Here is a 458,467-nt window from a genome sequence, read left to right as displayed (position 1 = left end):
GGTCGGCGAGGACGTTGCGGAACCCGACGATGGTGCCCGAGTCGGAGATGGACCCCGCACCGACGCTCACCCCTTCGCCGCCGCCCGGCAGAACCCGGGAGGTGGCGCCCCTGGCAACGCGGTCACCGCCCACCACGACGCCCTTGGCGTTGATGTCGGTCAGTGCCGGCATTTCCTGGTCGAGCAACGTGTGCGAGCCGTTCCGGAGGTCCCACCGCACCCTGGTCGAGCTGGTGCCGCCCAGCCATACCTGGCCGATCGCCCAGCGGCCCGCCGCGGCGCCGGCCGTGCTCCACTCGGCACCCGGGAACGTGAGCGCGTCGATCCGGCCGTTCGGCCGGCGGACCCAGCTGTTCCAGTCTCCGAAGGGCCCGGCGCTACCGACGATGGTCCCGTTCTCCGTGATCCCACCCGCCTGGGCGTCGACGGGGGCGTCGAGCACCTCGACCGTGCCCGGACGGGCGGCCGGCCAGCGCAGCGCGACGTACTCGCCGGGGACGATGTCGGAGCCGTAGCCGACGATGTCGCCGGCATCGTTGATCGCGGAGACGAAGATGCCGCTGGACGGCAGCACCGGCAACTGCTCGAGCTTGCCGTCGCGGTACCTCCACGGCTGGCCGTAGCCGTTCTCCCCCGAACCGTTGCCGATCACGACGCCGTCGCTGTTGATGTCGACGGGGGTCGACATGGCCTGCGACTCCAACTCGGTGACCCGCTGCCCGTCCCAGAACAGCAGCAGATACTGGTTCTCGGTCTCACCGACCCGCAGCGCGGTGCCCGCGACGTAGCGACCCGTCGGATCGACCGCGTTCGCGTCGGCGCGATAGGTGTCGGTCGGGTACGGCAGCGCACTGATCTTGCAGGTGCGGGAGGCAGCCACGCCGGGCGCGGCGGTCGCCGTCGCGGAGACGGCGACGCCGAGAGAGCTGGCCAGCAGAGCGGTCGCGGTGGCCGCGATCATGCTGCGTCGAGTGCTTCGGTTCATCCTTGCTCCCCGTGTGGGGCCCGGGTACTCCCGGGCATCCGGTTGATACCCGGCTCCACACGTGAGCTGGCTTCAGGGTTGCGGCCTGTCGGCCAAGCGACAGAGGTGGATCTGCGAGGCGCCCGCGCTCCGGCGTCCTCAGTAGGCGTAGCGGGCGAGCAGGTACACGCTGAGCCGCTTGCCGTCGCGCACCGCCACCACGTGTCCGGTCACGAGATCCCCCTCGCGCCGGTAGACCTGGTACGACGGCGCGTCGAAACGCCACCCGATGGTGTCCGGAATGGCCGCGGCGGGAAGCGGGAAACCGGAATCGGCAGGCGCCATCGTCGACGGCTCGGTCGGTGCGGCGGCCCAGCCGTCGAGAATCCGGTCCAGGCACCCCCGGGACGTGGTGAAGTGCAGGTACAGCTCGCCCATCGGTCCGGTCATGTCGTCGGCGTTGCTGTACCGGAGGCCGTCCACGTCACACGGCAGGCTGACCTGGTAGTGCGGCAGTATGTCGTCCTCGAAGTCGCCCCGGGTCACACCGAACAACCCGTCCGGGTGCCGGTAGGGCCTCGGACCCCAGAAGTGCGCGGGCGGGTAGAGCGCCACCGCCAACGCGGCGATCACCAGCAGGATCGCGCCCCAGCGCCAGAGCCGAGTTCTGAATCTCATGGTGTTCCCCCGTTTCCCACGATCGTGGCTTACCGCGACCACGCCTCGGTGTCGGTGACGACCGGCCGGCCGGCGCGTACCGATTCTTCGATGGCGAGGCTGATCAGGTGGTCCTGACAGGCTTCGGCGAGGGAGTAGGGAGCCGGGCCCTCGTCCCGCGCCCACGCCCCGGCCCGCGCGAGGATGTCGGCCACCGCGATGTCGTCGTCGGACATCCCGCTGCCGACGAAGGGATTGCGGTAGACCACGTCGCCGTCGAAGCTGATGTGCTTCAGGTCGAGCCCCTCCAGGTTGAGGTCGAGACCGGTCTGGCGTCGCACGAGGGATGACTCCACCGGCGTGGTCGGGTCGACCAGGCGGATGACACGGTCGTCCACCAGCTCACCGCGCGAGCCCCGCACCACCAACCGACGGGTACGCAGCGGGTTCCACCACTGGTTGTCGGTGAAGTCGTACAACCCCATCCGCCCGCCGAAGTCGATTGTCGCGAGGGTGGTGGAGAGCTGCTGCGGGGTGTCGTCGCCGCTCCAGCCGGCCGGCGAGAGCGGGTTGGCCAGCGGCGCGACGAAGGCACGCGCGCTGACCTCGGCACTCTCGTGACCGACGCCGAGCAGGCCACGGATCAGCGAGACCGCGTGGTACAGGTGGGTCGAGGAGATCTGGACCGAGGTCGGCTCCCCGAGCACCCCGGCGCGGACCAGCGCCAGGCGGGCCGCGTGCCCGGGCATCAGCAGGTACTGCTCGGCAACCTGCACCAGGCCACTGCCCCCGACGTCGGCCCAGAGCGAGCGCAGACCCGCCAGGTCGGGGGCGGGCGGCGTCTCGGCGAACACCGGTACGCCGGCCGCGACCAACTCCCGCGTCGCCTCGGGTGTCACCGGCCACGGCACCGACACGATGACGAAGTCCGGCCGCTCGTGGGCGAGCAACTCCGCCGTCGTACGGAAGGTCCGCACGCCCCACTCGGCCGTCACTGCGGCTCCGCGCGATTCGGTACGCGTCACCACCCCGGTCACCCGGAACCGCTCGGGGAGCAGCCGGGCCAGGCGAAGGAAGAACTCACCTCGCCACCCACTGCCGATGATGCCGAACCGGGTCTGGGCCACCGATGTCATCTGGAGCTCCTCACGTAGAGGTCCGGATGCTAACCGTTCCGGGGCCATCTTCTTCGCTACGGTTGGGCTGATGACCATCGACCCGTTGCGCGCTGGACCCGTGTCGCCGACCGTCGAGGTGACCGACGTACGACCACCCCTGGACTACTACCTGGTTGGCGTTCGCCGCTCGGTCACCACTGTGGCGGGACTCGTCGTCGAGGAGTTCACCCGCCACCACGACTTCATTACGACGGGTGTGGACAGCGCGGGCTGGACGCCGGAGGCGGGCTGGTGGAGTTCCGCCGCGCTGAGCCGCGGCATGCGTACCGACCCCGAGGTGCTGGCGCGGGTGGTTCCCACCTCCCGCCGCGAGGCCGAGGACATCTACCGCGCGCTCGGTGGTGGGCAACTGCCGGACGAGTCGGTGCTGCGTACGCACTTTCTCGACCATCACCCGATCGCCAGCGCCCCGCCGCTGCGGCTCGGCCCCGCACAGCCGCCGACCGGCTTCCAGGAGCGGCGGGTGTACCGCGTCCTCTTCGCCAAGGACCTCCGCGCCGAGCAGGTGACGAGCCTGCGGACGGCCTGGCGGACACCGCCGGGCGGCACGAGCGCGTCCGCCGCGAGCGGTCGTCTCGACAATGGTGCGGACCAGATCACCTGGGACCTGCGGCGGGTCGGTCATCACCTCGCCTGGTGTCTCGACGTGACAGCCCTGCTGACAACCGATGCGGCCGAGGCGGTGGGCGCAACCCTGACCGACCTGACCGCCGTCCTGCGACAGCACGGCCTGATACCCGTGACGACCGAACGCTTCTCCTAGCGCATGGCACTGATTACCGGACTGCCCGACACGACTGGAGGCTCGGATGTCAGTCGATCTTGAGGCGACACTGGCTCGCCCCATCTCGCTCGCCGAGCTGGTGAACGCCGCGCGGGCCACCCTGGCCGAACTGCTCGGCGTCGACACGACGCCCGAGCTGAGCGTGTTCGCCGACCGACGTTACGAGCAGGGACGCCGCGTCGCGGCCGGCCGCCGCCTCGACGCTGCCGAACTGCGGTCCACCACCATCGGCGACCCCATCGAGCGCAGGCCCAACGGCCTGCCGGGCTCGATCCACCTGGAGATCGACGTCGCGGACTCCGCGGACGGTGTTTGGCTCCTGGTCATGGACCACGAGCCGGAGACCGGCGGCAACCCGGAGGCCGTCTTCAGCCCCTACCGCACGTGCGTAGGTGTCGTCGTGGCGCTGGCCTTGGCACTTGCCGTCGCCGACCGCACCGGCGGCCAGTTCACCGACGACCAGATCCGACTGCTACGGCCAGGCCAGACCCACCCGCGCCAGGTGATCACGGCGACCCGACTGCCACCTGAGCCGGGGGAGTTCACCCAGAGATGCGAGCGCTACCTTCGCCAGTTCGCGCATCTCGGCGGGTGGCCGCGCACCGTGTCGATGGAGCGCACGTGACGGGTTCGATCTGGCACCCGGATAATTGAAAAGGCCGTCTCCGACTCGCGGAAACGGCCTTTGACCTGGGGTGGAGCTGAGGGGATTTGAACCCCTGACCCCCTCGATGCGAACGAGGTGCGCTACCAGTCTGCGCCACAGCCCCCCGCCGGCGAACCGGCTTCGGTCCCACCCGGCTTACACCGGGCGGGCCGGCAGCAAGGCTAACAGGTCGCCGGCCCGCACCGCGAATCCGCCCCCTGCCCGGCGCTCTGATCCATCCGAAGATCCACTCGGGTTCCCGGAAATCGGGGCATCCGGGACGCCGCAACACCCCGACTTCCAGAAACCCGAGTTGACCAAGCAGGGCAGGGCGGGCCGGGAGCAGGGCGGCGGCGGCCGGGGCGTCAGGCGCCTCGGCCGGCCTCGTAGGGTCGACCACGGAGGCCCCCCGACCGCCGGTACGAGACCGACCCACCGTTGACCGCCGCCGGCAGGTCTCCCGGCCGGTCCAGGCCCATGGCGGCTCGGCGTACCCCTCGCGCTGGGCAGCCAGACGGCGCTGCGCCTCTCGGCGGGCCGCCGCCCGGCGGGCCTGCTCCCGGCGCACCTCGGCCTGCCGGGCCGCCAACCAGGCGGCCTCCCGGGCTCGGGCGCGGCGACGGCGACGCCCGGCGAGGGCCCGACCCCGCAGGTGGACGACGTACAGGGCGAGGAGCAGGAAGGTGACCCCGAAGCCGACCCAGAAGCCGGGGCTGACGAACAGCACGCCGACCAGCTCGACGACGTTGAGGAGCAGTAGAGCGGCGAGCACCCGGCGACGCCGGTACACGGCGGGGGTGTGCTGTCGGCGCGGCGGCGGGCGGCGACGGGACCGCTTCGGTGCGGCGGGCACGGCGCGCAGCCGACCGGAGCGGCGGGCGGCCGGGGGCGCGGAGACCGGTGCGCTCAACGCGCCGGTAGTCGCGTCCTCACTGAGGGTGACGATAAGTGCGCGCGGAGGATGGACGGGTTGCCGTCCTGGCACAGTGCGGCGCCGTCGGCGGCGCTGGAGCACCCGCGCCGTCGACTGCGCCCGCTCCGCCACCAGCCGCTCGGTGGCGTCGTACCGGCGAACCAGCGCCGGGGCCAGGGCGAGCAGGCCGGCGGCGGCGAGGACGGCGAGGAGCACCGAGGTCGGCACCCTCACCCCTCCCGTCACCGAATTCGAAGCAACCGCCATCCGACCGCAGGATCTTCCACCGATCGCGCCTGGGTGCGTGGATCGTCCGGCCGGGGAGCGCTTGCCGCAGCTTGCAGTTACTTGAGGTTACGGCGCGCCGACCGGGATGCCACCGCGCCGCGCCGATCCCGTCCGTGGGACGAGTGGCAGGATGTCGGGAAATCCTCCTACCGCGCGTTGGCGCGTACCCGGTGCCAGCGAGCCAGCAGGCCACCCTCGGCGGCGATCTCCTCGCTCGTCATCGCGTACCCGATGTGGTCCCGCCACGCGCCGTCGATGTGCATGTAGCGCACGTGGTACGACTCCTCACGGAAGCCCAACTTCTCCACCACCCGCCGGGACGGCCGGTTCTCCGGACGGATGTTGACCTCTACCCGGTGCAGCCCGGCCGGGCCGAACGCGTGGTCCACGGCGAGCGCGAGCGCCGTCGGGATCACACCTCGACCGGCGACCCGCGCGTCCACCCAGTAGCCGACGTAGCCGGAGCAGAGCGCCCGCCGCACGATGCTGCCCACGTTGATATGCCCGACCAGCCGGTCCCGGTCGGCCTCACGCAGGCAGACCGCGAACGGCATGCCCTCACCCTCGCGGGCCGAACGCCGCTGGTCACGGTGCACCCAACGGAACGCGGCGGGCGAGTTCAGCTCGTCCCAACCGCCCGGCAGCGACGACTCCCAGGGTGCCAACCAGGCCCGGTTGGCCCGCCGTACCTCCGACCACGCCGCAGCGTCGGAGCGCCGGTACGGCCGCAGCAGCACCGGGCCGTCGGCCAGTTCCACCGGCCAGCCCGGTGACCGCGCGGGTCCGAAGAGACTCACCAGCACAGTCTCCCGCGCGGGACCGTGTCGCGCGCAAGTGGCCCCGCCGCGTTCACCGGGCACGTCCGACGATGGCCCGACGCGGGCCGCGAGCGGGCCGGCCGGGACACGTCACCGGCGGCGGTCCAGCAGCAGGACGTCCACGGTGGAGCCGGCCGCGGCCGTGGTGACCCGCTCGCCGAGCACCAGCAGGCCGTTGGCCTCGGCCAACCCGGAGAGGGTGAACGGCCCGCCGCTAAGAGGCTGGACCGTGTAACCGCCACCGCGTCGCTCGGCGACGTGCGCCGGACGGAACTCACGCAGCCCGGCGGGGGACGACACGGTCTCCAGCAGGTGCGCCCGCACACTGGGGCGGAACACCGGCTCGGCACCGGCGAGCAGTTGGATGGCGGGGCGGGCCAGCACCTCGAAGCCGATCAACGCCGCGCCCGGGTCGCCGGGCAGGCAGACCACCGGCACCTCCTCGGCGCCGACAGTGCCGAACCCGAGCGCGGTGCCGGGATAGAGCGCCACGTCCGTGAACGTGACAGGCCCGGCGCGACCGCCCTCGCGGCGGGAGAGGATCCGGCGGACCATGTCTCCGGGGCCGGTGCCGGTGCCCCCGGTGGTGATGATCAGGTCGGCGCGCAGCGTCTGGTCCTCCAGCAGCCCGCGCAGCCCCTCCGGGTCGTCGTCACAGATCCCCACCCGGTACGCCAGCGCGCCCACCTCGGCCGCCGCGGCGGTCAGCGCGTGCGAGTTCGCGTCCACCACCTGGCCGGGCTGACTGCCCCGGCCCACGTCGACGAGTTCGTCACCGGTGGCCACGATGACCACCCGTGGGCTGGGCCGGACCACCACGTGCCCGATACCTGTCGCGGCGAAGACGGCTACCAGGGCCGGGGACACGTAGGTGCCGGCTCTGGCGAGCAGGGTGCCGGCGGGCAGTTCCTCACCCGCTCGGCGTACCCCGTACCCCCGCTTGGGGGTGCGGAAGATCTCCACCGCGGCCATGCCCTGGTCGGTCCACTCCACCGGGACCACGACGTCCGCGGCGACCGGCAGCGGCGCCCCGGCGGCCACCGAGAAGCACGAGCCGGGGGTGAGCCGGACCGGCCGCCAGCTCGCGGCGCCGAGATCGCCGACCACGTTGAGCCGGATGGTGCGGCCGCCGGGCGTGCCGGAGGGGGCCGGGACGTAGCTCGGCCCCCGGCCCCCTCCGGAAATGTCCTCCCAACGCGCGGCGTAGCCGTCCACGGCCGCCTGGTCGAAGGCAGGGAAGGCGTGCGGCGCGACGACGTCCTCGGCGAGGACGTTGCCGTGCGCCTGGGTGAGGTCGAGGTCGAGTGGCGGCAGCGCGCGCAACCTGCGCAGCACGCTGCCCAGGTAGTCGGCGAGCGGCGTCAACTCGTTCGCGGCCGCCTCGGCGTCGGCCGTCGCGGTCATGTACCAGATCCGCCTGCCGCGTCGGCCTTGACGAAGTCGGCCAGCCAGGTTCGGAACTCGGTGCCCAGGTCCTCGCGCTCGGCGGCGATCTGCACCACCGTCTGGAGGTACCCCAACGGCATGCCGGTGTCGTAGCGGGTGCCCCGGTAGACGATCGCGTGCACCGGGGTGCCCTCGGTCCGCAGCAGCTCCATCGCGTCGGTCAGCTGGATCTCGCCGCCACTGCCCGGCTTGGTCCGCCGGATCGCGTCGAAGATCTTGCCCGGCAGCACGTAGCGGCCCAGCACCGCGAGGTTGCTCGGGGCGTCCTCCGGCTGCGGCTTCTCCACCATCCCGGTCACCTTGACCACCTCACCGATGTCGGTCAGCTCCGACTCGGCCGGCTCGACCGAGGCGATGCCGTACCGCTTGGTCTCAGCCGGGTCGACCTCGAAGAAGGCGAGCACCACACCCCCGGTGCGGGCCTGCAACTCCAGCATCGCCGGCAGCAGCGGCTCCGACGGCTTGACGAACTCGTCGCCGAGCAGCACCGCGAAGGGCTGGTCACCGACGTGCGACTCGGCGTACCCGACGGCGTGGCCGAGGCCGAGCTGCTCGGGCTGCCGCACGGTGTAGATCTCGGCCAGCTCGCTGGGCCGACGCACGGCGGCCAGCCGCTCGGAGTCGCCCTTCTCCTCCAGCCTGGTCTCCAGGTCGGGGCGACGATCGAAGTGGTCCACCATCGACGTCTTACCCCGACCGGTGATCAGCAACACGTCACCGATGCCGGCCTGCGTGGCCTCCTCGACGATGTACTGCAACACCGGCCGATCCACCACCGGCAGCAGCTCCTTGGGCACCGCCTTGGTGGCCGGCAGGAACCGCGTGGCCAGTCCGGCGGCCGGGATGACGGCCTTGACCGCCAGGGGACGGCCAGTTGCGGCGACCGTCGATGAGGGGTTCGCTGAGTGCTCCGACATGCCGCGAGACTATCGGCCACGGCTCTGCCGCGGCGGGTGTGGCCCAGAAGACGCGCCGCCACCCGACCCCGGCCGCGCCGCGTCCGGGCCGGCCCGCGTGCCGCCCGTCGCGCTGTCCGGCGTGTCGTCGACCGAATCCGGTCGGGCGTGCGCCGGGCCCGCCAGCGATGATTCCGGTACGCCCACCGCCGGGTCGGACCGGGCGGGCCCGCCCGGCTCCCGAACGGCCTGCACCGGCTGGCCCGCGCGCGGCAGCCCGTCGGGTGGGCTCACCGCACACGCGAGCACCGGAATCTCCCGGGTCGGCGAATCCGAGCGCACCTCGGCGACCCGGTACGTGTCGCGGCCCGCCGCCTTGGCCGCGTAGAGCGCGTCGTCGGCGGCCTCCAGCACCTCCCGCCCGGTGCCGCCGTGGTCCGGGAAGACGGCGATGCCCACCGACACGGTCACCAGTACCGGCCCGGCGTACGCCTCGACGGCGATGGGCGTGTCGCGTACCGCCGCGCCGAGCCGTTCGGCCACGATCGCCGCGCCCCGGGCGTCGGTCTCCGGCAGCAGCAGCACGAACTCCTCACCACCCTGGCGGAAGGCCAGGTCGACCTCACGGATCTCCCCGCGCACCCGCCGGGCGAACTCGGCCAGCACGGTGTCCCCCGCGGCGTGCCCGTACGTGTCGTTGACGTCCTTGAACCGGTCCAGGTCCAGTGCGAGGACGCTGAGCATCCGCCCGAAGCGGCTGGCCCGTTCCACCTCCCGCCGGATCGACTCGCGCAGGTAGCGGTAGTTCCACAGCCCGGTGAGCGGGTCGGTGAGGGAGAGTCGCTGCGCTTCCTCGTGCACCCGGACGTTGTCCACCGCGACGGCCGCGTGGCCGGCGAAGGTGCGCAGGGTGGCCAGGTCGTCGTCGTCGAACTCGTCGGCGCCCAGCCGGTCGTAGAGGGCCAGCACGCCGAGCGCTGCTGCCGCGCCCGCCTCGTCGGCCGACCCCGAAGGTCCGGTTCCGGTTGCGTTGAGGGTGGCGGTGGCACCGCCGCCCGGAGCGGCGAACGGAACCGCCACGTACGTGCGGCAGCGCGGCTCACCGGTTGGCGCCTCGCTCGGCTCCGCCCTCCCCCGCTGTGGTTCCCCGGTGGCGGCGACCGCACCGACCACGCCGACGCCGACCGGCACCCGGAGCGTCGGTGGGCCGTCCGTCTCCTCGTTCGGCAGGCGCCCGTCCAACCCCTCGGTGCACTGGGCGACGAGCACCCCGCCGGTCTCCACCAGCAGTACGGCACCGGCCCGCGCGCCGGTGGCCCCGATGGCGCTGCGCAGGATCACCCGCAGGATGCGTTGCAGGTCGTGCGTGCTGGCCAGGGTGTCGCCGAGCACCGCGAGGTGCCCGCGCAGCTGGTCCCGGTTGCTTGTCAACGCGGCGACGTAGGAGCCGGTCTCCCGGGTCATCCGGTTGAACGCGGCGGCCAACCGCCCCACCTCGTCGCGACTGCGGACCGGCACCCGGGTGCTCAGGTCGCCCTGGGCCACCCGGTCGACCGCACCGGCCAACTCCGCCAGCGGCCTGGTGGTCACCCGGGCCAGCCGCCAGGCGCTCAGCACCGCGAGCAGCCCGGCCAGCAGGACCACCCCGACAAGCGTGGCGTGCAGCCCCGGTGGGCGTTCACTGGGCACGGAGAGCACAAGTGGCAGCGGTTGCTCGTCGGAGGGCCCGAGCCTGCGCACGTACCGGCCCTTGTTCGTCTCGGTGACCTGTTCTCCCCGAACACCGACGGCGGCGGCCAGCACCCCGTCGCGGACGTCACGGGACTCGGTCGTGTGGGTGACCCGCGCGGCGCTCGCCCCACTGTCGAGCAGGGTGACCGCCACCCCGGTCACCGCCGCCAGTCGGGCCACGAAGGCCGGATCGACACGTTGCGCGGCGGTCACCGCGCCCAGCCGGGCACCGGTGCGGTCGTGCAGGTCGACCTGGGCGGCCAGCGCGCGGACCGGGCTGGTCGAACCGTCGGTCGAATCCCCGTTCGTGCCCTCGGTCGGACCCCCGTTCGTGCCCTCGGCCGAGCCGGCGCAGTCCTGCCACGGGGTCGACGGGGACCCGGGCGAGACGTAGCTGACCTGGCCGGCCACGTCGGTGATCAGCACCGCGGCGGCCAGACCCCGGCCGACCAGTTGCGCGGCGGCGACGGCCGGATCGGCGGCGAGCGCCACCGCGTCGGCGGTCGCGCGTAACTGCTGGCAGAGCGCGTCGACCGAGGTACGCACGGTGGACGCCGCCACGGCCAGGCGCTCGGTGGAGCGACTGCGGTCGACAGCGGCGACGGTGGAGGCGACGAAGAGCGCGCCGAGCAGGACCGGCCCGAGCACCACCACGAGGAAGGCTGCTGTCAACCGCCCGCGTAGCGTCACTCGGTCCCCCCGGAAGTTCCGCCTCCGTTGCTTGCGATGCTGACACAGAGCAACCGTGGGAGAGGCGTTGCGTCAGGAGTGTTGCGTGCCGGAATTTTCTGATGAAGCGGAAGTGACCCGGATGGCGAAGCGGGACACCCGTGTCGAACTGCTCGCTCGCCGCCGGTCGCTGCCCGCCGCGACGAGGGCAGCCGCCGCCGGGCGCGTCCAGGCCGAGCTTGTCGCTCTGGTACGCCGGCTGCGCCCGCACCGGGTGACCGCGTACGTGCCTGTCGGCTCCGAACCGGGCGGCGCCGACCTGCCCGAGGTGCTGCGGGCGGCCCTGCCGGCGGACGCCGAGTTGCTGCTGCCGGTGCTCCTCCCCGACCTGGATCTGGACTGGGCGGCGTATACCGGGCCGGGGGCCTTGATCGCCGCGGGTCGGGGTATCCGAGAACCAGTCGGCGCCCGCCTCGGGGTGGCCGCCGTGGCGCACGCGGAGCTGGTGGTCGTACCGGCTCTCGCGGTCGACCACCACGGTCGGCGACTCGGGCGCGGCGGCGGCTCGTACGACCGCGCACTCGCCCGGGTGCCCGAGGCAGCGCTGACGGTGGTGCCCCTGCACGACGGTGAGCTGGTCGAGGCGGTGCCGGCGGAGCCACACGACCGCCGGGTGCGCGCGGTCGTCACCCCCGCCGACGGGGTGCGTACGCTTGACGGCGGCCCGGGAGCGGCGCATGGTGTCGCGCCCCACACGTCCGCTGGACGAACCCGGGGCGAATGACGCACCATTGGCACTCGAATACGTCGAGTGCCAACTGGCCGAGCCCAGATCCGGAGGAGAACGTGCCCACGTACCAGTACGCCTGCACCACGTGCGGTCACCAGCTCGAGGCGGTGCAGTCATTCTCTGACGAGCCGCTGACCGAGTGCCCGGCGTGTGAGGGGCGGCTGCGCAAGGTCTTCAACTCGGTCGGCATCGTCTTCAAGGGGTCGGGCTTCTACCGCACCGACTCCCGGGCGTCCGGCTCCGAGACGACGGCCGGCGGCACGGCCAACAAGCCGGCGAAGTCCGAGTCGTCCTCCGGTGACAGCTCGTCGTCCTCTTCGGGGTCCTCGTCCTCGACCGGGTCGTCCTCGGGCTCGCCGTCCTCCTCGGGGTCGTCTTCCGGGTCCGGGTCGTCCTCGGGCGGGTCGGGCGGCGGCAAGACGGCGGCGGCAAGCTCCGCGTCCTGATCGTCGAAGGCCCGACCCCCACGGGTCGGGCCTCGGTCAACTCGGGCGCCGCCTCGACCGCCCCAACCTCGGCCGCCGGGATGATCCACTCGGGTTCCAGGAAGTCGGCCGGTCCCCGTTGCGCTGACCGCCCGGATTCCTTGACCGCGAGTCGATCAAGGCGGGTGCCGTAGCAGATCGAACCGGCGGATGGGCGTTATCCACAGGCCGCACGGTTGTCCACAGGCAGCGGCCAGAGGGTCGGTCGAGACGGCGAAAACTGCCTAGCCTGCCGTCCATGGGTGCCGTTGCGGCACTCGGGGACGGGAAGGCGGCAGAGGCGATGCTCGATCCGGATTCCGCGCGGGCCTTGCGCCCGTTGCGCCAGCTCAACCTGCCCGGCGGGCGCACAGTGCTCCGGGCTGGCCTGGTCGCCGCGCTACTCGGCCTGGCCGCCGCAGTCCTGCACACCCCGGCCGGATGCCCACCGACCGCTGTGCCCTCCGACGCACCGTCGGTGGCAGACGACACGGCCCGGCAGGTCGACGGGGGCTGACCCTGACGCCGAGCCGCCCGGGTCAGTCCCAGTGCGGGGGGCGTTCGGCGAGCAGCCAGTCGTCGTTGCCGCCCGACCGCTCGCCCCAACCACGGTCGGTGTCGTCAGAGGTCTGCTCGGGCAGCACCACGAAGTCTTCGCTCAGGTCGACGGCGCGGTCATCGTCTCCACGTGCGCCGCGCGTGCCGGGGTCTTCGGTGCTCACGAGCGGCAAGACTAGCGCAGCCGACGGCGGCGGGCCGGGCCGCCGACCGTGGCACGCCGACCGGAAACGACCGATCGACGACGGTGGCACGCCGGCCAGAAACGACCGGGCCGCCGGTGGCGTTGGTAGCGTCGGACGGCGTGACGACCCCCAGCGGTGGCAGCACCCCGGACGACTACTGGCGACGGCCTGACACCGGTGACGACGCGGTGGCCGACCACCCTCCCGCCGCGCCCGCGACCCCACCGCCAACCGGGCCCACCATCCCACCGCCAACCGGGCCCACCATCCCACCGCCGACCGGGCCCACCGGCCCGCAGCCGACCGGGCCCAGCAGCCCAGCACCGACAGGACACCCTTCCGGCGGGCACGACAGCCCAGCACCGGCCGGGCAGACCGGTGCAGCGTCGACGGGTCTCCCACCCGGCGGATACTCCGGCCCGCCACCGAGCGTGCCGCCACCGGCGGGTTGGCGTCCGCCCGTACATCTGCAACCGGCGCCGCCGCGACAGCTTCCGCCGCAGGACATGGCCGACCTGGACATGGCCGAGCAGCGCTCGCAGCGGGTCACCTACGGCTTCGGCGCGGCAGCCGGCGTGGTGCTGCTGGTTCTCCTCTGTCTGCTCTGCTCGCGAGTCATCTTCTGATGCCCGCCCTCGGGGCAGCAGCTCACGGGCCGCAGCTCAGAGGGTGGTGCCCCAGACGGTCTCGGCGCCGGAGTGCCCGGTCAGGTAGACGTAGATCAGGGCGGCGATGGCGAGCGCCACGGCCGCCACCCCCAGCACCGGGGTGACGAGCGCGGGCAGCCGCGGCACCCGGGGGTGCCCACTTGTCGCCACGAGCAGCAGGATGGCCACGATCCCGAGCGGCACCACGATGCGGAACAGGATGTCACCGTAGCGGGAGTGCTCGAAGATCTGATCGAGGATCGGTCCCTGGAAACCCCGGGCCACCAGCGCGTCGGTGAGCGCCTCACCCGACTTGACCGCGACGTAGGCGGTCACCGGCGCGGCCAGGGCGAGGAGGCCCAGGGCCCAGTCGAGCCGGTGCCGCCAGCGCGGCAACCCCACGTACGCGATGGAGAGCACCGCCAGCAGCGGCACGAACACGACGACCGCGTGGACCACCAGGGGGTGTACCGGTAGACCCAGGATCTCCTCGAACATCGAACCCTCCAGGTGGATCACGGTCAGGGGTGGCCAGCCTATGGTCCGCCGATCGTCCCCAGGCTCTCGACCGGAGACACGCGCGCCGTGTCGATCCGGTTCACCCACGGGGGCCGTACTCCCGATCCTGCCTGGCTGTGTCGGTCGCCACCCGGCGCGGGCGACGGTTGTCGATGCCGACCGGGCGTGCTGTCATTGGCAAATGTCCGGTGCCGAGGAACTGCTGCGGTCGAGGGGCCTGCGTGTCACGCGGCCACGCCTCGCGGTGCTCGACGTGCTGGCCGACGGCGGGCACCTGGAGGTCGACGAGATCACCCGGCGGGTCCGCGAACGTCTCGACTCGGTCTCCACCCAGGCCGTCTACGACGTGCTGGGCGCGCTGTCCCGGGCCGGGCTGTCGCGGCGGATCGAGCCGGCAGGCAGTCCCGCCCGCTACGAGGCGCGCGTGGGCGACAACCACCACCACGTGGTCTGCCGGGGCTGCGGCGAGATCGCCGACATCGACTGCGCGGTGGGCAGCGCCCCGTGCCTGGAGCCGGGTGTCGCGCACGGGTTCGAGGTGGACGAGGCCGAGGTGACCTTCTGGGGCCTCTGCCCGGCCTGCCGGGCCCGCCGCTCCGCCGACGTCTGACCGGCGGCGCCGGGCGGCACGTGACCGGCGAGGTCGGCCCGACCGTGGCACTCTTGGGCGGTGGACTCCGATGACCTCGGCCTTTTCGGTCCGGGTTCGGTCACGTGGAAGGTGCACGAGGAGCCGATCCTGATCGTCGCCGGCCTGCGCTCGCTCTACCTCCAGGCGCTGCACCCCCGGGCCATGGCCGGGGTCGCGCAGAACAGCAACTACCGCACCGATGCCTGGGGCCGACTGGTCCGCACCGCCACCTACGTGGCGACCACCGTCTACGGGACCACCGCCGAGGCGCAGACCGCCGGGGCCCGCCTGCGCCGTCTGCACGACCGGATGCGGGCCACCGACACGCTCACCGGTGAGCGGTTCCGGATCGACGAACCGGACCTGCTGCGCTGGGTGCACGTGACCGAGGTCGAGTCGTTCCTCAGCACGGCACGACGTGCCGGGCTGCCGCTGAGCGACGACGAGGTGGACGGCTACTACACCGAGCAGCGCCGCGCCGCCGCCCTGGTCGGCCTGGACCCGGCCACCGTCCCGGGCACCGCCGCCGAGGTCGCTGACTACTACGAGGCCGTACGGCCACAGTTGCGGATGACCCGGGAGGCCGCCGAGACGGCGGTGTTCCTCACCGCCCCACCGCTGCCGTGGAAGGTCAGCCTGCCGGTCCGGTTGGGGCTCACCCTGGGCCCGCCGCGCTGGGCGTACCTGGGAATCGCCGGGACCGCGTTCGCGCTGCTGCCGACGTGGGCGCACCGGATGTACGGCGGCCTCGGTCTGCCGACCACCGCGCTGTCGGCGGACCTGACCGTGCGCGCGCTGCGGCTCGCCCTCGCCGCCGTCCCCCGCCGCTACCTGGAGGGGCCGTTGATACAGGCGGCCAAGGAGCGGGCCGCGCGGCACGCCGCCGCCCCAGCGACCGGCTGACCCGACAGTCGCCACGCGCGGAGGATCAGCCGTCGGACGGCCGGTCCATGGCCGCCCACGGCTCCTTGCCCGGGGCCTGCGCGCCCGCCGGGCAGTGCCGCCTGAAGTCGCACCAGCCACAGCGCGGGCCGGGTGCCACCGGGAAGGCCTCGTCCGCGTCGGCGCCGTCGGCGACCGCGCGTTCGGCGGCCATGATGTCGCGGGCTGTCTCTTCCGCGCGGGTCAGTTGTCGGGCCAACGACTCGACTGTGTGGTCGTGGCCGGCGACCGTGCCGGTCGGCAGGTGGTGCAGCTCCACCCGGCGGCACGGCCGACGGAACACCCGCTCGGCGGCGTACGCGTAGAGCGCCAGCGCCTGCGAGCCCCGGGCGTCGTCAGTGTCCAGCCCGGTGCGACCGGTCTTGTAGTCGACGATGACCAGCTCAGGCCCTTCCGGCCCGGGCCGCGAGTCGATCCGGTCGGCGCGACCGTTGAACGCCAACACAGCGGTCTTGACCGCCACCACCCGCTCCACGCCGAGCGGGTCGGAATCCGGCTCCAACGTCTCGACGTATGCCTCGAGCCACCCCAACGCCCGCCGGTAGGCGGCCCGCTCCTGCTCGTCGTCGCGGTAGCCCTCGCGGACCCAGGTGCCCTTGAGCAGCGTGGCCAGCGCCTCGGGGCGTCGCCGGTCGGCGGGCAGCGCATACCAGTTTTTCAGGGCGGTGTGCACGCTGGCGCCGAGTGAGTTGTGCGCCCACGGCGGGCCCTTGGGTGGTGCGGGCCGGTCGACGTAGGAGTAGCGGTAGCGACGCGGGCAGTCGGCGTACGCGCCGAGCTTGCTCGGTGTGCAGACGAACAGTCGCTCCGGCATGCCCTCGAAGCCGAGCTGCTCGGCGTCGCCGGCGCGCTGCCGTGGGGCCCGGCCGCCGGCGGCCGGCCGCCCCGCTGATGAGGATCGTCGCACGCCTGCGATCCTGCCATCCACCCCCGACATCGCGCGCGTGCCGTCAGGTCATGTTGACGTACTGCGTGACGAAGGCGAACACCGCGTCGGCGATGAGCTGCACGGCGATAGCGGCCAGCAGCAGACCGGCGATCCTGGTCAGGACCTCGATCCCACCGGGACGCAGGATCTTCACGATGCCGCCGGAGAAGCGCAGCACGATCCAGACCGCGAGCATCACGGCGAGGATCGCCACGGCGATGGCGGTGAAGTCCGCCAGCCCGTCGGCCTGCTGGACGAAGAGCATGGTGGCCACGATGGCGCCCGGCCCGGCCAGCAGCGGGGTGCCCAGCGGCACCAGGGCGATGTTCGAGGTGGCCTCCGAGCTGGGGCCGTCGGTCTTGCCGGTCAGCAACTCCAGGGCGACGAGCACGAGCAGCAGCCCGCCGGCCGCCTGCAACGCCGGCAGGTCCACGTGCAGGTAGTCGAGCAGGGTCTGCCCCGCCACCGCGAAGACCACGATGACGCCCAACGCCAGCGTGACGGCCTGCCAGGCTGCCCGGTTGCGGTCGCGGGCGGGCAGCGGGCCGGTGAGCGCCAGGAAGATCGGCATCATGCCCGGCGGGTCGGTGATCACCAGCAGGGTCACGAAAACCTCGCCGAACAGCTTCAGATCCACGTGATCAACATAGCCGCGCCGCGATGGGCGAAATACCCGGATCAGCCCGAAGCGACCTCGGTCACCCCGTCGGCCACGATCCGTTCGTACGCCTCGACGCTGGTGCTGAACGCGCCGAGTTGGACGGTCTTGTGGGTGCCGTGAAAATCCGAGGAGCCGGTGACGAGCAGGCCCAGTTCGGCGGCGAGCGCCCGCACGTGCTCCCGCTCGGCCGGGCTGTGGTCCTCGTGGTCGACCTCGAGCCCGGCGAGCCCGGCGGCGGCCAGCTCGGCGATCAGCTCGTCGGGCACCACCCGGCCACGTCGGGTGGCCCGCGGGTGGGCGAAGACCGGCACACCTCCGGCCGCCCGGACCAGTCGAACGGCCCGGAACACGTCGATGTCCTCCTTGGGCAGCCGGTACCGCTCGCCCAGCCAGTCCGGGCCGAACGCCTCCCGGACACTGCCCACCAGGCCGGCGCGGATGAGCGCCTGCGCGAGGTGCGGGCGTCCCACGGTGCCGCCACCCGCGCCGGCCAGGATGTCCGGCCAGCTCACGTCGATGCCGTCGGCCCGCAGGAGGTCGACCATCCGTTCGCCGCGTTCTTCCCGGGCGGCCCGGACCCGGGCAAGCTCGGCCACCAACTCCGGGTGGTCCGGGTCGAACAGGTACGCGAGCAGGTGCAGCGGCACCGCCGGCTGCGCGCCGGACCAGCGACACGACAACTCCGCACCCCGGACCAGACGCAGACCCGGCGGCAGCGCGTCCACGGCCGGCGCCCAGCCGGCGGTGGTGTCGTGGTCGGTGATCGCCAGCACGTCCAGCCCGGCGTCGAAGGCCGCGCCGACCAGCTCGGCCGGGGTCAGCGTCCCGTCGCTGGCCGTCGAGTGGGTGTGCAGGTCGATCCGGGGGGCGGAGCCGGTACGCGAGGTCACCGCCCGACGCTACCGAGGAAACAGCGAGCCCGGCTCACATGGGTCGCCCGGGTCACCCGGGGTCAGAAGCCCTTCACCAGGATCGGCCGCTCTCCGGCCGGTACGCCGGGCACCGCAGCCGGGCTGGCCGGCTTCCCCGCCCGCACCTGGCCGACGTCGACCCGGACCAGCTCGCCGGCGCCGTTGAGGTAGGAGGCGTGGGACGCGTTGCTCCAGACCACCGCCCCGGTGATCGACGGCCCGGCCGCAACGGCTGTCGCATTCGGGCCGAGCCGCTCCAGGTCGACCAGCAGAGCCCGGCCGGCCTTGCCAACTCCCCCGTTCACCAGCAGCCACCGCCCGTCCGGCGAGACCCCGCCGACGCCGTCCTGGCTCAGGTCCGGACCGCAGCCGGTGCGTACCGGGTCCAGGTGACGAGTCGGGGCGAGTACGGCGAGGCAGGTCCGGCCCGGATCGGTCGCGGTGACCTGGCCGACGAGCCGCCCGTCGGGTAGCCGTCCGTAGACGTTGAGGCTCTTCTGGTCGAGGGCCTCGGGCAACGGCCCAGCACCGGGACGCCAGAGGGTGTGACCGGCGTCGGCCGGGTCGAGTCGGACCAGCACCTCGTCAGCGACGAAACGGACGGGCTCCGCCGCGGCGGGCACCGGGGTGCGCACCGCCCCGATGAGTTGGGTGCCGATCACGCCCGCCACCAGCAGATCGTCTCCGTCGCGCCAGGCGACCTGGAGGCTGTCCGGGGCCAGGACGATCGCGCCCGCCCCGGCCAGCAGCACCTGCACCAGGCCGTCGTTCTGCACCACCCACAGGGAGCGCCCCGCGGTGCTCGGCCCGCTGACCACGAGCCAACCGCCGCCGCTGGGCAGGGGCTGGACGCGTTCGGCCGGCCCGACGTCGGGCAGCACCAGCCGCCGTCCGTCGGCGCTGACAAGCGTCTCGCTGACGAGCGGGGCTGTCGACGTCTGGGGCGAGGGGGCGGGGCCGGGAATGCTGGCCGTCGGGAGCGGCCGGTTGGTCGGGCCCGGGTCGCCGATCACCACGATGGGTGACCCGTCCCGCCTGGTCTCGGCACCGAGCTGGGCCATGCCGGCGCTGAGCAGCACGGTGGTGACCGCCGCGAGCGCGAGGCCGGCCGCGGTGCGTCGACGCCGGATCCGGTTCGCACGGCGGATGGCCTGGCCCGCCGGATCGACGCTCAGCGGGCGGGCAAGAGCGACGTGGCGCGAGAGTGTCTCCCGCACCGCACCTTCCAGCTCGTCAGGCCGCACCTGGTATGAACGCCGCGGGCCGTCCGTCAGGTTGTCGCGCCGGCCTGGGAACTCGGTCACTGCTGCTCCCCGGAGCCCGTGCCGACGGGCACGGCCGCCGGGGCGGTGGGCAACACGACAGGCGGGGTGATCGAACGCGGCACGGCCACACGCGGAGCGGCCGGGCGGGGAGCGGGTCGGCCAGCCGCCCGCCCCGGCCCGGGTGTGGCAGCGGCACCGGCGGCCGGGGCCCGGCCGGTCCGGGAGCCCGAGCCTGCCGTCCGGCCGGCGGCGCCGGTCGCGGCCTGTCCACCGCCGGCAGCGGCCGACCGGCCGGCGATGCCTGCCGCGGCGGCCAGGTCCGGTGCGTCCGCGCCCAATCGTCGACGCAGCGTGGCCAGCGCCCGGGACGTCTGGCTCTTCACCGTGCCCGGCGAAATGTCCAGCATCGCGGCGGTCTGCGCCTCCGACATGTCCTCGTAGTAGCGCAGCACCAGAACTGCCCGCTGCCGGTTGGGCAGCTCCCGGAGATGCCGCCAGAGCAGATCACGGTCAAGTTGCTGTTCGATCTCGTCGACACCGGCCCGCTCGGGCAGGACCTCCGTCGGGCGTTCGCCGTGCCAGCGCCGCCGCCACCAACTGGTCGACGTGTTGACCATCACACGTCGGGCGTACGGCTCGACCGCCTCGATGCCGCCGAGCCGCTTCCACGCGAGGTAGGTCTTGGTCAGCGCCGTCTGGAGCAGATCCTCGGCCGTGGCCCAGTCTCCGGTGAGCAGATACGCGGTGCGTAGGAGCGCGGCGGAGCGGGCCGCGACGAACTCGCGGAACTGCTCCTCCAACGAGTCCCTGCTCGCCACCGCCCACCTCCACACCCCTGCCGTCCTGGCAGAGTGCCACGTCAGGGGCGCTCTGGTCCATGACGAAAGGTGCGCACTTGCTCCGATGTTCGGTCGAAAACCTTCACGCCCCGTCGTCGGCCTTGGCCTCGTCGGCCTCCTTGCCGAGCCGCGCCTCGACCGCCTGCGGCTCGTACATTTCCTCGACGACGCGCAGGTAGAGCTCGTTCGGGTTGGGCAGGTTCTTGATCTCGCGGAGCGCCTGCTCCTGACCGGCGGACTCCAGCACGAAGGTGCCGTAGTTGAGCGCTCGGCCGGTCGGGGTCTGCTCGTACTTCATGTCGGTGACCCGGACCAGCGGCATCATCGCCACCTTGCGGGTGACGATGCCGTTGACCACCATGACCCGCTTGTTGGTCAGGATGAACCGGTCATACCACCAGTCGGCGACCTTCCACGCCACCCAGCCCATCACCGCGAACCAGAGCAGTACGGCGATGGTGGTCAGCGCCCCGACGTCCTGGCCGGCGAGGAAGCCGGAGAGGTAGCCGAGCACGAAGGTCGCCGCGATGCCGATCAACAGCGGGTTGGTGAGGTGGATCCAGTGCCGCTTCCACTCGCCCCGGTAGCGCTCGGTGGGGAAGAGGTAGCGAGCCACCAGCGAACTGGGCTCGTCTTCCAGTGGCAGCACCCGTCGAGGGGTCGAGCCGGTCGCGTCGGCACGCAACCCGGCCAGCTCGTCCTCGGAGATCTGCGGCGGCTGGTAGCTGGCCTCAGGATCACGGATCCACCCCCGACCGGAACGACCCTGGCCGGCATAGCCGGGCCCGTCGCCATAGCCGACGTCGTCCGAAAGGGACGGACCGTCGGACAGGCCGGGACCGGCCCCGTAGCCCGGGCCGTCATCAGGCCCGACCCGCGGGATCGGCTCGGTGTCACGCTCGCGGCGCTCCCGGTCGGGGTCGTCCGGGTCGAAGGGTGGACCGGAGGGGCTGCCCATCGGCGGCTAGGCGACGAGGCTGGTGAAGAAGTCGCCAAACCCCTGGGCGATATCCATGATCCCGCCGCCGAGCGACTTGAACACGTCCGCCGCAGAGTTTGGCCGGTAGGCGACGAAGAAGATCAAGAATGCGATTCCGGCCCAGGTGAGGACCTTCTTGACCATGGCGGGCCATCCTCTCGCGCGGCGCCGGGTCCCATTACCGCAGCGGCACCCAGAGTATCAGTGTGGTGTCGTACAGTGAATATCTGCGTCCGTTCTCCGTCAAACCGGGAGAGTTGTCAAGCTCTACCAGGTAAGTACGGGGACGGTGCGCCGTACACGAGCTCGGGCGGAGTCCACTCGGTCAGGTCGTGTAGCACGACATCTTCCGCGAGCAGGTGACCCGCACTCGCCGGCCAGGCTATCGCATGGAGCCACATTCCCCGAGCTTCGCCCGCGTACGCGCTTCGATCCGTTGGCGAATTGACCAACCACAGTGGAGTGGGGTGCCCGCCGACCTTGATCTTCGCCTGTCCGACGTGGTCAGGGTGACCTGGCCCCGGGTCGGTGAGCGCGTCGACCAACTCCGGCCCCGGATCGGGACCGGCCAGTCCGGCGAGTCGGGTGCCCAGGCCGACACCGGGCTCCTCGGCCACGAAGACCAGATCGGCCGGACCACCGCCGAGTGGCGCCGGGCCCGCGCAGGCCACCGCGGTCGCCCGCACTCCCGTCCGGTCGTCCCCGGCGTACGCCACGCCGGTCAGTGTCCAACCCGGCGGCAGCGGCCACGGGCACCACAACGGCGTCACCGGCGAGTCGGCGGTCGCGGTGATCCGCTCCACCACGCTCGCCACGATCTCCGCTCCGATGTGCTCGGGCACGTGCAACGGCGGAACCGGACCGCAACGCACACACCTCGAATCGGTGTTCATCAGATCCGGCGCCCGTACCGGGCCCCCGCATCTCGGACAACTCACCGCGACACTCACATCCCCACCGTCACCCCGGAGCGCCGGCACGTCAAGCCGGAACGTCCGATTCGGCACCGGACGTGGGTCAGTCCGGCGGCGTGTCGGCGTGCGCGCGGATCCAGGCGTGCATCGCGATTCCGCTGGCGACGCCCGCGTTGATCGACCTCGTCGAGCCGTACTGGGCGATGGAGTAGAGCTGGTCGCAGGCGGCGCGGGCCGGCGCGGAGAGGCCGGGCCCCTCCTGGCCGAACAGCAGCACGCAGTCCCGCGGCAGGGTGCCGGTCTCCAGCGGACGCGAACCGGGCAGGTTGTCGATGCCGAACACCGGCAGGTGCCGCTCGGCGGCCCAGGCGACGAACTCCTCGATCGTCTCGTGGTGCCGTACGTGCTGGTACCGATCGGTCACCATCGCGCCGCGCCGGTTCCACCGTCGCCGTCCGACGATGTGCACCTCGGCGGCGTTGAACGCGTTGGCGTTGCGCACCACAGTGCCGATGTTGAAGTCGTGCTGCCAGTTCTCGATCGCGACGTGGAAGCCATGCCGGCGCCGGTCCAGGTCGGCGACGATCGCCTCGTGCCGCCAGTAGCGGTAGCGGTCGACGACATTGCGCCGGTCCCCCTCCGCCAGCAACTGCGGGTCGTAACGGCTGTCGTCCGGTGGGTCCCCCGGCCAGGGGCCCACGCCCACCTCAAGCTGGTCGTCGGTCACGGTCATCAGAGGGTACGGACCGCGTCGGCGCCCGGCGCGACGACCTGCCGGTCAACCCAGGTCGAGGGCGGCACCGAGCCGGTCCAGGAAGCGCCGGTCCGCCGGGCTGGCCGGTGGGTCCACCCGGCGCGCGCCGGTGCCGGGCACCGCGCGACAGACCCGGGCCGCGACCGACTGCACCCACTGGCGGTACGCGGCCGAGTCGGCGGGGTCGGCCCGCCGCCGGAGGACCCGGCTCGCCGCCCGACAGGCGGCCAGCAGGTCCACCAGATCGGTGAGCCGCTCGGCGGGTTGCGGGGTGCCGTCGTGGCGGGCGTAGATCGTGGCGACCACCGCACGGACCAGGTCGCTGTCGGAGGCCCGGCCCGCGGCCACGGCGTCCAGGCCGGCCAGGCTGGCCATGACCCCACGCTCCGTCCGGCCGGGACCGGGCGCCGCGGCGGCCACGAGAACCCGACCGGGCAGGCTGGTGAGCAGATCCCACTCGACGGCGGAGTAGACAGCGGTGGTCAACGGTGCGGCTCGGCGGCCGGCAGAGGACGGCTCTCCCGCGACGGAGTGGCTCATCGGAACCTCCGGCGTCAGCATATGCCCCGAGACGGGAACAGGGCCCCTTCCCCGGCAGACAGGCAGCGGGGAAGGAGCCCGTGTACGTCGACGGTCGAGCCCGCCGTGACGGTCAGCGCGGCTCGGGGAAGCTGGGCCGCTCCGGATCCACACCGTCGGGCACCGCGGCGGCCGCGTACTCCCGCTTGGGGACCATGACCTTGCGCCGGAAGACGCAGACCATCGTGCCGTCCTGGTTGTAGCCGCGAGTCTCCACCGACACCACGCCCCGGTCGGGCTTCGAGCCGGACTCCCGCTTGTCCAGCACCGTGGTCTCGCCGTAGATGGTGTCGCCGTGGAAGGTCGGCGCGACGTGCCGCAGCGACTCGACCTCCAGGTTGGCGATCGCCTTTCCACTCACGTCGGGCACCGACATGCCGAGCAGCAGCGAGTAGATGTAGTTGCCGACCACGACGTTGCGCTTGAACTGACTGGCGGTCGCGGCGTAGTGCGCGTCCATGTGCAGCGGGTGGTGGTTCATGGTGAGCAGGCAGAAGAGGTGGTCGTCGTACTCGGTCACGGTCTTGCCCGGCCAGTGCCGGTAGACCGCGCCGACCTCGAACTCCTCGTAGTAGCGACCGAACTGCATGCTGGTCCCTTCGACGGGCGGCGATGGAGTTCGGCACAGCATGCCTTACCGATGGTTAAGGCGACCGGCGGGGCGCGACGGCGGCGGAAATGTCACACCTGTCACACGCCCGGGGGGAGACGCAATGAGCGGCGGGGCCCTCCCCGGCACCCGCCGCCCACGCTCTGATGTGAGGAATTCTGCCCTACGCCTGCGTAGGTTCAACAGAGATCGCGGTCACATTTATCTTTTTGTAACACTACTCTCCGTGATGAAGCGGAGGTTGATCAGCGATCTCTGCAGGCCGGATACCTCCTTGTCAATGCCCAAGTTACCGATTCGTAGTGCTCAATCACGTGGATCTCCCTGGAAACGCTCCCATCACGGCAGGTCACGCAAGTGCGTCGTGCACTTGCGTTCCGCAGGTCGGGTGTGAACAGACGTGTGTCGATGACCCGCAGCACCCCCCGGCAGCCCCGAGCACGTTTCGTGCCCCACCGCGCGGGAATTCGATACGGTCAGCCCTGGTTCTACGGGACGTAGACAAACCGCGGTGATCGGAGAGTGCAATGGCAACCGTTGAGCTGACCTCGACGAACTTCGACGAGGTGACCGGCAACGACGGCATCGTCCTGGTCGACTTCTGGGCCGACTGGTGTGGTCCGTGCAAGCGGTTCGCCCCGGTCTACGAGCGCTCCTCGGAGAAGCACCAGAACATCGTCTTCGGCAAGGTCGACACTGAGGCTCAGCAGGAGCTGGGCGCCAAGTTCGACATTCGCTCGATCCCGACGATCATGGCGATCCGTGACGGCGTCATCGTCTTCGCCCAGCCGGGCGCCCTTCCTGAGTCCGCGTTGGAGAACCTGATCGAGCAGGTCGAGGCGCTGGACATGGACGACGTCCGCAAGCAGCTGGCCGAGCACAAGCACTGAGTCGTCCTCGCGACGACACGCGAGGCCGGGCCCGATACGGGCCCGGCCTTCGTCGTACCCCCACAAGCTCTTGCATGATCACCTTCCTGGTCAGGCCGGACTGGCCGTCGGAGGGACCCGACACAGCCGGTACATCCCGTATCGTCACGACCCGATGGAGAACCTGACCACCCGCGGGCGCGTGACCCGGCTGGGCGCGACCGCACTGGGTCTCGTCCTGCTCGTCGTCGGCACCTTCTGGGGCAGCGACGACGACTTCCCGTTCGGCCCGTTCCGGATGTACTCCACCTCCAACCCGCCGAACGCCCCCGCGCCCGACACCCGTGTCGAGGGGGTGAACAGCTCGGGGGCGGTGATCGACCTCGACCAGAACGCGACAGGCATCCGCCGCGCCGAGATCGAGGGTCAGCAGGCCCGATACGCTGCCGACCCGACGCTGCTCACCGAGGTCGCCGACGCGTACGCCGAGCGTCACCCGGACGCCCCCGCACTGGTCGAGGTCCGCATCGTCATCCGCTGGCACGGCATCCGCGCCGGCCGACCGACCGGCCAACACACCGACGAGACCGTCGTCCGCTGGCAGGCCCCCCGATGACCCGCTGGCTGACCGAGGCCGTGCCCCGGGGCCGGGTGGCCGCGTTCCGCACCCTGATCTACCTGTTCGTCGCCGCCGATCTGGTGATCTTCACCCCCTGGGTACGCACCCGGGTCAGCGTTCCCGGCGACCTGTACCGGCCGCTCCTGATCGGTCGCCTGCTCCCACTGCCGACGCCAACTGAGACGCTGGTGACGGTGATCTTCTGGGCGTTGCTGCTGCTCGCCCTCCTCGCCGCCACCGGACGGGCGCCCCGCCTGCTCGGCTGGGCGGTGTGCGCGCTGTACCTGGAGTGGATGATCATCGCGATGAGCTACGGGAAGGTCGACCACGACCGGTTCGGGCTGCTCGTCGCACTGGCCGTACTGCCCACCGCCGGTCGAGCCCGACACGGCGACACCACCCGCACCGAGGCCGGTGGGTGGGCCCTACGCGTCACCCAGATCGCGGTGATCTGCACGTACTTCCTGGCCGCCTTCGCCAAGCTGCGCTTCGGCGGTCTGGACTGGCTGACCGGCTCGGTCCTGGCCCGCGCGATCATCCGACGCGGCACCGACCTGGCCGACCTGATCGCCCAGGTGCCGTACCTGCTGATCGTCGCCCAGTTCGGCATCGTGGCGTTCGAGCTGCTGAGCCCGGTGGTCTTCTTCCTGCCACCCCGCTGGCGACTCGCCATGGTCGGCTTCTTCTACTCGTTCCACGCGGTCACCATCGCGACCATCACGATCTCGTTCGCGCCGCACCTGGCCGCGATGACCAGCTTCCTACCGTTGGAGCGGGTACGCCCGCTGGTCTGGGTCCGCCGGCTCGTCGGCCGCGACACTCCCGCGCCAGCGACCGGGGTTGCTCCAACGGACCCGACGGACGTCGACCCGGTGCCGCCCGACCAGACCCCGGTGGGGGCCGACGCGGAGCGGGCGCTCGACGATCAGGCGCCAGCGGTCGGGCGACCAGTCGGGCCGTAGAGCCGCTCCCGGGCCTCCTGCGGCAGGGAGCAGGCCGCCGTGCCACCCGGCAGGCGGTGCCGGTTGCGCGCCACCCAGCGGTACAACGGCCAGGCCGCGGCGCGCACCGGAGGAAGCCGCAGGCCGGCACCGGCGACCCGCCAGAGCGGACCACTCGCGGTGAGGAGCCTCGCGATGGCGTCCGGACCGGCCGCGCGGGAGCCGTCCGCGCCGACCCACTGCACGGCCTCCTCGCACTCGGCCACTGTGAGGCCGAGCGCGTCCAGGTCGGCGAACTGCCAGGGCACCACCCGCGCGGCGGTGGGGATACGGCGCTCGATGAACTCCGCACAGGTCGTGCAGAACGCGCAGTCCCCGTCGTAGACGAAGGTCGACGTCTCCATGCTGTCCATCCTCCCCTCTCCGACCACCCGGGCGCTCACCGGTGTACGGCGGGTCACTTGCGCTCGCCTAGTACACGTGTTCGAATAGTGCCCATGCGCTGGGACAACCTCACCGCTCCCCCGGTTGAGGGAGACCCCGAGCGGGCAGCGCCAGCGACGCCACCCCTGCCGCTGGCGCTGCCCGGCGCCGTCGCCCGCACCTTCGACACCCCCGAGTTCGCCGGGATGACCTTCTACGAGGTGCAGGCCAAGTCCATCCTCAACCGGGTGCCCGGGCAGTCCCGCGTCCCGTTCGAGTGGACGATCAACCCGTACCGGGGCTGCTCTCATGCGTGTGTGTACTGCCTGGGCGCGGATACCCCGATCCTGATGGCGGACGGCCGCACGAGGCCGATCAGCGAACTGGAGCCGGGCGACCGTATCTACGGGACCGAGCGACGCGGCGCCTACCGCCGATACGTGATCACCACCGTCCTCGACAAGTGGTCCACGGTGAAGCCGGCCTACCGGGTCACCCTGGAGGACGGCACGACCCTCATCGCCAGCGGGGACCACCGGTTCCTCTCTGAACGTGGCTGGAAGTACGTCACCGGGGCCATGCAAGGCAACGCCCGACGTCCCTACCTGACCACCAACAACCGACTGATCGGCACCGGCCGTTTCGCCGTCGGGCCCAAGGAATCACTCGACTACCGCCGGGGCTACCTGTGCGGCATGGTGCGCGGGGACGCGCACCTGGGCACGTTCTCGTACTCGTACGGGACGGTGCACCGATTCCGGCTGGCGTTGGCCGATGACGAGGCATTGAGCCGCAGTGAGCAGTACCTCGCCCTCGAAGGGATCAAGACGCAACGTTTCACCTTCGCGCAGCTCAGCACCACGCGACGTGCGATGACCGCCATCCGCACCTCGAAGCAGCGGGACATCGAGACGATCGGTGACCTAATCCGCTGGCCGGTCGAGCCCAGCGACGACTGGCGGCTTGGCTTCCTGGCCGGCATCTTCGACGCAGAGGGCAGTTGCAGCAGAGGCGTCCTGCGCATCAGCAACAGCGACGACGCCATCCTCGACCAGACAACGGCAGCACTGCGCCATTTCGGTTTCGCCTGCGTGCGAGAGGACCGCGGCCTACCCAACCGTGTGCGGGAGATCAGGCTGACAGGGAGCCTCGCCGCCCGGCTCCGGTTCTTTCACCTGACCGACCCTGCCATCACTCGGAAGCGGTCGATCGAGGGTCGCGCACTGAAGCATCAGGGCGCCCTCAAGGTTGTCGGCATCAAGGCACTCGAGCTGGAGCTGCCGCTCTGGGACATCACCACTGGCACCGGGGACTTCATCGCCAACGGAGTGGTCAGCCACAACTGCTTTGCCCGAAACACGCACACCTATCTCGATCTCGATGCCGGCGCGGACTTCGACCGGAAGGTGATCGTCAAGGTCAACGCCGGTGAGCTGGTCCGGCGGGAGTTGGCCGCGCCGAGATGGCGGGGCGCGCACGTGGCGATGGGCACCAACGTGGACTGCTACCAGCGCGCCGAGGGTCGCTACCGGCTGATGCCGCAGATCATCAGCGCCTTGCGAGACTTCGCCAACCCGTTCTCGATTCTCACCAAGGGCACGTTGATCCTGCGCGACCTGCCGCTGCTGCGGCAGGCCGCCGAGGTGACCTCGGTCGGCATCTCCTTCTCGGTGGGGTTCGTCGACGAACACCTCTGGCGTTCCGTCGAGCCGGGCACGCCACACCCACGCCGCCGACTGGACGCGGTCCGGGCGCTCGCCGACGCCGGCTTCTCGGTCGGCGTGCTGATGGCGCCGATCCTGCCCGGCCTCAGCGACAGCGACGAGTCAATCGACACCACCGTTTCAGCGATCGCCGCCGCCGGTGCGACAAGCGTGACCGCCCTGCCGCTGCACCTGCGTCCCGGGGCCCGGGAGTGGTACGCGCACTGGCTCGCCCGCGAGCACCCGCACCTCGTGCCCCGCTACCGCGAGCTCTACCGGGCCGGCGCGTACGCCCCGCAGGCGTACCAGCGGGAGTTGACCGCGCGGGTGCGGATCGCCGCCCGCCGGCACGGGTTGCACCGCGGGGAGCGGGGCGACAACCGTAGCCTGCCCGAGCCGCCGCCACCGTCAACAGTCGAGCAGCTGACCCTGCTCTAGTTGTTCTGCCCATGCCTGACCGCGGTGATGGCCCGAACATGGACGGGAACCTGGGCGGCGGCGGCTGACAAGAACGAGGCATGAAGACACCGTCAAGCCACGGGACCATCGGGACATGACCGTGACCGAGCGCTCCGACGCGTCCTTGGTTACCGGCGCACCTGAACTGTTCGGGGAGCTGTTCGAGCGGTACGGCGGTTGGCTGTACGACTTCAGCGCCCGCCGGGTCGGACGGCAACTCGCCGAGGATCTGGTCGCCGAGACGTTCCTGGTCGCGTTCTCACTACGTGACCGGTACGACACGTCGGTGATCAACGCGCGTCCATGGCTGTTCGGCATCCTGACCAATCTGCTGCGCAAACATCACCGTGCCGAGGTGCGGTGGCTGCGGGCATTGGAGAGGTCGGGCACAGACCCGCTCGGTGGTTCCGGTCAGCACAACTTCGCTGACCGGGCCAACGAACGGCTCGATGCCAAGGCCGCCACGCAGGCACTGGCCGGTGTGCTCGCCGCGATGCCGCGGGGCCAGCGCGATCTGCTCCTGCTGCACGTCTGGGCTGGCCTGGACTATCCCGAGTTGGCCTCCGCGCTCGGCCTGGCACCGGGAACCGTCCGGTCCCGCCTCCATCGCGCCAAGGCACGCCTGCGGGGCGCGTTGCCCGCCCACTACGCACCATCCACTTCAACGAATGAGGGAAACGCATGAACAACAGTTCCGAACCCGACAACGCAGCCGTCGAGCTGCTGGTCGCCTTCCGCGAGGACCTGACCGGCGCTCCGACGGACGCGACCGACCGGATCCGGCACGCGCTCCGCAACGGGTCCATGTACCGGCGCCCGGCCGCGAAGCGCTGGTCTCTGCGCCGACCGGTGATCGCGACCGCGACCGCCTTCGCTCTGGCCGGTCTCGCCGCCGGTGGTGTCGCGCTGAGCACTGTTGACCAGCGCACGGGGCAACCGTTCGGGGCCTCCACCAGCTCGACTGACACGTCTCGCCCGGTACAGATGCACAACGTCGCCTACGTCGGCGCGCAGACCCGTGCCGCACTTGACGACGCGGACAAGTACGTCATGAAGGTGCACGACGTCTACCAGAGCGGCTCGTACGACACCTGGACGGACAAGCAGACCGGGCGTTACCGGATCGACATGTATCAGGCCGACGGCAGCCCGAACTCCTCGCTGATGACGACCGTCGCCGACGGAAAGTTGAGGAGTATCCAGGTCGACCACCTCGAGCGGACGTACTTCGAAGACACCGGCTCGCCGGAGGCCGCGAGAGGCACAGTGTTCGTCCCGAACGACCCGGTGAGCATCAGGGAGTGGCTCGACAAGGGAGACCTGGAGATCGTGGGCCAGGAACAGGTGGGCGGTCACGACACGGTGCACCTGCGGTTGAAGGCGGCAAGGGCCACCTACACCGTGGAACTCTGGGTGGACGCGGCCTCGTTCCTGCCCTACAAGGCTGTCGCCGACAAGAGCGGACAAGTGACCGACAACGCGGAGGTCAGCACCTTCGAGTGGCTGCCCCGCACTGACGAAAACCTGAGCCACTTCGACCTCACGCCGCCCGCCGGCTACACGAAGGGCGGCGCCGGCAAGACCACCAAGGGCGACGTGAGGGCCACCGCACCCGCCCACCCCTAGCCATCCCCGCGCGACAACCGACAGACAGTCTTGGACTGCCGACCCCGGATCCTCGCGTGCCATCTGACGCGAGGTCAGCGCTACAGTCGGCGGGTGCGTACCGCTCAGCAGATCCTCGCCGACTCCGCCGTGATCGCCGTTGTGGGAGCATCGCGCGACCCGTTCAAGGCCGCGCATGGCGTGCCGCTGCAGATGCAGCAGTACGGCTGGCGCATCATCCCGGTCAACCCGACTGTCGACGAACTGTTCGGGGAACGGGCGTACAAGACCCTCGCCGACATTCCGCACCCCGTCGACCTCGTGGACGTGTTCCGGCCGGCGGCCGATGCCGTGCAGGTGGTCAGGGACGCGGCAGCGATCGGGGCCCCGGCGGTCTGGCTCCAACTGGGCATCGTCTCGGCCGAGGCGCGGCGGATCGCCGAGGAGGCCGGCATGGACTACGTCGAAGACCGCTGCCTCATCGTCGAACGCGCCGCCGCCAACCTGACCCGCCTGACCTGACCTACCACCCCCACCTCCGCGATCTTGCACCTACTGTCCCGGCATTGGCGACATAAGGGGCAATCGGGCAACCGAAAGTGCAAGATCGCGGAGGTAGGGCCAACGCGGGTCAGAGCTTGTATTCCTTGAGGAGACCTCGGGAGATGATGGTCTTCTGGATTTCTGAGGTGCCCTCGCCGATCAGCAGGAACGGGGCCTCCCGCATCAGCCGCTCGATCTCGTACTCCTTGGAGTAGCCGTAGCCGCCGTGGATGCGGAACGCCTCCTGGACGACCTCGGCGCAGTATTCCGAGGCGAGCAGCTTGGCCATCCCGGCCTCGACGTCGTTGCGCTGACCGGCGTCCTTGAGCCGGGCGGCGTTGACCATGAGGGCGTGCGCGGCCTCGATCTTCGTGCCCATCTCGGCGAGCTTGAAGGCGATCGCCTGATGCTTGGCGAGGGGCTGGCCGAAGGTCTTGCGCTGCTGGGCGTAGCTCACCGCCAGCTCAAAGGCGCGGATGGAGATGCCGCAGGCGCGGGCGGCGACGTTGACCCGGCCCACCTCGATGCCGTCCATCATCTGGTAGAAGCCGCGGCCCACCTGGTCGGCGCCGCCGAGGATCGCGGAGTCGGGCACTGTCACGCCGTCGAGCACCATCTCGGTGGTCTCGACGCCCTTGTACCCCATCTTCTCGATCTTGCCGGGGATGGTGAGGCCGGGGGCGGTCTCGCCGAAGCCGGGCTCCTTCTCCAGCAGGAAGGTGCTCATGTTGCCGTAGACGGACTCCGCGCCGGTGTCGGTCTTGACCAGGGTGGCCACCACCGAGGAGTACGCCCCGTTGGTGAGCCACATCTTCTGCCCGTTGAGCACGTAGCTGTCGCCGTCGCGGACGGCCCGGGACTTGATCGCCGAGACGTCCGAGCCGGTCTCCGGCTCGGACATGGAGAACGCGCCGCGCACCTCGCCGGTGGCCATCTTCGGCAGCAGCCGGGCCTTCTGCTCGGCAGAGCCGTGCTGGGAGATCAGGTACGCCACGATGAAGTGGGTGTTGACGATGCCGGAGATCGACATCCAGCCTCGGGACAGTTGCTCCACCACCAGCGCGTAGGTGAGCAGTGATTCGCCGAGCCCGCCGTACTCCTCGTCGATGGTGAGGCCGAACAGCCCCATCTCGCGCATGCCGTCGAGGATGTCGGTGGGGTACTCGTCGGCGTGCTCCAGCCGCTGCGCGTGCGGGATGATCTCCTTGTCGGCGAAGTCCCGAACGGTCTCCAGGATCGACTGTTGCACATCGGTCAGGCCGGGCGTCTGGGCGAGTCGGGCCATCTCAGCCTCCGGGGATCCGCGCACTACTCATGGGTAACTGAACGCTGGGTCAGTATCGGCCCCCCGGGTCGACGAGGCCAAGGTGACCAGTCCACACAACCGCTGTGAAAAGGTTCACCGCTGCGGGTAGCGTCCGGCAAGAGGGACTTTTCCGGCACCGGCAGGAGGAGGACAGCTGTGAGCTACCCGCCGCCGTCGGGACCGCCCGAGGACGAGCAGCCGCCGTCACCCTACGAGCCACCCAGGGACCAGTCGCCGTACGCGCCACCGCCGGCCGGCCAGCCGCCGTACGCGCCGCAGCCGGACCAGCCGGCGTACGAGCTGCCGGCGGAACGATCACCGTACGGGCCACCGCCGGGCGAACCGTCGCCGTACGGCCACCAGGGGCCGCAGCAGTCAGCGCACTGGAGCCAGCAGCCGCCGTACCCCCCGCAGGGCCCCTACAACCAGTACGGCCCACCGCCGTCCGGGCCGGGTCGGGGCACCAACGTGCTGGCGATCCTGTCGCTGGTGTTCGCCTTCGTGTTCCCGCCGGCCGGCGCGGTCCTCGGCCACGTGGCCAAGCGGCAGATCCGCACCAGCGGCGAGGAGGGCGCCCAGCTCGCGACCTGGGGGCTGATCCTGGGTTACGTCTTCACCGGGATCACCGTGCTCGCCTGCTGTGGCTGGCTGGCGCTGGTGGCCTTCGGCAACACCGGCGACAGCGGGGGCTACTGACCGGCGAGCCGGTGCGGACCGCCGCGCTCAGCGGAAGCGGGCCTCGCGGACGCTGTTGCCGCCGTCCACCACCAGCATCTGCCCGGTGATGTACGAGGCGGCCGGCGAGCAGAGGAAGCTGATCGCCGCGGCGACCTCGTCCGGCGTGCCCGGTCGCCCCACCGGAGTGCCCAGCCCCTGCTTGATCTCGGCCATGGTGGACGCCGCGGTGTAGATGGTGCCGGGCGCCACCGCGTTGACTGTCACGCCGTCGGCGATCATCTCCATGGCCAGGGCCCGGGTCAGCCCGACGACCCCTGCCTTCGCCGCGGCGTACGCGGCCTCGGTGGGCAGGGCGTTGACCGGGCCGGCAGTGGCCGACAGGTTGACGATCCGACCCCAGCCCCGCTCGGCCATGCCCCCGATGAACGCCCGGCTGCACAGGAACGCGGTGGACAGGTTGCGGTCGATCTCACCGCGCCACTCGTCGTAGGTCAGCTGCGCCACCGGCCGCAGCACGCCCTGGCTGGCCCGGCTGGCCAGGCCGGCGTTGTTGACGAGCACCTCGACGTCGCCCAACTGCTCGGCGACCGCATCCGCCAGTGCGCCGACCTCGGACTCGTCGGTCAGGTCCGCGACGAAGCCGGTCACCCCCAGCTCGGTCGCCCGCTCGTGGATGCGTCGGGTGGTGGAGACGATGGCCACCCGCGCGCCCAGGTCGGCGAGTCGCCGGGCGGTGGCGTACCCGATGCCGTCCGGGCTGCCCGCCCCGGTGACCAGCGCGACCCGCCCGTCGAGGCGCATGGTGACCGGGTCGGCGAGCGCGACCGGCTCGTCGGGGCCGGGGCTGCCCGCCGGAGCGGCCGTCCGGACGCGCCGGGCCGCACCCGGGCGGCTGACGTCCCGTCGGGGTCGGCTGCCGGAGCGGTCCGCGGCGCGCGCGTCGTATGCCATGCCAGGGATCCTGCCCGTTACGACCGGCCCGAGCAACGCGGCACCCGGAAGCAGGGGCGTCGGGTTTGGGCGGCGCTGGCTACCCTGTCTCCGCACCCCGACCTGACGGAGAGTTCGCATGACCAATCCCCCACCGCCCGGCAACTGGACCGATCCCACGTGGTCGGCCCAGCCGTCGAGCCCCGCACCGGACCCGACCCTTGTGGCCGGCCAGCCGGTGCCCGCCCAACCTGGCCCGGTCGACCCGTACGCCCCGAACCCGTACGCACCTGTCGACCCGTACGCCGGCGCGCAGCCGCCGGCGACCCAGCCGCTGCCCGGTTACGCCCCACCCGGTTACGCCCAGCCCGGCTACCCGCCGCAGTACCCCGGCTACGGCTACCCGCAGCCCCCGAAGACCAACGGGATGGCCATCGCGGCGTTCGTGCTGGCCCTGCTCGGTTTCACGTCCTGCATCACCGCGCCGGTCGGCGCGATCCTCGGGCACGTCGCGCAGAAGCAGATCCGGCTCAGCGGCGAGGGCGGTGCGGGGATGGCGAAGGCCGCCATCATCGTCGGCTGGATCCTCACCGGGTTCCTGGTGCTGGTGATCCTCTTCTACGCCGCCGCGATCATCTACGCGATCGTGACCAGCGACAACAGCAGCAGTAGCAGTAGCTACTGACCGGCGGTCGGGCCGGCGTACCGCCGATTGTCGAGCCGGATCGACAGCCGACGGCTGTCGTCCCGGCCCGACCGGTCACTCCGCCGGTGCTGTGAACGACGAGGTACGGCTCATCCCGGCGGCCCGGCCCTTGGCGGCGACCACCAGCGCTATCTTGCGGGACGCCTCGTCGATCATCTCGTCGCCGAGCATGACGGCGCCGAGCCGGCCGCCGGCCTCGGAGGTGTAGTGCTCGTACGCGTCGAGGATCAGCTCGGCGTGGTCGTAGTCGGCCTGCGCCGGCTGGTAGACCTCGTTGGCGGCGTCGATCTGGCCCGGGTGCAGCACCCACTTGCCGTCGAAGCCCAGCGCGGCCGAGCGCTTGGCCACCCCGCGGAACGCGTCGACGTCGCGGATCTGCAGGAACGGGCCGTCGATGGCCTGCTTGTCGTGCATCCGCGCGGCCATCAGGATGCGCATCAGGATGTAGTGGTACGGGTCGCCGGGGTAGTCCGGGATCAGGCCGCCGACCACCATCGACTTCATGTTGATCGACGCCATGAAGTCGGCCGGGCCGAAGATGATGGTCTCCACGCGTGGCGAGGCGGCGGCGATCGCGTCCACGTTGACCAGACCGGCGGCGTTCTCGATCTGCGCCTCGATGCCGATCCGGCCGACCTCCAGGCCGATCGTCTTCTCGATCTGGGTGAGCGTCAGGTCCAGCCACTGCACCTGGGCGGCGGTCTGGACCTTCGGCAGCATGATGCAGTCCAGGTTGGCGCCGGCGCCCTCGACGACCTCGATGACGTCCCGGTAGGTCCACGGGGTGGTCAGGTCGTTGACCCGGACCACCCGGGTCTTGCCGGCCCAGTCACCCTCGTTGAGGGCTGCCACGATGTTCTTGCGCGCGTCCGGCTTGGCCAGTGGCGCGACGGCGTCCTCCAGGTCGAGGAAGACCTGGTCGGCCGGGAGGCCCTGGGCCTTGCCGAGCATCTTCACGCTGGAACCCGGCACGGCGAGGCAGGACCTGCGGGGGCGACCGACTGCGGCCATGGATGCGCTCCTTCCAGCGTCCGGCGGGCATGCCGACGCCACCTGACGACAGATCCGAGACCTTAACGATCCCAAAGGGCGTTGTGACGCCACGGTAACCTCGCGCCATGACCGGGGTGAATGGACCTGTGGAAGATCTCACTGGGCGCCGACTGGTGGTGGTGACCGGGGCCAGCTCCGGCATCGGGCTGGCCGCCGCCGTGCACCTGGCCTGCCGTGGTGACCAGGTGGTGCTGGTCGGGCGGGACCCGGCCCGCCTACAGGCCGCAGCCGAACGGGTACGGGAGAGTTCAGGTGTCCGTCCGGAGCTGTTCCGGGCCGACTTCGCGATCCTCGACGACGTACGCCGACTGGCCGAGCAGCTCCGGGCCGCGTACGACCGGATCGACGTGCTCGCCAACAACGCCGGCGCGATCGCGCTGCAACCACTGAGCACCGTCGACGGCTTCGAGATGTCGATCCAGGCCAACCACCTGGCCCCGTTCCTGCTGACCAACCTGCTCGCCGACCGGGTGGGCCGGGTCGTCGTGACCGCCTCCGGCGCGCACCGCTTCGGCGCGCTCGACCCGGACGACCTGAACAAACCACTGCGTGCCTACCGGCCGATGGGCGCGTACGGCACCAGCAAGCAGGCGAACGTCCTCTTCGCCGCCGAGGCCGCCCGGCGTTGGCCGGATACCTCCACGTACAGCTTCCACCCGGGCGTGGTCCGCACCCGGTTCGCCAACGACAGCAGGCTTGTCGCGATCGGCATGCGTTTCATGCCGTTCCGCAGCCCGGAGAAGGGCGCCGAAACCCTGGTGTGGTTGGCCAACCAGGAGCGCTCCCGGCTGATCAACGGGGGGTACTACGTCGACCGTCGGCCGCGTCGGCCACTCCGGAAGGCGGCCGATCCGCTGCTCGCCGCCCGGCTGTGGGCGGCGAGCGCCAAGGCCGTCGGTCTGGACGGCTGACATGGCCGGCGCGCTGACACTTGTCGCGATCGTCGAGTTCGCCGTCGGGGCCGAGGCGGCCGGGCAGCGTTACGAGGACGCCGTGCTGGCCCTGCTCGAACGGCACGGCGGCCGGTTGGAGCGGCGACTGCGCGGCACCGACGGGCAGGCCGAGGTGCACGTGATCCGGTTCGACGGCCGGGCCGGCTACGAGTCGTTCCTCGCCGACCCGGACCGGGCGGCCCTGCGTACCGCCCTCGGCGACGGCGCGCCGACCACCCGGGTGATCGAGGTGCACGAGGGCTAGGGCGCGGTCCGGGCGCGTGGGCGGCGACGCCAACCGCGCCAGCGGCGCAGCAGCGACAGCACCGGCAGCGCGACCAGGACCGCCAGGACGAAGCCCACCGTGAGCGCCCAGAACGGCAACGGCCCGTAGTCGGGGCGGCCGGACTCGCGTACCGCACCGTCGATCGCGAGGTCGGCGGCGGCCGACAGCTCGGTGATGCCCTCCGGGGTGCGGAAGAGCACCTCCGGCGTGGACGCGCCCCGGCGCAGCACCACCAGTTCGACCGCCTCCGTTCCGGGCTCCTGATAGGGCCCCCAGGCCACGTCGTGGTCGTCCGGGCGGTCCACCGCCTCCGGGCCCGGCACGCCGACCAACGCGACCGCCTCGTCCGGAGAACGCCACCCGAGCAGTTGCACGAACGAGCGGGAGGGCAGCGCGGGGAACGCCGCGCCGGCCAGCGGCGTGCCGTCGACAGTGGAGCGCACCGCCAACGTCCAGGTGCGCGTGAAGGACGGCACCGGGCAGTCGGTGCAGGTGGACCTGTCCAGGACGGCCACCGACCGACCGTCCGGCAGCCAGGACCCCGCCCCGGCGAGCCGCCCACCGGCCAACGGCAGCTTGCGGTACGGCGCGCCGACACGATCGATGCCCGCCTCCGCCACGCGGGTGAGCCAGACCTCGTCGCGAACCTGGAGGGCCAACTCGCCGCCGTCCGGCGAGAGCGCGGCTGTGCGGCCGGGCGGAATCCAGGCCGTCCCGACCGGCACCCGCAGCACGTCCGCCCCGCGTCTCCGGTCGTAGACACCGACGTACGGGGTGCCGTAGCTGTTGGGCGGGGTGAACGTCGTGTCGTCCTCGGCGTAGACGAGACGCTCGCCGTTCGGCGCGAAGGCGAGCGGGTAGCCGCTTGTGCGATGCGGGGCGAGTTTCCCGGTCCGCAGGTCGAGCAGCGTCGTACCGATCGAGGCGTACCTGCCGTCCGGGGACAGCATCGCCTCGAAGCCCGCGACGGCCGAACCGGCGTCCAGCACCCGGTAGCTGTCGGCGTCCGCGGCGAGCACACCCATCCTTGTCTCAAGCCAGTCGGTGCGCACGGCCGGACCGCCGAAGAGCATCGCCGCCGCACCCGGTGCCGAGGCCCGCACCGAGGCGGTTCGCAGCGGCGGGTCGACGAGTCGGGTGGGCAGGCCCGGGGCATCGTGCCTCGGGCCGGCGGGGATCGGCAGGGCGACCGGGTGCAGCGCGTACCCGGTGCCCAGGAGCAGGACCAGGACGGCGAGCGCGCCGGCGACGGCGGCCCGGCGACGGCGGTGCCGGGTCCGCGCCGCGTCGAAGAGCCCCTCCGGTACGCGTGCGGGCGGCACGTCGTCGGCGAGACGGCGCATCGCTTCGGAGAGCCGTGCGGTCACCGGGCCACCTCCTGCGGGTCACGGCCGACGAGTTCGGCCAGTTCGGGGGCGAGGACGCGGAGTCGGCCGAGGGCGTGGCGGGTCTGACTCTTCACGGTGCCGACCCGGCAGCCGAGCAACTCAGCGGTCTCGGTCTCGGTGCGGTCCTCGTAGTAGCGCAACACGAGGACAGCGCGCTGCCGCACGGTCAACCGGGCCAACGCGGCCGACAGCACCAACCGCAGGTCGGTGTCGTCGGCCGGTCCGGATCGTTCCGGCAGCGTTCCGCCCAGCCGCTCCGCCGGTCGGGCCCGCCGCCAGCGCCACCAACTGGCGGCCTGGGTGCAGAGCACCCGACGCAGGTAGGCGGGTGGGTCCTCGATCCGCTCCCAGCGCACCGCGACGCGAGCCAGCGCCACCTGGACCAGGTCCTCCGCATGGTGCCGGTCACCTGTCAGCAGGTACGCGAACCGGGTCAGCCCGGCGGTCTCGGCCCGAACGAAGTCGGCGAAGCCGTCCCGGGCGCGGTCCTCAGTCGTCAACGGATCGTCCTCCTCACCCGGACAGACGCCGGGCGGGCCCGCCGCGGAGGGAACCAGTGTCCATGTTCCGCACGCCGTAACGGCAGCGTGTCGCGCGGTCAGTCGGCCAGCGGTGTCGGGTCGGCCGGCAGGGCGGTGGGTTCGCTCCGCCGGCCGCCGAGCACCACCACCGCCACACCGACCAGCAGCAACGCCATCCCGAGCAGCGCGTACGGGCGGGGTTGCTGACCGAGCCAGGCCCACCCGAGCACTGCCGCGCCGGGCGCCTCCAGCAGGATCAGCACGCTCACCGTGGTCGCCGGGATCTTTCGCAGGGCGTAGTTGAACATCGAGTGCCCGAGCAGTTGCGCGCCGACCACCAGGGCCAGGATGGCCAGCCAGGTACGACCGTCGAACCCGGTCAGCCGTACGCCGCCGACCAGGCAGAGGGACAGCAGGATCAGCGCGCAGATCCCGTAGCAGATGGTGGTGTAGGTGGTGGTGCTGATGCTGGTCCGCGCCCGTTCCCCGAAGGCGGTGTAGACGGCGGCGAACACAGCGCCGGTCAGCGCCAGCACGTCGCCGAGGACGGCCCGGCCGGAGACTCCCACGTCCACCCCGGTGGCGACCGCCGCGCCGCCGACCGCCACCGCGATGCCGGTCCACACCACCCGGGGCAGCGGACGCCCCTGGGCGCGGGCGATCAGCCCCTGCCAGACCGGCTGGGTGGCAACCAGGGCTGTGGACGTGGCGACCGAGGTGAGCTGGGCGCTCGGCACCCACGTCGCGAAGTGCCCGGCGAGGGCGACCCCGGACAGGACGCAGAACAGACCCTCCCGCCGACCTGCGCCGATTGTCAGCCTGCGGAACTCGGCACGGCGTCGGACCAGCGCGAAGGGGCTCAGCACGGCCACCGCGAGCAGGTTGCGCCAGAACGCGATGGCCAGCGCGGGGGCGGCAGCGTACGCGATCAGCGGCGCGGACGACGAGACGGCGACCACGGCCAGCCCGACCGCGCCGGTGGTCAACGGATCCAGGGACGGCCGGGGTGAAGGTGGGGGCACGGGACGTAATCCTCACACGTATGACGGTCAGCACGGAGGGTCATCACTCCGTTACGATCACGCGGGTTCGCGCCGACGACCCTCGACCGCCCGGAGGCGCTCCCCCATGCCCACCTACCAGGCGGTGCTGTTCGACTTCTTCGGCACCCTGACCCGTTCGGTACAACGCGGTACCGCGCACGCCGGCACCGCCGAGCTGCTGGGATGCCCCACCGAGACGTTGACCGAGGTGCTGAACCGCACCTACTACGAACGGGCCAGCGGCCGGCTCGGCGACGCGGAGGCGACCCTACGCTGGGTGTGCGCCCAGGTCGGCGTACACCCCACCGACCACGCGGTGCGGGCGGCGGTGGCGTCCCGGCACCGGGCGGTCCGCGCGGACACCTGGCTGCGGGCCGACGCGGTGCCGGTGCTGGCGGCCCTGCGCGGGCGCGGCCTGCGCACCGGCGTGATCAGCGACTGTACGCACGAACTGCCGGCCTTCCTGCCGCAGCTCGCCGTCGCCCCCCTGCTCGACGTGCGGGTCTTCTCGGTGCAGGTCGGGCGGTGCAAGCCGGATCCGACGCTCTACCTGACGGCCTGCCAGCGACTCGGGCTCGCGCCGGGCGACTGCCTCTACGTCGGTGACGGCGGCAGTCAGGAGTTGACCGGCGCCGAGCGGGCCGGGATGACCGCCGTCCGGCTCGCCGCACCGGATCTGGCCACGCACATGGTGTTCAACGCCGACCGGGACTGGCGCGGCCCGACACTCGGCACCCTGGGCGAGGTGCTCGCCCTCGTCGACACCGACGCGGCGGTCGCGGGCGTCGGCGGCCGGGCGAGCTGATCGACTGATCAGCGGCGGCGGACCCGGTGCAGGCGGAACGGCTTGCGGGTGGCCCGGACCGCCGGAGTCGCACGGGGTGGCTCGGCCTGCGCGTCGGCCGGCAGCTCCGCTCCGGCCAGCGGCGTACCGGCCGGGGCGAGCCGGTTCACCGCGCATCCGTCGGCGGCCCAGCGGGCCACCAGGTCGGCGGTCGGACCGGGCGCGTTGAGGCGCTTCGCCGCCACCAGCGGCGCGGTGGTGTCCCACGCCTCGGTGCCCGGCTGCAACCGGCTCACCCGGGCCGGCCAGGTGACGATCCGACCCCCGTGGTCGCCGCGCAGGGTGACCTGAGCCTCGGTCGCGTCGGCAAGACCCGGTGCGGCCTGCTCGCCCGGCCCGGTGACCACCAGGAGCGCGCCCTCCAGCGGGGCGCACCAGAGCGCGAGCGCCGGCCCGCCGGCAACGCTGATCCAGGCGACGGCGGCCTTCTTCATCGCCTCGTCGACAAGTGGGGTGCCCCCGGGGGCGTCCTCGTCCGTCACACCCACATCCTCCCGCATCGGCGCCTGCGCTCAGCCCACGAACGGCGGCACGGCGATCTCGCCCCGGGCCACCGGCATCACCTGACCGGCGACCGTCGCGCCGACCACCACCCCGTTCGCCGCGGTGACCGTGCAGGCCAACGCGGACGGGCGGTTCATCTCCACGCCCTGACGGACCGCGTACTCCGACCGCCCCTCACCGGGCAGCAGACCACTCGCCACCAGCCAGACCCCGAGGCCGAGCGCCGCCGAACCGGTCGCCGGGTCCTCCGGAACGCCCATCCCCGGCACGAAGACCCGGGCGTGCGCGGTTTGCGCGGCCGCGTCCCAGGAGAAGACGCTCACGTGCGACACCCCGTACTGCTGCGCCGCCGCCGGGTTCACCCGGGCGCGGGCCACCGACTCCGGCCGCACCGGCAGGTACGGGAACTCCAGCCCACAACCGGCGACACGTGGGGCGGGCCCTATGTGGTCGTCGGCGAGCAGCCCGGCGATCTCCAGCAACGGCTCCGGATCCAGTTCCGGCCCGAGGGTCGGGACGCCACCGGTGAGCGTCGCCCCGGACGCGGTCACCTCGATCGGCAGCACACCGGCCACGCACTCCTGGGTGACCTGCCCCACACCGAACATGCCCCGCCGGCACGCGGTGACCGCCGCGCCGATGCTCGGGTGCCCGGCGAACGGCAACTCCTCCACCGGAGTGAAGATCCTGGCCCGGTAGGTGACGCCGGATTGGGTCGGCGGCAGCACGAACACCGTCTCGGAGAGGTTGAACTCCAGCGCGAGCGCCTGCATCTGCTCGGTGGCCAGCGCCTCCGCGCCGAACACCACGGCCAGCGGGTTGCCGGCGAAGGGTCGGTCGGTGAAGACGTCCACGATCTCGTAGGCCAAGGTCGACATGTTGATAAACACTAGGCGCTTAGGCTGGTGCCCGTGAGTACGCCGACCCGGGTCTACATCGCCCGTCTCGCCGGAGTCGCCGTCTTCGACCCGAACGGTGATCAGGTGGGCCGGGTTCGTGACGCCGTGGCACGGCTCCGGGCGACCAAGCGTCCGCCCGAGGTGGTGGGCCTCGTCGCCGAGATGCCGATGCGTCGTCGGATCTTCCTGTCCATCAACCGGATCACCTCCATCGACGCGGACGCCGTCGTGCTCGGCTCCGGCACCCTCAACCTGCGCCGGTTCGAGAAACGCCAGAACGAACTGCTGGTGCTCCAGGAGCTGCTCGACCGACGGGTGCAACTCGACCCGGGCGGCCAGCCCGGAGCGGTAGTGGACGTCGCGATGGAGTGCAGCAGGGGTGGCGAGTGGTCGCTGACCCGGGTCGCCGTACGCGAGCAGACCGGTCGGCTCAGCCGGCGTGGCCACCTGCACCAGGTCGAGTGGGACCGGGTGCGCGGGCTCAGCGGCATCGCCGACAACCGGGGTACGGCCAACCTGCTCGCCGTCCTGGAGGACATGCGCCCCGCCGACCTGGCCAACGCGCTGCAGGATCTGCCCGACGCACGGCGCAACGAGGTGGCGGCCGCGCTGGACGACGAGCGACTGGCCGACGTGCTCAGCGAGCTGCCGGAGCACGACCAGGTGGAGATCCTCGCCGCCCTGGACCGGGAGCGGGCCGCCGACATCCTGGAGGAGATGGACCCGGACGACGCCGCGGACCTGCTCAACGAGCTGCCCCCACCCGAGCAGGACGTGCTGCTGGACCTGATGGAGCCGGACGAGGCCGACCCGGTACGCCAGCTGCTGAAGTACACCCCCGGCACGGCGGGCAGTGTGATGACCTCGGAGCCGGTCATCCTGCCGCCGGACGCCACGGTCGCCGAGGCGTTGGCCCGGATCCGGGAGCCACAGCTCTCCCCCGCCGTCGCCGCGCAGGTCTTCGTGACCCGGGCACCGCAGAACACGCCGACCGGCCGCTACCTGGGCATGGTGCACTTCCAGGCGCTGCTGCGCGAACCCCCGGCCGACCTGCTGGGCAAGGTGGTGGTCAACGACATCGACCCGCTGCGCCCCACCACGCCACTGCCGGAGATCACCCGCCGGATGGCCACCTACGACCTGGTCGCCATGCCGGTGATCGACCGGAACAACCGGCTGGTCGGCGCCGTGACGGTGGACGACGTGCTGGACCACTCGCTACCCCGGGACTGGCGGGACCGCGACGCCCTGGCCGCCCCGGGCGCCACCGACACCGTGCTGGACGGCGCGGATGGCTGACCAGCGGCGGACGGAGCGTCTCGACCAGCCACGCGAGCCCCGGGGCGTCAAGCTGCCCCGGTTCGACGCGGAGGCGTTCGGCAGGTGGTCCGAGGGCATCGCCCGGGGCATGGGCACCGCGAACTTCATAGTCGTCATGACTGTGGTGATCGCGATCTGGTTCGTCTGGAACACGTTGGCCCCGGCGAACCTGCGCTTCGACCCGTACACCTTCACGTTCCTGACCCTGGTGCTGTCGTTGCAGGCCAGCTACGCGGCCCCGCTGATCCTGCTGGCCCAGAACCGGCAGGCCGACCGGGACCGGGTGGCCCTGGAGGAGGACCGGCGCCGGGCCACCGCGCAGAAGGCGGACACCGAGTACCTGGCCCGGGAGATCGCGGCCCTGCGGATCGCGCTGGGTGAGGTCGCCACCCGCGACTTCCTCCGCTCCGAGCTGGCCCGGCTGGCCGAGGAACTGGACGAGGCGGGGCAACGACGGCAACGGCTGGAGCGCCGCCAGCAGGAGAAGGACAGCCGGCAGGAGCGACGTGGCCAGCGGCCCACCGACGGTGTCGGCCTGGACGAACCCCGCGACGACCTGGACGGCGACTTCACCCGGGACGCCCGGCCGGACGGCACCGGCCCACGCCGGTCAGAGGGCTGACCAACGGGTCATCGATTGGCTCACACCGCGCCGGGCAGCGGCGGCAGCGGATGCCCCGCGACGTAGCATTGCGGGCATGTCAGCACCCGTGAGCACCGTCGAGGACGCGATCCAGGCCGCCCTGGCCACCGTCAACGACCCGGAGATCCGCCGGCCCATCACCGAGCTGGGCATGGTCCGCTCCGCCACGATCGGTGCCAGCGGCGTCGTACGCGTCGAGCTGCTGCTCACCGTCGCCGGCTGCCCGCTGAAGGACAAGCTGCGTAACGACATCACCGCCGCCGTCGCCGCGGTGCCCGGCGTCACCGGCGTGGAGATCGACTTCGGTGTGATGACCCCCGAGCAGCGGCAGTCGTTGCAGTCGCAGCTGCGCGGTGGCGGCGCCACCGAGGAGCCCGTCATCCCGTTCGCCCAGCCCGGCTCGCGCACCCGCGTGTATGCGGTGGCCAGCGGCAAGGGTGGCGTCGGCAAGTCAAGCGTGACCGTCAACCTGGCGGCGGCGCTCGCCGCCCGTGGGCTCTCCGTCGGGGTGGTCGACGCCGACATCTACGGTCACTCGGTGCCCCGGATGCTCGGCGCGGACGGCCGACCCACCCGGGTCGAAGACATGATCATGCCGCCGCAGTCGCACGGCGTGAAGGTGATCTCCATCGGGATGTTCACGTCCGGCAACGCCGCCGTCGTGTGGCGCGGCCCGATGCTGCACCGGGCGCTGCAGCAGTTCCTGGCCGACGTCTACTGGGGCGACCTGGACGTGCTCCTGCTCGACCTGCCGCCGGGCACTGGTGACGTGGCCATCTCGCTGGCCCAACTGCTGCCCAACTCGGAGATCCTGATCGTCACCACCCCGCAGACCGCCGCCGCCGAGGTGGCGGAGCGGGCCGGCGCGATCGCCCTGCAGACCCACCAGCGGGTGGTCGGCGTCATCGAGAACATGTCCTGGCTGGAACTGCCGGACGGCTCCCGGATGGAGATCTTCGGTGCCGGCGGTGGTGAGGCGGTGGCCGAGTCGCTGAGCCGGACCATCGGCGCGCAGGTGCCACTGCTCGGCCAGATCCCACTGGACACCCGGGTCCGCGAGGCCGGCGACGCCGGCAACCCGATCGTGCTGGCCGCACCGGAGTCCCCGGCCGCGCAGGCACTCGGCACGATCGCCGACCGGCTCGCCCTGCGCCGCGAGTCACTGCTCGGCAAGCCACTCGGCCTCAAGCCCGCCGGTCGCTGACCACCGGCGAACACCGTCAACTCGGGTTTTCGGAAGTCGGGGCATCCCGGGCAGGCTGAACGGCCGACTTCCGGAGAGCCGAGTTGATCAGACCAACGCCGTGCCCCAGACGGGCGGGCGCGGGCCGCCGGTACGGGCCCAGGCCGCACGGGGTCGGTCAGGTGGCGTCGTCGTAGCTGACGCGGGGAGCCGGCGCCGAGGGAGTGCTGGTGGCCGTGCCGGCGGACGGGGTGCCGTTCGACCGGAGGTCGGCGGCGTTGGCCACGTCCTTCAGGTCGTTGTGCACGCCGCTGACGTCCGCGCGCAGGTTGTCGTAGACGCCCTGCAACGGCTTGCGGATCGCCGCCTCGTCCTCCTCGCTGAGGAGGTGCTTGCGGATGAACGCCTTCGGGTGCAGGTCTTCCAGCTGGATGTCAGTGCCCAGCTCGCGACTCAGGTCGCCGGTGGCGTTGCGGGCCATGTTGCGCAGGTTGCGCACCAACCGCAGGCCGTCGGTGATCACGGCGGGGAGCCGGTCGCCGAAGATCAGCAGCGCCAGGAGCAGCAGCGCACCGATCTCCCACCAGTTCAGGTTGTCGAGCATCCCGCGGGCCTCCTCTCGGCGTCAGCAGCAAGACTACGCACGCCGGACGGCTTTCGGGCAAGGGGTGCGCCGCTGTTCACTTCGCGTCCGCGGCGAGAGTTACCGAGGTGTTCTGCCGGGCGGAGCCCCGCCGATACTCGACGGTCACGACCGAGCCCGGCGCGTACTTGCGGACCAACGCGGTCAGGTCCGTCGGCTCGGTCATCGGCCGCCCGTTGATCTTGAGGATCACGTCTCCGACCTTCAACCCGGCGCCGTCCGCCGGGCCGGACGGCTCCACCTCGGCCAGCCGCAGGCCACCCCCGACAACCCCGGCCGGGCCGTCCGCCCGGGCGCCGATCACCGTACGCCGGGCCTTGCCGGTGCCGATGATGTCCTGGGTCACCCGCTTGGCCTGGTTGATCGGGATGGCGAAGGCGAGCCCGATGTTGCCCGCCTCATGCCCCTCGGCGACGAGCGACTTGATTGTGGAGTTCACCCCGACCACCCGGCCGGCGCCGTCGACAAGTGGGCCGCCCGAGTTGCCGTGGTTGACCGCGGCATCGGTCTGAATGGCGGCGTAGTAGCGCACCGGGCCGCCCGGCTCGCCGGCCTGCATCGTCCGGTCCAGGGCACTCACGATGCCGGCGGTGACCGTGTTGGCCAGCGACAGCGGCGAGCCGATGGCGAGCACGGGGTCGCCGACCGCCAACGCGTCGGAGTCGCCGAACTCCACGGGTCGCAGCCCGGGACGACTCACTTTGATCACCGCGATGTCCGACTCCGCGTCCTGACCGACGATGGTCGCCGGCGCGGTGCTGCCGTCATTGAAGACCACCGAGGCCTTGCCGGTGCCGCCGGCCACCACATGGTCATTGGTGATCACATGGCCGTCGGCGGTGGCGATGAACCCGGAGCCCTCACTCGTCCCGCCGAGGCTGCTCACCCGCACGGTGACCACGCTGGGCAGGACACGCTCGGCGACCCCGGCCAGCGACTCCGGTTTGCGCTGCGCCAGCGCCGGCACCTCCGCTGGCGCACCACCGAGGACCGTCGCACCAGCGCCACCGCGTACCGCGAAGGCGTAGCCCAGCGCGCCGCCGAGGGTGCCGGCCAGGAGCGCGGTGATCACGGGGATGAGCAACAGGTGGCGCAGTGTCGGCCGGCCCGGCGCGTCGGGGTCGGTGACCGGCTCGGGTTCGGTGCCGGGAGCCACCACCCCGGGCACCACCACCGCGGTCGGCGCTGCCGGGTCGCGCCACGGGTCGGCGAGCGCGTCCGACCACCAGGGCGACGCGTCGGCCGGACTGGGCCCTCCCGCAGCCGGTGCCGGCCAACCCGGTGCCGGCCCAACGTAAGACGCGTGCCCGCCGTAAGACGCCTGCCCGGCGGGAGGCGCAGGCCAGCTCGGTGCCGGCCCGGCACCTGACGGGGCGAGGGCGTGCGGTCAGCCCCCGGCGTGGTCGGCGGCCCCACCGACGGGGCTCCTGCCCCGGGCGGTCGCGCCGGAGCCGGAGTCTCACCGCCCCGGCGCCAGTCCCAGCCGTCGGTCACGTCGGTGCCTCCCAGTCCGTCCCCGGATCCCGCGCCGCATCGCCCGGCCACGGGCCGGTCTGGTCGCGGCTGACGGGATACCGCCTCCAGGATTGCACGGATGTACGCGGTGCAGTCAGCGGTTGCCCCGGTGATCGCTTCCGACGGAGGCGCGGCTGCGCCCCGCGACGGTCGCCTCTACGCTCACAGTGCCAACCCGCCCCCGCACCACGCACCGCCCCCGGAGGTGCCCCATCGCCACGGTCGCCGGTTCCGGCAGTTCGACGACGCAGGCTCAGCAGTTCGCCGAGTCGTACGTCACCGAGGATCTCGTCCTGCGTACCGCCCGCAGCCTGGCCCGGGAGGTGGGCCTCGACGCGGTCACCCCCGGCGCGGGGGCGGCGCTGCGGCTGCTGGCCGCCGCCGGCAATGCCCGTGCGGTGGTGGAGATCGGCACCGGCACCGGGGTGAGTGGCGTCTGGTTGCTGCGCGGCATGCGCGCCGACGGAGTGCTCACCACCATCGACGTGGAGGTGGAGCACCAGCGGATCGCCCGGCGGATCTTCGCCGAGGCGGGGTTCGCGGCCGGGCGCACACGGATCATCACCGGTCGGGCGCTCGACGTGCTGCCCCGGCTCGCCGACGGCGCGTACGACCTGGTGTTCGTGGACGCGGAGGCGACAGGTTTCCATGCCTGCGTGGAGGCGGCGCTGCGGCTGCTGCGCCCGGGGGGCGTGCTGGCGCTCAACGGTGTGCTGGCCAGCGGTCGGATCGGCGACCCGGCCGCCCGGGACGCGGAGACGGTGACGGTTCGCGAGACGATCAAGGCGGTTCGGGAGTCGGAGCACTGGATCCCCGCACTGCTTCCGGTCGGGCACGGGCTGCTCGCCGCCGTGAAGTGCTGACCCGTCAGCCGACGTCGGCGAGCCAGCGGAGCAACGACCGGACGCCCCAGCCGGTGGCGCCGCGGCTGACCTCGGCCTGGTCGCCGTCGGCCCAGGACGGGGCCGACATGTCCAGGTGCAGCCAGCGGTCCCGTAGTTCGCCGGTGAACTCGCGCAGGTAGAGCGCGGCCAGCACCGAGCCGGCACCCTGCGCCGGCGCGCTGTAGAGGTCGGCGATCTCGCTGCCGAGGTACTCGACGTAGTCGGTGTGCAGCGGCATCCGCCACGCCGACTCGCCGGCCGCCTCGGCCGCCGCCAGCACGCCGGCGGCCAACTCGTCGTTCTCGCTGTACAGCGCGGCAGTGCGCTTGCCCAGCGCCACCGAGTTCGCGCCGGTGAGCGTGGCCAGGTCGAGCAGCAGGTCCGGTTTGAGCTGCTGCACCGCGTACGCCAGCGCGTCGGCGAGGACCAGCCGACCCTCGGCGTCGGAGTTGGTCGTCTCGCTGGTCGTGCCGCCGTAGTGCCGGATGACGTCGCCGGGGCGGAACGCCGAGCCGCTGACCATGTTCTCGGCGAGCGGGGCCAGCGTGGTGATCCGGACCGGCAGCCGCAGCGCGGCGGCGCCCAGGGTGGCGGCGACGACCGCGGCCGCGCCGGCCATGTCCTTGCGCATCAGCTTCATCGACGCCACCGGCTTGATCGAGATGCCGCCGGTGTCGAAGGTGATGCCCTTGCCGATCAGCACCACGTGGGTGCGCGCGTCGGCGGGGTGCCAGTCCAGTTCGACGAGTCGGGGTCCGCTGGCGGAGCCACCCCCCACGGCGAGGATCCCGCCGAAGCCCTCGGTGGTCAGCTCGGCCGGGCCACGGACCCGCAGCCGCAGGTCCGGAAGATCGGCTGCGGCGGCGGCCACCTGGTCGGCGAACCACTGCGGGGTCTTCACCGAGGAGGGGGTGTTGGTCAGGTCCCGGGCGAGGTGGGTCATCGCGGCAGTGGTCCGGGCCGTGGCGACGGTGTCCTCGTACGCGGTCGGGTCGCCGAGCAGCAGGTCGACGTCGCTGAGCGCCGGTCGGTCGCCGGCCTCGGTGAGTCGGAACCGGTACGGGGCGAGCAGCAGCCCCTCGGTCAACCCGCGAACCGCGGCCGGGGTCACCTCGACCGGCAGCGCAATGGTGATATGCGTCTCAGCCGCGCTGGAGCGGGCCAGGGCCGCTCCGGCCGTCCGCCAGGCCGCCTCGTCGCCGGCACCGATGCCGAGCAGCAGCAGCCGGCCGGGGGTACGCCCGGGGCGCAGCTGGGTGTGGATCTCGCCGGCTCGGCCGTTCAGCCGGGCCGCCGACACCAGCGCGGCGGCCTCGTCGGCCGTGCCGTCCGGGGCCGCCACAGCTGTCGACACGGGCTCGGCCGAGGTGTCACCGTCCGCCGTCGAATCGGCGGGGCGGACGGGCAGGACGAGGACGTCGAGCCGGTCGGGCTCGGCGATCAGACGGATGGCGAGCACGCGGAACCGTACCTCCAGGAAAGTGTCGCGGGCCGGCAGCGAACCCGCCTGCCCGCAGCGTTGAAGACCCTGAGCCACCGGCGATTCCGGTGGCTCAGGGTCCAAAGAACGTTCCGGGCGGCGTGAGCCGCCCGGAGCACTCCTTACTCAGCCGGCCGCTGCCTTCAGTGCGTCACCGAGCGCGTTGGCCTCGTCGGGAGTCATCTCGACGACGAGCCGGCCACCGCCCTCCAGCGGGACCCGCATGACGATGCCCCGCCCCTCCTTGGTGACTTCCAGCGGACCGTCGCCCGTCCGCGGCTTCATCGCCGCCATGTTGTCTCCCCTCAGACCTACACCAGGGTCGGTGGGTTGCCCCACAGCCACTTCGTCACGACCACCCGCAACGGTCACGGGGGTGTCGACCAACGATTTTCCCTGATGAACACCGCCGGACCCAAACCGGAGCAGCATTGATGTAACAGCATCTAGCTTATCTTGAGAAGGCCTGTCACAATGTGCGGTCATGCAGGCACGGTCGGCACTCTTCGACCTGTACGGCGACCACCTCCGTCCGAGGGGTGGCCGGGCACCGGTTGCTGCCCTGGTCAAGCTGCTGGCGCCGCTGGGAATCGCGCCGCCAGCAGTTCGCACCGCCGTGTCCCGGATGGTGCGCCAGGGCTGGCTCGAGCCACTCCGGTTGGTCTCCGGGCCGGGATATTCGATCACACCGAAAGCCGCCCGGCGACTCGACGAGGCAGCGGCCCGGATCTACCGGACCGGCCGGGTCACCTGGGACGGCCGGTTCGATCTGCTGGTGTTGGAGGCCCCGGGCTCCCGGCGGGACCGCCAGCGACTCGCCGCCAACCTGAGCTTCCTCGGCTACGGGACGCTCGACGAGCAGACCTGGGTCGCCACCCGTCCCGCCGAGGATGTCGACCTGCTCCTCGCCGAGACCGGCATCCGGTTCGAGCGGTTCACCGCCTCGCACTTCTCCGGCACCCCCGGCGCGATGGGCGTGGTCCGACGAGCCTGGAACCTGGCCGAGATCGGCCGCGCCTACGAGCGGTTCGTCGCGGACCAACGCCCGCTGCTCGCCGCGGTCACCGTGCGCAGCAGCGACGAGGAGGCGTACGCGACGCGTTTCCGGCTCGTGCACGCGTGGCGTACGTTCCTCTTCCAGGACCCGCAGCTGCCCCCGGCGCTGCTGCCCGAGCGGTGGCCTGGCACCGCCGCGGCCAGCTTCTTCGACCGACACGCGGCCCGCCTGCGTCCGGCCGCCGACCGGTACGTCGAACAGTGCCTCGACGCCGGCAACCGCATCGTCCGACAGAAGGGTCGTTAGACACGTGACCGAGCCGCTGCTGGTCGACCGGACCGACGCCGTCGTCACCCTCACGCTGAACCGGCCGAACGCGATGAACGCGTTCGACGTGGCGCTCAAGGAGGCGCTGAGGGAGGCCCTGGCCGAGTTGGAGACCGACAGGTCCTGCCGCGCTGTCGTTCTCGCCGGGGCCGGCGGGTCGTTCAGCGCCGGTCAGGACCTGCGCGAGCACGTGTCCACCCTGGGAAACTCCGCGAGTGACCCGCTGGGCACCGTGCGGGCGCACTACAACCCGATCGCCGCCCGGCTCGCCAACCTGCCCAAGCCGGTGATCGCCGCGGTCCGCGGGATGGCCGCCGGGGCGGGCGCGTCGCTGGCGTTCCTGGCCGACATCCGCATCGGTGGTCCGAGCACCAGCTTCCTGATGGCCTTCGCCAAGGTCGGTCTCGCCGCCGACACCGGCGCCTCCTGGACGTTGCCCCGACTGGTCGGCCACGCCAAGGCGGTCGAGTTGCTGATGCTGGCCGAGCCGGTCCGCGCCGAGGAGGCCTGCCGGTTGGGCCTGCTCAACCGGTTGACGGACGACGACGAGCAGGTGTTGCCCGTCGCCCAGGAACTGGCCGCCCGCCTGGCCGCCGGCCCGACCGTCGCGTACGGGGCGATCAAGCGGCAGCTCTCCATCGCCGACGCCGGGACCCTCGCCGACGCCCTCGCGGCCGAGGCGCAGGCCCAGTCGATCTGCGGTGCGACGGCCGACCACCGGGCGGCCACTCTCGCCTTCGTCGCCAAGCAGAAACCGGTCTTCGAGGGACGCTGAACGCGATCCGGACGCCGCCCTTACCGTCCTCGAACAGGGGCGGCCTAGCGTCGGCCGGTATGAGCGATCGTGAAGCGGTGGCGCACCTGCTGCGCCGGGCCACCTTCGGGCCGACCGCCGACGAGGTGGACGCGGCCGAGCGGGCGGGGCTCGCGGCAACCCTGAACCGGGTGCTCACCCCGTCCGGCGCGGACCGGGGTGCGGCGGCCACGCCGATCCCGACGCTGCCCGCCGACCCGTACGCCGAGCTGACCAAGGATTCCACCCGCGAGCAGCGGCAGCAGGCCAACGCGGAGCGCCGTAAGCAGCTCCAGCAGGTCACCGAGTGGTGGCTGGACAGGATGGTGGCCGCCGAGGACGGGCTGACCGAGAAGTTGCTCTTCTTCTGGCACGGGCACTGGGCCACCAGCGCGCAGAAGGTCAAGTCGGCGCGGCTGATGGTGGGTCAGTTGGAGACGCTGCGCCGGCACGGCCGTGGGCCGCTCGGCCCGCTGGTAGCCGCGATGGTGCGCGATCCCGCCCTGATCGTCTGGCTGGACGGGCAGAAGAACACCCGCAAGGCACCGAACGAGAACCTGGCCCGCGAGCTGATGGAGCTGTTCACCCTCGGCATCGGCGCCTACAGCGAGGCCGACGTGAAGGCCGGCGCGCGGGCGCTGACCGGCTGGGTGGTCGACAGGCGTACCGGCGCCGCCCGCTTCGAGGCCCGCCGGCACGACCCGGGCGAGAAGAGCATCCTCGGGCACAGCGGCCGGTTCGACGCCGAGGCGTACGCCGGTCTGCTGGCCGCCCAACCGGCGGCGGCGACCTTCGTGGCCGGACGGCTCTGGTTCCGCTACGCGGGCACCGACACCCCCGCACCTGACGGTCTGGCCGGCGCGGACACCATCGCGACAGTGCGCGCGGTCTTCTCCGCACCGGCCTTCGCCCAGACCCGGGGCACGCTTGTGAAGCAGCCGGTGGAGTGGCTGGTCGGCGCGCTACGGCAGCTCGGCATCCGGCCGTCCGCGCTCCCCGAGCAGCAACGCCGACAACTGCTCAGCGGCCTCAACGCGCTGGACCAGGTGCCGTTGCGCCCGCCGAGCGTGGGCGGTTGGCCGGCCGGGGCCGCCTGGCTGACCACCTCCTCGTTGCAGGCCCGGCTACGGACGGCCGGCGTGCTCGCCGCCGCCACGGCACCGGCGGTGCTGGCCCGGCTGACCGCCGCGCCCACCGCCGGTCGACCGGACGCACTGGCCCGACTGCTGGTGGTCGACGGCTGGGGCGCACGCACCCGTGCCGCCCTCACCCCGCTGGCCGGTGAGCCCCGCAAGCTGCTGGCCGCCGGCCTGGTCAGCCCCGAATACACAGTCAGCTGAGCGGAGGAGTCGACATGGACACCCTGACCCGACGCAGGTTCCTGCTGACCAGTGGAGTGGTCGGCGCGGGCGCGCTGGCCGCCGGGGCCGGCGCGTACAGCCTGCGGGACCTGCTGGACACCAGCGGGGACCGCGATCCGCAGTCCCGCACGCTGGTGCTGGTGACCCTCTACGGCGGCAATGACGGGCTCAACACGGTCATCCCGTACGGCGACCCGGCCTACCGGGCGGCGCGCCCCGAGCTGGCGTACCCGGACGGGGAGGTGCGGCGGTTGGACGACGACTTCGGCCTCAACCCGGCGCTGGCCGGCCTGCACGAGCGCTGGTCCGGCGGCGGGCTGGCGATCGTGCGCGGGGTCGGCTACCCGAAGCCGGACCGCAGCCACTTCCGGTCGATGGACATCTGGCACACCGCGCAACCGGACCGGCCCGGCAACACCGGCTGGCTCGGGCGGTGGCTGGACCGGTCCGGTGGCGACCCCCGGTTGGCGGTCTCCTTCGAGCCCGCGCTCCCGCCGCTGCTGGCCGGGGCCCAGAGTGCCGGCGCGGCCGTGCCGGTGACCGACCGGAAGGCCGCCAAGGGGCTGCCCGCGGAGACGCTCACCGCGTTCGCCGCCGCGGAGGCCGGCGAGTCGGCGGCCCGGGGTCGAGCGGCCGCCTGCTTCGCCGACCTCCGGTCGGTGGACGAGATGATCCGCCAGGTACGCGATTCCGCCGACCCGGACACGGCGGACCAGGACGGCGAGCAGGCCCCGGCGACGGCCACCGGCGGGGCACGCACACCGCTGGACGCGCAGCTCGACCTGGTCGCGCAGTGCGTCGAGGCGGGAGTGTCCACGCGGGTCTTCTCGGTGTCGCTCGGCGGCTTCGACACGCACGCCGACGAGAAGCAGTTGCAGGCCGTCCTGCTGGGTCAGCTGGACCGGGCGTTGACCGGGTTCGCCGACCGGATGAGTCGCACCGAGGCGGGCCGGAAGGTGGTGGTGGCGGTCTACTCCGAGTTCGGCCGTCGGGTACGCGCCAACGCCTCGGACGGCACCGACCACGGCACCGCCTCGGACGTGCTGCTGCTCGGCGCCGGCGTCCGGGGTGGCTGGCACGGGGCGCCACCGAGCCTCACCGACCTCGACGACGGTGATCTGAAATACACCACCGACTTCCGGGACGTCTACGCCACGCTGCTGGAGCGGGTGCTGGACACCGACCCGGGCCCGATCCTCGCCGACTGGCAGGGGCGGGTGGACAAGCTGTTCTAGTCGTCCTCTTCCGGATCCTGGTTGGCCTGCTCGCCCAGCACGAAGGCCTGCATGGCCAACTCGTCACCGGCCGGTGAGACGAAGGCGGGCAGCTCACGTGGGCCCAACTCCTGCACGTAGGACCAGAACAACCGAACCGCCTCGGCCGGCGTGCCGGCCTCGATCGGCAGGTCGAGGCTGACCAGCCAGGTGCGCCGCGCCGGAGGCGGACCGAGCTGGTCGGCGAGCGCCCGGAAGGCCGCCGGCTCCAGTGCGGTGACCGGCCCGTCGAGCGTCAGCAGGTCGGCCGGCACCGGCTCGTCGAAGGCCCGCCGGGTGTACGCGACGACGAGCGTCCCCGGCTCGGTCGGGGACTGCGGGTCGTCCGGGTCTTCGCGGTGGCGTTGACCCGGCGCGCCGACCCGGCCGAGGGCCACCAGTCGTGGCGGCCCGTCGACAAGCACTGCCACCTGGTCTCCCGGCCCCGGCCGGGCGACGTCGCTCAGCCCGGTCAGCTCCAGCGTGTCGTGGTGCACGAGCCGCTCGGCCTCGTACCGCTCGGCGGGCAGCAGCACCGCCCACGCGCCCACCCCGTCGGCGTTGCCGGCCGCACCGGCCCGGTGCGCGGTCTCGGTCGTCATGCCTGCCATCTCATCACGCCGCCGGTGGGAGGGTGACATGACAGCCGACGATGTGGTCGTCGACCATTCCGGTGGCCTGCATCAGCGCGTACGCGGTGGTCGGGCCGACGAACCGGAAGCCGCGCTTCTTGAGCGCCTTGGCCATCGCCGTCGACTCCGGGGTGATCGGCGCGAGCTCGGCGAACGAGGCGGGACGAGCGGGGCGGGGCTCCGGCGCGAAGGACCAGAGCAGCGCGGACAACCCCTCGGGCAGCTCCAGTGCGGCACGGGCGTTGGCGACCGCCGCCTCGATCTTGGCCCGGTTGCGGACGATGCCGGCGTCGGCGAGCAGCCGGGTCACATCGGCGTCGTCGTAAGCGGCCACGGTCGGGATGTGGAACTCGTCGAAGGCCAGCCGGAACGCCGGACGCTTGCGCAGGATGGTCAGCCAGGACAACCCGGACTGGAACGCCTCAAGCGTCATCCGCTCGTAGAGCGCGTCGTCGCCGCGCAGCGGCCGCCCCCACTCGGTGTCGTGGTAGATGGCGTAGTCGGGGGTGCTCGACCCCCAGGCGCAGCGAGCCAGCCCATCGGGGCCGATCACCAGGTCAGTCACCCCGTACACGCTAGGGCATCCGTCCGACACCCCATTGCCACCGGCCGCCCGGCTGCCTATGGTGCTTGTTACCGACCGGTAGGTCGAGGTCACCCGACGGTGCGCCCCGACCGGTGACGGCGAGCGGAGGCCGCGCGGTGAAGGAGTTCCCGGACGTCATCGCCTGGTCGATCCCGGCCTTCGTGCTGCTCATCGTGCTGGAGCGGGTCTCCTACCTGCTGCACCGCGACGACGACGAGGTCGGCTACGGCGGCGTAGACACCGCGACCAGCCTGACGATGGGGCTGGGCAGCATCTTCGCCGACCTGCTCTGGAAGGTGCCGATCGCCGCCGCGTACGCGCTGCTCTACGCGCTCACCCCGCTGCGGGTCGCCGAGGTGTGGTGGACCTGGCCCCTGATCCTGCTCGCGCAGGACTTCTTCTACTACTGGTCGCACCGCAGCCACCACGTGATCCGCATCCTCTGGGCCTCGCACGTGGTGCACCACTCGTCGCAGCGGTTCAACCTCTCCACCGCACTGCGCCAGCCGTGGACCGGCCTGACCAGTTGGGTGTTCTACATCCCGCTGATAGTGGCCGGCGTCCACCCGGCCGTGGTCGCGTTCTGCGGCTCGGTCAACCTGCTCTACCAGTTCTGGATCCACACCGAGCGGATCGACAGGATGCCGCGCTGGTACGAGGCGGTGTTCAACACGCCGTCACATCACCGGGTGCACCACGCGTCGCAGGGCAGCTACCTGGACCGCAACTTCGGCGGCATCCTGATCGTCTGGGACCGGCTCTTCAGGTCGTTCGCGCCGGAACGGGAGCGCTGCGTGTACGGCCTGACCAAGAACGTCGGCAGCTACAACCCGGTCCGGGTGGCCTTCCACGAGTACGCCTCGATCGCTCGGGATCTGCGCGCCGCGGTGACCTGGCGACACCGCGCCGGGCTTCTCTTCCGCGCGCCGGGCTGGCAGCCGACACCGGGCCGCGGGGTCAGGGCAGCCGGCCCTGCTCGACCAGACGGGCAAACCTCTTCAGCGCCTGGGTGAGGCCGAGCTTGGAGCCGGGCCAGAGCACCGGCCACGCCAGTCGACCGGCCCGGCCGCCCGGCAGATGGAACCACTCGTGCCAGACCACCTGGGTGCGGGCCCGGCCCAGCTGGGTGCAGCGCAGCACCCCCGGGCCGCGCAGCAGTTGGCCGTGGTGCACCACGGCGATCTCGTACGGCTCGTCGACCCGGACCACCCGCATCTCGTCGCGCAGCGTCGCCCGGCCGAGCGCGGTGACCGCCTCGATCCGGCTGCCCTCGCGCCCGTCGCCCTCGACCACCCGGACGCGGGTGAACGGGATCCAGTCGGACTGACGTTCCCAGGCGAGCAGCGCGGCGAAGACCCGCTCCGCCGGGGCGTCGACGATCACCGTGGCGGTTACCTCACCGGCACCGGGTCGGGCCGCCTCCCGAAGATCGTCGGCGCCCTCCGGGTCGGTCACGCCGACTCCGACCGAACCACCGCGTCGCGCTGCTCGGTGCCGTCGGCGGACGCGCCGGCGGTCTGCTGCTCACGATCGGCCGACTCGTCGTCGGCCCGCACGGCGGCAGGGGCCACACCATCGGAGTCCGCCGGGGACGAGCTGGCGGCGGGCAACGGGCCGGGGGTCGTCGAGCCGACCGGGGCCGAGCCCACCTCGCCGGCCAGCGGCGCGTCCTTACCCGGCTCCGCTGCGTCGCCTGGCTCGGCCGTCTCGTCCGGCTCGGCCGCGCCCGCTGTCGGCACCTTGCTGGCGGACTGCTCGCGGGCCTGGCGCAGCACGTCCGCGTCGTCGGTGCGGCCTTCACGCAACGCGATGACCTCCGACTCCAGTACGCCGATCAGCTCGGACTTGTAACCGATGTCGTAGGCGGCACGGCGCATCGCCTGATCGACCTGGTCCATCCGGTACCCGCGCAACCCGGTGTCGAAACGGACCGCCCCCACGTCGGATTCGCGCAGCGGGCGGGTGCCCGGCAACGCCACGGCCTGCGAATCCGGCTCGGTCGGCACCAGGCCGGGATCACGGCCACTGACCAGCACCGTCACGCCGAATATCACCGCCGCGACGGTCAACGCCACGACCAGGAGGAGCAGAAGCTGACCCATGTACTGATCGTGGCATGGCAGCCGGCCGGGAGCGACCCCGCCACCCGCCCCGATCACGATCGGTGCCGACGCCCGCCCGGAATCGCGGGCGGGCGACCGACTAGCGTCGGGACCGGCCGACGCGGCGGCGACGGCGCGAACTTCCAGGAGGCGGGCATGGCCGGGGCGCTTCGGCTGGGTGGGCAGACGTTCGCCCCCGGCGAGCTGGTGGTGATGGCGATCATCAACCGCACGCCGGACTCGTTCTTCGACCGTGGGGCCACCTACGCCGCCGACAGCGCTCTGCGCGCCGTGGAGCGGGCGGTGGACGAGGGCGCGGCCATCATCGACATCGGCGGGGTCAAGGCCGGCCCCGGCGCCGACGTGGGCGTCGCCGAGGAGATCCGGCGCACGGTGGACACCATCGCCGCCGTCCGAGCCGCGTTCCCGGAGGTGGTGATCTCCATCGACACCTGGCGTGCCGAGGTGGCGACGGAGGCCGTGGCGGCCGGTGCCGACCTCCTCAACGACACCTGGTCGGGGGCCGACCCCACCTTGATGCGGGTGGCCGCGCAGACCGGCGCGGGCCTGGTCTGTTCGCACGCCGGCGGCCTGACGCCGCGGACCAGGCCGCACCGGGCCGCCTTCACCGACGTGGTCGCCGACGTGGTCGCGACGGTGACCGGGCTCGCCGAGCGCGCGGTGGCGGCAGGGGTACGCCCCGACGGCATCCTCATCGACCCGGCGCACGACTTCGGCAAGAACACCAGGCACTCACTCGAGATCACCCGTCGACTGGACGAGCTGACCGGGACCGGCTGGCCGGTGCTTGTGGCGCTCTCCAACAAGGACTTCATCGGTGAGACGTTGGGCCTGCCGGTGGCCGAACGGCTGGAGGGGACGCTCGCCGCGACGGCGGTCTCGGCCTGGCTGGGCGCCCGGGTCTTCCGGGCCCACCAGGTCGGCCCGACCCGCCGGGTGCTGGACCTGGTGGCCTCGATCCGAGGCGACCGCCCGCCCACGGCGACGCGCCGGGGACTGGCCTGACCGGTTGTCGCCGTAACCGACAGCGAACGGCCGGGCGGACCGACACGATCGCCGGAGGCCGTGGCGATCAGGTCCAGCGGAGGATGTTCCTACGCCAGGCGTAGAGGATGCCGAGCGCGAGCACCGCCACGAACACCGCCATCTCCACCACCGTCACCAGACCGAAGCCCGGCCGGTCGAAGACCACCGCCCAGGGGAAGAGGAACACCGCCTCGACCGCGAACAGCACGTACAGGTAGGCGTACGCGTAGTAGCGGATCTGCATCTGCGCCCAGTCGGCGCCTACCGGGTCGAGCCCGCACTCGTAGCTGGCCCGCTTGCCCGGCGGATCGGCCGGACGCGCCGGGCGTAACACCCGGTTGGCCGAGAACGCCGTAACGAAGAAGAGAACGCTGGCGAGCAACAGAAGCCCGAGCGTCGCGTACGAGCCCAGGTATCCGGTCACAGTCGGCAGCTTACCGTCCGCTCGGACGGGCCGTCCCAAACACGTTACGGATTTGTTTCCGGTTGGGACTAGTGCATCGTGGCAACTGTTACCGAATATTGGACACCCACCCATGTCACCGGAGGACAGATGGCCCGCGTGAAGGCATCGCCCGGTAACCGGGCGGAGGGGCGGCGTTCCACGCCCCTGCTGGCGACCGCGCTCGCGCTCGGCCTGCTCGCGGCGCTCGCCGTGGGACCGGCCTGGGCAAGCGCGGCCGCACCGGACGCGGACCCGATCGTGACATCGGCCGAGCCGGTCAACGAGCCGGGAGAGGAAGCGCCACCGACCACACCGGCGGAGGAGCCCACCCCGACCGAGGGCCCGGGCGGCGAACCACTGCCGACCGACCCGGCACCGGAGACCACGGCGCCACCACCGGAGACGACGCCACCAGCGCCGGAGACCACCGCCCCGGAGGTCCCCCGGCGCCGACCACCATCGCGCCCGCGCCGGGCGGCACCACCCGACCGCCCAGCCCGGGGCCCCCGACGGCGCCTCCGGTCCCGCCAACTCCCCCGGCCCCGCCGGTCCGTCCGCCCGCGCCGGGTTCGGCGGCGCCGCCGCAGAGCCCGCTGGGCGTACAGGTCACCACCGGCGACGTCACCCTCACCGAGGCGTACTGGAACACGGCGAGCACGGCCGCCACCCTGCAGGTCACGGTGCACAACACCGGCACCACCGCCCAACGGATCCGACTCTCGTACACGCTGCCGGTGGGGCTGACCGACGCCGGCACGAAGGGCTGCGCCGCCGCCGGTGGCGGGGCGTACCGCTGTGGGGCCTGGACCGCCGATGCCGGCGCCCGGTTCAGCACCGTGCTGCGCCTGCGGGTCGCCGGCACGGCGTGGAAGCAGATGCCGCTCAGCGGCTCCGTCCAGGTCATCGCGGACGCGCCGGCAGTGCCCGGCGAGGCGACCGACGACCAGGGCTTCGCGGTGCTCTTCCCACCCGGCCCGCCGGTGCCGGGGATCGCACTCGCCGCCGACGAGGTGGCCTTCGACATCAGCGGCGGCCCGAGCACCCTCGCGCTCCGGCTGGGCAACACCGGCACGGTGGACGCCGCCGGCCGGGTCGAGGTCGTCCTGCCGGCCGGGGTGACCGTGCCGACCCCACCGCTCGGCTGCGTGGCCGTCGACCCGACGCGTACCCGCTGCGACGCCGGCCTGGTGCTGGCGGGCACGACCGCCGAGGTGCGGCTGCCGGTGGAGGCGACGCCGCAGGCCCAGCGGGAAGCGCCGTTGTCAGGTGCCGTGATCGGTCAGCTCGACCCACGCAGCGGCCCGACCCGTCGGGTGCAGATGAGCTTCCGGATCACGGCGGCGGCCGCCCTGGCCACGCCCGTTGTCTCCCCGCCCGCGCCGACCGGCTCGCAGGGCGTACTCCCGGCCGGCGCCGCGACCGGAGACGGCGGGTTGACCTCGGTGGAGCGCACCGCGGTCATCCTGATCGCGGTCTCCACGCTGCTGGTGGTGCTGGCCCTCACGCTGGCCACGACCTCGCTGCGCCGCCGGTTGGGTGGCCCGCCGCCCGAGCCCGCGCCCAACCCCGCCGACTGATCGACTGATGACCCCGGCACCGCGCGGGCCGGGGTCATCGACGCGGCTCGGTGGTGATCTGAATTACGGCGGGCGGGGCGTAACACCGCAAAGGTGGGCATTTATCGTCCCGATCGGGTCCCAGTCGGCGGACCTCCGGGGATGGTTAGGGCTCCCTTAGACGTAGGCTCTCAGGTGAGGAACGACAGCGGCCGGACCAGCCTGGGCGGTGCGGTGAAGCGTTGCGTCAAGGAGGTTCCGTGGCCGGGCGAGCCCCGCAGTCGCGAACGAAGGTGGCACAGTGACCAAGCAGATCCGTCAACTCGACCGGGTGGTCATCCGGTTCGCCGGTGACTCCGGCGACGGCATGCAGCTGACCGGGGACCGGTTCACCTCGGAGACGGCGCAGCTGGGCAACGACATCTCGACGCTGCCAAACTTTCCCGCCGAGATCAGGGCGCCCGCCGGCACGTTGCCGGGTGTGTCGAGCTTCCAGGTGCACTTCGCCGACTACGACATCCTCACGCCGGGTGACGCGCCCAACGTGCTGGTGGCGATGAACCCGGCGGCCCTCAAGGCCAACCTGGCCGATCTGCCGCGCGGCGCGGACATCATCGTCAACACCGACGAGTTCACCAAGCGCAACCTGGCCAAGGTCGGTTACCAGACCAGCCCCCTGGACGACGAATCGCTTGCCGGCTACGTCGTGCACCCGGTGGCGCTGACCTCGATGACCGTCGGCGCGCTCGCCACCTACCAGGTGTCCAAGAAGGACGCTGAGCGGTCGAAGAACATGTTCGCCCTCGGCCTGCTCTCCTGGATGTACTCCCGGCCGTACGAGTCGACGCTGCGCTTCCTGGAGCGCAAGTTCGCGGCCCGCCCGGAGCTGGTCGCCGCGAACGTCGCCGCCTTCAAGGCCGGCTGGAACTTCGGCGAGACGACCGAGGACTTCGCGGTCCGCTACGAGGTCAAGCCGGCGAAGATGAAGCCGGGCACGTACCGCAACATCACCGGCAACGCGGCCCTCTCGCTGGGGCTGGTCGCCGCCGGGGTCCGCTCCGGGCTGCCGGTCTTCCTCGGCGCGTACCCGATCACGCCGGCGTCGGACATCCTGCACGAGCTGAGCAAGCACAAGCGCTTCGGCGTTCTCACCGTCCAGGCCGAGGACGAGATCGCCGCCGTCGGTGCCGCCCTGGGCGCCTCGTACGGCGGGTCGCTCGGTGTGACCACCACCAGTGGCCCCGGCGTGGCGCTCAAGAGCGAGACGATCTCGCTCGCGGTGGCACTGGAGCTGCCGCTGGTGATCGTGGACGTGCAGCGGGCCGGCCCGTCGACAGGCATGCCGACCAAGACCGAGCAGGCCGACCTCAACATGGCGCTCTACGGTCGGCACGGCGAGGCGCCGGTCGCGGTGATCGCGCCCCGGTCACCGTCGGACTGCTTCTTCGCGGCGCTGGAGGCGGCCCGGATCGCGCTGACCTACCGCACCCCGGTGATCCTGCTGTCCGACAACTACGTCGCCAACGGCTCGGAGCCGTGGCTGCTGCCCGACGTGGAGTCGCTGCCCGACCTGCGGGTCGAGTTCGCCACCGAGCCCAACGGCGAGGACGGCACCACCTTCCTGCCCTACCTGCGTGACCCGGAGACCCTGGCCCGGCCGTGGGCGATCCCGGGCACTGCGGGCCTGGAGCACCGGATCGGCGGCCTGGAGAAGGCCGACAAGACCGGGGACATCTCCTACGACCCGGCCAACCACGACTTCATGGTGCGCACCCGGGCCGCCCGGATCGAGACCATCCCGGTGCCGGACATCGAGGTGGAGGACCCGGACGGCGACGCTCGGGTGCTGGTCCTCGGCTGGGGCTCGACGTACGGGCCGATCGGCGCGGCGTGCCGCGGTGTACGCCAGCGCGGCCTCTCCATCGCCCAGGCGCACCTGCGGCACCTGGCACCGATGCCGGCCAACCTCGGTGAGGTGCTGCGGTCGTACGACAAGGTGGTCATCCCGGAGATGAACCTGGGCCAGCTCGCCCACGTCATCAGGGCCCGCTACCTGGTCGACGCGATCAGCTACATCCAGGTCCGCGGCCTTCCGTTCACGGCCGCCGAGCTGGAGACGACGCTGGAAGAGGTGCTGAAGAATGTCTGAGCCCGTCGCCGTCAAGCTCACCGCGAAGGACTTCAAGTCCGACCAGGAGGTGCGCTGGTGCCCCGGCTGCGGTGACTACGCCATCCTGGCGGCCATCCAGCAGTTCATGCCGGAGCTGAACATCCCCCGGGAGCGCACCGTCTTCGTCTCCGGGATCGGCTGCTCGTCCCGCTTCCCGTACTACATGAACACCTACGGGTTGCACTCGATCCACGGTCGCGCCCCGGCGATCGCGACCGGCCTGTCGGTGTCCCGGCCGGACCTGTCGGTCTGGGTGGTCACCGGCGACGGCGACGCGCTCTCCATCGGTGGCAACCACCTGATCCACGCGCTGCGGCGCAACGTCAACCTCAAGATCCTGCTGTTCAACAACCGGATCTACGGCCTGACCAAGGGTCAGTATTCTCCGACGTCCGAGGTCGGCAAGATCACCAAGTCGACCCCGTCCGGGTCGGCGGACGCCCCGTTCAACCCGCTCTCGCTCGCCCTCGGCGCGGAAGCCAGCTTCGTCGGCCGCACCATCGACTCCGACCGTAAGCACCTCCAGTCGGTGCTGCGGGCCGCCGCGGAGCACGAGGGCTCGGCCTTCGTGGAGATCTACCAGAACTGCAACATCTTCAACGATGGGGCATTCGAGCAGCTCAAGGACCCGTCCACCCGGGACGACTACCTGATTCGCCTGGAGCACGGGCAGCCGATCACGTTCGGCGCCGCCGGGCGGTTCTGCGTGGTGCACCCGCCGGGCGGCTTCGGCCTGGAGGTCCGGGACACCAGCTCGGTCAGCCCGGAGGAGATCGTCGTGCACGACGCGACGGTCACCGACCCGGCGTACGCCTTCGCGCTGTCCCGGCTGCCCGGCCTGGACCTGCGCAACACCCCGATCGGGGTGTTCCGCTCGGTGGACCGACCGTCCTACGACAGCGTGGTGCAGGCTCAGCTCGCGGCCGCCAAGGCGACTGTCACCGAGACTCCCGAGCAGCAGCTGGCCGGCCTGCTGGGCAGCGGCGACACCTGGACGATCATCTGATCAGTCGGATTTGACGAGAGCGGCCGTCCCCGGGACCGGGGGCGGCCGCTCTCGTCGTACCGGCACCGCCTCAGCGCTGGGCGGTGGCCGGCGTCCAGAGGTTGTCGATCTCCTTCTCGGTCGCCGCGAGGCTCGCCTCGTGCAGCGGGATCAGCTCGGCCATCGCCGGCACCGAGGGTGCCAGGGTCAGCTCGGTGCTGATGAAGCGCGGCTCCAGGCCGGTCATCGACAGACCGTGTGGCAGCCACTGCTCCGCGTGGTCCCAGCCGTGGCGCGGGGTGCCCTCGCCGTAACCGCCTCCCCGGGTGGCCAGCACCACGAACTCGCGTCCGCCGAGCAGGCCCTCCTGCGTCGTCGGGTCGTAGGTGAGCCCGGCGACGATCAGGTGGTCGACCCAGGACTTCACGCTGCTGGGGGCGCCGTAGTTGTAGAGCGGCAGCCCGAGCAGCACCACGTCGGCCTGCTTCACCTCGTCGACCAGCCGCTCGCTGAGCTCCCAGGACGCGCGCTGCGCCGGGCTGTGCTGGTCCGGTGGCGTCATCCGAGCCAGGCCGCCCTCCGAGTCCAGGTGCGGCAGCGGCTCAGCGCCCAGGTCCCGGTAGGCCACGGTGCCGTCCGGGTGGGCCGCACGCCATGCGTCCACCGCGCGGGCGGTGAGCCGCCGGCTGATCGACCAGTCACCACGGATACTCGAGTCGATATGCAGCAGGTGCATTATTCCTCCTCTAGGAATCGTCTGTGCAGCACCAACTATTTATAGCAGGCCGATGTTCCCCTGGCTCGGTAGACTGGGTCACATGTCCGCCCTGCCGCTCGACCCCTCGGAGCACCGCTCGGGCGCACTCCTGGACCATCTGGCCCGGCGGATGCGGCTGCGGTCGGAGTCGGTGCTGGCGCCACTGGGGCTACGCCCCCGGCACCTGGTCGCGCTCACCGTGCTGCGCGCCGGTGGCGGCACCGGTCAACAGGCGCTCGCCACCATCCTGGAGATGGACAGCACCAACATCGTCGGGCTGCTGAACGACCTGGAAGCGAAGCAACTGATCGAGCGAAGGCGCTCCCCCGAGGACCGCCGCCGACACGTCGTCGAACTCACCGAAGATGGGGCAAAACGCCTCAGCGAGGCCGAATGCGCCCTGGCCGGCGCCGAGGACGAGGTGCTGGGCGCGCTGAATCCCGCCGAGCGCGAGACACTCTACGAGCTGCTCAGCCGGGCCTCGACCAGCACGCCGATCAGCTGCACCGAGGCGATCTGCGCCACCGACGACCGCTGCTGACGCCGCGCCACCACAGCGGCGGAGCCGGCACAGCGGCCAACAGCGGCGGAGCCGGCACAGCGGCCAACAGCGGCGGAGCCGGCACGCGAGATCGCCAGCGCGGGTGAGGCGATCAGGCGGTCGTGGCCGACTGGGGGCGGTCGTCGCGTACGTGCACCAGCATGTCGCCGGTCTCGATCACCGCGCCGGCCCGGTCGGCCAGGGTGACCACCTTGCCCCGTCGCACCAGGGCGATCACCAACGATTCCAGCTCGCGCGGGGAGCGACCCACCTCGTCCCGCTCGGCGGAACGCATCGCGAGCGCCATGCCCTGGCCGGGAGTGAGCAGATCCTCCACCACGTCGATCAGCGGCGGCGCCGAGGTGGACAGGCCGAGCAGCCGGCCCGCCGTGGCCGACGAGACGATCACGTGGTGCGCACCACTCTGCTTGAGCAGCGGGGCGTTCTCCGCCTCCCGCGCCGCCGCGATGATGCGGACCTGGCCGGCGGTGAGCTGCCGCACCGTCAGCGCGACAAGCACGGACGCGTCATCGCTGTCGGTCGCGATGATCACGGCCTTCGCGTTCTTGACGTGCGCCTCGTTCAGCACCGACGACCGGGTCGCCGAGCCCTCGATAGCCACCAGCCCAGCGGAGGTGGCCTGCCGCAGGGCGGCGGCGCTGCGCTCCACCACCACGATCCGCGAGCGGTCCAGACCGTTCTCCATGAGGGCGGAGACAGCGCTACGCCCCTTGGTGCCGTAGCCGCAGATGATGACGTGGTCCTTCACGGCTCTCCTCCACCGCGACAGGCGACGGCCGGTCCGGTACTGCTCGGTCAGAACTTCCAGGGTGGTGCCGACCAGGATGATAAGGAAGATCACTCGGGCCGGGGTGATGAAGAGGACGTTGACCAGCCGGGCCGACGGCGCGGCCGGGGTGATGTCCCCGTAGCCGGTGGTCGAGAGCGACACGACCGCGTAGTAGAAGCAGTCGAGCAGGGTGAGGCCGTCCTCATTGACGTCGCGGTAGCCGTCCCGGCCCAGGTAGACAGCGGCGACCACGGCGAAGACCAGGCCCAGGGCGGCTGCGAGCCGAAGGCTCAGCGCGCTCAGTGGGCCCCGGCGCTGCGCGGGAAAATGGATCACTGTCGAACCTGCTCCCCCGCCGTCGCCTGCACGCCCACAACATAGCGGGTACGCCATTGATCGCACGCCCGGGTCGCGGCGGACAACCGGCGCGGGCCCGGACGGGTCGGCCCGGACGGCCGGGGACGGGCATGATGAGGGTGTTCCCGACGACGACCGCGAAAGTGAGGCCGGCATGTCGTTGCTGCGACGAGTCATCGGCGGAGTGCTCCGTCGACTGCGCCAGAGCCAGGGCCGCACGCTGCGCGAGGTGGCCGCCTCCGCCGGGGTCTCCGTGCCCTACCTGTCCGAGGTGGAACGGGGCCGCAAGGAGGCCTCCTCGGAGGTGCTCGCGGCGATCTGCCGGGCGCTCGGCATCCGCCTCTCCGACCTGCTGGAGGAGGCCCGCGACGACCTGCGCCGGGTCGAGCCGCGCATCCCGGCCGCGCCACGGGCGGCGCTGACCCGGTTCGAGCGGGCCACTGTCGCCCGCCACGAGGCGGGCCAGCACACGCTGCGGAGCGGCGGCCCGATCCTGCACCGGGCCCCCAACGCGGGCGGGCCGACGCTCTGCGTCGGGTCCATGGCCTCCGCTGGCGGCTCGCGCCCCGGTCCGCGTACCTCCGCTCTGTTGGGCTGCGCGCGGGCGCGGGCGGGTGCGCGGCGGGTGACCGTCGCGTAGGCCGCGCGGGTTCTGCCGTCGGCGGATCTGCCGGCGGCAGAATCACTGGGCCAGGCACCGCCGTCGCCCGCACGCTGGAGGTGCCGGTCCACCGGGCGGTCCCCGCCGCCCGCCGGCACGGCGGAGGGCGGCGGCACATGATGAGGTACGGCACCCACATGCTGGAGGGCGGCCACCCGTCCTTCGGTGATCACGTTTTCGACCGACTGCTCCGGGAGCGGATCGTCTTCCTCGGCACCGAGGTGACGGAGGAGTCGGCCAACCAGATCTGCGCGCAGATCCTCCTGCTCGCCGCCGAGGACGCCGACCGGGACATCTACCTCTACATCAACTCGCCGGGCGGTTCGGTGAGCGCGGGAATGGCGGTCTACGACACGATGCGCTACGTCCGCAACGACGTGGCGACGCTGGCGCTCGGGTTCGCCGGCTCGATGGGGCAGTTCCTGCTCTGCGCGGGCGCGGCCGGTAAGCGGTACGCGCTGCCGCACTCGCGGATCATGATGCACCAACCGTCCGGCGGAATGGGCGGGACGGCCGCCGACATCACCATCCAGGCGGAGAACATGCTGCACGTGAAGCGGACGATGCAGGAGCTGATCGCCCAGCACAGTGGACGGACCCTCGACGAGATCCAGCGGGACTGGGACCGGGACCGCTGGTTCACCGCCGAGCAGGCCCGCGAGTACGGCCTCATCGATCAGGTGGTCACCCGAGCCGAACAGCTACCGACGCTCTGATCGCCGGGTCGGCCAGCACCGCCCCGGTCAGGGGCGGCCGTTGATGCTCGCCCGCGCGCTCGGCGCCAGCGGATTGGTCGCGGTCAGGTCGCGGGGCAGCAGGTCGAAGCCCTGCCAGTGCACGCGCATCGGGCTCTGGTCCTCGTCGCGCGGCAGGTGGTGGAAGCCGATCCGCACCCAGAGCACCGGGTCGGTGAGCGCCTCGCCGTTCACGTAGTCCACCACGGACCGGGCCGCGCACTCCGGGTCCAGGTTGAACGAGGCGAACTTCTCGCACGCGCGGGCCTCGGTGACGGTCAGGTCGGGCGCCATCTCCGGCCGGCTCTCGTAGTCGTCGTTCGCGCCGGTCACGAGCTGGTAGGAGCGTGGGTGCCCGTCGGCGTTCGGCGCGGCGTCGCTGACCACCCGCCACCACCTGCGGTTCGCGCCGGTCAAGGCCCGTTCGGTGGGGATGGCGGTGCGGGTGGTGGCGAGGATCGCCGAACGGCGGCCCTGCTGCCCCGTTGGCGCGGTGTCGAACTGCTCGATCCGTTCGCTGCCCAGGCCGGGATCGACACGCCAGACCGCGTTGTGGTGGTGCGCGGCGGCGTGGTCGGTGGTGCCCGGACCGATCGGCCGGCCGTACCGCTCGGAGGTGTAGTCGGTCGGGGACAGATCGCCGGTCGCCCCGAGCCGGGCGGTGAACCGGCCGTCGTCGCCGAAACGGTATTCGGTGACGTACTCGTACCAGCCGACCTTCGACACGGTCCGCAGCACCAGGTCGACGCCCTGGCGGGAGTAGAGGTAACCGTCGTCGGCGACACGCTGCGCCGGGCCGGTGGGCTCGGCGACGACGCAGAGGACCTTGCCGCCGTCGTACGCCGCTCGCCGCGACCCGCCGGGGCACTCGCGCTCAGGCAGCCGCTGCATCGCGTCGCCGCCGAAGCCGAACGAGGTGATGTCGTTCCACTCGGTGGTCCCGGTGTCGTAGGGCACGTTGAGCTGGCCGAGCGTCACCGACTCCAGCACTGTGGTGACCGGGCCGCCGCGGAAGCTCAGCCGGACGTCCTCCAGCACCAGGCCGGTCTGCGGGTCGACGTGCCAGCACATCTGCCAGCGGGCGCCGCCGGGCAGCGTTTCCCGGACGGTGGCCGCCGCGCCGCAGGCCGACGTGGCGGGTTCCTCGGCGTGGCCGGCGCTCGCGCCGGCCAGCCCGGAGGCCAGGGCCAGGGACAGTGCGGCGGACAGGGTGAGGGCCAGGGTGCGCCTGGTCATCGCGGGCTCCTCAGGGCAGGCGGACGACGGTGCCGGCGGACAGGTCGACGATCAGGTCGGTGAGATCCACGTAGGGCTCGCCCGGCCGGTGCAGGAGCAGCAGCACGCAACGGTGCACCCCGCACGGCTCGCCGGTGTAGGTCTGCGCGCCCGGCTGAAGCTCGGCGGCGGTGGCCGGCGCGGTGCCGGTGGCCTGCCGGAACCGCTCGCGCATCAGGTCGCCGAGGTCGTGGCGCCAGAGCATGTCCACTGCCGTCGCCACCTCCCGGGGTGTGGCCGGCGGCTGCATGCCGGTGGCGGCGAACGTGCCGGTGATCTGCCCGGCGGTGAGGTCAACGGCGACCTTGACCAGCTTGTCGCCGCGGTAGTCGTAGGCGAGCACGTCGGCTCGGCGCGCGGCGTCGTCGCCGTCCGCGCGGCGGACGGTCAGCAGCTCCGGCCCGGCCGCTCCGGTGACGTCGGTGGGCCCATCCGGCCCGGCATCCGCCAGCCCGGCAAGTGCCAGCTCGCGGGCGCGGGTGGTCTCGGCCGGGGTGAGCGGATCCCGTCCGGTGCCGGTGGTCGGCACCGGCGCCTCGGGTGGATCGGTGATCCGCGGGACGGCGGGCGCGGCACCGGGATTCTCCGCCCCTGCCGACGAGCCGAGCATCCAGCCCAGTGCCCACATCGCGACCACCGCGGCGACCATGGCCGCGGCTGTTCTCTTCTGCATGTGCCGGCCCCCCATGGGTGTGCCGGGCCGGCCGGTGGCGGCCGGCCGGCCCGGATCGTGCGGTGCTACTTGTTGCGCGAGCGCAGGAACAGGATCACGACGATGGCGACCGCGACGAGAACGAAGAAGCCGATCAGCACAGGTGTGGCGACTGGTGACTTCGGTCCGCCGACCACGGCGAGGTTTTCGAGCATGTCCAGCTCCGTCCGATCAGGAGGGTACGAGTCAGAACTTCTGTGTTCCCGAAATGCCGAGCGAACAACCCGCTCCGGTGCTACCCGGGCTGACCGAGGCGCTGTACTCGTCCTCGCCGGTCGCCGCGGACTCCTCGACGTTGGCGTTGAACGGCCCGGCGCTGCACTGTCCGTACCCGTTGACGCCCTCCTCCACGGTGCCGCCACCAATCTCGCTGTTGAAGCCACCGCCGGCGCCGACCCCGATGGTGCCGGTAACGCCCTGGTTGCCCTGGTCGTCGATCTCATAGTTGAGACCGGCGCAGATGACGTAGCAGACCTCAAAGCCGATGCTGGCCACCACCAGGCCCGTCGGGTCGGTGTTGTTGATCGGGTCGGCACCGGCGTACGCGTACCGGTTGCCCACGGTCGGGTCGCCGATCGTGTTGAGGTTGTCCTGCTGGGTGAACCGGCCGATCTCCGGGTCGTACCACCGCTTGCCGAACTTGATCAGGCCCGTGCTGGCGTGCTTGAGCCCGCCGGCGTAGCCGATCGCGAACGAGTTGACCACCGGCTGGTTGGCAGTGGTGTTGGTGGTGCGGCCGTACGGGTCGTAGGTCCAGTGGCCGGCGTAGGTGCCGTTCTGGTTGGTCAGGCCGACCACCGAGCCGTTGCCGTCGAGCGTCGGGAAGTAGTGCACCCACTTGCCGGTCTTCTTCTCGTGGACCCGGACGCCGACCAGCGAGCCGGTGCCGTCCCGCTCCAGGAAGTGGGTGTCACCGTCGACGGCCTGGTAGTCCTCCAGCGCGGTGCCGCCCTGCGAGCCGCGACCCCAGGCGAAGTACATCTGGTCGTTCTCGTCCTCGTCCACCCAGACCGACTCCAGCTCGGACTGGTCACCGGTCAGGTAGTGGAAGTAGGCCTCCTTGTTGCCGCTGGTCTTGTTCCCCGTCGTCTGCCCGGCCGCGTTGTACTCCGCGCTACGGGTGGCCGAGCCGGTCAGCTGGTTGCCCGCGCCGTCGTATGTGTAGCCGCTGGTGGTGATCTGGTTGCCGGAGTTGAACGTCAACCGCTGCGTCTCGGTGCCGTTGACCTTGACGGTGGTGCGGTTGCCGTTCGCGTCGTAGGTGTAGTCGAACGACCCGGGCGCCAGGTTGGTGGCCTTGGTGAGCCGGTTCGCCTTGTCGTACGTGTAGACCTGCACGACACCGCCGCGGTGGTGCTCGGTCTGCCACTGACGGAGCGAGGTGTCCTGCGTCGTGTCGGTGGTGTCGCACGCGGCGGTGCCCACTCGCTTGCTGTAGCAGTACGAGACGTCGTACGTGGTGAACTCCTGGTCGGCGTTGTTCACCCGCTCCCAGCGCTTGCTCGTGGTCCGGGTGATGCGGCCCGACTTGTCGTAGGTCAGCTTGGTGTGCGCGGTGGTGGTCGGCCCGGCGTCCTCGACGCTGAGCTTGGTGTCGGTGCGCCGGCCCTCCTTGTCGTACTCGAAGGTGTAGGTCGCGCCATCGACCTCCATCTTCTTGAGCAGGTTGCGCTTGTCGTACGAGTAGACGGTGTCGCCCCGGTAGTCGCCGTGCAGCTTGGTGAGGTTGCCGGCCGGGTCGTACGTGTACTGGGTCAGGTAGTAGTCCGGCCCGCGCTGAATAAGCCGGTTGAGCCTGTCGAAGACAAACTTCTCGCCCTTGCCGTGGGTGCGCTCGATCAGGTTGCCGGAGCCGTCGTACTCGTACTCCACCGACTCGGTGCTGTCGGAGTAGGAGGTACGCACCAGACGGTCGTCGGTGTCGTACTCGTTGGTGGTGGTGCGCCCGCCGCCGTCGGTGGCGGTGCGCACCCGGCCGAACGCGTCGTAGGTGAACTCCCGCTTGGCCAGGCTGTTGCCGGTCGGTGGGGTGATCGTGATGAGCTGCTTGTCGCCGTTGTACGCGTAGTTCGTCGGGTTGCCGGTGTTCGCCGGGTCAGTGGCGGTCTTCACCGTGCCGTCACTGTTGTAGTCGACCTTGGCCTCGGCGGCCTCGGCGTTCTTTGCCGACATCTTGTTGCCGGCGCCGTTGTACGTGTACGAGCTCTGGTTCTTCTGCGCGTCCCCACCGCTCGAGGGCTGGTAGCCGGCGGTCGGGTTGGACGTGGTGGCCGCGTTGTTGTACGCCGCAGTGCTCGACGAGCCGGTCGGCGTGGTGGTCGAGGTCAGCGACTGGCCGTTGTTGGCGTCGTACCTGTTGCCGACGCTCTGCCCCATCGCGTCGGTCGAGGTCGCCACGTCGTGGTACGGGGTGTAGGAGCGGCTGCGCTCGTTGCCGTCCGGGTCGACCGCCTTGGTGATCCGCTTGTCGCTGTCGGTGGTGTAGGTGGTGTGCGCGACGTCCGACACCCGCTTGGTGATGTCGGTGTTCGGGTCGGCCACCTGAACCTCGGTGGACGACGTGTACGCCCACCGGGTGATCGCGAGCCGGCCGTCCGGGTTGTCCACCGACTCGTTCTCGAGCACGCGGAGGACCGCGGCGACGCGGTGCAGGCTGTCGTACTCGACCCGGGTCTCGGTGCCCGGCTCCGAGGAGAAACCGGTGGTGATCTTCTTGATCCGCTGGGACGAGTCGTAGGTGAACTTCACCGCGCGCCCGGAGGTGGGCGCGATCTGCGTGAGGTTGCCCGCGTTGTTGTACGAGTAGATGACCTGGCGCGAGTTGGAGGCGTCGACCGCCTGCTGGAGGCGCTGGATCCGGCCGTTCTTGTACGTCACCACGGCGGTACGCGCCCCGGTGGCGCCCCGGTCGGTGACCACCTTGGTCAGCTCGCCCGCGCTGTTGTACTGGTAGTCGATGACGTTGTCGTTGCGGTCCTCGACCTTGTCGAGCTGCCCGGACGAGGTGAAGTACAGGTCGCGCCCGCCGCTGTTCTCGGTGAACTTCCAGCCCGAGCCTTCCTGCTTCAGCGTGCCCTTGAACTCCTTGGGCGTGTCGTAGCCGCCGGAGGTCGGCGTGAAGGTGCCGACCAGCCCGTCCGCGGCCGCGTACGTCACCGAGTTGTCGTCGTTCTTGATGAGTTTGGTGTCCGGGCCGGTGCGTGCCCGCCAGCCGCGCCCGTGCGCGCCGGTCTCGATCTCGCTGCCGACCAGCAGGCTGTTGAACGCCGCGCCCAGCACCACGTTCGTGCTGATGCCCGGCAGCACCAGGTCGGTGGTACGCAGCAGCAGGTTGCCGGAGCCGGCGTGGACCTGGAGCACCACCCGGTCGGACAGGTCGAAGGTGGTGAACGTCGCGTTGGTTCCGGCACCCGTCCCCTTGGGCACCGTCACCGGACCGGCGACCATCGCGAGCGTCCCCTTGCTGGGGCCGAGCGCGATGCTGCCGGAGCCCGGTGAGCCGGGCTGCACCGGAGCGGCCTTGGGGGCCTTCTCCGGCGCGGCGAGCGCCGGTCCGCTCACCGGCATGAGAACGGTCGCGGCGGAAACCGCCGCGACCGTGAGCATTCTGAAGACGCGCACTGCCGAACCTCCCCGTAGTCATGGCAAAGCACGGGAAGGCTCCCATCGAGATCACTGGATGGTCTGCCCCGTCGGCGTCGTTTGCGCAGCATCCTCTATTGAGGACGATTGTCATTGAGCAACTAACAGATCTCGTGGTATGAGATCACCGATGGTGATCACGGCGACGAGGTGCGGTGGAGCGGGCGAGCTCGTCCTCGACGAAGGCGGGCTTGGCCAGCATGAACGCCGGGATGGCCGCCACGAGGGCCACGGCGATCAGGAACAGCAGCGGCAGAGTCCATCCGCCGCTCACGTCGTGCAGCAGCCCGACGAGCAGAGGACCGAGCGCGCCGAGCGCGTACGCGATCCCCTGCGCGAAGCCGCTCAGCGCGACGGTGCCGCCCTGGGTTCGGGTACGTACGTTGATGAGTACGAGGCTGACCGGGAACAGGATCGAGCCCGAGCCGACGAGCAGGACCCAGAGCAGTGTGAGTGTGGTCGGCGCGAGCAGCAGGCCGAGGTAGCCGAGCACGAAGCTGGCGGCACCGGCGGCGATCAGCCAACTGACAGCGCGTAGCCGCGCGGCGAGCAGGGGTGCGATGAGCGCGATGGGCGCGCTGATGATGCCGGTGACGGCGAGCAGCACACCGGCTTCGGTCGGCGTCGAGCCAGCGATGTCGCCGAGGATCTCGGGCAGCCACGCGAAGCACGCGTAGGTGAGGATCGTGCTGGTCGAGAACACGGCGGTGATCGACAGGGCCACGCGTGACCGCCACAGTCGCGTGACGAGGGTGGTGGGCGGGGACTCGACGGCGTCGGCGTCCGAGAGTCGTCCGCGGCGCTCCCGCGTGATGATGACGAGCCACGGAATGAGCGCGACCACCGAGGTCGCCGCCCAGATGCCGAGCGAGAACCGCCATCCGACCTGCTCGGCGACCGGGGCCGCGACCGCGGCGGGCAGGGCCGTGCTCACGCCCAGGATGCAGACGTAGATGGCGGTCAGCAGCGCTATCCGGTCGGGGAAGTAGCGCCGCACGATCGGCGGCAGCAGCACATTGCCGATGCCTGTGCCGGCGAGCGCGACGACACTGCCGACGAGCAGCACCGCGTAGCCCGGGGCGGCTGCGCGCACGAGATGGCCGAGGGACATGAGCAGCAGCGCCAGCACGATGCCGCCGTCGAGGCCGATGCCGCGGGCGACGCGCGGCGCGACGAACCCCGATACCGCCAGCAGGATCGGTGGCAACGTGCCGAGCAGCCCGACGCCGATGTTCGATATCGGGATGTCATCACGAATGTCGTCGAGGATCGGCGACATCACCGCAACCGTCTGGCGCAGGGTGAGCGCGACAAGCACGACGCCCAGCAGCGCGGCCACGCGCCCCGCCCACAAGGTAAGGGGTTTGGCCGCAGGCATCCCCTTACGATAGTGCTCCAGGCACGATCGTGATCATCACGGTTCGATGGTTATCAGCGCTCGCGGGGTGAACAATGTTTCGCCTGGTGCCCCCGGCAGGATTCGAACCTGCGACACACGGTTTAGGAAACCGATGCTCTATCCCCTGAGCTACGGGGGCGCGAGGGCCTAGTCTAGCGACTTGGGGGTTCACCTGGGGTGGCAGGGAGTGGCCCGCGTTCACCCACGTCACCCGGACCGCCGTTCGCGCAGCCCAGGACCACACCTCGAGCACACGAGCCCCGGTTTGCGACCGGCGGTCAGCCACGGTGAGCCGCGTTGGCACCGGTTCACCCGGGTTGGCATCCGCTGGAGAGCACACACCGCGCACATCGACGAAGATCATGTGTGGCTGCCCAGGTCACCCTTGACGGTGCGGGCCCGCCCGCTGTCGGCGCACAGGTCGTAGTGCGTAGGGAGGTACGCCGTTACGTACACAGATTTAATGACGACGGAGCCCAGGATGGCCGGGCCCGAGTGCCCTCTCTCGTCACTCACACGAAGCACTCCGTCCGGCTACGCTCGGTTACCCTATCGCAGACGCATACACGCGCGGACCGCGGCAGAAGCGGATGCCGGGCAAGGCCCCGACCTCGCCGTTCGCGTGCGGCTCGATAAGCGTTCTTGGGCACCATCGCCCCGTATGTGGCTCAGGACAGGCGTCGGCCACGGAATGGCGGCCGATGAGCACACCATGCCTTCAGCAGATGAGCGCACCACGCCTTGAACGGTCGCCCGCCATCGGCCTCACGCGGCTGACCCCGTACCCTGATCGATATGGCGTTCCGGCAGCACCCTTCCGATGAGATCGTCAACCGACTGGTCGAGATCGCAAGCCTGTTCGTCGCCTGCCGTGATGCCTTCTTCGAGACGGCCGACTGTTTTCATTGGACGCCGGCGCGGCGATCCCCCGCCGAACGAGCCGCGGCGGAACTTCCCTCGCCAGACCCTGCGGTCGCCGAACCGCTAGGAGAGACCGGGCATCGGCTAATCGCTGAGGTCGTCCAGACCTACCTACTCACGGCGAGCGGTCACCTCGGCGGGCTCGCGAGCCTTTATGCGAGCTGTGAGGTCATCTTCCCGACCCCAGCGCTCATCCGTTCAACCATCGAGAACTGTGCACACGCTGTGTGGGTACTCGGCGGAGACTCTGACGAGTCGTCAGAGAACAGGCTTGCGCGCGCCTACCTGGAAGAACTCGTGAGCGCAGAAGAGGCGAAGAAAAACGCCGGTCGGATGCACGCCAAGACGCACCGAAGTTATCTGCTGGCCGACAAGCGCTACAGGGCCCTGAAGGATGAAATCATCGCTCGCTTTCCCGACACGACGATGGAGGCCCTGGGTAACCGGATCTTGAACGGGCAGACCCTGCCCAAACTGGAAGCCGCTGTTAGTTGGATGTACGAACTGACCCAAAGCTACGGCGGGAAAATAGACAGTCGCACGGGGGCCGGAATCTATGGCTTTCTGTCCAATATGACTCACCCAACCCTCTACCCTGCCCGGCAACTACGCGTATGGGCTGACGATCCGGCGACAGGTCATCAGGTGGCAAATCTCCGTGTCGACTTGGGTTCCGCTGAGAATGCGGCGAGGGCAGCACTCGCCGCATTCTACAATGCCCTCACTTACACGACGTCCTACTTCGGCTGGCCCACCGCAATCATTGATGAACTCACCGCGGAGATCGAGGAGTCCATGCCAACGTTCCTCGCGCTACAGGATTGAGGACGCTCGGTGTCTTAGATCTTTAACCACGTACGGTCCGGTCGGTCCTGAATAACTCTGCCGAAAACGCGAAGGTGGCGAGCACCGCACGGCGTCACATGATGCGACTCCTCCGTTGGCCAGCGCGCACGCAGGGCGTCAGATGAAAGCGCCCGGACGGTGCTGAAACCACCGACCAGGAGCGGCTGTTCATGCTTCTGCATAGCGTCGATGCCGTGCCGATCAATGGGAGCCCAGAAGATGCCTTCTATCCACCCAGATAGGGTGCAGTTTGCGCTGAATGAGTTGGCTGACCGGCTCGTAGTTCCGGCTGACTTGATCTCTGTTCACCGGGATGACCCCACGCGAAGTCGCAACCGTCGCTACCAGAGCATTCGTTACGGGGCATTTCTCCTTACCTACGGACCATTCGAGCGCTTCTTCAACCGGCTGATTGAACTACATGGCGGGCCAAGTCAAGGTTTGTCATTGACCACGGACAAACTGAGGTCGACCTTCGAGCAGCGACTCGCCGTGCCCAACCTAACGCAAACGTGGAAAGCGCGGGCGCGCGTGGCTCCCGGCCAACATGGTGGTGACATGCGTTGGCGCTGGACTTACCTCGCTGGCCCCGACCTGCGGGACTATCTGCTCGATGCCCGCCGGCTTCGGCACCTTCTTGCCCATGGCGCCGATCCGAGCGACGCGGGGAACTTGTCTATGACGCTATACGTGCGCCGCAGTGACGGCGGCCGTTCAGTGACTCTGATGTGGGCGGAGGGCTTTTTGCAAGCGGCACAGGACATCGCATCATCGACAGCACTCCGGCTCGCAGTCGGGGACATAGCCCTACCGGACTGGCCGGAACCGGTACGGTCCGGTGTCAGTGCGCGACTACCGGATGCTCCATATCAGTAGGTCGGACGACCTGAAACCCTTGCCGGCGAGGCGGTGGGAGCCTTCGCCTAATGACTGGCCGCAGCGACGCCGTCACCTGTGCGCGCGGACCGCGGCAAACGAGTGCACCGCATCCTGCGTTCTCTCAGAAGCTATTATGGCTAATTCGTAAGTTCAACTGTAAGCTGAACTTACGCCGCACCTTCCGAACCTTCGGAAGCGCAAAGACAGCATGAGAGGTGTCTAGTCGCGGTATCGGCAATCGCCAAGTCTCCAGGATCCGCGCGCGTTCCAACTCGCTGAGAGGGCGGAGAATCTGCTCGAGCAGCTCCGGGTTCGCGGACTCGCCCTCAACGTGAAAGTGCGCCTTAAGATCGATGAAGGCGTAAAGAATGTAGTAGGCCGAACCCTTTCGGTTATTGCAGCGTTGATGGCTTACTGCGACGTTCGCCAGCGTGTCGCACACTCCGGGGATGGTGCCGTATAGCCAGAGCGGAAGTACGTGGTCGACGTGCCACCTGCTCCCAGGGTCGACTGCACGCCCGCACAAGTGGCATGCGCCAGAGTCCCGCTTGAAGACTTCCTGTCGGCTGTAGGGAAGGCTCGGCACCCCTCGCTTTCGCATCTGTCGAACCCTTGCCCAGTACGCTTGGAGGGGTTTGTAAATGTCCGGTGCTTCTTTAACCCGCTGCGCCTTGCGCTCACTCTTACGGATTGGTCGACACGGTTGACAAAATGATGGAGGGCGACCGTTCCTCCCTCGCGGATTGTATGTGAAGTGATTTCCACAACGTTCACACCTCAGCGGTATCAATGGGCGATGCGCTTGGCGCCGACGTTCGGCATAAATCTCCAACCGCGCCTTGTGTCGCGTGTTGGCATGTTCAGGGCAGAACCGGGCTTGAGAATTGCGATCGGCAGGAGCCAGTTTGACGCCGCAGTCCTCACATGCCAAGCCAGCAAGGCGTTGCTCCACCATCTGTTGCCGCCGCGCGTTCGAGGGTCGGCGAGAATCGATCTTATTGAGCTTCCGACAATCGGGGCAGAAGTCGGGGCACCTCCCCTTGAGCGTGTCGCGGGGGTAGACACCTCCGCAGCGGTGGCAGGTGTAGATTTCAGGTATGGGTTTGGCGGCTCGCCGTGCGGCGCGATACTCGCGCTCGTAGTTGCGCCGCCAAGTCTTGTTGGCCTCGACACAGGACTCGCAACGGCAGTCGTGAGGCCTACGCCATCGTTCAGGCGTTCCATGTGCTGGGTTCCCACGAGGACGTCCGGCCGGATTGGGCATGGGGCAGGTGTATCACCCGGGTGTGACACCCTCCTCAGCCCACTGCTGCCGTGCACCAGATAGTCGGCCGCACTATCGAACTCTGCTTAGGAATCACGGCGGTGCGCAAGCACGCGCGAACCTGGGCGCTATCAGGAGAGCGTCCAGAGTTTCGGGCGAGGCGCGATCTCCCTACTCGTCGTCCGGGTCCTCATCGTCACCGGGCACAATCTTTGCTGCATCCGGCTGTACCGGCGCCGGTTTCGGCAGCGCTCCCAGGCCGACCGAGTCGAGCGCGCCGTGCAGGCTTTCCCTCAGCTGCTGCGCCACGTCCCGCTTGCCTTGGTTGTAAGCAAGCTCGGCGGCAGCGCCGCCGGCCGCACCGGCACGGTAGTAGCCGCCCCAGATCTCGGCCCAGCGGTAGTCACTGTTGTTGTTGTCGATGCGAACGACCCAGTAGACCTTGCCGACCTTGCGGACGGTCCAGTAGGTGCCGTCGGAGGTGTAGTCGCGAGCCATAGGCGCAGCTTAGGGGAGTCCATGTCTTGTGCGGATCCAACGAACTGCCGCTAGCCAATGGGCCATTTCTTCGGTAGGGGAAGGGGCACTCTCATCGACAGATCCGGAAGCCGACGGCGTTTCGTCGGACAGTCACCTGTTACGCAGCGTTAACTACCGAGACCGGCGTTACCAACCCGAGTTCCGTCGCGGTTGCGCGCAGTGCTGCTGTAGACGACGCTGTGCACGGCGACGAGCCAGAACACGTTCTCGCCGCACCGATTCACAAACGCTTCAGAGGTGAAGGATGCTGTCGTAATCCTCGTCGTACCAGCCGTCGGTGTTGTGCTTCTGGATGCAGCCCGCGACGCGCGTGAGCATGAGCACGTCGCCGTTGAGAGTCAGGGCCGCGTCCTCGGCCCTGCCGGCGAGGATCCTGGCCACGGTCGCCAGCATGTAGGGTCTGCCCTTGTCGACCAGGGTGTCCTTGCGCATGTAGAAGCTGACGTCGACGTAGGTCTCCGGCTCCCATTCCCACAGAGCGCCACCGTCGTCCTCGGCACTGTAGTAGCCGTGCTGGCCGCCAGTGATGTCCACGACGTACCCGCAATCGTCGTTCAGGTCGGCGCTGAGCATCCTTCCGCCGGATGCCGTGGACGTCTCGACTGCTCCGGGAGCAGCCAGTTCCGCCACCTGCTCCAGTGGAATGTCGCCCGCCAGCGTCAACCGGTACTCGACAGCCATTTGCACCCCTTCGTCAGTCTCGCCGGATGATTTGAATGATCGCACCGTCGCGCGTTACCGCCGTCAGTTCCTTCAGCCCTGGTACGGGCCAGTCGTGGAACTGCTTGTGCAGGGCGGCGAGGTCTCCTCGCCAGTCGTGGAGGTTCAACATCACGCGTTGGGTCTGCTCCGCGTCGACCTTCCTGGATACGGCGCTCCAGACGGCGCGGGGCGGCACGGGAGCGGTGGGCGCGTAGCAGTCGAAGACATGCCCCTCGATGAGGAAGTCGGGTGCCTTTTCCGGCCTCCCAGAATCCCCGGTTTCGAGTCGCGCGTCCGCGACCTCCTGCCCCGTGGGGTTCTGGTGGACCCGGTACCCCTTGCCGGCGACCCTGTCGGCGCACTCGTTCTCCAACTCCAGGGCACGGCGCTCCCGTGGCTTCTCGTTCGCGGAGATCCGGGTTCGACGTCCGGTAGGCGACCCACCGCCGACGCCGGTGGGACGCCTGGTCCACGGGGTTGCTGCGTCAGGGTCCGTGGAGACAGTTCTGCCCAGGGTGGGGGCCGTCGGGGATGGGCTGCCGGTGGTATGAGGGGCGGGGCTGGCCGGTGGATGACGGCCAGCCCCAGTCAGTTTCCCGACGACCCCAACTGCCGGGCCTGCGCGATCGCCCCTTCGATGGCCTGCCGGGCCCCGCCGGTGCGCTGAACGACCAGTACCAGGACCTGCTTGATGGCCTCCAGGGCCTGCAACAGCGGCGCGGGCTGCCCACCCTGCAGGACCACGGCGACGAGCTGCTGCGCCTCCCCGACTCCGGTGATAGCCCCGGCCGCCGCGTCACGAGCGGCGTCCACGGCGGTCAGCACAGGCGCCAGCCCGGCGATCGTCTCCTGCGGGGTGGCCTCGTTCGGCACGGCCGCGGTCGCCTTCGCTGCCTCACCGATCGACCCGGCAAGACTTCCCAGGGCACCCTGGATGCCCGTGATCGCGTTACGCACCCGCGCCACACCCGCCGCCACGGCGACGAAGCCGGCGCCCGCAGCCCGCAACGCCACCTCCTGCGCCTGACTGTCGGCGGCGGCTGCCAACCCCTGCGCGCGTTCGACCCCGGTCATCAACGCGCGGAACTCACCGGTGATCTTCTCGATGTGCGACACGTGGCCGGCACCCCCAATCGATGACAGTAGAAGTGCTCGACAGCTGAAACTACCTGGCGTTCCTAGAGGGCCCGCCGTCCCGTGTCAGCCCGTCGCCGGTAGCGGTGTCGACGAGGTCGAGGAGGCGGTGGGCCGCGTTGATCGCGGCGCGCATGACCTCGGCGGCGGTTTGGTCGACGCGTTCGTCGAGGATCTGCCGCAGCGTGACGATCTCGACGCCGGATGGAAACCCCAAGTGCCGGGTGATGGCGACATGGCGCTGTCCGTCGCCACGGGCGAGATACTTCGCGGCCAACTGCACCAGGAGCAGGATGCTCGCCGGGTGATTCGCGTCGGCACCGGTGGAGTCCGGGGTGCGGTGCTGATCCAGCAGCGGCATGAACGCCAAGCCGGTGCGAAGTGGTGGTGATTCGCGATACAGCAGGAGCCGACCGTCGGAGGGTATGGCGGCGGTGGTGACGGGCCACAAGTAGAGATCGATCAGAATGGGTAAGGCGGCCAGCTCGACGCACACGGTCACGTATCCGCCACCGGCGGGGGCATTGCAGGGCTTACCTCTGGTGAACAGCAGCCGGCCTGGCAAATGCAGGCCGGCAACCGGATCGTCGAGCACGCTTTGGGGTGTGGTGTCGTCAACGGCCACGACGAGGTCGACGTCGCTGTACGGGTCAGCGCTGCCTCGTCCGACAGATCCCACTAGCCACGCCGCCCCCACAGATTTCCGCTGGTGCAGCACGTCGACAGTGGCAGCGAGCCAGGCCGTACGGGCTTCCACTACGGCTGCCAGCAGTGCAGCCGCTCGCCGCCCGTGCGGCGGTGGGACGTTGGCAGGCATGCGCTGGCTCATGTCCGCCAGTCCCGTCTGTTTGCGGACACTCCTGCTCCTACGTCGGCGCGGCCGTTCCTGGGACTCGGGAGGCGGAGAGACTCGAGGATCGCCGCGCAGTTGGATTCGGTCGACATGGAAATGTCAAGTCGCTGCGTTGGCAGGCCCGGCCAGTCGCCGAAGGTATGCATCTCTGTGGCCAATGCTTGCAAATACCCCAGGTATCCGGGCGTCACGGTCTGAGACGATGTGAGGCGCGGAAGGGCCGTCCGGAGCGCTTCCACGCCGTCCCCAAGTTCGATCGCCACGCACGGGTGGACGTCGGTGAGCGCTCGGACCGAGGTGGCCAGACGTTCCCGAAGTGGTTCGATTGCCGTGCGTCGTTCGTAAGCGTGGGCGCGGGCGGATGCGTAGACGGTCTTCGGCCCGCGATCAACCAGGTGCACGTGGTCTTGTGCGACGCTCAGGTCGCGGAGGTCGTCGAGGCGATCAATCATTGCCGTGATGAGCGCTTCTGCGACGTCCAGACCAGTGGTACTGACGACCCAGGAGGCGAACTGTTCCGCTGCGGCGATCGTGGGGAGATAACGCCACAGTGGGCTGGAGACGACTGCTTCGGCGCCACTGCGGTTCAGGGCGGCGGCAAGGTGTCCGATGAGAGTGGTCTTCCCGCTGCCGTCGATCCCGTCGACGAAAATGATCATAGGGATGCCGATTCTTCGAGCATGCTCCTCACGGCCACGAGCGCACCTGGCACCCGTACAGCGAGCCGATCGGCCTGTGCTGCGTCGTCTGCGCCTGCACGGCGGTAGGCGTCGTAGTCTTCAAGGAGCGATCTGAGTTCGGTGCCCGGCCAGTCGCGCAGCGCCTCGATCACCTCGGGAAGCCGCAGGCCGACCTCTGGCGCTTGATGTGCGACAAGCAGCCGACCGGCGCTCGACAGCACCGACAACACCCGGCGTGCGGTGTCCTCGCGCTCCGATTCTGTGTGGTGGCTGGCGGCCAGACGGGCGACGGCAAACTCGTGCAGTACGCCAACATCACCAGCGAGATCGGTCAGTTCTGAGGTGGCGGCCGGCGTAGGGGCGGTGGCACCTGCGATCACGGCGGTGTCGAGCCCTACACGACGCAGCACCTCCCGCATCTTCATGTCGTAGAGCGGACCGAGGCGACGGGCGTCGCCCCCGTGGCTGTCGGCGAGGTGCAGCGACGCTCGAGAACCGTGGCGTCGGGCCGCTTCACTGACGATCTCGTGGAGCGACGTGGCGGCGGACGAGGTGGGGGGCAGGTTCCAAGCGATGAAGTCGACGTCGCTCCAGCCCTCGATGAAGTCTCCTCGTGCGGCCGATCCGCACAGCCCCACCCCGGCATCCGGATGCCCGGCGATGACGGCCTCGGCCTCTGCCGCCACCTGGTTGACCAGGTAACTGAGCTTTCGGCTGAACGGCAGGGGATTAGCGGCACGCCAGGTGATGACGGCAAGGGCGCGATCCAGCACCTGCTGGAACTGGGGATGGCTGGCGGCCTGCCGGGCGGCGGGAGCCTCGAGCCAGCGGGCCTGGACGAAGCCTTCGTCCCGGGCCGGCGTTGTGGTGGTGGTGGACGTCGAGAAGAGGAACCAGTCGACGATCTTCGCCGCTGGCGTGCCGTCGTTGTCGGTGAACGTGTAAGCCTCCTGCCCGAGATACGCGCTGTAGTGCGTGTCGGTGAGGCCGGCTTCCTCGGCCACCTCCCTCTTGGCTGCGAGGAGTGGTGCCTCGCCTCGCTCCAGTCGGCCTTTCGGCGCGACGGTCTGTCGTTCACCGGTCTTTCGGACCTGATCGAGGAGCAGGACTTGTGGGGAGCTGAGGTCGTCGGTCGCGACGACGGCACCGGCGGAGGCGTATCGACGAGTCATGGCTGGATGCCTCCTGAGGATGTCTGCATGGTCTGGAACGCGTCCCGGAGACGAGCCCTGAAGGTGATGATGTTGGCAGTGTTGTCGATCCAGTGATCGGCAATCGCGCGCCAGGCCGGAAGCTGTTCGTGGACGCGTTTCCGCTCGTCTTTGCGTCGGATGATGCGTCGGGCCTCGTCGGCGGTCAGCCCTCGGGCCCGCGCGAGGCGTCTGACGCGGACGAGTTCTGGTGCGGTGATGAAGATGATCGAGCATGGTGCTGGCCACGTTCGCTTCACAGTCACAGCCAAAACGGCATCGATGAAGCTCTCGACTGCCAAGGGGGCCTCGCCGCGGTCGGTTAGTGCGAGGAGTTTCGCGACGAACTCGTCGTACCCGAAGCCTTCCCGCGTCTCCACGCCCTCGTGGTAGGCCTGCCGGCCTGAGCTGAGTTGCACGAGGACCGTCCTGATCTTGACGCGGCGGGAGCCGAGGGCGGCCAGGTACTCGCCCGCGCTCGACTTTCCGGCCTCGCTGGTGCCGGCGAGGAGGAGCATCGGTGGCGCGGCCGGCTGCCGTATCACGAATCTCCTCTTGTCCGACGGATCACCGCGGCAACACTGGTGGGCAAATCGTCTGGCTTGCCGATGCCGACGCGGATGACCGGTACAGCGGCAAGCGCGTCGAGCGCCATCTCCCCGAAGTTGAATGCGGGAAGACTGCGGCTGATGGTGACCTCGTCAGCCGAGGAGAAGATCGAGACGTGGTCAAGAGTCGGGTCGCGTAGCTTCGCCTCGTGGTCGGTCACCGCCGCGCGCAGCAGATCCCGGGCTGCGGGAGTAGGCGTCTCGCGCAGTTCACCCGCCGCAAGACCCTGATCCGGAATGACGATGAGGCTCAGCGGCAGCGGGCGGTGTCCGGCCGTGGTGGGGGTGGGAAGATCCACCGGGTAGAGGAGCCGTTCGGTGGCGTGAGGTGCCAGCAGCGGCGCCATGTCGGCGCGTACGTGCCAGGGCAGGGTGGGCATCGGCACCACGCAGGGCTGACGGCAGGGGAAAGCGGTGAAGGCGAACTCGTCGACCAGGAGGCTGCCTCCGTGAGCGGCGACGCCCAGCGCGAGTGATGTCTTGCCCTGCCCGCGTCCGCCGTCCAGCACCGCTATGGCCGACCGTCCGCCGTCTATGGTCACCGCACTCCCGTGCAGGAGCGTCAGCTCGCCGTCCCCCATGACGGCCAAGGAGCGTGCCGCAGCCTGGAGCACTCCGATCTCCAACGTGGGTGGATCGCCCGCCAGCTCTGCGGCCAGTTCCAGGAGGACCTCACCTCTACTGACGTCGACGTTCAGCCGGGTTCGGTGCCCGTCACGTACCTGCATGACCTGCCCGGCCGGCATGGTCGGCAGTTCCGTGTCAGCGAGTCGGGCGACGAACCGCCGCAGGCAGCGTGGTGCCGACTCAGCGATCCGGATCTCCAGCGCGTGGTCGCCGACTCTCAACAAGCTCATGACCGCTCCCCGGGCTTGCGGAGGACGAGCCACATCGAGTACCGGCGGTGTCTGCCGCGTACCGGGGGCGCGGGGGCCGACAGGACACCCTCCTCCGACGTCACGGTCGCGTACTGCCGGATCCCGCATGTCGCCGCGAGGAGGTACAGCTCGTGGGCGGTGGTGAGGTGGGCGTAGCCGGGTGCCGCTCCGCTGGTCTTGTTGGCGAGGTAGATGATGTCGCGCGCTGGCAGGGGCCGCGAGCCGGTGCGGCGCTGCCCCCGCCATCGCGCGGCGCGGGCGGCCAGGTCCAGCAGATTGGCGATACGCACAAGCCCGAGCCGGCCGGCGTAGTACCAGTTGAACGTCTCCACCAGGACGGTGCCTCCCGGGGCACACACCCGCCACATCTCGTGCAGGGTCTCAACCCGTTCGGCCTCGGTTGCCAGCGCGTTGAAGGAGAAGCGCAGGCACCACACCTGGTCGAAACGGTCCGTCGGTAGTGGCAGGGCGTTCATGCTGCCGTGCACGAAGGTGCCGTTCGGGCACGCGGCCCGGGCAACGGCCAGGGCCGCCTCGTTGATGTCGACGCCGACGATGTCGCCGCCCAATGCGGTTATCGCTTGGGCGACGCGACCGGCACCGCATCCCACATCGAGGATTCGCGCCTCCACGCCGAGCCAGTGGTAGAGCGCCTCCTCGCAGGGGCGCAGCCTTGCGTTGTTGTAGAACGACGTCTCGCCCGCGTAGTGGACCTGGTTCAGGGCGCGGATCATGGCTGCGTAATCGATCTCGGTGATGCCGCCGTGGGTAGTCGTCATCGCAGTCCCAGTCCTCGGTGGACCTGCAGCGTGCTGCCGGTGGTGTACGACGCCTTCGGTGAGAGCAGGAACATGATCGTGTCCGCCACCTCTTCCGGTTCACCGCAGCGCCCGAGGAGGCAGCGGTGACCGGCGGCCTGGTCGGGGGTCATCTGGGTGACGATCGCAGTTGGCACGAGCATGTTGACGCGGACTTCGTGCTCCACTGGCACCTCCCAGGGTCGTGGAGAACCAGGGCTGATCTGACGAGTGGTCGCGCCCCGTTCTCCTCACACTCGCCCTCAAAGTTGCCGTCGTGAATGCCGAGCATGCGGACGAAGGCACTGTCCGCATGCGGCGCGCCTTCTGGGTCGACGGTCATGTAGCGCAGTTCCCGGCGATCCTGGTTGCGCCGCGCTGAACACTGGGTGACCCTATGTGCGCGATGTCCACGCTGCTCAATGCCATCGGCGACGCACAGCCCGAAAGGCGGTGTCATGGGCCAGACCCCGCGAGCGCTCCAGCCATCCCTGTCCGAGCGCCATTTCTTCGGCGCCGAACTGCGCCGACTGCGCGAGCGCGCCAACCTCTCGCAGGCGCGGCTCGGAACCATGATCCGCTTTAGTGCCGATCTCGTGCGTCGGGTGGAAACGGCCGACCGGTTTCCCTCCCGCGAGTTCGTCGAGGCCTGCGACAAGGCGCTGGTGACCGGCGGCTCCCTGATGCGCCTGCTACCGCTGCTCGGCAGTAACCGGACCAGCGACGGCAAGCCGAGCACCCCCTCACCGGCCGGCGGCGGCCTCAGCAGCGCGCTGTCCAATCGCCCGACAGGAACGTTGGGGCTGGTTGAGATGGTCGCTCGGGTCCCGTTCCAACCCGGTGTCCTGGACAGCGCCGCCCTTGACTGGCTGAACGCTGCGGCGGGACCCCGGCCGCCCGTGGCCGGACGACCCGGCTCGCCTGACCATGTTGACGAAGAGGATCTTCATTCGGCGGAGACCGCTCTGGCGATGTTCCGGCAGTTGGACCACACCCACGGCGCCGGACGAGTCCACGCGCAGGTGCAGCGGTACGTCGAAGGCGAGCTGAACCGGCTGTTGGCGAATACTCCCACCTCTGACACTGTTGGTCGCCATCTCTACACGCTGGCGGCGGGATTCTTCGAGCTCTGCGGGTACCAGGCGGTTGACACTGGCGCCCATGGCCTCGCCCAGCGCCGTTACCTTCGCGCTCTGCGTCTGACGGAAGCTGCCGAGGACCGCCCGTACGGCAGCTACCTGCTCGCCGTGAACATCGGTCACCTCGCGCTGCACTGCGGGCACCCCGAGCCGGCACGCAGGATGGCGCTGACGGCGGTGAGAGGGAGCGAGACCCAGGCGACTCCCGCGGTGGCAGCCGCACTGCACGCGGTGGTGGCGCGCACGCACGCCCGCCTCGGACGCGAACGCGATTGCCTGACCCACTTCGACATCGCGGAGAAGCAACTGGCCCGTAGCAAGCCCGAGGACGAGCCTCCGTGGATCCGGTACTTCGACGCGGCGTACCTCGCCGACGAGATCGCCCACTGCTTCCACGACCTGGGCCGACCGCAGCACACCCAGCTGCACCTGGGCGAGGCCCTCACCGCGCTGAGTCCCACCCATGTCCGGCGACTCGCCATCGACACCGCGCTCCTGGCCTCGTCGCTGGCCGCCGCCGGCCGCATCGACGAAGCCTGCGCCGCCGCACGCGAGGCAGTCGACTACGCCGCACGAACCACCTCACACCGCTGCCTGCAGCGCATCGTCGAGGTACAGGTCGACCTCGAGCCCTATCGGTGTGAGCCCGAGGTCCGCGAGTTCGGCGAGTACGTGCGTCACCGACTACCGCTGGCGGCTGTGTAACCCCTGTCGATCGTTGGCTGCATCCGCCATCACCGAGCGGTAGTGAGCCAACTCCGCCTCCAGCGCCGCGCCCGCTCGACGGGACGACGCCACATAGTGGCCGACATCAGCAAGAAGCAGCACCTCGGGCGCCATGCCGCGAGAGGTTAGCTCCTCGGCGAGTTCGCACACATCTTCGACCACGGCCACCTCGTCGGCGGTGCCGTGAATGAGCAGCACTGGCCGTTGGACATCGGCGGCTCGGACCCGACCGGCGCCACCTCGTAGCCGCACCGCGTGCGCGCGCTGGAACCGGGGCACCGTCTTCGCCCACCGCTCGGGATCCACGATCGCCGACACGGCGGTGGCGGCGGTGAACGGGCCGTCCTGGGCCACCGCGTGCAACGCCGTGTATCCGCCGGCGCTGGCACCACGGATGAACACCTGCCCTGGCACCGCCTGCCCCGCCGACAACAGGTGCACCGCCACCGCCGCGCAGTCATCGACATCGTCCAGACCCCACCGGCCGTACAGCGATTCCCGGAACACCCGGCCGTACCCGGTGCTACCCAGATAGTCGACATCCACGACGGCGAACCCGCGACTGGTGAAGAACTGCGCCTGCCAGTCCAGGCGCAGCAGGCAGGAGGCGGTAGGCCCAGGATGGGCCCGCACGATCACCGGTGCCCGCCAGTCCGCCGCCGCGCTCGTCGGCGGATACACCAGGGCAAACACCTCCCGACCATTGGCCACTGGAACGCGAAGCTCCGTCGGCGCCGATACTCGCGCCCCGTCGAGTCCGGCGTGCTCCGACCTGGCAAGCACCTCTACCTGAGGATCGGCGTCAGCCAGGTCGATCAGCGCGACCTGCGGGGCCGCGGTCGGTGATGATCCGATCAACGCCACCGTCGTCCCTTGCACGGCCAGGTACGGCTTGATCGACGTGTACGGGAGGTCGACCGGGCGGACAGTGCCGTCGGGCTCGATGATGACGAGGCGGTGTCGCGGCCCCTCCTGCACCGCCACGACGATCCGACCGTCGTCGAGGAAGCCGTAAGACGCGTAACCCAGCTCCCATGGCTCCGCGGCGCACTCGCCCGCGATCGGCGCCACCGCCTCCACCTTGAGCCCGTTCCACCGGTAGAGGTTCCACCAGCCATTGCGGTCCGACACGAAGTACAACGCCCCGTCGGGTCCCCACCGCGGCTCCACCGCAGACTCATCAGGGCCCCCGGCGAGCCTCACTGGGTCCTCGACCCCACCGTGCGGTGAGTAGGCGGCGGCCCACACCTCACACGCGTCCCAGGGCATGTCGTGCTCGCTCCACGCGGTCCAGGCCAACGAACCCGGACCCGGCCGAGGCGCGCCGAGAAACCCTCGGGTCGAGACGAGAGTTCGCATCTGCGGATCACCGGTGAGCGACACCGCGACGAGTTGGTCACCCTGCTCCGACTCCCGCACAGCCAGCAACTCACCGTCGCCGATCGTCAGGTCACCGAGGGATCCATGGCTGACCAATTCGAGTTCGTCGCCGTGACGGCGGCTCCGGTAGAGGCCATCTCGGCCGACGCACCACAACGTCTCCTCGGCGACAGCGAACGATCCGCCTCCGTACGCGTGAACGCCGCTGGCGACATCGAAGCCCTTCGGACTGATGTCACGCTTGCCCTCGCCGGGCCGCCACCGTGTCACCGTCGTGCCCCCGCCGGCGTCGGGGCGAGTCTCCAGCCAGTACAGGCCGTCATCACCGGTACGCAGCTGGTCATAACTCACTGAGGCGCGGACGGCGTCGTCCACCGACACTTCAGCGATCCTGTCGCCCAGCCTCACAGGTCCTCCTCGGACAACTTCCACGCGGGCCGGACGACGGCGGGCTCGTCAACCGCGTCCGCCCGAGCGCTCTCCCAGGGGCAATGTCGATGCGAACGAAAGCCTCGTCCAGCATCATTCCTGATCCTGCCTAGGGTCCCGGCAGGAGGCCGTAGTGGTCGGCGAATGAGCGAACAAGGTCCTCGAGTACGGCTTTGCCCTTGGCCGCGGTGGCGTGGGACGGCAGACCAATGACGCCGCTGGTGGTGTAGCCACTCATGCCCCGCGTGAGGAGGTGACGCCGGTCGTCCGCTAGGTGGTCGGCATGCTGGAAGCCATCACGTACCACTTCCGGCGCAACGTGCAGAAGCAGCGAAACCTCGAGCTCGCCAGCGTGCATGTCCTGGTGGGCTGTGCTGTGCAGGCCGGCGGCAACGCGCGCGTCGTCCCAGTCGGCCCGAGCGGGGAACAGAGTCATCCTCGGTCCGGCGACGTTGGCTTCCTGAACGATGTTGGCAAGGGCGTAGTTCCCGCCGTGTCCGTTGATCACGGCGAGCCGATCGACGCCCGATTCACGTAGGGAGTCAGCGATGTCACCGACCACGGCGGTGAGGGTGGTGGCGCTGATACTGACCGTTCCACGCCACGCGGCGTGCTCGTGGGAGCAGGAGATCGTCACGGGCGGCAGCAGAAAGAGGCCGTAGCGCTCGGCGACTGCCTTCGCAATCGCGCATGCCACGATGGTGTCCGTCAGCAGCGGGAGGTGGGCGCCGTGCTGTTCGAAACTCCCGACTGGGAGGACCGCGACGGACGCTGCTCGTTCGGACTCGTCGGTGCTCGTCGCCGTGGTGATGAGATCCACGGGCTAATGGTTGCACGCTTCGAGGGTCGCCCGCCGATAGGCGAGCACGAAGGCCGCCGCCTCGGGAATGGCTGTCTGCTGGCGCAGGGCCACCGCCGTCGGGTTCAACCAGCGCAGAGCTCGCGCGGAGGAGGTGCCAGTGGCCAAGGCCAGGGCGTTGGCGGCCTCGGTCGCCGCGCGCTCGACGTCGCCACTGTTGAGATAGGCGGTGGACAGGGCCGATCGCCAAAGGGCCTCGTCGACGCGCCACTGAGCTGGCCAGTGGCGCAGGAGTTGCTCGTAGAGATCGGCAGCAGCCGCCGGTTGGCCGAGGAGCAGACGGCATTGCGCTTCGTGGGCAGCCACGTACACCGCGTCGCAGTGGACGCCGACATCGATCGGCAGTTCCGAGCCCCAGTCGGCGCTGCCGGCGACCCTGTGCGCCTTGTCGATGCTGGCTGCACAGGCGTTCTGGTCACCTCCCATCGCGTAGGCCTGGGCCTGGCGGATCAGCAGTAGAGCGCGGATACGGCCTGGTAGCCGGACCTCCTCCAGCGCCCGCTGCGCCAAGGCAATGGCATTACGCGGATCGAAGCGTTCGAGGGCGCGTTGGCTCTGCCTCATCAGGACGTAGCTGGCGAGCGCCGGCGCGTTGGCTTCGACGGCCTGCTGTTGGGCGCGTCGCAGCCAGGCGTCAGCCTCGGCGGCGTCGCCCTGCTCGTCGATCCAGCTGAGAAACTCCGCCCACAGTGCCTGCGCGATGAGTACGTCTCGACGATCGGCTGAACGGCTTCGCCGCCCGACGGCGGCTGCGATGCTGATCTGCGCATGGGCGGTGGACGCCATCCCGGCGTATCCGGTGCGGTTTCCGGCAATGGACAGACCGGCGAGCTGCTCGTACCACGAGCGGAGCAGGTAGGGCCTGTCGGGATGATCGATGGAGGCCCGGAGTTGGCCCTCCGCACCGTCGATCAAGCGGTAGCCGACGCTGGTGAGGCGACGCCCACTCTCGAGGTCTGACAGAAAGCGGACCAGCTCACCACCCGTCTGCAGTGCGCCCTCACACGACTCGACGAAGCGGGCGGACGGCCAACGTTCGGCCTTCTCCACCTTGCCGATGAGGTCCCCGCTGACGTGCACCAGCCCGCCCAGAGCGCGCTGGGACAGCCCGCGGCGCTCGCGCCACTGCCGAAGCGCGGCACCGAATCCATGCAGCGCCGATCGGTGCGGGGTCAGCCGTCGTGGAGTTTGCGCCACCGGTACTCCTGAGTGCTGTCTGTCCGTCACTGCCGCAGTTGGAAAGGTCTGACCGTACGTGGTCGAACGCTACGCGGACAGTTGCATGCGGACAACACCGTGTGTCCGCATCAGCGCTATCGACTCATCTGTCTCGGTGAGCAAATCTCGTTGCTGAGACACCTGTCCGCTTGCTGGTCGAAATCATTAGCAGCGGTTCAGGTCCGACGAAGCGGTTGCCTTCGCTGACGAGTCAGCTGCGAGTCGCGAGATTGGCCAGGACGCAGACATTTGAGGAGTGTGATGAGTTTTCAGAATGACCTCTCCCGATATGGCTATCGACAGGAACTGAGCCGGCAACTCCGGTTTCGGGACTTGGTCGCGTACGGGCTGGTGTACATGGTGCCGATCGCGCCGATGGCGATCTTCGGCAGTGTGTACGCCGGCTCCGGCGGGATGGTGGCCCTGGCGTACGCGGTCGGTGTGGTGGCGTTGGTGTTCACCGCGTTCTCCTACGCGCAGATGGTGAAGGCGTTCCCGATGTCGGGCAGCGTCTACAACTACGCCGGCCGGGGTATCAGCGCACCGGTCGGGTTCCTGGCCGGCTGGGTGATCCTGCTCGACTACGTTCTCGTGCCGGGTCTGCTGTACCTGGTGGCGTCGGTGGCGATGCACGCCACCGTCCCGGCGGTGCCGGTCTGGTTGTGGCTGCTCGGGTTCGTCGCGGTCAACACGGTCGTCAACTCTGTCGGGATGCGGATGACCGCGATGGTGACCCGGGTGATGCTGGTCGGTGAGTTGGTCGTCCTGGCGGTCTTTCTCGCTGTCGCCGGTTGGGCTCTTGCCTCGGGTAGGGGCAGGTTCAGTTGGGACGCGTTCTACAACTCCGACACGTTCACCTGGTCGCTTGTCGCCGGTGCGGTGTCGATCGCGGTGCTGTCCTTCCTCGGCTTCGACGGCATCTCCATGCTGGCCGAGGAGACCAAGGGCGGTTCCCGGCAGATCGGCCGGGCCATGGCCGCCGTCCTCATCCTGGCCGGGGTACTGTTCATCGCTCAGACCTGGCTGGCCGCGATGCTCGTCCCCGAGCCGGCCTCGCTGCTCAGCGACGGGGATTCGAACGGCACCGCCTTCTACGACGCCGCGCAGGTGGCTGGCGGAGGCTGGCTGGCGACCCTGTGCGCGGTAGCAACCGCGATCGCGTGGGGGCTGCCGAACTCGATGGTCGCCCAGGTCGCCACGTCCCGGCTGTTGTACGCGATGGCGCGGGACCGGCAACTGCCCGCCTTCTTGGCGAAGGTGTCGATCCGCCGGAACGTGCCGATCAACGCGACCCTGCTCACCGGCGCCGTGTCCCTGGTGCTCGGCCTCTACATGGCCACCCGCGCGGACGGGATCACGCTGCTGTCGTCGCTGATCAACTTCGGGGCGATGGTCGCGTTCCTGGTCCTGCACGTCTCCGTGGTCGTGCACCACCTCATCCGCCAGCGCAGCGGGAACTGGTGGGCGCACCTGGTCATGCCCGGGATCGGGTTCGCGATCCTCGCCTACGTGGTGGGCAACGCGAACATCGCCGCGCAGCGCCTCGGTCTGGCGTGGCTCGCCCTCGGCGTGGTCGTGCTCGCTGGCCTGTACCTGGCTGGCCGCCGGCCCGCGCTGTCGGGTTTGGCGCCCGCGCAGCCGCAGGCCCGTCACGTGGAACGGGTGTGACCGGCATGGACACGATCACTTACCGTCCGGCTCGCGATGAGTTGGCCTACACCTTCGGTGGCCGGATGCCGGTGGCCCACGTCCGCTCCGGCGACGTGCTGCGGGTGTTCACGGAGGACTGCTTCGGCGGTCTCGTGCGCGGGCCGGCGGATTTGCCGTCGCGGGTGTGCCGGATGCCGTACCTGAACCCGGTGTCGGGGCCGTTCTTCGTCGAGGACGCTGAGCCCGGCGACACCCTCGCGATCTACCTCGCTGCCATCGAGCCCGCCCGGGACTGGGGAGTCTCGTCGACGTTCCCGCACTTCGGAGCACTCACCTCGACCTCGCACACCGCTACGCTGCAGCCGCCGCTGGAGGAGCGGGTGTGGGTGTACGACATCGACCGGCAGGCCGGGACGATCCGCTTCCACGCCACGGGCAGCGACCACAGCGTCGACCTGCCGCTGGATCCGATGATCGGCACGATCGGGGTCGCGCCCGGCGGGTTCGAGGCCCGCTCCACGATCGTCCCCGACTCCCACGGCGGGAACCTGGACAGCCCGGAGCTGCGCGCCGGGGCCACCCTGTACCTGGGGGTGAACGTGCACGGGGCGATGCTCGCCCTCGGCGACGGGCACGCCCGCCAGGGCGAGGGTGAGGCCTGCGGCGTCGGGGTGGAGATCGCCACGACCACCACCCTGATCATCGAAGTCATCAAAGGCGTTCCGACGGTGTGGCCCCGCCTGGAGACCGACACGTCGATCATGTCAGTTGGCTGCGCCCGTCCCCTGGAGGACGCGTACCGGATCGCGCACCGCGACCTGGTCGGCTGGGTGAGTGACCTCACCGGCCTGGAGCAGCTCGACGCCTACCAGCTGGTGTCGCAGGCCGGGCGGGCGCCGATCGGCAACGTCTGCGACCCGAACTACACGGTCCTCGCCGCCGTCGACAAGCTACTGCTTCCGCAGCCGCAGGCCGCCTGCGGCGGGATGCACGCCCGCCTCCGACAGCACGCCGGCTTGCCGCGGTAGAGGGCGGGATCCACATGGCCTCCTCCATCCCCCAGTTGCCGTTGCGGGACGAGTTGTTCCTGCTCGGTCACGACGACGACACCGGTCAGCCGCACATTCACCGCCAGGCCCTCGCCCTCGGCCTGGCCGGTGCGGTACTCATCGACCTTTTCCTCGCCGGGCGGATCGCTCTCGACACTAGCGGCGACACCGGGCCGGGCGAGGAGCAGCGTCTCTGGCTGCACCTGGACCGCCCGGTCGGGGATCTGATCGCCGACACCGCCCTGGCCTCCATCCGCTACGCCCACCCGACCCCGCCCCTGCGGGGGTGGCTGCGCGGATTCGCCGACGACCTGTACGACCGCACCCGCGCCGGCCTGCACGCTGGCGGGATCCTGCGCCACGACGTGCGCCGCCGCCTCGGCGGGCTGGCCCGCACCGACCGTTATCTGCCCGCCGACCTCAAGTGGCCGGTCGTCGCCCGCGCCCGGCTGCACTACATCGCCGCCGGCCATGATCAGCCCGACAACCACACCGCCGCCCTGGGCGGCCTCGTCGCGACCCTCGGCCTGACCCAGCACCTGTACCTCGCCGACGACATCGCCGCCCTCACCGTGCAGCTGCGCACCATCGCCGCGCAGCACCACCGGCAGGTCCGCGACATTACCGCCGCGGTGGACGCCGTCGTCGGTGACCTCGCCACCGCCGCCTACCGGTGAGCCCCGCGCCATCCCACCCGATCCGCTGCCCTTGGAGGCATCTCATGGACGTCATTCCGCGTATCCGTGCCGCCCGGTGGGCGGACAAGGAACCGGTCGCCGCGATCGTCGCCGACGCCCTGCATTCCGGCCCGCTCGCCCAGTGGCTAGTGCCGGATCCGACCTGCCGGCGGCGGATCCTGGCCGATGTGGCAGTGATCTGGGTGGAGCACGCCATGTTCTTCGGCGACATTCAGATCACCGACGACCTGAGCGCCGCCGCGATGGGGTTTCACCGCTACCGCAGCATCCCGCCACCGTCGAACTACCGCAGCCGACTGGCCGACGCCGCCGGCCCGCACGCGCGGCAGTTTGAACTCCTCGACCAGCTGCTCACCCAAGTCCGACCCACCGAGCCTCACTACCACCTGGCAGTGCTCGCCGTCCTTCCCGCCGCCCAGCGGCGCGGCATCGGCGCGGCGATGCTCACCCACCACGAGAGCCGCCTCGACCGCATCGACATGCCCTCCTGGACCGAGACCATCCACGGCAGCCACGACGTGTACCGCCGGCACGGCTACCTCCCGAGACCCGCGCTCACCCTGCCCGACGGGCCGCTCATCGCCCCGATGCGCCGCAACCCTCACCCGGCTCGCGGAGCCTGGCCCGTGAACACCGCCAGGCCGGCAACCGTCACCGCGCCGACGCGCCCCCAGTCCGACGCGCAACGCTAGGCCGGGTGCAGACGCCCAGGTCCAGGTCACAGCCCTGACTGAGTTTATCGATCACCGTCCCCGCGTCACCGCCCGCCAGCTGCGCTCGGCCCACGAAGGGGGCGTACAAGCCGGTCGCCCGCCCGTAGAGGGACGGCAGGGGCGACCGACGTGGCCGGCGACGACGGTCCCCCGCTGTCGCCGCCGGCCACACCCTCCGCCCAGATCGGCAGCAGCCTTGGGCCGTGACCGCCTGCGCCACTCCAGCGGCTCTACCCGCACCCACCACCCGAACACGAACAGCAGGAAGGAACGCCGATGCCGACGCGGACGCCAGTCCTCGCCGCGTGGACACCCGCCTTTGTCGCCGAAGTCGTCGCCGCGAGCATCGAGCACGCCGCCGTCAACGGCCTGCACCGAGCGTTCCGGGACGTGGCCCGCGGCCATGGCCTGTCGCCCGCGACGGTCGAGGAATGGGTCTCGCGGGCCCGCGCCGTACAGGCCGCGCCCGTGCCACCCGACCTCCTGGCCTGCCACACCTGCGCGCGATCCATGGTCCTCATCCAGCTGCCCGGCTGCGGCAGGGTCTACCTGTGCTCGCCGTCCTACGGGCGCACACCGGTTCTGGCCGACGAGATCCGCAACGCCGTCGCCGCAGTGATCCTGCACCGCACCCCACACCTTGTCCCAGCCGGCAAGACGACCCAGGCCGCCTCCTACGCGCTCGGCCCGATCCACCGCGTCGCCGTCGGCGCGACCGGCACAGACCTGCACATCACCTGGAGGGCCATCTCACGCCAGATCACCGGCCCGATGATGGGCATGGCTCAGCGTCTGCACGTGGCCCAGCGCCACGCGGCCGACAACACGCTCGAACGTGCCATCGACGTCCTGCACAGCGGGCTCCTGCACATCAATCCCACCAGCGGCAGGCTCGCCCTGGACACCGCGACCGCCCGCGCCGCCGCGCTCCTGGCCACCCTCACCCTCACCAGCGGCGAGCCAGCCGCTGCGCTGCCCTGGGCCCAGTGGGGACACCGCAGCCTGCGCCACCTCCTGCGCGACCCCACCAACCCGGACGTCCGCGCCGCCCTGCGCGTCCTGGCCGCCACCCACCGCGCCGCCGGGAACCTCAGCGCCGCCGCCGACTGCTACAGCGACCTCATCCGCCACCACACCCGAGCCGACGGACCCTACGCACTACCGACCCTCGCCGCCCAAGCCACCCTCGCCGTCGTCCTGCACGAACACGGCCGCCCGGAACCGGCGCGGCAGCTCCTCGCCCGGACCATCGCCGACCACCGCCGTGTCCATCCCCACCACCCCGCCGTCGCGCGCATGGCAGCCGCCTTGTCCCGCATGCACACCACAGCCACCGGCCCGCCGGGTCATCCCACGCACTTCGCGATGACCGCCACGCCCCGCACCAGCTAGACCGCCCGAACCTGAACACCCACCACCGGGACAGATTGCCTGGGCGCACCCGCACCAGACTCGCATCGGAAGGACACGAAACACCTTGCTCCGCGCTGCCCCCACCGCGCGCCGATGCTCGGCGGGCCTGATCGCCGGTCTCCTCCTCACTGGCTGCCAACCCGGACCCTCCGGCCCGTCATCGGCCACACCAACTCCCGCGACGCCCTCGGTGTCCTCATCCCCGGCACTCGCGGCGACAGCGCCCGGCCTCACCCCACCGCAGCGCCTGCGCCTGCTCGCCGACACCATTACAGCCGCCCCCGCCGATCGCACCACCAACCCGCCCTACACCTACCTGCACACCCAATCCTGGACCCGTGCCACCAATGTCATCACCCGCTCAGACCTACAGCGCTGGCGCCGCGACGCCGATGATTCCGGGCGCGAGGTGACGCGCCGGCTCCCCGACGTGCGTGGCCTCGCCCACCGCCCGACATCCGACGAGCGCCGCCAGTTCGCCGCTGCCGGCCTAAAGACGACGCGATACGTCAGCGGCGATCTCGAGCCGTACCTTCCCGAACCGCTGACCACCGATTCTGCGAAGCTTGCTGGTGCGCTGGCCCCACGCGAGCTGGCCGGCGAGGCCGCATACCCGCGGATGCTCGTCCACGGCGTCGTCGGCGTCGCCATCAGCCAATACCTCGACCGAGCACAGCGCGCAGCCACACTGCGCGTCCTCGCGGATGTGCCGACCATCGCCTACCAGGGCGAGCGGACTGACCTCACCGGACGAACCGGCCTCGGCTTCACCGTGACGGCCGACAACTCCCAGACGCAGCTCATCGTCCACCCCCGCACGGGCGAAATCCTCTCCGCCCACGAACAGGTGCACGGTACGAAGCCGGGCCTGTTCTCCTACCTGCTGATCCTCGAACGCGGCCACACCGCCACCGACACCGGAACACCCTCCGGGCGGCCCTGAGCTGCCCCGTCCACTGGGAGGGGCGCATCGGCTTGCAGGTGGTGTCCGGCTCCTGCAGTCCCGGCTGGCCCAGTCCCCGTTGAAGGCGTGGATCGCTGGCGGCCTTCAGTCGTCCGCTGCCCGCTTTCAAGAACCGGCCGGAAGGGCGGAGCTGTCTCGCCGCGGCGCCGTGTACAGCGCGGTGACGTAGTGGTCGATCGCCGTCGCCCCGGGTTGGCGGGCGATCACCTCGGCGACGCCGTCGAGGAACGCCTCGCGCTGGTCAGTGCTCAACTCGCGGACGTTCGGGAAGGTCCCCCACAGCCCGCGCGCGCCGTGCGGGGTCAGCTGGTGCTCCCAGCGGATCATCTCGACCTGAACGGGGCCGAACCAGTCACCTGCCCGCAGTTCCGCCATGCGCTCGGCGACCCGCAGCGGCGCTGGCACACCGGCGGGGCCGCGCCCCTGCCCCGGTAGCCATCGTCGGTACACCGCGTCCAGCTCCGTACGCCAGGGCGGGCTGCGGTCGGGGTCGCCGAAGACCGTCCACCACACCGCCAGCCCTCCGCCCGGCCGCACCAGGCGGGCCAGCCGTCGCACCGCCGCGCCCGCGTCCAGCCAGTGGAACGCGGTGGCGCAGACCGCCAGGTCGAAGGTGTCGTCGGGCAGCGCCACGGTGGCGAAGTCGCCCTCGACGACGACGACGGTCACGTCGTGGCCGGTCAGGTTCGTTCGCAGCCGAGTTGCCAGCCGGCCACCGAGTTCCACCGCCAGCACCGACGCGCCGGCGTCCACGAGGGGACGGGTCACCTGCCCGGTGCCGGGTCCGATCTCCAGGACGCGCGCACCCGGTCGCAGCCCGCACTCGGCAAGCACCTCGTACACCCGCCGCGGGTATCCCGGCCGGGCCGCCTGGTAGTTGTCCGGGTCCTCGTCGAAGCTGCCCCGCCGGCTCAGCCGCTGGTCGTCACCGCCCACGTCGCGAGCGTATTCGCTCGGGCGACCGGGGCCGGCCCGGCCCGCGGTCGTCCGCCGCCGCTTTCGTGAGGGTGGGGTTCACCCCGCCTTGCGGCGTTTCTGGTTGATCTTCTTCGCGACGGCGTCGGCGGCGTCCTGGCGCAGCTGTTTTGTGACGCTCTGGTAGGTGTCGCGGGTCAGGGTGGTGGTGGAGTGACCGAGTTGCTCGGAGAGGACCTTGATGTCGACGCCGGCGTCGAGGGCGATGGTGGCGGCGCTGTGGCGCAGGTCGTGCAGCCGGATCGGCGGGAGGCCGGCCTTACGGACGAGCCGGCGGAAGCGTTGGGTGACGGCGTTGGGGTGCCACGGCTTGCCGTCGGGGCGGACGAAGAACAGTCCGGTGTCGGGCCACGCCGGGCCGGCGGCGAGTTGCCACTGGGCACGGCGGGCCCTGTAGGCGGTGAGGACCTTGACGGTGTCGGTATCGAGGGCGACGTCGCGGTTGCCGGCTCTACTCTTCGGGCGTTTCTGCACGGGGGTGTAGCCGTGGGTGGCGATCTGGTTGTTGATGGTGGTCTCCCGTCGGTGCAGCCGGACCTCGCTGTCACGCAGTCCGCAGGCCTCGCCGCGGCGGGGTCCGCGGTAGGCCATGTAGTGCCACATGGCATGCAGCTCGGGGGCGTGCGCGGCGGCGTGGTCGAGGAAGTCGGAGACCTGGGTGTCGGTCCATACCATCACAGGTCCGGGCACCTTTCCGGTGTCCTTCCAGCGCTGCACGCGTTCGTCCTCCCACACGATCGGCAGCGGCCGGTCACCCGGGGTCTTGACCAGCGCGGCAGGGTTGGAGCCGACGATCAGTTCGTCGGCGAGGGCATCGTTGATGGCCTTGCGCAGGCAGGCGCGGATGCGCTGCCGGGTCGTGGGGCCGGTGGGCCGCACCCCGGCGACGGACCTGCGCACCGCCGGGTCGGGGCTGATCTTCGCGGCGCGAATGTCGTCGCTGCGGCGTTCGATAGCGACAAACATGGCACGGACGTGGCTGGTGCGCAGCTTGTCCAGCGGGACCTCGCCGAGGTGCGGGATCAAGTGCACCCGCGCGATGGACTCGTAGCCGCGCAGGGTGTTGTCGTCCACGCTGAGGTGAGTCAGCCAGCCGGTGAGATAGTCCGCGACGGTGGGCGCGTCAGCGAGGGGGCCGTCGCCGCGCAGCCGCTGGCGGATCCGGTCGACCTCAGGCAGGGGCCGTTTGGTGCGTGCGGCGTTCTGGAGCAGGTCGCCGATCTCGGTCCGGCGGCGCCGGTCGCCCTTGGCGAGGGCGAGCAGTTCGCGGGCGTGGTCGAGTTCGTCGGCGGCGGCCCGCCGGGAGGGTAGGCCGGAGCGGCGTAGTTGCCGGCGCACGCCGTCGGCGGTGGGTGGGAGTTCGAGCTGGTAGGTCCAATGGCCGTGCTCGGAACTCCAGGCGCGGTTGGGGCGACGCAGCTTGGGGCAGTCGTTGCCGAATGGCTTGCCGGTGTCGGGGTGGCGGCAGCCGCAGCGTTTGAAGATGCTTCCGTCAGGCATGGCAGGTGGTGCTCCTCGATCAGGTGGGGGTGCATCGGATTCGTCGATCGACATCCACGCTTGATCCGCGGGCACGATCAAGTCGCCGGGACCGTCAGACGACGGTCCCGGCGCAAGGTCGGTTCTGGAAGAGGGCCGCGCGTTGGCGCGGCGTGGGGGTTTGACGGGTGGGCCCCGGTCGGCGCGCAAGGCGCCTAGGGTGGGGCACTCGTGGCACCGGCGGCGCGCTCCGGCGTGGTGCCGGGGTCCTCCAGGTGCAGGGCGGCGAGTAGCGGCGCCGTCGGTATCCGGTAGTGCGCGCCGACGCGGAAGTGCGGCACGGGGAACGCGTCGCGGCGGATCAGCTTGTAGGCGGCAGAGCGGGACATGCCGAGCACTGCCGCGGCGGTGGCCAGGTCTGTGCTGGCGCCCAGGGCGCGTATCCGCTCGGCGGTCCACGTCGGCTCCCGCTCACCCGCGGCCGCCTCTTCCCCAGACTGCGGTGGCACCGTTCGAGTGCGTCTGGACGATCTCATGGTCATCTCCTCAACGGTGGGTACGGGCGTACGGCGTCAGGCACGGGGGCGCGCGGCGGTGAGGCCGGATGCCCGGATGCGGACTCGGCCCTCACGGCCGGACCGCAGGAGCAGATCCGACAGGCGCTCGACCTGGCTCGGCGACATCCAGCACGGCCGGCCGGGACGACTCAAGCGGTACTTACGTCGATGCTCACTCATCTCGATGTCGGCTCCGCGCCGCGCCGGTCAGGGCGCTGACACCTGTAAACCCGCGCCTGTGTGCTCTGGCGAACGCCTGCCTGACTCACCGCCGCTCACAGGGGCTCACAGGCCGCCCGTCCGTGCGCTCACACGGGGCCGGCGCCGATACCAACGCCGATGCGCCGCCGCCTCGGCGCCAACCACCCGGACAGTGGCAGAAGTCGATGACATGGTGGGCGGCGTGGCGGTTGACGAATGCTCCGACAGCCTGTCCTCCGACGGCTCCGCCGCGGTGCCAACGTGTCACACGGCGAAGTGGCACGACCGGTCAGGCACTCATGCAAGTCGATGACAAGTTGTCCGCGAACATGTCCGTCACCGACGAGCGCGGACAACGCAGGCGAGCGGTTGACACACCCGCCTACGCGGCGCGGTGATGTCATGCCGGTTGGCCATCGCCGCCACGGGACGGACGTCCGCCAACCTGCGCCAGTGTCACTCCAGGCCGGTGACACGCGAGGAAGAGTTGTCCCGGGCCTGATCAGCGACCCGCCGGACAAGTTGTCAACGATGAGCATCGATGACATGTGCGACGTCACGGACACCGGTCCAGGCACGGAGGACACGCTGTGCCCACCTTGAGGCCATGGCCGCGCGCACGATACCCATCGACACTTCTCGACGTCATGTGACCGCTCGTGAACGCGTGTCCGGACAAAGTGACACAGCGACCATGCCGACGTTCCTGCCCTCTCGGACGCGATCGCCAACGCCCGCACGGACAACCTGTCAATCGACCGCCCTCGTTGACACCGGATCGCCCGCTTCCCGGGCGAGGCAGCCGGGACCGAGGGTTCTCCCACTGGTGCGCACACCTCGGCGGTCGACATGGGCGAGGCGCCGGGCCTGACGCCCAGGGACGAGGACGCGGCATTTGGTCGGGGTTCGCGCCACGCCGGCGTCGTCCGCTGGCCTACCGGGCGTGCCGGCAGCGGATGCCACGCCGCTGTGAGTCGCTGTGAGTCTGTGTGAGCGGCTGTGAGTCGCTGTGAGTGGGAGGGCGTATAGGGCCCCGAGACTCTCTTGTCGGACACTTCTCGCACCCGCCCCTACGCTCACAGCCCTGCTCAGCACCCCTAGCGCGAGTGACCAGCGGCGGTGCGACCTCAGCGATGAAATGGCTACGGCGCGCCTTCGACGGCACGACGTTTCATCGGCGCTGTCAGTCCGACGCCAGCCAAGGTGGTTCAGTGCCAACGAGAGTGATCCGACCGCCGATGACGGACGAGATTCACTGACCAGACGGGCGGGGCCAGCGGCTGTGAGTGACTGTGAGCCGCTGTGAGTGACTGTGAGCGGTGGGCGCGGCTCGACGATCGTGACCTCTTCGCTGAGCCGTCCGGGTGCCGCCCACGGTGCGCCTCGGTGGCTCACAGCCCTGCTCAGCCGTACTGCGGCCCGTCCGCGTCGCCCGCCAGGTGCCGGACTGACACCCGGAGTTCGGGTGGGGCGCTACGGCGGTCCGCTGGGGGCAGAAAGCGGTCCTGACCTGCGCTGTGAGCGGTTGTGAGTGGGTCATGGCGTAATCGGCATCCCAGCGTCGCCGAAAAGACGGCGGCGGCCCTCGATGGTCTCTGACCGAGGAGTACTGATCATGAGTGTGTCCGACACGATCTGGCCCGCCGCGCCCCTGGACGCCGTCGACGTGGCGTTCGCGGCGCTGACCAGCGACCCGGCGCCCCTGTCCCTCGACCTCGACATGTTCGGTCCGGATGACGGCCTGCCAAGGGGTGTCGTGGCGCTGCCGGCGCTGCGGGACTGGCTGCTGGCGAACCCGCGCGCCTACACGGCCCGCGACGCGGTGTGGCGGGAGTTGATCCGTCGTGCCCGCCTGGACGGGCCGCAGTGGGTCATCGCCGCGGTCGGCATGGCGATGCCGGCGCTGCGCCGCTACGCCAGGCGCTTGTCTGACGGCTACCGCGGTGACCCCGCCGACATCGGCGCGGAGATCCTCGCGGGTTTCCTGACGGCGCTGCGTGACCACGTGGACGTGGCCCGCCGGGCGCCGTACGCGTCGTTGTGCCGGGCCGGGTGGCGCGCCGGGCACGCGCTGCGCCAACAGGCCAGCGAGTTCGTTTTGGTTGAGGACGTGGAGCGCGTCACGGGACCGCGGACCCCGCAGGTGCCCTACGGGCATCCGGACGTGCTGGTACGCCGCGCGGTGCGCCTGGGGATCCTCGACGCCGACGACGAGCAGCCCTACATCGACGTGCGACTGGGACGGCGGGCCATGGACCCGATCGCGGCCCGGATGGGCATCAGCACCGACGCCCTGCGCATGCGGTTGGGTCGCATCGACACCCGCCTCGCCGAAGCCCTCGCCAGCGGCATGCTGACCGGCGCAGCGTCCCCGCAGGCCGCCGAGGCGTTGGCGGCGCAAGCCGAACGTCGGGCCAGTCTTCGCGCCGCCAGCAGCCGTCGCCTCTCCACCACCACCGCCACGTCGGCGGCAGTCGCGTAGGTCGGCTCCCTCTTCTCGCGGCGCCGTCACTTCCCCCGGTGAGCGCTCCTGGGACGGATCACCTCAACTGACAAAACCCCTCGCTGTGAGTGGCTGTGAGTGGGGCAGGCGTTCGCCAGAGCACACAAACGGCGGTTCCTTAATGACGGCGCCACAAGCCGCGCTCGGATTCTCGCCGTACCGCATGACTGGCCGGTGATCCGGCCGCGCGGACCGGCCGGTTCCGTGCCCGGGCTGCCGTCCGGGCACGGAACCGGCGAGCCGTTGCCCTGTCACCCACCGCGACGCACGACCGCGGTGGGTGATCCGCCCGAGGTGTGCCGCACCGACGCGGTCACGGGCATTCATCCACCCCTGCCACCCCCTGCCGGGGTGGCGCCATCTTGGAGGTACCGGTCGTGACGACCACCTACCATTCCCAGTTCACTGTCCCGTCCACCCGACCGATCCCGGCGGAACTGCTCCTGGCTGAGAGCGGCCGCATACGCCGGCCCGACTGGTGGGCCGTCGAGATGCTCGCCGAGCACCGCGTCCTGACCACCGCGCAGCTCACCGCACTCGGTTTCGCGACCACCACGGCGTCGGCCACCCGACGTCTGGCGATCCTCGCCCGACGCGGCTGGATCGACCGCCTCTGGAACACCAGCGTTGCGGCCACCGCCGACACCTCGTGGTGCCTCGGCCCAATCGGCGCCCAACTCACCCCACTCGACGAAGACCACGATGTCACCCCGGCGCAGACGTACCGGGCCCGCGACCGGCTCCGCGAACACGCGGAGCTGCCCGGCCTGCTGCAGGCCAACGACTTCTTCGTCGACCTCGCGACTCGCGCGCTCACCGAACCCGGGAGTGACCTACGCACCTGGTGGTCACCGCGCACCTGCCGACACGTCACCGCCGCGCGACATGCCGCCTGGCACGGCGAGTACATCCACGACCGCGACCGCCACGCGTTCTGGTACCAGCCCGACCCCGGCGAGATCCGTCCCGCCGACCTCGCCGACCGCGTCCACGCCTACCGGCGGCTGGCCGAACAAACCGGCCTGGCGACCCTGCTGTTCCACGCCGCCGACCCGCAGCGCGAGCAGGACCTGCGCCGCTACCTCGAGCGCCGCAACACGCGGCACCTCACCGTCGTCACCAGCAACCCCGAGCACGGCCACCCGGCCGGCCCGGTCTGGCAGCCGATCGGCGAGACACACCGCCTCGCCCTGACCGACCTTCCCCACACCCCCGATCAGTGGCCGCCGGACACCGTGACCTTCAAGGAGGTACGGCCCCGGGCCCCACACCCCATCTACGACCCCGAACGCCCCTACGAAGAATCCGTGGCCAACGGCGAGTACCAGTACCCGCCGCGCCCCTGACCAACCGACCACTGCTCCTCGACCGGCCCACCCGGGCCGGTCGAGGAGCAGACCAGGGCGACCCAACGAAGCGCCCACCCGGTCGCTGTCAGGGGGACTTTCGGAGGTTGCCGTTCGCTTCGAACCCGGACGGCAACGCCTGCGCTCTCACACCGCAGGTCGCAGCCGCTGTGACCAACTTCGATCGACAGGCGACTGTCACCGGAAGTTCGTCACACGCGCGAGACCAGACAGGTTGGCATGTCCAATCAGGCTTCCGCACAGCGACTACGGACCTCCGGTTGCTCCCGCCCGCTGCGGCCGCGGGGCGCACCAACCTCACACCCACTCGCACCTATGACCTTGGAGCACCAACGATGATCAACCCGCACCGCGAACCTCACCAGCGTCACCGGCCCGACTCACACCCACCCTCACCACACCGTCTGGCCGAACCCGTTGTGCCCGGCGCTTCAGCGGTCAGTGCCGATCTCCGTTCTACCGTCCGTCTTGATCCTGACCCCCAACCTGACCCCTCACGGCCGCTCACAGCCCAGGTCAGCCCCGCTGTCAGGAGTCTGGGACCGCTCCAGACAGACCCTCCCGTCTCGGGTCTCTCCCCCAGGGCTGGTGCCCATGGCTAAACACCTACCCGCCGCAGACCCGCTGCTGCGCCTGCAGGCCAGCATCACCGCCCGCGACGACCGGCTGCTGGGCTGGCTCTACGACCACGGCGTGCTCACCACCGACCAGATCGCCGCCGCCCTGTTCCCATCCCTGGACTTCACCCAACGCCGCCTACGCCGCCTCACCGCCCTGCGAGCGGTCGACCGGTTCCGACCCAACAAAGCCGACGGAGGCTCCCACCCCTACCACTACGTCCTGGACCAACTCGGCTACGACCACGTCCACGCCCAACGCGGACTCCCACGAAGCCGCCGAGACCAAGCCCGCCGCCGCAAACACTCCCTCACCCGCCGGCCGGACCTCCCGCACCTGCTCGGCGGCAACCAGATCTTCATCGACCTCGCCGCCCACGCCCGCACCCACCCCGACAGCGACCTCGTCCGCTGGCAGCCCGCGTCGGCCTACCACGAACCCGGCACCCTCTACCGCAAAGGCGCCAACCCGCACCTCATCCTTGCCGGAGCGATGGGCCTCCCCCGCCCGGACGGCGCCGGGATATGGACAGAGCACGAACGGTCCGTGCCGTTCTTCCTCGAGTACGACACCAGCGGTGAGAACCTGCAGGTCCTCATCGACAAAATCATCAAATACGAGCGGCTGTACATGATGAGCACCTGGGCATGGCCAGTGCTGTTGCACCTACCCTCCGCACGACGCGAGGCAAACGTGCACCACCGGATCGCCGGCATCAGCTTGGAAGCGGACATCGCCACCACCACCGCCGAACTACGCACCGCCCTCGCCGCCAGCCCCGCCCACCAGATCTGGCAACTACCCGGCTTTACCGGCCGTCACCGCCTCATCGACCTGCCCTACACCGACACCCACCACGACGGCCAATACCCCACCCACCACCAGCCCACCTCGGACGAGCCGGCCGCCCAATGAGGGGGAGCGGAACACGGCGGCGTGTGGCGGCCTGCAGGCCGCCACACGCCTTGGCCGCGACGACCGGGGCGATCCTTCTCGCGGGCTCGGCGCTGCTGGCAGTTGCTCTCGCCGGTCAAGCCGCACGCCACCGGAGCGTACGTCGACGAGTTTTCGACATTGCCTGCCTGACCTGCGGGCATAGGCAGCAATCGACAGCCGAGGCGTGACCCTCCCTCGGAGCTTTCGGATCTCATGGTGCCGCAGGCAGCACACCTATCGCTGCGGCGACGAGAGTCCCTGTCGTACTCGACGGTCCCGGTGGTGCCAGCGAAGTCCCGCCAGCACCACCGAGACCGTGTCCGTCGACCGTCAGCCGACGAGGAACCCGGCAACCATCACCAGGAACGTGACCATGGTAATGAAGCAGCCGCCACCTGCGACGATGGCGGACGCCGGCTTGTTCCCAGCCAACCACCACAGCACGCCGGCGGCCGTGCCCGCCAACGCTCCGACGATCATGAAGATCGCCAACCACACACTCCGGTCCGACAACAAGACTCCCTGTCCGCAGGAACAACCGGCGGGCGAGGAGCATGTCGGCTACGCCATGCCCAGCAACCGGCCGGTAGGAAAAAGCTCGCTGTGCACAGGGTCAGCGGTTGGCCCGCGCGGCACCCTGGGACGAGACCGCACGATCTCCCCGGGAGGCCGAGTTGGCGAAGGCGCCGCGGGCAGACCGCAACGAGAGCGAGCCTTCATGGCCAGCCCGTACAAGACCCGGCCGAGCTCGATGACTACGGTCTGGGCCGCATCCCACAGCGCCGCCTGATAGAACTCCCGCGGCCGGTCGACCGCTATCTCGATGCGATCGCCCACCCGCGCAGCACCAATCTCGATGCTGACGGTGGCGGTCACCGTCGACGGACACCCGATAGCGCGCCCGGCCGGACCCCAGCTGTCGACACGCCCGTGGTCAGCGACCAGCGCCCCATCCGCCAGCGGCAGTGCTGGCCGAATGCCCACGTACAGACGACCAGAGCGGGTGGCTTGCTGCGCGGCGGCGTAGTCCCGCAGCATCTCGGTATGCACTCCGGCGCGGCTCAGCGCCCGAGCCGATACTGAGAACCCCTTGGTCAGGCTCATCGCCTGAGCTAAGAGTGCCAAGGTCATGCTCTTGCCGGATCCGTTGGGCAGCGAGATCACTGCTGGACGGGGCCTGTCTCCGCTCCTGGACTGACGGAGATATGCCTCGCCATCAACCTGCGTCGGCGCCGGTAGCGGCTGCGCGGTGAGGAGCTCGCGGAGCGAGGCCACGAAGCCCTCGAACTCGCTCCTGCCACTGCGACGCATGCCACCGACTGTACCGAGCCGACTCTACTTCAGCGGCCACGCCCGACCGTCCGATTTGGATGGGCTGCACGGGAGCCCTCGAAGTTGATGCACAAACGCCGCGACCTTGCTCAAGAGGGCAACTGATCGACGAAGTGCAGCTACGTAGCGCGGCCACGGCTGTTGTGGTGCGGCTGCGAGCGTGGCGGCCACCGGCACCTGGACCTGTAGTCGTAGCAACTCCGGACGGACAGCGGTAGATTGCGGTGTCGATAGGCGGAGCAGCAGAACGGTACCTGTAGATGAACCGACGCAACTCGGATGGCACCTCTGCGCCACTCATGTCCGCGTCTTCCCCCAGAGTATCCGAGCAGATGAAGCGGCTGCCGCGGAAGAATACGACACCCGAGATGGCGCTACGGCGACTGTTGTTCGCCGCAGGGTTCCGGTACCGGGTGCATGAGCGGGTACCCGGGATGCCGCGCCGGACGATAGACATATCGTTTCCACGAGTCAGGGTCGCGGTCTTTGTGGACGGATGTTTCTGGCACTGCTGCCCGGATCACGGCATGACCCCGAAAGCAAATCGGGATTGGTGGCGCCGGAAACTCGACGAAAACCGTCGACGAGATGCCGAAACCTCCGCACACCTCACCAGTCTCGACTGGGCTGTCCTTCGATTCTGGTCCCACGAGGAAGCCGGCGCTATGGCCGAGTCGGTTGGCGCGTGCGTCCGATCGCGTCGGCCTAGCTCGCGGCCTTAAAGTCTCCGTTGACGCGGCGGATGCGTCGTGAGCGGCGCTCCATCGTTTTTACCGTCTCGCCTATGCGCTCTGCGAGCAAGCTGGGAACCGCATTGCCTACCTGCAGAGCCATCTTCTCAACGCCCCCGTGGAGACGGGCGCCCTCGTCGAAGGTCTGCAGAAGCATCGCCTCCCGAAGCGTGACGGCCCGGTCCTGCTCGGGGTGGGCGAAGCGTCCTCTCGTAACGTTGGTGCAACCGGATGTGAGGGTGGGGGCGACTCGGTCCCACCACATCCTGCCGTAGATGTCGTAGTGGCCGTTGTGGTCTCTGTGGCATGCGAGGACAAGGTGCTCTGGAAGATTGAGGCGACCGCCGCCCTCTGGAATACAAGCCAGGCGCTCCAGGGCCAACTGGCTGTGACGGCGTGCCTTGTGAAACTCGTCCGCTGGATCCTGTTCTCCGGATGCCAGAGCCGGGCGATCCTCGATTGCATCCCGTACCGTGACGAAAGGCAGTCGCCTCTTCCGACCTTTCTCGTTGTTGCCCGTCGCACTATGAGTCGGGAGAGGAAGTTCGGGTTCCGTTACCCTGCTGCCTATGACGAGGACTCTCCGCCGCCTTTGAGGGACTCCATACTCCGCAGCGTCGACAACTTTTTGCTCGAACCGGTAGCCGAGATCCGACAAAATCCTCTCGAAATTGTCGTAGTAGGGGCGCCAGCGCCCCTCGACCAAGCCCGGAACATTCTCGAACGCTATATGTCGGGGATAGAGTTCCTCGACGAGACGCAGGTACTCGTATATCAGTTCCCGACGTTGCTCGTCGTAATCCAAAGGCTTGGCGGCACGTCGGAGCACGGTGAAGCTTTGACAGGGTGGGCACCCAAATAGAAGCGTGAGGTCGCCGCGGCGCAGGCCGGCTGGAGCGAGAATGTCTTCGCCGCGAACGTCTCGGATATCCTTCACAATGGGGGCGACTCCGACATTCATGGTAAATGCTGTCGCCGCGTCTTCATCGATCTCGACGGCTCCGACGGTGCGGAATCCGGCTCGGTGAAAGCCCATCGATCCACCGCCGCAGCCGCAGAAGAGATCCACGACGGTGTGCACGCGCGCTCCTCCCGTCCAGCCCGATCACGCTGGTATGGATCAGGACAATAGCGTCCCCGAGCGGGTGCCGTACAGGCACCCGCCAGCGCGTCGACTGCAGCGTTGTGTCCGCTGCCACTCGGTCCGTTCCAGCGGCTCCCTCCGGGAGTCGGACGTGGCGATCGTATCGGGCGGCCAGGGAACTGCCCGGTGCCGGCTGCCGCGGATCATGAGTTGGCCATGACCCGCCCCGCCGTGCACGGCAGAAGTCAGGTGATCGATCCGGAGGCCAAGACGGGGTCCCAGTACCCGACTGTGGTTCCCTCGGGAGAGCCGTAGAGGTGCCACCGTGAGAGGTGCCGGTTCCAGCACTGGCAGGCTGTCTCAGGTAGGAGCAGGCAGCCGTGGTCGGCTCCGCGGTTGGCGGTCATGCAGTTGGGGTCGTACAGGCATGTGTCGTTGTCGACGGCCCGGTTGACGACTGCGTCGAGGTTCTGTTCGAGCACGGTACGCAGCGCGCCGATGCTGGACTCGCCCCGTCCGCCGTTTGGATGTACGGCGAAGGCCAGTTCGTACGGGAACAGGTACTCCGACAGAGAGGTTTCCGAGTAGCCGGAGTCGACGGCCAGGGCTCGCAGGGTCTGGTGGGCGAGGGTGTGCAGGAGGCTGAAGAGTTGATGGACCGGCCAGTCGGGATGCCGTTCATCGATGTCGGCAGGGAAGTCAGGAACCTGCCCGGTTCTGGGGTCCAGCCGGGTGGCGAACCACCGACGCAGGTCCGTTGAGCTGCTGATCTCCGAAGGGTCCGCCAGCCGGTTGGCGTACATCCATCGGCGTACCCGGTCCGGGTCGAGGGCGAAGAGCAGCGCTTCAGTGGTGGAGGGGTGCGCGTACAGGAGGGTGGTGGCAGGAGCTCCTCGGGTGACCCGACCTCGGTAGGGCACAAGGTCGGCTTCGGCCGGGCCGAAACCTGCCCGGGAGTAGCCGACGGCGAGGTACGTGACGGGGAAGTCGCCGAGCAGGCAGGTACGGGTGGGGTCGAATCCGGCCCGGTGCAGCACTGCGGAGTAGGTGTCGTACAGGGCCTTGCGGGCCGGTGTTCTGGCCTGGTCGGCGAGTCGGTCGAGCAGCAGGCGGTCCAGGTGCAGCACCCGCTGGTAGGTTGACAGGCTCGCCGCCAGGTCCGGTCCACGCGGGTCCTGCACCGGGTCGTAGCCGAGGATCTTGGTCACGGCGCCGGAGAGTCGGTCCAGGTCCACCGGGACGAACCGACGACGCAGGGCTTCGGCCTGCTCCGTAAGGCCGGCCTGCTCCATGGCGTCGATCGAGTCGAGGATTTCCTGCGGTACCGCCGGGCCGGCGGATACCGACATCAGCCGGTCGTAGTCGTTTTCGTTGCACTCGCCGAGCCAACGGGCCAAGGTGGCCACGATGTAGCCGGGTCGGGTGGTGCTCAGCGCCGCGTCCTGGGTCATGACGTTGACCAGGCTGAGCCCTTGGGGGACGTATGCGGACCCGGCGGTGTGCAGCAGCGGCACCATCGCCTTGTTCGGCCAGGTGCAACCGGCGGTGTTCGGGCAGAAGCCCTGCACGTTGAGACTCATCCCGCAGTGGAGGCACTCCCAGCGGAAGTCCTTGAATCGGCTGACCCGGTCGTTGAGGCGGAAGGCGGTGTGCCCGCGGCCGCACTTGCCCGGAGGCTTGAGCGGCTGCAGTTCGCCGCACTGGTGGGCGAGGACGAACTGGAGCTGCCGGTTGCCGCCCACGTTGCCGCAGGTGGGGCACGGTGGCGGCCAGTCCTGGCCGTGCCGGGGCTCGGGGGTCTCCCAGACCCGCCCGCAGCCAGCTTTCGCGCACCGTACGACGCGGGGCCAGACCCGGCAGAACACTTTGCCCGGGATGACGATCTGGTAGTGGCTGGCGGCCAGGGGCGCGTCGGACGGGAACTCGGGTGCCCGTTCGTCGCCGCCTGCGGCCTTGCCCTCCAGCCGCCACCGTCGTACCAGTCGCATCGCCTGGCTGACGAGGTATTGGCGGTCCAGGGCGGGGCCGTCGTAGGTGTCGTCCGGTGCGTACTGACGGACCTGGGCGATGAAGCCGCCCGCGTGGTCGAAGGTCTGGTCGGGTCGGTAGCGGAACAGGACCTGGCCGCGGTCGCGGGACATCTCGCGGTCGTGCGGGTTGAAGGCCATCATCGGCTCCGATCCGACAGGGTGATGAACGGGATTCCTTCGGCGACGTCGCGGAGACTGGTCATCGGCTGGTATTCCAGACCGAGGTTTTCGGCGGTCGCCCGGTAGGACCGGGCGCCGCCCGCCGCGGCGCTGGCCGCGCCGGCGGCGCGCAGCGAGTCGACCGCCAGGCGGACCCGGTCGTCGAGGTCCGCCAGGAGTTCCAGCGCCTCGGGGCGGTCGGCGAGGTAGGCGTGGTGCAGCGCGTCGAGCAGCGCGGGCAATTGGGCCTCGGGGATGCCGCCGGCGGCCGGCGCGCGCATGGCAGTCTTCATCCGGCCGAGTTCGTGCAGGTGGGTCGGCGCCTTGCCGGCCTCCCACCAGGACCGGTTCGCCACCTGAAGCAGTTGCCCCATGAGCACACCGGGAAGCGTGCGGCGTACGGCGAAGCGGCTCCACCGGTTGATCGCCACCGGCTCGACCATACGGTCCAGGTATTCGTGGAACTTGCCGTGGTAGCGGAAGTGCGACCGGTCGCGTTCCCGTACCGCGTTGAAGATCATGAAAACGATGCCGAGATGCGCCCGGCCGACGCGGGAGCTGGCCTGGATGTACTCGGCCATCGCCCGGGGCATGCCGTTGAAGACCATGAGGTTGAGCCGGTCCATGTCCACCCCGTGGCTGACCATGCTCGTAGCCACGACGGACTCGATCGCGCCGCCCCGGCTGCTGAGGTCTTTGAGCCCCGCGGCGACCTCGTCGAACTTCGTCTCGCCCTTCATCTCTGCGATCTTCAGCTCGTCCCAGCCAGCCTGACGCAGTTGCTCGTTGACCTGGGTGTCCATCGACCGGCGGATCTTGCCGAAGTCGACCAGGCTGGTGACGTAGGTGAGACTGGTGCGGTAGAGGTCGATGAGCGCGTCGAGGTCGCCCGGCGGCAGCCCGGCCAGCGCTGCGGGCACGTCGAGGCGTGCCTGCAGCTTGCGTATCGCGGTGTGCGCGGCGGTGAGGATTCGCACGAGCGTCATCTCCGCCGTGGTGCGGGTCGGCAGGACGCCGACGAACCGGCGCAGCGGGGTGTCGGGGTCGATCTTCCAGTAGAACGACTGGTCCAGTTCCGGGCCGGGCAGCGGTACCACCACCGAGCGCAGCCCGAACAGGTGCTCGCACTGACGGTCCTCGCCACGGATGGTGGCGCTGGTGGCGATGACCTTCATGCGGACTGGCCGGTGGTCGGCGCGTGACCGGGCAGACAGGGCCTGCTGCACGGCGGCGAGCAACCCCTCGTAGTGGCCGCTGAAGGTGCCCAGTTCCTCGTCGACCATGTGGAGTTCGTCGACGATTTCGAGCGTGGGCGATGGGTCGTACAGCGGGGCGGGAAGCGGCTGCACCGGGTGTTTGGTGCCGCGTTCATGGCATTTGCCGCCGCGGCCGTACCCGTGGCTGGGGCAGACGCAGTCCACGTCGCCGAACAGGGAGCCGAAGCGGTCGGACAGGCCGATGCCGGCGAGCTTGTCGAGGGTCCCGACTACCACCGACGGCAGGTAGCGGTAAATCTCCCGGTCCGTGACGTAGATCGGAAGGACCTTGCGGCAACTGCCGCAATGATGTTCGAGCGTGAGCTTGTCGGGGTCTGGAGGCATGACCCGCACATCGTCGCCGCCGCAGTAGGGGCAGGTATCGACGAGCCGGTACCGGTTGCGCTGCTGCTCATCGCGGCGCAGCAGGTCGACCAGTGCGGGATCGAGCGCATTGGGCGTGTTGGAGCCGCCGGCGTAGAAGCCGACCCGGAAGGGGGCGCCCCTGCCGCCACCGACCCGCCGGAGCGCCTCGGCGGCCTCGACCCGGATGGTGTCAGCGGTGGCGACGACGTCGAGCTGGCGCTGGGTCTGCTGCAGCGACAGCAGGCGCAGCGGGAACCGGCACCAGGCGCTGGTACCGCTGGACTTGCCGCGCGCGCGGTCGTAGAACAGACAGCAGACCGTCAGGCCGAGGTACGCCTCGGTCTTGCCGCCGCCGGTCGGGTACCACAACACGCTGACCGCTTCGTTGGGATCGGCGGAGTCCGACCCGCCCCACAGGCCGGGAGTGAACTCCTGCGGCGGGTGTTCTCGCCAAGCCAGTGCCGGCAGTTGGCTGACCAGGAAGACCAGCTGGAACAGCCGCCACCCGGAGTTGCGCCGCCCGGATTTCTCGGCCAGCCGCTGCATCGTCGTGTTGGTAAGCCGGAACGCCAACAGCAGCCGCGTATCGCGGCGCAGCCACCGCACCCCGTCTTCGAACCTGGCCACCTCGCCGTCGAATGCGGCGCGGTCGAGTTCCTTGCGGGCGGCGAGCTCCGGTTCCAACCCGTCGACGCTCCACGCCTCGTCGGTGGCGTACGCCCGCAGGTCGGCGGCCAGTGCGTCCAGCGCCGGCAGCGGGTCCGATTCCAGAAGGGCGTAGCGGGCGGACCGGTGGTCGCGGGGACGGGCACGGGAGGTCTGGTGGATGGGGGCGTAGACGCTGCGCAGCCCGGTGACCGTTCCGCCGTCGGTTTCGATGGCCTCGACGCCGCAGTTGGTCGCGTAGGCCGGAAGATCGCGCCGGTAACGGTAGGCGTCCGGCCCGAGGTCCATCAGGATCGGCCGCAACACGCCCGGCTCCGATGAGACCGTCAGCTGCGCGCGGAACAGGAAGTGGTCGCGGGACTCGTCGTGCCGCCGTTGTCCCGCCGAGCGGCCTCGGCCCTGGACGACCACCGTGGGGTCCTGTGACAGGTTCGCCAGGCTCGCGACGACCCGTAGACGGCCGCCGACCGGCCGGGCGGCCAGGTGTACGTGTGCGGAGAAGGAAGGAACGACGGGTTCGCCGACGTTGGTCTGCGCCAACCACGCCTCGAACGCCGCCTCGTCGATCAGAGCGTCGGCAGGAACGGCACGCTCGCGCCGTTCGTCGCCGACCCGTCGCTCGACGCGCGGGTCACGGACCGCCGTGTCGCGTACCCGGGCGAAATGGGTGGCGAACTCGTCGCGCCCGACGGTGTCGGTCGAAGCACGGCTGCCGTCCACGTCCATGAAGAGAGGGCCGACGCCCACGTCAACACGCTGGAACACGGGCGCAAGCCGGTAGGCGTCCGCGGTGCCCAGCCGGGAACCGAGGTACGCGACTTGTTCGGCGAAGGTCGGAACCCGCCGGTAGTAGCAGCTGACCGAGGCGTCCAGCCGGAGGCTCACGGCCCGCCCGCCCGTGGTCTCGAACTCGAAACCCAACGAGGAGGGGGTGGCCCTGCCCATCCGCACGGCGTTGACGGCGAGATCCAGATCGCCGGGTGCGAGGCTGGCCAGGTAGTACCTCGCCGACGGTGGCTCGCCGACACAGGTGTCACTGTCCGCGACGCCGGTCGCGTCGTCGACTACCGCTGCGACCAGATGGTCGGCAACGGCCTCCTGCTGTTCGCGGGTCGGGACGTAGGCCGGTGCGGCGGAAGCTGTCATCGGATCTCCTCGGAGACGCTCAGGTGAAAGGAATCGGCGGGTTCGTCGGCGGGACGGCGGGGCCCGGTCATGAGCGCGGGGACCGCCGGAGCGGGTTCAATCCGGGCGACCGTGAGGACGACGACGGCCGTCTCGACATCAGCCGCGGTCAACCCGCTGGCCGCGTCGAGGACCTCGTCGGCCGGCAGAGCCCCGCGACTGCCAGCAGGCCCCAACGACCGGGTCAGCGCGGCCAAGCGCCTGCCCAGACGCACATGGGCGTGGCGCAACGTCTGCATCGCACGCCAGACCGCCTCGTAGCGGGTGGTCAGCGCATCGTCGTTCAGCAGCAAGCCGAGTCGCCGCAGGTCGGTCGGGTCCTCCGGGCCGAGGGTGACACCGATGCACCACAGCCGGACGGTCTGTGTCTGCACGGTGCAGCCGTGAGCGGCGAGCTGGCGCGCCAGGGAGGCGTAGGAGCCGCACCGGGCGTGCGCCCGCGCCAGAGCGGTGCGCCAGTGGGCCACCCACGTCCCCGCCACCGCCAGCTCCGGCACGTCCTCGGCGACCTCCAAGATCTTCGCGAGCAGCGTCTTGTGGGCGTCACCGTCGATGAACACCAACTCGTCTCCGACGGCGATGCGGCCCGCGTCCACCGGCTCGGTCCGGCGGGCGTGCGACCGCCAGCGCCAGACCGGGCTATCGGCGCGCAACCAGGCCCAACTGCCGTCGTCGAACAGCACCCGCAGCCCAGCGACCACATCCGTACCACCGGCGTCCGCCTGTTCGTCGACGGAACCGGTCGCGCCCCTCGGTTCCAACTGAGCGGTCCAGCCCTTGCCGTCCCACAGGCCGGGCGGCACCTCCGGGGGGCGGGCGACGATAAGGCCGACGTCGTCCAGGCCCAGCTCCCCTACCTCATCAGGCGCCGTCGCGCCGTCCTGAACGGAGCCCATCCGTACGGCCGTCCACGCCCTGTTCCGTTGTCTCGGTAACGACAGGCGCAGGCCGGCCGCCTTCTGCATCCGGACGGCGTCGGCCACGACGGCGACCTCGTCGAAAGGTCCGTCGCCCCGCGACCGGTGAGGCGCCGGGAGATTGCCGTTCGAGGCCTCGGGTGTGTAGGCGAGGACGACGAACTGCCGGGCGACGCGCGACCGGTAGACCCACCGTCCCCAGGTCGGCGGGGCGCCGAGCAGGATCGCGACATCGGCAGGCCGGCAGGTGGCGAGCGCGCCGAGCGACGTGACCCTGACAGCGGGAACGCTGTCGCGCAGGTACTCGGTGTACATGCGGGCGAGGGCAGCGGTGCGAGCCACCAGGAGAGCGTCCTTGCCAGCGTCGAGGACGTCCGCGGCAGCCTCAGGCAGTGCCTGGGCCTTCGTCGCCGGCGGCGCTCCGTGTGGGGGCGGGAGTTCGCGCTCGGCAGCGTCCAACGCCTGCAGCATCCCCGCCAGCTCCACCTCCACCATCGGTAGCCAGTCGGCCCGAAGCTCCCCGTCGGCGACGACGCGGGCGGCCCGGGCGAGCGCGCCAATGCGTTCCCGCAGTGGCACGCCGGCCAGCCGGTCGTGGACCGAAACCGGCATCGCCAGACCGACCAAGTCATGGAACAGCCCGAACACCTGGGCGAGCAATGTCGACACGTAGGCCGACCGGCGTCCCAGCCGAGCCAGTGTGGAGATGTCGGCCCAGAACAGGCCGGCGTCCGCACACAGCGCGGGACATTCGACGGGAAGCACACCGATGCGTGTCCCGCCATCGCCGGCCGATTGGGTCCAGCCCCCGAGCGGCGCGACGTCGGCACGGACACTGTCGCTCAGTACCCAGTCGTACCCGAAGGCCGGCATCCGGCGGGCGAGGCGGACCACCGCCGGGTCGGCAGGGTCACGGGCCACCACGACGGTCGGCACACCGACCTCGCTGACCGCGTCGGCGTCGCCGACCGGCAGATCAACGACCAGAAGATCAAGGTTGTCCAGTGCGCGGGCGGCAGCGACGGAGTCGACGAAGACCGTCGACCAGCGCCCATCGTCGCGGTCGATGACGCTCAGCCGCCCATTCCGCCCGACGGTGGCGGCGGCGACGGTCGACCGCAGCGGCTCCCCCGCGCCGCCCGGCCGTGAGCTGACGGCCAGGGCCCGGTAGAAGCCGCGGAGCCGGGGATCGGTGGCCACCACACCGATACGCAACGGACTGGGACCTGCCCGCCCGGCGCGCAGGCTGTCACGGATCATCGCTTCGATGTGCGCAGCCGCAGGAACCAGCGCAGGAAGAGGCGAGAGCGGATCCGCCGGACAGATCAGGACCGATCCACGGCGCAGAACCGCGTGCTCGACCGCGCGCAAAGCGTCGACGTCGAATACGGAAGGCTGAATCGGGATCCTGCCGAGGGTGAGACGCCCTTCGGACAGGCAGGAAGACAGGTCCGCAGCGACGGCAGACGGAAGAGGGACCGGCGGGCAGCCTTCGCCCACGGTCCCGTAAGGGACGGCGTCCACGACGAACTCCTACGCCCTGGTGTCCCCAGCGGAAACGCGGGCACGACGCCCACGTTGCGACCCGCCAAGGTTCTTCGGCACCCTCAGAATCTCGCGCCGGCCGTGCCAGCGCAAGACCCATCTATGTGGGGGCGTCCGGAATCGAGAGGAGGCCCAGCGGTCGGGCGGTCAGGACCTGCCCGCCCGGTGTCCGGCAAAGACCCGTCGGTCGAGTTCAACCGGCGTTCGGCTGAACCACCCTTCCGACGTCTGACCGCATGAACTTGATCGCAGATGGTGTCGGAGCCCTCGCCTAGGATGGCCGAGACTCAGAACCGCAGAACTGGCTCGGAAGGACTCCACGAGGTGCCGACGACCCGCAAGCTCATCGAGGTCTCACTCCCACTGGAGGACATCAACCGCGAATCGGCGAGGGAGAAGTCGGTCCGTCATGGGCATCCGTCGACCTTGCACCTGTGGTGGGCGCGGCGCCCTCTGGCCGCGGCGCGCGCCGTGCTATTCGCCCAATTGGTGGACGACCCGTCCTCGCATCCAGACCGCTTTCCGACCGAGGACGAGCAGAAGGTTGAGCGCAGACGCCTACACGATATGATCCGCAAGCTGGTGCTATGGGACAACGTCGGCAACGAGCGCCTGCTGCGTGAGGCGCACGAGGAGATCTTGCGGTCCACCGGCGAAAGGCCGCCCGCGATCCTGGACCCGTTCGCTGGCGGCGGCACGATCCCGCTGGAAGCTCAGCGGTTGGGTTTGGAGGCAGACGCAAGCGACCTTAACCCCGTAGCAGTGCTGATCAACAAGGCGCTCATCCAGATACCTGCCCGTTTTGCCGGCCGCTCGCCAGTTTTCCCGGGCCTGGCGAAGTCTCGCATGGGCGAATGGCAGCGGGCTTCGGGACTGGCCGAGGACGTGTACTACTACGGCGCTTGGCTGCGGAGTCGGGCTGAGGAACGCATAGGCCATCTTTATCCGACCGCCAAGCTCGATGATGGCTCGACCGCAACTGTTATTGCATGGATCTGGGCCCGCACTGTGCCATGTCCGAACCCAGGCTGCGGAATCCAGATGCCATTAGTGGGCTCATGGTGGCTTGGCAAAAAGAAGGGCAAAGAGGCTTACATCATTCCGAGGATCGTGCCTGACGGCACCGAACCGTCCGGTCGGCGTTTTGCCTACGCCATTGGTCGAGGCGCGGCCAGTGCGCCGGAGCGCGATCGCGACGGAACAGTAGGACGCGCAGGTGCAACCTGTTTGGCATGCGGCACAACGGCCGAGCTGTCATACATTCGCTCTAGGGGCAGCGGTGACGGCCTGGGTGCTCAACTAATGGCCGTCGTCGCGGAGGGCAATCGACAGCGCATCTACCTTCCGCCGAGTGAAGAGCACATTCACGCCGCGAACGTGAGCGCGCCACTCGATACCCCTCAGGGCGATCTCGCTTATATGCCTCGGGACATCAAAGCGCCCCTATACGGAATGCGGTCATTCTCCCACCTGTTCACCAATCGGCAGCTGGTGACGCTGACTTGTCTCAGTGATCTCGTCGTTGAGGCTCGGGGGCGCATACTCGCTGATGCTATGGCAACTGGGATGGAGCCCGGCGACCGCCTAGCCGAGGGAGGGACGGGTGCCGCTGCATATGCCGATGCCATTACCATTTATCTCGGCCTGGGGATCTCAAAGGCCTCCGACTACCATAACAGCCTCTGCGCATGGAGGAGTGATGTCAAGAACGAGGGCATCGGTCACCTTTTTTCACGCCAGGCGATACCAATGGTGTGGGATTACTGCGAGGCCAACCCTCTTTCAAAGTCATCCGGCAACCTGCTTGACCAATTTTCATGGATAGCGAAGGTGCTTCGGCGCGTACCGGCCGCCCCTGCCGCTAAAGTAATTCAGGCCGATGCGTCTTCACGCGATTACCGGGGCGGGCTAATCTCTACGGATCCACCATACTATGGCAACATAATATACTCCGACCTCTCCGACTTCTTCTACGTTTGGCTGCGTCGGTCGCTCAGCGACGTGTATCCACAGATATTCGCGACGATGCTCGTCCCTAAAGTAGACGAGCTTGTCGCGAACCCCTATCGACAGGGAGGCGTCGAGGCGGCCTCCCAACACTTCGAGAACGGCTTCAGAGACGTCTTCACCCGTGCTCGAGAAGCCGCAAATGACGATTTCCCTATTGCTGTCTACTACGCTTTTAAACAACAGGAACTTGAGTCCGAGGGCGTGACGTCAACAGGCTGGGCCACCATTCTCGAAGGTATGATCAACGCGGGGTGGACCATCACTGCCACCTGGCCTATCCGGTCAGAAATGAGCAATCGGATGATTGCATCGGGGAAAAACGCACTTGCGTCATCGATCGTCCTGGCGCTGCGTCCACGAAGCGAAACCGCTTCAGTCACTAACCGGCGAGGCTTCCTCGCTGCCCTCAAGGCGGAGTTGCCGCAAGCATTGGCTGAGATGCAGCAGGGGGCGATCGCGCCAGTCGACCTTGCGCAGGCGACGATTGGCCCGGGGATGGCTGCCTTCACCCGTTACGCCCGCGTAGTCGAATCCGACGGCTCACCCATGACGGTCCGCACCGCGCTCGCCCTCATTAACCAAGCGCTCGACGAGGTGCTCGCAGAGCAGGACGGCGACCTGGACGCCGACAGCCGATTCTGCCTGAAGTGGTACACCCAGTACGGGTGGTCCCGGCAACCGTTCGGAGAGGCGGACGTCCTGGCCCGAGCGGTGAATACCGCTGTGGACGGGCTGGCACGCGCCGGGGTTCTCACCTCCCGCGAAGGGCGGGTGGCACTAACCAGGCCGGCCATGTTGTCGTTCAAGTGGAATCCGGCCACGGATGACCGCATCTCGGTTTGGGAGGTTACATGCCATCTCGCGCGGTCGCTTGCCACCGTCGGGATTGATGACGCCGCGCGGCTGATGGCGGCAGCGAGTTCCCGGGTCGATCTGGATGCCGTCCAGCTGCTGGCCTACCGGCTGTACGAGCTTGCGCAGAACAAAGACCCCGACGACGCCCTGCTGTTCAACGCGCTCGGCACCTCGTGGGCGGATCTGTCCGCCGTATCTCGGACCAAGCCCGCCACCGTTGGGCAGATCGCGCTCGATTTCGATAGTGCCGGTTGAACGTGCAAGGCGCATCCCGTCTGCTCCGCATCTAGTGAGGGGAACCAGTGGCTATCAGCAACCGCGACCAAGTCGGTCAGGGCCTCGACCTGCTCGCCCAGGCCCTTGAACCTTTTGTCGCCCGGGTTCTCGCGCCGCTGATCCCGGCCGGAGGGGACTGGACCGCGCTGCTGGCGATCAAGGACGGGGTGGACGGCAGAACGGATCGGGAATACGCGCCCACAGATCCGCAGTGCCAACTTCGCGTCATCACGGAACGGCTGGGTGATCATGGCTTCCCGTTCGACCGGGCATTGTCCCGGGCTGAACGAAACCTGGCGAATGAACTACGCGAGGTACGCAACAGGTGGGCACACCGTGAGCCCTTCTCCCCTGACGACGCGTACCGGGCGTTGGACACGACGGAGCGTCTGCTTCGCGCCGTCGGAGCTGTCGCCGAGGCCGACCGGGTCAAAGGTATGCGGCTGAACGTCCAGCGCGGCGCATACGAGCAGGAAACCCGACGCGCCGCGCGTGCCGCCGGCACCCCGGACACCGCCGATCCCGACCTGCCGTCGTGGCGAGAGGTGCTTGAGCCTCATCCCGACGTGCAGAGCGGCACATTCGCGGCCTCGGAATTTGCCGCTGATCTCTACCGGGTGGCCGTCGACCCGACGGGGGTGACCGATGAGTACGCCGATCCAGTGGAGTTCTTCCGGCGGACCTATCTTACCGAAGGGCTTCGTGACCTCTTACGCCGCGCTGTGGCCCGCGTCGCCGGTAACGCCGACGCCGAGCCGGTGGTCAACCTCCAGACCACGTTCGGCGGCGGCAAGACACATTCCATGCTCGCCGTATGGCATCTTTTTTCCGGCCGTGCGCTGTCCGAGTACCCGCAAGAGGTACAGGACATTCTCGGGGCCTCCGATCCCGGTCGGCTCACCGTTCGCCGGGTGGCCTTGGTCGGCAACGAGATCGCGCCGGGCCAGCCGGTCACTAAACCGGACGGCACTGTGGTACGCACCTTGTGGGGGGAGCTGGCGTGGCAGTTGGGCGGGTCCAAGGGGTATGCCCATGTCGCCGAGGCAGACCGCACCGGTACCAACCCCGGAGCGGCGTTGCGGGACTTGTTCGCCGCATACGCACCGGCCGTCGTCCTCGTTGACGAGTGGGTCGCGTACGCCCGTCAGCTCTACGGTCGGGACGATCTTCCTGCCGGGACGTTCGAGACGCAGTTCACCTTCGCGCAGTCCCTAACCCAGGCTGTTGCTGCCGTGGCCGGCGCGTTGCTGTTGGTCTCGGTCCCGGCCAGCGATGTGCGACGTGAGCCGGGTGAGCGCGGCGACGCACCTGCCGAGGCGTCAGAACTGGAGGTTGGCGGCGCCTACGGCAGGGAGGCCCTGCAGCGCCTGGACAACGTCGTGCGCCGCGTCGCGTACCAGTGGGCACCGGCCTCCCGCGACGAGTCCTACGAAATCGTGCGACGCCGGCTGTTCCGCGAGCCGGACAACACCGCGATCGGCGCGATCAACGCCACCGCACGGCGGTTCGTCGAGCATTACCGTCAGCATCCCGGGGAGTTTCCGGGCGGGGTGACGGACAGCGCGTACGAGCAGCGGATCCGGACCGCTTTCCCCATCCACCCCGAGCTGCTCGACCGCCTCTACACGGACTGGTCGCCGCTGGACCGGTTCCAGCGCACCCGTGGCGTGCTCCGCCTGATGAGTACCGTGGTCCACCAGCTGTGGACGAGGGGCGACAGGTCTCCACTGATCATGCCGGCGTCCGTGCCGCTGGACGCCACTGGAGCCCGCAGCGAGGTCGTGCAGTACGTCGACCCTCGCTGGGCCGAGATCATCCAGACTGACATCGACGGTGAGGACTGCGTTGCCCGACGGATCGATGTTGAACGGCCGTTGCTCGGCAAGCGGTCGGTGACCCTTCGGGTCGCAAGGACGCTCTTCTTAGATTCCGCGCCGACCCTCGATGCCGCACGGAAGGGCGTGGACCGCAAGCGTATTGCGCTCGGGGTCGCGATGCCCGGAGACGTGGTGGGCAACTTCGGTTCGGCGCTGGACGGCCTCGTCAACCAGTCCAGCCATCTTTTCCGCGATGGTGACCGCTACTGGTACGACACGCAGCCATCCCTCAACCGACTCGCCGCCGAGCGGGCCCGGGATATCCCGCTGGACGGGGTTCACGCGGAGGTGCTCGCCCGGATGCGGCGCACCATTACAGGCCCGACTCCGGAGTTCGCGGCCGTGATTGTCGGTCCGGAGAGTACCGGTGACGTGGCCGAGGATGAGAACGTTCGGCTCGTCGTGCTGCATCCGGAGCACCGGCACAACGGCAAGGACAAGGACAGCTCTGCCGCCCGGTTCGTCCTCAACTTGCTCCGGCACCGGGGAACGGCTCCGCGGTTACGGCCGAACACCTTGGTGGTTCTCGCGGCCGACGACGCCCGGTGGCGGGACCTCGAATCCACCGTCCGCAATCACCTCGCCTGGCGGTCGATCACGGATCAGAAGCGGGTGCTGGACCTGACCCAACAGAACGCCGCGCAGGCCGAACGCCGTACCGAGGAAACCAGCCGCACCATCGACGACCAGATCCCATCGGCATGGATCTGGGCACTTCACGCTGTGCAACGGGAACCGGCGGAACCGCTGACTGTCGGTCAGATCAAATGCGATGGTACGGAGAAGCGCCTCACCGTCCGGACGGGGGCGAAGCTCGTCCGCGAGGACGCACTACGGACGCAGGTCGCGCCGGCCGCGCTGCACGTCGACCTGGTGGGCCCGCTACGGCCCCGGTGGAACCGGGGCCACATCGCCGTCGGTGAACTGTGGGACTTCTACACCCGCCATCCCTACTTGCCGCGGATGCGCGACCGACGCGTGCTCACCGAAGCCCTCCGCGACGTGCTCCACGACCCGGGGTGGCAGCAGCAGGGTTTTGCACTCGCCACCGGCTACGACGATGGCACCGGGGTGTTCGCCGGGCTGGTCATTCCCCTGCACGACCTCGACTTTCCCGACATCACCGACACCACGTTGCTCGTCCGGCCGGACCTCGCCACGCAGCAGCGCCGCGACGAGGAGGACCGACAGCGGCACACGCGGGAAAGCGGCGGTGCCGACGGCGAAGGCGGCAGGCCGAGCCGGCCGACCGGTACCGGCACCGCGCGGCACCCGGGAAGAGGTACGACTGCCGAGGAACCACGCCAGCGGGCGAACGTCCGCTGGACGGGACGGTTCGACGTCGATCCGGACGCCGATGTCGAGACCGTTCTCGCAGCCGTCTCGCGGGAAGTCATCGCGCATCTGCGCGGCGCGGAGCCCGAGGTTTTGGAGATCACCCTGGAGGTGACCGCCGAACGCCGCGACGGATTCGACACATCCGTCGTCCGTACGGTGACGGAGAACAGCCGCACGCTCGGTGCCAGTCGGTCCCGGTTCGAGGACGCCTGATGGCGCGCCCCGTGCCGGTACCGGTCACGGTGCGTCGGGTCGAGCCGGATCCCTCGATCACTTCGGCGATCGGACGCCACCATTCGTTGTCGACGGCTGTTGCCGACCTCGTCGACAACAGCGTCGACGCCAGCGCCCGGCACGTGCTCATCCGCATCGTTCAGCGGGACGAACGCGCCCACGGGTTGATGGTGATCGACGACGGTGAGGGGATGGACGGCGACCGCATTGACGCCGCGATGGCCTACGCACGGCGGCGGGAGTACGGCGCGAGCGATCTAGGGCACTTCGGTATCGGTTTGAAGGCGGCGTCACTGAGCCAGGCCGACGTTCTGCTGGTGTGGTCCCGCCGCTGGGGCTCACCGCCGGTAGGTCGCGGCCTGGAACGTTCCTCGCTCGATTCCGGTCCGATGGTGCAATCCTTCTCGTCCGACGACGCGTCGACACGTCTGGAAGATATCGGCCCCGGATTTCCGATTGACACCGGTACGGTCGTCGAATGGCGCAACGTGCGGACGTTCCTGCAGTCCCCCGATCCCGATGAGCAGCGGCACTGGCTGGAACGGACCGTGGAAGACCTGCGCACCCACTTGGGGCTCGTGCTGCACCGTATTCTCGCCAGGGCCCGGGTTCAGGTCCGCATCGACGTCGTCGAGGAGACCTGCCCCGAGTTCGGCGCCGGCGCCGCCCGTACCGTCGAGACGCTGGATCCGTTCAGCTACGACCGCAGCGGCCACCCCGAGTACCCGCAGGAACTGCGGGTGCCCTTGGCCGACGGCAGCGCCCGGGCCACGATGCATATCTGGCCGGCGCAAGGGCGCGACGACATAGGCTTCACCTTGGGAGGCCGCAGTCCGCTGGAGTCGGAGGGCCTGTATGTCTACCGACGCGACCGGCTCCTACAGGCCGGCGGCTGGAACGACCTGGTCTCACCGTCACGGGACCTGTCGTTCGCGCGAATCGCGGTCGAATTGGACCCCGTGCTCGAACCGCACATCACCATCAACCCCGAGAAGACCGGGGTGGTCTTCGACGCGGAGCTATCCGACGGCTGGCACACCGCACGCTCCGCATCGGGCGGCAAGTTCGCGGACTACCTGGACGCCGCCCGTGCCGGCGCTAGGCAAGCCCGACGGCGCAACCCCCGTCCAGTTCATGTAGTCGAGCCCGGGCGCGGAATGACCGCGAAGGTGGCCGAGGCGTTCGAGGACCACGCCACATACGTGCCGGGTGAAGACCCGGTCGACATGCGGTGGCGCGGCCTTGCTGCTGATGAGGTGTTCCGGATCGACCGCGCCTCCCGCACCATCTGGCTCAACAGCCGGTACCGTACGGCGCTTGGCGGCTCTGTCGGCTTGGCTAACGACGACGCTCAGGTGGTCAAGACGTTGCTGCACCTGCTGCTGGGCGGCCACCTGCGTGGCAGTTACGCCGGACCCCGCGAACGACGGCTGGAAACGGCCTGGCAGGCAATCCTGCTCGCCGCGGTGCAAGAGCAGCAGCGGGCGGTCGACCAGCGTCGCGGAAGCGCGACAGGACAGGGGGACGAATGACTTCCACCGATGACCGCCCACTCGAACGCCTGACGGCGGAATCGCTCGAGACGTACTTCCGCGCCGCCGTCGCGACGGTGCACCTATTGTCCCGGGCCCCACGCTGCGAGCTACGTATCGATCCCCGCGCGGAAACGTACGAACTGCTGACCCCGGCGGAGGGGCCGATGCCGGACATCCGCGGCATGGAGCACATCGACGTGGACATCGTGGAGGTCGACGGCGAGGAGTGGTACCGGCTGCTAGTGGCGGCCAGAGACCTGCGGTACGAGGCGTACGGATTCGTGATCTCGGTAGTGCAAGGCATGCGGGGCGGGGCCAGCTTCGCCAGTGCCACCGGCGCGGCCTTGACCAATCTTCGTTCCATCATCGCCGCTCGCCGCCGCCTGAGCTCCGAACAGCAGCTCGGACTCACCGGAGAACTTCTTCTCGCACGTCATCTCCTGCGCTCGGCTCCGGAACGCGACGTACTCGACTGGTGGCTCGGCCCGCTCGCCGAGCAGCACGACTTCGGTCTTCCGGACATAGACATCGAAGTGAAGACGACCACCTCGGAACGTCGGATGCACGTCATCTCCGGCAGCGGGCAGCTACGGCCGAACCCGGGCCGGCCGCTGTGGCTGGTGTCGATCCAACTCACCCGCGCAGGCGGCGGGGACGGCATCAGCCTCGCTGCTCTGGTGGCACAGGTCCGCTCGCAGCTGTCCGAACGCACCGGCCGCTTCACCGAGCACCTGGCCGCGCTCGGGTGGCGCGACGACGACGCCGATCTCTACCGCGAACGCTTTCTCCTACGGTCCGCACCGGCGGCGTACCTGGTCGACGAGGATTTCCCCGCGCTGACCCCCGAACGCCTGACCGCCGCAGTCCCGCACTTCGATCTCGTCAGCGCCATCTCCTACCGCGTCGATGTATCTGGGCGGCTCTCTGCATTGCCCGGCGAACCCGTCGACAGCTTCCTGCAAGCCCGGAACGGTCAATCATGAGTGATCAACGCGGTACCGCCGTAGTCCGTGCGCTGCGCGCCATGGACGGCCACACGCCCGAACCGTTGCTCGACGAGGTCAACCACCATCTACGCAAGGTTGGGATGCGGCTCGGCGAGGACGAACTCGTCGATCTGCTGACCTGCGACGACCCGAACAACCCGACACGGTTGGCTTTCCACATCCAACTGACGCGTTGGGACAGCGCCGTAAAGGAAGAGGATTGGGCGACCGGCATGGACGGCCCGCCGACGCTTCCCGGCACACCGCAGCGGCGCCTTCTCGTTCTAGACCTGTTGGGACTCGACGCCGATTCCGTCAAACGGATCGACGAGTGCTACCCGCTGCTGCTGACCGGCGCGGTGGTCATCTCCGATGCCCCGTCGGACTGGGACCCCTGGTACACCGACGAGCGGGCGGCCGAGCGGTCGTTCTACTGGGATGCCTACCGGGGCGTGCTGGAACGCAAGATGGACCCGACGGCCGTCCGCGACGTGGACCGCACCGCCCGGGAGATCGTGCGACGGCTGGCAGACCCCACCTCCCCAACGCCCTACCAGTCAAAAGGGCTCGTCGTCGGGCACGTGCAGAGCGGCAAGACCGCCAACTTCACCGGTGTGATCGCCAAGGCGATCGACGCGGGATACCGGCTGGTGATCGTGCTGACCGGCACGGTCGAGATCCTGCGCAGCCAGACCCAGCGACGCATCGACATGGAACTCGTCGGGGAGGAAAACATCCTCGGCGGCATCGACCGCGACGCCACCGACCTGCTCGCCGACGTCGACTACGCCGGCCACCGCGACCGCGACTGGGTGCAGGGCCGCTTCATCCGCCACGGCGTGCGCCCCCGCGACGTCGGCGTCCCGGAGATCCGCCGGCTCACCTCGTCCCGCTGGGACTACAAGAAGCTGCTCGCGGGTTTGTCGGCACTGGACTTCCGCAGTGGCAACGAACTGGCCGACGACCGTAGGCCGTTGCACGACTCGGTCAACCTGTACCGCTCGGACGTGCGCGTCGCCGTGGTGAAAAAGAACAAAACGGTGCTGCAGCGCCTCGTCGCGGACCTACGCAGCATTCACACCCGCCTCGGCGAGATCCCGACACTGATCATCGATGACGAGGCCGACCAGGCGTCGGTCAACACGGTCAACCCGAAGAAGTCCGTCCGCGAACAGCGGGACCGCAGCGCGATCAACAAGCTGATCGCCGAACTGTTGGGACTGCTCGACCGCGCGCAGTACGTCGGTTACACGGCAACGCCGTTCGCCAACGTCTTCGTCGACCCAGACGACTCCGAGGACATCTTCCCGAAGGATTTCATCGTCAGCCTCGAACCGCCCGGGGCCTACATGGGGGGCAAGGACTTCCATGACCTGAACCTCGCCGAGGACAGCCTGCGCACCGTGGCCAACTCCAACGAGATGGCGTTCGTACGTGATCTCTGCGCCGCCCCCGACGACGACGCCGCCCGTGACGCGGACATCCAGCTGGCACTCGACGCCTACGTACTCGCCGGTGCGGTCAAGCTCTACCGTGAGCAGGCGTTGTCAACGCCCGGTGTGTTCCGTCACCACACCTTGCTTGTCCATGAGTCTGTACGCATGGTCGAGCACAAGGAGCTGGCGCAACGCCTGCTCCACGTCTGGCGGCGTGCCGGCTACAGCACCCCACGCGGCATGCGCCGCCTGCACGACCTGTGGCGCGACGATTTCCTGCCGGTGTGCCAGGCCCGCGCGGCGGGCGAGCCCGTCCCGACGAGCTTCCACGACCTGCGCGAGCACATCGGCACTGCGGTCGACCGTATCTCACAAGGACGATCACCTGTGATCGTCGTCAACGGCGACAAGGACGCCGACTACGAGCAGGACGACCTGGACTTCCAGCGGGGCGACGTCTGGAAGATCCTCGTCGGCGGCGCCAAGCTCAGCCGCGGGTTCACCGTCGAAGGCCTGACCGTCTCCTACTACACACGTCGCACCACCACCGCCGACACCCTGATGCAGATGGGCCGCTGGTTCGGATACCGGACCGGCTATAAGGACCTCGTTCGGCTGTACATCGGACGGAAGGTGCCCGGCCCCCGCAACACCCGTATCGACCTATACCGAGCGTTCGAGGCGATCGTGCGCGACGAAGAGGACTTCCGTGAGGAACTGCGCGCCTTCCAGGGAACCGACGACGAAGGCCGGCCGAAGGTGCGACCTATCGACGTGCCGCCCATGGTCTTCCAGAGCCTGCCCTGGCTCAAACCTACCCAGACCAACAAGATGTACAACGCTGAATTGACCGTCAGCGGCGAAGGCGGCAAGGTCAAGGATTTCTTCCAACAACCTCCGCGGTCGGCGCAGGTCAACCGTAGGCATTTTGCTGCGGTCGGCGCGCTCCTCGACGCCGCCGGAAAAGCCGACCAGTTCTTCGACGAGCAGGGCAACCCCTACCATGCCCGGTACGGCATCGTTCCGGCCGACGAGGTGCGGCAGATCCTGCAGCAGTTCCGCTGGACCGCCAATTATTCTTTCGCTCCCACAATGGCGTTCATGGACGACATCATCGAACGAGGTTTGCTCACGGAGTGGGTGGTACTCGTGCCTGAACTCACCAAGGGCGCCGTGGCCCGCCGGATCGTCGACGGGCGGCCAGAGCAGCTCACCGTGCTTAAGCGGACCCGCCGCGACGACCGGGGAGGCGTCTTCTCAGGCAGCTCCCCCCGGCAGCGCCTCGCTATGGAAATCATCTCCGGCGGGGTCGACGTCTCCTCGCTGTCCGGCTCGCCCGTGGCCAGCGCCGCCGCCAGCTACCCCGCCGCCACGGATCTGCACACACCCACCCGCGGCGCGTTCCTGCTGACCTTCGCCGCTGACACGGGCAACGGCGCCGAACCGTCGCAATTACCGTCGCGGGTCGATCCCACCGATGTCGCGACGTTGTTTTCCCTGTCATTCCCGAAGGCCGCCGCACCGGTAGGACGCATTGGCTTCAAAGTCAAGGTGCCGGGGGCTGGGGCGATCGTAGCCCGGGATTAACCGGACCGACTCCTGGCGGCCCCACCGAGATCACGTTAACCCGAGAGATATTCGAGGACGGCAGCCACGGCCGCGTTACGTATCTGCCTCGCCCGAACCTGCCCCACGTAGTGAGCGCGTTGGAAGGTGGCCTCCTTTGCCGCAAGGACCTTGCCAATGGTATCGAGGCCGAGACCTTGAAGCTTCTGCTGCTGAAAGGCGGTGAGGTCTAAGGCGTCGATAGACGTCTTCAAGCGTGCCTCGAGGGCCTGGTTATCGAAGTTTTCACCGGCTTCGATGGCGATATTGTCGATCGATTTGTAGCTCGGATGGTTAGCTCCGTATTCAACCATTCTTTTCACGGACAGGCTCTGTCGAAGGGTGGTTGCGTACGCCACCGCCTCCGAGGCAAAGGCAATCTGGCATCCAAGGTTTACCATGTAGCGGGTCCCCAGCTCGCTACGAGTCGCCCGAATACCAGATACGCCCTCTTGCAGGATTCCGCTGTAGCATAGTAGTCGAAGAGCTTCGCGTACAGCTTGGGGCGCATCTCGATGGATCCACAAGTAAGAAGAGGTATCGCCGTGAACTCCACCTCGCCCCTGGTTGCGCTTGAAGAGGTTGGGCAGAACATAGCTTTCCATAAACTGGCGACCCCAGTCGATGAGATCACGGTGCCCGGGGTACCGGTCAGATAGGCTCGAATGTTCAGCCCAAATCTCCTCTCGATAATACTCCCGAATTGTTCCCTGAACTCGCCGAACGTTGAATGGCGAGCTGCGCGCAATCGTCTTGAGTAGAATTCTCGGATTTCCGGTGGCCGAGTATGACAGTGCATCGAAGGCCTCGCCGGAGCGTTTTAGATGTTCTTTCATGTCTGGATCTTGGCGTATCACGAGCTGCCTCATTGCCGACGCATAGTCGTCTGCGGCAACGTTTCGATCCAAGCTCAGAAGAGTCGCATCATGGGTCAGTTGGAAAGACTCGCCAAATGCGGTTGCACCCGGGTATACCGCAGCCTTTACAGACAGATACGGACTGCGCAGGTCGCGCATCAGCGTAAAGAACTGGCGCTGTTGCTGCGGTATGAAGACATGGGCGGCCTCGTCAATGAATAGCGTAACTCGGCGAAGGGCGGCAGCCTTGCAGAGGTCCTCTACCGCATCTCGAAGGATCTCCGGCCCCGGAACGTCGACGGGTGCCTCGGACTTTGAATCGTCCCGCCATGCGTTCTCGAAAAGCTGTTCGACTCTCTCCATCGAAGATGGTGTCGAGCTAACGTCGCCGCGAAGCGCAGATATTGCAGACCCGCCCGGAAGGTGCAGACCGAGATTGGTTGCCGCGCGAATTATTTGATTACATATCTTGGAGGTCATCCATGCGAGGAAGCGTTCGGGAGTTGGGCTAGTTATCAGAGTGGCGCGCGCAAAGGTAACATATACAGGAAGTACGCGCTGATCCTTGAAATCGTTGGTCAGCTCGGCTTCCGCTGTTTTGAATAGGAAAGACTTTCCAACCCCACGACTACCGCGCAGGACAACTGGCGATCGCCCTTTCAGGTTTTCGATGAAATGGCGGTCCATTTCCGTCTCGACAAGGTAGTCCAAGATCTCGTCGGTGCGGATATCTTCGGTTCGAAAGAATAGCTCTGCTGGCATCAGAGGGTCTCCATCTCGATTGGTAGACCTAGGCGTTTGCGAACTTCTTTAAGATGCCCAAAGGACGCCTCGATAGACGGCGCGAGAACGTGAAAGGTCCCCTCTTGAAGTAACTCTTCTCCGTATCTGGCATAAAGAAGAAAAAGCACGGCTCTAGCCGCTTCTATCGCTGTCTTTAGCCAGTCAGTTAAGACCTCTGAGGAGAACGTCATTGTTCCAGGGAGAGAGGTAGTTACTGCCATCTTGCCGTGGATAAACTGGGAGCAATGGCGATACGCGTTCGCTGCACTTGTGGCGAATGGTGGCGCATCTTTTGCTGCATCCTCGTTGAACTCACGAACAAATGACTGGGCCAAAACGCCGTCGGCCTCATGCAGCGCCTTGGACCATGAGAAGTCGATCCGATCTGCCACCCACCGCCGCCTAAATAGTTCGTTCGCGGAGAAGTAGACGGACGCGAAGCTAAGTTCGAGGAATACTCGCAGCCCCGCGTAGGCGTGCAGGTAGAGGCCGCCGCTTGCAGCATAGATAGCAAACCCTAACTCTCGTCGCGCGGCGGTCAATTGTGCAGCTTCCGGCCTATTAAGGACGCACTGCTCCCACGCCAAGATGTCCAGGTCGAGCTGCAAGAGACGTCCGAGGCCCGAGCCGTTCTCATTGGTCGCATTCTTGATGTTGTTCTCGACCTGGGCGTGCAGGTCCAACAAGTGCTGGTCGATCACAGGCCGGCTGTTCAAAGACGATCCCCCCAGGCGCTCGATGAGTGTACTTTAGTAGATGGACTCGATCTCTATCAGCCGTGACTGCCCCGTAGACGCTGTCGGCTGGCTAGCCGGTTCTTCCGGGCCTTGTCCTGGATCTTCTTGCGGGCTGCGCCGGGTGGCGATGAGGACCCAAGCCGGCGGTGGCGTTGGAGCCGTGCCGGTGCAGCTGGGGCGGAAACCTGGTGTAGGGGTGTAGGGGTGTCGGCGGTGATCATGATGCTTGAATGGTCGAGCAGGATCTTCAGGTCGGGCCGGGCTCGTGTTCGAGCGACGCGGCCACGTTCTGCAGTCGTGCAGCCGCACCGGTGGCAGCGCGGCGCCTTGGCCGAGCTTGCGGGAGCGGGTGGTGGCGTAGTTCGGGTTGATCGACGGGCCGTCGGCGCGGGTAAACACGTACCCGAAGTCGTGCCGACTTCTGCCGGCTGCGGCGCGTTGGTCCCGCCACACCTCGCGACGAACACGACCGGCTCCGCGCCATACTCCACAGCGCAGCCCGCACCGGCCTCGCAGTGCAGAACCGGACCGGCCACCCCAACCTCGCTCAATACCTCATCGGAGAAGTTCTCGGGGTCGGTCATCACCACCCGGCAGGCGCAGCGAAACTCGCCACGCTGCTAGCCCAAGCTCTCGCGGCACCGTAGATTGACGCGGCACGGCAAGTTCGCCGGGTCCCGGCAAGTGCCGAATCGGACCAACCGAAGCACGGCCTGAGCAGGGATAACGCCTGTTCTGCTGATCTTAAACAAGCGAGCACAGCAACGCACGTGTGCGACCCAATAACGCCAAGAACTGAACAGTAACCCGCAGGTCATCAGCCTCAGGGCACAGATAGAGCGTCGTCTTAGGAAACCGATGCTCTATCCCCTGAGCTACGGGGGCGCGAGCGCACAGTCTAGCGACCTTGGCACTCACCTGGGGTGGCAGGGAGTGACCCACGTTCACGCACGTCAACCGGACCCCTGTTTCCCCAGCCCAGCGAACACACCCCGGCCCGCTGGAGAGCACCTACCAGGCACATCATCGGCCGCCTACGCGTTGGGCGCCCGAGCGGCGCGGCGACGCTCGGTGAGCCGTCGTGCCTTCACCACGTTGCCGCAGTCGGCCATGCGGCACCAGCGGCGGGATCCGTTGCGGCTCTGATCGAGGAACAGCCAGCCACAGCCACCTTCGAGCACCGGGCAGCGGCGCACCCGGGTCAGGTCGGCCGTCAGCATGACGTCGAGGGCCGCCTCGGCGACACGGTCGGGCACCAGCATCGCCGGCACCGTGCCGTAGGCCAGTCGTACCCGCGACGAGTCGAGCACGAATCGTGCTCGGGCGGCCGCGCCGGACCAGCGCTGATGCAGTGCGACAAGCGCGGCGCCGGCCGCGACAGGGTCACCCGCCGTACGACCGTCCGCGTCGGTGATCGCCGCCAGCATCACGAGATAGAACCCTTCGCGGATGTCCCGCACGGCGACCAGCCCCGCGTGCGCCGTGGCAGGCTCGTCGCGCCACGCCCGGCCAACCTGGTCGGCCTCGTCGTCGGTGACCACGCCCACCCGGGCCGACCAGCGCAGCAGAGCGGAACTGTCGGGCAGGAAGTCGTGGGGCGATGAGCCCCCTCGCTCGAGGGTGTTGACCAGGTCGAGTGCGGGGTGCCCGCCGACCAACGGTAGCTGGCACACGTCGAGTGGCATGCGGGCAAAGCTACCACCTAAACCATCGAAGATGGTTTACCTATGCTACCGTCAAAACCCAGTTAGCCGGGATCACGCACGCGCATCTCACCATGTTCGGGATCTGGGAGGTAGCCAATGGGGCACCAACGACGTGCGGTCTGTGCGCTCGCCGCGTTGTCCGCTGCCACTTTCTGTTACGTCACCACCGAGGTGCTTCCGATCGGGTTGCTCACGCTGATCGCGCCAGACCTGGGACGGTCCAGGTCCGAGGCCGGCCTGCTGGTGACCGGGTACGCCGTGGTGGTCATGATCGTGGCGCTCCCGCTGACCCGGGTCACCCGGCGAGTGCCCCGGCGCCCCCTGCTCGCCGGCACCCTCGGCGTGTTCGCCGCGGCGACGACCGTGTCGGCCTTCGCAACGTCCTATGAGGTGCTGCTCGCCGCGCGATTGGTGTCCGCCACCACCAACGGTGTCTTCTGGGCTGTGGTGTTCCCGGTAGCGATCTCGATGTTCCCCGCGAACATCCGAGGTCGCATCGTGGCTCGGCTGTCGATCGGCAACGCTCTCGGCCCGGTCCTCGGCGTGCCGCTGGGCACCTGGTTGGGCGGGCAGGCCGGGTGGCGGGCGGCCTTCGTCGCGATGGCCGTCTTCGGCTTCGTCACCTGCATCGCTGTCGCCCTGCTCCTGCCGAGCGTCACACCGCAGCAGAGTGCGGGCGACGTCGGGCCGGCGCCGGATCGACACCGCTTCGTGGTGCTCCTCGTCGCCACCATCCTCGCGGTCACCGGCGCCATGGGCGCGTTCACCTACATGACCGTCTTCCTCCTCGACGTCAGCGGGTTCGCCGCGGCATCTCTCGGCATGCTGCTCTTCGTCCAAGGATCGTTCGGCGTGGCCGGCACCTGGGCGGTCGGCCGGGTCCTGGACCGGTTTCCGCTCGGTGTCGTACTGGCTCTACTCGGGCTCATCACCGCCGCGATGCTCGGCCTCTACGGGGTTGGCACGAGCAGGGCATTGACGATCCCGCTGCTCGCCGTGGCGGGGATGTCGTTCAGCTCGCTGATCGCGGGAATCCAGCACCGCATCATGCAGGTGGCCCCGTCGACCACCGACATGGCGTCGGCCAGCCTCAGCGTCGCGTTCAACGTCGGCCTCGCGGCAGGTTCGTTCATCGGCGCGGGCCTGCTGGCGACGGCCGGGGTGCGCGTCATCCCGTTGTTCGGTGGTCTGCTGACGGCTGCGGCGTTCGCGTTGCTCGCCTGCCACGAAATGGCCCGCAGGAGGAGGAGAGCCGCCGGAGTTGTCGCTGGTGATCCCGATCTACAGCCGGTCGGACATTCCGCAGCTCACGCTTGAGCCCCCGGCCGGGCCGCCGGACGGGGACGGGGCCCGGCGCGGAGAGTGGTCCTCCGCGCCGGGCCGCCGCATCGGGTGGGATCAGGCGGTCACACAGGTGGCCGTCGTGCTCGGGCCGGTGCCGGTGCCCTGGAAGCCGAAGTTTGTCGACTGCCGGCCGGGGACCCTTCCGTTGTAGCTCACGTTGGTGAACCCGACGGATCCGCTGGTGCCGCTGACCTGGGCGTTCCAGGCGCTGGTGACCGCGCCGCCGGGCAGGGCGACGGTCACGGTCCAGCCGTTGATGTCCGACTTGCCGGCGGTGACCGTCACGCTCGCGGTGAAGCCGCCGGCCCACTGGTTGACCGTTACCGACGCGTAGCAGCCGTCACCTGCCGGCGGCGTGGTGTTCGGAGGGGTGGTCGTCGGCGGGGTCGTGGTCGGAGGGGTGGTCGTCGGCGGGGTCGTCGTCGGCGGGGTGGTGGTGGGCGGGTTGGGCGCGCCGTTGGCGAGACTGAAGGCCAGGTCGGGCTGGAACGCACCGGCCGTGTAGCGGCAGCCATCCGCCTCCCCCGGCGGCTTCACCCACAGGTACGCGTCGATGTTGTTGTCGCCGGTGTTGGTCGTCGGGTACTGCCCGATGCGCCGGTCGGTGTTGTCGTCGCCGCACCAGTCGCCGCTGGCGCCCCCGTTGCGGCTGGTGTCGATGACCTGGCGCTTGCCCGAGATGCCCATGCCGTTGAGGGCGGAGATGACCGCCCGGCCGAAGTTCGCCTCGTTCGAGGTGGAGTTGTAGTTCGACACGTTGGTGAAGAAGCCGTCGGCGTACTGCACACCGGCTGCCCGGAGCCGGTTGGCCGTCTCACCGGAGCTGTTCCAGGTGGAGTGACCGCCGTCGAGGTACACCTTGGCGTTGGGGTTGCCCGACTTGATGGTCCGGGTGGCCGTCGAGATCGCCTCGTTGCGCGCGTTGATCTCGGCGCTGCTCAGGCATGTCAGCAGAGCGAGCGAGTCGGTTTCCAGGATGATGATGACGGTCTGGTTGCCCAGCCCCCTGGCGAAGTTGGACACCCACGTCTGGTACTGGTTGAGGTCCGGCGCCCCACCGGCGCTGGCCCCGCCGCAGTCCCGGTTGGTGATCTCGTACACCGCCAGCACCGGAATCTGCTGCGCCGCGTTGGCCGCGCCGATGAACCCGGAGACCTCGGACTGCACTGTCGACGGGTTGAAGTTGGCGAACCAGCGAGCTGCTGGCTGACTCGCGATCTTGTCGCGGATGACGGCGGTACGCGAGTCGCCGGGGTTGGCGGCGACCCAGCGGACGACGGCCGAACTCGGGTCGCGGTAGAGCGACCCGGACAGCGTGCCGGCCGATGCGCTGCTCACGGCGAGGCAGACGCCGACGACTGTGGCGCCCGCGACGGCCGCCACGCTGGCGGCCGCCGATCTGCGGCGGAGCGAGGAGAGGATAGCCACGACGTGTTGCCTCCAGATCACATTGATGTATCCAAGTCTATGGGAGCGTTCCCATGGACGGTAGCGGAGGCGCACGCCGCTGCCAAGACGTGAATACTCATCGATGCGATGGATGCCGACGTCTGAGTGTCACAGCAGACACCGCCGTCGGCCCCGACGACCTATACGGGCTGCGCCGATCACAGTCGCGCTCCCGCCGAACGTCGGGTGCCAGCAACGCCGGCTGGCCTGGTCAGACCCGGGCCAGCCCCAGCACGCGGACGTCGACCGCGACATCGGGGCCGTAGGAGTCGGCGATGCGGCGCTCGAAAGCGTCGGCGTCGACCGTGTATTCCTGCGGGCCCTCGACCTCCAGCACGTGCGCCGCCAGGACGCAGCCCACCTGTGCCGCGCGCTCGATGGGCAGGTCGGCGGCGAGCGCGGCGAAGAAGCCGGCCCGGAAGCCGTCGCCGACACCTGTCGGGTCGACGATGCCGCCGACCCGCGCCGCCGGCACCAGGAAGTCGCCGTCCTGCCCGGTGATCCGTACCCCGTTGGCGCCCAGGGTCACTACCCGCACGCTCACGCGGCGCAGGATGTCGTCTTCGCTGAGCCCGGTCTTCGACTCCAGCAGCGCCGCCTCGTACTCGTTCGTCAACAGGTAGCGGGCACCGCTGATCATCGCCTCGATGTCGGCCGACGGCATCCGGGCAAGCTGCTGCGACGGGTCGGCGGCGAAGGGCAGGCCCAGTCGGCGGCAGGCGGCGGCACGGGCGAGCATCGTGTCCGGGTTCTCCGCCGCGACGATGACGAGCCCGAGCCCACCGACCCGTGCGGCGACACCGTCGAGGCTGATCCGGTCGGGCTCGCCCATCGCGCCCGGATAGAACGACGCGATCTGGCAGAGGTCGGTGTCGGTGGTGCAGATGAACCGGGCGGTGTGTGCGATGGAGCTGACCTGAACCTCCGAACAGTCGACCCCGTGCCGCTCCAGCCAACTGCGGTAGTCGGCGAAGTCGCCACCGACCGCGCCGAGCAGCACCGGCCGGTGCCCGAGTTGCGCGAGCCCGAACGCGATGTTGGCCGCGACCCCGCCGCGTCGGACGACGAGGTCGTCGACGAGGAACGAGAGCGAGACGGTGTCGAGGCTGCCGGCGATGAGGTGCTCGGCGAACCGCCCCGGGAAGCGCATCAGATGGTCGGTCGCGATCGAGCCAGACACGGCGATCATGCGGGACGGGCCCTCTCAGTAGCGGTAGTGGTCGGGCTTGTAGGGCCCTTCGACCGGGACGCCGAGGTAGTTGGCCTGCTCTTTGGTCAACTCGGTGAGGCGGACACCCAGCGCGGCGAGGTGGAGTCGAGCGACCTTCTCGTCCAGGTGCTTGGGGAGGGTGTGGACGCCGACCGGGTACTGATCGGTGCTGGTGAACAGCTCGATCTGCGCGATGGTTTGGTTGGCGAAGCTGTTCGACATCACGAAGCTCGGGTGCCCGGTGGCGTTGCCGAGGTTCAGCAACCGGCCCTCGGACAGCACGATGATCGAGTGGCCGTCCGCGAACCGCCACTCGTCCACCTGCGGCTTCACGGTGATCCGTTCGACGTCCCCGCGCTTCGCGAGACCGGCCATGTCGATCTCGTTGTCGAAGTGGCCGATGTTCCCCACGATCGCCTGGTGCTTCATCCGCGCCATGTGCTCGTTGGTGATCACGCTGAAGCAGCCCGTCGCGGTCACGAAGATGTCGGCGGTCTCGACCACGTCGTCGATGGTCGCGACCTGGTAGCCGTCCATCGCCGCCTGGAGGGCGCAGATCGGGTCCACCTCGGTCACGATGACCCGCGCACCCTGACCACGCAGACTCTCGGCGCAGCCCTTTCCGACGTCGCCGTAGCCGAACACGACGGCGACCTTCCCGCCGATCAGCACATCGGTGGCCCGGTTGATCCCGTCGATCAACGAGTGCCGGCAGCCGTACTTGTTGTCGAACTTGCTCTTGGTCACCGAGTCGTTCACGTTGATCGCCGGGAAAAGCAGGTTCCCCGCCTGCTGCATCTCGTACAGCCGGTGCACACCTGTCGTGGTCTCCTCGGTCACACCCCGGATCCCGGCAGCGACCCGCGTCCAGCGGCGGTTGTCCTCCCGCAGCGACCGCGCCAACACACCGAGGATGACCTCGTACTCCTCGGAGTCCGCGCTCTCCGGCGACGGCACCGCCCCGATCGCCTCGAACTCGGCACCCTTGTGCACGAGCAGCGTGGCGTCACCGCCATCGTCGAGGATCATGTTCGGGCCCTGCCCGTCCGGCCAGAGCAGCACCTGCTGGGTGCACCACCAGTACTCGTCGAGGGACTCGCCCTTCCAGGCGTAGACCGGGACACCCGCGGGCGCGTCCGGGGTGCCGGTCGGGCCGACCACGATCGCCGCCGCGGCGTGATCCTGGGTCGAGAAGATGTTGCAGGACGCCCACCTGACCTGCGCGCCGAGCGCCACCAGCGTCTCGATCAACACCGCCGTCTGAATCGTCATGTGCAGCGAGCCCGTGATCCGCGCACCTTTCAACGGCTGCCGCGAGGCGTTCTCCCTCCGGATCGACATCAGACCCGGCATCTCGTGCTCGGCCAGCTCGATCTCCTTACGCCCGAAGGCCGCCAACGACAGATCCGCCACCTTGAAATCGCTGAAGTCGCCAGTCATGTCCGCACCCTCCCCCAGAAGCATCGAGGACCGTTGGAGTCCTGTTCAACCGCGATCGTGCTCCGCACACCGGGCCACCCCGGGCCCGGGTGCGGAGCGAGCGCCGTCAGGAGTTGCGGCTGGCCGGGTCGACCCGGGCGTACGTGAGCAGGTCGGCCATCGTGAACTGGCCCGAGAAACGGGCGGGCAGGGTCGGGCGCCAGTTGGGCTGCACCTTCAGGTAGCTCGCCGGGTCGAGCTGGGCGATGCCGATCAGCACCTCTGCCACGATTCGCCGACGGCGAGCCGGAGGGCGGCGGAGGCAGCGGGAAGCCGAACAGCGGCGTCGAGTTGCGGACGTCGATCCACTTGCTCCAGCGCACCTGGCCGTCGAAGAACTGGAACCAGAACTGGTGGTCCAGGTAGCGGCGGGCGGCCCGCTTCCCACCGCGCAGATCGGCCGGGTCGGAGAGTTCCGGGTTTCCGGTCGGCCCGCCGTTCTAGAGCGAGTCGAGGTCGAGGGCCGGCGTCCGGGGGTTGGCCCGGTGGAGGAAGGCTCGACAGGCCCGCCTACTCCGGCTGATTGGGAGTGCCGCGCCCCAGCTCATAGGGCGACGTCACGCCCTCGTAGGCGAGGTGCATCACCATGCCGTTGGCCGCGTGGTCGAGGTTGTGGCAGTGGTCCATCCAGAGCCCCGGATTGTCCGCCTTGAAGCCGATCTCGTAGATCTCGCCGGGTATCACGTCGAGACTGTCGATCCACCACGGCGACCCGGTCGCGCGAACCCCGTTGCGGGACAACACCAACGCGTGATGGCCGTGCAGATGCATCGGGTGGTTCTGGTGGCTGCGGTTGACGATCCGCACCTTGACCACGTCGCCCATCCGGACCATCAGCGTCGGCGTCTCGGGGAAGCTGTGCCCATTGATGATCGGCACCAGGTGGAGGCCGCCGTCGTAGAAGGACAGCCGGTCGTCGAGGAGCTGGGTGAACGAGCGATCGTACGACGAGCCCGCGTCGAAGGGCCGGGAACCGCCGGAGCCGTACGAGAGCGGGTCGAACTGGTCCCCGTCGTCGACCACCTTCGGTGTCGAGGTGTCACCCGGTGGCGCCAACACCAGCCCGCCGTCACGGTTGGCGAGGTCGGTCAGGCGCACCGGGCCCGCCGGCATCGTGAACGTCACGTCGTAGCGTCCACCTGTCGCCAACCCGAACCGCGGGTCGGTCAGCGGGGTCGGGCCGAAGACGTCGACCCCGTCGATGGCGGCGACCTGCACCGGCGTGCCGTTGACAGTCAGCGAGCGGGGACGGCTGTCGCCGGCCGGGTTGTTGTCGGTGTTGATCAGGCGCAGCCGCACCGGCGTGCCCGGGGCGACCTCCTGGCGTTGCAGCGTGTCACTCGTGCCGAACGAGACGATGTTGTCGTCCGGCGTACGCCACTCGTGTGCCATCACGACGAAGTCGCGCTCGCCGGGTGGTGGGCCGTCGCGTGGATCGACGATCAACGCGCCGAAGAGGCCCCGCCGAATCGCCTCCAGCGGGTTCTGGTGGGTGTGGTACCAGAATGTGCCGACCTGCTCGGCGATGAACCGGTAGGTGAAGCTGCCGCCCGTCTCCACCGCGTTCTGCGTCGCGCCGGCCACGCCGTCCTCACGGTTGGGCACGTCGAGACCGTGCCAGTGCAGTGTCACGTTCTCGTCGGGGATCTCGTTGTGCAGCGTCACCTCGACGAGGTCGCCCTCGCGGAGCCGCAGCTCCGGCCCCGGCGACTGACCGTTGTACGTCAACGCCCTGATCTCGGCGCCCGACGACAGACGTACCGTGGCGTTCCTCGCGGTCAGGGTGAAGGCCTTGTTGGGCTTGCCGGTCTGCGGCCCGCGCAGGTCGTCGACGGAGACCCCGCCGTGACCGCCGTGAGCGAACGACGGGCCACCGCCGTAGTCGACGTGGTCGTGGGACGTCATGGTCATCCGGTCGGGCAGCCTGCTGCTCTGGGCCACGTAGGTGATGCCAGCGGCCACGACCAGCACCGCGACGGCGGCCTGCGCGGTGGCGCGCAGGGCGGTGGCACGCCGACCCCGGCGCGTGAAGTCGGCAGCGGTGACGACCCGCAGGCGGTGCCCCTGCCAGAGCCACAGCACCAACACCGACAGGAGGATCGGCGCGGCATGGGTCGCGATGTCGTCGAGGTAGGAGGGGACCGGACGGGACACGTACGCGAAGTAGACGCCGATGACAGTCGCCACTGCCGTCACCTGGACCGGCACGACGAACCTGGGACTGGCGGCCGCGGAGCGCGTCTCGACGTCGACAGGCGCGTCGTCACGGTTGGCCAGGGCGCGCAGGCCCGGCACGGTCCAGATGACGACGGCCAGCATCGGCAGCAGCAGGAGCGGCATCTGCACGATCACGCGGTTGTCGGCGAAGATCCAGTCGACGGCGAGCATCAGCCCGATCGCAACGCACTTGACGACCAGCACCACCAGCGCGGCGACGAGCAGACGCAGCAGCCGGCGGGCGCCTTTCCGCAGCGTTTCGGGCGTCGGCCGCCAGGCCAGCCGCGTGGCGAGGACCGCTGCGGACAGCCAGATCAGGAACAGGACCCCGGCCAGGATCCCGTCGGCGTTCTCTCCGACCTCAAACATGACGCCAACGTACGGAAGGTGCGCGACGCATGGCATCCGGTGACGACCGGCCCGGGTGTACGGCGATCGCCGTAGCCGGGATCCCCCGCGACACAAGGGCCGTAGCTAGCTGCCGGGCGCGACGAGCCCCGTCTGGTAGGCGAGCACGACGAGCTGCGCGCGGTCGCGGACACGGAGCTTGACCATCGCCCGGTGGACGTGGGTACGGGCCGTGGCGGGGCTCATCGACAGCCGACGCCCGATCTCCTCATTCGTCAGCCCGCTGGCCACCAGGCTCATCACCTCGCGCTCGCGGTCGGTCAACACCGCCAACCGACCACCGTCCACAGGCGCCGGCGCGACAGTGCTGACGAACGCGCTCACCAGCCGACTCGTCACGCGCGGCGAGATCAGCATGTCGCCGCCGGCAACCACCCGCACCGCCTGGCGCAGCTCGTCAGGCTCGATGTCCTTGAGCAGGAACCCGCTCGCGCCGGCGCGGAGCGCCTCGAAGACGTACTCGTCCAGCTCGAAGGTGGTCAGGACGATGACCCGCACGGCCGGAAACCGTTCGACGATCGCGGCCGTGGCCTTCACCCCGTCGAGCACGGGCATTCGCACGTCCATCAGCACGATGTCGGGCCGGGTCGCGGCGACCATCTCGACGGCCTGGGCACCGTTGGACGCCTCACCGACCACCTCCAGGTCGTCGCTGTGGTCGAGCAGGCCCCGGAAGCCGGCCCGCACGAGCGTCTGGTCGTCCGCCAGCACCATCCGGATCGTCACGCTGTCTCCTCCACCTCGACCGGCAGCCGCGCGGCCACTCGGAACCCCCCGCGCTCCGACCGGGGCCCGGCCTCCAGCGACCCGCCCGCGGCCGAGGCCCGTTCCCGCATGCCGGCCATCCCGTGCCCCCGCCGGCTCGTCCCGGCCCCGACCCCGTCGTCGACGATCTCCACCGTGATGGCGTCACCGGCGTAGGTGATGGTGACGTCGACGGTCGTCGCCTCGGCGTGTTTGACCGTGTTGGTGATCGACTCCTGCACGATCCGGTAGACCGAGAGCGCCACCTCCGGCGGGATCGGGCGCGGGGTGCCGGCGATCCCCGACCGCACCTTCATGCCGGCCTGCTCGGCGACCGCGAAGACGCGGGCCAGATCGGGCACCTCGCCGGCGTCGCGGAGCATGCCGATCGCCGAGCGGACCTCGTGCATCGCGTCGCGCGCCGCGCCCCGGATACTCCGCAGCGCGGCTCGCGCCTCGGCCGGTTTGCTGTCGAAGATGTCGTCGGCGAGGCTCGCCTGCACACTGATCGCGGCGATCGTGTGACCGAGTACGTCGTGGACCTCGCGGGCGATGCGGAGCCGCTCCTGGGCGACCTCGTGTTGCCGCTCCTGACGCATCACCGCGAGACGCTGCTGCGCCTCGGCCAGCCGGATCCGGCGGGTACGGATCGTCTCGGCGAGCAGCACCACGGCCGCGAGCAGCGAGCCCTCTTCGAGGGTGGCCGAGAGGGCGGGGAAGAAGCCCTCGCCGAGCAGCGTGTACCGCATGACCAGCTCAAGGACGACGAAGAACCCGGCGACGACGAGCGCCCAGGTGAACCGGCCGGCGGCCGCGACGGAGAAGAGGGCGGCGGCCAGCGGGAGAGCGGGCGGGATGCCCGGGTACTCGAGCGCGTAGTAGATCATCAGCGCGGTGACCGAGCCGACGAGCACCAGCAACGGCCAGCGGCGTCGGAAGACCAGCAGGAGCCCGATCACCGCGCCGATCGCGTAGGCGCGCGCGTCCGGCGGCCGGGCGCCGGGCTCGTCGGCGACTCGGATCGCCACCGCCACCACGGCCGCGACGACGATCGCGATGAGGGCATCGATCGCGGTCCGTCGGATGGCCGGGTTCATGTCCGCAACGGTACGACGCGCGCACGGTCCGTTAGCGAGGGCTCCTTCCTAACCGAAAGCGTCAGCAAGGGGCCCGCACCTTCAGCCGCGGCCGAGAGTGAGGAGGGCCTGCCCGGTCGGGATCACCGTGCTGCCGGCAGCACTTGCCGCTGGCGGATGTCACGTGCGGGCCCGGAGCCGGTTGGCTCCGGGCCCTCAACCTGCCCCGGTCAGGGGCTGGTGCAGGTGACATTGCCGGGTGCGGTGGCGCCGTTGCCCGTGGCGGTGAACCCGAACGTGGTCGACGCGTTCGCGCCCACCGTGCCGTTGTAGGCGGCGTTCCTGACGGTGACGCTGCCGGTGGTGCCCGTGTTGATGCCGCTCCAGAGGCTGCTGATGGCCTGACCACTGGCCAGGGTCAGGCCCACGGTCCAGCCGTTCAGCGATGAGGTGGAGTTGTTGGCCACCGTCACCTCAGCCTGGAAGCCGCCGGGCCAGGTGTTGAGCGTCCGGTAGGTGGCGGTGCAGGTGCCCGGCCCGCCGGTCGGCGGCGGAGTGGTGGGCGGCGGGTCGGTGGGCGGTGGGGTGGTCGGTGGCGGGGTGGTGGGCGGCGTGGTCGTCGGCGGCGTGGTCGACTCGAACTGGTTGAAGAACCTCCAGATCTCACCCGAGGTCCAGGTCCGTGAGTCGTTGGGGCTGCCCGACCCGTCGACCGGGCTGGGGGTGTGGTCCCCGTCGAACGCCGCCCACTGCACGGGGTAGCCGGCTCGGCAACCCGCGTAGGCGGTGGTGATGTGGGTGAGGCTGCCCCGGCTCGGCTCGCGCGGGCTCTGCGCGGTGCAGCCGTTGTTTCGCACGAACGTGTCGCGGAGCTGCCGACCCTGGGAGATGTTCAGCACGCTGTCGTAGATGCCGTGGATGCCGAAGTAGGCGACGGGCTGGGTGCCCCCGTTGCATCCGCTGAGGTTGGCACCGGAGATGACGGTGACCGCGCGGATGATCGTGGGCCGGGCACAGGCCACCGCGTAACTCATCGCCCCGCCGTAACTCCAGCCCAGGGCGAAGCGCTGGGTGGTGTCCACGCAGAGGTCGTTCTCGATCTGCTGGGAGATGTCGTCGAAGAGGGTCAGGTCCCGACCGTTGGTGTTGGCCCAACCGGCGTTGAGGCCCTGCGGCGCGACGAAGATCGTGCTGTTGTTCGACAGTGGCTGAAGCCCGTAGTAGCCAGCCGAGGTGACGTTGTTGGCCGAGCCGTTCAACCAGTGGAAGCCGAAGATCAGTCGGTACGGGCGGTTCCGGTCGTACCCGTCCGGGATCCGCAGGTTGTACGTACGACTCTGTCCGCTGCTCTGAATCGTCCGTGTCCCGCTGGCGAGTGTGGGGGCCTTGCCACAGCCGGCGGTCGCCGCGAGGGTGCTGTTGGTGGCGGCCACCGCCGTCGCACCGAAGCCGCCGCTCAACACGCCGCCGGTGGTGGCCGCGAGGAGAAGCGCCGCGGCCGCGATGGATGGGAGGAAGAACCTACGTCTCAGCATTGCTTGGGCTCCTTGCCGTTCGGCGTCTGGTGCTCGTGGCTGGGCAGCGGCACAGGGGGTGTGCGGCCGCCACCCGTCGGCGCCGTGGCTGCCTGCGGTGGAGCGTCGGAGTTGGACATGCGACCGGCGCGACATCGTCCGACGACCAACAGTGGTCGCCTGGCATCGACGGGGGCCCGGACTGGTCACCGACCCGGCGAGGAGCGGGAGGGGCGGACCCCTCGGCGCGTGTTCGCCGGCTGGCTCGGGTGACCGGGAGCGTGCCCTTCACTCCCGGATGAAAGATAGCATGTTATCGATAACATTCTGATCCAGATCGGCCTGGCGGCGGGGCAACCATGCGGCGGCAACAGCGACGCCCCGCAGGCGCTCATGGCCTGCGGGGCGTCGCTCGACAGCTGCTGAAGCTGCGTGGGTCGATCAGTCCGACTTCACCACAACGAAGTACCAGACCTCGTCGGTGGTGCTGCCATCAGCCTTGCGGCCCTTGACGACCAGGTAGGTGCCGGTCACCTCGGTCGGCGTCCAGGTGATCGACGCGCGGCCCTCGGCGTTGGCCTCGACCGTCCCAGGGACGCCGCCGATGGTGTACTCGAACGACGTGATCCCGGCCGTACCGCCGCTGAACTCGAACCGGCCCTCGACGCCCACTCCGCCGCCGGGGGTGCTCTGCGGATACTCCTCGGAGAAGACGTACGGCGCGGTGCCGACCTGGAACGGATATTCGGTGATCGGCGAGACCCGGCCGTCCCCGGTGCGGCCCTGCACGGTGAGCTTGTTGAGCCCGTTCCGGTCCGGCACGACCGTGACCAGGGTGTTCCAGCTGTCCCCGATGGGCACTGTCAGTTCCGGGCCGTCGTTGAGCCGGTAGCGGTACTCCACCACCTCGGGAGTCCATGAGGTGCTGAAGCTGAAGTCGCCAGGCACACCGATGCCACCCCTGGGGCTCCACTCGGAGAACTCGCTCCACACCGAGACCCGCGTGTCGCGGACCGGGACCGTCATCGTGCGCTCCGGCGACGTCGTTCCGTCCTGAGCGACACCGGTGACTCTGGCCGAGAACCAGCCGCCTCCGGACTGCGGTGTGAACGAGACGGTCGCCGTGCCATCCGGCCGCGCCGCGACGGTCTGATACTCGCCGAAGTCCAGCGAGTAGCGGAACTCCCTGGTGTCCGGCAGCACCGAGCGGAACGTCAGCGTCATCGGCTGACCTTCCGCACCGCCGTTCGCCGGGTCGATGGTGACCACCGGCGCCTCGAACGGTTGCCAGGTGAAGGTCTTCTCCGGCGACCGGGTGCCATCCGCCAGCAGAGCCTGGACGATCAGCGTGTTGTCACCGGTGTGGGTCGGCGTCACGGTGAACTCAGTGCTGCTCCCGCCGCCGTCGATCGCGACCTCCGGGCCGCCGTCGAACCGATAGGCGAACCTGGTCACGTCCGGCAGCCGGCTGCTGACGTAGAACTCCACCGGCAGGCCGACGCCGTCGATCCGGTCCAGATGTTGAAGCGTCTGCGAGTACAGGTGCGGCACCGGGTCGATGACGTTGAACTGGTGGTACGTCTCCCTCGACTTCTCGCCGTCCGCCCGTACCGACCGCACGACCATGTCGTGCCAGCCTGCGGTCGCCGTCCACGCTACGACCGCGGTCTTGTCCGCGGCCGCCTGGACGGTCTGCGCGACACCGTCCAGAACGTACTCGTAGGCGACGACGTCACTGTTGCGCGGTGTGAACGTGAAAGATCCCGTCTTGCCGGCGATCTGGTCGGTGTCGAAGTTGAACTCGGCCGACTCCACCCCGGGAGCGTCGGTGACATAGACCCGCAGGGTGTCCTGACCGATGAGCTTGTTCTTCACGTAGCTGCTGACGACAACCTCGACCTCGCCGGCCGCGGTGAACGTCAGCTGGCCGGTGGCTCCGCCGTCGACGGCCGGCACCCGGGTCTCCGGCCCACCCTTGATCTGATAGCCGAAGGCGGTCGTCTCGGGCTTCCTCGCGGTGAAGGCGAGTGTGCTCGCAAGTCCGACCCCACCCATTTCGATCTCTACGCTCGGCGCGGTCTCGGCGATGTTGAAGCGGTAGCGCCTCTCCGGCCCCCGGTTGCCCACCGCGTCGACCGAGCTGATGGTCAGCTCCTCGAACCAGTCCCGCTTCGGGGTGTATTCGAGGACCGCCGTGCCGCCCGGCTGCCGCGCCTTGACCTGCCCGCTGTAACCGCTTGAGTCACGCCACGCGAACCCCACCACGTCGAGGTCGCCGCCCGCGTCGAGGCGGAACTTCCCCTTGAGGCCGGTGCCCCCGCCGGGCGTGGTGCCCTCGGGGTAGAGCTTCGAGGCCACGGCCGGCGGGTTCGCCGGTGCCGTCTTGTCCATGACGAGGTAGCAGACCTTGCTCCACGGGCCGGCGTCGTAGTAGTCACGGGCCTGGGCCTGCCAGGCAAGAAGCTCGCCGTCGGCGTACTGACTGAGGTCCGTGCCGTAGTTGTAGCTGGAGAACTCGCGGCGCTGGTCCGGGTGATCGACCGGCCAGATCGCGTAGAGGATCGACGGTGAGTCGCCCTCGTCGGGGTCGTTCACGGTGGCCTTGAACAGGGTCGACGCCCCCGCCGGCGACGGCTTGGTGACAGTGCCGCACGGCCGGGTCGGGCTCTCGAGGCGCGGTTCGGTCACCGTCGGCGGGTGGTTGGACGTGGAGCTCAGCGTCGGCTGCTCAAAGGTTCGGCCGGCCCGCGGGTCCGCCTCCTGGGCTGCCGTGATCCGGTATTCGATGGTGATCGACTTCTCGTGCCGGGCGAGCGCCGCGTTGAGCGTTGACACCATGTCGATGCCCAGGTAGCCGGGGCAGTAGTACGCACCTTGCCCGCGGTTGACGGAGATCAGCTTGTCGAGCTCGGCGGGCGGGTTGTTCCAGGTCGTGCCGGTCTTGACCGGGGCGGTCCGCCACAACTCGATAGTCGCGGCGGTGGAGCAGTCGGTAACTGTGTCCTCGTACGTGTACAGGTACGAGTTGTGCACCACAGTGCCCTTGAGCTGGGTCAGGTCGTAGGTGAAGTAGGAGCGGTAGGTGTGCGCCTTGTTCGCGTCGTCGAGCAGGGTGCCGACGGGTGGCGCGACCGCGGCGTTGACGAACTTCGTCTTGGGACTCTGCGAATCGAGATAGGCCCAGCTCGACAGAGGCAGATTGACCGAGGTGGCGGCGAGGGCCGGCTGGCTGGTGGCCAGAACGACGGCAGCAACACCCACCACGGATGCCAGCATCGCTGATCCGATGCGCTTCATTTGAACGTTTACCTCCACGTGACGGCGCCTTGATCGACACCGTTCCGCGTCATCGTAACGACGGCCGACATCGATTATTGGCCCGGTGATCCAACGTGGAGTTGAACGGCGATTTGTGCGCTCTTTCCACGCGACTCACGCCCGCAGCTCCCGATCCGCCCATTGCGTAGCGATCCCACCCGGATTGCCGGTACGAAAAAGTGGAGGCTCGTGCAGAAGGAAGTCCCGGTGGCTGATGTTCCAGGCGTACGCCCCGGCCATGGCGAACGCCAGCACGTCGCCCACGCCGATCGGCCCCGCGGTGGCCGACCGGGACAGCACGTCCTTCGGGGTGCAGAGTTGCCCGACCACTGTGACCGGCCCGCCGTCGGTGCGGGGGCCACCGCCACCGCGTCGCGGGTGCACGGTGAACGGCTGCGCGTGCCCCTTCGCCGCCGGTGTCCGCAGGTGGTGCGTCCCGCCGGCCACCACCACGAACCACTCGCCGTAGGAGCGCTTCACGTCGATGACCTCGGTGAGGTACGCCCCGCAGTGGGCGGTGACCGACCGGCCCGGCTCGATGCGCAACCGCACGCCCGGGTACCTGTCGAGGACGTCCGCCAGGGCCCGACCGTAGCCCTCCCAGTCGAATCGCGCGGCCGGGTCGGTGTAGTCGACGGTCATGCCCCCGCCGACGTCGACCTCGGCGGCGTCGACTTCGGCCGTTGCCCAGCCGACCACGGCCGCGGCGACCGTCGCGGCGAGCGGTGCGTCCAACCCGCTGGCCAGGTGGGCGTGGATTCCGCGTACGTCGATGCCGGCGGGCGGGCGGCGGGCGCACGCCACGGCGTCGGCCGGGTCCATACCGAACGGGCTGGGCCCACCTCCCATGACCAGGCTCGCGCCCGGCGCGTCGACCGGCAGGTTCACCCGCAGCAGCACCTGGGCCGACCGGCCCGCGGCGGTGGCCAGCGCGCCGAGGCGTGCAAGCTCGGTGGGCGACTCGACGTGGATGCGGTGCACCCCGGCGTTGAGAGCGGCGGCGAGGTCCGCGTCGGTCTTGCCCGGCCCGGCGTACGCGGCCGGCGCCCGTCCCGGCAGCACCTCGGCCAGCCTCCGCAGCTCGCCTTGGCTGGCGGCCTCGAACCCGTCGACGATCGGGGCGAGGGTTCGCAGCACACCGGGATCCGGGTTGGCCTTCACCGCGTAGAGCAGCTCGACAGGCCGGGGCAGCGCCGCCCGGATGGCTCGGGCCTGCCCGGCCAGCGCGTCGAGGTCGTGGACGTAGACCGGTCGGCTCATCGTGGCCCACCCATCGGGTTCGGCACCGGCACGAACGGTGCAGCCCGGTCGGCGTCGCGCCGCCACCTGACCAGCAGGTTCGCCTTGGCCAGCAGCGGCTCCCCGGTCAGCAGCGCGCGCAGCTCGGCCGGGTCACCGAGGTCGGCGGCCACCGCCTCGACGACGGCACGCAGCTCCTGCCACAGCCGCCGTTCGATTCCCGTCCGCGCGTCGGCGAGGGCCCCACTGATCCCACCGAGGTGGTTGACGAACAGGCAGTAGACGATCCGGCGGTAGGCAGCCCGGGGACCGTAGCGGACCTGCGCCGGGACGCCGTCCGGCCAGGTGCCCCACCGGTCGGCGTCCAGCTTCACCCCCTCCAGGTCGCGCAGGAGCATGCGTACCGGGCGGCGGTCCCGGTCGAGCACGACGACCACGTTCTGCAGGTGCGCCTCGTGCACGACGCCGTGGCTGAGCCAGCTACGCAGCACCGCCGGCACCAGCAGGCCGACGTACGCGCGCCACCAGGCCACCGGATCCGGCGTCACAAGCGGCGCGGCGGCCAGCGCCGCCGCCAGCACCGGAGTGTCGCCGGGACGCAGGTGCGGGCGCAGGCCGCCGCGCAGAATCGTCCCGTACGCCTCGTCCGGGCCGGGGACGTCGACGGTGCGGTAGGCGGGCTCGGCGAGCAGCCGCACCCCGTCCGGCAGCGGCACCCGGGCCAGCAGGTCGGTCAGTGCCACCGCTCCGGTGAGTTCGTAGCGCGCGTTCTTGCGCAGGCAGTTGGTGATCCGCACGTGCAGGCTGGTCTTCACGAACAGGTCGGCCTCGGGGGCGTAGAGGGTGCGGACGCTCGCCGTCGGCCGTACCGGCACGCCGGCCGCCCCCAGGTCGCGCAGCCGCGGATGGGTGGGTGGGAGCAGCGACAGCTGCCAGGGGTGCACCGGCAGGACGCGGTGCCCGCGCGGGGGTCTCGGCGGGTCGAGGGCGGCCACGAGCGGATCGAACGGTCCGGCGCCGGCGATCAGATCGTCCGGTACGGCGAGCCAGTGCAGCCGGAACGCCGTGCGCAGCTCCGGCGCGTACGCCCGCCAACGTTCCGGGTCACCGCTGCGCCATTTCGGAGTGGGGTGGTGCGGGTGGCCGAAGACCAGTGACTGCTCGGAGTCGACGTACGCGTCGATGGCGGGCTCACCGGTGGGGGTCGGATCCTCAGCGGGTCGGTCGGCCAGCAGCCGGGCCAGGGTGTCCCGGCTGGCCCGGACCTGCTCGACAAACTCGTCGTTCGCCAGGCCGGTACGGGTGGTGAGTTCCGCCGCGACCAACGCGGCCAACCCGTCGGCGTCCAGGTCTTCCCACCGCCCGTCGCCGGTCCTGCGTTGCACCGGGCCGGTGTAGCGGTGCGCGCCGAGCGGTGAGGCTCGCCTGACGGCGCAGCGCACTGTGACGTCGAGGTGCCGCAGCAGCAGCCGTACGGCACCGCCGACCACTGTCGGGGTGCCGTCCGGCGGGGCCAGCTCACGCAGCAGGCAGCCGAAGACGGCGTGGGCGGCGGCCAGGTCGGCGAGCTGACCGGTGTCGGTGGCCGGCCGGGAGCGCAACTGCGCGCTCGTCATCGTGTCTCCCGGAGGTAGTTCGGGCCGGTACGCAGGTAGTACTTGTTGATGTCGGTGCAGCCCAACCGCTGTTTCGGCAGCAGGGTGCCGGCCGTGAGCATCGCCTTGACGGGCAGTCGGGTGGCGTGCAGAACCCGCTCGGTGAAGGCCCGCACCGCCGGTCCGTCGCCCCACCTGTCGCGGGCGGCGGCGAGCCGGGGCACCAGCGCCTCCGCGGGTGACGGCACGGGCAGCCCGCGGGCGGCCAGGGAGAGCAGGGGAGCGGCCGCGGCCAGGTGCAGGGTGATGGTGATGAACACGTCGGCCAGCTCCTGCGGGTCACGCGCCCACATCCGGTCGTCGTCCAGGACGAGCCCGCTCGGGCCGTCGTGCCGTGGGTCGAGGCGCGCGCCGTCGTTGTCCTTGTAGAGCAGGCCGACAGTGCCGTCCGGGTGCACCAGCAGATGGATGTTCTGCGGGTGCGCCTCCAACGCGATCCCGTGCCGGAGCCAGAGGAAGACGTGCCAGTCGAGCAGCAGGTCCAGGTAGGATTCCAGCAGCCAGCCGGGCCGTTCCGGGCTGATCCGTTCGAGGACCGTCACCGCCACCGGGTCGGCGGCGGCGAGGGCCGCGACCGGCACCACCTGGACGCCGGCCAGGTCACGCGGGAACCGGCGCAGCAGGAAACCCCGTCGCTCGTCGCCGTCGACGTGCGCCCAGGTGCTCTCGTCGGCGTGCCGGATCCGGCCGGCGAAGGTGGGTTCGGTGGTGGCGATCCGGTCGAGCAGCGCGGCGACGGCCGCACCGTCGGCGAGCGAGCCCGGTTGCAGCGTGCGCCGGTTGCGCGCGCCGAGACTCGCGGTCGGCAGCGGCAGTTTGAGATGCAGGTACGGGTCGTGGTCGAGCGCCACGGTCCGCATGGACAGGGTGGGTCGCACCGAGGTCACCGGTAGGTCGGCCACCGGCAGCGCGTCGCGTGCCACAGTGATCGGATGCGCCGGCAGCAGCAGTTGGTCCGGTCGCGGCGCGCGCGGCCACCACGATGGGAGCTCACCAGTGAGCCGAACGTCCTCGGCGGGGGCGGCGTACCAGCGCAGCGCGAAACGCGGCGCGTGCTCCGGGGCGTACCTGAGCAGTTCGTCGTCGCCCAGACCGTGCCGGGCCCTGTCGGTGGGGTAGACGGGGTGGCCGTGGTGGGCGGCGAGCACGTCGTCCAGGAGCGCCGCCGGCAGGCCGGTCGGGGAGATGGCCCGTTCGGCGGCCACCTCGGTGAACACCCGCTGCCGGTTCCGGGCGGCGAGCCGTCGGGCCCGCAGGTCGGCGCGGCACTCGACGCCGAAGTCCCGCCAGCCGGCCTCCGCCTCGGCGTTGTCGCGCGGGGCGAGCAGCGTCAACAGCTCGTCCAGCGTCTCCGTACGCTGCGGGTCGCCGTCGCCGACCACCAGCAGCACCATTGGCGCGGCGCTGCGCAGGGCCTGCTGGAACCCGTCCGCCCGGACCGGAATGCGCAGGAGGCCGACGGGGTGCGGCACCTGCCACCAGTCGGGCCCGTCCGCTCGGCCGGCGCTGACCAGGCCGAGGTGGTCCTCGCGCAGCAGGGCGTCGAGCACCCGGGCGAAGACCTCCCGTTCGCAGTCGTCGCTCACTCGACGATGGTCCACTGGAGGTCGCGGCGGAGGGCGGCCAGCGACTGCCGGACGGCGCCCTCGTCCGGGCCGATCCCGTGCAGCACGGCGAGGTAGTCGCGGTTCGTGCCGGTGTGCTCGGCGGTACGACCCACCTCGCGCAGCGGGTGGCAGCCCAGCCGGACGTCGCCGTGGACGGTGTCGAGCGGGCCCGGTGCGGCGACCAGACGACCGGACCGGTCCGCGCAGATGTACTCGACCTGGGCGTAGCGGTCGACAGTGCCGGGCAGGCCGAGGGCGGCCAGCGGCTCGCCGAGGTGCAGCCGGATGACGTACTCGAACAACGGCACACCGAGCAGGTCGGCGAGGATCAGGTCCATCCGGTCACCGATGAGGCGGTAGTTCACCTCGATGAGCCGGACCCGGCCGTCGGAGATGACGTACTCGGTGTGGCAGGCGCCGAAGCCGACCCCGAGCGCGTCGAGCCGCGCCCGCAGCTGGGTGTGCGCCTGCTCGGCCGGGGGCGACCAGGCGAGGCTCTCCTCGGTGAAGGTCGGTGGTGGGCCGAGACCGGTACGCCAGCCGCCGAGGGAGGCCAGCTCGGTGCCGTCGCCGAGGGTCTCGAAGGTCCGTAGCTCACCGTCGAGGTACTCCTCGACCACCAGGGCCACGTCGGGCCGTCGGCCACGGATCTCGGCGACCCGCGTGACCAGCTCAGCGTGGTCGGCCACCAGGTACGCGTCCTCACTGGCCACCCCCTCGCGGGGCTTGACCACCGCCGGGTACATCCCGTTCGACACCTCAGGCGCGGTGCCGGGGTCGACGGTGACGGTACGTACCAGATCGAGGCCCGCAGCCGCGACTGCCCGGCGGGCCGCGGCCTTGTCCTTGCAGAGACGGGCGGCGTCCGGGTCCTTGCCGGGCAGGCCGAGCTTTCGGGCGGCGATCGCGGTGGCCTCCTGGAGATGGTCGCTGTTGGACAGTAGCGCCACCGGTCGGGTCGGTGCCGCCGCCGCGACAACCGCAGCCGGGTCGCGAACCGCGCACCTCGCCACCCGCACGTCCGCCGGCCACTCGGCGGGCCGGTCGGTCAGCACGGTGGCTGGCAGCCCGAGCGACGCCGCCGCCGGGAGGAACCCGTCCAGAACAGCGTCGGTGGGGTTGAGAGCGGTCAGGTAGAGCCGCATACCGCCTCCGTCGACTACCACGATGTCACGATTAGGGTAGCCTACCCTTATTAGGCGGATATGGTGCGGTCTGCCCGATGCAGCAACCCGGCGGCCACCAGGCCACCGATCAGCACCGCCGCCGCGCCCACCAACTGCCCCGTCTCCAGCGCCGAGGCGAAGGCGACAGTCACCGCCTCCCGTTCGGCCCCTCCGCGGGCGGCGGCGAGAGCCGCGGGAAACGATCCGGCGCCGGCCAGAGCCGCCGGCAGCAGAGCCGCGAACCGGGCGTTCAGCACAGCACCCAGCACCGCGATGCCGAGGCTGCTGCCGACCTCGGTCATGGTGCCGTCGACACCCGCCCCCGCGCCGGCCCTCGCTGCGGGGATCGCGCTCATCACGGCCTCGACGATGGCCGGGTTGGCCAGCGCGCAGCCGACACCCATGACGAGCAGTCCGACCAGCAGCACCCCGTACCCGTCGGACGGGACGAGGGTGACAAGCGCCAGACCAGCCGCGAGCAACGTCATGCCGACCGCGATGGCGATCGCCAGACCGATCCGACGGATCACGCTCGCGACGACGCCGCTGACGTTGAGCAGCACGATGGACAGCGCGAAGGGCGCCATCCGCAGACCTGCCTCCCAGGCGGGATACCCCCGGACGAACTGGAGGTGCTGGGTGAGGAGGAAGAGCGCTCCGGTCGCGCCGAAGGTGATCAGCACGACCCCGGAGATCGCACCGACGAAGCGCCGGTCCCGGAAGAAGCGCATGTCCAGCATCGGGTGCGCGATCCGTCGCTCCCACCGCACGAAGATCCCCAGCAGGAGTACGCCGACAGCCGCCGCCCCGAACACCTCGGTCGACGCCCACCCGCGCTCCGGCCCGGAGATGATCGCCCAGACGACAGCGGTCAGGCCGGCGGTGGAGAGCACCGCGCCGAGCACGTCGAGTCGGCCGCCGGCCGGCCCACGGGACTCGGGGACCAGCGCGCGACCGACGAGCAGGCAGACCAGCACGATCGGCACGTTCATCAGGAAGATCGCGCCCCACGGCAGATGCGCGAGGATCGTGCCGCCGATCGGCGGCCCGACGGCGAAGCCCAACGCGCTGGTGGCAGCCCAGATGCCGATCGCCCGGGAGCGCTCGGCGGCGTCGAAGACCTGCATCGCCACCGCGAGCGTCGCGGTGACCAGCAGCGCGCCACCGACGCCCATGCCGGCCCGCGCGGCGATCAGCTGCCCGCTGGTGCTGGCCAGACCGGCCGCCAGCGAACCGACCCCGAACAGGACCAGCCCGGCGAGCAGCATCCTGCGGCGGCCGTACCTGTCGGCGGCGCTACCGGCGGTGAGCAGCAACCCGGACAGCACCAACGCGTACGCGTTGATCATCCATTGCACCTCGGCGGTGCTGGCACCCAACTCGGTGGTGAGCACCGGCACCGCCACGGTCAGCACAGTGTTGTCCAGCACCACGACCAGCTGCGCTACGCACAGCACGGCCAGAATGAGCCATCGCTGGGGCAGTCGTGTCGAGGTGTCGGTGGCCGGCTGGACGGTGGTCACGCCACCGCCTTGACGCCGTCCACTGCGGGCTGCTCGGTGGGCTGCTCGGCCGTCGGGCCGACGGCCGGGCCGGGCTGGTGCGGGAACCGCCGCTGGTGGGCGAGGCCGAGCGCGACGCCGGCCGCCACCAGCACGATGGCCGCGACAGCGACCGCCGGATAGCCGAACCGGTCGGCCGCCGCGAGACCGATGGACGCCGCCACGAACGAGCAGACCAGGCCGAACGACGACAGCACTGTGAAGTCCGTGCCGCCGGTGTCGGGCCGCGAGTAGTCCATGTTGACCGTGTAGAGCACGACATTGGCGATGGTGTAGGCCACCATGAAGCAGCAGAGCGCGGCGACCGTCCCGCCCAGCGGCGCCCGGCCGTTCATCAGCGGAAGCAGCAGCACTGTCGACACCGTGAGCGCGACACCGCCGACCACGAGCACACCGGCGCGCCCGAACCGCCCGATCCCGAGCCCCGCGACCAGACCCGCCACGATGGCCGGGGCGCTGGTCACCACGCCGGTGACGACGCCGATCCGACCCAACGACCACCCGGCGTCGACCAGAGCCGGGGTGACCAGGGCGTACGCCATTCCCGCGCCGACGTAGACCAGCGGCACCACACCGAAGGTCCACCACCGGCAGCCCGGCTGACCGAACACCGACAGCAGCGCCCGGTAGGCAGTGCCCACCCGTTCCACCCGATCGGTACGGGGAGGCTCCCGGAACCGCCACACCACCAGCAGGCCGACAGCCGTCATCGCGGCCAGCAGGCCGATCGCCGGTGCCCAGCCGAACCTGTCGTAGACCAGGACGCAGGCGCCGCCGCCGAGCAGGTTGCCGAGGTAGCTCGCGGCGACCTGGATGCCGTTGCCGGTGCCCCGGGCCGACTCGGCGAGCATCCGCACCGCGACGGCGTCCACGGCGATGTCCTGGGTGGCCGAGAAGAACACGTACGCGGCGCAGATCGCGATGATCGGGCCGAGCGCGTCGGCCGGGCTGGCGAACGGCAGCAGCGCCAGCAGGGCGAGCACCAGGGCGGTCTGGAGCACGAGCAGCCAGGAGCGGTAGTGGCCGCGGTGCCGCGAACCGTACCTGTCGAGGATCGGTGCCCAGAGGAACTTGATGGGCCAGATCAGGCCGACGATCTGCAACAGCGCCAGCGTGTCCAGCGAGGTGCCGCCGTCGCGCAGGATCGCGGTGAGCCCGACGGTGATGAAGCCGACGCCCAGGTACTGGGTGACGTACAGCGCGGTCAGGGTGCCGAGCCGGCCCTTCATGCCGCTTTCCAGTAACCGAGGGAGGTCAACCGGTCCTTGTCGACACCCAGCGTCTTTCGGATGTGTCGGGTGAGGCCCCGGGTGGTGGCCGCCTCGCAGGCCACCCAGTAGTGGGCCGTGCCGCTGGTCGGCAGGGCGGCGCAGACCGTGTCGACGAGGTGTTGACCCGCGTCGCGCCGCGGCACCCAGGTGACGTCGTGGTGGGTCCGGGCCCGCAGCGCGAGCGCCTTCTCGCCCTCGTGGGCGTACTCCAGCCAGATCGTCGCCGGGATGTCGGCACCGGCGTCGAGCAGGCTGTTCACCGCGGGCAGCGAGGCCGCGTCGCCGACCAGGTAGAGGTGCTCGGGCGCGGGGTCGGGAAGCTCGAACGCACTGCCCTGAACTGTCGCGCCGATGGTGTCGCCGACCTTGGCCGTGGTGGCCCAGCGGGCCGCACAGCCGTCGTGGAGGGCGAATTCGACTGTGAAGCGGCCGGTGGTCGGGTCGGGGTCCACAAGCGTGTACGCGCGCTGGTGCGCCCGGCCGTCGTTGTCGAACCACAGCCGGACCCACATCGTGGGGTGCACCCCGCACGTCTCCAGCAGGCCGCCCCCGTCCAGGAGAAGCCGCTGGTAGTGCCCGTCGATTGACTCGGTGCTCAGGACGGTCAACTGAAAGTCCCGACCTCCCATGGCCTTGAGGACCAGGGCCTCCCAGTTCCGTTTCACGCGCCCCTCCAGGTAAGGTCATCCTTGGTTAGGGGAGGTTAACCTAAGTTGCGCCCCGGATGGAACAGAGGACAGCGCCCGATGACGTACCAGGAGAAGATCGCCGGTCTCGGCGAGTTGTCGTTGGTGACCGTGGATCCCGATCGGGACGCCGCGCTTCTGCACCGTTGGGTGACCCTCCCCCGTAACTCCTTCTGGGGCATGGGTTCCCACACCCTCGAAGAGGTGCGCGAGATCTACGCCTTTGTGGACGGTCTGACCACCCACCACGCGTATCTGATCATGGTCGACGGGGAGCCGGTCGGCCTCTTCCAGAGCTATCAGCCCGAGGCGGACCCGGTCGGCGAGCGCTACAGCGTCCAGCCCGGCGACGTGGGGATGCACCTGCTGCTCAGCCCCGACCGACGCCTCGCCCGCAGCCTCACCAACGCGGTCGGCCCGGCGGTGGCCCGCTTCCTGTTCCTCGACCCGGCCGCGCAGCGGATCGTGGTCGAGCCGGACGTCCGCAACCACCTCGCCCTGCGCCGACTGGAGATCGAGGGCTTCACCTTCGACTCGGAGATCGACATGCCGGACAAGCGGGCCCAACTCGCGTTCCTGACGCGCGCCCGGTTCGCGGCGAGGCACCCGACGTCGGCCTGATCACCGGCGCGGCCGGCGGCCAACGACCGTCAGCTGTTGGCGTTCCAGAAGCCGACGACTGTCGCGGTCCACCAGCCGATCTGCGAGATCGTGGCGGCGGCGACGCCGGGAAGCAGGGCGGACCAGGGCAGGCGGCCCCGCACGGCCACGAGTCGATCCCGCACCCGGCCGAGGAACAGCCCGTTGACGCCGACCACCAGCACCGCGAGCAACTTGACCCAGACCAGCCCGGACGACGTGTCGGGCCCGAGGGCGGCCCCACTGGCGAGCAGACCCACCAGGCCCAGCCAGATGAGCAGGTGCGCGCCGCGTGCCGCGGTCAGCACCGTGCCGAGCGGTTCCCGGCGCAGCAACCAGCGGAGGCTGAACCAGTCCACCGTCAGCACCGCGCCGAAGCCCACCACGAGGCAGGTCAGGTGGCAGAAGAGGGCGACCATTCGCGCACCCGGCGAGAGGGTGACGTGCGGCGCGACGAGGATCGCGAGCAGCCACCCGAGACTGACAGCCAGTATCGAGACGACGACAGCGGCGCGGCCGGCGGCGCGTCGGTGGCCACCGCGCCAACCTGCCGTCGGCACCGAGGCGACCGCTTCGGGCGGCGATGCGCTCCGGGGGCGGCGTGTTCCGAGCCGGGTCGGGCGGACGGTGCCCGACGTGACGGCACGGTGGGCGGGACGGGACGCCCGGAACGGGGGGTGGACGTCGGCGGGAAGGTCAGACGTCCGCATCGGCAGGTCTTCCGGGCCGCACGTTCAGCCGCCCGGTGCGGCGGTGGGCGCGTCGGGCCGGCTGTCCAGCGTGCTCAGCTCGGCGGCCCGCGCCTGCTGGATCCGGCCGGCGAGCGCCTTCAGCTCCGCGCTTCCCCCGGCGGTCTGCTCACCCTGGCACAGCACCACGGTCTGCGCGAGGTGCGCCCGGATCAGGGCGACCGCCCGGGACGGCACCTCGGCGTCGGGCGCGGTACGCAGGTCGGCGAGGCTGGCATCGGTGACCATGCCGGGCATCTGATGCCCCTCGTGGATGTTCAGCTCCGGCACGTTGCCCGCGGCCAACAGCCCACGCAGGTCCCGCAACTCCGCCTGATGAGCGCTCCGCACCTCGCCGAGGAGGGCCCGCAACGGCGGATCCACTACCGTCGGTCGGCTTTCGAGCTGGTCGATCAGCGCGAGCACGCCCTCGTTCATCGGGATCAGCAGTTGGATGAAGGCGTCGTCGGTGCCGTTGAGCACCACCGGCGCGGTCGGCGTCGCAATGGCCGTCGCGACTGCGGCCGTCGACGCCGCGGCCGACGAGGGCACCTGCGTCTGGCCGGTGCGGCCCCAACCCTGGGTGAGACCGACTGTCAGCGCCGTGGCGACCACTGTCGCGACGACGCCGACCATCCGCCCGGCACTGACCCGACCCCCGGGGCGCTCCGCCATGATCTGCTCGTCCATCCGTTCGCCAGTGCTCAACGGGCGGCTTGGAACGCGCGGCCGACCACTGTCGCCTCGGCCCCGTCGCTGAACAACCCGGACCGGTCCTTGTCTGTGGCGGGCAGACCGAACCAGGCGTAGCGCTGCAGGTAGGAGAGTTGGCCGAGCATGGCGGTGGCCGCCGTGAGGAAGGCCGCCTGCTGCTCCTGACTGGGGAACTGCGAACCGCCCGCGCCGAAGCGGATCAGCGCGAACTCGGTCAGCCAGATCGGCTTCCGGTACCGCTGGTAGACGGCCTGCAGGTACTGCCGGAGTTGGGCGACAGCGGTGGCGGTCGTGAAGTCCGAGCCGAACCAGTGCAGCGTGATGAAGTCGACCCGGTGGCCACGGGCCTGGGCGCCGGTCATGAACCGGTCCAGCCAACCCTGCGGGTCCGGCCCACCCCAGGCGACCGCCGGGCTGCCCAGCTTGCTGCCCGTCGCCATCAGCTGCGGCCACAGGTCCAACGCCTGCTCGACTGTCATGTTCGCCTGCTCGGCCAGGTCCGGCTCGTTGAAGGTGAGCAGGTACGGCCCGGCGGCCTTGGCCCGAGCCAGCTCCGTGGCGGTGACGTTCTCCGCGCTGCGGATCATCGGCACGAACGTCGCACCGCGCGGAGTGCTGATCCCCGGGTGCTGGGTGCCCCAGGTGTAGTACCAGCCGGCCCTGGAGTTCGCCAACGCCTGACTCGCCCCGGCGAAGTTCCACACCCCCACGCCCTTGCGGGCGGAGCTGACCACCGGCGCGACCGGAGCTTTCGACGAGGGCCGTGCGCTCGGCGAGGGCGCGACGCTCGGGGTGGCGACGGCGGTCGGCGCGGCGGACGGCGGAGCCGCCCACGAGGGTGCGGACGGATCGTCCGGCAGGATCACCACCGCCATGGTGATGGCCAGGACGGCGGCTGCCACACCGGCGGCGAGGGACGGCACGAGGCCACGGGGCCGATTCATCGCGAGGTCGACGACGCTCGGGCCACCGCCCCCATCGGTGGGCACTCCACCGGACGGGGTCGGCCCGGCGGGTCCAACCGCCGGGCTCGGGGGTGCGACGGCCTGCGCGGCGGCCGCGGGGGCGGCCGCGTTCGGCAGGTGGGCGCCGAGACCCGCCGGCAGTGGCAGCAACGGCAGGCCGGCGAGCAGCCGGTCGATCGGCAGCAGTGTCGTGCCCAGCCGCCCACAGAACGCGCAGTCGCGGACGTGTCGAGCCAGCCGCTTGCGCCACAGCGAGCTGGGCGTGCCGTCCCATTCGGCGGTCACGGCGCCCAGGTCCGGGCAGCCGGGGCGGGCGCGGAGCGCGCGTACGACGCCACGGGCGCTCTGGATCTGCTCCTTCATCCGGTGGATCCGCACGGCGACGTGCCCCGGTGACAACCCGAGCGCGTCGGCGACCTCGTTCCGGTCGATCTCGCCGGTCTCCTCCAACCACCACAGCGAGAGCAGTTCCTGGTCGTCCGGGTCGAGCCAGCGGGTCGCCTCGGCGACCTCACGTCGCTGGTCGGTGAGGCCGAGCCGGAGAATCGTCATCCCCGCGAAGTCGGAGGCGGGGTCGGGCACGTTGTGGATCGCGTCGAGCCCGGCGTCGCGGTTGAGCGCGACGCGTCGGCGCGTCTCCCAGTCCCGCACCTGGCGGATGGTGATCGCCACCAGCCAGGACCGGTATGCCGCCGGGTCGTTGAGCGCGGGCAGGTACCGGATCACCCGTACCAACGTCTCCTGGACCACGTCGTCGACGTCGGCGTGCCCGCGCAGCGCACGCCCGACGATGTTGTAGACCAGCGGGAGCGAGGCCGCGACGACGTCGTCGAGAGCGCGCTGGTCGCCCTGCCTGGCCGCGACGACCAACCCGACATCGGGCAGTGCTCGACCGGCTGACGACATGGGTCTCACTCCTTGTGTGCTCATCCGCGCGGTGCCCACGCTGGCTGCGCTGACCGCCCTCAAGATCGGAGACTCGCGGCAGCGGGTGGGATTACAGAATTCCCGGGCGGCCGGTTCCCCACAAGCGACGCGGGTCCGTCGGCGGCGCATACGCGGCGACGATGCCGGGTATGGTGCGGGGTGTCGGTGTCGCCGGGCGCTCGCCCGTGCACAGGACACCTGCATTCGGGCGCCAGCGTGTGCGCCGAAGCGTCACCAGGTCGCACGGCCGACGTTGCCGAGGCCTCCGACGCACCCCTTTCGTAGAGACAGGATCCCTGCATGACATCGAACGACAACGGTCGACCCGCCCTGTTCCTCGCCACGTCGAACGGCGACGGGCTGGACGGGCCGGCGGTGACCTTCGACAGCAGCGAGGAGGCCATGCGGCGACTGCGCCACCCGTTCGCGGTGAAGCCCGCCCAGCCGGCCCCGGCCGCTGTCGACTCCTCGGACCAGCGCGGCTGATCGAGCGCGCTCTCCGCCCGTCGGGGCACCACACACCTGCGCTGGTTCATACTTTCGGCTAGTAAATGGTCCGCCTTTCGGGTAGGGTCCGGGTCAGCAATTGAACGACATGACGCGGTGGCGAGGCCCGTGCTCGTGGCCTTGCGACAGCGCACCTTCGCCCGTATGTGCGCCCCGGCGACAGCCGGTTCGGAGACCCTTCCGGTCGACTCGATCGACGGGCACGTGCGGGAGGGACCATCCCATGGCCACCATCGTTGAGAACGCGATCAGCACCCACGTCAGCCAGCGGAACAGCGGCCAGAGCCCGGACGACCTTCTCGCCGCGCTGGCGGCGACTCCGGCGGACGACCCCCGCCGCCCAGCACTGCGGGACCGCGCCATCGAGGCGTGGCTGCCGCTCGCCCGGCACCTGGCGCGCCGCTACAGCGGACGCGGAGCACCCGACGACGACCTGGCCCAGACCGCCTGCGTCGGGCTCATCAAGGCCGTGGACCATTTCGACCACAGCCGAGGTGTCGACTTCAGCGGGTACGCCATTCCCACAATCATCGGTGAGATCAAGCGGTACTTCCGGGACCGCACCTGGGCGGTGCGCGTGCCGCGCCGCCTCCAGGAGCTGCGTATCGCGATCAGCGCCGCCAACAGCGTCCTGACCCAGAACCTCGGCCGCCTGCCCACAGTGGCCGACATCGCCGCCTACCTCGACGTGACCGAGGAGACCGTCCTGGAAGGGCTGGAGGGTGCGCGCGCCTACCGGGCCACGTCGCTGTCCACCCCGACCGGGGCGGACGGCAGCCGGGAGCTCGGGGACACCCTCGGCGACGACGACCGCGAATTCGACCTCGTCGAGATCCGCGTCGCCCTCGGCCCGGCCCTCGCCACGCTGCCGGAACGCGAACGCCAGATCCTCAGCCTGCGCTTCCACGGCAACCTGACCCAGGCCCAGATCGCCGACCGGATCGGCGTCTCGCAGATGCACGTGTCCCGGCTGATCACCCGCTCGCTGGCCGCGCTGCGCCACCAGCTCACCGAGGACGTCGCCGCCTGAACCCGGCACCGTCAGCCGTTCAGAGCTGGACGACGTGGCCCACCCGTGGCGGCGTACGACCGGCGAGGACGTCGAGCCACGCGTGTTGGAGCGCCGCCGGCCCGGCACCCACCCGAACGTCGAGCCACCCGCCCACGACGGCCGCGAAGCGTTGCCAGGCCTCGGTGAACCGCTGGTCGAGCCCGTCGCGGCCCCAGTCGTGGCTGCGCTTACGCATCTGCACCGGCGCGAAGAACACCTCCTCGGCGGCGTCGGCGTTCGGCGTCTGGTTGGTGAGCCCGACGGCGATGTCCCGGACGAGCCGGTCGCCGAGGCGCCGACGCAGGGCGGCACGGGTCGAGGGCGCACCGGACAGGTCGAGGTAGACGGTCGGAACCACGTCGAGGGCGTCGACATCGTCGTACGACACGACCTCGTCGTAGCAGCCGAGCGACCGGGTGAACGCCAGGTTGCCGGGTGAGGTGAGACCGACCAGGCGCGGCCCGCGCCGGTGCAGCTCGAACGCGGCGGCGTACGCGGTCTTGCTCGACGCCGACGACACCAGCAGCGCCTCGGCACCGTGGAAGTCGTTGTCGACGACCTGGTCGGCAAGCATGAACGAGGTGAAGAACAGCGGCCGGAACAGGATCAGCAGATCCTCCTGGTCACGCTGGTACGCCGGGTCGCCGGCCGTCGACCGGTACGCGTTGTACGGCGACGGCAGCTCGGCCCGGTGCGGGCTCGCCTCGCGGAACCCGGACGCGTCCACCCGGTCCGGCCGCACCACGAGGTGACCGGCGGGCGGGAGGTATCCGTAGATCCGTTGCCCCACCTCGACCCCCGCCACCGTCGAGGCGACCACCTCGGCGAAGCCCCAGAGCGGCGGGAGGCCCCACTGCGGCCCGAGCCCCTGGGCCTCCGGCGGGAAGAACTGCCAGTACCGCATCGAGTCACCGAGCACCGCGTAGGTCACGTTGTTGGCGGTGAGGCCGACGCGGTCCACGCGCAGCAGGGCCTCGCCGTCGGCCAGGGCGGGGGTGGAGCCATCGACGAGCGTGGTCTGCCCGAGGTCGTCACGCGCAACGGCGAAGGTCCATGAGTCAGCCATGAGGTGACGCTAGACAGCCCCGCAACCGGAGACAAGTGCACTGAGAGTGCAAAATCCCACTGCGCGCGGTCAGGGTCGGAGCGCGGCGAGGTCGCGGAGGTGCGCGAGCGGCAGGTGCGGTGGCCGCCACTCCACGAAGAGGGCCGTCGCGTCGTCCTCGAGCTGGTCGTCCTGGTAGCTGACGACCGCGCGGACCAGGCGACGCATGGTCTCCGGGCTGGGCAGACCGTCGTTGAGGGCGCGGTTGACGAAGTCGACGAGCCGACCCAACCCGAACTGCTCCCCCTCTGCGCTACGGGCGTCGGTGATGCCGTCGGTGTAGGCGAGAATCCGGTCACCAGGGTGCAGATTTTCCACGTGCACCCGCGGCCGGCGAGGGGACAGGTGGCCCAGGCCGAGCGGCAGCACTGTCGGCCCCGGTAGCTCCCGAACGGCCTTGCCGTCACGCAGCAACATCGCACCTGGGTGACCCGCGTTGATCATGCTGAGGTGGCCGGTCCGGCGGTTCAACTCGATGAGCAGACCCGTGGCGAAGAAGTTCGGGTGTTCGGACCGCACCCACCTGTCGATGCTGATCGCCGTATCGACCAGGTCGAGGCCACACCGACGGGCGTTGCGGTACGCGCTGACCACCAGCGAGGCCAGGGTGCTCGCCTTGATGCCGTGTCCACACGTGTCGAAGAGCCCGACGCTGAGCACGTCATCGTTCAGCGCGTAGTCGAAGATGTCGCCGCCGACGTCGTAACACGGTTCGAGGATGGCGGTGACCACCAGGTCGTCGGTGGCGAAGGTCAGCGGTGGGAGCAGGCCCCACACGATCTCGGCGGCGACCTGCATCGGCATCCGCCGCCGCATCCGCTCGACCACGTCACCGTAGAGCCGGCGGTTGACCAGGATCTGGGCGATGTTGACCGCAACCTCCCAGGCCGGACCATCAATCGTCTCGCCTGCGGCGGCCGGCGAGACGATCTCCAGTACGCCCATCCGCTCACACCCGAGCAGCAGTGGCACCCACACCCGGTCCGGGTTGTCGGGCGCGCGCTGGATGTCGAGGGTGGTGAAGGCCCGACCGGCGAGCGTCGTCTCGATCGGCAGCTGGTCCCGGTCCAGACCCGCACCGAGCAGCGGCACGAGGAGGGTCTGGGTGTAGTCGGCCAGATAGATCACGATCTCGCTGGCGTCGATCGCGGGCGCAGCGCGGGCCACCAGCTGCGACACCTCGTCGGGCCCGCCCCGGGGCGCGTTGAGCTGCAACCACCGAACCACCTCGCCGACGTCGACCATGCTCCACCTCCCCCTGTCCTCCCCGAACACAGGAGCACGTACGAGCGGTGAGGTTACCGCGCCCCGCCGCAATCCCCACCCGCCTCGACCATGGCGCTGAGGAGCGCGGACAGCGGCACTGTGGCGAATCCCACCCGGGCGTCACTCGCCCCGTACGGCATCCACAGCTCGCCGTCGTGCACCAGCGCGCCGCAGGAGTAGACGACGTTCGGTACGTACCCGTCGCGGTCCTTCTCGTCGGGTGCGAGAAGCGCACCGGGCAGGTGCGCGACGACCCGCTCCGGTGTGTGCAGGTCGAGCAGGAGGGCACCGATCGCGTACCGACGCATCGGCCCGACACCGTGGGTGAGTACGAGCCAGCCGGCGTCGGTCTCGATCGGTGATCCGCAGTTGCCGACCTGGATCAACTCCCAGCTCTCGCCCGGCGCGTGCAACGGGGTCGGGGCCTGCCAGCGGCTCTCGCCGTCCAGGGCGGTCAGGCCGATGGTCTCGCCGTCGGCACGGCACAGGGCCAGGTGCCGGCCGCCGACGGTACGCGGAAACAGCGCGATCCCCTTGTTCCGGGCACCCGGCCCGCGCATCGGGGTCATCTCGAACTGGCGCAGATCGTCGCTGGCCAGCGCCCGGGTGGCGATGTTCCGGCCGTCGTAGGCGGTGTAGGTGGCCCGGTACACCGGACCTGACTCATCGACGAAGCGGACGAACCGCGCGTCCTCCATGCCGTTGCTCTCCGCCGGGGTGGCTGGCCAGAGCACCCGTTGGTGCAGGACAGTGTTGGCGGGGAAGGACGTGGCGTAGCTACCGGCGTTGGTACGGCGCAGTTGCTCGACGGTCCCCAACCCGGTGCTGCGGGAGAGCAGATCGGGTGGCAGGTTGCCGAGCACCCGCTCGAAGGCAACCTCGTCGTACCACTCGGGCAGCGCGTCCAGCACGGTGGCCGCGACCTCGTTGTCGCAGCCCTCCTCGGCCAGGCCGGCGACGAGCAGGTCTCGGCGGTGCCGTACGCCCATCCGCTGCCCGACGGTCAACGGCCCGGCTCGGTCAGTGATCGTGAGCTGTTCCCCGGGTCCGACGACCGCTGTGGCGAAGCCGATCGAGGACACGTGGCCCTCGCCCACCTGGCGCAGGCTGACGGCGACGCGCAGCTGCCCGGGGGCGAGACCCGTCTGGTCCGGGTGGGCCACCATCGACGGGTTGCACAGGGCGGCGGCCTCGACGGCGTACTCGTGGCTGAAGTAGGCGCCGACCAGCAGCCGGCTGTTCGGCGAGAGGTCCCGGGCCCGCGCGGCGCGGTGCCGGACCAGGTCGTAGTGGTGGGCGAAGGTGCCGGCGAGGTCGCGGTGCCGGGCGCCGAACCGGTCGAGGGTGTCGCGCAGCAGCCGTGCGGTCTCCTCGTCGGCGAGGTGCGCGACCCGGTCGATGAGTGCCTGCGCGCGGGTCCGAACCACCGCGGCATCCTCACCCGGGACGAAGAGCTTGATGATGACGCGGCGTGGATCGGGGGTGAGGGTGACGTCCCGCCGGACGGCCAGACTCCCGGTCACGACCACCGCCGGGCGTGCTGCAGGGTGGAGATGAGCGCGAGGGTCGACTCGGCGCCCTGGTTGAGGTTGGGCCCGTGCGCGGTCAGCCCGTCGTAACCACCGCCGGTCGCCGGATCCCACATCGGCGTGCCGAGGTCGTTCTCGCCGAGGAACCACCCGACCGCCTGCCGCACCCCGTCGTCCCACACCGGGTCCCCGGTGACCGCGGCCGCCGTGGCACAGGCATCGGCGAAGGCGGCGACCTCGATCGGCTGCTGGTCGTGGTGCAGCCGTACCGCGCCGCGCCGCCAACCCCCGGCTGGAACCACCGACATCCGCCCGTCGCGGAGCTGGACGTCGCGCAGCCAGGTCAACATGCCAAGGCCGTCGTCGAGGGGTGGGCCACCCTCGCGGAGCTGGCTCGCGGCGATGACCACCTCGGCGAGAGCGGCGTTGGCGTACGTCAACTCCTGCCGGGGCCACGGCCACCGCGGATCGGAGGCCGGGGGGCCGATCGTGCTGGCGGCGTCCGCCAGCAGGGACGCGGCGGCGACGTGGCCCGGGTGACGACGGAGCACCTCGGCCGCGCCCAGACCGGCGAAGGCCATCGTGTGCGGGGCCTTCGCCCGCCGTTTCGCGGCCCGGCTGAAGGCGACGAGCGCCTCCTCGCGTACCCATGGGGCGGGGCTGCGGGCGGCGGCCGTGCCCAGGCCCCACAGAGCTCGACCCCACCAGTCGCCGAGCCCTGGTTCGTCGGCCCAGCGCCGGTCGTGCCCGAGCCGGTTGTGGAACGCACCGCCGTCGTCCTGCGCGTGGGTGAGGAACGCCAGGTAGCGCTCCGCGAGCCGGAGCAGCTCCTCGCTCGGCTCCGGCTCGCGGCTGACGACCACCAGGCCACGGGCCACGTCGTCGGTGCAGTACCCGTGCTCACGCCGGACGATGGCGTGTCGTGCGTGCTCGAACAGGCCAGTGTCGTCGCTCAGCCGAGCCAGGTGCGCGAAGCTCGGTGCGGGCGCCGTCACCCAGCGCCCACCCGTCGACGTCCGGGGGCGTCCGGTGGTCGCCGTCACGCCGGCACGGCGCTGACGGCGGGTGAACGGGCGTCGAGGAGTTCTTCGGCGAGGGTGCCGTAGCGGGCCGCCACCGCAGGCCACCGGAGGTGCGCGGCCAGCGGGCGGACCCGCCCGGCCAACCGGGCGGTCAGGCCCGGCTCGGTCAGGACCCGCCGGATCGCCTTGGCCAGTGCCGCCGGGTTCTGATGGGGTACGACCAGACCGGGCCCACCGGTCAGCAGCTCGACGGCGTGCGGGAAGGCCGTCGCCACGACGGGCACCCCGGCGGCCACCGCTTCGATGAGGACGCCGGAGGTGACCTGTTCGCGGGAGTCGTAGGGCAGCACGACCACGTCGGCGGAACGGATCAAACGGCCCAGAGCCTCCTGGTCGTGGTAGACGTCCTGGTAGTCGACGGCGTGCGCGACGCCCAGCTGGGCACCGAGTTGGTGCAGCCCGGCCCGGTACGCCTCACCGTGGTGCTCGATCACCTTCGGGTGGGTCCGCCCGGCCACCGTGTAGGTCGGGGTCGGTTCCAGATCCTGCAACGTGGCGAGGGCCCGCAACGACCACTCGATGCCCTTGCCCGGCCCGAGCAACCCCCAGGTCAGCAGGTGCGGGCGGGTACGCCTGTCGACGGGTACACCGGCAAGCTCGGCCGCGCCGTGCGGAATCACCGTCACCTTGCCGGCTGGCACGGCGTACCCGACGAGCAGTCGGTCGCGGGCGGTGTCGGTCATCGTGACGACCGCCCCGGCGGTCGCCACGATCTGCTCCAACAGGGATTTCTGCCGGGCCGAGGGCTGGCTGAGCACTGTGTGCAGGACCACGATGCTCGGCACGCTGAGCCGCCGCAGCAACGGCAGGACCTCCTCGCCGTCGGTGCCGGGGTAGATGCCGTACTCGTGCTGGACGATCGCCACGTCGTACGCGTTCAGGGCGGCCGCCGCCTCCCGCCAGCCGGCCGGGTCGCGCGCCGACCAGGTGTGCACCACCCCGGGCACGGGCCGTAAGTCGTCGCTGTGATCGGTGACCCGGACGATGCCGCCGCGGGTGCCGTCGGCGGTCAGCTGGGCGGCGAGGGCCGCGTTGAACGTGGCCAGTCCGCACCGGGTCGGTGGGTGGGTGCTGAGGAATCCGTAGCTGGGCATGAACGTCGGGCCTTCCGGTTGTCGGCCACCACCGGAGTACGGGGTGAACCTCACGCGGGAACGGCGCACGCCGGTCAGCGTGTGTGACCGGCGGAACGGAGAGCGGTGCAGCTCGGTCAGTTACCGACGAGCTGGTCGTAGACGGCGAGATAGTCGGTGACCATCCGGTCCGCGCTGAAGCGCTTCAGAGCCCGCGCCCGACACTCCACCCGATCGAGGCCGGCGACCCGGGTGATCGCTTCGACTGCCTGGTCGACGGTGGAGACGAGGAGACCCGTCACCCCTTCGTCGACGACCTCGGGCATGGATCCCCGCCGGTAGGCGACGACAGGAGTGCCACAGACCATCGATTCCACCACCGACAGTCCGAACGGCTCGTCGAAGGCGATCGGGTGCAGCAGCGCGGTGCTCTCACCGAGCACCTCGGCACGCCGTCGCGGACCCACCGACCCGAGGAAGACGACCTGGTCGCCGTCGATGTGCGGGGCGACCTGCTCGGCGAAGTACCGCTCGTCCTGCACGATTCCGCAGATGGTCAGGCGCCGGCCGGCGCGGCGGGCGATCTCGATCGCGGTGTGGGTGCCCTTGTCCGGATGGATCCGGCCGAAAGCGGCCAGCCCGGGGCCGGCCTCGCTGGTGAACGGCAGTCCGCCGACGTCGACGCCGTGGTACACCGTGGCCACGTAGTCGAGCTCCGGTGCCCGGTCCGCGTCGGAGATCGACACGTACGACGAGCGGGCTCGGCCGTAGGCGGGCAGGATCCCCGCGCCGGAGAAGCCGTGCACTGTGGTCAGCAGGGGTGCGCGGCAGTGCTCCGCGAACGCCAGGGGCAGCCAGTCCAGGTGACTGTGCACCACGTCGAACTGCGCCGAGCGGGCCATCGCGTGGGAGACGTGCATCGCCTCCCACACCCGGCCGTCCAGGTCCGGGGCGTCCGCGTACCCCCGTGGGCAGACTCCGTCGAGCTGGGCGGACGTGACGGAGTCCAGTGTCGCGAAGAGCGTCACGTCGAGCCCGCGGCTGACCAGCCCCTCAGCGAGCAGGCCGGTCACCTGCTCCCACGGGCCGTAGTGGTGCGGGGGCGTACGCCAGGCGACCGGTCCGAGCAGCGCAACCCTCAAGGTGATGACGCGTCGACGAGATCAGCTGGGTTGAGGTTGAGGGTGGCGAGCAGCCCGGAGTGCTTGGCAGGATCCACGCGCTCCGGCAACTCCCGCTCGACCCAGTCGGCCCGGGCCTGCTGACCCCTGTCGCGAAGTGCGCTGACGATCCGGTCCCTGGCGATCCTCATCTGGTACTCCCTGGTTAAGGCGTTCGGAGCAAATTCGCACGGAGGGCGAACCTGGGTGCGCTGGCCGGGCGACCGACCGCCGGACGCCGGCGACGCGGTGACCTGTCGGTCGGGACGCGGTGGGCGATCAGCCGACACGACCGGTACGTCGCGGCGATGGAGAAGATGAGCGGTAACGCCCCTGGCGGGCTGGTGGCGACGGCGTCTGGCGGCCACCGGGGTCCCGGGCGACATGTTCACCGTACGCCCTCGCGGCGGCCCGCCGCACCAGCGCCCTGCACCGGGCCCAAGGTCAGGGCTCCAGCACCACCTTGCCGGCGCGGCTGCGGGCCTCGGCGAACACCAGCGCTGCGGAGACCTCGCTGAGCGGGTAGCGGGCGGCGATCTGCGGCACGATCACTCCCTGCCGCAGCAGGTCGAGCACGATGCCGAGGTCGGTGCGCAGACGACGGCGGAACGCGGCGGGGCGGGTGAGCTGACCGGCCCAGAAGTTGTAGAAACCGGCCCGGTGGCCGTTGGGCAGCGCGTTCCAGGTGTACAGGCGGGCCAGCAGCTTCACGAAGACCCACACGACCGACTGCCCGGTGCCGACGGCGGCGGCGTTGCCGTAGACGACCAGCTTGCCGCCGGCGGCGAGCAGGGCGTACGAGGTGCGTACGCCCGGGCCGGCGACCGGGTCGAAGACGGCGTCGACGCCACCCGGCGACAGCTCGCGGACCCGCGCGGCCAGGTCCGGGTCGCGGTAGTCGAGCGGTTCGACGCCGAGTTCGCGCAGCCCGGCGTGGTGCCGTGCGGCGGCGGTGCCGATGACCCGCAGGCCGAGGTGTCGGCCGAGTTGGACGAGCACGCTCCCGACGCCGCCGTTCGCGCCGTGCACGAGGATGGTCTGCCCCGCCGTCAGGTCGGCGTCCCGCAGCATCTGCCAGGCGGTCACCCCGTTGACGACGACGGTCTCGGCCGCGGCGGGGTCCAGGTCCACGGGTACGGGGGTCACGGCGTCGATGTCGACAAGCGCGTACGTGGCCCAGGCACCGGTCCTGGTGACCGCCGCCACCCGGGTGCCGACAAGCGCGTCGTCACCGCCGGGGCCGACCGCCCGGACCGTGCCGACGAGGTCGTAGCCGGGCACGAACGGGAACTTCGGCTGACCGGGGTAGAGAGCGTGGCGCATCTGCTGCTCGGCGAACGAGATGCCGGTGGCCTCGACCTGGACGAGTGCCTGCCCCCGGGCGGGGACGGGCATCGCGCGTCGGTGCAGCTGGAGGCCGTCGGGCTCCACCACGCCGGGCAGCACCACTTCGGTGATCATCGTGTCGGTGGTCATCTGACTCTCCTTTGTTTGTAAGTGTGCACTCACACACTTCTTTGCCTCAAAGAGTGGGCCGCCGAAGCGGCCCAGCATCGGGGTCGGTCAGGGGTGGCGAATGCCAGCGGTCAGGGCGCGAGCCCAGGGCTCCGGGACCTGCTCCAGGCCGGCCGTCACGATCAGGTGGCACAACTGGCCGTACGCGAAGAACTGCTGCACCTGCGCGTCGCTCGCGCCGGCCCGACTCTGCACGAAGGTCGCGACCCGCCGGTAGCCGGCCCGCACCGCCTCGGCGACCTCCGGAATGTCCGTGACGGCCTGCGCCTGCACCTGAAAGAGCAGGAGGTCACGATCGGCGATCAGCTCCGCGTACGCACCCCCCATGGCGTCGAGGATCTCCTCCGGGCTGCCGCCCGCAGCGCGCTCCGCACCCGCCTCGATCGCGTCGGCGATCCGGTCGAAACACGCTCCGGCCGCCGCCACGAACAACCCGAGCTTTCCGGCGAAGAGCCGGAAGACGTACGCCTCGGAGATGCCGGCGGCGGCGGCCACGGCGGTGACCGGGGTGGCGTGGAAGCCGGCGCGCGCGAACACCGACACTGCGGTGTTCAGGACGGTGACCCGGCGGGCCTCGGCGGTGGATCGCATATTTGTAAGTGTGCACTCACAAACAAGTGTCGTCAAGCCCTCGCGCCAAGCCCGTCAGGGAGCGATGCGTAGCAGCCGGATCGCGTTGTCGTCGTAGTCGCCGAAGCGGTACCGGAGACCGGCGAACGGGCTGCCGGGGAAGTCGCCGGTGATCGTCGCGGTCACGACGGTGCCGGTGGGAGTGTCCTCGACGTCGGTGATCTCGTACGACACCAGCGGCACGGCCTGGCGCCACCGGCGGATGGCCTCGATGCCCCGGTGCTCGGTCGACTCGTCCTCGACCACTGCGTCCTCGGCGAAGAGGGCGAAGTAGTCCTCGGAGTCGGGCTGGCCGGCGAGGTCGAAGTAGCGGCGGATGATGGCCGGTGCGGCCTGGGTAGCGGTCATGGTCGGCGTCCCTTCTGGACGTTGCTGAAGATCGGGTCAGACCGTCGGGATGGTGCCGCCGTCGATGACGTGTTCGGCGCCGACGATCGCCGAGGCACGGTCGGAGAGCAGGAAGGCCACCAGGTCGGCAACCTCCTCCGGCCGCGCCGGGCGGCCGAGCGGGATCCCACCCAGCGAGTCCATCAACTGCCCCAGGGCGGTGTCGCGATCGACACCACTCCCCACGGCGAGGCGGTCGACGAGCGCGTCGGCGGCGGTGGTCTGGATGAAGCCGGGCGCCACGCTGTTCACCCGGATGCCGGACGGCGCGAGCTCGTTCGCCAAGCCTTTGCTGTACGCGGTCAGCGCGGCCTTGGCCGCCGCGTACCCCAGGGTCGCCTGGTGCATCGGCTTGCGCCGCTGAATCGAGGAGAGATGAACGATCGCGCCGACGCGCTTCTCGATCATTGCCGGAACGAGGCGCCGGTCCAGGCGTACCGCGCCGAGGAGGTTGAGGTTCAACTCCTCCATCCAGGCCTGCTCACTGAGTGCGGCGAAACCACCCGCCGGAGCGTGCGACCCACCGACGACGTGCACGACGATGTCGGCGCCACCCTCGGCGAGCAGGCACTCCGCCACCGCCTCCGCGCCGTCGACGCTCGACGTGTCGGCGGCGATGAACCGGTCGGCGAACTCGTAGCCCGCCGGCTCACTCCGGGCGCTGACCCACACGTCCGCCCCGACCTCGCGCAGCCGTGCGGCGATCGCCGCGCCGGCCCCCTTCGTACCTCCGGTCACCAGTGCGCGGCGACCGTGCAGCGAGTCCCGCTGGGACATCTGTTACTCCTGTCTGGGCAGCATGAAGCGGCAGTCGTATAGTTACTGCTGAAACAGAACCTACTAACTTCGACACTAGCACCTACTCGGGAGAGGGCACAGTTGTGGCCGGGAAGATCCGCTTGGAGGACCGCGAATGTCCGCTGTCCAGCGCACTGGGCCACGTGGGCGAGTGGTGGACGCTGCTGATCCTGCACGACGCCTTCGACGGCTACACCCGGTTCGACCAGTTCCAGGCCAACCTGGGTGTCTCGTCCAGCATCCTCACCAGCCGGCTCAAGACCCTCACCGGTCAGGGGTTGCTCGAACGGCGCAGGTACCAGACCAGGCCCGACCGCTACGAGTACGTCCTCACCGACCTCGGCCGCAGCCTGCGGCCCGTCGTCGTCGCCCTCGCCGCCTGGGGCAACTCACGCCTCGACCCCAGCGAACGCAGCATGATCCTTGTCGACCGAGCCACCGGGGTGGAGGCCGACCCGGTGATCGTGGACCGCAGCACCGGGCGCCCGCTCGACGACGCCGACTTCGTGTTCGCCGCCGGCCCAGCCGCCAGCGAGGCCATGCGTAAACGCTACGAGCACATCTCCACCGAGGCGGCCCGGCAGCGGCCCTGACCGGCTCACTCCAGCGGATAGAGGCGGGCCGGGTCACCGGGCCGGAGACTGTCCGGCACGTCGTCCGCGGTGCTGGCGGCGATCGAGCCGAGCAGAGCCAACGAGCGCGCGGACTCCGTACCGGGTTCGGCGTGGTAGATCACCAGAAGCTGCCCGTCGGCGCCCGCCACCGCGAGCTTGTCGCAGTACAGGTCGAGGTCACCCACCTCGGGATGGCGCAGCCGGCTGACGATGCCCTCCCGCCGACGTACCTCGTGCCGCGCCCACAGCCGTCGAAAGCAGTCATTCTTGATCGACAACTCCCCCACCAGCGCCGCCAACCGGGGGTCGTCGGCCGACCCGGCCGAGTCGGCACGCATCTGCCCCACCACGCTCTGCATCGCCTGCCGCCAGTCGCGGAACAGCTCCCGCTCGGCCGGGTCCAGAAACACCGCGCGGAGTCGGTTGGAGCCCGGGGCGAGGTTCGGCGACAGCGCCCTCGCCATCGGGTTCGAGGCCAGGATGTCGAGGTAGCGGTTCTGCACGAAGGCCGGCATGGAGAGCTGCCGCAGCAGGTGCAGGATGCTGGCCGGCACCCGCTCGGCGGCCGGTCGGACCGCCCGGCGCGACCGCGCACGGCTCAGCCCGATCATGTATGCGGTCGCCTCCGGGTCCAGCCGCAGCACCCCGGCGAGGGCATCGAGGACCTGCACCGAGGGGTGCCGCTCGCGACCCTGCTCCAGTCGGAGGTAGTAGTCGGCGCTGATGCCGGCCAGCATCGCCACCTCCTCGCGGCGCAGCCCCGGCACCCGGCGCAGGCCCACGCCCGGACCGAGCCCGACGTCCTCGGGCCGGACCTGCTCCCGACGGGCACGCAGGAAGTCACCGAGCTGGTTCGTTGCGTCCATGCCACCGACGGTAGATCGCCAGGCCGGCCGGTGACTGGCTGTGTCACTACCAGGAACAGCTCGCCCTGCCGCCGGGGTGGATCCCGGCGGACAGTCGTCGGAGAGCCGCTTTCGAACGGCCGCCTGGATCATGACGACGACGGACAGAGGATGACTATGAGTAACAACCTTCCCGGCGGTGCCCTGACCCCCGCCGACGGCCTCACCCTGAGCCGGATGGGCTACGGGGCGATGCAGTTGGCCGGCCCGGGTGTCTTCGGCCCGCCCCGCGACCGCCAGCAGGCGCTGGCCGTGCTCCGCGAGGCCGTCGACCTGGGCGTCCGACACATCGACACGAGCGACTTCTACGGGCCCGTGGTGGTCAACGACCTGATCCGCGAGGCGCTGTTCCCGTACCCGGCCGACCTGCACATCGTCACGAAGGTCGGGGCGCGCCGCGGCGCGGACGGCTCCTGGATCATGTCGTTGGAGCCGAATGACCTCAAGGCCCAGGTCCGGGAGAACCTGGATCATCTCGGCCTGGATGTCCTCGACGTGGTCAACCTGCGGGTGGGCTCGGCGCACGGCCCCCAAGACGCACCCATCGCCGAGCAGTTCGCTGCCCTGGCGGAGCTGCGCGAGCAGGGCCTCATCCGGCACCTCGGGCTCAGCACCGTCACCTCCGCCCAGCTCACCGAAGCCCAGGCCATCGCGCCGGTGGTGACAGTGCAGAACCTCTACAACGTCGCCAACCGCCAGGACGACGACCTGGTCGACAGGTGCGCCGCGGAGAACATCGCGTTCGCCTCGTACTTCCCGCTCGGCGGGTTCACCCCGTTGCAGTCCGACACGCTCGACGCCGTGGCCGCCCGACTGGGTGCCTCGCCGCAGCAGGTCGCCCTCGCCTGGCTGCTCCAGCGATCCCCCACCACAGTGCTGATCCCCGGCACCTCCAGCGTGGCGCACCTGCGGGAGAACGTGGCGGCGGCCGACCTGAAACTGCCGGCCGACGCGATCGAGGAGTTGGACGCGCTGGCTGCCTAGCCGGTACTGGTGCGGCCGGCTGGTGCTGGTGCGGCCAGCCGGCCGGCCAGCGCTGGTGCTGGTGCGGCCAGCCGGCCGGCTCGTGGTGGTGCGGCCGGCTAGTGCTGGTGCTGGTGCGGCCGGTTGCGGATGAGGGTGAGCGCGAGCACGGCGGTGACGAGGAAGACGACGCCGTTGATCCGCAACCCGGCCTGGACACCGGAGGTCAGCGCCTCGGCGATCGCCGCCCGGACCGGGTCGGGCAGCGGTTGGCCGCCGTTGGCGCCGGAGGCCACCGCCGCCTGCACGGCGGTGCGGGTCGGTTCGCCGACGTGGTGCGCGGCGAGCCGGCCCGGCAGGTCGGCCACCATCGTGGTGGTGAGGAGCGTCCCGAGCACTGACGAGCCGAGCACCGAGCCGACCTGGCGGGCGGCGTTGACCGCCCCGGAGGCCATACCGGCCTGGGCGGGCGCGACGCTGGCCAACGCCGCCGCCGTCGCCGGGGCCACCACCAGACCGCTGGCCGCGCCGAACAACACGAACAACAGCCACCGGTCGCCGAACGACGTGGTCGGGCCCTGGTTCGCCAGAGCGAAGCTCGCCACCGCACCGAGGACCAGGCCGACTGTCAACGGCGCCTTGAATCCGGTACGACGGATCGCCCGCCCGGCACCGAAGGCGACAAGCACGTAGGCGCCGAAGAGCACGAGCATCCGCCAGCCGGTGTCCAGCGGGCTGAGCGCCTGGGCACGTTCGTGGAAGAGGACCAGCAGGATCGCCACGCCTGTGAAACCGAACAGCGACACCGCGCCGACGACCATGACAGCGCTGAACGACGCGGCCCGGAACAGCCGTACGTCGAGCATCGGCGCGCTGGTCCGCAGCTCGACCAGCACGAACGCGACAAGCGCGACGACCGCGACGACCCAGGCCGCCGAGACCACCGGGCTGGTGTAGCCGCCCTTGCCGCCCTGGATCAGCGCGTAGACGGCAGCCGCGATCGCGACGGTGCCCAGCAGCAGGCCGGGCACGTCGAGGCGGGCCGCGCTCGACCGGGACTCGGCCACCCCGACGACGGCGACGACGAGGGTGATCAGGCCCAACGCGATGGTCGACAGGTAGACGCTGTGCCACTGGTAGTGCCGCAGCAGGGTGCCGGCGATGAGCGGGCCGATGGCGAGCCCGATGCCGGACGCCGCCGACCACGCGGTGATGACCTCGGTCCGTCGGTGCGGGTCGGTGAAGGTCGCGCCGAGGATCGCCAGGCTGTTCGGCAGGATCAGGGCCCCGCCGAGGCCGGCGACCAACTGCCCGACGATCACCCACGCGACGGTCGGAGCGCCGGCCACGACGCCTGCGCCGACGATCATCGCGACGACCCCGGCACCGAACATGCGCCTACGCCCGTAGCGGCTACCCAGGGTGGCCGCGGACAGCACGACACTCGCCACCATCAGGGTGTAGGCGCTGGGGATCCAGACCAGGGTTGTCGGGTCGACCTGCAGGTCCCGCTGGATGGTGGTCAGCGCGGAGACCGTCGCGGTGATCTGCAGGAACGTGATCATCGCGCCCAGACACATGGCGATCAGGGTCACCGGGCGGGAGCCGCGCAACGGTGAGCGGGCGGTGGCTGCCGGCCCGCTTGCTGCCGGTCCGGGCGGGGTAGCTCCGGGCGGGGTGGCTCCGGGCGGGGTGGCTCCGGGCGGGGTCGGGGCTGTGGCGCTGGTGGTCACTGAAGATCCTTCAGGATGGCGGTCTGACTTGCGTATGCTGAAGTCAGCGCCACCCAGTGAAGCACCTGACTAGCCCTCCCGCAAGTCAGGTACGCTGGACGGCATGGAGGACCTACGAGACGATCGTGATTCCTGGACGAGCGAGAACTGCTCGGTGGCCCGGGCGATGGACATCGTGGGCAGCAGGTCAACGGTCCTGATCATGCGCGAGGCCCTGCTCGGCACGCGCCGCTTCGACGACTTCGTCCGCCGGGTCGGCGTCGGCGAGCCCGCCATGGCCGCCCGACTCAAGGAAATGGTCGCCGCCGAACTGCTCGAACGAATCCCCTACCGGGAGCCGGGGCAGCGCACCCGCCACGAGTACCAACTCACCCGCAAGGGCCGCGAACTCCTGCCCGTCATCACCGCGCTGCGCAACTGGGGCGACACGTGGGCCGCCAAGGACACCGGCCCGTCCATCGTCGCCACCCACCACGACTGCGGCGAGCCGATCCGTGCGGTGCTCCGCTGCGCCGCCGGCCACGAGATAACGGACGGCGACATCGACATCACCGCCGGCCCGGGCCTCGTCCGGCGCGACTGACCCTCCGAGTCGCGACCAGACCGGCAGCCTTCCCAGCCGAAGTGCGGCCCTGTCAGCTCGGCGTCGACCCCAGCCAAGCCAATCGATCATGATAACTGAAATGTCGTACACCTGTTCTAGTCTCTCGTCATGGTTGAGGAGTTGGCGCAGGCAGACGACGCTGTCGCCGCCTGCGCCGACGCCGCCGCCTGGGCCCTTCCGGAGCACGACCTGATCGCCGCGCTCGACGCTGCGCACCGCCTTCAGCAACGCCTCGCCGCCGTCAGCCTCACCCTCATCCGCGAGATCGACGGCCGCGGCACCGCTCGCGGCCAGGGCGCCTCCAGCACTGCGGTCTGGCTCCGCGAGCGACTGCGGCTCACCATCCCCGCCGCCCGCCGCCTCGTCGACCTCGCCACGGCCCTGGACACCGGCAACCCCGGGATACGACAAGCGCTAGCCGACGGGCACATCACCCTCGACCAGGCTCGGGTCATCACCGACACCGTCACCACCGTGCAGGCCACCGCTGGCACCGAGGCCGCCGACAAGGCCGTTGGCGTGCTCACCGACTGGGCCACCCAGTTCGACCCCACCCACCTGCGCAAACTCGGCACCCGCATCCTCGACCACGTCGCCCCCGACATCGCCGACGCCGCCGCCCAGGCCGCACTCGAAGCCGAAGACCGCCGCGCCGCCCGCGACCGGCACCTCACCATCTCCGAGCAGACCGACGGTCGCCTGCGGCTCACCGGCATCCTCGACGCCGAAACCGCAGGCCTGCTCCGCGCCGCCATCGACCCACTGACCGCGCCCCGCGGCCCCGACGATCAACGCACCGCCGGGCAACGCCGCCACGACGCCCTCGCCGACCTCTTCCGACTCACACTGCGCACCAACGAACTACCCGAGCACGGCGGCGACCCGGCGCAGATCGTCGTCACCACCAGCTACGACGGGTTGATCCGACAGCTGGGCACCGGCGCTCTCGACACCGGCCTGCACCTCACACCCGAGACCGTGCGCCGGCTTGCCTGCGACGCCACCATCCTGCCCACCGTCCTCAGTGGCGCCGGCCAACCACTAGACGTCGGGCGACAACGCCGCCTCATCACCGGGCCTCTGCGGCGCGCCCTGGTGCTGCGTGATCGGGGGTGCGCGTTCCCTGGCTGCGACCGACCGCCCCGCTGGTGCCACGCCCACCACATTCACCACTGGGCCGACGGCGGCACCACCAGCCTGGCCAACGCCGTCCTGCTCTGCGGCCACCACCACCGACACCTTCACCACAGCGACTGGACGGTTCAGTTGGCCGGCGACGGCCACCCCGAATTCGTGCCACCAGCCTGGCTCGACCCCGACCAGGTCCCCCGCCGCAACCACTACCACCGACGAACGTAAGAGCAGCCAGCCGACACCAACCAGTGGGCAACACTCCGCGTGCTGGACGAAGCGAGCGCTTCGCTGCCACCCAACAACTCGGGCGCACGCATTGCTCGCTCAACGAGACAGGCTGCTCTGCGTGCTCGACGGCGCGGGCATCGTCTTGACGACCGCCGGAGGGCGGACGGCGGCGTGCGCCGCGCAGGCCCGGCTCAAAGGGTGCTCGGCCGTCTTGGCGAGCCAACGGCGGCCCGCCCTAGTCGGCCACTTAGGACAGGCATCCGGATTCGCAGGCACCGAGGACCACGAGGACCGACTCGACCGACAGCGCGGGCATCGGACCAAATGGCATGGATCTCCCACGGCGACGTCCCCAAATGACGCGCAAAGTACCCGTTGTGTTACGAGCTTGTTTCCAAGATGACAGCCAGGTTACGTGTGCTTCTCGATGATCGGTACCGATCCTAGGTTTCGGCCACCGTCATCAGTCGTGGCGGCCGGCACCGAACGTGGAGGCAACGACGTGCCACAACCGAACGCACATCGGACCGGACGGGCCAGGTACGGGGTCAGCATGCTGGCCGCCGTGGCGCTGACCGCGGCCGGTCTGACCAGCCTGCCCGCCAGCGCCACCGCCGCGCCGGCCAGCAGCGGACCGACCGCCCGCTACCTCGTCCAGCTCGACGAGGAGCCGCTGGCCACCTACACCGGCGGGGTTGCCGGGATCGCGGCGACCAAGCCGGCCGACGGGGCCAAGCTGAACCGTACGTCCGGGAACGCCAACGCGTACCGGGATCATCTGCGCCAGAAGCGTAAGTCGGTGCTGGACCGTGTCGGCGTGCCAGCCGAGCGCACCCGCGTCACCATGGAGACCGCGTTCAACGGCTTCGCCGCCGACCTGACCGGGCCGCAGGCCGCCCGGTTGCGCGCCACCAACGGTGTCCGAGCGGTGTACGCGAGCCAGAAGGTGCACGCCGCCACCTCGCACACGCCGGACTACCTGGGCCTGACCGGCAAGGGCGGGGTGTGGAAGAAGGAGTTCGGCGGAGACTCCCGCGCGGGTGAGGGCGTGATCATCGGGGTCATCGACAGCGGCTACTGGCCGGAGAGCGCGAGCTTCGCGCCGCTGCCCAGTCCGCGCCCCGACCAGGCCATCATCGACGCCAAGTGGAAGGGCACCTGCGACGTTGGCGTCGAAGCGCCGGTCACCTGCAACAACAAGGTGATCGGGGCGCGCTGGTACAACGACAGCGGCATCGCCGAGGCGTTCCCGGACGACTACTCCTCGCCGCGCGACCGCAACGGCCACGGCACCCACACCGCCAGCACCGCCGCCGGCATCCACGGCGTGCGGGCCACGTCGGGCACCCAGGACCTGGGCATGATCTCCGGCATGGCGCCGGCCGCGCGGTTGGCGATCTACAAGGCGCTGTACGACAACGGTGCGGGCGGAGCGACAGGCACCGACATCGACATCGTGCATGCCATCGACGACGCGGTCGCGGACGGCGTCGACGTGATCAACTACTCGATCGGTGACGACACCGAGCAGTTCGGCGCGGTCGACGCGACGTTCTTCAACGCGGCCGCCGCCGGAGTGTTCGTCGCCGCCGCCGCCGGCAACTCCGGCCCGTTCGCCAACACCGTCGACAACTCGACGCCCTGGCTGACCACGGTGGCCGCGAGCACGACCGACCGGCAGAACACCCGGAAGCTCACCCTCGGCAACGGCACCACCATCGCCGGTGTGGGCATGGGCGAGACCGGCGTCGGGCCGGCCCGACTGGTCTTCGCCAAGGACAGCGCAGTCGACCCGGACGGCGCGTACGGTGCCGGTCTCTGCGCCGACGACACGTTGGATCCGGCCAAGGTCAAGGGCGCGATCGTGCTCTGCCTGCGCGGCGAGATCCCGCGTACCGACAAGAGCATCGAGGTGGCACGGGCCGGCGGGGTCGGCATGGTGCTGTACAACGAGGAGCTGAGCTCCCTCAACGCCGACGTGCAGACCGTGCCGACCGTGCACATCAACGAGGTCGACCTGGCCACGGTCACCGCGTACGTCGCCAAGGGCAACGCCACGGCGACCATCTCGCCGAGCACGCTGGAGACGGTCGAGGCTCCCGCGGTCGCCGCGTTCTCCTCGGCGGGCCCGTCGAACCTGAACGCCGGTGAGCTGCTCAAGCCAGACATCAGCGCGCCCGGTCAGGACATCGTCGCCGCGTTCTCCCCGTCCATCGGCGGCAACGACTTCGCCCTGGAGTCGGGCACCTCGATGGCGGCGCCGCACATCGCCGGTATCGCCGCCCTGCTGCTGGCCAAGAACCCCGGCTGGTCGCCGGCTGCGGTCCGCTCGGCGTTGATGACCAGCGCGGTGGACAAGACCGACAAGGGCAACCCGATCAAGATCGGCACGTACGACGCGACTCCGCTCAACTACGGTGCCGGCCAGGTCGAGCCGGGCAGTGCCTTCGACCCGGGCCTGGTCTACGACTCCAACCAGCAGGACTGGATCCAGTACCTGTGCGGGGTGTCCGCCGACCGTGGCGGCGAATACGGGCTCGGCGACCTGGACGGCTGCGACACGATCGGCGCGATCGACACGGCGCAGCTCAACTACCCGTCGATCTCGCTGGGCCGGATGGTGGGCAAGCAGACGGTGACCCGTACGGTCACCAACGTCAGCGACAAGACCAGCACCTACTCCTCGTCGGTGCAGGCCCCGCCGGGCTACAAGGTCAAGGTCACCCCGAAGAAGATGCAGATCCGTCCGGGCCGGAGCGCCCGCTTCACCGTCGAGGTCACCAACACCGGTGGCGCGTTCGACACCTGGGCCGACGGTTCGCTGACCTGGCGCGACGAGTTCAAGCACGCGGTACGCAGCCCGCTTGTCGTGCGCAACTCCGGGTTGGTCGCCCCCGACGCCATCACCGGCAAGGGCACCTTCGGCAGCGTCCGGATCGCCGCCGAGGTCGGCTACAAGGGTCAGCTGATCTCGCAGCTCTCCGGCCTGACCTCGGGCACCAGCAACGTGGTCACCCTGACCGGCGACGGGCCGAGCTGGGACTGGAGCACGTCGAACAACCTGCCGGTGCCGCTGCCCGCGTCGATCAGCAGGACAACCCTGCACGTGCCGGCCGGGACCCGCAGCCCACTCGTCCAGGTGACGTCGGAGCGGCCCACCTGCTCCCACATCGACTGGGACGACGAGGAGGGGGTGATGGAGTGCACCGAGTTCAGCCTCAACGTCTATGACAAGTTCGGGAAGTTCGTCACCGCCACGGTCAGCGGTCGGGACGGCGCCAAGGTGACCCTGCCGGACGGCGCCGGGGACTACATCGTGGTCGTCGAGCAGGAGTTCACCGAGAACATCAGGGACGGCGCGAACGCGTACACCGTGACCAGCTACCTGCCGGGCGCGCCGGGCACGTCCACCGGCCGGTTCACCATCGACCCGAAGCAGCGCGGCGTGCAGCCGGGCACGACGGCGAACCTGACGCTGCGGTGGTTCGGTCTCGCCCCGGGTCAGCGCTACCTCGGGGTGCTGGAGTTCCGCAACGGTGACGGCTCGTTGAAGACCGTGCCGGTCACCGTCCAGTCCTGACCGTGCCGACGGGCCGGTGGGCTGACGTGTGACTCAGGTCACCGTCGGTCCGCCGGCCCACCGTCCCGCCGGGCAGAGGTGATCTGCTCGGCCCACGGTGATCGACAGCGACGAGGACAAGACGCGGGGCGGCGGGAGCCCATCTCCCGTCCGCCCCGAACGTCTGCGCGGGCCCGTCGAGTTCGTCGGCCGGGCAGCGGAGCTGGCCCAGTTACGCCGGCTCGTCGCAAACCCGCCCTGTCTGATCCTGCTGGAGGGCGAGCCCGGGATCGGCAAGAGTCGCCTCGTCGCCGAACTGCTCACCGAACTCCCCGGGCGGCACCTCATCGGCGAGTGCGACGACGTGCCCGAGCCCTTCCCACTCGGCGTGCTGCTGGACGCGATCCGGGGCAGCGCCGACCGACTCGGGCCGCTCAGCCCGGTGGCCGGCGCCCTCGCGCCACTGCTGCCGGAACTGGTCGACGTGCTGCCGGACGCGCCGCCCCCGTTGACCGACCCGGCGGCCGAGCGACATCGCCTGCTCCGCGCCGTCGCGGCGGTGCTCACCGCGCTGAGCCCCGCCACCCTCCTGCTGGAGGATCTGCACTGGGCCGACCCGGTGACCTGCGAACTCCTCGCCTACCTGAGCACCCACCCGGTCGAAGGGCTGGCCGTGGTGCTGACCGCGCGTACGGCGACGCCGGGGAGCAGTACGCCGATCCACGACGCCCTGGCCCGGACTCCCCCGTGGAGCGTCACGCGCGTCCCGCTCAGCCCGCTGGACGCCGATGACGTACGCCGGTTGGCGGCCCGCACCCTGCGGCTCGATGACCCGCCGCCGCAGCTGACCGCCACCCTGCTCGACCGCACCGCCGGGATCCCGTTCGTGGTCGAGGAGGTGCTGCGTACGCTCGCCGAGCGCGGCGGCGACCCGTTGGCCGACGACAGTGTCCCGTTCGTCCTCCGTGACGTGCTGCTCTGGCGGCTGCGCCCCCTTGACGAGGCCACCCGGGAGGTGCTGGGCGCGGCGGCCGTCCTGGGGATGACGCCCGATCAGCGCATCCTCGCCTCGGTTCTCAGCCTGGACCGGGTGGCGATCGGCGCGGCGTTGACCGCCGCACACCGGGCGGGCCTGCTGCACGACGCCGGGGACGGGCTACGGTTCCGCCACGACCTGGCCCGACAGGTGGTGTACGACCTGGTGCCCCGGGAGAGCCGGGAGTGGCTGCACCTGCGGGTGGCACGGGTGCTGGAGCAGGAGCTGCCCAGGCCGGTAGCGCAGTTGGCGCACCACTACCGTCGGGCCGGCAGCGGGGCCGACTTCGTCCGCAACGCCGAGGCGGCCGCCGACCTGGCCACCGAGCGCGGCGATGACGCGACCGCCGCCGGCTTCCTGCTCCAGACGATGGACATCGCCGAGCTGCCGCGGCCGGTACGGGTTCGGCTCGCCGCCAAACTGGGCCGGTCGGCCATCGACGGGCTCAGCCAGGCCGAGGCGATTCCGGTGCTGGAACGGCTGCTCGCCGACCGACGGCTGCCGCCGGGCGCCCGAGGTGAGTTGGGTCTGGTGCTCGGGCGGATGCAGCGCCAGCAGGGTGAGGCGCTGCGCGGGTACACCGAGATCGAGCGTGCCGTGCCGTACCTGCGCGCGCCGCGCCGCAAGGCCCCGGCCCTCGCGGTGCTGGCGGCCCCGGACACCGTCGTCGGCCGGCACGTCGACGACCACCTGGCCCGCTGCGCGGAGGCGGAGGCCGCCGCGGCGGCCAGCGGGGATCCGGCGGCGCACCTCGCGGTCCGCATCGCCCGGGCCTCGCTGCTGCTGGAGTTGGGCGACCCGGCGGCCTGGGCGATCATCTCCGAGCTGCGCGCGTCCGCCGAGTTGGCCGACCGACCCCGCGAGCACGCGCGGGCCTGCCTGAACTGGGCGCAGGGCGCGCTGCACGCCGGCCACCCGGAACAGGCCGAAGCACTGCTGGCGGCCGGTCGGGCGCTTGTCGACGAGACCGGGTACGAGCGGCTGACGGCCCTGGTGGAGGCGACCGAACTGTCACTGGACCGGGCCGCCGGCCGGCTCGACGGGCTCGCCGAACGGCTCAGCCGGCTGGTCGCCAGCGCCGAGCGGATGCCCGTCACCCTGCTGGACGCGCGGGCCGAGCTGGCGACCGTGCTGGCCCGTACCGCCGGTGTGGAAGGCGCGGGGCGCGACCAGGTGGAGTCGGCCGAACGGGCGCTGCGGGAGGTGGTCGCCGACGCCCGGCGGGTCGGCGCAGTCTGGCCCCTGGTGCAGGCGCTCTCGGCGCTGGCCCGGCTGACCCTGGTTGGGCGTCCGGACGAGGCCGTGCGGTACGCGACGGACGCGCTGTCACTGGTCCGCGGAAAGGGCATCCTGTCGTGGGCGGCCGAGGCGGTGCTGGTGCTGGCCGAGGCGGCAGCCGCGGCGGGTGACCCGGCGCGGGCGGTGGGGGCGGTCGCCGAGTTGGAGGCCGGGATCGCGGGCCGGGACGCGCCGCTGGCCCTGGCCGCCCTGCGCCGATGCCGGGAACTCGTGCCAGGTTGAGGCGCGGTGGCGGGCCGCCACGCTGACGGCCCGCCACCGTGGATCAGAGGACGACCTGGTGTACGCGGTTGTCCACGCCGCGTACCGCCAGCCAGGCGCTGCCGTTGGCACCGGCGGCGGCTCCCGGCGCACCCCGGAACGCGTCGGTGGTGAACTCGCCGCGTCGGAACCAGCCGCCCCAGGCTCCGTCGGCCAGGTTGCGCTGCCAGAGCCGGTTGTCGGCGGCCAGTGCGAACAGGTAGACCCGGCCGGAGGTGGCGAGCAGGGTCGGGCTGCCACTGGTGGTGCCGCCCAGGTTGGTCCAGGCCGACCAGGTGGTGCCGGTCCGGCTGCTCCACCACACCTCGTCGGTGCGGCTGCGGACCGCCACGTGCAGCACGCCGGCGTCGTCGACGACAGCGCTCGGCCGACCGTAGAACTGCCGGTTCTCGGGAGCCCCGACGCCGGTCCAGCCGCCGCTCGGCGTACGCGACCAGAGCTTGCCGTCGGCACCGCGGGCGACAAGCGTCCACTGCGTCGGGCTGGTCCAGGCCACAGTGGGCGCGTCGGTGAGCGTGCCGCCGAGGCTGCGCCACGGTCCCCACGTGCCGGCGACGTAACTGCGCTGCCAGGCCGCGTTGTCGGTGCCCCGCACGAAGACGTCGATCCGCCCGTCGGCGGAGCCGTACGCCGCCGGCTGGCCGAGGATCCGGCCGCCGACCGGGCCGCCGAGCGAGGTCCAGCCGGTGCCCCAGGTGGCGCCGGAGCGGGTGTTCATCGCCAGCGCACCGGAGGCGCTCCGGACGAAGGCGGTGGCGTGCGTGTCGTCCACCCGGACCAGCGCCGGGCTGGCGCTGGCGGTGCCACCGAGGTCCGCGCCGGCGACCTGGTCGGTGCCGGTCAGGCCGAGCATGGCCACCCCGTGCGCCGGCACCTCGACGGTGTACGAGCCGGTGAACGGCTGTACGCCCGGGGTGCCCGGCTGGGCGTCGACTGTGGAGCGGGACCACAGGTCACGGACCTTGACCGACCCGCCGAGGGCGACGTCGGCGAAGTTCACTGTGATCTGCTGGGCGGTGTCGTGCCGGTTGAGCAGCGCGACGGCCCGCTTGCCGGAGCCGGTGAGCACCTTGCTCCAGACCTGCGCGTCGGTGCCGGTGTCGGCGACCTTGACGCCCTGCCGGACCAGCGGGTCCTGGTCCACGGCGATGATCTCCGGGTTGGTCAGCGCGGAGATCATCTCCGTCGGCAGGCCGCGCGGGTCGGAGCCGATCACCAGCGGCGCGGCCATGATGGCCCACATGCCGAGCTGCGTCTTGGACTCCTCCAGGCTCAACTCGTACCCGCCGCCGGGCAGCGGGCGCATCGGCAGCAGGTAGTCCGGGTCGTTGTAGTGCCCCGGTCCGGTGGCCGCCGGGTGGTACGCGTTGACGTCCATGTTGCGCAGCACCCACGGGTACGCCCACTGCGGGGTCGGGTCGGTGAGCCCCACGTCGGTGTAGGTCCGCCAGGAGTCGGCGATGGTGGGCGCGTAAGTGTAACTCCAGGTGGAGAGCTGCTCCGGGGTGTACGGGCCGCCGCCCCAGTCCGAGCTGACCGGGTTGCAGATGTTGAGCAGCATCGGCCGGGGCGACTGGCGTACCGCCTCGGCCAGCTCCCGGAAGGTGGTCTCCGGGTCGAGGCCGGCGGCCCGGCCGCAGAGCCAGTCGGCCTTGAGCGCGTCGAAGCCCCAGCCGGCGAACTGGGCGATGTCGGCCTGGTAGTGGCCGTTGCTGCCGAGCCCGCACTGCCCCGGCAGGTACGGGCCGGCGTCGGTGTAGATGCCGGCCTTCATTCCCCTGCTGTGGATGTACGCGGCGAGCGCGGCCATTCCGCCGGGGAAGCGGGCCGGGTCGGCGACGAGGTTGCCGGCCTCGTTGCGCGGGGTGGGCGCGGCCCAGTTGCCGTCGATCCAGACGTAGGTGTAGCCGGCGTCCCGCAGGCCACTGTGGACCATGTAGTCGGTGACCGACCGTACTTCGGCCTCGGTGGGATCGCCACCGAGACCGAAGTAGGTGTTCCAGCCCTGGTAGGGCGTCGGGGCGAGCCCACTGTTGAAGAAGGTGGGCGCGCCCTGGTCCTCCGCGCCGGTGGACGCCGGGGCGTGGCCGGGGCCGCCGGGTCCGTGGCCGGCCCTGGGCGGGCCGGCGGGAGAAGGGCCGGCCAGCGGCAGGCCAGCCGGAGCGGGGCCGGCCTGGGGTGGGCCGGCCATCGCCGGCGTGGGGCTGGCCAGGCCCAGGCCGAGCACGGCCAGGGCAGCGGTCAGCTGTCGGTTCAGGCGCATGGAGGTACTCCTGTCCCTCGGGGGTGGGGTGGTGGTGCTCCGATCTCAGTCGCGGGTCAGCACGATGAGGTCGGCGTCGTGGGTCGCGCTCCACTGCACGGGCAGGCCGACCGTGCCGAGGTGGCTGCCGGAGTAGTGCCGATCGCCGTGCGAGTAGCGGGCCGCCGGATCGAGGCCGTGCAGGGGCAACCGGACCGGGCGGGACGGGAGCAGCCCGGCGCCGTCGAGCCGGCCGGTGTGCCAGGCCAGGACGACCACGCGGCTCTCGTCCGACGCTGTGTACTGCACCGCGCAGCGGGCCTGGTCGGGGCCACCGATCAGGTGCACCTCCCCGTGCGTGACGACGTCCCGGATCTCCTTGTATCGGGCGATCCAGCCGGCCGCCTCGGCCCGCTCGGCGGGGGTCCACGCCCGGATGTCCGCGCCGATGCCGAGCACACCGGCCATCGCCAGGACGAACCGGAACGCCAGCGTCCGGGGCCGGCTGTCGAACAGGCCGGGCGCGTCGGTGACCCAGGAGCTGAGCAGGTGCGGCGCGTTGGCGTGCAGGAAGCCGTACTGGATGGCCAGCCGGTCCAGCGGGGCGGTGTTGTCGCTGGGCCAGAAGACGTCCGCTCGGGCGGCCATCGCCAGGTCGGTCCGCGCGCCGCCGCCGGCGCACGCCTCGATCAGCACGCCGGGGTGGTCACGGCGCAACCGCTCGTAGATCCGGTGCAGGTTGGCGACGTGCGCGCCATCCAGGTCGAGCGGGCCCATCCCACCGGACCGGCCCGGCTCGGTACGCGGCCGGTTGAAGTCCCACTTCAGGTAGTCGATGTCGTACCGGCGCAGCAGACCGTCGACAGTGGAGTGGACGAACTCGGCGACCTCCGGCCGACCCAGGTCGAGCAGGTACTGGTTGCGGACCGGGGTGAGCGGCCGGCCGTCGACCGAGTAGACCCAGTCCGGGTGCTCGGCGTACAGGGACGACTTCGGGTTGACGCACTCCGGCTCGACCCAGAGCCCGAAGTTCAGCCCGAGCGCGCGGACGTCGGCGATGAACGTGTCGAACCCGGCCGGGAACTTCGCCGGGTCGGGAGTCCAGTCGCCCAGCCCGGCGGTGTCGTCGTTGCGGCCGACGAACCAGCCGTCGTCCACGACGAACGTCTCGACGCCCAGTTCGGCGGCGATCCGGGCGAGCGCGAGCTGACTCTGCGCCTCGACGGCGAAGTAGGTCGCCTCCCAGGAGTTGTAGAGCACCGGGCGCGCGGTGAGCCGCTCCCCGGCCAGCAACCGCTGGTGGGTGTGCCACACCCGGGCCAGTCCGTCCAGGCCGTCCGGGCTGTACGCCCCGGTGGCCATCGGCAGGGTCAGCCGCTCACCTGCGGCCAGCTCCAGCGGCCCGTCGACCAGCTGACGGCCGATCCGGACCCGGGTCAGGCCGCCGGTGTCCCGCTCGGCGCTGATCTCCCACGAGCCGGTCCAGGCAAGCGCCATCCCCCACGCCGGACCGGCCGGCTCGGCGGTGTCGCGCACGGCCAGCCAGGGCACGTGCAGATGCCCGGGTACGCCCTGGGAGCTGCCGATGCTGAAGGTGCCGTGGCCCAGCTCGACGTGGGAGAGCTGGAACTCCTGCGCCCACTGCCCCCACTGGTGGCTGAGCAGCGCGCCGTGTGGCGTCGGTACGCAGAACCCGCCCGATCCGGCCCGGACCACCCGCAGCGCGTCGGTGCCGTCGTTGGTCAGCTCGACCCACCGCTGCACCACGTCGGTGCCGGCGGGCACCCGGTAGCGCACTGTGGCGCGCAGCCCGGTGACCGGGTCGGCGAACTCGACTGCCAGTTCCCGCTGATCGGCGTTGATCCGCGCGTCGGTGTGCACGAAGCCCACCCGTCGCTGCCCGTTCGGGGTCTCGATCACCAGGTCGGCGCCGGTGAACGGGCGGTCGGCGTCGGTGGCGTACTCGATGGGGGCCGCGTCCCCGGCGGTGAGGAACGGGACCGGGCCGTCGTAGGCGACCGGCGAGGGCCCGTCGGAGACGCCGTGCGGCCCCCACGCGACAAGTTCCAGCCAGCGACCGTGGGCGGGCACCCGCACTGTGTACTCGGTGTGCGCGCCGCGCAGCGTCCAGCGCTGCCCGGCCTCGGCGGTCACTTGACCGCTCCGAGCGCCAGTCCGGAGACGAAGTGCCGTTGGAAGCGCAGGAACACCGCGACGGTGGGGACGGCCGCGATGACCGTACCGGCGGCGATGACGTTCCAGGACGAGACGAACTGCCCCTGGAGGGCGAGCAGCGCCGGGGTGACCGGCATGTTGTCATCGGTACGCAGCACGGTGATCGCCCAGAGCAGGTCGTTGAAGATCCAGGTGAAGGAGAGCGCCCCGAGAGCGGCCAGCGCGGGTCGGGTCAGCGGCAGCATCACCTTCGTGAAGATCTGCGCGGTGCCGGCGCCGTCGATGGTGGCCGCCTCCTGGATCTCGCCCGGCAGATCCCGCATGAAGCCGTGCAGGACGAACGTGTAGAAGCCGAGCCCGAAGCCGACCTGCACCGCGATCAGCGCCCAGAGCGTGTCGTACAGGCCGGTCAGCTCGCTGAACTTGGCCACCGGGATGAGCAGGATCTGCGGTGGGAGCAGATTGCCGGCGAGCATCAGCAGCAGGATCGTCCGCCGACCGGGGATCCGGAAGCGACTCAGGGCGAAGGCGGCCATCGCGGCCAGCGCGAGGCTCAACGCCACCGACGGGACGGTGACCAGCATGCTGTTGATCAGCGCACGCAGCTCACCGCCGTCGGTCCACGCCTGCCGGTAGGTGTCCAGTGTGAACGAGTGCGGCAGGCTGCCCACGCCGTGCGCGGCGATGTCGTCGAACGACCTGGTGGACATCACCACCACCCAGAGCACCGGGCCCAGCCAGAGCAGCGAGAGCAGGATCATGCCCGTGTGGAAGGCCCCAGTGCGGAGCTTGTTCATGACGCTTCCTCCCGGAACGCGCGGACCAGGTAGCCGAGGATGACGGCCAGCGCGAGCACGAAGATCACGACAGCGATCGCCGAGGCGTAGCCCAGCCGCAGGCTCTGGAACGCGGTCGAGTACATGTAGGTGCTGAGCAGCTCCGACGAGTGGTATGGCCCGCCCTTGGTCAGCGACCAGACGATGTCGAACGAGCGCAGCGAGTCGATCACGATGACCGACAGCACGACCGCGTTGACCCCCTTCATCTGGGGGATGGTGACGTGCCACAGCCGCTGCCAGGAGTTGGCGCCGTCCATCCGGGCCGCCTCGTGCAGCGCCGGGTCGATCGCCTTCAACCCGGCCAGGAACAGCACCATCACGTACCCGATCTGCCGCCACAGGGCGGGCAGGATCACCGCGTACAGGGCGGTCTGCGGGTCAGCGAGCCAGGGCCGGATCAGGTGCTCCAGGCCGACCGCCCGCAGCAGCGTGTCGGCGATGCCGTCGGGCTGGTAGAAGACCCGCCAGACCAGCGCTGTCACCACCAGCGAGAACACCACGGGGGTGAACAGCGCGGCCCGGTAGAAGCCGACACCGCGCCGCTCCTTCTGCAGGACGAGCGCCATCCCGAAGCCACCCAGCACGGAGAGGCCGCCGAAGAGCACCAGCCAGATCACCGTGTTGACGAGCGCGCCCCGGAAGGTGGCGTCGCCGGCCAGCTCGACGTAGTTGTCCGCGCCGACGAAGGTCGGCGGCGTCATCCCGTCCCAGCGGGTGAGGGAGAACCAGAAGCCCTGGAGCGCCGGCCAGAACACCCAGACGCTCTCGACCGCGAACGGCACGAGGACGAACGCCACCAGCAGCGGCGACAGTCGGGCCGACCGTCGCCGCCGCCGGGTGGGGGTGACCGAAGTCGTGGAGATCGTTGCTGTCACGTCAGCCCTTGAAGACCTTCTCGGCGCCGGCCTGCCACTCCCGCAGGATCGCGTCGATCTGGTCCGGCTTGTCGATGAACTTGGTGAGCGCGGTGTCCGCGGTCGGCTGGAGCGCGTCGCTGGAGTCGCGGTTGAAGAACTGGGTCAGCTCCTTGGCCTCGTTCAGCATCGCCTTGCCCTTGACCACCAGCGGCGAGTCCGACGCCTTGGCCCTGGGGTTGGCGGGCAGCACGATGCCGGAGCTGGCCTTGACGTACGCCTCCTGGGCCTCGACCCCGGCCAGGTAGCTGAGCAGAGCCTTGGTACCGGTCGGGTTGGCGGTCTTCGCGCTGGCGAAGAACCCGTCGGTCGGCGCCTCCTCGGCCAGCGGCACCGCCGGGTCGATGATCGGGAACCGGAAGAAGTCCAGGTCGCCGAGCGCGTCCTTGGGTGCCGCGTCGGCGAAGAACGTGCCGATCAGGAACATGCCGGTCTTGCCGGCCAGCAGCGCGGTGGTCGCCTCCTGGAACGGGTACGCCTTGCCCTTGGGGTCGAAGTAGGGCAGTGCCTCGCGCCAGCGGGTGAAGACCGCCTTGACCTTCGGGTCGTCGAAGCGCTGCTTGCCGGCGAGCAGCTCGCGGTGGAACGGCGCGCCGTTGATCCGGATGTTGAGGTAGTCGAACCAGGCCGAGGCCACCCACGGGGTGTCGCCGAGGCCGATGCCGATCGGCGGGATGCCCTTGCTCTTCAGCGTCTCGCAGAGGGCCAGGAACTCGGTCCAGGTCTTCGGCTCCTGCACGCCCCACTTGGCGAAGTTGGACTTGCGGTAGAAGAAGCCCCACCAGTAGTTGTTCATCGGCACGAAGATCTGCTTGCCGCTGGCGTCGGTGGAGAGGGTGCGCAGCGACTGGGGGTAGTCGTCGAGCGACTTCCAGACCTCGGAGACGTCCAGCAGCAGGTTCTTGCTGGCGTAGTCGTTGGCGACCGAGCCCGCGTACCAGGTGTAGAGGTCCGGCGGGTTGGCCGAGGTCAGGTAGGTCGGCAGCTGGGTCCGGAAGGTCTCCGAGGCGATTGTGTTGAGGCTCGCCGTGCCCTTGCCCTGCCCGTTGAAGGTCTCGATCAGCTTCTCCATCGCCGCCTTGGCCTGCGGCGAGGAGAGGTTGGACTGGATGGTGACCGCGCCCGAGCCATTGCTCGTCGTCGGCCCGCTGGCGGAGCTGGCGCACGCGCTGAGGAACGAGCTGGCGCCGAGCGCGCCCAGGCCGGCGAGCCCGAGGTGGCCAAGGAATCGCCGGCGACCGGGGTCGAAGTCGCTCACGGAGGTATCCCTTCCTTTACGACACGCAGCGTCACCGCGCGATGTGTCGTCCATGTGAATGCTGTGACCAGAAGGTTGCATCGACCCTCGCCGGCTGTCAAGATATCTTCGTAATTAATGATTAGACGAGACCAAGGCGGAGGTCAGGTGGATCAGCCTATGCGCCGGCTTGAAGGCAAGAACGCGCTGGTCACCGGTGCGATGGGTGGGATCGGCGCGGCCACCGCCAGGCGGCTCGCCGCTGAGGGAGCAGCCGTCGCGCTGCTCGACGTGGCCGACACGGCCCCGCTGGCCGAGGAGTTGACCGCGCGGGGCGACCGTGCACTGTCCGTAGTGGGCGATGTCAGCGACGAGGCCCACTGGACGGCCGCCGTGAGCGCCGTACGGGATCGCCTCGGCCCGGTCGACATCCTGGTCAGCTCCGCGTACGCCGTGCGGGTCGCGCCGGCGCACGAGACCAGCCGGCAGTCCTGGGACCACCAGCTCGGCGTCAGCCTCACCGGCTCGTTCCTCGGCGTCCGCGCCTGCCTGGACGATCTGCGGGCACGCTCGGGCGCGGTGGTGCTGATCTCCTCTGTGCACGCGCTCGTCGGGTTGCCCGGCCGGCCCGCCTACGCCGCGGCCAAGGGTGGCCTGGTCGCGCTCGGCCGCCAGCTCGCCGTGGAGTACGGCCCGCAGGTCCGGGTCAACACCGTGCTGCCCGGGCCGATCCTCACCGCCGCCTGGGCCGACGTGTCCGAAGAGGACCGGCAGCGCAGCGTCGCGGAGACCGTCGCCAAGCGCTTCGGCACACCTGACGAGGTGGCCGCCACCGTCGCCTTCCTCGCCTCGCCGGACGCCGCCTACATCACCGGCGCGAGCCTCGTGGTGGACGGTGGCTGGACAGCGGTGAAAGCCTCGGCCTGAGAGATCGATACCGACCAGCGAAAAGGCCAGGAGCATTGGCACAGTACGCACGCCGCGGCGTCCACGGGCAGACCGTCGAAGCGATCGCCCGTCGCATCCTCACCGGCGAGATCGCCGCTGGCGCGACCCTCAACATCGTCGCGTTGCAGGAGGAGTTCGACGTCAGCCTCACGGCGCTCCGCGAGGCGCTGAAGGTCCTCTCGGCCAAGGGCATCGTCGACGCCCGACAGAAGCGCGGCACCTTCGTCCGCCCTCGTGCGGACTGGAACCTGCTCGACGGTGACGTGATCCGGTGGCAGTTCGCCGAGGGCACCGACCAGCGGTTGCTCGACCAACTGCACGAGGTGCGCGCCATCATCGAGCCGGCCGCCGCACGGTTGGCCGCCACCCGCGCCACCGAGGACGACCTGACCGCCCTCGACCAGGCACTTGCCGAGATGACCCAGGCCAACGGTGACCCCGCCGCCGCCATCGCCGCCGACCTCGCCTTCCACCGCGCGCTGCTCACCGCCACCCACAACGAGCTGCTGGAACGGATGGAGGTGGTGATGGAGACGGGGCTCGCCGAACGCGACCGCCTGGTGCACGGCGGCACCGCGCACGACGACCCGGTGCCCAGCCACCGCGCGGTGGTCGACGCGCTGCGTGAACGGGACGAGACGGCGGCCGAGACCGCGATGCGTCAGTTGCTGGACAAGGCCGTCCGCGACGTCGAGAAGGCACGGGGACGAAGGGGCAGTCAGTGAAGATCGAGCGGATCGAGACCTTCCTGGTCGCGCCACGGTGGTTGTTCTGCCGGGTGGAGACCGACGACGGGCTGGTCGGGTGGGGTGAGCCGGTGGTCGAGGGCCGCGCCGAGGTGGTGCGCAGCGCGGTCGAGGTGCTCTCCGAACACTTGATCGGCGCCGACCCGCTGCGCATCGAGCAGCACTGGCAGGTGCTCACCAAGGGCGGCTTCTACCGGGGCGGCCCGATCCTCTCCAGCGCGGTCGCCGGCCTCGACCAGGCGCTCTGGGACATCGCTGGGCAGGCGTACGGCGCGCCGGTGCACGCGCTGCTCGGCGGGCCCGTACGCGACCAGGTGCGGATCTACTCGTGGATCGGCGGGGACGAGCCCGACGAGGTGGCCGACGCCGCCGCCGCACAGGTCGCCGCCGGCCTCACCGGGGTCAAGATGAACGCCAGCGGGCGGCTCTCGCCGATCCCCACCTCGGCCGAGATGGACGCGGTCATCGGCCGGGTGGCCGCCGCCCGCGAGGTGCTCGGCCCCGACCGGGACATCGCCGTGGATTTCCACGGTCGCGCCGGAATGGCAGCCGTCCGCCGGATCCTGCCCGAGCTGGCCGCCCTGCGCCCGTTCTTCGTCGAGGAGCCGGTCCTGCCCGATCAGGCCCACCACCTGCGCGACATCGTCGCCAGCACGCCGATCCCGGTGGCCACCGGCGAGCGGCTCTACGGTCGGTCCGAGTTCCTCGGCCCGTTGCAGGCCGGGGTCGCCGTGGTCCAACCGGACCTGTCGCACGCGGGTGGGGTCTCCGAGGTCCGCCGGATCGCCGCGCTGGCCGAGACGTACGGCGCGCTGCTCGCCCCGCACTGCCCGCTCGGCCCGATCTCCCTGGCGGCCAGCCTCCAGGTAGCCTTCGCGACGCCGAACTTCCTGATTCAGGAGCAGAGCATCGGCATCCACTACAACGCCGGCTCGGAGTTGCTGGACTACCTGGTCGACCCGGAGCCGTTCCGGTTCGTGGACGGGCACATCGCCCGCTTCGACCGGCCCGGGTTGGGCATCACTGTCGACGAGGCGGCGGTCCGTAAGGCCGCCAAGACCCCGCACGCCTGGCGCAACCCGGTCTGGCAGCACGCCGACGGGTCGTTCGCCGAGTGGTGACCAGCGCGAGGCCGGTGGCCCTGCGGGTGGCGTACGACGCGGCGCACGGCGGCCGGTGGACAAGTCTGCACGGCGGTGGCCGGGAGTGGCTGTGGCGCGGCCCGGAACCCGGCCGGCACGAGGTACGCCCCGACGACCCGTTCGTCGACGCCGGTGGGCTGGAGGAGTGCCTGCCCACCGTGCGCGGCGAGCCCGACCACGGCGAGGTGTGGTCGCGTACGTGGCGGAGTGCCGGCCCCGGCACCGTGGTCATCGAGCGGCCGACGTTCACCCTCACCCGCCGGATCACCGACGAGGGCGGCGTGGTGGCGGCCGACTACCGGCTGACGGCCGACCCCGGGCACCGGTTCGTCTGGGCCGCGCACGCCCTGCTCGACCTCTCCCCCGCCGCCCGCCTCGACGCGCCCGCCGGCACCCCGACCCGGCTGCACCCGGAGGCCGCCGCGCTGCTGCCGCCGGGTAGCTGGCCCACCGGCGAACCGTGGTTGACCGGGCCGTGGCCGACCCCGTCCGGGCTGACCCTTGACACGTTCGGCCCGGACGACGGGACCGCGCTCGGCGCGGTGCTGCTCGACTGCCCCCGGGTCCAGGTGGTCGACGGAGCCGACCGGCTGACCATGGAGCTGGAGTGCGCGGACCAGCCCCGCAGCACCGCGCTCTGGCGCAACCTGGGCGGCTGGCCGGCGAACGGCCCCTACCGGAGCGTCGGCGTCGAACCGATGCTGGGCGCGGCCTTCGACCTGGCCGACGCCGGCCCCCATGACGCGGCGGTCGTTCCGCCCACCGGCGAGGTCACCTGGCGACTCACCATCTCCGCCCACCGCATCCACTGAGGACACCGTGATGAACCTGCTCGACGAGCTGCGTACCCATCGGCTGTTGGCCATCGTGCGCGGCCCGGACCCGGCCGCGGCGCTGACCGCCGTGCTCACCCTGGCCGACAGCGGCGTCGCCCTGGTCGAGGTCTCGCTGACCAGCGCCGACGCGCTCGGCATCATCCGCCGCGCCCGGGCCGCCCTCGGGCCCGACTTCGCCCTCGGCGCGGGCACCGTGCTCAGCGCCGAGGACGCCCGCGCGGCAGCCGACGCCGGCGCCGGTTTCCTGGTCACCCCGGCGATCGCACCGAGCCTCGCCGAGGGCGGCCGGCTCGGGCTGCCGGTGCTCGCCGGCGCCCTCACCCCCACCGAGGTGGTGCGGGCCAACGACGGCGGGGCCACCGCGATCAAGCTCTTCCCGGCCTCCCTCGGCGGGCCCGACTACCTCGGCGCCCTGCGCGACCCGTTCCCCGGTACCGCGTTCGTGCCGGTCGGTGGTGTCGACGCGGACGGCGCGCGGCGCTACCTCGACCGGGGCGCCACAGCGGTCGGCGTCGGTTCCCCGCTGCTCGGCGACGCCGTCCGAGGCGGCGACCCGGCGGCGTTGCGTGAGCGCGTCGCTGCCTTCCTCGCGGCGGTCCGGCCATGACCGACCTGCTCACGCTCGGCGAGACGATGGCGGCCTTCCGCACCACCGGCCCCCTGCGACTGGGCGGCACCGCCGGTATCTCCGTGGCCGGCTCCGAGTCGAACGTCGCGATCGGTCTGGCCCGGCTCGGCCACCAGGCTGCCTGGGTCGGTGTCACCGGCGGCGACGAGCCCGGCGAGCTGGTCCGTCGTACGCTGCGCGCCGAGGGCGTCGACCTGACCTGGTCCCGGGTCGACGCGACAGCCCCCACCGGGCTGATCCTCTTCGAGAACCGGGTCGCCGACATCAACCGGGTCACCTACCACCGCGCCGGGTCGGCCGGCTCCCGGCTGGGTCCGGCCGACGTGACCCCGGTCTTCGACGCACCCGGGCCGCCACCCCGGCTGCTGCACGTCACAGGCATCACCTGCGCGCTCGGCGTCGGGCCGTACCAGGCGGTGGTGGAGGCCGTGCGGCGCGCCCGCGTCGCCGGCAGCACTGTCTGCCTGGACGTCAACCACCGCAACCGGCTCTGGTCGGTAGCCGAGGCTGCCAGCGCGCTGCGTCCACTGCTGCCCTCGATCGACCTGGTGATCGCCTCCGACGACGAGTTGGCAGTGCTGACCGACGCGACCGACCCGGCCTCGGCGCTACTCTCGGCCGGCGTCACCGAGGTCGTGGTCAAGCACGGCGCCGGTGGAGCGACCAGCCACAGCGCCACCGGCACCATTCACCGTCCAGCCCGGACGGTGCCGGTGGTGGACACCGTCGGCGCGGGCGACGCGTTCGTGGCCGGCCTGCTCTCCGGCTGGCTCGACGGCGTCGACGCGTCGGCCCGACTGGACCGGGCCGTCACCACCGGCGCGTTCGCGGTCGCCACCCGGGGCGACTGGGAGGGCCTGCCCGACCGGGCCGAGCTGGCGCTGCTCAACCACGGGCCCGGCGGTACGGTCCGCTGACGATCCTTTGGAGGAACACCATGGAGCTGACCGAGCCGACCGTCTGGAGCAACGACCGGCTGGAGTTGGGTGAGGGCCTGCGCTGGGTCGACGACCGGCTGGTCCTCGTCGACCTGCTGGCCGGACGACTGTTGGAGACCGACGGCGACGCCCCGACCCCGCTGCGGGAGCTGCGCCGTCTCGACGTGCCGCTCGGCGCGGTCGCCCCGGTGGCCGGCCGACCCGGTGCGTGGCTGGCCGCCGCCGGGACCGGCGTCACGGTGCTGCCCGCCACCGGCGACCCCCGACCGACCACCGAACTGGTCGCCGACGCGCCCGAGCCGACCCGGATGAACGACGCCGTCGCCGACCCGCACGGCCGCTTCTGGGCCGGCAGCATGACGTACGCGATGGTGCCCGGCGGGGGCACGCTGTTCCGCCTCGCCCCGGGCGCCGAGCCGGTCCCCGCGGTGACCGGGCTGACCATCCCGAACGGGCCAGCGTTCGACGCGACAGGCACCACCATGTACCTGGCCGACACCCCGCGCGGCGAGATCGACAGGTTCACCGTCGACCCCACCACCGGGGCCCTGCACAGACGGGAGCCGTTCCTGCGGCTTTCCCCGGCCGACGGCGGCCCGGACGGCATGACGCTCGACGCGGCGGACCACCTCTGGATCGCGCTGTGGGGCGGCTCCGCGGTACGCCGCTACCGGCCCGACGGCACCCTCGACCGGGAGATCCGGCTGCCGGCCACGCAGCCGGCCGGCATCTGCCTGGGCGGCCCCGACCTGCGGCGACTGTTCATCGGCACCGCCCGGGTGGGGCTGGACACGGCGGGCCCGCAGGACGGCGCGCTGCTCGCGGTCGACGTCGCGGTCCCCGGCCTGCCCACCGCGCGCGCCGCAGCGCCGGTGAGCTGACCGGAGGCATACCGGACGCCAGGGCGGGAACAACCGCACCGGAGCACGGTGACTGTCGACCGGCAGGGGGCGGGACGATGAGCGGCACGGGGTGGGCGGCATGAACGGGCCGGTCGGCGATGAGCCGGTTGGCGGGCTGGAGCTGGTGCACACCTTCACCGGCCCGATGCCGACCGGGGTGAGCGTCTCGCACCGTGGCCGGATCTTCGTCAACTTCCCGAAGTGGGGCGACGAGGTGCCGGCCACCGTCGTCGAGCTGCGCGACGGCCGGGAGGTGCCCTACCCCGACCAGGCGTGGAACGACCCGTCCGGCGACGACGACGCGGGCGCCTTCGTCTCGGTGCAGAGCATCGTGGTGGACCCGGCCGACCGGCTCTGGGTGCTGGACACCGGCAGCCCGATGTTCCGGCCCACGAGACCGGGCGGCCCGAAGCTGGTCCGGATCGACCTGGACACCGACACGGTCGCCCAGGTGATCACCTTTCCGGCGGACGTGGCGCTGCCGACGACGTACCTCAACGACGTCCGCTTCGACCTGCGCCGGGGCGAGTCGGGGGTCGCGTACATCACCGACTCGGCGAGCGCCGGACCGAACGGGATCATCGTGGTGGACCTGGCCAGCGGGGCCTCGTGGCGGCGGCTGCACGACCACCCGTCCACGAAGGCGGAGCCGTTGACGTCGTTCCGCCCGGTGGTCGAGGGCCGACCGCTGCTCGAACGGCCGGCCGACGGGCCGCCGAAGCCGCTGAGCATGGGCTCCGACGGCATCGCGATCTCGGCCGACGGCACCCGGCTGTACTACTGCCCGCTGGTGTCCCGGCGCCTGCACAGCGTCTCCACCGAAGCGCTGGCCGACCCCGGCGTCACCCAGGAGGCGGCCGCCGCGACGGTGGTCGACGAGGGCGACAAGGGCACCGCCTCGGACGGGTTGGAGAGCGACGACGCGGGGCGGCTCTACCTCACCTCGTACGAGCACAACGCGGTGCTGCGCCGCCTGCCGGACGGCGAGTACGAGACGCTGGTGCACGACCCCCGGCTGCTCTGGCCGGACACCATGTCGGTGGCCACCGACGGGTACCTCTACGTCACGGCCAACCAACTGCACCGGCAGGCGCAGTACCAGGGGGGCCAGGACCTGCGGCGCAAGCCGTACGCGCTGTTCCGCACCCGCATCGACGCCGGCCCGGTGCTGCTGCGCCGCTGAGCACCGGGCCGAACCATCCCCCTGCGGTCAGCTCGCCGGCAGGGTGCGGTCCAGGAGGTCGAACAGAGCGGCCCAGTGACGCTCGGTGGCCTGCTCGTTGTACATCGGGGTGTCGGCCATGGTGAAGCCGTGGTGCGCGCCCGCGTACACCTCGGAGCGGTAGCGCACCCCGGCGGCGTCGAGCGCCTTCTCCAGTGTGGCGATCTGCTCGGGCGTCGCCGACTGGTCGGCGTCGGCGTGCCCGAAGTACACCTCGCCGGTGATCGAGGAGACTCCCAGGTGGGGGCTGTCCGGGGCGTCGGTGGCGAGGTGGCCGCCGTGGAAGCTGGCGATCGCCACGATGCGGTCGGGGTGCGCCTCGATGGCCCGTAGGGCGTTCGTGCCGCCCAGGCAGTAGCCGGTGATCGCGACCGGGCCCGGTCGGACATCGTCGCGGGCGGCCAGGAAGTCGAGGTACGCGGCGGTGTCCCGGCTGATCGCCTCGGGGGTCAGCGCGCGGGCCAGCGGCATGATCTGCTCGAAGAGCGCGCTGCGCTGGTCCGGCTCACCGAGTCGGGACAGGTCGAACAGCGGCGCCCGGCCGCCCCGGTAGAACAGGTTGGGCGTCAGCACCAGGTAGCCCCGGGCGGCGATCCGCTCGGCCATCTCGACCAGGCGGGGGCGCGGCCCGAAGGCGTCCATGAAGAGCAGCACCGCCGGGAACGGGCCGTCCCCGTCCGGTCGGGTGAGGGACGCGTCCGCCACTCCGTCACCTGTCGGGATGTCCACCGTCGTCGTCAGCACTGTGCCTCCTCGTACGCCGATCTTGGTCCGTTTGGAACGTTACTCGCCGTATCGGAGTGCCCGGCCGGCAGCCGCGTGAACGCCGCGTCAAGAAATGGCGGTGGCCCGTCGAAACGGCGTATCGACTGGTGCTCCACCGCCGAGTGGTGGTGACGATGGGTCCATGAGTCCTTGGCGGATGACACGCTGGGAACGCGGCGAGCTGCCACCCGGCACCGACAGCGACACCGGCGGGCCCGCGACCGGAACGGACGAGCCGGAGCGGCGGCACGAGGCGCTGGTAAGCGTCCGGCTCGGCCCGTCCGCGCCCGGCAGCCACCTGGTGGAGTACCTGCGGCACGAGCCGTGCGCCGTCGCGGCGTGGTGGATCGCCGCCGACGTCGACGCGGTTGTCCGCCTCTCGGCCGGCAGCATCACCGTGCTGCACCGCGCCGTGGCTGACCTGCGCCTGCGCGCCGGGGTGGAGGTGGCGGAGGCCAACTACATCCTGCGCGCGCTCGACCTGACCACGCCGGCCGACAGGCGTACCGCGAAGGAGAGCCCGGCCTGGGTGCGGTCCGCCGCATGAGCCGCCCCGCCGGTGCCCACCGGGTCGTGGTGGGAGTCGACCGCTCGTTCGCCGGTATGCAGGCGCTGCGCCGGGCCATGCAGCTGGCCCGCCGCGACGGCGCGCAGTTGGACGCGGTCCGCGCGTGGGTCTTCGCGCCGACCTGGCGGCCCGGCACCCTGACCTGGCGGTGGCAGGACGAGTGCGACCGGGCGGCACTGGTCTACCTGCGCGGCGTCTTCGACGCGGCGCTCGGTGGCATGCCCCGGGACGTGACGGTGCGGCTGGTGGCGACCCAGGGGTACGCCGGGCAGGTGCTTGTCGACCACGCGCACCGGGAGTCCGATCTGCTGGTCGTCGGCAGCCCGGATCGCGGTCGGTTCGGCCGGTCCCGTGGCCACGTCACCAGGTACTGCGTGACGCGCGCGGCCGTACCCGTCGTCGCGGTGCCCGCGCCGACCTGGGCGCGGGCCGCGACGATCCGTCGCTTCGCCCGCGACCTCGAACGATTCAGCCGATGACCGTCGCTTCCGCGACACGTGTGGAGAGGACCAACCCGACAATGGACGACGCCCCGATAATCTTCGCCGTTCCGGTGCGCGACCTGCCGGGACGGCTGGTGCGGACGGTGCGGACCGGCCGTTCGCCGCAGGGGCAACGGGTGGGCATCGCCTTCACCCGACCGGAGCTGCTGGTCGCCGCGATGGGCGCGGACCAGCCCTGGGAAGAGCTGTGCGAATCCGCGCTGCGGGGCATGCTGCGCCCGCTCGGCATCGACCGTATCCAGGTCGACCCGCTGCTGGTGGCGCCACCGGTCGACCCGGGCAGCGGGGACCGGGCCGCGGCGACCGTTCCGCCCCGGAACGCGGGTGTAGCCGTCGGCGCCGTACCCGCCGCCGCTCAGGCGCGGACGAAGCGGACCGCGTCGGCGACCACGTAGCCGTTGGTGTCCTCGGTGCGGATCAGCACGCTGCCGTCGCTGCCCGCCGTGAACGGGTAGGTGCCCAACGCCACCCACTGGCCGCCGGCCTGCCTCTGGTCCACCGTCCGAGTGATCAACCCCCCGGAGTACGCGATGTCCACAGGCACGTTCGTCGCCCGGTTCGGGTCCGCGGTCCACCGCAACTGCACGGTCCACGACCCGGAGGCCGGCAGCGTCGGACGGAACCGCAGCCGGTTGACGCCCTTGGCGGTGTTGCCGTCGTGCTCGTAGTCCCCGCCGTAGTAGCCGCCGATGCTGGTGCTGCGCAGCCACGTCCCGGCCCGGGTGATGCCGCTGGCCGCGGCGTTGTCCAGGATCACCTCGCTGGTGGAGCCCCACTCCAGCACGGCGCCGTCCTGGCGCAGCCGGGCCTGCAGGGTGGGCACGGAGACGGCCTGCACGGCGAGGTTCCCGGCGAGCGCCAGGGACGCCGCGGTGGCCGCGGCCTGGCCGAGGATCATGAACACGGGTTCCATCCGGATCGAGCCGTAAGCGATGTGGCTCGCCGAGAGGCAGACCGGCACCAGCAGGTTCGCGCACTGCGCCTGGTGCGGCACTATCGCGCGGTAGCTCACCGGGTACGGCGCCGGCACGCCGATCTGCACGTCCCCCTCGTTGCGCACCCGGCCGTCGACGACCACCCGCTGACAGTTGTGCGAGTCCATCGTGTAGCTGGCAAGGCCCACCGAGTCGGTGGCGCGTACCCGGCCCCGACAGTCGGCCTCGGTCATCACGTACGCGGAGACCATCCGGCGGGCCTCGCGGATGTAGAGCAGCGGCGGCCAGCCGCCCGTGCTGGTGAACTCGTCAACCGGCAGCCCCCACCGGGCCGTCGAGTCGCGTACCGACACCGGCAGTCGGGAATCGTTGGCCAGGAACCACATCAGCCCCTGCTGGTAGGTGCGGTGCTCGGCGATGATGCTCTCCCGCGCCGCCCAGCTCGCCGTCGGGTACGCGTAGTTGAAGCCGATGTTGTCTGTCGACACGGCGCCGTTGTTGTTGGAGTCGGTCTTCCCGCCGCCGATCGAGTGGGTGGTGAAGTACGGCCCGGCGTAGCCGGCCTGGATGTGCCGCAGCAGCAGCTCGTACCGGATCGGGTCGTAACCGGACGGCTTGCCGAACGGGATCCGGTTGGCCGCCTGGGTGAGGCACATCCGGAAGCAGTACGCCTGGATCCGGTCGTCGCCGCTGCCCTGCGGGGCGAGTGGGGTGGCGGAGATGCCCGGCAGCAGGCCGCTGGCGGGCGAGCCGGCCGTGACGTACGGGTCGACCGGGTGGGCGAACTGGTGGGTGTTGCGCGACTGCACCCCGTTGATCGTCTCGCCGTAGGTGTCGTTGGACTCCCGTCCGACGGTGAACCCCACCCCGGCCACGGCCAGCAGATCGCCCTCGTAGGTGGCGTCGACGAACACCCCGCCCCGGTAGATCGACCCGTCCTCGGTGCGCAGCTCGGTGATCCGGTTGCCGGTTCGGCCGAGGCCGGCCAGCCGGGCGTTGACGACCACCGGAACGCCCGCCTCGGCAAGCATCTCGGCGAAGACGACGGTGGCGACGTGCGGTTCGAAGGTCATCCGCAGCGGCGACGTCGGCGTGAGGGTTCCGCCGTGGTACTTCACGTACACCCGGCGGTAGAACTCGGCGGCCAGCCCACCGATGGACGCCTGGACGCCGGTGTCGGTGGCGCCCAGCCCGGCGGTGCTCAACCCGCCGACGTGGCCGGTGGGCTCGACCACGACAGCCGTACGGCCCAGGCGGCGCATGGTGATCGCGGCGGCCAGCCCGCCGGAGGTGGCGCCGTAGACGACCAGGTCGGCGGTGGTGACAGCGGCTCGGGCGGGGCCGGCCCGGAACGGGTCGGTGAGACCGGCCAGGACGAGGCCGGCGCCGCCGGCGGTCAGCAGACGACGACGGGACAGGGGCAGGGACACGGCGGGCTCCCAAGGGGTAACCGGAGGGGACGGTTACAGAAGCACGCCGCTGCCGCTGCTAACAGAAATTCTTCAATCTCTGCCGGCAGGTGTCAACCGGTCAGGGGCGGTAGCGGTAGCCCATCCCGGGCTCGGTGATGAGATGCCGGGGACGAGCGGGGTCGTCCTCCAGCTTGCGCCGCAACTGGGCCAGGTACTGCCGCAGGTAGTTGGTCTCGTTCTGGTATTCCGGCCCCCACACGTCCTGGAGAAGCTGACGTTGGCTGACCAGCTTGCCGGGGTGACGCAGCAGCTTCTCCAACACGCTCCACTGGGTGGGGGTCAGCTTCACCTCGGTGCCGTCGTCCCTGCGCACGCTGTGGTCGGCCAGGTCGACGGTGTGCTGACCGATCCGCAGCGCCGGCACCGCCTCGGTCGGCGCGCCGAGGCGTCGGGTCACCGCGCGGATGCGGGCCAGCAGCTCCTCCACCCCGAACGGCTTGGTGACGTAGTCGTCCGCGCCCGCGTCGAGCGCCGCGACCTTGTCCTCGCTGCCGGCCCGCCCGGAGAGCACGATGATCGGAACGGTGGTCCACCCGCGCAGGCCCCGGATCACCTCCACGCCGTCGATGTCGGGCAGGCCGAGGTCAAGCACCACCAGGTCGGGCGGGTGGCTGGCGGCGGCCTTCAACGCGGCGGCCCCGGTGCCGGCGACGTCCACGTCGTACCGGCGGGCACGCAGGTTGATGCGCAGGGCACGCAGGATCTGCGGTTCGTCGTCGACGACAAGGATGCGCGTCATTCCTGCGGCCCCTCCGAGGTGGTCTGCGCGGCCGGCAGCCGCAACACCATGGTGAGCCCACCGCCGGGGGTGGTCTCCGGGGTGATGCTGCCACCCATCGCCTCGGCCAACCCCCGGGACAGGGCAAGACCGAGACCCACGCCGGTCTGGTTGTCCCGGTCACCGAGGCGTTGGAACGGCAGGAAGACGTGCTCCCACTGGTCCTCCGGGATGCCCGGCCCACGGTCGATCACCCGCAGCTCGACCTGACCGGCGTGGGCGCTGGCGGTGATCGTGGGCGGCTGACCGGGCGGGCTGTACCGCAGCGCGTTGGCGACGATGTTGACGAGCACCCGTTCCAGCAGACCCGGGTCGGCGGTGGCGGCCGGCAGGTCGGCCGGGATGTCCGTGCCGACGGTCGCGGCCGCCGGGCCAAGTTCGTCCAACGCCAGGGGTACGGCGTCCTCCAGGCCGATCGCCGTCGCCGAGATGCCCAGGACGCCCGCCTGGAGCCGGCTCATGTCCAGGAGGTTGCCGACCAGCCGGGCGAGCCGGTCCAGCGACTCCTCGGCGGTCTCCAGCAACTCCTCGCGGTCGGACTCGTCGAACTCGATGTCGTGGCTGCGCAGGCTGGTCACGGCCGCCTTCGCGGACGCCAACGGCGTACGCAGGTCGTGGCTGACCGCCGCGAGCAGCGCGGTGCGCATCCGGTCGGCGGCGGCGAGGGGCCGGGCGGTGGCGGCTTCCTCGGCGAGCCGTTCCTGGCGCAGCGCGACGGCGGCCTGCGCGGCGAACGCCTCGACGATCCGCCGGTCGGCGGCCTCCAACCGCCGGCCGCTGAGCACGACGGTGATCCGTTCGTCGACAGGTACCGCCGTCTCGCCGCCGTCCGGTGTGCAGGCCGGCTGCTCGCCGACGCTGGCCACAACACACCACGCGTGCTCCTCACGGGCCCGCTCCGGACGCCCGCCGGCCTCCTCGGCCAACTCCAGCACACTCACCGCGCGCAGCCCGAAGGTCTCCCGGAGCTGGTCCAGCAGGGCGGGCAGGGGACGTTCGCCGCGCAGCACACCACCGGCGACGGCGGCGAGGGTCTGCGCGTCAGCGGCGGCCCGCGCGGCCTCCCGGGTACGCCGGGCGGCCACGTCGACGATCCAGCTCACCGCCAACGCCACACCGACGAAGACGGCCAGGGCGAGCAGGTTGTCCGCCTCGGCGATGGTCAGCGTGCGGAAGGGCGGGGTGAAGAACCAGTTGAGCAGCAGCGAGCCGCCGAGCGCGGCGACCAGGGCCGGCCACACCCCACCCACCAGCGCGACCCCGACCACCCCGGCGAGGAACAGCAGGATGTCGTTCGTCAACGTCAGGTCGGGCAGGGTCCTCAGCAGCAGGGTCAGCAGCGGCATGCCCAGCACCGCCAGGCCGAAGCCGAGCAGCCGGCGGCGGCGGGACAGCGCCGCCGGCACGGCTGCCGCCCGGCGGCCCTTGCCGGCCTGCTTGTGGGTGACCAGGTGCACGTCGATCGAGCCGGAGAGGGCTGTGGTGGTCACCCCGACCCCCCGGGCGAAAATCTGCGCGAGGCGACCCCGCCGGCTGGCCCCGAGCACCAACTGGGTGGCGTTCACGCCCTGGGCGAAGTCCAGCAGCGCAGCCGGCACGTCGGTGCCGAGCACCTGGTGGTACGTGCCGCCCAGGCTCTCCACCAGCACTCGTTGGCGGGCCAGCTGGGCCGGGTCCGCGCCGGCCAGGCCGTCGCTGCGGGCCACGTGCACGGCGAGCAGGTCGGCGCCCTTGCTGCGGGCCGCGACCCGGGCCGCCCGACGGATGAGCGTCTCGCCCTCGGGGCCGCCGGTGAGCGCGACCACCACCCGCTCGCGGGCCTCCCAGGTGGCGGCGATGCCCTGCTGGCTGCGGTAGCGGTCGAGCTGCTCGTCGACCTTGTCGGCCAACCAGAGCAGCGCCAGCTCACGCAGCGCGGTGAGGTTGCCGACCCGGAAGTAGTTGCCCAACGCTGCGTCGATCTTGTCGGGACGGTAGATGTTGCCGTGCGCCATCCGCCGACGCAGGGCCTCCGGGGTCATGTCGACAAGCTCGACCTGCTCGGCGGCGCGGACGATCTCGTCCGGCACGGTCTCCCGCTGGGTGGTGCCGGTGATCTGCGCGACGACGTCGTTGACCGACTCCAGGTGCTGCACGTTGACCGTGGACAGCACATCGATCCCCGCGTCGAGCAACTCCTGGACGTCCTGCCAGCGCTTGTCGTGCCGGGAACCGGGCACGTTGCTGTGCGCCAGCTCGTCGACCACAGCGATCTGCGGCCGGCGGGCCAGCACCGCGTCCAGGTCCATCTCGGTGAACTCCGCGCCGCGGTAGTCCATCCTCCGGCGGGGCACCTGCTCCAGGTCGCCGAGCATCGCGGCGGTGTGTTGACGGCCGTGGGTCTCCACGAAACCGATCACCACGTCGGTGCCGCGCGCGGCCCGCCGCTGGGCCTCCTCCAACATGGCGTACGTCTTGCCGACGCCGGGGGCGGCCCCGAGATAGATGCGCAGTTCTCCGCGTGGCACGGGGTCCATCCTCCCTGGTCAGATCGGCGGGCGGGGCCGCGCCCGGTCGGCGCGGCCCCGTCTGCGGGTGTGCTCAGCGTGCGGCGAACTGCTTGTCGAGGGCGAGGTTCAGCTCCAGCACGTTGACACCGGGCTCACCCATGAAGCCCAGCCCACGCCCGTCGGTGTGCTCCTCGACCAGCTTGCGGACCGCCGCCGGGTCCGCGCCGCGCTCGCGCGCGACCCGGTTCACCTGCAGTTCGGCGTACGCCGGGCTGATCTGCGGGTCGAGACCGCTGGCGCTGGCGGTGACCGCGTCGGCGGGTACCGCCGGGTCGGCGGGCGCGTCGCCCCGGATCGGGGTGACCACCCCACCGGCGGCCACGTAGTCCTCGCCGGGCTGGGCCGGCTCCACCGTCACCCCCTGGTACTCGGAGACGAACGGTGTGGCCGGGGCGGCCTGGTTGACGCTGACCACCCGGGTGACCTGGCCGGTCAGACCGTCGGCGCGGAAGACCGCGAGCACGGCGCCCACCCCGTCGTCGGTGCAGAAGGGCCGGCGGCCGTCGACCCCGTTGAGCTCGCCAACATCCTTGCTGCGCCCGCACACCTGGGTGAGCAGGCTCTCGCTTGACTCCTCCGGGTCGGTGGCGATGGTGTCGACGACGCTCTCCGGGCCCAGGTTGCTGGCCGAGGTGGAGGTCGGGTCGTAGCCGTCGCCGGCGGCGGAGGGGCGGGACTGGAAGTACCGGGCGATGGGGTTGCCGTCCGCGTCGGTGAAGGACTGGCCGATCAGCGCGCTGCCGACAGTCGTCCCGCCCGAGGAGATCAGCGAGCCGTCGCTCTTGTGGTTGAGGCCGGGTAGCTGACCGAGCGCTACCAGGGCCAGCGGGTAGACCAGGCCGAGCAGCACCGTGAAGACGAGTACGGCGCGCAGCGCGGCGAGATGTTGGGCGATCCAGGTGGGTAGGCGCATCACGAAATCCCCGGGATGAACTGGATGAGCAGGTCGATGAGCTTGATCCCGATGAACGGCACGATGATGCCGCCCAGCCCGTACACCAGCAGGTTGCGGCTGAGCAGCTTCGACGCGGCCGCCGGCCGGTACCGCACGCCGCGCAGGGCGAGCGGGATCAGCGCGATGATCACCAGGGCGTTGAAGATGACAGCGGACAGGATCGCCGACTCCGGGCTGGACAGCCGCATGATGTTCAGCGCGTCCAGGCTCGGGTAGAGGCCGGCGAACATGGCCGGGATGATCGCGAAGTACTTCGCGATGTCGTTGGAGATGCTGAACGTGGTGAGCGCGCCACGGGTGATCAGCAACTGCTTGCCGATCTCGACGATCTCGATCAGCTTGGTCGGGTCGGAGTCGAGGTCGACCATGTTGCCGGCCTCCTTGGCGGCCGACGTGCCGGTGTTCATCGCCACCCCGACGTCGGCCTGCGCGAGCGCCGGCGCGTCGTTGGTGCCGTCACCTGTCATCGCGACCAGCCGGCCACCCTCCTGCTCCCGCTTGATCAGCGCGAGCTTGTCCTCCGGCGTCGCCTCGGCCAGGAAGTCGTCCACCCCGGCCTCGTCGGCGATCGCCTTCGCGGTACGCGGGTTGTCGCCGGTGATCATCACGGTCCGGATGCCCATCCTGCGCATCTCGTCGAACCGCTCCCGCATGCCGGACTTGACCACGTCCTTCAGGTGGATGACGCCCAGCGCGCGAGCTGGCTCACCGTCGACGTGCTCGGCGACGACAAGCGGGGTGCCGCCGGTGCCGCTGATCGCGTCCACGATCTCGCCGACCTGCTCGGTCGGGTGACCGCCGTTCTCCCGTACCCACTTCATCACCGCGGCGGCGGCGCCCTTGCGGACCCGGCGGGCCGTGCCCACCGCGCCGCCGTCCACGCTGGCGTCCGGGGTGAGGTCGACGCCGCTCATCCGGGTCTGCGCGGTGAACGGCACGAAGGTGGCGTGCGGCATCACGCCGGGCTCACGCTCACGCAGCCCGAAATCGTTCTTCGCCAGGACGACCACCGAGCGCCCCTCCGGGGTCTCGTCGGCCAGGCTGGACAGCTGTGCGGCGTCGGCCAGGGACGCGGCGTCGACCCCCTCGACCGGTACGAACTCGGCGGCCTGCCGGTTGCCCAGCGTGATGGTGCCGGTCTTGTCCAGCAGCAGGGTGTTGACGTCGCCGGCCGCCTCGACGGCTCGGCCGCTCATGGCCAGCACGTTGCGCTGCACCAGCCGGTCCATGCCGGCGATGCCGATGGCGGAGAGCAGCGCGCCGATGGTGGTGGGGATCAGGCAGACCAGCAGCGAGACCAGCACCACCCCGGTGACACCGGAACCGGTGATCGCACCGCTGTCCGGCGCGGCCGCCTGGTACGCCTTGGAGAAGATGGCCAGCGGCTGGAGGGTGACCACGGCCAGCAGGAAGATGACCGTGAGCGCGGCGAGCAGGATGTTCAGCGCGATCTCGTTCGGCGTCTTCTGCCGGTTGGCGCCCTCGACCAGGGCGATCATCCGGTCGATGAAGCTCTCCCCCGGCTTCTGGGTGATCTTCACGATGATCTGGTCGGAGAGCACCTTGGTGCCGCCGGTGACCGCGCTGCGGTCGCCACCGGACTCCCGGATGACCGGGGCCGACTCGCCGGTGATGGCCGACTCGTCGACGCTGGCGATGCCCTCGACGATGTCGCCGTCGCCGGGGATGATGCCGCCCGCTTCGACGAGCACGACGTCGCCCTGGCGCAGGTCCGGCGCCGGCACCGCCTCATCGCGGTAGGTGTTGGCCCGCGCGCCCGGCTTCCAGTCGATGAGCCGGGTGGCGATGGTGTCCTTCTTCGCCTGCCGCAGGGTCGCGGCCTGGGCCTTGCCCCGGCCCTCGGCGACCGCCTCGGCCAGGTTGGCGAAGATCACGGTCAGCCAGAGCCAGATGGTGATCGCCCAGGCGAACACCGACGGGTCGGCCACCGCCAGGACGGTGGTGAAGGCCGCACCGACCTCCACGATCAACATCACCGGGTTGCGCCACATCGTGGCGGGGTTGAGCTTGCGTACCGCGTCCGGCAGGGACCGGATCAACTGCTTGGGATCGAGCAGGCCCCCGCCGATCCGGTTGCCCTGGGTTGCGGGCGTGCCGGCGAGTTGCTCTGTCGGGGCGGACGTGACGGACATGTCCTCGTTCCTCATGATGGTCAGAGCCCCTCTGCCAGCGGGCCGAGCGCGAGCGCGGGCAGGAAGGTCAACGCGACGAGGACCACGGTGACGCCGACGACCATGCCGATGAACAGCGGTCGGTGGGTCGGCAGGGTGCCCTCGGACGCGGGGGTGGGTGCCTGGCGGGCCAGCGAGCCGGCCAACGCGAGCACGAAGATGAGCGGCAGGAACCGGCCCAGCAGCATGCACAACCCGAGCGCGGTGTCCCACCAGGTGGTGTTGACGGTGATGCCGCCGAACGCGGAGCCGTTGTTGTTGCTGGCCGAGGTGAACGCGTACAGCACCTCGGAGAGGCCGTGTGGGCCGACGTTGAGCGCCGTGGAGTTGTTGCCGGTGGCGAACGCCGCCGCCGTGCCGACGAGCACCAGGATCGGCGTGATCAGGAAGTAGAGCGAGGCGAACTTGATCTCGCGCGACCCGATCTTCTTGCCCAGGTACTCGGGAGTGCGGCCCACCATCAGCCCGGCCACGAAGACCGTGATCACCGCGAGGATGAGCAGGCCGTAGAGACCCGAACCGGTGCCGCCCGGCGCGACCTCGCCGAGCATCATGTTGACCATGGTCATCATGCCGCCGAGCGAGGTGAACGAGTCGTGGAAGGAGTTGACCGCACCTGTCGAGGTGAGCGTGGTGGCGGCGGCGAAGGTGGCCGAGTTCGACACGTCGAACCGCACCTCCTTGCCCTCCATCGCCGCGCCTACCGCCTGCGGCACCGTGCCGTGGCCGGCCAGCTCGAAGATGTTGGTGATGGCGACGCTGAGGAACGCGAGGATGCCCATCACCGCGGCGATGGCGTAGCCCTGCCGGTTCTGCCCGACCATCCGACCGAAGACCCGGGGCAGGCTGAACGGGATCAGGAAGATCAGGAAGATCTCCAGCCAGTTCGTCCAGGTGGTGGGGTTCTCGAACGGGTGCGCGCTGTTGACGTTGTAGAAGCCGCCACCGTTGGTGCCCAGCTCCTTGATCACTTCCTGGCTGGCGACCGGACCACCCGTGATGGTCTGGGTGCCGCCGGTCAGGGTGCTCACGTCGGTGCCGGCGGACAGGTTCTGCACCACGCCGCCGATCATCAGCGCGATGGCGCCGAGCACCGCGATCGGCAGCAGGATCCGCAGCACGATGCGGGTCAGGTCGACCCAGAAGTTGCCGAGCTGCCCGGTGCGGCTGCGGGCGAAACCGCGTACCAGCGCGACAGCCACCGCGATGCCGACCGCCGCCGAGACGAAGTTCTGCACCGCGAGGCCGGCCATCTGCACCAGGTGGCCCATCGTCGACTCACCCGAGTACGACTGCCAGTTCGTGTTGGTCACGAACGACACGGCCGTGTTCCACGCGCCGTGCGGCACCACCGGGTCGAACCCCAACGACAGCCACAGGTGGTTCTGCACCCGCTGGAACAGGTACAGGAACAGGATCGAGATCGCGGAGAACGCCAGCACGCTCCGGGCGTACACACCCCAGGTCTGCTCGGCGGCCGGGTTGACCCCGACCAGCCGGAAGATGCCCCGCTCGACGCGCGACTGCTTCGTGCCGGAGACCGCCCGGAACATGTAGTCGCCGAACGGCTTGTAGACGGCGACGAGGGCCGCCACCAGCGTCAGCACGAAGATGACGCCCGCTGTTGTCATGGTCATCAGAAGCGCTCCGGAAACAACAGGGCGAACACCAGGAACGCGCCCAGGACGATCGCGAGCACCAGACCGACGGCGTTTACCGCGTTCACAGCTTCTCCACCGCCCGGACCACCAGGGCGAGCACTGCGAACAGCGCCACCGTCAGGATCACGAACACCACGTCAGACACGCTGACTCCTCATACCGGAAAGGTTCGTCGCGACCGCCTCCCGGTCGCGCCGGGCAATCAAAGCCCCACCACCCGCCGGACGGCAGGGGTCATAACGCGACCATGACGGGGCCGAACCGTTTCTTGACGTGGTTTTCACACCTGCCCACTGAACAGGTGAAATGCGGCACAGAGCAGGGCCGGGAGCACGCGGAGGTGATCGCTCGCGACACCCGCCGGGTTGGCGGGCGCGGCGGTGGTGCGGGAGGAGGTGCGGGGCCGGGTCAGGCCGGGCGGCGGGCCACCAGCACGTCCCGCATGATCGACTGGTCCACCCGGTGCCGCAGCGCGCGGTAGGGCTCCTCGTCGACAACCGTCAGGCCGGCGTCGGCAAGCGCCGCCGCCGCGTCGTCCCGGCTGGCGACGTGGGTGTTCCAGGAGACACCGAGCGCACCGCCGGGGCGCAACAACCGGGCCCAGACCGGCGCGGCGTCCGCGAGCAGTGCCAGCGGGTCGCGGGCCAACCCCTGCCCAGCGGTACGACTGCCGTGCTGCACGCCGTACGGGGCATCCGCGACGACCAGGTCCACGGTCTCCGGGCGGAAGAACTCCGCCGAGCGGGCGGTGTCGGCATTGACCACGTCCAGCAACTGCGTCTGGCCGGCCTTGTGCTCCTCGCGGGTCGGCGCCAACTCGATCCGCACCCGTCGGCCAACCACCTTGCGCTCCCGCCGCACCGGCCCCGACTCCAGCACCCGGTGCTTGACCCGCTTCTGCTTCAGCCAGGTGGTGATGAACGCCCGGTACGCCTCGACGTCCTTCTGGTCGCGCTCGATCCCGGCGGCGTCGAAGCCGTACATCAGCGCCTGGTTGAGGGTGGTGCCCCGGCCACAGAGCGGGTCGAGCACCCGAAACCGGCGGCTCGTCATCTCGGTGGCCCAGTCCGAGGCGAGCAGGGTGACGTTGAGCAGCAGCTTGGTGAACTGCTCGTTGGTCTTGCCCGGGTACTTCTGGATGGTGAGCAGGTCGTCGTCGTAGCGGTCCAGTCGGCTCCACTCGATCGGCCGCAGCAGCTCACCGACGATCTCGAAGAGCGCGTACCCGGCGGAGAGGTTGCCCAGGACGGCCAGGTCCCGCTCGGTCAGCCCGTCGCCGCTGAAGGTGACGTAGGACGCCCCTCCGACGACCTCGGTGTCCAGCTCGCCGATCCGGCCGTCCAGCGCCGAGCGGCCGAAGATCTCCAGCTCGGCCCGGGTGAGGTCGACGGCGGCGCGGGCGTACACCCGATTGGTGGCGGGCAGGATGAGCAGGCCGTAACGCGTCATGATCCGGCGAGTATTCCACAACCAGTCACGGTCACCGGGAACTGGAGCGGCTGCCGGAGCGACTACCGATACATGGGGTGTGAGCAGTGGCGGGAGGTCCTGTCCGCGCAGCTGGACGGGGAGGAGTCCGCCGCCGAACTGACGGCGGTACAGGGGCACCTCGACGGGTGCGCCGAATGCCGGGCCTGGTTCACGGCTGCGGCGGCGGTGACCCGTCGGATTCGTACCCGACTGGTCGTTGACGTGCCCGACCGGACGGCGGCGATCCTTGCCGCCACCAGCGCGGCCCCGGCCCAGAGGTCGCGGTGGCGGCTCCGGACCGGACGTGGGCCGCTGGTCAGCGGCCTGCGGACGGCGCTGGGACGCGGCCCGCTCGTCGCCGGCCTGCGCAAGGCGTTCGGACGTGGCCCGCTCGTCGTCGGCCTGCGGTCGGCGCTCGGGCTGCTCGGCGCGGTGCAACTGGTGCTCGGCCTGGCCCAGGTGGGCAGGGGCGCGACCGCCGACCACCTGCACCCCACCGGCCAGCACCTGTGGCACGAGTCGGCGGCGTGGAACGTGGCAGTGGGCGCGGGCTTCCTGTTCGTGGCGCTGCGCCGCAGCCCACCCGCCGGGCTGCTGCCGATGCTCAGCGCGTTCGTCGGCACGTTGCTGCTGCTGTCGGTCAACGACCTGGCCACCGGGTCGGTGGGCGGGGAACGGCTGATCAGCCACGGCTTCCTGGTGGTCGGCTACCTGATCACCGTGCTGCTGTCCCGGCCCGGTCTGCGCCCCGGCGGGCCGGCACCGCAGCGCCAGCCGGCGCCCTCCCGCTGGCGGTTCGGGGCAGACGAGGTGGACCGGCCGCTGCGGGTGGTACGCCCCGAGTCCTACCCGGCCCAGGCCGCCGACCGGTACGCCGCCCCGGCGGCGCAGGCCACCCGTACCGATCATGCTGGCAGACGCCGCGCCGCCTGATCGCCGCGCGTTCCGCCGACGCCACTGCCCGGTAGCAGCCCGGGTTCCAGCATCTCGTCGGTGTGGCACCGGGGATCGTGGGCTGCGTAGAGCACTGACAACTGTCGGTGCAGCTGGCGTCGCTCGTCCTCGCCGAGGGCAGCGAGGAAGTCGTCCTCGGCCCGGCGCATCGCCGTGAGGGCTTCCGTCAATATGGTGCGGCCCTCGGTGGTGACGCTGATGAGCTGCTTACGGCGGTCGCTGAGGCTGCGCTCGCGCCGGACGTATCCGTTGCGCTCAAGTTCGTCGATGACCGCGACCATCGTGGTGCGGTCGAGCCCGGTCTCCTGACACAGGTCGCGCTGGGACAACTCACCGTCCTGGACGAAGGCCAGCACCCGCATATCCCGGCCGCGTAGACGGAAGGGCAGGAGCACCTCTTCCATCCGGACGCTGGCGAGGTTGGCCAACTTCAGCAGCAGGTACCCGGTGGCGGAGGAGATGGTTTCGGATGAGCGCATAACCCTCAGCCTAGTCTTCCGCTTCGCTGATTATCAGCTACGCTGACGATCAGCGATCCGGCCGAACCGGGAGAGTCGTATGAAGATGCGCGTCATCCTCACCATCGTCGGCGTGATCACCGCAACGCCCGCACTTGCCTTGTTTTGGCCGCAATTGCTGACGAGCAGTTATGGCTTGGCCGACCCCGACCGCATGACCACCGCGCTGCTCCAGCATCGGGGTGTCTTGCAGGCGGCTCTTGGCGCGGCCATCGTCTGGGGGGCCTTCTACGTGCCGGCCAGAGTGCCGGCGGCGGCGACCGCCATCATCACCAAGTCGGTGTTTCTCGCCCTGACCGTCGTCGACGTCGGCATGCGGGCTGACATGAACCTCATCTCGCTGGCGTTCGACCCGATCGCCATCGTCATCCTGACCGTCGTCGTCGTGCTCCACCTCCGCGAATCAACCTCCGCCACTGCACCGGCCTGAAGTCCGGTACGGCAGGTCAGGGCAGGGCAGGGCAGGGCAGGGCAGCTTAAGCGGAAGGCGCTGGCCGGGCCGGGCCAGCACCGGGGATGGTGTGCGGAATGACCTGTTCGACGATGGTCAGCAGCGTGGCGGTGAGCAGCAGATGCACCTGGTCGCGTGTCAACGCGCCACGCTGGAGCCACTCCCGGGCGGTCGACGTGGCCAGCCCGCCGTACGCGCGGACCATCCCGCGTAACTCCTCGCGGTGCTCCGCCTCGCCGGCCAGCCCGATGGCGACGAGCATGCGGTCCGCGGCGACCTCCTCGGCCTCGGCGAGCACCCGCTCCACGTCGGCGTCGCCGCCCATCCCCCGCGCGGTGACCGCCGCGAGCCACGAGGTGCTGTGCCGGGACACCACGTCGAGGAACCAGGTGACGCTGGCGTCGACCCGGGTCCGCAGATCACCCTTGGGCAGACGTTCCAGGGCAACCTCGGGGATGGTCACCATGACCCGGACGACCTCCAGGTAGAGGTCCTTCTTCGCACCGAAGTAGTGGTTGACCAGGCCACGAGCGACGCCCGCCTCGCGTGCGACGTCGGTGGTCGACACGTCCGCGTACGGGCGCTCCCCGAACAGCCGGACCGCGCAGGCCAGGATCTGCCCACGCCGGGCGTCCGGTTCCAACCGGCGGCGGCGCGGAGCCGTCTCGACACTCACCTGCCCGACCCTATCGGCAGCTCAGAGCGCCAAGCCCAGCGTCAACCACCGTCCCACCTTCATCAAGTGGGGCCCTGACGGCGCCGGACCAGCGCGGGGCAGGGCAAGTTCTCGCGCGATCTTGGACAGTTTCCGTTAGCTCGTAACGGAAACTGTCCAAGATCTCCGCGCATCACGACTTATTGACAGGGTGCCAACAGCGCGCGAGGGTGGTGCACATGCCGACTCCCCCGCCCGACGGCTCCCCCTCACCCTGGCGCGAGCCGGAGCATGACGACCTGGCTGATCTGGCCCGCACCTTCTTCACCAAGGAGGTGTTGCCGCACGCCGACCGCCTGCTCGAGCAGGGCCACCCGGACCGCGAGCACTACCGGCGCGCCGGTGAGTTGGGGCTGCTCGGCCTGTCGGTCCCGGAGGAGTACGGCGGCGGGAGCGGTGGGTTCACCCACGAGGCCGTCATGCTGCACGAGCAGGCGTACACCGGGGAGAGCAGCCTCGGCCTGGCCGTCCACAGCGGCATCGTCACCGGTTACCTGGTGGCGTACGGCAGCGAGGAGCAGAAGCGACGTTGGCTGCCCGGCCTGTGCAGCGGTGAGCTGGTCGGCGCCATCGCGATGACCGAGCCGGACGGTGGCTCCGATCTTCAGGCGATGCGTACCCGGGCGGTCCGCGACGGTGACGACTACCTGGTGACCGGCGCGAAGACGTTCATCACCAACGGTGGCCTGGCCGATCTGGTCATCGTGGCCGTGAAGACCGACCCCGAGCAGCGGGCGTCCGGCGTCTCGCTGCTGGTGTGCGAGGTGGGTGGCGACCCGGCGGGGTTCCGGCGAGGCCGGCTGCTGTCCAAGATCGGCCTGCACGCCAACGACACGGCGGAGCTGTTCTTCGACGAGTTCCGGGTTCCGGCGGCGAACCTGCTCGGCGGCGCCGAGGGGATGGGTTTCGTCCAGCTCATGCAGCAACTCCCGCAGGAACGGCTGGTCATCGGCGTCGGCGCGGTGGCCGCCATGGAGCGGGCCGTCGCGCTGACCGTGGCGTACGCGAAGGAGCGCACCGCCTTCGGCAAGACCCTGATGGGCCACCAGAACACCCGGATGGTGCTCGCGGAGTGCGCGACCCGCGCCCGGGTCAGCCGGGTCTTCCTGGACGACTGCATCGTCCGGCACACGCGTGGCGACCTGGACGTGGCCACCGCGGCGATGGCGAAGTCCTGGCTCACCGACGGGCAGTGTGAGGTCGTCGACAGGTGCCTCCAGCTCTTCGGCGGCTACGGCTACACGACTGAGTATCCGATCGCCCGGATGTACGCCGACGCCCGCGTCCAGAAGATCTACGGCGGCACCAACGAGATCATGAAGGAGTTGATCGCCCGTGCCCTCTGAGGCGTACGTCTATGACGCGGTCCGCACGCCGCGCGGACGCGGTCGGGACAGCGGCGCGCTGCACGGGGTCAAGCCGATCTCCCTGGTGGTCGGCCTGATCGACGCGTTGCGTGAGCGCAACCCCGGCCTGGACGTCGGCCGGCTGGAGGACCTGCTGCTCGGCATCGTGACCCCGGTCGGCGAGCAGGGTGGCGACCTGGCACGGGCCGCGGCGCTGTTGGCAGGGCTGCCCGACCAGGTGGGCGGGGTGCAGCTCAACCGGTTCTGCGCCTCCGGGTTGGAGGCGGTCAACTCCGCCGCCGCGCGGATCCGCTCCGGCTGGGAGCATCTGCTGCTCGCGGGCGGGGTCGAGTCGATGTCCCGGGTGCCGATGGGCTCCGACGGCGCGGCCTGGGCCACCGACCCGCAGACCGCGCTGGCCACGTCGTTCGTGCCGCAGGGCGTCAGCGCCGATCTGATCGCCACCCTGGAGGGCTTCACTCGCGACGATGTGGACGGCTACGCGCTGCGGTCGCAGGAGCGGGCCGCCAAGGCATGGGCCGGCGGGTACTTCACCCGCTCGGTGGTGCCGGTCCGCGACGGCAACGGGCTGGACATCCTCGCCGTGGACGAGCACCCGCGCCCGGAGACCACCCGGGAGGCGCTGGCCAGGCTCACCCCGTCCTTCGCCACGATGGGCGAGGCGGCCGGCTTCGACGCTGTCGCGTTGCAGAAGTTCCACTGGTTGGAGGCCATCGAACACGTCCACCACGCGGGCAACTCGTCAGGCATCGTGGACGGGGCCGCGCTGGTGCTGATCGGCTCGGGCGACGTCGGTCGGGACCTCGGCCTCACCCCGCGCGCCCGGATCGTCGGCGCGGCGGTCAGCGGCGCCGACCCGACGCTGATGTTGACCGGCCCGATCCCGGCCACCCACAAGGCGCTCGCCGTGGCCGGGCTGACAGTCGACGACATCGACCTCTTCGAGATCAACGAGGCCTTCGCCGCGGTGGTGCTCAAGTACGTCCGGGACCTGGGCCTCGACCCGGACCGGGTGAACGTCAACGGCGGCGCGATCGCTCTCGGCCACCCGCTCGGCGCGACCGGAGCGATGCTGCTCGGTACGGCGTTGGACGAGTTGGAGCGCCGCGACCTACGCCGCGCCGTGGTGACCCTGTGCATCGGCGGCGGCATGGGCGTCGCCACAGTTCTCGAGCGCTGCTGACCCGGGGGAAGAGACCAATGACCGACACCATCCGGTACGACCGCGGCGCCGACGGCATCGTCACGCTCACCCTGGACGACCCCACCCAGTCCGCCAACACCATGAACCGGGCGTACGCCACCTCGATGAGCGCGGTGCTCGATCGGCTGGAGGCCGAGCGGGATCTCGTCGGCGTCATCGTGACAAGCGCGAAGTCGACCTTCTTCGCCGGTGGCGACCTGCCCGAGATGATCCGGGCCACCCGCGCCGACGCGCCCGCCCTGGCCGAGCTGCTCGGCACCATCAAGCGGGACCTGCGCCGGTTGGAGACGCTGGGCCGACCGGTGGTCGCCGCGGTCAACGGCTCGGCGCTCGGCGGTGGCCTGGAGATCGCGCTCGCCTGCCACCACCGGATCGCGCTGGACGCGCCCGGCACCCGGCTCGGGCTGCCCGAGGTGACCCTGGGCCTGCTGCCCGGGGCGGGCGGTGTCACCCGGACGGTACGGATGCTCGGCCTGGCCGGCGCGCTGACCACCGTGCTGCTCACCGGCCGGCGGATGCGCCCGGCCGACGCCCTGTCCGCCGGGCTCGTCGACGAGGTCGTCGGCACGCCGACCGAACTGCTGGAGCACGCCCGGGCCTGGATCGCGGCCAACCCGCACCCGGCACAGCCGTGGGACCGCCCGGACTACCGGATGCCGGGCGGCACCCCGGCCAGCCGTTCGCTCGCCGCCCAACTGCCCGCCTTCCCGGCCACGCTGCGCAAGCAGCTCAAGGGCGCCCGGCTGCCCGCGCCCGAGGCGATCCTCGCCGCCGCCGTCGAGGGTGCGCAGGTCGACCTGGAGACCGCCCTGACCGTGGAGACCCGGTATCTGATCGGGCTGCTCACCGGGCAGGTCGCCAAGAACATGATCGGTGCCTTCTTCTTCGACCTGAAGGCCGTCAACGGTGGCGCTGCCCGACCGGCCGACGTGGACGCTCCGCCGGTCCGCCGGGTGGCGGTGCTCGGGGCCGGCATGATGGGCGCGGGCATCGCGTACGCCTGCGCCAGCGCCGGGCTGGACGTCGTGGTCAGGGACGTCACGCCGGAGGCCGCCGGCCGGGCCCGGGAGCACGCCGAGCGGTTGCTGGCCCGCGCGGTCCGCAAGGGTCGCACGACCGAGGCCGACGCCCGCGCCGTGCTGGACCGGATCACCACCACCGACCAGGTGGACGCGCTGGCCGGCTGCGACGCGGTGATCGAGGCGGTCTTCGAGGACCCGGCGCTGAAACAGCAGGTCTTCGCCGAGGTGCTGCCCGTGCTGGCACCCGATGCGCTGCTCGCCTCCAACACCTCCACCCTGCCGATCACCGGGCTGGCTGCCGGAGTGGACCGGCCGGCGGACTTCATCGGCATGCACTTCTTCTCTCCGGTGGACCGGATGCCGCTGTTGGAGATCGTGGTGGGCGAGCGGACCGGGGACGTGGCGCTGGCTCGGGCGTTCGACCTGGGCCGGCGGATCGGCAAGACCCCGATCGTGGTGAACGACGGCCGGGGCTTCTTCACCAGCCGGGTGATCGGCCGGTTCATCGACGAGGCGGTCGGCATGGTCGCCGAGGGTGTCCCCGCCGCGTCGGTGGAGCAGGCGGCCCTCCAGGCCGGCTACCCGACCGGGCCGCTGGCGTTGGCCGACGAGGTCAGTCTCACGCTGATCCAGCGGATCCGCCGCCAGTTCGAGGCGGCCAGCGAGGAGTTCCGGCCCCTGCCGGCGCACCGCTTGGTGGACGAGCTGGTCGACGCGTACGACCGGCCGGGGCGCGCCGCCGGACGCGGCTTCTACTCCTACGACGACGGCACCCGCGACCGGTTGTGGCCCGGTCTCGCCGACCTGACCACCGAGGCGGGTCGGGCCGTGCCGTTCACCGACCTCCAGGAGCGGATGCTTTTCGCCGAGGCGCTGGACGCGCTGCGCTGCCTCGACGAGGGGGTGCTGCGTACCGAGACCGACGCCAACATCGGCTCGATCTTCGGCATCGGCTTCCCCGCGTGGACGGGAGGGGTGATCCGCTACGTCCGGCAGTACGCGGGCGGCCCGGCCGGCTTCGCGGCCCGGGCCAGCGAGTTGGCCGATCGCTACGGCGACCGGTTCAGGCCCCCCGCCGACCTGGTCGACCGGCTCGCCGCCGCTGCCGACCGCCCCGCCGAACCGGCCGGGGTCGCGTGATGGCGGCGCGCGGTGGGCCGCTGGCCGGGGTACGGGTGGTCGAGCTGGCCAGCCTCGCCCCGGCGCCGTTCGGCTGCATGGTCCTCGCCGACCTCGGCGCGGATGTGGTGCGGGTGGATCGGCCGGGCGCGCCGGGTGCGGGTCGGCTGGCCGCGCCGACCAGCGGTCCGTTGCAGCGCGGCCGGCGGGTCACCGCGCTGGACCTGAAGTCCCCGGCCGGGGTGGCGGACCTGCTGCGCCTCGTCGAGCGCGCGGACGTGCTGGTCGAGGCGTACCGGCCCGGGGTGGCCGAGCGGCTCGGCTTCGGGCCGGAGGTGTGCCAGGCCCGCAACCCCCGACTGGTGTACGCGCGGATGACCGGCTGGGGGCAGGACGGCCCGCTGGCAGCCCGGGCCGGGCACGACATCGACTACATCGCTGTCGCTGGGGCGTTGGAGCCGCTGGGACGGGCCGGCGAACGCCCGTACGCGCCGATGAACCTGCTCGGCGACTTCGGCGGCGGCGGCATGCTGCTCGCCGTCGGGGTGCTGGCCGCGCTGCTGGAACGGGAACGCTCCGGCCTCGGCCAGGTGGTCGACGCGGCGATGGTGGACGGCTCGGCGCTCCTCACCTCGTTCCTGCACGGGCTGCTCGGCACCGGTCTGTGGGCCGCCCCGCGCGGGCGCAACATGTTCGACGGCGGGGCGCCGTTCTACGACACGTACGCCACCGCGGACGGTGGCTTCATGGCCGTCGGCGCGATGGAACCGGCCTTCTACGCCGTACTGCTCGCCGGCCTCGACCTCGCCGACGACCCGGACCTGCCCGCCCAGTACGACCCGAGCGGCTGGGACGAGTTGCGCCGCCGGTTCACCGAGCGGTTCGCCGAGCGCACCCGGGACGAGTGGACGGCTGTCTTCGGCGACCTGGACGCCTGCGTCGCGCCGGTGCTCGCCCCCGGCGAGGCGCACGGACACCCGCACAACGCCGCCCGGGGCACGTTCGTCGAGGTGGGCGGCGAGATCCAGCCGGCCCCCGCACCCCGCTTCGACCGCACCCCGACCGCCCGCCCGGCCCCGGCACCGGACCCGGAGCAGGACCTCCTTCGGGTCGAGGAGATCCTCCCGGACTGGCCGCAGCACACCTGACCCGTCGGGTGGTCGCAGGCGTCCGCACGAGGCGTTGATCAGAGCGAGGCGGGAGGCTGCCTGGGCCGGCGACATCCCCGTTTCGCGACTCTCGGGTCACTGGCGGCATGATCATGGAACCTGGAGTGGAAGCGACAGCCAGGGCCTGAGAAGCGCGACAGCCAGATCCCGAGAAGGAGGTGCCCGTGCCGGACGCGGACGAACTCGTCGCCAACGCGCTCGCGGCGGTGCGCGGCACTGACGTACGGCAGGCCGAACGGCAGCTGGACCAACTGATGGTCGGCACCGGCGCCGCGGACGGCACCACGGAGGTGGACGCGGCGCTGCTGCGTCGCCTGGTCCGTGGCCTGGGCCGGCTCTGGCCGCGCGGTTGGCAGCCGGTCGACGTGGACCGGATCACCGCTCGACGACTCGACGCCCGCGCGGCCCGGCTGGTCCGCGACGCGCTGGCCGTCCAGCGGCGCGACCAGGCCGAGCCGGTCCCCGCCTGGTGGGACGACCAGTTGGGTGAGCTAGCGGCGACCACAGGTGGTGCCGACCGGAGCGTGCTGACCGGCTGGGCCAGCCGGGAGGGCCTGGACCGGGCCGACGCGCTGCGCGCGGCAGTGGACACCCTCGCGCTCGTGGAGAGCCTGCCGCCGATCGCGGTGCTGCGCCCACCGCCGGGCACGGCCGGCGCGGCGCTGCCCCGCACTTCGGGCACGGCCCGCAGCGGGTCGCCCATGCTGGATCGGGTACGCGCGCTGCTGGCCAAGGCGGAGTCGACCACCTTCCCGGCGGAGGCGGAGGCGCTGACCGGGAAGGCCCAGGAGCTGATCGCCCGACACAGCATCGACGAGGCGCTGCTGGCCGCCGGGGCGGAGCGCGGCGACCTGCCCGGCGGGGTACGCCTGAGCACCGACACCCCGTACGCGGGCGCGAAGGCGCTGCTCGTGCAGGAGGTGGCGGCGGCGAACCGGTGCGAGGCGGTCTGGTCCGACGATCTCGGCTTCGCCACGGTGCTGGGCTGGCCGGCCGATCTGGTGGCGGTGGAGTTGCTCTACACGTCGCTGCTGGTCCAGGCCACGGCGGCGATGCTGCGCGGGCGTGCCGAGCGGCGGCCGGGGTCGGGGCGGCGGACGAAGGTCTGGGACGAGTCCTTCCTCAACGCGTTCGCGCTGCGGATCGGCGAGCGGCTGCGAACGGCCACCGAGGCGGCGACCGATGCGGCGGACCGGGCAGCGGCCGAGACAGCGGGTGCGGAGCGGCTGTTGCCGGTGCTCGCGGCGCGGGGCGAGGCGGTCCGGGAGCGGCTGGACACGCTGTTCCCCGGCGTCACCCGGCACCGGCTCAGCGTGCGCGACGCCGAGGGCTGGTCGTCCGGCACCTCGGCCGCCGACCGGGCGTCGCTGGACGTCGGCGGCGGCCGGAAGCCCCGACAGGTGCCCGGCCGACCCGATCCGCGCTGAACCATCCGGCGTGGGACCGCCCCCGGCGGAGGTTTCTGCGATTTTCTTCGGTACGCGGTAGGGATCGGGGGAACGGCTCCGACCACCCGGTGAGTCGCACCCCGCTCGGGGTGCGACCAGAGCCTGAGGAGTAATCGCCGTGAAGTACATGCTGCTGATCTGGAACCGGCCCGGCTTCACCGAGGAGCTGAGCGAGCAGGATCGCACCGCCCTGTTCGGCGAGGTCGACGAGATCATGAAGGAGCTGACGGAGACCGGCGAGCTGATCGGCGGCCAGGCGTTGGCCAATCCGTCGCAGACGTCGACGGTCCGGCTCGTGAACGGCAACCCCGAGGTCCTCGACGGGCCGTTCATGGAGAGCAAGGAGCAGTTCGCCGGTTACCTGGCCGTCGACTGTGACAGCCCGCAGCGGGCTGCCGAGATCGCCGCCCGCTGGCCGGACGTCCGGTACGGCGGCGCGATGGAGGTCCGCCCGATCATGGACGAGGCCGGGACGGAGATGTGACCGGGGACCGGACGGTCGAGGATCTGCTGCGCACGTTCGCGCCGCAGGTCCTCGGCCTGCTGGTCCGCAGGTACGGACAGTTCGACAGGTGCGAGGACGCGGTTCAGGAGGCGCTGCTCGCCGCCGCGACGCAGTGGCCCGGGCAGGGCGTACCGGACAATCCGCGCGCCTGGTTGCTCACCGTGGCCACCCGCCGGCTCACCGACGAGTGGCGCAGCGAGAGCGCCCGCCGGGACCGCGAGGTGGCGGTGGCGCGGCGCGAGCCGGCGTACGCCGGGGTGGCGCCGGCTGCGGACGCGGAGCCCGCCGTTCCGGCCGACGACGACACCCTCACGCTGCTGTTCCTCTGCTGTCACCCGGCGCTGCCCGGATCGGCGCAGGTGGCGCTGACCCTGCGGGCCGTGGGCGGTCTCAGCACCGCCCAGATCGCCCGGGCGCACCTGGTGCCCGAGGCGACGATGAGTCAACGGATCCGGCGGGCCAAGCAGCGGGTCGAGGCCGCCGGGGCCCGGTTCACCATGCCCGGTCCGGCCGAGCGGGACGAGCGGCTGGGGACGGTACTGCGGGTCCTCTACCTGATCTTCAATGAGGGTTACACCGCGTCCAGTGGCCCGGACCTGCGTCGGGTCGAGCTGACCGGCGAGGCGATCCGGCTGGCTCGCGTCCTACGGGGGCTGCTGCCCGACGACGGCGAGGTGGCCGGGCTGCTGGCGCTGATGCTGCTGACCGACGCGCACCGGGCGTCCCGGGTGGGGCCGGACGGGGAGTTGGTGCCGTTGGCGGAGCAGGACCGCTCGCGGTGGGACGCCGCCGCCATCGCGGAGGGGGTCGCGCTGATCACCGAGGCGTTGACCTGGTCGCCGCCCGGCCCGTACCAGCTCCAGGCGGCGATCGCCGCCGTGCACGCCGAGGCGCCGACGGCGGCAGCTACGGACTGGCGGCAGATCGTCGCGCTCTACCGACTGCTGGCCCGGGTCGCGCCGAACCCGATGGTCACCCTGAACCAGGCGGTGGCGGTGGCCATGGTGGAGGGGCCCCGGGCCGGGCTCGCCCTGCTCACACCGTTGGACGCCGACGAACGCACGGCCGGGCACCACCGGCTGGCCGCCGTCCGGGCTCATCTGCTGGAGCTGGCCGGTGACGTGGGTGCGGCGCGGGAGGCGTACCTGGCCGCGGCGCGTGGCACCACGAGCCGGCCCGAGCAGCGGTACCTGGAGGTGCGGGCCGCCCGGCTGACCGGGCAACAGTGAAAGTGCCCATGTTGCCGTTCTGGCAATTATCTTTGCGCATCGCCCGGTCGCCGGTCACAGTCGTTGGCGACGCGCGAAGGAGCAGGCACCGATGAGCGAGCAGCACGAGTTCGACAGGGACTACTGGGAGCGGCACTGGCACCAGACGCACCACGACCGCCCCGGCGCGATGAGCACGAGCCCCGCACACCCGTACCTGGCCCGTGAGGTCGCCGGCCTGGTGCCGGGCTCGGCCCTGGACGCCGGATGCGGCGCCGGCGCCGAGGCGATCTGGCTCGCCTCGCACGGCTGGCAGGTCACCGCCGTCGACATCGCACCCGTCGCCCTCGCCCGGGCTGCGGAACGCGCGACGGAGAGCGGGGTGTCCGAGCGTGTGCGGTGGGTGGAGGCGGACCTGACGGCCTGGGCCCCGGAGACGCGGTTCGACCTGGTCACGACGCACTACGCGCACCCCGCGATGCCGCAGCTGGCCTTCTACGACCGCGTCGCCGCCTGGGTGGCGCCCGGCGGCACCCTCCTGATCGTCGGGCACCTGCACACCTCCGGAGCCACCGGGCACGGGCATGGGCACCACCCACCTGACGAGGCATCGGTCACCCTCGCGGACATCACCGCCGGTCTGGACAGCGCCACCTGGGAGATCAGCACCGCCGAGGAGCACCGCCGCACGATGCCGGGCCGGGAGGCCCCGCTGCACGACGTGGTCGTACGCGCCACCCGACGCCCCTGAGCACACCGCTGCCGACCGCCGGGCGGCCCGGACCACCCGACGGCCGGCAGCGCCGCTCACACCTCGGGTTCGATGGCCGGGCAGCTGGCGCCCCGGGCGGGCACCACCTGATCGATCAGGTAGGAGTCGACGGCCCGTTCCACGCACGGGCTGGTCGTGTAGCTGCCGTGCCCCCACCCCTGGTAGGTGAGCAACGCGCCGTGCCGGCCCAACTGCCGCGCCACGTTGCGCGCCCAGCCGTAGCCACTGGCCGGGTCGTGCACGGTGGCGGCGAGCAGCAGCGGCACGTCGGTGTGGACCCGTAGCCGATGCTGCGGGTTGGCGACCGGCGTCGGGGTGCCCAGGCAGGTGACCAGGGCGAACAGCGCCGGCGGGTAGCGCAGGTCCGGCGCGAGCGCTGCCGCCCGGCGCAGATGTCCGACGTACTCGCGGTAGTCGCGGACCGGCAGGCTCCAGTCCTGACAGAAGACCGCGAAGGGGTACGGAGCCACGGCCTCGCCGGTCAGCAGGCGGACACTCGGCACGGTGGCGGTGCCCTCCAGTCGGACGATCCACTCGGCCAGCTCCGGCCACCGCCAGGTGTCGTAGAGCTTCTTGTGGGCGAGGCGGCTCAGCTCGAACGGGGCGAGCGTGGCCCCGGCCCGGTCCGGATCGGTCAGCGAGCCGCGCTCGGCCCGGTCGTGCAGCCCGGCCCAGCGGGCTCGGACGTCCCGGCCGTGCAGCACGCAGTCGGCCGAGCGGGCGCACCAGGCCAGGAACTCGTCGAACGCGCCCTCCGCGGTGACGGCCTGGGTGTCCAGGAAGGCGCGGGTGCCGAGGCTGTGGTCCATCGCGGCCTCCAGCACCATGGCCCAGACCCGGTCGGGGTACAGCTCGGCGTACCGCTGCCCGAGCACCGTGCCGTACGAGCTGCCGTGGAAGGTGAGCTGCCGTTCGCCGAGCGCGACGCGGACCGCGTCCAGGTCGCGGGCGGCGCTCGTGGTGTCGACGTGGTCGTAGAGCGCCCCGGTGCGGGCCCGGCAGTCGGCGCGCAGCAGCGCGTTGTCGGCCAGGACGGCATCGAACTGGGCCTGGTCGGCGATGAGCTGCGGTTGCCGGGCGAGCAGGGCCCGGGCACAGACCACCGGGTGGCTGCCGCCGGTGCCGCGTGGGTCGAAGCTGACGATGTCGAACCGGGCACGCAGGTCGGCACTGAACCGGGAGCTGCCGTTCACCACCCGGTCGACCCCGCTGTCGCCCGGCCCGCCAGGGCCGAAGACCAGCGCCCCTTCCCGGGTGGCCGGGTCGGCGGGCCGGCGGGCCAACGACAGGTCGAAGCGCTCACCACGGGGTCGGTCCCAGTCCACCGGCAGCGACAGGGTGCCGCACTCGGCACTGGTGTCGGTGGCGCAGGGCCTCCAGTCGATCGTCGGCGCGGGCTGTGCCCGGGCGGCGGCCGGGGTCGCCGGGGTGAGGCCGGCGGCGGTGAGGGCCAGGGCGACCGCCCAGCCGACCGCGGATTTGCGTACGCGCAGCATGAGGTGCTGTCCTCTCCTCGAAGGAGCGTTGCCTGTGAAACTCGCCCACTGGGCGAGGTGATGCTGCTTCCACCCGGGCCGTCGAGTAGCCGCTCGACGGCCCGGGGCCTTCCGTCCGCCGGGTCAGTCGACCTCGCGCAGGACGCGTTCGAGCGTGGTCATCCGGGTCTCCATCCCGCCCAGCCGGCCATCCATCGCCGAGAGCAGTCGGGCGTTCTCCGCCTGGGCCTGAGCGGCCGTCTCGGCGAGCCGGCGGTAGTCGTCCGCGCGGTCCGCCTCGTACCGGGCCCGCCGGGTCTTGGCGAGCTGCACGACGGTCACCGTGACCACGCTGATCAGGAAGGCGAAGATGCCGATCGCGCCGACCACCTCGGTCCAGTCGTGCTCGCTCATCGCTGTGCCTCCGGCTGCTCGCCCGAGTCGGGCACGGTAAGCGTCTCGACGGCCGCCGCGATGACCGCGGGGGTGAGTGTGAGCACGAACGGCTCCACCTCGTAGTAGTTCATGGCCTTCCCGTCCTCCGACAACTCCAGGCGAGCGGTGACCAGCCCGGCCGCCGCCAGCTTCCGTAGGTGGACCTGCAACAGCGCCCGGCTGATGCCCAGTTGCCGGGCCAGCCCGCTGACGTACGCACGCTCGCGGGCCAACGCGGCGACGACCCGCAGCCGGTGCGGGTTGGCCAGGGTGGCCAGCACCCGGACCAGGTCGTCGCCGGTCGGCGGTGGAGCGGTGCTCATAACCAGCCCTTGCACATGCCAAGGAAAGTTAGCAGGTGCCACCACGCGGCGGTGCGGCACGGGAGCGGAATCAGGGTGATCTCAGGGTCGCCGGAGAAGGCCGGACACACAGCACGCCGGGCCGGTGATGATCACCGGCCCGGCGTGCGGGTTACGTCGTACGTCAGCTCTTGAGAGCGTCCTTGATCTTCTCGCCCGCCTGCTTGAGCTTGGCGGTGGACTGGTCAGCGCGACCCTCCGCCTCCAACTGCTCGTTGTCGGTGGCCCGACCGGCGCCTTCCTTCAGCTTGCCGGTCGCGTCCTCGGTGGCGTTGTTGATCTTGTCGTCGATACCCATTGCCAACCTCCATTGCAAGCGTCGCTACGACCACAGAGGTACCCCCGCCGTCACCCGTCCAACCATTACCGTCGTCACAGATCGGCAGCGGCCGGACGAAAGCGACGCAGCCGCAGACTGTTCGCCACCACGAAGACCGAGGACAGCGCCATCGTGGCGCCGGCGATCATCGGGTTGAGCAGCCCGGCGGCGGCCAACGGCAGGGCCGCCACGTTGTAGCCGAACGCCCAGAACAGGTTGCCCCGGATGATGCCGAGCGTGCGACGGGACAGCCGGATGGCGTCCACTGCGGCGTCCAGGTCGCCCCGGACGAGGGTGAGGTCGGCCGCCTCGATCGCCACGTCGGTGCCGGTGCCCATGGCCAGGCCCAGATCGGCCTGGGCCAGCGCCGGGGCGTCGTTGACCCCGTCACCGACCATCGCCACCGACCGCCCCTCGGCCTGGAGCCGCCTGATCACGTCGACCTTCCCGGCCGGCAGCACCTCGGCAATCACCTCGTCGACGCCCACCTCGGCGGCGACCGCGCGAGCCACTGTGGTGTTGTCCCCGGTCAGCAGGACCGGGGTCAACCCCAGCCCGCGCAGCCGGGCCACCGCCGCCCGACTGCTCGGCCGGACCACGTCGGCGACCGCGAGCACACCACGGGCCTGTCCGTCCCAGCCGGCGACGATCGCCGTACGGCCGGCGGCCTCCGCGTCGCGCACGGCCCACTCGACCTCCGGCGGTACGTCGATCTCGCGCTCGCGCAGCAACCGGACCCGACCGACAAGCACGGCCCGCCCGTCGACGGTGCCGGTCACCCCCAGCCCTTCGAGGTTGCCGAAGCCGGTCACCGGGGGCAGCGCGCCCGCGTCGGTGGCACCGGCAGCGACCGCACGGGCGATCGGGTGCTCGGAGGCGGCCTCCACCGCCCCGGCGAGTCGGAGCAGCTCGGCCCGATCCACACCGCTCGCCGGCACCACGTCCACCAGGGTCATCCGGCCGGTCGTCACGGTGCCGGTCTTGTCCAGCACCACGGTGTCCACCCGACGGGTCGACTCCAGCACCTCCGGTCCCTTGATCAGCACGCCGAGCTGGGCGCCCCGGCCGGTGCCGACCAGCAGCGCGGTCGGTGTGGCCAGGCCGAGCGCGCACGGACAGGCGATGATCAGCACGGCCACGGCGGCGGTGAACGCGGCGGTCGGGCCGGCCCCGGTGCCCAGCCACCAGCCGAGCGTGCCGACGGCGAGGGTGATGACAATCGGCACGAAGACCCCGGAGATCCGGTCGGCCAGCCGCTGCACGGCCGCCTTGCCACTCTGCGCCTGCTCGACCAGGTCGGCCATCCGGGCGAGCTGGGTGTCCGCGCCGACCCGGGTAGCGGTGACGATCAGCCGCCCACCCGCGTTGATCGTGGCGCCGACCACGCCGTCGCCCGGGGCGACCTCGACCGGCACCGACTCACCGGTGAGCATGCTGGCGTCGACCGCGGAGGTGCCCTCGTCGACCACCCCGTCGGTGGCGATCTTCTCCCCGGGGCGGACCACGAACCGGTCGCCGACGGCGAGCCGGTCCACCGGGATCAGGGTCTCCACGCCGTCGCGCAGCACCGACACGTCCTTGGCCCCGAGGTCGAGCAGGGCGCGCAGGGCGGCGCCGGCGGTGCGCTTGGACCGGGCCTCGAAGTAGCGACCGGCCAGGATGAACACGGTGACCCCGGCGGCCGCCTCCAGGTAGATGTTGCCGGCGCCGTCGGTCCGGGTGATGTCGAAACGGAACGGGTGCGTCATCCCGGGCACACCCGCATCACCGAGGAAGAGCGCCCAGAGCGACCAGCCGAACGCGGCCAGGGTGCCGACCGACACCAGCGTGTCCATGGTGGCCGCGCCGTGCCGCAGGTTCGTCCAGGCGGCCCGGTGGAACGGCAGCCCACCCCAGACCACCACCGGGGCGGCCAGGGTCAGCGACAACCACTGCCAGTAGTCGAACTGCCAGGCCGGGACCATGGCCAGCAGGACCACCGGCACGCTCAGGGCCACCGACACCCAGAGCCGGGTACGCGGGCCCCGCAACGGGTCCACCGGGGGTTCCGCGCTGGGCGGGGCCGGCAGCGCCGCCGTGTACCCGGTCTTCTGCACGGTCCCGATCAGGTCGTCCGGGGTGACGCCGTCGGCGTACCGGACTGTCGCCTTCTCGGTGGCGTAGTTGACGGTGGCGCTCACCCCGTCCATCCGGTTGAGTTTCTTCTCGATCCGGGCGGCGCACGCGGCGCAGGTCATCCCGCCGATCGCCAGTTCGATCCGGTTCGGTGCCTCGGGCAGCGGTCTGCTGGTGGTGGTCATCGTCAGGTCCCGTCAGTTGTGTCCGTGCCCGGGGGTGCCGTGGTCGGCCCCGCCGGTCGGTGCGGGTCCGCTCGGGGTGGGGACGCTCGCGGTCGTGGCAGCGCCGGCGACCACAGTGAACTCGGCGGTGTGCACCCGCCCACCGTGTTGGAAGTCGAGGTAGAGCCGGTAGCTGCCGGCCGAGGGCACGTCGGCGAGGAAGGTGACGGCCGGGCCGGGCCTGGTACGCCCATCACCCGGCGTCCCGTCGGGGTGCACGTGCAGGTACGCCAGATCACCCCGGCGCAGTGCCACCAGGTGCCCGTACGCGCCCAGGTAGGGCTCCAGGTCGGTGACCGGCCGGCCGTCCCGGCTGACGGTCAGGGTCAGTGGTGACGTGCGGCCGGGCTGCGGCGCACCGGTCAGGGTGACCGTGTAGCCGTCGACGGTGGTGCTGGCCGCCGGTGCGGGCAACTGCCGTTCGGTCAGCTCGCCGGGGACTGTCACGTCCACGCCGAGGGTCAGCGGCTCACCCCCGGTCGGGGTGAAGTCGGCGAACGCCCGCCACTGCCCGGGGCCGCCCAGCGGGGTGTCGACCCGCCAGGTGCCGTCCGGGGCCAGGGCGGGGTGGACGTGGCGGAAGCCGGAGAGGTCCCGGCGGGCGACGATCAGGTGCATCTTCTTGTCGTGCGCCACCTCGTACCGGGTGACCGGGCGGCCGTCCGGGCCGGCGATCCGGAAGGCGAACTCGCCGGCCGGGGCGTCGACCGGTTCGAGGGTGTAGCCGCGCTCGGAGACGAGCAGCCCGCCGGGGAGCCGGTCGGCCGTTGCGTTCCGGTCGTCCGCCGTCGGGGCGGCGGCACCGTCGTGCTGACTCTCGGCGACCGGGGCGGGATCGACGACCCGGCCGATCCCGTACGTCGCGCCGAAGACCGCCGCCAGACCGACGGCGAACCCGGCCAGTCTCGTCACCGTACGCACGCCGGCCCGCCGATCACGCGTCGACGAGGTCGTAGCCGGCCTCGTCGACGGCGGCCCGGACAACCGCGGTGTCCAGTGGCTGATCGCTGCTGACGGTGACCCGGCCGGCCGCGAGGTCGACCTGGACATCACGCACGCCCGCGATGGCACCGACCTCGGCGCTCACCGCGCTGACGCAGTGCCCACAGGTCATGCCCTGCACCTGGTACGTCGTGTCGACCATCGGATCGTCTCCTTTGCGGTACCGGTACCCGGTGGGGGTATCTCCTCGGAACACGACCGTACCATACCCCCTGGGGGTAGGCTATCCTCGTCGGTATGACCGCACCCACCCCGATCCGCGGATACACCGCCAGCAAGGATCAGCTGCTCGCGCGGCTCCGCCGCGTCGAGGGCCAGGTCCGGGGCATCGAGAAGATGGTCGACGACGACCGCTACTGCATCGACGTGCTCACCCAGATCTCCGCGATCCAGGCCGCCCTCGACAAGGTGGCCCTCGGGTTGCTCGACGGGCACGCCCGGCACTGCATGCACGAGGGCGCCGCCGAGGGTCGGGCCGACGAGATGGCCACCGAGATGATGGCGGCGGTCGGCCGGCTCATGAAGCGCGGCTGACGGGCCCTCGGTCCGACGCGGGGTCCAGACGAACCCTGCGCAGCAACTGCGCGTTGAGCGCCACCACGATCGTGGACGCCGACATCAGCACCGCGGCCAGCGCCGGGCTCAACGCCACACCGGCCCAGGCCAGCACCCCGGCGGCCAGCGGCAGCGCCACCACGTTGTAGCCGGCCGCCCAGGCCAGGTTCTGCCGCATCTTCCGGTACGACGCCCGGGACAGCCGGACCACTGCCCCCACCCCGCGCGGGTCCGAGGACGCCAGCACCACCCCGGCGGACTCGATCGCCACGTCGGTGCCCGCGCCGATCGCGATGCCCACGTCCGCCCGGGCCAGCGCCGGCGCGTCGTTCACACCGTCGCCGACCATCGCCACGACCAACCCCCGCCGCTGGAGCTCGGCCACCCGATCGTCCTTCTCCGCCGGCAGCACCTCGGCGAAGACCTCGTCCACCCCGGGTCGGAAGCCGAGGTCCGCGGCGACCGCCTCGGCCACCGGCCGCGCGTCACCAGTGATCATGGCGATGGTGCGGACGCCCTCGGCACGCAGCTCGTCGACGGCTCGTCGGGCCTCCGGACGCACCTCGTCGGTCAACGCGAACGCACTGAGCACGGCCTCCGGCAGCCGCACCAGATGCAGCACCGCCGCACCCCGCGCCGACCATCGCCCAGTCGCGGCCTCCACCTCCGCCGGGGGCTGAAGACCCAGTTCCCGCAGCAGCGCCGGCCCGCCCACCGCGTACTCCGTACCGTCGATGGTCGCCCGCACACCGCGGCCCGGCAGCGACCGGAACCCGGTGGCAGGGGCCGGACCGGCGCGCCCGGCCGCCGCCACGATCGCCCGGGCCAACGGATGTTCGCTCTCCGACTCGACGCCGGCCGCGATCCGCAGCACCTCGTCCCGCTCGACGCCGGGCACCGTCACCAGGTCGGTCACTCCGTGCTCACCCCGGGTCAGCGTGCCGGTCTTGTCGAAGAGAACCGCGCCGACCGTCCGCATCCGCTCCAGGGCCAACCGGTCCTTGACCAGGATCCCGGACCGTGCGGCGAGCGCGGTGGAGAGCGCGACGACAAGTGGGATGGCGAGACCCAGCGCGTGCGGGCAGGCAATCACCAGGACGGTGACCGCGCGGACCACCGCCTCGTCCGGCTGACCGAGCGCCGTCCAGACCAGCACGGTCAGCACGGCGGTGCCGGTGGCCAGGTAGAACAGCGCGGCGGCGAACCGGTCGGCCAGCAGTTGGGCCCGTCCACCGGAGCCCTGGGCCTGGGCGACCATCCGCTGGATGCCAGCGAGGGCGGTCTGCTCACCCAACGCCTCGACGCGCACCCGGATCGCCGAGTCGGTGGCGACGGTGCCGGCCACCACCCGGTCTCCCGTCGACCGGGCTACCGGTCGCGACTCGCCAGTGATCATCGACTCGTCCAGCTCGGCGCCGCCGTCGACGACCCGGCCGTCCGCCGGCACCCGACCCCCCGGCCGGACCAGCACCACGTCGCCGATCCGCAGACCGGTCACCGGCACCGCCTCGACCCGCCCGTCCGCATCCACCCGTTCGGCCTCGTCCGGGAGCAGCGCGGCCAGCGCCGCCAGCGCTCCCCGGGCCTGCCCGATAGCCTTCATCTCCTGCCAGTGCCCGAGCAGCATGATGGTGACAAGCGCGGCCAGCTCCCACCAGAAGTCCAGGTCGAAGACACCGACACTGGTCGCCAGGGACGCGGTGTAGGCGACGGTGATCGCCATCGCGACAAGCAGCATCATCCCGGGCGTCCGGTCCCGCACCTCCCGGACCGCACCGACGAGGAACGGCCAACCACCCCACCAGAACACCACCGAGCCGAGCACCGGGCCCACCCAGGACCGGCCGGGGACGCTGTCCCCGGCCAGGCCCAGCTGGTCCGACACGAGATGACTCGTCAGCACCACCGGGACGGTCAACACCAGGCAGACCCAGAACCGGCGGCGGAACATCTCCGGATCGTGCCCGGCGTGCCTGTCGTGCCCGGTTGGCTTGTCGTGCTTCTCATGCCCGGCGTGCGTGTCGTGCGGCTCGGGTCCGGCGCGGTGCGCGTGGTCGGGGTCGGGCGGTGACGGAGCGGACATGGCTCCAACATGCCGTCCCCGGGACCGCCGCGCGCGCGGTTCGGCCGCCCGACACTCCGCCACGACCTGCAACCCCCGGACGGGCTGGCTAGCATCTCCCACGATGGCCCTCCGTATCCCGCTGCACAGTCGGGCACCGGCGTCGCCACGACGTGGCGTCGCCTCCGGCCGATCGGGCCGAGCACTGACCGTCCGTGATCAAGCGGTCGTCAGGCAGCGATCCGCCCCGCCGTCCGCCGCGTTTCCCACCGCAACGGTGAACCGCCCGGCCCGCTGACCCGTACCCCGCACCGGATCGTTGGGAGTCTGACCTTGGCCGCCGACCACACTCACCCCGCTCCGTCCGCCTCACCGAGGGTGCGACGGATCCTCGTCGTGACTGTGGTGCCCCTCTTCGTGGCCACCGTGCTCGCCGCAGCGCTGCTCTGGCCGCGCGGCGGGTCACCGCAGACCGACGGTGGCGCGGACGTGCCGCGCTATCCCGGCACTGTCACCCGGGTGGTGAGCGAGCCGTGCCCGCAACTGCCGTCGGTCCCCGAGGGCACACCGAGGGTCGGCGACGGGCGGTGCGGCACTGTCGACGTCCGCGTGGACGACGGGCCGGCCGCCGGCCAGCAGGTGCAGACACCGGTGCCCGACGGGCCCGGCGCACCCCGCGTCGAGGTCGGCGACGAGATCATCCTGGTCGAGCTGGACGATCCGACCGACCCCACCATCAGCAACTGGAACATCGCCGAGCACCAACGCGGCACGCCGATGGTGTGGCTGGCGGTGGTCTTCGCGGCAGCGATCGTCGCGTTCGGTAGGTGGCGGGGTCTGGCCGCGCTCGCCGGGCTGGCCGCCAGCTTCGCCATCCTGCTCACCTTCGTGCTGCCGGGTATCGCCGCCGGCAGGTCACCACTGCTGGTGGCGGTGGTCGGCGCGGCCCTGATCATGTTCGTGGTGCTCTATCTGACGCACGGGGTCACCGCACAGACCTCGGTCGCGGTGCTCGGCACCCTGGGCAGCCTGGTGCTGACCGGCGTGCTCGCCACCATCGCCACGGCCGCGACCCACCTCACCGGCTTCGGCAGCGAAGACGCCACCACCCTGTCGATGTTCCAGGGCGACGTGGACCTGCACGGTCTGCTGCTCGCCGGGATCATCATCGGATCGCTCGGGGTGCTCGACGACGTGACGGTCACCCAGGCGGCCACCGTCACCGAGCTGGCGAACGCCAACCCCGGGCTGAGCCGGTTGCAGCTGTACCGTGCGGCCACCCGGGTCGGCCGCGCGCACATCGCCTCCACTGTCAACACCATCGTGCTGGCGTACGCGGGCGCGTCGCTGCCCCTGCTGCTCCTGCTCACCGCCGACTCGCGACCGATCGGGCAGATCCTCACCAGCGAGTTCCTCGCGCAGGAGATCGTCCGCAGCGCGGTCGCCACCCTCGGTCTGATCGCCGCCGTGCCGCTGACCACCGGGCTGGCCGCGGTGGTGACCGCCGCCGGACGCGCCGATGCGACGGCGTCCACCGATGCTCCCGCCCCGCGACCCCAGCCGGACCGCTCGGAGGCGCTGGCGGCACTCATCTCACCGCGAACGGCCGGCTCCGACGAGCCGGACCAGCCGCGGACCACACCCCCATCCGAGGCCACCGACAGGTGGCCGGAGTCGAACAGGAGCACGGATACGGCATGGTGACACTCCTCAGCGTGACCAGATCGGGCATCCACCCTGAGAACCACGTCACTGGTCACTTAACGCTATGGCGAAATGACGCATTTGGTCGGCATCCAGGCGTAGCTCACCCGGTCGACTCTCGGGTAACCTCGCTGCCGGTTACCGATGAAGGCGCGAAGCGGCGCCTGCGGTGCCACCGCCCAATCGCCAACCGGCGAGCCGGGGACCCAGGTACGTGGGGTGAATCCGCGTCAGCGGTAGGGGCCACTTCCGCCCCGAACCCGTCAGCTAACCCGGTCGGCGGTCGACGGAAGGGAACATTGTGACGGCACCCCTACGCCGCTGGTTGACACCCGTGGTGGCCGTGATCGCCGCACTGACCGTGCTCGCCGGGCCCCTCCCGGCGCAGGCCGCCCCGACGAATCCCACACCGTCCGGGCACGAGGAGGACGGCGAGCCCAAGCTGCTCAACGACGTCATCGAGCAGGCCAACCGCGACTACTCCGCCGCCAAGTCCAAACTGGACAAGTCCAAGAAGCGGCAGGGCGAGTTGGCGCTGGAGGTCAACCGGGCCAAGGCCGACCTGGACGCGTTGGCCCCGCAGGTCGGGCAGATCGCCGCCCAGGCGTACCGGACCGGTCGGATCGGCGCGGTCGCGATGCTGCTGGAGAGCGAAGCGCCCGACTCGTTCGTCCAGCGCGCCGGGATGCTCGACGAGATGAACATGGTCAACGAGAAGAAGCTCTCCGAGGTCAACGAGGTGAAGGCCCGCGCCGAGCAGGCCAAGCTGGCCCTCGACACCGAGGTCCGCGAGCAGCAGAAGCAGACCGCCCTGATGGCGAAGCGGAAGAGCGAGGCCGACAAGGCGCTCTCCCTCGTCGGCGGCAAGGGTTTCACCGGCGGGCTGGTGGATGCCACCTCCAAGGTCGCGAAGATCGGCCCTGGTCGCACGGCCGACGGTGACTGGAAGCCCCAGTCGTGCAGCGAGAACGACCCCACCACGTCCGGCTGCGTCACCCCGCGCACGCTGCACGCGTACAAGGAGGTCAAGGCGGCCGGCTTCAACCGGTTCGTCGGCTGCTACCGCTCCGGCGGGCCGTGGGAGCACCCGAAGGGCCGCGCCTGCGACTGGTCGCTCCAGAAGAGCGGCTTCTCGCCGTGGCACAACAACGACACCCGGACGTACGGCAACAACGTCGCCGCGTTCCTCATCCGTAACGCCGACCGGCTCGGCATCTACTACGTGATCTGGAACCGGCAGATCTGGTTCCCGGCCACCGGCTGGAGCTCGTACAGCGGGCCGTCGAACCACACCGACCACGTTCACATGTCGCTGCTCTGACCCGCACGATCCCCGTCGAGGGCCGTTCCGTGTGACGCGGAGCGGCCCTCGTCGCGTCAGACGGTGGCGGGGTCGGTCGACTCCAGCGATCCGGTCGGGGCGTCCAGCGTCGCGAAGCCAGCCGGCACGGCGGCCACCGGGCGCACCGCTCCGGCGGCCAGCCGGTAGGACACCCCCACCACCGCGCACCGCCCCCGCGCCACCTCGTCGGCCAGCACGGGGGACTGACCGAGCAGCGTCTCGACGGTCTGTGCAATGTGGATGTCGACGATGCCGTCGATGTCGTCCACGCCCTCGGCCTCGGCCCGGCGCAGGCTGGGCAGCACGGCGTCGACAACCGCGCGCAGGTGGCCACTCGGTGCGGTACCGGTCGCGGCGGACTCTCGGGCGGCCTGCACCGCGCCGCACGAGTCGTGGCCGAGCACCACCACCAGCGGAGTGCCGAGCACGGTCACCGCGTACTCGACGCTGCCGAGCACCTCAGGGCCGGCGGTGTGCCCGGCGGTGCGGACCACGAACAGGTCGCCCAGCCCCCGGTCGAAGATGATCTCGGCGGCGAGCCGGGAGTCGGAGCAGCCGACGATCACCGCGAACGGGTGCTGCCCGTCGGCCACCGCGGCCCGGTGCCCGGCGTCCTGGTTGGGGTGGCGGGGGGCGCCACCGACGAAGCGCCGGTTGCCGGCGACCAGCTCGGCGTACGCCCGGGTCGGCTCGCTGAGCGCGGACGCCCGGTCGGTGGTCCGCTGCGAACCCGGCTGACCGCCGGAGTTCCCGGTATGACTCATCCCGCACCTCGTCTCGACGCATCTCACCTGGTCAAGCCGGCTTTCCGCCGGCCGGGCGGCGGGGCGCTGGCTCGTGTTCCACCGTCACACGCACCGTAAGATGCGTCAAGGTATGCGTGATTTAGATTTCATAGGTTGACGCCGGTCGCCCCCTGGGCAACCTTCCCGGGGGCAGGGCGGACAAGAATCTCGCGAGGGCAGGCGGACATCCGGAAAGGCGGTCATGCGATGGCGAGCACGGTGACGGGCGACACCGGCGGCGGACGGAACTGGACGTTCCTCACCAACCACGGGCACGTGCTGCTGGCCATCGCCCGCGATCCGACCGCCCGGCTGCGCGACGTCGCGGCCGAGGTCGGCGTCACCGAACGGGCCGCGCAGGCGATCGTCGCCGACCTGGAGGCGGGCGGTTACCTGCACCGCACCCGCGTCGGACGACGCAACGAGTACACCCTCAACCCGGCCGGCCGGTTCCGGCACCCCGCCGAGGCCGACCGGCAGGTGGGCGACCTGCTCGCGCTGTTCGCCGACACTCCCACCGCGAAGGCACACCCGGGGGCCTGACCCTCGTCACCGGGGGCCGCTGCCCGACGGTCACGGCGGTAACCTTTGCGGGTGCGCGAATGCCCGCCGTTGAGCGCGACCCCGTCCCGACGTGCCCTTCGCGGCGTCCTCAGTGGAGCGCTGGCGGCCCTGCTCGGCGCCGGCCTGGTGGCACCCACCCCCGCGGCCGCCGCACCGCCCCTGTGCGGCCCCAGGGGCGCGGAGGGCCTGACCCAGATGCCGTGGGCGCTACGCCGGCTGGAGCCGTCCTCGGCGTGGCCGCTGTCCCGGGGCGCCGGGGTCACCGTGGCCGTGATCGACTCCGGAGTCTCCGCCGTCCACCCGCTGCTCAAGGGCCAGGTTCTCGAAGGTCGCGACTTCAACGGCCTTGCGGCCCAGCAGGGGCAGTGCGACGAGGCCGGGCACGGCACGCTGATCGCCGGCATCATCGCGGGGCGGGAGGGCACAGTCGTCCCCTTCAGCGGCATCGCCCCGGCTGCCCGCATCCTGCCGATCCGGGTCCTGCAACAACTCGGGACGGTCAACAACCCGCAGCTTCCCGCGCAGATCGCGGCGGCCATCGACTGGGCCGTCGAGCAGGGCGCCGACGTGATCAACCTGTCCCTGACGACGATCCCCCGCCCCGAACTGACGGCGGCCGTCGAGCGCGCCCTGGCCAAGGGGGTGGTGCTTGTCGCCGCCGCGGGCAACCGGTCGGAAGATTCGCAGAACCTGCCGGGTTACCCGGCCGCGTACCCCGGGGTGATCGCGGTCGGCGGGGTGGACGAGCAGGGGAGCCACGTCGGCACCTCGATCACCGGAGACTACGTCGACATCGCCGCACCGGGGATGAACATCGTCGGGCCGGCGCCCGGAAACACCGGTTACCGCACCGTGCCGGAGGGCGGCACCAGCTACGCCGCCGCGTACGTCTCGGGAGTGGCCGCGCTGGTCCGGTCCGCCTACCCGAAACTCAACCCGCAGCAGGTCGCCGATCGGCTGAAGCGCACCGCGGACAACCCACCCGAGGGTCAGAACGCCGAGATCGGCTACGGGACTGTCAACCCGTACCGGGCGGTGTCGAGCCTGCTCGGCACCCGGGCGAACCCGCCCCTCGGCGCGCTCCCGGCACCTGCCGTGCGGGACGACCCGCTGAGCTGGCAGCGCACCGCCGCGATCTGGGCGGCGGTCATCGGCGGGCTGCTCGCCGGGCTGCTGCTGGTCGCGCGACCGATCATGGCCCGGGGCCGCCGACGCGACTGGCGCCCCGGCCGACGCACCGACGCACCAACCGCCGGCTGAGTGGGGCACCGCCGCGCGGTGCCGACGCCAACGCAGAGCGGCTCCGGGCCGGATGAACCGGACCGGAGCCGCTCGGGCGAATGCCTCAGCTCCACACCTTGGAGTTGCTCATCTCCGTGGTGAGGTAGTTCTCGCGGGCGATGCCGACGGCACCGCCGATCTCGTTCAGGATCCGGTTGATGTCCCGGACCGCCGCGTCCCACTTCGCCTGGTGCTGCTCGTAGGCAACCCGGTCCTCGCCGTCCCAGTGCAGCTTGGTCAGCATCGACCGCAGCGTGTCAAGCTTTTCCTCGAGGGTCTTCGAGATGGCCTGCATCTGCTGGTTGCTGCTCTCGAGGACCGCATAGTCAACTTTGATCGTCACGATTTCCTCCTCTGCCGGCTGCGGATCACGGGTTGAGAGCAGAGTGGAACTTGTCCAGCATCTGCTGCTGCTCTTCGTCGTTGACCTGGTGCGTCGTACCCGACTTGTCGAGCAGGTCAGCGATGCTGTCCATCGCCGTCAGCAGTTTGACGGTGTCCTCGTTCCAGCGCGTCATCAGCGACTGGAAGCCCGTGGACGCCTGACCCTTCCACGCGATGGCCAGGTCATCGACAACGTTCCACAGCTTCTTCAGCTCGCCGTCGACCTCGCTGCGCGTGGACCGCACGTCACTCGCGGCGGTATGCAGAGTCGCAGCTTCGACCTCGAACGCCATGCTTCACACCCTTCCGTCTGTTGTGGTGGCGGCTTCGCCGCACCCCTCCCCCGCGGCAAGGCAGCAACACCCCACCGACGGACACTCCTGTGAAGACCGTAGCGGAACCTGTCCAGGCCCCGCAGCCCTGACCGGTGACGTTCGATGGATGGTGGTGAATCGGGCCGAGACGGCCCACCACCACCTACCGAACGACCGACCGCGCTCAGGCCGGCTCGGACCAGGCGGTCTGAATCAGCTGCTGGCCATCGCGACGGCGGACCAGGGTGCCCCGGCCCGGCGGTTGCGGGCTCGGTCGCAACGTGCCGAAGACCGCGCCCTCCTCCCGGTTGCCGGACATCAGCATGCCCGGCGAGTCCAGCTCGCGCAGCCGTTGCAGCACCGGCTCGTAGAGTGCCCTGGACACACCGCCGACCCGACGCGTGACGATCAGGTGCAGACCGATGTCACGGGCCTGCGGCAACAACTCCTGCAGGGCGCTGAGCGGGTTGCTGCCGCCCGAGGCCACCAGGTCGTAGTCGTCCACCAGGATGTACAGGTCCGGACCCTTCCACCAGCTCCGGTCGCGGAGCTGGGCGGTGGTCACGTCGGGGCCGGGCAGTCGGTTGGAGAGCGCGTTGCGGATCGACCCGAGCCCCTGGGCGAACGCCTGATTCGACGGGGCGTAGTCGAGCAGATGGTCGCCCTCCACCGCCCCCAGCAGGCCACGCCGGTAGTCGGCGATCACCAGCCGGGCCTGCGCCGGCGTGTACCGCTCGGTGATCCCCCGGGCGATCAGGCGCAGCAGGTTGGTCTTGCCACACTCCGCGTCGCCGAAGACCGTGAGGTGCGGCTCGTTGGCCAGGTCCAGGTAGACCGGCGCGAGTGCCGACTCGTTGACACCGATCGGAATCCCGGGTGCCGACCGGTCGATGATCCGGGCCAGCTCCGCCACCGGCAGCCGGCGCGGCAGCAACCGCACCTTCGGCGCCGGGCGACCCGGCCAGTTCGCCGCCACGTGCCCAGCCAGGGACAGTGAGGCCTCACTCAGATCGTCGATGTCGCGGCGACCGTCGATCCGCGAGATGGCGGTGAGGAAGTGCAGCTTGTCCCGGGTCAGACCCCGGCCCGGCGACTTCTCCGGCACGTTGTTCGCCGCGCGGCGGTCGATCTCGGACTCGGACGCGTCGCCGAGGCGCAGCTCCAACTTGGTGCCGAGCAGATCCCGCATGTTGATCCGGATCTCGGCCCACCGCACGGCGGTGAGCACCACGTGCACACCGAAGCCAAGGCCCCGGTTGGCCAACGTGGTGATGGTCTGCTCCAACTCCTCGTACTCCTGGCGCAGCGTGTTCCACCCGTCCACCACCAGGAACACGTCGCCGAACGGGTCATCCGCGAACTCGCCAGCGGCACGGCGGCGGCGGTAGCTCGCCACCGAGTCGATGCCGTGCTGGGCGAAACGACTCTCCCGGTCGTCCAGAACCGCGACCACCTCGGCCACCGTCCGCCGGACCGCCTCGACGTCCCGCCGACCGGCCACCCCGGCCAGGTGCGGCAACCGCTCCATGCTGCGCAGCGCGCCCCCGCCGAAGTCCAGGCAGAAGAACTGCACCTCCCGCGGCGTGTGCGTGAGCGCCAGCGAGGCGAGCAGCGTACGCAGCATCGTGCTCTTGCCACTCAGCGACCGACCGACGATGACCACGTTGCCGCCGGCCCCGGCCAGCTCGACCATCATCGGGTCCCGGCGCTGCTCGTAGGGGCGGTCCACGACGCCGACCGGCACGGTCAGCCGTCCGCGCCCCGGCCAGGACGCGGTGCAGAGCCCGTAGGTCGGGTCGACCGCCAGCGGGCCGAGCAGCTCACCGAGGCCCGGCGGGTCGGCCAGCGGCGGCAGCCACACCTGGTGGGCCGGCCGGCCCCGACCCTTGAGTTGGTCGATCAGCACGTCGAGCATCGCCACGGCCTTGCCGTCGGCCGGCTGCTCCGGCTCCGGGGCGGTGTCCACCGGCACCTGCGGGACCTGCACCGGAACGAAGTCGAGGCCGTACGGCACGATCCGCCGCTGCACCAGCGCCTGCGAGGCGGAGGCCTGCTGCCCCGGCGCCCGGTACGCCCCCGACACGTACGCGGCCCGGAACCGCAGCATGGTGCTGGTGTCCGTCTTCAGATAGCCGTGGCCCGGCGCGTTCGGCAACTCGTACGCGTCCGGTACGCCGAGCACGATCCGGCTCTCCACAGCGGAGAACGTCCGCAGACCGATCCGGTACGACAGGTGCGTGTCGAGGCCCCGCAGCTTGCCCTCTTCGAGGCGCTGGCTGGCGAGCAGCAGGTGCACGCCGAGGGACCGACCCAGCCGGCCGATCATCACGAACAGGTCGATGAAGTCCGGTTTGGCGGCGAGCAGTTCGCTGAACTCGTCACAGATGATCAGCAGGCTGGGCATCGGGGCCAACGGCTCACCGGCCGAGCGCGCCTTCTCGTACTCGAAGCGGGAGACGTAGTTGCCGGCCGCCCGCAGCAGCTCCTGCCGTCGCACCATCTCACCGGCGAGCGCGTCGCGCATCCGGTCGACGAGAGGCAGCTCGTCGGCCAGGTTGGTGATCACCGCGCTGGTGTGCGGCAGCGCCTCCAACGAGGCGAAGGTCGCACCGCCCTTGAAGTCCACCAGGACGAAGTTCAGTTCCTCCGACGAGTGGGTCACCGCCAACGCGGCCACCACCGTACGCAGCAGCTCGCTCTTGCCGGACCCGGTCGCACCGATCACCAGACCGTGCGGGCCCATGCCCTCGTGCGCCGACTCCTTGAAGTCGAGTTCGACCACGTTGCCGTCCGGGCCGACGCCGAGCGGGATGCGCAGCCGATCGCGGTGACCGCGTGGACGCCAGGTGTTCTGCACGTCCACCGCCGCGGCGTCACCGACGCCGAGCAGGTCCGGCAGCTCGGTGCTGCGGGCCAGCGGCTCGTCGCCGCCGGTCTGCTGCTGGGAGAGCCGGAAGGGGGCGATCTGTCGGGCCAGCCCCTCGGCGGCCTCGGCGCTGAGCCGGTCGGGCCGACCCAGCGTCGACGACGAGCTGCCCCGGACCAGGTCGAGCGAGCTTCCGTCACCCACGTCGAGGCAGAGCAGCCAGCGGCCGGCGTCGCGCGGCACCGTCCCGGAGAGGTCGATCACGGTGGCGCCGAGCAGCCCCGGGCCCACCAGCTGACAGGTCGGTGAGATCTCCCCGCCGTCGATCACCACGACCAGGTGCGGGGCGGTGGTCAGCGGCTTGGCCTCCGGTGCGAACCGGGGCCGCCCGGCCAACTCGGCGGTGAGCGACGCCTCCGCCTCGGCCAGGCTCGCGAAGACCAGCCGGCGCGCGCCGGCCGCGTCGGTACGACCACTGTGGTGGGCGTGTGGCAGCCACTTCACCCAGCCCCAGGACGACTGCCGGTCGGGTGCGGCGACCACCGCGATCACCAGGTCGTCCGGTGCGTGGAAGGTGGCCAACTGCCCCAGCGCCGCCCGGGTCAGATCGAGCACGGGCTCGCGGTCGCCGCGCAGCACCACCCGACTGAACGCGCGCACCGACAGCGCGGTCGGCAGATCAGGGACCGTGGAGTGTGCACGGACGAACCGGCGCAGAGCGATGGCGCTCATCGGCTCCAGGTCCTCCACCGGCTTCGTCTCCGGTGGGACGATCTCCACGGCGAGCCGCTGCGGGCCGAGGGCGATCCGGGTCTCACCGAAGTCGTCCTCGGTGATCCGCCGCTCCCAGAGTCGCCGGGACGCGGCGATCGACCAGAGCGCGTCGGGCTCCGGGTGCCGCCAGGCCATCGCCGCCCGCTGCTGCTCGGCCGCGCGTCGGGTGCGCTTGCGCATCTGCGCCAGGTAGCGCATGTAGTCGCGGCGATCGGCGTTCAGCTCGGCCTTGTCCTTGCCACCGCTGTTGGCCAGCGAGCCGATCGCCATGCCGAGCATCGAGACACCGAACAGACCACCGGCGACGTACGTCATCATGCCGCCGCCCTTGCCGGCGTAGAGGAACGCCATCGCGCCGACCCCGCAGAACATCGGCAGGATCATGAGCAGCTGCCCCATCCCGCGCGGCGTCGGCTCCGGCAGCTCGGGAGGTGACTCCAGCAGCACCTCGCCGCGCGGTAAGGCCGGCCCCGGCTGACGCGGGAGCCGGCGGAACACCACCGTGCTCACGGCTGTCTCCTCCCCAGAAGCGGCCCTGATGACGTGCGGCCGCGGAACATCGCCCGCGGGTGGGCATCGTACGTGCCCGTCATCGTAGGTAATCTGCCGTGTGCGCGGTGGACCCGGACCGCAGCATCACAGCCAGCCGATCACAGACGCACACCTGGAGGCCACTGTGGCGACGAAGACGGCGACCGGTGGTCTGAGCCGGATCACCATCGTGGCTCCGCGTACCCGGATGGATCTGGCACTGCCGTCGGACGTGCCGATGGCGGACCTGCTCCCCACCCTGCTGCGCTACGCGGGCGAGGACATGGCCGATGAGGGTGCGCGGCACGGCGGCTGGGCGTTGTCCCGGTTGGGCGGTGCGCCCCTCGACGGTGGTCGTACCGCAGCGCAGCTCAGCGTCCGGGACGGCGAGGTGCTCTACTTCAATCCCCGGTCCGACGCCGCACCGGAGATCGTCTTCGACGACGTGGTGGACGCGGTCGCCACCGCGACCAACCAGCGTCCCGGTGCCTGGCAGGTCGGCGCGACCCGCTCGTTCGCGGTGGTCTTCGCGGCGGCGGCGTTCGGCGCCGGCGCGCTGGCCGCGCTCTTCGCCGGCCCGCCGCACCTGCCCGGCGCGATGGCCGCGCTGCTGGTCGCGGTGGCGCTGCTGGTGGGCGCCGCGGTGCTCTCCAGGGCCGCCGGTGACAGCGGCATCGGCGCGGTGCTGGCCCTGGTCGGCCTTGTGCACGCGGCCACCGGCGGGCTGCTGCTGCTCGCCGGCGATCGCTCGCTGACCGAGCTGGCCAGTCCGCATGTCCTGCTCGCGGCCACCGCCGCGGTGGTGGCCGGTGCGGTGGCCGTGCTGGCGGTCGGCGACCGGTACCCTCTCTTCTTCGCCGCGATCGGGGTCGCTGCCGCGACCGGCCTGGGCGCGATCCTCTCCCTGGTCCTCGGCCTCGACGCGGCGGCCTCCGCCGCGGTGGTCGCGGCCGTCGCGTTCGGCGTCGTGCCGGCGCTGCCGATGATGGCCTACCGGCTGGCCCGGCTGCCGGTGCCGTCGATCCCTACCGGCCCGGAGGACCTGAAGACCGACAGCGAGTCGGTCGACGGCCGGCAGGTGCTCCAGCAGAGTGAGCGCGCCGACCAGTTCCTGACCGGTCTGCTGTGGACCGTGTCCCTGCTGGTGCTGGGCGCGCAACTCGTGCTGGCCCTGGACGGGCGTCTGCCAGCGGTGTTGCTGTGCCTGGTGCTGGCCCTGCTGGCGCTGCTACGGGCTCGCCCCCTCCTGGGCCGGGCCCAGCGCACCCCGGTGCTGTTGGCCGGGACCGTGGGTCTGGGCCTGGCCGCCGCGACCACCTTCGCCGACGGGTCGATGCCGGTCCGGCTCGGCCTGATCCTGGGTGGGCTGGTGCTCGCCGCCGTGATCAGTCTGATCTACGGTCTGACCGTCGCCGGCAAGCGCATCTCGCCGGTCTGGGGCCGGCTGCTCGACATCGCCGAGATCCTGCTCATCATCTCGCTGGTGCCGCTCGTCTTCTGGGTCTGCGGCCTCTACGGCTGGATCGTCAACCTCCGACCCTGACCGCGTCGCCGCCGCACCGGTCAGCGCGACTGCAGACCTGTGGAGATGCCCAGCGCCGGCGCGACCGGAGCGGTGGCGTAGACGCCCGGAGCATGCTGACCGTCCATCGGCCGGGTGGACGCGCCCACCCGATCGGCGACGTCGCGGACCACCTTCACCAGGGCCTCGACGTGGTTGTCCATCGCCGCGACCCGCAGCAGCGGTGCCGCCACCCGACCGTCCGCCGAGACGGTCACGGCCACCGTGTGCGACGGGGCCGAGGTCGCGGTGATCGCGTCCACGAGCGGGCCGAGCGGCGCGTCGGAGCGGCCCCGCAGAGCCATGCAGCGGTGCGTCCAGCCGCCGCCGCGCAACCCCTGCCAGCTCTCCGTCGGCGCCTCGGGCACCAGGTCCAGGCCGGCGGCCGAGACGATCGCCGCGCGCAGTTCCTCACGGCCCAACGGGCGATGGGCCAGGCCCGCCGAGGTCAGCGCCTTGCCGAGCCGGCCGATCCCGGTGGCCACCGTCCGGTGCACGCCGGTCAGCCCACCGCCCCGGCTCACCGCCTCGACCCGGGCGTCCCGGACGGTGAGCCGCACCGCCACCCAGACCGTCCGGTGTGCGGCCGGCGGAGCACCGGGTGCCGGGTACCAGACCAGCGTGTGCGCGACGACCTGGGCCCGGGAGACCGGGGCGCTGAAGTCCGCGAGCACCCGTAGCGCACGGTCCACCGCGGAGGCGTCGACGGAGCCGACCGCCGCGCCGGTGGCGGACTGCAGGGCGACGGCCGCGAACCAGCCCTGGTCGTCACGCCCGATGCCGAGCCGGGTGCCTCGGTCGGTCAGCTCGATGACGCTCAGCTCGGGGACGAGCGCGGCCAAACGCGGGTCGGCCGCGCTGGCCAGCGCGGCCGAGGCACGCTCACCGCGTCGCCGCAGCCGCCGGCGCAGCAGCAGGTCCTCGAACCACCAACGACCACCTCGGCGGGCGAAGGCCGCCAGGACGACAAGCAGCGCCGCCGCGCCCACCGCGGCGAGCACCCAGCTGGGTCCGGCCGTGGCGGCCCAGACGCCGACCAGGCACATCTCCAGTACGACAAGCTGCCCGACCAGCACGGGACCGACCCGTCCACGACCGGGCCGCTCGGCCGGCGGCGCCGGCCTGGTCGGAACGTCGACAGGGTCTGTGACCGCTCGGGCGGGTGGCGCCTGAACCTGCGTCATCGCTGACTGTCCCTCCTGCACGGTACGGCTCTGCGCCGGGTCGGTCCGGTGCCGGCCAACAGCGGTGGTCCCAAGGAACCATCGTCGGCCCCTTATCGTAGGGAAGCCCGCGACGACACCTCGACCTGATCGTCGCGGATCCACCCCGCCGGAGGTTAGTCATGCGGACCCGCCGCGATCAGGTGCAGGCGTACCGCTTCGTCACCCGCCGCATCGTCTCTGCCTTGCTGTCGGGCGATCCGGAGACCACCAACCTGCCGATGCGCCGGCTCGGCATGGCCGTCTTCGGCAGTGTCCTCACCGCGGCCATCGTGCTCGGTGGTGTGGGTGCCTACGGTCAGTTGACCGGCGGCTCGGCGCCGCTCAACGACCAGACCCTGGTCATCGAACGGGAGACCGGCGCGACGTACGTGTTCATCGAGGGGAAGCTGCACCCGACGCTCAACTACACCTCGGCGCGCCTCATTGTGAACGATGCGAGTGCCGAGGTGCGCACGATGTCCCAGGCGTCGCTGCGGGACCGGCCCCGTGGTGTCACCGTCGGCATCGTCGGGGCCCCGGACGCCCTGCCGGACCGCAAGTCGCTGACCGGGCTGCCCTGGTCGGTCTGCGACGTTCCGGACCCGGTCGACCGGCAGCGGTCCAGCACCCGGCTGGTGATCGACCGGGAGCTGCCCGGCGGCACGCCGCTGGGCGATCGCGGGGTGCTGGTCTCGGTGGACGACCAGCGGTACCTGATCACCAACAACACCCGGCTCCAACTGCTCGACCCGTCCCGCACGATCACGGCGCTGCGGATGGCCGGCACCGAGCGGCTCCAGATCGGGCAGCAGCTGCTCAACGCCGTGCCGGCCGGGCCGCCGCTGCGCAGGCCGTCACTGACCGGTGAGGGCGAGCCCAGCAGCCGCAGGGTGGCGGGGCAGTCGTACGACGTCGGTTCGGTGTTCAAGGCCGCCGGGCGGCACTACGTGCTGACCCGGGACGCCCTCGTGTCGATCAGTGAGATCACCGCCTTGCTGCTCGTCAGCAACGGCGGTCGGATCACCGACATCACCCCGAATCAGGCCAGCGAGGCGTTCGAGGAGCGACGGATCGAGGCGGAGGGACTGCCCTCGACGATGCCCGCCCTCTACCCGGCCCAGCCCGGTCAGACCACCCTCTGCGCGACGTACCGGAAGGGCAGCGCGGGCGGCCCACCGACCACCACCCTGGAGATCTTCGACCGGGTGCCGGCCGAGTTGACCGACAGCGATCCGGGCCTCGTGCCGGTGCGCCAGACCCAGCGCGACGCCGTACGCACCGCCGAGGCGGTGCTGCTGCCCGGCGGCAAGGGTGTCATCGCGCAGGCCTCGCCCGGCGCCGGGACCAGCGGGTCCGGCGCCGCCGGCTCGACGATCTACCTGATCAGCCCGCAGGGCATCCGGTATCCGCTCGGTTCCGCGGCGACACTGGAGGTGCTCGGCTACGGCGGTGTCACCCCGCTGGCGGTGCCCGGCTCCCTGCTCGCGCTGATCCCGACCGGGCCGACTCTGGACCGCGAGGACGCGTTCGCCGTCTTCGCTCCGGACGGACCGGCACCGTCTGCGCAGCCCTCGGCCGCGCCGAGGTCAGGCTCACCATCGGCGGCTCCACCCTCGGGCTCGCCGTCCGTCGCGCGATCGTCGGGGTCGTCGTCAGCCGCCCCACCGTCGGGCTCGACACCGTCGAGTCCGGCCAGTGGCGCCACCTCCAGCGGAGGGGCCGGCGGCGGGGGGTCCACGGAATCGACCGACGCCGACGGCTGAGCAGCTTCGACGGGTCGCCCCGAGTCGCACTGGTGGACTAACCTGGATGTCGCTGACGGTTGTCAACCAGAACGACGGGGATGTTGCCATGGCCGGGCGTACGGAAGTCGACCTGTTGTCCCTTGAGGACTTCCACGAGCACCTGGCGTCGCGGTTGAGCCAGGCCGAGTCGGTGCTGCGCAAGCTCAACACCGACATGCAGTGCCGTCCTCCGGCGCTGGGCTCGTTCCTCGATGCCACCGACAATGCGCGTCGCTACAGCGAGGTCCACCAGTCCTACGTCGACCAGGCCGAACGGATCCGCCAGGCGGTGCTGGCGGCACAGCAGGCGACGAGCACGATCCTGAGCAACTACCGCACCGCCGAGGCGCGTAACGCGGCCAACGCCGACGACGTCACCGCCGCGCTGACCCCGGTCGACCGGGCGTTGCAGGCGAAGGAGGACGGGCGTGTCTGAATACACCCAGCGCTACCAGGGCCAGAGCCACCAGCAGCTGTACGACGGCCTGATGGCGGGCAAGCCGGAGCAGATCGAGGGCGTGGCCACCCAGTGGGCCGAGCTCAAGGGCATCCTCGACGGCCTCGGCCGGGAGCTGAGCGGCGACCTCGACAAACTCTCCAACACCTGGACGGGTTCGGCAGGTCGGGAGTTCCATCGGCGACTCAGCCTGATCGTCGCCCACAGCGACGCGTTGGGCGAAGGGATGGCCGACATCAAGCAGGGGTTGACCATGATGGCCGACCATTTGCGCGCCGCCCACAAGCAGGCCGAGAGCCCGGAGGAGACCGACGACAACGACAAGTTGATCGCCGGTGCGATCAAGGGTGGCGCCACCTTCGGTCTGACCGGTCTGATCACCGGCGGCATCGCGGGCCACCAGCAGGACAAGGCAGAGCAGGAGAAGGCCCACCAGCGGATGGTGAACCTGGTGGCCGATCTGGCCAGCAGTTACGACATGTCCGCCTACGACCGGGTGGTCGACCCGCCCCCGCCCGATCCGGATACTCCCAGCACCGCCAGGAAGGATCCGACGACGCCGCAGAGTGTCTCGGCCATCGCCAAGGTGACCGGCGGCCCCAACACCGGCACCGACACCGGGCGCACGGGTGACGCGACCATCTCGACGCCCGACCGCGTCAACCAACTGCCGGGCGACGGTTCGACCTCCGACGAGGTCGGCTCGGGCACCGGCGGCAGCGCGGCTGTCGTCACCGGCCCGATCGGCGCTGGCAGCGACCCCGCTGACCGTGGCACCTCCCTCGCCGGAGCGGACCCACTCGTCGGCGGCGCACTGCTCGGCGGGGGTGCCGCCGGGCTGGTCGGCCTGTCCGGGCCGGCTGGCGTGCCCTCCGGGGAAGCACCGGCCCCGGCCTGCTCTACGCAGCGCAGGGCGGGGCACCGGCCGGCGGGGTGTTGCGCAGCGGCGCGCTAGCGGGCTCGGGCAGCGCACCCCCACCTCGGCGCGACCGACCGGTGGTGCTGCGGCGCCGGCAGAGAACCGCGCCGCCAGCGGGGTCGGGCGCAGCATCGACGGCCAGCGCGGCGGGAGCGGCGGCCGTGCGGCAGTCACCGGTGGCAACGCCCGGCCGGGGTCCGGCGGCGGCCGTCCCGGTGTGCTCGGCGGGCAGGGTCGAGCGCAGGACGACGACTCCGACGAGCGGCTGACCTGGTTGACCGAGGACGAGATGGTGTGGCAGGGCGACGAGAAGGCTGGGCCGTCGGTGCTCGGCACCGGCGACTGACAACGGTCCCCGCCGGCAGGTCCACAGCACCGGCGGTGTTACCCGGACGATGTGCGGTGCCCCCGATCGGAGCTTCTCCGGCCGGGGGCACCACCGTTTTCGGGCTCCGATCGGCGGCGTCCACAGTGCGCATGGTGGTGGCGGTCACGCCAGCGTGGCCCGTCGCCGTGCTGCGGCTCGCCAGGACGGGCGATAGGTTGGTCGGGTGTCGTCCGCAGCGTCTGCCCGCCCAGCCCGGTGGGCTGTGCTGCGGTCACTGCGCGAACTGACCCGCCTGGCGATCACCGCGCTGGTGCTCGCGGTCGGCCTCGGTGCCGCTCTCGCCGCGACCGCACCGCCGGCCCCCACTTCTCTGCGGCCCAGTGCCGTGAGCAGCCGGGTGGCGAGTGTCCGCCCCGACGCCGGCCCGGCCATCGAGCGGGCCGTGCAGCCCGCCCTCGCCCCGCCTGCCGACACGGTCGACACCGCCACGGCGATCGGTCCGGTCACGGCGGGCCCGGTGCACGCGCGGACCATCGATCCCGGCCGTGGCACTCCTGCGCGACGCGGCCCGCCCGCCCGCTGAGCCAGGCCCGGCTGTCCCCGGGGCCCGGTCCCGGCTGATCCCGCACGGCATCTGAGTCGCCGTCGACGGGACGACCCCGCCACCGGGCCGACCGGTGCCGCCGCGCCCTCCTGCCGCCCGTCGATACCCGCCTTCGACCGCGAGGTGCTGATCATGCAAACCGTCCTCTCCGCCGTCCTGCCAGACCTCTCCCGGGCCGCCGTCATCTGGCTGAGCCTGCTCGGGGTGGTCGCCGTCGCTGTCTCCGCCCTCCTGCTGCGGCCCGGCCGTCTGCGCTTCGATCCGGGCGCCCGGATCCGCCGCGCGGCCATGCCGAGCCAACTTGAGCAGGCCCAGGAGGAGCGGGAGCAGAGCCGCTACGCGCAGGAGGTCGCGGTGGCCGCCGAGCGGGCGACCACCACCGTGCGGCGCCGCCGGGCGGAGTGGGTGGCCGCGCAGGAGGCGGTCGAAGCGGCCTGGCTGGCGTACGAGGCGGCCGAGGCTGGCGTGCGGCGGCTCGACGCGGCGGCCGCGATGCCGCTGCCGCACACCGCACGGACCCCCGCCGAGTACGCGGACCGCGAGCGCTATCTGCACCGGGCGGCGCTTGATGCGTACTGGCGGCGGGAGCTGTCGGTGGAGCAGCTCAGCGACGTCTTCGCGCACCGCGACGGCTGGGACCCACGACTGCACCCGGTCGAGCAGGAACTGGTGCTCCAGCGGGCGATCCGGGACAACCTGGCGGCCAGGCACGCCGCAGCCGGCGAGCGGGAGCAGGCCGCCTGGCGGGCCGCGGAGTTGGCGGTGGCCGCGGCTCGCAGTCTGCGCGAGGAGGCGCACGCCGCGACGGGACGACGGGTCGCCGAGTCGGCGTCGGTGCTGCCGCTGAGCGAGGTTGGCCGACCGCTGGGCGCGCAGACCCGGGAGAACGTCGAGCAGACCCGGGAGAACAAGGTGACCGCTCGCGGCCGTGCGACTGTGCCCGCGTTCTGAGCCGCACGCGGTCCTGTGGGTTAGCGTGACGGCATGTCCCGACAGGCGTGGGTCCTCGTGGTGGTCGCCAGCATCCTGGCACTCGCCACACTCGTCGGTGCCGTGGTGCTGGCGGTGCGGGTGGTGCGTACGCGGCGGCTGCTGACCGGGCTCGGCGCGGGTGGCAAGGTCGCCTTCTACGGGGCGCTGATCTACACGATCTTCCCGGTCGACGTTCTGCCGGACCCGATCTACCTGGATGACATGGGAGTCCTGACCGCCGCGCTGATCTACCTGACCCGGCTGGTGCACCAACGTCGGGCGGCGGGTCGCCAGTTGCCCGGCCAGCCGGACACCCCGCCGGAACGGGACCGGGTGCGCCGCCGCGTGCCATGATCGGAGTCGGTTCGGCGGACAGGGGACGGGCATGGCGGGCGATCATCGGTTGGACGTGCACGATGAGCGTGTTGTCACCTTCTGCGCAGAACGGCACCTCGCGACGTTGACCACCCTGCGGGCGGACGGCACCCCGCACGTCGTACCGGTCGGGGTGACTCTCGACCCGGCGGCCGGGCTGGCCCGGGTCATCACGTCAGGCGCCTCCCGCAAGGCCCGTCAGGTCGCGGCGGCCGGCGCGGCCGGCGCGGCGGTGGCCGTGTGCCACGTGGATGGCCGCCGCTGGTTGACCATCGAGGGTCGGGCGGTGCTGCGGTCGGATCCGGCCGCCGTCGCCGAGGCGGAGCGGCGGTACGCCGAGCGGTACCGGACACCACGCCCGAATCCGGAGCGCGTGGTCATCGAGATCACCGTGACCAGGCTGCTCGGGAGCCTCTGATCTGACCCGCGCGTCCCCGATGACCGGTTCGGCCGACACCGGGATGCCGCGCGTCACCGGTGCCCGCTGCCGGCGGAATTCTTGGCGGAGCAGAGCGGTTACGCCCTCGGTACGCCCCGGGCCGAGACCACCGATGGTCGGCCCCCGTGTTGCGCCGAGCGCCATTCCCGGTGCTGCCGCCCTCCGCCTGTCGGAGGCGCCAACCCCCGAACGGAGACTCGACCATGAACCCGATCGTCCAGAAGAGCGGTCTGTCCGTCGTCGGCCTGCTTGTCGCCGGCGGTTGCGCCCTCGGCCCGGCGGTGGCCGCGCAGGCCGCCCCGGCGCCTGCCGCCCCGGCCTCGTCGAACCAGACCGACCGGAACGCCGAGCGGATCCTCGGTGTCGACTACCAGGCCCAGCCGAACTTCTACTACTGCGGCCCGGCCGCGACCCGGATCGCGTTGTCCGCCCAGGGCAAGGCGCTCTCCCAGGACGAGGTGGCCCGCCTGCTCGGCACCACCGAGGCGGGTACCCCGTCGGCCCTGGACACCACCCGGGTGCTCAACGAACTGACCGGTGGCAAGTACCGGACCACCGAGATCCGTGACTCGGTGGCCCGCCCCGACCAGGTCGAGCAGTTGCGCCGCGACGTGCTGGCGGCGGTCGACGCCGGCCGACCGGTGGTGGCCAACATCAAGGGCACGACCGTGGACACCGACGGCAACCCACACTCGTACGAGGGCGGCCACTACCTGACCCTCGTCGGCTACCGCGACGGTGGTGACACGATCCGCGTCGCCGACCCGGCCGACCCGGCGCTGGGCGAGTACTGGATGAGCCTGCCGAAGGTCGCCAACTGGATCGCCGAGCGCGGCTACTCCTCCTGATCCTGACAGTTCACCGGGCCGGCCTCTCCCGTGCGGGGAGGCCGGCCCGACCGTCGTTACGGGTCCGGGCGGCGAGGTGCGCGCGTCGACGGGCTCGGGCGGCCCGCGTTGGTCGGGCCCGGTGCAGTTGTCGCCGTACCGGCGGCTGGATCTCCGCCTCGCCGGCACCGGCCGCCCGGCGCACGATCCGGTTGGCCTCCTCGGGTTCACAACCGGCCGCCCGGAGCAGGTCGCTGGCCGCCGTCCGCAGTCCGGTGACGAGGGATTCGCCGAACGAGCTGACCCCGCTCGCGGAGGCCCGCCCGGCCAACTCGGCGCACTGCTGGACCAACCGGCGGGTGCGCTGAGGGTCCTCACCGACCTTGCACTCCGTACGCATCGCCGCCACCGCCTGGCCCAATCGGCCCATCGCGTCCGGCAACTCCGGCGGGATCGGCTCGTCGTACTGCAGGGCGGTCGTCGACCAGCGGGCTATGGCACGGCTGTCCAGCAGCAACCGCTCCAGGTGATCCGCGCTGCGGGCGTAGCGGTGGTACTGCTGCCGGCGGTGCCAGCGCACGGGAGCGATTGTCACGACCTCATCCGCGCCACTCAGCGCATCGTGCAGGCGGCCCAGGTCGCCCTCGGTGGCCCGGAGCCGCTCCAGGACGCCCATGGTCCGGGTGCCGTCGCGCTCCCGCAACGCCTGTGCCAGTTCGGCGAGTTGCTCGCAGAGGATCTCGAAGATCGGCGCTGCGGCCCGGTCCAGCACCCGCAGCGGGTTGATCGGCAACAACAGCGCCACCACCACCAGGCCGACCGCCCCGCCGACGAGCGCGTCGAAGATCCTGGGCAACTCCAGGCCACGTTCCATCGGGGCCAGCGTGGCGATCAGCACGGCGGTACCGCCGGCCTGACCGACAAGCGCACCACCTCTTCCGGCCACCAGCAACGCGGCCGCGATGGCCAGCGCGACCACCGCACCGGTCTGCCACGGGCCCGAGCCGAGCACGAACCGCAGTGTGTCGCCGATGATGATGCCCAGGGCCACGCCGCCCAGCAGCTCGAAGGTGCGCCGGGCCCGCTGCCCGATGGCGGTGGCGATCGTTCCGACGGCGGCGGCGGGAGCGAAGACGTGCGCTCCGGGGCCGAGCAGGTTCTTGGCGAGCAGGGCGGCGATCGCCGCAGCCAGGCCGGCCTGGATGGAGATCACCAGGGTGACCTCCCACTGCCGGGCCCGGATCCGGCCGGCCTCTCCGCCCCGGTGCCGCACCTTCCGGATCGCCCGCTCGGCGGTCGCGTCGAGCCGCGACCGATCGCGGTCGGCGGGTGGGCGGTCGTCGGCCATGGCGGCGGTTACCCCAGCGGCGGCAGGGCAATCGCGCCGGCTCGGCACCACCGCCACCAGGCACCACAGGCACCATCAAACACATCGTCACCTGTAGGTTTGTGCAGCCCCGTGGGGGTACCAGAGCCACACACCTCCCACCGATCCGCAACCGGTAAGGGGCCGTGACATGACAATTCCACCGACCACCGACGACCACGATGCCGTCGACATCCTGGTCTCCGATCACCGCGAGATCGAGGCAGTCCTCGTCGGGCTGGCGACCCGGCAGGGCACCCCCGAGCACCGCCGGCACCTCGCCGACGTGGTGATCGCCGAACTCGTCCGCCACTCCGTGGCCGAGGAGGCGTACGTCTATCCGGTCGCCCGCAAGGCACTGCCCGACGGCGACGAGATCGCCGACCGCGAGATCGCTGAGCACGCCGACGCCACGCGGACCATGAAGGAGTTGGAGTCCGCCGACCCGTCCGACCCCCGCTTCGACGAGCTGCTCGCCCGGCTGACCAGCATCGTCCGGCACCACGTGGCGGAGCAGGAGAAGGAACTCTTTCCCCGGCTGCGCGCGGCGACGGCCCGGGAGGAGCTGGTCGAGGTTGCCGCCCGGGTGACGGCGATCAAGAAGATCGGGCCGACCCGGCCACATCCGGGGAGCCCGGAGCACCCGTCGGCGAACAAGCTGCTCGCCCCCGGCATCGGTCTGGTCGACCGGCTGCGCGACGCATTGAGCGGCCGGCCCACCTCAATGGACGAGCTACGCGACAAGCAACAGCGCTGACCCGCGCACCACTCCCGGGTCGCCGACGGCTCGGCGGCCCGGGAGAAGCGTGACGTCTCAGCGAACCTGGTCGCCCTCACCAGTGCGCGCCTGGGCCTGGTCCACACCCTTGTCGATCTGATCGCCGTACTTGCCGCCGGTGCGCTTGTCAGCCATGTCGCCAGCCTTCTCCGCACCCTTGTCGATCTGCTTGTCATGCTTGTCCGCGACGTTCTTGGCCTTGTCCATGAAGTCACCCACGACGTTCCTCCCCAGTCCGGTCCGTCCTCTTCGCGTTCCCCCAGCCCCACAGAGCAAACGCCGCCGTGCTGGATGCGATTCGCGAACACCCACCCGCGTCGCTCCGGCCGGCGTACGATCCGCGCGGGCGACGGCCAGCGATTCGGGTGTCGCGGCACGACCGACCGGGTACCGACCTCGTCGAGATCGAGGAGGACCGACATGGCCGCAGAGGAACCCGGACCGACAGGCAGCCCCGGACCGCGCCAGACCTGGGCGGCGCTGCCCTGGCTGGTCCGAACCGCGGTGTTGTGGAGCGCCTGCCTGGTGGTGATCGCCGCAGGGCTCTACCTGCTGGGCCGGATCGCCGTCCTGTTGGCGCCGCTGGCCATCGCGCTGGCCGCCACCATCTTCCTCACCGCGCTGCTCGACCCGGTCCTGCTCCTGCTGCGCCGGCTGCGCCTGCCGGCGGCACTGGCCGCGCTCTGCACCGTACTGCTGCTGCTCGGCATCCTGGTCGGCGTCGGCGCCCTGGTATGGAACCTGACCGCCAGCCAGTTCGACCAGCTCAGCCAGGAGCTGACGCAGGGGGTCGAACGCAGCCGGGACTTCGTCACGTCCACGCTGCCGGTGACCGATGCACAGCTGGACCGGCTGGTCGACCAGGCCCGGGAGGGGCTCAGTGGCAGCTCGCCGGACCCGGTCGCCGGTGCCCGGACCGCCACTGAGGTGTTCGGCTCCGCGCTGCTGGCACTGGTGCTGCTCTTCTTCCTGCTCAAGGATGGCCGGTCGATGTGGCACTGGGTGCTGTCCCGGGTTTCCGGCCCGAATCAGCCCGTGCTGGCCGAGGCCGGCCGGAACGGTTGGCGGACGTTGGGCGCGTACAGCCGGGGCACCATGTTCATCGCCGCGATCGACGCGCTGGGCATCGGGCTGGCTCTCGTGGTGCTGCGGGTGCCACTCGCCCTGCCACTGGCGTTGATCACGTTCCTGGGCGGCTTCGTGCCGATCATCGGGGCGACGGTGGCCGGCGCGGTGGCGGTGCTTGTGGCGCTGGCCGCGAACGGTCCCACCACAGCGCTGCTCACCCTCGCGGCGGTGATCGCCGTACAGCAGATCGAGGGCAACCTGCTGGAGCCGCTGGTCATGAAGCGGCAGGTCCGACTGCATCCGGCGGTGATCCTGGTGGCGGTCACCGCGGGCACACTGATCGCAGGCATCGCCGGCGCCTTCGTCAGCGTCCCGATCACCGCCGTCCTCTGGCGCGTCATCGACACCGTCCAACAGCGCCGTTCGGCCTCGGCCCTCCTGCCGGCGGACTGATCACCGGCTGAGGTGCGTGGTGAACCAGGTGCCGGCCTGGTCGGCGACCTGCTCCAGGGTGCCGGGCTCCTCGAAGAGATGGGTCGCACCGGGAATCACCCGCAGTTGGCCGACCTCCCCCAGCTCGGCCAGCGCCCGCTCGTTGAGCGTGATCACCTCTTCGTCCAGCCCACCCACCAGCAACAACGTCGGTGTACGCACCTGCGCCAGCGCGTCCTCGGCCAGGTCCGGCCGACCACCTCGACTGACCACGGCACCCACCCGATCGGCCCGGGACGACGCCGCGACCAGGGCAGCGGCAGCCCCCGTGCTGGCACCGAACAGGCCGATCGGCACGTCACCGGCAGGACGCTCGGCGGCCAGCCAGTCGACGATCCCGGCCAGCCGGCTGGCCAGCAGCCCGATGTCGAAGCGCAGTTCGGCGGTTCGTGCGTCCACCTCGTCCTCGGCCGGGCTGAGCAGGTCCGCCAGCACCGTGCCGAGCCCACTGTCGTTGAGCGTCCGGGCCACCGCCACGTTGCGCGGGCTGTGCCGGGAACTGCCGCTGCCGTGCGCGAACAGCACCACGCCAACCGACTGGGCGGGCAGCGTCAGGTCGGCGGGGAGCTGGACGTCCCCGATCGGAATCGTCACAGTGCCGCGCTTCTCGTCCATGCCCCACCTCCGCGTGCTCGCCGGTGGTCCGGGTACCCCGCCCGCCGCGCGGCACGCACGTCGAGCGCCGCGTCTCCCGGGCAGTCGGGGCGCCGCCGGGCCGCGTTTGCCCGATCAGGCGTCGGGTACGCGACGAACGACCGCAGACCGTGTCGGCGCAACCGCGCCCCGACGGATCGCGAGGATCGCCATGGCCAAGCAGCAGATCTCCCGGCAGCAGCAGCTGACCGAGCGGACCCAGCGTGAACAGGATGCCGAGCGCAACCAGGACCTCGGGGACCAGGATTTCGGGGACCAGGCCGCCTCGGCCCGGCTGCCCGACGATCCGAAGGCAGCGGCGCCCCGCGACGCGATCGGACGCCCGTCGACCGGCGAGCCGGTCTGAACCACCCGGATCGGCGAGCCGGTCTGACCTACCCAGACCGGCGAGCCGGTCTGACCACCGGCGTGGGCGGGCGGGGCGGGAACACTCCCGCCCCGCCCGTCACGTGTCGCGTTCGGGCAACCGCAGCAGCGGAGACCGGCCGGGTGGCTGCTCGGGCGGTGGGCCGGACGGCTCGGCCTGCGGCACCGGCACCGTCACCGGCTCGTCGCAGGTCACCCGCAGCATCTGGTCGTGGTGGCGCAGCTCCACCACGTCGTCCGGGCCACCGTGGCGCAACGAGTACGTCGTCTGGTGCGGCCGGACATCGACCCGCAGCGCCAGCCCCCGCCACTGCAGCGAGAACTCCAACCGGCTGAGCCGGCTGGAGAGCCGGGGCGCGAAGGACAGCTCGCCGTCGTGGTCCCGCAGACCGCCGAAGCCGCTGACCAGGGCGAGCCACGCGCCGGCCAACGACGCCATGTGTACGCCGTCGCGGGTGTTCTCGTTGAGGTCGTGCAGGTCCATGAGAGCGGCCTCACGCAGGTAGGTGTGCGCGAGTTCCGGGTGGCCCACCTCGGCGGCCAGCACGGACTGGGTGCAGGCCGACAACGACGAGTCGCGCACGGTGCGGCGCTCGTAGTAGAGGAAGTTGCGCACCTTCTCCTCGGGGGTGAAGGCGTCCCCCCGCCAGTGCATGGCGAGGACCAGGTCGGCCTGCTTCACCACCTGCTTGCGGTACAGCTCGAAGTACGGGTAGTGCAGCAGCAACGGGTACTTCTCCGCCGGGGTGTGCGTGAAGTCCCATTCCTGGAGCCGGGTGAAGCCCTCCACCTGCTGGTGAACGTCGAGTTCGTCGTCGTACGGGACGTGCATGGAGGTGGCGGCGTCCCGCCAGCTCGCGGCCTCCTCGTCGGTGACCCCGAGGTGGAACGCCTCGTCCCGGTAGCGCATGACCACGTCGGCGGCGGCGAGCAGGTTCCGCTGCGCCATCAGGTTGGTGTAGACGTTGTCGTTCTTCACCGCTGTGTACTCGTCCGGGCCGGTGACACCATCGATGTGGAACTGTCCGTGCCGGTCGTGGTGGCCGATCGAGCGCCACAGCCGGGCGGTCTCCACAAGCAGTTCCAGCCCGATCTCCCGTTCCAGCTGGGTGTCCCCGGTGACCATCACATAGCGACGCAGGGCGTCGGCGATGTCGGCGGCGATGTGGAAGGCAGCGGTGCCGGCCGGCCAGTATCCGGAGGATTCCGGACCTTCGATGGTCCGCCAGGGGAAGGCGGCGCCCCGGAGGTTGAGCGTCTCGGCACGTTCCCTGGCCGAATCCAGCGTGCTGTGCCGCCACTGCAACGCGCTGCGCACCGCGCTCGGCTGGGTGTACGTGAGCACCGGCAGGACGAACATCTCGGTGTCCCAGAAGGCGTGACCGTCGTAGCCGGGGCCGGTCAGCCCCTTCGCCGAGATCGGCCGCTGCTCGGCCCGCGCGCCGGCCTGCAACACGTGGAAGAGACCGAACCGGACCGCCTGCTGCACCTCCGGGTCGCCCTCGACCAGCACGTCGGAGGCGTCCCAGAACGCGTCGAGGTAGTTGCGCTGCTCCCGGTGGAGCCCGTCCCACCCGTCGAGTCGGGCGCCGGCCAGTGCCGCGCCGACCTGGTCGCGCAGCGCCGGCAGGGACCGGCGGCTCGACCAGCTGTACGTCAGATACTTGATCACCCGCAGCTTCTCGCCGGGCTTGAGCACGCAGGCGATGGTGGTGCGCACCCAGTCCTGGTACCCCTCGGACTCGATCGTGGTGTGGTCCGGGCCGTGCACCTCGTGCTCCATGGCGGCGGCGACCCGCAGACCGGAGACCTTGGTGCGGTGGATGAGCTGCCCGCCGTCGGGGGTGGTCAGCTCCTCCTCGGCCTGAAGCGGCGACTCCAGCACCGCCGCGACCCGGGGGTCCTTGCTCTGCGCGGGCAGCGACTCGTTGGCCACCAACTCGGACTGCACGATGAGCCGCAGTGGGCGGTCGACAGCCTCCACCTCGTAGCTGATGGCGGCCACGGACCGCTGGGTGAACGAGACGAGGCGGGTGCTGCGGACCTTGACCTCCCGGCCGGCCGGCGAACGCCAGTGCAGTTCCCGGTGCAGCGTGCCGGCCCGCAGGTCGAGGATCCGCTCGTGGGCGAGCAGCTCTCCGTACCGCACGTCGAGCGGTTCGTCGTCGACCAGCAGCCGGATCAGCTTGCCGTTCGTGACGTTGACGATGGTCTGCCCGGACTCGGGGAAGCCGTAGCCCGCCTCCGCGTACGGCAGTGGACGCAGCTCATAGAACGAGTTGAGGTAGGTGCCGGGCAGGCCGTGCGGCTCACCCTCGTCGAGGTTGCCCCGCAGGCCGACGTGCCCGTTGGAGAGCGCGAAGACCGACTCGGACTGGGCCAGCACGTCCATGTCCAGCCGGGTCTCCCGGACGTGCCACGGCTCGACCGGATAGGCGCGCTCGCGAATCATGGGGAGCCTCTTTCGGCGGCGAGCGGGTCGGTCGCGGTGCGGGTCGGCGCTTGCGGGTCGGCGGCGTCGATCAGGTCGGCGAGGTCCGTGACCACGATGTCGGCGCCGTGGGCGAGCAACTCGTCGGCCTGCCCGACCCGGTCGACGCCGACCACGTAGCCGAAGCCACCGGCGCGGCCAGCAGCCACCCCGGAGAGCGCGTCCTCGAAGACTGCGGCCTGCGTCGGGTCGACGCCGAGCAGTTTGGCCCCGGCCAGGAAGGTGTCGGGGTGCGGTTTGCCGCGCAACCCGTCAGCACGGGCGACCAGCCCGTCCACCCGGGCCTCCAGCAGCGGCTCGAAACCGGCGGCGGCGACCACCTCGCCGCCGTTCGCGCTCGCGGTGACCACGGCTCGGCGGAGCCCGGCGGCGGTAGCCGCCTCCAGGTACCGCACCGAACCGGGGTAGACCTCCACGCCTGCGGTACGCAGACGGTGCAGCAGCAGGACGTTCTTGCGGTTGCCGAGGCCGTTGACCGTCTCGGCCTCCGGCGGGTCGTCCGGGCTGCCCTCGGGCAGCACGATCCCACGGGAGGCGAGGAACGACCGCACGCCGTCCGCCCGGGGCCGGCCGTCGACATAGTGGTTGTAGTCCGGGCCCGGATCGAACGGTTGGAACGGTTCGCCGGTAACCGTGGCGCGCTGGCGGAGGAACTCGTCGAACGTCTGTGTCCAGGCGGCGTTGTGCACGCTGGCGGTCTGCGTCAGCACACCGTCCAGATCGAAGAGACAGGCGGTCACGTGAGCAGGTAGGCCCAGCACGGTACGAATCTATCCACCCTGCTGGGCCCGCAAACCCGTTTCCGCCGCCCCGAGGCGGTTCAGTTCGGTCGCAACGTCCAGATCACCGTCATTTCCGAGGTCGGCCTGCCGTCCTCGGTGGCGATCTCCACCGCGACGGGGAATTCCGGGCGTCGACCGGCCTTCAACTCCTCGATCACCTCGACCGGCGGCCGGCCGAGTCGCGCGGTGGCCAGCACCGGACCCATGGCGAGTTTCCGGTAGGCGATCTCGGCCCGGACGGCCAACGGCACGGCCCGGTCGAGCAGCTGCCCGAAGGCCGCCAGCACGACCGCGCCGGACGCCGTCTCGCCGAGGGTGAACATGGCGCCGGCGTGCGGCCCGCCAATGTGATTGTGGGTGGCCGGCGAGTCGGGCAACCGGACGACTGCCCGCACGCCACCCTCTGCCTCGGGTGCCACCTCGACGAACTCAATACCGAGCGTTCGAGCGAACGGCACCGCTTCGAGCATGCCGGCCGCCACCTGGCGGGAGTCGATAGTCATGGCCTGACGTTACTAACCGGTAACCAGGCCGGCAACCAGCGACTTCTGCCGAGGCGGGCACGCTCAGAGGTTGGCGATGGTGCGGAGGATCTCCGCGTAGAAGTTGCCGTCGATGCTGCGGAAGAAGGCGAAGTCCTGGCCCGGGTCGCCGAAGAACGGCCGCAGCGTCCAGGCCAGTTGGGTGCCGACGAAACCGAAGAGCAGGATCCAGATGTAGAGCAGGGTCATGCTGGCCGGCCGCTGCGTCGGCTCCCCGCGTCGGACGGGCGGGTTGTTCCACGGGCGCTGCGCCACGTAGCCGGGCGGCAGCATGCCCGGCGGGAACGAGGCACCGGCCGGCTGCCCGGGCCACTGCGTCGGAACCTGAGCCGGGACCTGGGCCGGGGCTGGCGCGGTGGTCACGGCACCGTTCGACGTCGACTCGGCCACCGCGGCCCCGGCCGGGGCGGCGACCGGCTCGGCACCCTGACCGGCGGCCGGCGCGGCGGCCGGGGTCGCCCCGGCGGGCACCGCGGCCGGCACGGCCTGGACCGGCGCCGGTGCGCTGACCTCGTCGACCTTCGCGTTGGCGGCCTCCGGCGCGAGCAGGCCGTGGTCGTTGAGCACCTGCATCCCGCTGGTCAGGAAGCGCAACCCGACGAGCGCCGACAGGGTCAGGATCGCCACGTTGAGCAGCTTGAAGAACCCGTAGTCGTTCGCGGTAATGAGGAAGAAGAGGCTGATCGGCGCGAACGCCACCGCGAGCATCGAGGTGACCGTGATCGCCACCATGACCAGCGCCAACGACTGCCGCACCGAGAGGCGGGCGCCGAAGACCAGATTGAACAGGTAGAGCGTGGGCAGGCAGATGGCCAGCGTGACCAGGAACAGCAGTGGCAGCTTCAGCGCCGAGGTCACCGCCATCAGCGGGCTGTGGAAGAAGCCCAGCACCGCCCCGTAGCAGGCCAACGCGATGGCGGAGCTGGCCAGCATCCGCCCGGTCAGAGCATTGAGGTCACGCTCGGCCACGATCTGCTGCCAGATGCCCTGGCGATCCCGCAGGATGCGCTCGATGACGAGCGGGCTGGGACGGTCACCCGACACGGGTGCACCCCTCTCGGTGGTCTTTCACAGTGGACTGGGTGGGCAGACGGTAGGACACCGGGTGGTGAGCCCGCCACCCCGCTCCGGCACGTCGTCAGCGCCAACCCACGTCGATCCGGTCGCCCCGCTCATCGAAGAAGTGCAGCGCGTCCATCCGTACCGAGACGGCGAGCGGGTGACCGGCGCTGACCGCCGGGTACGGCGCCAGCCGCACCGCCAGCTCCGCCGGGCGTCGGTGGTGCCGGCCCGGATCGGGGAGCACGCTGGTCTGGACGCCGCTGACCGGCGCGTCCTGCGTCTCCACCGGCTTGCCGGTGAGCCGCTGCATCACCGAACCGAACCGGCGCAGGCCGCGCTGGCCGACCGGCGGCGTTTCGAGCGGCGCGCCCATCTCGTCGACCACGATCGCGGTCGCGCCGATGTCGAGGAACGCCAACGACTCGTGTCCGTGATGCTCCAGGTAGCGGATCCGCCCGCGCAGCACGTCGCCGGGGCTGTCCGGTGCGACCGGGGTGAGCGCCTCGGCCCGCATGCCGACCACGATCCGCTCACCGTGGTAGTGCGCCACCGCCCGACTGCGGATGTCGTTCCAGGGCAGGTAGAGCGACTGGTCACCGAGGTTGAGCGTGACGTACCGGTCGAGGTGGACGTAGACCGACGCCTCCAGCAGGTTCATCCGTGGGCTGCCCAGGAACGCCGCCACGTAGAGCGTCGCCGGCCGGCCGTACACCTGGGTCGGTGTGCCCACGTCCTGCAGCACGCCGCGGCGCATGATGGCCACCCGGTCGGCCATGGTGAGCGCCTCGGCCTGGTCGTGCGTGACGTAGACGGTGGTGACGCCCAGCTCCCGGGTCAGGCCCGAGATCTCCGCGCGCAGCTCGGCACGGAGGCCGCTGTCCAGGTTCGACAACGGCTCGTCCATCAGGAACAGGCCGGGCCGGCGGACGATCGCCCGGCCCATCGCCACCCGCTGCCGCTGCCCGCCGGAGAGTTGACCCGGCTTGCGGGCCAGCACGTCACCGATGCCCAGCGCGCTCGCCACGTCACTGACCCGCTCGCCCCTCGGCTCGGGCTCGATCCCGGCCAGCCGCAGCGGAAACGCGATGTTGTCGCCGACTGTCATGTGCGGGTAGAGGGCGAAGTCCTGGAAGACCATGGCGATCTTGCGGTCGCGTGGGGGCAGATCGTTCGCCAACTCCCCGTCGAGCATGACCGCGCCGGTGGTCGGATCCTCCAAGCCGGCGATCATTCGCAGCACTGTCGACTTGCCGCACCCGGACGGCCCAAGCAGCACCATGAACTCGCCGTCGTTCACATCGAGGTTGATGCTGTCGACGGCGAGCGTGCCGTCCCGGAAAACCTTGGTCACATCCTTGAGCGTGACGGTGCTCACCGTCTTCCCCCTCAGCGCGTCGGCCGAACCCCACAAGACTGTGACCAGGATCATGGGTTTGTGACATCGGGTAAACGTCTCATGTTCGATCGATGACGCTGCTATTACACGACAGAAGACCCGATCAGCAGCGTGTGGACCGCTCGCCCGGCTCCCCGAGGAACACCTGGCGCACCACCCGCTCCGCCGCCCGACCGTCGTCCATCGTGCAGAACCGGGCCCGGAAATGCTCGCGAGCCTTGGCCGCCGCGTCCGAGCGCACCGCGTCGGTGCGGAACAGGTCGAGCAGGTCGGCGAAGGTGGAGGCAACAGCGCCCGGCGGCTCGGCAGTGACGTCGAAGTAGACCCCCCGGGCCAGCCGGTACGCCTCCCAGTCCGGGGTGTAGAGCACGATCGGCCGGTCCAGCACCGCATAGTCGAACATGGCCGACGAGTAGTCGGTGACCAGCACGTCCGCCACCAGGTAGAGATCCTCCACCCGCTGATGGCCGCTGACGTCGCGAACCCGCTCCCAGTCTGTCGGCTGGCCGGGCCGTCGGTCCCGGTCGTGGAAGTAGTGGCTGCGCATCAGCAACCGGCCCGAGTCACCAAGCGCCTGGACGAACCGGTCCGGGTCGAACGGCGGCCGGTAACCGGGCAGGTGCTCGCGGTGCGTCGGGGCGTACAGGACCACACGCTCGTCGGGGTCGAGGCCGAACTCCGCGCGGAGCCGGCGTACCTCGTCCGGACCGGCCGTGACCAGCCGGTCGTTGCGCGGGTACCCCACCTCCAGGGTCGTGTACGTGGCCGGGTACGCCCGGTCCCACATCTGGGTGGAGAAGCTGTTGGCGCTGACGCTGTAGTCCCAGCGGTCCACCCGGCGCAGCAGCCCGGCGAAGTCCATCCGGCCCGCGCCGATCGGGTAGCGCTGCTGATCCAGCCCCATCACCTTGACCGGCGTGCCGTGGTGGGTCTGCACGTGCACCTGCTCCGGTCGCTTGCGGACGAAGTCCGGGAAGTTGACGTTGTTGACCAGCCACCGGGCGCGGGCGAGCACCCGGTAGTACGCGGGCGTGCCGGCCACCACGTACTCCACCCCGGCCGGCACGGCGTCCACCCGGTCCCGGCGTACGACCCACACCCCGCGCACCCCCGGCGCCAACCGGCGGGCCACCTCGTAGATGGCCGCCGGGTTGCAGGAGTATCCCCGGTACCAGTACGCGGCGTACACCGCCAGCGTCGGGTCGACCGGCCGCCGCAACTCGGCCCGGTAGTACTCGCGCATGAGCCCGTCGCGGGTCAGCCGGGCGCCGCGTCGGGCGACCGGGCCGACCCTGCGCCGAGCGGTGCGGGCCTGCCGGCGGGCGGCGTCGCGCGCCCGGCTGGCGGCCCGCAACGCGCTGAAGGTGCGCCACCGACCGGACGCGACGAGCTTGTGCTTGACCCCCTCGACCCCGTCCGGCACCGGATAGCCGCCGGGCGGCAGCCAGCGCTCGTAGTCGGCGGTGATCTGCGCGAAGAACGCCTCCCGCAGCTCCGGGGCGATCCGCTGACCGTTGCCCAGCACGGTCAGGTAGTGCCAGATCATCCGTTCGAAGACCACCGGCCGCAGGGCCTCCGTCGCCGACCCCCACGAATCCATCAGGTGGAAGACCCGGTGCCACTGCGGGAAGACCTCGAAGTGCCGGTCACCCCGGGTCTTTGTGATCGCGCCGGCGCGGCGTTGCCGGTAGTTGACGCAGACCCGATCGAGTACGCCGATCCGCTGCGCGGCCATCAGCACCGGATAGCTGAACGAGACGTCCTCGTACCAGCCGGGCGCGAAGCGCAGCCCCAGGTCGACGAGGAACTCCCGACGGACCAGCCGGTTCCACGCGGTGTGCAGCAGGTGCATCGCCTGCGGCCGCTCCCGCAACCGGAAGGTGCCCGGGCCCGGCGACTCCGGAAACACCTCGGCCAGGGCGCTGCGGGTGGCGGTGTCGTTCCAGTGGGTGCGGACGTGGTCCACGAGCAGGACGTCCGGGCGGGTGACCCGCAACCGCTCGGCCACCTCGGTCAGGCACTCCGGAGCCAGCCAGTCGTCGCCGTCGAGGAACCACACGTACTCACCGACGGCCCGGTCCAGCCCGATGTTCCGGGCCGGACCGAGGCCGACGTTCTCCTGCAACCGAACCGAGCGGACCCGCTGGTCGCGGACCGCGTACTCGTCGATGATGTCGCCGCTGGCGTCCGGCGAGCAGTCGTCGACGGCGATCACCTCGATGTCGGTCTCCGGCTGACCGAGGATGGAGTCCAGGCATTCCCGCAGGTATCCCTGCACCCGGAAGGCCGGCACCACGAAGCTGATCAGGGTCATCCGGCCGTCCCTCCGTCAGCGCGGCGCGGCACCTCCAGCGCCCGCCGGCGCCACCGACGCCCGCGCGCTACCGGCCGGTCGCACGAACCAGGCCAGGACGACGCTCACCACGAAAACCACGAGAAGGTACGCACCGAGTGTAGCCAGTCCGATACCCGCAATACCGGCGATCGCGGCGAGGGCCAACAGCGCCGAGCGCCCCTCCCAGCCCAGCGTCGCCGCGTGCAGAGGCGGTGCCACCTGCCGCTTCTCCAGCCGGGCGGTCAGGTCGTAGTGGTGCACGGTGAGCACGAAGACGTACCCGAAGATCAGCCAGCCGGGTGCCGCACCGACCACCCCGACCGCGATGGCGAAGAGATACTCGGCGGCCCGCAACGCCGCGGGCACCAGCCAGTCCAGCGGACCGTTGTGCGCCGCCCCGGCGCCCAGCCCGCCGACGAGCAGCACCAGCAGCGCCACCGGCACCGCCCACCGCAGCCCCTCGGGCGCGTCACTCAGCAACGCCCCGACCAGCAGCGCCGCCGGGCCGAGCGCGGCGATCACCGCCAGGGTCAGCGGCCCCATCGGGCGGAACACCGGCAACCAGCGGGCCAACGGCCCGTCGTCGCGGTGCAGGGTGGCGTCGACCGTGTCCAGCACCGGCACCCACATCCAGCGGGCCCGCAGCGTCCGCAGAGCCCCGGTGTACGCGAACGCCAGCACACCCCAGACCAGCACTGCGATCAGGCTGACCAGCGGGTTGAACAGCGCCACGGTCAACGCGATCAACGCCCACCGCTCACCGATCGGGAAGACCACTGTCCGCTTCAGCCAGTACGACACCGACCCGGTGTCCGCCTGCACCCGGGTCGACGCCGCGTTCAGCCGGTCACCGATCCCGCCGCTGGCGTTCGTCGCCGTACGCGGTCGACGGGCCGCCTCGTCGTGCAGCACCCCGTACCAGGTGTCGGTCATGTGCCGGACGGTCTGCAACGTCATGGCGGCGACCGCGAGCGCCCACCCGTTGCCCAGACCGGCGTGGCTCACCCCGAAGCCCAGACCGGCGTAGACCAGGTACTCCTTGGCGCGGTCCGCCATCGTGTCCAGCCAGCCACCCCAGGCGCTGAAGTGCCGGGTGTAGCGGGCCAACTGGCCGTCCACGCAGTCCAGCACGAAGCCGAGGTAGAGCAGCACCGCGCCACCGACCAGCGCGGGTCGCCCACCGACCCCGAACAGCACCGCCGCGCCCAGCGCGAAGAGCACCGAGATCACCGTCACCCCGGTCGGGGTGAGCCGGAGCCGGGCCGAGAGCCGGACCACGTACGGCGACCAGGTGCTGACGAAGTAGGTGGAGAAGAAGTCGTCCTTCTCCTTCACCGACAGCCGCAGCTCGGCCCGGTCCTCGTCGACGGCGGTCACCGCCGCCTCGGCAGCGGTCAGCCCGGGCGTGTCCTCGACCCGGTGGGCGACGAGCAGGCGTACCCGCTGGGCGAAGATCAGGGTGCCGAGCGCCGCGAGGCCCGCGAAGAGCCGGTCCACGGCGGACCCGGGGCCGCCGGCCGCGACCGACCCCCGGACCCGACCCCGCCGGTCGCCGGCAGCGGCGAGACGTCGCCGGCCGGGCCGATCGGGGCGGCGACCGGGAGCATCCCGGACGCGGCGGCCCGGGCGGCGGCCGCGAGGGTCGGCAGGTCATCCACGCCGACCCGCAGCGCGCCGCCGAACACGCCTGTGGCGTCCCCGTCGAGGGCGTCCAACGCGCCGGCGTCGACCACCTGGCCGCGCTCCTCCCGCACGGCGGTCCGACCGGGCACCGGCGGGTCGCCGAGCACAAGCGCCACCGTGGGCCCCACCGGGCTGGTGGCCAGGTGCCGCAGCACTGCGGTGTGCGCCACCAGGTCCGTGCCGGTGATCAGCACCGGGGCGGTCGCCGTGGCGACCAGGTCGGTCAGCTCGTCCAGGTTGGCGGCGAAGCGCACCTCGTCCGCCCCGGCCAGGCGCAACTGGGCGGCCAGGCGGTCGGCCAGCGGCTCACCGGTCGCCGTGGTCAGGCCCGCCGCGGGCGTCCCGGCGGCGAGCACTATCGCGAGCGTCACCGCGGGACCGCGGCGTGGTACGCGTCGAGCGCCTCGGCGATGGTGCCGTCGAGCGTCAACCGGCCCGCGTCGAGGTACAACCCCCGACGGCAGAACCGGGTCAGGTCCTTTTCGTTGTGTGACACCAGCACCAGCGTGCGCCCCTCCCCGAGCAGACGATCAATAGTCGCGTAACACTTCTTGCGGAACTCCGCGTCCCCGACCGCGGTCACCTCGTCCATCAGCAGGATCGGGTGCGGCAGGTGCGAGATGATCGCGAAGCCCAGCCGCACCTTCATTCCCGACGAGTAGTGCCGCACCGACGTGTCGATGGCCCGTTCCACCTGCTCACCGGCGAACTCGACGATCTCGTCGAAGTGCCGCTTCAGGTAGCCCGTCGACAGCCCGTGCAGCCCACCGACCAGGTGCAGGTTCTCCCGCCCGGTCAGGTCGTTGGAGAAACCGGCGGACAACTCCAGCAACGGCGCCACAGCGCCGTGCACCCGGATGTCACCCTCGTCCGGAATGAGCACCCCGGCGATCAGCCGCAGCAGGGTGCTCTTACCGGTGCCGTTGCGCCCGATCACCCCGACGGTCTCGCCCGGCTCCACGGTGAACGACACGTCCCGCAGCGGCCAGAACTGGCCGGGCAGCGCACCACGGGCACCCCGGTGGATGAACAACTCGCGCAGCCGCAGTTGGCGGCGTCGGTTGCGGACGAACCGGATGCCCAGGCCGTCCGCCTCGATGATCGGCGCGGCCATGTCAGAGCTCCTTGAGCACGGCGGGCTCCAACCGGCGGAACGACCACCAACCGGCGGCCAGCACCAGCAGGCTTCCGGCGATCGTGGTGGCGAGCAGCCGGGCGTCCGGGAACTCGTCCGGGTACCAGATCGCGTGGTGCAGCTGGAAGATCCCGACCAGCGGGTTCAGCTCGTACACCACCTTCAACCAGCCGGGCAGCCCGGACTCCCGGACCAGGCTGAGCGGGTAGATGATCGGCGTGGCGTAGAAGAGAACCCGGATGATCAGCCGCATCAGCCGCTCCACGTCGCGCATCAGCACGTTCCACGCGGACAGCAGCAGGGCGAGCCCGGTCAGCAGGACGGCCTGGACGGCCACCGCCAGCGGCAGGGAGAGCAGCGACCAGCCGGGGTGGATCCGACCATGCACCGCGTAGATCACCGCGATGGCGATCAGGATCGGCAGGCCGGCCGCGTACTCGGCGAACCGGCCGGTGACCCGGCCGATCGGAAAGACCTGACGCGGCACGTTCATCGTGGTGATCAGCCGGGACTGGCCGGTCAGCGCGTTCGTCGCCTCACTCAGCGCCGAGCTGGTCCACATCCAGGCGAAGATGCCGGTGATCAGGAACAACGGGTACGACCCGGCCGCCTCACCGAGGTGCCGACCGGTGTCCCGGGAGTAGAGCACCCCGAACACGAACCAGTAGATGGCGCCCATGCCGAGCGGCTCGATCAACGACCAGAAGTAGCCAAGCACCGACTGCTGGTACTTCACCGCCAGGTCCCGCCTGACCAGGATGCGCAGCGAGTTGCGGTGCGACCACAACGCCGCGACGCCAGAGGTCACCGCAGCCTCCCGCCTCCTGAAACGGACGACAGGTTAGCAGTCGGTGAACGATTGCCCCGAATCGACCGGACTCAGCACTCGATCACGTTGACGGCCAGACCGCCACGCGCCGTCTCCTTGTACTTGACCTTCATGTCGGCGCCCGTCTCCCGCATGGTCTTGATGACCTTGTCCAGCGACACCTTGTGCACACCGTCGCCGCGCAGCGCCAGCCGGGCGGCCGTGATCGCCTTGATGCTAGCCACCGCGTTCCGCTCGATGCAGGGGATCTGCACCAGGCCACCCACCGGGTCACAGGTCAACCCGAGGTTGTGCTCCATCCCGATCTCGGCCGCGTTCTCCACCTGCTCCGGGGTGCCGCCGAGCGCCTCGGCCAGCCCCGCCGCCGCCATCGAGCACGCCGAACCGACCTCACCCTGGCAGCCCACCTCTGCGCCCGAGATCGAGGCGTTCTCCTTGAACAGCACACCGATCGCGCCCGCCGTCAGCAGGAACCGCACCACGCCCTCGTCATCGGCGCCCGGCACGAACCGGGTGTAGTAGTGCAGCACCGCCGGAATGATCCCGGCCGCGCCGTTCGTCGGCGCGGTGACCACCCGCCCGCCCGCGGCGTTCTCCTCGTTGACAGCGAGCGCGAACAGCGTCACCCAGTCCATCGCGTGCAGCGGGTCGACCGACCCGGCCTCCGCCTCCAGGCCGCGCCGCAGCTCCGCCGCGCGCCGCCGGACCTTCAACCCCCCGGGAAGTACGCCGTCGCGCTCGCAGCCGCGCTGCACGCACTCCTGCATCACCCGCCAGATCTCCAGCAGACCGGCCCGGATGTCCGCCTCGCTACGCCAGGAGCGCTCGTTGGCCAACATCACCTCGCTGATCGACAGGCCGGTGCGGGTGGTGACGTCGAGGAGCTGCGCCCCGGTCAGGAAGGGGTACCGCACCACAGTGCTGTCCGGCTTGATCCGGTCCGCGCCGGCCGCCGCCTCGTCGACCACGAACCCGCCACCGACGGAGTAGTAGGTGCGGCTGCGCAGCTCGGCGCCGGCCCCGTCGTACGCCACGAAGGTCATCCCGTTCGGGTGGTACGGCAACGACCGGCGGCGGTGCAGCGTCAGGTCCCGATCCGGGTCAAAGTCGATCTCGTGCGCGTCCAGGACGTTGAGCCGCCGCTCGGCCCGGATCCGCTCGACCCGAGGGCCGACGGTGTCCGTGTCGACAGTCTCCGGCGACTCGCCGGCCAACCCGAGCAGCACCGCCGGACCGCTGCCGTGGCCGTGCCCGGTGGCACCCAGCGAGCCGAACAACTCGGCCTGCAACCGCGCCGTGTCAGCGAGCAACCCGTCGGCCTTCAGCCCACCAACGAACGTACGCGCGGCCCGCATCGGCCCCACCGTGTGCGAGCTGGACGGCCCGATACCGACGCTGAAGAGGTCGAAAACACTGATCATGGCTGCGCTTCCTCGCCGTCGTCCCGGCGTACGGGACCCGGCCGGGTCGGGACCGCCGATCTGGCGGCCCCGCTCGTGACCGTCCGGGGTATGGGGTGCCGGCCCTCCGGGGTGTGGAAGGCCGATCAGCCAGCCTACCCGCCCAGCTCACCGCCCACCCGGTCCGGGACATGAACACCCGACCGCCATCTCCCGCCCGGCTGCGGCGGGCGGGCGCGGGGAGGCGTCAGCGGGGGGCTGCCCGGGTAAAGCACCTACGGGTCCACGGGTTGCCGCTCCTCCTCGGGACCGAGGGCGAGGTGGCCATCCCTTTCTACCGTGGATTGCAGACGCGGCGCACCGCCGCAGAGTGGGAGTACGACGATGAGTCGCAAACTGGTCCGGCCCCGCGAGGGGCGCATGATCGCCGGTGTCTGCGCCGGCCTCGGGCGGCGGTTCGGCATGTCGGCCGGAATGGTCCGGCTGCTGTTCCTGCTGTCGCTGCTGCTGCCCGGCACGCAGGTGATCGTCTACCTGATCCTGTGGGTGCTGATGCCGAACGAGGACCGCTACCTCGCCTCCACCGGGCACTGATCCCGCCCCGCACCTCCACGTAATCGCAGATCTTGGACAGTTTCCGTTACGTGCTAACGGAAACTGTCCAAGATTGCTCGGAGCGCTGCCACACCGGCACCGCACACGGGAGCGCCCGCTCCGACGAAGGTCGGGGCGGGCGCTCCGGCGTACGGGGGTGGGGCAGGTCAGGGGGCCGTGAAGGTGACGGTGATCTGCTGGAACCCGAGGGAGCGGAGCAGCCCCTCCAGCATCTTGCGGGTGTTCTCCTCGGCTCGGGCGGAGAGCCCGCTGTCCCGGGCGGCGCCGGTGATCCGGTCCTCGGCGAGTTGGTAGACCTGCTGCTGCCGGTTGGGGTCGTTGCCGACCAGGTCGCCGAGTCGGTTGAGCAGACCGCGCTGCTCGGCGAAGACGTAGCTCTTCTCCATGTCGAGGTTGGTCTCGCCGAGCTGCGGCGCGGGCAGCTTGATCTCGACGGACTTGCCGTCGGCGGACTGGACGACGGCACCCTCACCGATCTTGGTGAAGTCGACGTACGCCTCGACGCTGCCGGCCCCGACGAACAGGGTGCGTTCGTTGAGCAGGAAGTCCGGAACGTTGCGCCTGTCGTTCTGCGTGTCGACGACGACCTGGAAGTTGCCCTCGGCGGCCACGTAGCGGCTGAGGTCCTGGATCGACTTCAGCAGCGGCGGCTGGCTGCGGTCGGTCTGCTCCTTGGCGAACGGGTTACGGAACTCCGGCAGGATGCCGGTCGCCTGAATGCCGAGCAGCACGACCACGGCCAGTGCGGCGGCGCCGAGCAGCAGGAGCAGACCTCGGGCCGCCCCACCGCCACCGCCGGGGCCATCGCCACCGGTCGTCGGACCACCAGGCCCACCGGGGCCACCGGGGCCGCCCGGACCAGCAGGCCCACCGGGCCCGCCGGAGCCATCCGGCGTATCCGTGGTCCACTCGGGTGTTGCGGTCGACCGCGCCTTGAGATCGTCGCCGGTCGGATAACCGGGGAACTCCCTCGTGGGCTCGTTGTTGCCAGCGTCGCGGGCCATCACGCTCACCGTCCTCGTCAGACACGTCGTCTGTCAATGACGGTACGGCCCCGCTACGACAGTCGCGCGTCGAGCGCCCGGAAGGCGCGAAAGACCAGGTCAGGCGAAGGCGGAGAGCCCGGTGAGTCGCTGCCCGATGACCAGTTGGTGGATTTCCGAGGTGCCCTCGTAGGTCAGCACGCTCTCCAGGTTGTTGGCGTGCCGCATCACCGGGTACTCGCCGGAGACGCCGTTGGCGCCGAGGATGGTGCGGCACTGCCGGGCGATGGCCAGGGCCTCCCGCACGTTGTTCAGTTTGCCCACGCTGACCTGCTCGGGCCGCAGCCGGTGGGCGTCGGCGAGCCGGCCCAGGTGCAGCGCGAGCAGCTGCCCCTTCACCAACTCGACGGCCATGTCCGCGAGCTTCGCCTGGGTGAGCTGGAAGCCGGCCAGTGGGCGACCGAACTGGGTGCGGGTGGTCGCGTACGCCAGGGTGGTCTCCAGGCAGTCGCGGGCCGCGCCCACCGCGCCCCAGACGATGCCGTACCGGGCCTCGGTGAGGCAGCTCAGCGGCGCCTTGAGCCCGACCGCCTCGGGCAGTTGGGCGTCGGCCGGGAGCCGGACGTCGTCGAGCACGATCTCGCCGGTCACCGACGCGCGCAGCGACATCTTGCGGCGGATCTCCCGGGCCGTGACGCCGGGCGTGTCCATCGGTACGGCGAAACCCCGTACGCCCTCGTCGGTGCGCGCCCAGATCACCGCGACGTCCGCGATCGGGGCGTTGGTGATCCACATCTTCCCGCCGTTGAGCACCCAGTCGTCGCCGTCGCGGCGCGCCCGGGTGGCCATCGAGGCGGGGTCGGAGCCGTGGTCCGGTTCGGTCAGGCCGAAGCAACCGATCGCCTCGCCGGTGGCCATCGACGGCAGCCAGCGTTGCTTCTGCTCCTCGCTGCCGTACCGCCAGATGGCGTACATGGCGAGCGACCCCTGCACGGAGACCAGCGAGCGGACGCCGGAGTCGCCGGCTTCCAGCTCCTGGCAGGCCAGCCCGTAGGCGACCGCGGAGGCGCCGGCGCAGCCGTAGCCGGTGAGGTGCATCCCGAGTAGGCCGAGCTTGCCGAACTCGCGGGCCAGCTCCCGGGCGGGCACCCGGCCGTCCTCGTACCACCCGGCGACGTGGGGCCGCACCCGGTCGTCGACGAGTTGGCGGACGACGTCCCGGATCTGCCGCTCCTCCTCGCTGAGCGACGGGTCCAGGTCGAGCAGGTCCAGCGGAGCGGTCATGGACGCCACACTAACGAAGGTTCAGCGCGCGGAAGAAGGGCTCGTCACTCGATGGGCTCGGAGAGCACCAGCACCCGCGCGTGGATCTGGTTGCGCTGCTGGAGGGCGGCGCGGAGCGCCCGGTGCAGCCCGTCCTCCAGGTAGAGCCCGCCGTTCCACTGCACGACGTGCGGGAAGAGGTCACCGTAGAAGGTGGAATCCTCGGCGAGGAGTTTGTCCAGCGCCAACTCGCGCTTGGTGGTGATCATCTGATCCAGGCGCAGTGGCCTCGGCGGAATCTCCGCCCACTGCTTGAGCGTCAGATTGTGCTCCGGATAGGGACGCCCGTCCCGGACCGCTCTGAAGATCACGACGGCACGCTCCCCTCCCCGTGGCCGGGCCGACCGACGGCGCCGAGCCGGGCCGCGGCGGGCACCGCGCGGCGCGGCACCGATGACCGTGCCAGCCTAGCCGCCCAGCGCACGCTGCGTTCTGCTCCCTGATGTCAGTTTCGCTATCGCTCGTCCGATCCTCAACCGGACGAACGGGACGCCGGCCTCAGTTCCACCGGCCCCGCCGCACGACCTCGTCCATCGGGCGACGTCCACGGCGCAACGACGGTGACCGATGGTCGGCTGCCCGGTAACCGATTGTGACGGCACCGACGGGTTGGTACTCCGGCGGCACGCCGAACGCGTCCCGGTAGGCGGCGAGCCGCTGCGGCGGAATGCCGAAGAAGCACGCCCCCAGCCCCTCGTCCACTGCGGTGAGCAGCATCAGCAACGCGGCGAAGCCGGTGTCCACGTGCCAGTACGGCACCGGCCACCGGTCCGTGGACTGATCCGTCCAGCCCTTGTCCGGCTCCGCGTACCGCCGCAGGTAGGCCGACTCGTTGGCGTGCGGCACCACGATCAGCGGTGCCCGGCGCATGCCCGCGAGCCAACGTTCCCGCCCACCGCCGTCGGGGGTGGTGGCGGCCCAGAACCGTTCCCGATCGTCCGGCTCCTCCAACACCAGGAAACCCCAACCCTGGGCGAAGCCGGCCGACGGCGCGCGGACCGCGTGGTCGAGCAGCCGCTCCACCACGTCGGGCGGGACCGGACGGTCCGGGTCGTAGTTGCGCACCATCCGGCGACGGCGGACGACCTCGGCGAACTCCATCAGGCCCCGGGGCGGATGCCCCAGGCACCTCGCCAGGTCGTGCCGGGCTTGAGCGTGAGCAGATCCCTGCCCGACCGGAACGCGTCAGGCGGGCAGGTCATCGGCTCGACGGCCACCGAACGGCGGTGTCGCTCGCCGGTGAGGGAGTCACCGGTGAACACCTGCCACCAGCCGAACTCGGCATCCGCCCAGATGCTCACCCCTGCCGAACCGTCAGGCGCGGAGAGGCTCACCGACGAACCGCCGTCGGCGTCCCGGATCACGTCGCCGAAGCAGGAGTCCAGCAGGGCCGCACCGATCCGGCGGGGGCTGGTCCAGTCGTACTCGGTGCCGACCACCGGGGTCACCCCCACCGGCAGCAGCCGACCGTCCACCAGCACCCGGCTCCGAGTGGGCAGCCGCAGCACCAGGTCGTCCACCGCGACGCCCGCCAGTTGCAGGTACGGGTGCACGGAGAAGCCGAACGGCGCCAGCTCGCCGCCGATGTTCGTCACCTCGTGCTCGGCGCGCAGCCCGTCCGCGTCGACGCTCCACCTGCTGCGCAGCCGCAGCGGCCACGGGTAGCCGAGCTGGGGCGGCAGGTCATAGCCGACAGTCACGGCGTCCGCCGACTGCTCCAGCAACTGCCACGGTACCCAGTTGACCAGCCCGTGAATGGCCACGTGCCGCTCCGGCTCGGTCAGCGCGAGCTGGTGCGTCCGGTCGCCGAACGGGTAGCGACCATCGCGGATCCGGTTCGGCCAGGGTGCCAGCACCTGCCCGGTGCAACCAGGGCAGACCTCGTCGGTCTGGTACCCGTCGACCAGGTCGACACCGTCGTGCCGGTAGGTCCGGAGCCCACCGCCGACCTCCACGATGACGGCCTCGTGGCCGGCGGCGGAGATGGTCCACTGGGCGCCGGAGAACGGGCGCTGATCGGGGCTTTCCATGCCGGCGACCCTAACCGGTCAGGTCCGCTCGTCGCTCGACGCCGTCGCCGCCCGATAGCGCAGCAGTGCCGGGAACGCGACAGCGAGCACCACCACGAGCACCGCGGAGGCGAGCCCGCCGGCCACCCAGGCCACCCCGCCGCCGAACCCGGCGGCCATGGTGCCGGCGCGCAGGTCGCCCAGGCGCGGGCCACCCGCCACCACCACCGTGTTGACGCCCTGGAGCCGGCCGCGCATCCGGTCCGGTGCGTAGACCAGCAGCATCGACTGACGCAGCACCGCGCTGATCAGGTCGGCGGCGCCGGCAACGGCGAGCAGCACGACCATCAGCCAGAGCTGGTGGGCCAGGCCCGCCGCGGCGATCGCCAGGCCCCAGCCGACCACCGCGAGCACGAGGCCGAGCCCCTGCCGGCGGAGCCGGCCGATCCAGCCGGAGGTCAGCCCACCGATCATCGAGCCGATCGCGATGGCGCTGTAGAGCAGGCCGACCGCCCCACCGCCGCCGAACCGCTCGTGCGCGATCTCCGGGAAGAGCGCCCGTGGCATGGCGAGGATCATCGCGATCAGGTCCACCCCGAAGGAGAGCAGCAGTACGGGGGTGGTGGCCAGGTAGCGGAACCCGTCGACGACGCTGGCCAGGCCGGCACGCCGGGCCTGGCCGTCGGCGGTGGGCTCGGGCGGGAGCGAGGGCAGCCGCAGCGCGGCCCAGAGCATCGCGGTGAACAGCACCGCGTCCAGCCCGTACGCGATCGGCAGGACCACAGTGGTGTCCGGCGAGGCGGAGAGGATCAGGCCGGCGGCGAGCGGACCGGCGACCGAGGCGGCGGTGAAGGTCGTGTAGTTCAGGGTGGTGGCGGACGCCACCAGGTCTTCCGGCACCAGTCGGGGCAGCATGGCGCTGCGGGCCGGCGAGCTGATCGCGAAGGCCACCGACTGCAACGCCATCAATGCCAGCAGCAGCACCGGGCTACCCACGTCCAGCAGCGCCTGGACCAGCAGACCGAGAGTGGATGCCCAGAGCAACAATGAGCCGCCGAGCAGCACCGCACGCCGGTCGCGGGCGTCGGCGACCGCGCCGCCCCAGAGCCCGAAGATCAGCAACGGTACGAAGGCGGCCACGCCCAGCAGGCCCACCCAGAACGAGTCCCGGGTCAGGGCGTACATCTCCACCGGCACCGCGACGGCGGTGAACTGGAAGCCGAACATCGCCACCGTGTTGCCGAGCCAGAGGCGGCGGTACGCCGGCACCCGCAGCGGGCGTACGTCGATCGCCCAGCGGCGCGCTGCGCGCGGCCGGGACTCCTGCACACCCGTCACGGCGCCAACCGCTCGACGGTCCAGCCGCCCTCGTCGCGACGGAAGCGGAGCCGGTCGTGCAGCCGGCCGGCCCGGCCCTGCCAGAACTCCACCGACTCGGGTTGGACCCGCAGCCCGCCCCAGTGCGGCGGGGTCGGGATCTCGGCCTGGTCGGCGAACCGCTCGGCTGCCTCCTCGTACCGCTGCTCCAGCACCGCCCGGCCCGACACGACCTGCGACTGTGGGCTGGCCCAGGCACCCAGTTGGGAGCCGCGCGGCCGGCTGGCGAAGTACGCCTCGCTCGTCGCGCGGTCGACGTGCGCGACCCGCCCGGCGACCACCACCTGACGCTGCATGGGAAACCACGGAAAGACCAGGCTGGCGTACGGGTTGGTGGTCGCCTCGACGCCCTTGCGCGACAGGTGGTTGGTGAAGAAGACGAACCCCTCCGGGTCGTACCCCTTCAGCAGCACCGTCCGCCCGCTCGGCCGGCCGGCCGAGTCGGCGGTGCCCACCACCATGGCGTTCGGTTCGGGTAGCCCGAAGGCCACCGCGTCGGCGAACCATCTGTCGAACTGGGTGTGCCAGTCGGCGGCCAGGTCAGCCTCGGTCAGGCCCAGGTCCGCGGCGTACTCGTTACGCATCGCAGCCGGGGCGGGTGTGTCGCCCGTCACGTCCCCACTCCTTTTCGCAGGCCCCGACAGCGCCCTCCCGCGCTGGCCAGCCCACCCTGCCCAGTCTCACCGAGTGGGGCGGAGAATGCGCGTCCGGGGATGTCGCGTGCAGCACAGTCGCAGCGGGTCGCGTATCCCTTACTCAGCAGGCAGTATGTTCCGAACACATCCCTGAGGGTCGCCTAAGGCGCTCGGCCGATCGGGCCGGATGAGCGATCGGGCGCACCGACCAGATCCAGGAGAGCGACATGGCCGATTTCAAACCCGGGCTGGAGGGCGTTGTCGCCTTCGAGACCGAGATCGCCGAACCTGACCGTGAGGGCGGCGCGCTGCGCTATCGCGGAGTCGACATCGAGGATCTGATCGGCCAGGTGTCGTTCGGCAACGTGTGGGCACTGCTGGTCGACGGCCGGTTCGGGCCGGGCCTTCCGCCGGCGGAGCCGTTCCCGGTGCCGGTGCACTCCGGCGACATCCGCGTCGACGTGCAGTCCGCGGTCGCCATGCTGGCGCCGTACTGGGGTCTCAACCAGCTGTTGGACATCTCCGACGAGCAGGCCCGTGAGGATCTCGCCCGGGTCTCGGTGACCGCGCTCTCGTTCGTGGCCCAGTCCGCTCGCGGCCTCGGCCTGCCGGCGGTGCCGCAGAAGGAGATCGACAAGGCGCAGACCATCGTCGAGCGGTTCATGAAGCGCTGGCGCGGCGAGCCCGACCCACGGCACGTCAAGGCCGTCGACGCGTACTTCATCTCGGCCGCCGAGCACGGCCTGAACGCATCCACCTTCACCGCTCGCATCGTCGCCTCCACCGGGGCGGACGCGGCTGCCTGCATCTCCTCGGGCATCGGCGCCCTCTCCGGCCCGCTGCACGGCGGCGCCCCGTCCCGGGTGCTCAGCATGCTGGAGGCGGTGGAGCGCAGCGGGGACGCGGAGGGCTACGTCAAGGGCGTCCTCGACCGCGGCGAGCGGCTGATGGGCTTCGGCCACCGCGTCTACCGCGCCGAGGACCCGCGCGCCCGAGTGCTCCGGCGCACGGCCAAGGAGCTGGGCGCGCCGCGCTTCGAGATCGCCGAGGCGCTGGAGAAGGCCGCCCTCGCCGAGCTGCAGGCCCGCCGCCCGGACCGGGTGCTGGCCACCAACGTCGAGTTCTGGTCGGCCGTCGTGCTGGACTTCGCCGAGGTGCCCGCGCACATGTTCACCTCGATGTTCACCTGCGCGCGGATGGGCGGCTGGAGCGCGCACATCCTGGAGCAGAAGCGCCTCCAGCGGCTGGTCCGCCCGTCCGCCCGCTACATGGGCCCGGAGACCCGCAAGCCGTCCGACGTCGAGGGCTGGGCGGCCATCCCGCACGGCGTCTGAGTGGTAGCGAAGGGCCCCTCCTCGACGCGCGGCGTCGAGGAGGGGCCCTTTTCGGCGACTCGCGCCGAAGAGAGGTCATTGTCGGCGCCCGTCGGTACGGACTGTGGCGAAGGACTCAGACCGACCGCCGGGACCCCGCCCATCGTCGTCCGGCCCGGGTGCGAGGATGAGGGCCGGCAGTGTCGCCGGGCCCGCCCTCGCCCTTGCGGAAGGATCTTCAAGACCGTGGCTGACGCACCGATCATCCGGATTCCCGATGAGATCAAGCCCGCCGACGGACGCTTCGGCTGCGGCCCGTCCAAGGTCCGCCCGGCGGCGGTGTCCGCTCTCGCCGAGGTCGCGACCACCTACCTCGGCACCTCGCACCGGCAGAAGACGGTCCGCGACCAGGTCGCCCGGCTGCGCTCCGGCATCGCCGAGTTCTTCTCGCTGCCCGAGGGCTACGAGGTGGTGATCGGCAACGGTGGCACCACAGCGTTCTGGGAGGTCGCCACCTTCGGTCTGATCCGCGACCGGGCCCAGTTCGCCAGCTTCGGCGAGTTCGGCGCAAAGTTCGCCAAGTCGGTCAAGGACGCCCCGTTCCTGGGTGAGCCGACCGTCCGCAAGGCCGACGCGGGCAGCGCGCCGACCCTGGTCGCCGAGTCTGGCGTGGACGCGTACGCGACGCCGCAGAACGAGACCTCGACGGGTGTGGCCGTCCCGATCAGCCGGGTGGCCGGGGCCGACGAGGGCGCGCTGCTGCTCGTCGACGCGACCTCCGGCGCGGGTGGCCTGGAGGTCAACGTCGGCGAGACCGACGTCTACTACTTCGCCCCGCAGAAGTGCTTCGGCTCCGACGGCGGTCTCTGGCTGGCCCTGATGTCCCCGGCCGCACTGGACCGGGCCGCCGAGATCAAGGCGTCCGGGCGCTACATCCCCGCCTTCCTCGACCTGGTCACCGCGATCGACAACTCGCGGCTGGAGCAGACCTACAACACCCCGGCCTTGGCCACCATCTTCCTGGCGGCCGAGCAGACCGACTGGATGAACGCGCAGGGCGGCCTGTCCTGGGCGGCGAAGCGCACCGCCGAGAGCGCCGCCGCGGTCTACGGCTGGGCCGAGCGGTCCAGCGTGGCCACTCCGTTCGTCACCGATCCGACGCTGCGCTCCAACGTGGTCGCCACCATCGACTTCGCCGACGGGGTGGACGCCACGGCGATCGCCAAGGCGCTGCGCGCCAACGGCATCGTGGACACTGAGCCCTACCGCAAACTCGGTCGCAACCAGTTGCGGGTGGCGCTCTTCCCGGCCGTCGAGCCGGCCGATGTCGAGGCGCTTACCGCGTCCATCGACTACGTGGTCGAGCGACTCTGACGTTCGTCACGGTCGGTGTCCGTTGGGGCTTCCACGGACACCGACCGTAGTCATCGCCGCAGCTCAGTCACGACATGCGGGGTGTCGCTTCCCCCACCCTGAGGCAGATGCGCGTACGGTGGTCCGAGACGCCTGGGTGGCCGACTCGTGGCGTGCGGCCAGCGAAGCGGGACGGAGGCAACGCTATGCGCCCAGTACGCTTCGTCGCCCTCTCCGAGGACGGCCATGCCCTGGTTCTCGCCGACGAGGTGGGGCGACTGCTCGCCCTGCCGATCGACGATCGGATCTCCGGTGCGCTGCACGCCGAGCCCGGTGCGCCGCCGCTCGCGGTGGCGCCGACCGCGGCCGACCCGGTTCCGTCACTGTCTCCTCGGGACATTCAGGCCCGCATCCGCTCCGGTGAGTCCGCGGAGGATGTCGCCCGGATCGCCGGGGTGCCTGTCGACCGGGTGCTGCGCTATGCCGGCCCGGTGCTGCAGGAGCGGGCGATGCTCGCCCAGCACGCCCGCCGCACCCGCCTCAAGGGCGCGGAGAAGCCCACCCCGCTCGCCGAGGTGGTCAACGGTCGGCTGAGCCAGCACGGCATCGACACCGAGAAGATCTCCTGGGACGCGTACCGGCGTGACGACGGCACCTGGCGGATCATCGCCACCTGGCCGTCGGGCAAGGCCACCGCGCAGGCCATCTGGGATCTCGACAAGACCCGGCAGTCGGTCGCCCCGCACGACGACATGGCGCAGTACCTGTGCGCCGAGCGGCCCACGCCGATCCTCGGCCAGGAGCCGGCGCCGGAGCGGGGTGGGCACGCCCTGCCTGGTCCGTCGCGTGGCGAGCCGAGTCGTGGCGGGCACGGGTTGCCGGCGGCGTCCGAGCACCCGCGTCCTGGCCGCGATCCGATCCGGGCCGGTCGCGACGCGCTGCTCGCCTCGCTGGACCGCCCGCTCGGCGCCTCGTCGGGTCGCGGGCTGGAGCCGCGTACCCCGGCTGCTCTCGCCGGGTCGGACGCGCCCCGGCAGCGGCCGGTCGGTGGGGTGCCGCCGCGCTGCTCGGCGGTGGTCAGGGCTCGGCCTTCGACGACGATTCGGACGCGCCCAAGGAGGTGCCGGCCGTGCCGTCGCTGGCGGTGCTGCGGCCCCGCCGGACGGGCGCCGCGGCGGCCGCCGGCGGCGAGTCCACCGACGCCAACGGCAAGCCGCGTAAGCGGCTGCCGAGCTGGGACGACGTGCTCTTCGGCAGCGGCCCGGCCGCCCGCGAATCCTCCTGACGCTTCGCGTTGACGGGTGACCTCGCGCCACCCGTCAACGCGAGCGTTCGGGCCTCACCGCATGTCTCCAGCGCGATGAGGGGCGGCGACCCCGCGTACGGCGTCGGCGACGGCTCGGAAGTCCTTCTTGAGGATCGCGCCGTGGTTGCTGGCAACCTTCGCGCCGATCGTGATGTTCGGGTTGCGGGCGGTCACCGCGTCGAGGCTGGCGCGGATCTGCTCCTGCTCGTCACCGCGACTGCCGAGGGATGTGCCGGAGGCGACGACGTACCGCACCGGGACGGTGATGCCGTCCAGCACCGGGCCCAGCTCGCGCTCACGGGAGAGTTCGCCGAGTTCGATGTTGCTGTCCGCCATCTGGTCGGCGTTCATGCGCGGGGTCAGGCCGGTCGGGCGCAGCAGCGGCATGAACAGGTTCATCCGTCGGAACATCTTGCGGATCCGTTGCGCCATGGCCTCGTCGAGCCAGTCGTGCGGGAAGGCGCCGTCGACCAGGACCGCACCCAGGGTGCGCTCCGGGTTCCGGTTGGCCCAGTGCGCCCCGACCACCGCTCCGTAGGACCAGCCCACCAGCACCGCCTGGCGCACCCCCCGGGCGGCGAGTACGGCGTCGACGTCCCGGACGGCCGCCTCGAACGAGTAGTCGGCTGAGCGCTTCGACTTCTTGCCACGAGCCCGCTCGTCGTAGGTGATGTGCCGGTATTCGGTGCCCAGGTCGGCGATGACCCGCTTCCAGTAGCCCTGGGTGGCGAACTGGCCGTTGAGGTAGACCACGGGGATGCCCGGACCGCCGGTGTCGGTGACGGCGAGGGCCGTGTCGTCGACCGACACCATGCCGGTCCACATCGGGTTGGTCGACTGGTTGTTGTTCATTGTCATGATTCACTCCTGGATGACGTCGCGTTTTCCAACACCGGAAACGCTACGTTGCATTCCAATGGCTGGCAACCATGCCGTTGCTTCGACAGAGCGTCATTCCAGCTCAACGTCTACAAACTGTTGCAATGGGCCTGACGATAACGCAACAGAGCAGGCCCGGGTCATTGCAATAGGCCAGATGTGAACGCTATAGTGCACCGGTCGACTGGCGACACGAAGGATCAGCAGAGGAGAGCGCGATGCCGGGAGGCAGGCTCAGCCAGCAGGAACGCCAACAGATCGCGCTGGGGCTCGCCGACAGCCTCCCCTACGCCGAGATCGCCCGACGCCTCGCCCGGCCCACCTCGACCGTCACCCGCGAGGTGATGCGCAACGGTGGCCCCACGGCCTACCGCGCGGACCTGGCCCATCGCGCCACCGAACGCCGCGCCCACCGGCGCAGGCCCGCCTCCCGATCGGCGGCCACCCTCCCTCAGGAGCACGGGCGCGACGCCGAGGCCGTGGCCGAGTACGAGGAGACGTTCACCACAGTCCTCATGGCATCGGGCCTGACCAAGATGGCGGCCCGGGTGTTGACCTGCCTGTTCACCACCGACTCGGGCAGCCTCACCGCGTCCCAGCTCGCTCAGCGCCTCCAGGTCAGCCCGGCGTCCATCTCCAAGGCGATCACCTTCCTGGAGAGCCAGAGCCTCGTCCGCCGAGAACGCGACGAGCGCCGACGGGACCGCTACGTCGTCGACAACGAGCTGTTCTACCAGGCGACGATTGCCAGCGCCCGGGCCAACGACCAGCTCGTCGAGATCGCACGGCAGGGCGTCGCCCTCCTCGGCCCGCAGACCGCCGCCGCCGCCCGCCTGGAGAACATCGCCCGCTTCCTCGACTTCATCAGCGAGAGCATCGTCCGCTCGGCCGAGCAGGCCCGTGCGGTGCTGCACACCACGTCCCAGGCGGCCACACCGGACACCGCCCAGCCGGCGTCGGATCGGCCATAGTCGACCAGGTGTGCTCAGCGGTGCCGCTGCCGGTGCCCGGCCCGGGCCGCCGGAAGGGCCAGCCCGGCGGCGTGCAGGACGCCCTCCACCCGGACCCGCTCGATCTCCTGATCGACACCCTCCAGCTCGGCGAGGTGCTCGGTGACACCGAGGGCGCGGCAGGCAAGGCGAAGCCTGTCGTCGTACGCCTGGAGCAGTGCGGTGTGCCAGACCATCGATCGGCCGGCGCCGCCGATCCGCTGACCGCCGAGACGGCGCAGGTCGGCGGCGAGCTGCTCCAGCGGCCGGCGGTCAGCGCTGTCGAACTCGCTGAGGTCGATGTCCCGGGTCAGCGCGTCGGCCTCGATGGCCCGGTCGAGCTGGGCGATCGTACGCTTCTCCCGTCGGCGGTCACGCCACTCGGACCAGCCGCAGACCACCCGGTCGAGGATCTCGTCGTAGCAGAAGAGCAGGGCGAATGCCGCCGGCAGTGTGGCCACGGCGAGGAACGCCAGGGCCAGCATCAGCGCGCGTCCGACTCCCACGTATCGACGCTAAGCCCCACCGTGCCACCCCGCCAGCGGTTTGGCCGCATCCGCGCAACCGGACGCGGCCCAGCCCGCCGGTAAACCTCAGCAGTCGGTGGAGGTGACGTAGAAACGGGGCATCGGCAGCACCCGGAAACGCAGCCGGGCACCGGAGTGGCGTAGCTGCCAGGTGAGCGCTACCACCGCGGCGGCCAGCGAGATGAGCCCGCCCATCCAGATGCTGGCACCGGCGCCGTAGTGCTCCGCGACCCAGCCGATCAGCGGCGCGCCGACCGGGTTCGTACCCAGGAACACCAGCACCCACAGGGCCATCACGCGCCCCCGGAAGGCCGCGTCGACGCCCATCTGGATTCGCTGGTTGGCGGCCTGGGCGAAGAAGACCATGCTGAAGCCGGTCGGCACCAGCAGCACCACTACCAGCCAGTACGCCGAGGAGAGGCCGACCATGGTGCCGAAGCTGGCGCAGGCGATCGCCGCGCCGAGCACCAGCCACACCGAGGGGCGGCTACGCCGACCGGTGCCGCTGAGCGCTCCGCCGAGCGCGCCGACTGCCAGCGCCGTGCTGAACAGGCCGAAGGAGGCCGCGCCGGTGTGGAAGACCGTCTTCGCCAATGCGGCAAGGGTGAGCTGGAAGTTGAACAGCGACATGCCGATCACCGACATGACAGCCATCGGCAGCAGCAGATCGGGGCGACGCCACACGTACCGCAGACCGTCGACGACCCGGGCGGACGCCCGCTCGTCACGCGGCAGCAGGGCGTCGCGGTGCAGGTCGGACGTCCGCATCCGGACCACGTTGACCAGGGGCGCGATCGAGCTGAGGGCGGTGAAGAGGAAGACCGGGCCCACGTCGAACGCGGCGATGGCGAGGCCGGCGACGGCCGGGCCGACGATCCGGGCGGAGTTGAACACGGCGGCGTTCAGTGACAGCGCGTTGGGCAGCAGGGACGTGCCGACGAGTTCGGAGACGAACGCCTGCCGGACCGGGGTCTCCACGGCGTTGGCCGTGCCGAGCAGCGCGGCGAAGGCGAAGACGTGCCAGAGCTGCACCAGGTCGGTGATGACCAGCACTGACATGCCGAGCGCCAGCAGACTCCAGAAGGCGTTGGCGACGAAGAGCAGCACCCGCTTGTCGTACCGGTCGGCGAGCCGGCCGGAGAGCAGGGTCAGCAGGAGCACCGGGGTGAACTGACAGGCGGTGACCACGCCGAGCGCGGTCGCCGAGTTGTTGGAGAGCTCGAGGACGAGCCAGTCCTGGGCGATGAACATCATCCAGACGCCGATCAACTTGATCAGCTGCCCGGATGCGAAGAGGCGGTAGTTGCGGACCTGTAGGGACTGGAACATCGTGCTCAGCTTCGCCTGCACTCTTGGTGCGCCTCCTCCGGACGTACGCGTCATCGACAGGTGACGGCACGGACCCGGTGGCGCGGGTGCGGCTCAGGCGCGAGCGAGCTGCTGAAGAATCTCGGCGGCCCTCTGCAGGGTCTCCCGTTCGTCCTCGTCGAGTGCGGCCAGCCGGTGGGCCAGCCACTCGTCGCGGGCCCGCTCGAACTGGTCGAGCACGGCCTGCCCTCCTTCGGTCGCCGCGAGGATGACCTGCCGCCCGTCGGTCGGATGGGGTGTCCGCCGCACGAGGCCGCGTTCCTCCAACTTCCCGACGATCTTGGTCATCGTCGGCGGCTGCACCCGCTCCACATCGGCCAGCTCCCGGGGTGTCATCGCGCCCGCCAGCCGCAGGCTGGTGAGCGCGGAGACCTGGGTGACCGTGAGGTCGCCGACCGGTCGGGCCTGTCGGACCCGCCGGTTGAGTCGGGTGATCGCATCACGCAGCTGGGGAGCCAGCTGCGCCGGTGGCACGCGTTCCGCCGTCACCGTCCGCTCCGTCACAGTAGTTAGCTTAACTAATGAGCATGGCTAACGACATCCGTTATGACCAGGCTCACCGGGGGGATTCAGATGGTACGGGCGGGGAGTCCCTATCGACTCCCCGCCCGGACGTGCCTCAGAGCACCAGGGACTCGATCGGCCCACGCAGGAAGTACAGCACGAACAACGCGGCCACCCCGTACAGCAACGGATGGACCTCCCGGGCCTTGCCCCGGGCCAGCTTCACCACCACGAAGGTGATCAGACCAGCGCCGATCCCGTTCGAGATCGAGTAGGTGAACGGCATCAGCACGATGGTGAGGAACGCCGGAATGGCGATCTCGTAGTCGGTCCAGTCGATCGTCCGCACCGCGGTCATCATCAGGAAACCGACGACCACCAGGGCGGTCGACGCCGCCTCGAACGGCACGATCACGACAAGCGGCGCCAGGAACATCGCGAGCAGGAAGAGCCCGCCGGTGACCAGGTTGGCCACGCCGGTCCGCGCACCCTCCGCGACACCCGCGGCGCTCTCGATGTACGACGTGTTGCTGGAGGTGCTGGCCGCCCCGCCGGCCGCCGCGGCGATCGAGTCGACAAGCAGGATCTCCTTGGCCTTCGGCGGGGTGCCCTGCTCGTCGAGCAGGCCGCCCTCCTGGCCGACCGCGACCATCGTGCCCATGGTGTCGAAGAAGTCCGTGATCAACAGCGTGAAGATGAACATCAGCACGACCAGCCAGCCGGCCCGGCCCCACGAGTCGAACACGTTGAACTTGCCGAGCAGCGACAGGTCCGGCAGGTCGACCACCGACTTCGGCAACTCCGGCACGTTCAGCGACCAGCCCTTCGGGTTGGGCTGACCGTTGACGAACGACGGGCCGATGTTGCCGACCGCCTCCACGATCACCGCCAGCACCGTCGAGGCGAGGATGCCGATCAGGATCGCGCCCTTCACCCGACGGACCACGAGCACAAGCGTGATCAGCAGGCCGACCACGAAGACCAGCATCGGCCAGCTCACCAGCTTGCCGCCGATGCCCAGGCCGACCGGGACGGTGGTGTTGGCGGCGTCCGGGATGCGCCTGACGAAACCGGCGTCCACCAGGCCGATGATGGTCAGGAACAGACCGATGCCGACCCCGATCGCGCTCTTCATCTGAGTCGGCACCGAGCGGAACACAGCGGTCCGCAGACCGGTCAGCACCAGCACCGCGATGATCAGACCCTCGATCACCACCAGGCCCATCGCGTCGGCCCAGGTCATCTCGGGGGCGATCTCGTACGCCACCAGGGCGTTGACACCCAGACCGGCGGCCAGCGCCAGCGGGAACCTGCCGACCACACCCATCAGGATGGTCATCAGGCCGGCGACCAGCGCGGTCCCGGCAGCCAGCGCCGGAATCGGGAGGCTCTTGTTGTCGCCGTCGACGGCGCCGCCCAGGATCAGCGGGTTGAGCACCACGATGTACGCCATCGTGAAGAAGGTCGCGAGGCCACCGCGTACCTCACGGCTCAACGTCGAGCCACGGGCGGAGATCTCGAAGAACCTGTCGAAACCGTTACGCGGATGAGCGGGGTCGGGAGGTGTGCCGTTCTCGGGCGGCGCTACTGCCATCAGGTCCTCGCAGGTGATCTTCCGGTTGTCGCGCAGATCGTCCCAGATCGTCGGTGGGCAGGGAAAGTTGATCCCGTACGCTTGCCGAATGCCGAACGAGCAGCCACCGCGGCCCGCACCACTGGACCCGCCGATGGTGCCGTTCGCCCTCGCCGGGTTGATCGCGTGGGCGGTGGCCGGGCTGGTCCTGTTGATCTTCTTCCGGGGTTGGCTGACCGACAACGGTCACCAGAACTGGCTCTGGACCTGCCTCGCCGGGTTCCTCTGGGGCTTTCCGGGCCTCGCCGTGATGATGCGGCACGACGCCAACCGACGCCGCCGCCGCGCGAGGTGAGCTGACCACCGCGCCGGAGTGCTCCGGCGCGGACGATCAGGAGTGCCCGTACGGCTCCGCCGGCTCAGTGGTCTCCACCGAGCCCGGGGCCCGACTGACCGACATGGCCTCCACCGCGCTGTCGTCGTACACCGTGGGCAGCTCGTCGACAGCGGTCTCGGCCACCTCGATCAACGTCTCGGAGTGGGCGCCGCAGCCGTGGTCGGCGCTCACCACCCGGCCGTCGTCCGGGGCGTAGAAGTTGCCGCACGCCCCGAAGGCCTGCCGCATCGCACCGGCCAGCGGCAGGTAGAAGCCGCAGGTGCCGCAACGGGCGGCGGTCGGAGCGGCGGTCGAGATGGCCGCGGCGGGGCCGTGGTCGCCTTCGTACCAGCGCTGCGCCGTGTCGATGCGGCCCTCCCGGGAGAGCACCCGGGCCCGCCCGAGGCCCAACTCCCACGCCGTCTCCTCGACCGCCGGGTCGTCGGAGAGCAGATAACCGGGGACCAGTCGATCGTCGTCGGGCGAGGTCGGGAGCAGATCACCCGGACCCAGATCGCCCGGCTTGAGCCGCTCCTGCCAGGGCAGCCAGCCGGGCGCGAGCAGCGCGTCCGGGCCGGGCAGCAACACCGTCTCGCAGATGGTGACCGTCTTGCTGCGGGGCACCCGGGTGACGGTGACCGCCCAGCGCCAGCCGCGGTAGCCGGCGAGACGGCATTCGAAGTAGTGGGTGACCAGCCGGTCACCCTCGGCCACGACCTGCAGGTGGTCGCCGACGTCGTCGGCGTCCACCTCGGTGATGCCAGCGCGGGCCACCTCGACGGCGGCGGCACAGACCTGGTCGAGACGGGCGGCACGGGTGGAGGCGGGCCTGGTCACCTCACCATTGTTCCCCATGCGCCTCGCAGGGGTGACAGGGACTCCCGGGGAACCTTTCCCAGCGGTGGTGCGGCGTACCCGGATCAGATGGGCGAGGATGGTGCACATGCCGTCGTACTCCCGCTCCGGGCGATCCGTCCTCGGGCGGACCGTCGGCACCGGCATTCGCGCCATCCGTCTCCTGCTGCGTGGTTCGCTGGGCAGCGGCCGCTGGGTGACCCGCCGGGCCGGGCGGGCCCGCGCCCGGGGCGCCGGTGGCGAGGTCGGCATGGTCCGCCTGTTCGACCTGCACGCGCTCTCCTGTGCCGGCGACACGCTGATCGCCATCGGTCTGGCCGGCACGATCTTCTTCAACGTGCCGCTCGGCGAGGCTCGCAGCAAGGTCGCGCTCTACCTGCTGGTGACCATGGTGCCGTTCGCGATGCTCGCCCCGGTGGTGGGCCCGCTGCTGGATCACTTCCGGCACGGCCGGCGGTACGCCCTGGCCGCGACGATGCTCGGCCGCGCCTTCCTGGCCTGGTTGATCTCCGACTACATCCACGGCTTCGGGCTCTATCCGGCCGCGTTCGGGGTGCTCGCGCTCTCCCGGGCCTACGGCGTGGCCCGTTCCGCGGCGGTGCCCCGGTTGTTGCCGGAGGGCCTCGGCCTGTCCCAAGTGGGTGCCCGGGCCAGCGTCTACGGCACGGTCGCGGGTGCGCTGGTGGCGCCGATCGGGTTGGCCGCGTTCTGGTTCGGGCCGCAGTGGCCGCTACGCGTCGCGTCGGTGATCTTCCTGGTCGGCATGGTGATCTCCCTACGGCTCCCACCGAAGGCCGACTCGGAGCCACCGGAGCGCGTCCCCCGGCCACTGCGCGCGCTGGGCCGCCGCCGTGGCGATCGCCCACTGGGACGGGGTCGACCGTCCGGCCGGCTGGTGATCGCCACCCTGATCGGCGCCGCGACGCTGCGCGCGCTCTACGGCTTCCTGCTGCTCTTCCTCGCCTTCGCGATCAAGAAGGGCGACCTGACCACAGTGGTGTTCGGCCGGGACCTGGGCGCCGAGTGGGCGTTGGGCGTGGTCGGCGGCGCGCTCGCGGTCGGCACCTTCCTGGCCACCGCCATCGGCACCCGGCTGCGCATCCACCGCCCGACCGCCATCCAGTCCAGCAGCATGATCATCGTGGCCGGGGTGGCGGTGCTCGCCGTCATCCAGTTCTCGCTGCTGATGGTCGCCCTGCTCTGCCTGGTCGCCGCGCTGGTCAGCGGGATAGCGAAGCTGGCAGTGGACGCCTCGATCCAGGAGCGCATCCCGGAGCGGCTGCGGGCCAGTTCCTTCGCCCACTCGGAGACTGTCCTGATGCTCGCCTTCGTCGCCGGCGGCGGTCTCGGGCTGGTGCCGTTCGACGGCCGGATGGGCATCGCCGTCGCCGCCGGGGTCGGCGTACTGGCCGCGATCCGGGGTGTGCTGGCCGCCGCCCGGCTGCGCGGCGAGAAGCTGGCCGGCCGACCGCTCGGCGACGACGAGCTGACCGAGGACGAGCTGCCCCGGGACGAGACGGCGGACGAGCCCGGCGACCCCACACCCACCTCACCGGCGCCGGCCCAGACCAGTTCCCCGCAGTACGACGACCCGAGCCTCGCCCCGCCGGGCTACCACATCTACCGCCCGTCGTCGGCGGTTGGCGGCCCGGGTGGCGGGGCCGACGACGACACCCGCCGCGAGTCCCCCGGCTCACTCTCGTGACCGGTCTGCTGGTGGTGACCGCGGTCCCCGCCGAGGCGGACGCGGTCCGCGCCGGGCTGACCGACCACAGCGTGACCGTCACCCCGATCGGCGTGGGCCCCGCCGTCGCCGGTGCCGCCACCGCCCGGCTGCTGGCGCTCGCCGAGGCCGCCGGCCGCCCGTACCGTGCAGTGGTCAGCGCCGGCGTGGCCGGCGGCTTCACCGGTCGGGCCGAGGTCGGCGACACGGTGCTCGGCACCGTCAGCATCGCCGCCGACCTGGGCGCCGAGTCGCCCGACGGTTTCATCCCCGTCGACGAGCTGGGCATGCCGCCCGCGCTGCTCGGTGCCGGCGGCAGGGTGCCGACGGACCCGGGCCTGCTGGCGGCTCTGCGGGCCGCCCTCCCGACGGCCACGGCCGGCCCGGTGCTCACTGTCAGCACCGTCACCGGCACCACCCCCAGCACCGACGAGCTGCGGCGGAGGCATCCCGAAGCGGTAGCCGAGGCGATGGAGGGTTACGGAGTGGCTGTGGCCGCGGCGCAGGCCGGGGTGCCCTTCGCCGAACTGCGCACCATCTCCAACCCGATCGGCCCCCGCGACCGGGACGCCTGGCGGCTGCGCGAAGCACTGGCGGCCCTGACCGCAGCAGCCCCGGCACTGCGCTGACCGGCACTGCGCTGACCCGGCGTCCGCTCAGGAGAAACAACGTTTGCCACTGTGGCCCAGGCGCAGTGCCGCCGGGCGGCGTGCCTCGATCTCGAAGCCGCACGCCAGCAGCAGGTCGGTGCCGAACCCCTCGGCGACAGCGGCCGCGTCGTCGATGCCCGCCTCGCGCATTCCGGTCACCAACGCAGTGACCAGCCGACGGCCGAGCCCCAACCGCCGGTACCGGGCATCGACAAGCACGCCGTCGAGCACCATCTCCCGCTCCGGCATGCCCGGATGCCACTCCCCGAACTCCAGGAACGGGCTGCGCTCATGGGCCCGCAGTTCACCAACCAGCTTGCCGTCGGGAAGCTCGGCGACGTACCGCCAGCACGTGGCCGGCAGGTCGCTGCCGATCACCCGGCGCACCTGCGCAGTCCTTTGGACCTCAGCACCCCACCGTCGGTTGTCGCGATAACGCCGGTTCAGCTCGTACGCGGCCGGTGGCAGCGGGAGTGGGTACCGCTCGGGCGGCAACCGGTACCACTCCGCCCACCACGCGCCGGGCCAGTCCCGAGGCTCGTGGACAGGCCACACGTCCAGATGGGCCGGGTACCGCCGGCCCGCCTCGTCCCGCATGTCGTCATGCGGGACCGGCGTGGGTTCGCTGACGACGGAGTCGGGTGCTGGGATGCCAATGGCCAACGTCCCACCCGCCGCCTGCACGAGGCGTTCCACAGTCCGGAATCGGGGATCGGCCGCCCGCCCCGACTCGATCCGGGCCAGCGTCGGCTGCGGCACCCCGGATTTCTCGGCCAACTGCCGCTGACTCAGATCGGCCCGCCGACGCAGAGCGCGGAGCGCCGGGCCGAGATCGGCTCCGCCGGTCTCGTCGGTGTGGTCACTCGCCTCGGTCACAGGCCGATGTTCCCGGCTGGTCAGCGAGCTATCAACACCCTGCGCCGAGCTGTGGATAACCCTGTGGACAACTCCTCCGGTCGGTGGATGATGACCTGCTGCACGATCCCTTTGGAGCTGAATCGTTTATGACATCACCGCCTGGCCGGGCACGCCCCAACCGGGCACGCCCCAACCGGACACGCACCGACCGGGCCGGCACCAACCGGGCACGCCCCAACCGGGCACGCCCCAACCGGGCACGCCCAACCGGCGCGCCCCCAGCCCACCTCCGGATTCCCGGCACCGAGTTTGTGGCTCCTAACTCCCGGGCTGGGTGATTCGTTTACGACATCAGCTCCAAAGGAAGACCAGGTGAGTGCTCGGCCCTGCTGGGTCGGTCGTTTGCACGCGTCGTCTCCGCCCCCCTGCAGGCGTTCGCCGCAGTTCGTGCGCCGCCTCGCTCCGACGCTGGTCACGGCCGCGGACCACGGTCGCGGATCACAGTCGCGGATCACAGTCGCGAGTCACGGCCGCGGACCACGGTCGCGGATCACAGTCGCGGGGTGGGCCCGGACCCCGGGCGGAGGGCGGGGCTAACGTGGGGATGTGGCGCTCTCCCTGGCAATCTCGCCCTGCCCCAACGACACGTTCGTCTTCCACGCGCTGGTGCACGGGCGGGTGCCCGGCGCGCCGCCGGTCGAGGTGACGTACGCCGACGTGGACGTCACCAACACGGCGGCCGAGCGGGGGGCGTTCGACCTGGTGAAGGTGAGCTTCGCGGCGCTGCCCTGGCTGCTCGACGACTACCACCTGCTGCCCTGCGGCGGTGCCCTCGGTCGCGGTTGCGGCCCGCTGGTGCTCACCCGGGGCGACCGTGACGGCGGGCCGGACCGCACCGACCTGACCGGCGCCACGGTGGCGGTGCCGGGCGACCGGACCACCGCGTACCTGCTGTTCCGGCTCTGGTCGGCCGGGCGACCGCCGGCCCGGATCGAGGTGGTCCCGTTTCACGAGATCATGCCGGGCGTGGCGGCTGGGCGTTACGACGCTGGGCTGGTCATCCACGAGGCGCGGTTCACCTACCACCGGCACGGCCTGAGCGCTCTGGTCGACCTCGGCGAGTGGTGGGAGGCCGACACCGGCCTGCCCATCCCCCTCGGCGCGATCCTGGCCCGGCGTGGCGCGGTCGACCCGGAGGCCGCGGCCGGCTGGGTCCGCGAGTCGGTCCGGCAGGCCTGGGCGGACCCGGCGGCCAGCCGCGAGTACGTGCTGGCGCACGCCCAGGAGATGGAACTCGACGTGGTCGACAGGCACATCGGCCTCTACGTCAACGAGTTCACCGCAGACCTGGGCGAGGCCGGTTTCGCCGCGGTGGCGGCACTGCTCGACCGGGCCGCCACCGCTGGCCTGGTGCCTCAGACCTCCAGCTCGCGTGCCACCGCGTGGACCAGCTGAGCGATCTTCTGCGCAGTCTTCTTGTCCGGGTACCGACCCCGGCGCAGATCCGGCTGGACCTTCGCCTCCAACACCTTGATCATGTCTTCGACCAGGCCGTGCAGTTCCTCGGCCGGCCGACGGCGCAGCTCCGCCATCGACGTCGGCGCGTCCAGCAGCTTGACTCCCATGGCCTGCGCGCCCCGGCGGCTGTCCACCAGGCTGAAGTCGACCCGCTGGCCACCCTTGAGGTCGGTGACACCCGCCGGCAACGCCGCCTTGGGCAGGAACACGTCGCCGCCCTCGTCACTCGTGACGAAGCCGTATCCCTTGGCCGTGTCGTACCACTTCACTCGACCCGTAGGCACCTGAAAACCCCTGCTTCACTTGAGCCGCTACTGCTCCAAGGCTAGCTGGATCATCCCGTCGAGCGCCGCTGGGAATTCGGTGAGCGCGTCCAGCACCACTTCGGCCCCCGCCGCGCGCAGCTCGTCCGAGGAGCACGGGCCGGTCGCGACACCGATGCCGGGCACCCCGGCCGCTGCTGCCGCCACCATGTCCGCGACATGATCGCCGACGTAGTGGGTCGCGCCGTGCTCCCGCAGGGCCGTCGCCTTCTGCTCGGCGAACAGGTCCCCGGCCAACTCGTCGACAGTGAGACCGAGATGGTCCAGGTGCAACCGGGCCAGCCGGCCGATCTTGGACGTGACGACAAGCACACGACCACCCCGCGCACGGATCGCGTCGATGGCCTCCCGCGCGCCGGGCAGCAGGAGCGTCGGGGTGATCGCGTACGCCGGGTAGAGCTCGCGATACACCCGCACGGCCGACTCGACCTGCTCCGGCGGAAACCAGTGCGCGATCTCGGTGCGCAGCGGCGGGCCGAGCCGGGACACCGCCAGCTCCGCGTCGACCGGCACACCGGTCCTCGCGGTCAACGCGCGGTAGGCCGCGGCGATGCCGGGGCGGGAGTCCACCAGGGTCATGTCGAGGTCGAATCCGACGGTCAGTGCGGGCATGTCGAGAAACGTACCGGCCACGCCCAGTCGGCCGGACGTCCGAGGGGCGCGAAAGCCCGGTGCCGGGCTAGCGTGGAAAGACGATGACCACCTCACTCGCCGACCACCTGCGGTCGCTGCCCGATGAGTCACTGGCCGAGCTCCTCCAGCTGCGGCCCGACCTCGTCGTGCCCGTGCCGGCCGACGTCTCCGCCCTTGCCATCCGGGCCCAGTCCCGGGTCTCCGTGGCCCGCGCGCTTGACGGTCTGGACCAGTTCACCCTTCAGATCCTCGACGCGGCCCGGCTGACTCGGAGCCCGGACGACGCCACCACGACCACCGACACGGTGCTCGCGATGGCGACCGCCGGGCCACAACCGCCGGCACCGACGGCCGTCCGGGCCGCCGTGGGCCGACTGCGTGCGCTCTTTCTGCTGTACGGCCCGGAGCACGCGCTCCAGGTGGTGCCCGCTGTCGACGAAGTCGCCCCGTACCCCGCAGGGCTCGGCCGGCCGGCCGCGGAGCTGGACCCGCGCACGGCCGCCCTCTGCGCGGACCCGGCGAAGCTCCGACGGACGGTGCTCGCCGCCCCGCCCTCGGCCCGGGCGATCCTGGACCGATTGGCGGCCGGCCCGCCGGTGGGCAGCGTGCCGCCGGGGGCGTTGCAGGCGCCGCCGCTCGGCGCGGAGGACCCGGTCCTCACCGACCCGACAAACGGTGGCGCGCCGACCGGCTCCCCGGTGCGGTGGCTCGTCGACAACCGGCTGCTGGTCCCCGTGACGACCGGCTCGTCCACGGCAAGCGGCACGGTGGAGCTGCCCCGCGAGGTCGGCCTGCTGCTGCGCCGCGACAGCGGCCCGCTCGGGCCCCTGCGCACCAGCCCACCGCCGGTGGCCGCCGCGCCCCGCGAGCCGAAGGCTGTCGACTCGGCCGGGGCCGGGCAGACCATGGAGGTGGTCCGGCACACCGAAGGGCTGCTGGAGCAACTCGCCGACGAGCCCGCGCCGGTGCTGCGTTCCGGCGGCATCGGGGTGCGGGATCTGCGCCGGTTGGCGCGTACCGGCGGGCTGGACGAACCGACCACCGCGCTGCTGCTGGAGGTCGCGTACGCGGCGGGGCTCCTCGGTGAGCTGGAGATGCCCGGCTCGGCCACCGGCCGGTACGGGGCGGATCAGCAGGTGCTGCCGACCGGCGGGTACGAGGTGTGGCGGGCCGCCTCGCTGGCCCAACGGTGGGAGCAGCTCGCCCGAGCGTGGCTGACGATGACCCGACAGGTGGGGCTGGTCGGCCGCCGTGACGACCGGGACCGGCCGATCACCGCGCTCTCCGCCGAGGCCGAGCGGGCCAGCGTGCCGGCCACCCGACGGGCGGTGCTCGGCGTACTCGCCGATCTGGAGCCGGCGACGGCACCCAGCCCGGAGGAGGTGCAGGACCTGCTGGACTGGCGGGCCCCGCGCCGCAGCCGGGGCCGGGACGCCGCCCACCGGGAGGTGCTGGCCGAGGCCGCACAGCTTGGCGTGACGGGGCTGGGGGCGCTCACCTCGTACGGTCGGCTGCTGCTGGGTGACCTGACGTCGACCGACGAGCGGGGCGGCGGCGACCCGCTGGGCGTGCACGCGGACGTCGAGAGCGGCGACCCGTCAAGTGCCGCGCGGGCGCTGGACGCGCTGCTGCCCGCACCTGTCGACCACTTCCTGGTGCAGGCCGACCTGACCGTTGTGGTGCCCGGCCCACCCGAGCCGGCGCTCGCCGCCGAACTGGAGGCGATGACCGAGCTCGAGTCGGCCGGTGGGGCCAGCGTGCACCGGGTCACCACGGCGAGCGTGCGGCGGGCACTGGATTCCGGCTACACGGCCGACGACCTGCACGACGTGTTCCGGCGACGGTCGCGTACCCCGGTGCCGCAGGGGCTCACCTACCTCATCGACGACGTGGCCCGTAAGCACGGCGGGCTGCGGGTCGGCCTGGCCGGGGCGTACCTGCGCAGCGACGACGAGACCCTGATCAGTGAGGTGCTGGCCGACCGGCGGCTGGAGTCGTTGGCGCTGCGGCGGCTCGCGCCGACGGTGCTGTGTACGCAGTACCAGGTTGGTCGGCTGCTGGGCGCGCTCCGCGACGCCGGGTACGCGCCGGTGCAGGAGGACGGCACCGGCAGCACCGTGCTGGCCCGGCCGCGAATCCGCCGAGCCCCGGCCCGGGTGTCGGTGACCACCCGGACGATCGACCCGCTGGCCGCCCCGAAGCTGCCCATGCCCCGGCTGCTCGGCGTGGTGGAGCACATCCGGCGCGGTGACGCGGCGGCGCGGGCGGCCCGACGGGCACCGGCGGTGGTGCGCGGTGGCGCGCCGGGGCTGGGCGGCGGCCCGGTGCCGGCGCACACCCACAGCGAGGCCCTGGCGGTGCTCCAGCAGGCGGTCCGGGACAAGGCGCTGGTCTGGGTCGGTTACGTCGACGCGCACGGGGCGACGGCGTCGCGCCTGCTCAAGCCGGTCTCGATCGGTGCCGGCTACCTGCGGGCCGAGGACGAACGGACGGAGATGCTGCACACGTTCGCCCTGCACCGGATCACCGCGGCGGTGGTGGCGGACTGACCGACGGCGCCACCGCGCGGGCGCTGTCGGTCAGCGGCGGCTGCGGCGTACGGTGCCGACCACCGAGATGATCAGCAGCAGCGCGAAGCCGGCACCTGCGGACTCCCCGACCGAGTCGACGAAGCCCTGCTGGAGCACCAGCCAGCCGAAGAGGAACCACCCGAGGAGGAGCGTCGCCGCGACGGAGTACGCGATCACCGTCGCTCGGGACACCTCGTCGGGTGGTGCTTGCTCATGCTCCGCGATCACGTCACGGTCGACCGTCATACCCAGCCTCCCCGCCCGGTCCGGCCCTGGACTCCCAGGGTGACACTCAAGGGACCGGTCGGACAGGGGGTTATCCCCTCGATTCGCTCCGTGTCGCTCAGGTGCCGGGACGCCGGCCGATCAGCACCACCCGGGTGCCGACCTTTCCGAGCTCCCACATCCGGACAGCGTCGGTGTGCAGGAGATTGACGCACCCGTGCGAGCCGATCGACTTCTCGTGCAGGTAGGTGGTGGTCTCGTGGAAGCCCATCCCCTGGGTGAAGTGCTGCCAGTACGGCAGCCACACCTCGTACGGGTCGGACCACTCCTTGGGGTTGCGGTAGTTGACGGCGTACGTGCCGGCCGGGGTGCGGTAGCCGGACATGCCGGTGCGGGTCACCGTCGGTGCCATGATCACTTTGCCACCGCGGAGCGCCCAGACGGTCTGCCGGGTCAGGTCCACGCAGAACGTGGTGCCCGTGCCGCCCTTGCAGCGGGCCGTGTCGGTGGTGGCGAGGCGCTGGGCCACGTCGAAGGTGGTCGGTCCGGCGCGACCCTCGACGGGGCGAATGCCGTACCTCTTCTGGAACTTCTTGATCGCGGCGCAGTCGGCGGCGGACTGCTGCCCGTCGACGGTCACCGCCCCGAACCCGCCCAACCGGGCCAGGTAGGTCTCCACCGCGCGCTGGTGCTGGCCCTGTGGGCAGCCGGCGACGGTCGGCGTACCGGTGCCGGGGGTCGTCGTTGGTGCTGCCGTGCGGGTCGGCTTCGGCGTGGGTTTGCGGGAGGGTTTCGGGGTGGGCGCGGCCGGCGTGGACCGGCCGCGCTGGTCGGGCCCGGGCGTGTCGCTCGCCCCCGTTGCCTGTTCCGCCGCGCCGGCTGGGGCGGCTCCCCCGCCACCACTCCCGCCGGACTGCGGTTCGAACGCGCACGCACCCACGCCGACCAGCACGACCACCACGAGGGCGACCAGCCGGGAAGTAATCCGGACATGCTCCATGGGACCTCCCCAGACAGTCGTCCCTTTACTAGACGTTCGTGAGTGCCGTCACGGTTGCGGCTGGTGAGCAACTTTCTTTCACCGTCCCGCATCGTGCAACACTGGATGGTCGGCCAGCGGCGGGTATGCGACCCGTCCCGGCCGGACGGCCAACCGAGGAGAGGACGCTGGCGTGAGCGGTGGACCACTGATCGTGCAGTCGGACAAGACCCTGCTGCTGGAGATCGACCACCCCGACGCGCAGGCCTGCCGGATGGCGATCGCGCCGTTCGCGGAGCTGGAACGCTCGCCGGAGCACGTGCACACCTACCGACTGACCCCGCTGGGTCTGTGGAACGCCCGCGCGGCCGGGCACGACGCCGAGGGTGTCGTGGACTCGCTGCTCAAGTACTCCCGCTACCCGGTGCCGCACGCGCTGCTGGTGGACGTGGCCGAGACGATGGACCGGTACGGCCGGCTTCAGCTCGCCAACGACCCGGCGTACGGGCTGGTGCTGCGCGCCCTGGACCGGCTGGTGCTGATCGAGGTGGCGAAGAGCAAGAAGCTCGCCGGGATGCTCGGCGACAGGATCGACGACGACACCATCCGGGTACACCCGTCCGAGCGCGGCCGGCTCAAGCAGGCGTTGCTCAAGCTGGGCTGGCCGGCGGAGGACCTGGCCGGTTACGTCGATGGTGAGGCGCACCCGATCGAGCTGGCCGAGGCCGGCAAGGACGGGCGCAAGCCGTGGACGCTGCGCTCGTACCAGCGGGAGGCCGTCGAGGCGTTCTGGGCCGGCGGGTCGGGGGTGGTGGTGCTGCCCTGCGGCGCCGGGAAGACCCTGGTCGGCGCAGCGGCGATGGCCGAGGCGAAGGCGACCACCCTGATCCTGGTGACCAACACGGTCGCCGGTCGGCAGTGGAAGCGGGAGCTGATCGCCCGCACCTCGCTGACCGAGGAGGAGATCGGCGAGTACTCCGGCGAGCGCAAGGAGATCCGCCCGGTCACCATCGCGACGTACCAGGTGCTCACCTCGCGGCGCGGCGGCGCGTTCACCCACCTGGACCTGTTCGGGGCCCGCGACTGGGGTCTGGTCGTCTACGACGAGGTGCACCTGCTGCCCGCGCCGATCTTCCGGTTCACGGCGGACCTCCAGGCCCGCCGCCGGCTGGGCCTGACTGCCACTCTGGTACGGGAGGACGGCCGCGAGGGTGACGTGTTCAGCCTCATCGGCCCGAAGCGGTACGACGCGCCGTGGAAGGACATCGAGTCGCAGGGCTGGATCGCCCCGGCCGAGTGCACCGAGGTCCGGGTGACCCTGACCGACGCGGAAAGGATGTCGTACGCGACGGCGGAGGCGGAGGAGCGCTACCGGATGGCGGCGACCGCCCGCACCAAGCTGCCTGTGGTGAAGGCGCTGGTCGACCGGCACCCGGATGACCAGGTGCTGGTTATCGGCGCGTACATCGATCAGCTGCACCAGCTCGGCGAGTACCTCGACGCGCCGATCATCCAGGGCTCGACCACCAACAAGGAGCGGGAGCGGCTGTTCGACGCGTTCCGCACCGGGGAGATCCGCACGCTGGTGATCTCGAAGGTCGGCAACTTCTCCATCGACCTGCCCGAGGCGGCGGTGGCGATCCAGGTGTCCGGGACGTTCGGGTCACGCCAGGAGGAGGCGCAGCGGCTGGGTCGGGTGCTGCGCCCGAAGGCCGACGGCCGGCAGGCGCACTTCTACACGGTGGTGTCCCGGGACACGATCGACACGGAGTACGCGGCGCACCGGCAACGCTTCCTCGCCGAGCAGGGGTACGCGTACACGATCGTCGACGCCGACGACGTCCTCGGCCCGTCCCTGCCGTCCTTCGACTGACCCGTCGATCAGAGCGTCGGGCACGGTCGCGGGCGGGGACGTGGTGTCTCTTGCGCTCGCTATGGAGCTGATGTCGTAGACGAATCAGCCGTCCGCTCATCCGCGCCACCCTGATCCGTGACGCGCTGGTCGCCCACTCCAGATCTTGGACAGTTTCCGTCTCGCCTGAACGGAAACTGTCCAAGATCTCGACGGCCTCTCACCGTCAGCGCTTGCGGGACTCCGCGACAAAGACCCCGCGACCCGGACGACCAACGAGCACGTCCTGTTTCCGCAGCTTCGCCACCGCACGATGGATGGTCGACACCGACACGTCGTAGTGATCGGAAAGCTGCTGGGTGGACGGTATCTGTGAGCCGGGCTGGAACTCGCCCACCTTGATCCGCCTCAGCAGATCATCGATCAACTCGCTCATCGTCGGGGGAATCGGCACGCGGGGGCCCCTTGCAGTCGGTTGGCCCGCCCAGTATCGAGCACCGGGTGAAAGAGCGGCAACAACTGGAAGGGAAGCAGCAGCAACCGCAGCAGCAAGATTTGCAAGATAGGAGAGCGTTGACAGAGGTGACAGGTATCGGTAGCGTCGCTCTCGGTGATGCGGTGCCGCTGCGGTCGGTTGGCGCCTCTCGTACTGGTCTCGCATCGCCGCCGAGATCCATCCCGTCGAGACCCACCCGTCGAGACCCAACCGTCGAGACCCAACCGTCCAGACCCACCCGCCGCGCTCCCCCGGCGCGGCCCTGCTGCCGTACCCCCGAACGGCCGCGGGTCGGGAGGTCTCCGCCGACCGCAACCGGCGGAGACCTCCCCTCCACGTCGAACCCGTCCGACGAAGGGCAGTCACCGTGCGCGATCTGATCCGTCGGCTGCCGCGCCGACGCAACGAGCTACCGCCGACGAGGAGGCGAGAAGAACCGCCGCAGCCCTGGCAGCTCCGCGAACGGTGCCGCTACCGATGAGCGACCGTTGGGTGATCCACCTGCCGATCACCGCACCGGATCTGCTGCGCGCCCGGATCTTCGCGCGTACCGCCGCTCGGGTGCTGGTGCGGCTCAGCGCGCGGGTCGAGCCGGGCGGGGTCACCGTCTCGGCCGAGGACCAGCAGGGCGTACGACATTGGGTTTTCTGTGACCGACCGCTGCCCGGCGGGGCGCGGTGCGCGCTGCCCACCGACCACCTGTCGCCCTGCGCCCGACGCGCGCTCCGGCCAGGTGGTCGGTGAAGTCTGCGCGCGCCCGACCCTGACGGCAACGCTCACCGGGAGAAGCGGTCCACCAGCACCGCCAGCCGGCGGTCGTGGCCGGGGCGGCGGAGCCGGCCGCTGCGCATCAGCGTGACCAGCCCGTGCAGGCCGCTCCAGAACGTCTCGGTGAATGTCTCCAGGTCGTCTTTCCCGGCGACCGGGCGCACCGTTTCGGCCAGTTCGGCGAAGCCGCGGGCCAGGTCGGTCGGGACGTCCTGAGTGGCGAACGGCAGGTCCACGGCGAGGGTGAACATCGCGTCGTAGAGCGCGGGACGCTGCTCGGCGAAGCCGACGTATGCCGCCGCGACGTCGGCGACCGCCTGCCGGGGGCTGGCGGCCGAGGCTCGGGCCGCGGCGAGGGCGTTGGCGAGTTCGGCAAAGCCCTCGACGGCGACGGCCGCCATGATGGCGTCCTTGCCCTTGAAGTGGCTGTAGAGGACGGGCTGGCTGTACTCGATCTCGGCGGCGAGCCGCCGGGTGGTCACCGCGTCCCAGCCTTCCGCCAGGGCCAGGTCGCGTGCTGCGGCGACGATCGCCCGTTCCCGTTCCGCCCGCTCGCGCTCCCGGCGCTCCTGCGTCGACATGACGCCCATCCTAGCACCGCTAGATATCCTGCCCGCGCTCTGCTAGCGTCGCTCTCACATCTAGCAGCGCTAGGAATTGGAGCAGACCATGCTGTCCTTTGTCGCCTACGGGCTCGCCGTCGTACTCAGCCTCTTCGTCGTCTTCATCGGTGCGCGGTTCCTGCTGGTACCGCAGGCCGCCGCCGCCGGCTACGGCGTGCCGGCCCGCCCGGACGGCGACCCCGCCTACCTGACGGTCAAAGGGCTGAAGGACCTCACGTTCGGGCTGCTCGGCCTCGCCCTGATCGCCTTCACCACCGCCGACGCGGTTGCGTGGTTCATGCTGATCGTCGCGCTCGTCCCGCTGGGCGACACCGTCATCGTGCTGCGCAACGGCGGGACGAAGGCCGTCGCCTTCGGCATCCACTTCGCCACCGCCGCGGTAGTGCTCCTCGACGCCGCTCTGCTGTTCGCCCTGTAATCGCCAGCAGCACCCCGCATGGGCGCGTGGGTCACGACGTGGGGGGTGGGCAGCGGTCGGGGAGGGTGACCTCGCCCGGTCGGTGGTCGAACGTCTGCATCGTGAACCACTCGTCCAACTCCGGGTCGAAGAGGTTCTGCAGGCCGAACTGCAGCACCTGCCACCAGCGACTCGGGTCGTGCTGGTCGACGTAGATGTCGCCGAGCGCGATCGGGAACCGGAAGAACTCCCCCGGCACGGCGGAACCGCCGACGACCCCGACCCGCCAGTGGTCGACGTGCCGGTCCTCGGCACCCTGCAGGATCTCCGGCCCCACGTAGCGGGCGGTCTTCAGCTTGTCGTTAAAGATCTGCCGGTTGAAGAACCCCGGGACCTTGCTGCACGCGCGGGGCGGGAACAGCGGGATGTTCGGCCACTTGTAGGTGAGCGTGTAGAGGGTGTTCTCGTAGATCAGGTTCGTGAACCAGATCGGGTGGGCCGGTCCGCCGGCGATCATCTGGCTGTTGCCGTTGCGGCCCTGCCAGCTGAACGGCACGTCGATGCCGAGGTCCCGCACGACGTACCGGCCGGTGCCCTGGAAGTCGGCGGGGAGCAGCGGTGGGCGCGGCTCGCGCGGCTCGGGGACTTCACGGCCGTCGGCCTGGGCCGCGCGGGGCTCCGGCGCCGCCGCCGGGCCCGGCGCGACCACACCGAGCGCGAACAGCGCGCCGGCCACCGCCGCAACCACAACCCGAGGTGTACGCCGCAACCCCATCTGCCCTCCGCCGGTGTCGGAAAGTGGCCGGTGCCCGACCGCGCGTGTCTTCGGCGAAGCGTAGGAGCAGGGAAAACGTGAGAGCTGACGGAACGGGTGGCCTCCACCGGACGGGTGACGAGACGCGCACCGGCCCGGGACCGACAACGGTCCCGGGCCGGGGTCACGCGAACCTGATTACTTGATCAGCTTCCAGGGGCCGTTCTTGTCACCCGGTTCCTGGCCGCGCGTCCACCACTTCGCCTCGTACACGTGGCCCTTGAAGGACACCCGGTCGCCGGCGTTGTACACCTTGGTGAGCGTCCAGGCCGCCGGGCTGTTGTCCGGCGGGGTGGGGGCGATCTCCTCCCAGGAGCCGTTGCGGTCACCCGGCTTCTGGTTGCGGGTGTACCACTGGGCCCGCCACTTCCTGCCGTCGTACATGGCGAACTCGCCCGAGTTGAAGACCCGGGACGCGGTCCAGATCGCCGTACCGTCCTCGGTCATGGCGATCTCCTGCCACGCGCCGTTGGGGTCGGCGCCCGGCTTCTGGTTCTTGGTGTACCAGGAGGCCCGGAAGACCCGACCCTGGTAGGTCACCCGGTCGCCGTCGTTGTAGGCAGTCGACGAACTCCACTCGGCCGGCAGGTTCACCGTCAGGACGGCGGTGGCCTGCACCGGCGTGAGCAGGTCACTGCCCGGGTACGAGGCGGTGAGCGTGTGCTGACCACCAGCGAGGCCCACCGGGAGGGTGAACGTCGCCGTCCCGTTGGTGACCGCGGCCGAGCCGCGAACTGTCGTACCCTCGCGCAACTCCACCGCGCCGGTGACCGGCGTGCTGCCGGCCGCGACCTTCACGGTCACCGTCGCCGCGGTGCCCCAGGTGGTCGGGGCGGCGGTGACGGTCATCGTCGGGACCTGCTTGGCGGTCGCGAACACGGCCGGCTGGGCCACCGCCTCGCCACCGTCGGCGCTCTTCGCCGAGACGATCCAGCCGTACGAGGTGCCCGGCAGGAGCTTGTCCCAGGTCGTGGTGGCGACACCGTTCGAGGTCACCTCGTCGGTGCCGATCGTGCCGGACGGCACGTACGCGGCCAGCGAGTCGGTGGTGAACGACGTCTTGCGGGTGGTGAGGTCCACCGGCAGGGTCAGGTTGTCCTCCGAGCCGTTGTACCGCGGCTTGGGCTGGCTGCCGTCCTGGCGGATGTCGTACTCGGTCGCCCCGAAGTTCTTCAGGAACGGCGAGTACGTGTCGATGTGCATCTCGGCCCGGTCCACGTCGAACTGGAGCAGGCGCAGGAAGCTCGCCCCGAACTGCAACCGGTCGGTGGCCTTGTGGTCCGGGGTGCCGTCACCGTTGACGTCGACGGTGCCGTCCGCGGCGACCTGCTTCGGCCAGAGTTCGCCGGCAGTGACCGTGTAGAACTGGTAGTCCGCCAGCAGCTCGACGACGTCGTGGCTGACGGTGACGCCGATCTTCGACTTCAGGTTGGTGCCGACGCCGTGCTCGTGGCCGGCGAGGACCAGGAACACGTTCGGGTTGACCTCGACGACCTGCTTGAAGAGCGGCGAGCCGTCCGGTGCGGAGAAGTCCGCGCCCCGTCCGTCCGGGTTGGCCGACGGCTTCAGGTAGTCGTGGGAGAGCAGGATCCCGTTGCGGTCCTTGTACCGCTTGAAGATCGAGTCAGCCCACTTGGCCTCGGCCGGCGTCACTCCGTACGACAGGCCGACCGCGACGAAGTCCAGACCACCGGCGGAGAAGAGCAGGTAGTTGTTCTGGTTGTCCTTGCCCGGCGTGACCGAACCGTCGGCCTTGGTCACCTCGTCCCACGCGTGGTATTCGGTGCCCTTCGGCCAGGACTTCGCCGTCCCGTAGTACCTGTCGGCGCTGAACGTCCGGCTGAACCGGGACGTGGGGCCGGTCTCGGCACCCAGTTGGTCGTCGTGGTTACCCGCGATGACCTGGTTGACGACGCCGTTGTCGTCGAGGATCTTCTGGAAACCGGAGGCGGCGGCGAGTTCCTTCTCGACCTGCTCGTGCAGACCGGGCCGCTTCAGCGAACCGTCCGGGTTGGTGGCCAGCGGGTCGTAGTAGTCGTTCTCGATGACATCGCCGGTGTGCGCGGCGTACGCGATCTTGCGGCTGGCCGCGTTGTCGGCGATCCACTGCATCTGGTCGCGGTACGCGGCCGACCAGATCGCCTGCTCCTCGGCCGTCTCGACGTCCGACGGCTCGGCCTTGCCGTCCCAGTCGTCGTACGTACCGCCGGCCGCACCCTCGGTGATGTACTGGGTGTCGGTGAAGTGCGCCAGCGAGAAGTCGTACGAGGCCGGGTCCTCGAAGCGGTCCTTGTCGTTCTGCGCCGTCGAGTCGTGCGGGGACAGGTCGTCGGCGAACGGGTCCTCGCCGGTGACGAGCACGTGCACCACACCGCCGTCGCGGTAACCGGCCTCGACGGGCGCGGTCAGCACCGTCTCGTGCCCGGCCTGGCCACGCGAACTGGTCAGCACTACCCACTTGTCGGTGGCCGGGTTCCACGCCCGCAGCGCCACGATCCGCGCCGGGTCGATAGTGCCCGACCAGCGCAGGGTCGGCACCTGCTTGGTGGCCCCGAGTGGCAGGTCGTACCGCTGGAAGATCACCCCACGGCTGGACGGGGTGTCGATCGTCGCGCCGTCGAGCGGGCGCAGCGAGGCCACGTCCACGTTCCTGTCGTGCTGGACGTCGAGAGTGGTCGGCACGTCGGCAGCCTCACCCTGGTAGCCGCCGGTCGGCAGGACCACGTCCGCCTTGGTGAAGGTGGCGGTCAGGCCGACCCCCTCGGCACCGGGGATCCGGGCGGACAACTCGGCCGAGAGCGGGTCGGTGCTCTTGACTGTCGAGTTCAGCTCGGTCGGGACGTCCGGGATGCTGGCGCTGCTGAACCGCACCTCGCGGGTGGCGCTGTTGCCGAGCGCGTCGGTTGCCGTGACCGCGATGGTGTGTTCCCCGGCCGGCAGGCCGTGGCCGATCTGGTCACCCTGCTTGACGGCAGTCCCGTCCAGCGTGATGACCGGCGTACCGACCAGCCCGGTGGCGTCCTTGATCTTGACGTTGAGCGCGACGGTCGAGGTCAGCCGCTGCCCGGCCGCCGGGACGCTGCTCTCGACCTCCGGGGCGGTGTTGTCGGTGGTGAAACGCCGCGTCGAGGTCTTGTCCCCGACGACCGCCTTGATGGTGTGGGCGCCGTCCGCGATCGATGTGGTGTCCACGTCGGCGCGCCTGCCCAGCGCCGGCAGCGCCGAGCCGTCCGCCGCCGTGACGTCGAACAGGACCATCTTGGTCAGCACCGCGTTGTAGCTGCTGCCGCAGGTGCCGTCACCGATGTACGTGGTCACCTGGGAGCCGGCGGGGTAACTCGCCGAGCCGATCGTGACAGTCGTCTGCGCGGTCGACCGGGTGAGCTGGGTCGCCTTCGCGCCGGTCGGCAGCAGTTGGAAGTCCCGCAGGGTGAAGTCGTCGAAGTTGTCGCAGCCGCCCGGCTTGGCGCTGCCGTGGTCGTTGCCGGCGACGAACTCCACGGCGTTGACGCCCGGCACCAGCCACTCGTTCGGGAAGGCGAGGTCGGCGACCTCCTTCTCCCACATGCCGATCTCCACCGGGATGCCGTTGATCAGCACCTTGTTGTCGTACCCGTTGTCACTGCCGTTGCCGCCGACGAACACCTTCAGGTGCGCGTCACCCCCACTGCCGAGGGTGTCGACCGTCCGTGTCGTCGGGGCGTCCGCGATGGTGAAGTGCAGTTCGGCGTCCTTGTTGGCGGCGCAGGTGCCGTCGCCAAGCGTCAGCGCGGCCGCTGTCGTCTCCGTCTTCGTCACTGTGGTGCCGCTGGTGGTGACGATGTACGTGGCGCCGGCCGTCACCGTGCCCGCCGTGCTCAGGGTGAGGCTCGTCGCCGCCCGGGTGAGCGTGAAGTCGTCGTGGTTGGCGCAGGTCGCCCCGTTGAGGGTGCCGTTGTAGTCGCCGGTCCGGATCTCGACGACGTTGTCGCCGAGGTGCAGGAAGCGGGTGGGGAACGCCAGCTTGACGTCCTCCGCGCCGGTCGCGCCGTAGTCACCGCCGAGGTCGACCCGGTGGCCGTTGACCAGCGCGTAGTTGTGGTAGCGCGCCTCGATCGAGTTGCCGGCCGCGACCGCGAGGCCGAGGGTGGCGGTGCCGGCGGCCAGCGCCTCCGCGTTCTCGGCGGGCTTGTCGTCGATGGCCAACGACTCGACGTGGTCCTTGCCGCCGGCGGGCAGCGCGGCGATCACCGGTCGGGTTCCGCGTACGCGGGCACCGTCACCGGGGGTGACCACCGCCGCGCCGGCCGGAGCGTTGTTGACGTCCACCGTCACTGACGTCTTCGCGCCCGACTGGGTAGTCGCGCTGACGGTGTGCGTACCGTTGGTGAGCGTGGTGGTGTCGAGGTCGGTACGCAGGCCGGACGTGCTGCCCGGCTCGCCGGAGACGACGAACGTCAGGTCCTGGTTGAGCAGTTTCGCCGAGCTGCCGCAGGTGCCGTCGCCGAAGCTGTAGCTGAACAGGTTCTGCTCACCGTCGGCGACAACGCCGAGCAGGCTGAGGCTGATGCTGCTCAGCGCGTAGTCGTCGTAGTTGGGGCAGCGGCCACCCTCACCGTTGGGCAGCTCCTCGTAACCGACGGCCGTCTTGGTCGTCGAGTCGACCCAGTTCGCTCCCGCGTGGACGGTGATGGTGTTCGCCCCGGGGAGCAGCCAGTCGCCCGGGAAGTCGAGGGTGCCGACCTGCCCACCGGCGATGTCCGGGAGGTAGACCCGGTCCGCCTCGGCGGTGTGGGCGTTGACGGTGATGTAGTTGCGGTAGCGGGCCTCGGTGCCGTTGCCACCCATCTCGAAGGCGAAGTGGGCAGTGCCGGCGGTCTTGTCGGCACCGATCCTCTCGCCGTCGACCGCGAGGGTGGTCACTGAGTCGTTCTCGGTGACCGGCTCGACGACGACGGGGAGATTGCCCTCGACGTTCTGCCCGTTGCTCAGACTGATCAGCGGCGTGTTACCGCTGGTCGCGGTCGCCTGCGCGCCCGCAAGCGTGGGGTTGAGGGCCGTTGCCGGCCCGGCGATGAGGATGAGCGCGACAGCGGGCAGGATGCCGCGTGTTCGCTTCCTCCGCGCACGTGTCTCGTGCGTCATGGCGGGGTTTCTCCTTATTGGTGGGTCAACGTGGACGCCACCGACGCGAAGAAAGCCGCCACGACACCGCAGGGCCGAGCGGTTGGGGGCATGCCAGCGCTCCGGCCCACAGGTGCTGTGGCACGCCGGCGGGCGCGGCCGTTGGATGACCCTGCCCGCTCTGTGCGAACTCGCCAGCCAAGCCGGATGAGAGACGGACGCTGTACGGGTGAACAGTTAGTTGATCAACAGCGCCGGACTAGCTCAGAGGACGCGGGTCACTCGTTCGGCGGCGATGACCGCGTCCTGCCGCGCCGGGTCGAGGTTGGCGCTGATGACCACCGACGCGCCGACCGAGAGCGGCGCGAGCAACCACTTCAGCGGCTGCTCGGTCTCGGCGGCGTCGACAAGCAGCCGGTCGCCCGCACGCAGGTCCATCATCCCGGCGAACTCCTGCGCGAGCGCACCCCACTGCCCGTAGGTGGTGCCGTCCGCGGTGGCCGGGTCCGACGGGTGGATGGCGGTGTGGTCGGGCACGCCGTCGCCGTGCCGAAGCACCTCGGCGGACCAGTCCAACCAACCCAACGGCACGTCGGCCAGCGGCCCCGGCCCGGTGCCGACGAGATAGCGGTGCGGGGCGTCCGGCACGTCCTCCAGCCAGTCGTCCTGCCGCTCCGGCGTCACGAAGACCGCGTCGAACGGCCGGTCGCCGCCCGGTTCCAGCACCGGCAGGCCCGCGGTGGCACGCGGTCGGAACGACACCGCCAGGCCCGAGGCCCAGGCGCCCAACAACACCGCGGCGGTACGCCAGTGCGGCGGCAGCAGGACCGCTACGCGGCTGCCGGGGCCCAGCCGACACCCGTCCCGCAGCAGGCTCGCGCTGCGCGCCGCCCACGAGCCGACCTGCTGTGCGGTCAGGTCGACGCGCTCGCCGGTCGCCTCGTCCCGGTAGCTGAGCAGCGGAAGCTCGGCCTCGACGGGTCGGGCCACCAGGTCGGCCGTTTCGGTCGGCTGCATCTCCACGCTCCCCGGATCGACGTCGGCACCACCCTACTCAACGACTTTGGTCGCGCCGGTAGTCGGCCGATGGCCGTATCGGCTGACCGGGTGGCCCGCGCACGGTGCAGGTGACCCCCGAGACGCCGCCGAGGAGCGCCCATGCCGACCGGACCCGACCCCGTCACCGCCGACCTTCCCGCCGCCGCTGACCGCCCTGTCACCGGCGACCGTCTGCCACTGCGCCGGCGGCTCCTGCCGGTGATCGCGCTGCTGCTGCTCGCACCCTGGGCGGCCGAGTGCTCGTGGGGCGGCTTCGCCATCGACGACTTCCTCCCGGTGCTGATCTTCCTGGGCCCGATGTACGGCGGCGCGGCGATCCTCATCCGGGAGACCGCCCGGCACCTCGGCGCGGGGTGGCCGACGATCGTGCTGCTCGCCGCCGCGTTCGGCGTGCTCCAGGCGGGGCTTGTCGACCAGTCGCTGTTCAACCCCGACTACCTCGACGACACGCAGTACGCCGACGCCCGTGCCGCCGCCGAGGCGTCGCTGGTGCCGGGGCTCGACTTCAGCCTCCGGCAGGCCTTCGACTACGTGGGCAACCACATCGTGCTGACCATCTGCGCCCCGATCGTGCTCATCGAGTCGTTCCTCGGGTCGGAGCGGCGTCTCCGGCCGTGGTTGGGCCGCCCCGGGCTCGTCGTGGTCGGCGTGATCTACCTGCTCGGCAGTCTGCTGATCTTCTCCGACAGCAGCGGCCGGAAGGACTTCCTGGCCAGCCCGCTCCAACTGGCCTTCGCCGCCGTTCTGGTCCTCGCCCTCGTCGCGGTCGCCCTGCTGCCCCGCTGGCGCCGCCCCCGCCCGCGCCGGGCCCGTCGGGTGCCGCACCCGCTCTGGGTGGGTCTGCTGGTCTTCCTCGTCCGCCTCGGCGGCGACCTGACCCCCGGCTGGGCGGGAGTGGCCATCGCGCTGACGCTGGCCGCTGCCGCCGGGGCCCTGGTCGCGTACCTGTCGTCGGGTGCCGGCTGGGGCAGCGGCACGTGCTCGTCGCCGGCACCGCGGGCCTGGTCACCGCTGCGGCGTTCGCGTACCTGGTGCCGCCGTACTCCCCGGCGAGCCCGGCCGCGGCCCTGGCCGGCGACGTCGCGGTCACCGTCGTCACTGTCGCCCTGGTCGGTGCCGCCTGGTGGCGGCTGCGTGCTTCGCCAGCTGTTCACGTCGCCGCAAGCTGATGCTCCCCGACGGGTGTCAGCCTCCGTGCGGGTACGAACTGACGGAGGAAGTCCTTGACACTCAGAAGAGCATTCACCGCGCTCACCGCAGCCGGTGTCGCCGCCGCCAGCCTGACCGGGGCCACCCCCGCGTCGGCCGGCGCGCACCACCACCCCGGCCCGTCGCTCGCCTTCGACCGGGTCGCCACGTACCCGGTGTTCCAGAACCGTCCGGCCGGCGAGGACCCGACGACCGCGACGGTCGCCGAGATCTCCGCGGTCAGCGAGGACGGCCGCACCCTGATCCACACCGACGCGCTGGCCCGGCGCATCGGCTTCCTGGACATCTCCCGTGCCGACCGGCCGCGTGGCCTCGGCACGCTCTCCCTGGCCCAGCTCGGAAACGCCGAGGACGAGCCGACTTCGGTCGCCGTGGTTGGAAAGTACGTGCTGGTGGTGGTCAACACCAGCGCCAGCTTCACCGAGCCGTCCGGCCGACTGGACGTGATCGAGCTGGCCAGCCGCACGCGGGTGGCCAGCTTCGACCTCGGCGGTCAGCCCGACTCGATCGCGATCAGCAAGGACAAGCGGTACGCCGCGATCGCCATCGAGAACGAGCGCGACGAGGAGGCCACCCCGCCCGGCGGCGAGGAAGGCGACCTGCCCCAGGCGCCCGCCGGTTTCGTGCAGATCGTCGACCTGGCCGGAAAGTCCCCGGCCGGTTGGCGGCTGCGGCCGGTCGCGCTGACCGGGGCCGACGGCAGCGCGCTGCCCGCCCTGGTGCGGGCCGGGCTCGCCGCGCCGACCGACCCGGAGCCGGAGTACGTCTCGATCAACAGCCGCAACCAGTTGGCCGTGACGCTTCAGGAGAACAACGGCGTCGCCCTGGTCGACCTGCCCACCGGCCGGATCACCAGGGTGTTCAGCGCCGGCACCGCCACGATCAGCGGCATCGACACCAAGAAGGACGGTGTCATCGACCTGACCGGCGGCATCACCGACGTGCCGCGCGAGCCGGACGCGGTGGCCTGGGTCGACGACAACTATCTCGCCACTGCCAACGAGGGCGACTGGCACGGCGGCAGCCGCGGCTGGTCGGTCTTCGACAGCCGCAGCGGACGCGTCGCCTGGGACGCCGGCAACACCTTCGAGCGGCTCGCCGTCACGTATGGGCTGCACAACGAGGACCGGGCCGGCAAGAAGGGCACCGAGCCGGAGGGCGTGGCCGTCGCCGAGTACAACGGCGTCCGGTACGCCTTCGTCGGCTCGGAGCGGAGCAACTTCGTCGCCGTCTACGACCTGGGCAACCCCACCCGGCCGGTGTTCCGGCAGATCCTGCCGACCACCAACGGGCCGGAAGGGCTGCTGCCCATTCCGTCGCGCGGGCTGCTCGCGGTCTCCAGCGAGGAGGACGACGCCTCGGTCAACGTTCGGGCCTCGGTGTCGCTCTTCCGGCTCGGCACTGGCACCCCGGCGTTCCCGAGCGTCGTCTCCGCCTCGGACAAGTCGGGTGCCCCGATCGGTTGGGGTGCGCTCGGCGCGTTGAGCGCGGCCCCGGGCAAGCGGGACCAGCTCTACAGCGTCACCGACGCGGCGTACAGCCAGACCCGCATCCTGACCATCGACGCGAAGCGGACGCCGGCCGTGATCACCGGCGCGCTGCCGGTGCGGGACGCGGCCGGCGCTCCGGTCGGGTACGACGCGGAGGGCATCTTCGCCCGCGAGCAGGGCGGCTTCTGGCTCGCCGTGGAGGGCGCCAAGGGCGCGGAGAACAAGCTCGTCCGGCTCGACACCGCAGGGGTCACCCGGCAGACCGTTCCGCTGCCCACCGAGGTCGCCGCCGGCCTCGGCAAGCAGGGCCTGGAGGGGGTCACCGCGACCACCGACCGGCAGGGCCGGGAGATCGTCTGGGTGGCAGTGCAGCGGGAGCTGAGCACCGATCCGGCCGGCATCGTCCGGCTCGGCAGGTACGACGTCGCCGCGGGCACCTGGAGTTGGTTCGGCTACCAGTTGGGGGCCACCACCGTGCCCGGCGACTGGATGGGCCTCTCCGAGATCACCGTGGTCGGTGACCGGCTCGCGGTCATCGAGCGGGACAAGCTGAACGGCCCGGCCGCCGCCGTCAAGCGGATCTACACGGTGCCGCTGTCCGGTGCGGCGGCGACCGGTCCGCTGACCGTGCTGCCGAAGACGCTCGCCGTCGACGTGCTGCCCGCGCTGCGCGCCACCAACGGGTGGACGCAGGAGAAGCTGGAGGGGCTGACCGTGGCCGGCAACGGTGAGGTGTACGCGATCACCGACAACGACGCGGTCCAGGACGCCACCGGCGAGACCGTGCTGCTGCGCCTCGGCTCCAGCCGCAAGGTCTTCGGCCACCGCTGACCACACGACCGACCCGGCGTCCACCCATTCGCAGGGTGGGCGCCGGGGCCTAACCTCTGCCGGGTAGTTCCGGGCCGCCGTCCAGCAGCGGGGCGAGAAGGTCGTCGTACTCCTCGACCCGGGCCAGGACCTCGGCGGCGGTGAACTGGCGGACGGCCGGCTTCCGACCGCGCGCGCCGGCCTCCACCTCGTCCCAGGTCAGCGGCGTCGACACCGACGGCACCGACTGGGCCCGCAGCGAGTACGGCGCCACAGTGGTCTTCGCCGCGTTGTTCTGACTCCAGTCGATGAAGACCTTGCCCGGTCGAAGGTTCTTCGCCATCTTCGACACGATCAGCTTGGGGTGGGCCTGCTCCAGCTCCTGGGCGATCCGCCGGGCATAGTCGGAGACGAGATCGGACGACTGGGTGCCGGCGATCGGGCAGCAGAGCTGCATGCCCTTCTTGCCGGAGGTCTTCGGGTACGACTCGATGCCGTCGTCGGCGAGCCGGTCGCGCATCAGGACGGCCACCGGGCAACACTCGGCGAGCCCGGCCGGCGGCCCAGGGTCCAGGTCGACGACCATCATGTCCGGGTGCTCGCCCACCTTCCACTGCGGTGTGTGCAGCTCCAACGCGGCCAGGTTGGCCAGCCAGACCAGGGTGGGCAGGTCGTCGGCGACCACGTAGTCGATGGTCTCCCGGCCCTTCGTCGACCCGGGCGCCGGCAGATTCTCCACCCGCACCCAGTCCGGGGTCGCGGCCGGCGTGTTCTTCTCGAAGAACGACTTGTCGTCCACCCCGTTGGGGAAGCGGATCCGGGTGACCGGTCGGTCCCGCAGGTGCGGCAGCAGCACCGGGGAGATCCGGGTGTAGTAGTCGATCACCTCACCCTTGGTGAACCCGGCCGCCGGGTAGAGCACCTTGTCCAGGTTGGACAACTCCAACGCCCGGCCCTCGACGTCCACCCGTAGCCGCTCAGCCGGCATCGTCGACCTCCTCCGGAGGCTTGTCCGGGCGCAACCGCAGCACCCGGGGGAAGCGCAGCCGGCCGTCGGGGGTGCGCTGGCCGTACTTCACCTCCACCACCACCATTGGTGTTACCCAGATGGCACCCCGCGCATCCTCGCGCGGCACGCCGGGCGCGAACGGTGACACGCCCGAGCGCAGCGGCTCCAGTTCGGCGAGGAGCTGCCGCTCGATGGCCGCGCCGATCCCGCCGCCGACCCGACCCCGGTAGATCAGCCGGCCGTCCGGGCCGGGCACGCCGACCAGCAGCCCGCCGATCCGACGCGCGCCCGGCCGCCAACCGCCGATGACGAAGTCGCCTGTCACCTCCAGCTTGACCTTGACCCAGTCCGGCGAACGCACCCCCGGGCGGTAGACGGCCCCGACCCGCTTGGCCATCACACCCTCCAGGCCGTGCTCTCCCGCCGCCTCGTAGGTGGCCGGCCCGTCGGCGAACATCGGCGGCACCGCCCACCGGGGGCCACCGAGACCGAGCGCGTCCAGTGCCTCGCGGCGGCGCTCGTACGGCCAGCCGGTCAGGTCGTCGCCGTTGAGCCGGAGCAGGTCGAAGATCATGTACGTCACCGGCATGACCGCCGCCAACCGGGCCGCCTTGTTCCGGTCCCGGACGTGCATCCGCTCGGCCAGCGCGGTGAACGACGGCTGCCCTCCCTGGCCGAGCAGCACCACCTCGCCGTCGAGCAGCGCGTCGTCGACCTGCTCGGGCAGGGTGGCCAACTCCGGGTACGCGGCGGTGATCTCCACGCCGGAGCGGGCATACAGGTGCTGGCCGCCGCCGGAGATGTCGGCGAGGGCGCGAACGCCGTCCCACTTGAACTCGTAGGCCCAGCCGTCACCCGCCGGGAGCGGCCCGGTCATCGCGAGCATCGGCTTGATCGGCGCGCCGGGCACGACCCGACTGTAGTAGCAGGCCGAACACCTCGCGTCCGGTTCTTTCGGATGCGACCATGGTCGATACCGGGGAAGGGAGCGCAGGATGCGTGCCATCTGGAAGGGAGCCGTGTCGTTCGGGCTCGTCTCGATCGGGGTGAAGCTCTACTCCGCAACCGAGGAGAAGGACATTCGGTTCCACCAGGTGCACCGCGAGGACGGCGGCCGAATCCGCTACAAGCGCACCTGCTCGATCTGCGGCGAGGAGGTCACCTACGACGACATCGCCAAGGGCTACGACATCGGCGGCGGCGAGATGGTGATCCTCACCGACGAGGACTTCGCCGACCTGCCGCTGACCAGCTCCCGCGCCATCGACGTGCTGGAGTTCGTGCCGGCCGAGCAGGTCGACCCGATCCTCTACAACAAGGCGTACTTCCTCGAGCCGGAGGGCGCGGCGACCAAACCGTACGTGCTGCTGCGCGACGCGCTCATCGACTCGGAGCGGGTGGCCATCGTCAAGGTGGCGCTGCGCCAGCGGGAGCAGCTCGCCACGCTGCGCGTCCGCGAGGGCGTGCTGCTGCTCAACACCATGCTCTGGCCGGACGAGATCCGTACCCCGGATTTCGGCTTCCTCGACGAGGACCTCAAGGTGCGCCCGCCGGAGCTGGCCATGGCCAGCTCGCTGATCGACTCGATGACCGGCGAGTTCGAGCCGGACGTCTTCACCGACGACTACCGGGCCGCGTTGCAGGAGGTCATCGACGCCAAGGTGGAGGGTCGGGAGGTCGTCCAGCCGGAGGAGGTCGAGGAGGCCCCGGCCGCGGCGGTGGACCTGATGGCGGCGTTGAAGGCCTCGGTGGAACGCGCCAAGGCGGCTCGCGGCGAGCAGCCCGCCCGTGGTGGCGGCGGTGGCGAGCCGACGCCCATCTCGTCGGCGCGCTCGGCGCAGAAGGCAGCAGAGAAGAAGGCGGCCAAGGCGCCCGCGAAGAAGACCGCGGCGAAGAAGACGGCCGAGAAGAAGGCCGCCGAACCGGCCAAGAAGACCGCAGCCAAGAAGACCGCCGCGACGAAGGCGGAGCCGGCGAAGAAGACCGCCGCGCGCAAGACCGCACCCCGCAAGAGCGCCTGACCGCACGGCAACGGCGGCGGTGTCCGCCGGGCCGGGTACGCTCCGCCGGCCGCTGGCGACCGGAGGAGCCCCCATGCCGTACACCCCTGATCTGGACCGGCTACTGACGCCCGGCGCCCGCTTCACCGACGAGCACGGCGGGTACCTGATCGAGGTTCACCCGGTGGGCGACATCGTGCTGCCGACCGGCCGCGTGGTCGGGTGTGACCCGCTGGTCTGCCCGGAGGCCGAGCCGTTCACCGTGACCGTGCCGCCGGGGCGGCATCCCGCCCGCGCCTGGGTGGCGGTGGTGCTCCGGGAGGACGCCGAGGTGGACCGACGGGTCGCCGCGCTGGAGCTGGTCGTCTCCACCGAGCCGACGATCCGGTGGGAGCCCGCCGTCGCGGGTGACCAGGACGTCGCCACGCTCGGCGCTGACGACTACTTCGGGTACGGGGTGGACGCCGGCGTCGGCACCCTCGCCGACCCGACCGCGCTCGCCGTCCTGGAGGGCTGGGACGAGGACCGGGTCGAGGAGGTCTTCATACCGACCGAGCTGCCCTCGTCCCCGGTCCCGGGGCTGATCACCGCCGTGTTGGACGAGCCCAGCGGCGCCAACGTCGTCACCGTGTCCACGGGTTGGGGCGACGGTTGCTACGGCACCTGGATCGGTCGTGCCGCCGATGGCCGGGTCACCTCGTTCGTGACCGACTTCATGGTCGTCCCGGAATAACCGCCCGGGAAAGCCCAGGAACTGTCGTGCTGGGCGATCCGAGGCGTCCGCGGCGGGCACGGTAGGCCGCGGTGCGGGTACCGTGTGCGTCGGCTTTCCCCCCGGCACCGGGTGCCGGCCACACTTCGCAGCAGGGAGTCGACGACGTGAGCGAGCGGACGCAGCAGAAGGGCCCAGACCAGAGCCCGGCGACCAAGTCGGGGCGCCGCCTGGCCGCCCAGTTGGCGGAGAAGAAGGCCGCCGACGCGAGGCGGAAGCGCAACGCGTGGGCCAGCGGCCTCGCCGCCGTCGCCGTGGTCGGCGTGCTGATCGCGGTCTTCGTGACGATCGGTGGGGGCGACGACAAGCCCAAGACCCAGGCCGACGCGACCCCGTCCGCCTCGGCCCCGGCCCCCGACGAGGCCGGCGCGCCCCCGGCTCCGCAGCTGCCCGAGGGCGCCGACCCGGCGCTGGGCACCAAGCCGACGGTGACGCCGGGCACTGGTGACCTGAAGAAGCTCGTGGTCACCCCGCTGATCAAGGGCAAGGGCCCGGCCGTGCAGAAGGGCCAGAACATCACCACCAACTACGTGGGGGTGTTCTTCAAGGACGGCAAGGAGTTCGACTCCTCCTGGAAGGCCGGGCAGCCGGCCACCTTCCCGATCGGTGTCGGCCAGGTCATCCCCGGCTGGGACCAGGGCCTGGTCGGTGTGACGGTGGGCAGCCGGGTGCAGCTCGACATCCCGGGCGAGCTGGCGTACGGCAACGACGCGGCCGCCGGCGGTGGACGTCCCACCGGCCCGCTGCGCTTCGTGGTGGACGTACTCGCCGCCCAGTGACCTGTCCGGGTCGTCCCGGTTGTCGCCGGGACGCGATGGAGTTGTTCACATGGGGCTTCCGGCCCGTCACCCAGCGGCAGTAGGTTCGGCGTCACCCCGGGCGGTTCGCCGCCCGGGGTGAGCATCCGGAACCGGGACGCGGAGGTGCATGTGACGGCGCTGGACGAGCCTGGGCGGACTGCCCGGTCGATGTGGGCGTACTTCGAGCCGGTGCACGCGGTCACCTATCTGCACCCCCGGGCCCGCGCCGCGTACGAGGCGGTCGGGCTGCGCGGCTACTGGCGCGGCTACTTCGCCGGTCGGGCCGCGCCGTTGGGCGCCACCGAGGCGGCTCCGGTGATCGCCGCCTTCTTCAACTTCGCGCCGCCGATGGTGCACCGCGCGCTCCCTGCGGTGTGGCGGTTGGCCACCCCGCAGGAGGCGCTGCGCGCCCGCCTGACCGGTGCCGTGCAGGCGCTCGCCGAGCTGACCTACGAGCTACCCGAGTCGCACCTGGTGGAGGCCGCCGACCTGCTGGAGCGGGCCGCCTCGGCAGCGCAGACCGCCGGCCGGGTGCTCGGCGCGGCCAACGCGGCGCTCCCGGCCGGGGAGTACCCGCTGGCGCGGCTCTGGCAGGCCGCCACGACGTTGCGCGAGCACCGGGGGGACGGGCACGTGGCGGCGCTTGTGGCCGCCGGGCTGGACCCGGTGGAGACGCTCACCGGGCGGGTCGCGCTTGACGGTTCGCCGCCGCAGTACCTGCTGGGCCGGGGATGGTCCGAGGAGCAGTGGCACGCCGCCCGCGAGCGGCTCACCCAGCGGGGCTGGCTGACCGGGGACGGCACGGCCACCGACCACGCCCGGGCCGGGTTCCAGGCCGTCGAGGACGCCACCGACCGGGCCTCCGCGCACCCGTGGAACGCGCTCGGCCCCCACGACACGGACCGGCTGCGGGAGCTGCTGGAGCCGATCGCCAGGTCCGGTCACACCCTGCTCCCCGAGGGCAGCCCGCTCGGCCTGCCCGCGCTGCCCGGCTGACCGGGCACCCACCGGTCGGGCAGGATGGGGCCCGTGACGGATGCGGTGGTCTTCGACCTGGACGGCGTGATCGTGGATTCCGAGCCGGTGTGGGAGGAGGTCCGGCGGGCGTACGTGGCGACACACGGCGGGACGTGGCAGCCGGACACACAACGCCGGCTGATGGGGATGAGCACCGGCGAGTGGGCCCACTACCTCAGCGGAGAGCTGGGCGTCGGCCGCACCGCCGAGCAGGTCGCCGCCGAGGTGGTCGAGGAGATGACCCGACGCTACCGGGACCACGTACCCCTCATCGACGGCGCCGACCAGGTCGTCCGCCGGCTGGCCGGGCGGTGGCCGCTCGGGTTGGCCAGTTCGTCGCCGACCCGGCTGATCGAGGCGGCGCTGGCGGCGACCGGTCTGACCGACGCGTTCGGCGCGACCCTCTCCACCGAGCAGACCGAGCGGGGCAAGCCCGCACCGGACGTGTACCTGAGCGTGGCGCAGCGCCTCGGCGTCGATCCGACCCGCTGTGTGGCGGTGGAGGACTCGTCGAACGGGGTGCGCTCCGCAGCGGCGGCGGGGATGCGGGTGGTGGCGGTGCCGCACGGCTCGTACCCGCTCGACCCGGACGCCGCAGGGCTGGCCGTGGTGACGCTGAACGGGATCGGTGAGCTGACAGCGGACCTGGTGGACGAGCTGGGTTGACGCGGGCCGAGCCGGGTAGAGACCACGGATGAAGGCCATCGTGTACGAGCGCAACGGCGACCCTTCGGTGCTCGATCTGGTCGACCGGCCGGTGCCGGAGCCGGGCGCGGGCGAGGTCCTGGTGCGGATGGCGGTCTCCGGGGTGAACCCGACCGACTGGAAGTCCCGCCGCAACTCCCCGCCGGACGGGTGGCAGATTCCCGGGCAGGACGGCGCGGGGTTGGTCGAGGCGGTCGGTGACGGGGTCGACCCCGACCTGATCGGTGAACGGGTGTGGGTCTGGGAGGCCGCCTTCCAGCGACCGTGGGGCACGACGGCGGAATACACGCTGGTGCCGGTCCGGCAGGCGGTACGCCTCGGTGCCGCCCCGTTCGAGCTGGGCGCAGCCCTGGGCATCCCGTTCCTCACCGCGCACCGCTGTCTGACCGCCGGCGAGTTCATGCCGGACACGCTGCGGGCCGGCGCGCTGGCGGATCACACGGTGCTGGTGCAGGGCGGGGCGGGGGCGGTCGGCAACGCCGCGATCCAGCTCGCCCGTTGGGCCGACGCCACGGTGATCGCCACGGTGAGCAGCGCGGAGAAGGCGCAGCTCGCGGCGTCGGCCGGCGCGTCCTTCGTGATCAACTATCGGGAGCAGGACGTGGTCGAGGAAATCCACAAGATCGCTCCCGACGGGGTCCACACGATCGTCGAGGTCTCCCCCGCCCGCAACGCCCCGACCGACGTGCAGGTGCTGCGGCACGGTGGCGCGGTCTGCATGTACGCCGACACCGGCGGGGCCGAGGTGAGCATCCCGATCCGGGCGATGATGGCGCCGAACGCCCGCTGGCAGTTCGTGCTTGTCTACACGGAGCCGAAGGCGGCCAAGGCGCAGGGCGTGAAGGACGTGGCGGCGGCGGCCAGTCAGGGTGGCATCCGGGTCGGCGCGGACGCGGGCCTGCCGCTGCACTACTACCCGCTGGCCGAGGCTGCCGCGGCGCACCAGGCGGTGGAGGACTCGACGGTGGGCAAGGTGCTCATCACCACCAGCGACGCCTGATCGGGTCGCTGACCACCCGATTTCCCCGTCAGCAGGACAGAAGCGAACAACTTTCGCAACAATGACGGTGCGGGTCACCCCGCGTGGAGCGGGCGGCCCCGGCGCGGTGCGAACGCCGGGGCCGCCCCTGGGGAGGGTTGTTCAGGAGTACTCCCGCCCCAACAGGCGACAGTGCCTGGCAAAACGTTACGGGGCTGTCAGCTCCCGGACAGTCAGCTCGCCCCCGGCGTACCGCGAACGGACGACCTTCTTGTCGAACTTGCCCACGCTGGTCTTGGGCACCGTGTCGATGAACGCCCAGCGCTCCGGCAACTGCCAGCGCGCCACCGACCCGGCCAGGAAGTCCCGCAACTCCTCGGCGGTCACCGAGGCGCCCTCCCGGACCACCACCGTGGCCAGCGGCCGTTCGTCCCACCGCTCGTCCGGGACACCCACCACGCACGCCTCCAGCACCGCCGGGTGGGCCATCAGCGCGTTCTCCAGCTCCACCGACGAAATCCACTCACCCCCGGACTTGATCACGTCCTTGGCGCGGTCGGTGAGCGTGATGTACCCGTCCGGCGAGAGGGTGCCCACGTCGCCGGTACGCAGCCAGCCGTCGCGGAACTTCTCCTCGTCCGGGGCGTCGTCACCGACGTACCTGGCGGTCACCCACGGCCCACGGACCTCCAGCTCGCCCACGGCCCTGCCGTCGGCGGGCATCGGCTCGCCCGAGGGGCCGACAATTCGCGCCTGCACGCCCGCCGGCACCCGCCCCTGCGTGTAGCGGTAGCGCCACGCCTGCTCACCTGTCACACCTGCGGGCGGACGCGAAACCGACCCCAGCGGGGACATCTCGGTCATCCCCCAGGCGTGGATGACGTCGATCCCATGCCGCTCGTCGAACGCGTGCATGAGCGCGGGCGGGCACGCCGAACCGCCGACGATGACCTCACCGAGCGAGGAGGTGTCCACGTCGTGGCTGTCCAGGTAGGCCAGCAGGTCGGTCCAGATGGTCGGCACCGCGCCGGCCAGGGTGGGCCGCTCGGCCGCGATCATCTCGGCGATCGGCGCGGCCTGGAGGAACCGGTCCGGCATGATCAGCGACGCGCCGGAGAGGAAGGCCGCGTACGGCAGACCCCACGACATGGCGTGGAACATCGGCACGATGGCCAGCTCCCGGTCGGTCGGCCCGAGACCGAAACCCTCAGGCATGCACACCTGCAACGAGTGCAGGTAGATCGACCGGTGCGAGTAGGCCACGCCCTTCGGGTTGCCCGTGGTGCCCGAGGTGTAGCAGAGCGCGGCGGCGTCGCGCTCGTCCACCTCGGGCCAGTCGTACGTGTCCGGCCGGTCGGCGAGCAGCGCGTCCCAGTGGTGCACGGTGATCCGATCGCCGGCGGCCGCCACCAGCGGCGCCGGGTCGCCGCCGCCGACCACCACGACGTGCCGCACCGTGGTCAGCTCACCGATCACCCGGGCCAGCAGCGGGATGAGCGTGCTGTCGACGAGCACCACCCGGTCCTCGGCGTGGTTGGCGATGTAGACGACCTGGTCGGGGAAGAGCCGGATGTTGAGCGTGTGCAGCACCGCGCCCATGCTCGGCACCGCGAAGTAGGCGACCAGGTGCTCGTTGTTGTTCCACATGAAGGTGGCGACCCGCTCGTCCCCGGTCACCCCACACTCGTCGCGCAGCGCGTGTGCCAGCCGGGCGGCGGCACGGCCCACCTCGGCGTACGTCATCCGGCGGGGTTCGGCACCCGTCCAGGTGACCACCTCAGCCATGCCGTGCACCCCGGCACCGTGGTCGAGGATCCGGGAGATCTGCAGAGGGGCGTCCATCATCGTGCTACGCATGGGTAACAAGCTAGTGTCGGCGGTCACACGTTGGGAACCCCCGTAAGTTGTCGCAGGTGAGCATCTCCTGGGCCGACTCATACGTGGGGCAGTTGCGCGCGATCGCCGGGGACCGGACGCTGATGTTCGTCGGCGCCCGTGCCGTGGTCAACGACGACGCCGGACGCATACTGCTGATCAAACGCTCGGACAACGGCCAGTGGGCCATGCCGGCCGGCGCGATGGAGTTGGGCGAGTCGATCGCCGACTGCGCGGTACGCGAGGTCCGTGAGGAGACCGGGCTGCGCGCGCTGCGGGTCTGCGCGTTCGCCCTCTACACCGGCCCGGACCGGACGAGCACCAACATGTACGGCCACACGTACCAGGTGTTCACGACGGCGTTCAAGGTCGAGGAGTGGGACGGGCAACTGGCCCGGGTCACCGACGAGACGACCGACGCCGGCTTCTTCGCCCGCGACCGGTTCCCCGCCCCGCTCTCCACCTCGGTCATCGAGACCCTGGCCGACCTGGACGTCTTCGAGCAGACCAACCGGCTCATCCTGAAGTAGGGCGGCCCCGGAGTCACCCACCCCGGGGCCGTGCCTCACTGCGGCAGGCGGAGCCCGGCGAAGAACCCTTCCTGGATCCAGTTCGGGTACGCGACCGGCAGCTTGGTGGCCTCGTCCAGCTCGGTGAGATCCTCCGCGGTCAGCGTGAGGTCCGAGGCGGCGATGTTGTCGACAAGCTGCTCGTGCTTGCGGGCACCGATGATCACGCTGGTCACGGCGGGCTTGGCCAGCAGCCAGGCGACCGCCGCCCGGGCCGGGCTGACCTCGTGCCGCTGGGCGACGCCCTTGAGCACGTCGACCACCCCGAAGGCGTGCTCCGGTTCGAACGGCGTGAAGCTGCTGTAGCCGGGCTGGGCGCTGCGCGCGCCGCTGTCGGCGACGGCGCCGTCCCGGCTGACCTTGCCGGAGAGGAAACCACCGGCGAGCGGGCTCCAGACGGTCAGCCCGACACCCTCGTTGAGCGCCATCGGCACCACGTCGCGCTCCACGTCCCGGCCCAGCAGCGAGTAGTACTCCTGCACCGAGACGAACCCGGCCAGCTTCTCCCGGGCGGAGATGCCCAGCGCCTTGGAGATCTGCCAGGCGGCGAAGTTGGCGGCACCGATGTAGCGGACCTTGCCCTGCCGGACCGCGTCGTCGAGCGCGCGCAGCATCTCCTCCATGGGAGTGATCTGGTCGAAGTTGTGGATCTGGTACAGGTCGATGTGATCGGTGCCCAGCCGGCGCAGGCTGTCCTCCAGGTTCTGCATGATGTGCAGCCGGGAGGTGCCGACGTCGTTCGGGCCGGGACCGGTGCGGGAGTGCACCTTCGTCGCCAGCACGACGTCGCGACGCCGCTTGCCGAGCGCCTGGCCGAGCAGTTCCTCGCTCTCGCCGTCGCTGTAGCCGTCGGCGGTGTCGACGAAGTTGACGCCCGCGTCCAGCGCGGTGTCCACCATCCGCTGCACCTCGGGCAGCGCCAGCCCACCGAGGGTGCCCCAGAGCGGGTGCCCGCTACCGCCGAAGGTCATCGCGCCGAGCGAGATCTCCGAGACGTACACCCCGGTGTTGCCCAGCAGTCGGTACTTCACGTGTGTTGCTCCTCGTGGTGGGTCGGAGGCCGAGGTCAGGCACTCCGTGGTCACTATGTCGGACACTGTGTCCGGCAACGAGCGTACGTCGCCGACCCCGCCCCCGGCCACCTAGGATTCCGGCTATGCCCTCGATCACCCGCCGCCGCCCGCGCAACCCCGACGGACGCGCCGCCGTCGAAGCGCGGGTGCTCGCGGCCACCGAGCGGCTCCTGAAGGAGGGAATCCGCTTCACCGACCTCGGGGTGCAGCGGATCGCCGCCGAGGCCGGTGTGGCGCGGTCGACCTTCTACACCCACTTCCGGGACAAGACCGAGCTGCTCATGCGCCTCGCCGGCACCATGCGGGAGAGCTCGTTCGACCGCACCGGCGACTGGAACCCGGGCGGCCCCGGCGATCCGCTCGCGAGGTTGACCGAGGTCTTCGCCGACGTGATCCGGATATACCGGACGTACGCCCCGGTGCTGGCCGCGATCAGTGAGGTCGCCGCGTACGACGAGGCGGTCCGGGAGTACTGGGCGACCGGGCTGGAGCAGTTCGTGGCCCGCACCGTGGACGCGCTCCGGGTCGAGCAGCAGGCCGGGCGTACCCCCGCCGAACTGGACGTGACGGCGGCCAGCCGGCTGATCGTGATCGGCGGCGACCGCTTCCTCGCCGACCACGTCAGCACGACATCGGCCGACCCCGACACCGACGCGGCAGCCGCCAGGGAGCTGGCCGCCACCTGGTGGTACGGCGCCTACCGCCGCCCCAGCTGACCCCTGTGGCACCACCCGCGGCCAGCCGGGGCGTCTCAGGCGGCGGTGGGGCCGAACTGCGCGGTGAAGCGGCCGGTGAACAGGTCGACGCCCTTGTACTCGGCGACCGTCGCGGCCGGGACGACGGCCGGGCCGTCGGGCGTGGGCATCTGGCCGACACCGTGCCGGGGCCCGAGTGGGAGCAGGATCATCGGATCGGGCATCGGCTGGTAGGTGGCCGTGGCCTGCTCGCCACGCAGCTGGGCGGTGATGTTCTGCACCACGACCTCGGCGTGCCGCAGCGCGTACGCGGCCAATTTCTCCTCGGCGACATCGGTGAGGTCACCGATCGCGTAGACGTGGCCGAGGATGTCGTCGGAGCCCCGGACGTGGAGGGTCTCGGCGACGGGTACCTGCCCCCGCGAGGTGAGCGTGGTCAGTCGACCGTCGGCGAGGTAGTCGCTGTTGATCCGCAGACCAAAGGCACGGAACCAGATGTCGGCGGTGATCTCGTCGCCGTCGGTGGTGGTGGCCGTGAAGGTCGCGGCCCGATTGGCCTCGGTCGGCAACGGCGCCGCCAGGCTGGTGCCCAGCCGCACCTGGATGCCCAGTTCGTCGAGCTGTCGGTGCAGGTCATCGCGCATCTCCGGATCGAAGCCGGGCAGCAGTCGCTCGGCCGGATCGACGATGGTCACGTGCTTGTCCGGCCAGCCGGCCTTGATCTCTCCGGCCAGCTCCAACCCGACCGGCCCGGCGCCGAGGATGAGCACCCGCTCGGCGCTGGCCAGCTCCTTGTTGGTCTGGCGCAGCTCGTCGAGCGCGACTTCGATGGAGTCGGCGTTGAGCCGGGCCGGGTAGGCGTAGCTCGAGCCGGTGGCCAGCACCAGATAGTCCGCCGCGACACGCCGACCCGAGGCCAGCGTGACGCCGCCGGGATCCACCGAGACCGCTCGATCCCGGATCACCGTGCCACGCGTGAGGACCGTGTCGAAGGGGAAGAAGATGTTCCCGGCCCACTCGGGCTGGGCCAGCGCCCGCAGCGATCCCGCGACGTTGACGAACGCGTCCCGCGGATCGATGAGGACGACATCGGCCTGTGACTCCAGCGCCTTGGCGACCGCCGTACCCCCGTAACCGCCGCCGACGACCGCAACCGTACGACTCATGACTCAGCTCCTACCGACCAGGGATTTCCGCTCGACCGCTGTCGAGCGCCTCTCCCCACCGTCGTCAGCTGGCCGGAAGCCAGGGAGGCCGGACTGAGGCTGGTAGTGGCAGGGACACCATCCGATCCGCCGACGTTGCTACGTTCGGATGGTGAGCGACAACGAGCTGGGGTTGTTCCTGCGCGTCCACCGTGAAGCGGTGACGCCGGCCGAGGTGGGACTGCCCGCCGGGCCGCGCCGCCGCGCCCCCGGGCTACGCCGCTCCGAGGTGGCGGCCCTCGCCGACGTGAGCGTGGAGTACGTCACGAGACTCGAACAGGGCCGCGACCGCCGACCCTCCCCGCAGGTGCTCGCCGCGCTCGCCACCGCACTCCGGTTGAACTGGAACGAACGCCTCCACCTGCACCGCCTCACCAAGGCGGCCGATCCCAGCTACAACTGCCGGGGCCGCAGCCATCCGAACGGCGAGGTACGTCCGACCGTGCGAGCGCTGCTCGACCGTCTCGAACCCACACCGGCGGTGCTGCTCAACCAGCTCAGCGACGTGCTCGCCCACACCACCGGCTACGAACGGCTGGTCAGACCGATCGGTCTGCTGGACGCGACGCCGCCCAACCTCGCCCGGTTCGTCCTCGGCGACAGCCGGGCACGCAGCGCGTACCCCGACTGGGACCAGCTGGCCGACGAGCAGGTCGCCGCCCTCAAGCAGGGTCCGTTCCGGGCGTATCCCCCGATGGCGGCCCTGGCGGACGAGCTGACCGTCACGGCGGGCGACGCCTTCACCCGGCGCGTCGACACGGTCCCCAGCCTGCCAAAGGCCAGCGGCATCTTCCGACTGGCCCATCCCGAGGTGGGCATGCTCCGGCTCGGGTACGAGACCCTCGAACTCCCCGCGGACGATGACCAGTGTCTGATCGTGTACCTGCCCGCCGACGCGGCGACCTCCGCCGCGCTCGACCGCCTCGACAACCAGCACCCGCAGCCGCTCCGCCTCGTGGCCGGCTGACGCCGACCGCCCCGGATGCCTCCGGGACGGTCGGTCGACACGCTCAGATCATCGTCTGCGACTTGGCCTCCATGTCGGCGGCGGCCTCCTCCTTGGACTCGCGGGTCAACGGCTTGCCGCCCGGGGCCGGGGCCTCGCCGCCGAGCGGGTCGGCACCACCCGTGGCACCCTGCGGACCGGCACCCCGCAGCTGCGTGTTGGGCAGCGCCAGGGTGACCACCACCGCCACGATCGCGATCAGGCCGGCGGTCAGGAAGACCATGTCCAGCGCGTCGACGAAGGCGCCCTGGATGGCCGCGCGCACCGGCCCCGGCAGGGCCAGGATGGTTGCCGGATCATTGATCGAGATGTTGGCGCCGCCACTCGCCGCGACGGCGGCCTGCTCCTGCGGCGGGAGCTGCGCGATCGCGCCGGGCAACCGGTCGGCCAGCCCGCCGGTCAGCCGGGACGAGAGCACAGTGCCGAGGATCGCCACCCCGAACGAACCGCCAAGCGACCGGAAGAAGGTCGCCGAGGAGGTGCCAGCCCCCAGGTCCCGTACGGAGACCGCGTTCTGCACCGCCAGGATCAGCGACTGCATGCACAGACCCAGCCCGACGCCGATCACCACCATGAACCCGAACGCGACCCAGAGTGAGGTGGCCACCTCCAACTGGGTGAACAGGAACATGCCGGCCAGGAGCGTCACCGAGCCGGCCACCGGGAACCACTTGTAGCGGCCGATCCGGGTCATCGCGCGGCCGGTGAGGATCGAGGTGATGATGATGCCGGCCATCATCGGCAGCATCAGCAGACCGCTGCGGGTCGGCGAGGCACCCTTCACGATCTGCAGGTACAGCGGGATGAAGATGATCGAACCGAACATCACCAGACCGATGATGAGCAGGGACGAGTTTGCCAGCGCGAAAGTGGGGCTGCGGAACAGCCGCAGCGGCAGGATCGGCTCGGCCACCCGGGCCTCCTGGAGGACGAAGAGCACCCCCAGCACCGCACCGACCACGAAGAGCGTGATGATCACGCCGGAGCCCCAGGCGTACTCGTTGCCACCCCAGCTCAGCGCGAGCAGCAGGGAACTCACCCCGGCGACCAGCAGGCCGGCGCCCAGCCAGTCGATCGAGTGGTCCCGACGTTCGAACGGGATCAGCCGCATCACGTGGTAACAGACCACGATGGCCAGAATCGCCAGCGGCACGTTGATGTAGAAGATCCACCGCCAGTCGGTCTCCGCGAAGTAACCACCCACCAGCGGCCCGGCGACCGACGAGATACCGAAGACCGCGCCGAACAGGCCCTGGTAGCGACCACGCTCCCGGGGTGACACCACGTCCGAGATGATCGTGAACGCGAGCGTCAACAGACCACCAGCGCCGAGACCCTGGATACCCCGGGTGACGATCAGCTGTGTCATGTTCTGCGACAGCCCGGCCAGCAACGACCCGACCAGGAACGTGCCGATCGAGAAGAGGAAGACCGGGCGGCGCCCGTACAGGTCGGCCATCTTGCCGTAGAGCGGCGTCGACGCTGTCGAGGCGAGCAGGTACGCGGTGACCACCCAGGAGTAGTGGTTGATCCCGCCCAGCTCGCCCACGATCGTCGGCAACGCCGTACCGACGATGGTCTGGTCGAGTGCGGCCAGCAGCATTCCGGTCATCAGGCCGAACATGAGCAGCCGGATCTGCTGACGATTCAGCACCGGCGCGTCGGATGCTTCGGTGGTCATGTGCCCTTCTATCCCGCCACCCGCAGAACATGCGCCGAACCGCAAAAAACCCAACCCCCGCCGCACCCCGGACCAGCAGCGTTGATCATGAAGTTATTGCCTCCCCGCGCGGCGTGTCGTGGCAATAACTTCATGATCAACGGGGGAAAGGGTGGGGTTGGGAGGTGGTGGAGGTTTGGTGATTGCTGCGCAGAAGGCGGGGAGGTCGTCGGGTGTGCGGCTGCAGGGAGGCGATCCGCTTGCCCTGCAATGTCGCTGCCATCTCGGTACATCTCCTCTCCGGGGGTACCTCAATCCCCTTCCCACCCCCGAACGCCCGAAACAGGCCGGACAGCGTTCGGCCCGGTCCGGACCGGTCAGAAACCGTCGACTGCGGCACTGACCAGCGGCGGGACCGGTCACCGCGCAGGTTTGTCGGCCAGGCCGCTGGGGACCCGGGGAGGCATGGCAGGAGCAGCAGCGGAACAGCGCCGGCTCGCCACCGTCGTGGAGAGCTGGCTCGGACGCCCAGTCCTGATCGTCGGTGACGCCATGTTGGACGAGTGGCGGTTCGCCGACTCCGACCGGCTCTGCCGTGAGGCGCCCGCCCCGGTCCTCACCCTGCGTCGGCGGATCTCCGCCGCCGGTGGGGCAGCGAACACCGCAGTCAACGTCGCCGCCCTCGGCGGCCGGGCGGTGCTGGTGGCACCTGTCGGCGCCGACGTCGCCGGAGACGAACTGCACGACTGCCTGGACCGGGCCGGCGTCTGGGACCGCACCGTCAACCAACCCGGGCGGCCCACCCCGGTCAAGCGGCGGATGTTGGCCGGCAACCAGATCCTGCTGCGCGAGGACTCCGGCGACCCGGAGGACGCCCTGGACCACGACGGTGTGGGCCGGCTGCTCACCGCCCTGAGCTGCGCCACCGAGGAGTTGCGCGCCGCCGCCGGTGGGGAGGCGCCGACCCTGGTGGTCTGTGACTACGGCCTGGGCGCGCTGCCCGCGCCGGTCCGCGCGTGGCTGGTCAGGAACCGCGAGCGGTACGCCACTGTCGCGCTGGACGCCCACGACCTGGCCGACTGGCGGGGCCTCGCGCCGACAGTGGTCACCCCCAGTTTCGCCGAGGCGACCCGGCTGTTGGCCCGCGCGGGTGGCACGACCCGACCGACCGGCGGCACGGAGCTGCACCTGGAACACCCGGACGGCGGCGACCCGGCCGACGGGCCCTCCGAGATGACAGTGGGCGCGGCCCCGGGGGCGGTACGCGCCGACGACACAACCGCCGAGCCGTCCCGACCCGGGCACCCGGGACCTGTCGGTGAGCCCACCCCGGGTGAGGGACGGGTGGCCCTCACCGGCGACGGGCTCAGCGTTACCGGAACCGGCGTCACAGTGAACACCCGGGCCGGCGAGGGCGTCGACCGGGCGGTCCTGGCCGAGTCGCGCCTGGCCGAACTGCGCGCCCACACCGGTGCCGACGTGGTCGCGGTGACCCTGGACACCGAGGGCGCGGTGGTCGGGGGCGCCGACGGGGAGCCACGACGCAGCCACAGCACCCCGGTGCCGGCGAGTCACGCCGTGGGTGCCGGCGACGCGTACCTGGCGGCGATGACGTTGGCCCTGGCCGCCGACGCGCCCCTGCCCACCGCGGCCCAGCTCGCCCAGTTGGCGGCCACCATCACGGTCTCGGACACCGGCACCTGCGTGTGCCGGCGGGACGACCTGCTCGCCGCGCTCGACCAGCCGACCGACACCACGAGCCACCCGGCGCTCGTCGGCGGCGACGAGTTGGACGCGATCGTCGCCGAGTACCGCGAGGCGGGACGGTCGGTGGTCTTCACCAACGGCTGCTTCGACGTGCTGCATCGCGGGCACGTGCGCTACCTGGAGCAGGCCCGCGCGTTGGGCGACCTGCTCATCGTCGCGGTCAACTCGGACGGCAGCGTACGACGACTGAAGGGCCCGGACCGGCCGGTCAACCCGGTCGAGGACCGGGGTGCCCTGCTCGCCGCGCTCGCCTGCGTGGACCACGTGGTGGTCTTCGAGGAGGACTCACCCGCCGCGCTGATCGAGGCGGTCCGACCGGACGTGTACGTCAAGGGCGGCGACTATCCGCCGGAGCTGGTGCCGGAGGCGCCGCTGGTGCGCCGGCTGGGCGGTCAGGTGCGCACCCTGGGGTACGTGCCGGACCGGTCCACCTCCGCGATCATCGAGCGGATCCGGTCGCACAGCCAGGACCCGTCGCCGCACACAGGTGAACGGGAGCCAGACCCGTCGCTGCGCACCCGTACCCAGGCGTCGTGAACCGCCCCCTCGATCTCGGCACCCCTGCGGAGTTCCGTGCCGACCGGCTGGTCGACGTGCTGATTCCGACCCGGAACCGGCCCGCCGAGTTGGCCGTCACCCTGGGCGGACTCGCCGCCCAGGACGGAGTCCCCGGCTTCGGGGTGGTCGTCAGCGATCAGTCCGATGGGGACCCGGCGTTCGCGCATCCCGCAGCGGCCACCATGGTCCGGGCGCTGCGGCACCGGGGTCACCCGGTGCTGCTGACCCGCCGGCTGCCCCGCCGGGGGTTGGCCGAACACCGGGCGTACCTGCTCGCCGCCTCGGCGGCCCGGTACGTCCTCAGTCTCGACGACGACATCTGGCTGGAACCGGGGGCCCTGCACCGCCTGGTCACCGCGATCGGTGAGCTGGGCTGCGGATTCGTCGGCAACGGAGTGCACGGCCTCTCGTACACCGATGACGTGCGGCCGGAATCGCACGGCCACTACGAGGAGTGGGCCGGCCCGCCCACACCGGAGCGGATCCGGCCCGACACCCCGGAGTGGAACCGGGCCCGGATCCACTCGGCCGCCAACCTGCTGCACATCACCGAGCAGTTGGCGCTGCCGCCGGGCGCCTGGCGGGCGTACAAGGTCTCCTGGATCGGCGGGTGTGTGCTCTACGACCGGGCCAAACTCGTCGACGCCGGTGGCTTCGACTTCTGGCGTCGGGTGCAGGAGAAGCACCAGGGCGAGGACGTGGCCGCACAGCTCGCCGTGCTGTCCCGCCACGGCGGGGCGGGCATCCTGCCCAGCGGCGCGTACCACCTGGAGTCTCCCACCACAGTCACCGACCGGGACGTGGAGGCGTGGGAGGTCGTCCTCGCCGACGAGGACACCCCGCAGCCGGCCTGAGCGGCGTCACCGCGGCGGGAGCAACTCCCGGGCGGCTTCCAGCACCTCGATCACCGGAACGTCGGCAACGAAGGAATCCCGGTGCGGGCACTCACCGTCACCCGGCCGGTGCGGATAGATGCCCGGCGTGCAGTCCACCCCGCAGACCGGGCAGTGCACGGTCCAGGAACAGATCGGCCGGTGCCGGCCGCGCAACGGATTCGCCGTGTTGATCAGGTTGCCGACCCAGAAGATGCCCACTGTGGGCGCACCCACCGCCGCCGCCACGTGCAGCGGGCCGGTGTCGTTGGAGACGACAAGCGCGCAGTCGGCGTAGCAACCCAGCAGCCCGCCGAGGCTGAGCGTGCCCACCTGCGGTCGCACCGGCACGCCGGCCGCCGCGACGACCCGGTCCACCACCTCCTGCTCGGAGGGCGTGCCGGTGACCAGCACCTCGTACCCGTCCTCGTGCAGCACGCGGGCCACCTCGGCGAAGCGATCGGCGGGCCAGCGGCGGCGCGTGTCGGAGGCCCCGGGTGCAGCGCCACCCGGGGCCGGTCGGCCGGGCCGAGCACCCGGGCGGCCTCGGCCCGGTCGGCGTCGGTCACCGTCAGCGTCGGCACGATGGTGGTGCCCGGTGCCCCCACCAGCGCCACCACCTCCAAGTAGCGGATCACCTCATGCTGGTAGTAGACGTAGCGGAGCCACCGGTCCAGCGGCGGCGCGTCGTCGGCGCGCAGGCCGACCGTCACCCGTGCGCCGAGCCGGCTGACCAGCGGATTGGAGTTGGCGCCGCCACCATGGATCTGCACCGCCAGGTCGAAGCCCGCGCCGGCGGCGGTGGCCAGGAAGTCGTCCATCGACGACTCGGGCTCACCCGGGTCCGGGGAACGGATGCCGGGTGCCGGCGGCACCACCAGCACCCGGTCCACCGGGCCGGGCCGGTCGCGCCAGAGCTTCGCGTGCCACGGCGCACCGAGCAACACAATCTCCGCCGAGGGGTACGCGTCACGCAGCGCGTCAAGCGCCGGCAGGGTGAAGATGAAATCGCCGAGCGCGTTGGCGCGCAGCACGGCGATCCGCCGCACGTCGGGGAGGCGCTCGGCGGTCGGGCCGAGCAGGGACGGGGAGACCACCCGGCCCGCTACGGCCGGTCGATCTCGCCGGCGGTGTCCGGGCGGTGCAGCTCCCGGTCCGCAGCGGGATCGGCAGGCATCGGCGTACCCGTGGAGAGGTCACCGGAGCGCGGCCCGGTGCGGCCCACGGTGATGGTGCGCGGCGTGGGCCGGGTCGCCCGAGGCAGGCGGACCCGGAGCAGGCCGTGGTCCATCACCGCGTCGATGGCGTCCGGGTCGACCCGCGACGGCAGGTTGACGCGGTACTCGAAGCCGCGCGTCTCGAAGCCGCCCGGGATGCCCTGGTCGGCGTTGACCTCCGCCTCCGAGCGGGCCCGCACGCACAACTCGCGGTCGTCCAACTCGACCGCCACCTCCTCCGGCGCCACCCCGGGCAGTCGAACGACCACCTCCCAGCCGTCGGAGATCTCGGTCAACTCGACGTCGGACGCCCCGGCGCGACCACCGACCAGGCGGCTCAACTCGGCGCGCAGCGACTGCAACTCCCCCATCGGGTCCCAGCCCTGCTGCCGGCTGCCCCGCCATCCCCGGCCGAAGCCGCCGAACTGCTGCTCGCTCATCACACCTCTCCGATCCGCTGGGTGGCCGTCGGCGGCCGTAGTGAGCTGGGCGCGTCCAGGCCGGCGTCGCGGTCGACGCCCACACCGAGCCGGTCGACCAGCTCACCACCGAGCCAGGCGCTGATGCCGAGGATCGCCAGCGCGACCACCTCGATGGCGACGAGCGCCCCACCGGCCGCCCGGGAATCCGCATTGAGCCGCACCGCCCACACGGCGGCGAAGAGCAGGATCACCGCGATGTTGGCCGCCGCGTGCAGCAGACCCACCCGCTTCGCCCGGGTGCCGGTCGGGATCGCCAGCAGGTCGAACGAGCCGGCCGCCGCGGCGAGCAGGCCACCGATCAGGCCGACGGTGATGTTCCAGTACGCGACCTCGCCGAGGAAGTCCGGACCACCCACGGTGTCCACCACGTCGAACAGCACCGCCGTGGCCAGCAACGCGACCGGGAACATGACAAGCATCGGATGGACTGGGTGACCCAGCACCTTGAGTCGGCTCTCCATCTTCCGGCCTCCACCTGTCGGCGTCCTGCGGAACGGTTGCGTGCGGCGAGCGCGTCGGGTGAGGCCGTACCCCCGGCAACCAGGCACAAACCTCGCGCTGGTCACGGCGGCATAGGCTGACCACGGTGGTGCCCGCCACCGGATCAACGGCTGAGGGAGGATCAACGTGACGGTGGAGATCACCTCGCACGAGGAGTTGCGCGAGCTGCTCGGCGTGCCGCACGCGCGGGCCGCCAACAAGGAACGCACCCGCCTGCACGAGCGGGACCGTGATTGGCTCGGCGCCTCGCCGTTCTGTCTGATGGCCACGTCCGGCGCGGACGGCAGCTGCGACGTCTCACCGAAGGGCGACCCGGCCGGGTTCGCACTGGTGCTCGACGACACGACGATCGCGCTGCCCGAGCGGCCCGGCAACAGGCGGGCCGACGGCTACCGCAATATCCTCGACAACCCGCACATCGGGTTGCTCTTCCTGATCCCCGGGCGGACCGACACGCTACGGATCAACGGGCGGGCCCGCCTGGTCAGGGACGCGCCCTGGTTCGACGACATGGTGGTCAAGGGCCACCGGCCGGTGCTCGCCGTGGTGGTGGAGATCGAGCAGATCTTCTACCACTGCGCGAAGGCGTTCCTACGGTCAGCGCTGTGGAAGCCGGAGACCTGGCAGCCCGAGGCACTGCCGTCGCGGGCACGCCTGATCAAGGAGGTCGAGGCCCCGACGGAGAGCCTCGAAGACCTGGAACGGCACTACGGCCCGGAGTACGCCACAAAGATCTACGTGTGACCCGGGCTGACTCGGGCGGCGCCGGTCAGCTCGACCAGCCGCCCGGGTTGCCGAACGACTCCCGCGAGATCCCGGAGCCGGTCTCCGGCCACGAACCGAACCGATCGTTGTGCAGGTGCGCGAAGAGATAACACATGCCCTCGCAGTCGGCGTCCAGCAGCGCCATCGCGGGGTTCGCGCGGACCGCCTCGTAGTACGCCCGTCCCAGGGCGACGATGAACCCTCGGGCGTAGAGGAAGCCGTCGTCCGACCCGTCGGTCACCTCGTGGATGTCCTCCCGGTCGATGTCGTGCAGCTTGCGCTCCACCACCCGGTCGAGATCGGTCAACTCCTGCCCGGCCAGCTCGGCGGTCAACTGCCCGAGGCGTTCCAGGAAGGCATCAAGCCAGGCGTCGATCGCGTAGAACTGGTCGTCGTCATCGCCGTCGTCGGCGGGGTCGCGCTCGACGAGAGCCTGGCGCAGCGCCAAGGGCTCAGCGCCCAACTCGGCCCAGGCCGCCTCGATGAGCGCCCACAGCCGGGCCTCGTCGGCGGGGGTGGGCAGCGTCCCAGGAGCATCGGTGGTCACGGTCACCGCCGGACCATATCGACCACCACCGACACGCCCACCACCTCCACGGACCGTCAGACTCGTCGGCCTCCACACCGGCCGGTCGTCGTGTCACTGCTCTAGCGTTGCCGGGTGGACGATGACTGTTGGTTGGCGGAAACCCGTACCTCCTACGACACGGTCGCGGTCAGCTACGCGCACCTGGTACGCAACCTCCTGGCGGAAGCACCCTACGAACGGGCCGCTCTGGCTTCGTTCGCAGAACTCGTGCGGGGTGCCGGCGGCGGACCGGTCGCGGATGTGGGCTGCGGGACCGGGCGAATCACCGCCTACCTGCACACGCTCGGCGTCGACGCCTTCGGGATCGACCTCTCGCCCGGGATGATCGACGTGGCCCGCCGTGATCACCCTGAGCTGAGGTTCGAGGTCGGCTCGATGACCGACCTCAATCTGGCCGACGGCTCGGTCGACGGTGTGGTCGCCTGGTACTCGCTCATCCACATCCCGGACGACCAGATCGGCGCGGTGTTCGCGCACTTCCGGCGGGTGGTGCGTCCCGGTGGCCCCCTGCTGCTCGGCTTCCACGTGGGCGACGAGACGACACACAAGACGGAGGGCTACGGCGGCCACCCGATGAACGTGCACGTCCATCGTCGTCAGCCGGCGCAGGTGGCGGCCTGGCTGCGCGAGAACGGGTTCACAGTCGACTCGCAGACCACTGTCACCTCGGCGGAGAGCCGGCTCGGCGGGATCATCGTCGGGCGACGGGAGCCCTGAGCGGCGATCCATCGCCAAACGCGACAGGCCCTTGGATTGATCGGCCACACAGTAGGTACGCCACGCAGCAGCCAAGGCTTATGCCCTTATCGCAAATAAGTTCCGCTTTTCTCCTTAATGTACCCAACTCGTGGCTAAACCTCTCTCAAGGGACCAATAGGTCTAATACGCTACGACTCGCCCAGCCACCATGGGCAGGCGACTAGTAGGTAGCTCTGGTGTATCCGGGGCGGCTCTGGAGGGGTCATGAGCAACAACCGACGGCTGCGGCCGAGGCGGAACCATGGCCGAGCCGCCTCAGGGCTGAGTTCCGCCCTACTGGTGGTCGGAATGACGGGTGGGCCCGCAGCCGCAGCGCAACCGGTGGAAGCGAAGCCGTCCGCACAGGACCTACACATCGGTACGCCCGGTCCGCTCGGCCAATACGGCGCGTGGCCGTCATCCTTGTCGACCATCCGCCAAGACGGCGACGGACCAGACGATTCGTGGGACCAGTACCCCGACGGGCAAACGGACTACGGCCCGCAGGGCTGGCAGAGCCCGTGGGGTGGACACGACAAGGGCAAGGGTGGCTACCCGCACGACAAGCATGGCACCCAAGGCCCCCAGGGTGCTCAAGGCGCCCAAGGAGACGCAGGCGCTCACGGTGCGCAAGGCGCTCAGGGCAACGCAGGCACACAGGGCGACGCAGGCGCTCAAGGCGCCCAGGGATTCCAGGGCGAGGCGGGCGCCCAGGGCGCTCAAGGCGCCCAGGGCAACACGGGCGCCCAGGGCGCTCAGGGGGAATCGGGCGCTCAGGGGGCACAGGGCGACGCAGGCGCACAAGGTGCCACCGGCGCCCAAGGCCCACAGGGCGACGCAGGCGCACAAGGCACCCAAGGCTTCCAAGGCTTCCAAGGCTTCCAAGGCGCCACCGGCGCCCAAGGCCCGCAAGGCGACGCAGGCGCACAAGGCACCACCGGCCTCCAAGGCCCACAGGGCGACGCAGGCGCACAAGGCACCACCGGCCTCCAAGGCCCACAGGGCGACGCAGGCGCACAAGGCACCACCGGCCTCCAAGGCCCACAGGGCGACGCAGGCGCACAAGGCACCACCGGCCTCCAAGGCCCACAGGGCGACGCAGGCGCACAAGGCACCACCGGCCTCCAAGGCCCGCAAGGCGACGCAGGCGCACAAGGTACCCAAGGCTTCCAAGGCGCCACCGGCCCCCAAGGCGACGCGGGCGCACAAGGCCCGCAGGGCGACGCAGGCGCACAAGGCGCCACCGGCCTCCAAGGCCCGCAAGGCGACGCAGGCGCACAAGGCGCCACCGGCCCTCAAGGCCCGCAAGGCGACGCAGGCGCACAAGGCGCCACCGGCCCTCAAGGCCCGCAAGGCGACGCAGGCGCACAAGGCGCCACCGGCCCTCAAGGCCCACAGGGCGGCGCAGGCGCACAAGGCGCCCAAGGTTTCCAAGGCGCCACCGGCGCCCAAGGCCCGCAAGGCGACGCAGGCGCACAAGGCGCCACCGGCCCTCAAGGCCCACAGGGCGACGCAGGCGCACAAGGCGCCCAAGGCTTCCAAGGCGCCACCGGCGCCCAAGGCCCGCAAGGCGACGCAGGCGCACAAGGCGCCACCGGCCCTCAAGGCCCACAGGGCGACGCAGGCGCACAAGGCGCCCAAGGCTTCCAAGGCGCCACCGGCGCCCAAGGCCCGCAAGGCGACGCAGGCGCACAGGGCGCCACAGGCGTGCAAGGCGCACAAGGCTTCCAAGGCTTCCAAGGCGCCACCGGTGCCCAAGGCCCGCAAGGCGACGCAGGCGCACAAGGCGCCACCGGCGCCCAAGGCCCACAGGGCGACACAGGCGTGCAAGGCGCACAAGGCTTCCAAGGCGCCACCGGCGCCCAAGGCCCGCAAGGCGACGCAGGCGCACAAGGCGCCACCGGCGCCCAAGGCTTCCAGGGCGCACAAGGTGCGCAGGGCGACGCGGGCGCACAAGGTGTTCAAGGCTTCCAAGGTGCCCAGGGAGTTCAGGGCGCCCAGGGAGACACGGGGGCACAAGGACCGCAGGGCCTGCAGGGCGTACCAGGACCGCAGGGCGCCACAGGCGCCCAAGGCCCGCAGGGCGTGGCGGGCAACGGCATCCAGGCCGCCTACATCCAGGGTCCGCTGACCGTAATCGCCGATACCCCTGTCAATTTCGGCTGTGAGCCCGGAGACATTGCTGTCGGAACCGGATATCAGCTCTCGGGCGCAGGCGTGAACCCGGTGCTCATCCAGCCACTCTCGACCAGTGGCTACCAGTTCACCTTTACCGGCGGAGGCGCCGACATCTGGGTCTCCTGTATTTCACTCGCCACACCGCTGGTATTGAGGGCGCCGTCCAACACGTCGGGCCGGGAGGCGGCCAACAGTAGCGAGGCCAACCGGCCGAACAGCAGGTCGAGCCGCCCCGTTATCGTCGAGGAGGAGAAATGAGCATGCGTCAGATATTCGGGTCGCTCGCCTGCGGCGCCGTCCTGCTGACCGGAGTCACGGCATGCAGCGACAAGCCAGCCGACAAGCCACAGACGAACAACGCCGGCAACACCGACAAGGCCAGCGGCAGCCCCGAAGCTACGCCCGAGGATCTACTCAAGCTCGGTGTCGAGCAGGGCCAAGCCGGCAACTTCGACGCGGCGAAGACCACCTTCGAGAAGCTGCTGGACGCCGAGGCCGACAACAAGTTCGCCTGGTTCAACCTGGGCTACATCGCCCAGTCTCGCAACCAGACCGACGAGGCGCTCAGCAACTACGACAAGGCACTGGCGGCCGACGCCAACTACAAGCCGGCCCTCTACAATAAGGCCATCGCTCTGGAGGGTAAGGCGCCGACGACGGCGATAGACATCTACCGCAAGCTCGTGTCGATCGACAACAAGTCGTCAACCGCCTACCTCCGGCTGGGCATGTTGCTGTCCCAATCCGGTGAGGACGCGGCAGCGCGGGACGCCTTCAAGTCCGCGATCCGCTTGGACAAGGGGCTCACCTCAGCCGTTCCGGCGAAGTACCGCACAACCCCTACCGATCGGTCCTCGACTCCGGCGGGTAGGTGAGTGCCTCAATGCGTACACCTCGCGTAACGGTGTTCACGGGGAGCAACCGCACCCGCTTCATCGACGAATGCTTCGAATCACTCGTCGCGCAGACTTTCACCGACTGGGAGTGGGTGGTCATCCTCAATCAGGGGTCACGTTGGCGACCCGAGAGGCATGACGATCGGATCCGGCTCATTGTCCAGGACGGCCTGAACGGCGTCGGCGCCGTGAAGGGGTACGCCTGCGCCGAGGCTGCCGGGGACATCCTGGTCGAGCTTGACGACGACGATCTGCTCAGCAGCGACTGTCTGCAAGAGATTGTCGACGCCTTCGACTCCAACAGGGAGGTGGGGTTCGTCTACAGCGACACCGCGCAGATCCAGGAGGACGGCAGTCGCTGCGAAGACCGTTTCGCGAGTTCGTTCGGCTGGCGGCACTACGACGAGAAGGTGGACGGCCGCGAAGTGTTGGTCTGTCGGGCGTTGCCGCCGACGCCGCACAATGTGAGCTACATCTGGTACGCACCGAACCATGTACGGGCATTCCGCCGGGACATCTACGAGAAGGTCGGCGGGTACGACGAGTCGCTCGACGTCGCGGACGACGCCGACCTCATGGCTCGGATGTACCAGGTGAGCGAGTTCCATCACATTCAGAAATGTCTCTACCTCCAACGCATGCATGCCAAGAACACGCAGCGCATCCCAGATGTCAACGCCCGCATCCAGCAGCGCACGGTGGAGATCTACGACCGGAACATTCAACATAATGTGCTGGCCTGGTCGCGGCGGCAGGGACTACTGGCGCTCGACCTGGGCGCCGCCCACAACAAGCCGGAAGGCTATCTCGGTCTGGATTACCACGACGGGTCGGGTGTCGACATCGTCTGCGACATCACGAAGGGTGTCGACCTGCCGGACAACAGCGTCGGAGTCATTCGGGCGGTGGACTTCCTGGAACACATCCCGGACAAGATCGCGCTGTTCAACGAGCTGTACCGATTGCTCGCACCGAACGGGATGCTGCTGTCGCTTACCCCCAGCACCGACGGTCGAGGGGCCTACCAGGACCCGACGCACGTGGCGTTCTACAACGAAAACTCGTTCTGGTACTTCACGGACGCCAAATATTCTCGGTTCGTACCTGAAATCACATGCCGATTTCAGGCGTCGCGGCTGGTCACGTACTTCCCGAGTGAATGGCACAAGGCGCACAACATCCCGTACGTCTCCGCGAATCTCATCGCGATCAAGGACGACGCCCTGCGCAACGGCGGCCTGCTGAACATATGACCACCGCGCGCACTGACAGAAGGTGCCCGCAGTGTCCGGTCACGTCGGAACCTATCGCTCGGGAACGTGGATCACGACATCACGTAGCCCACCCGCGGTCCATCGCTCGACCGGATCATTCGTTGGGCTTATAGGGCCACGGCGATCCCGGTCGGCTCCTCAGGTACTGCCTCGACTATGGCTCGGGATACGACGGAGGCGACGGTCCATGGGTACCGGGTTGGACCTCCACTACGTACTGTCGTCTCGTGGTTGACAGTGATGAGGCGGTCCAGATCGCGATGCGATTCCTGGCCCGCCGCCTCGACGAGCGTCAAGGTCTGCGCGAACTGCCGGACGTGCAGGGGGTGACCGTCGAGCAGGTGGCGACCGTGACCGGTGCGCGGCGTTGCCACGTGGTGAGTTTCGGATGGCCGCTGCGGGTGGCCGTCGATCAGGAAACGGGCGACGCGGACATGCTGCGGTAGGGGTCAGCTCCTCCGCTGCTTCGAGAACGATGACCGCCCTGGCGGACCAGGCCGTGTGGTCCCAGTCGGGGCCGGGAGTCCGAAGAGTCACACCCCCGCGAGACGCAGCCTCGACCCATTCGGCGACCACCCCATGAACGTGCACGTCCGTCGCCGTCAGCCGGCGCAGGTGGCTGCCTGGCTGGGCGAGAACGGGTTCACAGCGGCGACCTGATCGATCTTGGAAAACGGCGAAGCCCAGGCCAATGACCTGGGCTTCTTACCGAGCCGCCTGACGGAATCGAACCGTCGACCTACGCATTACGAGTGCGTCGCTCTAGCCGACTGAGCTAAGGCGGCAACGATCAGCAAGTGTACGGCACCCGTGCGGCACCGACCGAACGGGATACCCCCGCCGCGCCTGCCAGTACCAACCGGACATCGGCCGCCATCTGGACGCTTACCGGACAGCAGATCATCGGGGCCGGGACTACGCTGCGGCGGGTGAGCGACGAACGCGACCATCCTGAACGTCAGGACGAGCCCACCGAACGCCCCGACCGCGCGCCGGCTGGTGAACGTGTCTCCCATCGGCCGCGCAGCACCGACCCGCTGGAGCTGGGCTTCACGCCGCGCAAACCGGTTCCGTGGCTGGCGCCGTTTCTGCTGATCAGCACCGGCATCCGGACGCTGCTGGCCGTGCTCTTCGGGGCGTACCTCGACAAGCGCGAGTTGCAGAACGCGTTCGGCGACGGCGTCTTCCGCCAGGTCGGGTCGGACGGAGGGTTGTGGCTCGACTACGTGGCCGACCTGGGTGACGGGTTCAACGCCACCTACTCGGTGGCGTACCTGCTGGCGCAGCCCGAGCTGACCATCGACGGGCACCGCCTGCCCCGGGCGCAGACCCTGGTGATGGGCGGCGACCAGGTGTACCCGTCGGCGGCCTACGCCGCGTACGAGGACCGCTGCAAGGGCCCCTACCAGGCCGCGCTGCCGGTGGCGCCGGCCGAGAAGCCCACGCTCTTCGCGGTTCCAGGAAACCATGACTGGTACGACGGCCTCACCGCGTTCCTGCGGTTGTTCGTCCGCTCCCGGGACCGCAACTTCGCGGGCTGGGGCACCGGGCAGTCCCGGTCGTACTTTGCCGTGGAGTTGCCGGCCGGCTGGTGGTTGCTCGGCGTGGACGACCAGTCCGGCTCGTACCTCGACGACCCGCAGTTGGCCTACTTCGACGAGGTGGCCCGGCGGCTCGGTCCGGAGTCCAAGGTGATCATCGCGGCGCCGGCGCCCACCTGGGTCAAGGCCGTCGACAACCCCACGGCGTACGACTCGATCGACTACTTCATCCGCACGATCATCGACCCGACCGGGGCGCGGGTGCGGCTGCTGCTCTCCGGCGACTTGCACCACTACGCCCGCTACTCCGGGCCGGACCGGGAGCTGATCACCTGCGGTGGCGGCGGCGCGTACCTCTACCCCACGCACAAGCTGCCGGAGCGCATCGAGGTGCCACCGCGGGACACGCTGGCCCGCAAGGCCAGCTCCGCCCAGCCGTACGACCTGGTGGCCCGTTACCCGGACGCCGCGCGGTCCCGCCGCTACGGCTGGGGCATCTTCCCCCGGTTGCCGTTCCGCAATCCCGGCTTCACCACCCTGCTCGGCACCCTGCACACCCTGCTGATGCTGGCCATGGCGGGTGCGACGGCGAACTGGGCCGACAGCACCGACCAGCGGCTGTTCAGCGTCCCGCTGGTGGTGATGGTGCTCGTGACGGTGCTGGCGGCGGCCCTGTTCGCCAAGCCGCCGAGCGCGAGCGGCAAGCGCCACGCGCGGCACTGGATCCTCGGTGTGGGCCACGGCGTGGCGCAGGTGGCCCTCGCTGCGGCCGGCACCTGGGCGTGGTTGGCGCTGCCGTTCTACGACTGGCCGTGGCCGCTGCCGGCAGCCGCCGCAGCGGTGCTCTACGGCCCGGTGATCGGCCTGGTCGCCAGCCAGCTGGTGGCGGCGTACCTGCTGGTGGCGGGCTCGTTCGGGGTGAACGTCAACGAACTCTTCGCCGGCCAGGGCATCGAGGACTCCAAGTCGTTCCTGCGGTTGCGCATCGACCCGGACGGAACGTTGACCATCTACCCGGTGGGGGTGGACCGGGTGGCCCGCGACTGGCAGGTGAACCCCGACCAGTCCCCCACGAGGAGCTGGCTGATCCCCAAGTCCCCCCTGACCCCCCACCTAACCGAACCCCCCACAGTCCTGCGCTAACCCCCTCCCACCCCACCCCCACCCCACCCCACCGCCGTTGATCATGAAGTTATTGCCCAGACACGCCGGCCGGGATGGCAATAACTTCATGATCAACGCGGGACGGGCGGGGCCGGGGGGACGCGCGGGGCCGAGGGCGGGGTGGGTTAGGGGGTGTATTGCTGGTTGTGGGCTTGGCGGGAGCCGCAGACGTCGGCGCGGGAGCACATGGAGCGCGAGCCGTCCGCGTCCAGGCGTACGGTCACCGCGTCGCGGGGGACGCTGTGGCCGACCACCCGGCCATCACCCTCCGGGGTGGAGACCCGGCTGCCGACCGCCGGCGCGGTCTCCTGGAAGCGCTGGTAGAGCGGGTGCTCGTACTTGAGGCAGCACATCAGCCGGCCGCACGCGCCGGAGATGCGCAGCGGGTTGAGCGGCAGGTCCTGGTCCTTCGCCATCCGGATGGTCACCGGCTCGAAGTCGGTGAGGAACGTGGCGCAGCACAGGTCCCGACCGCAGGAGCCGATGCCGCCCTGCACCCGCGCCGAGTCGCGTGCGGAGAGCTGGCGCAGCTCCACCCGGCAGTGCAGGGTCGCGCCCAGGTCGCGGACCAGGGAACGGAAGTCCACCCGGTGCGGGGCGGTGAAGTACACGGTGCTGCGCTCACCGCCGCTCTCGGCGGAGCCGAGCACATGGTCGACAGCCACCACCTTCATCGGCAGGCCGTGCGAGCGGATCAGCCGCTTGGCGGCCACCTTCGCCTCGGCCTTGCGCCGACGCAACGCCTCATCCCGGCGCAGGTCTTCGTCGCCGGCCAGCCCCACCAGGCGCGGGAAGCCGTCGGTGTCCTCGGTCACCCACTGCGCGGCCCACACGCACTCCGCCACCTCGGGCCCGTCGTCGGTGGGCACCAGCACCCGGTCGCCCACCTGCGGACGGAACTCGCCCGGGTCGAGGTAGTAGAGCCGCCCGTACCGGTTGAAGCTGACCGCGCAGAGCATGCCCATCCCCCCACCCTACGACGCGTCGCGGCGCAGAGCGCACCGGCCGGCTACGCCCCGCTGCCATTCATGACCGTCGACTTGACCGATTGCCGGGCGTCCCGTCGTGCCGTTGCTCCTCGCCCGGACGGTTGAATCCGGGGCCGGGCAGGAGACAAGACGTGCCTCGGCGGCGTTGAGTGGAGGCAGACCTGCGGGGGGTGCAGGGGGAAGACCACGGCGTCGCCGTGGGCGCCGGCTCAGGTCAGGCGCCCGCGAGCGACGCCGTGGCCTGTCCGAGGCAACGCGGCCGGACGACCGTGGTCCGGGGCAGCGCCGGAGGACCCCGGTCCGGGGCAACGCGGCAACGCCGGAGGACCGTAACCGATTTACCAGCCGACCCGGGTGGGTTGGTCGTAGCGGGGTCGACCGTCGGTCGGTGGACGCCACGCGGACTCGGCCAGACTCGGCGCCCACTGGCGCAGCAGCGTCTCCGCGCCGTCGTACGCGACGCAGAGGACCGCCAGCACCCGCGCGGCGATCTCGGCCGCGTCGGCCACACCGGGCCCGACCGGCCCGGGGCGTGTTGACGCACCGGTGGCGGTGGCGGCGACCACGGCGACCGCCTCGGCCGAGCGGAGCACGTCGGCCAACGTGCGGGCCAGCGCGAGACGGCTGCCCTCCACCCAGTCGGCGAGGGCGTCGGCGTAACCGGCGGTGGATTCGAGTCGCCCGACCAGGCTGTCCGGTCCTTCGTCGAGATGGCGCAGCAGCGCCGCCCGCTGTTGCCCGTACGCCGTTGCGGCCGGCCCGGACCAGAGCACCGAGTCGGTGAGCGCGGCGGAGACGTCGTCGTACCCCCGGACGAGCCGGCGCACCGCGTGGCCGGCGCTGGCGAGCGGCACCGGGTGCAGGTCGAGGAAGCTGCGGACCGCGTCGCCCGGCAGCACCTGCATGCGGCGCAGCAGCGGCCAGACCCGGTGCCCCTCGGGGACGCCTGCCGCGATCAGCGTGTCGACCCGGCGGAGCAGGTCGAGGCCGGGCTCGGCGAGCCGGTCCAGCGCGTCCATCACGGTTCCCCGGCGAGCCGTCGACGGGCCGCCCGGTCGACCTCGGCGTAGCGGTCGGCGGCCTCCCGAACGGCCGCTGCGGCGGCGGCCAGTCGACCGGCGGCGGCGCGGGCCTCCCGGGCCCGGTCGTCGGTGGCGGTGGTCCACTGCCGGTGCAGCGCCCGACCGATCTCGCCCGGGCGGCCCGGCGCGTCGGAGCCGAACGCGGCCTGGGCCGGATCGCTGGCGGTGACGGTGTGCGAGACCATGGTGAGCGTGGCGCTCGCCTCGTCGAGTCGGGCGGCGAGCGCGCGCAGTGTGTCCATCTCAGGCCCCCGCGAGCGGTCGGTAGGCGGCGAACGTCTCGTTGTGCAGCTTCTCCCGGGCCCACTCGGCGGCGTCGGCCGCAGCGGTGACCGCGGCCTGCACGGAGCCGGCCACGTCGCGCGGGCTGCGGGTGTGCAGCGGCCCGAGGAACCGGACGTCGGTGATCCGCCCACCGGCGGTGACCACCACCTCGACCAGGCCGTCCGGCGAGCGGACGGTCACCTCGACGGTCGACACCGCCTGGTCGAACTCGGCCTGGAGGGACTCGATCCGGCGGTAGCGTCGCACCGCCTCCTCGATCCAGGCTTCGTCGATCTCCCCCCGCGGCATCGGCCGACTCCTCCCGGGTGATCCATCACTCAGTGTGCTGTCACCGTCACCACGGCACACGGACCGTACCGCACCGGAATCGGGCCTGTCGATGCCTGTGGACAACGCCGGGAAGTGCGGGGTCAGCCCTTCCAGAGGGCGAGCATCATCGCCTCCACCGCGATCCGCGGCTTGACGTTCGCCTCGATCGCCGCGCGGCAGGCAAGCACGGCCTCCAGCCGGCGCAGCGACCCCTCGGCGTCCCACTTCTGCGCGCCGGCCCCGGCGAGCGCGGCCGTGTCGGTGTGCACCGGGGCGACGGGTGCGCGCAGGGCCATGGTGAGCGCGTCCCGGTAGAAGCCCGCCAGGTCGACGAGCGCCCGGTCCAGTGCGTCCCGCTGGGCCCGGGTGGCCCGGGACTTCTGCCGCTTCTCCAACTCCTTGAGTTGCCCGGCGGCACCCCGCATGGCACCGGCCGCGCCCCGGCCGGTGCCGCCCGCGCCGAGCGCGGTCTCCAGTGCCGCCCGCTCGGTCGTGTCGGCCTCGGTGACCGACGCCTCGGCCTCCGCCTCGGCCGCCTCGATCAGCGCGGACGCCGCGTCGAACGCCGCGCCGACACCTGTCAACCGGCGTGGCACCGCGAGCACCGCCTCGCGCCGTTTGCGGGCCTCCGGGTCGCGGGCCAGCCGGCGGGCCCGACCCACGTGGCCCTGGGCGGCCGCCGCCGCCCACTGCGCCACGTCGGGCGCGATGCCGTCCCGACGAACCAGCACCTCGGCCACCGCGTCGGCCGGCGGCTGCCGCAGGGGTACGACCCGACAGCGCGACCGGATGGTCACCGAGATGTCGTCCGGGTGGGTGGACGGCGCGCAGAGCAGGAAGACCGTCCGCGGTGGGGGCTCCTCGATCGCCTTGAGCAGCGCGTTGCCGGCGGCCTCGGTGAGCCGGTCGGCGTCCTCGATGACAACCACCTGCCAGCGTCCGCCGGACGGGGTGCTGGCCGCGCGGAGGACCAGCGCGCGCATCTCGCCGACGCCGATGGAGAGCCCCTCCGGCACCACCATCCGAACGTCGGCGTGGGTGCCGCCCATCGTGGTGTGGCAACCGGGGCACGCACCGCAGCCGGTGCCGTGCACGCACTGGAGCGCGGCGGCGAACGCCCGCGCGGCGACCGAGCGGCCGGAGCCGGGCGGTCCGGTGAAGATCCACGCGTGCGTCATTCCGGCGGACGGATCCACCGCGCCGGTCGCGGCGTCGTCGGCAGCGAACGCGTCACCGCTGGCCGGGCCGGCGGTGACCAACGCGGCCGCGCCAGCACGCAGCACGGCGGCGGCTGCGGCGGCGGCGCGGCGCAGCTCGACCACCGCCTCGTCCTGACCGACCAGGTCGGCGAAGACGTCAGGCATCAGGTCTTGTGCTCCATCGTCACCAGCTCCGCGTCGGATAACTCAGGCTGCACCGAGGTGTCCGGGCCCTGCGCCGGCCGCGGGTGCACGATGCCGCCCGGCTTGCCGAGCATCTCCTCGACCCGTCGGACCACCAGAGCGGTGATCTCGTCGACCGGCCGGGACGCGTCGAGCACCAGGTAGCGCTTCGGGTCGGCGGCGGCGAGGTCGAGGAACGCGTACCGGACGCGCTCGTGGAAGGCTATCGACTCGGCCTCCAGCCGGTCGGTGCCGGTGTTGCGCGAGGCCACCCGGGACAGGCCGGTGCGCGGCTCGACGTCCAGCAGCACCACCAGGTCGGGCTTGAGCCCACCGGTGGCCCAGGAGGAGAGCCAGGAGACCTCGTCGACGGGCAGGGTCCGGCCGGCGCCCTGGTACGCCAGGGACGAGTCGACGTACCGGTCGCTGATCACCACGCCGCCTCGAACGAGCGCGGGGCGGACGACGGTGGCCACGTGGTGCGCCCGGTCGGCGGCGTAGAGCAGCGCCTCGGCCCGGGGGGAGGGCGCGTCGTCGCCGGAGGTGTCCAGCACCAGCGACCGGATTCGCCGGCCGACGCCGGTGGCCCCCGGTTCGCGGGTGACCACGACCTCCCGGCCGTGACCGCGCAGCCGCTCGGAGAGCGCGGTGAGCTGGGTGGACTTGCCCGCGCCCTCGCCGCCCTCGAAGACCACGAAGAGCCCGGCGGAGACGAACGGCTCGGAGGGCATCAGCGGACGACCCCGGATGGAGCCCCACAGGTCGGCGAGGACCGGGACGCCCTTCTTGTCGTCCATCTGGCCGAACGCGCTGATCCCGGCGAAGATGCCGGCAGCACCGGCGGCGAGCAGCAGCAGTCGGGTGGAGGAGACGGAGATGCCGAGATCGGCGATCTCCAGCTTGCGCGAGCCACCGACACCGACCAACACGCTGCTCAGCCCGATGGCCAGGATCAGCACCAGCCGGGTGCCGATCTGCACCACCGCGAAGACCCGGCCGCGCACCTCGTCGGCCACCTCTCCACCCAGCAGGGTGGTGCCGGCCAGGAAGGCCATCCCGGCACCGGCGCCGACCAGCACCGCGCCGACGATCGCCATGGACAGGTGGATGGCGAAGGCGAGGGTCATCACGGCGGCGCTGGCCAGCACGATGCTCATGCCGAACCAGCGACGCCGGGACATCTCCTTGACGACCATCGGGCCGAGCCCGATGCCGAGCGCCAGGCCGACGAAGATCGCGCCGAAGAGCAGCGAGAACGCGGCGTCACCGGCGCCCAGCGAGTTGGCGAAGAACTTGGCCGTGCCGACCACGATGCCGCCGCCGGCGAACGCGCCGAAGATGCCCAGCACCAGGCCGCGGACGAGCGGGGTCTGACCGATGTACTTCCAGCCCTCGGAGAACTGCCGGAACATGCTCTGCTCGGCACGCTCCGCCTCGCCGCGCTGCGCCTCGCTGATCTCCTTGATCCCGAATGCCACCACCAACGCGGTGGCGAGCCGGGAGAAGGAGTTGAACCAGAGTGCGAGCTGGGCCGGCTCGGCCCAGGAGGGCAGGTCGCCGCCGACGGCACCACGGACGCCACGGTCGAGCACGGCCAGGCCGATGGCGGCGGCGACCGGGGTGAGGCCGTACGTGGTGATCAGCGTGAGCTGGTTGGCGGCCTCCAGCCGGGCGCGCGGGATCAGGTTGGGGACCGCGGCCTCCTTGGCCGGGATCCAGAGCAGGGTGAGCGACTCGATCAGGAAGGTGGCGATCAGCGCCCAGCCGACCACCAGGCCGCCTGCGGCGCCGCTGAGGGCGTAGAGCGGAATGGAGGCGAAGAGCACGAAGCGCAGCAGGTCGCAGATGACCATCGTCCAGCGCCGGTCGAACCGGTCGGCGAAGACGCCGGCCACCGGGCCGAGCACCAGCGCGGGCAGCAGCCGGATCGCGGTGACCCCGCCGAACGCGGCGCCCTGGGCGGTGCTGCCCTGCACCTGCGAGGCGGCGAAGAGGGCGGTGGCCAGCAGGCCGAGCCAGTCACCGAAGGAGGCCGCGCCGAGCACGATCCAGAGCCGGCGGAACGGCCGGATGCGCAGCACGGAGCGAATCGCGGCATAACCGGACGGATCAACCTGACCGCCGTTGGGCTGCTTGGCGGCGTTGCCCGACTGGTCGCCGGAGCGCGACACGCCGGGCGACTCGCCGCTGTTCTGGCTTTCGATGGCCGTACCTCCACGTGCCGGCCCATCGCTGGGCACCTCCGGTGCAACACTCTAGACCCGGTGGGGGGCCACCCCCCGGGCGACATTCTCCTGCTCGCTGAGCCTAGGCCGCCGAAGGCACCGGCCGCAGCCCGGACGTACGCGAGGGTATTTCGCATTCTCCGTCAGACAGTTAGCGTGCACACGTGGCCATCGAAAGCGACAAACTTCGCGAGCGCCTGGATCGGGCGACTGCCCACCTCGACCCCCCGTACGCGGTGGTCGATCTCACCGCCTTCGACGCCAACACGGCCGCCCTGGCTGAGCGCGCCGCCGGAAAGCCGGTCCGCCTCGCCAGCAAGTCGGTCCGCAGTCGGGAGTTGATCAGTCGGGCCCTCGCACGGCCCGGCTGGCAGGGCGTGATGGCGTTCACAGTGCCCGAGGCGATCTGGCTGGTCCGCGCCGGCGTCAGCGACGACGTGCTCGTCGCGTACCCGAGCGCGGACCGGGCCGCCCTCGGCGAGCTGGGCGCCGACCCGACGCTCGCCGCCGCGATCACCCTGATGATCGACGGCACCGGCCAACTCGACCTCATCGACACCGTCGGGGCCCCGGGGCAGCGCTCCGAACTGCGGCTCTGCCTGGACCTGGACGCCTCCTGGCGGCCGCTGCGCGGGGTGCACGTCGGCGTCCGCCGCTCACCTGTGCACAGCGCGCGGGCAGCCGGCGCGCTCGCCGCCGCAGTCGCCGGTCGACCCGGCTTCCGGCTGGTCGGGCTCATGTCGTACGAGGCGCAGATCGCCGGCCTCGGCGACGCGCCGCCGGGGCAGACGCTGCTGGCCGGCGCGATCAGGCTGGCCCAGCGTGGGTCGTACCGCGAGTTGCTGGCCCGCCGTGGTGCGGCGGTCGCCGCGGTACGCGAGCACGCCGACCTGGAGTTCGTCAACGGTGGTGGCACCGGCAGCGTGGCCGCGACCAGCGCCGATCCCGCGGTCACCGAGGTCACCGCGGGATCGGGCCTGTACGGGCCGACGCTGTTCGACGCGTACCGCGCCTGGCGGCCCACCCCGGCGGCGTTCTTCGCCTGCACGGTGGTCCGCCGGCCGACGCCGGAGCTGGCGACGGTGCTCGGTGGCGGCTGGATCGCCTCCGGCCCGGCCGCCGACAGTCGACTGCCCCGGCCGTGGCTGCCGGCGGGGCTGAAGCTGGTCGGCACCGAGGGCGCCGGTGAGGTGCAGACTCCGCTGTCCGGAGCGGCGGCGGCCGATCTGCGTGTCGGCGACCGGGTGTGGTTCCGGCATGCGAAGGCAGGTGAGCTGTGTGAACGGGTCAACGAGCTGCACCTGATCGAGGGGGACGCGGTCGTGGCGACCGTCCCCACCTACCGGGGTGAGGGGCGGGCCTTCCTCTGAGGCCGGCCAGCCGGCCGAGGCCCGCGCCCCCCGCCGGCTCAGACGGGCTGGGCCGCCTCGGCCTGCTTCCCGGCGGTGGACCGGCCGTTGTCCGGGCCGTCGACCTGGCGGTGCAGGTACTCCCGGATCAGCGCCTTCGCCTCCAGCAGCACCCGCTCGTCGCCGTCGGACTTCCGGCGGAACGCGAGCTTGATCAGCGCGTCCGCCGCCTCGACCGCGATCTCCAGCACGAAGCGCAGCTTGGGCACGTCGGTGAGCCCGAAACGCTCGGTCAGCACCCGGGCCAACTGGTCGGCGATCACGCCGTTGTTGTCCCGCTGCTCGTCGAGCAGGTGCAGGTCGACCACGTCGCCGAAGTGCAGGGTACGGAAGCCGGGGACGGTGCGGTGCATCGTGATGTACTCGTCGATGCCCGCGTCGACGCCGTCCCACCAGTGGGTCATCTCGTCGGACGCGAACCGCTCGTCGAGGCGCTGGAGGTAGGACTCCATGGTCCGCAGGGTCAACGCCTGCACGATCGCCCGCTTGTCTGGAAAGAACTGGTAGACCGACCCGATCGCCACCTCGGCCCGCTCGGCGAGCAGGGTGGTTGTCAGCCCCTCGTACCCGACCTCGTCGACGAGTTCGGCGCAGGCATCCAACATGCGCTGTACCCGCGCGACACTTCGACCTTGCACCGGTACGCGGCGCAGCGGCCCGGTCGTGGCGGCTGGTGTGGACACTCTGCGCCACCCCCCTTCGACGGATGAACATATCTCCACGTCACGAGTCCGTGACTACCGGTACAACGAGCGGATCGCAATTGCGGTATTTACCAGCTAGAACGTTCCTGATATGAAGTCAGTTCATATTCATGAATGAGGAGCGCGCATGGTCCGCACCGCACCGCTCGGGGCTGGATGGTCCAACTGGGCCGGGAACCAGCGTGGCAGCGCCAGCGCGATCCTGCGTCCCGGCTCGCCGACCGACGTCGCAGAAGCCGTCCGATCCGCCGTGGCCGACGGCGCTCGGATCCGGGTGACGGGCAGCGGTCACTCGTTCACCGCCGTCGCGCTCGCCGACGACCGCCGGATGGATCTGTCCGATCTCGACACCACGGTCAGCGTGGACGTCGCACAGCGGCTGGTCACCGTTCCGGCGGGAATGACCCTGCACGCGCTCAACGGCCTGCTCGCCCGGCACGGCCTCGCGCTGCCCAACCTCGGCGACATCGACGCGCAGACGGTGGCCGGCGCGATCTCCACGGGCACCCACGGCACCGGGGCCGGCTACGGGTGCCTCTCCACCTTCGTCGAGGCGATCACCCTGATCACCGGCACCGGCGAGGTGCTGCGCTGCTCCGCCGACGAGCATCCCGACGTCCTCGCCGCCGCCCGGGTGTCACTCGGCGCGCTCGGCGTCCTGGTCGAGGTGACGCTGCGCTGCGTGGACGCCTTCGTCCTCCGCGCCCACGAACGCCCGGCCGCGCTGGCCGACGTGCTCGGCGAACTGCCCGCCCTGATCGGCCGGCACGACCACGTCGAGTTCTACTGGTTCCCGTACACGTCCCGGGTCCAGGTCAAGGCCAACGACCGGGTACCCGCCAACGACCGGCCGCTGTCGCGCTGGCGCGGCTGGCTGGACGACGACTTCCTGTCCAACAGGGTCTTCGCCGGCGCCTGCCGACTCGGTCGGGCCGTGCCCGCGCTGGCCCCGGGGATCAGCGCCGTCTCCGCGCGCGCCCTCACCGAACGCCAGTACACCGGCCGCTCCGACCGGGTCTTCTGCACCCCGCGCCGGGTCCGCTTCGTGGAGATGGAGTACGGCCTGCCCCGCGAGGCGTTGCCCGAGGCCCTCGCCGCGCTCCAACGGATCGTGGAGGGCCTGCCCTTCAAGGTGCTCTTCCCGGTGGAGGTGCGGTTCACCGCCGCCGACGACATCTGGCTGTCGCACGGCTACGGCCGGGACAACGCGTACATCGCCGTGCACCAGTACGTCGGCATGCCGTACGAGCCGTACTTCCGGGCGTTCGAGGAGGTGGCCGCCGGGCTGGGCGGTCGCCCGCACTGGGGCAAGCTGCACTACCGCGACGCGGCCTCGCTGGCCACGGCGTACCCCCGCTTCGCGGACTTCCAGGCCCTGCGCGACCGGCTCGACCCTGACCGCGTCTTCAGCAGCCCCCATCTGAACCACGTCCTCGGGGCCTGACGGCGTCGTCTCACGCTAGAGCGCGAGGTCGTCCAGGTTGACGGCGGCGGCCATGGCCTCGGCGCCCCTGTCGTTCAGGTGCATGCCGTCACCGCTGTCCAGCGCGGGATGGATGTGGTCGGGGGCATCGGGGTTCGCGACAGCTCGCGCCACGTCGAAGACGGCGTCGAAGGCGTCAGTCGTACGGATCCAGTCGTTCACCTCGCGCCGGGTGGCGAGGCCCTGAGGTGTGCTGATCTCCGGGCCTGCCCCGGCGAACGGGCCGATGGTGCCGGCGACGATCCGCAGGCCGGCGCCGTGGGCACGGTCGGCCAGCGCGCGGAAGCCGTCGACCAGGGCGGCTGCGGTGACCGGAGGCTCGCCCAGCATGGTGGGCAGACCGAGGTCGTTGATGCCGAAGTGGACCAGAACGTGGGTCACGGCCGGCACCGAGAGCACGTCCCGGTCGAAGCGGGCCAGCGCGTGTTCCCCCACGCCGTCGCGCAGCAGACGGTTTCCGGCGATGCCCTGGTTGACGACCCACCCGCGGCGCAGACGCCTGTTGAGAAAGTCGACCGAGCGATGGTTGGCGCTCGTCGTGGTGCCGACCCCCTCGAACCAGGAGTCTCCGAACGCCACGGCGATCGCGGTGCCCGGTGGGGTGAGCACGTCGACGCCCGAGATGTAGAACCGGGCTTCGACCTGCTCCGCCCCCGGCAGTACGGCCTGCCTGACCTGATTGCCTGCCGCTATCCGGGCGACCTCGGCCGGCTTGTGGGAATGGGTGGCCAGGCCGGTCCGCTCCGGAAGGTAGAGACTCACGACCAGATCCGTGCCGGCAGTGACCGGGAGGTCGACCGGGTCGGTGACGGCCTCCTCGCCCGCCGGGACGACCCAGCGCTCGGCAGCACCGACGGTGAGGGCCACCAGCTCGCCGCCAACGCCGACAGTGGCCGCCCCGATGGTCAGCGGGGTACGGCCGTAGCGGTTCGTCAGCCGTAGCCGGAGAGCCTGCCCACCCCCGGCCAGGTGCAACACCTGACGAACGGTCTGGTCGACGAAGCTCCGGGGTTCGCTGAACTGAAGCTGCTCATAGGGGCTGAGCACAGCGGTACGAAAACCGGCGGTCCAGATCATGGTCGTTTCAGGGCCCTTCAGATGTCCAGGACGATCCGGCCTCTGGCTGAGCTGCGCTCGGCCAGTTCGTGCGCCTGTCGATCTCCGCCAACGGCACCCGGGCGGCGATGGGGTAGGACAGGTCACCGTCGGCCAGCGCGGCGGTCAGGTCGCTCGCGGCGGCCTCGTTCGCCGACTCAGGGAAGTCGTCGTTGCTGAGGAACCGGACCGTGATGTTCTTGAACCCGAGCGGCCAGTACGGGATGGTCGGCTCGGCCGCGCCTGTCGCGTAGGTGGCGATCACGCCGCCGTTACGGAGGACCTCCAGGTCGGTCGCCACGTTCGCGTCGAACGCCAACTCGGCCACCCGGTCGATCGGTTCGCCGCCGGTGTACGCGAGGATCCGGCTGGCCACGTCCCCACCGGCGGTGTCGAGCGCGTGGTGCGCGCCGGCAGCCAGCGCGTGTTCGACCTGGTCCGGAGTTCGTACCGTCGCGATGACGATGGCACCGTCCCTGCGGGCCACCGCCAGCGCGGCCCGCCCGACCGCGCCGAGGGCCCCGGTGACCAGGACCCGCTGACCGGTCACCGACCCGTCGGCGAAGATCGCCCGATGGGCGGTGATGCCGGGGATGCCCAGTCCGGCCGCCTGCTCGTCCGGCACACCGGCGGGCAGCGGCACGGCGTGCCGCGCGGGCACCACGGTGTATTCGGCGGCGGTCCCGAACGGTCGGTACGACTGCGCGAGATACACCCAGACCCGTTCGCCGATCCGCGACGGGTCGACACCCAGCCCGACCGCGTCGATCACGCCGGCGCCGTCACCGTGCGGGACGACCCGGGGGAACATCATCGTGGATCCCCACCAGCCCTGCCGTTTACCCAGGTCACCGACGTGAATCCCGGAGACCGACACGCGGACCCTGACCTCACCCTCCCCCGGCCACGGATCGGGCAGCTCACCGACCTGGAGCACCTCGCGCGCCGGGCCCTGCCGGTCGTACCACGCGGCGCGCATCACGCGCCTACCGCGTCGGTGGTGGTGCCCTCCTCCGTGCTGATCACCGAATCGATCAGGGCGAAGAACGCCTGGATACCGGGCCGGTCCCCGCCCCGGCGGCGGGACTCGGCGAAGTCCTCGGACGAACCCCAGAAGACGATGTCCAGCCACTCGTCGTCGGCGAGCCGGATCAGTCGCGCGTCGAGGAAACCGGCACGGTCGGTCTGGAAGTCACGCAGCATCGCCGGCCGCGCTGCCAGCAGAGCGTCGGCACGCTCGGCGGGGACGCGGAAACGGGTGATCTCGACGGTGGTCATCGTTCCTCAATCCGTTCGGGTGTTGGCTCGGAGCCGTTGACGCCCAGCATCTGCCTGAGCTGGGCCAGCAGGACTTCGCGGAATGTCGTGGGTGTGGGATGGTCCTGGACGCGGGAGATGATCAGACCGGCCAACGCCGCGAGCAGGAGGTCCGTCACCGCCTCGGCGTCGTGGGTCAGCGTGAAGACGCCCCGCGCCGCCCCTTCCCGTACGGCGGCCAGGAAGGGCGCCCGGTACCGCTCCTGCACTGTCGCGCTGTAGTCGCGCAGTTCGTCATCGCGCATCGCGGAACGCCAGAACTCGACAAGGATCTGCCTCGTGCTCTCCGAGTTGTGCAGACTCCGGTCCACGAGCGCGACGAGTCGCCGCCACGGATCGGCTTCGGCGGTGGACACCGCCCGCAGGGCCTCCACCTCCCGGTCGGTGAACACCTGCATGGCCTCGATGATCATGTCTTCGCGTGAGCCGAAGTACGTCTGCAGCGTGCTGATCGCGACGCCGCCGGCCGCCGAGACGTCCGTGAAACGGGTGTTCTCGTAGCCACGGGCCGCCAGCACGGCGGCCACGGCGTCGAGAACCGCTTCCCGCTTCTCCCCGCCCGCACGCCTCTTGCGGATCATCCCGACCCCGACGGGCACGCTGTGCAGATCTTCGGCATGACCATACGGTACGGCGGTACCGGCGAAACGGCGAAGGACACCAGCTCAGGGTGATCGGAAACACCGGGGACTGCGGCGGCTTACTCCGTGCTGGTGGCGGCCTTGCGCGGGGCGGCCTTCTTCGCCGGAGCCTTCTTCGCCGCCGTCGCCTTGGCCGTCGTGGTCTTCTTCGCGGCCGTGGACTTGCTGGCAGCCGCCGTCTTCTTGGTGGCAGTGGCCTTCTTCGCGGGCGCCTTCTTCGCCGCCGCCTTCTTCCGCGGCGCCGGACCCTTCGCCCGCTTCTCGGCCAGCATCTCGGACGCTTCCTCGATGCTCAACGCCTCCGGCGTCTGCCCGCGCCGCAGCGACGCGTTGAACTCCCCGTCGGTCACGTACGGGCCGAACCGGCCGTCCTTGATCACCAACGGCTTCTCGGTCGCCGGGTCCACGCCCATCTCGCGCAACGGCGGTGCCGCGGCGCGCCGTCCACGTGCCTTCGGGGCGGCCAGCAGCGCCAGCGCCTCGTCCAGACCGACAGTGAACATCTGGTCCTCGGACTCGAGCGAACGGAACTCCTCGCCCCGCTTGACGTACGGGCCGTAGCGACCGTTGTTCGCGAAGACCTCGACGCCGTCCGGCGCGACACCGATCAGCCGGGGAAGGCTGAGCAGCTTGAGCGCCTCCTCCAGGGTCAGCGAGTCCGGAGTCTGCGTACGCAGCAGCGACGACTTCCGCTCGCCGCTGGACACGTACGGGCCGAACCGGCCGGACTTGAGCACGATCGGCTCGCCGGTGCCGGGGTCGTCGCCGAGCTTGCGCTCGCCGCTGCCGCCGAGGAACAGCTCGTGCACCTTCTCCGGGGTCAGCTCGTCCGGGGCCAGGCCCTCGGGGATCGGCGCCCGGTCACCCTGGGTGCCGCCCTCCTCGCCCTCGCCCGAGGCTGCGGCCGGTGCCGGCTGCTCGCCGCCGGGCAGCTCCCGTTGCAGGTACGGCCCGTACCGGCCGACCCGCACGACGACCTCGCGGCCGTCGTCGTCGGTGAAGAGCGGGATGGAGTTGACGCTGCGGGCGTCGATGTCGCTGAGGTTCTCGGTGACCAGCTTCTTGAGCCCGCCGGAACGGGCGATGTCCTGGTCGCCGGCACCGTTGGAGCTGCCGAAGTAGAACGCCGTCAGGAAGTCGACGGCGGCGTGGTCGCCGCCGGCGATCTCGTCCAGCTCGTTCTCCATGGTGGCGGTGAAGTCGTAGTCGATCAGGCGGGGGTAGTGCCGCTCCATCAGCCCGATCACCGCGAAGGCCAGGAAGGTCGGGATCATCGCCTGCCCGCGCTTGGTGACGTACCCCCGGTCCTGGATCGTCTGCATGATCGACGCGTAGGTGGACGGGCGGCCGATGCCCAGCTCTTCCAGGGCCTTGACCAGCGACGCTTCGGTGTAGCGCGACGGCGGCTGGGTGTGGTGGCCCTGCGCGGCCAGCTCGTCGGCGGTCAGCGGCTGGTCCTTGACCAGGGTGGGCAGCCGGCGCTCGGCGTCCTCGGCCTCGGCGTTCTCGTCGTCGCTGGACTCGACGTACGCGCGCAGGAAGCCCGGGTCGGTGATGGTCTTGCCGGTCGCGCCGAAGTCGGCCTCCTCCTGCGAGGTGGAGACCGCCCGGATGCGCACCGACACGCTGGAGCCGACCGCGTCGGTCATCTGCGAGGCGATGGTGCGCCGCCAGATCAGCTCGTAGAGCTTGAACTCCTCGGCGGACAGCTCCTTGGCCACCTCGCCCGGGGTACGGAAGTTGTCCCCCGCCGGGCGGATCGCCTCGTGCGCCTCCTGCGCGTTCTTCACCTTGCCGGTGTAGCGGCGCGGCTCCGGCGGAACGCTGCGCTCGCCGTACAGCTCGACGATCTGTCGGCGGGCCGCCGAGATGGCGGTCTCCGACAGGTTGACCGAGTCGGTACGCATATAGGTGATGTAGCCGTTCTCGTACAGGCGCTGCGCGGTGCGCATCGTCTGCTGCGAGGACAGGCGCAGCTTGCGGGCCGCCTCCTGCTGGAGGGTCGAGGTGATGAACGGCGCGTACGGGCGACGGCGGTAGGGCTTCTCCTCGACCCGGGTGACGGTGAACGGCCGCCCCTCCAGCCGGGCCGCGAGACCCCGGGCCCCGCTCTCGTCGAGGTGCACGACGCCGGCGCCGGCCCGGACACGACCGGTGGTCGGCTCGAAGTCCTTACCTGTGGCGATCCGGTCGCCGTTCAGGGCGATCAGTGTGGCGTTGAACGCACGCGGGCCCTCGCCGGCGTTGGCCACCGCGAGGGTGGCCAGGATGTCCCAGTACTCAGCGGTGCGGAAGGCCATCCGCTGCCGTTCCCGCTCGACCACGATCCGGGTCGCCACGGACTGCACCCGGCCCGCCGAGAGCCGCGGCATGACCTTCTTCCACAGCACCGGGGAGACCTCGTAGCCGTAGAGGCGGTCGAGGATCCGGCGCGCCTCCTGGGCGTCGACCAGATCGCGGTCGATCTCCCGAGGGTTCGCCACCGCCGCCTGGATCGCCGGCTTGGTGATCTCGTGGAAGACCATCCGCTTGACCGGCACCTTGGGCTTGAGCGTCTCGACCAGGTGCCAGGCGATCGCCTCGCCCTCGCGGTCCTCATCCGTCGCCAGGAAGATCTCGTCGACCTCCTTGGCCAGCTTCACCAGCTTGCTGATCTGCTGCTTCCGGTCGGCGGAGACGACGTAGAGCGCCTGGAAGCCGTTGTCGACGTCCACCCCGAGACGGGCCCAGGGCTCCTTCTTGTATTTGGCCGGCACATCGGCGGCGTTGCGCGGCAGGTCGCGGACGTGACCGAAGCTGGCCTCCACGACGTACCCCGGGCCAAGGTAGCCCGAGATCGTCTTGGCCTTCGCCGGTGACTCGACGATGACCAGACGGGTGGTTCCAGCGTTGCTTGGCACGTCTCTCCCCGACCTCACTCCTGCTCGTGGCCTGCCGGCGCCCGGACAGCGACCGCTTTCGACCCCGCCGTCGCACCGGCGGTCCGGATGTCCAACGTAACGCGCCGCCCGCGTTTCGGGTTTCGCGGGCCACAAACCGCTTCGACGCGGCGGTCGACACCGCCCCGCCGCGCTCGGCACTGCCGGACGGCGCCACCGTACACCGTGGGTAGGGCTCGAAGCGGGTCACTGTGACGATGGCGGACCCAAGACGGAGGTCCGACCCGCCCGTTTTCCGCCTGGATCGACCCGGCGGCTGTCCGGCACCAGACACCCGGCCGCCGCCCCCAACCTGGGTGGAATGACCGATTCAGGGCCCGGTCGGCCAGGCGCCGGTCGGCGCTGCGGCCGGCGCCCCGCCGACCAGTTCGGCGAGGCGGGCCAGTCGACGGCGGCCGGTGATCCGGTACGCCGGGCCGCCGTCACCCGGGCCGAGCAGCGCCCCGGCCAGCCCGGCTGCGGCCAGCGCGACGCCTATCGACTCCCAACACTCCTGGTCGTCGTCGTCGCCCAGCCGCAACAGGAAGCTGTCGGGGGGCTCCGGCGTCCCGGCCGCGGCGAGCCACAGCCGCAACCGCCGGCCGGTCAGGTGGAAGGCAGCCGGCGGGCGTTTCGTCGAACCGTGCAGCCAGGCGACCGCGAGCGGCTTCAAGACCCGGGTGTACGACGTACGAACGGCGTGTCGCGCGCCCTCGGTCGGCTCCCAGCTCGCCGCGAGCCCGCGCGACGCCAGTTCGGCGACGAGCACGTGCACCCGCCAGGCGGCGTCCACCTGCACCGAGAGACGAGCGGTGCCGCCCATCCGGACCGCCTCGCCCGGCCCGGCGAGCAGCCCGGCCAGGTCGGCGACGGTCGGCTCGGCCGCGTCCGCGCCGAAGAAGACGAGCTGCCGGCCCGCGTCGTCACCCTGGCGGGAGCCGTTCGGCACCGGGCCGCTCTGCGCCGGACCGCTCTGCGCCGGGTCGCTCCGTGGCGCGCCGCCGCGGCGTCGCCCGGAGGTGGGCGTGTCGGACTCGGGCGCGGGGAACAGCGCCGGGGGCGGCGGCGCCTTCCCGGTGTCACCGAGCCCGCTCAGTGACACTCCGGCACCTCGTCGAATGCCTGTTTCAACTCCTCGGAGTTGAGCTTGCTGGTGTCCAGCGCGCTGGCGTCGTACTCCGTGTTCAGGGTCGCCACGGCGGCCCGTACACCGTCGTAGAAGACGGTCGGCTCGCCGGTGCCCAGGCCGTCGATGGTGTCCCGGGCGCGGCCGTACGCGTCCCGCATCTTCCCCAAGGAGCTGCGGAAACCCGCGGAGATGGCCTCGCCGTTGTCGGTCTCCGGGATACCCGCCCTCTCCACCTTGCGGCGCGCGGCCTCGCTGGCCTGCTCCGCCCCGTCGAAGAGCCGCACCAGGTTCTCCTTGGCCTGCGCCGGCGTGGTCTGCGCGGTCATCTGCTCGTCAGTGCTGCTGGTCAGCTTGTTGATCTCGGAGCGCCACGGGGTGAGCGCGCCGCAGACCGAGGCCGCCCAGGCCCGTGGGCTGGGGCCTCCGCCGCAGCCGGCCAGGACGACGATCGTGGCCAGGACCACCGTGAGCTTTCCGGCGGCAGACGCCCGGCACGTACGCATGCGTTGCAGCGTACGGCCTTTGGCCAGGTGTGGCACCGGGCCGGACGGCCGGGGTCCCCGGTCGACGCGTTACGTCGACCGGGGACCCCGGGCCCTTCGTGGGTCAGGCGTTGACCGTCTCCGGGCGGTGATCGGTGCTGCCCGCGCCGGTGTTGCCATCGGCGTCCGAGTCGGACATCGCGATGCCCTTGCGCTTGCTGAACACCACCGACGCCACGATGATCAGCGTCGCGACCAGCGCGATGCCGACCCGCAGGCCGACGTTGCGCTCGTCGCCGACGCTCCAGGCCACCACGGCGGGAGCGATCAGCAGCGAGACCAGGTTCATCACCTTGATCAGCGGGTTGATCGCCGGGCCGGCGGTGTCCTTGAACGGGTCACCGACGGTGTCGCCGATGACAGTGGCGGCGTGCGCCTCGGAGCCCTTGCCGCCGTACGCGCCGTCCTCGACCAGCTTCTTGGCGTTGTCCCAGGCCCCACCGGAGTTGGACAGGAACACCGCCATCAGGGTTCCGGCACCGATCGCACCGGCCAGATACGCCGCGAGCGCGCCGGGCCCGAGGCCGAAGCCGACAGCGATCGGCGCCAGGATGGCGAGCAGGCCGGGGGTCATCAGCTCGCGCTGCGCGTCCCGGGTGCAGATGTCGACGACCTTGCCGTACTCCGGGCGCTGGGTGCCGTCCATGATGCCGGGCAGCTCACGGAACTGCCGGCGGACCTCCATCACCACGGCACCGGCCGAGCGGGACACCGCGTTGATGGCCAACCCGGAGAAGAGGAAGACCACCGCCGCGCCGATGATCAGACCGACCAGGTTGCGCGGGTTCGCCACGTTCAGCGAGTTGAGGATCTCCGTCCCGACGTCGTTCACGCCAGCCGTCGCGTACGCGCTGCTGAGCGAGTCGGTGTAGGAGCCGAACAGCGCGGTCGCCGCGAGCACCGCAGTGGCGATCGCGATGCCCTTGGTGATCGCCTTGGTGGTGTTGCCGACCGCGTCCAGCTCGGTGAGCGTGCGAGCGCCGTGCTCGTCGAGGTCACCGGACATCTCGGCGATGCCCTGGGCGTTGTCGGAGATCGGCCCGAAGGTGTCCATCGCGACGATCACGCCGACAGTGGTGAGCAGGCCGGTGCCGGCCAGCGCCACAGCGAACAGCGACAGGGTGATGGAGCTGCCGCCGAGGAGGAAGGCACCGAAGACGCCGGCGCCGATCAGCAGCGCCGAGTAGACCGCCGACTCGAGGCCGATGCTGATGCCGGCCAGGATCACTGTGGCCGCACCGGTCTGCGAGCTCTTGCCGATGTCCTGCACCGGTCGCCTGTTGGTCTCGGTGAAGTAGCCGGTCAGCGCCTGGATCGCGGCGGCCAGCACGATGCCGATCACGACTGCGCCGATGGCCACCAACCGGGGGTTGCCGGGCGCGTCGGTGAGGCCGCTGTCGAACTCACCGAAGGTCGCCGGGAGGTACGCGAAGGCGGCGATCGCCACCAGCACCGCGGAGAGCCCAGCCGACAGGTAGAAGGCCCGGTTGATCGCGGTCAGGGCGTTGCGGTCGGTCGCGCGCAGCCGGGTGATGAAGACGCCGACGATCGCGATCAGCACGCCGATGGTGGAGATGATCAGCGGGAAGACCAGGCCCTCCTCGCCGAACGCCGCGCGGCCGAGGATCAGAGCGGCGACGAGCGTCACCGCGTACGACTCGAACAGGTCGGCGGCCATGCCGGCGCAGTCCCCGACGTTGTCGCCCACGTTGTCGGCGATGGTGGCGGCGTTGCGCGGGTCATCCTCGGGGATGCCCTGCTCGACCTTGCCGACCAGGTCGGCGCCGACGTCGGCGGCCTTGGTGAAGATGCCGCCGCCGACCCGCATGAACATCGCGAGCAGCGCGGCGCCGAAGCCGAAGCCCTCCAGCACGGTGGGCGCGTCACCCCGGTAGATCAGAACGACGAGCGCGGCACCGAAGAGGCCGAGGCCGACGGTGAAGAAGCCGACGACGCCGCCGGTCCGGAAAGCGATCTTCATGGCCGCCTCGCGGCCGCCCGCCCGCTCCCTCGCGGCGGCGGCCACACGCAGGTTGGCTCTGGTGGCCAGCCACATGCCGGCGCCACCGATGAACGCGCTGAAGAGGGCGCCCACCACGAAGAAGAGTGAGCGGCCGATCTTCACCGCGAGCTCACTGCCATCGGTGTCGTGCACCGGAAGCAGGAAGAGCAGCACGACGGCGATGACGACGAAGATCGCCAGCGTGCGGAATTGACGAAGCAGGTAGGCCGAGGCGCCCTCCTGGACGGCCCCCGAGATCTCCTGCATTTTCTCGGTGCCCTTACCAGCGGCCAGCACCGTTTTAGTCAGGGCGGCAGCGAAACCGAGCGCCACCAGCGCGACAACCGCGGCGATGACGACGTAGGTGACATTGCTTCCGGTAAGGGAAAGCCCGCCGCCGTCGGCGGCCAAGGTCTCGGACATCTGTGTCCTCCTGTTACCGAACAATCGCGCCGGTGAGTGGAGACGCACTGACCGACGCCTGGATGCGGACTCGCAAGCGCGCGCCAACCCACCAGCGGACCAGCGATGACCACCCATACCCGCTGGCTGCGGGATGGGTCACTTGCTGACAACCCGGGTACTGTAGCCCTCCACAGTGTTGGAGGTCACACGCAGGTGGCACCGTGTCGCGATGATCTTCGTCGCTGTGTTATGAAACGAAATCTGATATAGGGCCCGATCCATGCAAAGAAGGCCGCATCCCCAGCAGGGGACGCGGCCTACGCAGCGGAGTTGCTCAGCGGCCGACCGGCCACACCATCCGCACCTCGGTGCCGATGCCGTCGTCGACCGGTCGCACCTGGAGGTCCTCGACGAAGCCGGCGAGCAGGGCGAAGCCGACGCCGGTGGTCAGCGCCTCATCGGTGAGCGCCTCGTTGGCCAGCTCGTCCGGCGGCAGCGCGGTCAGACCGATGCCCGCCTCGATCGGCGCCCGGTCCACCACCCGCACTGCGTACGAGCCACCGTCGGACATCTCCACGAGCACCGGATCGGCCAGGCCGTACTGCCGGTGCAGGGCCACCGCGCGCGTGCACGCCTCACCGATGGCCAGGCGAACCTCGTCCAGCAGGTCCTCCCGGACCCCGGCCCGCCGGGCGACGGCGACGCCGACGAGGCGGGCGGTGCGCACGTGCACCGGAGCGGGCGAGAACGAGAGCTTGACTGTCGCCATCACGCGCCGGCGCCCGCCGAGTCGGCGCTGACCGCCGCGTCGACCGTCGGGTGCAGCGGGAACACCTGGTCCAGCGCGGTGATCCGGAAGATCTTGAGCAGTGGCTCCTTGTCGCAGACCAGGGCGAACGAACCGCCGGCCGAGCGGAGCCGCTTGAGCGCGCCGACCAGCACGCCCAGCCCGGTGGAGTCGAGGAAGTCCACCCGACCGAGGTCGACCACCACGTGACGGGCCCCACCGTCGATCAGTTCGAGGAGTCGTTCACGGAGCCGGGGCGCGGTGTAGACGTCCACCTCACCACCGACCTCGAGCACCGTGTGCTCGCCCACGGTGCGGGTCGCCAGTGACAGCTCCATCGGTCCTCCTCGCCAGAGCCGTAAACTCTCGTGGGCATCTAACCACTACCGCCGGGGCGGCCTGCGGACGCCAGCGGAGGCTTCCCCTTACCCCGGTGTCCGACTTTTCATCTCCGAACACCAGTGCGAGAGTGCAGGGCGTGACCTCCGACGACTTCAGCTCCGCGCGCCGCACGCCGCGCCACGACCTGGAGTCGTCGTCCGCGGCCACCGTATCCGCTGGTCCCGGCCCCGGGCCAGCGCCGGCCGACCTGCTGCGCCGGCTGCGCGCCCGGGGTGCCGGCGACCCGGTCACCCACGTCGAGCGGGTGCCGGCCCGCGCCGGGGTGCCCGCGCCGTGGCCGTCGTGGGCACCCGAGGAGTTGCGCGCGGCGTTCACCCGGCGCGCCGTGGTCGCGCCCTGGCAGCACCAGGCCGAGGCGGCCAACCTGGCGTACGAGGGCAGGCACGTGGTCGTCGCCACCGGCACCGCGTCCGGCAAGTCACTGGCGTACCAGCTGCCGGCCCTTGCCACCCTGCTCGCCGACCCCCGGGCAACGGTGCTCTACCTGGCGCCGACCAAGGCGCTCGCCGCGGACCAGTTGCGCGCCGTCGCCGCACTGGAGCTGGAGGGGGTACGCCCCGCCTGCTACGACGGGGACACTCCGCGCGCCGAACGGGAGTGGATCCGCCGGCACTCCCGCTTCGTGCTGACCAACCCGGACATGCTGCACCACGGCATCCTGCCCGGGCACGCCCAGTGGTCCGGCTTCCTGCGCCGACTCGCGTACGTGGTGATCGACGAGTGCCACACCTACCGGGGGGTGTTCGGCTCGCACGTCGCGCACGTGCTGCGTCGACTGCGCCGGCAGTGCGCCCGGTTCGGGGCCACCCCGGTGTTCGTCCTCGCCTCGGCGACCTCCGGCGACCCGGCGACTGCGGCCGGACGACTGACCGGCCTGCCGGTGACAGCGGTCACCGAGGACTCCTCGCCGCGCGGCGGGGTGACCTTCGCGCTCTGGGAGCCGCCGCTGCTGCCACCGGACTCGGGCGCCTCCTCGCCGGTGCCCCCGCAGGCGACGGGCGACCACGACGACCTCCATCAGGTCCGCCGGTCGGCGCTGCGCGAGACCGCGGACCTGCTCGCTGACACGGTCGCCGAGGGGGTACGCACCCTCGCCTTCGTCCGCTCCCGCAAGGGTGCCGAGGTGGTGGCCGCCAACGCGCGTCGCGCGCTTGACGACGCGGTGCCGGGGCTCGGCGACCGGGTGGCCGCGTACCGGGGCGGCTACCTGCGGGAGGAGCGACGCGAGCTGGAACGCGCGCTGCTGCACGGCGACCTGCTCGGCCTGGCCTCGACCAACGCGCTGGAGCTGGGCGTGGACCTGGTCGGGCTCGACGCGGTGCTGATCTGCGGCTACCCGGGCACCCGGGCATCGCTGTGGCAGCAGGCGGGCCGCGCCGGGCGTTCCGGGCAGGAGGCCCTCGCGGTGCTGGTGGCCCGGGACGACCCCCTGGACACCTACCTGGTGCACCACCCGGAGGCGATCTTCGGCGCGCCGGTGGAGGCCACCGTGCTCGACCCGGCCAACCCGTACGTGCTGGCACCGCAGCTCGCCTGCGCCGCGGTGGAGGCGCCGCTCACCCCGGCCGACCTGGTGCTCTTCGGCGAAGGGGCGAAGGAGGCGGTTGACGAGCTGGTCGCGGCGGGAGCGCTGCGGCAACGGCCCACCGGTTGGTACTGGCGACACCGGGAGCGGCCCGAGGTGGATCTGCGCGGCGAGGGCGGCGCCCCGGTCGCCGTGGTGGAGTCGTCGACCGGCCGGCTGCTCGGCACTGTCGACGGCGGCTCCTCGCATTTCCTGCTGCACCCCGGCGCGGTCTACCTGCACCAGGGTGTCTCGTACGTGGTCGACCAGCTCGACCTCGCCGACGGTTGCGCGCTGGTGCACACCGAGGAGCCGGACTGGTCCACCCACGCCCGCGACGTCACCGACCTGTCCGTGGTGTCGGTGCGCTCCTACGTGGACGCCGGGCCGGTCGGCATGTTCCTCGGTGAGGTGGATGTGACAAGCCAGGTGGTGTCGTACCAGCGGCGGCGGATCGCCACCGGCGAGGTGATCGACACCCGGCCGCTCGACCTGCCCACCCGGGAGCTGCGCACGGTGGCGGTCTGGTTCACCCTGTCACCGCAGTCGCTGGCCCTCGCCGGGGTCCAGCCGGCCGACGTGCCGGGTGCGCTGCACGCCGCCGAACACGCCGCGATCGGTCTGCTGCCACTGATGGCCACCTGCGACCGGTGGGACATCGGCGGGCTCTCCACGGCGGTGCACGCGGACACCGAGGCGCCGACCGTCTTCGTCTACGACGGGCACCCGGGTGGCGCCGGGTTCGCCGAGCGGGCGTACGGGACGGCGGCGGCGTGGCTGCGGGCGACCCGGGACGCGATCGCGGAGTGCGGCTGCGAGACCGGCTGCCCGTCCTGCGTCCAGTCACCGAAATGCGGCAACGGCAACAACCCCCTCTCCAAGCCCGACGCGATCCGGGTGCTCGACGTGGTGCTGACGAACCTGCCGGACTGAGCGGCTTGCATGAACCGGCATGGCACGGGGCACAATGGTGTGGGAGCGCTTCCATCGATGTCCTTGTTGCTGATCGCCCCCCGTGCCCGAGGAGAAGCTGTGGCCGACACCATCGCCGAGACCGTCGACCTGCTCTACACCATCGACCAGGACAATCTCACCCTCGACCAGCAGATCGCGCTGGGGTCGGCACTGGCCGCCCTGGCTCAGGCGGAACGACTGGAACAGATCAACGAGCGGCTACGCGGCATCCACCAGGTACTCAACACCTGGTCGCTGCGCGCCGCGACCTCCGTCGACAGCCGCTGAGGTCTGCTGGAGTGATTCTGCAAGGGCACCAGTGATCACTCCAGTGCTGGGTAGTCGTCCGGCGACCTCGACGACTACCCAGCAGCAACTGATCATGGACGGCAGGGCACGCGACGATTGTCGGGCTGTGCGAGACTCCGGCGCACCAACCCCAGAGGAGTTCTTATGCAGCTCGACAACTTGCAGGGCCAGCACCAGTTCCACATCCGCCAGCGACTGCGCATGATGGTCAACCAGTACGAGGTCCGGGCGGTTTCCCCGGACGGCACCGAGGGTGAGCTGCTGGCGTTCGCGCAGCAGAAGCGGCTCGCCTTCAAGGAGCAGGTGACGATCTACACCGATGACTCCAAGCAGCAGCCACTGCTCGGCTTCAAGGCCCGCCAGCGCATCGACCTCGGCGCCACGTACGACGTCACCGACGCGGCCGGCAACCCGATCGGCCTGTTCCGCAAGGACTTCGCCCAGTCGCTGCTGCGGTCCACCTGGCACGTCGAGCAGGCCGGCCTGCCGCAGGTGACGGGCCAGGAGCGGAGCATGCCGGTGGCGCTGCTGCGTCGATTCGTCGACTCGCTGTCCTGGCTGCCGTACCACTTCGACTTCACCGCAGGCGGCCAGCCGGTCTTCACCGTGGTCAAGAAGTGGGGCCTGCGCGACAAGTACATCGTCGAGGTGCAGAATCCGCAGATCGACCGCCGCCTGGTCATCGCGATGGCTGTCGCCCTCGACGCGCTCCAGGCCCGCTGACACACCCGGCCCGGACCAGGGCGGCGCGGCGACTCCTCCGCGGTCGCCGTCGCGGCCACCCATTCCTCGGCCGCCGGCCGGGACCTGGACCAGTCCCGGCCGGCAGGCCTTTGGGTCACGCTCTCGGGCGGCAGGCCGTTGGCACCGTGGCCCCCGGCCGGCAGGCCTTTGGACCGCACTCTCGGGCCCCGGGCCGTTGGCGACTCGGCCCCCGGTTGGGGTCCGCTTCCCCTCTGGAGCTGATGTCGTAAACGCATCACGCCTGATGTCGTGAACGATTCAGCTCCACAGCGCGCACTCCGCAGCCCACGCGACTCCGCAGCCCACGCGACTCAACAGCCCACCAAACCCACGACGGCCCTGGCTCCTTCAGCCACGCACTGGGCCGGCACGGGCGCTCGCCGCCGCCACCCGGGTCAGCCCGGGTAGCGGCGTGAATGCCACCTCGACCGTCACCAGCACGTCCAGCCCGTCGAGGTGACACCCGACCAATCGGCCATCGTTGCGACCGGCAAGGTCGGACGCGGACGCGCAGGCCGCAGCGTCGCCGTCGAGCGCCCGCGTCGCCCCGGCCAGCGCGCCGAGGTCGGCTGCTACCGCCGCCTGCTGGCTCGCCATTCCAGCCGAGACGATGGCGGCGCCGAACGTCCCGAACGCCACGAAGACGAGCCCCATCGCCAGCAGCAGGACCGTCGCCCCACCTCGCTGCGGGTCCGGCCGACCAGCAGCAAGCCCTCCAGCAGCCGGCGTGCGATCGGGACGGTGTGCCGGACCGTCAGTTGGTCGCACTACCAACTCCCCTCGTGAGCGCCCGGTTCGACGGCGGCGACAGCGGTGGCGACCACTGTGATTCGCGGTAGCCGACCGCCCAACGTCCGCACTGGTGCCCGTACCGTCGCCTGCGCCCGGTCGCCTGCGACGGACACCGACACCGCTGCCCCCGGCGGCGCCGCACGAGCACCCTCCGTGTTGCCGTCGGCACCCCGGGCGGCGGCGAGCGCCGCCTCCGGGCCGCGTGCAGGCAGCCCGCCTGGGCGCTCACGGCGTTGACCGCGGTCAGGCCGGCCAGCAGGAGCAGGAGCAGCGCCGGCAGGCCGGCCGCCAGTTCGGCGGTGAAGGACCCCCGGTCTCCGCCAGCAGCCCGTACGAGGACGCGAAGTCTCCGCCCGCCGCCTGCCGCCAGCCTGGGAACGCTCGACCCTGAATCGCGGCCGGCCCGCCGGCGCTCGATCACTTCAGCGCCCGGTCGATGACAGCGGTCAGCGCCGACTGGACGTTGCCGGAGGTCAGCACCTTCAGCAGGATCCCGGCGAAGGCGACGGCGGCGAGGGTGCCCACGGCGTACTCGGCCGTGTTCATCCCGGCATCGCCGCGCAGGCGAGCGATGAGTTTGTGCATGACTGTTTCCCTTCTCGATGGGTCAGAGCACGTCGCCGAGTACGGCGACGATCACCGGCACGAGTCCGGCGAGAATGAACGCCGGCAGGAAGCAGAGCCCCAGCGGCAGGACGATGAGCACACCCGCCCGGCGGGCCGATGCCTCGGCAGCGGTGGCCCGGTCGGCGCGCAGGTCGTCGGCGAGCCGGGTCAGCGCACCGGCCAGGGCGGCACCACTGTTGGCCGAGCGCAACGCCGCCGCGGTCAGGCGCTCCGCGCCGGGCACTCCGTCCAGCGCGGACCATGCCTCCGTTGGGCCACCACCGAGCAGCAGCGTGCGGCCAACCCGGGCCAACCGTCCGGCGAGCGGCCCGTCCAGCGCCTCGGCGACGGCGAGCACCGAGCGATCCACCGGCGCACCCGCTCGCATCGCCGCGGCCAGGAGGTCCGCGGCGAGCGGCAGGTCGGCGGCCTCCTGCTGCCGTCGCTTGCGCACAGCGGGTGGCTCGATCCGCCGCAGTAGGACATCGAGCAGGAACGCGGCCGGGAGAGCGCCGAGCAGCCCGAGCCAGCCCTCGACGACGATGGCAACGGCGAGCCCACCCAGCACCGCCACGAGCCGGATCACGTCCGGCCGCCGTCGGGCCATCATCCGGCCCGCCCAGGGGTCGCGCCCAGCCGTTCTGCCCAGAGGAGGCCCACGACCTGCAGAGCGACCGCGACAACCGCGCAGGCTCCGCCGACCGTGCTGTGCAGGAGCACCGCCACGGGGTCGACACCGATGCCGTACCCGAGCCCGATCCCGCCGATCGGCAGCGCCGCCAGTAGCCAGGCCGTGGCCCGGGCGCCGGCCGCCTGGGCCGCCGCCGCAGCCAGGCCCCGGTCGGTCGCCCGCGCGTCCGCCTCGATCCGCTCGACGAGCTCCGCCAGCGGCGCGCCGGTCCGGTCGGCCAGCCGCACCGCCGCCGAGGTCAGCTGCGGTAGGCGGCCCGCCCCGTCACGCTCGACGGCCGCGACCTCGAGCGCGTGTGGGACGGGCAGGCCGGCCCGTAGGTCCGCCGCGAGGCCGCAGAGCTGGTCCAGCCCACGTCGTCGGTCCCGCTCGGCGCTCCGGTTCAGTCGCCACCGCAGCGCGGCGCGCACTGCCAGCGTGCCGTACCCGGCCATCGCGACCGCGGCCACCGGACCCCCGACCACGGCACCCACACCGCCGCCGAGCAGACCGACCAGTGGCAGCACCCGGGCCCTCGATCGCGAGATGCGTACCGACGAGGGCGTACCCGGCGCGCGGTCGGCGGTTGCGGTGCCGCAGACGCCGTTCCAACCGTCCACCTCAACACCGCTGGCGCCGAGCGTGCTCGTGGCTGCCGACGCGGCAGGTCGTTGTTCTGCGCTGGGCCTGGCGATGGCCTCCTCGGGACGCGCGGCACCGGTCGGGCGTCGGGGATCCCGACGGGCCGGCGGGCGGGTCGGGCCCTCGGGACGCGTGGAGCCGCCTGCCGCGCCCGACCACTTCGGGCTGCGGGTGACGTCACGGTCGGGCCAGCCGACCGCCGTCCGCCTTCCGTTCGCAGCCGCGGTGCTACCCAGCTCATGCGCGATGCCGACCGGGTGACCCGAGGTGGGGGCAGCGCCACTGCCGTCGACCGGCCCTTCTGGGATACGACCGAGTTCCCTGATCCACTGCACCAGGGCGTCATCCGGATCGACGCCGCCGCCCCTGGGCCTTGGTGCCAGCACGCGACGTCGACGGGCCCGAATGCTCCGCACCGGCCACGCCACCAGGGCAGCGGCGACCAGCAGCAGCGCCGCCGCCAGCGTCGTCTCGCCGGTCATGCCGGACCCGCCGACCCGGGCCACGGCTCGCTGAGGATGGGCGGCACCGTCACCCCGCGCTCCCGCAGCAGCGCCCCGAGGGCACGGGCGGCGAGCCCGAGCCCGGTGCCGCGCACCCAGGCGGGCACCACGGTCACCAACCGTTCGGGCCCCTCGGGCAGCAGCAGGCAGACCGATTCCAGGACACGACCCCGGTCGCCGCGGCGCACCTGGAACAGCACCTGCAACGCGGCGGCCACCTGCGCGTGCAGCGCGGCCCGAGGCAGCCCACCCAACATGCCCAGGGCCTCCAACCGGGCCGGCACGTCCGACGGTGTGTTGGCGTGCAGCGTTCCTGCGCCCCCGTCATGGCCGGTGTTGAGCGCGGCCAGCAGATCGACCACCTCACCGCCCCGGCACTCCCCGACCACCAGCCGGTCCGGGCGCATCCGCAACGCCTGCCGGACCAGGTCGGCCAGGCTGACCACACCCGTTCCCTCCACATTGGCGGTACGCGCCTGGAGCCCCACCACGTGCGGATGCCCCGGACGCAGCTCGGCGGCGTCTTCCACCAGCACGATCCGTTCGGTGGCCGGCACCATCCCCAGCAGGGTGTTGAGCAGTGTCGTCTTGCCCGACCCCGTGCCCCCGGTCACCAGGTACGCCAGACGGGCCGCGACGACTGCGGCGAGCAGTGGTGCCAGCGGCCGCGGCACAGTCCCCTGGCGCACCAACTCGTCGAGGGTGAACGGCCGGTGTCGGAAGGTCCGCAGCGACAGGTAGGGGCCATCGGTCGCCACCGGCGGCAACACGGCGTGCAGTCGGGTGCCGTCGGGGAGCCGCGCGTCCGCGTACGGTGAGCCGTCGTCGAGCCGCCGCCCCGCGCTGGCGATCAGCCGCTGCGCCAACCGGCGGACGTCCTCCACCGAACCAACCGGCACGGCGACCTGGTGCAGCCCCGACCCGCGGTCGACCCAGACCCGAGCGCCGTTGACGAGGACGTCGGTGACCTCCGGGTCGGCGAGCAGCGGCGCCAGCGGCCCGGCGCCGACGAGGTCGTCGTGTACGCGGTCGGCGATCCGCAGCATGGCGGTGTCACCGAGCACCGCGGCGGTGGGCTCGGCCCGTACCGCGGAGACGATCGCCGCCGCGGTGACCGGAGTGGTGGCGGCGGCGATCCGCTGGCGTACCCGGGCTGCGAGCGTGCCGTCCTCCGGCCGGCCGGTCATGCCGCACCCGTGGCCGGCACGCCAGTGAGGTCGGTGACGATCCGTTGGCACAACGCGGCCAGCGGGCCCTTGCCCCCGGCGGCCGGCGCCTCGCCCCGCTCCAACCCACGGCGGAGCCCCGGCTCGGGGCGCAGCGTGCCGGCCAGGGGAGACCCAGCGCGCGTGCCACCTCGGTCGCCCGCAACCGCCCCGGGGCGGGTCCGCGCACCACCACCGAGAGCGCGGCGCAGTGCGGGGCGGCTGCGGCCACCACCCGGGTGGCCGCCGCGGTGGCACGCAACTCGGCCGGCACGACGACGAACGCCTGGTCGACGGCTTGCAGCGCCACCACTGCCGCGTCGTCCAGCTGTCGGGGCAGGTCGATCACCACGAAGTCCCGCCCACGCCGGGCCGCGTCGACTGTCGCCGCCATCGCCGTGGCCGGCAACGCCAGCATCTCGCCGCGGTCCCAGGAGAGCACCACGAGGTCACCCCGGCTGGGTAGGGCCCGCACCAGCGCCGGGGCGTCCACCCGCCCATCGGCGCTGGTGAGCGACGGCCAGCGCAGGCCTTCCAACTGCTCCCAGCCCAGCACGAGGTCGAGGCCACCACCGAGCGGATCGGCGTCGACCAGGAGAGTGCGCAGCCGGGCCCGAGCGGCGGTCACCGCGAGGCCGCCGGCGAGCACACTCGCGCCCGCACCGCCCCGACCACCAAGGACCGCGACGACCCGGGCCCCGACACCGGTCGGACGGTCCGGGTCGTGCTCGGCGAAACGATCCACCAACCACGGCTCCGCGGCCGGCAGCGTGGCGACGTGCTCGGCCCCGATCAGCTCGGCGATCTGCCAGCCGGGGTCGAGCTGACCGGCCCGGCCGACCAGCACCAGCCGGGGCCGCTGCGGCATCCGGGCACGCAGACACGCCTGCGCCTGATCTGCGCCGAGCAGCACCAGGGGTGCGGGAAGCCAGCGGGTACGGGCGGCCGCTGGGTCGCGGGCGAGTTCCACCTCGGTCCCGCCGACGGCGGCGAGCCGGAGCACATCGTCGAGCAGATCGTCGTCGCCGGTGACGACCAGCGGGAGCCGGCGGATCGGCGGAACCGTGGTACGGGGTGGCATCGCGGCCTCCAGCGGTCGGGCTCTGGTATGCCGCCGACAGTGCTCGGAATCCGCCCCACGAGCCGTCCCGATCTCGTCACCTGTGGACAACCTGGTGGCCTGTGGAAAACCCCCGCCGAGACGGTTGATCTGCTACGAGCGCGGGAAACTCCGCAGCTACTGCCGCTGCGGGTAAACAGCGAGGCCGCCCCCGCGAGGAGCGGCCCCGCAAGCCGGCTGTCAGCCGGGCTGGTTTGTCCAGGCGGTATCGAGGATCACCTCGTACGAGCTGATCCGCACCGGCGACAGCGTCAACAGCTCATGAGCGAGCAATTCGCCCGTCTTCGGATCGAAGATCAGAAGAGATTGCGAGTCGTGCTCGCGGTCGTCGAAGGTGATGCCGACTCCGTGCCGGCCGGCGCGGTCCGTTACCTGCCCCCGCCAGCGGAAGCCCGGCACGTCGGCGAGGACCCGCAGGACCGCCGCTCGGGTCGCACGCGGCACGACGTACTGCCCGTAGAGGGTGCTGACCCACTTGCTCGCCGCCCCCGCGCCGTGCTCGACCTTCAGCCGCTCCCGCAGCTCCGACGGGTCGGCCGACAGCGGCCTGAGCTCCTCGGGCGACAGCGGCATGACGGCCGGTGCCGGGGTGCCGGTGGCTGCTGGTCGCCCGATGCTCTCGCGCTGCCAGTAGTCCCGAGACGCCTGGTCGGGGTACTGCGGCTCCAGTTGTGTCCTGATCTGGTTACCGGTCCCGTCAGCGGCCTGCCAGAGCTTCGTCTCGCTGGCGAAGGCCACGTGGTGGCGGCCGTCGGCAGACGTCATCACCGGATCGCCCCACAGCTTCGTGTGGTGATACATGTAGCGGCCGCTCTGGTGGTCGTACGCCGCGTCTTTGATCTTGTTGGCCAGCATGCGTAGCTGCGGGCCGGCGGCCGGCGGATCCGCGTCGAACTGGTACGCGACCGGCACGAGCACCAACCCCGCTGCCGTCGGCTGCTCGCCCGGCGTGTCCGGTGCTCCCTCGCCGAACGGCTGGAGTACCGCCACGGCACCGACCGCGACCGCGAGCGTCCCGGCCGTCAGGACCAGCCGGCGGGTCGGGTGTACGCGACGACGCCCGGCGACCAGCTCGGTAGCGTCGGCGCGGTCGATCAGCTCGCGCGCCGAGACCAGCGGCGGCTCGACGGTGGCGGTCCGTGCCGGGTCGGCCGGGCCGAGAAGGGTACGGGTTCGCTCTGCTCCGAACATCACAGATCCTCTCGAATGGTCACCAACACCGGGCTACGCCGGGTCTGCGCGGGTCGGTCCGACATCGCTTCGGCAAGACGGCGGCGGGCGCGATGCAGGCGCACCGCGGCGGTCGCCCCGGTGCAGCCGAGAACCTTGGCCGCCTCGGAGACCGTCAGCTCCTCCCAGCCGACCAGCCGGAGAATTTCCTGGTCGAGGTCGTTGAGGTTGGCCAGAGCGGACCAGATGTCGGTGACACCGACGCTCGTGTCGGCACCCGACGATCCGGCCAGTCGCTCGAGGTCGACATCGGTGATCGAGAGGAGGTCCGGGGCGGAACGCCGTGACCGCCACTGGTTTGCCAGGAGGCGCCGGGCCACCCCGTACAGCCAGGGCAGGCTGCGCTCCGGCACCTCGGCGCGGCGACGCCAGGCGACGACGAAGACCTCTTGGGCAAGCTCCGCGGACGCATCCCGGTCAGCGAGCCGGCGCAGGCCGTATCGGACTATGTGTTCGTACTCGGCGGCGTAGAGACTGGTGAACCAGCCCTCGTCCCGCTTCTTCGGTGGACCCACCCGAACCCCCATTGCCTCGGCGACTCTCACAGTGGCTTGTGTCGCTGAGGGGCCCGGGGATTACCGCACGGCCGAGGGCGGGTACCGCCTACGGGAGAACGGGCGCTGCGGTCAGTCGTCGATCGCCTGGTAGACGGTGGTCCAGAAGTCGTGCCACATCGGCAGCCGCTGGTCACCCGCGTGCGCCCGCTGCATGAACACGATCGTCGTCAGGTCCACGGCGGGATCGTTGTACCAGGCCGTGCCATAGAAGCCGGGCCATCCGTAGCTGCCGACCGAGGGCCCGAGGTGCGTGCGGCGGGTACGGACCGACAGCCCGAAGCCCCAGCTGATGGCGTCGAAGTATCCGGGCCAGAACCCGGAGACGGCTCTCTGCGCCGGGGTCAGGTGGTCGCTCGTCATCAGCGTCACCGCCGGCCGCGACAGGACCCGCTCGCCGCGATGGGCACCACCGGCGAGCAGAGCCGAGGCGAAGGCGAGGTAGTCCTGGGCGGTCGAGACGAGCCCGCCACCACCGGACTCGAACATCCGCTGTCGACTGAACCGACCGTCGGGGGCGTCCTCGACGACGGGCTCGCCGGTGGCGGCGTTGTCCTGCTCGTACGCCGTCGCGAACCGGCCGAGGCTCTCGCTACCCACACTGAAGGCGGTGTCGGTCATTCCGAGCGGCTTGCAGACCCGCTCCCGCACGGCATCCCCGAAGGACATGCCGGTGGCCCTGGCGATGAGCACGCCCATCACGTTGGCAGCGATGTCGTACATCCAGCGCTCGCCCGGCTGGTGAACGAGAGGGAGGGCACCGAGCTGCCGGATCCACCCGTCCGGCGACGGATATTCGAGCGCGTCCAGCGCGTCGGCGATCGGGACCGTTCCCGGCTCGGCGGGGACCATCCCGGTGCCAAGGGTGCCGTCCAGGACGTCCCGCAGCGTTATCGGGCGTTTCGCCGGGACGGTGTCGTCCAGTGGACCGTGGGGGTCGGCGAGCACCGTCATGTTCGCCAGCTCCGGGAGGAGATCATCGACCGGGTCGTCGAGGCGGAGGGTGCAGTCCTCGACGAGGGTCAGCACACACGCGGCGACTATCGGCTTCGACATCGAGCCCAGGCGACAGATCGTGTCGGCCGCCATCGGCGTCTGCGACCCGGGGCCCTCGAACGCGAGATGACCCGTTGCCTCGATGTGCACCTCGTCGTGCCGGGCGAGGACGGCCACCATGCCCGGGACGAAGCCGGACTCGACGTGGCGCTCAAGCAACCCGTGCAATCGAGCCAGCCGCTTCGACGAGAAGCCACCAGCAGCCACCCGTTCCTCCTCAGCTCGTCCCGTTTGGCAAATTACACGCCAGGCGGCGTTCGCACGGCCCAGGACGAGGTGGGCGGAGACGCTCCGAGCAGTACCACTCATCGGCAGACTCCACCTTCGTCGCGCGAGCGCGGTCAGGTTGCGGAGTTGTGTCGCGGTGCGCGCTCCCACGGAAAAGGGACGACCCCCGTCGGGGGGAGACGGGGGTCGTCGGAGGTTCGGCTCCGGGGGGGTCGAGCCGAACCACTCAGCGGTCACGGGGGGTGCAACCGCTGAGGGTCTGCCTGTTTCGAGGATGTGAAAGCTCGTCGTACGGACAAGTCTGCCTGAGCGGGCCCGTCACGTCGAGTGGTGCTGCCTCCACTCACTGCGAAATTCTCCTCGCAGAGTGTGAGCGTGATCACGCGGAGCGGAGAGCCCGCAGGTCTGAGGGGTGGCATGACCCCGGGCACCCGCCGACGATAGACCATCCGGCTAGACTTTCGCGCCGTGGGCCGAAGTGCCGCTTTCTTCGATCTGGACAAGACCGTCATCGCCAAGTCGAGCGCCCTGGCGTTCGGTCGGCCGTTCTACCGGGATGGGCTGATCACCCGGCGTGACGTGGTCAAGTCGGCGTACGCGCAGCTGATGTTCCGGCTGGGCGGCACCGACGAGCAGACCATGGCCCGAACACGGGACTACCTGGCTGCGCTCTGCAAGGGCTGGCAGGTGGAGCAGGTCCGCCAGATCGTCGCGGAGACGCTGCACGAGCTGATCAACCCCTATGTGTACGCCGAAGCCGCCGCCCTGATCGAGGAGCACCAGGCGGCGGGGCGGGACGTGGTGCTGGTGTCGGCGTCCGGCGAGGAGATGGTCCGGCCGATCGGCGAGCTGCTCGGGGTGACCGACGTGATCGCCACCCGGATGACGGTTCGGGACGGCCGGTACAGCGGCGAGGTCGAGTTCTACGCGGCCGGCCCGAGCAAGGTCGAGGCGGTCAGCGAGCTGGCCGCCGCCCGGGATTACGACCTGGCTGACTCGTACGCCTACTCCGATTCGTACAGCGATCGCCCGTTGCTGGAGTGCGTCGGCCACCCGAGCGTGGTCAACCCGGACCGGCAGCTACGCAAGTTGGCGTCGGAGAACGCGTGGCCGGTGCTGGAGTTCCGGCATCCGATCCCGCTGGGCCGGCGCCTGCGGGAACGGCCTGCGGTCCCGGTGGCCGCGGCGGCTCTGGGGGTCGGGGTGGGTGTGGCCATCGGCATCGCCTGGTACGGCCGGCACCGCCGCACCCGGGCGGCCACCACCGCCTGACGGTCCCGGCCAGGCCGCTCAGGCGGCGGCGAGGATCTCGTCTCCGATGGCGGTGAGCTGGTCGGCGCCGACCTCGACGGCGGCCATGTAGTGACGTAGCCAGGAGCGCAGTCCGTCCGGGGTGCCGGTGGCGAAGGCACCGGCCGCACCGACGTACTCGGGCTCCCGCTCGCGGTGCCCGACGTCGACGGCGAGCAGGCCGCGCGGGTCGAGGCCGCTGGCGAGCAGCACCAGCCGGGCCGCCCCGCGGGCGACCACGCCGGACGGCCCGGCGAACGGGCGCAGGTTGAGCAACTCCCCGTGTACGACCGCGGCGAGCACCAACGGGGAGACCTTCGTGCCGCCGGCGACGAGGCCGGCCAGCCCGTCCAGCCGGGTGGCGACCACGGGGTCGGCCACCGGGCGGCCCAGCTCGGCTTCCGGCACCAGGTCCCGTGCGGCGAGCACGTGCAGCTTGGCGAGCGCCTGGCGGGGGCCTTCGGCCACAGCTCGCTCAGGCCCGGCAGCGCTCCGGCGACCCGCAGCGCGCCCTGGAGCACCGGGTCGGTGACGGTGCCGGCCCGGACCGCCTCACGCTCGTGGACGGCGCCCTCAAGGGCCGCGCTGGCCACCGCTGAGCGCAGGCTGACCTCGGCGGCGACCTGTCCGCCGTGCCGGCGCAGCGCCCGGTGCCCGAGCGCCTGGTCGAACCGCTCGCGGGCCTGCTCGACGGCGGCGGCGATGTCGGCGAGCGCGAGCAGGGGGCGAGCGGGTCGGTGGTCACCCCGCCACGCTAACGACCCGACCCGACGCGGCGGGCCGCACCCGCCCGCAACGCGACAGGGACCACCCGACCCGGGGGCGCGGGGCGGGACGGGCCGTCGGGCGCGCGGCGGGGGCCACTCGGCGCGACGGAGTGGGCAGCCGTGGCCGGTCGAGGACCCCGCGACTACCCTCGTGCCATCGAGACCCAGGTCACCCCGAGGATGAGGAGCCACGGCATGAGCGAGGCATTGGCCAATCTGCTGAACGAGACGCGCCAGTTCCCCCCGCCGGCCGAACTCGCCGCGCACGCCAACGTCACGATCGACGCGTACGCCGAGGCCGAGGCCGACCGGCTGGCCTTCTGGGCGAAGCAGGCCGATCGTCTGGCCTGGTCGAAGAAGTGGGATGAGGTGCTCGACTGGTCGAACCCGCCGTTCGCGAAGTGGTTCGTGGGTGGGCAGCTCAACGTCGCGTACAACTGCCTGGACCGGCACGTCGAGGCGGGCCGGGGCGACAAGGTGGCGATCCACTGGGAGGGCGAGCCGGGCGACACCCGCACCATCACGTACGCCGACCTGCACGCGCTGACCTGTCGGGCGGCGAACGCGCTCACCGACCTGGGGGTGACCGCCGGCGACCGGGTGGCGATCTACCTGCCGATGATCCCGGAGGCGGCGGTGGCCATGTTGGCGTGCGCCCGGATCGGCGCCGCGCACAGTGTGGTCTTCGGTGGCTTCTCGGCGGACTCGTTGAGCAACCGGATCCAGGACGCCAGCGCCAAGGTGGTGATCACCGCGGATGGTGGTTACCGGCGGGGCAAGCCGTCGGCGTTGAAGCCCACTGTGGACGAGGCGGTGGCGAACTCCCCGTCGGTGGAGCACGTGCTCGTGGTCCGCCGCACCGGCGAGGACGTGGCGTGGTCGGAGAAGGACCACTGGTGGCACGAGACGGTGGAGACGGCGTCGGCCGAGCACACCGCGCAGCCGTTCGACGCCGAGCACCCGCTGTTCATCCTGTACACCAGCGGCACCACGGCCCGCCCGAAGGGCATCCTGCACACCACCGGCGGCTACCTCACCCAGGCGTCGTACACGACGCACGCGGTGTTCGACCTGAAGCCGGAGACGGACGTCTACTGGTGCACTGCCGACATCGGCTGGGTCACCGGGCACTCCTACATCGTCTACGGCCCGCTCTCCAACGGCGCCACCCAGGTGATGTACGAGGGCACCCCGGACACGCCGCACAAGGGCCGGTTCTGGGAGATCATCGACAAGTACGGGGTGAGCATCCTTTACACCGCTCCCACCCTGATCCGGACGATGATGAAGTGGGGCGACGACATTCCGGCCGGCTTCGACCTGTCCTCGCTGCGCCTGTTGGGCAGCGTCGGCGAGCCGATCAACCCGGAGGCGTGGATCTGGTACCGGCAGCACATCGGCCGGGGTGAGCTGCCGGTCGTGGACACCTGGTGGCAGACCGAGACCGGGGCCATCATGATCTCGCCGTTGCCGGGTGTGACGGCGGCGAAGCCGGGTTCGGCGATGACCCCGCTGCCGGGCATCGTGGCCGACGTGGTGGACGACCAGGGCCAGTCGGTGCCGAACGGTGGTGGCGGTTACCTGGTGCTGCGCGAGCCGTGGCCGTCGATGCTGCGCACCATCTGGGGTGACGACGACAGGTTCATCGAGACGTACTGGTCGCGTTTCCAGGGCATGTACTTTGCCGGCGACGGTGCGAAGAAGGACGACGACGGGCACATCTGGCTGCTCGGCCGGGTGGACGACGTGATGCTGGTGTCCGGGCACAACATCTCGACGACCGAGGTGGAGTCGGCGTTGGTGTCGCACCCGTCGGTGGCCGAGGCGGCGGTCGTCGGCGCGACCGACCCGACCACCGGTCAGGCGATCGTCGCGTTCGCCATCCCGCGCGGCAGCACGGACATCGCCGGTGAAGCGGGCGAGCAGCTCATCGCCGACCTGCGCAACCACGTGTCGAAGACGCTCGGCCCGATCGCCAAGCCTCGGCAGATCATGCTGGTGCCGGAGCTGCCGAAGACCCGCTCCGGCAAGATCATGCGCCGGCTGCTGCGGGACGTGGCGGAGAACCGGTCGCTCGGCGACGTGACCACGTTGCAGGACTCCTCGGTGATGGACCTGATCTCGTCGGGGATGAGCGGTACGAAGTCCGACGAGGACTGACGGTAGGCGTACCCCGTTGGAGGGTGGCGGTCCGGACGGACCGCCACCCTCCGTCATGTCTTACGGGTGCGGTCCCTGCCGCCTCACCACTGTCACATCGGTCGGTCGGTGGAGCCGGGAGAAGCTGAACGGGCACAGGCGTCGATCACCTCTGTCCTTTCGGCCGGTTGTGCTTTAGGTTCACGCAGGTTGGAAGAGTTCGACACACATCGCATCGATGGTCGGCCACGCCAACGTCCTCCTCCCCATGCCCGAGAAACGGAGCGGCATGAACCACAAACCGCAGTCCAGGGCGCGGCGACGACTACTCGTCGCGCTGCCCGTCATCGCCCTCGCGGCCACGTCACTGACCGTGAGTGGCAGCGCGGCCGCCAAGCCGTCGTCCGGCACCCCCCTGGCGGTGATCGGCGCGGACGAGCACTACATCAACTACGCCGAGCCCGAGGTGCAGCCGGACACCACCGGTCGTGAGGTGAAGGGCAAGGGTGGCGTCTACACCCCTGCCGCCGAGTCCGCGCGGGCGTTCGACCAGAAGCACGCCCGGGGCAACCCGGTGACCGCACGGCAGTTGGCCAAGGACGAGGCCAAGTCGCTGAAGACGGGCCAGAACCCCCGCAAGTTCAAGAAGGCGCCGACCACGCAGACGGCGAAGCTGCTGACGCTGCTTGTCGAGTTCAACGACAAGGCCAACGACGACTTCACCGGTGTGATGGTCCCCAAGACGGTGTTCGAGGACCGCACCTGCGTCCCCGGCACCGTCCAGAACGGCCCGAAGCACAACAAGATCCCGGACCCGTCGCGGCTGCCCCACGAGGACAACAACTCGATGTGGGTGCCGGACTTCTCGCCGCAGCACTACAACAAGATGCTGTACAGCAAGAAGGGCATCACCGAGCGGGTCCGCACCGACCTGCGGGGCCCGGACGGCAAGAAGGGCATCGACCTGTCCGGTCGCACCATGCACAACATGTACCTGGAGATGTCCAAGAACGCGTACACGGTGGACGGGCAGGCCAGCCCGTGGATCACCGTGCCGCACTCGGAGGGCTGGTACGCGGCCAACCGCTGCTTCCAGGACGAGACCGGCGCGTGGGTTCCCGGCCGTGAGCAGTCGATGAACGGCCACCCGGACAACCCGGCCGGCGCGGGCCGCCTGGCGACCGACGCGATCGACGCGCTCGTCGCGAAGGACCCGAACTTCCCGTGGGCCGACTACGACATCGAGGACCAGGCCGACCGCGACGGTGACGGCAACGTCTTCGAGCCGGACGGCGTGATCGACCACCTCGTGCTGGTGCACGCCGGTCAGGGCAAGTCCCGCGGCGGCGGCGCCGAGGGCGTGTACGCCGTCTGGGCGCACTCCTCCACGGTCGCCGGTGGCTACACCATCCCGGGCACCAACCTCAAGGCGTCGAACTACATCGTGCAGCCGGAGGACGCCGGCGTCGGCGTCTTCGCCCACGAGTTCGGCCACGACCTGGGCCTGCCGGACCTCTACGACACGTCCGGCAACGCCGACTCCGACGTGGACTTCTGGGACCTGATGGCCTCGGGCTCGCACTCGGGTGAGATCTTCCAGGCGCTGCCGACGCACATGGGCATCTGGGACAAGTGGGTGCTCGGTTGGGCCGACCCGCTGACCATCCGCCCCGGGTCGAACCCCCGCGAGGTGAAGCTCGGCCAGACGTCGCGCACCCCGATCGACTCCGAGGACGGCATCAAGGTCGACCTGCCGGACAAGGTGACGACCCTGGCCACCCCGCACAGCGGCACCAAGATGTGGCACAGCAACAACGACCAGGAGTGGGCCGACGTCAAGCTGAGCCGCTCGGTCGACGTGCCGGCGGCCGCCGACTCGAAGTTCTGGATGTGGAACAACTACATCATCGAGGAGGACTGGGACTACGGCTTCGTCGAGCTCTCGACCGACGGCGGTACGACCTGGACCGAGCAGAAGGTGTACGACGAGGGTGGCACGGTGGTCACCACGCCGGACGGCTACCCGGACCCGAACGGCCGGATGAACGACTTCGGCGGCAAGAAGTACGGCCTGACCGGCAGCACCGACGGCTGGCGGCACGACTACGTCGACCTGTCGGCGTACGCCGGGACGACAGTGCAGGTGCGGCTGCGGCTGGCCACCGACGAGGCGTTCGAGGAGCGCAACTGGTTCGTCGACGACTTCTCGGTCACCGGCGGTGGGGCCACCACCTGGAGTGACGACGTCGAGGGCGGCGCCAACGGCTGGACGGCCACCGGCGGCACCTTCGTCGACACCACCGGCGGCGGCTGGGAGATCTCCAGCGGCACCGAGGTGCACGCCCAGTACTACCTGGCGGAGTGGCGCAACTTCGACGGCTTCGACAAGGGCCTGAAGTACGCCTACGACACCATCTACTCGCACGAGGCGTGGAAGGTCGACCGGATCTCGTACAACGCTCCGGGCATGCTGGTCTGGTACCGGGACACCGCGCTCGGCGACGTCAACCACGTCACCGGGCAGATGACCGCGCTGCCCAGCTACGGCGCGAAGGGTGGGTTGCTCATCGTCGACTCGCACTTCGACCCGCTGCGCCGTACCGGCGAGGCGGCGGTGAAGGACCCGTCGGTGACGGACAACCTGCCCAGCCGCCCGCAGTCGTCGAACGCGGCGTTCACGCTGAACCGGACGTACCCGTTCACCGAGTGCCTGGAGGCGGCGGACGAGCCGTACAGCGCGTACTGCACGAAGTTCAAGGGGCTGCCGCCGGTGAAGGCGTTCACCGACGCCAAGGGCTGGTACCCGGGCATCGAGATGCGCGATGGTGCCGCCTACGCCCGGGACAACGACGCGTCGGTGGTCCTGCCGTCGCGGAACAACGCGCCGTACACCACCCGGGTCACCCACCCGGACGGCAGCCCCGCGCCGGAGTTCTACGGCGTGACCCTGGGCGGCGGCGCGATCGTGCTGGGCACCGGTAACCCCGGCGACCAGGGCGTGAACTACGGCGTCTCACTCACCATCAAGAAGGCGGCCGGGGACAACTCGTCCGCCACGATCTTCGTCACCCCGGCGAAGAAGTAGCGGTTTCAGTTCGACAACTGACAGTGGGGCCGGTGGCGGAGACGCTGCCGGCCCCACTGTCGTATGTGCGATGAACTCGATCGAAAAATGTCGTTGTATACGTTCGCGTCCGGTCCTCGCTGGTCAGCGTGGCTGATGAACCGTCGGGGTGTGACGGTGAAAAGCATTCCCAACAAAAACTTGCAACAAATCGACGCGAGGTTCTTCCCACCCGTCCCGGCAGTAACTATGTTCACCAATGGTCCCACTAGTGGGATCGATCTCCCACCGGCCCGTACCCCCGTTGGGCCGGTTCCCTCACACCGGAGGTACCACGTGCGCAAAGTCGCAGTGGGTCTGCTCGGGCTCTCACTGACGGCGACAGGCCTGGCTTTCGGCCCGTCCGCCTCGGCGGCGCCTCAGCCCAAACTGCCGGCAGCAGCACCGGCCGCTGCCGAACCGCAGGCGCTGAAGGACGAACTCCCCGACAAGCTCGAGGACAAGCGCCGCGCGATGCGCGAGCAGGGTCTCAGTGACGTGCTCAGCGGTCGCAGCAAGCCGATCGAGCGCAACGGCAGCACGGTTGTCAAGGTCGGCGAGACGAGCGGCACGGGCACCAACGCCCGCGCCGCCGCTGGCGCCAAGCAGACCAAGGACCAGTACGTCGAGCTGAAGCGTGAGCGGACCGACAAGATCTTCGTGATCCTGGCCGAGTTCGGTGACGAGCGGCACCCGTCCTACCCGGACAAGGACATGAACCCGGACATCGCCGGCCCGGCGACGTTCCAGGGTCCGCTGCACAACAAGATCCCCGAGCCCAACCGGGCCGTGGACAACTCCACCATCTGGCAGCCGGATTTCAGCCCGGAGCACTTCCGCCAGCTGTACTTCGGCACCAACCCGGGCGACGAGTCGCTCAAGCAGTACTACGAGGCGCAGTCCTCGGGTCGCTACACCGTCGATGGTGAGGTGACCGACTGGGTCAAGGTCAAGTACAACGAGGCCCGTTACGGTCGTTCCGACGACCCGATCGCGGACCCGGAGCCCGGCCAGCCGGCGGACCCGCGGGACGACCCGGCCGTCTGCGCCGACAACGTCTGCCCGAACACCTGGAACCTGATCGCCGACGCCGCCAACCAGTGGGTCGCCGACCAGAAGGCCAAGGGCCGGACGGACGCGCAGATCGCCACCGAGATGAAGTCCTTCGACCAGTGGGACCGCTTCGACTACGACGGTGACGGCGACTTCAACGAGTCGGACGGCTACATCGACCACTTCCAGATCGTCCACTCCGGCGGCGACCAGGCCGACGGTGACCCGCAGCAGGGTGAGGACGCCATTTGGAGCCACCGCTGGTCGGCCTTCAACAGCTCGCCCGTCGGCCCGCCGAACTTCCCGATCGGCGGCACCCAGATCGGCAACACCGGCGTCTGGATCCGCGACTACACGATCCAGCCGGAAAACGGCGGCCGCAGCGTCTTCTACCACGAGTACGGCCACGACCTGGGCCTGCCGGACGACTACGGATCGACCGACAACAACAACGAGCACTGGACCCTGATGGCCCAGAGCCGGCTCGGCGCGAAGAACGACGTCGGGATCGGCGACCGGGGCGGCGACCTCGGCGCGTGGAACAAGCTCCAGCTCGGCTGGCTCGACTACGAGGTGATCGTGGCGGGGCAGAAGCGCTCTCTGGAGCTGGGCCCGCAGGAGTACAACTCGGAGAAGGCACAGGCCGCGGTGGTCGTGCTGCCGCAGCGGGAGTACACGTTCAACTACGGCGCACCGTTCGCGGGTGCCAAGCAGTATTTCTCCGGTAACGAGGACGACCTCGACAGCAAGATGACGAGGACGTTCGACCTCACCGGCAAGTCCACGGCGGCGCTGTCGCTCAAGGGCAAGTACAGCATCGAGGCCGGTTACGACTACCTCTACTTCGAGGGGTCGACCGACGGCGGTAAGACCTGGATCGACCTGAACGGCACTGTCAACGGCACGCCGATCGGCGTCGACGGTGCCGGCCGCCCGGCTCTCGCTGGCACCAGCCGGGGCGCCTGGACGGACATCAACATCCCGCTGACCTCGCTCGCCGGCAAGGTGGCGCAGGTCCGCCTGCACTACGTCACCGACGGTGGGGTCTCCGAGGGCGGCTTCTTCGGTGACGCGATCACCGTGACCGCCGACGGCCAGACCGTGTTCAGCGACGGCGCCGAGACCGACGCCGGCTGGACCCTGGAGAAGTTCCAGGTGGTCGGCGCGACCTACACCCGGCTGTTCGACAACTTCTACATCGCCGGCAACCGGTCGTACGTCTCCTACGACAAGTACCTGAAGACCGGCCCGTACTTCTTCGGCTACGCGAACACCCGCCCGGACTGGGTGGACCACTACGCGTACCAGGAGGGCCTGCTCATCTCGTACTGGAACACCCGCTGGTCGGACAACGACACGGGTGCCCACCCGGGTGAGGGTCGCAACCTGTACATCGACGCGCACCCGCGCCCGATCTACAACCTCACCGGGGCTCCGTGGCGCGCACGCATCCAGGTGTACGACGCACCGTTCAGCCTGAACAAGGCCGACTCGTTCACCCTGCACCTCAACAGCCAGCCGCAGTACATCCGTGGCCAGGCCGCTGAGCCGCTGTTCGACGACACCAAGAAGTACTTCTACGAGGAGCTGCCGAACCACGGCGTCAAGCTCCCCGCGACCGGTGTCAAGATCAAGGTTCTGGAGCAGGACGGCACCTCGATGAAGATCCGGTTCAGCTGACCACTGATCCCGCACCAACAAGCGACGCCCGGGCAGGTCAACTGCCCGGGCGTCGCCCGTTTGCGCGACCCCTCACCGGTGGCCCGGACCGGGTTCTCCAGGACCAGCCGAGCCGGTTCCCCTGTTCCCGGTCCGGGGCAACCCGGGGCTTTCCCCTGTTCAACACGACCACCAGGGTCGCCTGCGACATCCGGGTCCTAGGCTGTCTGCCATGACCGACCAGCGCGGCGGGGCCGTCGACGAGTCCTGTGTCCTCACCGAGGGGCCGTGGACGCACCGTTTCGTCGGCGCCAACGGCAGCCGGTTCCACGTGGTCGAGGCCGGCACCGGGCCGATGGTGCTCTTCCTGCACGGCTTCCCCGAGCACTGGTGGGCCTGGCACCAGATGCTGCCGGCGGTCGCCGACGCCGGCTTCCGGGCGGTCGCCGTCGACCTGCGTGGCTACGGGGCCAGCGACAAACCACCCCGGGGGTACGACGGCTACACCCTCGCCGCCGACATCGCCGGGCTGATCCGCGCGCTCGGCGAACGGTCCGCGACGATCGTCGGCAGCGGCCTCGGTGGAATGGTGGCCTGGACGGTGGCCTCGTTCCACCCGTCCCTGGTCCGCCGGCTCGTGGTGCTGGGGGCACCGCACCCGCTGCGACTGCGCGCCGCCATCTTCGCCGACCCGCGCGGGCAGTTCACCGCCTCCACCCCGGCGTTGAAGTTCCAGCTACCCCGCTACGAGCACGTGCTGACCCGCGACGGCGCGGCGGCCGTCGCCGAGATCATGCGTCGCTGGGGCGGCCCACAGTGGGTGGCCGGGCCGGACTTCGAGGCGTACGCCGAGCGGTGCCGGGAGGCGATGTGCATCCCGCAGGCCGCGTTCTGCGCGCTGGAGGGTTACCGCTGGGCGTTCCGCTCGCTGCTGCGGCTGCACGGCTACCGGTTCGTCCGCCTGATGCAGAAGCCGCTGTCCACCCCGACCCTGCAACTGCACGGCGCCCTGGACACCGCCTCCCTGCCCCGGACCGCTCTGGGCTCCGGCCGGTACGTCGTCGCCCCGTACGAGTGGCGACTGCTCGACGGGGTGGGGCACTTCCCGCACCTGGAGGCACCGGAGCTGGTGCTCGGCGAGATCCTGCGGTGGGCGAAGACCTGACCTGTCAGACCCGCTGCTCCCGTAGGTCGGTGACCTCGGCGGCCGGTGCCCAACCCTGGTAGACGCCGAAGTCGAAGACCTCCAGCCGCATCGCCTCGGCCACCGGCCAGCGACCACCTGTGTACTCCACCCGCAGCCAGGCGTCGTGCTCGCCGAGCACGATGAACGGCTGCCCCTGCCAGGTGCAGGTGGTCCGCACGTACGCCAGATCCTCGATCTCGCTCGCCGGCAGGACCCGGACGTAGCGGCCCGCGCGGACCTCCTCGAAGCCCTCGCCCGGCTCTGGTTGGTAGAGGCGGATGTCGTCGCCGTCCGGGCTGGCCTGGTATTCCCGGCCCTGCCAACGGGCCACGTAGCCGTCGCGCATCACGCCTCCCCGACCCGTCGCCAGGTGACCGAGTCGGTGTCCAACTCCGCGACCACCCGCTCGGTGCCGTCCGCGCCGATCCGCCAGAGCTGCGCGCCGTGCGGCAGGCGTGCGCTGTCCACTTTGAACTCCGCCACCACGTCGCTGCTCTCGCCCGGGGCGAAGCCGTTGCCGCGGAACGGCGGGCGTTCGATGACCCAGCCCTCCATGGCCCGCATCGCCGGCTCGTTCTGACCGCCGTACGGGATGCGGTAGAGGCTCGGCCGGTGCGCCGGCCAGCGCAGAACGTAGATCTCCTCGGCGTCCGGGGCGAACGGTGAGCCGGGGTAGCTGAGGCCGAGCGCGTCGTGCAGCTGGGCCGGTGTGGTCAGGTGGGACAGCTCACCGGCCCGGTGCACGAACCCGGACACCCGGTCGTACCCACGATCCAGGTAGTACGCGAGCTGGCTGGGCGCGATCGCCTTCTGCATGACCGTCGGCCGGGTGGGGTCGACCGCCGCGGGGGCGTACCGGGGGCGGGCGGTGGGCTCGGCCGCGGCCGGCGCCTCCTCCTGGTCCACCTCCAGGTCGTCGCCGAGCCCCACCTCGGCGGCCCAGTTGGCCAACGCGACGATCTGCTCGCCGGGCAACTTGGCACCGACAGGCGTGCCGGGGTTGACGGCGAACGACCAGTCCTCGTCGGGCCAGCGCCTGATCAGTTGGGCGAACTTCACCCGGACCGTGTCGACGTCTCCCTCGACGTGGTCGGCGAGGCGCTCCGCCGACGTGTAGACCACCACGTACGTCTCGCCGTCGAGCTGCCCGGTTCGCCAGACGAAGCCGGGGTCCCCCGGGCGGCTTCCCCGCGCCGAGTCCGGTGCCGCCGGCAGCAGCACCCGGGCCAGCAGCAGGGTCGACAGGAACGTGTCGGTGCTGCCGGAGCCGGCGGCGCTGAGCAGGTCCTCCTCGACAGTGTTGGCCGGCTCGAACTCGATCGGCGCCGGCTCGTCGGCCGGCGGGTGCGGGCCGTCGCTCGCGAACAGGCTCTCGCCGCTGCCGGCCCGGTCCGTACCGGTCAGGCGGACCGACGAACCACCACTTTCGGCGTGATCGGCACCGAGCTGGTCGTCGGTCCGCAGTCCGCCCAGACCGGGATGGCCGACCTCGGTCGGACCGCTGGGCTGCGGAGTGGACGGGCCCGGGGTGGGCGGACCGGGGTCGAACGACGCGGGCCCGGGCGGGCTGACCGACGACGGGCCGAACAGGCCCGGGTCGGGGGCGCCGATCCGAACAGCGGCGGGGCGGCCTCGGCGGGGCTGGGCCGGCGGGGCGCCTCGACCGGCGCGCTGCTCTCGACCGGGTCGGTGAGGTCACGGGACTCGATGATGGTGCCCTCGATGACGATGGGCGTGAAGCCGCGACGCGGCGCGGGCGGCCCGGAGACCGGTTCCGCGACGGACGCCGGCAGATCGTCCGCCGGCCCGAACCGGCCCGGCCGGTCCTGGGGGATCGCCTGGGTCTGCTCCGCCGAAGGGGCGGGCCGCCCAGGCGTGCCGGCACGTGGGGGCTCACCGGTCATCCGGAACGCGCGAGTGGGCTCCTCGGCCAGCGGGTTGTGCCGGCGCGGAGGCAACGGCTGGGTGATCTCCTCGCCGGACGGCGGTACGCCCATCCCACGGGACGCGCCGAGGCGACCCTCCGGCCGGGACGCGCCGAGGCGACCCTCCGGCCGACCCATCGGCTGGGTGGCTGCCGGATCCGCCGCCATCGGAAAGGCCCGCGTTGCGGTCTCGTCGGCCGGTGCATCGGCTGGGCGGCGGCGAGGGAAGGGCTGGCTGCCTCGCCCGAACCGGGTCGGCGGGGCCGCCCGGTCACCGGGACGACCTCCGCCGGGGGCCGGTTCCCGGGTCGGGCTGGGGTCGAAGAAGGAGCGCCGAGGTGCCGCCTGGGGACCACCGTTGCCGTTACCCGCGGCGGGGCCGTCGACGTCGCCCGGCCGGGTCGCTGCCGGCCAGCCCACGCTCGGCCCGGGCTGATCGGTGGCAGGGCCGGTGGACGCCAACGGAGTGAACCGGGACGGCCGCCCACTGCGGGGCAGGGCTCCGCTGACCGGCGCGGGCCGGGGCGGCTCGGTCGGGTGCCGCTGACCGGCGGCGGGCAGGTCGTCCTCGGCGGGTCGACGCGGCGGCTCGGCGGGGACGGGTGGCCGGGGTGCCGGGCCCGGCACCGACGGGGCACCCACCCGGGGCGGCCTCCGGGGCGAGATCGGAGCAGCCGGACCCGGGTCGGGCCCGGACGAGAACGCCCCCGTCGCCGGAGGCGATCCAGCGGCTGGCGCGGCGTCGCGAGGTGGCATGCCGGGCCGGGTGCGGGCCAACGTCTCGGCCCGTTCCAGGCGAGCGCGGGCACCCATGGCACGGCCGGGCAGCCGGACGTCGCCTCGGGACAGCTGCGACACGAACCAGGCCGGCAGGTAACCCTCGACCGGCAGACCCGGATTGACGGCGAGCCACCACTCGTGGTTGGGCCAGCTGGCCGCGAGATCGGCGAAGGGGATGCGTCGGTTGCTGCCGGCGTGATCGCCGAGGCAGGCCCGCAGTGCGGCGGCGGAGGTGAAGGCCAGGACATGGGTCCGGCCGCCGGTGGTCCAGGTGCCCCATCCGGCGGGTGGCTGGCCGGGCTGCGTCGGCGCGGAGACCGGCAGCAGCACATCGGTGCGGGACAGGAGCCGGAAGTAGAGCTCCTGGTCGTTGGCGCGCAGCGCGTCGCGCATCGCCACCTCGGCCTCCGTGGCCGGCTCCCATTCGGTCACGGCCACCTCCCCTTCCGAGAACAGGCCACAGGTATCGCGTACAACCTACAAGGTGGCACCAAGATCACAATGGCTGGCCGACGGCGGCCTGTCAGGGCGCGGAGGAGGCGATAACATCCCGTTCCGGAGCCGACACGATACGGAGGGTGTCGATGTCCCGATCGATCACGCGCCCGGTCCTCGCAGGTCTGGCCGCCAGCCTGTTGACCGTACCGGCACTTCCGGCCGTCGCCGCCACCGCCGGGCTCCGGGCGGCACCTGCCTGCGCGACAGCACTCGCCCCCGTCCGGCCGGTCGCGGCGACGCCCTGGCCACAGCAACGGTACGACCCCGCGCGGCTCGCGCCGCTGGCCACCGGCGTCGGAGTGACAGTCGCGGTGGTCGACTCCGGGGTGGACCGGGTGCACCCGCAGCTGGCTGGGCGGGTGCTGGCGGGCACCGATCTGCTCGACCCCGGCGGGGACGGCGGTCGGGACTGCGCCGGGCACGGCACCGGTGTGGCGAGCATCATCGCGGCGGCACCTCGACCTGACGTCGCCTTCCGCGGCCTGGCACCGGGTGCCCGAATCCTGCCGGTGCGAGTGAGTGAGCAGCAGGTGGTGCAGGGGCGGGAGTCGGGGCGTACGGTCAGCGCCGACGAGTTCGCCCGAGCCATCAGATGGGCCGTCGACCATGGTGCCGACGTGGTGAACCTGTCCGTGGTGCTGTACGCGGACGACCCGGAGGTCCGTTCGGCAGTGCGGTACGCGGTTGACCGGAACGTGGTGCTGGTGGCCGCCGCCGGCAACCTGCACGACAGCGGGGACCCCCGACCGTTCCCCGCCGGCTACGACGGGGTGCTCGGCGTGGGCGCGATCGGGGCGGACGGCGGGCGGGCGACCTTCTCGCAGACCGGCCCGTACGTCGACCTGGTGGCACCGGGCAGTGCGGTGCTGACCGCCGCACCCGGTGCGGGCCACCATCGGGTCGAAGGCACCAGTTACGCGGCGCCGTTCGTGGCCGCCACCGCCGCGTTGCTGCGGGAATACCGACCCGAGCTGACCGCCGCCCAGGTGGCGGAGCGGATCATCGCCACCGCCGATCCAGCTCCGGGCTCGGGCCGCGGCGGCGGGTACGGCGCCGGGGTGTTGAACCCCTATCGGGCGGTCACCGAGACCAGCGGCGGCCGTGCGGGCGGTACGCGGCCGGTCGCCGCGCTCGCCGACGAGCAGGCCGACCCCGCGCAACTCGCCCGCCAGGCCCGCCGGGCCGCCGCGCGGGACCGAGCCCTGCTGGTCGGCGCGGTGGCCGGCATGACGGCGGTCACCGTGACGCTGCTCGCCCTGGTGGCGCCCCGGGGCACCCGTCGACGCTGGCGCCCGGCCGGCCCGGCCTGAGCCCGCCCGCGCACGGCCCTGACCTCCGACCGGCTGCGGGCGGGGCGCTGACCCGGACACGGTCAGCGCTCCCGGCCCACATCGCTCACTGGAACAGCCCGGTGTTCTTCTTCTCGGTGTCCAGGTAGTCGGTGGCGGAGTCGTTCACCGCCAACCTGATGTCACGCAGCATCGCCTGCAGGTCCTGCGAGGCCGAGCGCCACCGCGCCTGCCGCTGCTCGTAGGCCTGCCGCGCCTCGCCCGTCCAGCTCGCCACCAGCGGGGCGGCGTCCCGTTCGAGTTGGCCGAGTTGCGTGTCGAGGGTGTTCAACGCCTTCTGAATGTCAGCGCCGGCCTGCTGCAGCGCGGCGAAGTTGACGACCAGCACACCATGGTCCATCGGATTCCCTCCCCAGCGGGATCAGAGCGGCAGCTGGATGCCGCCGCGGTTGGTGCCGGCCACCCGGCTGGCCACCTCGTCGTCGGACACGTCGTACTGCCGACCGGCGGTGCGGATCGCACCTGCGGTCTCCCGCAGCGCGCGGTGCAGCGCCGCCTGGTCCTGTGACCACTGCTGCTTGACCTGCTCGAACGACCGGCCACCAGCGCCACGCCAGGCCTGCTGCAACACCTCCAGCTCGGCCAGCAGGCCGGTCAGCATGGACTGCAACGACTGGTCCACCTGCTCGAACTTCGCGGCGGTCTGCTGCATCACCGCGGCTTCTGCCTTGGTTTGGGACACCCGGACGTCACCTCGTCTCTCGGATCGCACCTGGCCGTCGACGCGCCCACCCTGGGCGGCGCGTCGTCGCTTGGCCCGGTCGTCGAGCACTGAGACACGGGTCAGCGAAGGACTTCGTGGCTGACGGTAGCGACCTCGTAGCGGTTCTGCTACCCCACGGGCTTCCCCTGTGGACAACCGGGGCGGCCATCGGTCGCTTACGATGTGCCGCAGCCACGTCGCGGCGCGTGACGGGCCGCCGGAGGGCGGCCGGCCGCCCGACCCGGTCCCCACTGGTCGAGGAGGCACGGTGCCGGCGATCACCACCGGAGGGCCGCACCCACCGACGCCGGTCGGGTCCGCGGCAGACGCCTCCGCACGGGCGATCGGGCCGGGTCGACCAACCGGCCCCGGGTCGGCCGACCAGCGCGCCCCCGCTCGCCGGTCGCCGGTGCGGCGCTGGGCCGCACTAGGCCGTCGGGTGGGCGCGGGAGCGCGAGCCGGCCAGCTCGTCACCGCACAGGTCGCGGCGGCGCTCGTCCTCGTCGCCCTCGGCCGATCCGCACCGGTCGTGGCGGCGGCGGTACTGGTGGCAGTGCTGCTGGTGGCGGCCGCCTGGGTGCCGGTCCGGGGCCGGTGGCTCTTCGAGTGGCTGGGCACCGCCATCGGGCACCTCGCCCGCCGCCGCGCGCTGACCGGGCCGGCCGGAGCCGCCGACCTGCTCGACCTGGTCGCTCCGGGCACCGTCGTCCGCTCGACCGAGCTGACCGGCGGGCCGGCGGCAGTGCTCGAGGACACCGCGGGCATGGTCGCACTGCTGGAGCTGGGCGACCCGGGCGACCTGCTGGGCGACGCGTCCCAGGCGATCCCCGCCCCGGCCGCGTTGCTCTCCCCGGCCGGGCCGGACCTACCCCCGCTGCTGGTCCAACTGCTGCTCGCCGGTGCACCGGCACCGGTGCCGGGCGCCGCTGGCACTGTCGGTACGTCGTACCGGCAGCTCACCGACGGGCGGCTCGCCGGGCGCGAACGGGCGGTGGTGGCGGTCCGGGTGCTGCGGGTGAACGGTTGGTCCGAGGAGGACCTGCGTCGCGTACTCGCCGGCACGGTCCGCCGGATCGTCCGCCGGCTCGGGTCGTTGGCCGCGCGGCCACTGGGGGTGCCCGCGGCGCTGCGCGTGCTGGCCGAGCTGGCCCACCACGACGGCGAGCCGGTCCGGGAGTCCTGGCCGGCGATCCGGTCCGGCACCCTGGTTCAGGCCACCTTCCGACTGATCCAGTGGCCCGACGCGGGCGCTGCGGCGGCACGCCGGCTGGTGCCCCGCCTGCTGGCGCTGCCGGCGACGGCCACGACGGTGTCGATCTGCTCAGGTCCGTTGCCGACGACGTCGATGTCGTCGGGCCCGTCGGCGACCACGGGAGTGCCGACCGAGCTGACCGTACGCCTGGCGGCCGGGACGGCGACCGAGTTGGCGACGGCCACCGAGGCGCTGATCCGCCTGGTGACCGACCTGGGCGGCAAGCTGCGACGGCTCGACGGCGCTCACCTGAGCGGGCTGGCCACCACGTTGCCGTTGGCCCTGACGGCACCCGGGGCGCAGCCCCGCCCAACGGCGTCCGGGGCGCGGCCCGGCGCAGCGGTGGACGACTGGGAGCTGTCCCTGGGCGACGCGGGGATGATGGTCGGCACCAACCGGCACGGCCGAGCCGTCACCGTGCGACTGTTCCGGCCGGAGAGCACCCGCGTGCTGCTGGTCGGGGGGGTGCGCGCAGCTCAGCTGGTGGCCCTGCGCGCGCTGGCACTCGGCGCTCTGGTGGTGGTGCAGACCGCCCGGCCACGCGCCTGGGAGCCGTTCGTCCGAGGGGTTGGCGCGCCGGGTGGCACGATCCCGTTGCTCCCGCCCGGTCGGGCGGTCGCCGACGGGGTGGGCACCGCGCTGCGTCCGCTGCTGCTGGTCGTCGACGCCGGGCCGGTGCCGGCCGAGGCCGCGCCGGGCCCGCCGTGGCGGGCGACCCTGGTGGTACGCGGCGAGCTGACCCCGGCCGATGTGGACGCGTTGAGCCGGGCCGACCTGGCGCTGCTCCAGCCACTGACCTCCGCCGAGGCCACCCTGGCCGGCACCGCGCTGGGGCTGGGCGGCTCCGCCGAGTGGCTGACCAGGATCCGGGAGGACATGGTGGCCGTGGTCAACCGCCGAGCCCTGCGCTGGGCACTGCTCTCCCCCACTCCGATCGAGGCGCAACTGATCGGGCCGCCCACCCGCGGCTGATCCATCGGGATGCCCGTTGCCGGGTTACGCCGGTGCGTGGTCCGTGGCACGATCCCCGCCATGGGTTTTCTGAAAGGTCTGCTGATCCGGCTGGCCAGCACAGCTCTGGCTTTCTGGCTGGCCACGCTCCTCATCCCGGGCATCTCCCTGGATTCGAACTCGGCCACCGAGACGGTGACCACGCTGCTCCTGGTGGCGGTGATCTTCGGTGTGGTCAACGCGGTTCTCCAGCCGATCATCAAGACCGTCGGCTGTGGCTTCTACCTGCTGACCCTGGGCCTCATCGCCCTGGTGGTGAACGGGCTGCTGTTCCTGCTCACCAGCTGGATCGCCGACCAGGCCGGGCTGCCGTTCTCGGTGGACGGTTTCTGGCCGGCAGCCGTGCTCGGCGCCCTCTTCGTGAGCATCGTGACCTGGATCCTCGGCGCCGTCCTCGACCGGGACTGACAGGCGACAAGCCAGCACCGACCCCGGCCCCGCCCGGGGCTCCGACCTCGGCCGGGGCCCCGGGCGGGCCGGTGACCAGAGTTCGGGAATTGGCCGGTCTGAGCGCCCACCCCGACGGTTAGCGTCGCGGCATGTTCGCACTCACCTACCCCGACGGTTACCTGCTCAGCACCGATCCGGCGCGCATCGATCTGGACCTCGTGCACCACTGGTTGTCCACCGACGCGTACTGGGCGCTCGGACGGGACCGGGAGGCCACCGAGCGGGCGTTCGCCGGCTCACTGCCGTTCGGCGTCTACCGGCCGGAGGACGGCCGCCAGGTGGCGGTGGCCCGGGTCGTCACGGACCGCGCCACCTTCGCCTGGCTCTGCGACGTGTACGTCGACCGCGCCGCCCGGGGTCGCGGGCTGGGCGGGCGGCTGGCCGGCGCGGTCCGCGACCACCTGGCCGAGCTTGGCGTACGCCGGATCCTGCTCTGCACCAACGACGCACACCAGGTGTACGCGCGGGTGGGCTTCACGCCGCTGGACGTGCCCGAGCGGTGGATGCAGCTGGACCGGCGACCCCCGGTGACCCCGATCACCGGAAAGGAACAAAGCAGCGCTACGCCCCTTACGGTGGAGGCGTGACGCCACTCCGCCTGGGATACCTCTACGGCCTCGGCGCGTACCTGCTCTGGGGTTTCTTCCCGCTCTACCTGAAGCTGTTGCGACCCGCCGGCCCGCTGGAGATCCTGGCCCACCGGATCGTCTGGTCGGTGGTCTTCGTGGCCCTGCTGCTGGCGGCGCTGCGCAACATCGGCTTCCTGCGGGCGCTGCTGCGCCGTCCCTGGGCGGTGGCGGGGATCGTCGCCGCCGCCGCGCTGATCGCTGTCAACTGGGGCACCTACATCTACGGGGTCAACTCCGACCGGGTGGTGGAGACCGCGCTCGGCTACTTCATCAACCCGTTGGTCGTGGTGCTGCTCGGGGTGGCGGTGCTGCGGGAGCGGCTACGCCCGGCGCAGTGGGTGGCGCTCGGGATCGGCGCGTCGGCGGTCGTGGTACTCACCGTGGACTACGGCCGGCTGCCCTGGCTGGCACTGACCCTGGCGTTCAGCTTCGCCGGCTACGGCCTGGTCAAGAAGCGGCTCGGGCTGCCGGCGGCCGAGGGGCTCTTCGTCGAATCGGCGGTGCTGGCGTTGCCGGCGCTCGGTTACCTCGCCTGGTTGACGGCGAAGGCCGACCTGACCTTCGGGCACGTCTCGGCCGGACACACCGCGCTGCTGGTGCTGGCCGGCGCGGCCACGGCGATTCCGCTGCTGCTGTTCGCCGGGGCGGCCAACCGACTGCCCCTGAGCAGCCTCGGCACGATCCAGTACCTGACGCCGACCCTCCAGCTCGGCTTCGGTGTGCTGATCTTCCACGAGCCCATGCCTCCGGCCCGGCTGGCCGGCTTCGCACTGGTCTGGCTGGCCCTGATCGTCTTCACCGCCGACGCCGTCCAAACTTCCCGTCGAACGCGCCGGTCCCGTCGGTCCACCCCGCTCCCCACCCCCGTCCCGACCCCGTAACCCCGCCCCGGGCTGGTCAGGGGACGGCGTAGGTGAGGAGGGGGGTGCCGTCGGCTTTCTGGAGCTCCACGCTCACCAGTTCGGCGTCGGTGAACCGCGTGGCGCCCGTGAAGCTGAGGTCGTCGCCGGGGGCCGCCAGCCAGGAGCCGATCTGCTCGGTGGCGCCGTTCGGGCCGCGCGCCACCAGCCGGAACGGGTACGCCTTGCCGTAGCTCGTCCGCGCGTCGTACCCGCAGCGCATGGTCACCTCGGTGCCCCACTTGGTGCCGGTCAGCCCGAGGTCGGCGTGCACCGGCCCGGCGGCGGCCACCGGTCGCATGGCGACCATCGACACCTGCGGACCCGGCGTGCCCTGCGCGCCGGGGGCCCGGAAGGGCTGACCTGTCGAGGCAGCGCCACGGCGGCGCCCACACCGACCAGCAGCGCCAGCCCGGCGGCGGCCAGTGTGGTCAGCGCGTACCGTCGCCGGTCCGCGGAGCGTTCCCGACGCCGGCGCTGGCGGGCCTCGTCGAGCAGCGCGGGCACCCGGGGCGGGGCCGGCGGCGGCAGGATCTGCTCCAACCCGGCCGGGTCGAGGCGCCCGAGCAACCCGGGCAGGACGGCGATCTCGGCGACCGCCTCCCGGCACGAGGCGCAGCCGCCGAGGTGCCGCTCGTAGGCGGCCCGCTCGGCGGGTGCCAGGGCTCCCAGCACGTACGCGCCGTCGTCGTACGCGAACTCGCACCGGGTCATCCCGTCACCCCCATCTCGGCCAGGACCAAACGTAGAGACCGCAGCGCGTAGTGGGTCCGGGATTTCACGGTCCCTGGCGGTACGCCCAGACGGGACGCCGCCTCGGCCACCGACCGCCCCTGGTAGAAGCACTCGACAAGCACCTCGCGGTGGGTCGGGCTGAGCCGGTTGAGGGCCTCGGCGACGGTCCACGCCTCCACCGCCCGTTCGGCCTCGTCGATCACCTCGGGTGGTTCGGGCAGATCGTCGGTGAACACCTCGCCGACCCGGGTGGATCGCCGCCGCCAGGCGTCGATGGCCAGGTTGCGGGCGGTGGTGAACAGCCAGGACCGCACCGAGCCGCGCGTCGGGTCGAGTGACTCCGGATGTCGCCAGGCCCGCAGCAGCGTCTCCTGCACCAGGTCCTCGGCCCGCTGCCGGTCCCCGTTGACCAGCCGCAGGGCATGGGCGTACAGCGCCTCCGCGTGCTCGTCGTGCAGCGCGCGCAGCAGTTGGGCGTCGTGGTCGCTGATGGCGGTCTCCTCGCTTCCGGCGCGCGTCCGGCGGTGCGTCCGCTCGGGAATACGTGCCGTCACGCCGATCGGTTCAGACCGAGGTCAGACCGGCTGCGTGGTGGTTGCCACCCACGAATGTGTTCATGCCCGGTTCACATCGTGGCCGACGAGCGCTCACCACGTCCTCCTAGCGTCCGGCTGGTACGCCGCCTGTCGTGCCACCGACTTCTCTGGAGGCCTCTCCCATGAGCGACCGTCCCCGGCTGCTCCCCCTGTTGAACGGCACCCGCCATGGCACCCGTGACGCCATGACCTGTCTGTACCGGTGCGGAAACGCGTGTGACCACCCGGTCCCGAACACCTCGGACAACGCGTACTTCGGCGATGTGGTGAACGCCGAGGTGTCGCGGCGTGGCGTGGTCCGGGCCGGCGCGGTCGGCGCGCTGGTGCTCGGTTTCGGCGGCGCGGCGGCCGGCGCGCTCGCCGGCGCGGCCCCGGCCGTGGCGGCCCCGGCCACCCCGGACGTCCCGGAGGCCTTCGGTTTCGGCCGTCCCAGCACCGGGGTCGGCAGCGGCGCGCTGACCTTCAAGCCGATCCCACCGAACAAGCTGGACACCCTGGTCGTGCCGAACGGCTACGACCACGCCGTGGTGATCAAGTGGGGTGACCCGGTGCTGCCGGGCGCGCCGGAGTTCAACCTGCACCACCAGACCGCCGCCGCGCAGTCCAAGCAGTTCGGCTACAACAACGACTTCGTGGGCGTGCTGCCGCTGGACAAGCAGGGCAAGCGGGCGCTTCTCGTGGTCAACCACGAGTACACGAACGAGGACCTGATGTTCCCGGGCTTCCCCGGCCTGGACGGGCTCTCCGTGGAGCAGCTGCGCACCGCCATGGCCGCGCACGGCATGTCCGTGGTGGAGCTTGAGCGGGTGGCGGGCACCGGGCAGTGGAAGCCTGTCGACAAGGGTCCGCGGCCGTACAACCGGCGGGTCACCGCCCTGAGCACCAAGTTCGACCTGACCGGCCCGGCTGCCGGCTCGGCCTGGCTGAAGACCGCCGCCGACCCCAGGGGCCGCACTGTCGTCGGCACGCTGAACAACTGCGCCGGTGGCGTGACCCCGTGGGGCACCGTGCTCTCCGGCGAGGAGAACTTCAACCAGTACTTCGTCGGCGCCGACGCCGTCCCGGCCGAGCTGAAGCCGAAGCTGGACCGCTACGGCATCAGCACCGCCAGCCGGTACCCGAGCGGCAGCCGCAAGTGGGAGCGCGCGGACGAGCGCTTCGACCTGGCGAAGCACCCCAACGAGGCACACCGGTTCGGCTGGGTCGTCGAGATCGACCCGTTCGACCCGGAGAGCCGCCCGCGCAAGCACACCGCGATGGGCCGGTTCAAGCACGAGGGCGCCAACGTGATCGTCGCGAAGGACGGCCACGTGGTCGCGTACATGGGCGACGACGAGCGGTTCGACTACCTCTACAAGTTCGTCTCGGACAAGAAGTTCATGAAGGGCAACTCCTGGGCTGCCCGTAAGCACAACCTGACCCTGCTGGAGTCCGGCACGCTCTACGTGGCGAAGCTCGACCAGACCAGCGCCACCGAGATCGACGGCTCGGGCAAGCTCCCCACCGACGGCGCGTTCAACGGCCGGGGCCGCTGGATCAAGCTGGTCAGCGGCAACCGGTCGTTCGTCGACGGGATGACCGCCGCGGACGTGCTCACCTTCACCCGGCTCGCCGGTGACAAGGTCGGCGCGACCAAGATGGACCGCCCCGAGGACGTCGAGCCGAGCCTGCTCACCGGCAAGGTGTACGTCGCGCTGACCAACAACACCAACCGTGGTGTCGGCAGCAACCCGAAGGCGGACGAGGCCAACCCGCGCAACGCCAATAAGCACGGGCAGATCCTGGAGCTGGTCGAGGACCGCAACGACAACACCTCGGAGACGTTCGCCTGGTCGCTGCCGATCGTCTGCGGCGACCCGACCGACCCGTCGACCTTCTTCGCCGGGTACGACAAGGCCAAGGTCTCCCCGATCTCCTGCCCGGACAACGTCGCCTTCGACGCCACCGGCAACCTCTGGATCTCCACCGACGGCAACGCGCTGGGCAGCAACGACGGCCTGTTCGCAGTGGCCGTGGAGGGCCCGGAGCGGGGTCACCTCAAGCAGTTCCTGACCGTGCCGCTCGGCGCGGAGACCTGCGGCCCGTTCATCACCGGCGACAACCGCTCGGTCTTCGTCGCGGTGCAGCACCCGGGCGAGATCACCGGGGCCTCGGTGGAGAACCCGGCCTCGAACTGGCCGGACGGCGACTACGCCAAGCCGGGCGTGGTGGTCACCTGGCGCCTCGACGGCGGCCCGGTGGGCAGCTGAGGTCGTCCGCGCGGCCGAGCGGCCGCTGACGTTGTTCCGGTGGTCTGGCGCTGGACCACCCAGAGAGGCCCTCTCCCAGCCCGGGAGAGGGCCTCTCGGCGTTGCGGCGGTCAGTTGTCGGCGGCGATGCCGTCGGCGACGCTGCGGGCCACTGTGAGCAGCTTGGCGCGTACCACCCGGGCGGAGGTCATCATCTCGCTGGCCGGCAGCGCGCAGGCCAGCACGACACGGCGTTCCATGTCCTTGTCCGGCGCGACGAGCACCGCGGCGCAGGCCACTCCCTGCCGGAACTGCCCCATCTCCAACTGCATGCCGCGCCGGTCGCCGGCGGCCAGGTCCGCCTCGAAACTCTCGGTGGTGGTCAGCGTGGCGGTGGTGAACGGACGCATGCCGTACTCGCGCAGATAGCGGTAGCGCTGGTCGGTGGTGAGGGTGGCGAGCAGCGACTTGCCGAGAGCCGTCGCGTGCGCGCCCTCGTCGAAGCCGGGGACCAGGTCCTCCAGGTAGGGCGAGCGGTGCCCCTCGGCGACCGCGGTGAGGGCCACCTGGCCGCCGACGAACCGACCGAGGTAGTGGCTGTAGCCGGTGTCCAGGGCGGCCCGCCGCAGCGTCTCACCGACCGCCGGCGGGCCCCGGAACGCCGTCACCAGCTCCCGGTACCGGTCGGCCACCTCCAACCCCACGATGTACGTGCCGTCCTCGCGACGGATCACGTAGCCCTCGTAGGCGAGGGTGCGGACGAGGTGGTAGGTCGTGGCCACGGTCAGCTCGCAGCGCCGGGCGATCTGCTTGACGGTCAGGCCCTTCGGGGCGCGACCGACCGACTCCAGCACCCGTAGCGCTCGGGACACGCTGCGAATCAGGTCCGAAGGTTCTGCCAAGGGGTCGCGCACAACCACCTCCGCCGCCGGGGACTTACACCATATGAAAAACAGGCCCGGTGCGAAATGCCTGTTCGGGTCGAGGATGCCAGATCACCATCCACAGCTTGTGCCCCGCCGGTCACCAGGAGTGCTCTGAGCGTGGCTCGCGTAGGTTTGCCGAACGATGACCGACACCTCAATCACCCCCGATCCGGCGACCGCCCGACCCCGCCCGGTCCGGGCCAGCGTCGGCGCAGTCGTCACCACGGTGGCCTGCGTACTCCCGGTCTTCCTGCTCGGCGGTCTCGCCGTGCAGATGGGCACCGACCTCGGTTTCTCGCCTGCCGGTCTGGGCCTGGCCGTCTCCGTCTACTTCGGGGTCAGCGCGCTGGCCTCGGTGCCGTCCGGCCGCCTGGTCGAACGGTACGGGCCGGCTCTGGTCGCCCGCTGCGGCATCCTGCTGGCCGCCGGGTCAATGCTGGCCGTGGCCGCGTTCGCCCGGTCGTACCCGGTGCTGGTCGGCCTGCTGGCGCTCAGCGCCGCCGCGAACGCGCTCGGCCAATTGGCCAGCAACGCCGCGCTGGCCCAGCACGTGCCGGCCCGGCGGCAGGGGCTGTCGTTCGGTGTCAAGCAGGCCGCCATCCCGGTCTCCACCCTGCTGGCCGGGGCGGCCGTGCCCACCATCGCGCTCACCGCCGGCTGGCGCTGGGCGTTCGTGGCCGCCGCCGTGGCCGCGCTGACGACGCTGGCCGCCGTACCCCGGCAGTTGCCCGGCGCGACACGGCGGGCCGGTGCCACGCGCGCCGGGCGCGCGACGGCGGCCCTGGTGGTGATCGGCGCGGCGGCGACGTTGGCCTCCGGCGCGGCCAACGCGCTGGGCACCTTCCTGGTGGACTCCGCGGCGGCCCGGGGCTGTCGCCGGGCCTCGCCGGCCTCACTCTGACCCTGGGCAGCGCAGTCTGCGTGGCGGCTCGGGTGGGCGCCGGCTGGTTGGCCGACCGCCGCGAGAGCGGCCACATCGCCCTCATCGCCGCGATGCTGCTCGTCGGCGCGGTCGGGCTGGGCCTACTCGCGTTGACCGGCTCGGTGCCGCTGGTGGTCGGCGTGGTGCTCGGCTTCGGCCTGGGCTGGGCCTGGCCCGGCCTGATGAACTTCGCGGTGGTCCGGCTCCACCCACAGTCGCCGGCCGCCGCCACCTCGATCACCCAGACCGGGGTGTACGCGGGCGGCTGCCTCGGCCCGCTGAGCCTGGGCCCGCTCGCCGCCCACCTCGGCTACCCGACGATGTGGACCATCGCGGCCGTGGCGATGCTGCTCGCCGCCGCCCTCATGCTCGTCGGCAGCCGACTGTTGACCCGCGCCGCCGCCGCAGCGGGCCGGGGCGTGGATCAGCTGGTGCGGTCGGCGATGTAGTCGCAGAGCGACTCGAGGGCGCTGCGGGACGGGCCGTGCGGCAGCGGGGCGAGCTGCGCGCGGGCCTCCTCGGCGTAGCTGCGCACGGTCTCCCGGGCCCGCTTGAGCGCCGGGCTCTCCCGGAGCAGCCCCAACGCCTCGGCGTGCAGCGCGTCGTCGGTCAACGGGCCGGTCGCCAGGATCTCCCGCAGCCGCACCGACGACGCGTCGGAGTCGTCCGCCTCGCGGGCGTAGAGCACCGGCAGCGTCGGGACACCCTCGCGCAGGTCCGTGCCGGGGGTCTTGCCCGACTGCACCGACTCGGAGGCGATGTCGAGCAGGTCGTCGGAGAGCTGGAAGGCGACGCCGATCGTCTCGCCGTACCCGGCGAGGGCCTCCACGTGCTCCGGGGCGGCGCCACCGAACATGCCGCCGAACCGGGCCGACGTGGCGATCAGCGAGCCGGTCTTCTCGGCGATCACGTGCAGGTAGTGGGTCACCGGGTCATCGTCGGCGCGCGGCCCCACGGTCTCCGCGATCTGGCCGTGCACCAGCCGGGCGAAGGTGCGCGCCTGCAACCGGACCGCCTCGGGGCCCAGGTCCGCGGCGATGTCCGCCGCGCGGGCGAAGAGGTAGTCGCCGACCAGGATGGCGACCGAGTTGGTCCAGCGGGAGTTCGCGCTCGGCGCGCCCCGGCGGACGGCGGCCTCGTCCATCACGTCGTCGTGGTAGAGGGTGGCGAGGTGAGTGAGCTCCATCACCACGGCGGCCGGGACCACCTGCGCACCCGTCGGGTCACCGAACTGGGCGCCGAGCGCCACCAGCAACGGTCGGAAACGCTTCCCGCCGGCCTCCACGAGGTGCCGGGCAGCCTCGGTGACGAACGGGTCGGCACTGGCCACGCTGGCCCGCAACTCGACCTCGACCGTGTCCAGCAGACCGAGCACGGACGCCTCGACACGGGGATCGGAGAGGCTGAGGCCAAGCGCGCCGAACTGACTCGTGCTCGCCCGACCCCGCCGACCGCCGGAGCCGGAGGCACCTGAACGCTCGCCCGCCGGATTCACCACGCTATCAACCATGCCACACCCGTTCGACCTGCTCCGGGCCGGGGATACGCACCGGGGGCCGGCGCGTGAACACGCGCCGGCCCCCGGTGATCGATCCTTCGGTCAACGAACGAATTCGGCGGCTCCCGCAGCCAGATCGAGCAGCGGCGCCGGGGCGACACCCAGCACCAGGGTCGCCAGCACACCGATCATCAGCGCGGCGGCGGTGAGCCCACCGGGCACGGTGACGGTCGGGGTGGACTCGCCCGGCTCGGAGAGCCACATCATCACCACGACCCGCAGGTACGGGAACGCGAGCACCATGCTGGTCAGCACACCGGCGATCACCAGCCAGGCCTGGCCACCCTCCAGCGCCGGCCCGAAGATGGCGAACTTGCTGGTGAACCCACTGGTCAGCGGGATACCGGCGAAGGCCAGCAGGATGAAGGTGAACAGCGCGGCGAAGAACGGCGACCGCCGGCCCAGCCCGGCCCAACGGGACAGGTGGGTGGCTTCGCCGTCTTCGTCCCGCACAAGCGTCACCACGGCGAACGCGGCCAGCACCGAGAAGCCGTACGCGACCAGGTAGAACATCGTGCCGGCGAGCCCGTCGCGGCTCGGCGCCAGCACACCGACCAGCAGGTAGCCGGCGTTGGCGATCGAGGAGTACGCGAGCAGCCGCTTGATGTCGGTCTGGGTGACCGCGAGCACAGCGCCGATCAGCATGGTCAGCACCGCCACCGCGCCGAGGACCGGCGTGAAGTCCCAGTTGGCGTCGGCGAACGCGACCTGGAAGACGCGCAGCAGGGCACCGAACGCGGCGACCTTGGTGCAGGCCGCCATGAACCCGGTGACCGGGGTCGGAGCGCCCTGGTAGACGTCCGGGGTCCAGACGTGGAACGGGGCCGCAGCGGCCTTGAAGAGCAGACCGATGGCGAGCAGCGCCATGCCGGCGAAGAGCAGGACCGGGCTGGCCGGCGATTCGCTCACCGCCGCGTGGATGGTGGCGAAGTCGACGCCGGCCGGGCGGCCCGGGATGCCGGCGGTGAAGCCGTAGATCAGGGCCACGCCGAACAGGAAGAACGCGGAGGCGTACGCGCCGAGCAGGAAGTACTTCATCGCCGCCTCCTGGCTCAGCAGGCGCCGGCGACGGGCCAGCGCGCAGAGCAGGTAGAGCGGCAGGGAGAAGACCTCCAGCGCGATGAACATGGTCAGCAGGTCGTTCGCCGCCACGAAGATCAGCATGCCGCCGATCGCGAACGTGGTGAGCGGGTAGACCTCGGTGAGGCCGTTGCGCCCCTCGGCCTGCCGCCGGTCGTCGGCCGACTCGGCGGTCACCGCGGCCTGGGCGACGAACGCCCCGCCCCGCTCGACCGAGCGGTCACCGATCAGCAGCAGCGCCATCGCGGCCAGCACCAGGATCGCGCCCTGGAGGAAGAGCGTCGGCCCGTCGATCGCGAGGGCCTGGCCGGCGGTGATGATCCGCTCGTCGGCGCTGAGGACCACCATGGTCAGTGCCGCGAGCACCGCGAGCAGCGCCAGCGTCAACTGCACCACGTGCCGCCAGCGCCGGGGCACCAGAGCCTCGACCAGCACACCGAGCAGCGCGGTGCCCAGCATGATCAGGATCGGGGCGATCGCCGCGTAGTCGATCGACGGCAGTTTCAACTCGGTCACTTTGCCGCCTCCTGGACGGTGCCGCCCACCGACGGCGCCGGGTCGGTTCTGCCGATGTCGTCCATGGTCGCCTGGACAGCGGGGTTGATCACGTCAGTGACCGGCTTCGGGAAGAAGCCGAGCAGCACGATCAGCGCGATCAGGGGGGCGACCACGACCTTCTCGCGCAGGTTGAGGTCCCGGCGCATGCCGTCGACCTCGGTCAGCGCCGGGTTGAGGGTGCCCTGGGTGGTGCGCTGCACCATCCACAGCACGTACGCGGCGGCCAGGATGATGCCGAGCGTGGCGATGACCGCGACCGGCTTGTTCACCGTGAAGGTGCCGATCAGCACCAGGAACTCGGAGATGAACGGCGCCGTACCGGGCAGCGCGAGCGAGGCGAGACCGGCGAAGAAGAGCACCCCGGCGAGCACCGGGACCAGCTTGCCCGCGCCACCGAAGTCGCTGATCAGCGCCGAACCACGCCGGGAGATCAGCATGCCCACCACCAGGAAGAGCAGGCCGGTGGCCAGCCCGTGGTTGAGCATGTAGAGCACCGCGCCGGTGCCGGCCTGGGTGGTGAAGGCGAAGATGCCCACCCCGATGAAGCCGAAGTGCGCGATCGAGGTGTACGACACCAGCCGCTTGAGGTCGTTCTGGCCGACCGCCAGCAGCGCGGCGTAGACGATGCCGATCACGCCCAGGGCCAGCGCCCACGGCGCGAACCACTTCGACGCCTCGGGGAACAGCGGCAGGCAGTAGCGCAGGATGCCGAAGGTGCCGACCTTGTCCAGCACGCCGACGAGCAGCGCCGCCGCGCCCGCCGGAGCGGCGCCACCGGCGTCGGGCAGCCAGGTGTGGAACGGGAAGAACGGCGCCTTGATGGCGAACGCGAGGAAGAAGCCGAGGAACAGCCACCGCTCGGTGCCGGTGCTGATGTCGACCTGCGAGAGCGCCTGCCAGTCGAAGGTCTTCCCGCCGACCACCCAGAGGCCGATCACCGCGGCCAGCATGAACAGACCGCCGACGAGCGAGTAGAGGAAGAACTTCACTGCCGCGTACTGCCGCTGGTGACCGCCGTAGCTGCCGATGAGGAAGTACATCGGCACCAGCATGACCTCGAAGAACACGTAGAACAGGAAGACGTCGGCGGCCGCGAAGACGCCGATCATCGTGCATTCGAGGACCAGCAGCAGCGCAAAGTAGACGGGCACCGACCGCTTCGACGACTCGGCGTCGTGCCAGGACGCCAGGATCACCAACGGCACCAGCACGGCGATCAGCATGAGCATCACCAGCGCGATGCCGTCGGCGGCGAAGGTGAAGCTGACGCCCCAGTTCGGGATCCACGAGTACGACTCACGGAACTGGAACCGGTCACCGCCGGCGTTGAAGCTGACCCACATCACCACCGAGAGCACCAGCACCAGCAGCGACCAGGCGAACGCCACCTGCTTGGCCAGCTCCGGGCGGTGGCGCGGCAGGAAGGCCACCACCAGGGCGCCCACCAGCGGCGCCACGGTGAGCACCGAGAGGAACGGGAAGTTGGACATTATGCGGCCTTACCTCCGTCGTCACTGCGTGGTCCGCCGGCGGGGGCGGCCGGAAAGAGGTCGATCACGCCAACCACCCCGCCTGCACCGCCAGGAACGCCGCCATCACCAGCAGCGCACCGGCCAGGATCGAGGTGGCGTACGAGCGGACAAAGCCCGTCTGCATCCGGCGGAGGCGACCCGAGCCCCCGCCGACCGCGGCGGCGAGCCCGTTGACGAGCCCGTCGATGCCCCGGTTGTCGAGGTACACGAGCGCCCGGGTGAGGAAGATGCCCGGCTTCTCGAAGACCGCCTCGTTGACCGCGTCCGTGTAGAGGTTGCGTCGGGCGGCGGTGACCAGCACGCCGGCCGGCTGTGGCGCGGTGGCCGTACCGGCCCGGAACAGGAACCAGGCCAGCCCGGCGCCGAGCACGGTGACCAGCAGCGACAGCGTGGTGATCACGGCGTGCGAGAGGACCGCCTCGTGCTCGGCGTGCTCGCCGCCCAGCCCGGCGGTCTCGGTCAGCCAGTCCGGAACGGACGTGGCGAGCAGGAAGCCGGCGCCGACCGACCCGACCGCCAGGAGGATCAGCGGGATGGTCATCAGCTTCGGCGACTCGTGCGGGTGCTCGATGTCCTCGGTCCACCGCTGCGGGCCGTGGAAGGTGAGCACGAACAGCCGGGTCATGTAGAACGCGGTCAGCCCGGCGCCGAGCAGAGCCGCCCCGCCGAAGAGCCAGGCGGTCCAGTCCTCCCGCTCGAAGGCGGCCACGATGATCGGCTCCTTGGAGAAGAAGCCGGAGAACGGGAACATGCCGATGATGGCCAGCCAGCCCATCATGAAGGTCAGCCAGGTGATCTTCATGTACTTCGACAGCCCGCCGAAGCGGCGGATGTCGACCTGGTCCTTCATCCCGTGCATCACCGAACCGGCGCCCAGGAACATGTTGGCCTTGAAGAAGCCGTGCGCCAGCAGGTGCACGATGGCCAGCGCGTACGCCGCACCGCCGAGGCCCACGCCGAGGAACATGTAGCCGATCTGGCTCACCGTCGACCAGGCGAGCACCCGCTTGATGTCGTCCTTGGCCGCACCGATGATGCAGCCGATCAGCAGGGTGAGCGCGCCGACGCTCACCACCACGAGTTGCAGCGTCGAGTTGGCGGAGAAGATCGGGTTGGACCGGGCGATCAGGTAGACGCCCGCGGTGACCATGGTGGCGGCGTGGATGAGCGCCGACACCGGCGTCGGGCCCTCCATCGCGTCCGGCAACCATGCCTGGAGCGGGAACTGACCGGACTTGCCGGCCGCGCCGAGCAGCAGCAACAGGCCGAGAACCAGCACTGTGGTGCCGGTCAGCGCGCCGACTCCGTTGAACACCTCGTCGTACTGGGTGGTGCCCAGGGTGGCGAACATGATGAAGATGCCGATGGCCAGGCCGGCGTCGCCGACCCGGTTCATCAGGAACGCCTTCTTGCCGGCGGTGGCCGCGCTCGGCCGCTCGGTCCAGAAGGAGATCAGCAGGTACGACGCCAGACCGACGCCCTCCCAGCCGAAGTACAGCATCACGTAGTTGTTGCCGAGCACCAGCAGCAGCATCGCCGCGACGAACAGGTTGAAGTACGCGAAGAACCGACGACGGCCGGCGTCGTGCGACATGTACTCCACCGCGTACAGGTGGATCAGGAAACCCACCCCGGTGATCAGCAGTACGAAGACCGCGGCCAGCGGGTCGAAGAGCAGGCCGAAGTCGACGCGCAGGTCACCGACCGCGATGAAGTCCCAGAGGCTCAGCTCGACGGACTTGTTCTCCAGGCCACGGAGCTGAAAGAAGAAGCTCAGGCCGAGCACGAACGCGGCGCCGATGGCGGCGACGCCCAACCAGTGCCCCCAGCGGTCGGCCCGGCGGCCGAGCAGCAGCAGGATGGCCGCGCTGACCAGCGGGATCGCCACCAGCAGCCAGACGCCCCCGAGCAGCCCCGTGGCCTGGGCGTATTCCACAGTCTCTTCCACCGGTGGACCCCTCTAGTACTTGAGCAGGTTGGCGTCGTCGACACTCGCCGAGCGTCGCGTCCGGAAGATGGACATGATGATCGCGAGCCCGACCACGACCTCGGCCGCCGCCACCACCATCACGAAGAACGCCATGATCTGGCCGTTGAGGTCACCGTTGATCCGGCTGAAGGTGACCAGCGTCAGGTTGGCCGCGTTGAGCATCAGCTCCACGCACATGAACAGCACGATCGCGTTGCGCCGGACGAGCACCCCGGCGGCGCCGATGGTGAACAGCACCGCCGCGAGCACCAGGTAGTAGTCAGGCGTCATGGCTGGACTCGCTTTCGTTAGCGACTGCGGGGCTCCGCTTCGCTGCGCTCCTCGCGCTCACCGGTCCGTCCCCTTCAGCGTGGTCTCCTGCGCGGTCAGCTCCCGCACCGGCAGGATGTCCGGCGTGCTCCGCTCGGACAGGCGGCCGTCCGGCAGTCGGGCCGGGGTCGCCACCGAGGACGAGGTCGCGAAGACGCCGGGGCCCGGCTTGGGGCCGGGGTAGTTGCCCGGCGCGAAACGGGCCCGCATCGTCGACGGCTGGTCGACCTTGTCCTGCTTACGGCGCTCGATGTGCGCGAGCACCATGGCACCGACCGCCGCGGTGATCAGCAGCGCCGAGGTCAGCTCGAACGCGAAGACGTACTTGGTGAAGAGCAGTCGGGCGATGCCCTGCACGTTGCCCTCCGCGTTGGCCTGTTCCAGGCCGACCGCTGTGGTGCCCTGCAGCGCCCGGTAGAGCGCTCCGCCGACCAGACCGGCGAAGCCCAGCCCCAGCACGATCGCGGCGACCCGCTGGCCGCGCAGCGTCTCGATCAGCGAGTCGGTGGAATCCCGACCGACAAGCATCAGCACGAAGAGGAAGAGCATCATGATCGCGCCGGTGTAGACGATGATCTGCACCATGCCGATGAACGGCCCGGCCTGGAGCACGTAGAACACGCCCAGACAGAGCATGGTGAGCACCAGCCAGAGCGCGGAGTGCACAGCGTTGCGCGCGGCCACCATCCCGATCGCGCCGATGAGCGCGAGCGGCCCGAGGATCCAGAAGGTGACCTCCTCACCGCCGGACACCCCACCTGCCGCGGCCAGCACCGTAGACGTGGTCATGCCTTCTCTCCCTTGCCGGCCGCGACGCGCTGGGCGGCCTGCTCGGCGCCCGGGAACGTCACGCCGGGGTGCTCCTCGACCTGGTAGTTGCCGGGGCCCATCGGGGACGTCTCCGCACCGGCGGAGGTGCCCGGGTTGTCCAGCGCGCCGACGTAGTAGTCCTTCTCGCTGTCACCCAGCCGCATCGGGTGCGGCGGCTGCTCCATGCCCTCGAGCAACGGCGCGAGCAGCTGCTCCTTGGTGAAGATCAGGTCCTGCCGGTTGTCCCGGGCCAGCTCGTACTCGTTGCTCATGGTGAGCGACCGGGTCGGGCAGGCCTCGATGCACAGCCCGCAGAAGATGCACCGGGCGTAGTTGATCTGGTAGACGCTGGCGTACCGCTCACCCGGCGAGAAGCGCTGCTCGTCGGTGTTGTCGCCACCCTCCACGTAGATCGCGTCCGCCGGGCAGGCCCAGGCGCACAGCTCGCAGCCGATGCACTTCTCCAGGCCGTCCGGGTGCCGGTTGAGGATGTGCCGCCCGTGGTAGCGCGGCGCCGACACCGGCGGCTTGAACGGATAGTCGGTGGTGACGACCTTCCTGAACATGTGCGAGAAGGTGACACCGAATCCCTTGAACGTTCCGGTGATCGCGCCCACGTCACACCTCCCTGGAGTCCGAGCCGGCAACGATGTTGGCCGGCTCCCGCTCGGCGACCACGCGCGTGATACGCGGGCTCGGTGGTACCTGAAGATCCATCGGTGGCAGCGGGAAGCTCCCGTGCGGCCGGTTGTCGACCTGTTCCTGAGTCGTCGGCTTCGGCTTCGGCCGCCGGCTGGGCCAGAAGATCGTGGCGAGCAGCAGGATGCCTGCCGGAATGCCGACGGCGATCACCTTGCCGCGCGTGTCCCAGTCCTCGATGGAGCGCAGGCCCGACAGGACCAGGATCCAGACCAGGTTGATCGGCAGCAGGACCTTCCAGCCGAGCCGCATGAACTGGTCGTACCGCAGCCGGGGCAGCGTGCCACGCAGCCACACGAAGACGAAGACCAGCGCGATCACCTTGCCGAAGAACCAGAGCATCGGCCACCAACCGGAGTTGGCGCCCTCCCAGATGGTGATCGGCCAGGGCGCTCGCCAACCGCCGAGGAACAGCGTGGTGGTGACCGCGGACATGGTCACCATCGCGACGTACTCGCTGAGCATGAAGAGCGCGAACTTCAGCGAGCTGTACTCGGTCATGAAGCCCGCGACCAGCTCGGACTCGGCCTCGGGAAGGTCGAACGGCGCCCGGTTGGTCTCACCCACCGTGGCGATGAAGAAGATGATGAAGCTGGGCAGCAGCAGGATCGCGTACCAGCCCGGGGCCGGGACCGTCTGGCCGAAGATGGTCAGCTCGGTGCCGTCACCCTGAGCGGCGACGATCCCGCTGGTGCTCATCGTGCCGGCGGTCATGAAGACCGCCACGATGCTGAGCCCCATGGCGACCTCGTAGGAGATCATCTGGGCACTCGACCGCAGACCGCCGAGCAGCGGGTACGTCGAGCCGGAGGCCCAACCACCCAGCACGATGCCGTAGACGCCCATCGAGGAGCAGGCGAGCAGCAGCAGCACCGCCACCGGCACATCGGTGACCTGCAACGGCGTGTGGTGACCGAAGATGCTCACCATCGGGCCGAACGGCACCACCGACAGGGCGGTCACCGCGCAGATCACCGAGATGGTCGGGGCGAAGAAGTAGACGACCTTGTCGGCCGCCTTCGGCAGGATGTCCTCCTTGAAGGCCATCTTCAGGCCGTCGGCGAGGGTCTGCAGCAGGCCGAACGGGCCGACCTGGTTGGGGCCGGGCCGCACCTGCATGTAGCCGACCACGCGCCGTTCGAACCAGACGCCGAGCAGGGTGGCCAGCAGACCGAAGGCGAACGCGAAGACAATCTTGCCGAGAACCAGCCACCACGGATCCCGGCCGAAGTCGGCAAGCGTCGGATCCTGGGCGAGGTAGGAGGGACTCACTGTGCCCACCTTTCGTTCGCGACTGCGGGGCTCACTCGCTGCGCTCGTTCACTCCTCGCACTCACTGGTTACCCCCGGAGTTGAGGAGCGGACCCGGGAGACCGGTCTCGTCGGCCGCCACGCGTCCGGCCGGGATGGCCGTACTCGGTGCGGGGACGGAGATCCGGACGACCGCGCCGGACGACGCCCCGAGGCTGCGCCGCACGGTCGAGCCGGGTGAGTTGGTCGGCAGCCAGACCACGCCGTCCGGCATCTCGGTGAGTTCCGCCGGCAGGGTCAGCGCCCCCCGGTCGGTGCCGACAGTGACCGCGTCACCGTCGACCACACCGAGCGCCTCGGCGGTGCCCTTGCCCAACCGGACCACCGGCGGGCGGGCGGTCCCGGCGAGGTTCTCGTCGCCCTCGGTCAGGGTGCCGAGGTCCACCAGCTGGTGCCAGGTGGCCAGCACGGCCTCACCGGCGTTCGGCTGTGGCACCCGGCCCGGGGCGACCGACGGCGCGGCCGGCCGAGACATCCGCGTCGCCGGCAGCGTGCCCAGCTCGCGACGGACGCTCGGCACGTCGGCCGTGCCGAGGCGCACGTCGAGCAGCGCGGCCAGCGCGTCGAGCACCCGGCCGTCGGTCATCGCGGCAGTGGTCAGCACCGCCTCGAACGGGCGGAGCCGACCCTCCCAGTCCAGGAAGCTGCCGGCCTTCTCGGCCACCGGGGCGACCGGCAGCACCACGTTCGCCCGCCGCGTCACCGCGCTGGCGCGCAGTTCGAGGCTGACCAGGAACGGCACCGCGTCCAGGGCGGACTCGGCCAGTCGCGGGTCGGCCAGGTCGGCCGGGTCGACACCGCCGACGACGAGCGCGCCGAGCTGCCCGTTGGCGGCAGCGGTCAGGATGCCGTCGGTGTCCCGGCCGGCCTGGCTCGGGATCACCCCGGCCGGGATGTCCCACGCCTCACCCAGCTCGGCCCGGGCGGCCGGCTCGGTGACCAGGCGTCCACCGGGGAGCAGGTTGGGCAGGCAGCCCGCGTCGACAGCGCCGCGGTCACCCGCGCGCCGCGGCACCCAGGCCAGCTTCGCGCCGGTACGACGGGCCACGTCCGCCGCGGCGGAGAGCCCACCCGGCACGGTGGCCAACCGCTCGCCGACGATCAGGATCGCGCCCGGTGCGCTCAGCGCCTCGCTGACGGTGGCGTGCTCGGCGAGCACGCTGGCCTCCTCGCCCGGCACCACCCGGGCCAGCTTGGCACCGAGCTTCTCCAGGCCGCGGGTGGCGAAGGGCGCCAGCGCGTACACCGTCAGGGTCTTCTTCAGGTACGCCTTGCGCAGCCGCAGGAAGAGGATGGGGCACTCCTCCTCGGGCTCCAGGCCGACGAGCACCACCGCCGGCGCGTTCTCCACGTCGGTGTAGGTGACGTCGGTGACCCCGGCGACCGAGCTGGCCAGGAAGTCGGCCTCCTCGCGGGAGACCGGCCGGGCCCGGAAGTCGATGTCATTGGTGTTCAGCGCGACCCGGGCGAACTTGGCGTACGCGTACGCGTCCTCGACGGTCAGCCGACCGCCGGTGAGCACCGCCGTGCCCTGCCCGCTCTCCCGGGCGATGTGCAGCCCCTCGGCGGCGACGGTGAGCGCCTCGCTCCAGGACGCCTCGCGCAGCTCACCGGTGTGCTCGTCGCGGACCAGCGGAGTGGTCAGCCGGTCGTCGGCGCGGGTGTACTGGAAGCCCCACCGGCCCTTGTCGCAGTTCCACTCCTCGTTCACCTCCGGCTCGTCGCCGGCCAGCCGGCGCAGCACCTTGCCGCGTCGCCAGTCGGTGCGCTGCCCGCAGCCGGCCGAGCAGTGCTCGCAGACGCTCGGGCTGGAGACCAGGTCGAACGGGCGGGCACGGAAGCGGTACTGGGCGCCGGTCAGCGCACCCACCGGGCAGATCTGGACGGTGTTGCCGGAGAAGTAGGAGTTGAACGGGACGTCCCCGCTGTCCTCCCCGGACTCCGCGCCGTACGCGTCGTCCCGGTAGATGTTGATCTCCTCGGCGGACGACCGGCCCATCAGGTCGATGAACTTGTCCCCGGCGATCTCCTCGGAGAACCTGGTGCACCGCTGGCAGAGCACGCACCGCTCGCGGTCCAGCAGCACCTGGCTGCTGATCGCCATCGGCTTCTCGTACTCCCGCTTGTGCTCGTGGAAACGCGAGTCGGTGCGGCCGGTGGACATCGCCTGGTTCTGGAGCGGGCACTCGCCGCCCTTGTCACACATCGGGCAGTCCAGCGGGTGGTTGAGCAGCAGCAGCTCCATCACCCCCTCCTGCGCCTTCTTGGCCACCGGGGAGGTGATCTGGGTACGCACGACCATGCCGTCGGCGACGGTCTGGGTGCAGGAGGCGACCGGCTTGCGCTGTCCCTCCACCTCGACCAGGCACTGCCGGCACGCGCCGGCCGGGGCCAGCAGCGGGTGGTCGCAGAACCGGGGGATCTCGGTGCCCATCTGCTCGGCGACCCGGATCAGCAGCGTCCCCTTGGGGGCGGTGACCTCGACGCCGTCGATGGTGAGGGTGACGGTCTCGGTCTGCTTGGCTACGTCGGTCATCAGTGAGCTCCCACCAGCTGCTTGTCCGACAGCTTCGGCGCGGTACGTCCCTCGATGTAGTCGAGGTAGTCCTGCTTGAAGTACTTCAGCGAGGAGGTCACCGAGCTGGTCGCGCCGTCACCCAGACCGCAGAACGAGCGGCCGAGGATGTTGTCGCAGGTGTCCAGCAGGGTGTCCAGGTCCTCGTGGGTGCCCTGGCCGGCGAGGATCCGCCGGTAGACCCGGACCATCCAGTAGTTGCCCTCGCGGCACGGGGTGCACTTGCCGCACGACTCGTGGTGGTAGAACTCCAGCCACCGGTACGTCGCGTAGACCGGGCAGTCCTGGTCGGAGAAGATCTGGGTGGCCGTGGTGCCGAGGATCGAGCCGGCCGCCGCCACCCCCTCGAAGTCGAGTGGCACATCCAGGTGCTCGGCGGCGAGCAGCGGGGTCGACGAGCCGCCCGGGGTCCAGAACCGCAGGTTGTGGCCGGGCTGCATGCCACCGGCCAGCTCCAGCAGCTCGCGGAGCGTGACACCCATCGAGCACTCGTACTGGCCCGGGTTGGCGACCCGGCCGGAGAGCGAGTAGATCATCGGCCCGGAGGACTTCTCGGTGCCCATGCTCTTCCACCAGTCGGCCCCACCGAGCACGATCGGCGGCACGCTGGCGATGGTGCCGACGTTGTTGACCACCGTCGGGCTCGCGTACAGGCCGTGGGTGGCCGGGAACGGCGGGCGCAGCCGGGGCTGGCCCCGGAACCCCTCGAGCGAATCCAGCAGCGCCGTCTCCTCGCCGCAGATGTACGCCCCGGCGCCCGAGTGCACCACCAGCTCCAGGTCGTAGCCGCTGCGCAGGATGTTCCGACCCAGGTAACCCTTGTCGTACGCCTCCTGGACCGCGTTGCGCAGCCGACGCGCGGCGTGCACCGCCTCGCCCCGGATGTAGATGTAGGCGCGGGCGGCCCGGATCGCGTACGACGCGATGATCACGCCTTCGACCAGCGCGTGCGGGTCGTGGGTCATCAGCGGCAGGTCCTTGCAGGTGCCCGGCTCGCCCTCGTCGGCGTTGACCACCAGGTAGTGCGGCTTGCCGTCGCCCTGCGGAATGAAGCCCCACTTGAGGCCGGTGGGGAAGCCAGCGCCGCCTCGGCCCCGCAGCCCGGAGTCCTTGATCAACTGGATCAGGTCGTCCGGGTGGGCCTTGAGCGCCTTGCGCAGCGCGGCGTAGCCGTCCAGCTGCTCGTACGTGCCGATGCGCCAGGCGTCCGGCGACAGCCAGCGCTTGGTCAGCACCGGCGTCAGCTTGGCCAGCGTCTCCGGGCGGGGAGTGGTCACTTCTGGGCCCCCGTTTCGTTCGCGTCGGCGGAGGTCGCGCCACCGGCGCTCGCCGACGCTTCGTTGAGGTTGCGCTCCTGCGCGCCGGTGGAGTCACCGGCGGGCTTGCGGTCGCCAGCGGGCGCGTTGGCCGCGACACCTGCCGACTCGGCCTTCTGCGCGTCGCCCGGCGGCGAGGTCTCCGCCGGAACCTTGGCGGACGCCCCGTCGCCACCCTTGACCGGTGCCGTGCTGGCCTCGACGGGCGCCGGCTTGGCGGCTTCCGCCTTCGCCTTCGCCTCGGCGGCGGCCTTGTCGGCCTCGGCCTTGCTGCGGATCGGGGTGTTCGGGTCGAAGCCCGGCACCGAGACGCCGTGCTGCTGGGCCAGCAACAGCCCACGCAGGGTGGGCTCGCCCGGCCCGCCGTCGGCTACCGCACCGTCGCGCTCGTCGGCGAAACCGGCGAGCTGCACCGCCATCTCCTTGAGGGTGCAGAGTCGGGCACCCCGGGTCGGCATCGGCCGGCCACCGGCCCGCAGCTCGTCGACCACACCGACAGCGGTGGAGGCGTCCACGCCGTCGAAGAAGTCGTAGTTGACCGTCATCACCGGGCCGTAGTCGCACGCTGCCAGGCACTCGGCGTGCTCCAGCGTGATCGTGCCGTCCGCTGTGGTCTCGTCGTGGCCGACGCCCAGGTGCTCGGCGAGGGTGTCGTAGACCTCCTGGCCACCGAGCACGTTGCACATCGTGTTGGTGCAGACGCTGACCAGGAAGTCACCGGTCGGCTTGCGCTTGTACATCGTGTAGAAGGTGGCCACCGCGCCGACCTGGGCCTTGTTCAGCCCCAGCACCTCGGCACAGAACGTGACCCCGGCCGGGGAGACGTACCCCTCTTCGGCCTGCACCAGGTGCAGCAGCGGCAGCAGCGCCGAGCGGGACCGGTCCGCCGGGTAACGGGCGATGATCTCGCGCGCCCGCTCCCGGGTCTCATCAGTGAAAACACTCATCGGTCACAACCACCCATCACCGGGTCCAACGAGGCGCCGCCGGCGATCACGTCGGCGATCAGACCGCCCTCGGCCATAGCCGGGAGGGCCTGCAGGTTGACGAAGCTCGGCTCCCGGTAGTGCACCCGGTAGGGCCGGGTGCCACCGTCGGAGACGGCGTGTACGCCCAGCTCACCGCGGGGCGCCTCGATGGCGACGTACACCTGGCCGGGCGGGACCCGGAAGCCCTCGGTCACCAGCTTGAAGTGGTGGATCAGCGACTCCATCGACTGACCCATGATCTTCGCGACGTGCTCCAGCGAGTTGCCCATGCCGTCCACGCCGATGGCCAGCTGCGCCGGCCAGGCGATCTTGCGGTCGGCGACCATCACCGGGCCCGGACGGAGCCGGTCCAGCGCCTGCTCGACCAGCTTCATCGACTCCCGGATCTCGGCGAGCCGGACCTGGTAGCGACCCCAGACGTCACCGTCGGGGTGGGTCGGCACGTCGAACTCGTACGTCTCGTAGCCGCAGTACGGCATGGTCTTGCGCAGGTCCCAGGCGAGACCTGCGGAGCGCAGCACCGGACCGGTGATGCCGAGCGCCACGCAGCCGGTGACGTCGAGCACCGCGACGTTCTTCGTACGCTCGGTCCAGATCGGCTGGCCGGAGAGGAGGTCCTCGTACTCCTTGAGCTTCTTCGGCATCATCTTGAGGAACTCGCGGATCTTGACGATCGCGTCGTCCGGCACGTCCTGCGCCACACCGCCCGGCCGCACGTACGCGTGGTTCATCCGCAGACCGGTGATGGTCTCGAAGATGTCGAGGATGTACTCCCGCTCGCGGAAGCCGTACAGCATGATCGAGATCGCGCCCAGCTCCATGCCGGTGGTGGCCAGCCAGACCAGGTGCGACGAGATCCGGTTGAGCTCCATCATCAGCACGCGGATCGTGGTGGCCCGCTCGGTGATGTCGTCGGTGATGCCGAGCAGCTTCTCGACCGCGAGGGCGTACGCCGTCTCGTTGAAGATCGGGGCGAGGTAGTCCATCCGGGTCACGAACGTCGAGCCCTGGACCCAGTTGCGGTACTCGAGGTTCTTCTCGATGCCGGTGTGCAGGTAGCCGACGACCGAGCGGGCCTCGCGGACCGTCTCGCCCTCCAGCTCCAGGATCAGCCGCAGCACCCCGTGCGTGGACGGGTGCTGCGGACCCATGTTGACCACGATCCGCTCGTCGTTGATCGGGTCGGTGCCCGCGACGATCGTGTCCCAGTCGCCGCCGGTGACGGTGAAGACCCGTCCCTCGTCGGTCTCGCGCTCGCTGGCGTAGTTCGACGTCGTCACAGTGCCGGCCCTCCGATCGCGACGGGGTTGTCCCCGGCCCGCGACTGCGGGGCTCGCTCCGCTCGCTCCTCACGCGGGCGGATGGGGCGCCGACCCCCTGCACTCCTCGCGCTCACTGGTACGACCTCCGCTCGTTCGGCGGCTGGATCTCCGCGCCCTTGTACTCGACGGGGACGCCGCCGAGCGGGTAGTCCTTGCGCTGCGGGTGGCCCTCCCAGTCGTCCGGCATGAGGATCCGGGTCAGGCTGGGGTGGCCGTCGAAGACGATGCCGAACATGTCGTACGCCTCCCGCTCCTGCCAGTCCGCGGTCGGGTAGACGGCTGTCACGCTGGGCAGGTTCGGAGCCTCGACGGAGACCGCGGCCTCCAGCCGGACCCGCCGCCGGTACGTCATCGACGTGAGCAGGTAGATCACGTGCAGCCGGCGCTCGTCGGCGCCCAGGTAGTCCGCGCCGGACACCGAGGAGCACAGCTCGAACCGCAGCGCCAGGTCGTCCCGCATCACCTGGCAGACCTCGGCGATCCGCTCCGGGCGTACGTGCAGGGTCAGCTCACCCCGGTCGACCACGACCTTCTCGATCGCGTCGTTGAAGGCCGGGTACGCCTCCTCCAACGCGTCGCGGACCTCGTCGAAGTAGCCCCCGTACGGCCGGGACGCCTCCTCGATGGGCTGGCGCTGGCGGACCAGACCGCCGTAACCGGACACGTCGCCGGTGCCCTGGTTGCCGAACATCCCGCGACCGGCCGGGCTGGCCGGCGGGAACTCGGCGGGGGCACCGCTCGTGGCGCCGGCCGGCACCACGGGCAGCGGTACGCCGCCGTCGTTTGGCTTGTCCGTGGGTGACGTCATTTCGGGCCTACCTGCGGGTGGAGGTGGTTCTGAGCGTTCATCCAGTTCTCGATGCGCAGCTGCTCCTCGCGGCCCTCGCGGACCGCCCGGGTCCACTCGGCGCGCCGGGACTTGTCGCTGCGGTACGAGGAGGGCATCGAGCCGTAGGGCACGATCGGAACGTCGCCGCGCTCCTGGCGGGCAGCGAGCATCTTGCGACCGTTCGGGCCCAGCGGCTCGTACATGATCTTCTCGCGGAGCTTGAGGATCGCGTCGATGAGCATCTCCGGCCGGGGCGGGCAGCCGGGCAGGTACATGTCGACAGGCACCACGTGGTCGACGCCCTGCACGATCGCGTAGTTGTTGAACATGCCGCCACTGCTGGCGCAGACGCCCATCGAGAGCACCCAGCGCGGCTCTGCCATCTGGTCGTAGATCTGACGCAGCACCGGGGCCATCTTCTGACTCACCCGGCCGGCCACGATCATCAGGTCGGCCTGCCGGGGCGACGCCCGGAAGACCTCCATGCCCCAGCGGCCCATGTCGTAGTGCGGACCACCGGCTGCCATCATCTCGATGGCGCAGCAGGCCAGGCCGAAGGTCGCGCCCCACACGGACGACTTCCGAGACCAGTTGACCAGCTTCTCCACCGAGGTGAGCAGGACGCCGGCGGGAAGCTTCTCCTCGATGCCCATCTGACGTTCCTTCCTCAGTCCCAGTCCAGGCCGCCGCGCCGCCACACGTAGGCGTACGCAACGAAGACCGCGACGATGAACAGGACCATCTCCACGAAGCCGAAGATCGGCAGAGCGTCGAACGAGACCGCCCAGGGGTAGAGGAAGATGATCTCGATGTCGAAGACGATGAAGAGCATCGCCGTCAGGTAGAACTTGATCGGGAACCGCCCGCCGCCGACCGGCTGCGGGCTGGGCTCGATGCCGCACTCGTAAGCCTCGAGTTTGGCCTTGTTGTAGCGACGGGGACCGGCGAAGCGGGCGGCGCCTACGGAAAACAGCGAGAACGCCGCGGCGAGGGCGAACAGCCCGATGATCGGTGCGTAAGGCGAGAGCGACATCGTTTTCTCCTGCTCGTCCTTCCCTGCCCTCGGTGCTTGACGAAAATCACACTATTCACGTCCCTCGCAGTGGCAGTCGGCGGGGGTCGATCTTTGTCAGCTTCGGGGCCGTGACCAGCACCGATGCCGTCCTACTTATACGGCTGGCGCGGCCTTCGTCATCGCGTTGATGACCCGATCCATCGCGTCCCCGCCACGCGGGTCGGTCAGGTTGGCCAACAGCTTGAGGACGAAACGCATCAGCGTCGGGTGCGGCATGCCGTGTTTGGTGGCGATCCGCATGATCTCGGGGCGGCCGATCAGTTTCACGAAGATGCCGCCCAGCCGGTAGTAGCCGCCGAGCCGGGCCTTCAGCTCGTTCGGGTACCCCATCAGCGCGCGTTCCCGTTCCGGGCCGGCCGGCCGGGCGAGGGCCTGGACCATGACCTCCGCGGCCAGTTCGCCGGACTCCATCGCGTACGCGATGCCCTCACCGTTGAACGGGTTGACCATGCCGCCCGAGTCGCCGACCAGCAGCACGCCCCGCGTGTAGTGGGGCACCCGGTTGAAGCCCATCGGCAGCGCGGCGCCGAGGATCGGGCCGTCGGCGTTCGTCTCGTCGGTCATCCCCCAGTCTTCCGGGGTGTTGGCGAGCCAGTCGGTGAGCAGCCGGCGGTAGTTGGTCTTGCCGAACGCCGAGGACGAGTTGAGCACGCCGAGCCCGACGTTGACCCGCCCGTCACCGAGGCCGAAGATCCAGCCGTACCCGGGCAGCAGGTTGTCGCCGCTGTCCTTGCTGCGCAGCTCCAGCCAGGACTCCAGGTAGTTGTCCTCGTGCTTGGCCGGCGAGCGGTAGTAGCGGCGGACGGCCACACCGATCGGCCGGTCCTCCCGCTTGGCCAGCCCGAGCGCGAGCGGGAACCGGCCGGAGACGCCGTCCGCCGCGACGACGAGCGGGGCGTGGAAGGTGGTGGGCTCCTTGCCCGGCCCGACCTCCGCCTCGACGCCGGTCACGTGGCCGTCGCCGTCGAGCACCGGGCCCAGCACGTTGACGCTGGTCCGCAGCTTCGCGCCGGCCGCCACCGCACGCTGGGCGAGCAGGTCGTCGAAGTCCAGTCGCGTGCGCACCAGACCGTAGTTGGGGAAGCTGGCCAGCTCCGGCCAGTCCAGCTCGAGGCGTACCCCGCCGCCGATGACCCGCAGGCCGCGGTTGTGCAGCCAGCCCGCCTCGGGCGAGGTGTCCACACCCATCCGGATGAGCTGGCGCACCGCGCGCGGGGTCAACCCGTCGCCGCAGACCTTCTCCCGGGGGAACTCGGTCTTCTCCAACAACAGCACCCGTACGCCGTGCCGGGCCAGGTGGTACGCAGTAGCTGATCCACCGGGACCGGCGCCCACGACGATGACGTCGGCGTCGTGTTCCACCGCGGTCATTCGCGCCTCCTCCCGCACGCTCGTGAAATGCTTCACAAGCCAGACGGGACGAGTGTATGACCGGCGTCATACCAGCGCAGGATCAGGGGTACCTAACTCGCCGATGTGACACCCGATGACCGTCCACAGCGGTCAGGTGTCAGGCCGGGCTGGAGGCGTCCAGGCCCGCGTCGACCCGGATCGTCTCCGGCAGATGCTCACGGAGCGCCCCACCCGCCGCCCGGTCCAGTGCCGCCAACACCTCGGCGACCACCTGCCGGACCTCCACCGGGTCGGCCCCTGCCAACGCGCGCAACTGGGCGATGAGTTCGGCCGCGTCGTCGTCGGTGGCGGCCACCGGGTCCGCCGGGTCTGCTCCGGTCATGCGGTCGAGCGTACGGGGCAAAGTGGACTAAAGGCTGATATTAACGAAACCTGAATAATGTCCGTGCCCGTTGGTGCGGTCCGTCCGCTATTCGCGGATCCCCCGGTGCAGGGCCACCACGCCACCCGTCAGGTTGCGCCACGCCACACGTCCCCACCCGGCCGCGGCCACCCGCCCGGCCAGCGCCGACTGCGCCGGCCAGGCCCGGACCGACTCGGCGAGATAGACGTACGCCTCGGGGTTGCTCGACACCGTGCGGGCCACCACCGGCAGCGACCGCATCAGGTACGACAGGTAGACCGTCCGGAAGAGCGGGTTGACCGGGGTGCTGAACTCGCAGACCACCAGCCGGCCACCCGGCCGGGTCACCCGGGCCAGCTCACGCAGCGCCGCGTCGGTGTCGTTCACGTTGCGCAGCGCGAAGGAGATGGTCACCGCGTCGAAGCTGGCGTCGGCGAACGGCAGCCGCAGCGCGTCTCCGGCCAGCAACGGCACCTCGGGCCGGGCCCGCTTGCCGGTGTGCAGCATGCCCAGCGACAGGTCGACCCCTACCGCGTACGCCCCGGACTGGGCCAGCTCGCGCGTCGAGACGCCGGTGCCCGCGCCCACGTCCAGCACCCGCTCACCCGGCCGCAGCCCGAGCGCCGCCCGGGTGGCCCGCCGCCAGGAGCGGTCCTGACCCAGCGAGATCACCGTGTTGGTCAGGTCGTAACGCTCTGCCACGCCGTCGAACATCGCGGCGACCTCGTGCGGCTGCTTGTCCAGACTGGCGCGCTGGCCCTGCGGGGTACGGCTCACCCCTCCACTCTGCCAGCCGCCCGCCAACCGACGCTCGCTGGGTGGGGCGGCACACACCCCGTACGCGAGAGGGCGGGGTGGTTGCCCACCCCGCCCTCGCGTCGTGCCCGCGTCCGTGACGCCTCGGTCAGGACGCCTGTTCGTCAGGGCGTCGGTGTCAGTCGGTCGACTTCTCGTCGGCCGGCGAGACCATGACCACCTTGCGGCGACGGGTGAGCACCAGCAGCGCCCCACCCACGAGCAGGATGATCACGCCGATCCCACCGATCAGGCCGACCTGCACACCTGTCACCGGCAGGCCGCCACCGCCCGAGCCGCCGCCGTCGGAGCCGCCACCGGCACCCGGCGAGACTGTCGTGCCCGGCGTCGTCGTACCGCTCGGGATCGGCGTCGCAGTGCCCGTCGCGGTCGGAGTGGCCGTCACGGTCGGCGTCGGCGTGACCGTCGGCGTCTCCGTCGGGGTCGGGGTCGGGGTGGGCGTCTCCGTCGGAGTGACCGTCGGCGTCGGCGTGGGCGTCTCCGTCGGAGTGACCGTCGGCGTCGGGGTCGGCGTCTCCGTCGGAGTGACCGTCGGCGTCGGCGTGGGCGTCTCCGTCGGGGTCACCGTCGGCGTCGGCGTGGGCGTCTCCGTCGGAGTGACCGTCGGCGTCGGGGTCGGCGTCTCCGTCGGAGTGACCGTCGGCGTCGGCGTGGGCGTCTCCGTCGGCGTCGGCGTCGGCGTCGGCGTCGGCGTCGGCGTCTCCGTCGGAGTGACCGTCGGCGTCGGCGTCGGCGTCGGCGTCGGCGATTCCGTCGGGGTGACCGTCGGCGTGGGCGTCGGCGTCGGGTCCACGGCCAGGTCGACGAAGACGTCGAAGATCGCCTGGTTGTCACCCTCGTCGACCTCGGTGAAGGTCTTCCGCTGAGCCGTGCTGGCCCGCTGCGGCTTCCCCTCCGGCTTGCCGGCTGCCACGTCCAGGCCGTGCGCCACCAGCTCGCCGACCCGCAGCACCGGCTCGGTGACGTCCTTGCCGACGGTCACCTTGATGTCCGCCGTGTAGTAGTCACCGGGCCGGATCACCGCCCCGTCGTCCTGACAGAGCGCCTGAGCGACGCCGAAGGTCTGCGCGGTGCAGGTGTCCGGCAGGGTGTCGAAGGTGACGCCCGCCGGGAGGGTGAGCACGTAGGCGAGGCCGGTGGCCTTGCGGCTGCCGTCGTTGTAGACCGCCCAGTCGACGGGCACCGTCTCGCCCGGCCGCACCGGACGGAGGTCGGGGTCGTCGCCGTTGACGCCGTTCACCACGACGTTCGCGTTGACGTCCTGCACCCAGCTGGTCAGGTCGTACCCGGGCTCGGTGACGGTGATGTCGTGCTCGACCCTGTTGTCTTCCTCATTCGGGTCCTCGGTGGCCGAGCGGATGGTGACCACCAGAGTGCCGGCGGCGCCCTTACCGCCGGTGGAGAAGATCGGGATGCCGAAGTCCTCGCTGGTGCCGGCGGCGAGGTCGCCGAGGCGGCAGGTGAACTTCTTGCCGTTCACCCGGCAGCCGTCCGGCACCACGACCCGAACCTTGTTCGTCTTCAGCTTGCTGGTGTCCACCGTGTAACTGACACCCTTGGCGTCTTCCTCGCTCCGGGTGTTGTCGACAGTGAACTTGAACGGCTTGCTCTTGGCCTCCGTGACACCCTTGGCCAGGTTGTAGCTGAGCGGCACCAGGGCCAGATCGGCCTCCTCGGCCGCCAGCACTGGGGCGGCCACGGCGGCGATGCCGCCGGCCGCGAGCAGCGCCACGACACTGGCTCGCACCAGCGTCGAGCGGTGGAACGCTGTCATCAGTCCCCCGGGGGTAGGGAAGAAAGAATTGGTTGCGGAACGAGCGGACGCTATCGGAGGCCGATCTTCCACGCCAGCACGCGGACCCGTTTTCATCCGTCCGGCCCGAGCTGGGCAGACAGTACGGGCGGGATGGTCACCCATCCCGCCCGTACCGCCGTGCGTTATATGAACGACCCGCAGCGGGCCGATGGAGGACAGCCCCGTCCGTCGGCGGTGGTGACGGATATGAGCCGGGACGCTAGCGGCCGGCGATCATCTCCACCAGCCCCGCAGCGGACAGCCTGACGCTGCGGCGGCGGGGACCACCCGTACCGCCGGGGTGATCCGGCGGGAGCATGAGCGCCGCTCAGCCGAACGGCCGGGCGTCGACAGTCAGCTGACGTCCACCAGGGGCAGGGATCGGCCCGCGCCACCACCGGGCAGCGCGATCGAGGAGAAGTGCGAGACCACCCGCTCGTCGATCGGGTCATCGGCAGGCGTGTGGTGCACGGCGAGCCGGTTGTAGAGGGTGTCGCGCTGCGCGGGGATCCGGTCCGCCGAGCGGATCATGCCGATCAGCTCGTGCAGGTTGGAGCGGTGCCGGGCACCGGCGGAGGAGATGACGTTCTCCTCCAGCATGATCGAGCCGAGGTCGTCCACGCCCATGTGCAGCGAGAGCTGCCCGACGTCCTTGCCGGTCGTCAGCCAGGACGCCTGCAGGTGCGGGACGGTCTCGAAGAAGAGCCGGGCCACCGCGACCAGTCGCAGGTATTCCAGGGTGGTCGCCTGGGTGCGGCCCTTCAGGTGGTTGTTCTCCGGCTGGTACGTCCACGGGATGAAGGACCGGAAACCGCGGGTGCGGTCCTGCACGTCACGGATCATGCGCAGGTGCTCGATGCGTTCGGCGTGCGTCTCGCCGGTGCCCATCATCATGGTGGCGGTCGACTCGATGCCCTGCCGGTGGGCCAGCTCCATCACCTCCAGCCAGCGCTCGCCCGACTCCTTCAGGGGGGCGATGGCCTTACGGGGCCGCTCGGGGAGCATCTCCGCTCCGGCCCCGGCGATCGAGTCCAGGCCTGCGGTCTTGATCCGGGCGATGGCCTCGTCCAGGCTCACCCCGGAGACCTTGGCCATGTGCAGGATCTCGCTGGGGCCGATCGAGTGGATGACCAGCTGCGGGTACGCCTGCTTGACCGAGGAGAACAGCTCCTCGTAGTACTCCACGCCGTAGTCCGGGTGGTGCCCGCCCTGGAGCATCACCTGGGTGGCGCCCAGCTCGACCGCCTCGCCGCACCGGCGCAGGATCTCCTCGGTCGGGTGGGTCCACCCTTCCTTGTGCTTGGGCGCCCGGTAGAACGCGCAGAACTTGCACGCCGTCACGCAGACGTTCGTGTAGTTGATGTTGCGGTCGATCAGGTAGGTGACGACGTTGTCCGGGTAGCGCCGCCGACGCACCGCGTCCGCCGCCTCGCCCAGCGCGTGGAAGGGCGCCTCGGTGTAGAGCAGCAGCGCCTCTTCGGGCGTGATCCGCCCGCCGTCCGCGCCGCGCTGCAGGATGTCGTCGATCTCCCGGCTCACCGTCACGCCCCCGAGCCTACGCCGGTCACGCGCCTCGACCCTGAGGGGTGCTTAAGGCTGTGATGAGCTCCGCACACGGCTGGATCACGCTGGAACCAGCGCCGAGCGGGATCGCCGCCACACCCTTCCCGCGATGTTGCAGTTGCTGTCGCGACACAAGGGGCATTCCGTGCATATCGACGACCGAAACTGCAAGATCGGCGCGAACGGGGGGCGGGGCGGTGCGGGGGCGGTTAGGCGTCGTAGTCGACGGTGAGCTTGTCGGTGGTTGGGCTGGACTGGCAGGTCAGGACGTAGCCGGCCGCCAGCTCGTCGGGCTCCAGGGCGTAGTTGCGGGCCATCGTGACCGCGCCGTCGACGACCTTCGCCTTGCAGGTCGAGCAGACCCCACCCTTGCAGGCGTACGGCAGCTCGCCCCGCACCTTCAGCGCGGCGTCCAGCACCCGTTCCTCGCGACCCATCGTGAAGCTCGACGACCGGCCGTCCAGCACGATGGTGACCTCGGCCCCGGCGCCCGCCTGGTCGACGGGTCGGCGCACCGGCTCCGGCGGCGCGTCGACGTGGAACAACTCCGTGTGCACCGCCGACTCGGGCAGCCCGCGCGCGGTCAGCACGTCCCGGACGTCGACCACCATGCCGTACGGCCCGCAGAGGAACCACTCCTCGATCACGTCGCCCGGCACGATGGTGCCCAGCAGCCTGCCGAGCCGCTCGGCGTCGATCCGACCGGAGAGCAGCGGCGACTCGCCCTGTTCCCGGGAGAGGACGTGCACCAGGTGCAGCCGGGTGGGGTAGCGGTCCTTCAGGTCGGCCAACTCCTCGGCGAACATCACGGTGTTCGCCGTGCGGTTGCCGTACACCAGGGTGAAGGTGCTGGCCGGCTCGACGGCCAGGGCGGTCGCGACCAGCCCGAGCACCGGGGTGATGCCGGAGCCGGCGACGACCGCGCCGTAGTGCCGCGCGCGGTCCGGCGCGAACGCCGTGGTGAAGGTGCCCAGCGGCGGCAGCACCTCGACCGTGTCGCCACCGCGCAGCGCCCCGCAGGCGAACGCCGAGAAGGCGCCACCGGGGATCTCCCGCACCCCGATCCGCAGCCGGCCGTGCCGGGCCAGGTCGTCGGGGGTGGAGCAGATCGAGTACGACCGGCGCACGTCCGCGCCGTCCTCGGCGACTCTCCGGACGGTGAGGTGCTGGCCGGCGCGGAACGCGAAGGTGTCCCGCAACTCCTCGGGCACGGCGAAGGTCACCGCCACGGAGTCGTCGGTGAGCCGGTCGACGGCCGCGACGGACAACGGGTGGAAGACCGGCCGGCGGCGAACCGGGCGGGTGATGGTGACAGTCACAGCGCCTTCAGGTGGTCGAAGGGTTCGGAGCAGGAGCGGCACCGCCACAGTGCCTTGCACGCGGTGGAGCCGAACCGGCTGACCTGCTCGGTCTCCGGTGAGCCGCACTGCGGGCAGCGGACCGCGAGCGTCAGCGACACGACGCCGGCGGCCCGCACCGGGGCCGGCGGGGCGATCCCGGCGGCGGCGAGCTTGGCCCGCCCACCCTCGGAGATCCAGTCGGTGCTCCACGGTGGGCTGTAGACGGTCTGGACCTCCGCGTCCGGGTGGCCGGCAGCGGTGAGCGCGCGGCGGATGTCGGCCCGGATCACGTCCATCGCCGGGCAGCCGGTGTAGGTGGGGGTGATGGTGACGGTGACCCGGCCACTGGCCGGATCCTCCTCGACCGCCCGCAGGATGCCCAGCTCGTCGATGGTGATGACCCGGATCTCCGGGTCCACCACCGAGGCGGCCGCATCCCTGGGGTTCACGCTGGCATCTTTGTTCGCGACTGCGGGGCTCCGCTGCGCTGCACTCCTCGCGCTCACCACTTCGCTCCGGGGTGGGCGCGGTGCAGCACCTGCATCTCGGCGAGCAGGTAGGCCAGGTGCTCGGTGTGCACACCGGTCCGCCCGCCGGCCGGGGCCCAGGCGCTGCCCGGCCGGGTGAGCGTCGCCTCGGCCAGCACCGGGCCGACGACCTCGTCGAACGCCGGCCGCAGGTCCGCCGGGTCGACAGGCGCCGCCGGGTCCGCGGCGAACAGCTCATGGGTGTACGGCCACACCTGGTCGACGGCCGCCTGCATCCGACGATGCGACTCCTCGGTGCCGTCACCGAGCCGCTTCACCCACAGCGCGCCGTGGTCCAGGTGGTACGCCGACTCCTTGCGTGCCTTAGCGCCGATCGCGGCCAACCGCTCGTCCCCGCAGCCGGCCAGCGCCGTGTACAGCGGCAGTTGGTACGCCGCCAGGAAGAAGAGCTTCGCCATCGTCACCGCGAAGTCACCGTTGGGCAGCTCGACCACCAGCGCGTTGCGGAACTCGCGGTCGTCGCGCAGGAACGCCAGCGCGTCCTCGTCGCGCCCGGCGCCCTCCAGCTCGCCCGCGTACGACAGCAGCAGGCGCGCCGCGCCGAGCTGGTCGAGGGCGATGTTGGCAAGCGCGATGTCCTCCTCCATCTCCGGGGCACGGGTGGTCCACTCGGCCAGCCGCTGGGCCGCGATCAACGCGTCGTCAGCGAGGGCGAGGGTGAAGTCGAAGGGCCCGTTCACGCCGCCACCTCGCTGCGCTCGGCGGCGGCGCGAAGCGCCACGTTGCTGTGCTGGCTGGTTCGCTCGCTCCGCTCGCTCACAGGTGGGCCACCCCGTCCGGCACCTCGTAGAAGGTGGGGTGGCGGTAGACCTTGTCGGCGGCCGGGTCGAAGAAGGCGTCCTTCTCGTCCGGGCTGGACGCGGTGATCGCGCCGGCCGGCACCACCCAGATCGACACGCCCTCCTGCCGGCGGGTGTAGAGGTCACGGGCGTTGCGCAGGGCAAGCTCGGCGTCCGGGGCGTGCAGGCTGCCGACGTGCGTGTGGGACAGCCCGCGCCGGGCACGCACGAAGACCTCCCACAAAGGCGAGTGATTCGTCGTGCTGGCTTGCTCGCTACGCTCGCTCACGCGGCCACCGTCTCCTTCTGTCCCGCCCGCTTCGCGGCGTACGCCGCGGCGGCCTCGCGTACCCAGGTGCCGTCGGCGTGCGCGGCCCGGCGGTGGGCCATCCGCTCGCGGTTGCACGGCCCGTCACCGGAGATCACCCGCATCAGCTCGTCATAGTCCGGCTGGGTGTAGTCGTACGCCTGCCGCTCGTCGTTCCAGCGCAGGTCCGCATCGGGGATGCGCAGCCCGAGGATCTCGGCCTGCTGGACGCACATGTCGACGAAGCGTTGCCGCAGGTCGTCGTTCGAGAAACGCTTGATCTTCCAGGCCATCGACTGGGCGGAGTGCGTGGAGTCGCCGTCCGGCGGGCCGAACATGGCCAGCGACGGGTACCACCAACGGTCCACCGCGTCCTGGGCCATCGCCTGCTGCGCGGGAGTGCCGTGCCCCAGGGTGTGCAGGATCTCGTAGCCCTGCCGCTGGTGGAACGACTCCTCCTTGCAGACCCGGATCATCGCGCGGGCGTACGGGCCGTAGGAGCAGCGGCAGAGCGGCACCTGGTTGACGATCGCCGCGCCGTCCACCAGCCAGCCGATGGCGCCCATGTCGGCCCAGCTGAGGGTGGGGTAGTTGAAGATCGAGCTGTACTTCTGCCGGCCGTCGAGCAGCAACTGGACCAGCTCGTCGCGGCTGATGCCGAGGGTCTCGGCGGCGGCGTACAGGTAGAGGCCGTGACCCGCCTCGTCCTGCACCTTGGCCAGCAGGATCGCCTTGCGCTTGAGCGACGGCGCCCGGCTGATCCAGTTGCCCTCCGGCTGCATGCCGATGATCTCGGAGTGGGCGTGCTGGGCGATCTGCCGGATCAGCGTCCGCCGGTACGCGTCGGGCATCCAGTCGCGGGGCTCGATCTTCTGCTCGGCGTCGACCACCTCGGTGAAGTACGCCGCCAGGTCCTCGTCCGGCGCGGGCCCGCCGCGCCGCCCGCGCGCCGCGGCTGCCCGCAGCTCGGCCTCGGCGGCCTCGACCTCACCCAGCAGGCCGCCGCCGGGCGCCTCGTCCGGGGCGCCGTTCGGGGCGGAGAAGTCGTTGCCATACATGAGGCTAAGTGTTACAGCTTGCGCCGCGTTGCACCAGGGGGTGTAACAGGAATCCGAGCATCCCATCCGTAATCGAATGACTGCTTTGTGCTATCTGGGCGCCGTCGCATCGCCGTGACTTGGACCACGAAACAAACGTGAATCGCTGTAAAAACCTCATACCGGCCCCATATCCCGCCTTTATCGCAGGTTGCCTAGTGTCGAACCCTGGCGGGCAGCCGGTCCGGACGTAGACTTCTGCCGGACAACCGATCGGCTGCCGACATCGACATCTCCACAGAGGCCACCTCCCCCGGCCTCGGCGATCGCACCCGATTCGTCCCGACGACAAGCCGGCCCCCCCGGCCCTGACTCCTGGAGTTCACCCACTCATGCGATCTCGCGTGACCCTGGTGCTCGCCATCACGGCGGTCGTGCTCGGCGGCGTCCTGCTGGTCCCCACCGCGTACGCCCGACTCGCCAGTGACGACAGCGGCGGAGGCGGCGGAGGCGGTACGTCCAGCGTTGCCGCGCCGGCACCCACCCCACCCCCGCCGCCCACCCTGGCGGCCGGCCCGGTGTCGGTGAGCTACAAGGGTGAGTTCTTCTCGTGGGCCCTCCTGGATCGGACGACGGGCAAGATCTCCGGGTCGCCGAACATGACAGCGACCAGCTCCACCGAATCCATGATCAAGGCGTGGATCGTCTCCGACTACCTGCGCCAGCTTGGTCCCAAGAAGCAGCCGACGGCGGCGCTGAAGGAGGCGGCTCGACTCGCCATCGTCGACAGCAACGACAAGGCGGCCAACAAGGTCCACGCCGCTGCGGGCGGCTCGTACAAGCCCTCGTCGAGCAGCACGCCCGACGCCGTGATCCAGCGGGCCATCAAGATCTGCGGGCTGACCGACACCAAGCGCGGCAATGTCGCTCCCTACACCGGCTACTGGAGTTTCACCCGGATGTCCCCCCGCGACGCGGCCCGGGTCGGTGACTGCATCGCCGACGGCAAGGCCGCCGGCCCGACGTGGACCAAGTGGGTGCTGGACCAGATGAGCAAGGTCAGGGGCACCACCGCGGCCAAGGACCAGAAGGCCGAGTCCGGCGGTGGCCGCTGGGGGATCATCGACGGTCTGCCCAAGTCGATCACCTCGCAGGGCCCGGTCAGCATCAAGAACGGCTGGACCCCCCTCAACTACGACGGCAACTGGCACGTCAACTGCCTCGCCGTCACCAGCAAGTGGAGCCTCGCGGTGATGCTGCGCTACCCGATCAGGAGCGGCCTGGACTACGGCGCGAAGGTCTGCGCCAGTGTGGCCACCCAACTCGTCACACCGCAGCCGGGCGCCGCGCTCAAGGTGCCGCAGCAGCCGGTCGGGAAGCTCTGATGGCCGGCAACCGACGCGGCAGCAGCGAAGCCTCTCCACTTCGGCTGATCGCCGTTGCGGTCATCCTGATCGGGCTGGTGCTGGTGTCGCTGCGGCTGCTGCCCGGGTCGCCGTTCGAGTCGTCCGCCGCTGCCAAGTGGGGCGACGCCGGCTCCAGCACGAGCGACCGCCCCACCGGCGCGGGCACCGACCGCAGCGCCCGTCAGCCGTCCTCGCCGTCGCCGAGCCCCAGTCCGTCGCTGGAGCCGCTGCCCTTCGTGGCCAAGGACCTCGATCTCGACATCGAGGGCTGGTACTCCTGGAGCGTCCTGGACCGTCGGACCGGGAAGATCATCGGTTCGAAGAACATGGATGAGACCAGCACGACCGCCTCGATGATCAAGGCCTGGATCGTCGCCGACTACCTGCGTCGCGCGGCCGACGCCGGCCAGGCCCCGAGCGACGCGAAGCTCGCCGACGCGACGCGGATCATCCGGGACAGCGACAACACCCGTGCCGAACAGTTCTACAACCTGGTCGGCCGGGACGCCTCGATCAGGCGACTCATCTCGATGTGCAAGTTGACCGACAGCAGCGTTGCCCCCGACAAGGGTTGGAGCCGGACGGCGCTCTCCCCCCGGGACACCGCCCGGATGGGCAACTGCATCGCAACCGGCACGGCCGCCGGGCCGAAGTGGACCAAGTGGCTGCTCAACGAGATGAAACTGGTTCGCGGTGCCGGCGACTTCGGGATCCGCAAGGCCTTCCCGACCGCCGAACAGAAGAAGATCGCCATCAAGAACGGGTGGATCGACCGGACCAGGGAGCAGGAGATGCACATCAACTGCCTGGCCATCGGTGACACCTGGACGATGGGCGTGATGGTCAAGTACCCGATCAACATGGGCTACGACTACGGCATGAAGAACTGCGAGAAGATCACCGAAGCACTGCTCCGCCCCGGCACCTGAGCCCGCTCTGGCCCCTGACTTCTGGCCCGGGCTCTGAACGGGGCTCTCAGCCGGGGCTCTGAGCCCGGCGACGGCGGTCAGCCGGCGAAGAACTCCGGGCCGCCGTCCGGCAGCGCCGGGGCCTCGCCGATGGCGGCGGCCCGCCGGGCCCACTCGCGCAGCCCGGCGACCTGCCGGTCGCCAAGGGAAAAGTCGAGGGTGCGGAAGTACGTGGCAAGCGTTTCCGCGTCGAACGTCTCCCAGCGGGCCGCCGCCTCGGCGACCTGGTCCAGCTCCGCCAGGCAGAGGTCCCGCGAGCGCAGGAAAGCCTCGTGCACCTCCTTGACCAGGCCCGGGTGGGCGGCGGCGAAGTCGCGGCGGACCGCCCAGACGGCGAAGACCATCGGCAGCCCGGTCCACTCCCGCCACGCCTGCCCGAGGTCGGTGACCGTGAGGCCCTTCTGCGGTGCCTCGTAGTACGCCCGCAACGCCACGTCCCCGATCAGCACGGCGGCGTCGGCCTCCAGCAGCATCTGGGTCAGATCCGGCGGGCAGCGGAAGTATTCGGGCCGCACGTCGTACTGCTCGGCGAGCAGCAGTTGAGCCAGCATGACCCCGGTCCGCGAGGTCGAGCCGAGCGCCACCCGCGCGCCGTCCAACTCGGCGAGGGGCCGGGTGGAGACCATGTTGACCGAGAGCACCGGCCCGTCACTGCCCACCGCCAGGTCCGGCAGGAGCAGCAACTCGTCGGCGTGCTTCAGGTACTCGAGCAGCGTGATCGGGCCGATGTCGAGGTCGCCGGCGACCAGCGCCGCGCTCAACCGGTCCGGCGAGTCCTTCTGCAGGTCGACGTCGAGCAGGGCACCGGAGCGCATCAGACCCCAGTAGATCGGCAGGCAGTTCAGGAACTGGATGTGCCCGACCCGCGGGCGTGCGATGCGCTCAGCCATGGCCCGACCGTATCCCCGGCGTCCGGCTCCGGCTCGGCGGGCCGGTCCGGAGTGGCCAAGCCCGCACTTGACGACCGCCGTGCCGCCCGGGTCACGACCGGCACGAAGACCAGCACCACCAGCAGCCCGACCACACCGGCGCCGGCGATCAGCGGCCGAGGCGGGACGGCCGCGAGCAACGCCCCGCCGATCAGGAAGCCCGCCATCGAGCCACCCTGCACCGCCGCGCCGTAGCTGGCGTACGCCCGAGCGCGCATCGCCTCCGGCACCCGCCGAGCGGTGAGCAGGTTGGCGAAGACGTTCTCGCCACCGTTCGCCGCACCGCCCACCAGCCAGAGCGGCACCAACACACCCGCCGCCGGCACCGTCGCCGCGAGCAGCACCATAAGGCTGCACACGGCCAGGGTGGCGAGCACCCCACGTACCAACGCGCCGTCGTCGTCGAGCCGCCTGGCCAGTCGCACGGCGAGCCAGCCACCCGGCAGCATGCCGGCCATCCATGCCGCACTGACCAGGCCGTACGTGGTCGCTGAACCACCCAACGTCTCCCTGATGAAGAAGACCTCGATCACGTTGATGCCACCGATCGCCGCGATCACCACGGCGGTGCTCACCACCATGACGAGCATCAGCGGGTCGCGGCGCAGCCGCCAGTCGATCTCCGTACCCCCGGGGGTTGCCACGCCACCCGAGACGGCCGGGCTGTCCGCGACGGCCTCGCTGCTGGCGGCCGCTGGGCTGGCGGCGGGGCGCCGGCCGCCGCGTCGGGTCCGCAGCAGCAGGCCCGCGACCACGAGCGCCAGGTAGGTCACGGCGTCGAGTAGCAGCGGTACGCGGGTGCCGAACTGCCCCACCAGCAGGCCGGCCAGCACCGGGCCGCCGAGTGCACCGAGCGAGACGGCGGTCTGACTGATCGCGCTGGCCCGCGGCAGGTCGGCGGGACGGACCATCGCCGGCAGCAGCGCCGCCAGGCAGGGTTGGGTCACCGCGAGCCCGCAGGCCAGCAGGGTGACGAGCCCAACCACCAGGACCGGGTGCTCGACGACGGCGAGGAGCGCGCAGATCGCGGCCTGCGCGAGCCCGATGGTCACCAGCAGGGTACGGCTGTCCATCCGGTCGGCGAGTCGACCCGCGAGCGGGGCGAGCACCACCAGGGGCAGGGTGGCGGCCAGCAGCAGCCCCGACACGGCCAGCCCACCGGCGCCAGCACCCTGCAGGGCCAGCGCCAGGGCGGTCGCGGCGAGGAAGTCGCCGCAGATCGTGGTGCCCCGAGCGGCGGCGGCGAGCCAGACGTCCGACCAGCGCGACTCATCAGTTGTGAAGGACATACTTCGAAAATAATCCTTCACAACTGATTCATGCAACCCCGGCTATGCCAGCGGCACCGTCCGGTACTGGACAGCGACGGTGCGCGCCCCCGGCGGTGGATCACCTTGCCGCCGTCGCGGGTGGTACGGCCGGAGCAGCGCCAGCACCGCCGCGTTCACCTCAGCCAACTCCTCGGCGGTGAGCAGCAGCAGCGTGTCACTGAACAGGGCTTTGTCGTACCACTCGGCAGGCTCGTCCCCGGCGCGCCGCAACCAGTCCCGGGTTCGCTCCATGGCCCGGACCGCATGCGCCTCCACCAGCGCCTGCTCGGCCGCACGCGCCTCAGGCCCGGCATCGCGACCCGCCTCGACCATCACACTCAAAGTCGGCACGCGCCACAGCCGCTCGCGCGCGTCCCCCCGGCTCGGCGCCTGCTCGACCAGGCCAAACTTCGCCAACGCACGCAGGTGGTAACTGGTTGCGCTGGGCGACAGCCCGACGATCTCGGCACACTCGGTGGCGGTCCCACCGCTCTCGCGACTACTCAGGTACTCCATGATCGCGATCCGGGCCGGATGCGCCATCGCCCGCATTACCTGCGGGTCACTGATCGTCATCCGGCGCGAATCGGGGCGGGCCTCGGTCATAGGCCCATGATCCCGGCAGCTCCCCCAACCTGCCATCACCCCCCGCGTCCCCGCTCGGACCATCGCGCGTCGACCACGCCCGCATCCCCGGCAGCAACGAGGCGGATTCGACGGCGAGCACGGCCAGGCGTGGTGGCGGACCTGGCGAGCGGGCGGCTCGCGGTGATCGACAGAACGAATTCCTTTCCATTGATCAACATGAACCGATTGTGTCGTACACCAGTTCTATTCTGCTTTCATGTTGGAGGCGTTGGCGCAGGTCGGCGGTGCAGTTGACGACTGCGCCGAGTCCGCGCTCTGGAGCCTCTCCGATGACGAGTTGCTCGCCTCTCTCGACGCGACTCAGGTGTTGGCGCAGCGGTTGGCCGCCGTTCAGCTCGGTCTGGTTCGCGAGTTGGACGGTCGCGGGCTGGCGGTTGCCCAGGGCGCCTCGTCCACCGCAGTCTGGCTGCGGGAGCGGCTCCGGGTCTCCGGTCGCAGTGCGCGCCAGCTGGTCCAGCTCGCCGCCACCATCGACGCCGCCCCGCCGGCGGTGCGCGATGCGCTGCTCAGCGGTGCCATCAGCGTCGAGCAGGCTCGGGTGGTGGCCGAGACGATCGCGGCCCTTCCGATGGAAGCCGGCCCCGAAGTGACGGACAAGGCCACCCAACTGCTGGTCGCCTGGGCCGACCGTTTCGATCCGACGAGTCTGAGCCGGCTTGGCGAGCGCGTCCTGACGCACGTCGCCCCGGATCTGGCCGACCAGGCTGAGCTGAAGGCTCTGGAGCGGGCCACCGAGCGGGCCGAGGCCCGCCGGCACGTCACGCTCTCCGAGCAGCAGAACGGGCAGGTACGCCTCAGCGGCAACCTCGACACCGAAACCGCGAGCCTGCTGCGCGAGGCGATTGATCCGCTCTGCGCCCCAGCCGGTGAGCATGATGACCGCAGTCCTGGTCAGCGCCGCGCCGACGCGTTGGGCGAGGTCTGTCGACTGGCGCTACGCACGGGTCAGCTGCCCGACAACGGCGGCGACCGCACTCAGCTGGTGGTGACCGTGTCGCTCGACGCGCTGGTCAACGGCGTACGCGCCGGAACCCTGGAGTCCGGTACGCCCCTCACGCCCGAGGCAGTCCGCCGCCTGGCCTGCGACGCTGGTGTGCTGCCGGCGGTGCTGGGTGGCAACAGTCAGGTCCTGGACGTCGGTCGGCAGCGCAGGCTCATCACCGGCCCACTGCGGCGTGCGCTGGTTCTACGAGACGGCGGTTGCGCCTTTCCTGGCTGTGATCGGCCCCCGAGATGGTGCGACGGTCACCACATCCGACACTGGGCCGACGGTGGGGTGACGGCGCTGGGCAACGCGGTGCTGCTCTGCGGCTACCACCACCGGTTCATCCACCGCGGCGACTGGACGGTCCGTCTCGCGGCCGACGGCCGACCCGACTTCCTCCCGCCCAGCTGGCTCGACCCGCACCGCATCCCACGCCGCAACCTCTACCACCGCCGCTGCTGATACCGCCGCCCACGCCCACGCCACCCGCAATCGCGACCAGCGAACGCGACCAGCGGCCCCCGACCAGCGACCAGCGAACGCGACCAGCCACCGACCCACGGTCGCGGCCGCGACCAGCGAACGCGACCAGCGACCAACCAGCCACCGACCCACGGCCGCGACCAGCGACGCGCGAAAGCGACCGGACGCGCGACGATCCCGCTCGCCTTGCCGCCCCACGCCGCGCCCGCCGTGATCGACTCGGCTTCCTGGAAATCGGGGCGTCGCACCGGCCCAGACACCGCGACCTCATGAAAACCGAGTCGATCACGGCAGGCGCGGTAACACGCCGTCTCGGATGGGTGGTCGCATCGGTAATTCGCTGGATGCGGCGGGTTGGGGAGCGTAGGGTTGCAGGCCGCTTGACGGCCAAGGTGAGCTGCACCGGAACGGACGTCTTCGCGCCGGGTGGCCGGCCATCCGCCCCCGGACACGCGAGCGCGCAGCAGATGTGAACGATGGGACGTCAGCATGCCCGCACTTGACCTCGACACCCAGCTCGACACCGATCTCGACGCGGACCTGGCCGCTGAACGCGCACACCTCACCACCTCGCGGGCGGCGCTGGGTCGGATGCGGGAGAGGGCCGAATCTCTCTTCGCCACCGGTGATCAGGTGGCCGGCGACGCGTACGCGGCCGAGACGCTCGGCCGCACCCTGGCCCGCCGGGTCGCGGAGTTGGCCGACGACCCGACCACGCCGCTCTTCTTCGGCCGCCTCGACTTCGCCGGGGCCACGAGCAGCGAGGTCACCGACAGCAGAACCACTGACACCGGGACTGCGGACACCGGGACCACGAATACCCCGACCCCACCCGACACCGACGGTGATCATCACGGGCGGCGGTACCACGTGGGGCGCCGGCACGTCACCGACGAGCGGGGCGAGCCGTTGGTGCTGGACTGGCGGGCGCCGGTCTCCCGCTCGTTCTACCGGGCCAGTGTGCGGGATCCGCAGGGAGTGGCGGTCCGGCGGCGGTTCGGGTTCAGCAATGGTGTGCTGACCAGCTTCGAGGATGAGCGGCTGGATCGGGGCGAGGAGCTCGGTACGACCAGTCGGATCCTCACCGCCGAGATCGAGCGTCCGCGCGTCGGGCCGATGCGGGACATCGTCGCCACTATCCAGCCAGAGCAGGACGAGTTGGTCCGGGCTGACCTCGCCGACTCGATCTGTGTGCAGGGGGCGCCGGGTACCGGGAAGACGGCGGTGGGCCTGCACCGGGCCGCGTACCTGCTCTACCTGCACCGGGAGCGGTTGCGGCGGGCGGGCGTGCTGATCGTCGGGCCGAACCGGGCGTTCCTGTCGTACATCGCGGCGGTGCTGCCGGCGCTCGGTGAGGTCGAGGTCGAGCAGGCCACGGTGGAGGAGTTGATCTCCCGGGTGCCGGTCCGGGCGGTCGAGGCGCCGGCGGTGGCCGCGCTCAAACATGACGTACGAATGGCGAGTGTGCTGCGGCGCGCGGTGCAGGCGCGGATCGGCACCCCGACCGATTCGATCACCGTGTCGGACGGCTCCTTCCGCTGGCGGATCGGTGTGGAGCCGTTGCACCGGATCGTCGAGGAGACCCGCCGGGAGGGGCTGCCGTACGGCACGGGTCGGGAACGCGTCCAGGCGCGGGTGGTGAGCCTGCTGCAACGGCAGGCCGAGGCGCGGCGTGCGGAGTCGCCAAGTGATGCCTGGCTGCGTCGGATGAGCCGGTGCCGGCCGGTGCTCGACTTCCTGGACTCGGTCTGGCCGGCGCTCACCCCGGAAGGTCTGGTGCACGGCCTGTTCGCCGATCCGGGCCTGCTCGCCGCCGCGGCGGACGGCCTGCTCAGCGAGACCGAGCAGGCGCAGCTCACCTGGGCCAAGCCGGCCCGCACCCCGAAGGCGACCCGCTGGACCGCCGCCGACGCGGTGCTGATCGACGAGGCGACCGGGCTGCTGGAACGGCTCTCCGGGTTCGGGCACGTGGTGGTGGACGAGGCGCAGGACCTCTCTCCGATGCAGTGTCGGGCCATCGCTCGGCGCAGCGAGCACGGCTCGGTCACGCTCCTGGGTGACCTCGCCCAGGGCACCGCGCCGTGGGCCGCGACGGACTGGCGTGAATCCCTTGCCCACCTGGGCAAGCCGGACGCGGTGGTGGTCCCGTTGACAGTCGGTTTCCGGGTGCCCGCCGCGGTCGTCGCATTCGCGAACCTGCTGCTCCCGGCGCTCGCGGTGGACGTACCGCCGGCCGAGTCGCTGCGCCACGACGGTGGCCTGGATGTGCGTACGGAGACCGACCTGACCTCGGCGACGGTGGCCGAGGTGCGGGCGGCGCTCGCGCACGACGGCTCGGTCGGTGTGATCGCCGCGGACGACGCGGTCGACGGCCTGCGCGCGGCGCTGGCGGAGGCCGGTGTCGAGACCGCGACCGCCGACGACGTGGCGGCCGCGGAGCGGGTCACCGTGGTGCCCGCGACGCTGGTCAAGGGCCTTGAGTACGACCATGTGGTGGTGGTCGAGCCGGCCGCGATCGTCGCGGCCGAGCCACGCGGGCTGCATCGGCTGTACGTGGTGCTCACGCGGGCGGTGTCCCGGCTGGCGGTGCTGCACGTTGCGCCGCTGCCCGCCCCGCTCGTCGGTGGGTCAGCCGGCTGACAGCGCCGCCGCGATCTCCCGCAGGGGGCGGCCGGAGTCGGCCAGCGGCACGTGGAACGACAGCCACGACCCGTCGGCGAAGTCGATCCGCAGCCGCTTCCAGTTCAGCCGGTACCTGCCGAACCGGGCGGCGACGGTCGTGCGCGGCACCGACCCGAGCAGTTCGATGTCGGCCTGTGCCCGTTCGTCCGCCGCCGAGCTGGAGAGCAGGCCGACAGGTGCTGTCGCGCCGACCAGCAGCCGCTTGTCGGTGACCCCCAGCACGAGGGTCCGGACGCCGGCGCCCTGCACCGCCACGGTCAGGGCATGGTGCAGCACGGATGCCTGGGAGCCCGGGTCGCCTCGACCTCCGACACCGAAGACGAGCCAGTCGACGGCGTTGTCGGCCCGGCCGAAGGTGATGTTCGGTGACAGCACGTTGAGCAGGACACCCAGAAAGCCCGGCCCACCTGCGGCAGGTGGCGCCGACGGCGGCGAGGGCGACGCCGGGGTCAGCCCTCCGCCCGCTCGAACCCGGGCCACCGCGCGCACCCGCTCGTCGACCGGGAGCAGTGGGGCGATCCCCTCGACGTACCGTGCCTGACTTCCGTCGACAGTCATGAATGCCCCCGTGGCCTGTGCGGCGAATCAGTCGCCACGACTCCCCACCCTAGGCACTGCTCGCCGCGACCGGGGTCCCGCCGGTGATGACGGGGCAACCCCTCTCGACTTTGTACCGTAAAGTAGTTTGCGTGGACCCCGACGATGATTCACCGCCCACCAACGCAGCGGCGGCGCTCCGACTGATTCAGGACCAGCGGTCGGCGACGGCACGCCGACTCGATCCCGACGCCCGCCTGCTCTACTGGCCGTGGGGTGTCGCCTGGCTTGTCGGCTTCGGGCTGTTCTTTCTCCGGTTCACACCCGGTGCTCGGGCACTTGTCGACCTGCCGAGCTGGCTCCCGCTGACCGTCCTCTTCGTACTGCTGCTGGTCGCCGCCGCGGTGCAGGCGACGGCCATGGAGCGGGCCCACGACCAGGTGACAGGTGACTCCGCCCGGCGTGGCCGCTGGTACGGGTACGCCTGGGGCCTGGGTTCGCTGAGCGTCTACGCCGGTCTCGGCCGCATCAGCGGGCACCTGCCGGACGACCTGGCGGCGTTGCTCTGGTCGACCACCTCGGTCGGGCTGATCGGCGCGCTGCAGATGGCCGGCGGGGCGATCTGGCTGAACCGGGACCTGTTCCGCCTGGGCGTGTGGATCAGCGCGATCAACCTGGTCGGCGCGTTCGCCGGGACGGGCTGGCACGCACTCGTCGTGTCCGTGGCCGGCAGCGGCGGGATCTTCGTGGCCGGTGCGCTCGCCCGGCGGCGACAGCAGCAGAGCCAGCAGCCGTGACCGAGCTGGATCCGGTCATCCACGCGCAGGCCCGACTGCGGGTGGTCGCCAGCCTCTCCGCCCTCGGCGACGGCGACAAGATCGCATTCCCCCGCCTGCAGGAGCTGCTCGCGATGACCGCCGGCAACCTCTCGGTGCACCTGCGCAAGCTGGAGGACGCCGGCTACGTGGAGATCAGCAAGACCCACCGCGGACGCACCCCGGCGACCCTGGTCCGGCTCAGCCGGCGAGGCCGGCTGGCGTTCGAGGAGTACACCGAAGCGATCCGCGCCCTGCTCGAGCCCACCTCGTCGAAGGAGCAGTCATGACCCTCGCCCGCGCCGACCAGGCCAGCCGCCGGTACGGCGACGTCCTCGCCCTCGACCGCGTCGACCTGGAAGTCCGGGCCGGTGAGCTGGTCGGCCTGCTCGGGCCGAACGGCGCCGGCAAGAGCACGCTGATGAACCTGCTGGTGGGCCTACGTCGTCCCAGCTCGGGACGGGTCGAGCTGTTCGGCCGCGACCCCCGCGACCCGGCGAGCCGGCGACAGATCGGGGTCACTCCGCAGGAGACCGGTCTGCCCGGCACGCTGCGCGTCGGCGAGGTCGTCGACTTCGTCTCCGCGCACTACCCGGACCCGGTGCCCCGGGCGGAGCTGCTCGACCGCTTCGGTCTCGCCGACCTCGCCCGACGGCAGACCGGCGGGCTCTCCGGAGGGCAGCGCCGCCGGTTGGCGGTGGCGTTGGCGTTCGTCGGCCGGCCCCGGTTGGTGCTGCTCGACGAACCCACCACGGGCCTGGACGTGGCCGCCCGGCACACCCTGTGGGACGCGATCCGGGCATTCCACGACGACGGCGGCACCGTGCTGCTGAGCAGCCACTACCTGGAGGAGGTGGAGGCACTCGCCCACCGGGTGGTGGTCATCGGGCAGGGCCGGGTGCTCGCCGACGACACGGTGGACGCGGTGCGCGGCATCGTGGGCGTACGCCGGGTCAGCCTCGTCGCCGACCACCTGCCCGAGCTGCCCGGGGTCGTTCGCACCGAACGGGTCGACGGTCGGCTGCACCTGCTCACCACCGACGCCGACGAGCTGGTCCGAGCGCTGGTCACGGCCGGGACGCCGTTCACCGACCTGGAGGTACGGCCGACGTCCCTGGAGGAGGCCTTCCTCGCCATCACCAGCGGCGACACGGCCAGCGGGGACACGCCCGCCGACGTCGGCCGACCCACCACCGCCGCTGCCGGCGGACGACCCACCACCGTCTGAGGAGGCGACAGTGCAGCTCGCCCTGGTCCACGCCCGCTACCAGCTCCTGGAGATCATCCGGATTCCGGTGGCGGTCTTCGGCAGCGCCTTCTTCCCGGCCGCCGCCATGATCTTCTTCGTGGTGCCGTTCGCCGGTGACGATCCGGTCGGTGCCACCTACGCCACCGCGTCGATGGTCACCTTCTCGGTGATGAGCGCCAACATCTTCCAGTACGGCGTGGGTGTCGCCGAGGACCGCGACCAGCCCTGGAACCCGTACACCAGGACCCTGCCGGCCGGACCGGCGCCACGGTTCGCGGGCCGCGTGCTGGCCGGCCTGGCGCTGACCTACCTCTCGCTGATCCCGGTCGTGGTGATCGGCGCGACGCTGACCGCGGCCCAGCTCACCCCGGCGGCGTTCCTGCTGGCCCTCGGCACCGTGGCCGTCATCTCGGTGCCGTTCACGCTGATGGGGCTCGCCATCGGCTACTCGCTGCCGAGCAAGGCGGCGATCGTGGTGGCGCAGGTCGTCTTCCTGCCGCTGGCGTTCGGCGGCGGCCTGCTCTCCGCGCCGGGCGACGCGCCCGGGTTCATCGAGACGATCGCGCCGTACCTGCCCACCCGGGGTGCCGCCGAACTGATGTGGGCGGCGGCGGGTGACTACGCCGTGGAGCCGCTCGCGCTGATCATGCTCGGTGTCTGGGTGGTGCTGCTCGCCGCGCTCGCCGGCTGGGCGTACCGGCGGGACGAGGGTCGCCGGTTCAGCTGACGATTCGTCCGTTTCCGCCCCGGGCCGCAGCGGGACGGTGCCAGGATTCCGGCAGGGGGCCGCCGTGGCCGCCCGGGCCGAGAGGGGTCTTGACGTGAGCACCGTCCCGCCGGGTACGCCCTGCTGGGCCGACCTGGCCACCCCGGACCTGACCGACGCCCGGCGCTTCTACCCGGAGCTGTTCGGCTGGACCGGCCAGGTCACACCGGAGCCCGAGGCGGGCGGCTACACGGTCTTCCTGCTCGACGGCAAGCCGGTGGCCGGCGCCGGCCCGCCGGCGATCCCGGACCAGATCCCGATCTGGTCGACGTACCTCGCCACCGACGACGCCGAACTGGTCGCCGGCCGGGTCGAACGGGCCGGCGGGCAGGTGGTCGTACCACCGTTCGAGGTCTTCGACCGGGGCTGGATGGCGGTCTTCGCCGACCCGGCCGGTGCCACGTTCAGCGTCTGGCAGCCGCTGGCGATGGCCGGCGCCGAGGTGTTCAACGTGCCCGGCGCGATGAGCTGGAACGAGCTGGTCACCCCCGACCCCGAGGGCGCGAAGGTCTTCTACGAGCTGGTGTTCGGCTGGCAACCCGACGACCAGGCGGTGGGCGCGATGACCTACACCGGATGGCGGCTCGGGACGCAGATCGTCGCCGGGATGATGCCGCCGCTGGCCGACGACTTCCCGGCCGACCTGCCCGCGTACTGGACCGTGTACTTCGCGGTGGCCGACGCGGACGCCGCCGCCGCCCGCGCCTCCGAGCTGGGCGGAACGATCCTGGTCCCGCCCCGCGACATCCCGGCGGGCCGCTTCGCAGCCCTCCGCGACCCCCAGGGCGCGCTCTTCTCCGTCATCGACCTGGGCCCCTGACCCACCCGCCGCGCGCCTCCCGCGCGCTCAGGGGCGGGTGGGGCGGACGGGGACCACCAGGGGGCCGTGGGCACCGGGGACCACCCGGACGCTGGCCCGGTAGTGGGTGGCGAGCAGCTCCTCGGTCAGCACCTCGGACGGAGTCCCGGCGGCCACCACCTGACCGCCGGCGAGCATCACCATCCGGTCGGCGTACTCACCGGCAAGGGAGAGGTCGTGCATCGTGGCGAGGACGGTGAGACCGTGTTCGCGGCGCAACTGGTCGACGAGTTCGAGCACGTCCTGCTGGTGCCCGATGTCGAGCGCGCTGGTCGGCTCGTCGAGCAGCAGCAGCGTCGCGCCCTGGGCGAGCGCGCGGGCGAGGAACACCCGCTGCCGTTCGCCGCCGGAGAGGGTGGCCAGTTCGCGACGGTGGAAGCCGGTGAGGTCCAACCGTCCCAGCACCTCGTGCACGGCGTCGACGTCGGCGGTCGACTCCCGGCCCAGTGCCGGGATGTACGGGGTGCGGCCGAGCAGCACGTAGTCCAGCACCGACATGCCGGGTGGCACCACCGGGGACTGTGCCACCGTGGCCACCACCCGGGCGCGGTCCCGACGACGCAGCGCGGCGTTCGGCGTACCGAAGAGGGTGATCGCCCCCGGCGCGGGCAGCAGGCCGCCGACGGCGCGCAACAGGGTCGACTTGCCGGCGCCGTTCGGGCCGATCACGGTGACCCACTCGCCGACGGCGACGGTGAGGTCGACGCCGGTCAGGATCGGCGTGCCGCCGAGGTCGACGTGCAGCCCGTGCACCTCGACGGCGGGCGCACCGACGGCCGGCGCACCGACGGCGGGTTCGCGGCTCACGTGAGCGCTCGCCGGGCGGTCCGTAGCACCAGGACGAAGAACGGGCCTCCCAGCAGGGCGGTCACCACCCCGATCGGCACCTCGGACGGAGCGGCGGCGGTGCGGGCCACCACGTCGGTCAGCGCCAGGAACGCGCCGCCGAACAGCAGTGACATCGGCAGGACCACCCGGTAGCTGGACCCGGCGAGCAGCCGGACGGTGTGCGGCACGATGATGCCGACGAAGCCGATCAGCCCGGTCGCGGAGACCGCCGCCGCGGTGCCCAGGGAGGCGGCGGCGATCAGCAGGTAGCGGGTGCGCTGCGGGTGCAGGCCCAGACTCCTCGCCTCGTCGTCGCCGACCGCGAGGACGTCCAGCTCGCGACGGTGCAGCAGCACCACCGCTGTGGTCAGCGCGGCGTACGGCAGCACCAGCAGCACGTCGTGCCAACCGGCGGTGGCCAGCCGGCCGAGCAGCCAGGAGTAGACCGGCTGGATGCTGTCGGCGTGTCGTTGCAGCAGGTACGTCTGCCCGGCGGAGAGGAACGCGGAGACCGCCACCCCGGCCAGGATCAGCATCGCCGGTGACCCGCGTCGGCCGCCGGCCGCGCCGAGCACGTAGGTCATCGTGACGGCGAGCAGCGAACCGGCGAACGCGGCCAGCGGAATGGTGATCGGCAACCCGGAGAGCGTGCCCTGCCGCCCGGCGCCGCCGAGGGCGATCGCCGCGGTGACCGCGAGGCCGGCGCCGGCAGCCACACCGAGCAGGTACGGGTCGGCCAGCGGGTTGCGGAACACGCCCTGGTAGCAACCACCCGCGAGGGCGAGCAGACCGCCGACGAGCAGGCCCAGCACCACCCGGGGCAGCCGCAGCTCGGTGACGATCGCGATCTCGCGCTCGGTCAGCCCGCTGTCGAGGTGCACCCCGGGGATCAGGTTGAGCAGCTCGGCGGCGACGCTGCCCGGGGGCAGGCTCACCGGGCCGAGCGACACCCCGACGACGAGCGCGACGAGCACCGCGACCAACCCCGCGACCAGCCACCGCTTCCGCAGCCCGGCGGGCCGGGCCGACAGCAGCCCAGCGGGCCGGGCCGCGGAACGCAGCTCGGCCCGCTGGGACGACGACGGCGGCTCGGCCGGCCGACTGGTTGGTGCCGGATCGGACATCTGTCGCGACCCGGTCACCGACGGACGACTGTCACGCGGGCACCTTGGCGACCGCGTCGATGATCACCCGGAGCAGGTCCACGACCCGCGGGCCCCAGCGGGAGGCGATGTCGTCGTCCAGGGCTACGACCTGGTTGTTCTTCACAGCGGTGAGGCCGGCCCAGCCACTGCGGGCCTTGACGGTGTCGGCGCTCTGCTGGCAGCACTTGGCATCGGCCAGGAAGACGAAGTCCGGGTCGGCCTTGACGATGAACTCCTGGGACAGCTGCGGGTAGCCGAAGTTCTTGCCGTCCGCGTCGGCCGGGTCGGCGATGTTGGTCAGGCCCACCTGGCTGTAGAGCGAGCCGATGAAGGTCTTGCTGGTGGCGCTGTACAGCTCCGGGCCCAGCTCGTGGAAGTAGGTGAGCTTCTCGGCGCGCTGCGGCAGGTCCTTGACCAGCTTGGCGATGTCGTCCTTCATCCGGGTGGTGACGTCGGTGGCCTGGTCGGCGTGCCCGGTCAGCGTGCCCAGCTCGGTGATCTGCCGGTACGAGTCGTCGAGCGTGGTCGCCGCCGGGGTCTGGTACACCGGAATCTTCAGCTTGCCGAGCTGATCGACGATCTTGTTGCGGTCGTCGGAGAGCACCACGAGGTCGGGGTTCTTACCGGCGATCGCCTCGGCGTTCGGCTGGAAGGCGGAGAGGTCGGTCTTGGGCGCGTCGGCCGGGTAGTTCGACTGGTCGTCGACGGCTGTCACCTGCGGGCCGGCACCGATCGCGAAGAGCATCTCGGTGGCGGTGGGTGACAGCACGACGATCTTCTCGGGGCGCTTGTCGAGGGTGAGCGCGCCGACCGTGACCGGGTAGGCGGCAGCCGCGGTGCCGGCGCTCGGCTTGTCGTCTGCCTTCTCGGCGCAGGCGCCGAGGGCGAGCGCGGCGACCGCGAGGGTCGCCGCGAAGAGCCGAGGGGTACGTCTGAACATGGGGGCCTCCTGTCGGTCGAGGAGTGTGGTGCTTCGCCGACAGGGACTTTCGTACGCCCGCCCACGAGGCGCCCTTCCTCGAGAGCGCGTATCGCGACCGATCCGTAGGCGACCTGGCTCGTCCCCACCGGCCGGTGGGGCATCACAGTTGCGGGACAGCGCCGGGTTTCGTACCGGCTTCGCTGCGGACTGGTCGGTAAGACGGTAGCGCACCGCCACGACGTGCCGGATCGATCAAGGGTGGGTCGGCGGCCGTCGATACCTCGGACACCCGCGCCCTGCGGGGCGGGGAGGCATATGTCCGAGATCCTGGGGTTTCAGAGCGGGTGGTGGGGCCCCGCCGGGGCGGGACGGGGCCCCACCCGATCAGGAGGACGTGATGGTGACGTTGTCCACAGCCGCCTCCACCAGGCTGGCTCCGGACGCGTCCGCAGCCTCGACCAGCACGCGGACCGACTGGCCGGCGTACGGAGTGAGGTTGAGGTTCGCGACAGCCCAGCTCCCGTTGCGGTTGCTGGCCGCGCCGGCCTGGGTGAGCAGCGCGGTGGTACCGCCGTTGTGCACCACGCTCACCCGCAGGTAGTCCGCCGACGAGGCGTTCGAGCCGTGCGCCAGGTACCAGGCGAGCGAGAGGGTCAGCGTGCCGGACGACGGCAGGGTCACCGCCGGGGACCGGGCGCTGGTCACGCCGCCGTCGAGGTCGTAGTCACCTGCCGCCGAGCCGGCCAGCCGGCCGGTGACCAGGTCGTTGGATCCGGCGTACGGGGTGAGCTGCTTGGCTCCGGAGGACGTGGTCGCCTGGGCGGCGCCACGTTCCCACGCCCCGAGGGTCGCGGTGTCGGTGCCGGCCGGGTTGATGGTCCAGCCGGTGGCGGTCTCGAAGGTGTCCGACCAGACCGTGGTGCCGCCACCGCCACCGCAGTACTGCGCCTGCTTGCCGATGGCCCGGTACGGGCAGTCGGCGTACTCGCTGAGGATCAACACCGCTTCCCGGTTGCGCGAGGTCTGCGCCGGGATCACCTCGTCCGGCGGGTAGAAGCCACCGCCGCCGGACGAGCCCGGGTACATCTCGAACGTGTACGCCCAGATGTTGTGGGTGGCCCACATCCAGTCGAGGCTGTCCCCGTCGGTGATGTAGAGATCGCTGGACTGCTCCGGCGTGTAGCCGTTGGTGGCCGCCATCTGCTGACCGATGGTGGCGAAGGTGTTGTACTGGTCCGCGTTCATCCCGGTCGCGGTGTTCGCCGTGGTGTAGCCGTACGGCCAGAGCACCAGCTGCGAGTACGTGTGGAAGTCGATGTTGGCCTTGATCTGCTGCACACCGCCGACCACCCGGCCGTTGACGAAGTTGCGCAGGGCCTGCGTCTCGGGCGCGGAGAACGCCGACGGCCCACGGTAGGTCTCCGACGAGGTGGTGCCGGACGAGCCGCCGCAGCAACCCCAGTTGTAGGACCAGTTGCGGTTCAGGTCGGTGCCGACGTTTGACGAGCCGCTGTTGGGCTGCCGGTTCTTGCGCCAGGACCGGTACGAGCCGGTGGCGATGTCGTACTCGCTGCCGTCCGGGTTGACCGTCGGCACGATCCAGAGCTCCCGGCCGTTGACGATGTTGGTGATCCGGGAGTCGCTGCCGTAGCTGTCGGTGAAGAGGTTGAGCAGGTAGATCGCCATCTCGACGGTCAGGTGCTCACGGGCGTGCTGCTGGGAGTTGAACAGGATCTCCGGCTCACTCTCGTCGGTGCCGACGTTGTCGGAGATCTTCACCGCCATCAGGTCGCGGCCCTCGTACGACGAACCGATGCTGATCTTGCGGGCGATCGCCGGATGGTCGGCAACGACCTGGTTCACGACGGCTGTCAACTCCGCGTAGTCGTGGTAGTTGGAGTCGGCCGGCGGGAAGGCCAACGCGCCGAAGTCGCCGGCACCGCGCTCGGCATTGGGGGGCGGGGCGAGCGGTTCCAACCGGAAGCCGAGCTTGCCGATCGCGGCGGCCTCAGCCGTGGTGGCCGAGATGTGCAGCACTCCATGTTCGGAGTAGTCGATGGCGGCTCCGGTGCGGGCCACCGCGTTGCGGTCGGCGAGGGTCCGGGGCCCGAGCACCCGGTAGCTGGCGGCGGCCGGCTCGGTGGTGCGATCCGGTGCCGGTCGGGCACCGACCGGACCGGCGGCGACGGTGACGATGCCCAGCCCGGTGACGACGGCGAGCACCAGGACGCGGCGGAGGGGGATGGGCGTGCGGAGGGCCATGGACTACCTCCTCGATGGGCGGGAGATCCCGCTCGGTGAAGGACACTTCACCACCTGTCACATGGTCATATCAATATTGATCGTTGCGTTGTCCATCCCAAGCGGATCATCACGGCGGCAATGATTTTCCACCCATCAACGTCTGGCGAAACTTCCCTCCAAGCGGAAAACTGACCAGCGACGATGCCCCCTCGACACCGCGGAGCACCCATGGCCAGATCCCGCCTGCGCGCGGCCGCCCTCGCCGGCGTCACCACGCTCACCCTGCTCACCACCACCGCGCCCGCACTGGCGGCCCACCCGCCAGCACCCGCCCACGACGAGCAGATCACCTACCAGGACTGGTCCGGGCCCGCCGACTGGCACCGGGGCAGCCGGGCCGGCACCCGCGTCGTGCCCGGCGCCCGAGCGGGCGTCACCCTGGCCCGCCCGGCCGGCACCGTCGAGTACGCGGACCCGCACACCGGCGCCACCCGCACCTGGGAGTACGGCACCTGGACCTCACCGGTCACCCGGATCGGGTTCGACGCCACCGAGCTGATCGCCTCCTGGAACGCGGAGACCCCCGCCGGCACCTGGATCCAGGTGGAGATGCAGGGCAACTACACGAGCGGCGACCAGACCCCGTGGTACGTCCTCGGCCGCTGGGCGTCCGGCGACGCCGACATCAAGCGGACCAGCGTCAACCGGCAGGGCGATCCCTTCTCGACGATCTGGACCGACACCTTCAGCATCGACGACGCCACCGCCGGGGTGCTGCTGCGGTCGTACCAGCTCAAGCTGACCCTCTACCGCGCACCCGGGCAGAGTGCCGCCCCGGTGGTCCGGATGCTGGGCGCGATGAGCTCCGCAGTGCCGGACCGGTTCACCGTGCCGCCGAGCGCCGGGCACATCGCCTGGGGCCGGGAGCTGCCGGTGCCGCGCTACTCGCAGAACGTGCACGCCGGGCACTACCCCGAGTACGACGGCGGCGGCGAGGCGTGGTGCTCACCCACCTCGACGGAGATGGTTATCGAGTACTGGGGTCGCAGGCCGTCGGCGGCCGACACCTCCTGGGTGGACCCGACCTACCCCGACCCGACGGTCAACCACGCGGCGCGGATGACCTACGACTACGCGTACGACGGCGCCGGCAACTGGCCGTTCAACACCGCGTACGCGGCCAGCTTTCCCGGGCTGGAGGGTCGGGTGACCCGGCTGCACTCGCTGGACGAGCTGGAGCGCTTCATCGCCGCCGGTATCCCCGTCGTGACCAGCCAGTCCTTCCTCGCCAGCGAGCTGGACGGGGCGAACTACGGCACCTCCGGGCACCTCTTCGTGGTGGTCGGCTTCACCGCTGACGGCGACGTGATCGTCAACGACCCCGCCTCGTCCAGCAACGACGTGGTGCGCAACGTCTACAAGCGTGCGCAGTTCGAGCAGATCTGGCTGCGCACCAAGCGCACCAACGCCAGCGGCGGCGTCTCCGGCGGCTCCGGCGGCATCGCGTACCTGATCAAGCCGACGTCAAAGCCCTGGCCCAAGGTCCCCGGCTCCACCAACTGGTAGACCCAACCCGGCCCACCCCGCGCCGTTGATCATGAAGTTATTGCCCGACTGCTCGGCGTGTCGTGGCAATAACTTCATGATCAACGCGGGGAGTCGGGGGTCTGGGTGGGCGGGTCGGGGGTTGGGGTGGTGGTTTCGTCTTCGCCGGCCAGGGCGGATCGGAGGCGTTCCTTCTCCGTGCGGCGGCGCTCGGTCGCTTCGGCGATCTCCCCGGCCATCTCGTCCCGCCAACCACGCAGCAGGAAGAAGGAGAGCGCGGCGGAGAACACCAACGCCAGCATCAGCTTCAGGAACACGTTCATGTCGATCAGCCAGAGGCCGGCCAGCACGGCGACGAACAGCCCGATCCGGCCCAGCGTGTACTTGAGCGCGGCGCTCACCTGCACCACTCCGTTCTCTCCGTCGCCCGCCACTGCCGGCGGAAGGTCGAGCCGCCCGGCGGGCGGTCGTGGTCAGCCGGTCCGGCGGGCCAGCCAGCGGACGCCCGGGAACCAGAGGGCCGCGTACGCCACGGTGAACGCCCCCGCCGCCAACGCGCCGGAGAGCAGCGGCGGCAACCCCGCGCCCAGACCGGCGATCAGCAGCCCCGCGAACACCCCGACGGCGGCGGCGACCACCGCCGCCACCACCCGGGCCGCGCCGAACTCCCAGGCCCGGAAGTCGTCCCAGAACAGCCAGGCCGGAAGGATCACCGCCAGCCAACCGTTGGTGTGCCCGAAGTCGCCGGCGCCGATCGAGGCGAACGCCCAGTCGAACAGCACCAACGCGAGCACACCGATGACCAGGCCGGCCAGGCACACCCCGAGCAGGTCGCCAAGGGTACGGATGCGGCCCTCGGCGTCCCGCCGGGGAAACCCGCCCTGCTGCTCAGGTCCTCGTTGCTCGGTCATCGACTGCGAGGGTACGTGGTGGCTCAGGCCCAGACCTGCTGCGGCTCGGCGCGCCGCTCGGCCAGCGACGGGGCCTTGTCGTACTCCCGGACCACGTTGTAGCGGGTGTCCCGCTCGACGGGCTGGAAGCCGGCGTCCCAGATCAGGTGCAGCAGGTCGTCGCGGTGCATGGTGTTCGGGGTGCCGTACGAGTCGGCGTCGTGCGTGATCTTGTATTCGACGACGGAGCCGTCCAGGTCGTCCACGCCGAAGTTCAGCGAGAGCTGAGCCACCGACAACCCGTGCATCACCCAGAAGTTCTTCAGGTGCGGCACGTTGTCGAAGAGCAGCCGGGAGACGGCGAACGTCTTCAGCGACTCGGCCGGCGAGGCCATCGTGGTGCGCGCCTGGATCCGGTTACGGATCTTGCCGTCCGCCGAGTCGACGAAGTCGTGCTGGTAGCGCAGTGGAATGAAGACCGCGAACCCGCCGGTCTCGTCCTGCAACTCGCGTAGCCGCAGCACGTGGTCGACGCGGTGCCGAGGCTCCTCGATGTGGCCGTACAGCATGGTCGCCGGGGTCTTCATGCCCTTGCTGTGCGCCAGGGCGTGGATGCGCGACCAGTCCTCCCAGTGGCAGGCGTGGTCGACGATGTGCTGCCGGACCTCCCAGTCGAAGATCTCCGCGCCACCACCGGTCAGCGACTCAAGGCCGGCGTCCATCAACTCGTCGAGAATCTCGTCGGCGCTCAGGCCGCTGATCTTCTCGAACCACTGCACCTCGGTCGCCGTGAAGCACTTGAGCTTGACGTTCGGCAGCGCCGCCTTCAGCTCGCGCAGTACCTTCGGGTAGTAACGCCAGGGCAGCGTCGGGTGCAGACCGTTGACGATGTGCAGCTCGGTGAGCTGCTCATCCTCCATCTCCTTGGCCTTGCGGACCGCCTCGTCGATGCGCATCGTGTACGCGTCCTTCTCGCCCGGCTTGCGCTGGAACGAGCAGTACGCACAGGACGCCGAACAGACGTTTGTCAGGTTGAGGTGCCGGTTGACGTTGAACATCACCCGGTCGCCGTTCAGCTCGGTGCGCTTGTGGTGCGCCAACCGCCCCAGCCAGGTCAGGTCATCGCTCTCGTAGAGGGCGACCCCGTCCTCCCGGGTCAGCCGCTCACCGGCGTACACCTTCGCTTCGAGCTCACGCTTGAGTCCGGCGTCCATGGCACGTCCCTTCCACCTGCGGTCCGGATCGAGCGTACGTCGCGACGCCGACGGGCCCGGCGGCACGGTCGCCGGCAGCGACCCACTTCACCAGACTCTCAGCCTCCCGTAACCCGGCAACGCATCGACATGAGTGGCGAGGTGCGGTAGTAACAAGGTGGGGCGGAACACACACACTGGTACCGTCCCGACGGTCGCGCCCACCGAGCGCGGCGACGAGCAGGTGGACGGGGAGCGGCATGGTCTACAGCGGGCGCGGGCGACGGCAGCGACGACGGAGCCCGGTGATCTCGCCGGTCCTGCGTCCGAAGCTCTGGGCAGCACTGCTCAGCGCGATCGCCGCAGCCGTGCTGGCCACCCCCGCGTACGCGGAGCCCGGTGTGCCGAGCACCGTGCCGGACGCCGGCTCCCGCCCGGCGGTCACCGGCTCGCTCCAGCTGCCCGGCGGCGCACCGGTCGCCGGCGTGCCCGCCCCGCCGGTGGCCAACATCGGCAACGGCCCGCTGGCCACCGCGATCTCTGCCGGCGAGGCCCAGGTCGGCGCGCTCGGCGAGGCGTTGCTCTTGAGCCGGCAGAAACGCGTCGACGCGCAGGCGCAGCTCGACGCGGCCGGAAAGGCGCTGGCGAACGCCCAGGACGCCCTGCTCCGGGCCCAGCAGACGGCCGACACCGCCGCCGCCGAGGCCGTCAAGGAAGCCGCCGCGCTGCCGCCGGGCGACCTCGCCCAGGACATCCGTGGGCTGAGCCGGCTCCAGGCGATCACCCGTGGCGAGAAGGTCGACGGCGGCACCACCGGAGTGGCCGGCGAGCTGTCCCGGGCCCGCGCAGGCGAGCAGGCCGCGTACCAGAAGCACAGCGAGGCCAAGGTTCTGCTCACCACCGCCGAGGTGGAGTTCACCACGGGTGAGACAGCGCTCCGCACCGCCGAGGCGGGCCTGCTCAAGCTGCGCCGGGACAACGCCGCCGCGCTGATCGAGATCGAACGCCAGCAGGAGGCCGCCGAGCAGCAGATCGGCGCCGGCTACGTCTCCAACCAGAGCGTCAGCGGCATGGCCGCCCACCCCCGGGCACTGGCCGCGGTCCGGTACGCGCTCGCTCAGCTCGGCGACCCGTACAAGTGGTCCGAGGAGGGTCCGGACAAGTTCGACTGCTCCGGCCTGATGTGGGCGGCGTACCGGTCTCGCGGCGCCGACTACTTCGACCTGCCCCGGGTCTCCCGCGACCAGTACGCCGCCACCCGGGGCCGCACCGTTCCGCAGGGCGCGCTGCTCCCCGGCGACCTGCTCTTCTTCGCCTCTGGCAGCAGCTGGACGACGATCCACCACGTCGCCATGTACATCGGCAACGGCAAGATGGTGCAGGCGCCCACCACGGGCGACGTTGTCAAGATCTCGGTCGTCCGCTGGTCCCGGCTGTACGCCGCCACCCGGGTGATCGGCGCGGTGCCGGCTCCGGTCGTGACCAGTCCGACCCCGCCCGTCTCGACCCCGAAGCCGACACCCACGCCCACGAAGACCACCAAG

Annotated in this window: 405 protein-coding genes, 3 tRNA genes, 12 pseudogenes and 1 riboswitch (2 of these 421 only partly in view); of the genes and pseudogenes, 163 read left to right on the top strand and 257 right to left on the bottom strand. The window is 70.9% G+C overall.

Translation table 11 applies throughout. The features are described from left to right. The 3 genes from ACQP0U_RS03725 to ACQP0U_RS03715 all read right to left on the bottom strand — a co-directional run. A protein-coding gene (locus tag ACQP0U_RS03725) for a hypothetical protein (protein ID WP_433315782.1) crosses the window boundary here: on the bottom strand, positions 1-985 show its 5' portion. The gene continues 32 nt to the left of window position 1, outside the view; only the first 985 of its 1,017 coding nucleotides appear in the window; its start codon is at positions 983-985; the stop codon falls past the left edge of the window. A 138-nt stretch (positions 986-1,123) separates the two neighbouring features. Then, on the bottom strand, positions 1,124-1,642 hold the full coding sequence (locus ACQP0U_RS03720; RefSeq protein ID WP_433315780.1) for a hypothetical protein: 519 nt from the start codon (positions 1,640-1,642) through the stop codon (positions 1,124-1,126). 29 nt (positions 1,643-1,671) lie between these two features. After that, the gene (locus ACQP0U_RS03715; protein WP_433315778.1) at positions 1,672-2,757 is read right to left on the bottom strand and encodes a Gfo/Idh/MocA family protein; all 1,086 of its coding nucleotides are present in this window, start codon (positions 2,755-2,757) and stop codon (positions 1,672-1,674) included. 70 nt (positions 2,758-2,827) lie between these two features. Between ACQP0U_RS03715 and ACQP0U_RS03710 the strand changes: the two genes are divergently transcribed. After that, positions 2,828-3,562: a hypothetical protein gene (locus ACQP0U_RS03710; protein WP_433315776.1), complete on the top strand. Its 735-nt coding sequence runs from the start codon at positions 2,828-2,830 to the stop codon at positions 3,560-3,562. 46 nt (positions 3,563-3,608) lie between these two features. Then, positions 3,609-4,208, top strand: a complete 600-nt coding sequence (locus tag ACQP0U_RS03705; RefSeq protein WP_433315775.1) for a hypothetical protein — start codon at positions 3,609-3,611, stop codon at positions 4,206-4,208. A 71-nt stretch (positions 4,209-4,279) separates the two neighbouring features. On the opposite strand, the gene ACQP0U_RS03700 is transcribed toward ACQP0U_RS03705, so the two are convergent. The 6 genes and pseudogenes from ACQP0U_RS03700 to ACQP0U_RS03675 form a co-directional block, all read right to left on the bottom strand. Further along, positions 4,280-4,353 (bottom strand) — tRNA-Ala (locus ACQP0U_RS03700). Positions 4,354-4,594: 241 nt separating this feature from the next. Next, positions 4,595-5,370: pseudogene (gene sepX, locus ACQP0U_RS03695) on the bottom strand (divisome protein SepX/GlpR). A gap of 206 nt (positions 5,371-5,576) precedes the next feature. After that, positions 5,577-6,227 (bottom strand): GNAT family N-acetyltransferase, encoded by a 651-nt coding sequence (locus ACQP0U_RS03690; protein ID WP_433315773.1) that lies wholly within the window; start codon positions 6,225-6,227, stop codon positions 5,577-5,579. Positions 6,228-6,338: 111 nt separating this feature from the next. Next, on the bottom strand, positions 6,339-7,652 hold the full coding sequence (locus ACQP0U_RS03685; protein ID WP_030329151.1) for a molybdopterin molybdotransferase MoeA: 1,314 nt from the start codon (positions 7,650-7,652) through the stop codon (positions 6,339-6,341). Continuing rightward, positions 7,649-8,611, bottom strand: coding sequence for a UTP--glucose-1-phosphate uridylyltransferase (locus ACQP0U_RS03680; RefSeq protein ID WP_433315771.1), 963 nt, complete (start codon positions 8,609-8,611; stop codon positions 7,649-7,651). The genes ACQP0U_RS03685 and ACQP0U_RS03680 overlap by 4 nt, the downstream gene beginning before the upstream one ends. A 9-nt stretch (positions 8,612-8,620) precedes the next feature. Continuing rightward, positions 8,621-11,011: a diguanylate cyclase gene (locus tag ACQP0U_RS03675; RefSeq protein WP_433315769.1), complete on the bottom strand. Its 2,391-nt coding sequence runs from the start codon at positions 11,009-11,011 to the stop codon at positions 8,621-8,623. Between the two features lie 85 nt (positions 11,012-11,096). Here ACQP0U_RS03675 and ACQP0U_RS03670 point away from each other — a divergent pair, with 85 nt between their 5' ends. Together ACQP0U_RS03670 and ACQP0U_RS03665 are read left to right on the top strand one after the other, a co-directional pair. Beyond that, the gene (locus tag ACQP0U_RS03670) at positions 11,097-11,774 is read left to right on the top strand and encodes a 5-formyltetrahydrofolate cyclo-ligase (RefSeq protein ID WP_433315767.1); all 678 of its coding nucleotides are present in this window, start codon (positions 11,097-11,099) and stop codon (positions 11,772-11,774) included. Beyond that, positions 11,771-11,929, top strand: a pseudogene (locus ACQP0U_RS03665) (FmdB family zinc ribbon protein); the annotation flags it as partial. The gene ACQP0U_RS03670 and the pseudogene ACQP0U_RS03665, both read left to right, overlap by 4 nt. Positions 11,930-11,991: 62 nt before the next feature. Here the strand turns inward: ACQP0U_RS03665 and ACQP0U_RS03660 are convergent. Next, entirely contained in the window at positions 11,992-12,315 is a 324-nt protein-coding gene (locus ACQP0U_RS03660) for a hypothetical protein (RefSeq protein WP_433321370.1), read from the bottom strand. A gap of 188 nt (positions 12,316-12,503) precedes the next feature. Here ACQP0U_RS03660 and ACQP0U_RS03655 point away from each other — a divergent pair, with 188 nt between their 5' ends. Continuing rightward, positions 12,504-12,761 carry a hypothetical protein gene (locus ACQP0U_RS03655; RefSeq protein ID WP_433315765.1) on the top strand — a complete coding sequence of 86 codons (258 nt, stop codon included), beginning with the start codon at positions 12,504-12,506 and terminating at the stop codon, positions 12,759-12,761. Between the two features lie 22 nt (positions 12,762-12,783). On the opposite strand, the gene ACQP0U_RS03650 is transcribed toward ACQP0U_RS03655, so the two are convergent. Next, the gene (locus ACQP0U_RS03650; RefSeq protein ID WP_355574959.1) at positions 12,784-12,966 is read right to left on the bottom strand and encodes a hypothetical protein; all 183 of its coding nucleotides are present in this window, start codon (positions 12,964-12,966) and stop codon (positions 12,784-12,786) included. Positions 12,967-13,106: 140 nt separating this feature from the next. On the opposite strand from ACQP0U_RS03650, the gene ACQP0U_RS03645 reads away from it, so the two are divergent. Next, a complete protein-coding gene (locus tag ACQP0U_RS03645) occupies positions 13,107-13,613 on the top strand; it encodes a hypothetical protein (RefSeq protein WP_433315763.1) in 507 nt (168 codons plus the stop codon). 36 nt (positions 13,614-13,649) lie between these two features. Here the strand turns inward: ACQP0U_RS03645 and ACQP0U_RS03640 are convergent, their stop codons facing one another. Next, positions 13,650-14,132: a DUF2231 domain-containing protein gene (locus tag ACQP0U_RS03640; protein WP_433315761.1), complete on the bottom strand. Its 483-nt coding sequence runs from the start codon at positions 14,130-14,132 to the stop codon at positions 13,650-13,652. 202 nt (positions 14,133-14,334) lie between these two features. Between ACQP0U_RS03640 and ACQP0U_RS03635 the strand changes: the two genes are divergently transcribed. Further along, positions 14,335-14,763: a Fur family transcriptional regulator gene (locus ACQP0U_RS03635; RefSeq protein WP_433315759.1), complete on the top strand. Its 429-nt coding sequence runs from the start codon at positions 14,335-14,337 to the stop codon at positions 14,761-14,763. A gap of 60 nt (positions 14,764-14,823) precedes the next feature. Beyond that, positions 14,824-15,687, top strand: coding sequence for an oxygenase MpaB family protein (locus ACQP0U_RS03630; RefSeq protein WP_433315758.1), 864 nt, complete (start codon positions 14,824-14,826; stop codon positions 15,685-15,687). 25 nt (positions 15,688-15,712) lie between these two features. On the opposite strand, the gene ACQP0U_RS03625 is transcribed toward ACQP0U_RS03630, so the two are convergent. The 11 genes from ACQP0U_RS03625 to ACQP0U_RS03575 all read right to left on the bottom strand — a co-directional run bounded on the left by ACQP0U_RS03625 (position 15,713) and on the right by ACQP0U_RS03575 (position 24,145). Continuing rightward, positions 15,713-16,663 carry a RecB family exonuclease gene (locus ACQP0U_RS03625; protein WP_433315756.1) on the bottom strand — a complete coding sequence of 317 codons (951 nt, stop codon included), beginning with the start codon at positions 16,661-16,663 and terminating at the stop codon, positions 15,713-15,715. Between the two features lie 13 nt (positions 16,664-16,676). After that, positions 16,677-17,291, bottom strand: coding sequence for a MarC family protein (locus tag ACQP0U_RS03620; protein WP_088951390.1), 615 nt, complete (start codon positions 17,289-17,291; stop codon positions 16,677-16,679). 41 nt (positions 17,292-17,332) lie between these two features. Then, positions 17,333-18,205, bottom strand: coding sequence for a PHP domain-containing protein (locus tag ACQP0U_RS03615; protein WP_433315754.1), 873 nt, complete (start codon positions 18,203-18,205; stop codon positions 17,333-17,335). A 62-nt stretch (positions 18,206-18,267) separates the two neighbouring features. Then, on the bottom strand, positions 18,268-19,443 hold the full coding sequence (locus tag ACQP0U_RS03610; protein WP_433315752.1) for a hypothetical protein: 1,176 nt from the start codon (positions 19,441-19,443) through the stop codon (positions 18,268-18,270). Between the two features lie 83 nt (positions 19,444-19,526). Further along, the gene (locus ACQP0U_RS03605) at positions 19,527-20,309 is read right to left on the bottom strand and encodes a SigE family RNA polymerase sigma factor (RefSeq protein ID WP_433315750.1); all 783 of its coding nucleotides are present in this window, start codon (positions 20,307-20,309) and stop codon (positions 19,527-19,529) included. Positions 20,310-20,412: 103 nt separating this feature from the next. Then, positions 20,413-21,288 carry a PH domain-containing protein gene (locus ACQP0U_RS03600; RefSeq protein WP_357352466.1) on the bottom strand — a complete coding sequence of 292 codons (876 nt, stop codon included), beginning with the start codon at positions 21,286-21,288 and terminating at the stop codon, positions 20,413-20,415. Positions 21,289-21,294: 6 nt separating this feature from the next. Beyond that, a complete protein-coding gene (locus tag ACQP0U_RS03595) occupies positions 21,295-21,453 on the bottom strand; it encodes a hypothetical protein (RefSeq protein WP_007455302.1) in 159 nt (52 codons plus the stop codon). Between the two features lie 116 nt (positions 21,454-21,569). Then, a complete protein-coding gene (locus ACQP0U_RS03590; protein ID WP_433315747.1) occupies positions 21,570-22,202 on the bottom strand; it encodes a DUF6758 family protein in 633 nt (210 codons plus the stop codon). A 124-nt stretch (positions 22,203-22,326) separates the two neighbouring features. Beyond that, positions 22,327-22,950: a TrmH family RNA methyltransferase gene (locus ACQP0U_RS03585; RefSeq protein ID WP_433315746.1), complete on the bottom strand. Its 624-nt coding sequence runs from the start codon at positions 22,948-22,950 to the stop codon at positions 22,327-22,329. Positions 22,951-23,001: 51 nt separating this feature from the next. Then, complete coding sequence (locus ACQP0U_RS03580) at positions 23,002-23,538, bottom strand: hypothetical protein (protein ID WP_433315745.1); 537 nt, start codon at positions 23,536-23,538, stop codon at positions 23,002-23,004. A gap of 91 nt (positions 23,539-23,629) precedes the next feature. Then, positions 23,630-24,145, bottom strand: coding sequence for a MaoC family dehydratase (locus ACQP0U_RS03575; protein ID WP_030486570.1), 516 nt, complete (start codon positions 24,143-24,145; stop codon positions 23,630-23,632). A gap of 548 nt (positions 24,146-24,693) precedes the next feature. On the opposite strand from ACQP0U_RS03575, the gene trxA reads away from it, so the two are divergent. The 3 genes from trxA to ACQP0U_RS03560 all read left to right on the top strand — a co-directional run bounded on the left by trxA (position 24,694) and on the right by ACQP0U_RS03560 (position 26,616). Further along, entirely contained in the window at positions 24,694-25,056 is a 363-nt protein-coding gene (gene trxA / locus ACQP0U_RS03570) for a thioredoxin (RefSeq protein WP_124771302.1), read from the top strand. Positions 25,057-25,210: 154 nt separating this feature from the next. Continuing rightward, positions 25,211-25,651, top strand: a complete 441-nt coding sequence (locus ACQP0U_RS03565) for a hypothetical protein (protein ID WP_433315743.1) — start codon at positions 25,211-25,213, stop codon at positions 25,649-25,651. After that, on the top strand, positions 25,648-26,616 hold the full coding sequence (locus tag ACQP0U_RS03560; protein WP_433315742.1) for an MFS transporter permease: 969 nt from the start codon (positions 25,648-25,650) through the stop codon (positions 26,614-26,616). Before ACQP0U_RS03565 ends, ACQP0U_RS03560 begins: the two co-directional genes overlap by 4 nt. Here ACQP0U_RS03560 and ACQP0U_RS03555 read toward each other — a convergent pair. Next, positions 26,580-26,999: a thiol-disulfide oxidoreductase DCC family protein gene (locus ACQP0U_RS03555; protein WP_433315740.1), complete on the bottom strand. Its 420-nt coding sequence runs from the start codon at positions 26,997-26,999 to the stop codon at positions 26,580-26,582. The genes ACQP0U_RS03560 and ACQP0U_RS03555 overlap by 37 nt on opposite strands. Positions 27,000-27,092: 93 nt before the next feature. Between ACQP0U_RS03555 and ACQP0U_RS03550 the strand changes: the two genes are divergently transcribed. From ACQP0U_RS03550 to ACQP0U_RS03535, 4 genes are all read left to right on the top strand, one after another. After that, a complete protein-coding gene (locus tag ACQP0U_RS03550) occupies positions 27,093-29,159 on the top strand; it encodes an intein-containing Rv2578c family radical SAM protein (protein WP_433315738.1) in 2,067 nt (688 codons plus the stop codon). Positions 29,160-29,274: 115 nt separating this feature from the next. Next, positions 29,275-29,865 (top strand): RNA polymerase sigma factor, encoded by a 591-nt coding sequence (locus tag ACQP0U_RS03545; RefSeq protein ID WP_433315737.1) that lies wholly within the window; start codon positions 29,275-29,277, stop codon positions 29,863-29,865. Next, positions 29,862-30,806 carry a DUF2092 domain-containing protein gene (locus ACQP0U_RS03540; protein ID WP_433315735.1) on the top strand — a complete coding sequence of 315 codons (945 nt, stop codon included), beginning with the start codon at positions 29,862-29,864 and terminating at the stop codon, positions 30,804-30,806. Before ACQP0U_RS03545 ends, ACQP0U_RS03540 begins: the two co-directional genes overlap by 4 nt. Positions 30,807-30,899: 93 nt before the next feature. Further along, entirely contained in the window at positions 30,900-31,307 is a 408-nt protein-coding gene (locus ACQP0U_RS03535; protein WP_124819981.1) for a CoA-binding protein, read from the top strand. A 109-nt stretch (positions 31,308-31,416) separates the two neighbouring features. Here ACQP0U_RS03535 and ACQP0U_RS03530 read toward each other — a convergent pair whose 3' ends face one another. Further along, positions 31,417-32,613 (bottom strand): acyl-CoA dehydrogenase family protein, encoded by a 1,197-nt coding sequence (locus tag ACQP0U_RS03530; RefSeq protein WP_433266587.1) that lies wholly within the window; start codon positions 32,611-32,613, stop codon positions 31,417-31,419. A gap of 177 nt (positions 32,614-32,790) precedes the next feature. Here ACQP0U_RS03530 and ACQP0U_RS03525 point away from each other — a divergent pair, with 177 nt between their 5' ends. After that, positions 32,791-33,330 (top strand): DUF4190 domain-containing protein, encoded by a 540-nt coding sequence (locus ACQP0U_RS03525; RefSeq protein WP_433315733.1) that lies wholly within the window; start codon positions 32,791-32,793, stop codon positions 33,328-33,330. A gap of 27 nt (positions 33,331-33,357) precedes the next feature. Here the strand turns inward: ACQP0U_RS03525 and ACQP0U_RS03520 are convergent, their stop codons facing one another. Beyond that, positions 33,358-34,263 (bottom strand): SDR family NAD(P)-dependent oxidoreductase, encoded by a 906-nt coding sequence (locus ACQP0U_RS03520; RefSeq protein ID WP_433315731.1) that lies wholly within the window; start codon positions 34,261-34,263, stop codon positions 33,358-33,360. A 118-nt stretch (positions 34,264-34,381) separates the two neighbouring features. On the opposite strand from ACQP0U_RS03520, the gene ACQP0U_RS03515 reads away from it, so the two are divergent. Next, on the top strand, positions 34,382-34,927 hold the full coding sequence (locus ACQP0U_RS03515) for a DUF4190 domain-containing protein (RefSeq protein WP_433315729.1): 546 nt from the start codon (positions 34,382-34,384) through the stop codon (positions 34,925-34,927). Between the two features lie 75 nt (positions 34,928-35,002). Here ACQP0U_RS03515 and ACQP0U_RS03510 read toward each other — a convergent pair whose 3' ends face one another. Then, positions 35,003-35,959 (bottom strand): HpcH/HpaI aldolase/citrate lyase family protein, encoded by a 957-nt coding sequence (locus ACQP0U_RS03510; RefSeq protein ID WP_433315727.1) that lies wholly within the window; start codon positions 35,957-35,959, stop codon positions 35,003-35,005. A gap of 128 nt (positions 35,960-36,087) precedes the next feature. Here ACQP0U_RS03510 and ACQP0U_RS03505 point away from each other — a divergent pair, with 128 nt between their 5' ends. Continuing rightward, positions 36,088-36,912: an SDR family NAD(P)-dependent oxidoreductase gene (locus tag ACQP0U_RS03505; RefSeq protein ID WP_433320580.1), complete on the top strand. Its 825-nt coding sequence runs from the start codon at positions 36,088-36,090 to the stop codon at positions 36,910-36,912. 1 nt (position 36,913) lies between these two features. Further along, the gene (locus ACQP0U_RS03500; protein WP_433315725.1) at positions 36,914-37,198 is read left to right on the top strand and encodes a hypothetical protein; all 285 of its coding nucleotides are present in this window, start codon (positions 36,914-36,916) and stop codon (positions 37,196-37,198) included. Here ACQP0U_RS03500 and ACQP0U_RS03495 read toward each other — a convergent pair. The 3 genes from ACQP0U_RS03495 to ACQP0U_RS03485 all read right to left on the bottom strand — a co-directional run bounded on the left by ACQP0U_RS03495 (position 37,195) and on the right by ACQP0U_RS03485 (position 40,150). Beyond that, a complete protein-coding gene (locus ACQP0U_RS03495; protein WP_433315723.1) occupies positions 37,195-38,586 on the bottom strand; it encodes a hypothetical protein in 1,392 nt (463 codons plus the stop codon). The two genes, ACQP0U_RS03500 and ACQP0U_RS03495, sit on opposite strands and share 4 nt — an antisense overlap. Next, complete coding sequence (locus ACQP0U_RS03490; protein WP_433315721.1) at positions 38,583-39,107, bottom strand: SigE family RNA polymerase sigma factor; 525 nt, start codon at positions 39,105-39,107, stop codon at positions 38,583-38,585. The genes ACQP0U_RS03495 and ACQP0U_RS03490 overlap by 4 nt, the downstream gene beginning before the upstream one ends. A gap of 98 nt (positions 39,108-39,205) precedes the next feature. Continuing rightward, positions 39,206-40,150, bottom strand: coding sequence for a DMT family transporter (locus ACQP0U_RS03485; protein ID WP_433315719.1), 945 nt, complete (start codon positions 40,148-40,150; stop codon positions 39,206-39,208). 106 nt (positions 40,151-40,256) lie between these two features. On the opposite strand from ACQP0U_RS03485, the gene ACQP0U_RS03480 reads away from it, so the two are divergent. Next, the gene (locus tag ACQP0U_RS03480; RefSeq protein WP_433315717.1) at positions 40,257-40,976 is read left to right on the top strand and encodes an HAD family hydrolase; all 720 of its coding nucleotides are present in this window, start codon (positions 40,257-40,259) and stop codon (positions 40,974-40,976) included. Positions 40,977-40,984: 8 nt separating this feature from the next. Here ACQP0U_RS03480 and ACQP0U_RS03475 read toward each other — a convergent pair whose 3' ends face one another. Next, a complete protein-coding gene (locus ACQP0U_RS03475) occupies positions 40,985-41,515 on the bottom strand; it encodes a hypothetical protein (protein WP_433315715.1) in 531 nt (176 codons plus the stop codon). Between the two features lie 12 nt (positions 41,516-41,527). Further along, positions 41,528-42,397 carry a PhzF family phenazine biosynthesis protein gene (locus ACQP0U_RS03470; RefSeq protein WP_433315713.1) on the bottom strand — a complete coding sequence of 290 codons (870 nt, stop codon included), beginning with the start codon at positions 42,395-42,397 and terminating at the stop codon, positions 41,528-41,530. A gap of 33 nt (positions 42,398-42,430) precedes the next feature. On the opposite strand from ACQP0U_RS03470, the gene ACQP0U_RS03465 reads away from it, so the two are divergent. The 3 genes from ACQP0U_RS03465 to ACQP0U_RS03455 all read left to right on the top strand — a co-directional run bounded on the left by ACQP0U_RS03465 (position 42,431) and on the right by ACQP0U_RS03455 (position 45,585). Continuing rightward, complete coding sequence (locus tag ACQP0U_RS03465) at positions 42,431-43,717, top strand: magnesium transporter MgtE N-terminal domain-containing protein (protein ID WP_433315711.1); 1,287 nt, start codon at positions 42,431-42,433, stop codon at positions 43,715-43,717. Continuing rightward, on the top strand, positions 43,710-44,360 hold the full coding sequence (locus ACQP0U_RS03460) for a DUF1003 domain-containing protein (protein ID WP_433315710.1): 651 nt from the start codon (positions 43,710-43,712) through the stop codon (positions 44,358-44,360). Before ACQP0U_RS03465 ends, ACQP0U_RS03460 begins: the two co-directional genes overlap by 8 nt. Positions 44,361-44,436: 76 nt before the next feature. Next, positions 44,437-45,585, top strand: coding sequence for an Mrp/NBP35 family ATP-binding protein (locus ACQP0U_RS03455; RefSeq protein WP_433315708.1), 1,149 nt, complete (start codon positions 44,437-44,439; stop codon positions 45,583-45,585). Positions 45,586-45,742: 157 nt separating this feature from the next. Here the strand turns inward: ACQP0U_RS03455 and ACQP0U_RS03450 are convergent, their stop codons facing one another. Continuing rightward, on the bottom strand, positions 45,743-46,168 hold the full coding sequence (locus ACQP0U_RS03450) for a preprotein translocase subunit TatB (RefSeq protein ID WP_433315706.1): 426 nt from the start codon (positions 46,166-46,168) through the stop codon (positions 45,743-45,745). Between the two features lie 76 nt (positions 46,169-46,244). Beyond that, positions 46,245-47,716, bottom strand: a pseudogene (locus ACQP0U_RS03445) (trypsin-like peptidase domain-containing protein). Between the two features lie 299 nt (positions 47,717-48,015). Between ACQP0U_RS03445 and ACQP0U_RS03440 the strand changes: the two are divergent. Then, positions 48,016-48,585: an O-methyltransferase gene (locus tag ACQP0U_RS03440; protein WP_145786483.1), complete on the top strand. Its 570-nt coding sequence runs from the start codon at positions 48,016-48,018 to the stop codon at positions 48,583-48,585. A gap of 4 nt (positions 48,586-48,589) precedes the next feature. Here ACQP0U_RS03440 and ACQP0U_RS03435 read toward each other — a convergent pair whose 3' ends face one another. Both ACQP0U_RS03435 and ACQP0U_RS03430 read right to left on the bottom strand, forming a co-directional pair. After that, positions 48,590-50,065, bottom strand: coding sequence for a leucyl aminopeptidase family protein (locus ACQP0U_RS03435; protein ID WP_433320576.1), 1,476 nt, complete (start codon positions 50,063-50,065; stop codon positions 48,590-48,592). A gap of 147 nt (positions 50,066-50,212) precedes the next feature. Further along, entirely contained in the window at positions 50,213-50,380 is a 168-nt protein-coding gene (locus tag ACQP0U_RS03430) for a DUF3117 domain-containing protein (RefSeq protein ID WP_007455245.1), read from the bottom strand. Positions 50,381-50,570: 190 nt separating this feature from the next. Here ACQP0U_RS03430 and ACQP0U_RS03425 point away from each other — a divergent pair, with 190 nt between their 5' ends. The 4 genes from ACQP0U_RS03425 to ACQP0U_RS03410 are packed head-to-tail and all read left to right on the top strand — an operon-like array spanning position 50,571 to position 54,799. Further along, positions 50,571-51,389, top strand: a complete 819-nt coding sequence (locus ACQP0U_RS03425) for a PaaX family transcriptional regulator (RefSeq protein ID WP_091394799.1) — start codon at positions 50,571-50,573, stop codon at positions 51,387-51,389. A 4-nt stretch (positions 51,390-51,393) separates the two neighbouring features. Next, positions 51,394-52,185: an enoyl-CoA hydratase-related protein gene (locus ACQP0U_RS03420; protein WP_433315705.1), complete on the top strand. Its 792-nt coding sequence runs from the start codon at positions 51,394-51,396 to the stop codon at positions 52,183-52,185. A 59-nt stretch (positions 52,186-52,244) separates the two neighbouring features. After that, positions 52,245-53,543 carry a DUF1800 domain-containing protein gene (locus tag ACQP0U_RS03415; protein ID WP_433315703.1) on the top strand — a complete coding sequence of 433 codons (1,299 nt, stop codon included), beginning with the start codon at positions 52,245-52,247 and terminating at the stop codon, positions 53,541-53,543. Between the two features lie 14 nt (positions 53,544-53,557). Continuing rightward, positions 53,558-54,799 carry a DUF1501 domain-containing protein gene (locus tag ACQP0U_RS03410; protein WP_433315701.1) on the top strand — a complete coding sequence of 414 codons (1,242 nt, stop codon included), beginning with the start codon at positions 53,558-53,560 and terminating at the stop codon, positions 54,797-54,799. Here ACQP0U_RS03410 and ACQP0U_RS03405 read toward each other — a convergent pair. Together ACQP0U_RS03405 and ACQP0U_RS03400 are read right to left on the bottom strand one after the other, a co-directional pair. Continuing rightward, positions 54,796-55,419 carry a hypothetical protein gene (locus tag ACQP0U_RS03405; RefSeq protein ID WP_433315699.1) on the bottom strand — a complete coding sequence of 208 codons (624 nt, stop codon included), beginning with the start codon at positions 55,417-55,419 and terminating at the stop codon, positions 54,796-54,798. The genes ACQP0U_RS03410 and ACQP0U_RS03405 overlap by 4 nt on opposite strands. Positions 55,420-55,432: 13 nt before the next feature. After that, positions 55,433-56,014 carry a DNA-3-methyladenine glycosylase I gene (locus ACQP0U_RS03400; protein ID WP_433315698.1) on the bottom strand — a complete coding sequence of 194 codons (582 nt, stop codon included), beginning with the start codon at positions 56,012-56,014 and terminating at the stop codon, positions 55,433-55,435. Positions 56,015-56,127: 113 nt separating this feature from the next. On the opposite strand from ACQP0U_RS03400, the gene ACQP0U_RS03395 reads away from it, so the two are divergent. Beyond that, entirely contained in the window at positions 56,128-57,048 is a 921-nt protein-coding gene (locus ACQP0U_RS03395; RefSeq protein ID WP_433315696.1) for a sterol desaturase family protein, read from the top strand. On the opposite strand, the gene ACQP0U_RS03390 is transcribed toward ACQP0U_RS03395, so the two are convergent. Both ACQP0U_RS03390 and ACQP0U_RS03385 read right to left on the bottom strand, forming a co-directional pair. After that, positions 56,993-57,490 (bottom strand): SRPBCC family protein, encoded by a 498-nt coding sequence (locus ACQP0U_RS03390; protein ID WP_433315694.1) that lies wholly within the window; start codon positions 57,488-57,490, stop codon positions 56,993-56,995. The two genes, ACQP0U_RS03395 and ACQP0U_RS03390, sit on opposite strands and share 56 nt — an antisense overlap. Continuing rightward, complete coding sequence (locus tag ACQP0U_RS03385) at positions 57,487-58,137, bottom strand: DivIVA domain-containing protein (RefSeq protein WP_433315692.1); 651 nt, start codon at positions 58,135-58,137, stop codon at positions 57,487-57,489. Before ACQP0U_RS03385 ends, ACQP0U_RS03390 begins: the two co-directional genes overlap by 4 nt. Positions 58,138-58,293: 156 nt before the next feature. Between ACQP0U_RS03385 and folP the strand changes: the two genes are divergently transcribed. Then, entirely contained in the window at positions 58,294-59,163 is an 870-nt protein-coding gene (gene folP / locus ACQP0U_RS03380; protein ID WP_433315690.1) for a dihydropteroate synthase, read from the top strand. Positions 59,164-59,230: 67 nt separating this feature from the next. On the opposite strand, the gene ndhC is transcribed toward folP, so the two are convergent. Beyond that, complete coding sequence (ndhC, locus tag ACQP0U_RS03375) at positions 59,231-59,608, bottom strand: NADH-quinone oxidoreductase subunit A (protein WP_433315688.1); 378 nt, start codon at positions 59,606-59,608, stop codon at positions 59,231-59,233. A 701-nt stretch (positions 59,609-60,309) separates the two neighbouring features. Between ndhC and ACQP0U_RS03370 the strand changes: the two genes are divergently transcribed. From ACQP0U_RS03370 to ACQP0U_RS03360, 3 genes are all read left to right on the top strand, one after another. Further along, positions 60,310-61,206, top strand: a complete 897-nt coding sequence (locus ACQP0U_RS03370) for a hypothetical protein (protein ID WP_433315686.1) — start codon at positions 60,310-60,312, stop codon at positions 61,204-61,206. Between the two features lie 280 nt (positions 61,207-61,486). Continuing rightward, on the top strand, positions 61,487-63,334 hold the full coding sequence (locus ACQP0U_RS03365; protein WP_433315684.1) for a 2-oxoacid:acceptor oxidoreductase subunit alpha: 1,848 nt from the start codon (positions 61,487-61,489) through the stop codon (positions 63,332-63,334). Continuing rightward, positions 63,327-64,361 (top strand): 2-oxoacid:ferredoxin oxidoreductase subunit beta, encoded by a 1,035-nt coding sequence (locus tag ACQP0U_RS03360; protein ID WP_433315682.1) that lies wholly within the window; start codon positions 63,327-63,329, stop codon positions 64,359-64,361. Before ACQP0U_RS03365 ends, ACQP0U_RS03360 begins: the two co-directional genes overlap by 8 nt. Positions 64,362-64,431: 70 nt before the next feature. Here ACQP0U_RS03360 and ACQP0U_RS03355 read toward each other — a convergent pair whose 3' ends face one another. Then, positions 64,432-65,076 carry an FMN-dependent NADH-azoreductase gene (locus ACQP0U_RS03355; protein ID WP_433315680.1) on the bottom strand — a complete coding sequence of 215 codons (645 nt, stop codon included), beginning with the start codon at positions 65,074-65,076 and terminating at the stop codon, positions 64,432-64,434. An 82-nt stretch (positions 65,077-65,158) separates the two neighbouring features. On the opposite strand from ACQP0U_RS03355, the gene ACQP0U_RS03350 reads away from it, so the two are divergent. Continuing rightward, entirely contained in the window at positions 65,159-65,638 is a 480-nt protein-coding gene (locus ACQP0U_RS03350; protein ID WP_433315678.1) for a MarR family winged helix-turn-helix transcriptional regulator, read from the top strand. Between the two features lie 112 nt (positions 65,639-65,750). Here the strand turns inward: ACQP0U_RS03350 and ACQP0U_RS03345 are convergent, their stop codons facing one another. Further along, positions 65,751-66,764, bottom strand: coding sequence for a potassium channel family protein (locus ACQP0U_RS03345; RefSeq protein ID WP_112603739.1), 1,014 nt, complete (start codon positions 66,762-66,764; stop codon positions 65,751-65,753). A gap of 175 nt (positions 66,765-66,939) precedes the next feature. Between ACQP0U_RS03345 and ACQP0U_RS03340 the strand changes: the two genes are divergently transcribed. Then, a complete protein-coding gene (locus ACQP0U_RS03340) occupies positions 66,940-67,425 on the top strand; it encodes a helix-turn-helix domain-containing protein (protein ID WP_433315675.1) in 486 nt (161 codons plus the stop codon). A gap of 137 nt (positions 67,426-67,562) precedes the next feature. Further along, entirely contained in the window at positions 67,563-68,162 is a 600-nt protein-coding gene (locus ACQP0U_RS03335) for a ClpP family protease (RefSeq protein WP_433315673.1), read from the top strand. Between the two features lie 27 nt (positions 68,163-68,189). Here ACQP0U_RS03335 and ACQP0U_RS03330 read toward each other — a convergent pair whose 3' ends face one another. From ACQP0U_RS03330 to ACQP0U_RS03305, 6 genes are all read right to left on the bottom strand, one after another. After that, positions 68,190-69,416 carry a primary-amine oxidase gene (locus ACQP0U_RS03330; RefSeq protein WP_433315671.1) on the bottom strand — a complete coding sequence of 409 codons (1,227 nt, stop codon included), beginning with the start codon at positions 69,414-69,416 and terminating at the stop codon, positions 68,190-68,192. Positions 69,417-69,426: 10 nt separating this feature from the next. After that, entirely contained in the window at positions 69,427-70,128 is a 702-nt protein-coding gene (locus ACQP0U_RS03325; RefSeq protein ID WP_433315669.1) for a hypothetical protein, read from the bottom strand. Positions 70,129-70,193: 65 nt separating this feature from the next. Continuing rightward, positions 70,194-70,322 (bottom strand): hypothetical protein, encoded by a 129-nt coding sequence (locus ACQP0U_RS03320; RefSeq protein WP_357352364.1) that lies wholly within the window; start codon positions 70,320-70,322, stop codon positions 70,194-70,196. Positions 70,323-70,353: 31 nt separating this feature from the next. Then, a complete protein-coding gene (locus tag ACQP0U_RS03315) occupies positions 70,354-73,788 on the bottom strand; it encodes an RHS repeat-associated core domain-containing protein (RefSeq protein WP_433315667.1) in 3,435 nt (1,144 codons plus the stop codon). A 145-nt stretch (positions 73,789-73,933) separates the two neighbouring features. Continuing rightward, positions 73,934-75,148: an MFS transporter gene (locus ACQP0U_RS03310; protein ID WP_433315665.1), complete on the bottom strand. Its 1,215-nt coding sequence runs from the start codon at positions 75,146-75,148 to the stop codon at positions 73,934-73,936. 123 nt (positions 75,149-75,271) lie between these two features. Beyond that, positions 75,272-75,347: transfer RNA gene (locus ACQP0U_RS03305), tRNA-Arg, on the bottom strand. 656 nt (positions 75,348-76,003) lie between these two features. On the opposite strand from ACQP0U_RS03305, the gene ACQP0U_RS03300 reads away from it, so the two are divergent. Then, complete coding sequence (locus ACQP0U_RS03300) at positions 76,004-76,954, top strand: hypothetical protein (RefSeq protein WP_433315663.1); 951 nt, start codon at positions 76,004-76,006, stop codon at positions 76,952-76,954. Between the two features lie 1,021 nt (positions 76,955-77,975). Here ACQP0U_RS03300 and ACQP0U_RS03295 read toward each other — a convergent pair. The 12 genes from ACQP0U_RS03295 to ACQP0U_RS03240 all read right to left on the bottom strand — a co-directional run bounded on the left by ACQP0U_RS03295 (position 77,976) and on the right by ACQP0U_RS03240 (position 86,688). Beyond that, positions 77,976-78,455: an HNH endonuclease gene (locus tag ACQP0U_RS03295; RefSeq protein WP_433315662.1), complete on the bottom strand. Its 480-nt coding sequence runs from the start codon at positions 78,453-78,455 to the stop codon at positions 77,976-77,978. Between the two features lie 834 nt (positions 78,456-79,289). Then, complete coding sequence (locus ACQP0U_RS03290; protein ID WP_433315660.1) at positions 79,290-79,616, bottom strand: hypothetical protein; 327 nt, start codon at positions 79,614-79,616, stop codon at positions 79,290-79,292. A 273-nt stretch (positions 79,617-79,889) separates the two neighbouring features. Further along, on the bottom strand, positions 79,890-80,339 hold the full coding sequence (locus ACQP0U_RS03285; RefSeq protein ID WP_433315658.1) for a SitI3 family protein: 450 nt from the start codon (positions 80,337-80,339) through the stop codon (positions 79,890-79,892). Between the two features lie 13 nt (positions 80,340-80,352). Next, positions 80,353-80,739: a hypothetical protein gene (locus ACQP0U_RS03280; protein ID WP_433320573.1), complete on the bottom strand. Its 387-nt coding sequence runs from the start codon at positions 80,737-80,739 to the stop codon at positions 80,353-80,355. 209 nt (positions 80,740-80,948) lie between these two features. Further along, on the bottom strand, positions 80,949-81,476 hold the full coding sequence (locus ACQP0U_RS03275) for a DUF6244 family protein (RefSeq protein ID WP_433315656.1): 528 nt from the start codon (positions 81,474-81,476) through the stop codon (positions 80,949-80,951). Positions 81,477-81,525: 49 nt separating this feature from the next. Continuing rightward, on the bottom strand, positions 81,526-82,323 hold the full coding sequence (locus ACQP0U_RS03270) for a nucleotidyltransferase domain-containing protein (RefSeq protein WP_433315655.1): 798 nt from the start codon (positions 82,321-82,323) through the stop codon (positions 81,526-81,528). Continuing rightward, positions 82,320-83,006 (bottom strand): hypothetical protein, encoded by a 687-nt coding sequence (locus ACQP0U_RS03265; RefSeq protein WP_357129757.1) that lies wholly within the window; start codon positions 83,004-83,006, stop codon positions 82,320-82,322. The genes ACQP0U_RS03270 and ACQP0U_RS03265 overlap by 4 nt, the downstream gene beginning before the upstream one ends. After that, positions 83,003-84,199: an NUDIX domain-containing protein gene (locus ACQP0U_RS03260; RefSeq protein ID WP_433315653.1), complete on the bottom strand. Its 1,197-nt coding sequence runs from the start codon at positions 84,197-84,199 to the stop codon at positions 83,003-83,005. Before ACQP0U_RS03260 ends, ACQP0U_RS03265 begins: the two co-directional genes overlap by 4 nt. Next, on the bottom strand, positions 84,196-84,762 hold the full coding sequence (locus ACQP0U_RS03255; RefSeq protein WP_433315651.1) for a hypothetical protein: 567 nt from the start codon (positions 84,760-84,762) through the stop codon (positions 84,196-84,198). The genes ACQP0U_RS03260 and ACQP0U_RS03255 overlap by 4 nt, the downstream gene beginning before the upstream one ends. Further along, positions 84,759-85,682 (bottom strand): hypothetical protein, encoded by a 924-nt coding sequence (locus ACQP0U_RS03250; protein ID WP_433315649.1) that lies wholly within the window; start codon positions 85,680-85,682, stop codon positions 84,759-84,761. The genes ACQP0U_RS03255 and ACQP0U_RS03250 overlap by 4 nt, the downstream gene beginning before the upstream one ends. After that, entirely contained in the window at positions 85,679-86,482 is an 804-nt protein-coding gene (locus ACQP0U_RS03245) for a class I SAM-dependent methyltransferase (protein ID WP_433315647.1), read from the bottom strand. Before ACQP0U_RS03245 ends, ACQP0U_RS03250 begins: the two co-directional genes overlap by 4 nt. Further along, positions 86,479-86,688, bottom strand: a complete 210-nt coding sequence (locus tag ACQP0U_RS03240; RefSeq protein WP_393216970.1) for an SDR family oxidoreductase — start codon at positions 86,686-86,688, stop codon at positions 86,479-86,481. Before ACQP0U_RS03240 ends, ACQP0U_RS03245 begins: the two co-directional genes overlap by 4 nt. A 270-nt stretch (positions 86,689-86,958) precedes the next feature. Between ACQP0U_RS03240 and ACQP0U_RS03235 the strand changes: the two genes are divergently transcribed. Beyond that, the gene (locus ACQP0U_RS03235) at positions 86,959-88,344 is read left to right on the top strand and encodes a helix-turn-helix domain-containing protein (protein ID WP_396818308.1); all 1,386 of its coding nucleotides are present in this window, start codon (positions 86,959-86,961) and stop codon (positions 88,342-88,344) included. On the opposite strand, the gene ACQP0U_RS03230 is transcribed toward ACQP0U_RS03235, so the two are convergent. The 3 genes from ACQP0U_RS03230 to ACQP0U_RS03220 all read right to left on the bottom strand — a co-directional run bounded on the left by ACQP0U_RS03230 (position 88,324) and on the right by ACQP0U_RS03220 (position 92,230). Beyond that, on the bottom strand, positions 88,324-90,126 hold the full coding sequence (locus ACQP0U_RS03230; RefSeq protein ID WP_433315644.1) for a S9 family peptidase: 1,803 nt from the start codon (positions 90,124-90,126) through the stop codon (positions 88,324-88,326). The genes ACQP0U_RS03235 and ACQP0U_RS03230 overlap by 21 nt on opposite strands. A 157-nt stretch (positions 90,127-90,283) precedes the next feature. Further along, positions 90,284-90,994 (bottom strand): creatininase family protein, encoded by a 711-nt coding sequence (locus ACQP0U_RS03225; RefSeq protein ID WP_433315642.1) that lies wholly within the window; start codon positions 90,992-90,994, stop codon positions 90,284-90,286. 3 nt (positions 90,995-90,997) lie between these two features. Next, entirely contained in the window at positions 90,998-92,230 is a 1,233-nt protein-coding gene (locus tag ACQP0U_RS03220) for a helix-turn-helix domain-containing protein (protein ID WP_433315640.1), read from the bottom strand. A gap of 282 nt (positions 92,231-92,512) precedes the next feature. Between ACQP0U_RS03220 and ACQP0U_RS03215 the strand changes: the two genes are divergently transcribed. The 6 genes from ACQP0U_RS03215 to ACQP0U_RS03190 all read left to right on the top strand — a co-directional run bounded on the left by ACQP0U_RS03215 (position 92,513) and on the right by ACQP0U_RS03190 (position 98,717). Further along, positions 92,513-93,919, top strand: coding sequence for an APC family permease (locus tag ACQP0U_RS03215; RefSeq protein ID WP_433315638.1), 1,407 nt, complete (start codon positions 92,513-92,515; stop codon positions 93,917-93,919). After that, on the top strand, positions 93,916-94,929 hold the full coding sequence (locus ACQP0U_RS03210) for an acetamidase/formamidase family protein (protein ID WP_433315636.1): 1,014 nt from the start codon (positions 93,916-93,918) through the stop codon (positions 94,927-94,929). The genes ACQP0U_RS03215 and ACQP0U_RS03210 overlap by 4 nt, the downstream gene beginning before the upstream one ends. A 14-nt stretch (positions 94,930-94,943) precedes the next feature. Next, positions 94,944-95,627, top strand: a complete 684-nt coding sequence (locus tag ACQP0U_RS03205) for a GOLPH3/VPS74 family protein (RefSeq protein ID WP_433315634.1) — start codon at positions 94,944-94,946, stop codon at positions 95,625-95,627. 44 nt (positions 95,628-95,671) lie between these two features. Continuing rightward, positions 95,672-96,340, top strand: coding sequence for a GNAT family N-acetyltransferase (locus ACQP0U_RS03200; protein WP_433315632.1), 669 nt, complete (start codon positions 95,672-95,674; stop codon positions 96,338-96,340). A gap of 297 nt (positions 96,341-96,637) precedes the next feature. Continuing rightward, a complete protein-coding gene (locus ACQP0U_RS03195; RefSeq protein WP_433315630.1) occupies positions 96,638-97,753 on the top strand; it encodes a tetratricopeptide repeat protein in 1,116 nt (371 codons plus the stop codon). A 211-nt stretch (positions 97,754-97,964) separates the two neighbouring features. Then, positions 97,965-98,717 (top strand): hypothetical protein, encoded by a 753-nt coding sequence (locus ACQP0U_RS03190; RefSeq protein WP_433315628.1) that lies wholly within the window; start codon positions 97,965-97,967, stop codon positions 98,715-98,717. 126 nt (positions 98,718-98,843) lie between these two features. Here the strand turns inward: ACQP0U_RS03190 and ACQP0U_RS03185 are convergent, their stop codons facing one another. The 3 genes from ACQP0U_RS03185 to ACQP0U_RS03175 all read right to left on the bottom strand — a co-directional run bounded on the left by ACQP0U_RS03185 (position 98,844) and on the right by ACQP0U_RS03175 (position 101,728). Next, positions 98,844-99,674: a class I SAM-dependent methyltransferase gene (locus ACQP0U_RS03185; protein WP_433315626.1), complete on the bottom strand. Its 831-nt coding sequence runs from the start codon at positions 99,672-99,674 to the stop codon at positions 98,844-98,846. 78 nt (positions 99,675-99,752) lie between these two features. Further along, positions 99,753-101,213: a tyrosine-type recombinase/integrase gene (locus tag ACQP0U_RS03180; protein WP_433315625.1), complete on the bottom strand. Its 1,461-nt coding sequence runs from the start codon at positions 101,211-101,213 to the stop codon at positions 99,753-99,755. 194 nt (positions 101,214-101,407) lie between these two features. Next, positions 101,408-101,728, bottom strand: coding sequence for a helix-turn-helix domain-containing protein (locus ACQP0U_RS03175; RefSeq protein ID WP_433315623.1), 321 nt, complete (start codon positions 101,726-101,728; stop codon positions 101,408-101,410). Between the two features lie 1,837 nt (positions 101,729-103,565). Here ACQP0U_RS03175 and ACQP0U_RS03170 point away from each other — a divergent pair. The 3 genes from ACQP0U_RS03170 to ACQP0U_RS03160 all read left to right on the top strand — a co-directional run bounded on the left by ACQP0U_RS03170 (position 103,566) and on the right by ACQP0U_RS03160 (position 107,353). Then, on the top strand, positions 103,566-104,432 hold the full coding sequence (locus ACQP0U_RS03170) for a hypothetical protein (RefSeq protein ID WP_433315621.1): 867 nt from the start codon (positions 103,566-103,568) through the stop codon (positions 104,430-104,432). Positions 104,433-104,830: 398 nt separating this feature from the next. Beyond that, complete coding sequence (locus ACQP0U_RS03165; protein ID WP_433315619.1) at positions 104,831-105,799, top strand: replication-relaxation family protein; 969 nt, start codon at positions 104,831-104,833, stop codon at positions 105,797-105,799. A 615-nt stretch (positions 105,800-106,414) separates the two neighbouring features. Beyond that, the gene (locus ACQP0U_RS03160) at positions 106,415-107,353 is read left to right on the top strand and encodes a replication-relaxation family protein (protein WP_433315617.1); all 939 of its coding nucleotides are present in this window, start codon (positions 106,415-106,417) and stop codon (positions 107,351-107,353) included. Positions 107,354-107,704: 351 nt separating this feature from the next. Here ACQP0U_RS03160 and ACQP0U_RS03155 read toward each other — a convergent pair whose 3' ends face one another. Both ACQP0U_RS03155 and ACQP0U_RS03150 read right to left on the bottom strand, forming a co-directional pair. After that, complete coding sequence (locus ACQP0U_RS03155; protein ID WP_433315615.1) at positions 107,705-107,866, bottom strand: hypothetical protein; 162 nt, start codon at positions 107,864-107,866, stop codon at positions 107,705-107,707. Between the two features lie 69 nt (positions 107,867-107,935). Continuing rightward, positions 107,936-108,685, bottom strand: a complete 750-nt coding sequence (locus ACQP0U_RS03150; protein WP_433315613.1) for a hypothetical protein — start codon at positions 108,683-108,685, stop codon at positions 107,936-107,938. Positions 108,686-108,966: 281 nt separating this feature from the next. Between ACQP0U_RS03150 and ACQP0U_RS03145 the strand changes: the two genes are divergently transcribed. Then, a complete protein-coding gene (locus tag ACQP0U_RS03145; RefSeq protein ID WP_433315611.1) occupies positions 108,967-109,428 on the top strand; it encodes a very short patch repair endonuclease in 462 nt (153 codons plus the stop codon). Here ACQP0U_RS03145 and ACQP0U_RS03140 read toward each other — a convergent pair. The 4 genes from ACQP0U_RS03140 to ACQP0U_RS03125 form a co-directional block, all read right to left on the bottom strand. Beyond that, positions 109,412-110,518: a DNA cytosine methyltransferase gene (locus tag ACQP0U_RS03140; RefSeq protein WP_433315609.1), complete on the bottom strand. Its 1,107-nt coding sequence runs from the start codon at positions 110,516-110,518 to the stop codon at positions 109,412-109,414. The two genes, ACQP0U_RS03145 and ACQP0U_RS03140, sit on opposite strands and share 17 nt — an antisense overlap. A gap of 248 nt (positions 110,519-110,766) precedes the next feature. Further along, positions 110,767-112,692 carry a hypothetical protein gene (locus ACQP0U_RS03135; protein ID WP_433315607.1) on the bottom strand — a complete coding sequence of 642 codons (1,926 nt, stop codon included), beginning with the start codon at positions 112,690-112,692 and terminating at the stop codon, positions 110,767-110,769. Continuing rightward, positions 112,689-116,144, bottom strand: coding sequence for a helicase-related protein (locus ACQP0U_RS03130; RefSeq protein ID WP_433315605.1), 3,456 nt, complete (start codon positions 116,142-116,144; stop codon positions 112,689-112,691). Before ACQP0U_RS03130 ends, ACQP0U_RS03135 begins: the two co-directional genes overlap by 4 nt. After that, positions 116,141-118,360 carry a DrmE family protein gene (locus ACQP0U_RS03125; RefSeq protein WP_433315603.1) on the bottom strand — a complete coding sequence of 740 codons (2,220 nt, stop codon included), beginning with the start codon at positions 118,358-118,360 and terminating at the stop codon, positions 116,141-116,143. The genes ACQP0U_RS03130 and ACQP0U_RS03125 overlap by 4 nt, the downstream gene beginning before the upstream one ends. A gap of 609 nt (positions 118,361-118,969) precedes the next feature. Between ACQP0U_RS03125 and ACQP0U_RS03120 the strand changes: the two genes are divergently transcribed. Genes ACQP0U_RS03120 through ACQP0U_RS03100 form a run of 5 tightly spaced genes read left to right on the top strand, consistent with a single transcriptional unit; the run spans position 118,970 to position 130,779 of the window. Then, on the top strand, positions 118,970-121,765 hold the full coding sequence (locus ACQP0U_RS03120; RefSeq protein WP_433315601.1) for a DUF1156 domain-containing protein: 2,796 nt from the start codon (positions 118,970-118,972) through the stop codon (positions 121,763-121,765). Between the two features lie 47 nt (positions 121,766-121,812). Continuing rightward, positions 121,813-125,214 (top strand): Swt1 family HEPN domain-containing protein, encoded by a 3,402-nt coding sequence (locus ACQP0U_RS03115; RefSeq protein ID WP_433315599.1) that lies wholly within the window; start codon positions 121,813-121,815, stop codon positions 125,212-125,214. Beyond that, a complete protein-coding gene (locus ACQP0U_RS03110) occupies positions 125,214-126,767 on the top strand; it encodes an ATP-binding protein (protein ID WP_433315597.1) in 1,554 nt (517 codons plus the stop codon). The genes ACQP0U_RS03115 and ACQP0U_RS03110 overlap by 1 nt, the downstream gene beginning before the upstream one ends. After that, positions 126,764-127,753, top strand: a complete 990-nt coding sequence (locus ACQP0U_RS03105; protein WP_433315595.1) for a PD-(D/E)XK motif protein — start codon at positions 126,764-126,766, stop codon at positions 127,751-127,753. Before ACQP0U_RS03110 ends, ACQP0U_RS03105 begins: the two co-directional genes overlap by 4 nt. Next, positions 127,750-130,779, top strand: a complete 3,030-nt coding sequence (locus tag ACQP0U_RS03100; RefSeq protein ID WP_433315593.1) for a Z1 domain-containing protein — start codon at positions 127,750-127,752, stop codon at positions 130,777-130,779. The genes ACQP0U_RS03105 and ACQP0U_RS03100 overlap by 4 nt, the downstream gene beginning before the upstream one ends. Before the next feature lie 35 nt (positions 130,780-130,814). On the opposite strand, the gene ACQP0U_RS03095 is transcribed toward ACQP0U_RS03100, so the two are convergent. From ACQP0U_RS03095 to ACQP0U_RS03085, 3 genes are all read right to left on the bottom strand, one after another. Next, positions 130,815-132,416 carry a hypothetical protein gene (locus ACQP0U_RS03095; RefSeq protein ID WP_433315591.1) on the bottom strand — a complete coding sequence of 534 codons (1,602 nt, stop codon included), beginning with the start codon at positions 132,414-132,416 and terminating at the stop codon, positions 130,815-130,817. Further along, positions 132,416-133,138, bottom strand: coding sequence for a hypothetical protein (locus ACQP0U_RS03090; protein WP_433315589.1), 723 nt, complete (start codon positions 133,136-133,138; stop codon positions 132,416-132,418). The genes ACQP0U_RS03095 and ACQP0U_RS03090 overlap by 1 nt, the downstream gene beginning before the upstream one ends. Positions 133,139-134,208: 1,070 nt before the next feature. Continuing rightward, positions 134,209-134,859, bottom strand: coding sequence for a CGNR zinc finger domain-containing protein (locus ACQP0U_RS03085; protein ID WP_433315587.1), 651 nt, complete (start codon positions 134,857-134,859; stop codon positions 134,209-134,211). Positions 134,860-135,015: 156 nt separating this feature from the next. Between ACQP0U_RS03085 and ACQP0U_RS03080 the strand changes: the two genes are divergently transcribed. Next, positions 135,016-136,197: an MFS transporter gene (locus tag ACQP0U_RS03080; RefSeq protein ID WP_433315585.1), complete on the top strand. Its 1,182-nt coding sequence runs from the start codon at positions 135,016-135,018 to the stop codon at positions 136,195-136,197. 81 nt (positions 136,198-136,278) lie between these two features. Here the strand turns inward: ACQP0U_RS03080 and ACQP0U_RS03075 are convergent, their stop codons facing one another. The 16 genes from ACQP0U_RS03075 to ACQP0U_RS03000 all read right to left on the bottom strand — a co-directional run bounded on the left by ACQP0U_RS03075 (position 136,279) and on the right by ACQP0U_RS03000 (position 158,804). Further along, a complete protein-coding gene (locus tag ACQP0U_RS03075) occupies positions 136,279-137,652 on the bottom strand; it encodes a glycoside hydrolase family 6 protein (RefSeq protein ID WP_433315583.1) in 1,374 nt (457 codons plus the stop codon). Between the two features lie 232 nt (positions 137,653-137,884). Further along, positions 137,885-138,862, bottom strand: a complete 978-nt coding sequence (locus ACQP0U_RS03070; protein ID WP_433315581.1) for a carbohydrate kinase family protein — start codon at positions 138,860-138,862, stop codon at positions 137,885-137,887. Between the two features lie 15 nt (positions 138,863-138,877). Beyond that, positions 138,878-140,323 (bottom strand): adenosylhomocysteinase, encoded by a 1,446-nt coding sequence (ahcY, locus tag ACQP0U_RS03065; RefSeq protein ID WP_433315579.1) that lies wholly within the window; start codon positions 140,321-140,323, stop codon positions 138,878-138,880. A gap of 106 nt (positions 140,324-140,429) precedes the next feature. Then, the gene (locus tag ACQP0U_RS03060; protein WP_433315578.1) at positions 140,430-140,582 is read right to left on the bottom strand and encodes a hypothetical protein; all 153 of its coding nucleotides are present in this window, start codon (positions 140,580-140,582) and stop codon (positions 140,430-140,432) included. A 290-nt stretch (positions 140,583-140,872) separates the two neighbouring features. Beyond that, a complete protein-coding gene (locus tag ACQP0U_RS03055; RefSeq protein ID WP_433315577.1) occupies positions 140,873-142,948 on the bottom strand; it encodes a multicopper oxidase family protein in 2,076 nt (691 codons plus the stop codon). Between the two features lie 105 nt (positions 142,949-143,053). Next, entirely contained in the window at positions 143,054-143,713 is a 660-nt protein-coding gene (locus tag ACQP0U_RS03050) for a response regulator (RefSeq protein ID WP_433315575.1), read from the bottom strand. Next, a complete protein-coding gene (locus tag ACQP0U_RS03045) occupies positions 143,710-144,828 on the bottom strand; it encodes a sensor histidine kinase (RefSeq protein ID WP_433315574.1) in 1,119 nt (372 codons plus the stop codon). Before ACQP0U_RS03045 ends, ACQP0U_RS03050 begins: the two co-directional genes overlap by 4 nt. A gap of 209 nt (positions 144,829-145,037) precedes the next feature. Further along, on the bottom strand, positions 145,038-146,342 hold the full coding sequence (locus tag ACQP0U_RS03040; RefSeq protein WP_433315572.1) for a cellulose binding domain-containing protein: 1,305 nt from the start codon (positions 146,340-146,342) through the stop codon (positions 145,038-145,040). A gap of 420 nt (positions 146,343-146,762) precedes the next feature. Beyond that, positions 146,763-149,597 carry a hypothetical protein gene (locus ACQP0U_RS03035; RefSeq protein ID WP_433315570.1) on the bottom strand — a complete coding sequence of 945 codons (2,835 nt, stop codon included), beginning with the start codon at positions 149,595-149,597 and terminating at the stop codon, positions 146,763-146,765. Between the two features lie 156 nt (positions 149,598-149,753). After that, positions 149,754-150,899, bottom strand: a complete 1,146-nt coding sequence (locus tag ACQP0U_RS03030; protein ID WP_433315569.1) for an alanine racemase — start codon at positions 150,897-150,899, stop codon at positions 149,754-149,756. After that, entirely contained in the window at positions 150,896-152,494 is a 1,599-nt protein-coding gene (locus ACQP0U_RS03025; protein ID WP_433315567.1) for an IucA/IucC family protein, read from the bottom strand. The genes ACQP0U_RS03030 and ACQP0U_RS03025 overlap by 4 nt, the downstream gene beginning before the upstream one ends. Beyond that, positions 152,491-154,119: an IucA/IucC family protein gene (locus tag ACQP0U_RS03020; RefSeq protein WP_433315565.1), complete on the bottom strand. Its 1,629-nt coding sequence runs from the start codon at positions 154,117-154,119 to the stop codon at positions 152,491-152,493. Before ACQP0U_RS03020 ends, ACQP0U_RS03025 begins: the two co-directional genes overlap by 4 nt. Continuing rightward, positions 154,116-155,285, bottom strand: a complete 1,170-nt coding sequence (locus ACQP0U_RS03015) for an ATP-grasp domain-containing protein (protein WP_433320570.1) — start codon at positions 155,283-155,285, stop codon at positions 154,116-154,118. Before ACQP0U_RS03015 ends, ACQP0U_RS03020 begins: the two co-directional genes overlap by 4 nt. Positions 155,286-155,335: 50 nt before the next feature. Then, positions 155,336-156,829: an MFS transporter gene (locus tag ACQP0U_RS03010; protein WP_433315563.1), complete on the bottom strand. Its 1,494-nt coding sequence runs from the start codon at positions 156,827-156,829 to the stop codon at positions 155,336-155,338. Beyond that, positions 156,826-158,097, bottom strand: coding sequence for an MFS transporter (locus tag ACQP0U_RS03005; protein WP_433315561.1), 1,272 nt, complete (start codon positions 158,095-158,097; stop codon positions 156,826-156,828). Before ACQP0U_RS03005 ends, ACQP0U_RS03010 begins: the two co-directional genes overlap by 4 nt. Then, on the bottom strand, positions 158,094-158,804 hold the full coding sequence (locus tag ACQP0U_RS03000; protein WP_433315559.1) for a siderophore-interacting protein: 711 nt from the start codon (positions 158,802-158,804) through the stop codon (positions 158,094-158,096). Before ACQP0U_RS03000 ends, ACQP0U_RS03005 begins: the two co-directional genes overlap by 4 nt. Positions 158,805-158,885: 81 nt before the next feature. On the opposite strand from ACQP0U_RS03000, the gene ACQP0U_RS02995 reads away from it, so the two are divergent. Beyond that, entirely contained in the window at positions 158,886-159,446 is a 561-nt protein-coding gene (locus ACQP0U_RS02995; protein WP_433315558.1) for a GNAT family N-acetyltransferase, read from the top strand. 29 nt (positions 159,447-159,475) lie between these two features. Here the strand turns inward: ACQP0U_RS02995 and ACQP0U_RS02990 are convergent, their stop codons facing one another. From ACQP0U_RS02990 to ACQP0U_RS02980, 3 genes are all read right to left on the bottom strand, one after another. After that, entirely contained in the window at positions 159,476-160,024 is a 549-nt protein-coding gene (locus tag ACQP0U_RS02990) for a hypothetical protein (RefSeq protein ID WP_433315556.1), read from the bottom strand. A 174-nt stretch (positions 160,025-160,198) separates the two neighbouring features. Continuing rightward, the gene (locus tag ACQP0U_RS02985; RefSeq protein WP_433315554.1) at positions 160,199-160,882 is read right to left on the bottom strand and encodes a DUF305 domain-containing protein; all 684 of its coding nucleotides are present in this window, start codon (positions 160,880-160,882) and stop codon (positions 160,199-160,201) included. 14 nt (positions 160,883-160,896) lie between these two features. After that, a complete protein-coding gene (locus ACQP0U_RS02980; protein WP_433315552.1) occupies positions 160,897-162,777 on the bottom strand; it encodes a sigma-70 family RNA polymerase sigma factor in 1,881 nt (626 codons plus the stop codon). 321 nt (positions 162,778-163,098) lie between these two features. On the opposite strand from ACQP0U_RS02980, the gene ACQP0U_RS02975 reads away from it, so the two are divergent. Together ACQP0U_RS02975 and ACQP0U_RS02970 are read left to right on the top strand one after the other, a co-directional pair. Next, positions 163,099-163,284, top strand: coding sequence for a hypothetical protein (locus ACQP0U_RS02975; protein WP_433315550.1), 186 nt, complete (start codon positions 163,099-163,101; stop codon positions 163,282-163,284). A gap of 244 nt (positions 163,285-163,528) precedes the next feature. Further along, positions 163,529-164,335 carry a SigB/SigF/SigG family RNA polymerase sigma factor gene (locus ACQP0U_RS02970; RefSeq protein ID WP_433315549.1) on the top strand — a complete coding sequence of 269 codons (807 nt, stop codon included), beginning with the start codon at positions 163,529-163,531 and terminating at the stop codon, positions 164,333-164,335. Positions 164,336-164,354: 19 nt separating this feature from the next. Here the strand turns inward: ACQP0U_RS02970 and ACQP0U_RS02965 are convergent, their stop codons facing one another. The 11 genes from ACQP0U_RS02965 to ACQP0U_RS02915 all read right to left on the bottom strand — a co-directional run bounded on the left by ACQP0U_RS02965 (position 164,355) and on the right by ACQP0U_RS02915 (position 174,880). After that, complete coding sequence (locus ACQP0U_RS02965; protein WP_433315548.1) at positions 164,355-165,422, bottom strand: DUF2855 family protein; 1,068 nt, start codon at positions 165,420-165,422, stop codon at positions 164,355-164,357. Positions 165,423-165,491: 69 nt separating this feature from the next. Beyond that, positions 165,492-166,706, bottom strand: a complete 1,215-nt coding sequence (locus ACQP0U_RS02960) for a PP2C family protein-serine/threonine phosphatase (protein WP_433315546.1) — start codon at positions 166,704-166,706, stop codon at positions 165,492-165,494. A 53-nt stretch (positions 166,707-166,759) separates the two neighbouring features. Beyond that, a complete protein-coding gene (locus ACQP0U_RS02955; RefSeq protein ID WP_433315544.1) occupies positions 166,760-168,250 on the bottom strand; it encodes a glycoside hydrolase family 130 protein in 1,491 nt (496 codons plus the stop codon). Continuing rightward, positions 168,247-169,299: a glycosyltransferase gene (locus ACQP0U_RS02950; protein WP_433315542.1), complete on the bottom strand. Its 1,053-nt coding sequence runs from the start codon at positions 169,297-169,299 to the stop codon at positions 168,247-168,249. The genes ACQP0U_RS02955 and ACQP0U_RS02950 overlap by 4 nt, the downstream gene beginning before the upstream one ends. Continuing rightward, entirely contained in the window at positions 169,296-170,432 is a 1,137-nt protein-coding gene (locus tag ACQP0U_RS02945) for a glycosyltransferase (protein ID WP_433320567.1), read from the bottom strand. Before ACQP0U_RS02945 ends, ACQP0U_RS02950 begins: the two co-directional genes overlap by 4 nt. A 116-nt stretch (positions 170,433-170,548) precedes the next feature. Further along, a complete protein-coding gene (locus tag ACQP0U_RS02940) occupies positions 170,549-171,553 on the bottom strand; it encodes a glycosyltransferase family 4 protein (RefSeq protein WP_433315540.1) in 1,005 nt (334 codons plus the stop codon). Next, entirely contained in the window at positions 171,550-171,723 is a 174-nt protein-coding gene (locus ACQP0U_RS02935; RefSeq protein ID WP_433315538.1) for a hypothetical protein, read from the bottom strand. The genes ACQP0U_RS02940 and ACQP0U_RS02935 overlap by 4 nt, the downstream gene beginning before the upstream one ends. Positions 171,724-172,015: 292 nt before the next feature. Continuing rightward, positions 172,016-173,047 (bottom strand): medium chain dehydrogenase/reductase family protein, encoded by a 1,032-nt coding sequence (locus ACQP0U_RS02930; RefSeq protein WP_433315536.1) that lies wholly within the window; start codon positions 173,045-173,047, stop codon positions 172,016-172,018. 87 nt (positions 173,048-173,134) lie between these two features. Next, a complete protein-coding gene (locus ACQP0U_RS02925) occupies positions 173,135-173,677 on the bottom strand; it encodes a TetR/AcrR family transcriptional regulator (RefSeq protein ID WP_433315534.1) in 543 nt (180 codons plus the stop codon). Between the two features lie 54 nt (positions 173,678-173,731). Continuing rightward, complete coding sequence (locus ACQP0U_RS02920) at positions 173,732-174,064, bottom strand: nuclear transport factor 2 family protein (RefSeq protein ID WP_433315532.1); 333 nt, start codon at positions 174,062-174,064, stop codon at positions 173,732-173,734. Positions 174,065-174,100: 36 nt separating this feature from the next. After that, a complete protein-coding gene (locus ACQP0U_RS02915; protein ID WP_433315530.1) occupies positions 174,101-174,880 on the bottom strand; it encodes an SDR family oxidoreductase in 780 nt (259 codons plus the stop codon). Positions 174,881-175,002: 122 nt separating this feature from the next. Between ACQP0U_RS02915 and ACQP0U_RS02910 the strand changes: the two genes are divergently transcribed. Next, on the top strand, positions 175,003-175,494 hold the full coding sequence (locus tag ACQP0U_RS02910; protein WP_433315528.1) for a winged helix-turn-helix transcriptional regulator: 492 nt from the start codon (positions 175,003-175,005) through the stop codon (positions 175,492-175,494). Positions 175,495-175,499: 5 nt separating this feature from the next. Here ACQP0U_RS02910 and ACQP0U_RS02905 read toward each other — a convergent pair whose 3' ends face one another. Next, entirely contained in the window at positions 175,500-176,381 is an 882-nt protein-coding gene (locus tag ACQP0U_RS02905) for a helix-turn-helix domain-containing protein (RefSeq protein WP_433315527.1), read from the bottom strand. Between the two features lie 156 nt (positions 176,382-176,537). On the opposite strand from ACQP0U_RS02905, the gene ACQP0U_RS02900 reads away from it, so the two are divergent. Continuing rightward, positions 176,538-177,404 (top strand): oxidoreductase, encoded by an 867-nt coding sequence (locus ACQP0U_RS02900; RefSeq protein WP_433315525.1) that lies wholly within the window; start codon positions 176,538-176,540, stop codon positions 177,402-177,404. Between the two features lie 98 nt (positions 177,405-177,502). Here the strand turns inward: ACQP0U_RS02900 and ACQP0U_RS02895 are convergent, their stop codons facing one another. Next, positions 177,503-178,978 carry an MFS transporter gene (locus ACQP0U_RS02895; protein WP_433315523.1) on the bottom strand — a complete coding sequence of 492 codons (1,476 nt, stop codon included), beginning with the start codon at positions 178,976-178,978 and terminating at the stop codon, positions 177,503-177,505. Positions 178,979-179,219: 241 nt separating this feature from the next. On the opposite strand from ACQP0U_RS02895, the gene ACQP0U_RS02890 reads away from it, so the two are divergent. The 4 genes from ACQP0U_RS02890 to ACQP0U_RS02875 all read left to right on the top strand — a co-directional run bounded on the left by ACQP0U_RS02890 (position 179,220) and on the right by ACQP0U_RS02875 (position 187,198). Then, the gene (locus ACQP0U_RS02890; protein ID WP_433315521.1) at positions 179,220-179,699 is read left to right on the top strand and encodes a winged helix-turn-helix transcriptional regulator; all 480 of its coding nucleotides are present in this window, start codon (positions 179,220-179,222) and stop codon (positions 179,697-179,699) included. Positions 179,700-179,828: 129 nt separating this feature from the next. Further along, positions 179,829-181,079, top strand: a complete 1,251-nt coding sequence (locus ACQP0U_RS02885) for a DUF222 domain-containing protein (protein ID WP_433315520.1) — start codon at positions 179,829-179,831, stop codon at positions 181,077-181,079. Positions 181,080-181,635: 556 nt separating this feature from the next. After that, complete coding sequence (locus ACQP0U_RS02880) at positions 181,636-184,662, top strand: S8 family serine peptidase (RefSeq protein WP_433315518.1); 3,027 nt, start codon at positions 181,636-181,638, stop codon at positions 184,660-184,662. A 97-nt stretch (positions 184,663-184,759) separates the two neighbouring features. Continuing rightward, positions 184,760-187,198 carry an ATP-binding protein gene (locus ACQP0U_RS02875; protein ID WP_433315516.1) on the top strand — a complete coding sequence of 813 codons (2,439 nt, stop codon included), beginning with the start codon at positions 184,760-184,762 and terminating at the stop codon, positions 187,196-187,198. A gap of 43 nt (positions 187,199-187,241) precedes the next feature. Here ACQP0U_RS02875 and ACQP0U_RS02870 read toward each other — a convergent pair whose 3' ends face one another. From ACQP0U_RS02870 to ACQP0U_RS02850, 5 genes are read right to left on the bottom strand one after another with little or no spacing between them, the layout of a single operon-like run. Next, a complete protein-coding gene (locus tag ACQP0U_RS02870) occupies positions 187,242-189,500 on the bottom strand; it encodes a glycoside hydrolase family 27 protein (protein WP_433315514.1) in 2,259 nt (752 codons plus the stop codon). 45 nt (positions 189,501-189,545) lie between these two features. Then, positions 189,546-191,633, bottom strand: coding sequence for an alpha-galactosidase (locus ACQP0U_RS02865; protein ID WP_433315512.1), 2,088 nt, complete (start codon positions 191,631-191,633; stop codon positions 189,546-189,548). Beyond that, complete coding sequence (locus ACQP0U_RS02860; protein ID WP_433315510.1) at positions 191,630-192,451, bottom strand: carbohydrate ABC transporter permease; 822 nt, start codon at positions 192,449-192,451, stop codon at positions 191,630-191,632. Before ACQP0U_RS02860 ends, ACQP0U_RS02865 begins: the two co-directional genes overlap by 4 nt. Continuing rightward, entirely contained in the window at positions 192,448-193,368 is a 921-nt protein-coding gene (locus ACQP0U_RS02855) for a carbohydrate ABC transporter permease (protein ID WP_433315508.1), read from the bottom strand. The genes ACQP0U_RS02860 and ACQP0U_RS02855 overlap by 4 nt, the downstream gene beginning before the upstream one ends. A 1-nt stretch (position 193,369) precedes the next feature. After that, positions 193,370-194,665, bottom strand: coding sequence for an ABC transporter substrate-binding protein (locus tag ACQP0U_RS02850; RefSeq protein WP_433315506.1), 1,296 nt, complete (start codon positions 194,663-194,665; stop codon positions 193,370-193,372). A gap of 159 nt (positions 194,666-194,824) precedes the next feature. On the opposite strand from ACQP0U_RS02850, the gene ACQP0U_RS02845 reads away from it, so the two are divergent. The 8 genes from ACQP0U_RS02845 (at position 194,825) to ACQP0U_RS02810 (ending at position 201,967) form a co-directional block, all read left to right on the top strand. Further along, a complete protein-coding gene (locus tag ACQP0U_RS02845) occupies positions 194,825-195,571 on the top strand; it encodes an SDR family NAD(P)-dependent oxidoreductase (protein ID WP_433315504.1) in 747 nt (248 codons plus the stop codon). A gap of 35 nt (positions 195,572-195,606) precedes the next feature. After that, entirely contained in the window at positions 195,607-196,317 is a 711-nt protein-coding gene (locus tag ACQP0U_RS02840; RefSeq protein ID WP_433315502.1) for a FadR/GntR family transcriptional regulator, read from the top strand. Continuing rightward, the gene (gene dgoD, locus ACQP0U_RS02835; RefSeq protein ID WP_433315500.1) at positions 196,314-197,459 is read left to right on the top strand and encodes a galactonate dehydratase; all 1,146 of its coding nucleotides are present in this window, start codon (positions 196,314-196,316) and stop codon (positions 197,457-197,459) included. Before ACQP0U_RS02840 ends, dgoD begins: the two co-directional genes overlap by 4 nt. After that, positions 197,456-198,292, top strand: coding sequence for a hypothetical protein (locus tag ACQP0U_RS02830; RefSeq protein WP_433315498.1), 837 nt, complete (start codon positions 197,456-197,458; stop codon positions 198,290-198,292). Before dgoD ends, ACQP0U_RS02830 begins: the two co-directional genes overlap by 4 nt. A 10-nt stretch (positions 198,293-198,302) precedes the next feature. Further along, positions 198,303-198,923: a bifunctional 4-hydroxy-2-oxoglutarate aldolase/2-dehydro-3-deoxy-phosphogluconate aldolase gene (locus ACQP0U_RS02825; protein ID WP_433315496.1), complete on the top strand. Its 621-nt coding sequence runs from the start codon at positions 198,303-198,305 to the stop codon at positions 198,921-198,923. Continuing rightward, on the top strand, positions 198,920-199,861 hold the full coding sequence (locus ACQP0U_RS02820) for a sugar kinase (RefSeq protein ID WP_433315494.1): 942 nt from the start codon (positions 198,920-198,922) through the stop codon (positions 199,859-199,861). Before ACQP0U_RS02825 ends, ACQP0U_RS02820 begins: the two co-directional genes overlap by 4 nt. Before the next feature lie 20 nt (positions 199,862-199,881). Then, the gene (locus ACQP0U_RS02815) at positions 199,882-200,763 is read left to right on the top strand and encodes an SMP-30/gluconolactonase/LRE family protein (RefSeq protein WP_433315492.1); all 882 of its coding nucleotides are present in this window, start codon (positions 199,882-199,884) and stop codon (positions 200,761-200,763) included. 100 nt (positions 200,764-200,863) lie between these two features. Then, the gene (locus ACQP0U_RS02810) at positions 200,864-201,967 is read left to right on the top strand and encodes an L-dopachrome tautomerase-related protein (RefSeq protein ID WP_433315490.1); all 1,104 of its coding nucleotides are present in this window, start codon (positions 200,864-200,866) and stop codon (positions 201,965-201,967) included. Between the two features lie 27 nt (positions 201,968-201,994). Here ACQP0U_RS02810 and ACQP0U_RS02805 read toward each other — a convergent pair whose 3' ends face one another. Then, a complete protein-coding gene (locus ACQP0U_RS02805; protein ID WP_433315488.1) occupies positions 201,995-202,750 on the bottom strand; it encodes a dienelactone hydrolase family protein in 756 nt (251 codons plus the stop codon). Between the two features lie 163 nt (positions 202,751-202,913). On the opposite strand from ACQP0U_RS02805, the gene ACQP0U_RS02800 reads away from it, so the two are divergent. Genes ACQP0U_RS02800 through ACQP0U_RS02790 form a run of 3 tightly spaced genes read left to right on the top strand, consistent with a single transcriptional unit; the run spans position 202,914 to position 204,237 of the window. Next, positions 202,914-203,318 carry a hypothetical protein gene (locus ACQP0U_RS02800; RefSeq protein WP_433315487.1) on the top strand — a complete coding sequence of 135 codons (405 nt, stop codon included), beginning with the start codon at positions 202,914-202,916 and terminating at the stop codon, positions 203,316-203,318. Next, the gene (locus ACQP0U_RS02795) at positions 203,315-203,818 is read left to right on the top strand and encodes a universal stress protein (RefSeq protein WP_433315485.1); all 504 of its coding nucleotides are present in this window, start codon (positions 203,315-203,317) and stop codon (positions 203,816-203,818) included. Before ACQP0U_RS02800 ends, ACQP0U_RS02795 begins: the two co-directional genes overlap by 4 nt. Continuing rightward, entirely contained in the window at positions 203,815-204,237 is a 423-nt protein-coding gene (locus ACQP0U_RS02790) for an SAV_915 family protein (RefSeq protein ID WP_433315483.1), read from the top strand. The genes ACQP0U_RS02795 and ACQP0U_RS02790 overlap by 4 nt, the downstream gene beginning before the upstream one ends. Here ACQP0U_RS02790 and ACQP0U_RS02785 read toward each other — a convergent pair. From ACQP0U_RS02785 to ACQP0U_RS02750, 8 genes are all read right to left on the bottom strand, one after another. Next, the gene (locus ACQP0U_RS02785; protein ID WP_433315481.1) at positions 204,198-206,207 is read right to left on the bottom strand and encodes an FAD-dependent oxidoreductase; all 2,010 of its coding nucleotides are present in this window, start codon (positions 206,205-206,207) and stop codon (positions 204,198-204,200) included. The two genes, ACQP0U_RS02790 and ACQP0U_RS02785, sit on opposite strands and share 40 nt — an antisense overlap. Positions 206,208-206,307: 100 nt before the next feature. After that, a complete protein-coding gene (locus tag ACQP0U_RS02780; protein WP_433315479.1) occupies positions 206,308-206,988 on the bottom strand; it encodes a response regulator in 681 nt (226 codons plus the stop codon). Continuing rightward, a complete protein-coding gene (locus tag ACQP0U_RS02775; protein ID WP_433315477.1) occupies positions 206,985-209,534 on the bottom strand; it encodes a DUF4118 domain-containing protein in 2,550 nt (849 codons plus the stop codon). The genes ACQP0U_RS02780 and ACQP0U_RS02775 overlap by 4 nt, the downstream gene beginning before the upstream one ends. Before the next feature lie 73 nt (positions 209,535-209,607). Next, positions 209,608-210,489 (bottom strand): potassium-transporting ATPase subunit C, encoded by an 882-nt coding sequence (locus ACQP0U_RS02770; protein WP_433315475.1) that lies wholly within the window; start codon positions 210,487-210,489, stop codon positions 209,608-209,610. After that, entirely contained in the window at positions 210,489-212,684 is a 2,196-nt protein-coding gene (gene kdpB / locus ACQP0U_RS02765; RefSeq protein ID WP_433315473.1) for a potassium-transporting ATPase subunit KdpB, read from the bottom strand. The genes ACQP0U_RS02770 and kdpB overlap by 1 nt, the downstream gene beginning before the upstream one ends. Before the next feature lie 20 nt (positions 212,685-212,704). Further along, positions 212,705-214,360 (bottom strand): potassium-transporting ATPase subunit KdpA, encoded by a 1,656-nt coding sequence (gene kdpA / locus ACQP0U_RS02760; protein ID WP_433315471.1) that lies wholly within the window; start codon positions 214,358-214,360, stop codon positions 212,705-212,707. Further along, positions 214,360-214,449, bottom strand: a complete 90-nt coding sequence (gene kdpF / locus ACQP0U_RS02755; protein ID WP_036390805.1) for a K(+)-transporting ATPase subunit F — start codon at positions 214,447-214,449, stop codon at positions 214,360-214,362. The genes kdpA and kdpF overlap by 1 nt, the downstream gene beginning before the upstream one ends. A gap of 343 nt (positions 214,450-214,792) precedes the next feature. Then, a complete protein-coding gene (locus ACQP0U_RS02750; RefSeq protein ID WP_433315469.1) occupies positions 214,793-215,833 on the bottom strand; it encodes a TRM11 family SAM-dependent methyltransferase in 1,041 nt (346 codons plus the stop codon). Between the two features lie 72 nt (positions 215,834-215,905). Between ACQP0U_RS02750 and ACQP0U_RS02745 the strand changes: the two genes are divergently transcribed. Further along, positions 215,906-216,787, top strand: a complete 882-nt coding sequence (locus ACQP0U_RS02745; RefSeq protein ID WP_433315467.1) for a zf-HC2 domain-containing protein — start codon at positions 215,906-215,908, stop codon at positions 216,785-216,787. On the opposite strand, the gene ACQP0U_RS02740 is transcribed toward ACQP0U_RS02745, so the two are convergent. Next, on the bottom strand, positions 216,760-217,287 hold the full coding sequence (locus ACQP0U_RS02740) for a MarR family winged helix-turn-helix transcriptional regulator (RefSeq protein WP_433315465.1): 528 nt from the start codon (positions 217,285-217,287) through the stop codon (positions 216,760-216,762). The two genes, ACQP0U_RS02745 and ACQP0U_RS02740, sit on opposite strands and share 28 nt — an antisense overlap. Positions 217,288-217,366: 79 nt before the next feature. Between ACQP0U_RS02740 and ACQP0U_RS02735 the strand changes: the two genes are divergently transcribed. After that, a complete protein-coding gene (locus tag ACQP0U_RS02735) occupies positions 217,367-217,756 on the top strand; it encodes a hypothetical protein (protein WP_433315464.1) in 390 nt (129 codons plus the stop codon). Between the two features lie 46 nt (positions 217,757-217,802). Here ACQP0U_RS02735 and ACQP0U_RS02730 read toward each other — a convergent pair whose 3' ends face one another. Beyond that, the gene (locus ACQP0U_RS02730; RefSeq protein ID WP_433315462.1) at positions 217,803-218,453 is read right to left on the bottom strand and encodes a TetR/AcrR family transcriptional regulator; all 651 of its coding nucleotides are present in this window, start codon (positions 218,451-218,453) and stop codon (positions 217,803-217,805) included. Positions 218,454-218,671: 218 nt separating this feature from the next. Between ACQP0U_RS02730 and ACQP0U_RS02725 the strand changes: the two genes are divergently transcribed. From ACQP0U_RS02725 to ACQP0U_RS02690, 8 genes are all read left to right on the top strand, one after another. Beyond that, positions 218,672-219,838, top strand: a complete 1,167-nt coding sequence (locus ACQP0U_RS02725) for an acyl-CoA dehydrogenase family protein (protein WP_433315460.1) — start codon at positions 218,672-218,674, stop codon at positions 219,836-219,838. After that, positions 219,828-221,042 (top strand): acetyl-CoA C-acetyltransferase, encoded by a 1,215-nt coding sequence (locus ACQP0U_RS02720; RefSeq protein WP_433315458.1) that lies wholly within the window; start codon positions 219,828-219,830, stop codon positions 221,040-221,042. The genes ACQP0U_RS02725 and ACQP0U_RS02720 overlap by 11 nt, the downstream gene beginning before the upstream one ends. Before the next feature lie 17 nt (positions 221,043-221,059). Then, a complete protein-coding gene (locus ACQP0U_RS02715) occupies positions 221,060-223,225 on the top strand; it encodes a 3-hydroxyacyl-CoA dehydrogenase NAD-binding domain-containing protein (RefSeq protein ID WP_433315456.1) in 2,166 nt (721 codons plus the stop codon). Then, positions 223,225-224,352, top strand: a complete 1,128-nt coding sequence (locus tag ACQP0U_RS02710) for a CaiB/BaiF CoA transferase family protein (RefSeq protein WP_433315454.1) — start codon at positions 223,225-223,227, stop codon at positions 224,350-224,352. The genes ACQP0U_RS02715 and ACQP0U_RS02710 overlap by 1 nt, the downstream gene beginning before the upstream one ends. Positions 224,353-224,537: 185 nt before the next feature. Continuing rightward, positions 224,538-225,800: a DUF2786 domain-containing protein gene (locus ACQP0U_RS02705; protein ID WP_433315453.1), complete on the top strand. Its 1,263-nt coding sequence runs from the start codon at positions 224,538-224,540 to the stop codon at positions 225,798-225,800. 148 nt (positions 225,801-225,948) lie between these two features. Continuing rightward, positions 225,949-226,305: a YciI family protein gene (locus ACQP0U_RS02700; RefSeq protein ID WP_433320564.1), complete on the top strand. Its 357-nt coding sequence runs from the start codon at positions 225,949-225,951 to the stop codon at positions 226,303-226,305. Continuing rightward, the gene (locus ACQP0U_RS02695; RefSeq protein WP_433315451.1) at positions 226,302-227,555 is read left to right on the top strand and encodes an RNA polymerase sigma factor; all 1,254 of its coding nucleotides are present in this window, start codon (positions 226,302-226,304) and stop codon (positions 227,553-227,555) included. Before ACQP0U_RS02700 ends, ACQP0U_RS02695 begins: the two co-directional genes overlap by 4 nt. Before the next feature lie 91 nt (positions 227,556-227,646). Then, positions 227,647-228,285, top strand: a complete 639-nt coding sequence (locus ACQP0U_RS02690; protein WP_433315449.1) for a class I SAM-dependent methyltransferase — start codon at positions 227,647-227,649, stop codon at positions 228,283-228,285. 56 nt (positions 228,286-228,341) lie between these two features. Here ACQP0U_RS02690 and ACQP0U_RS02685 read toward each other — a convergent pair whose 3' ends face one another. The 7 genes from ACQP0U_RS02685 to ACQP0U_RS02655 form a co-directional block, all read right to left on the bottom strand. Continuing rightward, positions 228,342-229,802: an alpha/beta hydrolase gene (locus ACQP0U_RS02685; protein WP_433315447.1), complete on the bottom strand. Its 1,461-nt coding sequence runs from the start codon at positions 229,800-229,802 to the stop codon at positions 228,342-228,344. A gap of 123 nt (positions 229,803-229,925) precedes the next feature. Then, on the bottom strand, positions 229,926-230,195 hold the full coding sequence (locus ACQP0U_RS02680) for a hypothetical protein (RefSeq protein WP_433315445.1): 270 nt from the start codon (positions 230,193-230,195) through the stop codon (positions 229,926-229,928). Continuing rightward, positions 230,192-230,539 carry an ArsR/SmtB family transcription factor gene (locus ACQP0U_RS02675; protein ID WP_433315443.1) on the bottom strand — a complete coding sequence of 116 codons (348 nt, stop codon included), beginning with the start codon at positions 230,537-230,539 and terminating at the stop codon, positions 230,192-230,194. The genes ACQP0U_RS02680 and ACQP0U_RS02675 overlap by 4 nt, the downstream gene beginning before the upstream one ends. A 163-nt stretch (positions 230,540-230,702) precedes the next feature. Then, a complete protein-coding gene (locus ACQP0U_RS02670; protein WP_433315441.1) occupies positions 230,703-230,876 on the bottom strand; it encodes a CsbD family protein in 174 nt (57 codons plus the stop codon). 74 nt (positions 230,877-230,950) lie between these two features. After that, positions 230,951-233,197, bottom strand: coding sequence for a heavy metal translocating P-type ATPase (locus tag ACQP0U_RS02665; RefSeq protein WP_433315439.1), 2,247 nt, complete (start codon positions 233,195-233,197; stop codon positions 230,951-230,953). 12 nt (positions 233,198-233,209) lie between these two features. Next, positions 233,210-234,157: a hypothetical protein gene (locus tag ACQP0U_RS02660; RefSeq protein WP_433315437.1), complete on the bottom strand. Its 948-nt coding sequence runs from the start codon at positions 234,155-234,157 to the stop codon at positions 233,210-233,212. A 13-nt stretch (positions 234,158-234,170) separates the two neighbouring features. Then, positions 234,171-234,380, bottom strand: coding sequence for a heavy-metal-associated domain-containing protein (locus tag ACQP0U_RS02655; RefSeq protein ID WP_238681977.1), 210 nt, complete (start codon positions 234,378-234,380; stop codon positions 234,171-234,173). A 95-nt stretch (positions 234,381-234,475) separates the two neighbouring features. Here ACQP0U_RS02655 and ACQP0U_RS02650 point away from each other — a divergent pair, with 95 nt between their 5' ends. Beyond that, entirely contained in the window at positions 234,476-234,772 is a 297-nt protein-coding gene (locus tag ACQP0U_RS02650; RefSeq protein WP_030329541.1) for a metal-sensitive transcriptional regulator, read from the top strand. Here the strand turns inward: ACQP0U_RS02650 and ACQP0U_RS02645 are convergent. Continuing rightward, positions 234,756-236,876: a copper-translocating P-type ATPase gene (locus ACQP0U_RS02645; protein ID WP_433315434.1), complete on the bottom strand. Its 2,121-nt coding sequence runs from the start codon at positions 236,874-236,876 to the stop codon at positions 234,756-234,758. The genes ACQP0U_RS02650 and ACQP0U_RS02645 overlap by 17 nt on opposite strands. A gap of 312 nt (positions 236,877-237,188) precedes the next feature. Between ACQP0U_RS02645 and ACQP0U_RS02640 the strand changes: the two genes are divergently transcribed. After that, the gene (locus ACQP0U_RS02640) at positions 237,189-238,559 is read left to right on the top strand and encodes a YibE/F family protein (RefSeq protein ID WP_433315432.1); all 1,371 of its coding nucleotides are present in this window, start codon (positions 237,189-237,191) and stop codon (positions 238,557-238,559) included. A gap of 166 nt (positions 238,560-238,725) precedes the next feature. Continuing rightward, a riboswitch (cyclic di-AMP (ydaO/yuaA leader) is annotated at positions 238,726-238,856 on the top strand. Between the two features lie 4 nt (positions 238,857-238,860). Further along, entirely contained in the window at positions 238,861-239,880 is a 1,020-nt protein-coding gene (locus ACQP0U_RS02635; RefSeq protein ID WP_433315430.1) for a coiled-coil domain-containing protein, read from the top strand. A gap of 56 nt (positions 239,881-239,936) precedes the next feature. On the opposite strand, the gene ACQP0U_RS02630 is transcribed toward ACQP0U_RS02635, so the two are convergent. Then, positions 239,937-240,665 carry a carbonic anhydrase gene (locus ACQP0U_RS02630; protein WP_433315428.1) on the bottom strand — a complete coding sequence of 243 codons (729 nt, stop codon included), beginning with the start codon at positions 240,663-240,665 and terminating at the stop codon, positions 239,937-239,939. A 228-nt stretch (positions 240,666-240,893) separates the two neighbouring features. Here ACQP0U_RS02630 and ACQP0U_RS02625 point away from each other — a divergent pair, with 228 nt between their 5' ends. Both ACQP0U_RS02625 and mycP (ACQP0U_RS02620) read left to right on the top strand, forming a co-directional pair. Further along, positions 240,894-241,229, top strand: a complete 336-nt coding sequence (locus ACQP0U_RS02625; protein ID WP_433315426.1) for a helix-turn-helix transcriptional regulator — start codon at positions 240,894-240,896, stop codon at positions 241,227-241,229. 51 nt (positions 241,230-241,280) lie between these two features. Beyond that, positions 241,281-242,510: a type VII secretion-associated serine protease mycosin gene (gene mycP, locus ACQP0U_RS02620; protein WP_433315424.1), complete on the top strand. Its 1,230-nt coding sequence runs from the start codon at positions 241,281-241,283 to the stop codon at positions 242,508-242,510. Positions 242,511-242,595: 85 nt separating this feature from the next. On the opposite strand, the gene ACQP0U_RS02615 is transcribed toward mycP (ACQP0U_RS02620), so the two are convergent. The 3 genes from ACQP0U_RS02615 to eccCa form a co-directional block, all read right to left on the bottom strand. Then, the gene (locus ACQP0U_RS02615; RefSeq protein ID WP_030329555.1) at positions 242,596-242,874 is read right to left on the bottom strand and encodes a WXG100 family type VII secretion target; all 279 of its coding nucleotides are present in this window, start codon (positions 242,872-242,874) and stop codon (positions 242,596-242,598) included. Between the two features lie 25 nt (positions 242,875-242,899). Then, complete coding sequence (locus ACQP0U_RS02610) at positions 242,900-243,208, bottom strand: WXG100 family type VII secretion target (RefSeq protein ID WP_030329557.1); 309 nt, start codon at positions 243,206-243,208, stop codon at positions 242,900-242,902. A 205-nt stretch (positions 243,209-243,413) separates the two neighbouring features. Next, complete coding sequence (eccCa, locus tag ACQP0U_RS02605) at positions 243,414-247,379, bottom strand: type VII secretion protein EccCa (protein ID WP_433315422.1); 3,966 nt, start codon at positions 247,377-247,379, stop codon at positions 243,414-243,416. A gap of 166 nt (positions 247,380-247,545) precedes the next feature. Between eccCa and eccD the strand changes: the two genes are divergently transcribed. Then, on the top strand, positions 247,546-248,943 hold the full coding sequence (gene eccD / locus ACQP0U_RS02600; protein WP_433315420.1) for a type VII secretion integral membrane protein EccD: 1,398 nt from the start codon (positions 247,546-247,548) through the stop codon (positions 248,941-248,943). Between the two features lie 20 nt (positions 248,944-248,963). On the opposite strand, the gene ACQP0U_RS02595 is transcribed toward eccD, so the two are convergent. Next, entirely contained in the window at positions 248,964-250,145 is a 1,182-nt protein-coding gene (locus ACQP0U_RS02595) for a type VII secretion protein EccE (protein ID WP_433315418.1), read from the bottom strand. Positions 250,146-250,306: 161 nt separating this feature from the next. Here ACQP0U_RS02595 and eccB point away from each other — a divergent pair, with 161 nt between their 5' ends. The 9 genes from eccB to ACQP0U_RS02550 all read left to right on the top strand — a co-directional run bounded on the left by eccB (position 250,307) and on the right by ACQP0U_RS02550 (position 256,892). Beyond that, a complete protein-coding gene (gene eccB, locus ACQP0U_RS02590) occupies positions 250,307-251,929 on the top strand; it encodes a type VII secretion protein EccB (protein WP_433315416.1) in 1,623 nt (540 codons plus the stop codon). A gap of 46 nt (positions 251,930-251,975) precedes the next feature. Further along, a complete protein-coding gene (locus ACQP0U_RS02585; protein WP_433315414.1) occupies positions 251,976-252,386 on the top strand; it encodes a hypothetical protein in 411 nt (136 codons plus the stop codon). After that, positions 252,379-253,362, top strand: coding sequence for a WXG100 family type VII secretion target (locus ACQP0U_RS02580; protein ID WP_433315412.1), 984 nt, complete (start codon positions 252,379-252,381; stop codon positions 253,360-253,362). The genes ACQP0U_RS02585 and ACQP0U_RS02580 overlap by 8 nt, the downstream gene beginning before the upstream one ends. A 181-nt stretch (positions 253,363-253,543) precedes the next feature. Further along, complete coding sequence (locus ACQP0U_RS02575) at positions 253,544-253,672, top strand: hypothetical protein (RefSeq protein ID WP_433315411.1); 129 nt, start codon at positions 253,544-253,546, stop codon at positions 253,670-253,672. A gap of 205 nt (positions 253,673-253,877) precedes the next feature. Then, positions 253,878-254,237, top strand: coding sequence for a hypothetical protein (locus tag ACQP0U_RS02570; protein WP_433315409.1), 360 nt, complete (start codon positions 253,878-253,880; stop codon positions 254,235-254,237). Positions 254,238-254,390: 153 nt separating this feature from the next. Further along, positions 254,391-255,209, top strand: a complete 819-nt coding sequence (locus ACQP0U_RS02565) for a hypothetical protein (protein ID WP_433315408.1) — start codon at positions 254,391-254,393, stop codon at positions 255,207-255,209. A 33-nt stretch (positions 255,210-255,242) separates the two neighbouring features. Then, a complete protein-coding gene (locus ACQP0U_RS02560) occupies positions 255,243-255,584 on the top strand; it encodes a hypothetical protein (RefSeq protein ID WP_433315406.1) in 342 nt (113 codons plus the stop codon). A gap of 31 nt (positions 255,585-255,615) precedes the next feature. Next, a complete protein-coding gene (locus tag ACQP0U_RS02555; RefSeq protein WP_433315404.1) occupies positions 255,616-256,023 on the top strand; it encodes a pyridoxamine 5'-phosphate oxidase family protein in 408 nt (135 codons plus the stop codon). Between the two features lie 224 nt (positions 256,024-256,247). Further along, positions 256,248-256,892 (top strand): C39 family peptidase, encoded by a 645-nt coding sequence (locus ACQP0U_RS02550; protein ID WP_433315402.1) that lies wholly within the window; start codon positions 256,248-256,250, stop codon positions 256,890-256,892. A gap of 10 nt (positions 256,893-256,902) precedes the next feature. Here the strand turns inward: ACQP0U_RS02550 and ACQP0U_RS02545 are convergent, their stop codons facing one another. After that, positions 256,903-258,219: an FUSC family protein gene (locus ACQP0U_RS02545; RefSeq protein WP_433315401.1), complete on the bottom strand. Its 1,317-nt coding sequence runs from the start codon at positions 258,217-258,219 to the stop codon at positions 256,903-256,905. Between the two features lie 169 nt (positions 258,220-258,388). On the opposite strand from ACQP0U_RS02545, the gene ACQP0U_RS02540 reads away from it, so the two are divergent. Beyond that, complete coding sequence (locus ACQP0U_RS02540) at positions 258,389-258,994, top strand: hemerythrin domain-containing protein (protein ID WP_433315400.1); 606 nt, start codon at positions 258,389-258,391, stop codon at positions 258,992-258,994. 57 nt (positions 258,995-259,051) lie between these two features. Here ACQP0U_RS02540 and ACQP0U_RS02535 read toward each other — a convergent pair whose 3' ends face one another. After that, positions 259,052-259,234 (bottom strand): antitoxin, encoded by a 183-nt coding sequence (locus ACQP0U_RS02535; protein ID WP_433315398.1) that lies wholly within the window; start codon positions 259,232-259,234, stop codon positions 259,052-259,054. Positions 259,235-259,435: 201 nt separating this feature from the next. Between ACQP0U_RS02535 and ACQP0U_RS02530 the strand changes: the two genes are divergently transcribed. Beyond that, entirely contained in the window at positions 259,436-260,536 is a 1,101-nt protein-coding gene (locus tag ACQP0U_RS02530; protein ID WP_433315396.1) for an AI-2E family transporter, read from the top strand. Here ACQP0U_RS02530 and ACQP0U_RS02525 read toward each other — a convergent pair whose 3' ends face one another. Further along, positions 260,537-261,190 carry a dienelactone hydrolase family protein gene (locus ACQP0U_RS02525; protein ID WP_433315394.1) on the bottom strand — a complete coding sequence of 218 codons (654 nt, stop codon included), beginning with the start codon at positions 261,188-261,190 and terminating at the stop codon, positions 260,537-260,539. It lies immediately after the preceding gene. 190 nt (positions 261,191-261,380) lie between these two features. Between ACQP0U_RS02525 and ACQP0U_RS02520 the strand changes: the two genes are divergently transcribed. Next, positions 261,381-261,575, top strand: a complete 195-nt coding sequence (locus tag ACQP0U_RS02520; protein WP_433315392.1) for a hypothetical protein — start codon at positions 261,381-261,383, stop codon at positions 261,573-261,575. Between the two features lie 99 nt (positions 261,576-261,674). Here ACQP0U_RS02520 and ACQP0U_RS02515 read toward each other — a convergent pair whose 3' ends face one another. From ACQP0U_RS02515 to ACQP0U_RS02470, 10 genes and pseudogenes are all read right to left on the bottom strand, one after another. After that, entirely contained in the window at positions 261,675-264,047 is a 2,373-nt protein-coding gene (locus ACQP0U_RS02515) for a glycoside hydrolase family 65 protein (RefSeq protein ID WP_433315390.1), read from the bottom strand. After that, a complete protein-coding gene (locus ACQP0U_RS02510) occupies positions 264,044-264,847 on the bottom strand; it encodes an HAD family hydrolase (RefSeq protein WP_433315388.1) in 804 nt (267 codons plus the stop codon). The genes ACQP0U_RS02515 and ACQP0U_RS02510 overlap by 4 nt, the downstream gene beginning before the upstream one ends. 59 nt (positions 264,848-264,906) lie before the next feature. After that, entirely contained in the window at positions 264,907-265,371 is a 465-nt protein-coding gene (locus tag ACQP0U_RS02505) for a DUF4442 domain-containing protein (protein ID WP_433315386.1), read from the bottom strand. 63 nt (positions 265,372-265,434) lie between these two features. After that, positions 265,435-266,454, bottom strand: a complete 1,020-nt coding sequence (locus tag ACQP0U_RS02500; RefSeq protein WP_433315384.1) for a hypothetical protein — start codon at positions 266,452-266,454, stop codon at positions 265,435-265,437. A gap of 94 nt (positions 266,455-266,548) precedes the next feature. Further along, on the bottom strand, positions 266,549-267,847 hold the full coding sequence (locus ACQP0U_RS02495) for an ABC transporter ATP-binding protein (RefSeq protein WP_433315382.1): 1,299 nt from the start codon (positions 267,845-267,847) through the stop codon (positions 266,549-266,551). Between the two features lie 124 nt (positions 267,848-267,971). Further along, a complete protein-coding gene (locus tag ACQP0U_RS02490) occupies positions 267,972-270,182 on the bottom strand; it encodes a bifunctional glycosyltransferase/CDP-glycerol:glycerophosphate glycerophosphotransferase (protein ID WP_433315380.1) in 2,211 nt (736 codons plus the stop codon). Between the two features lie 15 nt (positions 270,183-270,197). After that, a pseudogene (locus ACQP0U_RS02485) lies at positions 270,198-272,257 on the bottom strand (DUF5941 domain-containing protein). Next, positions 272,254-273,000: an ABC transporter ATP-binding protein gene (locus tag ACQP0U_RS02480; RefSeq protein ID WP_433315378.1), complete on the bottom strand. Its 747-nt coding sequence runs from the start codon at positions 272,998-273,000 to the stop codon at positions 272,254-272,256. The pseudogene ACQP0U_RS02485 and the gene ACQP0U_RS02480 overlap by 4 nt, the downstream one beginning before the upstream one ends. A gap of 1 nt (position 273,001) precedes the next feature. Further along, positions 273,002-273,829 carry an ABC transporter permease gene (locus tag ACQP0U_RS02475; protein WP_433315376.1) on the bottom strand — a complete coding sequence of 276 codons (828 nt, stop codon included), beginning with the start codon at positions 273,827-273,829 and terminating at the stop codon, positions 273,002-273,004. Positions 273,830-273,900: 71 nt separating this feature from the next. Further along, a complete protein-coding gene (locus ACQP0U_RS02470; RefSeq protein ID WP_433315374.1) occupies positions 273,901-275,271 on the bottom strand; it encodes an L-serine ammonia-lyase in 1,371 nt (456 codons plus the stop codon). Between the two features lie 363 nt (positions 275,272-275,634). On the opposite strand from ACQP0U_RS02470, the gene ACQP0U_RS02465 reads away from it, so the two are divergent. Further along, positions 275,635-275,844: a PspC domain-containing protein gene (locus tag ACQP0U_RS02465; protein ID WP_030486383.1), complete on the top strand. Its 210-nt coding sequence runs from the start codon at positions 275,635-275,637 to the stop codon at positions 275,842-275,844. 167 nt (positions 275,845-276,011) lie between these two features. Here ACQP0U_RS02465 and ACQP0U_RS02460 read toward each other — a convergent pair whose 3' ends face one another. The 7 genes from ACQP0U_RS02460 to pdxH form a co-directional block, all read right to left on the bottom strand. Then, positions 276,012-276,869, bottom strand: a complete 858-nt coding sequence (locus tag ACQP0U_RS02460; protein ID WP_433315372.1) for a DUF4230 domain-containing protein — start codon at positions 276,867-276,869, stop codon at positions 276,012-276,014. A gap of 99 nt (positions 276,870-276,968) precedes the next feature. Next, positions 276,969-278,132 (bottom strand): acyl-CoA dehydrogenase family protein, encoded by a 1,164-nt coding sequence (locus ACQP0U_RS02455; protein ID WP_433315370.1) that lies wholly within the window; start codon positions 278,130-278,132, stop codon positions 276,969-276,971. Positions 278,133-278,176: 44 nt separating this feature from the next. After that, positions 278,177-278,482, bottom strand: coding sequence for a type II toxin-antitoxin system VapB family antitoxin (locus ACQP0U_RS02450; protein ID WP_030329612.1), 306 nt, complete (start codon positions 278,480-278,482; stop codon positions 278,177-278,179). 187 nt (positions 278,483-278,669) lie between these two features. After that, positions 278,670-279,272, bottom strand: coding sequence for a nitroreductase family protein (locus tag ACQP0U_RS02445; RefSeq protein ID WP_433315368.1), 603 nt, complete (start codon positions 279,270-279,272; stop codon positions 278,670-278,672). Further along, positions 279,272-280,201, bottom strand: a complete 930-nt coding sequence (locus ACQP0U_RS02440; RefSeq protein WP_433315366.1) for an aldose 1-epimerase family protein — start codon at positions 280,199-280,201, stop codon at positions 279,272-279,274. The genes ACQP0U_RS02445 and ACQP0U_RS02440 overlap by 1 nt, the downstream gene beginning before the upstream one ends. A gap of 18 nt (positions 280,202-280,219) precedes the next feature. After that, positions 280,220-281,518, bottom strand: a complete 1,299-nt coding sequence (locus ACQP0U_RS02435; RefSeq protein ID WP_433315364.1) for an MFS transporter — start codon at positions 281,516-281,518, stop codon at positions 280,220-280,222. Beyond that, entirely contained in the window at positions 281,515-282,141 is a 627-nt protein-coding gene (gene pdxH, locus ACQP0U_RS02430) for a pyridoxamine 5'-phosphate oxidase (protein ID WP_433320561.1), read from the bottom strand. Before pdxH ends, ACQP0U_RS02435 begins: the two co-directional genes overlap by 4 nt. 278 nt (positions 282,142-282,419) lie before the next feature. Between pdxH and ACQP0U_RS02425 the strand changes: the two genes are divergently transcribed. The 3 genes and pseudogenes from ACQP0U_RS02425 (at position 282,420) to sepH (ending at position 286,143) form a co-directional block, all read left to right on the top strand. Next, positions 282,420-283,526: a citrate synthase 2 gene (locus ACQP0U_RS02425; protein WP_091395245.1), complete on the top strand. Its 1,107-nt coding sequence runs from the start codon at positions 282,420-282,422 to the stop codon at positions 283,524-283,526. A gap of 225 nt (positions 283,527-283,751) precedes the next feature. After that, the gene (serC, locus tag ACQP0U_RS02420) at positions 283,752-284,879 is read left to right on the top strand and encodes a phosphoserine transaminase (RefSeq protein WP_433315362.1); all 1,128 of its coding nucleotides are present in this window, start codon (positions 283,752-283,754) and stop codon (positions 284,877-284,879) included. Between the two features lie 185 nt (positions 284,880-285,064). Further along, positions 285,065-286,143: pseudogene (gene sepH, locus ACQP0U_RS02415) on the top strand (septation protein SepH). 54 nt (positions 286,144-286,197) lie between these two features. Here sepH and ACQP0U_RS02410 read toward each other — a convergent pair. Then, complete coding sequence (locus ACQP0U_RS02410) at positions 286,198-287,022, bottom strand: alpha/beta fold hydrolase (protein ID WP_433315360.1); 825 nt, start codon at positions 287,020-287,022, stop codon at positions 286,198-286,200. 239 nt (positions 287,023-287,261) lie between these two features. Here ACQP0U_RS02410 and ACQP0U_RS02405 point away from each other — a divergent pair, with 239 nt between their 5' ends. Then, positions 287,262-288,014, top strand: a complete 753-nt coding sequence (locus ACQP0U_RS02405; protein ID WP_433315358.1) for a helix-turn-helix domain-containing protein — start codon at positions 287,262-287,264, stop codon at positions 288,012-288,014. A 14-nt stretch (positions 288,015-288,028) separates the two neighbouring features. Here ACQP0U_RS02405 and ACQP0U_RS02400 read toward each other — a convergent pair whose 3' ends face one another. The 4 genes from ACQP0U_RS02400 to ACQP0U_RS02385 all read right to left on the bottom strand — a co-directional run bounded on the left by ACQP0U_RS02400 (position 288,029) and on the right by ACQP0U_RS02385 (position 292,025). After that, on the bottom strand, positions 288,029-288,538 hold the full coding sequence (locus ACQP0U_RS02400; RefSeq protein WP_433315356.1) for a hypothetical protein: 510 nt from the start codon (positions 288,536-288,538) through the stop codon (positions 288,029-288,031). Between the two features lie 87 nt (positions 288,539-288,625). Further along, positions 288,626-289,909: an MFS transporter gene (locus ACQP0U_RS02395; RefSeq protein WP_433315354.1), complete on the bottom strand. Its 1,284-nt coding sequence runs from the start codon at positions 289,907-289,909 to the stop codon at positions 288,626-288,628. Between the two features lie 72 nt (positions 289,910-289,981). Then, a complete protein-coding gene (locus ACQP0U_RS02390; protein ID WP_433315352.1) occupies positions 289,982-290,431 on the bottom strand; it encodes a MarR family winged helix-turn-helix transcriptional regulator in 450 nt (149 codons plus the stop codon). Positions 290,432-290,546: 115 nt separating this feature from the next. Further along, entirely contained in the window at positions 290,547-292,025 is a 1,479-nt protein-coding gene (locus tag ACQP0U_RS02385) for an NCS2 family permease (RefSeq protein WP_433315350.1), read from the bottom strand. Positions 292,026-292,113: 88 nt separating this feature from the next. Here ACQP0U_RS02385 and ACQP0U_RS02380 point away from each other — a divergent pair, with 88 nt between their 5' ends. Then, on the top strand, positions 292,114-292,359 hold the full coding sequence (locus ACQP0U_RS02380) for a DUF2530 domain-containing protein (protein ID WP_088986669.1): 246 nt from the start codon (positions 292,114-292,116) through the stop codon (positions 292,357-292,359). 36 nt (positions 292,360-292,395) lie between these two features. On the opposite strand, the gene ACQP0U_RS02375 is transcribed toward ACQP0U_RS02380, so the two are convergent. Continuing rightward, positions 292,396-293,235 carry a DUF3027 domain-containing protein gene (locus ACQP0U_RS02375; protein ID WP_433315348.1) on the bottom strand — a complete coding sequence of 280 codons (840 nt, stop codon included), beginning with the start codon at positions 293,233-293,235 and terminating at the stop codon, positions 292,396-292,398. A gap of 88 nt (positions 293,236-293,323) precedes the next feature. On the opposite strand from ACQP0U_RS02375, the gene ACQP0U_RS02370 reads away from it, so the two are divergent. Then, positions 293,324-294,940 (top strand): MFS transporter, encoded by a 1,617-nt coding sequence (locus ACQP0U_RS02370; protein ID WP_433315346.1) that lies wholly within the window; start codon positions 293,324-293,326, stop codon positions 294,938-294,940. Then, positions 294,937-295,587: a futalosine hydrolase gene (locus ACQP0U_RS02365; protein WP_433315344.1), complete on the top strand. Its 651-nt coding sequence runs from the start codon at positions 294,937-294,939 to the stop codon at positions 295,585-295,587. The genes ACQP0U_RS02370 and ACQP0U_RS02365 overlap by 4 nt, the downstream gene beginning before the upstream one ends. 27 nt (positions 295,588-295,614) lie before the next feature. Here the strand turns inward: ACQP0U_RS02365 and ACQP0U_RS02360 are convergent, their stop codons facing one another. Next, positions 295,615-296,484, bottom strand: coding sequence for a helix-turn-helix domain-containing protein (locus ACQP0U_RS02360; RefSeq protein WP_433315342.1), 870 nt, complete (start codon positions 296,482-296,484; stop codon positions 295,615-295,617). A 588-nt stretch (positions 296,485-297,072) separates the two neighbouring features. Here ACQP0U_RS02360 and ACQP0U_RS02355 point away from each other — a divergent pair. Continuing rightward, a complete protein-coding gene (locus ACQP0U_RS02355) occupies positions 297,073-297,921 on the top strand; it encodes a 1,4-dihydroxy-6-naphthoate synthase (RefSeq protein WP_112677681.1) in 849 nt (282 codons plus the stop codon). Here the strand turns inward: ACQP0U_RS02355 and ACQP0U_RS02350 are convergent. Together ACQP0U_RS02350 and ACQP0U_RS02345 are read right to left on the bottom strand one after the other, a co-directional pair. Then, positions 297,882-298,268 carry a cold-shock protein gene (locus tag ACQP0U_RS02350; protein ID WP_433315341.1) on the bottom strand — a complete coding sequence of 129 codons (387 nt, stop codon included), beginning with the start codon at positions 298,266-298,268 and terminating at the stop codon, positions 297,882-297,884. The two genes, ACQP0U_RS02355 and ACQP0U_RS02350, sit on opposite strands and share 40 nt — an antisense overlap. 27 nt (positions 298,269-298,295) lie before the next feature. Further along, complete coding sequence (locus tag ACQP0U_RS02345; RefSeq protein ID WP_433315339.1) at positions 298,296-298,919, bottom strand: HAD family hydrolase; 624 nt, start codon at positions 298,917-298,919, stop codon at positions 298,296-298,298. 83 nt (positions 298,920-299,002) lie between these two features. Between ACQP0U_RS02345 and ACQP0U_RS02340 the strand changes: the two genes are divergently transcribed. Continuing rightward, the gene (locus tag ACQP0U_RS02340; RefSeq protein ID WP_433315337.1) at positions 299,003-301,489 is read left to right on the top strand and encodes a helicase-associated domain-containing protein; all 2,487 of its coding nucleotides are present in this window, start codon (positions 299,003-299,005) and stop codon (positions 301,487-301,489) included. Between the two features lie 30 nt (positions 301,490-301,519). Here the strand turns inward: ACQP0U_RS02340 and ACQP0U_RS02335 are convergent, their stop codons facing one another. Beyond that, positions 301,520-301,756, bottom strand: a complete 237-nt coding sequence (locus tag ACQP0U_RS02335) for a hypothetical protein (RefSeq protein WP_425697520.1) — start codon at positions 301,754-301,756, stop codon at positions 301,520-301,522. Between the two features lie 97 nt (positions 301,757-301,853). Continuing rightward, positions 301,854-302,735: a L,D-transpeptidase family protein gene (locus tag ACQP0U_RS02330; protein ID WP_433315335.1), complete on the bottom strand. Its 882-nt coding sequence runs from the start codon at positions 302,733-302,735 to the stop codon at positions 301,854-301,856. Positions 302,736-302,907: 172 nt separating this feature from the next. On the opposite strand from ACQP0U_RS02330, the gene ACQP0U_RS02325 reads away from it, so the two are divergent. After that, positions 302,908-304,587 (top strand): DNA repair helicase XPB, encoded by a 1,680-nt coding sequence (locus tag ACQP0U_RS02325; protein WP_433315333.1) that lies wholly within the window; start codon positions 302,908-302,910, stop codon positions 304,585-304,587. A gap of 205 nt (positions 304,588-304,792) precedes the next feature. Here the strand turns inward: ACQP0U_RS02325 and ACQP0U_RS02320 are convergent, their stop codons facing one another. Next, the gene (locus ACQP0U_RS02320; RefSeq protein WP_433315331.1) at positions 304,793-305,020 is read right to left on the bottom strand and encodes a winged helix-turn-helix domain-containing protein; all 228 of its coding nucleotides are present in this window, start codon (positions 305,018-305,020) and stop codon (positions 304,793-304,795) included. A 519-nt stretch (positions 305,021-305,539) separates the two neighbouring features. Here ACQP0U_RS02320 and ACQP0U_RS02315 point away from each other — a divergent pair. Continuing rightward, complete coding sequence (locus tag ACQP0U_RS02315) at positions 305,540-305,806, top strand: hypothetical protein (protein ID WP_433315329.1); 267 nt, start codon at positions 305,540-305,542, stop codon at positions 305,804-305,806. 32 nt (positions 305,807-305,838) lie between these two features. Here the strand turns inward: ACQP0U_RS02315 and ACQP0U_RS02310 are convergent, their stop codons facing one another. Continuing rightward, positions 305,839-306,411: a TetR/AcrR family transcriptional regulator gene (locus ACQP0U_RS02310; protein ID WP_433315327.1), complete on the bottom strand. Its 573-nt coding sequence runs from the start codon at positions 306,409-306,411 to the stop codon at positions 305,839-305,841. Positions 306,412-306,499: 88 nt separating this feature from the next. Here ACQP0U_RS02310 and ACQP0U_RS02305 point away from each other — a divergent pair, with 88 nt between their 5' ends. Further along, entirely contained in the window at positions 306,500-306,871 is a 372-nt protein-coding gene (locus tag ACQP0U_RS02305; protein ID WP_433315325.1) for a DUF4267 domain-containing protein, read from the top strand. 31 nt (positions 306,872-306,902) lie between these two features. Here the strand turns inward: ACQP0U_RS02305 and ACQP0U_RS02300 are convergent, their stop codons facing one another. The 3 genes from ACQP0U_RS02300 to ACQP0U_RS02290 form a co-directional block, all read right to left on the bottom strand. After that, on the bottom strand, positions 306,903-307,625 hold the full coding sequence (locus ACQP0U_RS02300) for a hypothetical protein (protein ID WP_433315323.1): 723 nt from the start codon (positions 307,623-307,625) through the stop codon (positions 306,903-306,905). A 177-nt stretch (positions 307,626-307,802) separates the two neighbouring features. After that, positions 307,803-312,788 (bottom strand): carbohydrate-binding protein, encoded by a 4,986-nt coding sequence (locus ACQP0U_RS02295; RefSeq protein ID WP_433315321.1) that lies wholly within the window; start codon positions 312,786-312,788, stop codon positions 307,803-307,805. Between the two features lie 243 nt (positions 312,789-313,031). After that, positions 313,032-313,784 (bottom strand): TIGR03089 family protein, encoded by a 753-nt coding sequence (locus ACQP0U_RS02290; protein ID WP_433315319.1) that lies wholly within the window; start codon positions 313,782-313,784, stop codon positions 313,032-313,034. A 141-nt stretch (positions 313,785-313,925) separates the two neighbouring features. Here ACQP0U_RS02290 and ACQP0U_RS02285 point away from each other — a divergent pair, with 141 nt between their 5' ends. Both ACQP0U_RS02285 and ACQP0U_RS02280 read left to right on the top strand, forming a co-directional pair. Further along, a complete protein-coding gene (locus ACQP0U_RS02285; RefSeq protein ID WP_433315317.1) occupies positions 313,926-315,053 on the top strand; it encodes a hypothetical protein in 1,128 nt (375 codons plus the stop codon). Next, positions 315,050-317,356, top strand: coding sequence for an esterase-like activity of phytase family protein (locus tag ACQP0U_RS02280; RefSeq protein ID WP_433315315.1), 2,307 nt, complete (start codon positions 315,050-315,052; stop codon positions 317,354-317,356). The genes ACQP0U_RS02285 and ACQP0U_RS02280 overlap by 4 nt, the downstream gene beginning before the upstream one ends. A gap of 49 nt (positions 317,357-317,405) precedes the next feature. Here ACQP0U_RS02280 and ligD (ACQP0U_RS02275) read toward each other — a convergent pair whose 3' ends face one another. Together ligD (ACQP0U_RS02275) and ligD (ACQP0U_RS02270) are read right to left on the bottom strand one after the other, a co-directional pair. Next, positions 317,406-318,323: a non-homologous end-joining DNA ligase gene (ligD, locus tag ACQP0U_RS02275; RefSeq protein ID WP_433315313.1), complete on the bottom strand. Its 918-nt coding sequence runs from the start codon at positions 318,321-318,323 to the stop codon at positions 317,406-317,408. Next, positions 318,313-319,254, bottom strand: a complete 942-nt coding sequence (gene ligD / locus ACQP0U_RS02270) for a non-homologous end-joining DNA ligase (RefSeq protein WP_433315312.1) — start codon at positions 319,252-319,254, stop codon at positions 318,313-318,315. Before ligD (ACQP0U_RS02270) ends, ligD (ACQP0U_RS02275) begins: the two co-directional genes overlap by 11 nt. An 85-nt stretch (positions 319,255-319,339) precedes the next feature. Here ligD (ACQP0U_RS02270) and ACQP0U_RS02265 point away from each other — a divergent pair, with 85 nt between their 5' ends. From ACQP0U_RS02265 to ACQP0U_RS02240, 6 genes are all read left to right on the top strand, one after another. After that, complete coding sequence (locus tag ACQP0U_RS02265; RefSeq protein WP_433315311.1) at positions 319,340-320,365, top strand: Ku protein; 1,026 nt, start codon at positions 319,340-319,342, stop codon at positions 320,363-320,365. Positions 320,366-320,438: 73 nt separating this feature from the next. After that, positions 320,439-321,077, top strand: a complete 639-nt coding sequence (locus ACQP0U_RS02260; RefSeq protein ID WP_433315309.1) for a DUF4241 domain-containing protein — start codon at positions 320,439-320,441, stop codon at positions 321,075-321,077. Between the two features lie 146 nt (positions 321,078-321,223). Further along, entirely contained in the window at positions 321,224-321,895 is a 672-nt protein-coding gene (locus tag ACQP0U_RS02255) for an FKBP-type peptidyl-prolyl cis-trans isomerase (protein ID WP_433315307.1), read from the top strand. Between the two features lie 189 nt (positions 321,896-322,084). After that, positions 322,085-322,912, top strand: a complete 828-nt coding sequence (locus ACQP0U_RS02250; protein ID WP_433320558.1) for an SCO6745 family protein — start codon at positions 322,085-322,087, stop codon at positions 322,910-322,912. 24 nt (positions 322,913-322,936) lie between these two features. After that, a complete protein-coding gene (locus tag ACQP0U_RS02245) occupies positions 322,937-323,599 on the top strand; it encodes an HAD family hydrolase (RefSeq protein ID WP_433315306.1) in 663 nt (220 codons plus the stop codon). 28 nt (positions 323,600-323,627) lie between these two features. Continuing rightward, positions 323,628-324,638, top strand: coding sequence for an NADPH:quinone reductase (locus ACQP0U_RS02240; RefSeq protein WP_433315304.1), 1,011 nt, complete (start codon positions 323,628-323,630; stop codon positions 324,636-324,638). 186 nt (positions 324,639-324,824) lie between these two features. Here the strand turns inward: ACQP0U_RS02240 and ACQP0U_RS02235 are convergent, their stop codons facing one another. After that, complete coding sequence (locus tag ACQP0U_RS02235) at positions 324,825-326,459, bottom strand: fatty acid--CoA ligase (RefSeq protein ID WP_433320555.1); 1,635 nt, start codon at positions 326,457-326,459, stop codon at positions 324,825-324,827. Between the two features lie 71 nt (positions 326,460-326,530). On the opposite strand from ACQP0U_RS02235, the gene ACQP0U_RS02230 reads away from it, so the two are divergent. Next, positions 326,531-327,022 carry an NUDIX domain-containing protein gene (locus tag ACQP0U_RS02230; protein ID WP_357267241.1) on the top strand — a complete coding sequence of 164 codons (492 nt, stop codon included), beginning with the start codon at positions 326,531-326,533 and terminating at the stop codon, positions 327,020-327,022. A gap of 35 nt (positions 327,023-327,057) precedes the next feature. Here the strand turns inward: ACQP0U_RS02230 and ACQP0U_RS02225 are convergent, their stop codons facing one another. After that, positions 327,058-328,092: an aldo/keto reductase gene (locus ACQP0U_RS02225; protein WP_433315303.1), complete on the bottom strand. Its 1,035-nt coding sequence runs from the start codon at positions 328,090-328,092 to the stop codon at positions 327,058-327,060. A gap of 125 nt (positions 328,093-328,217) precedes the next feature. Here ACQP0U_RS02225 and ACQP0U_RS02220 point away from each other — a divergent pair, with 125 nt between their 5' ends. Next, on the top strand, positions 328,218-328,850 hold the full coding sequence (locus ACQP0U_RS02220) for a TetR/AcrR family transcriptional regulator (protein WP_433315301.1): 633 nt from the start codon (positions 328,218-328,220) through the stop codon (positions 328,848-328,850). Positions 328,851-328,885: 35 nt separating this feature from the next. On the opposite strand, the gene ACQP0U_RS02215 is transcribed toward ACQP0U_RS02220, so the two are convergent. After that, complete coding sequence (locus ACQP0U_RS02215; RefSeq protein WP_433315299.1) at positions 328,886-329,995, bottom strand: NAD(P)/FAD-dependent oxidoreductase; 1,110 nt, start codon at positions 329,993-329,995, stop codon at positions 328,886-328,888. A gap of 148 nt (positions 329,996-330,143) precedes the next feature. Between ACQP0U_RS02215 and ACQP0U_RS02210 the strand changes: the two genes are divergently transcribed. Beyond that, positions 330,144-331,001, top strand: a complete 858-nt coding sequence (locus tag ACQP0U_RS02210) for a helix-turn-helix domain-containing protein (protein ID WP_433315297.1) — start codon at positions 330,144-330,146, stop codon at positions 330,999-331,001. Positions 331,002-331,044: 43 nt separating this feature from the next. Here the strand turns inward: ACQP0U_RS02210 and ACQP0U_RS02205 are convergent, their stop codons facing one another. Continuing rightward, complete coding sequence (locus ACQP0U_RS02205; protein ID WP_433315295.1) at positions 331,045-332,721, bottom strand: MDR family MFS transporter; 1,677 nt, start codon at positions 332,719-332,721, stop codon at positions 331,045-331,047. A 444-nt stretch (positions 332,722-333,165) separates the two neighbouring features. Here ACQP0U_RS02205 and rfaE2 point away from each other — a divergent pair, with 444 nt between their 5' ends. Both rfaE2 and ACQP0U_RS02195 read left to right on the top strand, forming a co-directional pair. After that, positions 333,166-335,004 (top strand): D-glycero-beta-D-manno-heptose 1-phosphate adenylyltransferase, encoded by a 1,839-nt coding sequence (gene rfaE2, locus ACQP0U_RS02200; RefSeq protein WP_433315294.1) that lies wholly within the window; start codon positions 333,166-333,168, stop codon positions 335,002-335,004. Then, positions 335,001-335,879 carry a glycosyltransferase family 2 protein gene (locus ACQP0U_RS02195; RefSeq protein ID WP_433315292.1) on the top strand — a complete coding sequence of 293 codons (879 nt, stop codon included), beginning with the start codon at positions 335,001-335,003 and terminating at the stop codon, positions 335,877-335,879. The genes rfaE2 and ACQP0U_RS02195 overlap by 4 nt, the downstream gene beginning before the upstream one ends. 6 nt (positions 335,880-335,885) lie before the next feature. Here ACQP0U_RS02195 and ACQP0U_RS02190 read toward each other — a convergent pair. The 3 genes and pseudogenes from ACQP0U_RS02190 to ACQP0U_RS02180 form a co-directional block, all read right to left on the bottom strand. Then, positions 335,886-336,994, bottom strand: a pseudogene (locus ACQP0U_RS02190) (glycosyltransferase family 9 protein). 8 nt (positions 336,995-337,002) lie between these two features. Further along, positions 337,003-337,554 (bottom strand): Hsp20/alpha crystallin family protein, encoded by a 552-nt coding sequence (locus tag ACQP0U_RS02185; RefSeq protein ID WP_433315290.1) that lies wholly within the window; start codon positions 337,552-337,554, stop codon positions 337,003-337,005. Then, positions 337,554-338,057, bottom strand: coding sequence for a DUF2231 domain-containing protein (locus ACQP0U_RS02180; protein WP_433315288.1), 504 nt, complete (start codon positions 338,055-338,057; stop codon positions 337,554-337,556). Before ACQP0U_RS02180 ends, ACQP0U_RS02185 begins: the two co-directional genes overlap by 1 nt. A 166-nt stretch (positions 338,058-338,223) precedes the next feature. On the opposite strand from ACQP0U_RS02180, the gene ACQP0U_RS02175 reads away from it, so the two are divergent. Next, on the top strand, positions 338,224-338,841 hold the full coding sequence (locus ACQP0U_RS02175) for a pyridoxamine 5'-phosphate oxidase family protein (RefSeq protein ID WP_433315286.1): 618 nt from the start codon (positions 338,224-338,226) through the stop codon (positions 338,839-338,841). A 25-nt stretch (positions 338,842-338,866) separates the two neighbouring features. On the opposite strand, the gene ACQP0U_RS02170 is transcribed toward ACQP0U_RS02175, so the two are convergent. Beyond that, positions 338,867-339,415, bottom strand: coding sequence for a DUF4240 domain-containing protein (locus ACQP0U_RS02170; RefSeq protein ID WP_433315284.1), 549 nt, complete (start codon positions 339,413-339,415; stop codon positions 338,867-338,869). Positions 339,416-339,523: 108 nt separating this feature from the next. Here ACQP0U_RS02170 and ACQP0U_RS02165 point away from each other — a divergent pair, with 108 nt between their 5' ends. The 5 genes from ACQP0U_RS02165 to ACQP0U_RS02145 all read left to right on the top strand — a co-directional run bounded on the left by ACQP0U_RS02165 (position 339,524) and on the right by ACQP0U_RS02145 (position 344,983). Continuing rightward, positions 339,524-340,168, top strand: a complete 645-nt coding sequence (locus ACQP0U_RS02165; protein ID WP_433315282.1) for a class I SAM-dependent DNA methyltransferase — start codon at positions 339,524-339,526, stop codon at positions 340,166-340,168. Between the two features lie 2,106 nt (positions 340,169-342,274). Beyond that, complete coding sequence (locus tag ACQP0U_RS02160) at positions 342,275-342,625, top strand: hypothetical protein (RefSeq protein WP_433315280.1); 351 nt, start codon at positions 342,275-342,277, stop codon at positions 342,623-342,625. After that, on the top strand, positions 342,622-343,242 hold the full coding sequence (locus ACQP0U_RS02155) for a tetratricopeptide repeat protein (protein ID WP_433315279.1): 621 nt from the start codon (positions 342,622-342,624) through the stop codon (positions 343,240-343,242). Before ACQP0U_RS02160 ends, ACQP0U_RS02155 begins: the two co-directional genes overlap by 4 nt. An 8-nt stretch (positions 343,243-343,250) precedes the next feature. After that, a complete protein-coding gene (locus ACQP0U_RS02150) occupies positions 343,251-344,516 on the top strand; it encodes a glycosyltransferase (RefSeq protein ID WP_433315277.1) in 1,266 nt (421 codons plus the stop codon). A 248-nt stretch (positions 344,517-344,764) separates the two neighbouring features. Then, positions 344,765-344,983: a hypothetical protein gene (locus tag ACQP0U_RS02145; protein ID WP_433315275.1), complete on the top strand. Its 219-nt coding sequence runs from the start codon at positions 344,765-344,767 to the stop codon at positions 344,981-344,983. A 265-nt stretch (positions 344,984-345,248) separates the two neighbouring features. Here ACQP0U_RS02145 and ACQP0U_RS02140 read toward each other — a convergent pair. Beyond that, positions 345,249-345,322 (bottom strand) — tRNA-Thr (locus ACQP0U_RS02140). A 12-nt stretch (positions 345,323-345,334) separates the two neighbouring features. On the opposite strand from ACQP0U_RS02140, the gene ACQP0U_RS02135 reads away from it, so the two are divergent. Further along, the gene (locus tag ACQP0U_RS02135; protein WP_433315273.1) at positions 345,335-347,221 is read left to right on the top strand and encodes a metallophosphoesterase family protein; all 1,887 of its coding nucleotides are present in this window, start codon (positions 345,335-345,337) and stop codon (positions 347,219-347,221) included. 146 nt (positions 347,222-347,367) lie between these two features. On the opposite strand, the gene ACQP0U_RS02130 is transcribed toward ACQP0U_RS02135, so the two are convergent. The 6 genes from ACQP0U_RS02130 to tmk form a co-directional block, all read right to left on the bottom strand. Continuing rightward, positions 347,368-348,207: a PSP1 domain-containing protein gene (locus tag ACQP0U_RS02130; RefSeq protein WP_433315272.1), complete on the bottom strand. Its 840-nt coding sequence runs from the start codon at positions 348,205-348,207 to the stop codon at positions 347,368-347,370. Positions 348,208-348,569: 362 nt separating this feature from the next. Beyond that, the gene (locus tag ACQP0U_RS02125; RefSeq protein ID WP_433315270.1) at positions 348,570-349,250 is read right to left on the bottom strand and encodes a hypothetical protein; all 681 of its coding nucleotides are present in this window, start codon (positions 349,248-349,250) and stop codon (positions 348,570-348,572) included. After that, the gene (locus ACQP0U_RS02120; protein WP_433315268.1) at positions 349,250-349,555 is read right to left on the bottom strand and encodes a hypothetical protein; all 306 of its coding nucleotides are present in this window, start codon (positions 349,553-349,555) and stop codon (positions 349,250-349,252) included. The genes ACQP0U_RS02125 and ACQP0U_RS02120 overlap by 1 nt, the downstream gene beginning before the upstream one ends. A gap of 1 nt (position 349,556) precedes the next feature. Next, a complete protein-coding gene (locus ACQP0U_RS02115) occupies positions 349,557-349,886 on the bottom strand; it encodes a YbaB/EbfC family nucleoid-associated protein (RefSeq protein ID WP_007454690.1) in 330 nt (109 codons plus the stop codon). A 122-nt stretch (positions 349,887-350,008) separates the two neighbouring features. Then, positions 350,009-351,271 (bottom strand): DNA polymerase III subunit delta', encoded by a 1,263-nt coding sequence (locus tag ACQP0U_RS02110; RefSeq protein ID WP_433315266.1) that lies wholly within the window; start codon positions 351,269-351,271, stop codon positions 350,009-350,011. Continuing rightward, the gene (tmk, locus tag ACQP0U_RS02105; RefSeq protein WP_433320553.1) at positions 351,271-353,334 is read right to left on the bottom strand and encodes a dTMP kinase; all 2,064 of its coding nucleotides are present in this window, start codon (positions 353,332-353,334) and stop codon (positions 351,271-351,273) included. The genes ACQP0U_RS02110 and tmk overlap by 1 nt, the downstream gene beginning before the upstream one ends. 344 nt (positions 353,335-353,678) lie before the next feature. Here tmk and ACQP0U_RS02100 point away from each other — a divergent pair, with 344 nt between their 5' ends. After that, the gene (locus ACQP0U_RS02100; RefSeq protein WP_433315264.1) at positions 353,679-354,884 is read left to right on the top strand and encodes an amino acid deaminase/aldolase; all 1,206 of its coding nucleotides are present in this window, start codon (positions 353,679-353,681) and stop codon (positions 354,882-354,884) included. A 38-nt stretch (positions 354,885-354,922) separates the two neighbouring features. On the opposite strand, the gene ACQP0U_RS02095 is transcribed toward ACQP0U_RS02100, so the two are convergent. After that, on the bottom strand, positions 354,923-355,528 hold the full coding sequence (locus tag ACQP0U_RS02095) for a TetR family transcriptional regulator (RefSeq protein WP_433315263.1): 606 nt from the start codon (positions 355,526-355,528) through the stop codon (positions 354,923-354,925). A 226-nt stretch (positions 355,529-355,754) separates the two neighbouring features. On the opposite strand from ACQP0U_RS02095, the gene ACQP0U_RS02090 reads away from it, so the two are divergent. Further along, complete coding sequence (locus tag ACQP0U_RS02090) at positions 355,755-357,071, top strand: D-arabinono-1,4-lactone oxidase (protein ID WP_433315262.1); 1,317 nt, start codon at positions 355,755-355,757, stop codon at positions 357,069-357,071. Positions 357,072-357,086: 15 nt separating this feature from the next. On the opposite strand, the gene ACQP0U_RS02085 is transcribed toward ACQP0U_RS02090, so the two are convergent. From ACQP0U_RS02085 to ACQP0U_RS02040, 10 genes are all read right to left on the bottom strand, one after another. Continuing rightward, positions 357,087-358,187: an SGNH/GDSL hydrolase family protein gene (locus tag ACQP0U_RS02085; protein ID WP_433315260.1), complete on the bottom strand. Its 1,101-nt coding sequence runs from the start codon at positions 358,185-358,187 to the stop codon at positions 357,087-357,089. Between the two features lie 7 nt (positions 358,188-358,194). Continuing rightward, positions 358,195-359,184, bottom strand: a complete 990-nt coding sequence (locus ACQP0U_RS02080; RefSeq protein ID WP_433315258.1) for an NADPH:quinone reductase — start codon at positions 359,182-359,184, stop codon at positions 358,195-358,197. Beyond that, positions 359,184-359,483 carry an antibiotic biosynthesis monooxygenase gene (locus ACQP0U_RS02075; protein ID WP_433315256.1) on the bottom strand — a complete coding sequence of 100 codons (300 nt, stop codon included), beginning with the start codon at positions 359,481-359,483 and terminating at the stop codon, positions 359,184-359,186. Before ACQP0U_RS02075 ends, ACQP0U_RS02080 begins: the two co-directional genes overlap by 1 nt. After that, positions 359,480-360,121, bottom strand: coding sequence for a TetR/AcrR family transcriptional regulator (locus ACQP0U_RS02070; RefSeq protein ID WP_433315254.1), 642 nt, complete (start codon positions 360,119-360,121; stop codon positions 359,480-359,482). The genes ACQP0U_RS02075 and ACQP0U_RS02070 overlap by 4 nt, the downstream gene beginning before the upstream one ends. A 101-nt stretch (positions 360,122-360,222) precedes the next feature. Beyond that, a complete protein-coding gene (topA, locus tag ACQP0U_RS02065; RefSeq protein ID WP_433315252.1) occupies positions 360,223-363,063 on the bottom strand; it encodes a type I DNA topoisomerase in 2,841 nt (946 codons plus the stop codon). Positions 363,064-363,412: 349 nt separating this feature from the next. Next, entirely contained in the window at positions 363,413-364,183 is a 771-nt protein-coding gene (locus ACQP0U_RS02060; protein ID WP_433315250.1) for a hypothetical protein, read from the bottom strand. Next, positions 364,174-364,713: a hypothetical protein gene (locus ACQP0U_RS02055; protein WP_433315249.1), complete on the bottom strand. Its 540-nt coding sequence runs from the start codon at positions 364,711-364,713 to the stop codon at positions 364,174-364,176. The genes ACQP0U_RS02060 and ACQP0U_RS02055 overlap by 10 nt, the downstream gene beginning before the upstream one ends. A gap of 103 nt (positions 364,714-364,816) precedes the next feature. Further along, positions 364,817-367,177 carry a sodium-translocating pyrophosphatase gene (locus ACQP0U_RS02050; protein ID WP_433315247.1) on the bottom strand — a complete coding sequence of 787 codons (2,361 nt, stop codon included), beginning with the start codon at positions 367,175-367,177 and terminating at the stop codon, positions 364,817-364,819. Positions 367,178-367,493: 316 nt separating this feature from the next. Then, positions 367,494-367,931: an ATP-binding protein gene (locus ACQP0U_RS02045; RefSeq protein ID WP_433315245.1), complete on the bottom strand. Its 438-nt coding sequence runs from the start codon at positions 367,929-367,931 to the stop codon at positions 367,494-367,496. Continuing rightward, a complete protein-coding gene (locus ACQP0U_RS02040; protein ID WP_030334225.1) occupies positions 367,928-368,284 on the bottom strand; it encodes an STAS domain-containing protein in 357 nt (118 codons plus the stop codon). The genes ACQP0U_RS02045 and ACQP0U_RS02040 overlap by 4 nt, the downstream gene beginning before the upstream one ends. Before the next feature lie 140 nt (positions 368,285-368,424). Between ACQP0U_RS02040 and ACQP0U_RS02035 the strand changes: the two genes are divergently transcribed. The 3 genes from ACQP0U_RS02035 (at position 368,425) to ACQP0U_RS02025 (ending at position 371,898) form a co-directional block, all read left to right on the top strand. Next, positions 368,425-370,845: a DEAD/DEAH box helicase gene (locus tag ACQP0U_RS02035; protein ID WP_433315243.1), complete on the top strand. Its 2,421-nt coding sequence runs from the start codon at positions 368,425-368,427 to the stop codon at positions 370,843-370,845. A gap of 99 nt (positions 370,846-370,944) precedes the next feature. Beyond that, complete coding sequence (locus tag ACQP0U_RS02030) at positions 370,945-371,154, top strand: hypothetical protein (RefSeq protein ID WP_328651309.1); 210 nt, start codon at positions 370,945-370,947, stop codon at positions 371,152-371,154. A 165-nt stretch (positions 371,155-371,319) separates the two neighbouring features. After that, positions 371,320-371,898, top strand: coding sequence for a hypothetical protein (locus tag ACQP0U_RS02025; RefSeq protein ID WP_196920693.1), 579 nt, complete (start codon positions 371,320-371,322; stop codon positions 371,896-371,898). Between the two features lie 369 nt (positions 371,899-372,267). On the opposite strand, the gene ACQP0U_RS02020 is transcribed toward ACQP0U_RS02025, so the two are convergent. The 10 genes and pseudogenes from ACQP0U_RS02020 to ACQP0U_RS01975 all read right to left on the bottom strand — a co-directional run bounded on the left by ACQP0U_RS02020 (position 372,268) and on the right by ACQP0U_RS01975 (position 380,504). After that, entirely contained in the window at positions 372,268-372,687 is a 420-nt protein-coding gene (locus ACQP0U_RS02020; protein WP_433315241.1) for an Rv3654c family TadE-like protein, read from the bottom strand. After that, positions 372,687-373,081, bottom strand: a pseudogene (locus ACQP0U_RS02015) (TadE family type IV pilus minor pilin). The gene ACQP0U_RS02020 and the pseudogene ACQP0U_RS02015 overlap by 1 nt, the downstream one beginning before the upstream one ends. Positions 373,082-373,128: 47 nt before the next feature. After that, complete coding sequence (locus tag ACQP0U_RS02010) at positions 373,129-373,296, bottom strand: DUF4244 domain-containing protein (RefSeq protein ID WP_433315239.1); 168 nt, start codon at positions 373,294-373,296, stop codon at positions 373,129-373,131. A 22-nt stretch (positions 373,297-373,318) separates the two neighbouring features. Beyond that, positions 373,319-373,927, bottom strand: a complete 609-nt coding sequence (locus ACQP0U_RS02005; protein WP_433315237.1) for a type II secretion system F family protein — start codon at positions 373,925-373,927, stop codon at positions 373,319-373,321. Next, positions 373,924-375,111: a hypothetical protein gene (locus ACQP0U_RS02000; protein WP_433315235.1), complete on the bottom strand. Its 1,188-nt coding sequence runs from the start codon at positions 375,109-375,111 to the stop codon at positions 373,924-373,926. Before ACQP0U_RS02000 ends, ACQP0U_RS02005 begins: the two co-directional genes overlap by 4 nt. After that, positions 375,108-376,319 (bottom strand): TadA family conjugal transfer-associated ATPase, encoded by a 1,212-nt coding sequence (locus ACQP0U_RS01995; protein ID WP_433315233.1) that lies wholly within the window; start codon positions 376,317-376,319, stop codon positions 375,108-375,110. The genes ACQP0U_RS02000 and ACQP0U_RS01995 overlap by 4 nt, the downstream gene beginning before the upstream one ends. Next, a pseudogene (ssd, locus tag ACQP0U_RS01990) lies at positions 376,316-377,418 on the bottom strand (septum site-determining protein Ssd). Before ssd ends, ACQP0U_RS01995 begins: the two are co-directional and overlap by 4 nt. 219 nt (positions 377,419-377,637) lie before the next feature. Continuing rightward, positions 377,638-378,648, bottom strand: a complete 1,011-nt coding sequence (locus ACQP0U_RS01985) for a CU044_5270 family protein (protein WP_433315231.1) — start codon at positions 378,646-378,648, stop codon at positions 377,638-377,640. After that, complete coding sequence (locus ACQP0U_RS01980) at positions 378,648-379,202, bottom strand: RNA polymerase sigma factor (RefSeq protein WP_433315229.1); 555 nt, start codon at positions 379,200-379,202, stop codon at positions 378,648-378,650. The genes ACQP0U_RS01985 and ACQP0U_RS01980 overlap by 1 nt, the downstream gene beginning before the upstream one ends. A 111-nt stretch (positions 379,203-379,313) precedes the next feature. Continuing rightward, positions 379,314-380,504: a serine hydrolase domain-containing protein gene (locus tag ACQP0U_RS01975; RefSeq protein WP_433315227.1), complete on the bottom strand. Its 1,191-nt coding sequence runs from the start codon at positions 380,502-380,504 to the stop codon at positions 379,314-379,316. A 489-nt stretch (positions 380,505-380,993) separates the two neighbouring features. Between ACQP0U_RS01975 and ACQP0U_RS01970 the strand changes: the two genes are divergently transcribed. Further along, positions 380,994-381,797 carry an HAD family hydrolase gene (locus ACQP0U_RS01970; RefSeq protein ID WP_030486293.1) on the top strand — a complete coding sequence of 268 codons (804 nt, stop codon included), beginning with the start codon at positions 380,994-380,996 and terminating at the stop codon, positions 381,795-381,797. Between the two features lie 18 nt (positions 381,798-381,815). Here the strand turns inward: ACQP0U_RS01970 and ACQP0U_RS01965 are convergent. Next, a pseudogene (locus ACQP0U_RS01965) lies at positions 381,816-382,537 on the bottom strand (oxidoreductase). Between the two features lie 240 nt (positions 382,538-382,777). Here ACQP0U_RS01965 and acs point away from each other — a divergent pair. The 4 genes from acs to ACQP0U_RS01945 all read left to right on the top strand — a co-directional run bounded on the left by acs (position 382,778) and on the right by ACQP0U_RS01945 (position 391,701). Then, positions 382,778-384,742 carry an acetate--CoA ligase gene (acs, locus tag ACQP0U_RS01960; RefSeq protein ID WP_433315225.1) on the top strand — a complete coding sequence of 655 codons (1,965 nt, stop codon included), beginning with the start codon at positions 382,778-382,780 and terminating at the stop codon, positions 384,740-384,742. A gap of 268 nt (positions 384,743-385,010) precedes the next feature. Beyond that, on the top strand, positions 385,011-387,806 hold the full coding sequence (locus ACQP0U_RS01955; RefSeq protein ID WP_433315223.1) for an immune inhibitor A domain-containing protein: 2,796 nt from the start codon (positions 385,011-385,013) through the stop codon (positions 387,804-387,806). Positions 387,807-388,136: 330 nt separating this feature from the next. Next, a complete protein-coding gene (locus tag ACQP0U_RS01950) occupies positions 388,137-390,557 on the top strand; it encodes an immune inhibitor A domain-containing protein (RefSeq protein ID WP_433320550.1) in 2,421 nt (806 codons plus the stop codon). Positions 390,558-390,768: 211 nt separating this feature from the next. Then, positions 390,769-391,701 carry an alpha/beta fold hydrolase gene (locus ACQP0U_RS01945; protein WP_433315221.1) on the top strand — a complete coding sequence of 311 codons (933 nt, stop codon included), beginning with the start codon at positions 390,769-390,771 and terminating at the stop codon, positions 391,699-391,701. 4 nt (positions 391,702-391,705) lie between these two features. On the opposite strand, the gene ACQP0U_RS01940 is transcribed toward ACQP0U_RS01945, so the two are convergent. The 3 genes and pseudogenes from ACQP0U_RS01940 to ACQP0U_RS01930 form a co-directional block, all read right to left on the bottom strand. Next, positions 391,706-392,071 carry a hypothetical protein gene (locus ACQP0U_RS01940; RefSeq protein WP_030486287.1) on the bottom strand — a complete coding sequence of 122 codons (366 nt, stop codon included), beginning with the start codon at positions 392,069-392,071 and terminating at the stop codon, positions 391,706-391,708. Continuing rightward, positions 392,068-392,943 carry an SseB family protein gene (locus ACQP0U_RS01935; protein WP_433315219.1) on the bottom strand — a complete coding sequence of 292 codons (876 nt, stop codon included), beginning with the start codon at positions 392,941-392,943 and terminating at the stop codon, positions 392,068-392,070. Before ACQP0U_RS01935 ends, ACQP0U_RS01940 begins: the two co-directional genes overlap by 4 nt. 467 nt (positions 392,944-393,410) lie before the next feature. Continuing rightward, positions 393,411-394,859, bottom strand: a pseudogene (locus ACQP0U_RS01930) (SseB family protein); the annotation flags it as partial. 152 nt (positions 394,860-395,011) lie between these two features. On the opposite strand from ACQP0U_RS01930, the gene mycP (ACQP0U_RS01925) reads away from it, so the two are divergent. Next, on the top strand, positions 395,012-396,235 hold the full coding sequence (mycP, locus tag ACQP0U_RS01925; RefSeq protein ID WP_433315217.1) for a type VII secretion-associated serine protease mycosin: 1,224 nt from the start codon (positions 395,012-395,014) through the stop codon (positions 396,233-396,235). Between the two features lie 85 nt (positions 396,236-396,320). On the opposite strand, the gene ACQP0U_RS01920 is transcribed toward mycP (ACQP0U_RS01925), so the two are convergent. Together ACQP0U_RS01920 and ACQP0U_RS01915 are read right to left on the bottom strand one after the other, a co-directional pair. Further along, positions 396,321-396,614 (bottom strand): WXG100 family type VII secretion target, encoded by a 294-nt coding sequence (locus tag ACQP0U_RS01920; RefSeq protein ID WP_433315215.1) that lies wholly within the window; start codon positions 396,612-396,614, stop codon positions 396,321-396,323. A gap of 21 nt (positions 396,615-396,635) precedes the next feature. After that, positions 396,636-396,956, bottom strand: coding sequence for a WXG100 family type VII secretion target (locus ACQP0U_RS01915; RefSeq protein WP_030334170.1), 321 nt, complete (start codon positions 396,954-396,956; stop codon positions 396,636-396,638). 202 nt (positions 396,957-397,158) lie between these two features. Here ACQP0U_RS01915 and eccE point away from each other — a divergent pair, with 202 nt between their 5' ends. From eccE to rarD, 4 genes are all read left to right on the top strand, one after another. Then, the gene (eccE, locus tag ACQP0U_RS01910; protein ID WP_433315213.1) at positions 397,159-399,201 is read left to right on the top strand and encodes a type VII secretion protein EccE; all 2,043 of its coding nucleotides are present in this window, start codon (positions 397,159-397,161) and stop codon (positions 399,199-399,201) included. Between the two features lie 60 nt (positions 399,202-399,261). Continuing rightward, positions 399,262-399,648: a phage holin family protein gene (locus ACQP0U_RS01905; RefSeq protein WP_091395522.1), complete on the top strand. Its 387-nt coding sequence runs from the start codon at positions 399,262-399,264 to the stop codon at positions 399,646-399,648. Positions 399,649-399,779: 131 nt separating this feature from the next. Continuing rightward, positions 399,780-400,277 (top strand): GNAT family N-acetyltransferase, encoded by a 498-nt coding sequence (locus ACQP0U_RS01900; protein WP_433315211.1) that lies wholly within the window; start codon positions 399,780-399,782, stop codon positions 400,275-400,277. Continuing rightward, the gene (gene rarD / locus ACQP0U_RS01895; protein WP_433315209.1) at positions 400,274-401,200 is read left to right on the top strand and encodes an EamA family transporter RarD; all 927 of its coding nucleotides are present in this window, start codon (positions 400,274-400,276) and stop codon (positions 401,198-401,200) included. The genes ACQP0U_RS01900 and rarD overlap by 4 nt, the downstream gene beginning before the upstream one ends. A gap of 16 nt (positions 401,201-401,216) precedes the next feature. On the opposite strand, the gene ACQP0U_RS01890 is transcribed toward rarD, so the two are convergent. Genes ACQP0U_RS01890 through ACQP0U_RS01880 form a run of 3 tightly spaced genes read right to left on the bottom strand, consistent with a single transcriptional unit; the run spans position 401,217 to position 402,423 of the window. Then, positions 401,217-401,519 carry a hypothetical protein gene (locus tag ACQP0U_RS01890; protein ID WP_433315208.1) on the bottom strand — a complete coding sequence of 101 codons (303 nt, stop codon included), beginning with the start codon at positions 401,517-401,519 and terminating at the stop codon, positions 401,217-401,219. Continuing rightward, the gene (locus ACQP0U_RS01885; protein ID WP_433315206.1) at positions 401,471-401,932 is read right to left on the bottom strand and encodes an anti-sigma factor family protein; all 462 of its coding nucleotides are present in this window, start codon (positions 401,930-401,932) and stop codon (positions 401,471-401,473) included. Before ACQP0U_RS01885 ends, ACQP0U_RS01890 begins: the two co-directional genes overlap by 49 nt. Continuing rightward, on the bottom strand, positions 401,929-402,423 hold the full coding sequence (locus ACQP0U_RS01880) for a sigma-70 family RNA polymerase sigma factor (protein WP_433320547.1): 495 nt from the start codon (positions 402,421-402,423) through the stop codon (positions 401,929-401,931). The genes ACQP0U_RS01885 and ACQP0U_RS01880 overlap by 4 nt, the downstream gene beginning before the upstream one ends. Positions 402,424-402,671: 248 nt before the next feature. On the opposite strand from ACQP0U_RS01880, the gene ACQP0U_RS01875 reads away from it, so the two are divergent. Further along, positions 402,672-404,798: a PhoX family protein gene (locus ACQP0U_RS01875; protein ID WP_433315204.1), complete on the top strand. Its 2,127-nt coding sequence runs from the start codon at positions 402,672-402,674 to the stop codon at positions 404,796-404,798. 110 nt (positions 404,799-404,908) lie between these two features. Here the strand turns inward: ACQP0U_RS01875 and ACQP0U_RS01870 are convergent, their stop codons facing one another. Then, a complete protein-coding gene (locus ACQP0U_RS01870) occupies positions 404,909-405,691 on the bottom strand; it encodes an IclR family transcriptional regulator (RefSeq protein ID WP_238660324.1) in 783 nt (260 codons plus the stop codon). Between the two features lie 154 nt (positions 405,692-405,845). On the opposite strand from ACQP0U_RS01870, the pseudogene ACQP0U_RS01865 reads away from it, so the two are divergent. After that, a pseudogene (locus ACQP0U_RS01865) lies at positions 405,846-407,074 on the top strand (MFS transporter). On the opposite strand, the gene ACQP0U_RS01860 reads toward ACQP0U_RS01865, so the two are convergent. From ACQP0U_RS01860 to paaA, 25 genes and pseudogenes are all read right to left on the bottom strand, one after another. After that, complete coding sequence (locus ACQP0U_RS01860; RefSeq protein ID WP_433315203.1) at positions 407,050-408,135, bottom strand: polyprenyl synthetase family protein; 1,086 nt, start codon at positions 408,133-408,135, stop codon at positions 407,050-407,052. The pseudogene ACQP0U_RS01865 and the gene ACQP0U_RS01860 sit on opposite strands and share 25 nt — an antisense overlap. Before the next feature lie 90 nt (positions 408,136-408,225). Then, on the bottom strand, positions 408,226-409,779 hold the full coding sequence (gene nuoN / locus ACQP0U_RS01855; protein ID WP_433315201.1) for an NADH-quinone oxidoreductase subunit NuoN: 1,554 nt from the start codon (positions 409,777-409,779) through the stop codon (positions 408,226-408,228). Continuing rightward, entirely contained in the window at positions 409,776-411,311 is a 1,536-nt protein-coding gene (locus ACQP0U_RS01850; protein WP_112585696.1) for an NADH-quinone oxidoreductase subunit M, read from the bottom strand. The genes nuoN and ACQP0U_RS01850 overlap by 4 nt, the downstream gene beginning before the upstream one ends. 64 nt (positions 411,312-411,375) lie before the next feature. Next, complete coding sequence (gene nuoL, locus ACQP0U_RS01845; RefSeq protein WP_433315199.1) at positions 411,376-413,301, bottom strand: NADH-quinone oxidoreductase subunit L; 1,926 nt, start codon at positions 413,299-413,301, stop codon at positions 411,376-411,378. Positions 413,302-413,313: 12 nt separating this feature from the next. Continuing rightward, entirely contained in the window at positions 413,314-413,613 is a 300-nt protein-coding gene (nuoK, locus tag ACQP0U_RS01840) for an NADH-quinone oxidoreductase subunit NuoK (protein ID WP_030486270.1), read from the bottom strand. A 57-nt stretch (positions 413,614-413,670) separates the two neighbouring features. After that, on the bottom strand, positions 413,671-414,441 hold the full coding sequence (locus ACQP0U_RS01835; protein ID WP_433315198.1) for an NADH-quinone oxidoreductase subunit J: 771 nt from the start codon (positions 414,439-414,441) through the stop codon (positions 413,671-413,673). Continuing rightward, positions 414,438-415,079, bottom strand: a complete 642-nt coding sequence (gene nuoI / locus ACQP0U_RS01830; RefSeq protein WP_433315196.1) for an NADH-quinone oxidoreductase subunit NuoI — start codon at positions 415,077-415,079, stop codon at positions 414,438-414,440. Before nuoI ends, ACQP0U_RS01835 begins: the two co-directional genes overlap by 4 nt. 1 nt (position 415,080) lies before the next feature. Continuing rightward, entirely contained in the window at positions 415,081-416,433 is a 1,353-nt protein-coding gene (nuoH, locus tag ACQP0U_RS01825) for an NADH-quinone oxidoreductase subunit NuoH (RefSeq protein WP_433315194.1), read from the bottom strand. Positions 416,434-416,494: 61 nt separating this feature from the next. Beyond that, positions 416,495-419,008 (bottom strand): NADH-quinone oxidoreductase subunit G, encoded by a 2,514-nt coding sequence (locus tag ACQP0U_RS01820; protein WP_433315193.1) that lies wholly within the window; start codon positions 419,006-419,008, stop codon positions 416,495-416,497. Beyond that, positions 419,008-420,324 (bottom strand): NADH-quinone oxidoreductase subunit NuoF, encoded by a 1,317-nt coding sequence (gene nuoF / locus ACQP0U_RS01815; protein WP_433315191.1) that lies wholly within the window; start codon positions 420,322-420,324, stop codon positions 419,008-419,010. The genes ACQP0U_RS01820 and nuoF overlap by 1 nt, the downstream gene beginning before the upstream one ends. Further along, the gene (gene nuoE / locus ACQP0U_RS01810) at positions 420,321-421,310 is read right to left on the bottom strand and encodes an NADH-quinone oxidoreductase subunit NuoE (RefSeq protein WP_433315189.1); all 990 of its coding nucleotides are present in this window, start codon (positions 421,308-421,310) and stop codon (positions 420,321-420,323) included. The genes nuoF and nuoE overlap by 4 nt, the downstream gene beginning before the upstream one ends. Beyond that, complete coding sequence (locus ACQP0U_RS01805; protein WP_196920660.1) at positions 421,307-422,632, bottom strand: NADH-quinone oxidoreductase subunit D; 1,326 nt, start codon at positions 422,630-422,632, stop codon at positions 421,307-421,309. The genes nuoE and ACQP0U_RS01805 overlap by 4 nt, the downstream gene beginning before the upstream one ends. 112 nt (positions 422,633-422,744) lie before the next feature. Next, the gene (locus tag ACQP0U_RS01800; protein ID WP_433315187.1) at positions 422,745-423,482 is read right to left on the bottom strand and encodes an NADH-quinone oxidoreductase subunit C; all 738 of its coding nucleotides are present in this window, start codon (positions 423,480-423,482) and stop codon (positions 422,745-422,747) included. Continuing rightward, on the bottom strand, positions 423,479-424,156 hold the full coding sequence (locus ACQP0U_RS01795) for a NuoB/complex I 20 kDa subunit family protein (protein ID WP_238668742.1): 678 nt from the start codon (positions 424,154-424,156) through the stop codon (positions 423,479-423,481). The genes ACQP0U_RS01800 and ACQP0U_RS01795 overlap by 4 nt, the downstream gene beginning before the upstream one ends. Before the next feature lie 14 nt (positions 424,157-424,170). After that, the gene (locus tag ACQP0U_RS01790) at positions 424,171-424,536 is read right to left on the bottom strand and encodes an NADH-quinone oxidoreductase subunit A (protein WP_007454588.1); all 366 of its coding nucleotides are present in this window, start codon (positions 424,534-424,536) and stop codon (positions 424,171-424,173) included. A gap of 135 nt (positions 424,537-424,671) precedes the next feature. Continuing rightward, positions 424,672-425,949 (bottom strand): geranylgeranyl reductase family protein, encoded by a 1,278-nt coding sequence (locus ACQP0U_RS01785; RefSeq protein WP_433315184.1) that lies wholly within the window; start codon positions 425,947-425,949, stop codon positions 424,672-424,674. A 139-nt stretch (positions 425,950-426,088) separates the two neighbouring features. Next, positions 426,089-426,313 carry a hypothetical protein gene (locus ACQP0U_RS01780; RefSeq protein ID WP_030486260.1) on the bottom strand — a complete coding sequence of 75 codons (225 nt, stop codon included), beginning with the start codon at positions 426,311-426,313 and terminating at the stop codon, positions 426,089-426,091. A gap of 87 nt (positions 426,314-426,400) precedes the next feature. Next, complete coding sequence (locus tag ACQP0U_RS01775; protein WP_433320544.1) at positions 426,401-427,048, bottom strand: demethylmenaquinone methyltransferase; 648 nt, start codon at positions 427,046-427,048, stop codon at positions 426,401-426,403. 820 nt (positions 427,049-427,868) lie between these two features. Then, positions 427,869-428,924 (bottom strand): annotated as a pseudogene (locus ACQP0U_RS01770) (cell wall anchor protein); the annotation flags it as partial. A gap of 375 nt (positions 428,925-429,299) precedes the next feature. Further along, positions 429,300-430,490, bottom strand: a complete 1,191-nt coding sequence (gene mqnC, locus ACQP0U_RS01765; protein ID WP_433315182.1) for a cyclic dehypoxanthinyl futalosine synthase — start codon at positions 430,488-430,490, stop codon at positions 429,300-429,302. A 227-nt stretch (positions 430,491-430,717) separates the two neighbouring features. Continuing rightward, the gene (paaE, locus tag ACQP0U_RS01760; RefSeq protein WP_433315180.1) at positions 430,718-431,827 is read right to left on the bottom strand and encodes a 1,2-phenylacetyl-CoA epoxidase subunit PaaE; all 1,110 of its coding nucleotides are present in this window, start codon (positions 431,825-431,827) and stop codon (positions 430,718-430,720) included. Beyond that, positions 431,824-432,297, bottom strand: a complete 474-nt coding sequence (gene paaD / locus ACQP0U_RS01755) for a 1,2-phenylacetyl-CoA epoxidase subunit PaaD (RefSeq protein ID WP_433315178.1) — start codon at positions 432,295-432,297, stop codon at positions 431,824-431,826. The genes paaE and paaD overlap by 4 nt, the downstream gene beginning before the upstream one ends. Before the next feature lie 53 nt (positions 432,298-432,350). Continuing rightward, a complete protein-coding gene (gene paaC / locus ACQP0U_RS01750) occupies positions 432,351-433,076 on the bottom strand; it encodes a 1,2-phenylacetyl-CoA epoxidase subunit PaaC (RefSeq protein ID WP_433315176.1) in 726 nt (241 codons plus the stop codon). 76 nt (positions 433,077-433,152) lie between these two features. Next, complete coding sequence (gene paaB, locus ACQP0U_RS01745) at positions 433,153-433,464, bottom strand: 1,2-phenylacetyl-CoA epoxidase subunit PaaB (protein ID WP_433315175.1); 312 nt, start codon at positions 433,462-433,464, stop codon at positions 433,153-433,155. After that, entirely contained in the window at positions 433,461-434,540 is a 1,080-nt protein-coding gene (gene paaA, locus ACQP0U_RS01740) for a 1,2-phenylacetyl-CoA epoxidase subunit PaaA (RefSeq protein WP_433315173.1), read from the bottom strand. The genes paaB and paaA overlap by 4 nt, the downstream gene beginning before the upstream one ends. Positions 434,541-434,911: 371 nt before the next feature. Between paaA and ACQP0U_RS01735 the strand changes: the two genes are divergently transcribed. After that, on the top strand, positions 434,912-435,904 hold the full coding sequence (locus tag ACQP0U_RS01735) for a hypothetical protein (protein WP_433315171.1): 993 nt from the start codon (positions 434,912-434,914) through the stop codon (positions 435,902-435,904). Next, positions 435,904-436,854: a hypothetical protein gene (locus tag ACQP0U_RS01730; protein ID WP_433315169.1), complete on the top strand. Its 951-nt coding sequence runs from the start codon at positions 435,904-435,906 to the stop codon at positions 436,852-436,854. Before ACQP0U_RS01735 ends, ACQP0U_RS01730 begins: the two co-directional genes overlap by 1 nt. 77 nt (positions 436,855-436,931) lie before the next feature. On the opposite strand, the gene ACQP0U_RS01725 is transcribed toward ACQP0U_RS01730, so the two are convergent. The 3 genes from ACQP0U_RS01725 to ACQP0U_RS01715 are packed head-to-tail and all read right to left on the bottom strand — an operon-like array spanning position 436,932 to position 439,738. Further along, on the bottom strand, positions 436,932-437,783 hold the full coding sequence (locus tag ACQP0U_RS01725) for a menaquinone biosynthetic enzyme MqnA/MqnD family protein (RefSeq protein WP_433315167.1): 852 nt from the start codon (positions 437,781-437,783) through the stop codon (positions 436,932-436,934). After that, complete coding sequence (locus ACQP0U_RS01720) at positions 437,735-439,111, bottom strand: MFS transporter (protein WP_433315165.1); 1,377 nt, start codon at positions 439,109-439,111, stop codon at positions 437,735-437,737. The genes ACQP0U_RS01725 and ACQP0U_RS01720 overlap by 49 nt, the downstream gene beginning before the upstream one ends. A gap of 42 nt (positions 439,112-439,153) precedes the next feature. Continuing rightward, positions 439,154-439,738, bottom strand: a complete 585-nt coding sequence (locus tag ACQP0U_RS01715; RefSeq protein ID WP_433315164.1) for an ArsR/SmtB family transcription factor — start codon at positions 439,736-439,738, stop codon at positions 439,154-439,156. Positions 439,739-439,976: 238 nt separating this feature from the next. On the opposite strand from ACQP0U_RS01715, the gene ACQP0U_RS01710 reads away from it, so the two are divergent. Continuing rightward, complete coding sequence (locus ACQP0U_RS01710) at positions 439,977-441,227, top strand: DUF222 domain-containing protein (protein ID WP_433315162.1); 1,251 nt, start codon at positions 439,977-439,979, stop codon at positions 441,225-441,227. Between the two features lie 510 nt (positions 441,228-441,737). Then, positions 441,738-443,888 (top strand): HelD family protein, encoded by a 2,151-nt coding sequence (locus ACQP0U_RS01705; RefSeq protein ID WP_433315160.1) that lies wholly within the window; start codon positions 441,738-441,740, stop codon positions 443,886-443,888. On the opposite strand, the gene ACQP0U_RS01700 is transcribed toward ACQP0U_RS01705, so the two are convergent. Next, on the bottom strand, positions 443,877-444,488 hold the full coding sequence (locus ACQP0U_RS01700; RefSeq protein WP_433315158.1) for a hypothetical protein: 612 nt from the start codon (positions 444,486-444,488) through the stop codon (positions 443,877-443,879). The genes ACQP0U_RS01705 and ACQP0U_RS01700 overlap by 12 nt on opposite strands. Positions 444,489-444,619: 131 nt before the next feature. Here ACQP0U_RS01700 and ACQP0U_RS01695 point away from each other — a divergent pair, with 131 nt between their 5' ends. The 5 genes from ACQP0U_RS01695 (at position 444,620) to ACQP0U_RS01675 (ending at position 448,117) form a co-directional block, all read left to right on the top strand. Then, positions 444,620-445,264 carry a transporter gene (locus ACQP0U_RS01695; protein WP_433315156.1) on the top strand — a complete coding sequence of 215 codons (645 nt, stop codon included), beginning with the start codon at positions 444,620-444,622 and terminating at the stop codon, positions 445,262-445,264. Further along, complete coding sequence (locus ACQP0U_RS01690) at positions 445,261-445,572, top strand: transcriptional regulator (protein WP_433315154.1); 312 nt, start codon at positions 445,261-445,263, stop codon at positions 445,570-445,572. Before ACQP0U_RS01695 ends, ACQP0U_RS01690 begins: the two co-directional genes overlap by 4 nt. Continuing rightward, positions 445,569-446,510 carry an ABC transporter ATP-binding protein gene (locus tag ACQP0U_RS01685; protein ID WP_433315152.1) on the top strand — a complete coding sequence of 314 codons (942 nt, stop codon included), beginning with the start codon at positions 445,569-445,571 and terminating at the stop codon, positions 446,508-446,510. Before ACQP0U_RS01690 ends, ACQP0U_RS01685 begins: the two co-directional genes overlap by 4 nt. Before the next feature lie 10 nt (positions 446,511-446,520). After that, positions 446,521-447,258, top strand: coding sequence for an ABC transporter permease (locus ACQP0U_RS01680; RefSeq protein ID WP_433315151.1), 738 nt, complete (start codon positions 446,521-446,523; stop codon positions 447,256-447,258). Positions 447,259-447,352: 94 nt separating this feature from the next. After that, positions 447,353-448,117, top strand: a complete 765-nt coding sequence (locus tag ACQP0U_RS01675; protein WP_357355618.1) for a VOC family protein — start codon at positions 447,353-447,355, stop codon at positions 448,115-448,117. A 27-nt stretch (positions 448,118-448,144) separates the two neighbouring features. Here the strand turns inward: ACQP0U_RS01675 and ACQP0U_RS01670 are convergent, their stop codons facing one another. The 4 genes from ACQP0U_RS01670 to ACQP0U_RS01655 form a co-directional block, all read right to left on the bottom strand. Continuing rightward, complete coding sequence (locus tag ACQP0U_RS01670) at positions 448,145-448,963, bottom strand: ABC transporter ATP-binding protein (protein ID WP_433315148.1); 819 nt, start codon at positions 448,961-448,963, stop codon at positions 448,145-448,147. Beyond that, the gene (locus ACQP0U_RS01665) at positions 448,960-450,108 is read right to left on the bottom strand and encodes a FecCD family ABC transporter permease (RefSeq protein WP_433315146.1); all 1,149 of its coding nucleotides are present in this window, start codon (positions 450,106-450,108) and stop codon (positions 448,960-448,962) included. The genes ACQP0U_RS01670 and ACQP0U_RS01665 overlap by 4 nt, the downstream gene beginning before the upstream one ends. 31 nt (positions 450,109-450,139) lie before the next feature. After that, positions 450,140-451,069 (bottom strand): ABC transporter substrate-binding protein, encoded by a 930-nt coding sequence (locus ACQP0U_RS01660; RefSeq protein WP_433315145.1) that lies wholly within the window; start codon positions 451,067-451,069, stop codon positions 450,140-450,142. 366 nt (positions 451,070-451,435) lie between these two features. Continuing rightward, complete coding sequence (locus tag ACQP0U_RS01655; RefSeq protein ID WP_433315143.1) at positions 451,436-453,313, bottom strand: M14 family metallopeptidase; 1,878 nt, start codon at positions 453,311-453,313, stop codon at positions 451,436-451,438. A gap of 210 nt (positions 453,314-453,523) precedes the next feature. Between ACQP0U_RS01655 and ACQP0U_RS01650 the strand changes: the two genes are divergently transcribed. Beyond that, positions 453,524-454,861, top strand: a complete 1,338-nt coding sequence (locus ACQP0U_RS01650; RefSeq protein WP_433315141.1) for a C39 family peptidase — start codon at positions 453,524-453,526, stop codon at positions 454,859-454,861. Between the two features lie 80 nt (positions 454,862-454,941). On the opposite strand, the gene ACQP0U_RS01645 is transcribed toward ACQP0U_RS01650, so the two are convergent. The 3 genes from ACQP0U_RS01645 to mqnE all read right to left on the bottom strand — a co-directional run bounded on the left by ACQP0U_RS01645 (position 454,942) and on the right by mqnE (position 456,944). After that, positions 454,942-455,241, bottom strand: a complete 300-nt coding sequence (locus tag ACQP0U_RS01645; RefSeq protein WP_433315140.1) for a DUF4229 domain-containing protein — start codon at positions 455,239-455,241, stop codon at positions 454,942-454,944. Positions 455,242-455,313: 72 nt separating this feature from the next. After that, positions 455,314-455,751 carry a hypothetical protein gene (locus ACQP0U_RS01640; protein ID WP_366630363.1) on the bottom strand — a complete coding sequence of 146 codons (438 nt, stop codon included), beginning with the start codon at positions 455,749-455,751 and terminating at the stop codon, positions 455,314-455,316. Between the two features lie 23 nt (positions 455,752-455,774). Next, the gene (gene mqnE, locus ACQP0U_RS01635; protein WP_124815231.1) at positions 455,775-456,944 is read right to left on the bottom strand and encodes an aminofutalosine synthase MqnE; all 1,170 of its coding nucleotides are present in this window, start codon (positions 456,942-456,944) and stop codon (positions 455,775-455,777) included. A 239-nt stretch (positions 456,945-457,183) separates the two neighbouring features. Here mqnE and ACQP0U_RS01630 point away from each other — a divergent pair, with 239 nt between their 5' ends. Beyond that, a protein-coding gene (locus tag ACQP0U_RS01630; protein WP_433315138.1) for an NlpC/P60 family protein crosses the window boundary here: on the top strand, positions 457,184-458,467 show its 5' portion. The gene runs 270 nt beyond the window's last position; only the first 1,284 of its 1,554 coding nucleotides appear in the window; the start codon lies at positions 457,184-457,186; the stop codon falls past the right edge of the window.

Origin of the sequence: Micromonospora sp. CA-269861 (assembly GCF_050948505.1) — a bacterium.
GTDB lineage: Bacteria > Actinomycetota > Actinomycetes > Mycobacteriales > Micromonosporaceae > Micromonospora.
This window is presented reverse-complemented; position numbering and strand designations above follow the sequence as displayed.

Bases quoted from the DNA above. Each gene is read 5' to 3' on its own strand.
- ACQP0U_RS01650 (WP_433315141.1), top strand. From the start codon at position 453,524: ATGGCCAGATCCCGCCTGCGCGCGGCCGCCCTCGCCGGCGTCACCACG.
- ACQP0U_RS02630 (WP_433315428.1), bottom strand. From the start codon at position 240,665: ATGAGTCATACCGGGAACTCCGGCGGTCAGCCGGGTTCGCAGCGGACC.
- ACQP0U_RS03540 (WP_433315735.1), top strand. From the start codon at position 29,862: ATGAACAACAGTTCCGAACCCGACAACGCAGCCGTCGAGCTGCTGGTC.
- ACQP0U_RS02410 (WP_433315360.1), bottom strand. From the start codon at position 287,022: ATGACAATGAACAACAACCAGTCGACCAACCCGATGTGGACCGGCATG.
- ACQP0U_RS02585 (WP_433315414.1), top strand. From the start codon at position 251,976: ATGTCGCTGACGGTTGTCAACCAGAACGACGGGGATGTTGCCATGGCC.
- ACQP0U_RS03180 (WP_433315625.1), bottom strand. From the start codon at position 101,213: ATGCCTGACGGAAGCATCTTCAAACGCTGCGGCTGCCGCCACCCCGAC.
- ACQP0U_RS03510 (WP_433315727.1), bottom strand. From the start codon at position 35,959: ATGGCCGCAGTCGGTCGCCCCCGCAGGTCCTGCCTCGCCGTGCCGGGT.
- ACQP0U_RS03455 (WP_433315708.1), top strand. From the start codon at position 44,437: ATGTCAGCACCCGTGAGCACCGTCGAGGACGCGATCCAGGCCGCCCTG.
- ACQP0U_RS01955 (WP_433315223.1), top strand. From the start codon at position 385,011: ATGAACCACAAACCGCAGTCCAGGGCGCGGCGACGACTACTCGTCGCG.
- ACQP0U_RS03580 (WP_433315745.1), bottom strand. From the start codon at position 23,538: ATGCTGACGCCGGAGGTTCCGATGAGCCACTCCGTCGCGGGAGAGCCG.
- ACQP0U_RS03195 (WP_433315630.1), top strand. From the start codon at position 96,638: ATGCCGACGCGGACGCCAGTCCTCGCCGCGTGGACACCCGCCTTTGTC.
- ACQP0U_RS02560 (WP_433315406.1), top strand. From the start codon at position 255,243: ATGTCCCGACAGGCGTGGGTCCTCGTGGTGGTCGCCAGCATCCTGGCA.
- ACQP0U_RS03720 (WP_433315780.1), bottom strand. From the start codon at position 1,642: ATGAGATTCAGAACTCGGCTCTGGCGCTGGGGCGCGATCCTGCTGGTG.
- ACQP0U_RS02130 (WP_433315272.1), bottom strand. From the start codon at position 348,207: ATGGGCATGCTCTGCGCGGTCAGCTTCAACCGGTACGGGCGGCTCTAC.
- ACQP0U_RS03260 (WP_433315653.1), bottom strand. From the start codon at position 84,199: ATGACTCGTCGATACGCCTCCGCCGGTGCCGTCGTCGCGACCGACGAC.
- ACQP0U_RS01715 (WP_433315164.1), bottom strand. From the start codon at position 439,738: ATGACCGAGGCCCGCCCCGATTCGCGCCGGATGACGATCAGTGACCCG.
- ACQP0U_RS02120 (WP_433315268.1), bottom strand. From the start codon at position 349,555: ATGGACACACTGCGCGCGCTCGCCGCCCGACTCGACGAGGCGAGCGCC.
- ACQP0U_RS02800 (WP_433315487.1), top strand. From the start codon at position 202,914: ATGAGTCCTTGGCGGATGACACGCTGGGAACGCGGCGAGCTGCCACCC.
- ACQP0U_RS01640 (WP_366630363.1), bottom strand. From the start codon at position 455,751: ATGACCGAGCAACGAGGACCTGAGCAGCAGGGCGGGTTTCCCCGGCGG.
- ACQP0U_RS03470 (WP_433315713.1), bottom strand. From the start codon at position 42,397: ATGTCGACCTTGGCCTACGAGATCGTGGACGTCTTCACCGACCGACCC.
- ACQP0U_RS01995 (WP_433315233.1), bottom strand. From the start codon at position 376,319: ATGACCGGCCGGCCGGAGGACGGCACGCTCGCAGCCCGGGTACGCCAG.
- ACQP0U_RS03110 (WP_433315597.1), top strand. From the start codon at position 125,214: ATGGCGCGCCCCGTGCCGGTACCGGTCACGGTGCGTCGGGTCGAGCCG.
- ACQP0U_RS01700 (WP_433315158.1), bottom strand. From the start codon at position 444,488: ATGACTGTCGACGGAAGTCAGGCACGGTACGTCGAGGGGATCGCCCCA.
- ACQP0U_RS02000 (WP_433315235.1), bottom strand. From the start codon at position 375,111: ATGACCGGCGAGACGACGCTGGCGGCGGCGCTGCTGCTGGTCGCCGCT.
- acs (WP_433315225.1), top strand. From the start codon at position 382,778: ATGAGCGAGGCATTGGCCAATCTGCTGAACGAGACGCGCCAGTTCCCC.
- ACQP0U_RS03500 (WP_433315725.1), top strand. From the start codon at position 36,914: ATGGCCGGCGCGCTGACACTTGTCGCGATCGTCGAGTTCGCCGTCGGG.
- ACQP0U_RS03250 (WP_433315649.1), bottom strand. From the start codon at position 85,682: ATGAGCTTGTTGAGAGTCGGCGACCACGCGCTGGAGATCCGGATCGCT.
- ACQP0U_RS02985 (WP_433315554.1), bottom strand. From the start codon at position 160,882: ATGGACGAGCAGATCATGGCGGAGCGCCCCGGGGGTCGGGTCAGTGCC.
- ACQP0U_RS02610 (WP_030329557.1), bottom strand. From the start codon at position 243,208: ATGGCGTTCGAGGTCGAAGCTGCGACTCTGCATACCGCCGCGAGTGAC.
- ACQP0U_RS02890 (WP_433315521.1), top strand. From the start codon at position 179,220: ATGGAGGACCTACGAGACGATCGTGATTCCTGGACGAGCGAGAACTGC.
- ACQP0U_RS01860 (WP_433315203.1), bottom strand. From the start codon at position 408,135: ATGGTTGATAGCGTGGTGAATCCGGCGGGCGAGCGTTCAGGTGCCTCC.
- ACQP0U_RS03325 (WP_433315669.1), bottom strand. From the start codon at position 70,128: ATGCAGAAGAGAACAGCCGCGGCCATGGTCGCCGCGGTGGTCGCGATG.
- ACQP0U_RS02715 (WP_433315456.1), top strand. From the start codon at position 221,060: ATGACCGACACCATCCGGTACGACCGCGGCGCCGACGGCATCGTCACG.
- ACQP0U_RS03475 (WP_433315715.1), bottom strand. From the start codon at position 41,515: ATGCGGGAGGATGTGGGTGTGACGGACGAGGACGCCCCCGGGGGCACC.
- ACQP0U_RS02960 (WP_433315546.1), bottom strand. From the start codon at position 166,706: ATGGTCGACGTCGGCGAGGTGGTTCGGTGGTTGCAGCTCAACGCGCCC.
- ACQP0U_RS02455 (WP_433315370.1), bottom strand. From the start codon at position 278,132: ATGACCGCTCCGCTGGACCTGCTCGACCTGGACCCGTCGCTCAGCGAG.
- ACQP0U_RS03105 (WP_433315595.1), top strand. From the start codon at position 126,764: ATGACTTCCACCGATGACCGCCCACTCGAACGCCTGACGGCGGAATCG.
- ACQP0U_RS02665 (WP_433315439.1), bottom strand. From the start codon at position 233,197: ATGACCACCACCAGCAGACCGCTGCCCGAGGCACCGAACCGGATCGAA.
- ACQP0U_RS03515 (WP_433315729.1), top strand. From the start codon at position 34,382: ATGACCAATCCCCCACCGCCCGGCAACTGGACCGATCCCACGTGGTCG.
- ACQP0U_RS02930 (WP_433315536.1), bottom strand. From the start codon at position 173,047: ATGACCACCGACACGATGATCACCGAAGTGGTGCTGCCCGGCGTGGTG.
- ACQP0U_RS02310 (WP_433315327.1), bottom strand. From the start codon at position 306,411: ATGTCGACGCAGGAGCGCCGGGAGCGCGAGCGGGCGGAACGGGAACGG.
- ACQP0U_RS02995 (WP_433315558.1), top strand. From the start codon at position 158,886: ATGACGTACCAGGAGAAGATCGCCGGTCTCGGCGAGTTGTCGTTGGTG.
- paaA (WP_433315173.1), bottom strand. From the start codon at position 434,540: ATGTATGGCAACGACTTCTCCGCCCCGAACGGCGCCCCGGACGAGGCG.
- ACQP0U_RS02625 (WP_433315426.1), top strand. From the start codon at position 240,894: ATGGCGAGCACGGTGACGGGCGACACCGGCGGCGGACGGAACTGGACG.
- ACQP0U_RS02330 (WP_433315335.1), bottom strand. From the start codon at position 302,735: ATGGAGCATGTCCGGATTACTTCCCGGCTGGTCGCCCTCGTGGTGGTC.
- ACQP0U_RS01785 (WP_433315184.1), bottom strand. From the start codon at position 425,949: ATGACCGCGGTGGAACACGACGCCGACGTCATCGTCGTGGGCGCCGGT.
- ACQP0U_RS02685 (WP_433315447.1), bottom strand. From the start codon at position 229,802: ATGCTGCGCGTACGCAAATCCGCGGTCGGCTGGGCGGTCGCCCTGGCC.
- mycP (WP_433315217.1), top strand. From the start codon at position 395,012: ATGTCCCGATCGATCACGCGCCCGGTCCTCGCAGGTCTGGCCGCCAGC.
- ACQP0U_RS03055 (WP_433315577.1), bottom strand. From the start codon at position 142,948: ATGTTTGAGGTCGGAGAGAACGCCGACGGGATCCTGGCCGGGGTCCTG.
- ACQP0U_RS02460 (WP_433315372.1), bottom strand. From the start codon at position 276,869: ATGGCCCGCGACGCTGGCAACAACGAGCCCACGAGGGAGTTCCCCGGT.
- ACQP0U_RS03295 (WP_433315662.1), bottom strand. From the start codon at position 78,455: ATGCGAAAGCGAGGGGTGCCGAGCCTTCCCTACAGCCGACAGGAAGTC.
- ACQP0U_RS02545 (WP_433315401.1), bottom strand. From the start codon at position 258,219: ATGGCCGACGACCGCCCACCCGCCGACCGCGATCGGTCGCGGCTCGAC.
- ACQP0U_RS03545 (WP_433315737.1), top strand. From the start codon at position 29,275: ATGACCGTGACCGAGCGCTCCGACGCGTCCTTGGTTACCGGCGCACCT.
- ACQP0U_RS02375 (WP_433315348.1), bottom strand. From the start codon at position 293,235: ATGGGGAACAATGGTGAGGTGACCAGGCCCGCCTCCACCCGTGCCGCC.
- ACQP0U_RS03265 (WP_357129757.1), bottom strand. From the start codon at position 83,006: ATGATCATTTTCGTCGACGGGATCGACGGCAGCGGGAAGACCACTCTC.
- ACQP0U_RS03480 (WP_433315717.1), top strand. From the start codon at position 40,257: ATGCCCACCTACCAGGCGGTGCTGTTCGACTTCTTCGGCACCCTGACC.
- ACQP0U_RS02110 (WP_433315266.1), bottom strand. From the start codon at position 351,271: ATGCCTGACGTCTTCGCCGACCTGGTCGGTCAGGACGAGGCGGTGGTC.
- ACQP0U_RS02005 (WP_433315237.1), bottom strand. From the start codon at position 373,927: ATGATGGCCCGACGGCGGCCGGACGTGATCCGGCTCGTGGCGGTGCTG.
- ACQP0U_RS02445 (WP_433315368.1), bottom strand. From the start codon at position 279,272: ATGGAGTTCGCCGAGGTCGTCCGCCGTCGCCGGATGGTGCGCAACTAC.
- ACQP0U_RS03205 (WP_433315634.1), top strand. From the start codon at position 94,944: ATGGCCTCCTCCATCCCCCAGTTGCCGTTGCGGGACGAGTTGTTCCTG.
- ACQP0U_RS02690 (WP_433315449.1), top strand. From the start codon at position 227,647: ATGAGCGAGCAGCACGAGTTCGACAGGGACTACTGGGAGCGGCACTGG.
- ACQP0U_RS02315 (WP_433315329.1), top strand. From the start codon at position 305,540: ATGAGCGACCGTTGGGTGATCCACCTGCCGATCACCGCACCGGATCTG.
- ACQP0U_RS02090 (WP_433315262.1), top strand. From the start codon at position 355,755: ATGGTCCGCACCGCACCGCTCGGGGCTGGATGGTCCAACTGGGCCGGG.
- ACQP0U_RS03130 (WP_433315605.1), bottom strand. From the start codon at position 116,144: ATGACAGCTTCCGCCGCACCGGCCTACGTCCCGACCCGCGAACAGCAG.
- ACQP0U_RS03385 (WP_433315692.1), bottom strand. From the start codon at position 58,137: ATGGGTCAGCTTCTGCTCCTCCTGGTCGTGGCGTTGACCGTCGCGGCG.
- ACQP0U_RS02220 (WP_433315301.1), top strand. From the start codon at position 328,218: ATGCCCTCGATCACCCGCCGCCGCCCGCGCAACCCCGACGGACGCGCC.
- ligD (WP_433315313.1), bottom strand. From the start codon at position 318,323: ATGCCGGCTGAGCGGCTACGGGTGGACGTCGAGGGCCGGGCGTTGGAG.
- ACQP0U_RS01985 (WP_433315231.1), bottom strand. From the start codon at position 378,648: ATGTTCGGAGCAGAGCGAACCCGTACCCTTCTCGGCCCGGCCGACCCG.
- ACQP0U_RS02115 (WP_007454690.1), bottom strand. From the start codon at position 349,886: ATGCCGCGGGGGGAGATCGACGAAGCCTGGATCGAGGAGGCGGTGCGA.
- ACQP0U_RS02340 (WP_433315337.1), top strand. From the start codon at position 299,003: ATGACCACCTCACTCGCCGACCACCTGCGGTCGCTGCCCGATGAGTCA.
- ACQP0U_RS02260 (WP_433315309.1), top strand. From the start codon at position 320,439: ATGCCGTACACCCCTGATCTGGACCGGCTACTGACGCCCGGCGCCCGC.
- ACQP0U_RS03040 (WP_433315572.1), bottom strand. From the start codon at position 146,342: ATGCTGAGACGTAGGTTCTTCCTCCCATCCATCGCGGCCGCGGCGCTT.
- kdpB (WP_433315473.1), bottom strand. From the start codon at position 212,684: ATGTCCGTCACGTCCGCCCCGACAGAGCAACTCGCCGGCACGCCCGCA.
- ACQP0U_RS01665 (WP_433315146.1), bottom strand. From the start codon at position 450,108: ATGTCCGATCCGGCACCAACCAGTCGGCCGGCCGAGCCGCCGTCGTCG.
- ACQP0U_RS03030 (WP_433315569.1), bottom strand. From the start codon at position 150,899: ATGAGCCGACCGGTCTACGTCCACGACCTCGACGCGCTGGCCGGGCAG.
- ACQP0U_RS03335 (WP_433315673.1), top strand. From the start codon at position 67,563: ATGATGAGGTACGGCACCCACATGCTGGAGGGCGGCCACCCGTCCTTC.
- ACQP0U_RS02965 (WP_433315548.1), bottom strand. From the start codon at position 165,422: ATGGCTGACTCATGGACCTTCGCCGTTGCGCGTGACGACCTCGGGCAG.
- ACQP0U_RS01660 (WP_433315145.1), bottom strand. From the start codon at position 451,069: ATGTTCAGACGTACCCCTCGGCTCTTCGCGGCGACCCTCGCGGTCGCC.
- ACQP0U_RS03135 (WP_433315607.1), bottom strand. From the start codon at position 112,692: ATGATGGCCTTCAACCCGCACGACCGCGAGATGTCCCGCGACCGCGGC.
- ACQP0U_RS01735 (WP_433315171.1), top strand. From the start codon at position 434,912: ATGCGATCTCGCGTGACCCTGGTGCTCGCCATCACGGCGGTCGTGCTC.
- ACQP0U_RS01800 (WP_433315187.1), bottom strand. From the start codon at position 423,482: ATGACGTCACCCACGGACAAGCCAAACGACGGCGGCGTACCGCTGCCC.
- ACQP0U_RS01875 (WP_433315204.1), top strand. From the start codon at position 402,672: ATGAGCGACCGTCCCCGGCTGCTCCCCCTGTTGAACGGCACCCGCCAT.
- ACQP0U_RS03160 (WP_433315617.1), top strand. From the start codon at position 106,415: ATGGCTAAACACCTACCCGCCGCAGACCCGCTGCTGCGCCTGCAGGCC.
- ACQP0U_RS03550 (WP_433315738.1), top strand. From the start codon at position 27,093: ATGCGCTGGGACAACCTCACCGCTCCCCCGGTTGAGGGAGACCCCGAG.
- ACQP0U_RS03085 (WP_433315587.1), bottom strand. From the start codon at position 134,859: ATGCCACTCGACGTGTGCCAGCTACCGTTGGTCGGCGGGCACCCCGCA.
- kdpA (WP_433315471.1), bottom strand. From the start codon at position 214,360: ATGACCATGACAACAGCGGGCGTCATCTTCGTGCTGACGCTGGTGGCG.
- ACQP0U_RS03450 (WP_433315706.1), bottom strand. From the start codon at position 46,168: ATGCTCGACAACCTGAACTGGTGGGAGATCGGTGCGCTGCTGCTCCTG.
- ACQP0U_RS02185 (WP_433315290.1), bottom strand. From the start codon at position 337,554: ATGAGCGAGCAGCAGTTCGGCGGCTTCGGCCGGGGATGGCGGGGCAGC.
- ACQP0U_RS03635 (WP_433315759.1), top strand. From the start codon at position 14,335: ATGTCCGGTGCCGAGGAACTGCTGCGGTCGAGGGGCCTGCGTGTCACG.
- ACQP0U_RS02670 (WP_433315441.1), bottom strand. From the start codon at position 230,876: ATGGGTATCGACGACAAGATCAACAACGCCACCGAGGACGCGACCGGC.
- ACQP0U_RS01820 (WP_433315193.1), bottom strand. From the start codon at position 419,008: ATGACCGACGTAGCCAAGCAGACCGAGACCGTCACCCTCACCATCGAC.
- ACQP0U_RS02725 (WP_433315460.1), top strand. From the start codon at position 218,672: ATGCCGACTCCCCCGCCCGACGGCTCCCCCTCACCCTGGCGCGAGCCG.
- ACQP0U_RS02085 (WP_433315260.1), bottom strand. From the start codon at position 358,187: ATGATCTGGACCGCCGGTTTTCGTACCGCTGTGCTCAGCCCCTATGAG.
- ACQP0U_RS03035 (WP_433315570.1), bottom strand. From the start codon at position 149,597: ATGCTGGCATCCGTGGTGGGTGTTGCTGCCGTCGTTCTGGCCACCAGC.
- ACQP0U_RS03170 (WP_433315621.1), top strand. From the start codon at position 103,566: ATGAGTGTGTCCGACACGATCTGGCCCGCCGCGCCCCTGGACGCCGTC.
- ACQP0U_RS02380 (WP_088986669.1), top strand. From the start codon at position 292,114: ATGCCGAACGAGCAGCCACCGCGGCCCGCACCACTGGACCCGCCGATG.
- ACQP0U_RS02550 (WP_433315402.1), top strand. From the start codon at position 256,248: ATGAACCCGATCGTCCAGAAGAGCGGTCTGTCCGTCGTCGGCCTGCTT.
- ACQP0U_RS02235 (WP_433320555.1), bottom strand. From the start codon at position 326,459: ATGGACGCCCCTCTGCAGATCTCCCGGATCCTCGACCACGGTGCCGGG.
- ACQP0U_RS02820 (WP_433315494.1), top strand. From the start codon at position 198,920: ATGACCGACCTGCTCACGCTCGGCGAGACGATGGCGGCCTTCCGCACC.
- ACQP0U_RS02075 (WP_433315256.1), bottom strand. From the start codon at position 359,483: ATGACCACCGTCGAGATCACCCGTTTCCGCGTCCCCGCCGAGCGTGCC.
- ACQP0U_RS03070 (WP_433315581.1), bottom strand. From the start codon at position 138,862: ATGATCGCCGTGTCTGGCTCGATCGCGACCGACCATCTGATGCGCTTC.
- ACQP0U_RS03415 (WP_433315703.1), top strand. From the start codon at position 52,245: ATGAGCGATCGTGAAGCGGTGGCGCACCTGCTGCGCCGGGCCACCTTC.
- ACQP0U_RS02780 (WP_433315479.1), bottom strand. From the start codon at position 206,988: ATGACGCGCATCCTTGTCGTCGACGACGAACCGCAGATCCTGCGTGCC.
- ACQP0U_RS02180 (WP_433315288.1), bottom strand. From the start codon at position 338,057: ATGGAGAGCCGACTCAAGGTGCTGGGTCACCCAGTCCATCCGATGCTT.
- ACQP0U_RS03360 (WP_433315682.1), top strand. From the start codon at position 63,327: ATGTCTGAGCCCGTCGCCGTCAAGCTCACCGCGAAGGACTTCAAGTCC.
- ACQP0U_RS03655 (WP_433315765.1), top strand. From the start codon at position 12,504: ATGGGTGCCGTTGCGGCACTCGGGGACGGGAAGGCGGCAGAGGCGATG.
- ACQP0U_RS02810 (WP_433315490.1), top strand. From the start codon at position 200,864: ATGAACGGGCCGGTCGGCGATGAGCCGGTTGGCGGGCTGGAGCTGGTG.
- ACQP0U_RS02465 (WP_030486383.1), top strand. From the start codon at position 275,635: ATGAGTCGCAAACTGGTCCGGCCCCGCGAGGGGCGCATGATCGCCGGT.
- ACQP0U_RS01905 (WP_091395522.1), top strand. From the start codon at position 399,262: ATGGGTTTTCTGAAAGGTCTGCTGATCCGGCTGGCCAGCACAGCTCTG.
- ACQP0U_RS02515 (WP_433315390.1), bottom strand. From the start codon at position 264,047: ATGATTCGCGAGCGCGCCTATCCGGTCGAGCCGTGGCACGTCCGGGAG.
- ACQP0U_RS03405 (WP_433315699.1), bottom strand. From the start codon at position 55,419: ATGACGACCGAGACCGCGCACCGGGCCGGTGCGGCCGGCAACGCCGAC.
- ACQP0U_RS02975 (WP_433315550.1), top strand. From the start codon at position 163,099: ATGACATCGAACGACAACGGTCGACCCGCCCTGTTCCTCGCCACGTCG.
- ACQP0U_RS01685 (WP_433315152.1), top strand. From the start codon at position 445,569: ATGACCCTCGCCCGCGCCGACCAGGCCAGCCGCCGGTACGGCGACGTC.
- ACQP0U_RS03045 (WP_433315574.1), bottom strand. From the start codon at position 144,828: ATGAACCCGGCCATCCGACGGACCGCGATCGATGCCCTCATCGCGATC.
- ACQP0U_RS03460 (WP_433315710.1), top strand. From the start codon at position 43,710: ATGGCTGACCAGCGGCGGACGGAGCGTCTCGACCAGCCACGCGAGCCC.
- ACQP0U_RS02300 (WP_433315323.1), bottom strand. From the start codon at position 307,625: ATGGGGTTGCGGCGTACACCTCGGGTTGTGGTTGCGGCGGTGGCCGGC.
- ACQP0U_RS02675 (WP_433315443.1), bottom strand. From the start codon at position 230,539: ATGAGCACCGCTCCACCGCCGACCGGCGACGACCTGGTCCGGGTGCTG.
- ACQP0U_RS02825 (WP_433315496.1), top strand. From the start codon at position 198,303: ATGAACCTGCTCGACGAGCTGCGTACCCATCGGCTGTTGGCCATCGTG.
- ACQP0U_RS02095 (WP_433315263.1), bottom strand. From the start codon at position 355,528: ATGTTGGATGCCTGCGCCGAACTCGTCGACGAGGTCGGGTACGAGGGG.
- ACQP0U_RS03350 (WP_433315678.1), top strand. From the start codon at position 65,159: ATGTCCGCCCTGCCGCTCGACCCCTCGGAGCACCGCTCGGGCGCACTC.
- ACQP0U_RS02025 (WP_196920693.1), top strand. From the start codon at position 371,320: ATGCAGCTCGACAACTTGCAGGGCCAGCACCAGTTCCACATCCGCCAG.
- ACQP0U_RS02845 (WP_433315504.1), top strand. From the start codon at position 194,825: ATGCGCCGGCTTGAAGGCAAGAACGCGCTGGTCACCGGTGCGATGGGT.
- ACQP0U_RS03410 (WP_433315701.1), top strand. From the start codon at position 53,558: ATGGACACCCTGACCCGACGCAGGTTCCTGCTGACCAGTGGAGTGGTC.
- ACQP0U_RS01945 (WP_433315221.1), top strand. From the start codon at position 390,769: ATGACCGACCAGCGCGGCGGGGCCGTCGACGAGTCCTGTGTCCTCACC.
- eccE (WP_433315213.1), top strand. From the start codon at position 397,159: ATGTGCCGCAGCCACGTCGCGGCGCGTGACGGGCCGCCGGAGGGCGGC.
- ACQP0U_RS01705 (WP_433315160.1), top strand. From the start codon at position 441,738: ATGCCCGCACTTGACCTCGACACCCAGCTCGACACCGATCTCGACGCG.
- ACQP0U_RS01850 (WP_112585696.1), bottom strand. From the start codon at position 411,311: ATGTCCAACTTCCCGTTCCTCTCGGTGCTCACCGTGGCGCCGCTGGTG.
- ACQP0U_RS01725 (WP_433315167.1), bottom strand. From the start codon at position 437,783: ATGGCTGAGCGCATCGCACGCCCGCGGGTCGGGCACATCCAGTTCCTG.
- ACQP0U_RS02710 (WP_433315454.1), top strand. From the start codon at position 223,225: ATGGCGGCGCGCGGTGGGCCGCTGGCCGGGGTACGGGTGGTCGAGCTG.
- ACQP0U_RS02770 (WP_433315475.1), bottom strand. From the start codon at position 210,489: ATGCGCCTACCCACCTGGATCGCCCAACATCTCGCCGCGCTGCGCGCC.
- ACQP0U_RS03300 (WP_433315663.1), top strand. From the start codon at position 76,004: ATGGCGTTCCGGCAGCACCCTTCCGATGAGATCGTCAACCGACTGGTC.
- nuoE (WP_433315189.1), bottom strand. From the start codon at position 421,310: ATGAGTGTTTTCACTGATGAGACCCGGGAGCGGGCGCGCGAGATCATC.
- ACQP0U_RS03235 (WP_396818308.1), top strand. From the start codon at position 86,959: ATGGGCCAGACCCCGCGAGCGCTCCAGCCATCCCTGTCCGAGCGCCAT.
- ACQP0U_RS02490 (WP_433315380.1), bottom strand. From the start codon at position 270,182: ATGACCCTGATCAGCTTCGTGGTGCCGGCCTTCCGGGTGCAGGGATAC.
- ACQP0U_RS03590 (WP_433315747.1), bottom strand. From the start codon at position 22,202: ATGAACACCGATTCGAGGTGTGTGCGTTGCGGTCCGGTTCCGCCGTTG.
- eccB (WP_433315416.1), top strand. From the start codon at position 250,307: ATGCGGACCCGCCGCGATCAGGTGCAGGCGTACCGCTTCGTCACCCGC.
- ACQP0U_RS02900 (WP_433315525.1), top strand. From the start codon at position 176,538: ATGAGTAACAACCTTCCCGGCGGTGCCCTGACCCCCGCCGACGGCCTC.
- ACQP0U_RS02370 (WP_433315346.1), top strand. From the start codon at position 293,324: ATGCCGTCGTACTCCCGCTCCGGGCGATCCGTCCTCGGGCGGACCGTC.
- ACQP0U_RS03125 (WP_433315603.1), bottom strand. From the start codon at position 118,360: ATGATCCGTGACAGCCTGCGCGCCGGGCGGGCAGGTCCCAGTCCGTTG.
- ACQP0U_RS01890 (WP_433315208.1), bottom strand. From the start codon at position 401,519: ATGCGACCGGTGGCCGCCGCCGGGCCGGTGCACGCCGACCTCGGGCTG.
- ACQP0U_RS01885 (WP_433315206.1), bottom strand. From the start codon at position 401,932: ATGACCCGGTGCGAGTTCGCGTACGACGACGGCGCGTACGTGCTGGGA.
- ahcY (WP_433315579.1), bottom strand. From the start codon at position 140,323: ATGACTGGCGACTTCAGCGATTTCAAGGTGGCGGATCTGTCGTTGGCG.
- ACQP0U_RS03595 (WP_007455302.1), bottom strand. From the start codon at position 21,453: ATGGTCAAGAAGGTCCTCACCTGGGCCGGAATCGCATTCTTGATCTTC.
- ACQP0U_RS02870 (WP_433315514.1), bottom strand. From the start codon at position 189,500: ATGCGCCTGAACCGACAGCTGACCGCTGCCCTGGCCGTGCTCGGCCTG.
- ACQP0U_RS02745 (WP_433315467.1), top strand. From the start codon at position 215,906: ATGGGGTGTGAGCAGTGGCGGGAGGTCCTGTCCGCGCAGCTGGACGGG.
- ACQP0U_RS02265 (WP_433315311.1), top strand. From the start codon at position 319,340: ATGCGTGCCATCTGGAAGGGAGCCGTGTCGTTCGGGCTCGTCTCGATC.
- ACQP0U_RS03095 (WP_433315591.1), bottom strand. From the start codon at position 132,416: ATGCCAGCAGAGCTATTCTTTCGAACCGAAGATATCCGCACCGACGAG.
- ACQP0U_RS02505 (WP_433315386.1), bottom strand. From the start codon at position 265,371: ATGACTATCGACTCCCGCCAGGTGGCGGCCGGCATGCTCGAAGCGGTG.
- ACQP0U_RS02335 (WP_425697520.1), bottom strand. From the start codon at position 301,756: ATGACGGTCGACCGTGACGTGATCGCGGAGCATGAGCAAGCACCACCC.
- ACQP0U_RS02285 (WP_433315317.1), top strand. From the start codon at position 313,926: ATGCCGACCGGACCCGACCCCGTCACCGCCGACCTTCCCGCCGCCGCT.
- ACQP0U_RS02700 (WP_433320564.1), top strand. From the start codon at position 225,949: ATGCTGCTGATCTGGAACCGGCCCGGCTTCACCGAGGAGCTGAGCGAG.
- ACQP0U_RS02735 (WP_433315464.1), top strand. From the start codon at position 217,367: ATGAAGATGCGCGTCATCCTCACCATCGTCGGCGTGATCACCGCAACG.
- ACQP0U_RS02040 (WP_030334225.1), bottom strand. From the start codon at position 368,284: ATGGAGCTGTCACTGGCGACCCGCACCGTGGGCGAGCACACGGTGCTC.
- ACQP0U_RS03215 (WP_433315638.1), top strand. From the start codon at position 92,513: ATGAGTTTTCAGAATGACCTCTCCCGATATGGCTATCGACAGGAACTG.
- ACQP0U_RS03710 (WP_433315776.1), top strand. From the start codon at position 2,828: ATGACCATCGACCCGTTGCGCGCTGGACCCGTGTCGCCGACCGTCGAG.
- ACQP0U_RS02650 (WP_030329541.1), top strand. From the start codon at position 234,476: ATGACCGCACCCACCCCGATCCGCGGATACACCGCCAGCAAGGATCAG.
- ACQP0U_RS03270 (WP_433315655.1), bottom strand. From the start codon at position 82,323: ATGAGCCAGCGCATGCCTGCCAACGTCCCACCGCCGCACGGGCGGCGA.
- ACQP0U_RS03530 (WP_433266587.1), bottom strand. From the start codon at position 32,613: ATGGCCCGACTCGCCCAGACGCCCGGCCTGACCGATGTGCAACAGTCG.
- ACQP0U_RS02945 (WP_433320567.1), bottom strand. From the start codon at position 170,432: ATGCCCAGCTACGGATTCCTCAGCACCCACCCACCGACCCGGTGCGGA.
- ACQP0U_RS03330 (WP_433315671.1), bottom strand. From the start codon at position 69,416: ATGACCAGGCGCACCCTGGCCCTCACCCTGTCCGCCGCACTGTCCCTG.
- ACQP0U_RS03005 (WP_433315561.1), bottom strand. From the start codon at position 158,097: ATGAAGGGCCGGCTCGGCACCCTGACCGCGCTGTACGTCACCCAGTAC.
- ACQP0U_RS01720 (WP_433315165.1), bottom strand. From the start codon at position 439,111: ATGTCCTTCACAACTGATGAGTCGCGCTGGTCGGACGTCTGGCTCGCC.
- ACQP0U_RS02530 (WP_433315396.1), top strand. From the start codon at position 259,436: ATGGCCGCAGAGGAACCCGGACCGACAGGCAGCCCCGGACCGCGCCAG.
- ACQP0U_RS02920 (WP_433315532.1), bottom strand. From the start codon at position 174,064: ATGACCGCTACCCAGGCCGCACCGGCCATCATCCGCCGCTACTTCGAC.
- ACQP0U_RS02480 (WP_433315378.1), bottom strand. From the start codon at position 273,000: ATGGCCGCGCCGATCATCGAGGCGGACGGCCTGGGCATCCGGTTCGTC.
- ACQP0U_RS02385 (WP_433315350.1), bottom strand. From the start codon at position 292,025: ATGGCAGTAGCGCCGCCCGAGAACGGCACACCTCCCGACCCCGCTCAT.
- trxA (WP_124771302.1), top strand. From the start codon at position 24,694: ATGGCAACCGTTGAGCTGACCTCGACGAACTTCGACGAGGTGACCGGC.
- ACQP0U_RS03100 (WP_433315593.1), top strand. From the start codon at position 127,750: ATGAGTGATCAACGCGGTACCGCCGTAGTCCGTGCGCTGCGCGCCATG.
- ACQP0U_RS02155 (WP_433315279.1), top strand. From the start codon at position 342,622: ATGAGCATGCGTCAGATATTCGGGTCGCTCGCCTGCGGCGCCGTCCTG.
- ACQP0U_RS02080 (WP_433315258.1), bottom strand. From the start codon at position 359,184: ATGCGCGCCGCGTGGTACGACCGGCAGGGCCCGGCGCGCGAGGTGCTC.
- ACQP0U_RS03175 (WP_433315623.1), bottom strand. From the start codon at position 101,728: ATGAGATCGTCCAGACGCACTCGAACGGTGCCACCGCAGTCTGGGGAA.
- ACQP0U_RS02205 (WP_433315295.1), bottom strand. From the start codon at position 332,721: ATGACCACCGAAGCATCCGACGCGCCGGTGCTGAATCGTCAGCAGATC.
- ACQP0U_RS03025 (WP_433315567.1), bottom strand. From the start codon at position 152,494: ATGACGAGCGCGCAGTTGCGCTCCCGGCCGGCCACCGACACCGGTCAG.
- ACQP0U_RS03520 (WP_433315731.1), bottom strand. From the start codon at position 34,263: ATGGCATACGACGCGCGCGCCGCGGACCGCTCCGGCAGCCGACCCCGA.
- ACQP0U_RS03705 (WP_433315775.1), top strand. From the start codon at position 3,609: ATGTCAGTCGATCTTGAGGCGACACTGGCTCGCCCCATCTCGCTCGCC.
- ACQP0U_RS01655 (WP_433315143.1), bottom strand. From the start codon at position 453,313: ATGGCCCTCCGCACGCCCATCCCCCTCCGCCGCGTCCTGGTGCTCGCC.
- ACQP0U_RS03285 (WP_433315658.1), bottom strand. From the start codon at position 80,339: ATGGCTGTCGAGTACCGGTTGACGCTGGCGGGCGACATTCCACTGGAG.
- ACQP0U_RS02905 (WP_433315527.1), bottom strand. From the start codon at position 176,381: ATGGACGCAACGAACCAGCTCGGTGACTTCCTGCGTGCCCGTCGGGAG.
- ACQP0U_RS03430 (WP_007455245.1), bottom strand. From the start codon at position 50,380: ATGGCGGCGATGAAGCCGCGGACGGGCGACGGTCCGCTGGAAGTCACC.
- ACQP0U_RS03565 (WP_433315743.1), top strand. From the start codon at position 25,211: ATGGAGAACCTGACCACCCGCGGGCGCGTGACCCGGCTGGGCGCGACC.
- mqnE (WP_124815231.1), bottom strand. From the start codon at position 456,944: ATGGACGCCGGACTCAAGCGTGAGCTCGAAGCGAAGGTGTACGCCGGT.
- ACQP0U_RS03555 (WP_433315740.1), bottom strand. From the start codon at position 26,999: ATGGAGACGTCGACCTTCGTCTACGACGGGGACTGCGCGTTCTGCACG.
- ACQP0U_RS03425 (WP_091394799.1), top strand. From the start codon at position 50,571: ATGCAGGCACGGTCGGCACTCTTCGACCTGTACGGCGACCACCTCCGT.
- ACQP0U_RS02240 (WP_433315304.1), top strand. From the start codon at position 323,628: ATGAAGGCCATCGTGTACGAGCGCAACGGCGACCCTTCGGTGCTCGAT.
- ACQP0U_RS02305 (WP_433315325.1), top strand. From the start codon at position 306,500: ATGCTGTCCTTTGTCGCCTACGGGCTCGCCGTCGTACTCAGCCTCTTC.
- ACQP0U_RS03355 (WP_433315680.1), bottom strand. From the start codon at position 65,076: ATGCACCTGCTGCATATCGACTCGAGTATCCGTGGTGACTGGTCGATC.
- ACQP0U_RS03685 (WP_030329151.1), bottom strand. From the start codon at position 7,652: ATGACCGCGACGGCCGACGCCGAGGCGGCCGCGAACGAGTTGACGCCG.
- ACQP0U_RS01900 (WP_433315211.1), top strand. From the start codon at position 399,780: ATGTTCGCACTCACCTACCCCGACGGTTACCTGCTCAGCACCGATCCG.
- ACQP0U_RS02050 (WP_433315247.1), bottom strand. From the start codon at position 367,177: ATGTCCGAGACCTTGGCCGCCGACGGCGGCGGGCTTTCCCTTACCGGA.
- ACQP0U_RS02860 (WP_433315510.1), bottom strand. From the start codon at position 192,451: ATGAACAAGCTCCGCACTGGGGCCTTCCACACGGGCATGATCCTGCTC.
- ACQP0U_RS02250 (WP_433320558.1), top strand. From the start codon at position 322,085: ATGTGGGCGTACTTCGAGCCGGTGCACGCGGTCACCTATCTGCACCCC.
- ACQP0U_RS02880 (WP_433315518.1), top strand. From the start codon at position 181,636: ATGCTGGCCGCCGTGGCGCTGACCGCGGCCGGTCTGACCAGCCTGCCC.
- ACQP0U_RS01780 (WP_030486260.1), bottom strand. From the start codon at position 426,313: ATGACCGGAGCAGACCCGGCGGACCCGGTGGCCGCCACCGACGACGAC.
- ACQP0U_RS03680 (WP_433315771.1), bottom strand. From the start codon at position 8,611: ATGTCGGAGCACTCAGCGAACCCCTCATCGACGGTCGCCGCAACTGGC.
- ACQP0U_RS01790 (WP_007454588.1), bottom strand. From the start codon at position 424,536: ATGTCGCTCTCGCCTTACGCACCGATCATCGGGCTGTTCGCCCTCGCC.
- ACQP0U_RS02790 (WP_433315483.1), top strand. From the start codon at position 203,815: ATGACCGTCGCTTCCGCGACACGTGTGGAGAGGACCAACCCGACAATG.
- ACQP0U_RS03575 (WP_030486570.1), bottom strand. From the start codon at position 24,145: ATGCAGTTCGGTCGCTACTACGAGGAGTTCGAGGTCGGCGCGGTCTAC.
- ACQP0U_RS02645 (WP_433315434.1), bottom strand. From the start codon at position 236,876: ATGTCCGCTCCGTCACCGCCCGACCCCGACCACGCGCACCGCGCCGGA.
- ACQP0U_RS02295 (WP_433315321.1), bottom strand. From the start codon at position 312,788: ATGACGCACGAGACACGTGCGCGGAGGAAGCGAACACGCGGCATCCTG.
- ACQP0U_RS03340 (WP_433315675.1), top strand. From the start codon at position 66,940: ATGTCGTTGCTGCGACGAGTCATCGGCGGAGTGCTCCGTCGACTGCGC.
- ACQP0U_RS01920 (WP_433315215.1), bottom strand. From the start codon at position 396,614: ATGGACCATGGTGTGCTGGTCGTCAACTTCGCCGCGCTGCAGCAGGCC.
- ACQP0U_RS01775 (WP_433320544.1), bottom strand. From the start codon at position 427,048: ATGTTCGACGGCGTGGCAGAGCGTTACGACCTGACCAACACGGTGATC.
- ACQP0U_RS02345 (WP_433315339.1), bottom strand. From the start codon at position 298,919: ATGCCCGCACTGACCGTCGGATTCGACCTCGACATGACCCTGGTGGAC.
- ACQP0U_RS02245 (WP_433315306.1), top strand. From the start codon at position 322,937: ATGGGGCCCGTGACGGATGCGGTGGTCTTCGACCTGGACGGCGTGATC.
- ACQP0U_RS03715 (WP_433315778.1), bottom strand. From the start codon at position 2,757: ATGACATCGGTGGCCCAGACCCGGTTCGGCATCATCGGCAGTGGGTGG.
- ACQP0U_RS02425 (WP_091395245.1), top strand. From the start codon at position 282,420: ATGGCCGATTTCAAACCCGGGCTGGAGGGCGTTGTCGCCTTCGAGACC.
- ACQP0U_RS03200 (WP_433315632.1), top strand. From the start codon at position 95,672: ATGGACGTCATTCCGCGTATCCGTGCCGCCCGGTGGGCGGACAAGGAA.
- ACQP0U_RS02540 (WP_433315400.1), top strand. From the start codon at position 258,389: ATGACAATTCCACCGACCACCGACGACCACGATGCCGTCGACATCCTG.
- ACQP0U_RS02815 (WP_433315492.1), top strand. From the start codon at position 199,882: ATGGAGCTGACCGAGCCGACCGTCTGGAGCAACGACCGGCTGGAGTTG.
- ACQP0U_RS02925 (WP_433315534.1), bottom strand. From the start codon at position 173,677: ATGCGATCCACCGCCGAGGCCCGCCGGGTCACCGTCCTGAACACCGCA.
- ACQP0U_RS02795 (WP_433315485.1), top strand. From the start codon at position 203,315: ATGAGCCGCCCCGCCGGTGCCCACCGGGTCGTGGTGGGAGTCGACCGC.
- ACQP0U_RS02055 (WP_433315249.1), bottom strand. From the start codon at position 364,713: ATGCGTACGTGCCGGGCGTCTGCCGCCGGAAAGCTCACGGTGGTCCTG.
- nuoK (WP_030486270.1), bottom strand. From the start codon at position 413,613: ATGACGCCTGACTACTACCTGGTGCTCGCGGCGGTGCTGTTCACCATC.
- ACQP0U_RS03600 (WP_357352466.1), bottom strand. From the start codon at position 21,288: ATGGGCAGCCCCTCCGGTCCACCCTTCGACCCGGACGACCCCGACCGG.
- ACQP0U_RS01710 (WP_433315162.1), top strand. From the start codon at position 439,977: ATGTTGGAGGCGTTGGCGCAGGTCGGCGGTGCAGTTGACGACTGCGCC.
- ACQP0U_RS03320 (WP_357352364.1), bottom strand. From the start codon at position 70,322: ATGCTCGAAAACCTCGCCGTGGTCGGCGGACCGAAGTCACCAGTCGCC.
- ACQP0U_RS02520 (WP_433315392.1), top strand. From the start codon at position 261,381: ATGGCCAAGCAGCAGATCTCCCGGCAGCAGCAGCTGACCGAGCGGACC.
- ACQP0U_RS02565 (WP_433315408.1), top strand. From the start codon at position 254,391: ATGCAAACCGTCCTCTCCGCCGTCCTGCCAGACCTCTCCCGGGCCGCC.
- pdxH (WP_433320561.1), bottom strand. From the start codon at position 282,141: ATGCGTAACGAGTACGCCGCGGACCTGGGCCTGACCGAGGCTGACCTG.
- ACQP0U_RS03560 (WP_433315742.1), top strand. From the start codon at position 25,648: ATGACCCGCTGGCTGACCGAGGCCGTGCCCCGGGGCCGGGTGGCCGCG.
- ACQP0U_RS01835 (WP_433315198.1), bottom strand. From the start codon at position 414,441: ATGACCACGTCTACGGTGCTGGCCGCGGCAGGTGGGGTGTCCGGCGGT.
- ACQP0U_RS02935 (WP_433315538.1), bottom strand. From the start codon at position 171,723: ATGAGGATCGCCAGGGACCGGATCGTCAGCGCACTTCGCGACAGGGGT.
- ACQP0U_RS02595 (WP_433315418.1), bottom strand. From the start codon at position 250,145: ATGACGCAGGTTCAGGCGCCACCCGCCCGAGCGGTCACAGACCCTGTC.
- ACQP0U_RS02525 (WP_433315394.1), bottom strand. From the start codon at position 261,190: ATGGACGAGAAGCGCGGCACTGTGACGATTCCGATCGGGGACGTCCAG.
- ACQP0U_RS02555 (WP_433315404.1), top strand. From the start codon at position 255,616: ATGGCGGGCGATCATCGGTTGGACGTGCACGATGAGCGTGTTGTCACC.
- ACQP0U_RS02470 (WP_433315374.1), bottom strand. From the start codon at position 275,271: ATGATCAGTGTTTTCGACCTCTTCAGCGTCGGTATCGGGCCGTCCAGC.
- ACQP0U_RS02750 (WP_433315469.1), bottom strand. From the start codon at position 215,833: ATGACGCGTTACGGCCTGCTCATCCTGCCCGCCACCAATCGGGTGTAC.
- ACQP0U_RS03245 (WP_433315647.1), bottom strand. From the start codon at position 86,482: ATGACGACTACCCACGGCGGCATCACCGAGATCGATTACGCAGCCATG.
- ACQP0U_RS03015 (WP_433320570.1), bottom strand. From the start codon at position 155,285: ATGCGGCTCTACCTGACCGCTCTCAACCCCACCGACGCTGTTCTGGAC.
- ACQP0U_RS03150 (WP_433315613.1), bottom strand. From the start codon at position 108,685: ATGCGTCGCAGTGGCAGGAGCGAGTTCGAGGGCTTCGTGGCCTCGCTC.
- ACQP0U_RS02970 (WP_433315549.1), top strand. From the start codon at position 163,529: ATGGCCACCATCGTTGAGAACGCGATCAGCACCCACGTCAGCCAGCGG.
- ACQP0U_RS02210 (WP_433315297.1), top strand. From the start codon at position 330,144: ATGGTGAGCGACAACGAGCTGGGGTTGTTCCTGCGCGTCCACCGTGAA.
- ACQP0U_RS02680 (WP_433315445.1), bottom strand. From the start codon at position 230,195: ATGAGCGAGCACGACTGGACCGAGGTGGTCGGCGCGATCGGCATCTTC.
- folP (WP_433315690.1), top strand. From the start codon at position 58,294: ATGGCCGGGGCGCTTCGGCTGGGTGGGCAGACGTTCGCCCCCGGCGAG.
- ACQP0U_RS02125 (WP_433315270.1), bottom strand. From the start codon at position 349,250: ATGGACGCGCTGGACCGGCTCGCCGAGCCCGGCCTCGACCTGCTCCGC.
- rfaE2 (WP_433315294.1), top strand. From the start codon at position 333,166: ATGGCAGGAGCAGCAGCGGAACAGCGCCGGCTCGCCACCGTCGTGGAG.
- ACQP0U_RS01730 (WP_433315169.1), top strand. From the start codon at position 435,904: ATGGCCGGCAACCGACGCGGCAGCAGCGAAGCCTCTCCACTTCGGCTG.
- ACQP0U_RS01795 (WP_238668742.1), bottom strand. From the start codon at position 424,156: ATGGGCATCGAGGAGAAGCTTCCCGCCGGCGTCCTGCTCACCTCGGTG.
- ACQP0U_RS03625 (WP_433315756.1), bottom strand. From the start codon at position 16,663: ATGTCGGGGGTGGATGGCAGGATCGCAGGCGTGCGACGATCCTCATCA.
- ACQP0U_RS03640 (WP_433315761.1), bottom strand. From the start codon at position 14,132: ATGTTCGAGGAGATCCTGGGTCTACCGGTACACCCCCTGGTGGTCCAC.
- ACQP0U_RS02740 (WP_433315465.1), bottom strand. From the start codon at position 217,287: ATGCGCTCATCCGAAACCATCTCCTCCGCCACCGGGTACCTGCTGCTG.
- ACQP0U_RS02405 (WP_433315358.1), top strand. From the start codon at position 287,262: ATGCCGGGAGGCAGGCTCAGCCAGCAGGAACGCCAACAGATCGCGCTG.
- ACQP0U_RS02010 (WP_433315239.1), bottom strand. From the start codon at position 373,296: ATGCACAAACTCATCGCTCGCCTGCGCGGCGATGCCGGGATGAACACG.
- ACQP0U_RS02215 (WP_433315299.1), bottom strand. From the start codon at position 329,995: ATGAGTCGTACGGTTGCGGTCGTCGGCGGCGGTTACGGGGGTACGGCG.
- ACQP0U_RS03145 (WP_433315611.1), top strand. From the start codon at position 108,967: ATGAACCGACGCAACTCGGATGGCACCTCTGCGCCACTCATGTCCGCG.
- ACQP0U_RS02290 (WP_433315319.1), bottom strand. From the start codon at position 313,784: ATGCAGCCGACCGAAACGGCCGACCTGGTGGCCCGACCCGTCGAGGCC.
- ACQP0U_RS03290 (WP_433315660.1), bottom strand. From the start codon at position 79,616: ATGGCTCGCGACTACACCTCCGACGGCACCTACTGGACCGTCCGCAAG.
- ACQP0U_RS02440 (WP_433315366.1), bottom strand. From the start codon at position 280,201: ATGGAAAGCCCCGATCAGCGCCCGTTCTCCGGCGCCCAGTGGACCATC.
- ACQP0U_RS02915 (WP_433315530.1), bottom strand. From the start codon at position 174,880: ATGTCCCAGCGGGACTCGCTGCACGGTCGCCGCGCACTGGTGACCGGA.
- ACQP0U_RS02150 (WP_433315277.1), top strand. From the start codon at position 343,251: ATGCGTACACCTCGCGTAACGGTGTTCACGGGGAGCAACCGCACCCGC.
- ACQP0U_RS02980 (WP_433315552.1), bottom strand. From the start codon at position 162,777: ATGTCGTCAGCCGGTCGAGCACTGCCCGATGTCGGGTTGGTCGTCGCG.
- ACQP0U_RS02655 (WP_238681977.1), bottom strand. From the start codon at position 234,380: ATGGTCGACACGACGTACCAGGTGCAGGGCATGACCTGTGGGCACTGC.
- ACQP0U_RS02885 (WP_433315520.1), top strand. From the start codon at position 179,829: ATGGTTGAGGAGTTGGCGCAGGCAGACGACGCTGTCGCCGCCTGCGCC.